This window comes from Gimesia fumaroli (genome assembly GCF_007754425.1).
Taxonomy (GTDB): domain Bacteria; phylum Planctomycetota; class Planctomycetia; order Planctomycetales; family Planctomycetaceae; genus Gimesia; species Gimesia fumaroli.
In genome coordinates this window covers 2,685,849-3,147,221 of record NZ_CP037452.1, presented here as the reverse complement: position 1 = coordinate 3,147,221, position 461,373 = coordinate 2,685,849, and the positions used below count along the sequence as shown (strand labels likewise).

Genomic DNA, 461,373 nt, shown 5'->3' with positions numbered 1-461,373 from the left:
TAGTGCCCCTGTCCGCGAAATGAGACCCACTTGTCAAAGCCGGGCCGCGGATCATCCGAGTGACCGCCCATATGCCATTTTCCAAAGAAACCGGTCTGGTAACCGGCCGCCTGCAGGTACTGTGGGAAGAAGATCGTACCCGGTTTGGCAGACACGTTATTATCAACCACACCATGATTGTGCATATACTGGCCGGTCAGAATTGAAGCCCGGCTCGGTGAACAGAGCGACGTCGTGACCATCGCATTTTTGAAATATACGCCGTCCTTAGCCAGACCATCCATCGCCGGCGTTTCCACCCAGGGATGACCCGCAAATCCCATCACGTCATAGCGATGGTCATCCGAGAGAATGAAAACCACATTCCTGGGTTTCGCACCTTCGATCTTTTCCAGTTTCAAATCGGCAGCGGAAACCGGAGTCAGAATTGACAGGAACAGTAAGCAGATCAGTGTCATCAGTCGCATGAGTTCACCCGTTGTTTGGAATAATGATTCTGTTTATGATCAAGTAATATTTCATCAGCGGGAACAGGAATTCCCTTTGATGTCTGCGTTATTCAGTAGTAGTTTTTGTCTCTTTCGTTTTTTTGCGATTCGGCTCAAACACAGCTTCTTCCGGTTTGACTTCTTCCGAACTAACGGCTGGGTCCGCCTTGATAATCACGCCACCAAAAGTGGATTTCAGCTGGCCATCCGGCGATTCGAGAATAACAAACTCACTCGCATTCGCACCTTGGTCCTTAACTGCCTGCATATCAATCCCCCAGGTCACCTTATAGTCCAGGGATCTGATTTTCTGAATCGCATCCAGAGCATCCTGCTGCGCGGGGTTTTGTAAGGTTTTGGCATAGGATTCCAGTGTATCCCAGTTCTGGGGGCCCGTTTCGTTGACGCGTGCACTAATCGTATAGATGGCCGTCACGATGTCCAGTGCGGCTTCTTCAGGATTCATAGGCGACGCAGCCTTGGGAGGAGACGCAGATCGACCACAGCCCACAATAAACAACAATCCTAAAAGTAAAATGAATGCTAACCGAAAACGAACCATTCCTAACCTTAACTTTTCTGAACGAATTTCCTGAATTTGATTGATGATTGAATACCAGTAAAAATCATAACGGGCCTCAAACGGGCTGTACACACAACCTCAATCAACTAAATCAGATTTTCTACGACTTAGCTCAAAGAGGACTCTGCACTCACACTGGCACACCACTCGATTTTATCCATAATACAACCTGCTCAGGAAACCGCTTCACTTAACCAATTGGAATTGAGTTTGATGTACGACTGTGTGATTATCGGAGCAGGGCACAACGGCCTCGTTTGTGCCCATCAACTGGCGCAGCAGGGATGGAAGGTCCTGGTTCTGGAACGCCGCGATCTGGTCGGTGGCGCCTGCGTAACGGAAGAACTCTGGCCCGGCTTCAAAGTCTCAACTGCCTCGTACCTGGTGAGTCTGCTTCTCCCGGAAGTAGAACAGGAAATGCAGCTGGCCCGCTATGGCTATCGCGTGTTGCCACGTAATCCAAGTTCTTTCACTCCGCTCCCCAATGGTAAATCATTACTCCTCGGCCCTGATCTCAAACAGAATCAGGAACAGATCGCCCAGTTCAGCCAGCACGACGCAGAACAATATCCCCGCTACGAAGCCATGCTGGAAAAAATCGCCGAATGCCTGGAACCGGCGCTGATGCAGACGCCCCCTGACATTTTGCCCCTGCCTGCTACCTGGCGTTCCATTGGACTGGGTAAAAAAATCCGTGATACCAAAACCGCCTACCACCTGCATCAAAGCTTGAAGCGACTGGGCGAAACCATTCCTGAAGCCATCGAACTCCTCACCGGTCCGGCTCTGCCGATTCTGAATCGCTGGTTTGAATCGGACATCCTCAAAGCGACCTTGGCGACCGATGCGATCATCGGCACATTTCAGCCGCCATCTGCTCCCGGAACCGCGTATGTCCTGCTGCATCATGTCATGGGCTCGGCGGGAGGAGCACGTGGCGTCTGGGGATACGTCGAAGGAGGCATGGGGGCGCTCAGCCAGGCGATGGCGAAGTCCGTCGAAGCGGCCGGCGTCGAGATCCGTACCGGCGTTTCCGTTGAAGAAATCCTGATCCAGGAACAGAAAACCACCGGCGTCCGGCTCGCCAGTGGAGAGGCGATCGCCTCTCGCGCGGTCGCTTCCAATGCCGACGCACATGTGACATTCGAAAAACTGATCCCCGCGGGAACATTGCCGGATCCGTTTGCGCAGGCCGTCAGTCGCATCGATTTTAGCAGCGCCAGCATGAAGATCAACGTTGCCGTCAGCGAGCTTCCCGACTTCACCTGCCTGCCAGGAAACAAAGAACCCGGCCCGCAACATCGGGGCACCATTCACATCGGCGCGACTTGCGAAGAAATCGAACGCGCGTACGATGATGCCAAGTATGGTCATCCCTCCCAGAAGCCGATCATCGAAATGACTATTCCCAGTGCCGTCGATCAAACACTGGCCCCTCCTGGCCAGCATATCCTCTCCCTCTTCGTGCAATATGCACCGTACCAGTTGGCTAAAGGGAACTGGGATGAGATCAAAGAAGAATTCGCTGACCGCTGTATCAATCGGATCGCCGAGCTGGCACCGAATGTTCCCGCGTCGGTCTTGCACCGACAGGTCCTTTCGCCCCTGGATCTGGAACGGACTTTCAGTCTGACCGGTGGCAACATTTTCCAGGGGGCCATGCCCGCGCACCAGTTGTACAACATGCGACCGGTTCCCGGCTGGAGCGATTATCGTACCCCCGTAAAAGGACTCTACCTCTGTGGGAGTGCCGCGCATCCGGGCGGCGGGGTAATGGGTGCCTGCGGTCGCAACGCGGCTCGCGAAATGCTCCGCGACGGAAAACCTTAATATCTGGCTTTGCTGTTTTAAAACCAACATCCCAACTAATCCGACTCGCCGGTATTCTGTTTCGCTTTTCCTGAGAATCCCGGTCTGTTGATCGCACTCCATGATGAATCTCCGTCCGTTAGTCCGAAGAAGATAACACCACAGACCGTTTGTGACTTCTTCCATTGTGGATGATTCGCCTCCCAACTGACCATTCAAAAACGGTCCCGCCGATGTGGCCTCATTTAGCGACACCTGACCGGAGAGATTCCTTGAAACGATTTATTACATCCTGCATGATTCTGACCCTGTTCTCAGTTTCCGTATTCACTCCATCCAGCACATCCGCCTGTACAGGAATCACCATCAAACCGAAAGACGGATCTGTCGTTTTCGGCCGCACACTGGAATTCGCTGAGAACCTGCAGTCCAATATCATCGTCATCCCACGGAACAGACCAAACAGCGGAACAGCCCCCGGTCAGAAACAGGGGCTGCAATGGAATTCTCAATATGCCATGGTTGGCATGAACGCCTTTAATCTGCCGATTATTGCCGATGGCATGAATGAACGTGGCCTGCACGTCGGCATCTTTTACTTTCCGGATTACGCCAAATATCAGGCGGTCAGCGATCAGGAAGTCAGCAAAACGATCAGCCCGATGGAAGTCCCCCTGTATCTGCTCGGCACCTGCGCCACTGTCGATGAAGTGACAAAACGGATTCAGCAAATCAAAGTCGGCAACGTCGTCATGCAGCAAATGGGAGGCGTACCGCCGTTTCATTACATCGCCTCCGATGCCAGCGGAAAATCGGTCGTGCTGGAATATGTTGATGGAAAATTGAACATTCATCAGAACCCGCTTGGCGTGTTTACCAACTCGCCTACTTTCGACTGGCACATGACCAATCTCGGTAACTACGTGAACCTGCTCACTAACAACATTTCCGAAATTAAAGTCCAGGGACAAACCATCAAAGGACTCGGGCAGGGAAGCGGCATGCTGGGTCTCCCCGGCGACTTCACGCCTCCATCGCGATTCGTCCGTGCGGTTGCTTTTTCAGCAAGCGTGTTTCCCGTTGATACAGCCCGGGAAGGCGTTCTGCAGGTCTTCCATGTTCTCAATCAGTTCGATATTCCCAAGGGAGCCGCCCGCGGAGATGAAAACGGCAAAACGACCGCCGACTACACCGAGTGGACCAGCGTCTCTGATCTCAAGAATCGACGTTACTACTTCCGCACTTATGACGACAGCACCATCCGCATGGTCAACTTGAACAGCCTCAACCTGGACGGCAATCAGATTCAAACGATTTCCATTCAAGGGGAAGAGCAAATTATCGACGTCACCGGATGCGCCCGATAAACCATTTCGGCACGAGCCGGTCAAAGGATGACCAGTTCGACTTCCACGCGTTCATACAGGCTCTCTGCTGATTCTCCTTTCACCTGGCGGATCAGCATGGAGCCGATTTTCTGTCCATATTCCACCGGCGATAATGCCGCGCGAATATGAGGAAACGGGCAAGGGGTCGCATCACGCGCGAATCGATCCGCCACCACTAGAGCAGGGCGTTTTGATTTCGGTAACGTGATTTCCTCAAGCTTCGCGGCAATCGCCCGCGCTGCCGGTTCGGATCGACAGAGTATCCCCAGTTTCCCGGTTGACTGCTTCAGCACATCCAGCGCTGAAATCTGAATCGCCCGATCGTCGGCGGGCAGACATCGCACCATCAACTGATCTAGCCCGAAGCCCGACTGGCTCATCTCGCGTTGCACAGCATCTAACATGACATGATCGCCGGACGTCACCTGATCGCGCAAGACAACCAGCACTCGCTGACATTTCTGTCGGTGCAATTCCTGAAATAACAGACGGCCAATCTGACTCTGATCCCTGTCAATCTGCGCCAGCCCAGTAATCGATGGCTGCAATACGCCATTGACCACCGTGGGCAAGCCGCTCTCTTCCAGTATCCGTTGCACGCCTACGGAAGCACGCTGCAAAACAAAGCCCTCTGTCTCGCTCGATTTGAGTGCGCGATGTACCACTTCATTGACATACTCTTCTTCTTCCCGGTGGGGTAGAAAATTAAACTGCAGCTCAGTGTCAGGCAGTTCCTTCTGCAGGCCAATCAGAATCCCATCGGCCAGCAGACCTTCCCGTTCCAGAAACTTTTGATGCACCACCAGATGCACGCGCTGTAACGTCGACGTTGACCCGCTCGATTCCGGCTCGGCGATAAACGTGCCCGCGCGTTGCTTCCGCACCAGTACCCTTCGCTGTGTGAGTAACTGCAACGCCCGATTCGCCGTCGTGCCGCTCACCTGGAATGATCGCGCGGTCTCACTCGTTGTGAAATAGGGATCGCCCGGTTTTAATTTGCGTTTCTGAATGTCCGACTGAATCCGGTCGGCCAGATCGATAATCGCTGGTTTCATAGACAAACATCGTTCTGTGGAAAAAATGCGTTTTTTGCTTTCAATCTGCTGCTGACTTTTATAATATTACACCATAGATAATAATATCGCAACAATAATATTATTAAACCTTGATCAGGAAAGCTCGAAACATGCGACGAATTCCCCTGCGCCCGGTGAACCTGTTTGCTCTGTTTTTTGTGCCGTTTCTGGTGAGTATCGACGTCAGTCAGGCCGCCGACCTCCAGAAAACCACGCTCTTTAACGCCCGGGATGGCAAATACCATCATTACCGCATCCCCGGCATCATCGCTTCGAAACAGGGCACACTGCTCGCCTACTGTGAAGCCCGTATCACATCCGGCGACTGGGCGAACATCGATATTCTGCTGCGCCGCAGCACCGATGGCGGCAAGACCTGGCTCCCCGTGCAAATGATTCATGATGCCAAAGAGGAGACCGTCAATAACGTCGTCGCCTTCTCTGACGATCAAACCGGTCAGGTACATCTGTTGTATTGCGAAAACTACAGCCGCTGCTTCTACATCAGCAGCAACGACGACGGCAAAACCTTCAGCCCCCGCGTTGAAATCACCAGCGTCTTCAACCAGTTCAAAAAGGAATACGACTGGAATGTGATCGCCACCGGTCCCGGACACGGCATTCAATTGCAGAACGGTAGACTGCTCGTCCCCGTCTGGCTTTCCACCGGCGGTAAGAAACATCGCCCCTCCTGCGTCTCCACCATCTTCAGCGACGATCACGGCAAAACCTGGCAACGCGGCGAGATCATCGTCAAGCAGGGAGACCAAGTCGCCGGTGAAACGATTGTGAACCCGAGCGAAACGGTTGCCGTCCAGCTCTTCAACAACAAAGTCCTCGTCAACATCCGCACGGAGTCCAAGCCCCACCGGCGTTTGGTCGCTGTCAGCGAGAACGGCGCGACCAACTGGACCGACAAACATTTTGACGATCAACTCAAAGAACCGGTCTGCATGGCCAGCATTCTCCGAGTCCCCGCCAGCAAAGCGCAACCGAAAAACGCCATTGTCTTTGCGAACCCGGACAACCTCGAAAACAAAACCAAACGCCGCAAGCCTAACCGGGACCGTAAAAACCTGACGCTGCAAGTCAGCTTCGATGACTGCCAAACCTGGATCAGTAAACAGGTTCTCGAACCCGGCATCAGCGGCTACAGCGATCTCGCGGCCCTCCCTGACGGCACCATTTTCTGTTTCTACGAAGATGGGGGCTTCAAAAACAACGGTTACGACACAACCGCCTTGACAGTCGCGAAATTTCCATTGAAATGGATTATACAGGATTGATTGATCCACCGAACGCACCTGAAGTAACACGACCCAAAGATTCCCCAGCCAGAGAAAATACCAGCCATGCCTCGCAACCTCATTCTCGCCCTCGTTTATGTTCTGCTGTTGATCTCGCAACCTCTGACGGCAGCCGAACCGGACCACCGTGCTGACATCTGCATCTACGGCGGCACCTCGGGGGGCGTCGTCGCCGCCGTCAAAGCAGCCCGGCTTGGGAAAACGGCCATTCTCATCGAACCCGGCCAACACCTGGGCGGCATGAGTTCGGGCGGCCTCAGTTATTCCGACATGGGCAAAGCCGCCACCGTCGCCGGCATGGCCCGCGAGTTCTATCAACGGATCGGTAAAAAATACAACAAGCCGCTGGAGACACAACTCGAACCTCACGTTGCCGAACAGGTCTTCGAAGAAATGATCAAAGAAGCCGGCGTCACCGTCATCAAAGGCGAACCGCTGCAAAAGGTCGTCAAGCAGGGCCCCACCATCGTCGAACTGATCACCGACAAGGGCACCCGCATCGCCGCGAAGATGTTTATCGACACCACCTATGAAGGTGATCTGCTGGCTGCCGCCGGCGTTTCCTATTCGCTGACGCGTGAACCCAATTCCCAATACAACGAAACTCTGAACGGCATCCAGCTCTATGAAATTCCGAATGTGAAGTTCGGAAAGGTCGACAAAATCGGCCGCCGCAAAGACCGCCGCGGCTTGTGGGACCGTGCGATTCCCCTCGACCCCTATCGCATTCCCGGCAAGCCCGAAAGCGGCCTGCTTCCGCTGATCGAAGCAGGGGAGCTGGGCACCATCGGTGAAGCGGCGCCTGGCGTGCAGGCGTACTGCTTCCGGCTCTGCGTCACCGATCAACCGGAAAATCGAATCCGGATCGCACCGCCGGCCAACTATGACCCGGCCCGCTATGAAATCGTCGCCCGCTACATCGCCGCCTGCCAGAAAGCGGGCGACGACATGGACCTCCGCTGGTTCACCAAACACGATGCCCTCCCCAACGGCAAATTCGATTTCAACACCGCCTACTTCGGCCTGAACTATGTCGGCGGCAATAAAGATTACAGCGAAGCTTCTCACGCCGAGCGGCAGAAGATTATCAAAGAACACGAAAACTACGCCCGCGGCCTGTTTCATTTCCTCAAGACCGACGAACGCGTTCCCGAAAAAGTTCGCGAACAAGTCAGCAAATACGGCCTCTGCAAAGACGAATTCATCGATAACGGCGGCTGGCCGCACCAGCTGTATATTCGCGAATCGCGGCGGATGATTTCCGATCTCGTGATGACCGAACATCACTGTCGGCACAAAGAGGTTGCCCCCAAATCGGTGGGTCTCGCCTCCTACGGCATCGACATTCACGAAATCCGCCGCATCGCCCATAACGGCGTCATGGTTCGCGAAGGCAAGCTCCTCGGTCACACCGGCACCCGCGGCCCCTATCCCATCGGCTTTGATGCCATCGTTCCCAAAGCTTCCGAGTGCGATAACCTGCTGGTCACCTTCGCGATTTCGGCCAGTCACGTCGCGTTCGGATCCACCCGCATGGAACCGGTGCTGATGATTCTCAGCCAGTCCGCCGCCACCGCCGCCAGTCAGGCCATTGACACCGGTTGCAAGATTCAGGACGTCAACTATCAGCGACTCCGCACCAAACTGCTCGCCGACGGTCAACTGCTCGACTGGCCGTCCCCCGCAGAACGAGGTCTGCCCCCCGCACGCACCATCATCAACGCCGATCAATTGCCGGGAATTGTCCTCGACGATACAGACGCCGAATTCACAGGCGACTGGAGCGAAAGCAACGGCCAACCTTCGCCGATCGGCAAGAGTTATTCGCACGACAAAAACAAAGACCGCGGCAAGAAAACAGCCCGCTTCACTCCCAACATTAAGCAGTCCGGCGACTACGAAGTCCGCCTGCTTTATACCTGGCATCCCAACCGTGCCAGCAATGTCCCCGTCACCATTCAAAGTGCCGACGGCGAGCAAACCGTGACCGTCAATCAGCGAAAACCGGCTTTGATCAAACAGGTTCCCGTCTCGCTGGGCGTGTTTCGTTTTGAAGCGAATCAGTTGGCCTCCATTACCATTTCCAACCGGGGAGCCGATGGCTATGTCGTCGTCGATGGTCTGCAACTGCTGCCGGTCAAACTGGCAAAGGAAGAACGCGCGGGAAAACGAAAATCCGGATTTCCTCAACTCACGATGGAAGCCAAACCGAAATTTCGTCAGCCGGGCCACGAACAGGCACGCCAGATCGCCTTTTCGCCACTGGCTGAGAAAACGATTCCCCGCACACCCGGCGAATCGACGCGGCATTCCGACGAACCGGTGCAGCTCGCACAGGCAACAGAGCCCGATGCCGTCGATGGAAAAATGTATGACGTCGTCGTGGTCGGCGGAACCGGTGGCGGGATCGCTGCGGCTGTCCGTGCGGCCCGGGAAGGGTGCTCGGTTCTGCTGGTGCAACACAACGGACACATCGGCGGCATGATGACCAACGGCCTGATGCAGTGGGACGCCCTTTACGGCGGTCCCCGTTCGCCCCTCTTCAGCGAGCTGCTGGAAAACATTGAAAACTATTACATCAACACGTTCGGCCGTGACTCGCGCGACCATCAGATCATTCGCTATACGCACGAAAAATATCCCATCGGCTGGGTCGAGCCGCATGTTGCCGAACGCGAATACAATCGCCTCGTCTCCCGCGAAAAGAACATCACGCTGCTCCTCGATCATTGCCCGAGCGCCGTCACTCGCGAAGGTTCGCTGATCAAAAATGTGTCCCTCTGTCGCTACGGCACATCCGAAACGATCCGCGTCAACGGTACTACGTTTGTCGATGCGACCTACGAAGGCGATCTGTTCGCGCTGGCCGATGTTCCTTATCGCGTCGGTCGCGAAGCTCGCGAGGAATTTAACGAACCGCACGCTGGCAAAGTCTTCGTCAACATCGACGGACATCGCCCCGAAAGCGTCGTCAAAGACGGGCTCAACATTCGCGTCTACGGAGCAAGGCAGGGGAGCGTCGATCCGACCAGCCCCTTCAGTGCCGATCGTGCAGTCCAGGCTTATAACTACCGATTCTGTGTGACCTCCGATCCCGCGAACCGACTGCCGATTCCCCAACCGGCCAGCTACGATCGCGCGGATTATCTCGACTTCCATCGCCGCTACATCCCGGCGAGGCAGGGGCCGAATCATAAATCGCACGTCAACAGCCCGATCATGCCGGGACAGAATCACGACTATCCCGAGGCTGACTGGCCCACGCGCGAGAAGATCATTCAGCAACATCTGGACTTTGGTCTGGGGCTGATGTGGTTCCTGCAGCACGATGAATCGATTCCTGAAGCCAAACGCAAAGAGTACCTCAAGTGGGGCCTGCCGAAAGATGAATACGCCGACTATGGTCACGTTCCCTATGAAATGTACGTCCGCGAAACCCGGCGGATTGTGGGGCGGCACGTCTTCAACGAAAACGACGGCATGCTCACCAGCGATTACCGCCGGACGCCGATTCACCCCGACAGCATCGCGGTGACCGACTGGTATATGGACTCGCATTCCTGCACGACCGACAGCCGCCCCGGCTTCAAATATGACGGCAAATTGATTCTGACCGAACAATCCCGCCCGTCGCAGATTCCCTATCGCGCGCTGCTGCCGCAAGGCGTGGATAATTTGCTCGTCCCCGTTTGTCTTTCCGCCACACACATCGCCTGGGGCGCGATCCGACTCGAACCGGTCTTCCTGCAAACGGGTGAAGCCGCCGGTTACGCCGCCGCTCTGGCCAGACAACAGTCGACGACACCCGCCGACCTCGATCCTGATTTGCTCGTGAAAACGCTGGTCCAACAGCGCCAACTGGTCAGCTTCTTCAACGATCTGAAAGTCAACAATTCGAACCCGGCGATCCCCGCCGCCCAGTACTTTGCCACCAAAGGCTTCTTCAACGACTATAACACTCGCCTGAATGAACCACTGACGCAATCGGTCCGCGCCGCATGGGAAGCAGGCCTGAAACAACTGGAGCAGGGGACGCTGAATCCGCACCAACTCGCGGCCGAAGTTCAGCAAGCCGAGATACAGAAATCGCCGGCACTCAAAGAAAACCGCGGCGAGTTTCTCCTGCGGGCGTGGAACCGAATTCAAAATTAAGTCAGGGTAGTGCACGTTGAGTACTGCCTACTGAAAAAATCCGACTTGACGCCAACCCGCAGTTCGCCATGATCATCAGACTTATGCGTCGCGCGCGAGAACAGTACTGGTTCAGGTGAAGAACAGAAAGCACTGCCAACATCAGCACTACAAAAGTCCCTCGTTTCAGCAAGATTCAACAAAATTTGAGCCCAAAAACTTATGCGGGTCGACACACGCCAACACGCATAACCACAGCCCCAACACACATTGTCCCACTCCCAAACCATCTGAGCACTCCTTCGCCCCACAAAAAATCCCATTTCCCCTTGCCCCACTCACGCCCTTGGAGAGAATCAACATCACAACAAAAAGTGAACCAATTCCCGATCCGATAAAACCGAAGTAGGGGCGGCCCCATGTGTCCGCCCGGCTCACCCGCGCATGACTGCCAAACAGGCTTCATCAAACACGCAGGAAACTAGCCGCAAAGCATTAGCCCCGGTTCTTCCAGTTTTAATGACGAACGAATCCTACCAGACCGTCACGAGATCCCGCAGATGAACATGCTGCAGGTGAATAAGAATGAGAGGCAGTTATTAATTAAGCCAATTGGTGCAGCGTCTCATAGACCAAAAAGCAATCAAAGTTGGCAAGTACAACGGAGCAGCACATATTGCATTATCGCTGAAAAACACAACGATAAAAATCGCGGCTAAGCACAGCACAAGAAACGCGGGAGCAAAGATTAAGTAAGCAATTCGTAAACGGTTTCTTGTGGCTGCTTTCATAAGAATTCACGCTCCTCTTCAATTTCAGAGCGTTCGATATCGCTCGAAAGACCGTCGATAAACCCCTCTAGCCACTGCCGAACTCGCAGAGATGTTTCGCCCTCAAGCCATCCACGTGCATTGTCGCGTAATTTACGATAGCGATCGCTCAAGCTTCCATTCCAGCCTCCAGACCAGAAGTGCGCCAGCAAACAACTTCTTACATTTTCCTGATCGCCATAGCGATTAAGCAACTCGCGAGCCCATACTCCTTTCTTATCACGTTCAAGAGTTTTGGGGACAGCTTTTGTGAGTTCATAGGCGCGAGTCTCAGGATCCTCAGCGACCCATTCGAAAACAGCATCCATCGGAAACAGCGGAAGTGGCCCCATTACACCCTCTGAACCAAATTCGCTTTTTGGCCCCAACCAGTGAATTAATCGAGACCGTTGACTCCTATCAGCGATCTTTAAATGGTTCCTCAAGATTTGCCAGTATTTTTCAGGATCACTTTCAATGATAGATAATATAAGCTTATAGGCAGAATTGTGATCATCGAGATACCAATACTCATTCGCCACCCGCAGTAAAGCAATATTAAATACATCAGTGCTGCGCATCGGGTACTGGTCAATCAGTATTTTTGCAACCTCACTCCAATGATAATCTGCTGTATTAGATCGTGTCCCGTCATTAGTAAAATCCTGAAGCGCCTGAACGGTCTCCTCTTCAGGAAGTTGTCTTCGCTTTTCCTTATCACAATATCGAAAGTCAAATAACTCGATAGCGTATGAAGTTAATCCCCCTGCAGTAAGTCGCTTTACAAATTCGAGAAAAGTAGTTTCTTGAATCTGTTTAAAGCAATCCGCATAACCAAATGACCGAAGACAAGAGATGTCTAATACACCAGTGTCAAAACGGGATAACATGCTTAAGATGATTCGGTCTGAATAACCAGAGTTTCGAATAATCGGACCGATTAAATTCGCAAAGGCGTCATCGCTCAAAAGCTCTTCTATAGCATCTTCCCATTTTTGTGAATCATCTTTGAACACTTCCGCCAAGTAACCACTTAGAAAGAGTGCTGTGGCTTCGTTACCGACTGCACGATAAGCCTCAACTATCTTTTCCAGGTTCTTTTCCCTGTCATGTTTCGCGAATTCAAGTCCGAACTGAAAGACCATGCTGTTTGTCCCGCGCACCAGCTCCGAAAGTATTTCCTGAAATTTATCTTCAGACTGCGAGGCTTCTAAAGCGAGTTCTTCCACACGCTGAGTGTATGCGTTCAAGTCGAGTCCATCTTCGTCATCATAGTCATCTAGACCACTCAAATGGACGACGCGCCTTACTCGACTAGAAAAAGACGCACCAGTTATCTTCAAATCGATTTCTTCGAGTCGGTCAAGGACGTTTTTCTCATAACTTTCATTCCAATAGCGTCTAATTCTGGCAACATCCTGAACCAGTTGCTGAAGATCTGTTGCGTCATCGTCAACCAGTATCTCGATAGTATCTAATATATCGTCTGACAAAGAAGTGATTTGCAACAGCCCAACAGCCGAATCTATCAATGTATAATTCGCTTCCGACCTGAGACTCGACTTCCATGAGCGGGAAGTAGTATATAGTTTACCCCAAACGAGGCCCATTGCTTGATATACTTCTCCCCAATTCTGGGGGGTCCATAACTGTGCAGTTTTCAAGCCTTGATGCTCTCTTCCAACAACACGGCCTCCAAACAAGGTAGACATCGCGGACTTACACGCTTTGATTCCGAGACGTCTCGTGACTGGAGAAGACGAATCCAAAGTTTCATCTAGTACTGGAAATCTAATTTCAGGTGCCGCTCCTGTTGGTGCCGCTTGACCTGGTGCAAAACTAAATAACTCCACAAAGGCACCAGTGGAATTATTCGAATAAGAAGCGTTTTCTGATTCTGCAAGTCTTCTTAAAAGTCTGGCAGCTCGCTGAAAATACTGTGGCCAGACAGCGATGCGTTCTAATGCCCAAACAATGTCTTGTCTTCGTTCATGAAACCTACTCAGATCTTCTGGAGTGGTTAACTCAAAAACACGCTCAAGGCAATCGACGGTATATTCTGGTGAAGCATTCGAGAGTTCATGAAGAAGTCGACACCCCACCTTCGACAAAGCAAATGCAGCAGCAGAAAAGGGACCATCAGGTCCCAACAAAAGCTTCGCTTGTTTGATCGCAACTCGAGATTCTCCAGCATAAGAAAACATCTGAATGAACCATGACAGCAAAGCTTCTGAATCTTGATTCCTTTCAATCTCTTGAATGCGTTTAATTAGGCCACCAATCGGCCGATCACGTCCATGCTTCTCCCAAAATTCTGCCCATAAATGCACATGCAGAAGTTTAGGGGCGATGAAAAGGGTCCTTTTCCCCTGTAGAATTCGCTGCTCTATTAACTCACCTACAATATCCTGAAATCGCGAATACGTAACATCTGAATTGTCTTCATGAATCAACTCTGCAATAAACTCACCTTCAGATTCAACAGGTGAGTTAAAACCAAAACGATGAAACAATGAAATATAACGAAGAACAATTCGTTTTTGCTTTGCCTCTGCGCTATCTATATCAGAATTACCAGATATAAAACGATTCCAAACCAACTTCAGTGATGGTGTTTGTAGTATCTGATCAGGATTAGTCAGTAGATTACGACCAACCGCATGAGCAACACGGGGGACACCGGAACAGAGTTCCGCCCAGCGTCTACTATTACTAACATCCCCGATATAACTATTGATGATCTTTTCAACGTGTCCTTCACCAAGGCGTGGACACTCTAGTTCAGCAAATCTTTGGCTTGCTGGGTTATAGCTGTCATGATCAAGAGTAATTACAGTGCATCGATCCGAATGATTACTCAGCCGATGCCATATTTCCTCACAATCGCGTGGTCGACATTCATCCAAGACGAGGATTAAGTAGTAGTCAGCTTCTTTATTCAATAGATCATGAAATAAATGGCTCTCCTGAAATACTTCAGCATTAGAAAAATAAATCACCTGAGGTCGTAGATCTGGTTCACCAAGAGCCTCATGAACTAAACGAGTCTTTCCCAGCCCAGGCTCTCCAATCAAACGAACATGAGACACATCCTTACCACGGACTAATCGCCTTATCTCATTCAAGAGATTTATCTGGGCTTCTCCAAGCTCCAGCCCACCGGCCATTTCACTTGAAGTATTCCAACTTGACCAAGAATCATACTTGTATGTGTTCCTGCCTAATACCTGAAGCGAAAGAAACGGAAATCGATTGAAATGACCTAATAACTGATGCTGCCCCCAGATCTTAACCTTTGCATCTGGAAAGCCCTTCGAGGAAAATATTTCTTTTATATTCTCTCGAGTTTTTTTTATCTGATCAGACGTGAGATCATTTCCGAAACAGACCAATACATACCATCCCTCTTCAGATAGGCATCGATGTACTTCGCTCCCAAGCTTTCCCTGCTTATTCAGCAACTCTTTTTTCGCAAACCCCTTCAGCCATGGTTTCCAGCTTTGCCCAGCCTTGATCTGAAAGAAATATGCCCCTCCATCCAGAAAAGAATCTTTTGCATTGATCTTCGCCGAAGCAGGTAACTCGGCATCAATACCACCATCTGCTACTTCAAGAGAGGAAATTCGCAATTCCGATGTGGGCACTTGATTGCGCCGGCACTCAGACCAAAGTAGATCTCGAAATGCTTCAACTGCTTTTTTCGAATCAAGCGTTGATAAGTCTTCCGTGGATAAATCAAAAATTGTCTTCGTTCGCAGAGACTGTGCCACGAGACCGCTTACTTTCTTAGCATATTCCCCCTGGCATTTTCGAGCCCCAGTCTCCCAGCGTGTAACGGTTACTTTGCCAACCCCGATATGATCAGCAAACTGCTGCTGTGTCATACCAAGCTCATGACGGACATCTCGAACAAACTGCGGAGTAACATCTTTTCCATTTTTCATGGATTCATAATATCCATCGATTACCTTTTTTCAATATTTTTAGCACATCTTTTTTTAAATTACTTCATATCCAACAAAATAAACTACAAATTGCTCATTTGACCACCATCGCGTTACCTCAATTACTTTCATATCATGCCTATCAATAAAACCTCATCAACCTTCTAAACTCAGGAACTACCCCATGTTCGACATCGATACTCCCACAATCAACGAAATTGCGCCGGATGTGTTTCGGATTGGCTGTTATGCGGCGGCTTTGGATTTGCAGTTTAATTATTTTCTCGTGAGGGATGAGGCACCGCTGTTGTTTACGACCGGGTATAAGGCCAGCTTTCCACAGCTGTTGAAAGCGGTGGAGCAGGTCATCGATCCGGCGTCGCTGCGGTATATTGCCTTCAGTCATTTTGAATCGGATGAATGCGGGGCGCTGAATCAGTGGCTGGAAGCGGCTCCCGAGGCGGAGCCGGTTTGCAGTCTGGTGTCGGCGATGGTGAATATCAATGACTTTGCCATCCGGCCGCCGCGGGGGATGAATGACGGCGACCTCTTGAATACGGGCAAGTATCAATACCGCTTCTGTTCGACCGCGCAACTCCCTCACGGCTGGGACGCCGGGCTGCTGTATGAAGAGACGCAGGGGACACTGTTCTGCTCGGACCTGTTCCACCAGGGAGGCAACGGCGTGCCGCTCACCGAGAGCGACTTGTCCGAACAGGTGCTGGCGGCGATGCAGCAAATGCAGGCGGGACCGCTGGCCGACTATATTCCATATACGAAACAGACCGACAAGATCCTGCAGAAACTGGCCGCGTTGAAACCGAAAACGCTAGCCATCATGCATGGCTCCAGCTTCGCCGGCGACGGCGAACAGGCCTTTACGAATCTGTCGACCGCGATGAAAGACGTCTTTGGTTAAGCTACCACGAAAAACACGAAAGCACACGAAACGTTTTTTAATCCACGTTCGCAAACTGTTTCTGAAAGAACTCCAGCATTTCGCGGTTGGGGTCGCGGCCGCAGTTGGAGTGAAGGCATTGACTAAAAAAGTCTTCGATCATTTTTTCAGTTTGACTCTGATAAAATAGAAGGCCACGCCTCCCACCAGCAGGATATTCAGCAGCATGACAACCAGGATCGTGTAATCCGATTCTGGAACGGGAACGGTTTTTCTGAAATCCTTGGCTAATCTTGGGTTGTAGGTAAAAGGAGGCAGCACTACCACCGCCAGATCTTTTTTAAACTCATCCAGACTGAGCCGGTTGTCATGGTCCAGATCTAATTGTTTAAATTCTTCTTCGGTATGCGACATCACTTTTTCGAACGGAATGCCGTCGCCGGGTTTGATGACATTTTTGGTCGCGATAAAAATTTCATCAAAGGAAAGCCCCTGGTCCTGGTTACTGTCTAACTCTTTAAACACGATTTCCCGCGGCGCTTTGACCAGATCGATCTGCAGGAAAAACTCCTGTTTATCGAGCCGCTGGTTGTGATCTCGATCCAGCAGAGCGAAGTAGTCGTTAATGAGAGCGCGGCCCGCCAGTCCCGTCCCCCGGCTGAACTCGTTCACCGAAAGAGTGCCGTCATGATCTCTGTCTTTTTTCTCGACATGCCATTTCATGACGGGATTGGTGATCGGCGTATTCAGATATTCATACAATGTCAGCACTCCGTCGCCGTCCCGATCAAAGGCGGGAATCAGGTAGGGCGCCAGGTCCCGGTGGAAGCCGGCATCGCTTGCCAGTTCAGAGGGATCAAGTCGGGCATCGAAATTTTTGTCAATCCGTTTGAAGTAATACACCGGGTCAATCCAGCAATATTTCGTTGTCTTCCATTCTTCGAGGCTTAACTGCCGATCCTGATTCTGGTCGGCCTGCTTTAACAGCTGGTCTGCGTCTTTGTACTTGGCCTTGAGTTCGCTCGCACTCAGCCGTCTGTTGTGGTCAAGATCCAGGTGGCCGAACAGCATCCAGTTGACCACGCGGCCTCCTGGTTCCCGCAGCAGTTGACCATCCAGGGTCCGCACACCATAAGCGATTTCGAGCATCAGCCGCATTTCCTCCTCGGTAATCTGACCATCTCGATTTCGATCCCAGTTGATTCTTGATGCGAAAGCCATTCCGGGCATGGCCGCTGTGGGCCAGCCAACCCTAAACTCCTGCATGCTGAGCTGGCCGTCGGAGTCAAGGTCCCACTTTCGGGAACGCAGCAGGAGCGCGTTCAAAAGTTTTTGTGCCTGATCGGTGACCGGATCAGGAACCACACGTTGCGCCAGGGGGACGGCGGGAACACTGAGGTATTCGCGATACTCCATTAACTGGTTCTGATTCTGGTCGTAAAGCAGAAAGTCCCGTCCACCAATCTGTTGATGCTCGGGTTTGAGCGTAGCCAGATACTCAGTCTGATCCAGTACGCCGTCCTGATTCTTATCTGCCAGGTCAAACTGCTTGCGCGGCGTCTTGGCATTGGTGTTGAAGAAGAACTCCCGCTGATCGAGCCGCTGGTTGTGATCCTGGTCCAGCAGGGTGAAGTACTCATGAATGAGGGAGCGCGCCGACAGGCCGATATCCCAGTCGAACTCGGCTGCTGAAAGTGTGCCGTCATTGTCTTTGTCTTTTCGCTCGACATGCCATTTCACAACCGGGTTGGTGATCGGCGTATTCAGGTATTCATACAATGTCAGCACGCCGTCGCCGTCCCGATCAAAGGCGGGAATCAGGTAGGGCGCCAGGTCACGGTGAAAGCCGGTATCATTGGCCAGTTCACCGGGATCGAGTCGGGCGTCGAAATTTTTATCAATGCGTTTGAAGTAATACACCGGGTCGATCCAGCAGTGCTTTGTTGTTTTCCATTCTTCGAGACTTAACTGCTGATCCTTGTTCTGGTCGGCTTCTTTTAAGACTTCCTGAAGCTGCTGCGCGTCTTTGATCCGGGGCTTGAGTTCTTTCACACTCAACTGGTTGTTGTGGTCTTCATCCAGATGGCGGAACAGCATCCAGTTGACCACGCGGCCCCCAGGTTCCCGCAGCAGTTGTCCTTCCGGCGCCCGCACGCCAAAAGCAATTTCAAGCAGAAGCTGTATGTCCTGCTGAGAAACCTGACCATCTTGATCCCGGTCCCAGTCAGTGAAGGATGTGAGTGCCAGTCCGGGGAGAGTTGCTGTGAACCGGGCCTGCTGAAACTCCTGCTCGCTAAGCTGAGCATCGGCGTTCAGGTCTCCCTTCTGAAAACGTTGTTGCAGTGCGTTCAGAAACTGCTGTACCCGATCGGTCACCGGGTCCGGAATCAGTCGCTCTTCCAGGGGGATGGAGGGGGTACAGAGATATTCGTCATACTCCATCAACTGGTTTTGATTCCGGTCGAAGAGTAGAAAATCCCGCTTGCCGATTTTCTGATGTTCAGGCCTGAGCGTTTTAAGATACTCAGCCTGAGTCAGCACATCATCTTCATTTGTATTTGCCCGATCAAACTGCTCGCGCGCTTTTGAATTGAATGCTTTCCGGACGTTCGTTTTTTGGGGAGATGCCTTAGCCGGTTCGTTTTGTGCTGAAAGGGGGGCGGTACCAAGTGATACCATCAGCACCACGAATACAGTAACGCGAAAGAATCTTGAGGAGATCATCAACAGGGAAAAGGTCCGTGGCATAAGCTTCATTTCTCGCATCCAATGTTGTGCTCTATTTTTATAACAGCAAGTAAGAGACTTAATCTATCCATGGAATGATCAGTCGTGAATAATGACTCACATCACATGAAAACAGTTTCTGATTCCTCGTTTCCAGAAATACCCTATTGCTCTAACGGCGTCCCATCCAACGCCTGTCCCTGAGGGCTCATGAGCGCGGCATAAACCTTTCCATCAATATTTTCAGAAAGGAACTGGAAGTGACCATCACAGTACCCTGCATTGACGCCACCTTTGTGTAATGAGCTGGGAAAAGGCGAACTCCCTTCAGGCTGATCCAGGCCGCCATTGATCGCGCTCGTACCTGAATTTGCGAGATTATAATCTACATTGCCCTCAGAGCAGGTGCCGTTGAGACAGGGATATCCGATATAAAAACTGGTCAGATAAGGATTAGGAGAAGCCCAGTTGGATTGCGATCGAGCGGGATTATAGCCTGTGCGAATATTTTCAGAAATCAGCAGGGTATTCGAAGCACCATCGGTGAGACCGGCCATAGTGTGATGGCGTTTCGCTCGAGTTTCCCCTTTCCAGGTTTCGTTAAAAAAGAGTCCCATCTGGAAAAACAGTTCGCGATCGGAGGGCGTTCCATCCCCATTGGTCGAATGGTTACAGGTAATCCCATTTCCGTTCAGGTCCAGTTTTCCACTTCTTGGACCTATCGGACAATCGTGTATGCCGCCAATCAGAGCAGAAAAGCCGACACCACTGTTGACGACGTAAGACAGATTGCCCTGGCCGGGTACAACGCTGATATCATCTGCACACGTTAAGACGGGAATATAGGTTTCTGCCAGAGGGGCATTCACAGGGTCCAGGTAATGTTTATCGAAATCCCATTGATTATAAAGATTCGACTGATCAATAAACGGCAGGATTTCTACAACCCAACTTCGAAAAGAACCAACGGTGCCCGGCGTTCCATCACCGTAATACCCACAGGCAGGAAACCGACTGGCAGTGTCGGTGGCCTGTATAATTCCAAGGCCTGCATTACGCATATTGTTTAAGCATTGGAGCTGTCGGGCGGAGTTACGTGCTGATTGAACAGCCGGCAGCGCCAGCGCAATTAAAATACTGATCACCGCAGTCACGACCAGGAGTTCTATGATTGTATAACCATTCCTCCGGCGAAACGATTTTGAATGAGGAGCCATCTTCACAATATCGGCAAAACGCTGCTTACACTTCATCAGCATGGGACTCCAGCCACCAGGCGGCAAAATAGGTCAGAACAGCAACAAAAATTACAACATCCACAAAGTACATCCAGTAGCCAAATTCGGAGCATTCTCCCATGATCGGGAAAACCAGTTTTGCTTCCGTCGGTTTCCGCGAAGGAAAAATCATGCTCTGTTGCTCTGACCAATTCAACAGATACAACACAGTGAGACTGGCTGTCACCACGGCGGCACCGAGTTTGTACCCGAAACGCAAATAAGGCGAAGCGATATAGGCGAACAACGGTCCCAGGATAGCGATTATCAGAAAACAGCCGGCGGAATAAACGAGAAACAACAGTGGCGAGGTCTCGCCGATCAGTGGAAAGTAGAGTTTGCCCTGTCCCATCCAGCTCACAAAGCCATAGATGCCGGCACTGGCACACAGGATCATGGCACAGGCAAACATCAGCTTGCGAAAGATTGGTGATTCCAGAAAAGAAAGACTGCCAGCGGGTACGAGCTGCCGGGGAGGAGGCAGCTCTTCCTGTTTTGGGGCGCGTGCGTCAACCCGCTCAACGGCTGCATTTACTGTCGACGCCCAAGTCTCGTCTGAATACGCGCCTGTCGAAACATCATCATCGTTCGGATCACCGGCTGTCCCTGCAACCGATAGCTCATCAAGAGGGATTTCTTCCAGCAATGAATCGGTTTGGAAATCAGAGTCTGGAGCAGAACTCTCTGCCACAGGAAGGCTGAGATCGACGTCAATCTCCTGGTGAGCATCGACAGGGTGAGCATCGACCTGAACCGGGGGAATCTTACTGCTCCGTAATGAAAGCAGCCGTCTGAGCCATCCCGGTTTTTCCGCATCCTGATCTGGAAGAGTGGTCTCTGTTTCACTGGAATCAGCCAGAAAGGAATCCAGGTCGGCTTCATCAGCTGATTCAGAAATCAAACTCTCAACAGGAGGCAGAGTCGCCGGATCCCGCCGCGCCATATGAAATAAACCAACGATGGCATCTGCTCGCTGCCATTCGTCCAGATAATGCGGGCGAACAGGAGTCTCGGGAGATAACTTCTCTTCACGCACCATTTCAACCAGGTCACGAAAAGTGAAAGGTCCCCGCTCCTGATCACCCTGCTTAAAATACCAGTCGCTCGCCATCTAAGTATATCGGTCCACTAGAACTAAAAATGATCATTTCGAGCACAATCAATCTATCCTATTGTACATAACGAGTGAACGCAATATCCAGATGAAAAATACAAAAGTAGAGATCACCAGTCAAAACGACCTTTTCAAGATTCCAAACTTATTTCGCCTTCGCAAACTGTTTCTGAAAGAACTCCAGCATTTCGCGGTTGGGGTCGCGGCCTTTCGCTTTGGGGGTGTAGACGAAGACGTTTTCGATCTGGAGCTCGTTCATCTTCTTGACCAGATCGCGGCCGAAGTTGGGGTGATGGATACCCTGGCCGGGGCGGGCGTTTTCGGGCAGGGGGCCGTCGGCTTCGCTGTAGATCATGTAGAGCGGCGGATCATCTTTGGTCAGGTGCGTGATTGCGGACGACTCGTCGTAGCGTTTCTGTTGTTCCGGCGTGGGGTTTAATGCCTCTTTTGCAGTCGTGACACCATAGGCTTTGAAGATGGAACGATGCTCCCAGGCCCGGCCGCCGACCAGTGCTTTGATTTTGATCGGATCGTAGGTGCTTTGACCGCCCATGGTGCCGATGGCCTGAATGCGGGTCGACTGGCGCTTCACCGGGTCGTCGCTGTTGGGATCAGCCAGATCATCATGAAAGCCGATCCACATCGAAATCCCGGCGCCGGCGGAACCGCCGTAACAGGCGACTCGTTTTGGATCAATGTTCCACTCCTGTGCTTTGCTGCGAAGAAACTGCACGGCCCGCGCACCGTCGCGTTGCGGTTCGGGAAGCAGCACGTTTTTCCCATCAATAAAGCGATAGTGAATCGCGGCAACGCTCATGCCGGCATCGAGAAAAAGCTGGAGCTGACGGGGGTGAATCCGCTTGCTGCCACCCACAAAGCCGCCGCCGTGAATGTAGATCACCAATGGCGTCGGTTTGTCGGACTTGGCCTGATAGAAATCCAGAACATTGCGCGGGTGATCGCCGTACTTCACATCCGCGTAGGTCGGCTTGACGGCTTTGGCCTGGGAACCTCGAATCTTGTCGCGGTATTCTCGTGCTTCGGTGCGGGTCAGGATGCCGTCTTTGTTTTTGTCGGCAGCGGGAAATCGCTTTAATAATTTCTGCAGCTGTGCATCAGGCTGCGGTTTGTCTGCGGCGATACCCCCATGACAGGACAGCATCACCATCGTGCATAAAACGAGAATTCGTAAACCAAATCGAACTGTGGGAATTTGTGTCATTCTGTTGCTCGTTTTCTATTTTGGGATTTATGACCGCATTGATCTTGTGTACATTTCATTACACAATTCTATTTCAGAAGCGTATTCTGAATCAAGGATGAAACAATTTCTTGTCACTTCTTCCTATTCGTAAACCAGTGAGCGCAGGATCAAAAACAGGATTGATCAATGAAATCATCTCTCAAAAAATATCTGATCGTGTTCGTCTCAGTCTCCTGCTATCTGTTACTGATGAAAGCCGCTATCTACAATAAACACAGTCGAACCCATGAAGTTTCGCAACTTGAGTCGATGGTCGCTCGGATTCCTCTGGGAATTTCTAAGGATGAAATAGACACGCTGATGGGGACTCCTCCCGATACCACTTCGAATTCGAAAGGGGTGATTGTCAACCCGACAATGATGCTCGCGGCGGAGAATGAAAAGGCGACGAAGTATGGAACGCCTCAAAAATATACAATGTGCATCTGGAAACGGGGCGATGCAGGTGCAACGGTCGCCTTGGATCAAACGGGCAAGGTCGTCTGCCGCTGGGCATGGTCTAAAGATAGTGGGAGGAGATACCATCGCTACAGCCCTTACCAGGTTCTCAGACGCGTGGGGCTGTTCTGATTTTTGACGACGACGAACAGCACAAAATCGTTTTCTATGATTCAGACCAACCTCGAATCAGGATCGAACCTGTTTACTAAAGTGATTTCAATCCAATGAGATTCAAAATATCACAAATGGCAGCCTATACGATTGCCGATTTGACTGACCTGGACGCTGAGCTGGTGGAACGGATTTATTCTTTACCCTCAAAAGCGGACACGTTCGATCTGAATGCACCCATCGAAGTTTTACAGAAAGCACGCGATGAGCTGAATGAATTGATCAAAACGAATGCGGAATATAATACTGCAGTATACAATGAAATTCTGAAGGAGATTGACTACCTGGCTACTCCTGACTGATTTTTCAGTCAGCGTGGCACGGATTTTTTCTACCACGAAAAACACGAAATGATTCCAGCTGGGAGAATGAAAGGCGACACTTTGATTAGCTTAAAAGAGAGGCAGACCTGCTACCAGTTGTTCTCGAATCGGTTCGAATTTTGGATGTCCGAGTAAACCCGGAAACCCGCCACATTCCAAGATTGATGTCCGCAGATATCCCAGAAAATCGAGTGACTGGGATGGTGCACTGTCAGGGGTCTTAAAACCAGCCCACCGAAAATCCAGGACGGCAGGCAACCAGTCGTTTTCAGACAGTCCATAGGGAGACCCGCCGGAAATGTCGTCTTTGTGGTATCCATCGGGAGCAAAAGTATAAACAAATTCAGATTCTGCATGGTCGGCTTTGCAGACTTCGAAATCATCAATCGTGTATGCCAACCACTCCTGGCTACAGGACTCTACATAGACACCATCGCAGAACCCTTGGGCACCTTTGATCCCCAGTTCTTCCCAGAATTCGTAATGAGAGTAGTCTTCCAGATCAACGAACGAGATCCCGCCAATCGTCTGCCACAACCGTTTCAATACTGCAGGCACACGGCGATTTGTGATTGCTTCTATCTGTGATATTTTTTGATCTTGATCCAAGGCAGGATCGATGATCAGTGTTTGAACGGGATAACCAATATCAGTCAATCGGCCTTCCAATTCAGTAAGTGCCAGTAGGCATTGTGGAAGGGCGAGGTCAACGTACTGAGAAAGCAGCTTCTCATCATTCTGGGCCGCTGCAAATTTCTTATGAGATTGGTTAATTTCGTTAATCGTCGTCATAGTAGTGCTCATCGCCAGTCTGAATCTGATTTAGAACCGGTAACACATCTTATTATCAAGCATCAATTTCAGCAAAGTAGAGACTTCTACTATTTCGTTTGCTGATATCGATTTAATCTTCTCCCCACACTGTAAATTCATTTCGCAACGAGCTAATGTAGCAGTTGCATACCACGATACCTCTGCTCAAACGACGTGATCGTTACGATGCCACAATGACGCTTTCTAAACCCCTTTTCACTCTTACATCGATTCTGGCGTTCCATGTTTACAACGTTTTTCCCTCTTGCAATACTCCTCGGATTGCTTCTGCTTTCGATTATCTTGTGGGCGACTTTACTCTTTTTGGGTCTCCATTGGGCCCAGGCACCGGAGATCAGCGTCCGCCGTGTTTTGCTGACGACCGCTTTTGTGTCCTGTGTGGCTGGAGTTCTCTGGACACTGAAGATGCTGATTTCTGCTTATGCACCTTCTTTTGCAGTGGGAGCTTCCGCACTGAGAGTCTTTATTACTTTCTATTTCTCATGTCAGTTGATCTCATATTTCCATCAAATCTCTTTTAAACAAGCTTTCAAAGCATGAATCCCCACTCTCTTTACATCAATGTTGATTCTGGGGGTTTTACAGTTTGTGGTGCGTCCCTATTTATTTGAGACGTACTCGCTGCCCTCTAATGCAATGGCTGCGACCATTTTAGGGCCCCATCATCGAGGCGTCTGCCCTGAATGCGGAGCCACCAGTTATTACGCAGCCCACGATCCGACTAAAGGTTTACTTCCACAGTTAATGATTTGCGATCATTTTCATGAAGCGAAAGTTTCGGATGCTGATTCTGAAACGTACCCCGATGATGAGATTCTTGTCGCCAAACTTCGGAAACCGGAGCGGTGGGATCTGGCAGTCTTTCAACACCCATACTCGCCGTCTATCCTGCTAACGAAACGCCTGGTGGGATTACCGGGAGAGAAAATCACCATCCAAGATGGAGCGATCTATGCCGATGGCAAGAAACTGACTCCGCCGACTTCGCTGCAAGGACTGAAGTATCATACTGAAATGGAAGACGGGCCCGGACAACCACTGTGGGGCTCCCCCGAACGGCCCGCACAACTGGGAGATGATGAATTTTTCGTACTCGGTGACTTCTCGGCCCGCTCCGCTGACTCACGCACATGGAAAGAAGGAGCCCCCAACCGCGCCTCTTATGCCGTTCCTGAATCACATCTGAAAGGAGTTGTCACGCATATTATCAGACCGTTCCACAGGATGCGGGTTCTTGATTAGAGAACCTAAAGTGTCAGTCAAGCCTGAGTGATGAACCTGATCCGGACTTTGATTGTCGATATTCTTATTTGAGAGGATTAGAACATGCTGGAAGTCTATGGCTGGGTGGTTGTTCGAACTTCCCGAGACATATTCGTTAATGCAACTTTTGAAGAGTTAGATGCGATCGACGACATTGTCGATTTGCGTGACGCTCAGCTCTGGAGCGATCTGCGGGATCGGCTTCCTACCCAGGAATCTTCCTCCCTACGTTGGCAGTTTTATGAGCATCTGAATAATAAACGGGGAATTCTGCAGTTTTGCGAATCAACAAATCATCGCAGTGCAGATACCTGGGCTCTCATGGACTGGATCGTCAAACATGCTACTGGCTCATACGGTCTAATCTACGTCCATGACGACGAAGACATCCCTTCCAATAAATCATACAGCAGAGGACAGCATGATTTCTCAAATGTCTTCCGAGTCTGGCGGATTCTCAATGGAGAACTTCTGGAGTTGGAAGATCCTTTTCTGTCTCCTATCGTACCGACGATCAATCCTTCAGAATATTCATAAAGTGGCTAAAAAGTGTCGTTTTTCTGCTGAATTTATTTTGCTACCACAAAAGCCACGCACGTTTCTGGTAGGTAAATCGATATAAAACAGGCATGCCTCACTATGATTCTTACAGTGCGACATGCCTGATTTATTTATCTCAACGACTCTGAATGATCTTCAGTCGACGTTCGCCAGTGATTCGCTTTTGGTCGTGATGACGTCCATCAGTTCGTTCCAGGACTGGACGAAGGAGTCGGCGCCGTCTTTCTGGAGTTTGGCGGCGAGGGCCTGCACGTCGACGCCCGCTGTTTCGAATTCACCGAGCTTGGATTCGCTGTCGCCGCCGCAGGCCGGCAGGGCATTGCCCACTTCGCCATGATCGGCGAAGGCGTTCAAGGTGTTCTCGGGCATCGTGTTGACCGTGAAGGGGGAGGCGAGTGAGGTGATATAAAGCGTGTCGGATGCGTTCGGATCTTTCACTCCCGTACTGGCCCAGAGCAGACGTTGTGGACGGGCACCGAAGTTCAACGCACGCTGCCAGCGGGGGGAATTCAACAGATCCAGATAGGCTTTGTAAGCCCGTTGACCAATGGCGACGCCCAGTTGATTGTGTAACGTTTCGGGAACGTTGTCGACAACGGCCCGGTCCCAGCGGCTGATGAACAGCGACGCAACGGAGCCAACGGCCGGATTCAGACCCGCTTCGATACGTCGTTCGATGCCGCGCAGGAATGCTTCGGCAGCATCGACATAGTGCTCGCTGGAGAAGAGCAGGGTGACATTCACCGGGATGCCGGCGAAGGTCGCTTCTTCAATCGCAGGCAGGCCCTCTTTGGTGCCGGGAATTTTGATCAATACATTAGGACGGCCCGCGCGTGCGTGCAGATCTTTCGCCGCGGCCAGCGTGCTTTCGGTGTCGTAAGCCAGCAGCGGAGAGACTTCCAGAGAGACCCAGCCGTCAACGCCGTCGGTTCGATCCCAGACAGGGCGGAACTTGTCGGCGGCCTGCGTGATGTCTTCGAGGGCGACTTCGAAAAAGAGTTGTTCGCCGGCCTGACCGTTTTTGAATTTCTCCTGAATCGTACTGTCGTAAGATTCGCTGTTTTTGATCGCCTGATGAAAGATCGTCGGATTCGAAGTCAGACCAGTTACTGAAAGGTCATCGATATAGCGCTGCAGCGTCCCGTTTTCGAGCAGGTCGCGGGTGATATTATCAAGCCAGAGGCTCTGGCCGAGTTCGTTGAGTTGCTTTGTTGCCGTCATGGTATCCCTTCCCCATTGAGTTGGTGAAATATGATTCAAATATGAAAACAGTCAATCGGTGGTTTATTGTCGTGAATTCCCGTTATGAATGGAAGGCTGATATGGAAACGTAAAATAAGTGCGGGTAATTTGTTTTATACGACCGCGCAAGGCACGAACAAACACGAAATGTTCAACAAACGGAAGAGTCTGGTTTAAAGCATCAAAGATTTTAGATAAGAAATATTTTTCCTGCTCCGTAGTCTGGAATTCGACAAAAACGCTGACTCTGGTACTCACTGGCTGATAGAATGAGAGATGTCTTAATATCATGCGGGCAGCATTTTTTAGACAGAAAGTTGATGTTGATGAATCTCCACTCTCTCGAAAAGATCTCTCGGATCAAAGTCGTTCGATGCGTCCTGACTCTGTTTCTTGTATTGTGTCTCTCGACGGCAGGTCTGGCACAGACGAATAATGGCGGGAACAATACCGGCGGCAACAATCAGAATAATAATCAGCAGAACGCCGGCGGAATCACCATAGATGCTGACGGCGTGATAGCCGCACCGTTTCGCATTACTCAAAACAGCAAACAGTTGAATCAGCGTCGTCTGCAGGCGATCGCGGCGCAGTCACTGCCCGGTGATGTAAATCAGAAATCGGAGTTCCGCAAGATTTCGCTGGTGCAACTGGAGAAGGTCTGCCAGGAACTCAAAGAGAAAAATCAGCCGATCCCGCCCGAGGTTCAATATCTGGCCGGGTTATGGCGGATTGATTACCTGTTTGTGGATCGCGAGAAGAACGATCTGATTATTGCCGGTCCGGCAGAAGGGTTCGCGGCGAATGCGCAGAATCGGGTCGTTGGCGTGGAAACAGGGCGGCCGCCGATTCGATTAGATGATCTGGTCATTGCATTTCAATCGCAGGATCGCGGGCTGACGACCGGTTGTTCATTTGATGCGAAGCCGCAAAATCTGGCACGGATGAATGAATATATTCGTCGCACAAACTCCGCTTCCTCGGCAGCGACCGCGGCAACGCGATTTAAAACGATGGCGCAGATTCTGGGAATGCAGGATGTTTCGGTATCGGGTGTGCCCGCCGGTTCGCATTATGCCCGCATTCTGGTGGAAGCCGACTATATGTTGAAACGGATTTCGATTGGCCTGGAACCTTCGGGGATACGCGAAATCAAAAGCCATCTGGCGACGCTTCGCGGCGGTGGTAACAGTACGCAGCGCTGGTGGTTCACACCGCTGTATGATGCGTTTACTACGACGGCAGAGCGGGATGCGTTTCAGTTTTCCGGTCAGCGACTGCAGATGATGTCGCAGGAGGAGTTTGTCAACACAGCCGGGCAACGCACAGATGCCGCTCAGACGCGTCTTTCCACAACGAAGTATGCCCAGCAGTTCACGAAACACTTTGCCAAGCTGGCCGACCAGCATCCGACGTTCGCTGAATTGCAGTCAATTACGGACTTAACGGTGCTGGCAGCGTTGATCAGAAAAGAAAACCTGGATCAACGAGTGGGCTGGGAACATCGTTTCTTTTCGACAGCATCGGATTATCTGGTGCCTGCGGGAAATATCCCCAAACAGGTGCCGACCGCGATGAATTATAAAAAAGCGGGTCGGTTGATGATCTGTCTGGTGGGAGGTGGGGTAACGGTGAACGCCCGGGCTGTCGTCAACCAGACGGAGTTTGTGACGTCACGGGATAATTCGCTGGATGAGAAAAAAACGTCCGTACTGGAACGGGGGCAGGATAAAACAGTACGCTGGTGGTGGGATTGACGTTGCGTCTGTGATCGAGTCTACTGGAATTGTTGTCATTCGGTTTTGCTGAATTGCAGGTGGGAGAAATTATTCCTCGCTTGAGTTGGATTCGCACTGTTGGACAAGCCAACAGTGGCACACTTTCCTGTGATACGAAGCTCAATAGACTGGCATGATTTAATCTGAATTCACACTGTTGGGCAAGCCAACAGTGCCACCCCAAAATCTAAGATTAATACCCGATACACATTCTTTATTCTGATTTTTAAACCAATTGATTCATTCTCTTTCTGTTTTAAGGAAACTGACTTTCATCATGAGACGCGCGCCTTTGTTGAAACTGGTCTGTTTGTTGTTGCTGTCTGTTGTTTTTACTTCGGGTCACTTGCTGCAGGCGGCTTCTAAGCCGAATGTGTTGCTGATCATGACAGACGACCAAGGCTGGGGCGATGTGCGTTCGCATGACAATCCATTGATTGAAACGCCGAATCAGGATCTGCTGGCGAAGCAGGGGGCGCGGTTTGATCGTTTTTTTGTCTCGCCCGTTTGTGCGCCGACGCGGGCCGCTTTGCTGACGGGGCGTTACAGTTTGCGAACCGGCGTGCATGGTGTGACGCGCGGCTTTGAAAATATGCGGGCCGAGGAAGTCACCATTGCCGAGATGTTGAAATCAGCCGGTTATGCGACGGGTGCGTTTGGAAAGTGGCACAACGGGCGTCACTATACGATGCATCCCAATGGGCAGGGCTTTGACGAATTCTTTGGTTTTTGCGGCGGTCACTGGAACAGTTATTTCGATACGAATCTGGAACACAATAAACAGCCGGTTGAGACAGAAGGCTACATCACCGATGTTTTGACCGACAAGGCGATCGAATTCATCAAACAGAATCAAGAGCGGCCGTTCTTCTGTTATGTGCCTTATAACGCACCGCATTCACCCTGGATTGTTCCCGAGAAATACTGGAAGAAGTACGCGAACAAAGGCCTGGATGACAAAGCCCGCTGTGCTTACGCGATGGTGGACAGTGTCGACGAGAACCTGGGCCGCCTGCTCAAAACGCTTGATGAACAGAACCTGGCCGACAATACAATTGTGTTGTTTCTGACCGACAATGGGCCGAACAGCAATCGCTATAACGGCGGCATGCTGGGCCGCAAGGGATCGATTCATGAAGGAGGCGTTCGGGTGCCTTTGTTCGTGCGTTATCCGGGAACAATCAAAGCGGGAACTGTCGTCAAGCCGATCGCCGCCCACATTGATATCTTGCCAACGCTGCTGGAATTCTGTGGTGTGGAAGCGATGTCCGAAAAACCCATCGATGGCAAAAGCCTGGTGCCGCTGTTGACGAATGAGTCAAATGAAAATTGGCCCGCGCGAACGCTGTTTGTTGATCGTCTGTTTCGTAATTCGATTCCGGGTGCGGAATTGCCCTTTGGCTCGGTGCGAACGGATCGCTGGCGGGCTGCCTTTTTCAGAAATAAATGGAGTCTGTATGATATGCAGACCGATCCGGGACAGAAAAACAATGTTGCCAAAGCCAATCCCCGGGTTCTTAAAGAATTGAAAGCTGCCTACCAAACCTGGTTTAACGATGTCTCCGCAGCCGGCTTCGAGCCGATTCCGATTCCTGTGGGCCATCCGAAAGAAAAACGGAGCGAGTTGCCCGCCAATGAATCATTCCTGTCGCCGGAAGTCGGAGAGGGCATCACTTACAGCGGCAAAGGCAACAACGGCTATGCCAACAGCTGGCTGGAAGACTGGACCGATCCCGCTGCGTCTGCGATCTGGCATCTGGATGTGTTGAAACCTGGGAAATATACCGTCACACTGAAGTATACGTGTGCCAAACCTGACGTCGGATGTGAAGTGAAAGTCTCTACTGGCAACCAAAGTCTGACCGCCACCATTTCTCAGCCACATGATCCGCCGAAGATTGGCAACCAGGATCGCGTGGAACAATCAGACAACTATATGCGCAAGGACTGGTCGACAATCAAACTCGGAACGCTGGATCTGAAAAAAGGGTGCTCTGACCTGAAGCTGACGGGCGTCAAGAAAACCGGCAACGAATTGATCGACGTTAAGGGGATTGAACTGACGCGGGAGTAAACAGCGTCACGATCAGGCGTTCCGCCGCCTGTTCGGCACTGTGAATCGAATCGGGAATGCCGACGCCGCGATAAGCGTTGCCCGCCAGTTCCAGTCCGGGATATTGGTCGGCCTGTTGTTCGATCTGTTCGACCAGTTGCAGATGCCCCATATGATACTGCGGCATCGACTGATTGTGCCGCAGCAGTTTGGAGAACAGTGGTTTGCCCGTCACCCCCAGAATGTCGGCCAGCTCACTCTGAACAATGTTTTCGAGTTCTTCATCGGTATGCTTGAGCAGTTCGGCCTGCATCGCGCCGCCGACAAACGTTCGTAACTGCACACATCCTTCGGGTGCCCGACCAGGGAATTTTCGACTCGCAAAGGCGACGGCAAAGATCTTGCGTTGTTCGGCAGCCGGGATCACCAGGCCAAACGCATTCAGTGGATGTTTGATGTCGGAAAGTTTGAAAATGTTGACCAGAATTGCCGTCGACGCGTATTCGATTTGCGACAGCAGTTTTGAAAGCTCAGGTGCGAAACCGGCGGTCATGCCGGCTGCATAGTGTGTTGCTGTCGCGATGAGCACAGAATCGAAGTGTTGTGTTTGTGAGCCGCCGTCCGCTTCCGAGGTCACAGCATAACCGCCTGCTTTAACGGGGCTGATTTTTGTGACCGGCTGGCTGAAATGAATTGTGCCACGTTCGGAAACCCGTTCGGCGAGCGTGCGTGTCAGCGTTTGCATGCCTCCCCGGAATGCAGCGAAGAGACCATACCGCGCGCCAGTCGCGTCGGCTGATTTGGCGGCCCGTTTCTGTTTGCGGATCGCTTTGATCAGGCTGCGGTGATCCCGTTCCATATCCAGAAAACGTGGCAGCGTCGCGCGCAGACTCAACTTTTCGGGATCGGACGTATAAATACCGGCGACCAATGGCTGAATGAGACGACTCAAAGCTTCTGCACCAAAACGGCGTTTGACGAAATGTGCCAGACTTTCGTCATCCTGATCCAATCCCGTCACACTATGTCGGCGGGGAAGAAAATATTCGAGCCCCATGCGTAACTTTCCCCGGAGACTGAGCAGAGGCGTCTTGAGCATGGGACCAATGCGGGACGGTGTCATGAGTTCGAAGCCGAGCGGCACCGGAACAGGCTTGCCATTGTTAAGTATCAAAGCGCCCCGATATTGGGTGTTGGTGGAGATGAGCTGATCGTCGAGCCCCAGTCGCTGGCAGAGCTCAATCGCCGCCGGCTTATTCGTGATAAACATGTCGGCACCGGTATCGATCAGATAATCCTGTTGCTCGATGGTGCCAATCCAACCGCCCGTTTCCGGCTGCGATTCAAACAGGGTGACTTCGATTGATTGCTGCTGTGCGTCTGCCAGCTCGAACAGACGGTGTGCGGCTGAGAGGCCGGTAATCCCGCCGCCGATGACGGCGATCCGTTTTGTTGCTGTTGAACTCATGGCGTGACTCTTACGTACTCAATGTTCTCTCTGGGTTAGGTCGTGTTTCTTAATTCGAACGGGCCTGACCAAAGAGGCCTAACCGGGGCTAACGCCCAGCGGCTAATGGCTATTTACTGCGGTCATAGTCCTCAAAACAAGGGCAATAGCACACTGTCGGCCACGGTTTGATCTTACATAGCTCACTCTGTCGACCTCATCATCCTGTTTAGAGATATTAAATAAACGCTACTTATCGGCTGCCCAGTTCATGCACGATTTCGACGAGGGCTTTTACATTGTCGGGATTCATGTCGGGCATGACGCCATGACCGAGATTGAAAATGTGTCCGTTCCGGCCGCCGGCGGCATCGAGAACCGACTTAGCTTTCTCTCTCAACACCGGTATGTCTGCATAGAGGGCAATCGGATCAAGGTTCCCCTGCACGGCGACGTCGGGGCCTAAAATCTCCCAGGCATCAGCCAGATTGATTCGCCAGTCGAGACCAAACACCTGACCGCCCGTCTGCTTCTGTAATGGAATCAACGCCGGGTTTCCCGTGAGGAAATTGATCACCGGCGCATGTTCCTGCACGCCGGCGACAAGTCTTGCCGTATAGGGTGCCACGTACTGCTGATAGTCTTCAGGAGAAAGACAACCGGCCCAGCTGTCGAAGATCTGCACGGCCTGACAGCCGGCTTCGATTTGCCGTTGGAGATAGACAATCAGATTATCGACGAAGCGATCCATTAACGCCTTCCAGGCACCGGGGTCGTTATACATCATCTGTTTGGTGCGGCGGTAATTTTTCGAACTGCCGCCCTCGATGGCGTAGCTGGCCAGTGTAAACGGACAGCCGGCGAAGCCGAGCAGAGGAATGTCGGCGGGCAAATCGGCACGAATCAGTTTGACCGCATCGAAAACGAACTCCAGACAATTCATATCGGCGATGTCGGTGAGCCGATCGACGTGTGAGGAATCGGCGAGCGGATTGTGAATGACCGGGCCTTCTCCTTTGACATATTCGAGGTCGAGCCCCATCGGTTCCAGAATTGGTAAGAGATCGGCGAACAGAATTGCGGCATCGACACCAAGTACCCGTTGTGCGGTAAGCGTGACTTCCGCCGCCAGGGAAGGCGTTTTGCAGAGATCGATGAACGTCGTTTTGTTACGTACGGCCATGTATTCGGGTAAATAGCGTCCCGCCTGTCGCATAATCCAGATCGGCGTGGTGTCTACAGGTTCGCGGCGGACCGCTTTCATAAAACGACTATTCTGATAACTGGCGTTCTCCGCCATTTGAGAATTCATTTTCAGTTCTTTCAAGTACGATTTCTGTGATTGCTCAATATTCCGATTATTTTAGCAGGTATCAGAGCGGACTGAAATTCTGACGAAGCCGGTTTCCCGGAAACAACCTGATTCGGGAACGAGACTTAACGTTTCTTCGCGAGAATTTCCGGTGCTGCTGCAAGGGCATCTTTGACAAGGGGCCCCATTTTAGGAGGACTCGATTCAAAATCGACGGGAAGCCCGACTTGCTGCAGTGCTTCCGAACAGGCAGGACCAACCGAGGCAATCATCGTTTTGGCAGCCGCCTGCAGCCATTCGTCTTTGGCGTTCTCTTCGTCCGCGATCTGCAGGACGTGCGTGATCTGCTGGGCGCTGGTAAACATCAGCACGTCAAATTCATTTTGAATGGTCGCGTGGACCGCGTCTCTTAAACCACTGGTATCCGCTGGCAGTGCCCAGCGATACACGGTGACAGGCAGAACCTGTGCCCCGCGTTTGCGAAGTTCGTCGTAGAATTCCTGTACGGGTTTTCCATATTCCTGAACAGCGATGTGTTTGCCTGTCACCGAAAAGTTTTCGTCATCCCACACGGAAATGAGTTCATGCCAGGTGTTCGGCTCGGGCGCAGTGTAATGAATGGGGACTTCCCAGTTGCGCAGGACGACCGTCGGTTTCGGCCCGCGGACCGTGACGATGATTTTTTTGAGGGCAGCGAGAAACTGTTCCCGCGGGAAATACAGTTCTACCGCATCCAGTAACGCGGTCGCACCGACGCCCGTCATAAAGACCATCACATCGATTTCATTTTGAAACAGTTTTTCGCAGAACGCCTTGACCTGCTCGTTATCTTCCAGCGGAATTTCATCCATGGAATGGACGAGTGTCGGCTGCCCCTGATTTCGTTCAATCAGCGCCCGCATGGCATCACTTTTACGGCTTTCAAAACTGCAGACACGTAACAGGGTATCAGTCATCGAGAAATATCACCATTCGGAAAAAAGAAGCGAGAGAGCTATGTAATGCAATTATAGGAGGCGGCAGAATCGCAGAGAATGCTTGAAAGCGGCTTTCTTTCAGAGAACCCTGTTTTCGTCGTGGAACGCAGGCAGTCAGATTGAGCCGGTGCGTTTACTGTTTCGGTTTGACGCGAAAACTGGTTAACCACTGTTGAAAATCGGCATCGACTTCAGAAAGATCATGCACATTCAATAACTGCTGCAAGGTCCGCTGCCCGGTTTCGTCGAATTCTCTGTTCGTCCGCAATTTTCGATAAAAGGGAGAGAGCAACCGCTTCTGTTGCAGATACAGACAGAAGTAACGGGCATAAGCATAGGTCAACGCTTCCCGATCAGTATTGATGCGGATCTGTTGCACCATCGATTTTAAATCGGGTAGCTGATTCCGATCCAACGCCGACAATAAGATCTGAACACGCCAGTTGGAAATCCCCACCAGCTGATTGCCTTCGTCCGAAAATTCACACTGTTCGTGCAAAGAGGCCAGCCCTTCGTCAAACCATTCCGGCATGTCAGGATAATCGATCTGAGCCAGCGCGTGGGTGAGTTCATGCCCCAGAGTTCCGCTTCCCGTTGTCAGGTTGAGGACGATTCGCATTTCATCAGACTGGAAATAGCCGTAATAAGAGCCGGTTTTCCTCTGATCGAGATCGTAAGCGACCTGCTGGTAGCGCTCCTGACTGGAGAGCGCAATAATGGTAATCGGACGGTCCGGCTGTAAATCAAAGTAGGAAACGTTAAGTGCATACTCGGTCGGCTGAATCGCTTTGCGGTGCAGGGCATCCAGCGTCTTTGTTTCATAATCCCCGATTAGAATATACGGCGCTCTGACCAGCAGATTCGTAGGGATCGAAATGCGTTGCTGAATCTGTTTGGCCTGTGTTTCACACTCTGCCAGCAGACGTGATGACGGCTGCAGCAATTTAATCTCGGGTGCTGACTGGAATGTTTCCGGTGCGCTGAGACGGACCGCATTCGATGAGGCACGTCCTTCCTGAGTCCCCGAAAAGATCAGAAAGTAAAAGCCTGCCATCAGAACGAATGGTCCTGCGATTAACAGTGCATGGCGGTGAATAGACAAAAGCAACCCCTGAACTGAACCAGCCAGATCTCTCAGGCTGGAGTTCGAAAGAGATGAAGTGTTATACAGATAGTAACGACCTTCTATTATAGTTTGCGGTAGACACAATCACTTGAGTAAAGGTGAACCGAATTCGGATTTTCGACCATGTTGCGGCCTTTCTGAGTGCTTTATTCCTCTTGATCGCCGCTGATTGCCCAACCAGGAAATTCACCATAACCAGAACAGATTAACAAACAACTCTTCTGGTTCCCCCAAAACGGGGCCAGGCGGAATGAACTGCGCGTAGCGGAAAAAGCGGATTAAGGATGGGTAACAATCTGGTCGAAATTTAGTTATACTAGACTTACTGATTATAATGGTTTGCCAGCCTGTAGCTCGAATTCAGGTTGCGCGTTGTGTTTCCGAAATGATTTAACCCCGGCAGGACAACTTCCTGACTGACATGGTTTTGTTAAATCTGATTTGGAATCAAATAAATTGACGGTGAAATATAAGCTCCGATGGGTCAATCCTCTCACTTTGAAACAAATCAGAACCGATCGGTGGCCCCCTGGCGCGTCAAGCGGCGGCATAGCAAGCCCCAAGCCAGACGACCTTTATTTACACCTGCAGAACTTCATGCACTTAAGACTGGAATGCACTGTACTATGTATAATTCAATGGGCGCACACCCTGACGAAGTCAATGGGATCAAAGGAACTCGATTTGCCGTCTGGGCTCCCAATGCACAAGAAGTATGTGTGATTTGTGACAAGAATCACTGGAAGCACGGGGAAAACTATCTCAATTCCAGTGATGCGGGTGTCTGGTCCGGATTTTTTCCGGAAATCTCTGACGGAGACGCCTACAAGTTCAGTCTGCGGGGGCAAAACGGTGAGTTTTTCGAGAAAAGTGATCCCTACGCGTTCTACTCAGAACTGCGTCCCAAAACGGCATCTATCGTTTACAATCTCGAAAATTTCCCCTGGCAAGATACGCAATGGATCGACAAGCGCAAAGAAGTCAACTGGCACGACCAGCCGATCTCGATCTATGAAGTGCACCTCGGCTCCTGGAAACGTCCTAAAGACGGACGCCAGTTCTTTACCTATCGCGAGTTAGCAAAACAGCTCGTCGAATATGTGAAACAGATGGGTTACACGCATATTCAATTGATGCCGATCACAGAGCATCCCTTTGATGGTTCCTGGGGTTATCAGACGACTGGTTACTTTTCCCCCACCAGTCGCTTTGGAACTCCACATGACCTGATGTATTTCGTCGATTACTGTCACCAGGCCGACATCGGCGTCCTGTTCGACTGGGTTCCCGGCCATTTCCCTACCGACGGTCACTCCCTGGGTCGCTTTGATGGGACCTGCCTGTACGAGCATGAAGATCCACGCAAAGGATTTCACCCGGACTGGGGTACGTACATCTTCAATTACGGCCGGAATGAAATCCGCGACTTCCTGCTCTCCAGTGCCCATTTCTGGATTGATAAATACCACTTTGACGGATTGAGAGTCGATGCCGTTGCCTCGATGCTCTACCTGGACTATTCACGCCAGGAAGGGGAATGGGTACCGAACTCCAGCGGGGGACGGGAAAATCTGGAAGCGATCCAGTTCCTGAAAGACGCCAATACCAGCCTGCACGGAGAATACCCCGGAATCCTGACGATTGCGGAAGAATCCACTTCCTGGGGCGGCGTTTCGCACCCGGTTTATAACGGCGGCCTGGGGTTCAATATGAAATGGGATATGGGCTGGATGAACGATACCCTCCGGTATATGCATTTCGATCCGATTTACCGCTCGCATCATCAGGGTGAGCTCTCTTTCAGAATGATCTATGCCTTTACTGAAAATTTTGTGCTGCCTTTATCCCACGATGAAGTCGTGCACGGCAAACGTTCGTTACTCTCGCAAATGCCCGGTGATCTATGGCAGCAGTTTGCGAATCTGCGACTGCTGTATGGTTACCAATACACCATGCCTGGCAAAAAACTGCTGTTCATGGGAGGCGAGTTAGCGCAATGGCACGAATGGGATCATGACAATGAACTCGACTGGAAACTGATTGGCCACGATCACCATGACGGAATCCGGCGTTTGATTGGTGACTTGAACTATCTATACCGCTCTGAAAAATCGCTGTTCGAAACCGATTTCAACTCGTCCGGTTTTTCCTGGATCCAATGCGACGATTCCAAAAACAGTGTATTCGCATTCCAGAGAATTTCCGCGGAAAGCGAAGAGAATGTGATTGTGATCGCGAATTTCACCCCTGTTCCGCGGGATGGCTATCGGATTGGCGTTCCCAAAGCCGGATTCTACAACGAAATTATCAATAGTGACGCGGAGATCTACGGCGGTTCGAACATCGGAAATGCAGGGGGGGTCTACAGCGAAAAGATCAACAGCCATGGCCTGGATCATAGTATCACTCTGAACCTGCCGCCATTGGGCCTACTGATCATGAAGCCGGTTACCACCAATAAGCAGCTGGATCAGAAGAAAAAAGAGAGTCCCACCTAAACGGGTGTCAAGAGAGTAAAAGCGAGGAATAAATTTCTCAATAGAAAAGACTGGAAATTGCTGACGCACCAATTTATGATGGTGCTCAATCTTCAGCTTCAAACGCTCAAGATATAAAAAAAAGGACGCCGCTGAGTGTATAGGCGCTCGCCCAAACAGTCCCGACAAGGGAAAGTTCGGCTATACTCCCCAGCAGCGTATCCTTTGGTGAAGTTCAAGTAAGATAAAGAACATTTCTTTCAGTTCTCATCTGGAATTGTTTCTAAAGCAAACGTCGTACCAGCGAATGCCCGTTCTTGGAAAGTTTTTTGTAAGACACTGTAATACAAGAACTTACAATCTCAATTAAATATTTTCGAGAATCGATCCTGTCTTAATTTTTCGTGATCTGCCCTGCTGGAGGGCATTTTGCTGCTTAGTTAGACAGCAGGTTGGCGCAAAAAGTATCTCAGATTTTCCGATAGAGTTGTTTCTGTAAATCGTCTACTATGGAGTCTCTGGAAGACACCTTGCGAATCAGCGAGAAGTGGGCCTCTATCTAATCTCCGCTGATTCATCAATCAGAATCATTTCTTGTGCTGATGGTGATTTTTTTGTCTGAATTGCATTTTGATCAATGGGCCAACTACACCGGGCCAGCGAATTGGTATTCACTCTCCTATCCATCGAATTGGATCAAGGATGAAAAAGAGGGGATTCTTCAGCTTAGCCCCCCTGATGGAAATGCCACGCTCACGATCAGCTGCCACTGGAAATCAGAGCTGCCACAATTCAATTCCGAGTCGAATCTGGAAGTCGATTTTGACCAGTTGTTTGTCAAACATCGCAATATTCAGAGCCGCGGCCCTCTTGCCATTGAACATGAATCGATTGGCTATTCAGGGGAAGCCGTCATTCAAAAAAACAGGTCCTGGTGGAAAGCGTTACTTGCATCTCTCCCCGGTTTCCCCCAAAACTGGCACTATTGGAACTTGTGGTTGATCAAAGAACGATCCATCCAGATGGTCGTGACTTTTTTCTATGATCCCGAACAGCATGAGGATTATTTTGAAGCCGTCCAGCTCATTCTGCACTCGATCCAGCTCTCGCTGAATCCGGCGAATCCACCAGATCTGTTTGCAGATGAAGTGCTGGAACTGGCGCAGCAGAAATTCCCCTTGATTACGTCGCAGATTCTCCCCGGATTTCGGTTAAAATTTGGTGAATCTGAGATGAACCTGACCAATTTTTACCGGGCCTATCTGACAACACCCGACAACTTTCAGAAACAGATCACGACAGCGCTGGTCACCATCTTGCAGATTAATGAATGGGGTGATGCCCAGACGGAGCCGGAATTATCGCAGATTCAAGACCGCATCATGCCGATTCTGTTATCACGCGAGTCGTGGGAAAATAATTTTCCCAACTTTATAGGGCAACCCTGGATTGCCAATTTGGCGATCCTGTATGTGGTCGACGAATCGAACGCATATTGGTATATTCATGAGAAGCTGCTCAGAAAATGGAACATCGATCAAGAACAGCTCCATCAGATTGCACTGGATAATCTGGACCGCTATTTTGATCACAATCAAATTGAGTTGATCTGCATGTCGAAGGAAGAGGGCCCGAATATGATTATTCAGAGCAGGCCGGACGCCTATAACGCGTCGCAGGTTCTGAGCCCTTCTTTCCATCAGCAGGCCCGCAGATTTCTGGGAAGCGAATTTCTGGCCGGAGTTCCGAACCGCGATTTTCTGCTTGCCATCAGTTTAAGTGAGTCCCATGTGATCGAAAAAATCCAGCACAATATCGCCAGTGACTATTTAACCATGGACCACCCGCTGACAGATCAATTACTTGTTGTGACCGCAGATGGCGTGAGTGAATATTGTGGTGTGAGCTGATCTGCGCCACTTCAAAAGTGATCTAAGAGTAATGCAACAGGAATCGAATCTATTCTCACAACGGTCCGGTGAATTTATCACACTGGGAACCGGAACCAGCGTCGGCATACCGATCATCGGATGCGATTGTGACGTCTGCACCTCTCCCAACCCCAAAAATCAGCGTGGCCGCACTTCGGTCTATGTCGGCGCTCCTGAAGGGGGGTTCTTAATCGACACGCCCCCTGAACTCCGACTTCAGTTGCTGCGGGAACACATCCCCTGGGTGCACGCTGTGCTTTATACTCATAGTCATGCAGACCATATCTTTGGCCTGGACGATGTACGGATCAGCGGCTATCGATTAGAAAAACCGATCATGCTGCACTGCGAGGAAATTGTCGAAGAACAAATCCGCCGCTCATTTAACTACGCATTTGAAGATCCCAAACATAACCAGCATCACATGGCACGTCCGCGGCTTGACTTTAGCAGGGTGAATCTGGAAGCATTTGAATTACTCGGACTGCGAATTCAACCCATTCGACTGATGCACGGCACGCTTCCTATTTTGGGATACCGCATCAACAATATCGCGTTTTGCACCGATGTCAGCGAGATTCCTCCTGAAAGCTGGCAGCATCTGGAAGGTCTCGATTACCTGATCATCGACGCGCTGCGGATAAAACCGCATCCCACGCATTTTAATCTGGAACAGAGCCTGGAAGTCGTAGAACGCGTCAAACCGAAGCGAGCGTATTTCACGCACATTTCGCATTCACTGGAACATGAAGAAATCAACGCCAGCTTGCCGGACCATATCGAACTGGCATTTGACGGACTCTCGCTACCGTTGAACTAGATAGGTTCGCTTGAGCACACGCAAAGCCACCAGAATTCCGTCTAAGGCAATTCGAGTTTCATTCCTGGCCGAATATAGTGTGCACTCTTCAACAGGTCACGATTCTTCTGATAGATCTTGAATGCTGCTGACCGCTTTCCATAAATGCGTACGGCGATCGATTCGAGCGTGTCGCCTTTTTTAATCGTATAGGTTTTCAATTTCGCCGTTTTGTTGGACTGCTGTGGCGAATCGGAAAGCTTATCAAACAGTTCGTCGACAATCTCATCGACATTCTCAGGCTGAACCTGCGAGAGCGACTTTCCGGCTCCTTGAGTTCTGGCTTGAGAGCCAGCCTGGGGAGTCAGCGGCGATCGTGGAACCGGAATGAACTTACGGTAGTTTTTGGGAATGGCGTTGGTCCCATTTTTTCCGTCTGTCAGAGTGCCGGATTTCAGCGTCTTCTGCAGTTGCTGCATTGTCTGCTGCTGATCCAGATCCTTGAGCGAACTCTGGTCTGGGGCATTCGACAGTGATTCAATCAAGCCTTCAAATTGAACGGTGGAAGAACCCTTTTTCAATGTTGGTTGAGAGACCATTTGTCCGATCGTCCGTTTACCGGAACGGGCAGAGGTTGCTGTAGAAGATTGACTGTTCGCTGACTGGGGAGTCGCTCCCGCCGGCTGTTGTACGGGAATCCGCAACTGCATTCCCTCACGAATATCATTGGGGCTTCGTAATCGATCACGATTCAGATTAAAAATCTCTTTATACCGACGGCTGGTTCCCAGATAACGAATTGAGATTTCAGATAAGGTCTCACCAGATTTGACGGTATGAATTCGAATTTGCGGCGCCTGTCTGGAATCAGCAGGCCGGGGGGGCTCTCTTCGTTGCTGCGCCGGATTGACATCCCAGGCGTTATTATGCGCTGGCTTGATCGACTCCGTCTCAGACTGAATCGGACGGAGCGTCGTTCCTTGAGAAGCCGGCTCAGCTTCCGGTTGTGTTGGGTTCGGTTCAAAGACTGAGTCACTCAGTTCTGCACTTGTAAACTGCTCCTCAGGTAAATCGATCTCTTTGAGAAAATCAGGCATTTCTCCCCAACGTTCTGCTTTCGATGCTTTGGGGTCCGTCCGGGAAACAGGCGTGGAATGAGAAATCGTGGGCACAGCAACATTCGAACCAGCAGGCTTTTGCTCGTCTGTCATTCCGGTCAGAGTCTGTTCATTTCCCAGTTGGGTATTCAGCCCCTCTTTACCTTTTGTGCCGAAATAAGGCGTGCGATCCTTGTCGGCAATCTGTTCATCCAGATAATGCGGGTCGTTCAACTCGGGAATCTCGACTGTCGTATTCTGATTTTGCCTGAGACAGAATGCTCCCACAAACCCTATTACTAATAACGCTAGTGCTAAACCGACTTTTTTATCTTGATGCATTTGAACCTCGCCTCGAATAGTACGCTGTGTAATTAAGCGTATCGGGCGAAATTCTTTAACAGAAAATCAAAAATTCGCTAGATGGGTGTTGTGCGCAGAGATACCACCACTGGCATCACACTTGAGTCGATCATGCTGAAAATATGGCGAACGGTCAGAACAGACCCACCAGTTGATAGGCTGGTAGCAATTGTAATGCTTAGGAAATCAACGCCTGTTGTAATGTTCTTGGGTCCCAGGTCGCGTTCCCTTGCGCCATCGCGTGTCACGCGGCCTGAATGACCTTGAAAACGCTTTCGCAAAATGCGACATAGACTAGTGGAGTGTCATTTTTCAATTCTTCCCACCCTCAATTTCCAGCTTGACAAAACACTAGCTCAATTCCTGCTTTCGACGTAAACGAGTAAACAAATTTTTATATCTCCCGAAAACGGGCCCTTTGAGATGGGCTGTTCCTGAGTTCTCCGTTCCCGGTTCCTCGGTTTGTGAGTCTAAGCGGATCGATTTGCCCGCAGGCAACTCATATTCCGGTTCCACCATATCAAAAGCGACCGGTTCCTCTTCCGATGCTTCTGTTTCCAGAGATTCCGAATAATTACGAATCTCATTCAGTGCATTTAAAAGCCCTCTGCGTGTCTCGGAGCAGACTTCGTAAACCTGAGCAGCCAACAGTTCTTCAAATGAACCTTCGTCCGCTGAGATTTCTTTCGCCAGAGCCTGGAACACATTTGGCTCCAGACGTTTCAGCTGACTTTCGTCAAAGTTGACCGAGGTGGACTTGGCTGCAGCACTGGCTTCCACCGTTTCCCGCTCTGCTGATGGGACTGGCTTAGCAGACTGCGTTGAAACAGGCTGTCGTACCGTAGGACGAAACTGGGGTGGCTGTAATCGGAGTGGCGAACTCATCACATCGGTATTCTGGTGTGATTCCTGAGGCAGGGTCGCCGGATCCAGGCCCGCATCAATGGCGGCATAACGATCCACAATCTCGACAAAACCATCGGCCGTTTCTACTGAAGCCACCGGCTCAAATTCAGCTGCGGGACTCAGTGCCGCTTCTGTCAAAGCTTCAGCAGCAGCCAGTGACGGCATCACTGGCGCGGGCTCCGGCACGTTTTCGATGGTCTCACTAATCGGTGTTTCTTCAGAATCACTGCCGATTTCGATGGCTTCAATCTCATCCCCGAGCGAGAGTAAGTCAGACGAATCCCAGTCGAAATCATCGGTAGCAGAATCCGTTTCGCTTGCGGATGAGTCCACCAGATCGTTCAATTGATCTTCCATCGAAGTATCAATTTCATAATCAAAGGCATCGTCTTCATCCCGCATTTGTTCCAACTGTTCAGCAGGTTCCGTTTCCCGAAGCTCTTCCAAAGGAGAGCGGGCGGGCAGGGGATCATTCCAGTGCAGGGGAAGTTGCTGCAAATCTTTAAATGCTTCGCGTGTCGTCACCTCTTCAACCACATCTAAGTCCTGCAAATACGCCAGCATCAGGCTATGATCGCAGATCTGATTCAAACACCGTGGCAATCCGTCGCTCACATGCGTGATGAATTTGATGGCGTCTTCCGTGAAATACTCGCGTTCTTCTGTCGCCACACGTTGAATCCGGTACGCAATATATTCTTCCGATTCTTTTCGCGTCATCCGATCTAAATAGACCTGGCATCCGATTCGTTGATTGAGTGACGAAAGCGCCGGCTGAATCAGTGTTTCTTCCAGGGTCGGCTGACCACAGAGCACCAACTGCAAAGCCGGCTTGCCATCGAATGAAATATCCGAAAGCACCCGCAACTCTTCCAGGAAGGAAACGGGTAAAAGATGCGCCTCATCCACAATCAGCATCAGAGGTTGCCCGTGAGCCAGAAACGATGAACGGATTTCTGCTGAGAGTGCGAGCCTCAGTTCCTGCTCACTGACCTTTTCATAACAATCCGTCAAACTGTACAGCAGTGTCTGCAACAATGCCCTGACAGTCGGAAAGTTACAGTGCTCGACAAACTGAATTTGAAACTGATCATCCAGTTGAGCAATTAATTGCTGGCAAACGGCAGTTTTCCCGGTTCCCGCTTCTCCCGTGAGAATCGTAATTCCATTCAAACTCGAATTACTGACCAGGAGCTCATCCAGCACGTTTTGATGCTCTGCAGCTTGAAAAAAACAAGCAGAGGAGGGTGAAACGGTGAAGGGTCGATCCTTGAACCCAAAGTTTGTTTCGTACATTGACAATAGCCTTTTCGCGTTTATTGCATCAGTTCCCAGAGGAAACTGGATGGTTTTGACTCAAAAGGAAACACAGAATCAACAGCGCATTCTTCCTTGAGTTTGATCCTGAATCCTATGAACAATTCATCGAACAGGTTATGGTCACTTCTTGAGCATTACCAATACAATCGGCAGTATCTGAGCAGGGTCACTCAGGTGCATTACCCAAACGCTAGATCTTGACATCAATCCTCCGGAGGAACTCAATTAATTCCGTTTATGCAGAATGGGTAATTTGCCACTCAGAGAGACTGGGGTTCCAGCACTTCACAAATCACGGTTCCAGATACTCCCGATCAAAAAACAGGCATAACAGTGCCTTTTATATTCGCATGTAACTCATTTCATAAATACAATTTACAAAAAAACTCCGTTTTAAGGCCAACTCTCTCCTTTCTCTCTCTGATTTGCTGGAGTAGACTTACAAAGATCAGGACGAGTACGGGAATCTTTCCTGGCTTTCAGTCTCGTTAATATTGAAGTTTTCATCGATTTCAGCGTAGCGAAATTCAATTTTACCTGTCATGATTTTCATCTTCTAAACTGTTTTATTCCTTTTCTCAGGAGGCGCACGTAGAATTTCTGATGTCAGAAGCCACTCTTTCCTTTGCTGATCCCGATCAGATTCCTGTTTTATTGGGGACTCATGATTGTCACATCAGACAAATTCAGGATGCACTAGGTGTGGATGTCGTTCATCGCGGAGATGAACTTCGAATCATCGGCGATGATTCACAAATCCAGAAATCACTCCGTATCTTCTCCGAACTGAGAGCGATTGTTGAAAATACAGGGCAACTCAAAAGCGAGCAGGTGCTGACGGCCCTGTCAAACGGCAACGCATCCAGCAAGCAGGCAAAACAGACTCCGGATGCCACGCCCTCCTCGATCGATCTATTTGAGAAAACCAAAAAGGTTCATCCGCGTACTCCGGGGCAGTCCGATTACATTAAATCGATCGGCGAACATGATCTGGTTTTCTGCACAGGTCCTGCCGGTTGTGGAAAAACTTTTCTGGCAGTCGCGATGGCCATTCACGCCTTACGAACTGAGCGGGTACGAAAAATTGTACTGGTCCGTCCTGCCGTCGAAGCGGGTGAAAAACTGGGCTTTCTGCCCGGCGATATGCTGGCCAAAGTCAATCCCTTTTTACGCCCGCTGTTAGACGCACTCGGCAGTTTGCTCGATTATGAACAAGTCCATCGATACATGGATAATGATATTGTGGAAGTCGTACCTTTAGCGTTTATGCGCGGGCGGACTCTGGATAATACGTTTATCATTATGGACGAAGCACAAAATACAACCGTGACTCAGATGAAAATGTTTCTTACCCGTATGGGTATGGGATCGCAAATTGTGGTTACGGGAGATACTTCTCAGATCGACCTGCCCCCCGATATTTCCTGTGGCATGACCGACGCCATCAATCGCTTACGAAATATTAAAGGTGTGGGAATCGTCCAATTAAAAACTGAAGACATTGTAAGACACAGACTCGTGGGCGAAATTGTAAAAGCCTACCAAAACGAAGACGGTCTGGGTCTCTGATTCTCATCCACATTTCCTCATTCTAAACCCACTTTCAATCCAGGTTGTTTGCATGGCTTTTTTTGGTTCCAAAAAATCCCGAACGGCACTTGCTGCCAGTTTGCGAGATTCTTCCAAACTGAGTTCCAAGCTGCGCGAACTGCTAAGCAATCGTGGGACCCTGTCGCGGCTGAGCGTCTGTCTTTTGACCCTGCTGATTTTAATGGTGGCTGTAGAGAGTTGGAAATCACCGTTCCCGTACCGCCTCGGCATGTACGCAGAACATGGAATTATGGCGAGTGCCTCTTTCAAGGTCGCCAATCCGATCGAGACTGACCGGCAACGCACACAAAAAGAATCGGAAGTCCCCTATTCATTCAAACAGCAGCCCGAACTGATCGAAAAGCTTCCCCTGTTACTCAGAGAAGATCTGGTCGCCATTGCCAAAGCCAAGTCACTGGATGATTTGAACGCCGATTCGCGCGCGGAACTGGGATTAACCTCTTCCCGGCGTCTGGAACAGTTTATCGATCAGTTTCCTGAAGAATCCGAACAGACATTTGCAGAACTCAAATCACTGGTCAGCAGCCCGGATTCCAATGACACGAAAAAAATTGATGCCATTGTTAAGGATTTCAAAAAATTAATCTCCCCATTACTGATCTATGGAATTGTGAATGAAAATGATCTGACCAAAAATCAGATTCGTGCTGATGATGCGATTGCCATTGTTAACGATAATTCGGGGACCAGGAGAATTGTCACCACATTTGATATCCGCCTGCCGAATCAGTTATCTGAAAATGGCGTCATTGGCAGAGAGTGGAAAAACTTCCCACTCCTGGCGCCGATGACTGCCGTGCTCTCGCACTGGATTCATTTCCAGGCACCGACCACTCTGGTCTACGACTCGGCAAGAACATTGCAGGAACGCAATCAGGCCCGGATGCTGGTCGATGAAATATACGACACGTTTCAACGCGGGACGATTCTGGTGGAGCCCGGACAAGCCATTGATGAAACACAGCTTGTATTACTGCGGGCGGAATATGAGGCCAAAGAAGAAGTGGTTCCCGTCTATGAGCGCGTGACGCGGATCACCATTATCTTTCTGATGCTGATTGTACTGGCCGTCCTGAATGGATATCACCTGCTGCGAAACAAGAAAGCAGTCGCCAGAACCGTCAGCAGCTTAAGCATCTATTCCAGCGTGATCATCTTAACGGTCTTCCTCGGTCGGCTGCTTTCTTATGATCCGTGGCGCGCTGAAGTACTTCCGCTGATCGTCACCGTCATGGTCTTTGCCATTGTGTATGACCAGATGATGGCGATCCTGTCGGCGCTCTCTCTCACGCTTTTACTCTGTCTCTCAACGGGAGGCTCTCTGGGACACTTTGTGGTTCTGATGAGTGTCGCCTCTGTCGCGGTGACTTCGCTGGGCACGATTTCCTCCAGGTCCACATTGATTAAGCTTGGATTTGGCATGGGGCTGACGTACTTCCTGGTGTATTGGGGCATTAACCTGATTCAAAGCCAGGAACTTTCCAACGGATTTTTCAATCAACGGGTTCTGTGGGAAAGTCTGCAGGGAGCGGGCTGGTGTCTGGCTGCCGGTTATCTTGTCGCCGGAAGTCTGCCGTTTATTGAATCGCTGTTTGGAGTCGTAACCGATATCAGTCTGCTGGAAATGAGCAATGTGTCCCACCCATTGCTGCAGGAATTAGTCCGTCGCGCTCCAGGAACGTATAACCACTCGATCTCGATGGCCACGATCGGAGAAGCCGCCGCGGATAAAATTGGTGCTAACGGTCTGTTGGTACGCGTGGCCGCCTATTATCATGACATCGGCAAAATGCTGAAACCACAATACTTCATTGAAAACATGGTGGTCGGCAGCGAAAGCCTGCATGACAATCTGGCGCCGGCCATGAGTACGCTGATCATTATCGGGCACGTGAAAGACGGTGTCGATCTGGCGCGTCAGCACAACTTGCCGCAGCCGATTATCGATTTCATCGAACAACATCATGGGACCACGCTGGTAGAATACTTCTTCCGGGAGGCCGAAAAACAGGCTGACCTTAGTCCCGACCACAAAACCGATGCCGAAGAATCGTCGTTCCGCTATCCGGGACCCAAACCGCAAACCAGGGAAGCAGGCGTCATGATGCTGGCCGACGCCGTCGAAAGTGCCAGCCGCACGCTCAGTGATCCGACACCGAAACGCATCAAGTCTCTGGTCCATTCCTTAGTCATGAAGCGTCTGCTGGACGGTCAGTTCAATGAATGCTCCTTAACTTTAAGCGAAATCAATATTGTGGAAGAGTCTCTGGTGAAATCACTCATCGGAATCTATCATGGCCGAATCAAATATCCGGAAGAGCGATCTGCATAACCACCGATAGAAGAACTGCATGAACACCCTGGACCAGTTTCAAATCAACATTCAAAACTCGCAGAATCACATCGTGATCGATGCATCCCAGCTGGAGGCAGCGGCCTGTTATCTTTTACAGTCGGAAAAAGTAAATCAGGCCGACATCAGCCTTGCTGTTTTTGACAATCCCACCGTCCGTGAGCTGAATCAACAATATTTAGCACATGACTATGACACGGACGTCCTGAGTTTTCTGCTGGATTGTCAGATCGATCCAGCGCAACAGATTCCGGAAATCAGGGGCGCCGGTAAGACCATTGAAGGCGAAGTCATCGTCTCTGCTGAAATGGCGGTCGCGATGGCGGAAAAATATCAATGGTCTGCCGAGAATGAGCTTCTGCTGTATGTCGTACATGGTTTATTGCATTTATGCGGTTATGATGATCTGTCAGAAAGCGAGCTCCAGTTGATGCGAACCAGAGAACAACAGATTTTTGATCACTGGGGGCTGAAAATTCCCAGAAGAGAAGAGTGAGAATTCATCTGAATTATTGTAATTCTCAGATTCATGTATTCGTCCGTTCCCGTTAAACTAAAGTAGATTCCGGTAGCTTCACCGAATCAGTTTTGTCTCTTACAATTTGGCTATTTGCAAGATTTATGGTCCCGCTGATATTTGCTGTTTTAATTGCACTCACCCTGTTCTCAGGCGTATTGGGTTTTTCACTCAGAGATTTTTCACGAAGTCGCCTGGAAACGCTCTGTAACGAAGCAGGGGTCCCCGATCGCTTCAGTGAAATCCTGAAGTCGCATCCGACCATTCTTCTGGCAGCGGATTTCTGCTATTTCACCGGCGTCATTCTGATCTCGGTTATTCTGACCAGACAATACATTCCCATTCCGACTGAATTCAGTTCTGTTTCCACCGCCATCCAGTTCACGTTTCAAATGCTCCTGGCACTGGTGATCGGGATCATCTTCCTGATGACCGTTCCCTGGACCATCTCACGGATCACGGGGGAACGCTTCCTGCAGAAATTCTGGCCTGTAGTCCGCTGGCTGCCGGTTTTCCTGACCCCGGTCATCTGGCTCTCCTGGAAAATTGATGAATTTTCGCACCGGCTGGCAGGCATCGATGAAAATAAGAATGGACGGGAAGCCAATATCAGTGAAGAAATTCTTTCTGTGGTTGAAGAAGGCGCGCGAGGCGGAATTCTGGAATCCGAAGCCGGCAAAATGATTCAGCGGGTGATGGAACTTCAGGATGAAGATGTCGCCGCCATCATGACCCAGCGCATGGATATGGAATATGTCTCTGTCGATGCAACTCTGGACGAAGCACTGTTAAAGTTCATTGACGTCGGCCATTCGCGGATTCCCGTGATCGGAGAATCAACCGATGATATCGTAGGGATTCTGTATGCCCGGGAACTGCTCAAGCACTATTCAAAGGAAAATCAGAATTCCAATACATCAGAAAAACTGTCGATCAAAGAACTGATGTTCTCCCCGTTCTATATTCCGGAAACAACGGGAATTGACTCGTTACTGGAAACCATGCAGAAAGAACACGTCCACATGGCAATCGTTATTGATGAATATGGGGGCGTTGCCGGCCTGGTCACGATGGAAGATGTGCTTGAAGAAATCGTGGGCGATATTGTCGATGAATTTGATGATGAAGAAGAGCAGATGATTTTCGAACAGGGGAACAACATCGTCGAAGTCGATGCCCGGGTGCATATCGATGATCTCAACGAAAAATACAACTACGATCTGCCTGAAGGAAAAGACTTTGACACCATCGGCGGTTTTGTGATTACCCAAATGGGGAAGGTGCCTCAAACCGGCGATTCGCTGACCTGGCAACAATTGCGCATCGAGGTCCTTGAGTCCGACGAGCGAAGAATCAACAAGCTGCGCATCGAATTAGATCCATTGCTCGTCGAAGAATTCGACGCCGATACTTAGTATGAACGTTACCAGCGTTCGACGGGACCGCCGGGAACAGGAATGTGCATGTCCGGCAAAACACCACTTCGGGAACCGGAGGTTGGCCCTTGAGCGGCAATCTGTTTGATTGCGTCATCAAACTCTTCCAGGTTCTGAGCACATTGAAATACATGACGTAAGGCCGGCTTGACCCGCATCGACTTCAGATACCAGTGCCCCATCTTACGAAACATGGGAAGTGCGCGCTCTTCTGTCGTCATTTCCAGCAGATAACGAAACTGCCGCAGCAATAACTCCAATCGTGCATCGAAACTTCCCGCCGGATCACATTGTCCGGTTTGCTCCCACTGGACCAGCTGACGAAAGATCCAGGGATTTGCCAAAGCCCCCCGGCCGATAGAAACGCCCGCACAACCGGTTGTTCTCAGCATAAAATCCGCATCGGCAATCGAAGTCACATCCCCGTTCCCAATCACGGGAATCGATTCGACGGCTTCCACCACCTGACGAATTCCATCATGATTGACCGAACCACGAAAACCCTGCTCGCGCGTTCGTCCATGTATGGCTACGGCAACCACGCCCACCTGTTCAAACTCTCGCGCAAAAAAAGGAGCAGTCAGGTTCTGATCATCCCAGCCCAGTCGCATTTTCACTGTAACGGGAATCTTGACTGCTTCCACCACAGATCGGACCAATGACACCGTATCTTCGGGACGGCACATCATACTCGCCCCGGCGCCCCCTTTGACAATCCGATTCACGGGACAGCCCATGTTGATATCAATCGAATCGACGCCTCGTCCTTCCAGCAACTGAGCCGCGTCGCTCATCTGCTTGGCTTCACTTCCGAAGATCTGCACCGCAAACGGGGAATCTTCAGGACAGGTCTGAATCAACTGCAGAGTCTTGTGGCTCCCTTCCAGCAAACCACGTGCATTGACCAAATCAGTCGTTGCCAACCCCACGCCCCCCAGTTCACGAACAATCCGTCGAAAGGGTAAATTCGTATAGCCGGCTAAAGGAGACAGCAAATACCGGGATTCCAACTCCAGTGCCCCATAGTAGAGCGGTGGTCGGGAATCAGGTTGGGGAGGCAGAGATTTCATTGGATTCGGATCGTATCAAAAAGCGTAATTTAAGTCATCTAGAGCATATTAGCAGCCATGACAGGCTCTGGAAATAGTCACTTGCCACAATATCTAAGGAGACCTGGCTCGAAAAAGCAGGGGATTCCCCCAAATGTAAAGATAGGAAAATTACTAAAAGATTTCTTATTGAAGTTACTCTGCTGGTTATGCCGATAACGTTGATATCGATTCTTTCTGGCTTCATCTTTTGGGAACCATTCGGTGCTGACTCGCATTTTTACATTGCTAATTTGTCTCTCCAGCCTGTCAGGGTGCGTGATCATGCGGACCTCTGTCACCAATCCCAATCCGAAGCTGAAAACGGTTGCTGTGGTTCCTTTTTTCAATCTCAGTCAGGAACCAGATGTGGACGGACGTCGTTTTGCACTCGCTTATTATGCAGAATTGCAGAAAGTCCCTGGATTCCAGGTTTTACCAGTCGGCGTCGCTGAAGTCGCTATGGTGGAACATGAACTCCAAATGAATAACCCGGATGATGTTCTCAAGCTGGCAGAAGTCTTGAACGTGGATGCAGTTGTCATTGGAGCGGTCACCGATTATTCCCCCTATTATCCACCCCGCATCGGCATGCAGGTTTCCTGGTATTCTCCCCATTCACAGGAATTTATTCCGGGCCTCCCCTTACTGACTGAAGAGCGGCATACGAAAAAGTCTGTCATGAATCAATTCTTCAAAAGCGATCGTCTGGCTGCCAAAGAAGCCCGCAAGGAAGAACACCAGATGAATCGGGAAGTGAGACACGCATCTCACATGGAACGCAAAGCTGAAAAACAGGAACAGAAAATCAATCGGAAGCAGGGCAAACAAAACTGCCCTACAGGACACTGTCCCACCGGAAGCCGACTACCTTCTACGCCTAAAGATACTGTCTTTCGCGGACAGTCAGCAGAATCGCTCGACGTTTGGCCTTATCCCAAAAACCAGTCCGGCATTATTCAGGCATATGCACAAGCCAATCAGGGCGCACAGACAACCAATCCGGTCGTCCAGACTCCTCTGACAACCCAACCCAATCCCGGCATAAAAATGAAGCAACCACCGGTTGCTGCTCCGAAGCCAACGACACTTCCGGCCCCCCCATCCAAAATCACACAACAAATTCCTTCAGACACGAAGCAATTCGATGCCTACTGCCCACCTTCGGTATCAACGCATACCACGACCCTGGACCCGCGACAACCGTTCATGTCTTACACACGGCTGTTCGATGGCTCTGATGCTGCTCTTGTAGCTCATTTACGCGATTATCTTGAAGTCAGCGGAGACCGCCGCAGTGGGGGCTGGGAAGCCTACCTGCATCGGAGTGAGGACTTTATACGGTTTACATCGCATTTAATGATTCTAGAGATGTTAACGCTGCATGGCGGACAAGCTCAGCATCAGCTCATCTTCAAAGTAAGAAAATACCGATAATCCCACCGCTCGACTGCCGATATTAAATATTGCGGTTAAATGAGCACTCCCATCCCACCAGACTACGCCTCCCGTGATCTGACTATAATAAAGGACTGCCACAGTGAAACAACAAATGAATGTCGTTGCATTAGTTAAAGACTCAGAACGTTACGTCTTTCTTTATGACGATGAAAGCTCTTCGCAGATGCTCCAGACATTAGGCCAGTATGCAGCCGATAAAGATCTGAGTTTCACCTGGTACGATGCCGCTGTCATGAGTCAGAAAGTTCGCAAATTAAGACGCGAAGCAGAACTCGAAGAACAATCCAGACGCTTGCGTAAAACGGCTTGAATCCCAAACGACTGGATTCTCTCGCGAAGATCTTCTCAACTAACTACGTCTCATCCACTCATTGAAGCCTTATGATCTCTTCGCAAACTATCAGGCCGATTGAACTACATGACGCAATCGACAGCTTTCTGCGCTATCTGCAAATCGAACGGAATTCGTCCGAACTGACGCTCAAATCCTACGCGGAAGACATGGAAAGCCTCGTCGAATATCTGACCGAGTACGAGGAAACACTCTTACCTCCGGACCGGATCGGCATCAGTGAATTGCGTCGTTATGTCGCTTATCTCCACGAGTGTCAGTACGAGCGCACCACGATCGCCAGGCGTTTAGCCTGCCTGCGCAGTTTTTTCCGTTACTGCTGTAGAGAGGGATACACCAAAACCAATCCGGCCAAACCACTCCGCACGCCGCGCACTGGTCGAAAATTACCTCACTTCCTGACCACAGATCAGATCGGTTCGCTGCTGGAAGCGCCTCCGGCGAATACAAAAATGGGACTCCGAGATCGCGCCATTCTCGAAACGCTGTATTCCGCAGGTCTGCGTGTTTCCGAACTGGTCGCCCTCAATCTGACTGACTGGGACCAGGATGCCAATATTATTCGCGTCCTGGGAAAAGGCCGCAAAGAACGCATCGCTCCGATCGGCAGCTACGCCGCCAAAGCATTGAAATACTGGCTCGAAGAACGAGAAGCTAAACCCAAACCACACCCTGATTCCGACGCAATTTTTCTCAATCGCTTAAAAACCCGAATCACTTCTCGAAGCGTGGGGCGCATGCTGGAAAAGTATCTGCTGCAGACAGGGCTCGACAAAAAAACAAGCCCGCATACCTTGAGGCACAGCTTCGCCACGCATCTCCTGGATGGCGGCGCAGATCTGCGGAGCGTGCAAGAGCTGCTGGGGCATAAAAGCTTAACGACCACTCAAATTTATACCCACGTCAGCACCAAACGTTTACGCGAGACATACGAAAAGTCTCACCCGCATGCAAAGCGTTCCAAATAGTCGTACCTGTGTTTTGGTGAGCTCTTTACTGCACCTTGATTGCAGCACGGGAGCAACACGCAGGCTGTCTCTCAGTCTTTAAACTTTGTCACAGCGAGTGACTTGCCTGAACTCAGACTGTCGCGCGACAGCCGTACCAGTTGAATCGCCTGACAGACATCTCGGATATTGGGAACAGGGATAATCCCACCCACCGCGCGTCGGCAAAAATGATCCAGCATCACTTCCAGTTCCCGCCGATCACTTTTGAGTGACTCTGTCATGGAAGACGAGTCATTTTCCCAATGGATCTCTTCAGGGGAATGAAATTCTGCCAATCCGTTTCGACACAGAATTCGATGCCGGGGAAACTGTGTTTCCGACTCTCTCTGTTCCGTTTTGAGTTTAATCAACGCAAACCGTTCCGCAGCAGTCACCGGGTCAGGCAGGAATTCAATTTTAATCTGCCGATGATCTTCCGATCGATCACTCGAATCAGAATGTAACGTCGTCTGTACTTTGACTGGTTTGGTTCGCATCACGTAACAACACCAGTCCATTAATCCCACCAGAAAATCAGTTTCATTCTTTTGCCCGGGAACTTCCACTTGTTGATCTTCTGCGGGGCAGCAGGTCTCAATCTGAATCGAGTTCGGCTTTCCCAGACGGGTCACGACTAATTCAAAAAACCGACTGGTGGCCTGTGAATAACGTCGGCTGAACTCAGGCATTAATGTCCCCAGCTGCTCCACCGCTCGAGAATGAACCCGCTCCAACAGATCCAGATCTTCCCCTAAACTTCCAGCAATATACACGGGCCGATTCTGCTGGCTGAGCAGTTTGAGCGGGTAGTGATTCATCCAGTCGGAATGCAGGAGCAGAAACGCATCCAGCGGATAGCGTGTGACCAGACAACCAATTCCCGAAACAGCCGCGGCATTCCAATGGGAGGCAACCTGTTCCGCGCGACTGCGAACCGGATCGTAGACTGCTTTGATCTGAATCCGCTGATCCATCGCCTGCAGTACCGGTTCATAGCGCTGCTCCCAGTATGGTCCAAGCCCTATTATTCCAATTCTGACCATAGCGGGAACATTACTGATTTGGGGAACGTATGAAAAAGTGTGAAATTCAATGAGCTGATCGACAGGGTTCCAGACTACCTGCTGGATCTCAATGAAACAACTCCAGATTGGCTATGATATTCTCAAATCGACTCTTGAATCAAGCCTTTACTTCGAGAGAGACGCTACGCATGACCGAACCAGAACGTCGCGATCAGTAGATACCCCACGTAAATAGTCAATAAAACCAAACCACTCAAACTGGAGATTTGCTTGCGTCTCCAGGAAAGCCCTAACATGGCCAGCATCAAAAAAATCACCACAGGGCCATCCAATAGCACCGTTTGCCTCTGAATCGGCAACGGATGAATCAACGCACACGTGGCAACCACCATAGTAATATTCAATACATTGGCTCCGATAATATTACCGGTTCCCAATGCACCATGGCCTTTGACCACGGAAAGCACGGAAATCGTAAACTCGGGCAGGGAAGTCCCCACGGCTAAAATCGTCAGACCAATCAGCAATTCTGAAACTTCAAAATAACGGGCAACCTGCACGGCATTGGTCACCAGCAGCTTACTCCCCAGCACTACCAGAAAAGCACCACAGAAAAAAGCGAATGCCAACTTGATGCAGTGCAATTTGAAATTCGGGACTTCCGGCGGTTGCTCTTGCTCTTCACCAAAATCATGACGTGAAGCCATCGCGACGCGCAAAGAAAACAGGATGTAAGCCACTAAAACACAGAGCAATATCCCGGCTTGCCAGCGTGCGATACCGAACTCGGCAGGAACTCCCGCCTGGGTCATCGCACCGCCAGATGAGAACAGACTGAACAGCCAGACCAGAACGCCGGAAAACACCATAAAGAAACCGGGCCCCACGATTGTTAACCGTGAAACCGGAATCCCGCTCTCCGTTTTTCGTCGCCAGGAAAGAAAGCCTTTCAGCAAAGCACAGGATCCAATAATCAAGCCGATATTACATAAACAGGAGCCTAGTGCATTTCCCACAGCCAGATCACCTTTGCCGGAAACCGTGCTGGTAACAGAAACCATCAACTCAGGGAACGTTGTCGACATGCTGACAATTGTCGCGCCAATGATCACCGGAGAAATTCGAGTCAGCCTGGCGATTTCCACAGAACTGTCCGTAAATAAATCGCCACCTTTGGTAATGCTGAGCATACCCAGAAAAATGAAAATCAGACTGATCAGGATTGAAGACGGGGCATCCAGCCCGGTGATTAATCGAATAAAATCAAGTGGCTCAAAGGCCATCATCATAAAATACAAGCGACTGCTCCTGTGTCGTTTCCGGGGTGCTGATTTGAGTCTGTCTGCAAAATATTAAAAAGTAAGCAATTAATATGATAGTCAGGGCAGCAAACATTATTTTGAGAGTATTCTTTTGGGAAAGAAAACGTAAAATAGAGTCATGAGATCATTGTTTTCCTTATCTTTCTGCATCTATTTACACTCTCATTTCCATTCGAGTTCCAGGCAAGGATGAACGCACATGAATCACTCAGATCAGCCTTCTTCAGAGAACCCGTCACCCGAGACGTCCGGTGTCAGTGAAGATATCGAATTACAGGGGCATATTATTGACAGCCTGCTGTTACCCAAGATTCTGGATGAAATTACCGTCCTGGGAGGCGATTTTTCCATTAACGATATCGCGATTGGCCAACTTCGTTCAGACAGCAGCCACGCCCGAATCACCGTTTCAGCCCAAGATGAAGAAACGCTTGAGAAAATATTGACGCACATCGCCCAGCATGGTGCAGTCCCCGTTCATCAACATGATTGTGTCTTAGTGCCTGCCGACATGGATGGTGCGTTTCCAGAAGGCTTTTACTGCACGACCAACCAGAAAACAGAAATTCGTATTGCGGAAAACTGGATTCCCGTTGATTTGCAGGAAATGGACTGTGGGATTGTCGTCAGCCCCGATCGGCAATCTGCGCACTGCTTGCCGATGTCAGACGTGACCAAAGGGGAACTGGTGGTGACAGGCAATCAGGGAACCAGAGTCATTCCCACAGAACGCAGTGCTCCTGACGTTTCCGGATTTTCATTCATGCACAGCACCGTCTCCAGTGAAAAACCCAAAGGGGTCACCGTCAAAGAGATCGCCTCAGAGATGCGACGTGCGAAAGCGGGTTCGGGAAAAATTCTCGTTGTCGCCGGCCCTGCCGTCGTGCATACCGGCAGTCGAGACCACTTCAGCGAAATGATCAGAGAAGGCTATGTGAATCTGCTCTTTGCCGGTAACGCGCTGGCCACTCACGACATCGAAGAATCCTTCTATGGAACCAGTCTGGGAATCTCGATGGAACATGGCGGCTCCAGTGAAGAAGGCCACGAACATCATCTGCGATCCATCAACCGGATTCGTCGCTTAGGCAGCATTAAGAACGCCGTCGATCAAGGCGTACTGAAATCCGGCATCATGTATGAATGCGTCAAAAATCAGGTGCCGTATGTCCTGGCAGGCAGCATTCGCGATGATGGTCCCTTGCCGGATGTGATCACCGACTCCATCGCAGCACAACGCAAGATGCGCGAAATGGTGCAGGGAGTCTCATTCTGTCTGATGATTGCTACCACCCTGCATTCGATCGCAGTCGGAAACCTACTCCCGGCGAGTGTGAAAGTGGTTTGTGTCGATATCAATCCGGCTACAGTCACTAAGCTGGCCGATCGCGGCACTTTTCAGACCGTAGGGCTCGTAACAGATGTCGAACCGTTTTTACGAGTCTTACTGGATGAAATCAATAAGCTGGAATGATTGTTTGCTTTCGTGGTCAGGCTGCTATAATAGAGGCTCATAGCAGGAACTCACCTCTATTATTTCATTTTCAATCGTAGACTGACCCACTTGGGGGTATTTCAATGCCGGAATCAACACAGAAAAAATATCATATCGCTGATTTTTCCCAGATCGAAGGGACATCATGCCCCTGTGGAACCGCGCGGCGTGCCTTCGCCGATGTACCAGAATTTCCAGGCACGTTGCACGTCACAGAAATCTCAGAGGATGCCGAACTGCACTATCATCGCAAACTGACGGAAACCTATTACTTCCTGGAATGCGGCGAAGATGCGAAAATGCAGCTGGATGATGAATTCATTCCCGTGCACGCCGGGATGTCAATTGTCATTCCGCCGGGAGTTCGTCACCGCGCCATTGGTTCGATGAAGATCATCAATATCGTCTTCCCGAAATTCGATCCGGAAGACGAATGGCTCGATTGAACTCCCCTTATACCGGGAGATCTTCATTGCAATAAGGACATGCTTCGCCGTAAATGATCTTGCCGCAGTTGGTACATTCATGGGCACCGTAGGTCGGTCGATCGGGAGTCACCCAGCGCTGATACGCGAGAAAGGCGAAGACCCCCGCTACAAACAAAGCAAACAGAATCGCCAGACCACCGGTACCATAAGAAAAGAAAATAACTAAATCGATGGCGACAGCGCAAACCAGAAAGATAATGGCGTCTCGCATCCGCTCTCGACGCTGATCATCCGAGTCGATCACAATCTGTTCCTGATACTGCAGGATCTGATGTAATAACTGATCGCGTTCTCTCTGGAGCTGTCGGGCTTCCTGTGCCGATCCTGCTGCAGACAAAAGACGGGCAGCTGTATCAAGAATTCTCAGCGTATCATCAGTACTGATCTGACTCTGATGGGCCCAGCGATTACGGAATTCCCTTAACTCGCCGACATAGCTTCGCTCGAGCGGCGTCAGCCGATTACGAAAGACACTGTTCCAATGGTCCCACAAAATCAAAAGCGTGGAATGGGCGTCCCAGCGGATGGCATCGCCTTCTGGCTGTGAAGTGAGAGGAGAGTTTCGGAAACTCTCTTTAGCACGATCAATCCAGTCATCCTGGTAGATCGCTTTCATCTCTTGTTCTATAATGGGGTATAAACCAGTCCCCAATAACTCGAGCGTCAGTTTAATGCGCTCGTTATCACCAGCCACACGCTTCCCCCTTCAATCGTCTTCGATACGGGATGTCCGTTTTCAGAGTAACACAACAACTCTTAAAAACGGGAACACATGGACAATACTTCCCTATTAACGGGAACAGGTCAAGCTCCTATATGACATAAAATAGGTAAAGACATGGATTAATTTGCTTCAGGGGAAGCAGAAGCGTTTTAATCAGACTGCCACTGTTCGAAACGCCACATTAAGCGATGAGATCTTCGACAACGCGACCATGCACGTCCGTCAACCTGAAATCGCGACCTGCAAAACGATAGGTCAATCGCTCATGGTCAAAGCCCAGCAACTTCAAGACAGTCGCCTGTAGATCATGAACGTGGACTTTATTTTCCACGGCAGCAAATCCGAACTCATCTGTCGCGCCGTATGCTTGACCTCCTTTGACACCGCCACCGGCTAACCAGACAGTAAAACCATGATTATTATGATCTCGACCGTTCATCTTCCCGGCATTCGCCCCGGGAGTCGGCAGTTCCACAACCGGCGTTCTTCCAAATTCGCCGCCACACATCACGATCGTATCCTGCAGCAGACCGCGTTGCTTGAGGTCTTTCAGTAACGCTGCAATGGGCTGTGCACACTGATCCGCTAATCGACGATGTCCCTTTTCAATTTCGTCATGATTGTCCCAGGGTTGGCCCGCACCGTGCCAGAGTTGGACGTACCGCACACCACGTTCGACCAGTCTCCGGGCAATCATGCACTGTCGTGCGTGCACGCCTTTGCCATACATCTCATGAATGTGGTCGGGCTCCTGATTGATATCAAACACATCCGAGGCCTGCATCTGCATCCGATAGGCCAGTTCAAATGATTGAATCCGGGATTCCAGAGCCGACTCCTCAGTACGAGCCTCCTGATGCCGACGATTCAATGCCTGTAACAAATCAAGCTGTCGACGCTGCTCGGGAAGGGCCAGCTTTTTATTCTTGATGTTGGAAATCAGTTTTTCGATATCGGTATGCTTGGTATCGATGTGTGTTCCCTGGTAAGCACCCGGCAGAAAAGCCGAGCGCCAGTTGGCCGATTCGGTGATGGGATAACCGCCAGGACACATGACGACGAAACCAGGGAGATTCTGATTTTCTGTTCCCAGGCCATAAGTCACCCAGGCCCCCATACTGGGACGTGGTTGAATCAGGTCGCCACAGTTCATCATCATTAGCGATGGTTCATGATTCGGCACGTTGGTATACATCGAACGAACAAAGGCAATGTCATCAACGCACTCACCCAGCTCTGAAAAGAGTTCACTCACTTCCAGCCCGCTCTCGCCATACTTTTTAAATTTGAAAGGCGAGGGGAGTGAAGCGCCTGTCTTCCGTTCGGTACGCAGGTTTTTAGTCGGCAGCATTTTCCCGGCATATTTCGCCAAAGCCGGCTTGGGGTCGAACGTATCGACCTGCGAAGCGCCCCCATTTAAAAAGATGTGAATCACATGCTTCGCTCTGCCGGGGAAATGAGACGTCTTCGGCGCCATCGGCGATTCGGTACTCCCTGCAGATGCACCCGCTGCGTCATTCAGTAATCCCTGGGAAGCCATTAAAGAAGCCAGCCCCAAAGAGCCCATCCCCGTACCACACCGCTGCAGCATCTGCCGCCGGGTAAAAATCGGATCACAATTAAAATGTTGATTTGTCTCAGCCATCTGAACAGGCTCCTGCAATATAAAACTTTTTCTGATTCGCTTAATTAGTCAACGAACATGAATTCGTTGGAAGTGCAAAGCACTTGTGCATATTTTTCCCAACCACTCATGCGAGCGGGTGTCTTGATCTGATCACGATGATGCGTCAGGAAGTTCTTTCCGAGATCCATTTCTTCAGCCGTCGGTTTGCGTGCCAGAACCCTCTGATAAAGCGTTCTGATCGCAGTCTCCACGCCTTTTTCCTTAGCCAGTTTTTCCAGATCCAGATCCTTGACCAGTAATCCTGATTGCTCGATCAACAGGGGACTGTTCATCGCAAACAATGCCTGCTGAGGTACGGTCGTATAAGGCCGTTGCGCGGTACTCGATTCCACGTTGGCGAAATCAAATGTGCGGAAGACGTTGGGCAGATTATTACGGTCAACGAAACTGTAAACAGTCCGTCTCGGAACCGTGGGGATCTGGTCAATCAGAAAACCTCTGCCTTCTGTTTCATCAGAAAGCTGGCCGGAAACAAATAACAGCGAGTCCCGCATCGCTTCAAAGTCGAGCCTCTGCGGAGAACGCTTCCAAAGCAATCGATTATCAGAATCAATCAGATACGCTTTCTCGTTTTTCTGAGCCGCCTGTTGATACGTCGAAGAAAGCATAATCAGTTTATGTAACGATTTCACAGACCAGCCATTCTCCATGAACCGTGCAGCCAGATAATCCAGCAATTCCGGATGGCTGGGAGGATCGCTGCGGACACCAAAATCACTGGGAGTCCGGACCAGTCCTTCACCAAAATGATGCATCCAGACCCGGTTCACAAACACGCGTGGCGTCAGTGGGTTGTCCTTCGATGCAATTGCCCGAGCCAACTCCAGACGACCACTTCCTTTCTCAAATGGCTTTCGCTCTGCACCGGCCAGAATCTGGAAAAACTGGCGCGGCGTCTTCTCTCCACGTCGCCCGGGGTTTCCGCGTAAATGCACGTGCGGCGTCACGGGGTTCTCTTTGTCATACATCACCATCGCACGCGGAGGCGCACCAGGTGAAGTCACATCCAGTGTTTCAATCTCTTTTTCGAAGCGACGTACTTTATCGCGTTGCGCCCGATTGAACATGCCTTGCACCACGTCATCACTGGCCGCTGTCGGACATTCCGGGTCATATAAAATTTGACGCACCTCTTCTGCATCCGCATCAGCAAGTTTTGCCGGCACTGCGGCTTTCTTCTTTTGTGCTTCCGCAACCGTCTTGATCCATTCCTGTTCGACTTCTTTGAACACGCTCCCATAGGCGCGACAGACATCATAAATCGACTGCGGCGGATTCGTTTTCAACGCATGAATTACCAGTCGGTTGATGCGTTTTTCCGGCTGCGTTTCCGCTTCCTGCTGGGCCAGTTTCTGAATCACCTCAGCAGCACGCGCGGGAAATTCGCCTGGGGGACCTTTGATCGTTTTCAGTTCCATCCAGGGTGTAAAGACCGGACGATTTGATTTTGCTTTGCGTGCCAGGAACGAACGCCAGAGATCAACATAACGCCGGTGAGGCGCATCCTTCTCATACTGAGGTTTTACATCACCTGCTGCCAGTTTCTCTTTTTCGGCAACCGCCTGTAAGACGTCTGCGACTTTCAAACGGGCATCCGCTCGGAATTTCTGTGCTTCATCCCGAATATAATCATCCACTTTTTTCTGCCGTTTGGCCCGCTCGGCCTGATAGACTTTGAACTCTGCTTCCGATTTTGACTTGCCGATTAAAGGCAGGTCTTTTTCTTCCGGTTCATAACTGCTGACGAACACACCATACAGCGAGTAGTAGTCCTTAATTGGAACAGGATCAAACTTGTGATCGTGACAGCGGGCACACGAAGCCGTTAAACCCAGCAATCCCCGCGAAACAAGATCGATGCGATCGTCGGTGATATCATGAATATTTCCGCGATAGCGACGGCCCACCGTTAAAAATCCGAGTGCTGCCAGCGAACGATCATCGCCTTGACGGTCCAGTTGATCAGCCGCCAGCTGCTCCTGGATAAAGCGATCATAAGGCAGATCTTCATTGAACGCGCGAATCACATAATCGCGATACGTATAGGAATAGGGATAGCGTCGTTCCGAAGTAAATACATACCCCTTCGTATCGGCATACCGGGCCACATCCAACCAATGGCGGCCCCAGCGTTCTCCGTAGTGTGGTGAAGCGAGTAACCGATCGATCAGCTTTTCATATGCATCAGGAGCCGTATCATTCACAAAGGCTTCGACTTCTTCATATGTGGGAGGGACACCGATTAAATCAACGGTCGCGCGACGAATTAACTTCCGCCGATCCACGGGAGGAGAAAGAGACAGACCTTTCTCTTCCAGACGAGAAAGCACAAAGTGATCAACGAAAGAATTGACGCGCTCTTGATTTTTGACCTTCGGTAATTCGGGTTTGGTCACCGGACGGAACGACCAATGATTCTGGGACAAAGTCTCGAAATCATAAGCACCGTTTGCAGGAACGGCTTTGGCATCTTTTTCAGAGAAAGGCCAGGGTGTTCCCATTTTGACCCAACGCGTCAACGCGGCAATCTCAACCGGAGGCATTTTGCCTTCAGGAGGCATCTGGCTGTCATCGTCATGATATTGAATCACCTGAATAATGCGGCTCTTGAGCGGATCTCCCGGCACCACAGCAGCCCCGGTGTCGCTGCCTTTCATCATCCAGGCATGCGAATCCAGACGCAGACTGGCTTCCTGTTTTTTCGCACCATGACAGGCATAACACCGCTTGACCAGCACCGGCCGGATTTCTTTTTCGAAAAACTCAACCTGCTCAGCAGGAAGCTTTTTGTTATTCGCTGCGTTGACAAAATCAGGCACGGAAATCACAAACAGGACGAGAACCGATAACAGGCACATGCCTGAAACCAAAGGCGATTTCATCAGAATCTGAAGCCGCTTCATTTTTCAGTTCTTTCTCAACTAAAACTGTGGTGGGAAAAATTGGGAGGGAGGAGATTCAACTTGCCTTAAAACAGGCTAAACCTCGTTGCTTCTATTCTACTCTACTACATCATCAAAGGGTAGTCAGTTTTTTGCACTTAATCCTTATGAATCATAGAGTTAGTGATGATTGATCTCACAAGCATTCTTAAGGTTGTTATGAAATTAGAGAAGTGCCCGCCATTTAATTACTTGCTCCAATTCATTACAGTGAGACTATAGCTACTATCGACTGAATGATGCCCTGATTTCAATTTTTAGTCCTGTATTAGTCCTGTAAAAGTGATCAATCAAGGAGAGAGAACCATGACAGAAGATCAGGTTTTATCCGAAGAACAAATCCAGGAATTTCTGAACACGTATCCGGAATGGGAACTGCGAGACGGCTGGTTAAGACGAAAATTCGCAACTCCCGGCTGGCCTCACACACTCATGCTGGTCAACACCGTTGGTTATCTGGCGGAAGCCGGTAATCACCACCCGGATTTGAGCGTCGGCTATGCGGCGGTCACCGTGAAACTGCAAACACACAAGGTCAAAGCAATCACCGGCAAAGACACGGCGCTGGCTCAAAAAATCGAGGAAACGGCCCTCTGGCAACCTGAAGATTCTTCCGCCCTTGATGGATTTCCGAAAAACTGGGTTCACTAATCAGGACGGGCACACCGTTGAAGAAAGACCATCGATGAAGCAGGAACGCATCCTGTTTGTAACGGGCAGGCTGGCTGAATATTCGTTGCGCCAGGTTTTGGACAAACTCGCTCCGCAGGGAGAGTTCGAGTACGAAATTTGCGTTTTGAATGTTCAAGTTGCCGCCCTGATGCATGTGCCTCTGATCAAACGCCGCCTCACCGTTCCTGAAGGTATCGACTGGGTCATGCTGCCTGGTTTATGCAAAGGCGATCTCCAGGTGCTCACGGACCACTTTGGGCTCCCCTTTAAACGAGGACCCAAAGATCACTTCGATCTTCCCGAATATTTCGGACAAGAAGGCAAGCCCCCCAAAGATCTCTCGAAGTTTGATATTGAGATCCTGGCCGAAATCAACCACGCCCCCTTTTTATCTGACGCGGAAATTTTACAGCAGGCAGAACATTATCGGCAAAACGGCGCTGATCTGATTGACGTCGGCTGCGTGCCCGGCGAAAGCTGGAACCGGGCAGGGGAGGTCGTGCGCATGCTTGTCGAAGCAGGGCACCGAGTCTCGATTGACAGTTTTGACAGAGCGGAAGTCGAGGCGGCGGTCAAAAACGGGGCAGAACTGGTTCTAAGCTGCAATCACTCCAATCTCGACTGGGTCTCCAAACTGGGTGCGGAAGTGGTCGCCATCCCCGACCTTCCCAGCGACTTTGATTCCCTGCACGACATTGTCGATCAACTGCTTCGCACAGAAACCCCGTTTCGCATTGACCCGATCCTGGAACCAATTGGCTACGGCTTCACCGCATCTCTGGAACGATATTATCGGGCACGCAACGAATTCCCTGACGTTGAAATCATGATGGGCATTGGCAATCTGACCGAATTGACGGAAGTCGACACCGCCGGCATGAACGTCCTGCTGGCAGCGGTCTGTCAGGAACTGCAAATCCATAGTGTTCTGGCAACCGAAGTCATTAACTGGGCACAAAGCGCGATCAAAGAATTTGATCTCGCACGACGGCTGGTCAAATATGCGATCGATAATCAAAGTCTGCCGAAGCATATTGATTATCAGCTCGTCATGCTCAGAGATCCCAAACTCAAAGATTTAGGGCAGGAAGCATTACTCAATCTGTCTCAACAAATTCGGGACCCGAATTACCGCATCTTCGCAGAACAGAATCAATTACACGTGATGAACCGGGATGGCTACTGGAAAGGCACTGATCCTTATGAATTATTTGATCAGTTTCAGGCTGCCAACCCCAAAGATCTGGACGCCTCGCACGCTTTTTACCTGGGATACGAGATGTGTAAAGCGATGACAGCCTTGATGTTGGGCAAGCAATACCAGCAGGACCTGCCACTCAACTGGGGATTTCTGACCCAGGCTGAAATCAGTGCCCAGAAACGCAGAAGCCAGCAAGGCGAGGAACCGCAATGTGGCCCCCGCTGATGATTCCTTAACCATCCGACTTATGCTATACTCACTCCGTCAATTGCGATGAATGTTCGTGTGCTCGCAACGCGTTTTTGTGTGAAATCGATCTACCATGTCTGGAAATTTATCTCAGGATCTCTCTCAGCTACCCCAGGAGCAGGGAAGGCAAGCAGCAAACCCACTCCCGCTGGTGGAAGAGATTCTACCCTGTCCGAATCTGGAGCAGCTCTTTCTGGAATTCTCCGATGATGAAGATCTGCTTGTCTTAGACAGTGCCAGACAGACTTCCACTTTGGGTCGTTTTTCCTACCTGATGTCAACACCGCTGAAACGATTTCAAATTCAGCAGGCGCAGTTTCGAGTCGATCCCTTTCAAGAAATACGACAGATTCATGCGAAGCATTCGGTTGATTCGGTTCCAGGACTGCCGCCTTTCCAGGGAGGATTTGCCGGCCTGCTGTCCTACGAACTGGGGCAGAGTTGGGAACAATTTGACCGCGCCCCCTTTGATGAATTTCAACTACCCGACTTAGCAGTCGGTTTTTACGACTGGGTCATTGCCTGGGATCACAGCCAGCACCGCGCGTGGCTCATTGTGCAGGGCTTTGATCAGCGTCTGGAAACACAGAGTGCAGACATCGCGGCCTCGCGACTGAATCAGATCAAGGCACGCATCGACGCGGCTGCATTCAACAGACAAGATCGGCTGACAGTTCTGTCACAAAATCCGTTTACACAAGCGGACCAGCTACCGCTCGATCAACTTTCGCCTGTATTCCCGCTAGAAGGGAACGAGAAGATCCTGAGCAATTTCAGCAAACCTCAGTTCCTGAAGCAGGTGGAACGGATCATCGATTACATCTATGCCGGCGATATCTTTCAGGCGAATTTTTCACAGCGTTTATTAACCCCCAGCACACAACATCCGGCTGAACTGTATCTGAATTTGCGTTCCAAAAACGCGGCCCCCTTCGCCGGTTATTTTGGTTGGGATGACTGGGCTGTGGTCAGCGCCTCTCCCGAACGATTTCTCAATGTGTCAAATAACGAAGTCGAAACCCGCCCGATCAAAGGAACGCGTCGCAGAAAGTATGTGCCCGAAGCCGACCTGTTGACACGCGATGAACTGCGCGAAAGCGAAAAAGATCAGGCAGAGAATGTGATGATCGTGGACCTGCTGCGAAATGACCTGTCTCGGGTCTGTCAGGCCGGATCGATTCGTGTTCCGCATCTCTGTGAAGTCGAAACATACGAAACCGTACAACATCTGGTTTCGGAAGTCAGAGGACAACTCAAGCCGGAAAACACTGTCTGGGACCTGCTGGCAGCCTCATTTCCCGGCGGTTCGATCACCGGCGCCCCCAAAGTTCGATCGATGGAAATCATCGCGGAACTTGAGCCAACGGTTCGCGGCCCCTATTGTGGCAGCCTGTTTTATGCCGGTCTGAACGGCGAATTTGATAGCAATATCCTGATTCGTACCTTCACAATTAAAAACGGGTGGGTGCAATTTCCTGTCGGGGGCGGCATCATTGCCCAAAGCCATCCGCGACTGGAATACGAGGAAACCTTACACAAGGCGGCGGGAATGATTTCTGCTCTGCAAACCTGACCGACCGTTCTCAGAAACAACATCATGATCCTGATTATTGATAATTATGACAGCTTTGTATTCAATCTCGCTCGCTATTTTGAAGAGCTGGGACAACAGACGCGTGTCATTCGCAATGATCAACTTACATTGAGTCAAGCAGACGCATTTAACCCGCGTGCCTTAGTCCTTTCCCCCGGCCCGTGCACACCCGAGGAAGCAGGCCTCAGCCGGGACCTGGTCAGACATTTTGGAAATCGTGTTCCCATTCTGGGCGTCTGCCTGGGGCATCAGACCATTGCTGCCAGCTTCGGTGCTAAAATCATCAAAGCACCGCGGCCCGTTCACGGACAGACCTCGGCGATTCACCATCAAAACTCCCGGCTGTTATCTAAACTGCCTAACCCGTTCGATGCCACCCGATATCACTCGCTGATTATTGACGAAGCGACGCTTTCATCCGACCTGCAAATCACCGCCAGAACAGCAGACGGAATTCCCATGGCTATTGAGCATAAGACCGCGCCGCTGTTCGGTGTTCAGTTTCATCCCGAATCGATCTTAACGGAATGCGGTCTCTCTTTAATTGAAAGTTTCCTCTCCTTTGTTCCTGCACGCTCTCCACAAAAACAAGACACAGGCTGCTGAACTCAGGTGGTCCGGTTAGTGAAGCTGGTTCAAGTTTACTTCTTCTGAATCAAACACATCCGTCCTGGCGCCCTGTTTTTTGCAAATCCTCACCTCCCATTTCGATTACTGTGTAATACTTCACAATAACCTACCCCCATCCAACCGATAAACAAACAAGAGATCAGAACGCCGATGAATCTGAGATCAGCCTGACTGAGCGCAATCGCGTTCATGTATTTAAAGCGATTTGCGGGGGCACTTGCATGCAATTAACCAGACCAATTTCAAACAGACAAACTTTATCGATTATGACAATCACGTTCTCTCTGATCGTGATGTCGCTCAATCAGTCTCTGGCTGGTGAATGGATGCATGATTTCCGCGCCGCTCAAAAGCTGTCACAGGATAAAGACCTACCTCTCTTATTGCATTTTCACGCATCCTGGTGCGGCCCGTGCCACCAAATGGATCGGACCGTTTTAAACACCAAAGCCGTCAAGAATCAGTTTGGGAAACGTGTGATCGCCGTTAAAATTGACAGCGACGAACATCAAAACCTCGTCAGTAAATTTAACGTACGTTCCCTCCCCAGCGATGTACTTTTAACTCCCACCGGCACGATTATTTCCCGCACCGATGGCATGCAGCCTCAGAACACCTATTTGAGTTTCTTAGGCCGTGGTGCGTCCCGTTACGAGAAAGACCGCCGGGTTTACCTGGCGCGCGAAAGCAAACAGGAATTGATGCAGCGAAAGAATAAGCAGGAGCAATTTGAAGAGACGGATGATATCAAGCCTCCCGCAGAACCAAAGACATACGTCGCTCGTATGCCTTCGAAAATTGGTCTGGAAGGATATAGTCCCGTTTCGTTAACCCGAGACCGCAAATGGGAAAAAGGACAGGAAGAATTCAGCTGGCCTTACCAGGGAATTACGTATCTGCTCTCCAGCCGCACGGAACTGGAACTCTTTAAGAACGATCCCGGACGTTATGCCCCCCAACTGTTAGGCTGTGATCCCGTCATCCTCAACAAGAAGGATCGGGCCATCCCGGGCAATACCAAATACGGCGCCTACTACGACCAGAACCTGTATTTATTCGTCGATATCGAGTCCCGCGAAGAGTTCAAAAAGAACCCCGATCGATTCAGCCGCACGATGCATGTGCTCAAGTTCAAGCTGAGCGATGGCGCAGCCTTACGCTGATTGGAATCACTATTTCGTGTTCGCCGGTTTCTGAGCAGGCTCTGCTTTCTTCGTTTCCAGAGGCAATGTTCCCGGCGATTTGCCGTTTGATGATTTTTGAATCTGCTGCAGTCGGCCCCGGTAACGCTCATACAGGCGTGTCTGTTTACTTTCCGGCGGTAACAGCTTCCCGCCTACGCATACGGCCTTGATATGAGAAGTATGCTGCAAAGGCGATCCGTCTGAAATTATCAGATTCGCCAGCTTGCCTTCAGTCAGTGAACCAAGCTGTTTTTCGACTCCCAGAATTTCGGCGGCAGAAAGTGTCACCGCTCGCAATGCCGCCCGCTCGGGTAAACCATAGGCAACCGCCATGGCGGCTTCGAAGGGCGTATTTCGCGAGTTCCAGGCGCTATTCGAACGAATCGAGAATGTGACCCCCGCATCATAAAGGTGCCCCGGGTTAGCATAAGGGGCATCAAAGGGATCATAATTTTCCTGGGGACGTCGCATCACGGGGCCCACGATCACAGGAACTTTTCGGGACTTCAATTCCTGCGCCAGCTTCCAGGCATCCGTCCCACCGGTAATCACGATCCGTAATTTTTCCTCTTCTGCAAAGAGCAGGGCACCGGCGATTTCTTTGCGCGAGTTCGCTTCAATAAAAACGGGCTTCTTCTGATCCAGATAAGGCAACAACGCTTCAAAACGCGGATCAGACACCGGACTGGTTGTTTTATTTGCTTTTGCCTGTTGTTTCAGTTTTTGATACAGGCGGGCCTGCTGCAGGAAATCTTTCAGTTCCTGTTGACGTTCTTTTTTTGTACTCCAGTTAATCTGTAATCCTGCTTCCAGTTCCATCACCATCTCAGGCGCGGTCCAGCCGGCCGTCTGCACCAGCGACGTCTGACCGGGAATTAAACCAGATCGCGGAACCACCAGAACACTGGTTATTCCCCCCGCTCGTGCGACCGGAAACAGTTCGGAATCAGGATTGATGGCAACGCCGGTCCGTAAATCAGGTTGCAGATCGCCACTTTCTGAATAATCCTGTGTCTCTCGGACTTTATCAATTTCCGTCAGTCCGAGAGTCGACCCGGTATCAATCATACCCGGATAAACGTGCAATCCTGTTGCGTCAATCACCGGCAGGGTCTTGGGCAGTGCTTTCGCAGGACCAACATAGTTGATCTTTTGTCCCTTGACCACAATCGTCCCCGCGGCAATCTCATCACCGTCGACCGGGTGTAATGTTGCGCCGGTAATTGCAAACTCCTTCAATTCGCCGGCTGGTAATGCAAGCGGCTTGGTGGGGTGCTGTGCAATCTCAACGGAAGGAGCGGCAGAACGAGACTCTGAACCGTCAGACATCGCCGTGGGTTGTAGCTTGCGATTGAAATAGATCTCGCCTTCAATGATCGTCATTTCACAACGGGAATAGGCATTTAAAGGATGCCCGCTGAAAATGGCAAAGTCGGCGTCCTTTCCAATTTCAATCGAGCCAATCTGCTGATCCAGTCCCAACTCACGCGCGGGATTAATCGTAATTGTCCGCAGTGCATCATTAAACGACATATTTCCATACCGGACTGTCTTTGCTGCTTCGAGATATAAATGGCGAATCAATTCCCAGTCGTCACTTTTAATCACCGTATTCACGCCTGCTTCATTTAACAGAGCCGCATTATGAGGCACCGCATCAAAGGCCTCGATTTTGTAGGCCCACCAGTCAGAAAACGTACTGCAACTGGCACCATGTGCCAGAATTTCTGGTGCAATCTTGTAACCTTCCAGCACATGCTGCAGCGACCAGACACGAATCCCCAGATGCGAAGCCACTCGCATCAGCATCAGAATTTCATCGGCCCGATAGCAATGCGAATGAATGAACTTTTCATGGTTGACAATATCCGCCAGTGCTTCCAGACGCAGGTCGCGTCGAGGAGGCAGCCGCTTCTGGTCGGGATGTTTTTTTTGTGCCTGTTCATACTCCTGCCACTGTCGGCGGTAATCGACGGCTTCCATAAACGCCCGCTGCAACGTGGCTTCGACGCCCATCCTCGTATTTGGAAAACGTGAGGTGCGATACTTCACATTTTCGCCCAGCGCAAACTTCACGCCCTGAGGCGCCTCATGCAGAATATGTTCGCGGGCTGTTTTACCATGTTTTAATTTGACGACCGCATCCTGCCCACCGATCACGTTCGCAGAACCATGAAACAATCGGGCAGCGGTCACACCGCCAGCCAGCGCCCGGTATTCAGACACATCAGCCGTATTCACCACATCTCTGATCCGCACTTCAGGCACGATCGACTGCGACGATTCATTAATCCCATCCGTAATCATGATATGGCTGTGCGTATCAATGATGCCGGGCATCACATACAGGCCTTGGAGATCAATCTCAGTCGTACCAGCGGGGACTTTTAAGTTTGTTCCGATCGCGGCGATTTTTCCCTGCTTCACCAGAATGGACGCATCCTTCAGTGTTTCTCCGGTCACCGTAATCACGATCCCGTTTTTAAGCAGTAGATTCCCATTCGTTTTTTGAAATCGTCTGACCCGATCGGATTCCAGTTCAGTATTGAATTTGTGGAAATCCTGTTTGGTCTTGGGACTTTGTTTCACATCCGGTTTTTGTGCAACCAGTGTCCCCGTCGTCGGCGTCTTCAATCCTTCATCCCCGTCATCGTCTCCTTCGAGAGAAAGCTGAATCGGATTGGCGGGCGCTGACTTGGGCTGCTTTATTTTACGAATCGCCGACCAACTCGTTTCGGTACCAAAGGCCGATTTCAATTTCCCCGAGATCGTTTCGGGTTTCATATCGTCTTTAGCAACGGCTCCTTTAAATTGCAGCTCGATCGAATGTTCGCCCGCACCAATGGCCACCGTGAATGAAAATTGTTCTTTCGCGATTTTTCCCGAAGTGACTTTTCCATCCCCTTTTTCACTGGCGAACGTTCCCCGTAACGCATCTTTATCTTGCGAGAGATGCAATTGACCGATGACTTTGCCTTGTGCCGATTCAATTTCGACGCCCCATTCTCCAGCTAAATCAATGCGTGCCAGCGGCTTTGCCTGGGGGGAGTCCGATTTCTTCTCTTTGTCTGTTTTCGTTTTGTCCTCAAAATCAAACTTGGCACCGTCCACAAACAGGTAACGCACTTTGGACTCACTCTGTTCCCAGGGGGCCGACATCACAACCAGATGTGCCAATTTTCCTTTTTCAATCGTTCCCAGCCGTTGCTCAATCCCCAATAGTTTCGCGGCATCCGCCGTTAACAGACGCAGTGCCTGGTCAGCCGATACTCCTTCTTTCACCGCGATGCGTAGTTGAGAGACCAGATCTGTCGCTTGATTCTTTAACGACTCGGAAGCAACAGCGACGGGCAAACCACTTTCAGCCAGCATTTTCACACCTTGAATGCGTGCTTTCCAGAGTTTGAGCTTATCCTGTTGAACGCGTAGCGGGTCCGGTACTTCAGCCGAAAGCTCTTCGGTTTCCGCTTTCTCTTCCACCTTCGGCTTTTCAGGAAAATTCAATTGAAAGATCACGCCACCAGATTCGGCCTTTAATCGATCCAGACAAAGGTGCGCTTCCTCGCCCCCGAGAATGATCGGCTTGATCTGAAATTCCTGACAAAGATCGAGCGTTCGTAAAATTTCGTCGCGTTTGTTTGCTTTGAAAACGGGGATCTTCCTGGCATGCAGAATTTCCAGTAACGCGGCATAGGTCGGATCGGACGGCGGACGTTTAATAAACGCGGACTGATCCTGATACAAGCCCCAATGTTGCTCATAGTGCTGTGTGTCCAAAAACGATTGTCTGAGATGCGCCATGGCCCCCATCAGGGTCGTCGGATAGACGTTACCTCGGGGTGCATAGATTCGGAACGAGCCCATGGTGGATTCGATCAACGTCGATTCTCTGACAGGAAATTCGCTGGTCGAAACCAGCGTTCCCTGACCGCTGGCAATTTTCCCCTGTGGCAGCAGATGCACCGCAGTAAAGCCGGCTTTCTGATGATTGGTAAAACTGTTCTTCTTTTCTAACACCGCCCGATTCGCATAAAACTCCGGGCTGAGATAATTGCGATTATCGGGTCGCGTTGCCGCCAGCGCATGCCGACCGAAGTCGACTTTTCTGCCTTTGACTTTAGATACCTTTACTTCTTTATTAATCAGAGAGCTCGAAGCCGCATCAATGAAACCGGGATAAATCAGCATTCCCTGACAATCGACGGTTTCTGCGTCAGCGGGAACTTTCAGATCGGTGCCGACCGCTTCAATCAACCCGTCTCGAATCAAAACCGTCGCATTCTCTAAAACCGTTCCCGGCTGAGTCACAACCTTGGCTCCCGTCAATGCATATGCGTTGACCGAAAAGCCCACATTACGCTCGGCTTGCGCCCAGGCGTTTTGTGAAAAAGCAGAAATGCTAACCAGAAGTAACAAGCTGAAGAGACGAAAATAGTACATGACTGTTCCATTGATATTAAAAAGAGAGCGTCAAATACGAAGAAATTAACAAATCGCGAGGCTTTACTGTAACAGCCCCCATAGTCATTGAGAATAGGGAATCCGTCAGATCCTCAGGGAAACTGGGGATGCGGTTCCCCAGACAAAAGGCCTCAATCTCAGATTATTTTGCCGGTTTTCGAAACAGTCGCTTTTCGCGAGTCTGCTCGTAAGCTTTGGTATCCCAGACCGGTCCTTCTTTCTGGACCGCCGTGTATTTTTGAATCAGCTTCTTTTTCAGACCCTTTAAGCGTTCCTGCTCCTGCCAGGCCAGATTATGCTGCTCGCTGATGTCATGCTTTAAATCATACAGCTCAAATTTCGTCAGCCGGGCATTTTTAATAAACTCCTGCGAAATCGAATTCACATTATTACCCAGCGGGATCACTCCTTCCGGCCCGCTCCAGTGCGCGACGATTTTCCAGTCTCCTTCACGCATGGCAACGCGCGGCGTGCTGTTGGCGCGATAATAGTTCCAGAACAGGGGAGTTGTTCTCTGCAAGTCCTTCCCGGCAAACAGAGGCACGAGGCTGGTCCCATCCAGAGCACGATTTTGAGGAACCGCTACATTCGCCAGTTCACAAAATGTGGGCAACAGATCCACGCTACAAACTGACGTCTTATTTTCCTGTCCCGCCGCAATCCGTCCCGGCCAGCGAATGATTCCGGGAACTCGAATGCCTCCTTCATAAATGTGCAATTTCATCCCGCGCAGCACCCCGGGCGATCCCCACGAACGCCGCGAGCCTTTCCCGTAACGATTCAACGTCTCGGGGCCGTTATCTGAAGTGAAGAACACAAGAGTGTCGTCCGCCATTTTCAAGTCATCCAGCGTTTTCATTAATTTCCCGACAGCAGCATCCATATTCGCAACATTCGCAAAGTACTGGGCCTGATCCTCGTACAGACTTTGGCCGAGATACTGTTTCACCAACTCTGGTGGCGAAGCAACGCGTTCATGCGGTTCATGAAAACAGACATGCAGGAAGAACGGTTTTTCCTGATCCCGCCACTCCTTGAGCCAGCGAATGCCTTCGTCGGCAACAATCTGGCAGGAGAACCCTTCAATCTCGCCCAGCGGTTTTCCATTACGCACAAAGTTATTGGGATTCTCATGCGTGGGGATCGCGTTGTTCTGAGTGCTGAACCAGTGTCGAAAGCCATGATCTCCGGGCTGTGGCTGTTCTTTCGAATTGAACATGCCGTTGCAATGCCATTTCCCGACATGCGCCGTGTCATATCCCGCTTTTTTCAACAGTTGCGCCATCGTGACTTCATCCCGTTTCAAATGCATCGGATGCCCTTCCGGAATCCAGTCGTAAACGCCCAGACGATTGGGAGTTCTCCCGGTCAACAAACCGGCACGGGAGGGAGAACAGACGGGCGCACTCGCGTAACAGTCAGTCAGCCGCATTCCTTCTGACGCCAACTGATCCAGATGCGGCGTCTTAATCTGCGGATGTCCATAACAGGCCAGATCGCCGTAACCAAGATCATCACAGAGAATCACCAGAATATTCGGTGGAGGAGTCTGCTTTTTCTCTGCCGATTGCAATTCCCCAAAGGGTGCGAGTAGAAACAGAGCCAGCCAGCAAGCGCATTTGATCTTCATTAGAAATCCCGGGAAGAATGAACTCAGAATCAGTTTATATTGATATCCAGTGTTCCTATCATGAACGATCAAAAGACTTCTCGCAATTCCTATCCCGCCGATTGTATCATGGAACGATCAAACAAAATCTGATCAATGATTCTGAAACCACTTTCTGAGGAATTCAAAAAAAGCCGATTGCTGAGCAGTTTTTTGTTCTCTTTATCGCTAATATTGAAGCCTTGAATCGAACAGTCTTTCCCAACTCATAAGTAAATGACCCATGCCAGCATTTCCTTTCCCCCCAAAACTTGAGTGCTCCAGAGGAAACCTGATTGTGAAAACGATCACATCCATTTGCACACTGCTCTGTCTGTCTTTTTTGAGTGCCATCCCACTTCAGGCGGATGATTCTCCCCAGAAGAAGACCGCTTCTGCGCAGCGCAAAATTGTTCTGATTGCCGGCCCCAAGAGTCATGGCCCCACAGGCAATGGAATTCATGACTACCCCTGGTCAGTCAAGCTGCTGAAAGTCATGCTGGATAATTCGAACGTGAAAGACCAGGTCCGCGTCGAATATCATCTGGATGGCTGGCCTGAAGATCCCGGCACACTGAATGACGCCGATACCATCATGGTCATTTCGGACGGACGGGACGGAAACAAGTTTGCCGAAGCGCCGCACTTTGGCAATGCAGAACATTTAAAACAGGTTCAACGTCAGATCGATCGGGGTTGTGGCTTTCTTACATTCCACTTTTCCACATTTGCTCCCGACAAATATGCACAACAGATCCAGGACTGGTCTGGCGGTTATTTCGACTGGGAAGAAAATGGACTCCGTCGCTGGTACTCGGCCATTAAAACGGTCAAAGCCCCGGTACATCTCATCCATCCGGAGCATCCCACTTGTCGCGGCGTCAAGGATTTTGAGCTACGCGAAGAGTTTTATTTCAATCTCCGCTTTCAAGACGACGATCCTAAACTGACGCCGCTATTTGAAGTCACGGAATTGAAGGGGCGGAAAGAGAACGGGAATGTTGTCGCCTGGGCTAAGGAACGCCAGAACGGAGGCCGTGGGTTCGGCACCACCTGCGGACACTATTACGATAACTGGCAAAATGACGCCTTTCGAAAATTCATCCTGAACGCCATCGCCTGGACTGCCAACGTCGAGGTCCCTGAAACCGGCGTGCAGGCCCGCTATTACACTCATGCGGAAATCACAACAGCACTCGCCGGCATCAAAGGTACCGAACCGGCGATAGTGGACAACCGTCCCATTCGCGTGCTCATGTTCGCCGGCAACGAAGCTCATGCCTGGCACAACTGGAAAAAAACAACGCCGGTCATCAAAGAGCTGCTGGAAAAAGATCCGCGGATCAAAGTCGACGTGTCGAATGATATTGAAGACCTCTCGAAAAAGAGACTGAGTGATTATCAAGTCATCGTGCAGAACTATGCCAACTGGCACGACGGCACTCCTTTGAGTCAAGCATCCCGCACCGCCTTCATGAATTATCTCCAAAACGGCGGTGGTCTGGTTCTGATTCACTTCGCCAATGGGGCCTTTCATTTTTCACTTCCCAAAGCAGGGGAGTCCGACTGGCCCGAATATCGTAAAATTGTGCGCCGCGTCTGGAATCATCACGGAAAAGGAGACGCCAAAAGTGGTCACGATGCTTTTGGAAAGTTCGAAGTCCAGGTCACCGATGACACACATCCACTGACTCATAACCTGAAAACGTTTCCCGTCACCGATGAACTCTACTTCCGACAGGACGGGACAGAGCCCGTGGAACCTTTAATCTCCGCAAACTCGAAAGTCACGAAAAAAAATGAGCCGCTGGCCTGGACCTACCACTATGGAAATGGGCGAATCTTTCAGACGTTACTGGGGCACAGCGAAAAAACCTATGACACGTTTGAAGCCTGTGAAATCTTACGCCGCGCCACCGCCTGGGCAGCGCAGCGCCCGATTCACGAATTCGAACGGCCTGAACCCGCGCCCGGCAGCAAAAAACAAACGGCCATTCTTGTCCCCGGAAAATGGGGCAAGGCACTGAATACGAATACCGGCACCGTCCTGATCGCATCCAAACCGGAATCACAGCCGCTCCCACTGAGTGCTGACTGCTGGGTCAAGCTGAATCAAAAAAACGGCTTTAATGTGTTTCTGGCATCGGAAGAAAAATCGTCACCAGCGCACTGGGAAATGTATTCTTATGCGCGCAGCGGCTACTTCAGCGTTTACCTGCCAGGGCAGGGGGGCGAATATAAAACCAAAATCGATATTTGCGATCAGAAATGGCATTATGTCGGCATGATTCTGGAACCGAATCGCCTGCGTCTGTTCGTCGATGGAAAGCAGGAACTTGATTCCGCACTTCCCACAAGAAAATCAACCGGTGCCCTTTCGGGAAAGATCCGCATTGGTGGCTTAGTCGAAAATCGGATCGGCTCCGACGGACTGATTGACGACGTCCGTCTTTCCAAAGGCCAGCGCGACTTTACCATGCTGCCGACAGCCCCCATGAAAACCGATGGTCAGTCTCTATATCTGTTCCCGTTTAATGAATTGACAAAGACGAACCAGACACCAGAATTAGTTTCCGGCAAACCGGTTCCGATTCTGAGCAAAACGTCTGTCTCTCAGAAGCCTGCCGCCGATACTAAAAAAAAAGATCACTGGGGTAAGGAGTCGGTCGGTTTTTCTCAGCCGGTCAGCGCCACCGATGATAATCGCTGGCAGCAAACCGACATCGGCAAGTGGCTCGCCTGCACCATACCGCTTCCCACCGGGCCAGTAAAAAAAGGGCTTTCAATTCGCGTCGGCGAGCATGAAGAAGGCACAATCTGCTACGACACACAGCACTGCAAAGTACGCGGCCTCTGGACGGACGGCTTTCTGAAACCCTCCCCCGAACGCTTCGGTCTGATCAAAGCGCCTTCCCCCATCGGGAACATGCTTTTTTCAACACAGGAAGGGCCCGGCTGGGATCAAAGACAGCCCTGCCAGTTCCTCGGATCGCACGTGCAGCAAAATCGCGTCACTCTGGAATATCGCATCGGTGAGACGACCGTGTATGAATCTCCCTGGTTCCTCAAATCTAAGGACCATGCTTATTTCACGCGTACATTTGAAATCGGCCCGGGTGACCAGACCTTGAAACTGCATATTGCCGATGCACAACAAGTTCAACCATTGGCGAACCAACCCCAAGTCTTTCAGGCAACCAAGAAAAACAAGTCCTTCTTCATCGGCACCACCGGTTGGGATGCGATTCGCGCCACCATCGACAACAGCAATAAACAAAAGCCAACAGCGGCCTTTGTCATTCCCCCTCGAAACGTCACCCGCGTGTTTACGATTTATTATCAAACCGGTCCTGCAAAAATTGTGAAACCGGTCGCTCCCAATCAGCCTGCCTTTACCAAATCTTTACAACCGCTTCTGATTCCCGGCCCTCCGCATTGGAAAGAAACGCTCACCACAAAAGGGACACTGGGAAAAGAACCGTCGGCGTATGTCGTTGATACCATCACCATTCCCCACCAAAACCCGTTTAAAGCTCTGTTTTTTATCAGTGGGCATGACTTTCTCGAAAACGGAAATCTGGCCGTTTCCACTGTCCACGGCGATGTCTGGCTGGTCTCCGGAGTCGACGATGACCTGCAGCAATTGAAATGGAAACGGTTTGCCACAGGACTGTTTCAACCATTGGGACTCAAAGTAGTTGACAATCAGATCCATGTACTGGGACGTGACCAGATCACAATTCTGCACGATCAAAACCAGGATGGAGAAGCCGATTTTTACGAATGTTTCAATAACATGATTCCGACTTCGGTCGGCGGACATGATTACGTGACGTGCCTCGAAACTGATTCCTTTGGCAATTTCTATCTCATGCACGCCCAAAAAGGGGTCGTGCAAATTACCCGTGATGGCAAAAAACTCAACGTCATCGCCTCCGGTTTCCGCAATCCGAACGGCATGGGCATGGGCCCGGGAAATATCATCACCGCCTCTCCTCAGGAGGGAACCTGGACTCCCGCTTCTAACATTGCGGAAGTCAAACCGGGCGGATATTACGGGTATGGCGGACCAAAAATCACAACAAATCGCCCGCTGGGTTACGATCCCCCGTTATGCTGGATCCCTCGATTGCAGGACAATTCCAGCGGCGGACAGGTCTGGGCGACCAGCGAAAACTGGGGACCGCTCAAAGGGCAGCTCTTACACCTTTCTTACGGCCAGAGCAAAATTCTACTCACACTGCGCGAAGTCATTCACGGCCAATCACAGGGCGGCACACTCACGCTACCTTTGGAATTTGAATCGGGAATCATGCGGGGACGGTTCAGTCCCGCCGATGGTCAACTTTATGTCAGCGGCCTGAAAGGCTGGGTCACCAACGCGGTTCAGGATGGTTGTCTGCAGCGCGTTCGTTATACGGGTAAGCCGATTGACTTTCCCATTGCCGTCAAAACCATGCAGAACGGAATCGCGCTCACATTCACCAACCCACTGGAACGAACTGCGGCTGAAAATCCGGATCACTACGCGATTGAACAATGGAATTATCTCTGGTCGGAAAAATACGGTTCGCCGGAATTTAAAGTTTCGTCTCCCCAGACGGAAGGACGTGACGAAGTAGAAGTTCTCTCCGCCACCCTCCTGCCAGATCAGCGGACTGTCTTCCTGGAACTTGCCAGTGTCAAACCGGTCATGCAGATGGGCATCACGTACCATCTGACTTCCCAGACAGGCGCGGAGGTAAAACAGACCTACTACCACACAATCAACTCGGTCTCATCGCAAAAGATGGACTCGGATATCTTAACCCGTCGTCAGACCAAAGAGTTACTTACAACCGCTCAACAGCAACAGTTGAAGCCGGGTGTCCTCTGGACATTCAGCCAAAAAGCGCCGCCGAATCCTCCCACCACCGACGCCCGAGCCGGCAGAATGATCGCTTTGTCCGTATCGGATTCTGAGGCACCGACCCCGTTTCTAAAGCCGGGCCCATTTTCCGCAAGCGCGGAAAGCTATCTTCGCGTGCCCCTGACGGGACGCTACCAGATCAGCCTGGAAGGATTCGGAACCGCCGGCTTAAAAATCAATCAGCAACCGATTTTGAATATTGAGAGTGATGATTTTTCAAAGCAGGCCCCAGTTGTCGTCACCCTCAACAAGGGCTTCAACCAGATCCAATTAACCTACCAGAGCAAAGCAGACGGAAATGCGAAACTTCGTTTGCTGTGGAGCGGTGATCACTTTGCCGCCGAACCCGTTCTTCCCAGTGTCTTAAGTCATATGAGCAATCATCGGCAACTCGTCAAGATGCAGCAATTGCGTCAGGGACGAGAATTAATCGCGCACTATAAATGTCTTGCCTGCCACTCACTACCAAATGAAATTGACCGATTCGTCATTTCTGACGCTCAGGGAACAATGCAACGCTTCCCGACAACTGCGATGCCGGATTTGAATCAATCGGCCCCAGACCTCGTGAATATTGGCAACCGGGTCAGCAAACGCTGGCTGTTTCACTGGCTCTTGAATCCACACAGTCTGCGCGAACACTCAAACATGCCGGCTCTGCTCGGCGACCCCAATTCCAAATTAGCAAAACAACAGGCGGCCGATCTGACCGCCTGGTTTGTTTCGCAAGCACGAAAACCAGCGTTCTCAGATTCAGCCAATCCTGAGAGTTCGCTTTCATCAGACATCGATTCCCTGATTGAATCCGGGGCACAAAATTATGAACTGCTGGGATGTATTAACTGTCATCATCAGTTTGTCTCTCCCGAAGAGGACGAATACCAGCGGCACTCATTAGCACGCATCAAGAGAAAGTTCAGCCCTTCGCAATTAACCCGGTTTCTGCGGACACCACACCAGCACAATCAGTGGAGTCGGATGCCCGACTTCAAATTAACGCAGCAGGAAGCGCTCGCGCTGTCGCTTTATCTCATTGACAGTTCAAAGGGAAAGATCCCAAACGCCATGCTGCTGCCAGACGGTTCTGCCAAACGGGGGCACAAGCTCTATTACGAGACCCTGGGTTGTGTCAACTGTCATGGAACGCTGTCGGGCACATCACAAGCCGTCGTGTCTCCCAGGCGTATTCCTTTCGTCGTTCAATCGCTTTCCAATGGCTGCCTGTCAGAGCTGCGCGAACAGAACTCGCAAGTCCCTCAATTTGAACTTTCGCAGCAACAACAAGCGGCAATCAAGGCAACTTTGAAGACACAAACCGATTCCCTGGCGCGTCTCAGTCCTCCGGAAGTTTCTGAACGTTGGATGCGTCAATTAAATTGTGCCGCCTGTCACAGTCGAGATACCGCACAAAGCCCGCGCGGGATGATCATGGTCGAAGAAGGGGATTCCGGATTGCTCCCCGAAGCGCTTCCCAGTTTGACCTGGGCGGGCGAAAAATTGAAATCGAACTGGTCAAAATCATTTATCGCAGGAGAGGTCTCCTGGCGACCGCGTCCCTGGCTCAAATCGAGAATGCCGCACTTTCCGGCTCATGCCGTTTACCTGGCATCAGGGATGGCAGCCGAACATGGAATCGTCGCAACTCGCGTTCGAAAATCCTCTCAAGCAAAAAGTGCTGACTCACCACAGATGGTGACGCTGGGAAATCAACTCACCAGGAAAAATGCACTCGATTGTCGCCAATGTCACGGCGTCGGCGACGAACTTCCCTTAGGCGATGATAAAACCAAAATTGCACTGGGGATCAATTTCGTGCATATCAAAGAACGACTGCACGACGATTACTATCACCGCTTCGTGCTGGATCCGCCACGATTTGATATCGCAACCAAAATGCCCAAGCTGTCTGCCGATGGGAAAACCACAAAAATCTCTGCCATTCTGGAAGGCGATGCCCATCAGCAGTTCCATGCGATCTGGAAATTTATTCAAAGCCTGAATGAACAGCCGCGTACCTTCAGTCGAAAGTGAAATGACGGAGTTTAAAATCCGAAAAAAATACCAGGTGTCTTCGTGAAAGAAGCTGCTATGATTTCTGATAAACCACGGTCTATTTAGTTTCCTTGGGATTTGATAATCATGCCGCGCTATATTCGGACGACTCACGGATCACGAAATTCCTCATTCAAAATGCGACTGGTCATCGCAGCTGGAATTGCTCTGTTTTCGTTCATTTCGTATCTGATGAAGGCCGACGTCAATGAAATCACGGGCGAGTCTCAGCAGGTCGCTTTGACTGAACAGCAGGAAATCGCCTTAGGGCTAAAGGCAATGCCCACGATTCTCAAACGGCATCATGGTGAGCACCCGGACCAGCAAGCCCAGGCGTACGTCGATCGTGTTGGAAATCGTTTGCTGGAGAGTCTAAATAACGCCTTAAAAAAACAGGGCCGCCAGAATCCCTATCGTTTTGATTTCCATCTGCTCAACGACAACCAGGTCATCAATGCGTTTGCATTACCGGGGGGCCAGATTTTCATTACCGCTGCACTCTATGAACAGCTTGAAACAGAAGGGCAACTGGCAGGTGTACTGGGGCATGAAATCGGTCATGTCCTTTCCCGGCACGGGGCACAACAAATGGCAAAGCAACAGTTAACTCAAGGGTTAGTCGGAGCCGCTGGTGTCGCAGGAGGAGATGCCAGCAGTGCGCAAATGGCGCAAATGATCGGCTCGATGGTGAATATGAAATATAGCAGAAACGACGAACTGGAATCTGATCGTTGGGGAGTCGAAATTATGGTTCTGGCTGGCTATGATCCTTATGCCATGATTGGTGTGATGAAGATCCTCAAACGATCTGCGGGTGCAGGCAGTCAGCCGGAAATCTTCAGCACGCATCCCGACCCCGGAAACCGAATCGAACGCATCAAAGCGATGATTCAACGCTCCTATTCTCCCGAAACCCTGACGAATTTAGAGCCATAGTTTTAAGGGAGTCTCTCTCCTCTTAAGTGAGGATCAGAAATGGGAAAACAGACCTATTTCTGATGATTCTCGCCATTTCAATTCAGATAGAATACACTGACTGAACAAAACATCCGATAGATTTATGATAGTCAATTGACTTTGTTCAGAGATAAGCTATTATGTGAGTAGAACGTGCTTGCAATACGATTAGTATTGACGCTCTGAGATGGTTTTGATAAACACTACAAACTAAACAATCTCTAGTAAGCCGTTTTTCAATTGAGGATCTCTCCCGCTTTTTGAGATCGTTATTTCCAGAGACCAGAATTCGAATTTCACTGGTTCACCAAAGTTGGCTTTAAAGTAAGTTGAGTCGTTTCCAGCGGGATATTAGTTCCTCAACAGCATTACTCCTGAATACCTTTGGGGGTTGCTTATTGCTTGAAAGTTTTTTCTCTTTCATGCGTGCACTGAAGGATATTCCAGTATCTGAACCAGTTGCAAACAATCGAACCTGCTCCTGGTTTTTAACTTCGTTTAACGGCAGATTTCTTGCTGGAAGACTTGTAATTTTTATGAAAATAACGTGAGTTTATTTTCGGGCCTGATCTCTTTTTTATCTCAAGCCACTATTCGGAATTGGATTCAAAAAGTTAAGTCCGTGTGCTCACGAAAACATTTAAAAGTTCCTCATTAGCAACCATTTATCGGTTGACGGAACTCATCTGAAACGATTGAATTTCTAGTATCAGTTTTTGACCACACAATTTTTGCCTGAAAGGATCTCGGCAAGGCGATCACTCAACAAGAGGCATTCGTCAACAAGCTTTTGATTTGCATTGTTCTCGATGTCAGGGCTCACTCTCTTTGATTTTTCATAAGCGATAGTCCTATTCCCTGGGATAAGCAGGCCACGAAGGTCGAGTCCAAGATCGGGCGCATTATTCCACTGTGTAAATCTTTCTTCATGAGATTAAGGCAGCCTTCGTCAATTCGCAGGCGTTTGTCAGATTTCCGCTGAATTAAGAATCGGCACGTTCAGACGTATGCCAGCAGCATTCAAGTATCATTGCAGGCTCCGTATTGACAATGATCCCTGCTTGAATCATTTGGTCGGTCACTTCGTGACACGTTCATGCCGTAGTTATTTCTCAAATTTTTTCGTTACTATTTTAAATCATCTGGTGCTTCTGTATGGCTGCAAAAAGTTCTGAAACTTCTGACAAACCCAAACCAACACGTCGAAGAACAACGAAATCACGCAAAAAAGTGGAACCCGCTACAACAGAAGACACTTTTGAAAAAAGTGAATCGGATGCCCTGCAAGACGAATACCATCGTAAAGCAGAAGAAAATCTCGAACTATTCGAAAACTCTCATTCATCTCAGAGTGAAGCAGAACCTGAAAGAGAACCTGTAAGTATGTCAGACAATCCTGCTGAATCCGTAGGCGAAAATAACTCAGAACAAACTGATGGCGACCGATCTGAAAAAACAGGCGGTAATCGACGCAGAAGACGTCGCAGAAGAAAATCTGACGGCACCAACAACGCACAGGGACAAAATCAGGGACGCCAGGGAGGCGGTGGAAATCGAGGCCGCTCGAATAACAGAGGCGGAGGTGGAGGCGGCCGCTCTCGCTCTGGAGGGACTGGCGGACGAACACAATCTCGACGTCCGCGTTCAACTTCAAACGCAGCCAATGAAAATATCTCCGGAACCATTGAAGGGGTCTTGGAACTTCACCCCAAAGCATACGGCTTTATTCGAGATCCCAAATCAAATTACAAAGCACAGGACTCAGACGCGTTTGTCTCCAGCTCCCTGATCGAAAAACACAATCTCCGCGAAGGTATTTTAATTCGAGGAGAAGTCGGCCCCGGAACCAGAGGGCAGGGACCACGACTCAAGAGCATTGAAACCATTGATGGTCGCACCATCGAAGAATACATGGAGATTAAATCCTTCGACGAACTGACTCCCATCAACCCTTTCGAACAGATCAAACTCGAAACAGGTCCTATGCCCATCACAATGCGCATCATGGATCTGCTCACTCCGATCGGGAAAGGGCAAAGAGCACTTGTTGTCGCGCCTCCTCGAACAGGAAAAACGATGCTCTTACAGGACATTGCGGAAGCAGTCAGTAAAAACCATCCCGAAGTTCGCCTGATGGTGTTATTGATCGATGAACGTCCGGAAGAAGTCACGGAAATGGAACGCTCAATCAAAGGCGAAGTCATCTCCTCATCAATGGACCGGGACGTCGAAAGCCATGTTCGTACCAGCCAGCTCATTTTTGAACGTGGTAAACGCCTGGCCGAAGCGGGAGAAGATGCCTTCATCCTGCTGGACAGTATCACGCGAACCGCACGTGCCTTCAATAAATGGGTTGGCAACACTGGACGTACCATGAGTGGTGGTCTGGATGTCAAAGCGATGGATATTCCCAAAAAGATGTTTGGAACCGCACGTCGCTTTGATGAAGGGGGCTCTCTGACGGTGCTGGGAACGGCACTGATTGACACAGGCAGCCGCATGGACGAAGTCATTTTCCAGGAATTCAAAGGGACCGGTAATATGGAAATGGTGCTCAGCCGGGAACTCTCCGACCGCCGCATCTTTCCTGCGATTGACATCACTCTTTCCGGAACCCGGCGTGAAGAAAAAATTCTGGATCCCGAAGTTCTCGAAGGTGTGACCATGCTCCGCAGAAGTCTGATTTCGCTCAGCCCTGTTGAAGCAATGGAACAACTCAGCAGTACACTCAAGAAATTTCCGACGAACAAAGAATTTCTGGAAAAAATCCGGGCGATTCTTTAGTCCTGTGTATGCTGTTTCATATAACTGGTTCGAAAAGAAGTTAGACTACAGGCTGACGATGACTCTCACGCTAATCTAGCGCAATGAAACTGTTGCTCCCTTCAAGAAAAGGATTTCTTTGGTGACCAGCGCTGATTCAGAGACAGAACTGCCTGAGCGAACTGAATCACAAAACGAGGAACACGCTTCCGGCATTGAAAGCCACGTCTCGCGTACAGGAACCTGGATCCGATTGGCGGTTTTCGTGCTCCTGGTGGGAATCATCAGCCTGGCCTATTTTAATTTCCGCGACGTGTTGACTCTCAAATACCTGGCAACCCAGGAAACAAACTGGAGAGACTTCGCAAGTCAACATCCGGTGGCCATCTACCTGATCGCCTTCCTCATCTACACCAGCATCACAGGGCTGTCACTACCGGGCGCGGTACCGCTGACATTAACTTATGGCTGGTTTTTCGGTTTCTGGAAAGCCTTGCTGCTCGTCAGTTTTTCTTCGACGGCCGGAGCAACGCTGGCGTTTTTAACGAGCCGGTATCTCTTTCGATCTGCGATTCAATCCCGCTATGGCGAACGCTTCGCGGTGATCAATCAGCAGTTTGAAAAAGAAGGAGCGTTTTATCTGTTCATCCTGCGACTGGTCCCTGCGTTTCCTTTTTTTCTCATCAACGTTGTCATGGGGCTGACGACCATTCGCGCCTGGACCTTCTGGTGGGTCAGCCAGATCGGCATGCTTGCCGGAACCGCCGTCTTCATTTATGCCGGCACGAGTGTCCCCACACTCCAGGAACTATCAGAGCAGGGGGCCAAAGGCATTTTGACTCCCCAATTGATCGTCGCTTTTGTGCTCCTGGGTACGTTTCCTCTGCTTGTAAAAAAAATCGTCAATCGAATTCAAAATCGCAAATGAGCGTCCAGCAACTCCATTACTGAGAGACTGTCATGCCCGATTCAATCCAGGTTGCTCCACAAGATCTATATAACCAGCGGTTAGTCGCACACGTCCACCCACCCAACTGGATCAACCCCCAACCTGAAGGACGCTATAATCTGGTTGTCATTGGTGCGGGAACAGCGGGGCTTGTGACAGCAGCCGGTGCTGCAGGACTGGGCGCCAAAGTTGCATTAATCGAACGCCACCTGATGGGGGGAGACTGCCTGAATACAGGTTGTGTCCCGTCCAAAGCCCTCATTCGCTCGGCCAAAGCAGCGCACGCGGTTGTGAAAGCAAAGCAGTTCGGCATCGAAGTCAATCCGTCAGACGTCTCGACTCATTTCGATAAAGCCATGGAACGCATGCGCAAACTTCGTTCTGAAATCAGCGTGCATGATTCCGCACAACGGTTTAAAGACCTGGGTGTGGATGTATTTATTGGTAACGGTAAATTCCTCAACGAAAATACCATCGAAGTCAACGATCAAAGGCTCAATTTTAAACGGGCCGTCATCACTACTGGTGCGCGGGCGGCTGTCCCCGCCATTGAAGGCATTGAAGAAACTGGCTATCTCACCAATGAAACGGTTTTCTCACTGACAGAACGTCCCAGACGACTGGCTGTGATCGGCGCCGGCCCCATCGGTTGTGAACTCGCCCAGACGTTCGCCCGCCTGGGTACGGAAGTAACCTTGCTGCAATCGCACGCCCAGATCTTACCGCGTGAGGATCGTGATGCGGCGACGATCATTCACCGCCAACTGGAAGCCGATGGGGTCAAACTCATTCTGAACGCCAAAACAACCCGCGTCAGTAAAACGGAACAAGCCAGACAACTCAACATTGAATCAGAAAACGAACACATCCAACTGGATGTTGATGAAATCCTCGTCGCGGCCGGGCGCGCCCCCAATGTCCAGGGACTGAATCTGGAAAATGCCGGCGTGTCCTATGATGAACGGCACGGAGTTTCCGTAAACGATTATCTGCAGACATCCAACCCGGCGATCTTTAGTGCGGGAGATATCTGCTCCCGTTTTCAGTTCACACATAGTGCCGATTTCCAGGCACGCATTGTGATTGGGAATGCGCTCTTCAAAGGCTGGAGTAAAACCAGTCAGCTCTTAATTCCCTGGTGTACTTACACCGATCCGGAAATTGCCCACGTGGGACTGTATGAGCATGAAGCACACAAACAGAATATCGCCATTCAAACATTCGTGCAGGAATTCAGTGGCGTCGACCGGGCGATCCTGGATGGGGAAACCAACGGCTTTGTCAAAATCCATACCAAACAAGGCACGGATCGCATTTTAGGAGCCACCATCGTCGCTGCTCACGCAGGCGATCTCATCTCTGAAATTTCTGTGGCGATGAAGTCCGGCATGGGGCTCAAAAAACTGGCCAGTGTCATTCATCCCTACCCCACACAGGCGGATGCCATCCGGAAGATTGGCGATCAGTTTAATCGAACACGTCTCAGTCCGTTCATCAAACGTCTGTTCTCAAAGTGGCTGGAGTGGACTCGCTAACAGCAGTCGACGTTTCTGCAATCTGATAGACCGTATTCTTCAGACTGAATTCGCCTGGTCGCTTGTATTTCTGCCGACCACGGTTTCTGATAAACTACTGGCAGTTCTTTTGATGAAAAACCGTCACATAATTTCAGAATTGCAGAACTCAAATGACATCAGGCTTGAACAACTACTTTGGCGACCTGCACAATCACAATCAGGTGGGTTATGCGCAGGGTTCTCTGGACCGCTCCTTCGAAATCGCCCGAAATCACCTCGACTTTTATGCCTTCACTCCTCACTCCTATTGGCCGGACGTGGAAGACTACGACGGAAAAATCACGCACAAATGGAAAAACGGATTCCATATCGCGCGCTCCCGCTGGCCGGAAGTCGTCGAACTGGCCAAACAGTTTGAGCAACCGGGAGAATTCGTCACCATTCTGGGATACGAACGCCACGGCACCCAGGAAGGGGACTACCATATTCTCTTCCCAGACCTGAAGGGAGATTATGAACTCATTGAAGATCTGTCTGAACTTCAGGCATTCGCCAGAGAACGAGGCTGCCTGCTGATTCCCCATCATCCCGCCAATCGTCTCGGGCATCGAGGTTTTGATGCCAGCAAGATGGATCCCGCTGTTTCCCCCGTTCTGGAAATTCATTCGGAATGGGGTTGTGCCGAACATGATCGTGCACCGTTTCCCTACAAGCGCCACACGGAAGGGGGACGCTGGACAAAACACACGCTGCAATCTTACTTGAACCAGGGATACCGGCTGGGAGTCGTCGCCAGTACTGACGATCACCTGGGACATCCCGGCGGCTACCGCGAAGGACTCGCCGCTATCAAAGCCACCGAGCTGACCCGCGAAGCCCTGTTTGATGCGATCCGCAACCGGCGGACCTACGCCGTGACCGGAGATCGGATTGAACTCGATTTTTTCCTGAACGACCAGATAATGGGACAGGAATTAGAGTTCACTCCAGAGCGTCGGCTTAAAGTCCATGTCCGGGGCTGGGATGAAATTGACCGCGTTGAAGTCCTGAAGAATGGACGTGTGATTCATCGGGATTTCCCCGTCGATCGAGAACCAGATCAAAGTGCCTGGGACAAACCGGTTGTCCTGCGATTCGAATACGGCTGGGGTCCCTGGCCGGCTTTAGGCTGGGGCGGAACGGCTGACTGGAATTTTACCGTCGATATCGAAGGGGGGCAGCTCCAGCAGATGCACCCCTGTTTTACAACGGGGCCGCTCGATGAATTTCGCCGCGATCGTATTCTGGAGCAAACATCGAACCAACTCAAAGTTCAATCCTTCACTGCCCTCAAACAGCAGGTGGATGACTGGTCCCAGAAAGCGATTGTGATGCGGATCCAGGGCGACGCCAATACAAAGGTCTCGATTTCGTGCACTCAGCCCAGCGAATGCCAGCTCACTCAGACGTTTGCTGAGCTCGCCACCAGTAATGAAATGCTGTTTACTCGACCGTTTCCCTGGGAATCGGCCATGCTGCACCGCCTCGTGTTTCAGGACAACTGGGAAACCGAATTTGAATTTGAAGATCATGATGAGGGAAACAAAGACGACTGGTACTATGTCCGTGTGATTCAAACCAATGGAGAAATGGCCTGGTCCAGTCCCATTTGGGTCAATAAAAAGTGATTCGAGGCCTATGTAACCGATAATCCTTCGCCTGACTCGCCATAGTCTCAATTTAAACGATCCGAATTGAACGAAGCAGCAATCAGAGAATTGATTCCTGGACCGGATTTGCTTTAAAATACAGCTTAAAGTCGAAATTATTTTCTTTCAGTCTCATTGAAAGCATCCCACAACAATGGTTGATTCCAGCAACCAGACAATAACACAAGAAGCCCCGCCGTTAGATGAACTGAAAACGGGGAGCCCGCCTTTTACATCATTGGTGCAACAGTTAACACAAATTGTTGGTCAAGCCAACATCCTGTATAACGCTGACGAATTACTGGTCTACGAATGTGACGGTTACATCGTCGATAAATCCGCTCCCGATATCGTCATTTTTCCGATATCGACCGAGCAGATCTCCGCGATTGTCAAACTCTGCAATCAGTTTAATGTCCCGTTTCTGGCCCGTGGTGCAGGAACCAGCCTTTCCGGCGGTTGTCTCCCCATTGGCGGCGGGGTCATGATTGTTCTGACCAAGATGAAACAGATTCTGGAAATCAACCTCAGAGACCGCTACGCCATCGTGGAACCAGGCATGGTGAATCTGCATCTGACCAATGCTCTCAAAGGAACCGGATATCACTATGCTCCCGATCCCTCCAGTCAGGGCTCCTGTACCATTGGAGGAAATATCGCGACGAACTCCGGCGGCCCCCATACTTTAAAATATGGAGTGACAACCAATCATGTCCTCGGTCTCGAAGCAGTTCTGCCCGATGGGTCAATCATCGAACTGGGCGGCCCCACGGCGGAAACGCCCGGATACGATCTGCATGGTCTCTACGTAGGCAACGAAGGCACATTCGGAATTTGCACCAAAGCCATCGTCAGGATCACACGCGATCCGGAATCGCACCGTACGATGCTGGCGGTATTTCAAACGATTGCCGATGCCACTCGCGCCATCTCTGCCATCATCGCCGCAGGCATCATTCCCTCCGCACTGGAAATGATGGACCACGGAATTATCCAGGCAGTCGAAGAAGCATTTCACTTCGGCTTCCCCCTGGACGCGGGTGCCGTCCTGTTAATTGAAGTCGATGGACTGGAAATCGCCCTCGACGAAGAGGTCCGTCAGATTCTGGAGATCTGTGAAAGCTGTAACGTCCGGGAAATCCAAAGAGCCGATACCCCGGAAGAACGACAACTCATCTGGAAAAGCCGCAAACAGGCATTTGGCGCCATCGGCCGACTCAGTCCGAGCTATTGCACTCAGGATGGCGTGGTCCCTCGAACTCGTCTCCCGGAAATCCTCGAATTCATCGAAGCCACCAGTAAAAAATATAACATGCGGATCGTCAATGTGTTCCATGCCGGCGACGGAAACGTGCATCCGATCCTGTTGTTTGATGAGCGCGATCAGGAGCAAATCCAGAAAGTTCTGGAAGCGAGTGAAGAGATCCTCGAAAAGTGTCTTGAGTTGGGAGGCAGTGTTACGGGGGAACATGGGATTGGTGTGGAAAAAATCAACTTCATGAGTCGGATCTTCAATGAAACGGATCTGGACACAATGGAAACGGTTCGCAATATTTTTAACCCCCGGCAAATCTGCAGCCGGGATAAAGTTCTGCCGCAGCATCAAGCTGATGAGAAAGCAGGGGTGGTTCAATCACATCCCGCGCGCCGCGCACCACATTGATTTTTGTAAATCTCCGTCTCGTTAATCTGCTTCCCCATCATTTTTTATTAAGGCCACTGAAAGAAGACCTATGTCGCCTACGCATTCCGGTTCTCTGGAAGAATTCGTTCCCGCATCGCAGACTGAGTTGAGTCGCTTCATGACTGACAATGCGGAAGCAGCCCCAAAACAGCTGTTTTCTGTGGGTGGTCGAACGTCTCTGTCGGTCTGTTGCCCTGCGAGTCAATCCGGAACCCTGATTTGTATGTCCCAGTTGAACCGGGTGATCGACTATCCCGTCCGCGACATGACGATCACCGTCGAAGCAGGCATGCGGCTCGATCAACTCACTGAGATCGTGTCTGCAGAAGGACAGCGGCTGCCGATCGACGTGCCTCAGTCGAACCGCGCCACCCTGGGAGGGGTGATCGCCACCAATACCTGTGGCCCCAGACGGTTCTCCTATGGCACGATCCGCGACTACGTCATCGGGATTTCCGCCATCGATGGAGAAGGAAACCTGTTCAAATCCGGAGGACGCGTGGTCAAAAATGTTGCCGGCTATGATCTGAGCAAAATGCTCGTCGGATCTCTGGGAACCCTGGCTGTCATCAGTCAGGTGTCACTGAACTTGCGTCCCAAACCGGAAACCATGAGCATGGTCTGGTTTGCTTTTGAATCCTTTCAAAATGCAGATCGTGCACTGGAAGCGATTGTGACCTCCGGTACGCGGCCGACGGCTGTTGAATACTGTAACAGCAAAGCGGCCCGGCAAATCGCGGCTGAATCGCGTTCCGAGCTTCCCTCAGAGCATCAGATCGTCTGCGTCTGTTATGAAGGCCCGGCTAATGTCGTTAACTGGCAGGCAGAACGGATCAGAGAAGAGTGGAAGGAATTCTCGCCTCTGAGTTCACAAATTGTGGAAGCAGAAAAGGCCACCAGACTGTATAACGCATTCACGGAATACCAGACCTCTTCAGATGATCCCGTCACACTCAAAGCCGTTGTGCTCCCTTCGCAAATGATGAAATTTGTGGAAGCGGCAACAGAATTAAACATCGCTGTTCAAGCGCATGCCGCTGATGGAATTGTATTTGGTCACTTACCCGACTCCGCCAGCTCCCTGGAAGATGTCCAACAAATCCTGAAGCAGTTGCAGAAAGCGATTTCTCCCCAGACCGCACATTTAACCATTTATCAATGTGAATCCGAATGGGCTGAGTCGCTCCCCCTGTTTTGTGCAGCTCCTCCCGGATGGTCATTAATGCAACAACTCAAACAGGCTTTAGACCCTCAACAACTCTTGAATTCACAGCGATTTGCTGAACTGGTAGAAGCATAGCCTGCAATTTAGTAATTTTTTTCGAACGCATCATCTCATACGAGTGAATATATGAAACCTGGTAGTTCCCCATCCAATTCGGCAGTCTTCTCCAAAGATCCAGAACAGGTTCCCGGTTCACAGATCCCCTACGAAAATTTTCTGGACTGTATTCACTGCGGTCTCTGTACCGCTGCCTGCCCAACCTATCTGGAAACGGGTAACGAAAATGACAGCCCCCGCGGACGCATCTATCTGATGCGGGCGATTGTGGACCAACGTATCGAGCTCTCAGACGCCGTCAGAGGCCACCTTGATCTCTGCCTGGACTGTCGCAGCTGCGAGACGGCCTGTCCTTCTGGAGTCCAGTACGGACGTCTAATCGAGCCCTTTCGCGTCGATGTCCACAAAATGGAATCCGAGGACAGTGCAGGCCCGCAGAACGACTGGTTCCACCGCTGGATTCTCTATCGCCTCTTTCCCTATCCAAACCGCATCCGCTGGACACTCTTGCCAGCACGTGTCATGCAGTTTTTAAGGATCGACAAAGTGGTCAACGCTTTGAGACTGCCTTACTTGCTGCCTGCGAAATTAAGACGGATGAATGATTTGCTGCCGCGTCTCCAACCTGCGGAACCAGCGTTACCTGAAATCTTACCTGCTAAAGGAACCCAGCGTGCCCGCGTAGCACTCTTCACCGGCTGTGTTTCAGAAGCCATGTACAGCCATGTGAATCATGCGACGGCCCGTGTCTTACAAGCGAACGGCTGTGAAGTGATTGTCCCGCGTACTCAAGGTTGTTGCGGCGCCATCCATTATCACAGTGGCGCCGATGAGGAGGCAATCAAGTTTGCGCTCCAGAATCTGGCAGCCTTTGACCTGGAAAACATCGATGCGATTATCGTCAATGTCGCAGGCTGCGGCGCCATGCTGAAAGATTACGGTCACATTGCTGAAGAAACCAAAGGCGTCCCAGCAGAACAGGTCGAAAAGCTGAAACAACTGGCGACGAAATTTCGTGATGTCTCAGAATTTCTGTTTGAACTGGGCCCGATTGCACCCGAAGGAGAAATTCCGATCCAAGCAACCTACCACGATGCCTGTCATCTCGTGCATGCACAGAAAGTACAGAACCAGCCCCGAAAATTGCTCGAACTGGTTCCCGGTCTGGAGTTGATCCCATTGAATGAATCGACCATCTGCTGTGGTGCAGCGGGCAGCTATAACCTGACCCAGCCCGAGATGGCAGACCAATTGGGGCAACGGAAACTGAAAAATATTCTCGATACCGGAGCGAATGTCGTCATCAGCGGTAATGTCGGCTGCACCTTACAGATCGATTCAAAATTACGTCAGGCACACAAACCCCTCTGGGTAGCACACCCGATGGAAATCCTGGATCTTAGCTATCGAAACCAAAAACCGACCCTCTGATTACCTGAGTTGATCTGCGTTCTCCGAGAGACTATTCTACCTGAGAAGCGTTTCTTCTCTCCAACAGTTTTTAAAGAGTGACCCTATGTCAGACAAACCCCGCATCCAGGCAGTTGCCTTTGATCTGGACGGACTCATGTTTAATACCGAGCACGTTTTTTTTCTTTCAGGCGATGCATTACTGCAGCGTCGGGGTAAAGAAATGACTGAAGAAATCCTGAAAGGCATGATGGGGCGTCGTGCGATGGAAGGATTCGAACACCTTTCCAGTCATCTGCACGAACCGGAAGATCCTCATGAGCTCTGGGTGGAAAGCCAGGAAATCTTCCACTCCTTGCTCCATCAGCACTTAAAGCCGATGCACGGGTTGTTTGAACTCTTAGATTATCTGGACGAACTGGAGATCCCCAAATGTGTTGCGACCTCTTCACCGCGAGCTTATCTGGAAATGCTATTGGAACAATTTGACCTGACGCATCGTTTTCCAATCACTTTAACGGCGGAAGATGTAACGCACGGCAAACCCCATCCCGAAATTTATCTCACTGCCGCTGAGAAACTCAAAGTCGATCCGAAACAGATGCTGGTTCTGGAAGACAGCGAAGCGGGTACCAAGTCCGGAGCCGCCTCAGGTGCATATGTCGTTTCCATCCCTCATGAATATAGCGACTACGGCGATTTCAGCGCCGCGAATCTGGTTGCAAACACACTGGCCGATCCGGTACTGCTCGCACTATTCACAGATCGCCATGCGTAATCGCCGGCAAAGACGCACTCTGTCCGCTTCGCGTATCACGCTTCCGAATCAATAGCATCGCTCCGATCGCAATGCTTAAAACAGTGGTGCACTCAGATGCCATTTCAGACTGCCTTGCCCGATTCCGATCAGCGAATCAAACTGAATACAGGCCGCATTACCGGGCTTGAATGTAATCGCGCCTCCGCCAATCAAGTCGGCGGTACAGCGCGCGACATCCGGCATATGCGCGACAACCGCAATGCGTTCACAGGCCGTCGATCGAACATGAGAGATGAGTGCATCCAGATTCAGCCCAAACCCCAGCCAATTCTGCGGGCAGCATAAGTCATCGTCCAATTCCACAACATCCCGTAATATCTGAGCCGTCTGTGTCGTTCGGACCAGGGGACTATGCAAGATTAAATCGGGCGCACTCTGATGCTTGCCAATCCATTTCGCTACTTTTCGAAACTGGTGACTGCCGTGCTCGGTCAAAGGGCGCGCGGAATCACCTCCGGGAACCACACCTGCATTTTCTGCTTTTCCATGCCTGATAATAATTAGCTCCATCTAATTCCTCTTTTCGACTGATGTGTCAGGGTGACCAAGAATAATATCTCATTGTAATACGGGAGGTTTAGGGAACCACAAGCTTTGTCCTGGTGGCTGATGCAGGTTTCAAATGCGTATCCATCCAGCCATACATCAATTCTCGTGATTCATGTGCGACCGAATGCCCTTTGCCATGTACGAAAAAAGCAAAGTTCTGGGGAGCTTTCTCCAGTTCATACACATCCATGACTTTCAGCAACATTAGTATCCGCTGTCGTTGCGTCAGCGGATCGCCATCATTGAGGCCTGATAAATCAAGGTAGGCTCGCGGTGCAACCAGCGCCATGATTTCATGAAAATCAATGGGAGGCAACTCTCCTTTTAATAATCCTGGTCGAATATGTTTAAAATAAATGTACCAATGATCGCGAGACCAGGCTTCGACTTTTGAATTTTGCCGGAAGAATGACGCACTACAGTTTCCTGCAGCCGCTTTGACCCGTTCATCATAGGCGGCCAAAAACAGGGAGCCATGACCTCCCAGAGAATGCCCGAGGACACCGATGCGGTCCGGGTTTACTTCTCTCAGTGTCTCGAGCACATCAATGGCAATCGAATGCTCATACGTAAATTTTCCGACGGCAGTCCATTTCGGATGTTTTTTATAGAACTCTTCGGTGTCATAAGGGCCCGCATCAGGAATCCGGTGGCCTGCGACAAAATGGTCGGGAGCAATCACAACATAGCCCTGACGACATAAATGATCCAGATACGCTTTATCCGGATTATCAACCAACCCCGCCGCACGTTTTTTGCCGTTCGCATAAGTTCCATGCAAAGCGACGACCGCGGGTGCAGGCCCTTTGAGAGTTAAGGGGACGCCCAAAAATGCATGCGCCCGCTCTCCCTCTTCAACCTGATAACTAATCAATTGTCTTCGATAGACACCGTCAACGATCACAGTATCATGAAACTGGATTTCCATCGCCGGCTTTTTGGGTTTAAACTGATCACGAATCAGATCAAGATAGCGTTGACGGATGATTTTTTTATGTGCCACCCACTCTTCAGGTGTTTCGACTCCTTCGAGCAGATCGTCCCAACAGGACGTGATTTTGACAGGCTCAGAACGCTTTCTGAGAATTGGCTCGTCTGCTTTCAGCGTGCTCTGTTCGATGAGTACACAGCACAAACACATCAGTAGACATAGATATAACAGTCGCATAAGCATACCCAATAAAGAAATAGAAATACGAATGCATTATCATCAATCTCTGATATCATTCACAATAACTTAATCCCACTTTCTGAGGTTTTTCCTGCTGAAACAAACAAGAGTTCATTATGAAGAAACTACTACTACTTTTCTGTCTGTACTTTACAGGCATCTCGTTCGTATCTGTAAATCAGTCACCAGTCGCGTTCTCTGACCAGCCTCAGCAGTCTCTGAAACGTCAACAAGACCATCTTCAGCCGAATATTCAATCAACGGTCAAAGAGGAAACCACAGGTGAGTTGATTACTCCTGACGCAATATCACACGAACAAGGGGCCTGTTATGTTGCGCGACTGGCCCTTCCGCGGAGCGCAGACCGCAAATCGAAATCAAACTGCGTTTTGCTGGAAGACGGCAAACCACTTTCACATCCCCACGCGCGCCACCAACTGATTCGAGAACAGGGCAAAGGGCACTATAGCCACTGGACCTCGACGACGCTCTATTTTTCAGCCAGTGACTCCTCTGACCCCAGAACAAATGGAAAGAAATATGAACTGGTAAACAGAGAATCTTATACCGAGAAACAAAGTTCCTTTGTCTTGACTGCAGCACAGTCTGCGATCCAATTACCTGCATTCCCTGATCGAAAAATACAACCTGTCAAACTGACCTGGCAAAATCTTGATTCCCAAAACAAAGTCGCACTGCACTGGAACCGGGAAGGAGATCCTGATCTGACGAGCCAGGACGCCATGCTGGCCAGTATTTTAACACCGGCTATGAAAGAGGAAGAAAAAGCCCTCGCCATCTGGAAGTTCCTGGTTGACTGGCGCTATCACTTCACCCCGGCAGAGCAGGGGGATGAACTCCATGATCCGGTCAAGTTCCTTAACGTATACGGCTACGGTTTCTGTGATGACTGCGCCACCAACTTCGCAGTTCTCGCCAGAAAAGCAGGATTGCGGAGTCGCGTCTGGGGACTATCGGGGCACGTCGTGGCTGAAGCGTTTTATGACGGGCGATGGCACATGTTTGATCCGGACCATCAAGCCGTTTACCGAAATCAACAGGGGATCATCGCAGGCGTGGAAGAGCTGGCGAAACATCCGGAACTGATCACCAAAACGCCCCACGATCCGATTGGCAGCCCTTCCCAGTTGATTGCTGATCTATACACCTCAACGGACAATAACCGGGCTTCAGAACGACAACCGCACATTAAGGACTCGACTCTTTCTCCCGTCCTCGAACCTCTGGATCGCGTGGAATTTCGATTTACCAAATCAGAATACGTGCATCAAAAAAACAAAACAGAGAAATCCCGACCTCCCGTGGCAGGCAACGGAACATTAAATCGAACCATTCGCCAATTTCAGAGCCTCAAACAAACAGCCCCGAACCAGCGACAATGGCATCTCAGTTGGTCTTATGTTCTGCTCAAAGGCACTCTAGAGCTGGAGTTGAAAACAAACGCTCCCACCCCAACCGTTTTTGTGTCTCTTGATGCAAAAACATGGCACCAACTTGAGGGGGTGTTAACAAATCAAACGCTCGCCATTTCGCTTGACCAATGGATTCACAAGCAGCCCACGGCAGTTTATGGCTGCTTTATTCGAATCGAAAATTCAAACGGTGCCGATCCTGCGAAGTTTATCAAACAATTGGACTCAGAATGGATCTTCCAGTTTGCACCACGTGCTCTGGCGCATGTACAAAGCGCCCAGAATCAGTTCGAGATGAAATTGAATCCGCCGCCCCCAAAGAAAGGAAAAGGGCTCAAAGTTCAACTGGTCTGGAAAGAGACAAAATAAAAAGCAGCTTAATTGCGATACGCTTTGTGACAGCGTTTACACTGTGCCTTGAGTTGTTTCAATCTGGCACTCACTTGGTTCTGATTGCCCTGCTTGAGAGCCGCTTCCAGTTGCTTGATTTCCGTTTCTGATTCTCGCATCCATGTCTTAAAAGTGTCATCGTAATCATCAGAATGTTTTCTTAGTGACTCGTGAAACTCTTCACGCAAGAGCAGAGAAACCCGTAAAGCGTCCTGCCTGCCAGGAGGCGTACTCTCCGATTTTTTTTGCAATTCCTCGTAATAATGGCTGATATGAGCCATCGCAGTCACCATTGGTTGGACGCGGGCTGACTCAAGCAACTCAGGCAACCGAGTCCCAGCAGCGGGAACTTGAAACTGCCGGATATCTCTCCAGAGACCTGCGTAATCCTTACTGGTTCCGGCTTGATCCAAAAACAGCAAGGCCCGTTGCTTATCAAGACTGCCCCGACACAGACCAACCATCGCTGCTGCTGCAGGCCCTCGATGCCTGCCATGATGACAATGAATGTATACGGGGCCTTTTACTTCTTTCGCCGCCTTCAGAAAAGACAGACTTGCGTCTTGGGAAATCCCATCATAGCCGATCGGAATGTGAATGTATTTGATCCCGGCTGCTTTCGCCAACTTCAAATTCGGCTGCGTGCCATCCACACTGATAATGGTTTTGATCCCCATTTTCTTTAAAGCGTCAAAACTCTGTTTGCCTTCAGGACCACTGCCCGAATAAACCTGATCGTCGATTTGAAACACATTATGCAGACCGGGTCGGCTCAACGAATGAAATTGCGCACGACTGTTGGCTGTTTCAGAAGTCTCCTCCTTTGGAGAATCAGCATTCTGCGACTGACAATATGCAGGCTCCATGGATGTGACTAAAAAACACAAACCAATGATGACAAAAACTCTGGCACAAATCATCTCTTTTGACACTCTTTCAATACGCATTCATTATCAAGTTTCATAACAGAATTATCTCATTAGTTAAGAGTAATAAACAATTACAATTTGTTCATTTATTTAAAAAAGTATCAAACATAAAGCACACTCTTTCTCTGCCTGCCAGGGATGATCCACGTCGATCAGATTGTCGATATCTAAAGAAAAGCGGTGCGAAGAAAATGGAGGAGGCGACAGAATTTCTCTATGATCGGACTGGCTCTTCGCTGGGGGAACAGGTAGCTTTAACCCCTTCGACGACAATGTTACTTTTCCCGTTCTGGATAAACCATGGCATACGACGAACATCTGGCAGAGCGTGTCCACCAGTTATTAAAACGCCGTAGAGGGTTTTCAAAGCGAAAGATGTTTGGCGGCATCTGCTTTATGCTGCATGGGAACATGTGCTGTGGCGTGACTCAGAATGAGCTGATGCTACGTCTGGGAGAGAAAAACGTGCTCAAGGCGTTAGAAGAACCTTTTACACGCGAAATGGATTTCACCGGCAAGCCACTCAAAAGCATGATCTATGTAGACCAGCCCGGCTTTGAGGATGAAGCAGATCTGAAAGAGTGGGTCAATCGGGCGGTGAAGTTCGTGCAATCACTTCCGCCTAAAACTTAAACGTGCCAGAGCGTTTGAATGTCATCGCTTGAGCAAAACGTGACGCGATCAATTCCAGAGACGCTTAGGGAACTGGTTCATAGATGGGTCCATACCAGAAACCACTACTGAAGGGACTCAATGTAAAATAAGTCATCTCTTGCATGATTTGTGCGTTCGTTGGAATTGCGCTGGGATTGAAATCGATCGTGGGGCGCCCGGGTGTAATCCCCATTGCTTTTCGAGCACTAATTCGATTCATTCTTTGTTTGGCTCGCAGAAACGCCCGCTGCTGGATCAGTCTCTGACTGACAGACATCCGCTGATACGCGGGACCTGTATCTTTCGAGGCACTTCTTGTGATATTCACCCCACTTTTTGTGCTGACCGTTCCCTTTGAATCAGAACTGATCTGAAGTGGTTTTTGTTCCTGACCAAAAGCTGCAGACAGGAAGACTTGAGATACAATCAGCAGAGCAAAAACAGAAGAGCGCATAGAGAGTCTCTCTTCACAGGGGGATTTTTTAAAGTCAATGACAATTCACAGCGACAAAGCACTGCCTCACTTTTATTCCAGAAATCGATTAAACCGGTTTCTAGTTCGTTGTCGTGAATGGGAATCGAATCACCCCCATCATATTTAGAACAGAGACTGCTACGATGTCCTCGGTAGCGCTCTGGTTACTGGAGGTTCATCGACTTTAAAAAACGATGATCTGAACGATTTTCTTCGAAACCGCTGATCAGCCCCGATATTGCTCAAGAAAATGCGGACTAGGGGAACTTTACGATTTCGACCCATGAGGGCGACTTTCCGACCTCGTAAGTCGCAAGCCGTTTCAGTTTCCCCGTTTGGGGAGAAATCTGGTAAGCCGCCAGTTTGCCGTTTCTTTGCCCGGCCGCATAGAGATAAGTCCCGGTAGGATCAATATTAAACGAACGGGGAGTATCTTCGGTTGGCTCCTGTTCCAGAGTGGTTAACCGCCCTGTTTTCTGATCCACACTGAAGCAGGCGATGCTGTTATGACCACGATTCGAGGCATACAAATTCTTACCGGAGGGGGAAAGTTCGATGTCTGCACACGTATTCTTTCCCTCAAATCCTGCAGGCAGTGTTGAGACCGTCTGGAACGGAGTCAACGTCCCCGATTTCGAATCCAGTTTGTAAGCGGTGACCGAACTCCCTTTTTCATTATCGAAATAAATAAAGCGATTGTCTTTCGAAACGGCCAGATGTCGCGGCTCCAGGCCAGAGGCCGCTTCGAGCATCGGCTTGTCATTTGCCTTCAATGTCCCGTTTTGGGCATCCCATACAAATTGATAAATCGCATTGGGACCAGTATGCGGCACAAAGACAAACTGATTTGCCTGATCGGGTAAAATCGCGTGCGCATTTTTGTCGGTGGGAATGGTCTGCACAATCTCAGCTGAGATTGTGCCATCTTTCCCAAGACGATGAACGGCGACTTTGCCTTCTCCATAGTAGGCTGAGAACAAGTACTCACCGTTCTTATCAGTGGCGATATAAGCCGCATTCCCGCCGGCGGGAACTGCGGAAATCTGCTTCAGTTTTCCATTTTCGGGATCAATGGCAAAGCTCATGAATTGCTTAGCTGAACGAACGGAAGCAAACAGGTATTTTTTTGTGGGGTCGACTTCCAGACAGCCCGGAGCACCGGCCAGCGGCACATCCTCGACATGGGTTAATGCACCATCCTGCTCGTTCAGTCGATAGATGGCGATTTTCTTTTCTCCCCCGAGTGAGAGATAGACGAAACTCGCCGCACGGCAGGGAATTTCAGCTACTAACAACAACCCCATGACCATCAGACAAAAACGAAGCGAAATACCCATAGCAGCCCCTCTGAGAATGAACCAGACCAAAATCGTAAATGGTAACTCTCTATTAGTAGAGCCGGTTCGGGGATGAATTTCAAGCAGAAGCGGATTGCAGAGCCCGTCCTAACGCTTCGAGCTCACGGGGACCACCAAAGACAATACAGATATAGACCCGATCATCCTCGACCCATTTGACGGTCGCGTAGTTCCCCTTTTTGAGTTGGGCATACTCAACGCTTCCCGTGTCAAAACCAGTCTGCGAAGGTAGTGGCTCAACCCGATGTACTGGTATCTGCACCAAGGCTACGAAAACCGGCTGTGCATTCCCCATGCGTAATCTGAAAAAACCGACAGCAGCATCATGAGCCGAGGATTGACTGGTGGAAACGCCATAAAACTTGTCACCAATCAAGGCCAAACGGTCTTTGGAATGCCAGGCCCCCTGAGGAGGCAGTTTAGCTGAAAAGTTGTCATCAAAATCTGGAAGAAGCCGGCTATCCAGATTGAATTCGGGATTTTGTTCCGGACTGAATTCTGAAAGGGCAATGACAGGTTGCTGTGCAGCCCAAAAAAAAGTCAGCAGTGCTACAAACAGTAAACAGGCTGAGAGTCCTGCAATTGTGCTCGGCCTTTTGTGAAAGCGAGTTCGACTTGATCCCGGAGAATGATCACGCACAACATCGCCAGCACCATCCTGTTGCAGCGATTCAAGTACCGACGCTTTCAATCCTTCGGGAACTTCAACATCAAACAGCACGTTCTTGAGCTGTTGATGAAATACCATCTCATCGGAGAATGTGCCTGGATCAGAATTATCTGATTCAGAAAAACCGGGGGATGATGATGGTTCAGAAGCACTCATTTTATTTCACTTAACAGTTTCAGAAGCCAGGAGAAAACCCAATAATCAGGTCTGGATTGTTGTTTCTTTTGTAGACAGAACTGAAAACCGCTCCTGCAAAAACGACTTGGCTCTTGCCAGGCGACTCATCACAGTTCCCAGGGGAATAGATAATTCGGTGGAAATTTCCTTGTAAGACCGCTCTTCAAAATAAAACATTAACAGTGGAGTACGAAAGTCTTCCGGTAATTCATTCAGAGCATGCTGCAACTCCTGGGATGTCAGTTCAGGCAGGGCTGTTTCTTCAGCAGCCAGGTCGAACGTCAGCCCCAGTGAGACAGGTCTGTTCTTCTGAGATACCTTTTTCAAAAATAGATTACGTAATATCGTACAAAGCCATGAACGCGCAAGACGCAGATCACGCAGTTGCGACAGTTTTTTCTGAGCGATTAAATATGTTTGTTGCGTCAGATCTTCAGCATCAGTCCGATCGCCTGACAAACGGTAGGCGTAGCGAAACAACAGCTGATAGTGCTGCTCAACTAACAAGGTAATTTCTTCAGAATTGTAATGGTTCTGTGATGACATAACCTGATTCTCTATGTAGGAGGATGCTGAAACACATCTGGTTATTCCCCAATAAAGCTAATTTATTGAAATTTTCTTCGCATTCTGCTTCATCGACACCTCACGCTCTATACATCCGCTACGATCCTTTGTATCAAAAGCAGTTCTCAGGAGCCAATGATTTTCTTTTGAATGGTTAGGGCCTCCAGACGAGTCATGTCCGGATCGGGCAGTTCTTCAAACGCCCTCACTCCAGGGATTCCCCCACCGACATCCACCAGATCCAGAGGAACCTGCGCCATATCTTCGTGGTAGTATTTTTCACTCGGGAATATATCAGCCGGATAAGTAAAATTATCGAGCATCGCCAGCGCAGTACAATGAGAGGCACCGGTGGCGCTTTCCAGCATGCCACCCACCCAGCAGGGAATTCCGGCATCCTGGCACAGATCATGAATTTTCACCGCATTCGTAAGGCCTCCAACCCGGCCCGGCTTCACGTTCACATAACGGGCACTTTTCAATTCCAGCGCCTGCTGAACGCGATACGGGTGCGTAATACTTTCATCCAGACAGACCGGCGTTCGAATCAATTCCTGCAACTTCGCATGGTCGGTGAGATCATCGTGTTGAAGCGGTTGCTCAATCATGGCCAGATTAAATTCATCAATCGTCTGAAACAGAGGGACATCTTGAATACGGTAGCCGCTATTACAATCAATATGAAATGTCTCATTGGGGAACGACGATCGAATTGCCTTGAGCATCGGAATGTCCCACCCCGGACGAAACTTGAGTTTGATGCGGGGAAAATTTTGCGCGACGGCCGATCCCACGGCTTCAACAAGCTCATCCACATGATCCATGACCCCGAAATCGGCTCCGACGGGCACTTCGTTTCGTTTTGCCCCTAGTGCAATATGCAAAGGCGTGTTGCTGATTCTGCTGTGTAAGCTCCACCAGGCGTTATCCAATGCGGCTTTCGCAAACGGATTTCCTTTATAGACTGACAGGCACTCCTGTAGTGCATCGCCACTCTCGATATCCTGTCCCAGTAATGCAGGTGCCAGCCATTCAGAAACCGTCTGAAATACACCGCCGGCCCATTCAGGACTATAGCAGGGAGCAGCCAACGGAGTGCTTTCTCCCCAGCCTTCAACCGATCCACTCGTCATGCGGCATAACACAGAATGAATGGCAGCATCTTCTCCATATGCGGTTCGCCAGGGATAGATCAAAGGCATAGCCACATGAAATAATTCAATCCGTTCAATTTTCATCCGTTGTCTTTTTTCCTCGTAAAATGCCAAGAAGGGATTGATAACTCATCCAGGAAGAGGGCGAGCCTATGCGTCTTCCAGTAAATCCCAGAATTCACTCTCTGCAGCGTCCAATTGACTCGTCGGCTTTGCCTGAGGCCTGGCTTTTTTTTGCCCCTGCGTCTTCCCTTGTTTGGAAACCGACCGCCGCGATGTCGACTGCCGTTTGCGGGCTGCCTGCGCGGAACCTTGGGAACTTTTTTTCTGGGCTGGCTTACCTTTGCCACTCTGCTTTTTGGGGGCCGACTTTCGGTTCGATAATGCCCCTTTGGTATGTTGTTCCGGTGTGGAACAGTCAGCACCAGGTGCCCCGAGTTGAGGCTCACCACATTGATTGCACAAGGCAATCGGGCGTTCAGAGCTATCCAGACCACGCGCCACCGGATTCGGTTGCACAGAAAAAGACTGTTTTTCAGGGATTGTACTTTTTTTCTCAGGCGGTTTAACAGATTCTGCCTGATCCAGAATTTCTTTCAACATCATCGGATCAGAAAGCGCGGCTGGCTCCTGAAGCTCCGTTTTCACTTCTGCCTCTTCCAGAGTCCCCTGAACCAGATTCTGTTCGCGCGTGATCTCGATCCTTGCTTCTTTGCCACTGGTACAATCCCGGGCAGAAACATGCACACGGGCTTCCGAATCGTATTCCATTAACACTTCGATTTTAGAATCGACGGGCAAATCAGCAGGCAAACCCTCGATAACACAATTTCCGAGGATCACAAACGGCTCATCTTTAGAAGCACCACTCTCTATCAATTTGAGATGCACGCGACGCTGGTTGGGTGAGACCGTACCATAGGTATGTTTGACCGATGCTGGTAACTTGGTATTTGCCGGCAGGAGATAATGCGGCATGCGTTGCTGCCCCGTCTGGTCTCTCACAAGAAATCCGAGAGAACGGGCATTCACACTATGTTGTTTGATTTTCGAAAGACGACTGGCTGCTTCGGTTGTCAGAATTGACTCGGCGTATTCCCGATTGCTTAACAACATCCCTGAATAATAAGCAGCGCCATGGGCGATCGACTGATCCGGAGGGAGTGACAGATTGCGTGTTGTACCACTCGATTTTTTCAGAGCATCACGCACCATCGGCATCCGTGATGAACCACCGGTCGTTAATACCACATCCACATGGGCCCAGCCCATCTTGTTGTCTTTCAACAAAGCTTTCGTGATATTGGTCGTCTGCTCAACCAGTTCCTTCGTCAGTTGCTCAAACTGAGACTGAGAAACCTGGTACGTCTTTCGCGTGGAACCAACCTGACAGGCAAGGGTTGTCTTGGGTCTGACAGTCAGGCTGCGTTTCGCCTGCTCTACTTCATTCGCCAGATACTGAAGACTTTCAGGATCATTACACGGGTTGACACCAAACTCGTTAAAAAACTGTTCGGCAATAGCTGCCTGCAACTTACTGTTCCAGTCAATCCCCCCCAGTTTCAAATCACCACCGCTGGCGAGCACATTGACTTCATCTTTCTGATATTTGACCAGAGACAGATCGAAAGTACCGCCCCCCAGATCATAGACCAGAATTCGCTGCTCCTCAGCCAGCTCGGCAAACCACATTCCCTCACTCCCCAAGACATAACACAGGGAAGCAGCCACAGGTTCATTGATCAGATCGACCTGCTTTAATCCAGCCTGTTTGCCGGCAGCGATCGTTTCCTGACGCTGAAGATCGCTGAATTGCGCCGGAACTGTAATTACCGCTGAATCAATGGGACCGATGCGCTCTTCAGCGGCAGAAAGCAGCTTTTTTAAAATAAACGCCGAGATATCTTTCGGTGAAAAATAGCGTCCGTCAATTTCCCAGCGAAAGTCCTGTTTGCCCAGGAATCGCTTTGCATGCTGAATCACATTGCGTGGGTTCACAATTGCATGCCGTAAGGCTTCTGTTCCCACGATCACCTCGGCACCATCAAACATGGCGACAGAAGGCGTAGACAGCTCTCCTTCCTGATTGGGGATCGTAACCGGCTCCCCATGCTCGTTCAGATGAGCGATGCAGGAATAAGTCGTTCCCAAATCGATTCCAACGGCCTGTATTTTCTGCATAAAGCATTGACTCTCAAAAGATAAGGATTATCACATACTTGATGATGAAGTGTGACAGGAAAGGGTACTGTTACTATGTTATCATGGAGACCAGCAACACTCCAGCACTTGATTCCTGTTTTTCGCGGCAAAGGCTCCGGTTTAAATCACCTTCAGTTTGAAAGACCCGTTTTGTGAAAAGTTTCCGTAACAGCCTCAACTGGTGGACGATACTCTTCCTACTCCTACATGTGAGCCCAAACGGATGGATGAACCCCAGCTTCGCCAATCCACTTACCGACCGCCCGTTGGCTGTTCTGGATCGAGATTCCCCTAAGTATCTCACTGACCGAAACTTTCGCCGCGCTTTATCGCAGCCGTTTTCGGCTTCCTGGTCCAATGTTGGCATCCGTGCGATTCTAGAACGCATTCAAAGTACGCAAAATATATCGGTTATTCTGGATCGACGGATCGATCCCTCTCTGAAACTCACCATAGATGTACAAAATCTGCCTCTGGAAAAAGGCCTGGAAAAGATCGCTTCACAGGCACATGCGGAAATGGGGATCGTGGGGAGTAATATTTTCATTGGCCCCCCCCAGGTGGTCTCCAACCTGCTGACCCTGCTGGAATTAAAACAGGAAGCTCTGCGGGACCTGGCCGACTCCCAACCCAATCTGAAATCACGGGTATTGATTCTCTCCCGAAAAAAAACGTTCCATTACCAGGATCTCGACACGCCAGCGCAAATATTGCAGCAAATCACCAAAGCTTACCGGCTCACACTCTCCAAACAGAAACAGATCCCCCATGATCTTTGGGCGAATGGCAGCCTGACCGCAGTCGATGCCAATCAGGCGCTCTCGCTGGTCCTGATTCAACTGGGGTTCACCTATCAATGGGAGAAGCAGGGAACACAAATCCAACTGGAACCAGTCCCCGCTACCGTCACAATCGAAAAAAAATATCAGCCGCGCCGGAACTCAGTTGCACTTTTTGTGGAACAGTTAAAAAAGACATTTCCCGGCATCACAGTTAAACCAGAGGGAAACAGCATCAACGTTCAAGCCTCCTTCAAAGTCCACGAAAAAATTGAACAACTGTTGAATCCGCCGAAGATGCCGCGCAGCGCAGGTCCAACCAAAGTGGATACGGTCCCGATTCAACGACGGAAATTCACACTCCGGGTCAAACAGGTTCCCGTACTCGCTATTATGAAGAAACTGGAACAGTCGGGGATTGAATTCGACTATAATGCAAGTCAGTTAACGGATGCAGGCATTGATCTCAACAAACGGATCGATATCTCAGTTCAAGAAGCGAAATCCCTGGAGTTTTTTGACGCGCTGTTCAATACCCTGGACCTGGACTTTCAAATTCAAGGGACCAAAGTGATTCTAACTCCCAAATGAATTCCATTCTCATCGCTGGGTTCGTAAAGATTGTTTCCCAAACTTTCCCGGAACTTTCTGTTTTGGGAATACGGCGATACTTTGAATTAACGCACTAAATCGGGTAATATCCCGACTGTGTGAGTTAAAACAAGTCTTTGTGAGTCTATTAACTTAATCACCCACACTGAACAGAGGCTATTTTCTGCCCGCTCAGGCATAGAATATGTTTTTCATAAGCTATTTATGAATAACACTTTATCAAAGAAGCCTTCTGAGAATCGTTCTAGATCTTGTGGGAAGCGTTCGTATACGCCCTAATTGATTCGTGAGGAACCGGTCATCTTTCCGCCGACAGAATTTAGCAATAAATTCAGGAATCGATGATCAAGAGACTAAATGACGATTGAGATCAAGTCAGTTTCGGGGGCGCAAAGTAACAGTCGGAAATGTAGTTGCCATCTTTACGGCAATCGCATCTCAAATATACAACAGTCGAGTGAGGAGAAAACGTGGCAAGTCCAAAAAATATGATTGTGGCCCAATCAGGTGGCCCTTCACCAGTAATCAACAACAGCCTGCGGGGACTCGTGGAAACCGCCAGAGATCTTCCGGAAATTGGAACCATCTATGCTGGCTGGCATGGAATTGAAGGGGTCCTCAAAGAAGAATTACTGAATCTCAGTGGACAATCCCCTGAAGAAATTGCACTGCTCCGCGTCACACCGGCTGCCGGTTCTGTTGGAACCTGTCGTTATAAACTGAAAGAGCATCAAAACGAAGACTTTGACCGGATCGTCGAAGTCTTCAAAGCCCATAACATTGGCTACTTTTGTTACATCGGCGGCAATGACTCCATGGATACCGCCAATAAAGTGGCTCAGATGGCGACAGAACGAGGCGTTGATGTCGTCGGCATCGGCGTTCCCAAAACCATTGATAACGATGTGGGTGACAGTGAATTTAAGCTGATTGACCATACCCCCGGCTACGGAAGTACCGCCCGTTACTGGATGAGCATGGTCCAGATGGCTAATGAAGAAAACCGCGGAAGCTGTCCGGCAGATCCGGTTCTGGTTCTACAGGCGATGGGTCGCAAAATCGGCTTTATCCCAGCAGCCGCCCGTCTGGCAGATCCACAGCGCAAAATTCCGATGCAGATTTATCTGGCAGAGAATCCGATCAGCATGGATCAGATTCACACTCAAATCAATGACCAGCTCAAAAAAGATGGTCGTCTGATTGTCGTCGTGAGTGAAGGGTTGTCCCTGGGAGATATCGGCGAAACCAAAGACTCCTTCGGACATACCCAATTCAGCTCCAGCCAGCTGACCGTAGCGCAGTTGCTCGTCAATGAGTTAAATAAACGCGGCCTGGCAGTGAAGGGGGCCGCCCGTGCGAACGTTCCTGGAACTGACCAACGCCACAATATCGCTTATGCTTCGACCGTTGACCTCGACGAAGCTTATGGCGCAGGACAGAAAGCCGCTTTACTGGCAGCCGCCGGTGAGTCAGGATTCATGTCCACGATTCTCCGGGCAGAAGGTCCTGGATATAATGTTCGTTACGACAAAGTTCCTTTGCCTGAAGTGGCGAATAGTGAACGTACCTTCCCGAAAAACTGGATCAGCGCCGATGGAATGGACGTCACTGACGATTTTATCAAGTACTGTAAGCCTCTGGTTGGTAATGACTGGCCCAGCATCCCCATGATCAACGGCCGTATTCGATTCGCTCAGTTACAACCGCTGTTTTCTGATCAAAAACTGCCGAAGTATGTTCCCCAGGCAGACAGATAAATCAGACGACCAGAACACAAAAAGAAAATTTTAATAGAAAAACGGGAGAAGATTGTGTCGGACAATCCATTGGATACCAACTTTCAGAAGAAAAACGAGTTTTTAATCGGCATTGATTCAGATGGTTGTGCCTTTGACTCAATGGAAATTAAACACAAAGAGTGTTTCATTCCTAACTTTATCAACTACTTTGGCCTGCAGCCCATCTCAAAATACGCACGGGAAGCAGCCGAATTTACCAACCTGTATTCGAAATGGCGCGGTGCCAATCGCTTCATCTCTTATACACTGGCGCTCGACCTGCTTGAAGAACGCCCGGAAGTCCAATCGCGTAATGTCACCGTCCCCAAGCTACAAGGCGTGAGAGACTGGCTCGAACGGGAAACCAAACTGGGCAACCCGACTCTGACTGCAGAAGTCGAAAAAACAAAAGATGCCGACCTCGAACTGGCATTGAAATGGTCCCTGGCAGTGAATGAAATGATTGCCGATATGGTTCATGATGTTCCCCCTTATCCGAATGTCAGAGAGAGCCTGCAGAAGCTGGATCCGGTTGCCGACATGATTGTCTGTTCCGCGACACCCAATGAAGCGTTGAATAAAGAATGGGAAGAACACGACATCGCACAATATGTCGATGCCATTTGCGGCCAGGAAGCGGGCAGCAAAAAGGAAACCCTGGGGCAGGCCAAAGCCTGCGGATACGAAGCAGAAAAAGTGCTCATGATCGGTGATGCTCCTGGAGATATGAAAGCAGCTGAAGCGGTCGGCGCACTCTTCTATCCCATTAACCCCGGTGCGGAAGAAGCCAGTTGGGAACGGTTCATCGGCGAAGCCTGTGACAAGTTCCTCAAAGGCGAGTACGCCGGTGAATACCAGGCAAAAGTCATTGCTGAATTTGACAGTTATCTTCCGGAGCTCCCTCCCTGGAAACGATAATCCTGTGAAGGGAGTTTCTCTTTTCACACGAATATGATTCGGCTTCACCACTATTTAAATCACATCAGAAACAAACGAGAATTGATCAATGTCAAAAAACGATATCGGCCTGGTAGGCCTGGCTGTCATGGGACAAAACCTGGTACTGAATATGGCCAATCACGGCTACTCAGTAGGTGTTTTCAACCGCACCACCAGCACCACAGACGAATTTGTCAGCAGCAAAACTGACGAGCAGAAGATCACAGGCTATCACAGCCTCAAAGATCTTGTGGACAGTCTGGCGACTCCCCGTAAAGTGATGCTGATGGTCAAAGCAGGCCCCGCCGTCGATGCCATCATTGACGATCTCAAAGGACTGCTCAGCCCCGGCGATATCATTATTGACGGTGGCAATACCCACTTTGACGACACCAATCGTCGTACTAAAGAAGTCGAAGATGCTGGCCTGCTCTTCATTGGAACCGGTGTTTCCGGCGGTGAAGAAGGCGCTCTCAAAGGCCCCAGCATTATGCCCGGCGGATCTCCCGCTGGCTGGCCGCATGTCAAATCCATCCTGCAGGACATCTCTGCAAAAGTCGGTGATAATAACGACATTCCCTGTTGCGAATGGGTCGGCGAAGCCGGAGCAGGGCATTATGTCAAAATGGTGCACAACGGTATTGAGTATGGGGATATGCAGCTGATCTGTGAATCGTACTACATCCTCAAACATGCCTTGGGACTCACCAACGAAGAACTTTACAAAGTCTTCGACGAATGGAACAAAGGGGAACTGGAAAGTTACTTGATTGAGATCACTCGCGACATCTTCACCGTCATCGATGAAGAAACGGGCGAGTATCTGGTTGACAAAATCCTGGATACCGCCAAACAAAAAGGTACCGGAAAATGGATGAGCCAGCACGCTCTGGACCTGGGTGTTCCTACCACACTGATCACTGAAGCCGTTTATGCCCGTTGCCTGTCTGCTCAGAAAGACGCACGCGTACGTGCATCCAAGATTCTCGGCGGTCCCGACAAAAAGTTTGAAGGTGATCGCGATCAGTTTATCGAAGATGTCCGGCAAGCCTTGTACGCATCCAAATTATGCAGCTACGCTCAAGGATACGTTCAGCTGAACTCTGCCGCCGAACACTTTGGCTGGAAGCTGAATAATGGAGATATCGCACTGCTGTGGCGCGGCGGATGTATTATTCGTTCCACCTTCCTGCAGGACATTAAAGCAGCCTTCGACAAGAACCCGGAACTGGAAAACCTGCTGCTGGACGATTTCTTCCGCAATGCGGTTGAAAACGCGCAACCAAGCTGGCGTCGTGTTGTCTCAACCGCCGTCGAACTGGGACTGCCGGTTCCGAGTTTCACTGCCGCTTTGAGCTACTACGATGGCTATCGTCAGGCGCGCTTACCAGCGAACCTGCTGCAGGCACAACGTGACTACTTTGGCGCTCATACCTATCAACGAACTGACAAAGAGGGAACGTTCCATACTGACTGGATTCGTGAGCGCCGTCTGGACTCATAAGCTGATCCCGGCAGGTTCATTCGAATGAACCTGCCGTTTTTTTTGCTGTAGCCAGCCTGATGATTCGCCCGTTAATATAGGGGATAACTTTATAGACGGGCAACATGGTGATTAGCGGGGAGTGGAGCAATGCGAATCGTGCTGTTGGGGACAGGTGGTTATCACCCTAATGAGCGTCGGCATACTGCCTGCTTAATGCTCCCCGAGATGGGAATCATTTTTGATGCGGGAACCAGCTTTTTTCGTGTTCCCGATTTCCTGCAAACGCGCGATTTACAGATTTTTTTAACACATGCCCACCTGGACCATATTGCAGGGCTCTCTTTCTTCCTGGTCCCCATGCTGACAGATCAAGTCGATTCCGTCAAAGTGTATGGGGAAGCAGCCAAGCTGACCGCGATTCAGACACACCTGTTCTGTGAAGAAATCTTTCCCGTCCTGCCTGATTACGATTTCACAACGTTGCCCGAAACAGTTGCTGTCCCCGGAAACGGAATTCTGAAACACTTGAAGCTGGAACATCCGGGCGGATCTGTGGGGTATCGCATTGATTGGCCCGAACATTCGCTGGCGTATATCACCGATACCGCCAATCCCGAACAACATCTCGACTTTGTTCGAAACGTCGACCTGCTGATCCACGAATGCTACTTCCCGGATGACATGGCAGAGTGGGCTGAAAAAACCGGTCACAGCCATACGACGCCCGTCGCGAAGCTGGCCAGAGACGCGCAAGTCGGAAAACTGGTTCTGACACACATCGACCCGCAACGTTCAGGCGATGACCCCATCGGAATCCAAGTTGCTCAGCAGATATTTCCAAATACAATTCTGGGCGAAGATCTGATGGAACTCGAATTTTAAACCCGGAACATGAAATCCAAGTCGTCCACTTTCTTAAGACCAGGCAAGCATTCCTCATGACGAAAGAAACAGCAGGCAACACATTTCTTTCTCAAGAACTGCTTGAACTGTTGAGAAACCCGGAAAATGGAAATCCTCTGGAATGGGATGCGGAACAAAACGTACTCATTAACCAGGAAACCAATCGTTCTTTTCCCGTCAAAATGAATATCCCCCGGTTTGTCGAATCGGAACATCTCACCAGTTTCGGACTACAGTGGAATAAATACGAGGTAGCACATGACGATGAAGACCGTGCAACCTTTGCTGCCAAAACCGGCTTAGAGCTCAGCGAATTACAAGGACTCAAGATCCTGGACGCCGGCTGTGGAGGCGGCCGTTACTGCAAAGTCGCCGCAGAAGCAGGGGGGAATGTATTCGGTGCCGATCACACGACAGCAGTCGAGAAAGCACAAACGCTCTGCAGTCACCTTGAAAATGTGCAACTGGTTCAGGCTGACCTGAAACATCTCCCGTTTGCCCCCGAATCCTTTGATTTCGTCTTCTCGATCGGCGTGATGCATCACGACAAAGATACGCGCGCCGTCTTCGATGCTGTAGCCCGCATGGTCAAACCCGGGGGCCGTTATTCGGTCTGGCTCTATCGCAAAAACCAGTGGTGGCAGGAATGGATTAATTCCGGTCTTCGAAAAATCACCACGCGCATGACTCCTGAAAAACTGGAACCCTGGTGCCGCCTGGGGGCGTGGCTCGGCGGTATTCCCGTAATCAACAAAGTCCTGAATAAAGTCGTCAATTTCAGCAATCACCCCAATTGGGAAAATCGGGTTTGCGATACCTTTGACTGGTTCGCGCCCGCCTATCAATACCATCATACTACTGACGAACTCAAAACCTGGTTTGAACAGGCCGGGTTTGAAAATTTGAAGATTCTCCCACCGGAAAAATCAGGTCCCTTCTACCTTTGGTGCTATCACCATAATCTCCTAATTGGCAGTGGCGTGAACATCCAAGGCACGAAAACCGCTTAACACATTCAGATCCCTGATCAAAAACATCGGCCCAATTGTTAAGTCCTGCCTGATTTACCCGACACGTTCGATGGTGAAATCGATCAGGCGCAACCCCCTTTCAAATCTGATATCCACACCGAATACGGTTCGAAATGAGACAGACTATTATTAAACCGGCTATCAGACTTGACAATCTGGCCTAAAAAAGTGATAGAGGAAAGAACTTGATTTAGAGATACATATAAATTTATCCATTTGTCACCCATGAAGATTGTTCAATCTTTGGGGACATGAATAAAAAAACGTTTGTTTCTAACCTGAAGAACAATCCATTCCACATTCCAACATAAAACTGCCACTCCATTTTGTGGCAGTCAAGCGCGACAGGGAGTGTCATGAATCCATCGAACCCTCCGCCCGGGCAATCGACTCCTCAAATAGAAGAACTGGTCACGAAGCATTACAACGCAACGATTCAAGAATTGCGCAAACCACACGATCATTTGATGATTGTGCGAGTCAAGCCTGACGCAGAGGTTCCCAGTTTCTCAGGTGGTCAATACACAACCCTTGGATTGGGATCTTGGGAACCACGGGTTGATGGAGGTCCGCTGGCGGAGTTACCCAAGCCGAAACTAATTCGCCGCGCTTATTCCATCTCTTGCCCCATGGTCGACACGCAGGGTATTCTGCTCGCGAATGACCAGATCGACTATCTGGAATTTTATATCACACTCGTGTTACGCCCCGATTCAGACGATCCACCACTGACCCCCCGCCTGTTTTCTCTGAAGGTAGGAGACCGGTTGCACCTTGGTAAGAAACCGGTGGGAACGTACACACTCAAGCCAATTCAACCCGAAGACAATGTCATTTTTGCAGGAACAGGCACGGGTGAGGCCCCTCATAACTCGATGAGCGTGGAATTACTCAAACGGGGACATACCGGAAAAATTGTCTCCATGACCTGTGTCCGATACAAAGGAGACCTCGGCTATCTGGATCAGCAGGACCAGTTGCAGAAACAATTTCCTAACTACCGATACGCAGCATTTACAACCCGAGAGCCTGAAAATGTCGACCAGAGCCACCCTCACTATGTCGGCAAACAATATTTACAGGACATCATTCATCCTGAAAAGTTTCAGGAGCAGTTTGGCTGGACTCCGAACCCGGAACAGACACATGTCTTCCTGTGCGGCAATCCATCCATGATTGGACTTCCGGAAAAAGACGAACAGGGAACGCTGGTCTTCCCCGAACCCAAAGGCATGGTCGAACTGCTGACAGAGCAGGGATATCAACTCTCAACCGCCAAAAGCCCGGGAAATATCCACTTCGAGAAATACTGGTAAGACCAGCATTTTAAAAGAATGCATTTCGCATAGATCGAAAGCGAGCGAGGCTGATCAAAAACCCCTATTGAATTGCTGGCTTGGACTGCGCAAAGAGTATCTGAAATACTCAGTAGTGGATGAGAACGCGATACAATATCTAAAATACTGCGCGAGAAACTCATCGTTGAAAATCATTTCAAAGAGAGTTGAAGCGATGCGTCAATGACGGACGATCTGTAGCAGATCACGTTCTCAGTAAGCAGTAGGGGCTCAAAGTCAAAGCGACCTGATTAAAGTCGCTTTGAACAACCCTCAAACGGGCTTAGCCTTTACGGTGTCTGATTTTAGCTCTTGCACGTCGTTTTTTACGACCAATTTTTCGACGACCTTTACCTGTCTTCTTGGTACCCATTCGAAGAAATGCCTTTCGTTTCTACATCTAATTTAAGTGATTTTCAATATATTCGGCTCTGTTAACCCATCGACATCTTGCGGGTTAACATCCAATTTCAACCGGATAATAGCGGTTTCAGTTCAGAAACCATGGTGCAAACCGTTACTTTAACAGGCTTTGGCAGAATCTTCAACCACGTCTGTTCAAGGAATTTCAGGTCCCTTGAGAAATCTGTCTGAAAACCGGATGATAGAATCACAGCCTTAGAAGCTCAAACAGACTCAACTCTTCACCAGGAACAGCTAAAATGGATTATCGCAACTTAGGAAAAGCTGGCGTACGTGTCTCTCCCGTTTGTCTGGGAACAATGATGTTCGGCGGACCAACCAACGAATCAGACTCGATCACCATTATGCATAAAGCCATCGATCTTGGCATCAACTTCTTCGACACCGCAAACATGTACAGTACAGGTGGTTCAGAAATCGTCGTGGGAAAAGCCCTAGCGGATCGACGTGAAAAAGTGATTCTTGCAACCAAAGGCCGTGCTCCGATGGGAGACGGCCCCAATGACGCCGGTGCCAGCCGTGCCCATCTCATGCGAGAATTAGACAACAGCCTCAAGCGGATGGGAACCGATTACGTCGATCTTTACTATGTCCATACTCCCGATTATCAGACTCCCATTGAAGAGACGCTTCGCACCCTGGACGACATGGTCCGGTCGGGAAAAGTCCGCTATATCGCCTGTTCCAACTTTCGTGCATGGCGACTGGCGGAAGCACTCTGGACCAGCGATGTACGCAACCTCTATTCGTTCAGCTGTGTGCAACCGCTGTATAACATCATGAACCGGGACATTGAGGTCGAACTGATGCCCCTCTGTCAGGAAAAGGGAATCGGCGTCGTCAGCTACAGCCCGCTTGCCCGAGGAATCCTGACCGGAAAGTACCGCAAAGACCAACCCTTCCCCGAAGGGAGTCGCGCTTCCCGCAATGACAAACGCATGAACGAAGCGGAACTCCGTGATGTCAGCATTGAACTGTCGCAGGAAATTGCCGACTACTGTGACAAAAAAGGCGTTTCCATAACGAATTTTGCCTTGGCCTGGTGTCTGGCAAATCCGATTCTCACCTCAATTATTATCGGCCCCCGTACCATGGAACAATTCGACGACAACATGGGTTGCCTGGATGTGGAAATCACCGCCGAAGATGAAGCCTTTATCGATTCGCTCGTTCCCCCGGGAGAACACAGCGGCAAAGGATTCCAGGATCCTCAATATCCGGTCACAGGACGAGGGAAATAATTCCTGTCAGGGGAGTCCCCCAAACTGTCGAACGGCTTCGTACATCACGGCGGTCGCGGTGCTGGCTAAATTCAGGCTGCGAACCTGCTCATACATCGGCAGTTTCAGATTGGAGTCGGGGGACTCTTCCAGAATGCGGGGTGGCAGGCCGTTACTTTCACTGCCAAACAGGAAAACATGTCCCGGTTCCAGCTCCGCCTCCCAGACGAAGCGGGTTGCGAACTTGGTCAGCTTCCACCATGTCCTGTCAGACAGCTGTTCCTGCACTTCCGCCAGGCTGTCGACTGCTTCCCAGTTCAAATGCTGCCAGTAGTCCATGCCGGCACGTCGCAAATGCTTTTCATCGAGCTTAAAGCCCAGAGGTCTGACCAGCCACAATTTGGCACCGACGGCCACGCAGGTGCGGCCGATATTGCCGGTATTCTGCGGGATATCCGGCTGGTAAAGGACAACGTGCATGGAAGGCTCAGACGATGATGACATTTCGACTCTCAAATTGGTAAAATTCTCGTAAAACAGGGATAAATACGAATTTATAGCACTCGTAACAAAGCACGATCTATGTAATACTTAACGCGTTTCCGTTATGATACTTCTGCTCAAAATCAGCTCTTGGGCAGGGTACTCGAACAGGCAAGAGAATGGTACGGACAGCCGTTCCCGCTGTCGAACATTTTTCTAATTCTAGAGCGCATCACATTTAACTATAGCGTCACTCAATCTAATATACTCGGTCCAAATGGCCTTGGAGACGCTACAGTAAAACTGGACACAGTCTACAAACTCAAATTCAAACTAGTACAACTCAATAAGATTTTCCCATGTTTCAAAAAGTCAGCGATGCCAGCTTCATTCAAGGTGAACACGAAATCCTCAAATTCTGGGAAGAGAACCAGACTTTTGACCAGCTTCGCAAAAAAAATAAAGGCAAACCCAAGTGGAGCTTCATTGACGGCCCCATGACGGCTAATAACCCGATGGGCGTTCACCATGCATGGGGTCGCGCCTACAAAGATGCCTACCAGCGTTATTACGCCATGACAGGGCATGAGCTGCGATTCCAGAATGGTTTCGACTGCCAGGGGCTCTGGGTCGAAGTCGAAGTGGAAAAAGAGCTGGGCTATGGAACCAAACAGGAAGTCGTCGAACACGGCATCGATAAATTCGTCAACGAGTGCAAAAAACGCGTCCTGCGTTTCGCCGCCCGTCAAACAGAACAGTCGGTACGCCTGGGTTACTGGATGGACTGGGATGATCCCGACGAACTGCGCAATCTGGCAGAGTACGTCGGCAAAGATACCGAAGTCACGCTCACAGCCCCAAGTGGAAAGCAGATCACCGACAAAGCGGACATGCTGGTTTCAAAATTGGGAAATGCCGAATGGGGGGGCAGCTATTTCACATTCTCCACCGAAAACAACGAAACGATCTGGACCTTCCTCAAAAAGTGTTTTGAACGCGGCAAAGTCTATCGCGGCCACGATGTCATGCCCTGGTCAGGCAGGGGAGGCAGCGCCTACAGTCAGATGGAAGTCGCAGACGGGCGGAAGCTCTCCGTGCATCGTTCGGTCTTCGTCCGCTTTCCACTTAAAGACCGTGAAAACGAATACCTGCTGATCTGGACAACAACTCCCTGGACGCTCACCAGTAACGTCGCGGCTGCCATCAATCCCGATCTCGATTACGTCAAACTGCAGGCAAAAAAAGATGACGCGGTCTACTACTTCGCTAAAGACAACCTGGAATACCAGCGACTGAGTCGGGAATTCAAAGAAGGTTTTGGGAAGCCCGAATGGTCCTGGCCGAAAGAGGTTCCCAAACTGAAAACGCTGGCACAGATCTTTAAAGAGCAGGGGGGTTATGAAATTCTCGACACCATCAAAGGAGCTGCCATGGTGGACTGGGAATACGAGGGTCCCTTCGATGATCTTCCTGCACAACAAACGCCGGGCGGCTATCCCAGCGATGAGAAATTACTCGACCAAAGTGGTATCTCCTGCCATAAAGTGGTTGACGGCGGCCGCGATTTCAAAGGCAATCCCCATGTCGTCGCCGGCGAAGGTACGGGTATCGTCCATACCGCTCCCGGCTGTGGTGATGTCGACCATCAACTGGGAAAACAATTGGGACTGGTAGCAATCGCCCCGCTCGGTGAGGATGGTCGATTCGAAGAGGGATTCGGTGAATTCACCGGCAAAGAAGCCATTGATCCCACAACTCCCGAACTCGTCTTTGAACGACTGAAAGAAAAAGGTCTGCTGGTCTATGTCGAACAGTACCCGCACATCTACCCGCACTGCTGGCGAACCGGCGATGAACTGATTTTCCGTCTGGTCGATGAATGGTTCATCAACATGGACTGGCGCGAAGAGATCAAAGAGGTCACCCGTCAAATCGACTGGGTTCCCTCCAGCATTGATGGTGAGCAGCATGAACTGGAATGGCTCACCAATATGCGGGACTGGATGGTTTCCAAGAAACGCTTCTGGGGTCTGGCACTGCCTATCTGGGTCGATGAAGAAACCGGCGACTTCGAAGTCATCGGCTCCCTCGCTGAACTCAAAGAACGTGCCGTAGAAGGCTGGGAAGCGCTGGAAGGACATACGCCTCACCGTCCCTGGATTGATCAGGTCAAGCTGCAAAACCCGAAAACAGGCAATCTGATGACGCGTATCCCCGATGTGGGAAACCCCTGGCTGGATGCAGGCATCGTGCCGTTTTCGACGATGCAGTACAACACAAATCAGGAAGAATGGAAGAAGTGGTATCCAGCGGATCTCGTCACCGAGTGTTTCCCTGGCCAGTTCCGCAACTGGTTCTACGCATTACTCTCGATGGCCACGATGATGGATGGCACGCCGCCGTTCAAAACTCTGCTCGGCTATCGACTGGTGTTGAATGAAGAAGGCAAGCCGATGCACAAATCGGATGGAACCGCCATCTGGTTTGAAGAAGCCGCCGAGCAACTGGGAGTCGATACGATGCGCTGGATGTATCTGGCACATAACCCGGCCTCTGATCTACGATTTGGCATGCGGAACCCCGAAAAACAGGTGACGCTGAATACGCCGGAAGGCCCGATCAGCAAAACGAAAGAGGGCGCTCCGACCTGTCTGGTGGAAAGTAAGCCAGCCGATGAAATTCGCCGTCAGGTTTTGATCCCGCTTTGGAACTCCTACGCATTCTTTGTGAACTATGCACGCCTGGATGAATTTGATCCCGCTCAAGAACGTGTTCCGGTTGTCGAACGTCCTGAAATCGACCGCTGGGTCATATCCAACCTGCAAGCCTTGCTCGCTTCTGCCAAAACGGAAATTGAAGCCTATAACTATGCCGGCTTCCTCAAAAACGCAACCGCGTTTATTGATGATTTGTCGAATTGGTACATCAGACGAAATCGACGTCGCTTCTGGCGTTCTCAGGATGCGAACGATACAGACAAACTGGCCGCTTATCAGACTTTGTTTGAAGTGCTGGTCACACTGTCCAAAGCACTTGCTCCCAGCATCCCGTTCCTCAGTGAGCGAATTTACCAGAATCTGATGACCAGCTGGGATGAATCGGCGCCTCACAGCGTACATCTTTGTGACTATCCCCAGTGTGATGACTCGCTGCTGGATGAAGAACTCAACTTCCGCGCCCTGCAGGCTCAGATTGTGGTCAAACTGGGACATAAGTTACGCGATGAAGCCAACCAGCGCGTCCGTCAACCCCTGGCGGAACTGCGATTTGCCTGCCAGACAGCACAACAGTCTGAAGCCATCGAAAGCCTGGCCAATACAATTGAAGAAGAACTGAATATCAAACAGGTCACGCGCTGTGAAAACCTGGATGATCTGGTCAGCTATACTTATAAACCGAATTTAAAAACGCTGGGGCCTAAATACGGCAAGCTACTCGGCATGCTGCGAAAAGAGCTGCCAGAAGTCGGAGACGCGGTACTCGGCCCCCTCAGACGTGGCGAATCAGTCTCACTGGAACTTTCCGGGAATCAGATCGATCTGGAGCCCGACGACGTTCTGGTTGGAACCGAACAAGCGGCTGACTGGGTTTGCTCTGATGATCAGGGAATCCAGATTGCCATTTCAACCAAGTTGACACCCGAACTGGAAGCAGAAGGGATGGCCCGCGATTTTGTGCGGCAGGTTCAACAGCTTCGCAAAGAAGCCGACCTGGAAATTGAAGACCGGATCAAAGTCTACTTCAATTCCAATGACGCGACCGAAGTCGAGCAGGCAGTTGCAAGCTGGACCGAGTATATCCTGGGAGAAACCCTGGGAGATCAACTCGAACAAGTACCAGCTGACAGTACGGTCGAACTGAAAGAAGTCACAATTGGAAATTCCAAAGTCGGAATTCGCATCGAGAAATCATAAGCCGGATCTGATCTTCAAGTCGTAGTCGCGGATTCGATTTCGCGACTACGACCATTGATCACTCGATTATTTCTGGGACTGTTTTTCTTCGATACGCTCTACCAGTCGCGTTACGTAGGACTGCAGACGTCGATCCAGCTTTGGGTTCTTAAGAGGCAACTGCGCAATTTCATCTTTGACCGGAGCCACTTTTTCATTGCTCAACTTATCAAGTCCATTCAATGCCAGCATAGCAACATACACACCATCCTGATTCTGGTTCGAGAGTGAAACCAGCGTCTTGACTGCCTCTTTGGACTCCTGCGCATCACCATATTTGCCGAGTGCCTCTGCGGCGATACAGCGTACCGATTTTGAAGAATCTTTTAACGATTTCTGTAATGCACTGTGAGCCTGTTTGACTGCATCTTCTCCTCGCATCAAAAGTCCCATCGCCGCCCAATAGCGGACAGCGGAATTTTGATCATCGAGTCCGGCCACGAGTTCAGCCTGCTCGTTCTGCTGTCCGGAAGACGCCACTTCTGCCATCGCCAGAATTTTCTTCAAGGGATAGAGCTCATTATTCTGCCCGATCAAATAGGGGGCACCGCCGTCAGATAGACTGTGAATTTCCGCTTCCGGCATAAATCCAAGATCCCGTATCTCAAGGATTTTCTGCTGTTGGGCCTGCCGCAGTTCCTTTAAAATATCCTGATGTTCGTCGGAAACCGCCAGATTATTGACTTCGTCCGGGTCTGCCTCGAGGTCATACAATTCTTCTGCTGGTTTGGTTTCCCAAAAATAGGTCTGCGGGGGAACCAACTCACCGGCATCATACATTCTCTTCCAGACCTGAGTTGTCGGGGTCTGAAACATGTAATTCAAATACTGACCATACTTTTTGTGAGGCATGAAATTTTTGATATACAGATAACGCTTATTCCTGACTGATCGAACCAGATCATAGCGTTCATCCATCCGACCGCGAAAACCGTATTGATACTCTTGGGGCGCTGTCTCATACTGCCCCATAAATGCATTTCCCTGCATATGCGCTGGTGGTTTGATGCCAGCCAGACTCAGCGCCGTGGGTGCGAAATCGACAAAACCAACCAGTCGATCCGACTTGCCATCTGTCTGATAATCAGGGGGAGCCAGCTTACGGAACTTCGGGGGAACATAAACCACCAGTGGAACCTGTAGCCCGGAATTATAAGGCCAACGTTTGCTGCGCGGCATTCCCGAACCATGATCACCATAATAAAAAATGATGGTATCGTCGGTCAGTCCTGCGTCGGCAAGTTCCCTGAGATTCTTCCCCACCAACGCATCCATTTCCGTGATGCGATCATAGTACTGCGCCCAGTCATGGCGGACTTCAGAAGTATCCGGGTGGTAAGCAGGCACACGCGCTTTGGCAGGATCATGCACCAGCGTGTGTGGACGATTACGAATTTTACTTTCGTGGCTGATCGTATGGTTGAAGACGGCAAAGAAGGGTTGACCGGCTTTTCGATTCTTCCAATGCGCTTTTCGGTTGGATTGATCCCAGACCTTGCCTGGCTTGGCGACGTTGTAATCTTCTTTGCTGTTATTCGTGCAGTAGTAACCGGCTTCTCTAAGGTACTGTGGATACATCAGAAAGTTTTTGGGTAACTTGACCATGCTCCGCATATGTTCGGCCCCCAGGCAGGTCGGGTACATGCCTGTAATCAATGTCGTTCGCGCGGGAGCACAAACGGGCGCCGTCGACCAGCAGTTGAGATAGATCATCCCCTGCGATGCCAGTTTATCAATGTGCGGCGTGTCGGCGTATTGATCTCCATAACAACCAAGATGAGGACCGTTGTCTTCACTGGTAATCCACAAAATATTCGGACGGCTGGTTTCCGACTCCGCTGCGAAAAGTGGAAGATCAGAGACACAGATGAGGGCAATGGTTAAAGAAAGCAGAATCCATCCGAGTTTGTTTTGTAGCGCACTTCTAAACCGCATTTGTTTTCTTTCAAATCTAATCTGAAGGTGAAAGCCCATTCCCAGAAAATTGGCTTGTCTTTTTTAAAAACGTGTCTTACCAGCAAGAATGCAGACCAAAGCCTGATTAGTTTGCTTTGACATCATAACACAACAGTAAATCCTGATCTCGTAAGAAAAGCTTTCCATCTGCGACAACCGGGTGAGGCCAGGCGGGCTTGCCGCTCCGCTCGGGTTGGTCGAACTGTCCCTTTTCCACATATGACTTGGGATTCACTTCCACCAGTGCGATGGGCCCTTTCTCACTCCGCATATAAATATGGCCGTCGGCACAAGTCAGGGCGCCTTTTCCGACTGATCGATTCTGCCAGACGGTCTGACCATCTCTCAGATTAATGCAGGTCAGCACGCCAGGATCACTGGACCCATACAGGAATCCATCGACCTGAACCATGCCTCCATGATGGTTTTTCATATCCGGTGTAAAGAAACCTAACTGAGCAGACACCCGATTTTGGGCCGCCGTCAAACGGAGCAGGGCTCCCCCCGTACCATAACCGGATGCATAAAAAATCGAGTTACTGCCTGGAAAAAAGATCGGTGCAGAACAGTTGGCCGTTTTATTCGCTGCCCGATTATTCCCCCAGAGTGGTGTCCCGGTTTGCGCCTCAACGCCCATAATGCCATCATGGGTAAAATTCACATACTGCTGCACGCCCCCCACTGTCACCTTAATCGGAGAGGAGTAAGCTGCTTTCGGGTTTCCGGGAACAGCCGCCTTCCAGATGGGACTTCCATTCTGCTTATTGAGGGCCACCATGGTGGCACCTTGCCCGCCGGGAGAGCAAATCAATTTCTCACCATCGATCAGGGGAGATTCACTGATCCCCCAGACAATATTACTGGCGCCAAAATCCTGTAGGATATTTTTGGTCCATTCTACATTTCCCTCTCTGGTCGACATTCGGGAAAGGTCTCCACTTGCCCCCAGCACATACAACACATCGCCATCAACTGTGGGAGTCGAACGCGGGCCATTTCCCTGTCCATCTTTGAATATCGCCCCATTAGGCTGAGTCCAGACAATTTCACCCGTATTTACATCAATGGCGATCACGACTTCTTCATTCGCTTTGGTCCCCATCGTAAACACCAGATTCCCGCTGAGAGAGACCGAAGAATACCCCTCACCTAAACCGCGGGCGGTCCAAAGCAGTTTTGGCGGGCTTTGATTCCAGTCTTTGATCAAGCCAGGCTCAGTCGAAATATTGGCACGTTGCGGACCACGAAACTGAGTCCATCCCTGAGCAAGAGGAGACGGAGTTCCCACATCCGTTTTTTGTTTGGCTTTCATCTCTTTTTTGGGCCGACTCACCGTGCTGCTGGATTTGGAAGCCAGAACTTCTCGGACGGAAAGCCGCGTAATCGTTCCGGATGCGGTTGTAAAAACGGTTGCCCGCTGACCAACCTTGAACTGATCAAACTGAGACTTCTTTCCGTTGAACGTAGAAGACGCAGAATCCGGAATCGAAAAACTTTTTTCTTTCCCCTGAGTCGATTTGATTGTGACCTGTTTTTGTGACTCGGAAAGTGAAGTGATGATGCCACTGAAAATGGCTGCATCAACCTGTGCCACCCAAAATGTGAATAACAGACAGACAGTCAGATTTAAAAGACGCTTTGATCGCATGAGAAGCCCTCTTATATTTCAGAAACCGGTCTTGTCCTGTATTGCTGCTACCTGGCAGGCATAATTTCAGGCTCGATTATAACCGGACCAGCACACCGGATGAAGCAGGAATTACGAATTGCCGGATTTTGGGGATCTTTTCTGACCGATTCAAAATCCCAATCCAATCAGTTCACGGAAGCCCCTCTGTCGATGGGACGCGACTCCATTTCGACCTGGGTTACGACGGGACGATGATCCGAGACCCAGGTCCACCGGTTCTCTGCAGAAAGAACCTTTATAAATTGATTGGCCCAAATACCATCCAGATCCAGGACAGGCAGAGGTAAAGGCCAGGTAGGCATGTAACCATTGCCGGCAACTTCAAACGAATTTTTTAATGTCCTTCGTACAGGTTTAAAATGAACGGAATCGCTGGGGGTATTAAAGTCACCCAGAACTAAAAGCGGACGATCATCAGTTTCTGAAACTCGATTTGCCAGTTCTTGCAGAGCTGATTTTCTGGATCGCAAAATGGTACTTTTGATGTCGACCAGATAAACAGACATCTTGACTTGCGACGATTGGGGCAAGATTAAATCGAACCGTTCATACTTTCCCATTTTGGCAAGTACCCCTGAACTCTGACTCGAAATTGGAACACGCGACAGAAACACGAGTCCCTCCTTCACGAACTGATAAGGGTGTTCTGGAAAGGATTCTTTCCAGAACAATTTCATTTTCTCTGAGTCCGCTCCAGCTTCCACCAGACCAATCAGATCAGCATCAACGGCTTTCAACTCATCCAAAACGCGATCCATTCCCCAGATTCGATCCCCAATATTCCAGAAATGAACGCGGAGCTCAGTTGGGTTGCCTTCTAGAATGCCGGATGACGTGTGGTGTCTTTGAAATTGAGAGTTCCAGCACCAACTCCCGCTGACCAGCGTCAGCAACAACCAGACCAGAGCAATTTGGTGCCAGCGAACATACCAGGATAAAATAAAAACAGACGCAGCCCCCAGGCTCAACAGAATGAGGGGAGACAAATAAAACACCAATGATGGCACTAATCCCTCTGCATCGCGCACCGTCAAACGAATCATCAGCGCCAGAACCCAACCAGCCGAGAGAATCAAAATGAATGGTTTTAGCAACCAAAATCGCAGCCGGACGGAATGAGCGCGCGAAGTCTGAGCAGAAGCCCCCGATGGTGTCCTTGCCGAATTCGTTGACTGATCTGACTTCATTCTGATTGATTTCCCTGAGACGGCACGCGCTACCCTGACTTTATTTGATCAGATCTCATTGATCTATTTATACAAGCGTGATTCTGAGTTATATTATAGTCCAGCTGTTTTAAGTAAGATTCTCACAAAAATGGAATCGCTCCTATTTTTATACTTACAACAAGGGAAACGATCTCACGATGAGCCAGACACCAGAAGAACTCATACAGGAACTGGGACATACTTTACCATCTCCTCCCGCTGCGGTGGGATCATACATTCCCGTGACACAGTTTGGGAATACAATTGTCACCAGCGGCCAGCTCCCGTTTATTGGTACCGAGTTGATGTTTAAAGGAAAAATTGGTGAACATCTTCATGAAGACGACGGTTCCAATGCAGCCTGCCTGTGTCTGTTGAATGCCCTGGCTCAGATAAAGTCAATCACTGGTGAGCTCTCCAAGATCAACAAAGTCATTCGTTTAGAAGGATATGTCCACTCAGCGCCCGGATTCGATCGACAGCCTTATATCTTAAACGCAGCATCAAAGCTCTTAACTGACGTTTTGGGAGATAAAGGAAAACATACACGTGTTGCGCTGGGAATTTCAGAAATGCCTCTGAACGCTGCCGTTCAAATCGCACTCTGGGTTGAAGTCTCGCCCTAAGGCGCGAACAACTTCTTTAACAGGGGAATCGGCCCGGATACTACAAAATGGGAAGAGTCTCAATGAACTGGCGTGAAATTCAAGTTGCCCCGCGTACTTTTACTGGCTCCCGTACAACACAAGTCAGAGCAGCAATTCTTCTGTTTGCCTTGATGATCAACACCAGTCTCGCCACTGGTCAGTTACCTCAGATTTCCCCACGCGGTTCAAAATCGAATTCCACTTCTCCAGTAAAAGTTGTGCCTGGAAATCAAGAGACCGCTAAGAAAGGTACTACCTGGACTTCGTTCCTGGGAAATCGCCGTAACGGAATTTCAGAAGAAACCGGTCTGAACTTGAACTGGAACGTACATCGGCCTGCTGTGCTCTGGCGCGTTCCACTAGGCAGCGGTTATTCTTCTATCGTGGTGGCTAACGGCCGAATCTGGACGATGGCAACCCACTTGACGAACGATTATGTCGTCTGCTTTGATGCGGATACAGGTAAGAAACTTTGGTCCACAATCGCTGCACCGACCTATCTGGATAGCCAGAGACAAGCACGTGGCCCCCGTTCTACTCCCACCTATGATGATGGAAAACTATATTGCCTCTTGCCAGCCGGGGACTTACTCTGCCTGGAAGCCAATTCCGGTAAAATCGTCTGGAAAAAGAATATTTTCGATGTGAGTGGTGCTGGACAACAGGAACAGAAAACCATTTACTACTGGGGCATGTCCGCCTCGCCTCTGATCGAAGGAGACCTGGTCATCCTTCAACCCGGCGGTTCCAATAACAACTCAGTGATTGCTCTGAATAAAGATACCGGAAAACTGGTCTGGTCTGCTGGAAATGATCCCCCCGGTTATGGCTCGCCAATTGTCATCGAAGCAGAAGATCAACGCCAAATCATTGTGCCGACCGGACAATCAATTCTCTCACTCAACCCGGAACAGGGAAGTCTGCTCTGGCGCGTGGTCTGGGGTAACAAATACAACTGCAATTGTGCCACTCCTGTCTGGAATGAGGAATCCCTGTTTATCTCTTCTGCTTATGGAACAGGCGCAATGCGGTTTGCCTTGATCCGTCAGAATGAAAGCCTGCGTCCGATCTCACAGTGGAAAACTCTGGCGATGCAGAACCAGTTTGCTACCAGCATCATCAAGGATGGTTATATCTATGGCCCGCACGGCGACCTGGCTGCAGTCACATACCGTTGCCTGGATTTGCAGCGCGGAAAGGTTCAGTGGATGTCCAGACGTGTTGGTAAATGCACGCAAATCGCTGTGGAAGACCATATCATCTGCCTGACAGAGCAGGGGACTCTGATCCTAATCGAAGCCAACCCTACTGAGTATCGCGAGAAAGGCAAGCTGACGGGATTACTCGGATTTAAAGCCTGGGCTCACCCAGCCCTGGCAAACGGGCGACTGTACCTGCGTGACGAAAAAAGAATGATCTGCCTTGATCTGAAAAAAAAATAGCCGCGAAGGAATGCTTTTTCCGTCACGGCCATAATCGTCAAATGGAAACAGTGATTTTATTTCGCAGGAGCGGTTTCCAAGTCTTTTTTGAGACGCACCAGTTTTTGCTCCTCCTGCTTGAGCAGTTTTTCCTGTGCTTCAATTTGTTGCTCTAAAGTCTGTTTGCTTTTCACAACTGCCTTGGGAGGCAGAATTCGGCGGGGCGGATTTCGAAGCTTAACCAAGGCTCTTTTATTTTCAGCCTTAACTCGCGCCAGAATTCGATCTGCCTGCAGAATGGTCCTGCGTGCTTCATCAAAGGCGGTATGTTTGTTTCCATCTCGGTCTTCATATTCACCCAGATCATTTTCGCCTTCGTTATTTTCGATGTCGTTCCTGGCATCCATGAGTGCATCGTAATAGGCACGGGCCAGACCGGTTTTCAGATCATCACGATCATAGTCGGAATACTCATCCTTTTCAGCGGACTTCTTCTGAGCAGCGGCAGCAGGCTTACGCTCTCCCTCTTTTTGATCTGCTGAACTAAAGCTGGACATGGTGACATAAAACAGCCCCATTACAACAGCCAGTACTAATAATCGTTTCATCAATCCGCCTCATCTATTTTAAAAATGCGAAATAACCACAGGCTATTTATTCATCGAACTCATTATATTCAATCCATTCCGTTTATTTCAATCTTTTTAACACAAAAAGGAAAATACAGCCCAGACAAACCAAAAAAAAGGCCTGTGCCTCAGGCACAAACCTTTTTAGGTATTCCAAAGTTGTATCAAGCGATCTTGGACTTACGAATTGATGGCGTTAATTGCGTTTGCCAGATCCATCAGCTCGTTGATCAATGCACTTCGAAGTGTTGTCAAACCAGCAATGGCACCAATTCCGATGATCGTAAGTAACAACAGGTATTCAACAAATACAGCACCACGGACTTTTTTCTTCCATTGCTGAGTTTTGGTCCGGATTTTATTTAGCACAGGGTCGCCCTTTCATGTAGTCCAGATAGAAAATCCTCTACGAACTAACATGCATAACCTGTACCAATCCTTTGAATTTTCAGGATTCTGTACGCCTGGAGATTTTTATTTGTCGAATCGCAATAGGTGAAGCGAAAATACCACAATCAACAGCGGGTACTTGCCCAGATACATACCTCGTAGATGCAAATAAACCGTAACAAAAACGATCAGTGACCATCCAAAATGTTAACAATCAGATACATTTTGAATCAGGCAGACTCCAGAAGGATACAATCAAAAGCAAGGGGAACCGGGGCGTGAAACGGCGAACGACGTCATGTGAAGTCGCTTAAGCGTTCAGAGACCGAATGGCTTCTTCTCGATTTGGATAAGTTTCCCACAGTTGATCAAGATGGGTCACTTCAAGCACTTCCGTACAATATTCACTGAGACCGCAAATACAGAATTTACCGCCTTCCCGATGATTCAGGCGATTCCACATCCGGAAGATCACTTCAATAAAAGCCGATCCAAAGAATGAAGTATGGGAAAGGTCCAGTACGACGATGGGAGGGGATGCTGTTTCGGCAACCTGTAATAGAACATCCGTCAACGCATCGAGCCTGGGTTCATCCAGATTTTCGTACTCTGGCCCCAGGGACACGATAGTGACCTGACCCTCTTTGACTATTTCAGGTGGATAATCGGCAGGCATAATTGAACTGTCAACAAGATCGTCGTTTGTAAAAACCCTGCAAGTCTTAACAAGAGGGATACCAAAGGAACCTACACATAGTAATCCAAATCAGTAAACTGTCAACCAAGAAATCCGTTTGAGTATTCAAGATCTATTGGCGCAAGTCCATTCAAACCGAATATTTACCAATACGCTTCGCTCTTCGCATCTCACCTATCATCCAGTTCAATTCAGAATCGAGCCTGGAGAAGAAACCTTATCGGTCGTTTTTCCACTCTTGCAGTTTTGCCGTTAATTTCATTTTTTTATTATTGCGCAAAACAATCAGGGGCACTTCGTCTCCCACTTTATGGGCTTCGAGAGCATCAAGTAAGTCATTCGCATTTGTGATGGGCATATTATCCAGTTGCATGATCAGGTCTCCCAGAATCACATTCCCAGACTGGTCTAGTCGAATTGCCTGTAAGCCTGCCAGGTCAGCGGCTCCTCCGGGCATCACATCCCGCACCATGACTCCCTGAGCATCCTGGGGCAAGAGCTTATCGCTTTTCAGCTTGCGGGTGACAAAGTCATCAAGGCCTGTAAAATTCAAACTCGGAATCTGAATCAGCCCATAGCGAATAAGTTGAGGAACAAAGCGGCTGATCAGGTCCACGGGAACGGCATAGCCAATTCCAGCATAGACATGGGACGAGCTGTATATGGCAGTATTCACCCCAATTAAATGCCCCGAGCTGTCGAGTAAAGGGCCTCCCGAATTGCCAGGATTAATCGAAGCATCCGTCTGAATCACATCCCGTATCGACTGGCCCGTTGCAGAAATGATTTCTCGCCCCAGTCCACTGATGATTCCTGTGGTCAGAGATTGATCCAGACCAAATGGATTCCCAATTGCCAGGACGGTCTGCCCCACCTGAAGATCAGCAGAATACCCCACCTTAATCGGCTTGAGACGTTCGCTGGGCGCATTAATTTTTAGCACTGCCAGATCCTTGGAAGGCAAAAAACCCACCAACTTGGCTTTCCAGATGGTATTGTCTGCTAATGTGACCGTCGCTTCATCGGCTTTTTGAATCACATGGAAGTTCGTCACAATATGCCCCAGGCGATCCCAGATAAAACCGGTTCCTGAGCCTTGAGGCGTTTTTTGCAGATTCATACTAAATTGATCGGCTTCCAACGCAAACTCGGCTGTCCGAATATGGACCACCGAGGGCGACGATTCGTGAAATAATTCAATCGTCCTGCGTTCGGACTGGGTCAGATCTGCCCTTATGGGAATGCGAGACGTCGATTGTCTCAATTTACGGCTGAATAACTCAAATGTCATGAGACCAATCAGGACAATGAGTATCAGAATGAGCCATTTCTGAGTAATCGAAGACTTTCTCGCAGGAGTGTCATAGCGTAGTGACTGTTGTTCTGGAGCCATAACCTGATGATTTCACACAAAATGAAAAGACGGAAACTGACGTCATCCAACACTTATTCTAGGCACGTCCATTCATAGATCGCAACACCGTTGGACAGAAAGCCGAGCAGCTTACTGCAACTTTGCTGCCACAGAATTGAGATCACTGACCGCTTTGATAAATCGCTTTTTCAGTTTGGGTGATAACTCTGGGAACGCAGATTGAACTTCAGGCGATAACATCTTATAGCTGCGTTCAACAGCAGCACAGATTCGCTTGATCGCCTGCTCGGGAGTAATTTCCGGTTTCGCAACGACCGCCGCTTCCGCACCAGAACTCTGCGGAGCAGGGGATGCCGCTCCTGACCGAAACGGACTATAGTCACCTCCCGATGTTCCCATATCTCGCGCGTGCGCGCCAACGGTAGCTGATGCATCAGAGGATTCGCGGCCTCCTGATTCGAAACCGTCCCCTTCACCTTGCCCATATTCGGAGGGATCTTTGACTGAAATCGGTTCATCGGAAACAAATGCCACCTCTGAATCGACAGGATACTCTTCAAAGGGTTCTGAGATCGAAAGATCTTCACCATTGATCGCACGTCGCCAGGCTTTCAATTCAGCAACCGTCGCCTCGTTTTCTTCTGCCCACTGTAAACATTCAGGAGCATCATCCCATGTGAGTGCAATGTAATAATGTGACCACTTCAGCTTGGCATATTGCTCTCGGACGTCACCAAACGTCTCCCAAACCCGTCGACGCTGATAAATTTGATCGCCGCTTAAACCAACCATCGCACCGAAATCAGCGTCGGTTCTCCCTTTAGAATATTTTTTGGTCCATTGAGAGGCACACTCACCGATGACCCAACTACTCTCACTCATTGCTTCGCGAGCACGGTCAATCAGTTGTTCTTCAGTCATTTTTGATGTGGAATCAGTTTGATCAGTCATTTTGATGTGTCTTTTATCTGGAAACAGAAAACACTCCCCTCAATTTTTCGATGTCGTTCTCAAAAGAAGGGAGAGAGATTTTGAACCTTGAGAGCCTGAAATGCCTCTCATTAGAAAGCAGAGAAGGCTTGCCTTCGATGCTACACGGATTGAGTCAAGAATACCACCAAAGCAGAGTGGTAAGTCAAGGAGAAGACACTTTCAGCCGCTACGTCTTCCCTAAACTTTATCACTGACCCGATGATTTTTACTTCATCCCATGAGAGTTAAAATGGGAAGGTTACAAAAATATTTCGGATCACCCTTGGTTTGCTTGACCTAACTTCGATCGGTTATTAGGATTCGGTCAAATTCATACGAAGAAGCGTCGAATAATGACTCTATCGCTTCTGTTGATTAAATAGTTTCAACACTATAAACTCCTCTCTTACAAGAGTTTATTCGTTCAATAGAATTTCAGGGCGCCGTAGCCAAGTGGTCTAAGGCGGCGGATTGCAAATCCGTTATTCCCCGGTTCGAATCCGGGCGGCGCCTCTTTCATCAAAAGCCTCTCTCAAGAGGCTTTTTTATCAATCGTCTGCATTTTCAGACTGAGATCAACTTTCGCTGCTGTCTTCTCTCTACGATCCAGCCAGCAATACCCGTAAAAAAACCTGGCAATCGAATTGCTGCCAGGCATTAGATCTCAAAGATTTTCTGTTTTATCTGGTCTGGGCTGCTTTCAGATCGCTTAAGATTTCTGAATGCTTCAGACAGTGAACCAGAGAAACATCGCTGGACATGCGGCCTCTCCGGTCTCTGATGCTGTCTGCAATATTCAACATGCGATCCAAACCAACGCGAATCTCTCGATTGATCGTTCCGGTTTCACGGGATTGTAATTCTGAATACTCAGAACCGGCTGCATTCCACATGATCCAGGCAGAGGAAAGATCATGCAAACTTGCGGTTCCTGCAGGAAAGTAAGTGTTGATTCTCTCTTTCCAGGCAGACTGGGAGTACTCCATGCTTTTTTGGAATAATTCCCGGCTTTCATTCTCGCGATCTTGTTTCTGATAATATTTTGCGCGTGTGTATGCCAGATGTGATTTAGATAGGTTCAACAAATCATTTCTTCCCATTCCGGCATCCCGATTTGCCATCCACTGTACTTCGGTTTGAATTTCTTCCAGTTCACGGACATAAACCGCGAGTCCACTGGTATCATTTTTGTCGCTGCCGTAAAAATACTGGCTTTCTTGGTTGGCCACATAGACGGCTCTTGATGCTCTGCGAAATTCCGACAGATCAGCTTCACCGACCTGTAATTCCACCTTTCGAATAGAGAAGTACTCGCTAGACAGGCTTGATATCTGTGCTAACGCGGCTTGTTGAAGATCAATGTCCTTAGTCGCATTGGCAAGTTCATATTGATTTTGTGCCAGAAGCAGTCTGGCATGTACAAGATCCCCGTACCATCCTTGAGCGGCAGGTTGGTCCATCAGCTGCAACTGTTCAACAGCCTGTTGAAACAATCGTCGTTTCTGATTCAAAAAAGTGACTTCAGCTTGTTTTGACTGACGTAATTCAGCAGCTTTCAGCTTGTTTTTATACCCTAGACTGAGTGCAAGATGATATTCAGATAGAGAAAGTAATCCTCGAGAAAATGCATCCGTACTCTGACCAACCAGTTGATCTGCATTTCTATCAGATTGCTGTAACTGCTTTCGTAGTTTTGAAGAAATTTCGTGCGATTGGTCGACGGATCGTTTTGCAGCAACGATTTGCACTTTTTGATTGTGCTGGCTTTTTTGCTGCGGGACAACATTCAGAGGAATAAACTGTTTGTTCTTTTCCTTCTCGAGATGCGTTGACACAGGAAGGCTGACCATCGCAGTCGTGGAACCTTCCTCCACATCCAGAAAGCTCTGTAGATCCAGTGGAGGGGCTTCGATAACCGGCGCTTCCTGAGATGTCACTCTTGGAGAGGGAGCAGGGGATTTCAGCCAGAGAACGAAGCAGATCATTAAAAAAGTGATGGAACAGCTGATAAAGAAATGAGTTCGATCGTTCATTGAGATACAGAATCGCCAGAAAGAATAGGCCCCGATCAATCAGATCTGTCGGAGCAGGGTCAGAGCGATCCGTGCTGTGTGCTACTAATTTCTCCTTTTGGAGTCTATCGGCACAATCTATTATGCATAATTTCAAATTTAGAAGATGGCATTGTAATACTATTGATATGTATTTCTGTCAGTGACATACAAACTGTTACGATATGACTAACTAGACCAGCAGCGACCTCCCCAAGCCAGATAGCTCACCCAAAACCTGCCCACTAGACGACCCCTTATCTCTATTAAAAACAAGTATTTACGACAATTATTGCTATCGAATATTCCTCGAATGCGTGATTCCTCGATCCCGATTTCGTTTTATATATTTGTTATCAGAGCCTCTTTTTTTGATTTTCGTACTGGCGTTAGATCAAGCAGGAACACTACTATCGAGACTAATTGATACGACCACCCTATTTACCTAAAGTTACATAATTGATTCTAGTGATAACATTTGTTATCGTGTCCACAGCCGCATATTCACTATATTCTTCCCATTTTCTAACATTTTAATTTGTGGGATTTGATCACTCACCGTCATCATTCGCTGAGTTATTGGACACGGGCAGGCTGATCAAGGCCATCAATTGATTTAACGAGAACTAAAGGATTCGTGATGCCCCCTATCGGAATTATTTATACGGCAGATTCTCAATTGCAGTCTGCTCTCAAAACCGATCTGGAAAACAATATCAACCAATGCTTCCAAACGGCCTCAAACCTTTTTGAACTGGAAAGATGTTTACAGCAGAATACATCACCGGCTGTATTATATCTGGACCTGAGAACGTCCGAATCACCTTCAGATTATGACTATCGAAAAGACGTTCTGAACTATTTAACAGAATCCTGCCCCTACCCGCTCAAGCTCGTCTCAGTGATTGATCAATTCCTACCACTGGACCTGGCAGAGTCTGCTTCATTTTTAACTGATGCATTCCTGGAATACCCACCTGAGCCAGAGGAAGTGAGCACCCTTGCCAGAGAGTTAGAGGCGATTGAAGCCGTCAAGAAACCCGCGTCTCTCCCTGATTCTCGTCAAATTTATGCCAATGATCGGCATGTGACGACTTATACACCGGCAATGCTTCCCATCATCGATCAGATTTCCAAGATCGCAAAACATAATGTCACGTTGCTGCTTGTCGGCGAGACAGGAACCGGGAAAACGACATTGGCGTCAATGATTCACGAACTCTCGCCGCGAAATACGGAACCATTTCAAAACATTGCCTGCGGTGCGCTTCCCTCTGATTTAATTGAAAGCGAGCTTTTTGGGCACTTACGTGGTTCTTTCACAGGAGCAGAACGAAGTAAAATTGGCCGTTTCGAGGCGGCAGGAAAAGGAACTTTGCTCTTAGATGAAATTGATATCTTATCTGCTAAAGATCAGGCCAAACTTCTCAAAGTAATCGAAACAGGGCAGTTCGAGCCTGTCGGTTCAACCGAGTCGCGTAAGTCAGAAGCACGGCTGATTGTCGCTGCCAACGTAGAACTCGATGAATTAACACGAAAAAACAAATTTCGCTCTGACTTATATTATCGTTTGAATGTCCTGCAATTTCGATTACCGGCCCTCAGAGAACGCCCGAATGACATCATTCCACTTTCCCTGCAGTTTATCAAAGAATGCTGCGAGCAACACGCGGTTGGCATCAACAAAGTCCATCTCAAAGTACTGCGAATGCTCAAACAGTATCAATGGCCAGGCAACTTGAGGGAATTAAAAAACCAGATTCAACGAGCTGTCTTATTTTCAAATCACGGTGAGCTGACGACGGATGAATTTTCCCCTGAGATTCTTCAACAAACGATGTCACTGCCTGACAAGAGCCTCCATTCCGCACAGGAAAATAAAACCCTGGCCGATCAGGTTGCAATGAATGAAATGCACCTGTTGCAAAAATCATTGTCTGAAAACGGATATCGCAAGACAGCAACGGCAAAGGCACTGGGAATCAGCCGTGTAGGGCTTTACAAAAAGATGCGCAAGTACGGAATGCTTGAGCAAAAGAAACCGGCATCCCAAAACAAACTGCATGCAGAGAGTTAGCTCTCGGGATATCTCGCATCTGCAACCTCTTTGGAACGGATCGGTAATCAGCATGCGATTTCTAATCGCATCTTAAACTAGACCGCTGTCGCTGACTTATTGAATCGCACTCTCGTTCGTTGAATTTCGAATGGTTTCAGATGTGGTGCTGATTGTATCCCCAAATGTAGCAGGTTCAAGAATTCCACCAGGACGATGTTCGCGAATCAGGAAGTTACGGAGCTCCAGAACCGCAGGCCCGAAGAAGAGGATATAAATCGGTGGTGCCATGCAAAAAATCACGGGGAAGAGCAATTTGATACTTGTCTTACTTGAATGCTCCTCGGCACGTTGACGATATTTTCGACGAACACCATCTGCAAAATCGATCAAGGCTGTTGAAACATTCGTCCCCAGTCTCTCTGTCTGAGAGATCATCAGCGAAAGCGTATTCACATCAGGAGCATCAATTCGTTTGGCAAATTGTTTCAATGCATCCGCCATCGAATTAGCGTCCGCATGACGACGTATGATTTCAAATTCAACCGCAATATCCGGATGAGAGAAACGGACTTCCTCAGTCACACGCTGCAATGCAGTCCGCAAGGGGACTCCGCCTGTCAAACACATCATCACCAGATCGAGTGCATCGGGTAATCCTTTTTGGATCCGATGAACGCGGCGGTTCGCTTGATTATGCAGCACCATACGGGGAAGACCATATCCGGCACCTGCAACCACTAAGCCGACAACGAGAACGATCTCGGGAATATTGGTTCCTGGATCTGCCAATACACAACCAATGCCCGTTCCGATGAGTACCAGAACGATTAGTAAATTTCGGGTCGCCAGGTATTCAACCAGGGCTGTGGAACGGTAATAACCGGCCCGCTTGAGATCGAGTTCAATTTTCTTAATTTCTTCATCCGTTTGCGGAACCACGCCTGCGATCGCGCGACTGAACACACCTACTTTTGAGGTGGAATAGTTCTTCGCCCCCGGATCGCTCAGATCGAGCCGTTTCTTTCGTCCAGCCCGGTGTCCTGCAGCAATGGCATCTCCAATCAGGAAGAATACCAGGCAGACTAAAAGAAACGTCGCAATGGAAACAATATCAACAAACATAGAATTCTCTTTTATGTGAAATCTGAACAATCAGCTCAAAAGCAAGTCGTCATTGATCGAAGGCTTAATATTCTGTTCTCAATAAAGTGGAAACCCACAGGATGCCGATGACTTCCAGAACAATGGCTGTCAGCAACAGAATATTTCCTACAGGGTCGGTATATAAATTGGAAACATGATCAGGGAAAACGACCAATAACACAACAAAAGCAACCGGAGCCACCACCGTCATCAGGAGCGCTGATGCGCGACCGGCTCCCGTAGAAGCTTTCATTTGACGGCGATAGTTTATTCGATCGCGAATCACATCTGCCATCCGTTCCAGATTTGCAGGAAGGTTACCACCAGTTTTACGATATAACATCAATGTCGATGTCAGAATTTTGAGATCGACCAGCTGAATCCGATTCGAAAGCGACTTCATCACAGCAGGCACAGACATATTCATGTCCAACTGTCGGGCACAGCGTCTGAATTCATAACTCAAAGGCCCTTTGGTTTCTTCACCCACAATGGCAATCGCCTGTTCCAGACTGGCACCGGCGTGTGTTGACCGCGCGAGCAGGTCAATCATCTCTGGAAGCTCTTCCTGAATCATCTGCATTCTTCGTTTTCTGCGAAAATGCAAAATGATCAAAACAGCAAACATTCCACCAATCATGCCTGCAATACCTGCGATAGGCTGATTTGAGTAAACAAAAATGCTGCCACCAATGGCCAAACCACAGACCAGTAATAATAGAAATGCAGAAAATGGCGTGAAATCAGAACCATTCTCCAGCACAAGCCGATCAAAACTTTGATCGATTCTTCCCAGGATACTGCTGGACGGTTCCTGGTCAAAGACATTTCGAATTCTTCTGAGACGCGGACGTTTCGAAAACTGCCCCGACTTCAATTGACCAGCGCCCGATAAATCACGAAAAAACAGATAGACCGCCAGGACCGATACCGTCACTGCAGCAAAACAAATCAATGCAACCGAGGAACTGTCCACAACAGGTTTTCTCCACTAATTTCTATAAACGCCATATAACCTGGATCGTTTATTCCCAGGTTATGTGATTATTTCTTCTCAAAAATACAATCGCTGAGCTGAATCCCTGATGCTTCCATTCGCTTCAGGCAGTTGGGACGATAGCCAGTTGCATAAAAGGTCCCCTGTGCATTTCCCTGATCATCGACTCCAGATTGTTCAAATCCAAAGATATCCTCTACTTTATATTCTCCCTGGCTGTTCATGGAGACAATTTCAGAGACTTTGGTAATACATCGTTGCCCCCCTTTGAGCCGGGAAACGTGTAAAATGATTCCGATTCCATTCGCGATATACTGCCTGATCACAGGCAAGGGGAGCTCGAAACCGCTCATTGCAACCATCATTTCCAATCGGGCCAGGGCATCGCGTGTATCGTTGGCGTGAATGGTGGTTAAAGATCCTTCATGTCCTGTATTCATCGCTTGTAGCATATCAAGTGCTTCCGCACCTCTCACTTCGCCGATAATAATACGGTCCGGACGCATGCGCAGGCTGTTTTTTACCAGTTGCCGTTGTGAGATCTCACCGACCCCTTCGGTATTATCAACCTTGGTCTCAAGCCGGACGACGTGTTTATGCTGCAATAATAACTCTGCAGAATCTTCGATCGTAATCAGACGTTCGTCACGGGGAATAAAATTGGAAAGGGCATTCAACAAAGTAGTTTTACCACTACCTGTACCGCCGGAAATCAGCATGCTGATCCGGGAGTCAACAACTGCTGCCAGGAAGTCGACAATTTCAGGTGTCACAGACTTTTTATCAATCAGATCATCAATTTGCAGCGGAGCAGCCCCAAACCTTCGAATCGATAAAGAGGGTCCGTTTAAGGCCAGGGGAGGTATGATCGCATTGATTCGTGAACCGTCAGGCAGCCGGGCATCCACCATCGGATTAACTTCGTCAATTCGACGGCCCACTCGCGAAACAATTCGCTGGATGATTCTCATCAAGTGCTGGTTATCAGCAAAAATGACATCCGATTCCTGCAGTTGGCCATTTCGTTCGATATGAATTTCATAAGCATGGTTGACCAGGATGTCGCTGATTGTGGGATCAGACATCAGGTTATCCAAAGGTCCCAACCCAAAAACCTCGCTCAATAATTCATTTAGTAAACGCTCGCGATCAATGCCTTCCAGAACCGCGACATGTTCATCGCAGATTTCTGTTGCGACCGAACGAACCTCTGCCGAGAGTTCTTTCTCAGAGATTTGAGCTAACATAGACAAGTCGAGTGAGTCGACCAGTTCCTGGTGAATTAACACTTTTTGCTTCTGGAAATGAAGCTCTGCTTCCCTGCCTTCGGGAAGATAACTTTCAGGTTCCACAAAAAGTTTTTTTGTACCGAGTGATTCCATGTGCAAACCCAAAATCTTCAAAAGGTAGATGCGAAGGTTGCCCTGACTCTCACGATTGAAACTATCTTTCGCGATTTGTCATGACGTACTTTGGGCGAAGGCGTACCTTGATCGACCCAAAGAAACTAAATAGCTCAAAAGCTACCAAATACTAACGACTCTGCTCACTGTTACCGTGATGTGAGAGAACACAAATTTATATCAGGGTAAAGTTTATAATCCGCTGAGGGGCGTAGAAATTTCTGAGGTTCTACGATCGTTTTGCTTCATCGTGGTCGTTGCTTTGTTGGAAGGGATCACTTCAGAAGCAACGGGGGTTTCAATCGCGTCAATCCAGTTCTGGCTCTTATAAGCACGGTTGCCTTTAAAGTGCACCGTATTGAGTTGACCGGCACGATAGATATCCATACTGGAAACACGCTGATTCGGGATAAAACCGAGGATATTTGAAAGTGTCAAACGGTCACTGGCTCGACCAGCGGAGACAACTTCTGTATTCTCATTGGGATTTCGCAGAGCCAGACTGAGTACACCATGGTCTTCAACCACTTTGAGTACCTTACCCTGTTCGGGTGATACCTCTAGTGTAACGGAATAGTCTTCGACGATCTTGCCGCCTTTTTGGTCTCTGACGTATTTGTGTCCGGGGACTGCAATTTCACCGACAGCCAGTACCTTCACTTTTTCAAGCAGGGTAATCGTTGTTTCAGGAATCCCATCAGTTTCTTTCGAGCGAAACAGAACATCGACAACAGCACCAGGACGTGAGAAACCAGCCACATTTCCAATTTTGTGAATGGCGACCGTCACAGCCCGATTTCCTGGTTCGAGAATATCTGACAGTCCAGGTCCCATACCATTTGCAAACAGGTCAACCGTGTGAAATGGTTGTCCGGCTTTAATTGGTGTTTTGAGAACACGACCAGCAATATACTGGGTGCTCATGATTCGCTGTTTGCCTTCTGAATTAAATTTCTTGTCAACCATTTCAGGAGGCATTCGATAAAGCGAAATATCGTCGATCGACAGTGTCTGTCCTGGAACAAGATCCCTTGATGCAATCGGTACAATTACCTGTTGCGGCTTCGCGGGATCTTCTGCCAGAACCGGTGGACCGGACGGCTTGTGCATAAACTGTCGCACAGTATAAGCTGCGCCCAAGCCAAGTAGAATTGCGAAAATCGCTGCCGTCATTGTTCCTGGACTAATTTTTGCCACGTGAACTTCCCTGAAATTTTCGGATACTAAAAAATACACTTCACACTTGTGTTTCGTTTGCCAAACACAGGTGACTTACATCTATTTACACTTAAAAATCGTAACTGTCTGTCAGTAACTACTACTACTCACCAGAGGCTGTGATCGAAAGATCCAGACAAGCTGGCGCGTCACCGACAGGATCAGTCAAACTATTTGTATCTACATACTCGCTCGTCACACCATCCACTTCAAAACTGTATGACTGGTCGATACTCTCCAGAGCAACAGCCATATCACCAAATTTCTGAACGATGTGATCTCTTAACGTCGCGATGCCCGGGATGATGCCGACAAGGAGAATTGTCATCATCAAGACAGTCGCAAAGGGTGAAATACTTCCCCCCTCATCATTCCAAAATTGACGAGCAATTCTCATTCCTACCACATCCTGACCAGTACTTACGTAAACTCTGAAACACTTGACTATTCTGAGAATATGCATCTTGTGTGCCAAAGAAGAGTTAACTTAACAAATCCAACTTTGAAACAGCCTGTTCCCGAGTGGGCGTCCTCGGGAACAGATTGCAAATATCTCAAGCTTCCAACGAAGCCAGACTACTCGTTTTCTGCTGTGATCTGAACACTGATACAAGCAGGTTCTGCGTTTGCAGGATCGATGTTTGCATCGCAGAAGTCGAGTTCGTCATCGAAGATGGAACCAGCAACACTGGATGTGTGTCCGGTAACACCTGAAAAGCTGTAACTCTGGTTAATGTTTGAGATAGCTAAAGCGAGGTCACCCAGTTCTTGAACAACCTGATCACGAACGGTCGCCAAACCAACAACAACACCCAGTACGAGAATTGTGCCGATCAGAACCAGTTCAGACGAGACAACAAATCCTGCCTCATCATTCCAAAATTTAGAAAGCATGTTCATCCTAACTCCTTATTACTTATGTGAGCTGTGATATACAGCTCATTTGAACATTTTGATAAAAACTTTAAACAACCAATTTTTTCTGAAACTTATTCAGGCTCTGCAGTCACGATAGTGATGCAGTGTGGATCCGCGTTAGCTGGATCGATGTTTTGGTCACAGAAATCCAGGTTGTCATCAAAGATAGACCCTGAAGTGCTGGATGAGTGTCCTGTAATACCAGAGAATGAGTAGCTCTGGTTGCTGTTTGACATTGCGGCGGCAACGTCAGCAAGTTCCGCGATTACCTGATCACGAAGTGTGGTTAACCCGACAATCATACCGAGAACCAACACGGTAGCGATCAGCACTAGTTCTGTTGAAACGACGAAACCATTTTCATCATTCCAAAGCTGCTGAAACATCTTCATTCGTACTCCTCACATTAATCAGATGGTTAATGCTTGCCTGAATGCACCACAAGAAAATGTAGCTATTAACACCCGGACAAATTAACGCGCCTGCATACGCCCAGCGCAGACGTTTCGTTTTAACAGCAGACCATGTGCCATTTTCACCCACAGTGCATATTTTTCGCAATTTCACTCCACAATGTATTTTGTGATTGTCTCTGCTAACGTTTTTTTGTGTCACAGCCCCTAAAATCAGTAACAAGCAGCTAACAGGCACTTTTCAAGCAGATTTCCGCTGCAGAGCAACTGGAGGAAGAATGAAACGAGGCAGCGCTTCCGAAAGTTAACACTTTGAAACCAAGTGTAACCTGAAGTGCACACCCCAAAGAAATGTTTCTCGCCCTCCTCGATAACGAGCCGGAGGGAGTCCGCAGTTCAAGCGAGAAAAACGAATTGCTTCAAAATGAGAGAAGCGAGCTGCTGCAGCTTTAATTCTTCTCTGAGGAGAGCTGAACCTGGTAGGGAAACTTGCCTCTCCATAAAGCCAGGGCACGACCGGCGTGAGTGAGGAATGTGTAACTGCTTTTAATCTCCGAGTCTGGCATCTTTTTGATGGTACTCACAAGCCACTGTCCCGCCTTCTGAAGTGTCTCCTCAGGGGGCAGGACCTCTTCGGGAGCGAGCGCCCACCATTCCATCGCATGACCGGTCGCCAGCACACGACGGGCACGTGGAGTGAAGATTTTTTCAGAAGGGAGTTCCAGTTTTTTTCCATCCCAGTTTTTATCCCAGAATCCCTCTTCCGATTGATTTTTCACCAGCAATTGTGTGATATTCTGTAGATAGCGAATGACTTTTTCCCGGCCCGTTTTCGTCAGAATCGGGGTCTGTTCATCGACTCGTAACAGCATCACCAAAGCATGCAATCGGTGATTTCCATAACAAACTCCTTTTGTAGGCTGTTGACGCATGATCCGGTCTGCAATGACATCAAAATTCACATGTTGACCTTCGCTTGTAATCCAGTCCTGCGGCTGATCAATGAACAGCGCAAATACCAAAGCCGACCATTCATACTCCAGCTGATTAAGACTGAACGAGCTCAGAGTCTCCTGAATCAAGGCTGCGAGCGTTGTTTCTCCCTGCGACGTGACGACAGGATAGTCAGCCGGCGTTCCAACTTCAGCCAGCGTCGCCAGGGTGTGATCTTCGTGACTCGAAGTCGCTGCCCCTTTCTGAACACGCGGTCGAAGTCCATACTGTTCCTGAACGAGCAGGGGCTTGGTTTCCGAACCCCAGACTTGCAGAAATTGACGATGGTCTAGCAGAATATCACGCATTTCGATTCCCGAACTACATTTGGGATCATTAAACGTCGCTTCGATTCCCCAAAAGCGCAAGGCGTGATCTACATGATTAATACGCGGTTTTTTCCCGCGGAACTGGGGCCGTAATCGATACAGCACCTCCGACAGATCCTGATCTGAAACAACGTCCGGCTGATCATACCGGGGGACCACTTTTAATGGATTCAAGCGTAGCTGCGGAAGCTTCTTTTCTGCTTTCCACTCTTGATAACGTACCGCGCCCCAGCCAACCACAGCACCGACCAGCAGGATATGAAAGCTGAGAAACCCAGCAATGCGCAATTTTTGACGTAACGGAGTTTTGATCGGTGTCACTTCTGTACCTCATTCTCTGATGCAGAAGACGTCGCTTCGCCTTTCGCTTTTGCCTGCTTTGCGGCTGAAATCAACTCGGGTTCGCGCGAGACGACCAGACTGAGATCGTCTTCGTAAACAACTTGAAATCCCTTTAATTTACGAACTTCTTCATCCAGTTTGACCTGTTTCTCTTTATGTACGATAAACGTCGAAACGTCATATTTTTCTGCCACCGACTGCCAACCCCGACTTGCCCGGGCAATCCCCAGATAGTCCTTCCAGACGCGCGGAGGAGAAAGATGAACCGCATTGGTTGTCATAAAGACATTCATGTCAGCGGGCCCATCCCAGACCAGCCAGTCTCCCCACCATTGAGGATTCCAAACCTGTTTTTGAGGAGGATGGGCTTTCAAAAATTCGGTCAATTTACGAGGGGTTCCCTGACTGTAAACCTTGTCCAAGCTGCGCGGTGTTCCGCCAAACAGGGGAGTGGCAATGTTCGAGAAAGCAAAACCGAACCACAGGAATAAGGCACAAAATGCTGTAATTACAGGAGATTTCTTAGCCCAGAATGGTATTTTTTGAGGCTCTCTCTCAGACAGCTTCTGGCTTTCCCGTTTTCTGCTTTGAGTGACATTGGCCAGATGTGGAACCATGGCATACACAAATATAACGGAAAACCAGCCAATCATTCGCACGCCGACAATCGTCGCCAGCGAGAGTAATCCCACGCGCAGGACATCCGCCGTCCGTATCGTTTCACGACTATGACGATATAAAGCCAGCATCAAAACCCAGGCAAAACAGAATAAAATCCCTTCTGCATCACGGAATTCGAGTGGTTCCCATTCCAGTACATCTTTTAAATTCGGATTGCGGGGAAAGGTCAGTGAGTTAATAAACAAATCGATGTGATAGGGATTAATCAGAGCGCCACAGACCGACAGCTCGGTGACAACTAACCAGCGTCTGACCCATTTGTCCGAGCAGATTTCCACCAGACTGCGTGTTCTCCAACCCACTTCCAGGACTCGTCCCAGAAATTGCAGACCAATGATCGCCAGCCCGACCACAAAAGAACCATGCAAATTGGCCCAGGCCAGAAAAATCAGGGGAATGCCTAAATAAAGGGAGAACAGCAGGGCTTTGGGTGTCTTTTGCCTCGTTTTTTCTGATCCGTCAGGCGCATCCCCAGACAGCAAGCCGGTCTTCACGGAATCATATCGTTCCGACCAGGCCATGATCACCAATAGCAACGCAACACAGAAAGTTCCGAAGATCTCCGGCCTGATGATCGCGATGCGGCTGGAAGCAATCAAGACCAGCAAAAATGACGCTAACGTACTGAGCCCTACGCGACCTGTTTTGAGATAGAAGGCGCACCAGAAGAGAACATGCGTCGCAAACACGGTCAAAGCAAAGAGATTCGATAACCCCCTCACACCAAAGGCCGTGTTGACTTTCGCAAAGAAGATCTGCGACAGCCAGGCGGCATCAATGCAGCGAACACCTTCTGCCAGGGATAGAAAAGGGTCGTATTCAGGCAACCTTTGATTCGAGATAATCCAGTCTCCATAGGAAACATGGCCCCAGATATCCGAATAAAAAATGTGCACATTTCCGAAATAGAAGAATAAGAAAGCAAACCAAAAGCACGTGATTAATTGCGGCCAGCCCATCATCAGCGCTTCGCGATAAGATCGCTTTTTCGCAAGGGGAGCCAAAGGCTCTGCAGTACCAGGGTGAGAATCGACCGACATAACGCCTTCCACAGATAAAACGAACGTAAGTTCTTATTTTATGCCTGAAAATCAGGTTCTTTTGGATTCATCTCAAAAGATTCAGTCATATTCCCGCAAACAATGTTCCAAAGGTGTTCACTACGAACCCAGGCAAATACAACAACGGACAGTCTGGATAAGGGATCTGATCAAAGTGTAAAGCACCGCGTTTGAGTCCAGATACAGAGAGGCGGAATGCTGTGGACGTAAAGCCGCCTTAAATGTGAATCCCACGCCCAGCTAATTGCGCTATCAATGATTCCGTATCTGTAAAGACTTCCCCCTGAATGCCCCGCTTTTGCGCCTCGCGGACATAATCCGGAATATCGTCTGTATAAAATGCCTCTGCGGGCGCACACTGAATTTTTTGCAGAGCAGATTCAAAAATCGCAGGCTCCGGTTTGATCGCACCCGCTGCATAAGACGTCACATGATCATCAAATCGTTGTAATACGTCATATCGGTTCCAGATAAACTCAAAGTGTGACACGCAGGTATTTGATAGCAGAACCAGACGAAACCCACTCGCCTTTAAGGAATCTAAAACAGGCAGGATGGACGAATTCAGTTCAAAAATATCAGAGCCGGCCAGCGCCAAAGCTTCGAAATCAACGGATTGACCGACGGCTCCTTCAAACCACTGGTGAAATTCGGCGGGGGTCAGCTGACCTCGTTCATATTCCCACTGTTTGCCGGATTCGATCAGCAGGGATCTGATTTCAGACTCGGTACGATCACAAAGCTGCCCCATCTGTTCACACATTTTCTCGTGTGAAAAAAAAGCCAGAACATTGCCCATATCAAACAGAAATGTGCGAATCAAAACACAGCTCCCGGAAAAACACCAATATTCTCATCATGACCAGCTCAAGTTGTATGCGACGTAGGCCAGTCATACAAGTAACTTAGCGTTCCCTCTCTTGAGCAAAACCCCTCAATCGCAATTAAATGGCTGACTCGGCCCCTGGAACATCCACCTCTTATTGACGATTAGTATAGTTTTTCTTAAATTGCCTGTAGACAAGAACTTGATAAAAGCCAATGATGGCTTGATTCTTGCCAAACATCTCACACAGGTCTGTTTGATGCTGCTGTGTCATCTGACAATCTGGTTGTGATCACTTCGTGGAGAGAAAAAGATGGATTTTGATGGTCAGTCATCCTACCCGACAGGTGAGCCAGGCAAAGAGTGGCCCTGCCTGCGCCAATTCTGTGTTTTTATGGAAAACCGGGTCGGTTATCTTCATCAACTACTCAAACTGCTGGAAAAGTTTGATCTCAGAATTATCGCCCTCAGTACCGTTGACTCGGTAGATGTGGCTATGAGCCGCATCGTTCTCGACAATTACGAGAGAGCACGCGAACTTTTTGAATTATCAGAATATACGTTTTTCGAAAAAGATCTGATTGGCGTGGAACTGCCTGACGACACGCAACCTTATATGCGGATTTGTCTTTCGCTGCTACAGGCAGAAGTAAATATCGACTACACTTATCCGCTGCTTTATCGCAGACATGGTCGAGGTGCGATTGCCTTATGTGTTGACGATATTGATCTGGGAATCAAAACCCTGACCGAGCAGGGACATCGCATCATTACAGAAAAAGATCTCAAAGACGACGACGAATATATTTAACCACAATTTCGGTTAAGCTTGTGAGATCTTCTGAGCTCTGCCTGATTTTGCGGCCTCGTAAAACGCATAAATCGTGCGAATAATTCGCAAACTCTCTCGGCTCGTTAGTAGCGGATCACCGTTTCCGGCAGCGGCCTGCACGGCTTTGCGAACCGCCGGCGTGTACCCACGAGGCTCAACCGGTTTTTCAAATCGAAATTTCTTTCCGTTATGATTCAGCGTCCATTCCAGATGACGCTTCTCAAATGGAACCATTTCCAACCAGCCTTTGCTGCCCCAGATTTTGATCAGGGACTGGTATCCCCGATTCATAAAATAACCAGCGGTCAATGTTCCTAAAAAACCGGCTTCATATCGAAAAGACAAGGCGGCAGCATCTTCCACGCTAATCGGCTGATCGCCGACTAATGCGGTAAACCCGGAAACATCGGTGATCGAAGATTCGGTTATATACATCGACAGATCCAGCCAGTGGATGCCTAACCACGACAGAAATCCTCCTCCCGCATGATCTTTCTGTGCATACCAGCTTTTGTGATACGCAGGATTCGTCAACCGGGTCTGGTCGGCCAGCAGAGTCATTTCCACGCCGTAGATCTTTCCCAGCGTTCCGGCATGGATCAATGACTTCGCAAACTGGATTTCCGGATTCGTTCGATTGGCAAGGGACAGCGATAAATCCAAATGCTTGCTCTCAGCCTTTTGAACTAAAGGCTCAAATTGCTCTACACTCAAACAAGCAGGCTTTTCCGACAACACATGGCAGCCGTGCTCCAAAGCCAGATTGATCGCTTGTGGCGCCTGTCGGGCTTCCATCGTAATCAAAGCCAGGTCAGGATGCTCATTTTGAAGTAACACGTCAGGCTTGTCATAGACTTCACTCAGCTTGGAGCCGAGTTCCCGCCGGGCCAGTTCCAGCTGCTGGTGACTGGGGTCTGAGAGAAACACTTCCTTAACGGCGTCGATTTCCTTCAGTGCAGAGAAGTAGGCACTTAAATGCGCTCCCGTCTCATTTGTCAGCACAGCAACAGAAATTTGTTTCTTCATCATGAATCTCCTCTTGCCATTTCGATCTTTGCCGAATCGGACTTGCGTCGTTACATTGCATTTCAAGTTCTTTTGTATATTTTATATACTATATCCAATCGAATTCATTCCCACCAGAATCTTCTTTGTTTCTGGAGCAGGGGAGCACTCTCTCTTCATATCAGGACCAGTTCGTTGTTAACAAGCCATCTTGTCGCGCCAGGAAAAATTGAACTTATTGACGTCCCCGAACCCGAGCTCGCACCGGCTTCAAGCCGGGAGCCAGGCTCTGGACAAATCATCTTCCAGCCGGAAACAACCTGCCTGTGTGGCTCTGACCTGCCCTACTTCAATGGCACAGATGAATGGGAAATTGAAATCGGTCACTCCTTACACGAAATGATCGGAACCGTCACCGCAACGAATGGACAGCGCTGGAAAGCAGGGGACCGGGTTCTCGCCGTTCCCGTCATGCAGCAGGGACTCAGCGAACGTTTTGTGCTGGACGAATTCCGCACGATTCCCATCGCCACCAACATCCCGGAAGAACACGCTTTGATGGCACAACCTCTGGGAACGGCGCTGTTCGCTCTCAAGAAACTGCCCAATCTGCTGGATAAAACAGTGGCCGTCGTCGGGCAGGGGCCGATGGGACAATTAATGAATGCCGCGCTCAGCAATATGGGCGCGCGTCAGATTGTCGGCATCGACCTGCTGGAATCCCGCCTGCAGGTCAGTCCCCGCATGGGGGCAACCGCGACGATCTGCAATCAGAACACAGATCCCGTTACCGCACTGCGGGAAATCCTGAACGGAGAACTGCCCGACATCGTGATCGAGGCCGTCGGCCACGCCGATCAACAGCTCAATCTTTGTATCGATCTCTGCCGCGAAGCTGGCAACATTCTCGTGTTCGGCGTCCCCCCTGAAACCATCGATCAGGTCCGTTGGCGCGACCTGCTCTTTAAAAACATCACCGTCAACACCAGCATCAATCCCGATTTCAAACGCGATTTCCCGCTCGCCATGCAATGGCTCTCCGAAGGACGCATCGATGTGACTCCCATTATTACACATCGTTTTCCCCTGGCAGAAATTCAGCAGGTATTTGAACTGTTTCGCGATCGCAAAGACGGCGTGATTAAAGTCATTGTTGAATTTCCCTCTCTGGGTCGTTAAAGATAGAGAGCGCCCCGGTGCAAAAAACGGGGCACAGACACTCCCCGATTTTCGCATCCCGATCAAAACAGAGGTTATTGATGAACTCCTTAGACTGCTCAATTCGCACTCTGGTCCGCTGCATTGCCTGCCTGTTCTTCAGCGTCATGTTGCTCAATCAGAGCCAGGCGGCAGAGCCTCCCAATATCATCTACGTCATGGCGGACGATCTGGGTTATGGTGATCTCGGCTGCTTTGGACAGACCGTCATCAAAACTCCCAACATCGATCAGTTGGCCAAACAGGGAATGCGATTCACAAATCACTATGCCGGTCATACGGTCTGTCGTCCTTCCCGGCTGGTTCTGTTAACGGGCCAGCATACCGGACATACTCCGATCAGCCAGAATGAACAATATTATTTCCCGGAAGATGCCACCACCGTTACGTCACTCTTAAAGGAAGCCGGCTACGCGACCGGTGGAGTCGGCAAATGGGCATTGGGCCCCCCAGAATCAACGGGCGTTCCCAGCAAGCAGGGCTTTGATTTCTGGTTCGGTTATCTGGACCAGGGAAACGCGCACAACTTTTATCCGGAATTTCTGTGGAGCAACGAACAGGAAATTTCGCTGCCGGGCAATAAAGTCGGACCACAGAAACGCGTCTCCATCGAGCGTGAAACCTATTCGCACGATCTGCTCACTCAGGAAGCGTTCAACTTCATCAAACACAACGCCAAGAATCGTTTCTTCCTCCAGGCACATTACACGATCCCGCATGCGAACAATGAAGGGGGCCGGGCGACCGGCGACGGAATGGAAGTACCCGAATACGGCGAATACGCAGATCGCGAATGGCCCACGCCCGAAAAAGGCTTCGCCGCCATGATCACCCGTCTCGATCGCGACCTGGGACAAATGGTCAAACTCTTAAAAGAATTGAACCTCGAACACAAGACGATCATCTTTTTCACATCAGATAATGGCCCGCACCAGGAAGGCATGCATCAGGTCGATTTTTTCAATTCCAACGGCCCACTGCGCGGCTATAAGCGGGATCTCTATGAAGGCGGCATTCGCGTTCCCCTGATCGTGAAATGGCCCGGCAAAGTTCAAGCGGGCTCTACTTCCGATCACATCAGCGCCTTCTGGGATTTTCTGCCAACGGCCTGTGAACTGGCGGGCATCAAGGCGCCACAAAACATCGATGGAGTTTCCTACCTGCCCACGCTACTGGGGCAACCGCAGACGGCTCACGAAACACTATTCTGGAAGTACCGCGGGAAAGTCGCCCTGCGGTCCGGGAAATGGAAAGCAGTCCAGACCGGTCCGCAAAAACCATTCGAGCTGTATAATCTCGATACCGATATTGGAGAGCAAAACAATATTGCCAATCAACATCCTGAAATCGTAGCGCAGATGAAACAGAAAATCGCCGACAGTCAATCAGCCGACTAATTGGTTTTCGAAGCTTAAATAATTTCGTGGATCGGCTCGGTATGCTCGACGCCCACCAGCTTTTGATCCAGTCCACCATAGAAGTAAGACAAACGATTCGGATCCATTCCCATCTGATTCAGAATGGTGGCGTGCAATCGCTTCACATGGAACGGTTTTTCGACCGCCGCTGCGCCCAACTCGTCGGTCGCCCCCACTGAAGTTCCGCCTTTCACTCCACCACCGGCGGTCCACATCGTAAAGCCGTACGAATTGTGGTCGCGGCCCGTTCCCTTGGCGTATTCCGCCGTCGGCTGCCGACCAAATTCACCGCCCCAGACGACCATCGTTTCATCAAATAAGCCACGTGCTTTGAGATCCTTAATCAACGCGGCAATCGGCTGGTCAGTATTCCCGGCGTGGTAACTATGATTTTTAAACAGATCCCCGTGAGCATCCCAGTTGGCATCATTATGGTTTCCGCCGGAATACAACTGAATAAACCGCACGCCGCGCTCAACCAGTCGACGGGCCAACAGACAACGTCTGCCAAAATCAGCCGTACGAGGGTTATTCAGCCCGTATAACTCCTGCGTCTGTTTCGTTTCTGACGCCAGGTCGGCTGCTTCGGGTGCATGCTTCTGCATTTTAAACGCCAGTTCGTAGCTGGCGATCCGCGCCGCCAGCTCCGAGTTGCCGGCTCGCGTGGCCTGATGCTTCTCGTTGGCTGCTTTTAATGCATCCAGTAACTCACGCTGTACCGCTTTGCTCATCCCTTCTGGTCGACGTAAATCAATCAGAGGCGCGCCCTCCGAGCGCATGGTGGTTCCCTGATACGTCGCCGGCATAAATCCACTCGACCAGTTCTTGGCCCCGCTGATCGGCCCCCCCGTCGGATCGAGCATCACCACATAACCGGGCAGATTTTCATTCTCGGTTCCCAGACCATAATTGAGCCACGACCCCAGACTGGGAAAGCCGCTCAAAATGCGTCCCGAATTCATCATCAGCATCGCCGAACCATGAATGGGAGAATCGGCGGTCATTGATTTCAAAAATGCAAGATCATCCGCACACGTCGCCAGATGCGGGAACAGGTCCGAAACCCATTGACCCGATTGACCATACTGCTTGAACTTCCATTTCGGGCCGACAACGCGACCCTCGTTCTTTTCGCCACCGCGGCCTTTCGTTTTGACCGGAATCGTTTTGCCGTCCAAATCATACAGTTTCGGCTTGTAGTCGAAGGTATCAACGTGACTCGGCCCACCATACATAAACAGAAAAATGACGCTCTTGGCTTTCGGCTTGAAATGGGGATCTTTGGGTGCCAGGGGATTCTGGAACTGGCTGACCCCATCGGCGGCAACGGCTTGCGAATTGAGAAAACCGTCCTGCGACATCATGCCCGTCAATGCCACCGAAGCAAATCCTCCACCGGCTTCCCACAGAAACTCACGTCGAGTACGACGACAGAACTGTGCATGTCCGGCTGATTTGCCTGCTTGATGATTGGTTGTCTGCTCCATAGCCATAACTGGTCCTCTTCAATTTCCAGGCGCCATCGCCAAGACTCATTCTTTCCAAAGTCGCTAATCCAGATAAACGAATTCGTTGCGGTTCAAAATCGTCAAGCAGAAATAGTTCAAAGCCTGTTTTTCGTCGAGTGAATGTTGTTTGATTAAAGTATCAATCAAACGCACTCCATCGGTCACTTCTCCTGTCTGTGCTTCGCGTCCATAGGCTAACCGAATCGCCCGGGCAACAAACTCAGGATGCGCTGTCCCTGTTTCTTCAATGATGCGGTCAGCAAACAATTCTGCCTGACGATTCACAAAAGCCCCATTCACCATGCCCAGGGCCTGCGCGGGTTGTGTGGTTACAAATCGGACGGCACACGTACTGTCCGTATCGGCAAAGTCAAAATTAGAGAGCAGGGGAGTAATCAATGAACGTTTCACAAAAATATAAATACTGCGCCGTGCCCGTTCTTCTTCCGAAGAATTCAACCAGCCATGCCCCGGTTTGGATTGCCCCTGAAGGACTTCTTTGGAAATCTCCGGATAAAACCCGGGACCATACATTTTCAGATTCAAACGGCCATTCACTGCCAGGATCGAATCACGCACTTCCTCCGCACTGAGACGCCGCATATTAAACCGCCAGAACAGATCGTTCGCCGGGTCAATCGCTGCTGCTTGATCGGAATACTGTGCAGACATCTGATACGCATTCGACATCATAATCAACTTATGAAGTGTCTTGAACGACTGGCCACTCTTGACAAACTCCAGCGCCAGCCAGTCCAGTAGCTCCGGATGGGTAGGAGGCACGCCTAACTGGCCGAAGTTATTCGGAGATTGAACAATGCCGCGACCAAAATGATGCTGCCAGACCCGGTTCACAATCACGCGCGAAGTCAGCATGTTATCTCCGCTGGCGATCCATTCTGCCAGAGCACGTCGTCTGCCTGACGTCGGTTGATCTTTGCGAGGTTCGGGGACCTGCAGTTTGGTCTTACCAAACAGTTCCGGAAAACCGGGTTCCACTTTCTCGCCACGTGAATTCGGATTTCCACGCAACAAGACAAACGTTTCACGCGGCTCTTTTAAACTGTGTCTGACACTCAACGCCATTTTTCGCGGAGGCAGTTTTTTCCTCTGTGCTTCCAGCTCCTTCATCTCACGTTTCAAACCCTGATAGGTTTGAAACTGTTCCGGCTCCAGATGCTGTTTCAGTTTCTCTTTGAGCAACTTCCCGCGCTCGCGTGTTTCGGATCGCCTCTGATCCACGCCCGACATCTTTTTGATCCCGGTCTCTTCGATCTGATGCATTTTCTGCTTCAGCTCATTTTGTTGTGCATCATATTTCGCATATTGAGCGGAAATCTCAGGGCCTGTGATATCAGTCTGGTTATTAGAGAGTTGATCACCACGGGTTCCATAAGAATTCAATCCATGAAAGAATGCCAGAAAACGATAGTAATCCTCATGGGGAACCGGATCGATCTTATGCTCGTGGCAGCGGGCACAATTCAAGGTGAGCCCTAAAAAGACCTGACTCGTCGTGGAAACAATATCATCCAGTTCGTTATAGAAGCCCAGTAACGGATCAGCGGGTTCATCATCCCAGAGCCCCAGTCGATAATAGCCGGTGGCAATAATGGTTTCATTGGTCACCTGATCCAGTTCGTCACCCGCCAGCTGTTCTTTGATAAACTGATTGTAAGGCTTATCTTCATTGAACGAGCGGATCACATAATCTCGAAAACGCCAGGCGTTGGGTTTCACGCCATCTCGTTCGAAACTGTTGGTATCGGCATAACGGACCAGGTCCAGCCAATGACGCGCCCAGCGCTCTCCATAACGGGGAGACGCCAACAGACGGTCAACCAGTTTCTCGTAGGCATCTGGTGCAGGATCATTCACAAATTGATCGACTTCTTCGGGTGCCGGAGGCAAGCCGGTCAGATTGAAATAAGCCCGACGAATCAACGTCACCCGGTCGGCTGACGGAGCGGGGGAGAGCCCTTTTTCTTCCAGCTTCGCCAGAATAAACGCATCGATCGGGGTTTTGACCCACTTGCTGTTTTTGGTTTGTGGTGGTGTAACTTTCTGAGGCGGCTGGAATGCCCAGTGTTTTTTCCATTCTGCGCCCTGCTGAATCCAATTCTGCAGCAGGTCGATCTGTTCCCTGGAAAGACGTTCTCCCTCGGGTGGCATCTGCAGACCATCGTCTTTGGTCGTGATCCGCGCGATCAGCTCACTTTTCTCAGGATGCCGAGGCACAATTGCGGTCGCTTCTGACTCCAACTGCTGAAAGGCCTGTTCGCTCTGATCCAGCCGCAATCCGCCCTCCTGTACATCAGGACCATGACACGAATAGCAATGCTTGGCCAATAAAGGCTGAATCTGCTGCGTGAAATCAACAACCGGTTCTGCATGCTTCTCGACAGTTACCTTGTTGTTATTTTCGGCAAATCCAAGAGCAGAGATACCCAGAACGATCGCCAGCCCCACACCATAAGAGAGCCGCTGCTGGAATTTCCCTTGGATTCTGAAGGAACTGATCCGTGCCATTATGGGGTAGCCCTTTGAAATGTACATTCATCGACTTATTATTTAAACGGCGTAAACTTAATCGCAAATATAATCGACCCAGCCGCTTTTGTCTATTCTCAATTTCAGCGTAGAGGAATATCATTCAACATTGTAACCCCTAAGTGATTCTCTGTCACACTCTTTCTGTTTTCTGCTCGCTCCAGGTTGGTTTTCTGTTTCAAAAGTAATCTGTCTGTTGAGTGACTGATTATGCTACAATCAACGCAGTCTCTATTCACAGACGCGCTTAAAGACTGGCATCTCTTTCTGACCTGAGGAGAATCTGTAGGATGAATCGATTGTTTCCTCCATTCTCAGTACGATATTTTCTGAGTAATGTTTATGCCAGAATTCTCTTTTTCGCTGGTATTCTATTTATTTACCCGTGTGCCCTCCTGCTGTCTGAAAATGAACCCGCGCCGAATCAACTGATCGCGTTCCTGGATCCGCCAGCCGAGAAAGATGTTCCTGACCAGAGTGAACCTGCCGAAGAAGTTTCAGAAGACCGTGATGCACTAATTCATCGCATCTATCGAAATCGAAGCCTGAGAACCCAGTTTGAACGGGCGCAGGCAAGGTTCCACAATCGCGAATTCACGGAAGGTGCCTTGCAGTTAGAAAAACTGCTGGACCATCAGGAAGATTATTTCTTCTGGCCTGATGACCTGAAACGCCCCTTGAATTTCAGACAAGAAACACGCAAACTGTTTTCGACGGCGACACCACGCACGCTAGCCGACTACGAGCGCATATCCGGTCCGCAGGCCAATTGGCTTCTGGAACAAGCCCGAGAAAAAAATGATCTCCGCATGTATGAGCTGCTGGCACTGCAGTTTTTTCCTCTGCAGGCTGGCTTTGAAGCATTGAATTATCTGGCCGCCCATTACATGGAGCAGGGTAATTTCGAATTTGCCGCTCGTTATTGGGATCTGCTGATCAACAGTCGCATCCATCAGGCACGGATGCAACCCGTTCATTTTCTCAAGGCAGCTGTCGCCTATCAGCAATCCGGTCAGCATGAAAAACTAGCGCAAATTCTGGAAGTCCGGGGAGAAACCATCGTCACCTGGCGCGGCAATCAAAGCAGTCTGGAGCTCGCCATGCAGGCTTTGGATGCCCCTTTGAAAAACGCCACCATTCAGCAGAAATTGGAATGGCCTGTCTCGCAGGGAAATGCACAACGAAACCAGTCCACTCATGCCAGCTTACCCTATCTCAATCCCCGCTGGAGCCATCCCATCGGTCGCACTCAACAGGCGCGTCCACTCACGTCACTGATTCACTGGGAAAGCAAGCGTAACCTTGAAAACCTCTCCACGGCAGTTGCCAATATGCCCATCGCTGTCGGAGACCTCGTCATCTATCGTGACTTTGAAGGGGTCCGCGCCGTTGAATTGGAATCAGGCGAGACATCCTGGATCTTCCAAAGTGAAGGGAGCCTGAGCAATTTAATCAATCAGCTGGAAAAACGCACTCCCTCCCATTCCGCGTACTCACAAAACTTGCCGCTGGAGAAATTCTACAATTACAGCTCGATCTATGGCTCACTTTCCAGTAACGGGCAGTTCGTCTTTGCCATTGACTATCTACCAAATCCCGTACCACCCACCCAATTAAACCTGGGACTGCGTCGTACCCGTTCCTATTTTCCACTGGTTTCCCAAAAAGGAAACCGTCTGGTCGCACTGCCGCTGAAACAGAACAGCGCTTCTTCAAATCAGAATTCCACGACAGCACCATCTACTTTCCCCCCAGGAACCTCACTTAGAGCACAGCCCGCCTGGAGCCTGGAGGGCTACTATTTTCTGGGAGCGCCACTACCTGTGGGCGGATTTCTTTATGCCATCGCCGAGCATAACAGTCAGATTTCTCTGCTGTGTCTCAATTCGCATGATGGAACCATCCACTGGAAACAAGGCATCGTATATGTCAATCAGCCAATTCAATCGGATCGAACCCGTTCCTATCAGCAATGCCCTCTTGCCAGCAGCCAGGGAATCATTGTCTGTCCGACTCAGATCGATACACTGGTCGCCGTTGATGCAACAAATGGAGACTTACTCTGGAACTATTATTACGGCGAAGGAGACCAATACCGCAGGATTTCACAAAAGCGCTATATCAGACCTGTTTCATTCGGCCACCCCGGCCTGACCAGCGCGCCTGTGATCGATCAGAATCGCATCTTCTATCTCCCCAATGGTTCGCCTTATATTCATTGTATTGACTTGAAGACCGGCGCAGCGCTTTGGAATGAAGTCAACCGGGAAGATGGAGAGTACATCGCGGCTGTGGTTGACGAGACTGTACTGGTGGTTGGCTCTGACTATTGTCGCGGCCGCCATATTAAAGACGGTCGAGAACTCTGGCATCTGCAATCGGGAACGATTTCAGGAAAAGGATTCTTAGCTGAAGAAAATTATCTGCTGCCAATCAAATCGGGCAGCGTGCTCAGCATTCATATTCCAACAGGAAAAGAAGCCGGCTTCACACTCAATAAAACGACTCAGATCTCGGAGATCCTGAATCGGGAATTCAAACATAAACTGCGAAAGGGAGCCAGCTATGCATTCCAGACTGCCGCGGCTGTCGACCCCAAACTGACGGAACGATTCCCACAACGCGACTGGTATCCCGGAAATCTGATCGCACATCAGGGACAAATCATCTCACTGGGTCTCTGGCAGATCGATTCGTTCTCTCAGGCAGAAGCGATGCGTTCCAGCCTCGCCACAACCAGAAATCAACCCCTCAATTCTGCACAGGCCCAGAGCGATCAACTCTTGAAAGCGGAGTTGGATCTGGCACTCGGGAACTTAACCAGTGCCCAGCTAAAACTCGAAGCACTGCTCGCAGTCAAATCAACGGAGTCAATTCAAAAACGTTCCGAATCCCTGCTGCGGGAACTGCTTTATGCAGAACTGAATCATACCGACCAGAATGAATACGACTTGCTGGCGAAACTGGAAGCCCTCGCGACTACGCCTCTGGAACGCGGTCGATTTCTGTCCCGCAAGTCAAAATACCTGCTGCAACAGGAAGACTATCAGGCGTTGATGGAAGTGGCAGAAGAATTCCAGAAGATCGAAGTCAATCAACCTCTGGCAATGGCCGGTGATACCAATCATCTGGTGACGGTCAAAAGCCTCATCTCCGGCTTGATGGAAAAAGTCACCACGAAAGCGAACAGAGAGGAACGAGAAACCGTCGATGCGATGATTTCACTCGATCAGCAGGCGGCACTGAAAGAGGGGTCGATTACAGCTCTCGAATCCTTCCTGGATACATATGGCAGTTGGGCCCAGGCAATTCCCGTTCGCAGTGTTCTGGCAGAAAAACTGATTCAACGCGGGCAAAATCAAAAGGCCGAATTCCTGCTACTGGAAAACCGCGCAAATCCAGATCCTGAAATCGCAGCAACGGCAACATGTCAGCTACTGGAATTATGGGAGTCTGCTGGCCTGCCGCACGAGGCAGCAACTTTACTCAGAGAACTCGACGAAAAGTTCGCAGATGCTGCGCTCGCTTCGGGCATGACAGGCGCTGACTATGTCAAACAATTCAATCGAGGTTCAGAAGTCTGGTCCATCTTTCAAACGATGCAACCCATCGACCGCGAAATTTCTCACATCTCGATCAAACAGAAATATTCGGGAATGCCTGCTCCTGAAACCAGAAAACCTTACAGAAGCTATGAACGCAAGTTTCTGCCACCACTCGAGGTTTCTCAACTCCTGCTGAAAAAAGGACCGATCCTCACTGTGGTCAACAAACACGCAGGACAAAACATTGGGAAGATTAACGTCTCCGACAGCATTTCCTATCCCTACCATTCACAGACTTCACGCGTCGGTCATTTCATACCGCTCGGCAGCAAACGCAAAATTCATGGCATTTCACTCCTGGAATTGCAAGATGAAATTTCAGACCCACTCTGGAATGCAGAATTTAGTGATTTGAACAATTCCCAGTCTCTGTTTTATGTCGGCCCCTCAGGCCCCCGAGTCTGTATTTTTCAGTGGGACAATCGATTGTTCGGCTTAAATCCGGCAACCGGAAAAGTGTTATGGGAGCGCAAAAATATCCCATCCAAATCCGGGTACCTCAGTGATTCAAGCAAAGGACTCATCGGCGATCAAAAAGCGGTTGTCGCATTCAACATCAATCGTACCGACTATGAGGTCTACAGCTCCATCACCGGTGAATTGATTCGCAAAGGCGAACTGGATTTAAACAGTCGCGCCCGGCATGCGTTCGGGCGAAAATTGTTCTACCAGACAACATCCACCACCGAGAAACGCGTCCGCTTGTGGGATCCGCTATCGGACCGGTTCCTGCTGGATGAACCCATCTCAAACTCGGGCTTGTCAACCCAGATTTCTCCGACAGAACTTGCAATCCTGCTGCCTCCCAACAGACTGCGCGTCCTGAATGTGGAAACAGGAGAAACGCTTGTCGAATCCACGGTCCCTGACCATTTGCTCAAAAACCTGAGTAAGTTCATCGGCTTTTCGGATCAGAATCGATACTACTTTAACTTTTCTTATACATCGCCTCGTCGACGCTCACCACACAATGACTTTTACGTCAGCGACTCCTTCCTGAACGTGGTGCATGTCGACAATAATTTAATCGCCATTGAAAAGCAGTCGGGAAATATACTCTGGAATCGCAACCTGCCAAAACGATCCTGGGTCAATACATCAGAATATCAACTTCCCTTCCTGATTTTCATGAGTAAAATCCGTACCGAATCCAAAGTCAGAAGTTACTCATTCCTGTTTGAAGTTCTTGATGCAAAAACAGGAAATACCATTGGCTTCAAAGACAACGTCATGAAAGACACCATTCTGCAAATGCAGATCGACCCTCGGTTCAATAAGATCCTGTTCCAGGGAATGAATAGTGCCGTCGAAATCGATTTTACCGATCGTGCGAAATCGCTGGAAAAAATCCTGGATGCACCACTCTAAGTCGGCGGTCAAATTACTTGACCTGAACCTGTCAGAGGTTTAGCCTGTCTATAACAGCATTCAGCGGCTGTCGTATAATGGTATTACCCCAGCTTCCCAAGCTGGTGACGAGGGTTCGATTCCCTTCAGCCGCTCTTTGAGAATGGTTGTGTTAAATACACGACTCTGCTTCTCTTTAGCTCTTTACCTGCTGTGTTTTCTCAGCCCGAATCTGATCCAGCTGCTTCGAGACTTCAGAGAAGGGGACTTCGTGCGGCAGTTTTCCGGTAGATGCAGCAACCGCAGATGCCACGCCGGCGGCTTCTCCCATCGCCACTGCATTTCCGGTGACCCGGTAACTGCTATGTGCAATGAAATCACCACTGATACAACGCCCGGCCATCATCAGCCCCGTCACATCCCGGGCAATCAAGGCCCGCAGAGGAATATCGTAAGGCTTCGATTTGAACGGTTTCTTCTCAATCGCCTTCGTCTTGCCAGGATTCGTTGAATGCACGTCGATTCCAAATCGGACATGGCAAATCGCATCATCAAAACGAGCCCCCTTCTTTAAATCCTCGGCCGTCACATGATAGCGCCCCAAAATCCGTCGGCCTTCCCGCGTCCCGATCTGTTCGGCAGTCGCGATAATCTCCAGATTCGTCCAGGGATCACCTAATGTTTTCAGGCTGTTAACCAGCTTGTGAACTTCACGCCTTGCCTGCAGCGTCGCATCTGTTACATGCGCTGCATCAATAGAGAGAGTCCCATACTCATGATTGGCCATCATGGCAAACAGCCCATCTCGAACACGAAAGATTGTAGGGCCACCATAAGAAGGATCGACGCCCGCACGTTGAAATTCGGCTAGCAGATTCTTTTTCGGATTCCCCAGTTTGCGAGGCTCAGCATCGCCGCGAACGAATGGGGCAATGCCGTCCGTTGTCACTCCTGTGAGTAAAACCATCAGACTCATCGGCTGCGTCAAACCGGTTCCCGGCTGACCAAATTCATAGCCGCAACCAGCCTGCGCCGCCAGATCGCCATCGCCGGAACAGTCAATAAACGACTTGGCCCGCCAAGCCTGACGTCCTGACTTCGATTCGGTCACGATCACAGACAAACGGTTATTGATATCCGTCACCGCTCCAACCACACGTGTATGCAGTTGAATTTTGACTCCCGCTTCCAGCAGCATATCTTCCAAAAGCAGTTTGGTTTTTTCGGTATCATACGCGACAGAGCCATTCGACAGTGTATTGCTGGCACCGCGTTCATCAAGCTTTCGCAGAATCTCACGCATAATGCCCGGCTTATTCTGTGCATCGATAATCAGAGTCAACGCACCAGCCGTCCAGACGCCGCCCACACAGCCATTGACTTCAAGCAATCTAGTCTTGGCACCACTCCGGGCGGAAGCCAGTGCCGCCGCGAAACCCGCTGGGCCGCCGCCACAGACAATGACTTCATCTTCTTCGACAATCGGAATATTTCGGGCTGCTTCATGGAAGACTTTGCCGTCCGGCGAAACCCAGCCACTGGTTCGCGTATGCTGCGCGGTTGAATTCCAGACCGATTGACCGCCCCCATCTAGAATCAGGGTATTGGAAGGCCGCGTGATACCATCGACGACGGGTTCTTTTGCAGACGCCGTATTCGCACCAGCTACAAATGCAGCCGTACTGCCTGCCAGATATTTTCCGAAAACGCGACGGTCCATTTTATCGTTGGCCATGAGCGGCTCCCTTTATTTCAGCTGATACCTCAGATTAGAGGGCGAATCAATTTACTTATCCATGAATCCGTTTTTGAATCTCGGCAACAACATCGCCGACAGGGATACGGACTTGTTCCAGTGTATCTCGATCACGCAATGTCACACAATTATCCTGTTCGGTGTCTCCGTCTACAGTCAGGCAGAACGGAGTCCCGATCTCGTCCTGTCGACGATAACGGCGACCGATGGCTCCCTGTTGATCATACACGGCCTGAATACCTGCTGCACGCAGTTTTCCGTAAATTGAGGAAGCCACTTCCGGCATTCCTGCTTTTTTGATCAAGGGGAAGACGGCGGCTTTCACAGGCGCCAGCTTGGGATGGAACCGCATCACCGTCCGTGTCTGCATCTTGCCTTTTTCATCAGGCTGTTCGTCTTCGTAATACGCTTCACAGAGAAACGCCAGCGTCGCCCGGTCTGCACCGGCAGCCGGCTCGATGACGTGAGGCACAAATCGTTCGCGCGTCTGATCATCAAAGTAAGTCAGATCTTTTCCGCTCCCTTTGTACTTAGGCTGCCCGTGTTCGTTCTTTTCGACCACGAGCTGATCGCCTTCGCGAATCAGTTTTCCTTCCATATGTGACCGTAAGTCGAAATCGCCACGATGCGCAATTCCTTCGAGTTCCCCGTACTCATTTTCTTCCATAAAAGGGAACGCATACTCCACATCGGCCGTTCCCACCGAATAGTGAGCTAGTTCTTCCGGTGTATGGTCGCGCAGAATCAGGTTGCCTGGGTCAATCCCGTGTTTGATATACCAGGCATACCGACGGTCGCGCCAGTACTTGTACCATTCGAACGATTCATCCGGATGACAGAAAAATTCCATCTCCATCTGTTCGAATTCACGTGAACGGAAGATATAATTCCGGGGCGTAATTTCATTGCGGAAACTTTTTCCAATCTGGGCGATCCCAAACGGAAACTTCACGCGTCCGCTGTCGACGACATTCTTGAAGTTCACAAACATCCCCTGTGCGGTTTCCGGACGCAGAAATGCCGTCCCTTCTTCGCCCGACAAGGCACCAATGATTGTCTTGAACATCAGGTTGAATTCACGTGGCTCCGTCAGTTCCCCCCCAGTTTCAGGACAACGAGGCTCCAGCTTTCCTGTCGCGGGAATCTCAGCAGCAACCAGCATCTTGCTGTAATCCATCAGATTACAGACGCGAATCTCCGGTGTTTCGCTGGGGGTGAGGCCTTGCGTTTTCTCATATTCTGCCAGTGCCTTTTCCAGACGTTTGCGTTTTGTTTTGGAAAGACCTTCTTCTCCGATATCCGCCATGTACGTTTCACAGGCAACCGGAGTGCTGTCCGAAGCATACGCGACAGCGACAGACACATGGTCCACGCGAAAACGGGCCTTCGATTCTTTGGAGTCGACCATAAAATCATGGAACAGATCAAAATGCCCGGAACTTTTCCAGACGCTGGGATGCATGATAATTGTCGTTTCTACGCCGGTCATGGAGAACGGCTTGGGCGCGCCTTCCGGTGTGATCAGCTCATTATGCGTGGTAATCATGTCAGACCACCAGACTTCCCGGACGTTTCGTTTCAGTTCGACTCCAAGAGGACCATAATCCCAGAACCCCTGAAGTCCGCCATAGATTTCGGATGACTGAAAAATGAACCCACGCCGTTTACACAACGCAACGATTTTCTCCATCTCTTTTTTCATTGAACTGGTCTTTCAATCTTGTCTTTCAAAGACACTCTAAAACATGAATTGATTTCAATTGGTGAATAAATTTGGTTTCAGGCACCTGTCGTTAACGTGATCGTCCCCGACTGATGATGATACTCTGGTACCCCGGGAATCAGGCCGCGCTCGGAACATAATCGAATATCGTCTTCAAAGCCACGTCGAATCAGATTCCGACCGCCCAGACTGGCACGGATCCCCTTCAACACACCCTCTTCGTGCTGGATTTGAGATCGATAATGGTCGATCACAATCCGGGTCGAATCATCCAGAACCAGTTCCTGATCGGTCTGATTCTGCAATTCGGTCGCAATCGCACCGGCACATAAACAATCTTCCCCCGTCACACTTCCATCTGTTCCTGCACACACCAGATAAACGACTCCCTCCGATTTTTTCAGTTCGTTTACCACCGCATCCAGACAGAGAAACGAGCCGATTAAAATCCGCCGCGCCTGTAAAGCATGCTTCAGAGCCCGTGTTCCATTGCTGGTCGTAAAGACTATCTGCTTTCCCGCTACCGTTTCCGCTGGATAGCGGGCAGGGGAGTTATCCAGGTCGAACCCTTCAATCATGACTCCCATCCGCTCTCCGCCCAGCAGTACTTCTTCGCCGCTCGCCTGTTTGAGTTCATCAGCAATCTGTTGCGCTTCCTCAATTTCCTCACAGGGAATCACAGCTGTCGCACCTGAGTTCAAAGCATAGCTGATTGTGGAAGAGGCACGCAAAATATCCAGAATCACAGCCACACTCCCTGAATAGTCTTCAGGTTCTGACAGTAGCGGCAGTAAGCAGGTTCGAATCTCTGTAGGCATGGCTCTCTTTACGCAGGCGTTGACTCAAATGTGAAGTGAAAACAGGGCTCAACGAGCCTTATCCGAAATATCTTTCCGACACCAGGCACCATCCCAGCGAATGCATTTCACCGCCTGATAGGCTTTGAGTTTCGCATCGCTGATGGAATCTCCAATCGCCGTCACTCCCAGTACCCGGCCACCATCGGTGACGACTTCACCGTCCTTGGACGTGGTTCCTGCGTGAAAGACTTTGGTATCCGCCAATTCAGCAGCTTCACCCAGACCACGAATCACTCTGCCTTTTTCATAGTCCCCCGGATAACCTTCCGATGCCATCACCACACAGACAGCAGGGCGTTCGTCCCATTCCAAAGACTCCATTTCATCCAGGCGTTCTTCCGCAGCCGCCAGTAACAACTGTGCCAGATCGGTCTTGAGTCGCATCAACACGGGCTGCGCTTCCGGATCACCAAAACGCACGTTGAATTCCAGTACTTTCGGCCCCTGATTGGTAATCATCAGGCCGGCATACAGTACTCCGTTGAACGGTCGATCTTCGATTTTCATCACATTGACCATTGGAACCAGAATCTTTTCGATGATCTCATCCATCAGAGCATCCGTAACCAGGGGAGCAGGGCTGTAAGCGCCCATGCCGCCGGTATTCGGTCCTTTGTCACCGTCATAGGCTGCTTTATGATCCTGTGATGTTTCCAGGGGAATAATCGTGGATCCACTGACGATTGCCAGAATACTGACTTCCTGACCAATCAGCTTTTCCTCAATAATCACCGTCTTCCCGGCGTCACCGAACTCTTTGATTTTCATCAGAGACTTGATGCCATCAAGGGCTTCCTGTTTCGTATCACAGATCAAAACCCCTTTTCCCGCTGCCAGACCGTCGGCTTTGATCACCAGAGGCTGTTCTTCACGCTCTTCCAGATAGGCTTCTGCCGCTTCGAAATTGGAAAACGTTTCTGACTTGGCGGTGGGTACATTGGCTTTCCACATCATCTGCTTAGCAAACGATTTGCTGCCTTCCAACTCGGCGGCAGCCTTGGAAGGACCGAATACGGCAATTCCCGCTTCCCGCATTGCATCAGCCATACCAGCGACGAGAGGAACTTCGGGACCGATCACAGCCAGCCGAATCGATTCTTCTTTCGCAAATGCCACCATCTTGGGAATATCGGAAACTCTGATGGCGACATTAGTCGCTTCTGACTGCGTTCCCGCATTGCCGGGTGCACAAAATACCTGACTGACACTATCCGACTGGGTCAGTTTCCAGACCAGAGCATGCTCGCGCCCCCCCTGACCAATCACTAAAACTTTCATCGTTTCTATTACCTGTTCGCTTTTCAACTTCTAAAAAAATCAGGGGATTCCACTTTGTAAGAACGGTCCTTACCGTCTGCTCTGGAGTATATCAGCACTGTTTTGCCCCTAGTAGCATCGCTCCCCGAAATTTGCATTTTGATACTAAAAAGCCGGATTTTATGACTTTGATCGGAGATCCAACGGCCTGATTCTCGACTAAAGGTTCTTCAGAAAGCAACTGGTACCCCAAAGCTTTTCCTGACCGATTGGACGAATTCAACTTCAAACCATATAATCAGAGATTCGATCAGCTGAGATACATGCGACAGGGGATTCAGAATCACACCTCTTGAACCCCCTGAGTTGAATGGCTGTCGTACCAAATGGGATCATGCTATAACGTCTGGTTCATCAATGAAAGTTATCGTAAGATTTCTTGTCGTAATTGACTTAAAGTTAATCTATTAAAAGACTTTTATCCTTTTAGTTCTCTGGAGATTTAAAGTGTTTGATACTGTCGCCATTATTGGTGCCACGGGTGCCGTTGGGCACATCATGCGGAAACTGTTGGAAGACCGAAACTTCCAGGCAAAACAATTTCGATTTCTGGCCTCAGCCCGATCCGCTGGTAAAACACTGGAATTCCAGGGAAAAACGTACACCCTTGAAGAATTGACCAAAGATTCATTCGAAGGCGTTGAGCTCGTCATCGCCTCCACTCCCGATGATGTCGCCGCGGAATTCTTACCCTCAGCCGTCGAAGCAGGAGCCATTGTCATTGATGAATCCGGCTACTGGCGAATGAAACCGGATGTGGCCCTCGTCATTCCTGAAATCAATCCGGAAGCAGCACTCGAAGCAAAAGGCATCATCGCCAGCCCGAACTGTTCCACAACCCAGATGGTCATGGCCCTCAAGCCTCTGTATGATGCCTCTCCCGTGAAACGCGTGATCGTCAGTACTTACCAGGCCACCAGCGGAGCAGGGGTCGCCGGCACCAGCGATTTACTGGAAGGCTCCAAGGCATATCTCGAAGGAAAAGAGCATGATTATCAGGTCTTTCCTCATCCAATCGCCTTCAACGCCATTCCTCAAATCGGCAGTGAAAAAGAAGACGGCTACACCAGTGAAGAAATGAAAATGGTCTACGAAACCCGGAAAATTCTGGGAGATGAAACTATTCAGATCAATCCGACCTGTGTCCGAATTCCGGTCGCGAACTGTCACAGTGAAACAATTACCGTCGAGACAGAACGCCCGATTTCACCTGAAGAAGCACGTGGGCTATTCGAAAACTTCCCGGGAATCACCGTCGTGGATGACCTGAAAAACCTCTCGTATCCGCTCCCTTCAAGTTCAGATGGCAGCGATGAAGTCTACATCGGTCGTATCCGCCGTGATATTTCCTGCCCGAATGGACTCAGCTTCTGGTGTGTCAGCGATAATCTCCGTAAAGGCGCTGCTACGAATGCCGTCCAGATCGCAGAACTGCTGGCGAAACACAAAGCCTGTACCTAAGACTCTGGAACGCTCTTGCTTCTATCAAAACAGGAGCGTTCCTCGTTCGGCTTCTTTCTGATCTTCAGCGCAAATTGTTTCAAGTTAATACCGTAAAGGCTCCCCGATGAATACGTTTCATTACCAAAATGGCGAACTGTTCTGCGAAGACGTTCCGGTCTCCCAGCTGGCAGAAGAATTTGGCACTCCGCTTTGGATTTACTCAAAATCCGCCTTTCTGAGCCGTCTGAAAGAAATTCAAGATGCCTTTGCCGAAGTCGATCCGGTCATCTGTTATTCCGTGAAAGCCAACGGAAATTTGAGCATTCTCAAGACCATGAACGATGCCGGCAGCAGTTTTGATGTCGTTTCCGGGGGAGAACTGTTTCGCGTCCAGCAGGCAGGCGCTGATACCTCACGCGTTGTGTTCGCCGGTGTCGGAAAAACCGATGACGAAATCCGTCAGGCCTTGAAAGCAGACATTCTCATGTTCGATGTCGAAAGCGAAGCCGAACTCGACGCGATCGCTGCGATCGCCGAAGAAGTCGGCTGCGTCGGCCGGGTCGCACTGCGTCTGAACCCGGACATCGACGCGAAAACACACCACAAGACAACGACCGGAAAAAAAGGCAACAAGTTCGGTATGGACATCGAACGCGCCACCGAACTGGCAGACAAAGTCCTCAAAGACGATCGGCTGGAACTCACCGGAATCCACATGCACCTCGGTTCTCCGATTCTCTCCACCGATCCGTATGCCAAAGCCGTCAAGAAGGGGGCTGAAGTCATCACCCAACTACGGGAAAAAGGGCACAATACGAACTGGCTCAATCTCGGGGGAGGCTTTGGAATCAGCTATAAAACCGATGAAGGCCCTTCTGCGCAGACTTATGCTGATGTGATCGTCCCCACGATCAAAGAAATCGGCTGTCGCCTGGCACTGGAGCCCGGCCGCTTCATCGCAGGAAATGCGGGTGTTCTCATCAGCCAGATCGTCTTCACCAAACGGGAAGGGGGGAAGCTGTTCTATATTCAGGATGGTGGCATGACCGACCTGGTTCGCCCTGCGATGTACGATTCGTATCATCGCGTCTGGCCCGTCAAACCGGCTGTCCCCATGCCCTTTGACTGTGAAGGGGAAATTGAAGGCTGTGAACCCGCTGATGTGGTTGGCCCGGTCTGTGAATCCTGTGACTATTTCGCAAAAGACCGCTATTTGCCCCCGATGGAACGAGGCGATCATCTCTGTATGTTTAGCGCCGGTGCTTACGGCTCTGTCATGAGCAGTAACTACAATGCCCGTCCTCGCAGCGCTGAGATCCTCGTCGATGGCAGCAATTACCAAGTCATTCGCCGCCGGGAAACCTACGAAGAGCTGATCGCACTCGAACAGCCATAACGTTGCCTCTCAGAAAAAGCCCCTGCTGAATGCTATGTTCAGAAGGCCAGTAAACTGCGGTCTGGTTATAACAGTTATCAGGTTCTTGCGAGCTTTAATGTGTTGAGAGCAGGAAAGATACAGCCATCCGCTTCCTTCGATTGAACCGTTATCGCCGTTAGAAACGATGATAATTGATACAGAAACTTCCGCGGAGAATATGTCCATTAGGACACCTTAGATCTTATTTCTGAAAAGACTTGAAACGAACAATTGAATTATGTTGTTTTGGGCAAGGTGATAAGAATAGTATATTACAACTGTTTCTATCCATTTCATTGAGAGATCTTCTATCTGTCAGTCAGACCTGAGCTGAGTTGGGAATGTGACCGGATAGACCCAAATGAATAAGCCGACAACCAAGACGACACGGAGTCGACTGAATGTCTTTTAACAACCGGATCCTGGCAGGTTTCACTCTGGTATTTTTCCTTGCCGTGAGCATGCCAATCTGCGCCTGGTCACAAAAAAACACGCCTCCGACGACTCAGGGATCGACTTCACTCGGCAACCTCTCCGCCGATGATTTACTGCTCTCCAAACCGGAGACCCCGGAACAACTGATGCGGGCCATCGTCCAGCTCACCGACCTCGGCCAGGCAACGTCAGCCAAACCGTATCTCGACGAGCTCATTAAAGCCGACATTGATGATGAAACCCTGCTCAAACTTAGAGACAAATATGGCCCGGCGTCCTTCCTGACATTAGCAAACAATAAAGCACTGCAGCCCGAGTCCGTCACACTGCTGAAAAAAATGGAAGCCGCATTTCGTGCTTACGCGACTGATCCTGCCCGCATCGATGGATTGATCAACGATCTTTCGGGGAACGCCACCAAACGCACCATTGCTATCATCGAATTGAAATCGGCTGGCGCCATTGTTGCCCCTACGATCTTGAAACGATTGAGCAAAAGCGAAGACCCCACCACAAACGACGAGCTGGCATTTGCACTCTCTCAGTTGGGTGCTCCGGTCGTTCAGCCTTTAATTGCCGCACTCCGTGCCCCCAGCGAAAACATCCGCAAAATTGCCGCAGAAGTCCTCGGCGAGATTGGTGATCCTGCAGCAACCCTCTATCTCTGGAACCCGGCATTTTCTCAAAGTCAGCCACAAAGCATACAACTAGCGGCCCGCCAGGCACTGGCAAAAATTCTGAAGAAGGATCCTAAGAATCTGTTCGAGCTCAATCGTCATGAAGCACAAATGGTACTGAAAAACGCAGCTCTCCGATTTTACAAAACATACGATGATGAATCGGGCAAACAGAACATCTGGACCTGGGATGCGGCACAACAGACGGTTGTGGAAAAAGAACTGCCCGCTCAGGAAATCAATTTGATTGAAGGCCTGCGACTTTCAAAAGAAGCACTGGAAATGTCGCCCGACAAACAGGATGTCCAGACACTCTATCTAGCGATGGCACTGGCACTCGAGTCTTATCATGTCGGCTGGAACCATCCTCTGCCGGAAGGTCCAGGCACGACCTTTAATCTGGCTTTGCTGTCAGGACCTTCTGCTGTCAGCCGGGTACTCGCTTTAGCGATGAAACAGGGACACACTCCCAGCGCCTTGGCCGCACTCAAAGCATTGGGGCAAATTGGTTCGCGTGCTTTGCTCTACGAACAACTTGATAAGCACTCATCCATTATCGCTGCTTTGAATTACCCCGATCGACGGGTTCAGTTCGCCGCAGCAACCGCAATCATGCAGCTCGATCCTGCAAAACCATTCCCCGGTGCCACACGCGTTATTGCCATCCTGACCCGGGCACTGGAAGGCGAAGGAGCACAATCGGCAATCGTCGTCGATTCCAGTATTCCACGCGGACAATCGATGGCGGGAGTGTTTCATGAATTGGGATATGAGACCCAGCCCTACCAGACCGGCAAAGCAGGATTCAAAGCCGCAATCGAGCGGATGGATATCGAGTTCATTGCACTGGAATACAATATTTCACGCTGGGGACTCTCGCAAACCATCGCCAACCTACGGGCCGATTCCCGTACCGCAAATATTCCGATCATTGTTTATGGTCCACTCCGACTGAAGAATAAAATCGAATACTCAACCCGGCGTTATCCCCTGGTCAGCTATGTCATCGAATCTCAAAACTCGACTGATATCGGCACTCAGGTGAAACCGTTCCTCAAAAATTTAAAAACTCCCGAGCTCACAGGCGAACTGCGTTCGGAATATCGTGCGGCGGCACTCTACTGGTTGTCTCACATTGCTTCCAGCCAGCGGACCAACATTTATGATCTGACTCCGACAGAGAAACCATTACTGCAACTGATACCGGAACGTGCATTAGCATCCAACGCGCTGATCACCCTCGGAGGCATTCCCACTCGCTCCGCACAAGCTGACCTCGTCAAAGTCATCACAAACAAAACCATGGAAGCCGACATCAAAGAAATCGCCGCGCTGCAACTGGCATTTCATATCCAGAAATTCGGGCTGCTGGTCGATTCCACACAGGTCGCGGAAATCAGACAGGCATACCAGGACGCCAAAGACGCCAAACTCAATACCGCTCTGGCATCGGTAATGGGAACCTTAATGCCCGACAACAAAGTTGTTGGTGAACGACTGCAGAAATTCCAGCCTGCAACATCGCTGCCCTGATTTTTGATTCTGAAAATCAATAAAAAAACTCCGAAGATTTATGAACCAATCTTCGGAGTCAATTCAAAATGATCTCAATCGGAAATCAACTATTTCGCATTCGCTGCGGTCTTCTTTCGCAGTAACGCTCGCAACGGTTCTTCCAGTTCACCGGCATTGGAAGTCACCACTTCCGTCACTCCGGTATGATCGACCAGCATCAGCATCGGCACACTTCGGACGCCGTAATACAGGGCCGCTGGATTATTCCATCCCCGTTTATCACGAGAGGAATAGAAAATCTGTCGCCAGTCCAGCGAAGTCTTTTCCTGAAATGCATCAATGGCAGGCTCTTCTTCATCCAGGTTCACACCCACAATTTCAAAACCATACTTGCGATATTTTTTCGACAGAGCCTGAATTTGAGGCAGCTGCTCGATAAAAGGCTTCGCGGTGGTCGCCCAGAACACGACCAGCACCACGCTCCCTTTGTAATCATCAATCGAAACAAAACCACCTTCAATGGTTTCTCCCGCCAGATGCAGCGGTTGGCCTTTTAATCGTAAACGACGCGTCAAGCCGGCTACCTGTGCCGCCTCACTGGTTTTGGGAAATCGTGCTTCCAGATCCAGACAGCAGTCCAATGCCTGCTTATTCATGCCATACAGCTGACATGTTTCCGCAGCGGCCTGCAGTAATTGCGGCGCGCGAATGGTTTCTTGGGGAAACCGTGAAGCAAACAGGCGAGACTGTTTAACAAACTCCTCGATCCAACGTGGTTCCTGCTGCGCAAAACGCTGAGCACTCGTATTCGCAAACTTGGCAACCGTAAAACCGGCATCCGCTGCAGACGGAGAATTGGGATCTCGTTTAAACAGCGACTCAGAGTGATCATACAAAGCATCAATACTTTCCTGATCACCCTCTAAAGCCAACTGCAAATGTGCTTCCAGCAGATGACGAATACAAACCGAAAACAGGCGCTGCTTTTCCTTATCTGCATGGGTCTGCTTGACTGCTTCCATCGCCAGCTGAATAATTTTCTTATTCCGTGCGGCACGTGCTTTTCGGAGTTCATCAACGTTTTCCGTTTTAGGCAAAGCCTGCACTTTCAAACGTGTGATTTCACGCACACTCCATTCCGCTGAGCCTTCTTTCAGCTCCTGAATCTTGACCTCTTCGTTCGCCAGGGATGGAGCATCACTATCGAGGTCATCCATGTCGAGCTTATCGCGTTCCAGACTGGCTGTCTGAACCACATTCGGCTTCAAGGAAGGCCCCGCGGTTGAAGAAACCTGTTGAATTCCAGCAGAGGACTGTTGTGTGTTTTGTGAGCTCGCGGGGGTCCCTTCCAACTTGCCATCCAGAGGATTCCCTGCGGTCTGTGAGGGGTTGTCTCCGCCTCCACAACCAAACTGAGTGACTAACAACAAGCACGCTGCAACCGTACTGATATGGTGTCGATGCCTCATGGCCTATTCCTCTCCTTCCTTTGAGAGTCAGTAATATCTGAAGAACCGAGGTAGCGAAATCTCTGAAAGCGAATCCTGCCATTCCCTCAGCAAAATTATCAAGTAAGTATCCTCAAAACGACCATAGGGTGACGCTTCAAGCAAACTCAGATCAACCGTTTCACGAAACAGACCCGTGATCCCGATTTCGGGCTAAAACACTTGATGTGGCGAGTTTTATGACAAATACCACATTCAAAGCAATACGAAGCTGGCAAAAATTACAATCTGGCTCCCGATTTCAGAAATCTTTTTCCTGTTTCTCAATCGAAAACCGGCTCAGATCGGCACCAGAAAGGCACCAATCACCCTACAGTTCGCCATGGTAATGTTTGAATGCTTCAATCGCGAAGTATTCTGGCAACCCCAGATCATTATAAACCGTTGCAGTATTACGAGTTCGATCTTCTGCCCGCACCCAGAATTCGCGTTTGTCGCTGCCGGGATAAAAGGCACTGTCCTTCTGTGACTCATGCTTGAAAATCGCTTCCCGCTTTCTCAAAACAACTTCAGGACTCAGTGGAATCGCTCGTTCAATCTCGTGTGGTTCATATTCTTCCCAGGCACCCCGGTACATCCAGAATTCAGGAGCAATTCCTTCCTCGGCAACCACATCCACAGCGTTAATCACTGCCTCAGCACACACACGGTGCGTTCCATGTGGGTCGGAAAGATCACCGGCCACATAGATCTGATGCGGATTGACTTCTCGTAACAAGTCAGCCACGATCGCAATATCCTCTTCGCCGATCGGCTTTTTCGAAACCTGGCCCGTCTGATAGAAGGGCAGATTCAGAAACCGCAAGCGCTCTTCAGGAACCCCGGCAACTTCCGCCCCCGCAGTCGCCTCCGTCTTGCGAATCAACCCTTTGATTCCCAGCATCTCGGGTGTATCCAGATCACCGGCTTTTTTACTGTCGATGTCTTGCTTCAGATTCTGCAGATGCGACAACGTTGCTTCATCATCTGGATGAAACAGCTTATGGAACTCCAGCACAAAGTCAATATGGCGTAACGCATCATGGTCAAACACGGCGATATTTCCGCTGGTCATATAAGCGATATAAACATCGTGCCCCTGATCAGCCAGCGTAATCAACGTGCCCCCCATCGAAATCACATCATCATCCGGATGAGGACTGAAGACGATCACTCGCTTGGGGTCGACTCCCGCGGGTTTTGTACAGATTCCTTCCAGCAATTCGTCAAACACACGCTGGCGAATCTGTCCGACAGAGCCATGCTTGTGAATCAGTTGGTGCAGGTGATTGTGTAGAAAATCTTCCGTTTCCAGCTTCAACAAAGGCTTGCCCACCTCTTTTGTAAGCCAGATCACCGCCTTTTTCTCCAGTTGAGGCGTCCATTCAATATTCCCCACGATCCAGGGAGTTTTGACCGCCGTCAACTCAGCAGCCGCCGCACTGTCCACCGCGAACAGCGAGTTCGTATGCGTCTGCAAAAAGCTTGCGGAAACCTCGTCCGTCACTTCGGCTTCAGCAGCCCGCTTCACGACAGACGCTTTGTGTTCGCCCAACGCCATGATGATAATTTTCTTCGCTGACAGAATACTGCCAACCCCCATCGTAATCGCATGATGAGGCACATTATCTTCTCCGAAGAACCCGCTGGCCGCATCGCGACGCGTGACAGGATCCAGGTTAACCAGACGCGTCAGACTGTTGCGGGCAGATCCCGGCTCATTAAAACCGATATGCCCCGAGCGACCAATCCCCAGCAATTGCAGGTCCAGACCGCCAACCTTTTCGATACTTCGCTCATATTCCTCACAGAATGAGTCAACTTCTTCGGCTGCTATATCACCACGGGGAATATGAATATTCTCCGGCTTCACATTCACATGATCGAAAAAGTTCTCATGCATAAACTTGTGATAGCTGTGAATCGAATCCGGATCCATCGGCCAGTATTCATCCAGATTGAACGTAATCACGTTCGAAAAATCGAGCTGTTCTTCGTTGTGCAGTCGAATCAGTTCCCGATACACGCCTAAAGGCGTCGATCCGGTCGGCAGCCCCAGAATCGTAGGCACGCCTGCTTCATTTTTGGAACGAACTAAATCCGCGACGACGGAAGCAACGTATTTCGCTAATTCAGAAGACGTTTCGAAAATCACCGTCGGGACTTTCGTATGTCTCACAAATTTGGACTTCGGAGTTACATGCACAGAACGGGAAAGATCAGTAGCCATCAGACGTCGTTTACCTGTTAAGCAAGAATAAAACGGGCAAAATCCAGTTTTCGAATCGGATTACGCTGCTCCCAATTCCACCGGGTTAAGCCTGTCATTTAAAGTAACCACGCGAACAGTATTCTCGGTACGCGTGTTTTTTTTATGAATGTTTATTATAACTAGACTCACACAGAGCTCACTACCCATTGTTAGACCTAAATGTACAGAGAGAGAAATTTTCATGGTAAATCAGGCAGAATCTCTGCGAATTCTGGCGATTCACGCTCATCCCGATGATATCGAAATCCAATGCGCGGGCACTTTGGCCCGCCTGAAAAACCTGGGTTGTCACATCACCATCGCCACAATGACCGCCGGCGACTGTGGTAGCGCCGAAATGGGACCGGTGGAAATCGCCAACGTCCGCCGCGCCGAAGCCCAGAAAGCAGCCGACATGCTCGGTGCTGACTACATGTGTCTCGAATTCCGTGACCTGGCCATTATTCACGACAATGAATCCCGCCAGCGGGTCACCGAAGCCGTTCGCAAAGCCCGACCGGATATCGTGATCACCGCCCCCCCGGTCGATTACATGAGCGACCACGAAATGACCAGCCGGCTCGTCCGCGACGCCTGCTTCGGTGCTTCCGCTCCCAATTATACAACGCACCTATTTAACCCCGCGCCGCCTACCGAAAAGATCCCGCACCTGTATTACGTCGATCCCATCGAAGGCTGCGATTACTTCGGAAACCCGATCAAACCGCAGTTCATTCTCGATATTTCGGAAACGTTCGACCTCAAAATCAAAATGCTCGCCTGCCATGAAAGTCAGCGTGCCTGGCTCCGAAAGCAGCACGGGCTCGACGAATACCTTGATGGCACCGAACGCTGGTCTGCCGCCCGCGGAAAAGAAATCGGCACCGCATACGGCGAAGCCTTTGTTCAACATTGCGGACATCCTTATCCTTCGAGTAATCTATTACTCGAACTCATGGAAAAATAAAAGCATCCCTCTTTCATTACCTTGCCACTTTCATCAACTTGAATGAAGAGAAACCAATGAACGATCCTACTCCCGCCTCGGATGATACTTCCACAGCACAAACACTGCCGTACACTGAAGCCGAGATTGAAACGATGGCAACCGAAGACGCCAGCGCCGGTCGCTTTCTGACCAAGATGCTCGTCTTCACATTCTGCTATACCATCATCGTCGGCGGCTATGTGATCTACTGGAGCCTGAATTCTTAGTTCCAAAACGATCACAAAGATGAAAATTCAGCAAACTCTGATCGGCTCTTCCCGGTCAGAGTTTTTTTACGCCTTCTCTTCTGCAGAACCCTCATCAAACACGGTTCCGTTGGGATTCAAAAGCATCCAACACAGCGCCGCAGTCACATAAATCCCCGCCATCAGAATCAGCACGGTGTCATACTTGCCCGCGTCAAACATCGTGCCGACGATCACAGGCAACAACGCCGCCCCCAGATTGCCCGCCATATTCATCATCCCGAAAATGGGCGCGACATGCTGGCCTCCTTTATCAATCGTTACCGTATATCCACAGGCGCCCCCCAGGCCGGCAAAAAACATGCTGATGGTAATCAACGTCATCGCCAGATTCATCTCTTTCACAAAATAAGCACACAGCGTACACAGCCCGCAGCCCAGCATCGCGGTGATGGCGACTCCCTGACGGCTCCAGCGACGGCTTCCGGTTCGCTGTAGAACCCAGTCAACGACGACCCCTCCCAGAAAGTTTCCCACGACAAACGACATCAGCGGAAAACTGGTCCAGATTCCCGATGAAGCGATGGTAATGCCCCGCGCTTTCTGCAGATAGACGGGAAACCATGTCATGTAAAAAATAGAACCAGCTGCACGGAAGAACTGCTGACCACAAATCATCCACATCGAAAAACTGGTCAGAATCTTCCCCCAGGGGGTCGGCTCGCCATGCTCATCCTGTCCCTGAACCGTTGGTTCGACAACGTCACCACTACGAATAATTTTGAGTTCTGCGTCATTCACGCCACGGTGATTTTCTGGACGATCGCGAAACCAGTAATAAAAACAGACCGCCCATACAAAACTCGGCACCGCGCACAGAAACATAATGGTCCGCCAGGTCACTCCCGGCAGCTGGATGCCCCCGAAATGGATGCCTTCCATCAGTAAACCAATGCTGAAAGCACCAAAGGCACTTCCGATCGACATGAAACTTCCCAACAAACCACTGGCCAGCCCCCGCCGTGCTTTAGGCAACCACTTGGAAATCGTACTCGCACAACAGGGAAAAATTCCGGCCTGCGAAATACCAAAAATCAAACGCACCGCGATCAGCATCCAGAACCCGGTCACCAATCCGGTCAAGATGGTTGCGATTGACCACAGAAGCGCAAACGTGGTTAAAGACCGCCGCGTCCCCCAGACGTGTCCAATCCAGCCGCTGGGGATCTGCGACAACGCATAGCTCCAGAAAAAAGCGCTCATCACCCAGCCCATCTGAGTCAGGCTGATGTCGAGCTCTTCCTGAATCAGTTTTGCGGGAACCGAAATCGCATTGCGACTGATGTAAGCGACCGCTGCCACCAGACACAACAGCGTCAGCACCATAAACCGCGCATGAGTGGGCGCTGCCTGTTCGCTCTCTGATCCCTCTTCCGATTCCACCACAACAATGTCTCCCCGAAGCGCAGTCCCTGCTTCCGTTATAATGCCTGCGTCAGTAAATCGAACAGACGGTCCACTTCCGCTTTTGTTTCCTCATCGAGCGACCACGCGTGGGGAGTACAACGCTGTTCCGATGCAAAGATCCCCCGCTTGACCAGCAGATACTTTTCAATTGCCAGAAAACCGTCCAGTCCCGCCTGTAACTGCAGCGCCACAATCGCACAGATCGGAAAATAAACCCGGTAGACCGCCTCTTCATCACCAGACCGCAGTGCGTTCCAGAGTGCAATAATTCCATCCAGCAAATCCACGCCCGGCATCGTACCGCTGATTCCCCGTCGATACGCGTCAACCAGCAGAATGCCCCCCGAGCCATCATAAATCAGCGCCAGGCCGTCCGTCGCATCGCGGAGCGCCGACAGATTCGGACCAATGGGCGATGCCTCTGGTTTGAACCGAATTTTTTCCGCTCCATACTGTTCCAGCAATCGACGGTAAAAATCAATCGAGATCGCATTCCCCACATAAGAAGACGCGTCCTGCACAATCAAAGGTAATGAGCACTGCTCGGCGAGTGCAGAAAAATAATCCCATAACGCCGATTCGGGTAACGCCGTCGTTACCGGCGGAATCGCCATCACCGCATCGCAGCCCACCTCTTCAGCATGACGAGCAAACGCCAATGCCTGCTTCGTACTCTCCGCGCCCACACTGGCAATCACAGCCCCGCGCCCGTCCGAAACCTCAGACATCAACCGCGTCAACTCCAGCCGTTCCTCATATGTCAGACGCAGCACTTCCGAAACCATCGCCCCGCAAATCCCATCGGCGCCCAACTCATAACACCAGTCGATCTCGCGTTCCAGCGATTCCCGGTCAATCGTTTCATCGGCCAGCAAAGGCGTATGCAATACCGGCAGTACCCCCCGAATCATTCCCGACATTTCCTTCGCCTTTCTAGTTCGTTTGTGAGCTCAGATTACTCGGCAATGATCTGCCCAATCGCATCTGCCATTCCTTTGATGAGAATCTCCAGGCCACCCCGTTCAAACGGCGTTTGCCACACCTGGTATAAATCCAGATCGTACAACTCCGCCGGCGCCAGATATCCGGTCGTCCCGTTAATCAGATTCAGACAGACAATCGTCCGCTCCGGAAATCGCTTTCTGAGTTCCCGCTGCAGAATTGAATACGCCTCGGTCCTGCTGCCGACCAGAACCGTATCCCCCATCCGCCAGACCCAGATCGGCAGGTCCAACGTCGTCCCATCGCCAATGCCCCGACGAATATTTCGCCGCCTTCGCAAACGTTCTTCCAGCGCCCGATCCGGACACTCCTGCCGCAGGCGTTCCAGTTCCTCCGCAGAAGGCCAGTCCTTTAAAGGCAGTTCCACTTTCACTTCCAGTGCTTTCAACAGAGAACTCGGTTCCACCGGCTCATGCCGCCACACCGCTAAAGGAGCCCCTGATTCCATCACTCCCTCAAACTCCAGGCACGTCATCGGCGGTTCCATATCTTCCAGCGTCGCGAGTGCCGCATACGCCAGTTGACGTCCATGCCGATCCGCTACGTCGGTATCGCCGACATACTGATATCGCGGCGACAGTTCCCCCGAAGCCCCTTGCATAAACAGAGCAGGGACCCCCAGCGTTTCCTGAATCGTATCTCGCATCGCACCCGGAAAATCGGGTGAGATCGCCGTGTTCTCCCAGGCCAGCGTCGTCGGATGACAGGCGTAATTCACAATCACCGCCTTCAGATTTCCTTCACCATCGCTGATGCGGCCAACCACCAGCGTATCATCCGCAGGCTCACTTGGATTCCAGCCACACAGAATCCGCTCCGTCCTCGGAGCGGGATCAGGCAGGTCTCTCATCGACGCCAGTTGACAGTGTCCGGTTTTCCAATCCAGCACCGCCTTGCCCACATTTTTGATCGCTTCACGCACAGCGACAAGCGAAGCCTGATACACCGTTTCCAGATATTCCGCCAGCGATTCACTCGCCGGCAAATCCGGATCGGGGTCCGTCAAAGGGGGCGAAGCATGCGTATGGCTCACCCCGAAAATCAGAGCCGACTCGTCAATCTCCAACTCTTCCAGCAAGCGCGCCTGAAACCGGTTAAACGTTAATAATGAACGCCACCAGCCTAAGTCCGCATCCAGAAAAATCAAAGGCTGCTCGGCACCAGCCGCATACATCACCAGTGCATTCAAAGTCAGCCGGCGATGAATCGAATCGGCCACGTCATGTTTCGCGGCCCCCCAGTTGCGAGCATAAATTCCCACGGGCGGCGTGATATCCACCGTCGCCACACCGATCTGTCCCTGAAATGCCGACTCCGTTCTCACTTCAATTGTGCGTTCACTCATAACCAGTTCCGTTTCAAATTATTCGTGGATCTCAGTCTCTGTTTCAAGCACTCAGTGAAACCGGCTTACCAGTCTCCCACCGCACCATCCCGATAGAATACCCGCTGCACCGTCTCCTGCTCAAACGGATGTTTCTTGACTTCCGCTTCATTGATCGAAATCCCCAATCCCGGCTTTTCATTCGGCGTCACCGTTCGCGTTTTGGGATCAATCACAAAACCTTCTTCCACGACATCCTCTCTCCAGGGAACATCCTCGTGCACCGACTCGCAGATAATATAACTCGGCTGAGAGAACCCGAATTCCAGCGAAGCCGCCGTACTCACCGGCCCTTGTGGATTGTGCGGCGCCAGAGAAATCCGATGCGCGTCTGCCAGTGCGGCAATCCGCCGTGCTTCGGTGAAACCGCCGCAGTGCGTTAAGTCAAGCTGACAAATCTCACAACCCCGTAATGCAAATAGATCGCGAAACGCCGCCAGATGAGTCAACCGTTCGCCCGTCGCAATCGGCGTCGTCACCGCGGCGTTGATCCGTGCCAGACTCTCCATTGATTCCGGCCAGCAAGGTTCTTCAAAGAAATATAGTCCATAAGGATCGAGGGCTTTCGCAAACTGCAATCCCATCGCCGGAGAAGGGCGGGCATGACAGTCGACCATGATATCGATATCGTCGCCAACAGCCTCACGCATCGATGCCACACACGCCTCAGCAGCCTTGATCGGCTTCAAGCCTTCAATCGGCATTGTTGGCGGGACCGCCATGGACTTGAATGCCGTGAACCCGTCCGCCACCGCTTTCTGTGCCAGCTCGGCGAACTGCGCCGCGTTGTCGGTCGACGTCTGGTAAAACGACTCCATATTGCCGCCCCCCAGGTGACAATACAGGCGAATGTAATCCCGCACCGGACCGCCCCACAATTGATGGCAGGGAACTCCATGAACTTTGCCAAGAATGTCCCACAGCGCCAGATCGATGCCCGCCATCGCCGTCGAACGCGTCACGCCACTTCCGTGCCAGAAATGCTGTCGCCACATCATCTGCCACAGATGTTCGACCCGCCGGGGATCTTCGCCGATCAATAGTGAGGATAGATCTTCAATCGTCCCCACAATCCCTCGCGTATGCCACTCCAGCGTAGCTTCCCCCCAGCCAACCAGGCCGGGTTGATCGGTGATCACTTTCACAAACACCCAGTTTCTCATCCGGGCATGACACACCAGCGTTTCGATGCGTTCAATTTTCATCGGAGTTGGTTTCCCATCTGTACTAGTTTTATTTTGGTGTCAAAATAACAACATACTCCGATCACAACAGGGAAGCAAGCCAACTGGAAAAGAACTGCGCAACAATCATACGGATCGGCGCAGCCGAAAACAGAGCAATCTCAACTGTTCAACAGACAACAACTGTGCTTATGAAAACTGTTCCAGCTGGTCGTCTTCCAATTCTTCAAGACGTTGTCGCGCCAGCTCGGCCCAGGGTCCCATTTCGTCGAATTCGAGATACACCTTCCAGTGTGGAATCGCTTCCTCCACCCGATTCAACTGGTGCAATACTTCCGCGATATGCAGATGCGCATCCGGGTAATCGGGGTGAACCTGCAGTGCAATCTCAAACGCATGCAGTGCTGCTTTCGGATCTCCCAACTCGTTATGCAGGCATCCCAACTGGGTCCACGCTTCTATATAATCGTGATCCCATTCGACGGCCGCATAATAGCGTTCGAGGGCACCTTCCGTTTTCCCGTCCAGATACAGGGCTTCCGCCAGATGCAAGTGCCCCTCGGGCATATCCGGCTGTCCCAATAGCGCCAGCCGAAAGGCTTCGATCGCCGACTTCGCATCACCGGCGTCCAGAAACTGGCAGCCCTCCTGAAACCATTCGTCCGAACTCCGATCCTCGGGTTCATCTGTTTTCAGATGCTCCGTGAATTCAATCGTCCCTTCGAACGATTCCTCGTCCGCCAGTTCCGGCACCGCGGTCTCTTCCGTACCAAAGTCGAACACCCGCTGTCCGCGCCGCGGATCGATCAGACCATGCTCGTCCTTCAATAACAGCTGCGCGTCCTGAGAGAGCAACGTCAATTGAGAGAGCGGGGCGTCGATCTCGTTGAAGAATTTTCCCAGATGCTGCAGGCTGTTTTCCAGATCCCGCGGATGCACGCCCGATTCCAGTAGTTGTGACAATCGCCGGACACTCGCCACTTCCTGAAAGGAGAAGTAAGGAAGTCGAAAAATCTTGCGCACCGGCTTAATCAGTCCCTGTCGTTCCCAGCGACGAATCGTCGAGACCGGCAGATCCAGCATCTGTGTCAGCATCGCCGGCGTGTAAAGCTGATCGACATTCACGCCCGGATCACGGAGTTCAATCAACGCCAGCCAGTCCGATTCCTTGATGATCTGAATCGGCGTCCCTTCCTGAATCAATTCCTGCGCCTGGCTCAAATTCACCGAAGGCGAACCGTCGGCTTCCAGAGGCCAGCCTTCTTCACCCACCACCAGCAACGTCGTCTGCCGACTCACATGCTGGGCGGCCTGACCGCCGTGCTGTTCCACGAACTCCCACGCCTTATGATGTGTCATTGAGGCAAGCGTCCCCGTAAACACCACACGCTCGCCTTGCAGCGCCGGCGAGCCTTGAAGCAGTTGATCAGGTTGTTCTTCTTCGATTTCTTCCATAGAGATAAGTAATACTGCTTTATTTGAACAATTTCGAGTAAAAAGGGGGTTATCAGGTGACTCTATCAAAAATATCATTAGTAACACCAGTAAACTTTCCCCGAGGATACTGATACACGAATGCGTTGGGTAGCTTTCAGAGCAATCCTTCATTATAAGGGAGCAAAATAAGTGATTTCCCCTTCATGGTACCGTTTGTACCCCGATTTTTGACCATATATCCATGGGAGTTGAAATGTCCGTGCTCGAGTCGTGTGATCCTGATATCTGGAACTGTATTCAGTCTGAAGCCCAAAGACAGAAACATGGTCTGGAGCTGATCGCTTCTGAAAATTATACCAGCGCCGCCATCATGGAAGCCGCCGGTTCGATTCTCACGAACAAATACGCTGAAGGGCTCCCCGGACGCCGCTACTACGGCGGTTGTGAATACGTTGACGTCGTCGAAAATATCGCCCGCGACCGCGCCTGCAGTCTCTTCGGAGCCGAATACGCCAACGTCCAGCCGCACTCCGGCTCGCAGGCCAACATGTCCGTCTACTTCACCGTTTTGAAACCAGGCGATACCTTCCTGGCAATGGACCTCGCTCACGGCGGTCACCTGACGCACGGTATGAAACTGAATTTCTCGGGCACACTCTACAACCCCGTCCCGTACGGCGTTCGCGAAGACAATCACCAGATCGATTACGATCAGGTCGCCAAGCTCGCCCGCGAACACAAACCCAAAATGATCATCGCCGGTGCGTCCGCGTATCCCCGTGAAATCGATCATCCCAAGTTCGCTGAAATCGCCGCTGAAGTTGGCGCGGTTCTGATGGTCGACATGGCCCACTATTCCGGTCTCGTCGCTGGTGGCGTGCATAACAACCCCGTCGAAGTTGCCGACTTTGTGACCTCGACCACTCACAAAACCCTGCGTGGTCCCCGGTCCGGTTTCGTATTGATGAAAAAGAAATACGCCAAAGACCTCAACCGCGAAGTCTTCCCCGGAATTCAGGGCGGCCCGCTGGAACACGTCATCGCCGGTAAAGCCATCTGCTTCAAAGAAGCCAGTACCGATGACTTCAAAGCCTACGCACAACAGGTTGTCGCCAACGCCAAAGCTCTCGCCGAAACCCTGATGGCGGGCGGCATCAAACTCGCCTCCGGCGGGACTGACAACCACCTGATGCTGTGTGATGTGACTGCGATTGACCTCTCCGGTAAAATTGCCGAAGAAGCCCTCGACAAAGCCGGCATCACCGTCAACAAAAACATGATTCCGTACGACAAACGCAAACCTCTCGACCCCAGCGGTATCCGCATTGGCACCGCCGCTCTCACCACGCGTGGTATGAAAGAGGACGAAATGAAAAAGGTCGGTGCCTGGATTCTGCGTGTCCTCGGTGCTCCCGATGACGATTCCAATATCGAAACCGTCAAAGGCGAAGTCGCCGAATTCACCGAAAGCTTTCCCGTTCCCGGCATCGCATAATACGGACTCATGACTCAATACAGCGACCTCGACATCACGACCATCGACTGCACCCGCGACAACGCCACCGCGCTCTTCAGCGAACTTCGCGAGAAGCTCAGCCCGCGCGGCAATGTCGTCTCCGAAGCGGGCCGTCAACGCACGATCGAACTCTTCGGCGCACCCCTGTCTCCGCAGGAAGTCGTCGAAAAGATCTGCAACGATGTGCGTAACAAAGGGCGCGAGGCACTGCTCGACTATTCGGCCAAACTCGACCGCAAACAGCTCACCCCTGATACGATGCGCGTCTCGGCGGAAGAACTCAAAGCGGCTCACGAACAGGCCGACCCCGAGTACCTCGCTACGCTGCGCCGCATCCGTGAGAACATCATCGAATTCCAGTCGGCTCTGCTTCCCGAAGATATCAAAGTGCTCCGCGAGGCAGGGGAGTCCCGTGTCGAATTGCGGCAACGCTATCTCCCCCTGAAACGGGTCGGCGTCTGCATTCCCGGCGGTGCCGCCGCTTATCCCTCGACCCTGCTGATGACGGCAATTCCGGCACAGACCGCGGGCGTCAAAGAAATCGTCGTCGTCGTGCCCCCGACCGATTTTGGTGGCTACAACACCGACATTCTCGCCGCCTGCTATGAGCTGGGCATCACCGAAATCTACCGCGTGGGTGGAGCCCAAGCCGTCGCCGCACTTGCCTACGGCGTCGAAGGCATTGAACGCGTCGACAAAATCGTCGGCCCCGGTAATCTGTTCGTCGCCCTCGCCAAACGACACGTTTTTGGTGAAGTCGACATCGACAGCATCGCCGGCCCCAGTGAAGTCATCGTGCTCGCCGACGAAACCGCAAACGCCGAATTCATTGCCAGCGACTTGATCTCGCAAGCCGAGCACAGCCCCGGTTCGGGCGTCCTCATCACCTGGCACGCTCCGCTGATTGAAGCTGTCCGCACCGCGCTCGTCAATCAGCTCAACGAACTCCCGCGCGGCGATCTGGCCCGTCAAAGTCTGCTCGACTACGGCGCGTTGATCCTCGCCCACGACGAAGACGAAGCCGCCCGTTATACCGACCTCCTGGCTCCCGAGCACCTGCACATCTCGACCGCTGATCCCGATCAGCAGCTGGCCAAAATCCAGAACGCCGGCGCGATCTTCATGGGGCACTATACTCCCGTCGCAACAGGCGACTACTACGCCGGCCCCTCGCACGTCCTCCCGACCGGCGGCACCGCCCGCTTCGCGAACGGCCTCTGCTCGATTGATTTCCTCAAACGTAGCTCGGTGATCTACTATAACCAGGCAGGCCTGCAAGCAGACGCTCCCGGCATCACGCTGCTCGCCGAAAAAGAAGGCCTCACCGCCCACGCCGCCAGTGTGACGATCCGTCTGCAAGAAGACTAAACGACTGCTGCTCGTTCTCGCACCAGCGATCTCATTCCCTTTGAACCGCGAAACATTTTGCACTTGACCTCCTCGTGCCGTTTGTGAAATTACCGTTATGCGTCGCGCGCGAGAACACCCCTTGATGCACTAAAACATTCGGAACCACTTCCTGAAATTCACGATCAAAACTGGCTTGTTTTCCATATTTTCACCTGACCATCGGGAACAAAACATCTCAAAAGTTATGCGGGTCGACACACGCCGACACGCATAAACGCACACGACCAGAGCCCTGACACGCACGGGTAACCATCTGCCCCTGTACCCCGCATAAATGGTGAGAAAGGCGCATTGACGGCCTCACGCTGATCAGGAAGATCGCTGTCTGTCAATGAAACCAGTTCCATCCATTTCAACAGAACAGGAATCCGAAACATGAATGATATTCCACCCAAAAACACTCCCCCCAAAAAACGAACGCGAATCAATCGCGACACCCAGGCCCGCATTGTTTTACTGATTCAAAAAATGCTGACCCACGGTCACTTCACCGGCGACATCAAGGACGCCATCTCAGAAAAATTCCGCATCAGTGGCCGCTCGGTCGAACGTTACATCACTCGTGCCCGCCGCGAGATGCAGCAGGAAGTAGAGAACTATCTGGAACGCCACCGCGCCGACTCCTTCTTCTTCTACCGCAGCATCGTCGACAATCCCAACTCCGCAGACCGCGACCGCCTCCGCGCCCGAGAACGCATCGACAAGCTCCTCAGCCTCGACACCCAGGCCCCTTCAGAAAAAGACCCGACAGATTTCAAATTGGAAGACTTAAAAAAGATGACCGACGAAGAATTCGACGCTCTGTACCAGAAAAATCTAAAGAAGACCGATTAAGCATCAAACAAAGAATCCTACCCATCGGCACAAGGGAGGGAAGGGGGCGTTTGCGGAGTGGTGAATATACACCAGTAAAAGAATTCGTAAAGGCGTCGGGTGGCACCGTTGGCTTGCCCAACGGTGAGTGTGAAATCGCCGACACCAATAGAAATTGTAGGGGGAGACACATGGGTCTCCCCGCGGTATTGACGTGCTATGTAAAAAATCTCCCGAACGTTCACACCGGCCCCTTTGCAAGCATCAACCAAGTTCAAACCCGCCAGGCGGGCAGGCACATAGGCCTGCCCCTACATTTCTATAAACCTCTCGCATCGAAGACCGAAACCAACTCACCGCGGCAGGCTGCCCGCGGTCAGTATCATCTTTTGATCGTACCAGGCTACTCCCCGTCCGCCGGCGGTCAGCTTTGGTTCGCGGCTTCGGAAAAACAGTCGCCGCTTTCCCTTCTCTGATGAATAATACCAGTAAAATGTCGAATAAAAGTCCGGCGTGTAACGGGGTGAATTGATACGATTATTATTGTAAAGGATAAAATCCTTGTTTTCGGCTGTCCTAAAGACGGCCTGGCGTTGGACGCGCGTAAACCGGACACTCCAGAATTTTCGCTTTACTGGTTTCCCTTTCCCCGTCAGGACATTGTCCGGTTTTTCCACAAACGCGATCCGACCGAATTGCGGGTCAATGAAATTCACGATCACCGTCGGGCCATGAAATTCGTAGGTCCCGATTTTACGATCGCCATCTAAAACCAGATTGTTCGGCGTGAAATCGCATGTCAGACGGATAAACTGATTTGTGCGGGGTACAACCGCCACCATCTCCCATAAATCGACGATCGAGTCTTTCAATGCAATTGTCGGCCGGGAGCCAACCAGTGTTTCTCCAGCCGTCTTCGGCATCTGCACAGGAACGACGACTTCCGACTTGATAAATGCATTATTCATTAAGACACGGCCATGAATGACCCAGCCACCGACCCAGTTCCCTTTATAAAAATCACCACCTTGAAGGGGTGTCGCTTTGCCTTCCTTGCCAAAATCAACAAAGCTGCCACTCAACGCCCAGGGGAGCCCCGTACTGGTCTTACCATCTGACATCAGCGTAAGCCGACCATCATTGTCCAGATGCTTACGATAAGTGGTAACAACTTCCCAGACTGCCACCGGTTCAGCAGCCTCGGCAGTCATCGATCCCAGACCAAGCAGAATTCCCAGGATGACTCCCATTCGCTTCATCTCTGTTGTCATTCCTGCCTCTTTCATCGTTTGATACCTCGGTCAGTCGGTTTCACGTTTGTATCAATGCGCAAATCACAACTAAGTAGGCATTCCACTATAAATGCCTCTCCGCAGACATGCAACTGACGTACAGTTATACTCAAGTTCTGCCACGTTAGCAGAATGGCTGCGAAACAGTCATTCATAATCAAGGCGGGCATCTTGCCGCTGCTCCCACTCTGGAACCAGAGCTTTCATCACGGTACAATCGCACACGAGAACAAAGGCATTCTTTTACTCCCCATTTCAGAGAACCCGTACTACGACTCATCGAGCTCTTGCAGAAGGAATCCTAAATGTCAGCGACCACTTTGACGATTCGTGACGAAAGCATGACCGGGAAAATTACCGGGGAACTGACATTAGAGTTTCTGACAGAAACCATCACAGTCCGCGAGTTAATTCGCAGCCGGGTTTATCAGGAAGTGAAGGACTTTAACGCAAAACCGTCTGAGTATTTTCAAGGCCTGGTCCGCCCATCCGACACCGAAGAAACACTCAACGGCTTCAAACAGAAAAAACGCCGTGAGATCGACTGGAATCAACAGTACGAAAAAGTCATCGAAGCCTTTGAACACAATCAGGTGCTGATCCTGGTCAATGAACGACAGGCAGAATCGCTCGACGAAGAAATTACGATCACGCCGCAATCAGAAGTGACGTTTCTGAAACTGACGCTCCTGGTGGGTGGCTGAGCCGCATCCATTATTCGAACAGCTAAGTCCCGACTGCTGCCCCGAAATCAAATCGACCATCCCTGCAGACAATAGACAGCTTCACACCCATGGAATATTCTCTTCGCGCTGATGAACTCTACCGGCAATTACTGGATGAAGCAAAAGACAAGGACGTTTACAGTTTCGACGATCTTGCCAGTCTCCCCTCGGTGAAATCGCTCCTGAAAGCTAAAAAAGACCTGCAGAAAGACTTTATCTTTCTGGCATTCGGGTTGAGATATCATGATCGCAACTCTGCAGACTGGCCGGAGAGTCTGCAAAAGTTATATGAGTCACTGCCGGACCAAAGACCTGACAATTCAAAAACACCAGTTCATGTGGCTGCCCGGCTATTACGTCGAAGCCTGCCTTTCACAATGCAGGAATATGCCTGGCTGGCAGATTGTTGCGCCCAGTCCAGAGGGCTCGACGAGTATAACCATCCGCAGATTTATGCCTTTGTCAGTCACATTCTCAGTTCTCTGAAAAAGTCAGGCGCAGAACCCGATGAGCAACTCAACCAAGCTCTGTCCGGACTGTCTGAGCGACTGCTGAAAATTAATACCGGGGCCGCGTTCAATCTTAACAAAAAATTTCAGATCCTCATCACCGATCCTGGCAAGTTTCCTCTGCAGCCGGGAGAAGCCTGGTCGGACGCGGCGCTGGCTGACAGTCAACAGATGAACGATTCTCAACGAAATGCCTGGGGCACATTACTGGCTCATTGCCAGACCGCTTCGGCAGGCAAGCCCTCGGACAAATGGCTGAAAACAGCAGAATCGCTCCTCGCTAAACTGGGCCAGGAATCATTCATCAAGTCGCTGCTAGTCTGGTTTCCCCTGGTTGATCAACCCCGTACGAAAACGTTGGGGAGAAATAATTGGAGCCCCGATCCCAATCTGATGCTGATCGATATACACGCAGATACGCTCAAGGGATTGGTCTGGTGCTGTAGTCTGGTTGAAGATCCCCGGCTGGCACGCGCGATCGCGGCCTTAGCCATTTCCACTTATAAAAAAGTTCCCGGCGTGGGTGCCCGCGCGGTCAAAGTGGGCAATGCCTGTGTCTGGTCTCTGGGTCAGATCCCCAGCGACGTGGCCCTCAGCCAATTGGCGTTTCTGAAAGTGAAGGTCAAATTCGGAACCGCACAAATTGGCATCGAGAAAGCCCTGAATGCGACCGCCGAGCGCATGAAAGTCCCCCGGGATGAGATCGAAGAAATGGGGGTTCCCGCTTACGGGCTGACAGACATCGGGCAGTTGGAAGAACCACTGGGAGAGTTCACCGCCCAACTCAATATTACGGGGACCACCACGACACAACTGGTCTGGATCAAACCGGACGGCAAAACGCAAAAGTCCGTTCCCGCAGCCGTCAAAAAAGAGTTTCCGGAAGAGCTCAAAGAACTCAAAGCCAGCGCCAAAGACATCCAAAAGATGCTGCCCGCACAACGAGAACGCATCGACAATCTGTTCCTGGAACAGAAAGAATGGCCCTTTAAAACGTGGAAAGAACGATATCTTGATCATCCCCTGGTCGGAACACTGGCCCGGCGGATCATCTGGCAGTTCAAGACAGACGACGAAGTTGTCGCGGGGATTTGGCGGGATGACAAAATTGTGGACCAGGAAAGTAATCCCCTCGAACATCTGAATGAAAATACCATAGTTGAACTCTGGCATCCCATCGGAAAGCGAACGGAAACGATTCTGGCGTGGCGGGAATGGCTGGAGCAGCACGAAATTCAACAACCCTTCAAGCAGGCCCATCGCGAAGTCTATCTGCTTACCGACGCAGAACGGAATACGAACGTTTATTCCAATCGCTACGCGGCGCATATCATCAAGCAGCATCAGTTCAACGCGCTGTGCGCAGCCCGAGGCTGGAAAAACCAGTTGCGGCTGATGGTTGATGATGCCTACTTTCCTGCTATGAAACTGCTTCCCAAATGGGACTTGCGCGTCGAGTTCTGGGTGGAAGGCGTGGGAGACAACTATGGAGTTGACACAAACGAAACCGGCACGTATCTCTATCTCGCCACCGATCAGGTCCGGTTTTATCCGCTGACGGCAGCACAACGCACCGCGCACGCCAGCGGCGGTGGGTATGACACCTGGGGAATAGAAGGGAGTGACACCCCGATCGAATTAACCGAAATCCCCCCATTGGTGCTCAGCGAATTAATGTGGGACGTCGATCTGTTCGTCGGCGTGTCTTCCGTCGCCAACGATCCGACCTGGTCCGATGGCGGGCCCGAAGGACGTTACATCGATTACTGGCATAGATACTCATTCGGTGATTTAACCGAATCTGCCAATACCCGGAAGGAAATCCTGGAACGGCTGGTTCCACGGCTCAAAATCGCAAAGCAATGTTCGTTCGAAGATAAATACCTGGTGGTGGAAGGATCGCTGCGGACATACAAAATTCACCTGGGCAGCAGCAATATTTTAATGTCTCCCAACGATGCCTATCTTTGTATCGTTCGCAAACAGTCGATTGCCAACAAAAGCTCAGAAAGTCTGTTTCTTCCCTTTGAAGGAGATAACATGCTTTCAATCATTCTCAGCAAAGCCTTCCTGCTGGCAGACGACACAAAGATCTCAGACCCCACGATCGTCAGCCAGATTAAAGCCGGACGATAGAAAACAATCCAGCCAACAGTCATCGAAAACAGGGAAGCGACTCGTGTATTCCCCCACCTCATGTGGCACTGACGGGGGTTACTGGCGGGTGGCACCGTTGGCTTGTCTAACGGTGAATGAGAGATCGCCCCACACCAACAAAATCGTAGCGACTGTCTTAAAAATTCAGGAATTTCTCACGTTTGCCTCCCATTGTTTTCCTTCTTTGACCATGGTGTTGAGAATGATGAGCAGTTTGTGCATGGCGGCCACGAGTGCGACCATTTTTGGCTTTCCGTTTTTGACGAGTCGTTTATAGAACGCACTGATGATCGGGTTGTGCCTCAGAGCTGTGACTGTGGGCATGTATAATCCGTTCCTGATCCGGACTCGTCCGCCGCCAATCGTCCGTCTTCCCCTCATGGTTCCGCTGTCACGGTTCGTGGGAGCGACACCGACTAACCGTGAGATCTGTTTCCGATTCAGAGTTCCCAGTTCCGGCAGATCAGAGATGAGCAGGGCCGCCGTGATACTGGCGATGCCTGGTACCGATTGCAGGATTTTCGAACGTTTGCGGGACTCTTCATCGGCGTTTATCAGTGCCTTGAGTTCCTTCTCGATCTGCCTGAGCTGTTCTTTGTGGAAGTCAATGGATTGCTGAATCAGTTCGATGACGTCCTGGTCCATGATAGTCTCCAGACGGTTCTTTTCCTGGATGATGATCTTGCTGGTCTGTTCCCGACGAGAAGTAAATTCACGCATTTTTCGCTGGGCATCTGTTAAAGGTGGCGTGAGCCGCGGGTCCATCACCTGGGCATATTCCCTGATAATACGCGCGTCAATCTCATCGGTCTTGGCCAGTTGATTCTTCGCCCGGGCAAAGTCCCGGATCAGACGTGGATTGACAACCGAAACAGGAATCTGGTGCTTGTGCAGACAGGCAACCAGCCTGTTTTCCCAGTTGCCGGTTGCTTCCAGACAAACTCGTTTTGGCTGAAGCTTCATGAGTGTGGCGATGAACTTTTTCATCCCCGCTGGTGTGTAGTGATAAACGACGGACTTGGAACGATCTGGGAAACTGACATCAAATTTGGACTTTGAAATATCAATTCCAACGTCTTCTGTGTTATGCTGATGCATGCTAAGGCCCTTCCTTGCAAATACGAGCTGGTGTTGTGGCACCGCTCTGGCGACTGTACGGGTTAAGGCATGAGAAGCGAGTGGCGATCTAGCTACGAATCGGTCTTTAAGACCAGGGGTCGTCACGATCTGACACTCGCCACCAATGTTTCCCGCCTTTAAAGGCGGGAAACATTGGCTTTATCTGCCTATCAAAACAAAGAACTCTAGACAGTCAAGAGCAGATACAAGGGGTCGTCCCATGTGACGACCCGCGGGGTTGATGTCTTCGATGAGTCGTCGCTTGAACGTCAAACCTGCGACCTTTGCATGCGTGATCCAATTCCAATCTCGCCAGGCGGGCGGACACATGGGTCCGCACCCTACGTTGATGTTGGCTGACGAGTTCTGAAATTGGCCGCGTTCTCTCTGCAACCTCCTGTTGCCTGTGACAATCCCGAATGACATTCGAGACGATCCGATCCTGGATGTTTTTCGTTTCCTTTCTTGTTTTTCGTAGTAGTAAATCCGTTATGAAAATCCACACCCGAGTGGCACCGTTGGCTTGTCCAACGGTGAATGAGAGATCGCCCCACACCAACAAAATCGATAGGGGTAGGAAGGACCGGTTGCTTCCGGTCCCCCCTCCCTCCGAACCGGACGTGCGGTTCTCCCGCATCCGGCTCTCCGGTTGGTAGTTTTACCTCTGCGAGGATTGACTGGCCAGAACATGGGATTGTTTCAAGGAGAACAGTCCCTGTTCGGCAAAATAAGCATTGGGCCAGCGTAAATGATCGTGTCCTCGTCCGCGACCTTTGCCTTTACGACGTTTCCGAAGTATACTTCGCAGACGCATGCGAACCCACTGATCCAGGATGGTATACGTGGAAGGCTGGCAGTGTTGAAAATAATTGAACCAGCCACGTAGCGTCGGGTTGAGCTGTGCAATGATGCATTGAAGGCTATGCCCGTTCGTCCGCCTCGTCTTCTGCCGAATGGAGTCTTTGAATTTCTGGAGACTTTTCTTTCGAGGGAAGCGATAACGCCCCTGGAAAGTGTAACCCAGAAAATCGAAGCTCCCCTCGGCCATGTCGACGATGTGAGTCTTGTCCGGATGCAGCGTCAGGCCGGCTTCCGCCGTCCACTGCCGCACCATCTCCAAAGCTCGCTCGGCGTCTTCCCGAGTTCGACACAAAATCACGAAGTCGTCTGCGTAACGGACCATCTCAATTCCGGCTCCCGCCATCAAATGGTCGAGGGGATCGAGATAGATGTTGCTGAGCAACGGGCTGATCACCGCTCCCTGGGGGCTCCCACGATCGGGAGTCCATTCGGCAAGGTCATCTAGAATCTGTTGACGCAGAAACATCTCGATCAGCGTCAGCACCTGGCCGTCGCTGATTTTCTCCCGGACCCGATTCATCAACTTATCGTGGGGAATTGTGTCGAAATAGCTCTTCAAATCTGCATCCACCACATATGTGTAACCGCTTTCGAGCAGCGTATCGACACGCTGTAGCGCATCCTTACAGCCGCGCCCGGGACGGAAACCATAGCTTTGCTCGGCGAAATCCCGTTCGAAGATTGGTTCCAGCACTTGGCGTAATGCGGTCTGCACCACCCGATCCCGAGCTGTGTGAATCCCCAGAGGACGCAGTTCCCTGCTCCCCGGCTTGGGAATCCACTGTCGCCGGATTGCCTGCGGTTGGTAGTTTCCTTCCCGCAGTTGTTGCGACAGCTTTCTCAGGTTCGGGATCAATCGCTCGGCGAAGCGTTCGCAGCTGACGTGATCCACACCAGCTGCACCGCCGTTGGCGGCTACTCTACGAAACGCCTGATACAAATTTCGATCACGATCGACTTTATCGATCAGACTGAACCATTGGCCTCCTTTCACCCCCGTTTCGAGGGCCGTCAACATGCGGTCTGTCCAGACACATGGTTCTACCCAGTCCCAGCGGGACGAAGCTTCTCCGACTTGTTTAGCCGCAAACGGCACTCGCGTCGGTTTTTGTTCCCTGTTTCGGTTCATTCCACATCTACCTTCCTGCATCCCTTTGCTCCACGGGCGTTACCCCGCTTCTTCGCTAATATGGATGCTCTGACTCCTACCCAACTGGCTCTTCGTACCGGTCGGCTCCAGAGAATCCGGAATCCGGCACATGAACGCCATCCTTAAGATCGGGCAGGTCTCCCTGCTTCATCACATCAAACCTTCAGACCATTCCGTCTCCAACCACCCCTCGTTGCCCCCGGGACCGACCTGGTTTTGAACCACGGGGCTGACCGTCGCGGAACCGCTGGCAGCGGTCCCGCACCCACTCGGCAGAGTTTCGCACGACGTCACTTGGGCTTCGCCATTCCCTAGCTGGCTCACCACAACGAAAAGCCGAATCGAGTTCGTTATCCTACGGACTAGTCGTTCACATCCGGTTGCTCTCCACCTCCTCTCACGAGAACGCAGTTACCTTCTGTTACGAAGTTCAGGTCAAACTTCGGCAAGGACTTTCACTTCGCTGATTCAATGCGCTTGCAGGCGCACTAGGGGGAGACCCATGTGACGACCCGCGGGGTTGATGTCTTCGATGAATCGTCGCTCGAACGTCAAACCCGCGACCTTTGCAGGCGTGATCCAATTCCAATCTCGCCAGGCGGGCGGACACATGGGTCCGCACCCTACAATTCTGCAATCGCACCGGTTCTCTCCATTCATCCCGCCGTTTGTCTTCGATAATAAAACCGCCACCAGAGCGCGCTGATACCGGCTCCGATGCTGTACCAGAGGATGTCCAGGGGATCGCCGGTGACTCCCTTTGATGTATAGGCGAACTGGGGGAAGAGAATTTCGTACTGGATTGACCAGACGAACAAAGGCAGCATAATCTCATACAGTTCCGGCGGCCCATTATGCGGACGGGCACGGCAGACGTGGGCAATCAACACCACAATCGGCACAAACAGGGGCAAGCAGAGCAGATCGTTAAAGTGATTGTGTACGAACCCGCCCACCACCAGCGGCTTGAGCAACCAGCGGTTGACCAGAAACAGCACCAGTGCCGTCAGAAACAAGGGATCTCGCAAATATAGAAACCGCATCCGTCAATGCCCACTGGAAAGGTGCACGGGGAGCAGAAACAGGCCGATCGCTGAGGAAATGAGAACAATGGCCCCGGCAAACAGAATCAAATGGCGCGGTGTCATCCGATCATCGGCTCTTTCCAAAGTCCAAAGCACGCAAAAGATATAGAGCGCAACAAAGCCGCCAGCCATTGTACCGACATGTAAGAAGGTGTTTCGGCGGGCTTCGCTATCGTCGCTCGACAAAAGATATTGGCTGAAGGTTACCATCGACTTTTTACGATTTCGTTCATCCAGATAGAGATCGGCATTCAGACCGATGCCTCCCACTTTCCCGTCGCTGCCGAATGAGAACAGCTCGTACGAAGTCTCCCGAGGATGATACTGGAAGGCACGATCCCAGGCATCCGCCGGTATCCCGTCGGGCGTACTCCAGATTTGATTTGCATCGGGAAGATCGGTTAGTTTTTGAGGCAGCGAACCATGCTCTTTCTGATACTTCTCAATCAACAACTCTACACCTCGCATGAGGTGGCGTGTGGAGCCTTGCCGGCTGGAAAAGTCGCGATATTTACGGAGATCATACCAGGCCGCCACGAACAGAATCACGAAGATGACGAAGCCACAGAGCAGGGCAATCGTCAGAGTGCGGAGCAGTCGTCGAAGCATCGAATTTCATTTCATTTAAAGAAAGGCAAAACCACGACGGAACCCAGGCACCGGACAGCCCCGAATCGCAGCAGATACTCCTTAAACTACCGGCTGAGAAGTCGAAGTCAATGCCATTTTTACTCCACCCCTTAACAGGAAAAGCAGGGGGGCGCCCCATGTATCTCCCCGTCGGGTTGACTCACTTCGCGCGAACTCGTTCAAACGTTTTTGCCGGTCCCTTCGCAAAAATCATTTCATATCGCTCTTCGCCAGGCGGGCGGACACATGGGTCCGCACCCTACGTTGATGTTGGCTGACGAGTTCTGAATTTGGCCGCGGGGTTGATGTCTTCGATGAATCGCCGCTCGAACGTCAAACCCGCGACCTTTGCAGGCGTGATCCAATTCCAACCTCGCCAGGCGGGCAGCTGTATCGGGTCGCTCCCGAAAAAAAGAAAACCGGACAACTTACCAGCGGATAACACGGAGTGCCTGTCTCACAACACCATGCACCCATTTATGATGTTTTCTTTTATTCCAGATGAAGAAAACATGAAGAATCGTAATCCATAAAATGACTCCTGATTTTGAGATCGTTTCGTCATACGGCACTTTGTACCGCACCATAACTTGATTGAAATAATCGAGGGAAGAGGGCGATTCAAAACCAAACGTGCATTTTATTCACTGAATCTTCATCGAAATGCTGGACCCCAAGATCGCCCTAACTCTTTTGAAGATAACACTTTCTTCACACCAACTTCATAATAGCCGTCTAGAATCCGCACAAAATTCATTTCTGGATCATCATCCTTTCAAACAATCTGGCAGCTTCGAAAGAACTGATTTCACCAGCAAAACATAAATCGAAAACGACCCATCTATTTCTGATATTTCCGGACCGGAAAGCATTTTTCCTGAATAGGAAATTCATTTCTGATTCATTCATCATCCTGTTTTTATTGAAAGAAAAGAGAGAGTCATGAAAACTCGAAAAGCATTTACCCTAATTGAGCTACTGGTTGTGATCGCGATTATCGCGATTTTAATCGCTCTGTTGTTACCCGCCGTCCAACAGGCTCGCGAAGCAGCACGCCGTTCTCAGTGCAAAAACAACCTGAAGCAGATCGGCCTGGCACTGCACAACTACCATGAAGCATTCAACATTCTGCCGCCGGGCAGTATCGTTCTACTCAACGCTTCGGGAACGACCTACAATGGTCATGGCTGGACCTGGCACGCCAGCATTCTACCTTACCTTGATCAGGGTCCGCTTTACAACCAGATCCAGGGCCCCGATTCAAGCGGTATGGGGTCCGAATCTGGCGGCACAACCAGTGCCAAACAGCAACTGGCCGGACAGACCGTATTGTCTGTCTTCTGGTGCCCGTCACAGCCTGATGTTACTAAAGGAGTCCAGAAAGGCGGATACTCTCCCTCCAACTATAACGGAAACATGGGAACGCTGATCGGTAGCTCGGGTGACAACTGCTACAGCGGCGGAATCTCCACAGCCGCCCAGATGGCAGCCACCGGCGGTTGCATGGGCGCGGACGGCATCTTCTTTATCAGCAGTGGCGTCGGATTCCGTGACGTAACTGATGGTCTGTCAAATACCATCATGGTCAGTGAAGTCATCGACTCTGGTGGAGACTCTAATATGCTCGGAGGTGGCGGCAGTGACCGGAAACACTGTTTCTCCGGAGGAGCCGACAGCAACCCGCCTACAGAAATGACCGAATACCTGATCGCAGCAGAAAGCAACGATCCGATCAACTCCTACGGCGAAGAAGCGGCTGGCAGCTACCATGTCGGCGGCGCCCACTTCCTGATGGGTGACGGACGCGTCAAGTTCCTCTCCGAGAATATTGACATGTCGACCTACCGCGCTGTCAGTACCCGGGCCAAACGGGAAACCCTCGACAACTTCGATTGATCGCAGTCTTCCGCTGACTGTTTCACAATCACACAGCGTATGAGCTTCAATCCAATCGATCGTTCCTGAGCCCTCTCAGGAACGATCTGCTTTACAGGGAAGTTTGATTTCCCTTGATACCACAACCTCCATAATTACAGGGAGTTTCAACTATGGATCTTCATTGCCAAAATCGAATTGTTCAAGTAGCCCTCCTGGTGTTCTGTGTCAGTTTCGCCGGCTGTGGCGGCGAAGCAAGCGATCAACCCGATCTCGGTCTGGTTCAAGGAACGGTCACCTTCGAAGGTTCCCCTCTGGCTGGAGCCTCGATTACCTTCATGCCCGACAGTGGCCGTCCTGCCAGTGGAACCACAGATGCCGCCGGCAAGTATGAATTGATTTACATCCGTAATACCCCCGGCTGCAAAATCGGCCACAGCAAAGTCATGATCACTTCCGTCAGTGAAGGGGAAAATGAAATGGAAGCCGAAGGCGACGACGCACCGGCTGATGCCGCCGCAACAACAGAAAAACTACCCGCGAAATATAACACCAAAACCGAACTCGAAGCCGATGTCAAAGCAGGCGAAAACACGATTGATTTCGACTTGAAGAAATAAATTGACAGGCGACACCGTTACTAAAACCGTCCGGTGTCATCGTTGGCTTGTCCAACGGTGAGTGAGAACTCGCCTACCCGATACAATTTGAATAGGGGTAGGAAGGACCGGTTGCTTCCGGTCCCCCCTCCCTCCGAACCGGACGTGCGGTTCTCCCGCATCCGGCTCTCCGGTTGGTAGTTTTACCTCTGCGAGGATTGACTGGCCAGAACATGGGATTGTTTCAAGGAGAACAGTCCCTGTTCGGCAAAATAAGCATTGGGCCAGCGTAAATGATCGTGTCCTCGTCCGCGACCTTTGCCTTTACGACGTTTCCGAAGTATACTTCGCAGACGCATGCGAACCCACTGATCCAGGATGGTATACGTGGAAGGCTGGCAGTGTTGAAAATAATTGAACCAGCCACGTAGCGTCGGGTTGAGCTGTGCAATGATGCATTGAAGGCTATGCCCGTTCGTCCGCCTCGTCTTCTGCCGAATGGAGTCTTTGAATTTCTGGAGACTTTTCTTTCGAGGGAAGCGATAACGCCCCTGGAAAGTGTAACCCAGAAAATCGAAGCTCCCCTCGGCCATGTCGACGATGTGAGTCTTGTCCGGATGCAGCGTCAGGCCGGCTTCCGCCGTCCACTGCCGCACCATCTCCAAAGCTCGCTCGGCGTCTTCCCGAGTTCGACACAAAATCACGAAGTCGTCTGCGTAACGGACCATCTCAATTCCGGCTCCCGCCATCAAATGGTCGAGGGGATCGAGATAGATGTTGCTGAGCAACGGGCTGATCACCGCTCCCTGGGGGCTCCCACGATCGGGAGTCCATTCGGCAAGGTCATCTAGAATCTGTTGACGCAGAAACATCTCGATCAGCGTCAGCACCTGGCCGTCGCTGATTTTCTCCCGGACCCGATTCATCAACTTATCGTGGGGAATTGTGTCGAAATAGCTCTTCAAATCTGCATCCACCACATATGTGTAACCGCTTTCGAGCAGCGTATCGACACGCTGTAGCGCATCCTTACAGCCGCGCCCGGGACGGAAACCATAGCTTTGCTCGGCGAAATCCCGTTCGAAGATTGGTTCCAGCACTTGGCGTAATGCGGTCTGCACCACCCGATCCCGAGCTGTGGGAATCCCCAGAGGACGCAGTTCCCTGCTCCCCGGCTTGGGAATCCACTGTCGCCGGATTGCCTGCGGTTGGTAGTTTCCTTCCCGCAGTTGTTGCGACAGCTTTCTCAGGTTCGGGATCAATCGCTCGGCGAAGCGTTCGCAGCTGACGTGATCCACACCAGCTGCACCGCCGTTGGCGGCTACTCTACGAAACGCCTGATACAAATTTCGATCACGATCGACTTTATCGATCAGACTGAACCATTGGCCTCCTTTCACCCCCGTTTCGAGGGCCGTCAACATGCGGTCTGTCCAGACACATGGTTCTACCCAGTCCCAGCGGGACGAAGCTTCTCCGACTTGTTTAGCCGCAAACGGCACTCGCGTCGGTTTTTGTTCCCTGTTTCGGTTCATTCCACATCTACCTTCCTGCATCCCTTTGCTCCACGGGCGTTACCCCGCTTCTTCGCTAATATGGATGCTCTGACTCCTACCCAACTGGCTCTTCGTACCGGTCGGCTCCAGAGAATCCGGAATCCGGCACATGAACGCCATCCTTAAGATCGGGCAGGTCTCCCTGCTTCATCACATCAAACCTTCAGACCATTCCGTCTCCAACCACCCCTCGTTGCCCCCGGGACCGACCTGGTTTTGAACCACGGGGCTGACCGTCGCGGAACCGCTGGCAGCGGTCCCGCACCCACTCGGCAGAGTTTCGCACGACGTCACTTGGGCTTCGCCATTCCCTAGCTGGCTCACCACAACGAAAAGCCGAATCGAGTTCGTTATCCTACGGACTAGTCGTTCACATCCGGTTGCTCTCCACCTCCTCTCACGAGAACGCAGTTACCTTCTGTTACGAAGTTCAGGTCAAACTTCGGCAAGGACTTTCACTTCGCTGATTCAATGCGCTTGCAGGCGCACTAGGGGCAACCCTGTGTGGTTGCCCGCGGTATCGACGTACTTTCTGTAAAGGCGTTTGAATGCTTCAGGCGACTCCATCGCAAGTGTGATCCAACATCAAACCCGCCAGGCGGGCAGGCACATAGACCTGCCCCTACGTTTTATGAATCGATCGCGCGTTCTGAAATTGGCCGCGTTCTCTGCAACCTCCTGTTGCCTGTGGCAATCCCGCATTGCATTCGGGTCCATCCAAGCTTGGACATTTTTCGTGGTCGCAAATCCTGTTCAGGACCGGCGTTCCTGCTGTCGTAAAAACGCCAGCACGTCGCGGCAGCCGCGTTGAATCTGGGCGCTCATCACCTCACGGGCCAGGGGACCATCGCCGGCGCGGAGCGCTTCCAGTAACTGCTGTTTGCTGTCACAGGTTTTCTCGGCCAACTCCAGCGTCAGCAGTTTGGAACTGTTTCGCTGCGACTCGAACACGGTCGACACCGCGCGATGTTCTCGAATCACTTTGGCAATCAGCCGATTGCGCGAGGCATCGATCACGATTTCATGAAAGGCCTCTTCACAGTCGAGCCAGCGATGAAACTGGGCCGGGGTGGCATGTCCGTCGCTCCGACCACGAATCAGTTCCCGGATTTCGTAAAACTCGACCAGCAGTGCGTCGAGGTCATCCAGTTGGTGCGGCGTAATGTACCGGGCCGCCTCTGCCGCCGCGCAGCTTTCTAACGCATCCCGCAGCACATACAGTTCTTCCAAGTCTTCCCGATTCGGATTCCGCACAAAAGCCCCCGCACCGGGCACATGCTCAACCAGACCTTCCGACACCAGCCGATGAATGGCTTCGCGTACCGGAATCACACTCACGCCGATTTTCGACGCCAGTTTCCGATTCACCAGCTGCACACCGGGAACCAGCGTCCCCTCCTGCATTTCCTGCTTAATGAATCGATAAGCACGATCCGCCAGATTTTCGGTGACTTCATACATTTTTCATTTTCTGGTTGACAAGCGTATTCAATTTGATGACAATGTGTAACATCATGTTATAACACGTTATCCCAATCGTCAAGATCTTTTGACATATGTCCGTTTTTTAACCCAAAACAGTTTGTTTCAGAGGCATTTCGGCCTTTTATGACTATTAGCCGGAAGCCGGGAAACAGCGGACAGATTCATCAACCTTTCATCCACCTGTGTGCTCCGGAGAACACCATGAACAAGAAACGCGGATTTACACTGATTGAACTTCTGGTCGTGATTGCCATTATTGCAATCCTGATCGCGATCCTGTTGCCTGCCGTCCAGCAGGCACGCGAAGCTGCCCGCCGCTCCAGTTGCAAAAACAACTTCAAACAGGTGGGACTGGCCTTGCATAACTACCATGAGACACACCGCTCATTTCCTCTTTCCGATCATCGCGACTCGGGTCGTGGCTGCTCGGGCGGCGTCTGGTCTCAAAACGCGGTCTATCGCTATAGCTGGGGGGCGATGATTCTTCCTTTCCTGGAAGCCAACGCCGTCTATAACAATTTCGATTTCAGTCGAAACTATAATGTTACTCCCTCCAACAGTATTGACGCTGTCGGGGCCACGATTCCCGTCTTCATCTGTCCTTCTGATCCTCAATCGGATGCACGCTGCAACCGCACCGGGGGCATCAATAACGGCGGACCGGGAAACAAAGACGACCTCGGACGTTCTAACATGGCCGGTGTTGCCGACTCGCGCGATTGGGAATGTGCCGCAAACTGGGGCCGTACCGACGGCAACGGTATTTTGTACAACAACTCGAACACGAAAATAAGAGACGTTATTGACGGTACGAGTAATACGCTGATGGTCGGTGAAGTCACGGGAGGCTTACCCGGCTCATTTGACTGCAACTACTGGAGCGTGGTGAACCACATCGATACAGCGGGCGGCATTAATGGCCCTAATACGACTCCCGGAAATGGAACCTGGAGCCTGCGCGGTCAACAGGCTTCGAGCTGGCACGTCGGAGGATGTCATTTCTTACTGGCTGATGGGAGTGTGCATTTTGTGTCGGAAAACATTGATTCCGGCGTCCTGAGTGCCGTAACCACACGCATCGGACGCGAAGCGGTTTCCGCATTCGGACAGTAATCAGCCCCGCGGCTCATGTTTTTTGTACAACGACATTTCTAAAGACATCAACGAGGAACGTACCAATGAAACATCGTTTCATGACAATCGCATGTGCGCTGAGTCTTTCCCTGGCAGGCTGCGGCAGTGCCGACACAGGTCCGGATCGGGCCATCGTCACAGGTAAGGTCACCTTCGAAGGTAAACCGGTTTCACAAGGCCAGATCTGGTTTCTCCCCGCGGCAGGCAGGGAAGCCCCCCAGGCCGGTGCCACGATCACAGACGGCTCATATCGCGTCGAAAATAAAGGGGGCGTGCCCATTGGCTCCTGTCAGGTCAAAATCACAGCCGAACGCCCTGAGGCCAACGTGAAAATCGTGGCCGATGGCGGCCCGGAAGAGATTCCCACCAGACAATACCTGCCCGCGCGTTATAATGAGAAAACCGAACTCACTGCAGACATCAAAGCGAGTTCCGATCCGCTTGAAATCGATTTTGACTTGAAACCATAAACATTAAACTGGCCTGCTTGAATCTTAAGCTCCTACCTGACAAATATTTCCCTTTTCAATACAAAGGAAAACCCACCTATGAAACCCCTGTGCTCGCTCCCGACACTGTTGCTGACACTGCTCGCAATCGGCGGTTCCCAGATCAACCTCAACGCCGCAGACCCACTACCATTGGTCGATGTCTCCCAACAGGCAGACCGGCAAACAGTCATCGCCGCTGGAACTCCTAAAGTCTATCAGGGGCACCCGACCACGCTACTGATGCCCGATCAGAAAACCCTGTTCTGTGTCTGGTGTGTCAATCACGGCGGTTCAGCCGGCCCAATGGCACGCAGCACTGATGGGGGAAAAACCTGGCAGCGAGTCGATCAAACATTACCCGCCGGCTACACCACCCATCAGAATTGCCCCAGCATCTACCGCATGGTTGATCCAGCGGGCAAAGCACGGCTCTGGGTCTTCTCCGCGGCAAAAGGAAAACGAGGCGGCCCTGGCATGCCCAGCATCATGAGTGAAGACGACGGCAAGACCTGGAAAGAAATGCCGCCACTTGGTTTTCCCTGCGTGATGACGTTCAGCAGTATGGTGCAATTAGAAGACGGGCGCTACCTGGGCCTGTATCATAAAGGGCCCGATGGCAAAGATCGTGCCCCGCTGGAGGTCTTACAAACCATCTCTGCTGATGGCGGCTTCACCTGGTCCAAACCGCATGTGGTCGCCAAAGTGGAAGGAAAAAACCCGTGCGAACCCTGTGTCTTCCGCAGTCCGGATGGAAAGCAGCTTTGTTGCCTGATGCGAGAAAATACACACAAAGGCCGCAGCCTGATGATGTTCAGCAATGACGAAGGAAAAACCTGGACGAAGCCCGTCGACACCCCTTGGGGATTAACCGGCGATCGACACAAAGAGGTCTTCACGAAAGATGGTCAGTTGGTCGTCTGTTTTCGCGATCAGGCTCCCGGCAGTTCCACCCGCGGCCATTTTGTCGCCTGGGTCGGCACCTACGATGACATTATTAACGGTCGAGACGGCAAGTATCGCATCAAACTGTTACACCATTACGGACGCAAAGGCGACTGTGGCTACCCGGGCGTCGAACTTCTGCCGGACGGAACGATCGTCGCGACCACCTATGTCAAATACCGTGATGACGCCGCCAAAAATTCGGTTGTCTCTGTCCGTTTCAAGTTGGACGACCTGCCGCTCAAGTCGGATCATTAATCACTTCCTAACACCTCAAAGAAGGGGGAGACCCATGTGTCTCCCCGTCGGGTTGACTCACTTCGCGTGAACTCATTCAAACGCGTTTGCCGGTCCCTTTGCAAGGGAACTCCAACACCGAAACTCACCAGGCGGGCGGACACATCGGTCCGCACCCTACAAAAACGAGATTGAACGCGAACTAACTTGGAACGAGTCAATCCGCTCCGCGACAGCGTTCTGCCAGTCGATTGATGGCTGCCACTGCAGCCGTCATGCGATTGCGGGCAGGGGGGTTGGCAGTATGCACCTGGATCACGGGGGGATCGAAATCACTGGTCGCAACGGTTTCTTCAATCCAGAGCAGCACATCATAGCCGGTTCCCCGTGCGTCATCGCCCAGGTCATGGTCGAGACTGATCTCTCGCACCGTGTCTGTTTTGAGCAAGGAAATCGCTTCTTGAGGCCAACGTACCTGCCGCCAGCCCGGCGGCGCCTGTCGTTCATCGTCCAGATAAACCCGCATGAGTCTGTTCTTTCGATCATAAATAAGAGAATAAAATAGTAATAGTTCTCACATTCTGAACAGACACAAGAGAACGAAAAAAGTTCGGTAGATTGTTCTACCAGCGACCGATGTGTCGCTGTTAACTTGCTGACAGTGATCGAGAAACAGCAACTGCAATAGGAAAAGCAGGGGCGTCCTTATATGCTTACCCGTGGAAATGACGTGTTTAACATGAAACAATTCGAACGTGTTTGCCGATGCCTTCGCGAGGGGACTCCCACATCGAAAATCACCAGGCGGGCGGACACATGGGTCCGCACCCTACGAACACAGAATCGAACGCAAACAGGCTTCGCCACTTGGGCGTTTGACAATCGCTCAACGGCATCCTGTGAAATACAATACATGATTTCAGGCTGCTAATACTTAGGCGTTTCCGTAAAACTCTCGCCCACTTTCTCCATAAGATAGCCTAATCCCACGGCGGCACCTTCCAGGCAGCCAAACAGAATGATCAGCCAGAGACGATGCTTGAAGTTAAAGGCGATCACCGAAAACGCATTCGGAATCTGGCGGAAGGCATTCCAGACGAAATCCTTCAATGCAACAAACACTGTTTTGACCATGGCCCCCCGGACGCGATTGCGTCTGGCAAACCGGGTTTCGTCCAGATCATCGGTGGAATTCTCTTCGATAAAGCGCTCTGCTTCATTGGCTCGCCAGCCTTCTTCCGCATGCGCATACGCGGCCGCCGCACACGCCCAGCCAAATAACGCAATCGCCACCATCAACATTCCGATCACTTTATGAGTTGATGGTTCATCGTCCTCTTGTTTCTTCCGTTTCTTCTTTGGTCTGGTCGAAGGCCTGCTCGCTTTGTTCGCCTCGTCTTTTCCTGCAACCGGCCTGCGTTTTCGTTTCCGTCTTGGATTTCGTTTTTCTTCGGGAACCATTTCCTCATTTCCATCAAGGACTGAAGTAGATGCGCTCTTCTTTGAATCTTCATCAACACATCAGGCATGGAAGCATTACTGATACTTGCCTTCCACTCCTGATTTCTTACACGCTTTTTTATACACCTTCTTCATTCCTTTTTCGGAAACGAGATCAGGCCGCAAATCGTAAATCTTGTCGTAGGTTTCCACAATCTTGGGATAGTCATTCGCGTTTTCATGAATGCCGGCGATCTCAATAATCACATCCAGATTATCCGGCTCAATCGACAGGCACTTTTCAAACGCCTGCATCGCTTTGCCGGTTTTTCCCATCAATCGTTCCATTTTTCCGATTCGATAGAGAATAAAAATATCTTCCGGGCTCAATTCGTGAGCGGCCTGATAGCTTTGGACGGCACGATCCAGATTTCCCTGAATTTCATGCCAGCGGGCCGAAACGATTTCCGCTTCGTGATGCATCTCCTGCGATTTCAAAACGGCGAGAATCGAATTTGCATCATCGATTTCCTGCAGCAGATACAGGTTCTCCAGCGCCCCCGAAAACAAAAGCCCGACGTTAATCGGCTCGGGATCGTCATCCAGATGAATCTCATTTTTGCCGCTCTGAACCTGTTCGATCCAGTTCTTGAAATTGCCGCGAATGTCTTCCCGGATCGGCTCCATCTGCTCCAGCGGAATATGCGTGCCCATCCCACATTTCCCGCACTCGTTTAAAATTTGGGAACGGGGTCCGGCCGGAAACAGCGGGATAAAATAAATGTGCCCGAACTTGCGTGCCTCGTAACTGGTCTGGCTTGTATAGTGACCGCAATGCTCACACGTGCCCTGCGAGTTCACTACATTTTCTTTGAAGTACATTCGAGAGCCGTAAATAATCATCGCCGCACCTTTCGCCAACCCGCCTCAAGGAAAGAAACCTGAATACACACCTGGACCCGAACAAAAAAACATTATGGCAAATCATGTTCTGATGTCAACAATGTGCGCATTATTAGTATCAACTCTGCAGTCAAGCTTCCTGAAAAACCGTCGCGCAAACTCATTCACATTCAAAACGACTTCAGAATAGCATAAAAAAACTGCGGGACTAAAGCAGCCCCACAGTTGCCTGGATTCGTCGATCCAATGTCACAGCAGCGGTTAGATCGATTCCTTTGGTCGCGGTTTTTCCTTTTTCATTTGCGGGCCCACGACCTCCTTCATAAATTTCTCCCACGCTTTCTCGCTTTCCAGCGAAGGATCACTGGCTCTCAACCGCTCGAGTGTTGAGATCTCATACTTCTGGTTCAGATCCGTCATCGCTTTCCACTCATCTACAGCAAGCGGAGCAGGTGGAGGAATATCCGCTGGTACTCCTACTTCAATATTTGCCCCCGAAGAACCACCACAACCAGTAGACAGAATGGGAATTAAAATTATGATCAGACACAAGACACGAAACATTGCCAACTCCTGAATATCACATAAAAAAAAGCACGCGACCATCTGGATATTGATTTGGTCGCGTGCGACAGGAAGAAGTTTCTCTATGGGAATTCCACAACTTCACCACCGGCGCGAGTCGATAAGCTCTTGTACAAATCGCTGTTGATATTCTCAGAGATAAAGTGAACCGAGCCATCAACCATCGCAAAGTGGGCGCCACCAGGGTGCTGACTGCGGAAGACACCATACGTCGTCGTACCATCATGAAGATTTAACCGGGTACCTGTAGAACCATAAGAAAAACCGGCATAGCCATAAGCCCAGACGCCACCCACAACATCTCCGGATGTATCGGGTACTCCCGCTGGTGAATGATCGATTTCTCCTAACAGGAATGTATTCGTGGTCCCATCCGTAATGTCACGCATTTTCGTTTTTTTCTCAAAGCTTGGAACGGTCGATTTCTTCGGATTCAGGATGCGCGGAATAATCGCGCCGTCATAGACTGGTTCAGGTAAACCATAGTAACTGGCATAATGCAGGTCTGACGTGGGGGCAGTTCCAGAAGAAAAAATATAACTGCAGGGAGCCCGGTTTTCTGGCAAGGGCCCTGGTAAGGGCATGGACGGACACAGAAAGGTAGGGACCAGCATCTGAACCAGCATTGCGTTGGTATATCCATCACCGTCTGTGTCATTTGTACTGTTCCGTCTTTCTTCCTTATCCCAGCGACTGGCAACGGCATCCTGCTCCAGATAAGGCATGATCTGAATATGCCCCGTGACCCAGGTTGAAGAGGGAAGGTTATCAGGATCAGAAAGATCAGCGGTTACCGTATAATCTGAAATGGCATACGGAAACACATTGAACGTATCATGGAACATGTGCGTCGCCAGAGTAATCTGCTTCAGATTATTCTTGCACTGAGAACGACGGGCCGCTTCACGGGCCTGTTGTACCGCAGGCAGGAGTAAAGCAATCAGAATCGCAATGATTGCAATCACAACGAGTAATTCAATCAATGTAAAAGCGGAACGTTTGTGTGATCTGGAACGAGCCAGACGCGTTGTTGTACGAGACAACATAGTTGGTATCTCCTTCTAACAGAAACCAGATAAGTGATAGAAATTCACTTCCAACCAGGAAGTGAAAAGTCCACCGGAGTGATTGGCTGGCTACTGATAGAAGTGGTTGTGAATGTGACTGCAGTGGACGGAAAAAGAAAATCGACTTCTCAGCCGTCTCGAAGACACTGGTACAACCAAAATACCTTTGCGGGCTATCCCGGATAATAAACCTACGAACACATGACACCCAGAAACAAAACTGACACTGAGTCTCAGTTTCACCAATATAGTCAACGATTCCCCCTATCGTCAACCAGTTTTGCACTGATCCTGTCTAAAAAAGTGAAATTCAGTGAGAATCCAGTTCAGGGGCAAAGCAGAATCGGAGACGGTCCCCGCGTATCTGCAATTTTTGAACGCCTCATCAATCATGTCGGCTAGCGAAGTTCTGCAACAAATGCTTGATCAACCAGCTTCGGAACAACACGACTCACGTTAAGTTCCGCAGCGATTTCAACATCATCAACAAAACCACGTGCTATCAGTTCGCGTCCCGACGAACAGGAGAATAAACGGTTTTGCAATTGTGCCGCTGCCTCCTCAAAAGCAGCGACAGCCACAGACGATTCTGGGGAGCGCGTTCCCTTTAGCTGTTTGATAATCGCTCCCGCACCGATCAAATCTTCAATCGCGGGGCGCAATGAACCATCGGGCCATCGTTCCCCTGCCGGAATGACTGTGATTCGCTGGCCGACTGCTTGTGCCTCGCTGGCAACGGCCGTCGCATTCCTTAAACTGCCCGCGAACACGACGGCACCATGCGACATCGCCTCGAAAGAGAGAGCAGAACCGTTGGGAGAGGGAAGCACCAGCCGCAATCCCCGGTGAGCTCTAATCAGAGAAGAGGGTGCCAACGAGTACTTGCCCGACTCGTTGTTACGCGAACCCGCCAGTTCTGCCGAACGCTGTTGTGCATAGGCTTTCGCAGTGTCGTCTTTCCAGCGATAGGGAAACACAGTCACTCCCCGGCCCACCGCGACTTCGACACTCGTCGAGAACGATAACACATCGACGATCACGATCACATCAGACGACGCAATTTGCTCCACGCCGGGAAGGCCCCATTCACATCGAATGTCATATTGTTCCTGATCAAAACAGGACATCACGTTCTCCGATCCCGCTTTGCTCAGTCAATATAACAGGAAATCAAAGTGTTGATTGATTTGTGATTAGTCTCTCATATGTTCCATAATTTGCAACATTCGAAAGAACGGATTTCGCGCATCATAGGTTGTATTTTTCGCTAACGTTTTCAACTCTTCAACGCGTTTTTTGTATTCACCATTTATAATCACATCAAGCGTTTTCATTTTCTCCAGATGATTCGTCAGATACCCGACAGGCACGACAGGAGACCAGAACATAAATTCGTGATGAGCAAACTTTGTCAAATGTTGTTTGGCGTATGCTTTTTGATGTTGATGCTTCTTTTTGATTCGACTTATTGTCTCTTGGTTATTCACGTACAACAAACCGCCGATATGCGTCGTCACTTCGCACAGATAGGCCGTTTCTGTATCAAAATTGAAACCAATTACATCCAACTCATTCAGTCCTTTTTGGCCTCCACCAGGAGTCCGAACGTTGTAGTCAATAAAATCACATTTAACAATGAGTTGCAGGTAAGCCCCGACAATAAATTCACCAATGTCAGTCAGCATCGATTCTCACTTTTACTTGTATTTGAGTAAGCTGAGATTGTCACGAAATTCTTCAGACAGCGTTCCGGCTCAGTCCGCCAGTGGAATTTCCGGTTTATGATTGAGCCGTTTCCAGAGCCATACCACAACGGGCACGAGCAGGGCCGTCCACAGCCATTGCCAGTTTTTCTCAAAGAAACGTTTTGCCCACTGTGTGGTCGTCACATGCACTTCGATCTGTTTATCGAACGTTTTGATCGAACGGGGAGTGCTCTGACCGTCTATCTCCAGAAGCGCATTGATGGTCAGATACAAATTGTGCCGACCGGCTTCTTTCGGCTCGATTTCCCATTTCCACTCGGTCTGCTCATTTCTGGAAACGGCCTGAACTTCGGGAGTGACCTTCGTAATTTGAAACTGGTAACCAGTCAGACGCGCTTCCATTCTGTTACTGACCTTAATTTTGGCGCCCAGCTTGTCACCTGCCGCGGTGATGGATTGTTTCAGTTGTTCTGCTGTGTCAGTCAGGCTCAGAATCAGCTGAATCTGTGGAGTATCATCGATATTAATCTCTGTCGGCGCATTGAAGGCAATTGATCCCAAATCCATCTCATTCAGCAGCTGATCGACGCTGTTGGGAACAGGGAAGTCGAAAGGCGGATTCTCCTCGGGGCCCCCACGCATATAATACACGTCTCCCGCAAAATAAAAGACCAGATAAAGCGGAATGATCGACACAAGACTATAAAACAGCTTGTATTCCCAGTTTTGTTTCCTGGTGTCCTTAGCTGACTCGTTCACGATAAATCCTTGTTGATTTCGGTTTCCATGTCATGCTTCTTTCGCTGTCTCTTTCTTCTGTGTCTGATCCAGAACCTGAGGCACAAACCGTTCGGAAAAACCGGCGAGAAACGACCAGAACAACAGCTTCGCCAGATCAGTTCCCGTCGCGGGATACGTCTGCATAAAAAAATCCTGAATGTCTTTCGTCGTCGGTACCGGCTCAGAAAACGGCGGACTGGAAAACTGAGGGAACAAAGACCCCTCGATGATCGTGCTCAGAAATCCAATATACAGCACCAGCGCAAAGATCCCCCCGTAAACCGGAATCAGCAGTACCTGAAACCAGGATTGTGCCAGCAGCGTCAACTCTTCATCGCCGATCCGTTTCAGGCGCTGTTGAATACTGACGAATCCCCCCAACAGGCCACAGCCAAAACAGGCCCATGATGCCAGAAAGCGTTCGCCGTAAATCAACGTGTACGCGAACAATGCAACGATGAAGCACAGCGCGCACGCCGTCATGATGATCAGGCGCTTCGAAATTGTCAGCAGTTTCTCGGTTCGTGTCATCAAAGAACCCTTGAATTACAGGGTCTGTTTTTCTGGCCAGGGCTACGGAAATGCACCAAACCCGGCACTAATAAACATTATGACACTTACCATTCGAATATCAAGAATTTATTGAACTTCGCAGGCCGTTTCTCCCACGATGTCAAATCTGCAACCGCGAGGCACTCGGCTCATTAATATCTTCCAAGTGTTCCAACGCCGCCTGGATAGCCAGTTTCACCCCTGCCGTTGCAGTCTCAGCCGACATACTCGGCGCCCCCAGATTTTCCTCCAGCGCCGCCACACAAGGCAGGTGCGGCAGATGAATCCAGCCCGCGCGAATCGGCAATTGCTTCTGTGCGATGTGATGCAGAATGCCGTACATCAGGTGATTACAACCGAAGGTCCCCGCCGCATCTGAAATATCAGCTGGAATCCCTTCGGAACGCATCGCCTTGACCATCGCACGTAACGGCACTGTTGAATAATAGGCCACCGGTCCCTCCGGCGCCGTCAACACTCCCTGCGGTGCCGCCCCCGCATTGTCGGCCAACTGGTAGCGCGTTGCATCATTCAGATTCTGTGCCAGTCGCTCTACCGTAATCATTGAGCGGCCCCCGTATTCTCCCAGCATCACCACCAGCGAGGGTTGCAGTTCGGCGATCGCCGCGCTCACCACATCGATGCATTCAAAGAACACGTTCGGCACAATCCGCGAGACAATTTTCGCTTCGCCAATCACGGTCCCGTCCAGAGCCCGCGCCACGGACTCCGCCGGGTTCACGGGAGTATTTCCGAAAGGTCCGTAGCCTGTGAGTAATACGTTCGTCATCTCTGATCCCTCCCGGACCGGTTTCAAATGAAGTTTCGCAATGAATTTGTCTGTCTAATAGAGTACCGGTTCAGACGAACTCATTCCAGAGGGAATCAGAAACAGAGCAGGGAGGCCGCTGAATTTCAATCAGCCTTGCGAAATTGCATCGGGCGCGCGTCTCTCACTCTTCTGTGACGCGACGGCGATATTTTTCAGCATGCCAGAAAAGACAAAATGATGCAGCGGGCAGACCGCGTACCAGTAAATCCGGCCCCACAGACCAATCGGATCGAAAATCGCCGTCTGGGTGATCGTAGACGATACTTCGTCTCCCGTCACTTCAAACTCCAGCCAGGCACGTCCGGGCAGCTTCATCTCGGCAGACAGCCGCAACAGATGATTCGGCTCATACGCTTCCACCCGCCAGAAATCGACCGTGTCGCCCACCCGCAGGTTCTCGGCGTGCGCACGACCGCGACGCACGCCAATCCCCCCCACCAGTAAATCGAGCGCCCCGCGCAGATGCCAGAGCCAGTTGCAGGCATACCAGCCGGTTTCACCCCCGATGCGTTGAATGGGCTGAAACGCAATTTCAGGTGGTTGGTTCACTTCGATACTTCGCAAATCAACGAGCCGTGAGCCAAAGCGGACGCCCACCCAGGCCGGTAGCGCGCCCGAAGAAGAGAGCGCGTCCGACCAGCGTGTCTCGGCGAACTCCTGGTCTTCATTGACCAGCGCACGGCGGATCGCCGCCTCAATTCCCATCGGCTGAATGTCAAACGCCGCCAGCGCACTCTGATCCTGGACGACCGTCGAATGCACGATGCTCTGAATCAGCTTGCGACCAATGCGTGCGTACAACGGAGTCACCAGACCCAGCCAGAGACTCGAAAGATAAGGCGTGAGCACGGGTACCGGAATCATCCGCACGCGCGTGCCGCGGCACTTCGCATACACGCGCATGATCTCGGCGTAAGACACCTGATCGGCGCCCCCGATTTCAAACACCCGGCTCTGCGTAAATAGCATTTCGAGCGCCCCGATCAGGTAGGCGATTAAATCCTCAATGGCGATCGGCTGGGCCGCCCGCATCACCCATTTGGGCGTAATCATGATTGGCAGCCGTTCCACCAGCGAGCGGATCATCTCAAACGACAAGCTTCCCGAACCGATCACAATCGACGCGCGAAATTCCAGCACAGGCACGCCTGTCGCACCTAAAATCTGCCCCACTTCCTGTCGACTCCGCAGGTGTGCCGATAGCTCTTCGTCCTCGTTTCCCAGTCCACCCAGATAAATAATCCGCTCGACGCCCGCCTCTCGGGCCGCCTCCGCGAAATTGCGGGCCGCCTGACGATCATTTTCTTCAAACGAACCTTTCGCCCCCATCGAATGGATCAGATAGTAGGCCACCTTCACGCCCTCCAGCGCCGGGTCCAGGCTCGCTCGATCCAGAACATCGCCGGCGACCACTTCCGTCGTCTCTGCCAGCTTCGGTTCCAAAATCTCCGGCCGCCGCGCCAGACAACGCAGCTTCGCCCCGCGCTGCTCCAGCGCCAGCAACAACCGACCGCCCACGTATCCCGTCGCCCCGGTCAATAAGATCAACCCGGCCTCATCAAGATCCTCATTTGCTTTGTGATTCTCCGACACGTTTCACCCATATAATCAGAACAGAAGTCAAAACGGGACAGCGGGGATTCGATTATTTCCGCGGGATTATAGTCGGCCGTCCCCGGATGATGAGTCTTGAATTCGGAATTTCAGAGAATTGCAGGGGAATCTGAAAGGCAAACAGGTCAACGAATGACCAACTGCCCCTGATCGTAGGCAATCGCTTTCTGCCGCCGGATCACCATATCCCAGTCCATCCGGTGCGGCGGATCCAGATAATGCTGATAGGCGACCGCCATCTGCCGGGCTACTTCCTGAAAAGGCACACCACCAAAGCCGGCCCCCATCGCGGGGAACACAAGGGTTTTAATTTTCGCGTCTTCATTCTCACGTTGACTGACGTTGTGCTGATACACGGCCAGCAGCGACGCCCAGGTCGCCGCATACACTTTATCGGTCCCCGAGATCGAGCCGGGCACACGCATCGTCGGGCTATGCGCGACATACGGATAATCGGGATTGCCCGTCGGCTCGATGAACGACGTCCCCAGTGGCTGCTCGCCCAGATACGCGTCCATAATCCGATGTTGAATCCGCCGCATCAGATCTTCGCCGTGAAAATGTACAACGGCTGCATCGATGCCCGCGTTCATAATTCCAAACGCATTTGCCGCCGTCACAAAACAGTCGTGCGTAGGCAGGTCTTCAAAGCGGCTCTCAATCACCGTTACGCGAGGGAGATTTTGAAAGCGATCGCGAAACGCGTCGCACATTTCAGTTTGAGGATGAATCAACCAGAGATCAATGGGCAATGCCATAAGTCAGAAGGGGTCCTTTCTAAATGACGCGCCCGACTTTATAACACAGCTTTGTTCAGGTGACAAGTCGGCAGTCACCAGAGTTTCCTAAAACAGCTTCGCGTCCGTTTCCCCCCTTGATCGGCAGAGTTATTCTGGTAGCTTTATAGATAGAGAGACATTATAGAATCCATCATCGGTTCCAAAAAGGGAGACGCTGCGATGTGCTCAAGCAACGATCACCAACAGGCAAATATCCGCCGCTTACGACTACTGGGAACAGGCATCCTGTGCGTTCCCCTACTCGCAGTTTCCTCCCTCGCCGCCGAAACGATCCGCGTGCCGGAACAGCACGCAACGATCCAGTCCGCCGTTGATGCCGCACAAGCAGGCGATACCGTTCTGGTTGCCCCCGGAACCTACAAAGAACGCATCAAACTCAAACCAGGCATTAGCCTGAAAAGTGTCGGCGACGACACGAAAGGCGCGCTCGGCTTAAAACGGGCTGAAGCCACCATCATCGACGGCGGCGGAGAGCAGGGGGAGGGAGCCGGCGTCACAATGGCCGAGCGCAACACGCTCGACGGGTTCACCGTCACCAACGTCGGCCTGTATGACGATGCGAAATGGAACAAACATCACGCCACGCACGGCGAAGAGCAGTCACACGAACACATCGGCGCACCGGGCACCGCCGGCATCGGTATCATCGGCGTGACCTGCACAGTCACCAATAACATTGTGCATCATATCGGCTATACGGGCATCGCCATCCAGAGCGCCCCCAGCAAACGCTGTTCGCCCCACATCTATCGCAACGTCACCTACCGCAACATGGGGGGCGGCATCGGTTCGATGCAGAAGTCGACCGCCGTCATCGAAGAAAACATCTGCTTCCAGAACTTCTACGCCGGCATCGGTCACGACGACGCCAGCCCGACCGTCATCAACAATACCTGCTACGAAAACATCCGCGCCGGTATCGGCATCAGTGAAGGCTCGCACGCGCTGGTTCGCGGCAATAAATGTTATCACAACCGCCGCGCCGGCATCGGCGTGCGGACCGGCGGCGAGACGCGTCCCATCATCGAAAACAACGAGTGTTACGAAAACGACATGGCGGGCATCGGCACGCGGGAAGAAGCAGCGCCGCTCATTCGCAACAATCGCTGTTATAAAAACAAACTCGCGGGCATCGGCTCGCGCACTCACGCCACGCCCACGATTGTCGGCAACGAATGTTTTGAAAACGGACAATCCGGCATCGGCCAGCAGAGCGACGCCGTCACCATGCTGATCAACAATTTTTGTCACCACAACAAAGCCTCCGGCATCGGTTTCGCTCCCTGCAAAGCGGGCCGCTCGACTTTGATCAACAACCGCATCATCGACAACGCCCGGGTCGCGGTCGGCGTCAACGGGGGCTGGACCGTACGTCTGGTGGGCAATGAACTCTCACGCAAAGGGGGCATGCCCCCCATCATGATGGTTTTCAATGGGTCCGAGGTCACACTCACCGACAACATCATCCGCGGCGGCGGGGTCGCCGGGATTCGCGTCGCCGGTAAGATTCGCGCCGAAAACAACGAATTCGCAGGGACCTCACTCCGCAAGGTCGGCCCCCCCAACTTCGGAGTCTGGGCACTCCCCGGTTCCTACGTCACCCTGATCGCCAACAAATTCCATCACTGGCGACACGCGCTGCAGGCCAGCGAAGCGACGGTTCTCGCGACCCGAAACAAAATCAGCAACTTCCACGGCACCGCCCTGGTGATCCAGAATGCAAAAGTCCCCGCGAATGTCTTCGACAATACTGCAGTCTCAGTCAACCCGAAAGACAAAGTGGTCTCGATCAGCGGCGACGCCGGCATGGTGCAGGGGAATGAGTTACAAAAGCCAACCGATTAATTGCTAGTGGGTCTTAAAAGGCAAAGTAGTCAATCTAATGAAAATTAAAAAACGTATTTTCCATTTCGTTTTCTTTACTTTGACGTTTTTTACCAGCGTTTTTTTAATTCTGATCGTGTTTTTTGATATTTGCGACTTATCATCGTTTCCAGCACCTTACGGAATGCTTATTTTAACTGTTTCATTTTTTGGGTCGGTTGCTTTGCCAATGATTGTTGTCATCATTTTACCAGGTGAGGATTGATGAAAGTTAGAATCATAAAATGTGTCAGCGACTTAGATCTTTGACCTGCGATACATCAGATCGGTGCGTGCCACGTATTTGACACCTTCTGTCACTAAGGTGCCTTCATGCATCAGGGGGTGTTGAAAAAGCAGCCCCATTCCCGTTTGGGGTTGAATGGCCACTTCCGGCTCTGTGACAAATGTGGTCGCCCCGCCGGTAAAATCTTCGTTAAGATAGACCAGAAATGAATAGCAACTTTGCTCATATTCATTGCGATAGAATGAACCATCGGCGTGCGTACGGAACTGCATGCCGGGCTTGTAACGGTAACACCGAAAGCGTTCGTTTGCTCCCACAAGCGACATGTTGTGAATTTCTTTGGGTGCCCGATCGCCAACACGCTCCAGTAGCGTTTCGGCCAACTCTGGATCATCGAACATCACCCGGTCATTATTGCGAACGTTCGGATTCACTTCAGTACCCGAGACCGTGTTGATAGTCGCAATTTCAGGCTTGAGTCGTTCGATTCGCTCAATGAGTTGCGCACATTCCTCTGGTGATAAGAGATCGGGAATTTCGAGGATGTAGGGCTGATTCGAATCAATTTTAAACATGCAATCTCACTCAAAAAGTCTGGTTTACTTATTGGAAAACTACGGTTTAGAAGCTCGCTCTCTTGAAGAATATTATAGCATGAATGGGGAATATATTCGCCGTTGATTTCTGCGAAAGACGCATCGATTTTCAGGACACCAACTGGAGAATGGAATCAGGATATGACACGTTGATTCCCGAGAAGGTTCGAAAAATAAAAGCGTATTCACAGCGTCAGGATTTCTCCCAGACAAACCTGTCCTGCTGCCACTTCAACTCTCGGCAGAGCCCGGCAATTCGTTTCGTTTTATGATACGTTCTGGCGTGAGTATCGATGCGGACAACATGAAAACCAGGCTGGTTTTCTTTCGTATTCCATTGAACCAGAGCAACGTACCTCTGATCCGGGCTGACAGCTTTCAGGTCCTGCCAGTTTCCCAGCGATAACGCAGGAATCCATTCGCCCGACATCTGCAGATCGCATCGGTTCCAGAGAGATCCCTGTCGCAGTTCCTGTCTGTTCTTAAATCGAATGCGGAGTCGCTGTTTCATAAAGAATGCGCTTTTCACTCCTCAAACTGCTGCAGGTGATGTTCAAGTTCATCCCACTCTTTGCTCACATGTTGATGGACTTCCGGATCGGAATAATAAGGATGACCGCTGGCGACACAGGCATCGATTGATTCTTTCACCTGAGTGATCAACGGCAACACGCGTGGTGCCAGTTCCCGGACTACCGGCAGGCAGTCCTCGGTAAACTGAAACTGAATTGCCGCTCCCAGCCCCAATACCTGACACCATTCACTCCCGTGCTCTTCGCTCCAGACCGGCGTCACCAGCAGATAGCGTTCGAGCACCGGAAAATAATAAACAAACGCCTTCGCCCCCATCCACATGAAATCTTCCGCATATGCACTGGGATTCTCCAAAAATTTCTGGTACGCCTCTGACAGAGTCAAGCCGCCAAAGTTTTCCCAAGCCACCAGTGCATCCAGATCCCCTTCATGAGGATCAAAATCCCGTTCAACGGGCAGGGGACCGGATCGATCCTGAAATTGTTTTTGTGACATACTTCTGCAAATTTCTCTTAAACTTAACTCACCCCAACATCAAAAGCGCTCGCCGGGGGTTCCTGTTCGAAAACCAGATCATCCCATCAGTCAGCCTGAAGTATTGTGCCGATCGCACAACTCAAAATAAAATTCATGCAACCGAAGAATACTCCCACGACCGCTAAAAGATTCCAGCGGCTGTCGAAATAATTCGATACAAAAACATATCCACACACCGCCAGGTAAGACAACGTCCAGCCCAGAGCCAGAATCCATTCCATATCATCCGCAGCAGGTCCTTCCCAATAAATGAAAGGTTGTCGCTGTGATCGATCATTTCGTAGATGAGTTGCCGCAAAGTATAACACTCCTGTCCCCGCTAAACCAAATACAGCCGTAAAAATAGCCGGTTTTGCATTTTTGATTGGTTTCTCTTTCTGATAAACCGAGGAGCTATTCCAGACCAATTTACGTTTCAGCCTTAATGGCAAGACGAATCGCAATAGCCAAAGCAGGATAAATAGATCTGCGGTAGTTGCAGTGGGAAAGAAAATAAATTCATAGACCCCCTCTGAACCCGAAGGGGACAGAAACGGAAAAACGATCGGTTCTCCCATTCTTCGATTCGCTTCATTGACTGCCAGCCCAAATAAAGTAAACGGCCAAGACCAAATGCAATAAACAATTATAAGAGACCGAATGCTAAATATGATTTCTGAATTGTCTGTAACCTCGTTCTCAGTCTCAGTCATAAGCTTGCTTTTCAAGATTCTGGGAACCAACGAGTTCAACTCACCCCAACATCAACAGCGCCAGATAAGGCACTAAACTAAACACAATAAACAGCAATTTGAACGCACCGATAAAGGAATAGATCACCACATCAAACGTCTCGCGTGGCATCGGAAACCAGTTACTCTGCACGCGGTACACCAGATTCGGCGCAAACAGGCAGAACAGGGACCAGAAAATCAACAGGCCGCCATTGAAAATGGTACACCACATAAAAAATGAGGTTATTGTCTCAAGATCCATATCGATACTCCTTCACCACTCGGCAGTTTAAAGACGTTGTTTCAAAATATTCCGCACCCGCGCTTTGACCGACGCCGCTTCGTCTTCGAGCGCCTGTTCCAGCAGTTGATCCGCCTCGGCTTTGAATTGCGGATGCTGCAGCGAAAGTTCATAAAACCCGTTATAGGCCCAGGCCCGCACAAATTTGTTTTCACTCGGCAGACAACGCCGCAGAAACGCTTCGACCTGTTTTACGTCCCGTTTCCCAATCGTCAGATAAGGCAGAGACTGCAGCAGGTGTAACCGGGTTTCCCACTCTTCCACTTCAGACAGAGACTGAAACACCCGTTTGACCTCAGCCGAGGACAACACGCCCCCTTCTTCCAGATACAGTTTCAACAGCCAGCTCGCCCCCCGCGCGAGATTCGGTTCTTTCAACAGTGGAATGAGAGCCGCACCGAACTCAGCTTCCAGGCCGTGACAATCATAAATCGCCTGCAACGCCTCGGCCGATTTCCCGTCCCAGTTCGCGATTTCCTGTTGGAGTTTCATTACTCATATCTTCTCGTTTAAAAGTCACATTACATTTTCTTGGTATGATGATTTGATCATTCAGTCAAAAACAACGTGATTCAGTGTACTTTGCCCCACAGTCTCTGATAATCCAAATTTATAATGTTGATTTTCTAACAAAAGGATAAACCCCATTTTATCTTTTGTCTGTTGTGCAAAAGGGAAGTAAGCCGCTTTTCGTTTATCATAAGTTCCAAACTGTGGCTGTATTTTCAAAGCAGTCTGAAAGCGTTTCAAAAGTACTTCTTTTTTTTCGCTAAGGATCTTTTTGTAAGGACCTTTTCTTCTCGCTTCAGGAATTTTATGTACTTCATCTGTAAACATTTTTTTATAGAAGCCCTCATAGTCTTCTGTCTTCAATAGTTTTATGCCTAACTTTAGCGCGTCATGCGGAGTATTTTCTTCTGTATCTTCTGCAAGCATAAATGAAGTACAACAAAGAATAATCAAAATCATTGATCTCATTTTTTATTCATTCCAGTTTATAAATTACCTTGTGTTGTCGAAGTCAATTCATTCAAAAGTTTAATCCGTAGAAGTCATCTCGCACCATATACTATACTTAATGACGTTTGGCAATACGATTAGACCGGCAATTAAACATACCACGCTGGCACAAAACGCATAGATACCTGACAAAACACCTGGCATCTGCTCCATGCCACACAAGAGATACTTTGCATAAACAATCTGCGGAGAATCAGCTAACGCAGGCACCCCCGTTTCCACGGAAATGGTCGCCTGATATTTTCCTTCAGCGAAGGTGGGAAGATCAACCAGCACAATCTCCCGATTCAATGTACCATGAGGGTTATGAACCTTAAACGATTGATTGACGACTTCTTCACCCGTTTGATCTTTGATCACAATCGAACCGGAAAGTCCTTGAAAAAGTTCTTCCAGCGTCTCTTCCTGTTCCTCCCCGAGATCACACTCCAGCATCATGTACTCGCCATGTGAGACCGAGCAGGTCTGATGAAATGGAACCGTCACGGACCCCGGCTGCGACAGATCGATTTTCGTTTCCAGTGGTCTGGCAGTCGTCCACTGGTGATACTGCGAATTGAAGTACTCAGACGCTTTCACAAACACAACGGCTCCGACCAGTGAAATCACCGCCAGCAACAAACCCAATATTCTGCCAAACGCCAGATGTCGCATCACACCGATCCTATTTTTCTGCCATCTTTTTTACGTTGTCATGAATTTTGAACAACACGATCAGCAGTTCACACCAGATCCGGGCACCGACCGCACCAGTGACCATCATTAACAAACCGACGATCAGTTTCTCAAAGGAGAACCCGAAACCACCGAAAATAGTTTTCAAACCGGAAATCAGCACGACCACCAGCATCAGCCAATAGACGAACGTAATCACTTTCGGTGTCAGCATCGAATCAAAAAAGAGGACGTCACGCATGTCAGTTTTCCTTTTCATTGAAGTTCAAATTCGTTCATCGTCTGTCCGCAGTGTATCACAAAATTCCCGCACGGCTAAATTAAACGCCCGTGGGTTTTCCAGAAACATGAAATGGCTGCCGCCTGCGTCCGCGTCGATCATCACAACGTCTGCCCCATGAATCTGCTCCGCAATCCAGGGCATCACAGCCGGTCCCAGATGGCTGGCTTCGCCGCCGATACACAGGGTAGGCAATGTGATTCGCGGCAGCAGATCGTGATAATCGGCTTCACTCACACTGAGCAGCAGTTGGGCCGCATACGTGCGGGGGAATTTCAGACTCTCCTGAATCACTTCCAACAGTTCCGCTTCCGAAAACGATTTCGTAAACATGCTCGCCAGAAACTCAGCTGACTTCCCGGGACCCTCATGTCCTCCCACGAGTTCCGCCTGTGCCAGCAGTTCGTCTCCCCCCACCTCAGCACCATAGTGGCGGCATTGTTCGTCAGACCATTCGGGCCGACGGAGACGAGCGACCATCTGATCGCAGAAAATCAACCCGCGAATCCCCGTTTCACCGAACAGATCCAGATAACTCCAGATCACGGCACAACCCGCGGAATGACCGAGCAAAATCACATCACTCAGTTCCAGCGCCTGCAGAAATTCGCGCAGATCCTTCGCCAGCCGTGAGACGCGGTAACCATAATCGGGCTTTGCCGACTCGCCATGCCCGCGGTAATCGAGCGCCAGACAACGATAAGAGTCGCTCAATTCATCGAGCTGCTTATGAAACAGCGCCGCCGTCAGCGACCAGCCCGGCAACAGGACCAGCGTCGGCCCCACACCTGCCTCCAGATAATGCAGTTCGACACCATCGGACGTCGTAAAGGTTCTTGAATCCGTGTTTGACATGGTTCCCTTTCCCGCTCTGAGTTCATCCGTCCGTCAGTTTCAGTTCCTCGGGAGTAAATGCCCGCGATCCGCATTCGTTGATACACTTCTCAAACGTATCAAAATCGAATGCGGTCAGGGAAGGGCTGCCATACCAGTCATCACTGAATTTCCGGTTGCCAAATTTGCGAAAGCGTTCCGCATAGGGTTTGAGAGTCTTGTGTTCGATCCCCGTGTTTTTCGCATGTTTGTCCCGATGGAAAAACGTCGTCAGTTCCAGATCCGACAGCGGCTGACTGGTATCGAGCAGCTTCCGAATCAAGGCCGCATCGTCCGTTTTCGACAGGTTGGGACAGACAAACAGATAGGTCAACCCGCCACGACGTTCCAGTCCCCACATGATCACAGGCACCTGCTTGCCGTTCTGTTTGGTGAAGACCAGATAGTCGCCGACCTCAAACAACAGTTTTTTCGGTGCACGATTTTTCTTCCGCGATACCGGTTTCGTTTTCGGTTTATTCAATCTGGTCAGAAACCGTTTGAGGACTTTCTTCCGTTCCGGATACAGGTCGTCCCATTCCGCCGCCGTCGCATCGCGGTCCAGCATGTCCTGAATCTGATCCGCCAGTTCCACCACCGGCTCTCCCACACTCCACAGACACTCGGCCAGGGTCGTCAGAAACAGTTCCCGGTCCAGCGCGCTGAGAATTTCTCCCTCGTACTCCTCCGTCAATTCCTCGCGCAACGCAGCTGGCGAGGCCCCGGCATCAAAGCGTTCGAAAAAGTCATCAAAAATGTCCCAGGCAAAATCGCTGTCAACAATTTTGACTCCATCAATGGCCATCCCGGTACTCCTTTCAGACTGTATCCAGTTTTACTGTAGCGTCTCCAGGGCAATTTGGACCGAGTAGATTAGATTGAAATACGCTATGATTAAATGTGACGCGATCTAGAGCAACACGACGAACGTAACGCGGAACAGAAATTTCCCGCCGACATGATTCACCAAGCAGCAGGCATTACTTGTAATCAATATCAGCGGGAAATCAACAACTTTCGCCCCCATTCCGCAGGCACCGGATAAACTTTTTCTTCAGGCAGATAACGCTTCAGACTTTTACTGCTCCTCTTTCGGATCTGATTCAGTTTGCGTACCAGAGGCGTCAGGTCTTTAATACCCACGATCCACTCATCCACAAACTCTTGAATGATGTGCCTGCTCAAGCCAACCTGAATACTGAAACAGGACAGGGCCGCCCCCCGTGGACTCCGCTCGGTATCCCATTGAATATGTACGGAAGCCTGATTGAATTCCTGTTCCCACGTTTTTCCCGATGCATATACCTGCTTTTCGGGCGACGTCAGCATACCCTGCGACAACGCTTTCTCCCAACCCTCACGTCTGATCCGCACAGCCAGAATCCGCGTCTGTCCCGATTTCTGCCCCCAGTTGCTGCGATGCATCAACCACAGAAACGAAGGTTTGATCCACGTCATCCGCTGAAACGAAAACGGTGCGACAAACTTCTGCGCCTTCAATGCCGCATCGGCAATCTGCGACGAGTAAGCCTGATACACGACGATCGACTCACGATCATAGTCAGCGCGAATTTCATACAGGCTCGTCATCTTTTTTTCTCACTCGGTTTTAACCAGTCAGTTCCATCATACAGAACACCCCAATCAGCCCCGGTTCCTCCCCATTCTGTTTTTATCCCGATTAGGAAAGTACGACTTTCCTTCCCTCCGGATCTTGAACGACATACACAAAAGACTCCGCGTGTTGGAGCACGTTGCAAATGCCAATCCCGGCTCGATCAAGGCTCTCTCTCAGATCACCCTCGAATGACAGCTGAAACCCCAGCCGCGTCAGCTCTAATTCGGCTCCCTCGCTCAGTGGATACAGTTCAAACACCATTCCTTCCAGCTGCGCTGCATAATGCACGGGCCCCGTTCGATGCTGCTCTTGCTGGAATTCAAACCCCAGTTGCTCATAAAAGCGTTTACAAGCTTCCAGATCTCGACAACGCAATACCAGCAGATTCAATTGAGCAGCCATGAGTTCTCTCGCATCAGGGAAACAGACAGTGATTGACACCAGTCAAGACACAACAGCCCGGCTCACGTTCGCCACAAATCAGGCAGATTCGCAGAGTGACTCATAGAGTTCGAGTTGGTCCTGAAATGACTGTCCCGAGTGTGGCCCGGCCTCTTCTGTTGCGACGGAGAAAGTTCCCTCACGAACCGCCTGCAATCGGGTCAGAACCCAACCGACTTCACCGTCAAACAGAGTCAGATCAAACCGAGTCAGAATGAGTGCAGGTGACGCTTCCGGGACACGTTGATGCTGAATTACCAACCAGGCGCCCGCGGGCACAATAGCCATGCCTGTGAGTCGCCGCTGCAATGTCTCCAGAATAGCGGATGAGAGTGACCAATCCTGAAGCAACGCCGCCACAGCAAAGCCCAGCAGGCGATCCCGCCAGTTCACTTCCTCAATCAGCTGCAGTGCCAGACCTCGATCCAGGTTATCCCGCATCTGACAGAACCGATCTAGATCAGCCAGAAACGTCGGATCATCTAAAGCAGGATGGATCAGACTTTGGTAGAAAAGTCCGGTTGTTTGAACCAGTTGTTCGGGAGTCATGCTCACTCTTGTTTTCAAGACTCGAACCAGAAAGTCAAACGCACTTCCATCGGACTTGATTCCTGATCGAATACTTCCATGGCCTGCATCAAGGCCCGAAACTCGATATCCACGTCATCTAAAGGCAACTTGAAATGGTCCAGGGCTTGTTTGATCTCTTCGAGCGTCAACCACCCCATATTATGTAAGTACGGCTTTGAAACCACGTTCCACAAGGGTGTTTTCTCTGAGTACGGCCAGAACGCAGCGACTTTCCCATAATGGGCCAATCCTGCTTCGACCCGCTGCTTCGCTTCTGATTTCGAAATAGTCTGATAACCAACGGGAATTCGGGGATCGATATCAGCAGGGTTGATCATCAGGTCATAATATTCGAGCGCCACTTCATAACTGAGATCCCTCGGAATGCCGCGGGGAGGGATCAAGGCATGTCGATCGACCTCTGCGGGGTCCAACCGATCACTCCTTCCGTTCGCCAGTGCGTCGAACAGATCATAATCCCGCCCCATCCAGAACCTTCCCAATATCCAGGGAGGCTCTTCCGGTCTGCCGGAAAAGCCGGGCGACTCATCACGAAATTTTTTTTCAACAAACGCAGTAATATCCGTACCCACAATGCCTCCAGAAGCAAAAATCTCACGAAATCGTTGTAGTCTACTTTAGCAAATTCACATACATTGTGCATCACTCATGATTGTAGGCCCAGTCTCCCACGCGTTCCACTCCCGCGTTAAAAGGGACATCAGCATAGTTCTGACGGGGAAAGTAGAACATCTGATCCCAGTTCAAGAACACGCTGGGCGTATTCACAATCAGCACCCACGAATTATTGGCATACCATTCCCGGGATTCATCCCCACTGTAATAAACATATTCCGGGTAAGCCGGCATTCCCGTCTCGGGAACTTCAGGCAAGTAAGCAGGCACCAGATTTGTGAGTGCTGTGGGAGGCTGTCCCTGATCCTGTTCAAACTCTTTGATCGCAGCAATCAAGGTCTGACTTCGTTTGGCAAACTCAGCCATCCCCTGCATCCGGGACTCGCGGCTCATGCGGAATCCCACAAACGTACTCACAAACCAAATCAGAACCGGCAGCAGCCAGAGCAACGCGCGGTTTCCCGCTTTGTTGTCAACCGCTTTCACGAAACTCCATAGAATATAGACCCCGGCTACTAAGAGTCCCCACTGGTAAAGGGGATAGTAAAACAGAAACGAGGAGTCCGGCGACAATGCTGCCCGTTCACTCCACGGAATGACCACGATCGGCAAAAAGGACAGGATTAACAACAAAGCCAGATAAATCCAGTCTTTGGTTTTCATCTTCGAACATTTATTCCCCGCCGATGCCTTCTTCTTCATGTTCCACTTCTTTCGCTTCCTGCACATGTTGCCCTGCGGGATTCACGATTCGATCCATTTCCATCATCGCACCAATGATTCCACCACCGCCGCCGGATCCTAACCCTGTTCTGCTTTTGTGGCTAAACAGATCCTTAATAAACATCACCATCATACAGGGCGTCAGAATGACAACCAGAATCAATCCCCCCAGCACACAGATCTGCATGAAGTCCATCAGGTTTCTCCTTGTTCCACTTTGAGGAGTGATATTAACTGTCTCAATTGGGAACGCAACTGAGAGAGCGCCACGACAAACAAAACCCAGCCTACCAGCGTCATTAGGCTGATCAGAAACGAATAAGTCATCATCTGCCGATAGCCTTCCGGTCCCATCAGATTATTTCCGGGATGATTCAGATACCATCGTAGTAACAGAGAACAGACCTCGGCCAGAACCAACACCGACAGCGAGGCCACCAGCCAGCCTTTTCCTCTTAACACAGGCCAGCTCATAGCCAGAGGTAAGGCCCCACATTGCATGATCAACAGGAGCCAGGAGCCAATCTCATACACAACATTCGCAGCGAACATGCCTGTTTTACTCCCGCCGTTTGAAATATAAATATTGAATGCGATACAGAAATCAATCACTGACGTTTCGTAAATCTTTCAATTTATTCGTCACAATTCGTCTTCTGTTTTCACTTGTCCTGTCAAATTAGTGCTGCCTGCTATCAAATCATTCGTAATCGAGTGCGAATTCTTCTCAGTAAAATTCAGAAATCTCTATCACATTCAAGACGCATCGAATCTTTTTCAATCACACACATATCTTACCCACAATCGTAAGTTGAACAAACAGGCCAGTCTCAGCTCCTGCATCGCCATCTCAGAACAGAAGCAACATACCATCCTCTCATGTGCATGAGACTAAAACATCAGCCACACACTTAACCCCAACACAGGTCAGCCAAATCAGTCAACTCGCATTGAAAATCATTTTTTTATAAAATGCCCCTTTACATATTCCCATATGGGAATAGAATGACCGACATGCCAAGATCACCCACAACGACAGACGCTTTTAATGCAATTGCCGAAAAACGGCGACGCGACATCATCCATCAACTGGCGGGAAAAGAACGTTCCGTCAATGACCTGGCTGAGTTGCTCGGCGTTGCGCAACCGCAAATTTCCAAACATCTTCGCGTATTACGTGAGGTGAAACTCGTGAATGTAAGACAAGACGGCAAACACCGCTGGTACAGCCTGAATGCGAACCAGCTCAAGCCTGTTTACGAATGGGTACAAACATTCGAGCGTTTCTGGGATCACCAGTTATCAAATATTAAAGCCGTCGCGGAAGCGAAAGCGGCAGAACAAAAACAACCCGGCAAACAAAAAGAAGGGTAAAGACACATGGTTTTAGCGACAGACAATTCGCTCTCATCTTTACACATTGAACGCAAACTGGAAATCGCAGCGCCCGTTCAAGCAACATTTGAAGCGCTGCTCGAGCAACTCGGCCCCGGTTCCACAATGCCGGATGGCACACCGCTCCCCATGAAACTGGAAGCCTGGCCCGGCGGACGCTGGTATCGCGATCTAGGAGAAGGAGCAGGGCATTTGTGGGGCCACGTGCAGGTCATCAAGTCCCCCACTCTGATTGAAATCACCGGCCCTCTGTTTATGTCCTATCCCGTCATGTCGCATATTCAATATCGCCTCGTCGAAACAGGAGACACGACGACACTCGAGTTCCTGCATCGCGCCACGGGCAATATCGATCCGTCACATGCGGAGCACGTTGTGCCCGGCTGGGAACATATCCTGGAACAAATAAAACAACGGGCCCAACAGACGACTTAATAACCGCAACTTGAAAACAGATTAAACAACTTTCTTTAAACCCCGCTCAGGAGATTCGTAATGACAACGCAACAACAAACATGCTCAATAACCGAACTCGCCATCGAACAACTGCATCAATCGCGAAATTTTGTATTGGCTCTACTGGAAACCCTTGCAGATGATCAACTGCACGTGAGAGTCGGCGGTGGAAACCACGCTCTGTGGGTCATGGGCCACCTCGCATTCGCAGACGACTTGTTCGCCTCAGCATTTCTCGACGAACCAGGTAGTCTGCCTGAGGGACATCATGAACTGTTCGCCTTTGGAACGACCCCTAGCGATAACCCTGCAGACTACCCGGACCGGGAAGAACTGTTAGACCGTATGCAGACGGCACGCACGCGGTTTATCAACTGGGCGGAAACACTGGCAGGAGATGCTCTCTGGGAAGCGTCTCCCGAATCCGTGGCACCGATTGCCAAAAATGCGATCACCGCAGTGCACACACTAGCGCATCACGACTTCTTCCATAACGGTCAACTTGCCACGATTCGTTCCTCGCTGGGTATGAAACCGGTCTTTGGATAAACCGCGTTTATCGGAATTACAACACTGAGGTGATTTGAGTTCGTTTCATTTCACCTCAGTCTGTGGCAAAGATTCCCCCTTAACCTCCGCCGTACGAATCGCCTGCTGTTTGAGGGCGCTACGACGAATTGTATAAGTCAGCCACAACCCGTAAGGCAGCCAAATATACTGATTCCAGGGATCAGGCAAGAAAAACACCAGTGCCACAAACGACGAAACCACAATCACATACAGCAAGGCCATTTTTTTCACATAAGCCCGTTCCCGCGGCCCATTCGTATTTCTGAGTTCGTTCCAGGCACCAAACACGCCTCCCAGCACTCCCAACAATGTGCCGCCAACAGCACCAATCAATCCAATTGTTGCCGGGTCCATTTTTCCATTTCCGTTAATTCAGATTCTGATATCAGTAATTTCGCTTCTATACTAACATAGCGTTTCTAAACCGGGATCAAACTTTTAACCGACTTCACCTTGTACTATCTCGCGGGGAGGAATCACACACGGATAGAAATAGCAAAAGCAGAGAGCCGTGTAGTAGGCAAAATGAATATCAGAACGGCCGACCGGTTCCGCATGCTTTCTGACAACACAGGTACCTGCAAAACGATCTGTCAGAGACTGACAATCCTGATCCACGCCCCCACATCAAGTCAAAAAAAAGATTGAAAGGCGAGTATAAATTCAGCAACCGTCCCGACCTTGTCAAAACACACAGGTCCAACCGTATTTCAATAATACGGACTGCATGCCCGATGTGCAAACATACAGACCGCACAATATGATGCCACATTGAATTACATCGCTTGACACTTCACAAACAGAAATCCCGGTTCCGTCGACAGCTTTCGAAAGCTGTCCGGGTCAGTTTGTTCCATTTGCGGATCGGGTTTCCCCTCGGAAAGTGCCACCAGCATCATGCCCGCTTCCAGCACAGGTTGAATGATCGCCGACAGCGGCCGCCGATAAAACTCCACCTTCACCGGCCGCCCGACCGTATCCCACTCATCCACGATCTTTTCCGTCAGAAAATAATTGCCGCTGGGCGAGAACGGATAGTCGACAAACGGGTGATGCGTCGAAAACACAAACAGTCCGCCTGGCTTCAAGACGCGCCGGACATCACGAAACAGGGGTGTGAAATCTTCCAGGTAATGAATCGCTAAAGGACAGATCGCCAGATTATACACCCCGTCCGCTTCCTGAGGCAGCCCCAACACCAGATCCTGCTCGTAGCAAGCGACCGCCTCACCCAGGTTCTGTTTGACCAGCGCCACCATTTCCGGAGAACGATCAACGGCCGTCACGCGAGCTCCCTGGCTCAGTAGATATTCCGCATACACGCCCGGCCCACAGCCCAGATCGATTACCGCTTTCTCTTTCAAATCAGGCAGTAATGCCAATAGAGAAGGGCGTTCGTAATGTGCGTTATAGCTGTTATTGCGAATCGCCGCCGCATAGTCGTCAGCGTGATCAGAATACATGGGATTCAACATGGTGCGGCCGTTCCGGGTAGAAGTGGTCTTAGAAAATATCCCGCGTCAGTCACCCCACCTTATAACAAGACTCCGCCCCCCCATCAATTGATGAGAGAGCAGAGTCCAGATGTAATCCCAGTTGTCAGCCGCATGAATTAATACTGTGCGACGGCCTCCTCATACAGTTCTTTCGCAATTCCACGCAACGCGTTATCGGCCTGCTGCCCGCCGATGTTGGTCATGACGACGATCGCAATGTCCTTCTTCTTATCGATCCAGACCTGCGCCAGGTTCTTGCCGTTTGAGCCGCCATGATAGAGCAGGGGATACGGTGCCCAGTCGACGGTCACCCAGCCCCATCCATGTGCGTATTTCCCTTCAGGCGGCGTGCCCGGACGATTTTCACCTTTGATCGTAAACACCGGAGTATGAATTTTCTCCACCATTTCCGGCTTGACAATATTACAAGGCATCCGCGTCCCGTTCCCGGCGTTCCAGCCTGCCCAGGTCGCAAAATCCAGAATCGAGAGATGCACGCATCCCGCGGGTCCGAGGATCATCGAATTATCGGCATTCGGCCCCGCCATATACGACTTGACCTTGCCATCTTTTTGTATCACATGGCCCAGGGGAGCATCAATTTTTCCGAGTGTTGACTGCGTTCCCAGACCGGCGGTCGTCAATTCGAACGGCTCAAAAATGCGTTCTACAATCAACTCGTCCCACGGTTTGCCACTGACGCGTTCAATCATCGCACCCGCAATCGTGTACCCGCGGTTGTTATACGCCCACGCCTTCGAAGGTTCAGCCACTAAAGGCAGCTTAACCGACTCTTTCAGCAGCCAGTACCGCTGGTCGTTCAAATCGCCGTCGACATCAAACGAATCTTTCAGCAGTTTCATCAGGTTTTCATCGTCGGCACGCATGCCGCTCGTATGTGACAGCAGTTGCTCCAGCGTTACTTTCTCAACGCCGGGTGCCATGGATTTTTTCAATTCGGGAAAGACGTCGCCCAGTGTCGAATCCCACTTCAGCTTGCCTTCTTCAATCATCATCCCCGCCAGCGTCGCGGTCATCGCTTTGCCATCGGAACCCAGATGAAATTTGTCAAAAATCGTCACCGGGATATCGGCACCCATTTTCCGCGTCCCGACCGCACCATATTCAGTCAGTACACCCCGTTCGACCACCGCGGCCGCTACAGCCGGCAGATTCCCCGATTTCAGATAAGGCTCTAATTTGTGATTAATCGTCTGTCCCTGCAAAGCGTTCTGCTGGAGGATCAGAGTGCCCCCAATCATGAACAGAGCAGCCCAGCGTCGTAAAACAGTCATCAGCAAAACTCCCCACACACAAAACTCAAGAATACAGGCCCGGATTACAATCATCCGTGTACTCTTTATCGTGAATCGGAAGCGTCAACCGTTGACGCATCTCAGAAAAACAGCGGGGATCACCAAATCAACGAAATACGATCCGCGCAGGCTTCATAACTCATCCGCAGAGGCCGCAACCCGATAATCCGCATAATCCGAGCGGAGATCCAATTGCACAGATCGCTCCTGTTCCCAATCAAACGCATTTTGATTTTGAAAATCTGTGAAGGAAGGAACCGACTTCAGATGTAAGGCTCGGGTTGCAATTTGCACGCTCATCAAAGCATCTGCCAGGTTCGCCAGAAAGAAAACCGCCAGTCCTGTCCCATACTTCCCCTCGGAAAACGAAGTCAGCGTGAATAACAGTAGCAGACAAAAACCAATGAGTTCCATGAATGCCAGCACCTCGTGCTTCATCACAAAGTCCCCCCAGGAAGGGAAGAGAAAACTGCGAATCCCGACTTCGGAAGGCGTCCAGTACGTGGCCCCACAACTTTCACAATCATAAAGACCAGGGGGAATGACATCGAAGCAGTGTCCACAAAGCTGCTCGCGAGACTGTGTGACCGCGGGATCAAATCCTGTATTCCGAAACCGGTCACAGTTTTCCTGAACGGTCGCCTGCATCCGATCTAAATCTTCTTTTATTACGCCCGAAAATAATAGCCTTCGTCCATCTTTCAGAGAAAATCTGGCACTTCCAAATAGTGTGAGTTGCAGATTGTGAATCTGACTGTAGTAAATCGACCAGAACGTTTTCTGAGGAGTGTCTTGATCATCGGTCCGAATACAATACAGGCGTAGATTCGTGAAAACCAGAGCCGTGCAGGACGTGGTTCCAATCCAGAGAGACCCTGTCAGTATGATATCTGCGAGTGTTCCCTGATTACCGTGCAGAACCAGTTGAACTTCCTCGTGCTCCAATAGCAAATCAGCCAGCAAAGGCTCCAGCTTTTGTATTTGCTGGAATTTTTTCCTGAGCCTGCGATTCACAAACCAGCCCTCAAGCTGGGGAAACAGCGTCTCCAGTCGATAGGATATCGCCGGCGACAGCTCCAGCTTCAGTTCCGTTAATTTCGCCGCCACTCGTTCCGGGGTTACTGTCTGCATGGCTTTTCCTTCCTTAATCGAGTCATCAAAGAAGTCTAAAGCCTATTTTACATGAGATCCTCTATCGGTTCTAAGAAAATATTTTCGAGATCGCGGGAATTCCTATTTCAGAAAAAAGAAGATTGACAGGCTATTTTCACAGCCGTTTGAGCCAGGTTTCCACATCCAGCACTTCACTCAGCATCATCTGCTGCGCACATAGAATGGAACGTTGCAGTTCTTCATCGGTGACGTCGCCGGCTGAGTTCGACAAGGCCAGCGTGCCCGTCGCATCGCTCAGAAATTCAACCGTAAACCCGCGATGCACGGCCTGCCGGGCCGTCGTATCACAACACATATGTGTCATGTAACCGCCGATCGTGAGCGTATCGATCTTTTGCTCCCGGAGCCACATTTCCAGTTCCGTCCCGGTGAAGCAGCCCGGCAACTCTTTCTCTACCAGCAGATCATGCGGCCGCCGCGCCACTTCCGGATGCAGTTCCCAGCCCGACGTCCCTTTCTGAAAGAATGGCTTGGCGGGATCAGTAAAATGATGCTGCACCACAATCACCGGCACCTGTTTAGCCATCGCCCCGTCCATCGCCTCCAGGATCCGTTCCAGATGCCCCGCCGGATAAGTTATCGGCAGCGCTCCCGTAAAATACTCATTCTGCACATCAATCACCAGCAAAGCACGACTCATGAAATCTCCTTCATCACTGCGAAACCAGAACAGACTCTAAGAACCAACATCATACCTGGCTTACATCCCACACACTACTCCAGAAAGACTCGATTGGGTGGCTCTGTTGGCTTGCCCAACAGTGATGAGAACCAGCGTCGAACAACACGATAATTTGTCTCATTGCGTGCTTTTCATGAATGCAAATAAATCACTTTCGAATTCCCTCCCACAAACTCAAGCAGATCATCCAAAGTAGTAGAACCGGTGATAATAATATCAAAATCAGAAACAAAACCCGACTCCAGAAACGTGTTTTGCGATGGCGTTTCAGTAACTCGGCCTCGCTAATCCGATAGTTGTATTTCTGGCGCTGCTTCCTGCCTCGCTCACTTCGATCTTCATCAAGATTCGCAGATGTATCGACTCCTCCCAGCGCTTCCAGAGCCAATATGGTGGTCCACAACAGAGTTGAGTCGGTTTTAGTTCCTTTGAGTTTAATGAATTGACCTCGTTCAACACTGAAACGGTCTGATTCTGTATTCCGCTGTTGAGAGTTGTGAGTATAAAGATGCACCTTCACATCAGAAACACACTCAAATGAAAGGTCTGTAGAAAACTCAACAGGCTCGACTGTATCCCTTCCAGTCCCCCGCACTGGCAGCGATGTGATTTCAGTCATCTTCCCGCTGATTTCGGAAAGTCGCGGCGCCCCGTCTGCAAAGTAAAATTCCCAGACATATTTCAGGATTGTACCATGACCATCATTAAACATGAAATTCGCTCTTTCGATATCGAAGAACAGTATCAGAATCCAACCCACTCTAATTTTCGTGTCATTTCGTGCTTTTCGTGGTAGCAAAACAGTCCGCCAAGGCACAACTGTTGGCTTGCCCAACAGTGCTTGAAAACAGCGTCAAATAACACAACCTCCCTATCAGCTCGTCTCGATCGCAGTAGCAAAACACTCCGCAAACGCCCCATAAATCGGCTCTGTTTCCGTACGATCCAGCACCGAGAACCGTACACGTCGGAACCGGCCATGATAGGATCCACCTGGTTTCAGAAACTCCGCAAAACTCGCAGCCACCATCTGAGGACAGTTGCGAAACACGCCACAGCCCCAGGCCCCCAGTACCAGCGTATCACAGCCCTTTGCCGCGAACAATGCCAGCACCTTATCCATTCGTCTCTGAAATATTCCCGGAATTTCCGCCACCATCAACGGCCGCTGTTTCTGAATCGCTCCCGCATTCGGGGCGGCACTCGTCAGAAAATCCACCTCGTAACTGGCTTCCAGAAACGCACCCGCATCATCACGAAACACCGGACAGCCGGGCGAGTATATCATCCGGTCCGAGTAAAACGCATCCCGCAACTTACGATGCGTCTCATAGTATTCCTCATGAAACAGATTCAGCGAACCATAGAGGGCCGAACTTCGTGCCAGACTCTCTTCTTGGGCCTGGCTCCCTCCCAGAAATCCGCCCCCCGGATTCTTGGCCGACGCAAAGTTCAACACACCAATCCGACCCGTCTCCTCAGCAGCCAGCGCCCGGGCACCTTCCAGCGTCGTTTCATTCACCAGTTCAAAACGGGTTTCTTCAAAGGGGCAGGGCACCGCTGCTACTTCATCCCGCAACTGTTCCAGTTGTCCCGGCTCAAAATACTCCGACCCCGCCTTGCAGGCTTCCATCTCCGCAGCAATCGCCACCGATTCCCCCTGCGGATTCACATACTGACCTACCTCCATCACCTGCAGCGTCGTCTTCGCCAGCGAAGCACGTCCTGATCGACTTTTCATTTCAACAATCCTTTCTCATTCTTTTTTCTATTCTGATTAATTCTTCCTCATCCTACCTTAGTGTATATTATACGACAAGGTCACCCACATCAGGTTCACCCTTTTTTCACAATTTTGTACTGACCGAGGTAGGGGCAGGTCTATGTGCCTGTCCGACGGATGATGATCGTCGTTGTATCAAGCTCGGAATGGAACCAGAATCACCTCCCCCACTCAACACACAAACCACATCGATACACCGGGTGTCACTATTGGCTTGCCCAACAGTGCTCAGAACCAGCTTCCAACAACACAACCGTTCGTGATTTTTCATGTCTTTCGTGGTAGAAAATAAATCGTTTGTACTCCTTCGTGGTCCCCACCACAGACTTTCATTCCCGCAGAAAATCTGGTTAGAATAAAGATGCTCACACATACTCAAGCACAGGATCAACACCATGCCACGCAATGCCCGCCTCGTTTTCCTCGTCTGTTTCTCCCTGAGCCTGCTCACCACCGCCACCAGTTTCGCAGCAGAACCCATCGATATCGGCTCACGGCTCGAACTGTTGGTCGACGACACGCTGATCGAATCCCGCAGCGAAACTGCCCGCTTCGAACTACATCACCCCACGCCCAAAGAAATCGTCTTCACTTACGACAAACCCTGGGAAGGCACCGGCTGCGGCTATCAGAGCATCTTCAAAGACGGCGACAAATATCGTATGTATTACAAAGCCTGGAATCTCGACGTGCAGGAAAAGAAGCTCGGCCCCAATCACAGCAACTTCACCTGCTACGCCGAGAGTGACGACGGCATTCACTGGAAACGCCCCGACCTGGGACTCTTCTCATTTCCTCCCGGTTCCGGCGACAAACACAATAACATCGTCATCGGCAAAGCTTATCGCGACTGGATGAAATCCGCCAAGCCCGACCCCGTCCATCCCGCCGTCTTCAAAGACGAAAATCCCGCCTGTCCTGCTGACGCAAAATACAAAGCCATTCTCCGCTCTCGCGGCCCGCACGGCTTACTGGTTCTCAAATCCCACGACGGCATCCACTGGTCGTTGCTTTCGGAAAAGCCGGTCATCACCGACGGCGCCTTCGATTCGGAAAACCTCGCCTTCTGGGACCCTGCCACCAGACAATATCGCGCCTACTGGCGCTACTTCACCAAAGGCACAACCAATGAAAAAAACTGGAAGCCATCCGGCCTGCGCGATATCCGCACCGCGACTTCCGACGACCTCCTCACCTGGAGCAAACCGCAAGATCTGAAGTACGGCGACGCACCACCCGAGCAGCTTTACACCAACCAGATCAAACCCTACTACCGCGCGCCGCACATCCTCGTCGGCTTTCCCACACGCTACATCGAACGGGGCTGGTCGAAATCGATGGAAGCACTGCCCGAATTGAAGCATCGTAAAATGCGTTCCTCGATCTCCAACCGGTACGGCATGGCGATTACCGAAGGCCTCTTCATGACCAGCCGCGACGGCGTGAACTTTAAACGCTGGCCCGAAGCCTTCCTGCGTCCCGGCATCGAACGTAAAGACACCTGGAACTACGGCCATCAATACATCGCCTGGCAGTTAGTCAAAACGAAATCAGATACCGCAGGCGCCCCCAACGAAATCTCCTTGTACGCCACCGAAGGCTACTGGACGGGCAAGGGGAGCAAACTCCGCCGCTACACAATGCGGATCGACGGCTTCGTTTCCATCAATGCACCGCTCAAGGGAGGCGAGATCACCACAAAACCGATCACCTTCACGGGGAAAGAGCTCAAGCTCAACTTCTCCACTTCCGCCGCCGGCGGCATCACCGTCGAACTGCAAACCCCCAAAGGAAAACCGATCGAAGGTTTCACCGAAGCCGACTGCACCGAACTCTTCGGCGACACCATCTCCCGCCCTGTCCACTGGAAGAATGGTTCTGACGTGAGCAAGCTGGCCGGCCAACCAGTCAAACTAAAAATCAAACTCAAAGACGCGGATCTGTATTCGTTCCAGTTTGAATGATTATTAGACGTCCCGGGGTGGCACAGTTGGCTCGTCCAACAGTGATGAGAACCAGCTCACAATACACTTAACTTACATCTAACTGGCTTCAAAGAAATCCCAAGACAAACCTGAAATAACAGGCAAATCCGAATCCACAATTTGCCCTTCACTTTCATACCAGCGTGCACTGGACCACTTCCAGTCACGTGCCTGGTCCACCAGCCCCTTTCTCACAGGATTAAGATGAATATAGCTAATTGAAGCTTCGACCACTTTCCGAGACGAAAGATTGCGATCGTACCCGGCCCCTTCCTGCCAGAATCGAAAAGTCGTGTTTCCAGGTCGATCCCGAATCATCAATTCATCCAGCAAAGGATCTTCTGCCTGCGCCAACAATTGCTTGATCCGATACGAAAATGGACGTTTGGCAGCAGACAGAAACCGATCAATCTGGCACTCCTGCTGTTTAGGATAAACCAGCAGATGCACATGGTTTGGCATAATCACAAACGCGATCAGGCCCAGATCATAACGAACGAGCGCTCGATCAATTGACTGGCATAACATCAGATTCCAGTCAACGTTGTTTAAGAGAGTTTTGTTCTGATAACACGAAAACGTCAACTCATGGCAGTCCCCCGGTTCATGATAATGCCTGATCTGTTTTCGATTCTTTGTCATTTTCTGTACCAGAAATGCTTCTTTGACAAACTGTTTTTCTTATGAATTTGATCAGCGAAGGGAGCTGAATTCGAACACTGTTGGACGAGCCAACAGTGCCACCCCATATTAAACGAACGGTTAATTTAAAAGGTAAGTTCTCTTAGGCGAGCTTCTATCAAAACATGATGGAACTCAAACGCTTCTTGTGACTTACAGACATTATTCTCTCAGAATTCCTACTCCGAACTTAAATCATCATTGTGTAAAAAACCAGTAACAAGATTACTGAGTAAGAATGTGACTGTAAACGTTTTTAAGGACAAAGAGTTTTCTAAGAGCCAAACTTAATCCCGAACAAATAGACTAATATTACAAGCCCAATACTCATAGGGTGGCACTGTTGGCTTGCCCAACAGTGAGAAGAGCCAGCAACGGAACAACAAACCTTTTCGTGCCATTTCGTGCTTTTCATGGTAGCAAAAAACAACAGCTCACCCGCGTCGTTTCCACCGCTGCCGGGCTGCATCGAGTAGCACCGCGACGATAATCACCGCGCCCGTAATCACACGTTTGATCGGATCGGTCGCCCCGATCTGTGCCAGGCCGGTCTGCAGGACCGCGATGATCAGTACGCCGAAGAACGTATTGATCACCGAACCCCGGCCCCCCATCAGGCTGGTGCCGCCGATTACACAAGCGGCGATGGCCGAGAGTTCCAAACCCACCGCTGCGTTCGGGTCGGCTGTGGAAAGTCGTGAGGTCTGCATCACGCCCGCCAGGCCGCAAAGCAGGCCGCTGATCGTAAACACGATAATCGAGCAGGGGGCCGTTCGAATGCCCGACATCCGCACTGCTTCCGCATTCGTTCCAATCGCCACGCAATAGCGACCGAAGACCGTGCGCGTCAGCAGATATTGTCCCACCGCCACAATCACCAGTGCCAGCAAAAACGCGGGGGAGAATAGAAAACCTTTCACAGGCACGCCGATCCATTCAATGGAGGAGCCGATGTACTTCGTCTGCGAATCGGTCAAGAGGTACGCACTGCCGCGGGCCATCTCCAGCATGCCCAGCGTCACGATGAACGACGGAATGCCCGCCTTCACGCTGATCACGCCGTTGAGCATCCCACACAGCGCCCCCACGCCCAGACAGACCGGCACCGCCGCCCACAGCGACCAGCCCCAGTCGACCATGCAGACGCCCAGCACCGCCGACGACAGCGCCAGCAGTGAACCGACGGAAAGATCAATGCCACCGATGATCAGCACCAGCGTCATCCCGACCGAAATCACTAACAGATCCGGAATATTATTCGCCACCGTGACCAGCGTCTGCTTCGAGAGAAAATTGTTGCTCATCAGACTGAAGATCAGCACCAGCAACACCAACACGCCGAGCAGGCCCGCGTATTGAAAGACCGAATACGTCAGTCCGCCGCGCGGCTTGGCACTGATTTCAACAACAGGGGCAGGGGAGTCCGTCATGGCGTTGATCCTGAAACAGTCGTTCTCTCTTGAGTGGAATATCCTGAAAAGCAATCCTGCATAATGGCGTCGTACGACCAGTCTGCGCGTGCGTATTCACTCACCAGTCGCCCCGCCGACATCACGCCGATCCGGTCGCAGGTCTCGAACAGTTCCTCGAGATCGCTGCTGACGATAATCAGCGCCTTGCCTTGCGCGGCCAGTTGATCAAACAACTGATGAATGTTCCGCCGCGCTGCAACATCGATTCCCCGCGTCGGCTCGTCGAACAAAAACACATCCGCCTCCTTCAACAGCCACTTCGCCACCGCCACCTTCTGCTGATTCCCGCCGCTCAATGTACCCACACTCTGTTCAATGTCCCGCGCGTGGATCTGCAGACGTGTGCGCTCCGCTTCGACCACCGCTGCTTCCTGGCGTCGATTGATGACACCCGTCGCACCGGTCAGCAGATCCAGGCTCGTCAGCGTCGTATTCACGCGGATCGACTGTGAAAGTAAGAGCCCGTTCTGCTTGCGATCCTCCGTCACCATCGCCAGCTTCGCTTCCACTGCCTCATGGGGATGACGAAACCGGCGCGGCGTTGTCTCGTCGCGCAGATACAGTTCCCCGCGTTCCACCCGATCCGCGCCAAACAGTAATCGCAGCAGTTCGGTCCGTCCCGCACCCACCAGACCAGCAATGCCATAGCGTTCGCCCGCATGAACGGAGAAACTAACATCCTTCACCGGGCCTCCGCTCAGTCCTTGCATACGAATCATCGTTCGCGCCGTCGCTCGGCTCGTATGCTCCGCGAGCGCGTGCTCAACCGCCTGGGTTTCTCCCGTCATCAGATCGACGACCCGCTCGATCGGTTCAAATTCACTCACCGCATGCATGCTCACATATTTCCCATCCCGCAGCACCGTCAACCGATCGGCGATGCGTGCAATTTCATCCAGGCGATGGCTGATATAAATGATTCCCACACCCTGAGAACGCAGTTCATCCAGCCGGGCAAACAGTCGTTCGGTTTCACCTGCACTCAGCGCCGCGGTCGGCTCATCCAGAATCAACAGCTCACACTTCCGGTCCAGAGCCGCCGCGATCTCCAGCATCTGTTGCTGTCCCACGCCCAGGCTCCCGGCACTTTGATCGGTGCGAATGTCACTCAAGCCAAATCGATCCAGCGCCGCCCGCGCCCGCTGATGCAATTCCCGGCGATCAATAACGCCCCACCGCTGGGGATACCGTCCTAGTAACAAGTTCTCGGCAACCGAGAGCGTCGGAATTAGATTCAGTTCCTGCTGCACAATCTGCACGCCGCACGACTCCGCAAACCGTTTGTCCGCGGGAGAGTAGGGTGCGCCGTTCAGCTGCATACTCCCTTCCGTCGCCGGTGTTAGACCGGCAATGATTTTGCACAGCGTACTTTTCCCGGCTCCATTGGCCCCCAACAGCGCGTGAATTTCCCCTGCGCGAAGTTCGAACGACACATCATCCAGCACCCGCACGACGTAGTCTTTCGAAAGGTGTTGCGCTGCAAACCGTAGCGACTGCGTTTCCACCGTCATTTCAGATCCTCAGCCGTCACCAGATCGACGGGCGTTTCCCGATCTTCCAGTTTCGCGTTGGGATCTTTGAGCAGATTCAGCGCGTATTCAATGCCGAACACCGCCAGCTGGTCGCCGTGCTGGTCGGCGGTCGCCAGGATCTGTCCCTCTTTAATCGCCTGCTGCACGGCGGCGATATTATCAAAACCGACCACCGCGACTTCCCCCGCTTTGCCATTATTCTTGACCGCCGCGAGCGCCCCCAGCGCCATGCTGTCGTTCGCCGCCAGGATCGCTTTCACGTTGGGATGTTCGCTGAGCATCGACAGCGCCAGCGTGTTCGCCATGCTCATCTCCCACTGGGCCGACTGACTGTCGGCAATCTTGATATCGGCTGCTTTCATCGCTTCTTCGAAGCCGAGCCTTCGTTGTGTGCCGTTAAACGAAGTCCGAATCCCTTCCAGCACGATCACTTCATCGCCGGCTTTCAACTTCGACGCCAGATAGTCGCCTACCTTTTTCGCACCCGCTTTGTTATCGGGACCGACAAACGGGATCTCAATTTTCTCCGTCGCCAGAATCTCTTCATCCAGTTTATTATCGATATTAATCACGACCACACCCGCTTCGCGTGCCCGCCGGAGCGCCGGCACCAGCGCTTTCGAATCGGCGGGTGCAATCACAATCGCATCGACGCCATTGGCCACCATCTCTTCCACCAGCGCCACCTGACGGCTCAAGTCCCGTTCATCCTTGATGCCGTTGACCACCAGTTCGTAATCGTCGCTGTGTGCCTGCTGATGCGTCTCGGCTCCTTTGGCCATCGTCGAGAAGAAATCGTTCGCCAGCGATTTCATAATCAACGCGATCTTCGGTTTTTTGCTTTCCGGTTTCGCATCGCTTGTCTTTTGTGACTGCTCCGTCTGCGAATCACAGCCCATGATCGCGGCACACAGCAGCAACAACCCACAAGGGATTAATGTTCTCCTGAATTCATACATGAAAGCGCTCCTGTTATCGTTGTTGTAAAAGTGTTAAAATTTGTTCGCGCGTCGGCATCGCAGTTTGTGCGCCCGCCCCCGAAGCCGCCAACGCTCCCGCGGCAGAGGCAAACCGGGCTGAGTCGAACAATGTCGCCCCTTCTGCCAGCCGCACCGCCAGACCCGCGGCAAACGCATCGCCGGCTGCCGTGGAATCGACGGCATTGATTTCAAACGGCGGAATCTGTTCGACCCGTTCTCCATCAAACACCACGGCGCCCTGTTCCGCCAGTGTGATAATCGCCTGCCGCGGTCCCAGCGTTGTCAGTTCCGATACCCGTGCCGCGGCTTCCTGAAGCGAATCAGCGGGCCGGTTCAACAACGCAGCCGCCTCGGACTGATTCGGGCAGATCAGATCCACATTGAGTAACCCCGCGGGAACCGTTGCCGGTGCAGGGGCCGGATCCAGAATCACAGGCACTCCCGCCTCCCGCGCGATTGCCGCTGCTGCGATCACCGTCTCCACCGGCACTTCCAGCTGCATCAACAACACGTCGCTCTCACAGATCACACGCCGCGCCTGTTCCAGTTCAGCACTTCCCACTAATCCATTGGCACCAGGAACCACCAGAATCGCGTTCTCGCCGCTCGTCTCCACCATGACGACAGCCACGCCGCTGGTCGTCTGCTTCAGCTGTGAAACGTGTGATGTATCGACGCATTCCGCGTTCAGGTTCGCCAGCAGTTGCTCCGCAAAACTGTCATCTCCCACACAGCCGATCATCGTCACGTCCGCGCCCATCCGGGCTGCAGCGACTGCCTGATTGGCGCCTTTACCGCCCGGGTTTTCGACTTTTGAATCCGCAATCACCGTTTCGCCGGGCAACGGCAGTTTGGCCGAACGGATCATCAGATCCATATTGATTGAACCCAGCACGGCGATCTTCGCCTGTCGCGTTTCACTCATCAAAGTCTCCCGTTCTATTTCTGAGGAGGCTGACTGGAAAGCTGCACGAGTGCTTCAATCAGACGGGCCCGCTGCAGATCATTTAGTTTCAGATACTGGTGCCGGCCCTGGTCGCTTTTCTTATAGGTCGTCAGGCCGTCGTCCTCTACGGTCACGGTACCGACTTCAGAGAGATCGAAATAACCCCGGTGCGGATAGACCGCGTACAACACGCTCGTCAGGTCCCAGGTCGGTCGATCATGAGGCGGGGGATTGTACAAAATATACGCTTCTGCCAGCGGATGATGCGGCGTGTAGTTATAATCCTCTTCGATGCTCTCGTGCGGGTAGGGGACCGACAGCCCGATTTCAAACCCGCTCCAGACGATTGGCGTCGGCCAGTCGTTAGCCAGTTTCTTCGCCGCCGGAATATCTTTCACCACATTGTACTCACGGTGATCGACCAGCTTGCCCTTATGGGGAATTTTCTCAAACGCGCCTGCCATGACCGACAGCAGTTTGACTTTCTGCTTCACCAGTTCTTGCCCCGTCAGCGGACAGATCTCATCTGCGGGTGACTTAAGCAGATCCGCCAGATTCGTCGAGAACCCAACCTGCGCGATGACGACCGAATGATCTTTCGCGCCCGCCAGCGCTTTACGCAACACGGAGACCGCCGAGGGAATCTGCCTGGGGTCCTTCAGATCATGCGGATACCGCAGCTTGCCGTTGTCCATCTTTTCCGCCAGCACATTGAACTTACCTGTTTGGGGCGTCACGCCACTCTTACAGATGCCGATCGGAATGTTTCCTTTCCCGTAAAACGTATTCACGGCATCCGTAAAGGAAGCGGCCAGCGGGTTGTCTTTGGTAATCGTGACCGCCAGCAGTTTACAGTCCCCGCGGTCTTCGAGCGCGTGAATCATGCCCAGCGCGAGCACATCGTCCACATCGTTCCCGATATCCGTATCAAAAATCAGTGGCACGGGTCGTTCCGGCTCCGCGGCCAAGCTGTTGTCACAGAACAGCAGGGCCAACGCACCGAGCATGAGAAAGGTGAGCGTCTGAGTTTGTTGTTTCATTTCATTTGATCCTTATTCTGTTGAATCATCGTCCCGCGCATCATCCGATGTTCTTGATTGAACTGCGATTGATAAGCTGGACCGGAATTGGATGTTGTTTCTGTTTCGGAGGTTGACCCGTTTTGATTTGTTCGATCAGCAGCCGGGCCGCGAGGCGTCCCAGTTGAGTCACATCCTGACAGACCGACGTCATCGGTGCTGCCAGATATGCGGCAAAGGGGTGATCGTCGAACGCGATCAGCGACAGATCTTCGGGAACCGTGCGCCCCAGTTCCGCCGCCGCCCGTAACGCACCCAATGCATTCTGATTACTGAAGGCAAACAGTGCGGTGATCTCGGAATGATCAGACAGCAGTTTATAAGCGGCCTGATAGCCGGACACTTCATCGAAATGTTTTCCGGCAATCAATGTCGGATCAAAGGGGAGACCATGCTCTGCGAATGCGTCACGCACGCCAACCAGACGTTCGGTGTTGGGCAACGTATCCGGCAGCCCCTGCAGAATGCCGATCTTCTGATGCCCCGATTCCAATAGCAACGTCGTTGCTTCTCGTGCGCCGCCCCGGTGATCGGACGTCACCGTCACGAGATCTTTATGATCAAAGCCCCGGTCGACCAGCACGAGGGGTAGTTTCTGTTTTGCAAGTTTGCTCAGATGCCGATGGGCAATCCCGACCGGACAGACGACGAGCCCTTCAATCTGCCGGGCCTGCAGCTGTTCGACCAGATGGACCTCGGTCTCGCTGTTTTCCTGACTGTCCGCCAGCAGCACCGAAAACTGATTCTCTTCGGCCGCCAGTGTGATCTCGCGGGCGATCGCCGCAAAGAAGGGGTTCGCCACGTTCGGCAGCACCACGCCTAAAAGTCTGGTGCGCTGCGAGCGCAGCGACTTCGCCAGCAGACTGGGTGAAAACTGCAAGCGCTTTGCCGCCGCCTGTACCGATTGTTCGGTCGCCCGACTGATGCGATACGCTTCCGCTTTCCCCGATAGTGCCCGGGACGCGGTCGACACGCTCACCCCAGCGGCTTCGGCCACCTCTTTCAACGTAATCGCTTTCGTCCTGGACTTGCTCATAGAACCCCTTTGCACAATCGATTGTGCATATTAGCAAATCAGGGTCAAAGATCAAGAGAGTTGGAGATTTTTAGCGAAGGTGGGCGCTGTGAAAGGAGTTCCTGGAAAACGTAGGGGCTGACCCATGTGTCAGCCCGCCTGGAGATGTTCGACAGCATAATACGGTTGGAACGGGACCATTATCAAAATTGCAACTCGTCACACAAACCACGTCAACATCACGGGTAGACACATGGGTCTACCCCTACTTTTCACATCACAACCGTGCCACCCAACGTTATTATCTATCCTGTTTTTTACTACCACGAAAAACACGAACAGTCTCGAACAGGGGGTAGTCCCGAATGCAATTCGGGATTGCCGCAGGCAACAGAAATTGTCAGAAAGAACAAGCGTTTTCCCATTCACTGTTGGCAAGCCAACAGTGCCACCCAACGTCGAATCATTTGCGAACGAGACCCAACCAGGGTGCCATCTGTCGGCTTGTCCGACAGTGCTGGTCCAACCGTTGAATCAGGCCCCGAAAATCAGGTTTTCCTATTTCTCACCCACACAAATCAACTTGCCGCGGGTGCGGATAAAAATCCGGCCGTCGGCGATCGCGGGCGTGCCCAGAATCGAATCGCCCATATCGTTTTTGGCGAGGATCTTCTGCTCGGGGCCGTCTTCCAGAACCACGATCTTGCCGTTCTCGCCGGCGACATAAATTTTGCCATCGCCATAAATGGGAGAGGCGAAGTATTCACTCTCGTTCTGAATTCGTTTGGGTCCCCAGATTTTTTTCCCTTTCTCAACTTCAAAACAGGTCGAGATGCCGCCCCCTTTGACCAGGAACATGCGATCTGCGGTCACCAGGGGCGAGACAATATGATCGGTGTGTTTGGTGGGATGCTTCCAGAGCAGATGTGTTTTCGTCACATCGCCGCGACCTCCCCCTTTGACGGCCAGAACAAACTGCTGGGCGGGCTCTTCACCAAACTTCGCCCCCGCTTCGTTACCGGGCGGCAGAAAGGCGATATCGAGTTCTTTGCCTTCGAGCGCCCCATCCTTATTCAGATCGCCGCGATCAAAGGTCTTTTTGTAGAAGGCTTCCGGCACTTTTGTTTTCCCGACAAACGCCTGAATTTCGTCTTTGGTGACTTTGCCGTCACTGTTGCCGGTCTCCCAGCGGTCGATGGAAGCCAGCCATTGATTGGCAATCCCACCACTCTGCAGTGCGACATAGATAATGCCGTCGCGACTCACGGGGGTCGTTTTAATGTTCCGCAACAGAGTCTGCGCGGTCCACAATCGTTTCCCCGTCTTCGGATCGTAGCCGATCAGCTTTCCGGTTCCGGCGACCACAATTTCATCTCCCTGATTGGTTTCACAGATTACGGGATGCGAATAGTTCACTGCCTGATCGCTGCGGTCGTCTTTCCAGACAATCTTCCCAGTCTTTTTATTAAACGCATAAAAGGCGGGCTCCAGATCATCGTCCTGACAGAACAGAACCAGATCCTTATAAAGGGTCGGCGACATGCCCGCGCCCCATTTGAACACAAAGTAGGGGACCGGCAGTTTCTGCTCCCAGACGTCGGCTCCCGTTTCGGCATCGACTGCCAACATGCCCAGCGTACTAAAGTAAAAATAAACTCGCTCGTCGTCCGCCGCCGGGGTCGTAGCAGCGAAGCTGTTGGTTTTATGAATCTCTAAAAGATCGCCGGTCTTCCAGACACGCTCCCAGAGTTTTTTTCCGGTCTCTGCGTCAAAAGCATACAACGCCACTTTGTCCTTGCCAACCATGCCGGAAGTAAACACGCGACCGGCGGCCACCACCGGGCAGCCAATGCCATCGCCCAATTTGGCAGACCAGATCACATTTTTCTGATCATCGAATTCGACCGGTAATGAATTCTTTGCGGTCGAAACGCCGGCACAATTCGGCCCGCGGAACTGAGGCCAGTCTTCTGCCTGCAGCTGAGAGATCTCAGACAGGAAACTAAAACCATAAACGACTAAACCCAGTAAAACCGCCTGTTTCCGCATCGAAAGCATAAGTGAAGTCTCCTGAAAATCAAAGAAGCCGTTAGCGTGCGCGCTGGAGTCTGACCCTCGCTTCAAGAGAGTCAGACTCAACTGTACCCGAACCTTTCCGTAAAACCCACCACCGATTTCCGTTTTTTTAATCTCCTTTAAAAACATATCAAAAAACCTGCATATTATAGAGACAGCCAGCCGATCAATTGTTAGAATGGCGCGCGGTCTGTTCCGGCCGCCTCGCCGGACATGCTTTCAGCAGCAGATTGAGTTGATTTCACGTGCCAGACTGAAGCGAGCGAAAGGAATTTCCATGTTCTCGATTCTGAATCAGCCACAGCGATTTTCACAGGGCATGTCACGCCGCGAGATTCTGACTACGGGTGGTGCCGGCCTCTTAGGGCTTTCACTCCCTCAACTGATGCAGGCAGAACAGCAGCAGAACGTCGATCCCTTTGCAGGGGGACGCGCCAAGTCGGTCATCTTCCTGTTTCTGTTTGGCGGCCCGAGTCAACTCGAAACCTTCGATATGAAACCGGAAGCGCCCAGTGAAATCCGCGGGCCCTTTCAACCAATCGCCTGTCGCACGCCCGGGCTCTTAATCAGCGAACATCTGCCGCACCTCGCGAATATCTCTGATAAATTTTCCGTCGTCCGCAGCATGACACACACCTTTAACGATCACAGTGGCGGCGGCCATTATATTCAAACCGGAAAACGCTGGCACGTTCCCGTCGGCGGCGGCTTCGATGCGACTCCCAAAGACTGGCCTTCCATGGGTTCGGTCGTTGAGTATTTAACACAGCAAGCACCTGGCGGACTGGAACGCGATCTGCCGAACTACTCGGTACTTCCCAATCGTTTGGGACGTCTTCAGGCCGGCGGTCGCTACATGCGTCCGGGTGAATACGCAGGCTGGCTGGGACGGGCTTACAATCCGCTGCCGACCACCGTAGACAGTCGCGATTCCACCGACAACCCCTACTGGCGCGACTGCACCGATGAAGAACTCAGTTTCGAAATTGAAGGGCTCGCGCCGGAAGTACCGCTCTCCACGATCAAACGGCGGATTGATCTACTCAAACACTTCGATCACATGAAGCGCAACTTCGACAAAGAAGATTCGATGGTTTTCGATCGCTTCCGCCAGCGTGCGTTAGCTCTCTTGACTTCCGACAACACCCGCAACGCCCTCGATATCAAAGACGAACCGGAACCACTCCGCGATCAATATGGACGGCACCTGTTTGGTCAGTCCTGCCTGATGGCCCGTCGTCTGGTCGAAGCAGGTGTCCGATTCGTCACCGTGCATTACGACTGCGTCGACGGCTACAGCTGGGACTCACACCGCAACAGTGATGACGTCAAAAATAATCTGCTGCCCACGCTCGATCAGGGATGCGCGGCCTTGCTGGCGGATCTCGATCAACGGGGTATGCTGGACGACACACTCGTTGTCGCACTGGGCGAAATGGGACGCACCCCCAAACCAAACAAGACCTGGGGACGCGGCCACTGGAGCCAACTCTTCCCGGCTCTGATTGCCGGCGCCGGCGTTCAAGGGGGGACGACCTACGGAAAGTCCGATCGTCAGGCCACCAAACCGACAGAGCATCCCGTCAGCCCGGAAGACCTGGCCGCCACTATCTACTGGGCACTGGGCATCGACCCCGGTCTGATGCTGCCCGACTCGCTGGATCGCCCGATCCCCATCAACGACGGCGGCCAGCCACTCAAGCAGTTGTTTGGCTGATTTCATCTCAGTAGGGGGAGACCCATGTGTCTCCCCGCCTAACGTCTATCGTTTTCATATAACGCGCAAAATGGAACAAGAGACAACTTCGTGACTCAATACAAAACACGTCGATAGTGCGGGCTGCCACACAGGGCGGCCCCTACGTTAAGTATAGTTGCGTTTTCCCATTCACTGTTGGCAAGCCAACAGTGCCACACGGCGTCTTTTCATTTGAGAACGAAACCCAAGCAGGGTGCCACTGCTCGGCTTGTCCGACAGTGCTCGTCCAGCGGTTGAATCAGGCTGCCTCTACCCCGGTTAAAGGATTTCAAAATCATCGGGGCAGATCGTTCGCCATAACAATCCGGGAATTCCTTGCATTCCGGCGCTCAATCAGCTTCAATCATAGCTGTACTTTGTTTTCGAATCGATGTCCTCCACCTGACAAGGTTTTCCGATGATGCGCTTCATTCTAATCGCCAGCCTGTGCTTCACTACGATTTCATTCGCCGCGGAGAATACTCCTAACTTCAAACCGCAGACCATCGATGACACGGTCGAAATCGGATACGGCACCGCTATCGGTGATGTCGACGGCGATGGCAAGCCCGATATTCTGCTCGCCGACAAAAAAGAATTCGTCTGGTATCAAAACCCGACCTGGAAACGGCACGTGATCGCCGAGAACCTGACCGAGCGGGACAATGTCTGCATCGCCGCCCGCGATATTAACGGCGACGGCAAAGTCGAAATCGCCGTGGGTGCGCAATGGAATCCGGGCGATACGCTCAACTCCGGCGCAGTGTTTTACCTGGAACCGCCGGCTGACCGGACACAACTCTGGAACCCGATCCAGCTCCCTAACCAGCCGGTCATTCATCGCATGCGGTGGGTCAAGCTGGCGAAAGACCGTTTTGCTCTCGTCGTCTCTCCACTGCACGGTAAGGGAAATAAAAAAGGCGAAGGGGCCGGCGTCAAACTGATCGCTTACGAAAAACCAGCCAACCCGAACGACCAGTGGAAACAGACCGTCATCGAAGACACACTGCACGTCACACACAATCTCGACCCGGCGCAATGGAATCCGAATACGGAAGCCGAAGAGATTCTCTACGCGGGCCGTGAAGGCGCCATGCTGCTCTCCTTTGATCAGGGAAAATGGAGCAAAGAACCATTCCCTGTCATCGAAGGCAGCGGCGAAATCCGCATGGGGTTGCTGGCCCCCACCAGCCAGTTCATCGCCACCATTGAACCTCTGCACGGCGATAAGCTGGTTTTATATCAGGCCGATTATCGCAATGAAGATACGAAAACCAGGCCGCTCTCCATTATCAGTCGCCAGATTCTCGACGACAACATCAAAGCCGGCCATGCCGTTGCGACCGCCAATCTGTTTGGTAACGGACGAGAGGAAATTGTCGCTGGCTGGCGAACTCCCAACAAAGACCAGAAGGTCGGCGTCAAAATTTACTGGGCAACCGATGAATCTGGCAAGAACTGGAAGTCAGCCTGGATCGACGAGAACGGCATGGCCTGCGAAGACATTCGCCTGGGCGACCTGAACGGAGACGGCAAAATCGATGTTGTCGCCGCCGGTCGCAATTCGCACAACCTGAAAGTTTACTGGAACCAGTCCAAGTAGATTACGGGGCACAAAGTTGGTTCTGGTTCCATTCCGTGTGTGAGACAACGTTGCAAATCACCCGGCGGGCTGACACATGGGTCAGCCCCTGCGAAAGGGGCATCGAAAAGATGGATCTACCTTGAGATTGGGCGCTTGATTTAGCAGTTGCACCAGCACTGTCGGACAAGCCGACAGTGGCACACGCCAGCGGTAATTCATCTTGAAAAAACAAACAGGAAACACGTACGTTGTGGCATTGCTGGCTCAGAGGGTAGCGCTGTTGGCTTGCCCAACAGTGAATGAGAGAACGCCATCATAATCGAAAATCAGAGGCTACTCTGTAGTGTGATTGCCCGCGAAATCGATGTGGTTCGTTTGAGGAATCACATCGTTCGTCCGCCGTCGACGACCAGCAGTTGCCCGGTGGTGAGTGTCGTTCCCAATGAAAGATAGAGCACTGTATCGGCGATATCATCGGGCAGGGAAGGGCGGGGGATCGGATAGTCGGCGGTCATCTCTGCCAGTTGTTCGTCGGTCATCACACGTTTGAGCCAGCGGCTGTCGATCGGGCCGGGGCAGACTGAATTCACGCGAATTTCGGGCCCCAGTGCACGGGCCAGGGATTTCGTAATCGTATTCAGGCCCCCTTTACTGGCGCAATAGGCAACGCTGGAACCGCGACCATCAATGCCGGCCGTCGAACTGACATTTACCACCGAGCCGAATTCGCTCTCGCGCAATAAATGGGCGGCGGCGCGAATACAGAAAAAGGGGCCTTTCAGATTCACGCCCAGCAGGCGATCCCAGATCTCTTCGCTCAGCGAATCCAGATCTTTGTGTTCGATAAACTCGGTTGTGCCCGCATTATTCACCAGCACATCCAGCCGCCCCCACTCGGATTCCACTTGGCCGATCATCTGTTTCACGGCACCGTCATTGCTCACATCACATTGAATGAGTAATGCATTCACACCTTCCGCTTCAACCAGCGATTTCGTTTCGAGGGCTTCCTCTTTACTGCGGGAATAATTCACCACAATGTCAAAGCCTTCTTCTGCAAACCGCAGGGCACAAGCACGCCCCACACCTGTCGCTGATCCGGTAATCAAGGCAACATTATTTTCATTCATGAGAGTAATTCTTTTTTTATTTGATTGTGATTAGTTTACAGAGTTTTAACTGGTCGCATTCGCTTCGACAATACCCCAGTCGACTTCAATCCCCAGGCCCGGCGTGTCCGGGACTGTGATCACAGGGCCATCAATCACCAGCGGATTTTTGACGACGGAAATTTCATGGTATTCGGGGCCAAGGATATCACCGGGGTACTGTTCGATATTCATGTTCGGGCAGGCGACGACGGAATGACACATGGCCGCCGATGCGATATCCAGCTCCAGATTGGAGCCGATGCTGCAGGGGATACCATGTTCACCCGCGTATTTGACAATCGCTGCCGTCTTGCTGATGCCGCCGTTTTTGCCGGGATAGACGTTGATCACATCACAGGCCTCGTTGCGAATACACTCTTTCGCATCCGCCAGATCAAAACAGATATCATCGGCCATCACTTCCGGTTCAATCGCCCGCCGCACTTCGGCCAGCGCCGCAAAGTCCCCGCGGGGCGTGGGCTGCTCGAACAGCGCCACGTTATATTCCTGCATCCGCGCCATCGCGGCAATCGCAGTCCGCGCATCCCAGCCGGCATTCGCATCAATGGTCAGTTCTAAATCAGGTCCCATTGTTTCGCGCACGATTTTGACCCGCGCGACGTCTTCATCCGGATTGGTTCCAACTTTGACTTTGATGGTCGTGAAGCCGGCGGCCACCAGTTCTTTCGTTCTACGTTCGGCCCGTTCCAGCGAATAGGCACCCATCGAAAACCGGCACTTAATCGAACGACTGCGGGCGGCTCCACCTAACAGTTCATAAACCGGCTGGCGAGCCTCTTTGCCTTTAATGTCCCAGCAGGCCATCTCAATCGCCGACTTGGCAAACCAGTTGCCTTGTGCGGTTCGATCGAGAATCTGATTGATCCCGTCAATATCACACGGATCATGCCCGAGCAAGAGGGGAGTGAAAACATGATCTACAATTGCCTGCGCGCCCCAGACCGTTTCTCCACTCCAGCGACAGAGGACCGTCGCTTCACCGGCTCCTTCGATGCCGGCATCGGTCTCCACACGTAACACCAGATAGTGGGAGACATCATGCTTCCCCAAAGCCGAGATCATCCGACGTTCCGGCTTGAGAGGAATTCGCACGGGATAGGTTTGAATCGCGGTAATCTTCATGGCAGGTCGCCTCGCTTCCCTTCAAAACAGGCAGTCAATTATTCGTCACCTTGCGCCGTCTGACGAATGCAGCATGCATCATATCAGAACCCGTTTCAGACCGGAATCAACAGCACGGTTCGATACCCATTTATTCGATCCTCAATTAGTCGCTACTTTTTTTGTTCCAGTTGTGTCCCCCATTTCTCATCTATAGTTGAATTACCAACTCGCTTCCGCTAAAAGCGAAATTCAACAAGACTGTTTTTTTCGTTCCATCAAATCAGAAAGTCTCCCGTGCCGCCTCTGCAAGACCGTCTGCCTACAACCCATCAGCGTATTCTGGAAGGCATTGAACAAGAACTGCATACCGGCGTTCAGATTTATGTCTCATACCAGGGAGCAGTGATCGCTGATACCGGCGTTGGCGAAGCCCGCCCCGGCGTACCGATGACGGAAAACACGATCAATCTCTGGCTCTCCGCCGGCAAACCATTAACCGCAATGGCCATCGCCCGTCTCTGGGAGCAGGGAAAACTGGATCTCGATGATCGCGTCACCAGATTCATCCCCGAGTTCGGCACACACGGCAAAGAACCAATCACGTTACTCCATCTACTCAACCACACTGCCGGCTTTCGTCCCGTGAATACCGGCTGGCCGGAGTTAAGCTGGAACGAAACATTGCAGCGAATTTATGATGCGCCCCTGGAAGAGAACTGGCAAATCGGAAAAACGGCCGGCTATCACGTCACATCCAGCTGGTTCATTCTGGGAGAAGTTCTGCAACGGCTCACGGAAAAACCGTATCCCAAGTTAATCCGAGAGTTAATTCTGGAACCGCTGGGCATGACAGACAGCTGGGTCGGCATGCCGCCTGAGGTCTACGAGCAGGTACAAGACAACATCGCGTATGTCTATCAGCGCGAAAAAGGAGAGATGCAGCTCACCGACTGGCATGCAGCGCCGCGCTGTGTAACCCCTTCGCCGGGCGGCAATGCCCGTGGTCCGATTCACGAACTGGGCTGGTTTTATGAATGTCTGCTGAATGAAGGCATGCCGCTGTTTGAACCACAGACTGTTGAAACCATGACCAGTCGGCACCGGGTCGGCGAATTCGATTTAACGTTGCAGCATACGGTCGACTACGGTCTGGGCTTCATCGTGAACTCCAACCGCTACGGCGCAGAAACCGTCCCTTATGGCTTCGGCCAATATGCATCCGAAGCGACCTTTGGGCACGGCGGTTCCCAGTCATCGATTGCCTTTGCAGACCCGGAACGGGAACTGGTGGTGGCCGTCGTCGCCAACGGCAGACCGGGTGAACCCAAACATCAACGCCGCGCGAAAGAGATCAACGACGCGATTTACGAAGACCTGGGACTGACGTAAATGATTCTTGAGTTGTTGGAGCAGGTCTATGTGCCCGCCCGCCTCGCGATATGCAACTTCAAATCATACGCAGAACGGAACCGGAATCAACGCCGCACACAAGCACACAAACGACGTCGATACCGCGGGTCGCCACACAGGGCGACCCCTACATTTTGCTACAGGCTGAAAAGTGAGGTCGCTTACGGACCAACGGCACCTACATACGGTTTCATGCCGCCGGGCGTGCCAGCGACTTTGCGGGCTGGATTATCCGGGGCAGGGGAGAGGAATTTCTCATCGCCGGGAGTGGTCGAAACGAAATTGCTCAAATTCGCATCTCCTCGTTTGCCTTTGTTCTTGAACAGGTCCAGTTCATCAGCGGGCACAGGTGTGGGTGCCGTACGGGACGATTCATTTTCCTGCGCCGTTAAAATTTTGGCCCAGACTTTGGGGTCATTCTGCTGCTCGACTTTCGCTTCAGGACCTTCAATGGCGGCAAACAGATTGCGCGAAATCTGAATTGTTTCGCTACCGGGCCCGGGCATGACAGAGAAGACGATTCCCGATTTTACAATAAAAAACGTGTTGTTGGTCAATTTCAGATTCGTCAGGTCTTGTCCGAGAGACTCAAAACGGATGCCGGTCGACGATTCAGAAAAGATCGACTCTTTGATCTGAGTGTCTCTGACACTGGAGGAAAACCGCAGGCCTGTCTGCATCGCGTTCAGACAACGCACATTGGACATCACAATACTACTATTCGTATCACCGGTGAAATCGAGTCCGACCGCCTGAGGACTTCCCGCTTTGAGTCTCACGTTCTCCAGCAGGAATGGCAAATTCCCTAATCCGGAAATGCCTCTTGCCAAAATGCCCGTTTCCTGAAAATCATTGATTTTCAGGTTTTTCAGTTTCGTACCAACCAGAAATTCAGACAGTTCAACCGCGACCTTCTTCCCTTGCGCTCGAATGAGAAAACCATCGATGGCCAGCCCTTCGATGCCCTTCAGTTGAATCACCGCTTCTGGCCCATCCGGTGCCAGGATCACCGGTTTTCCACTTTCAGCGACAATCGTAATTCCTTTAGGGTAATTCAGATCCGAATTATCGATCTGAATGCGTTCTTTCAGTTCCTGTCCTGCGGTCACTTTGATCGTATATGTTTTGCTGTCGACGCCAAAGGTTTTGTCGAAGACGATCTGAATGTCTTTCAAAGCCGCGGCAATCGTTTTGTAATCTTCTTTCGGACCTACTTTAATTTCCTCAGGCAGTGTCTCTGGAGTCGGAGCTTTTTTCTCTGTTTCTTTTTCTTTCGGAGGGGCGACTTTGACTTCCTGTGGCTTTGCATTCTCTTCCCCGGACAGCGCGAACATCACCACACCTGCAATCAGCAGCAAACCCACTCCGCCGCCAACGACGGCAGGGAGAAACCATTTCTGGCTGGTCAGTGAGAGTTCAGCCGGCGCTGCCTCTTCGACAACTTCTGCTTCGATTTCATCGGGCTCCGCTTCCATCACAGCCGAGTCGGAAGGCAGGGCTTCGACCACCGGCGCCGCTTTTTTCACAGGGCGTTTCACCGGCTTGGCAACCTGCTTTGCAGCTCGTTTTGCGACGGGCTTCGCGACAGGTTTTGCTGTCTGCTTTGCTGCTGGCTTTGCAGGGGGAGCAGACGGTTTCGGTTCCAGTTTCTGCCTTGTCTCTTCTGCTCCGGCAATTCGCGTCGACGCAGTACTGATTTTATCCTCTTTGATGACTGATGAATCACGGACATCCGAAGAGGGCTTGGCAGCCGGCTGCTGTGGACGGCTCGGCGTCTGTTTGACTTCACCGGAGCCCGGCCCCTTGGCGCTCGCTGGTTCATCCTTCAGATTGGAGAGAAAGGCAGCCAGTTCCGGATTTTTTTTCTGTTGATCCTTAGCGTCGGATCCCGCCTGCGATAAACCAACACCAGACCCCAGGCCACTACTCAGATTGTTTTGCCGCCACTCTTCATCGGTATTATTCTGCAGCCATTCATACAGCGCATCGGCAGTTTCTTCGGCCGTCTGATAGCGTGCATCGCGATCTTTCGCCATCATCTTCTCCAGGATCTGAACCAGATCCTCTGGAGTATCAGGGCGGTCTTTGGTAATCGGCGGTGGTTCTTTGGTTTGATGTGCCATCAGCCGCTGCGCGAGCGTGCCTTCGGTGAAGGGGGGGTGTCCGGTCAACATAAAGTAGAGCGTACATCCCAGGCTGTAAATATCGGCCCGGGAATCGACCATGTGACTGTCGATCGCCTGCTCGGGCGCCAAGTAATCAGCCGTTCCCAGTACTTTTTCGTCATGGGCAATCGTCAGCGATTTGTCTTCGCCTTCGTGAAAAAAACGGGCCAGCCCCAAATCAAGAATCTTGACGACACCTTTGGAATCAACCAGCAGGTTGCCCGGCTTCACGTCGCGGTGCACCATATCGGCTTCATGTGCGTGGGCTAATCCGCGCGCTGCCTGTCTAATATAATTGACGGCATCACGAAACTCGAGCGCGCCGTTCTTTGAGACAATCTCCTGCAAATCCTGTCCGTCTACATATTCCATGACCAGGAAATGAATCTCGGCGTCATTTTCCATTTCATGGTCGACATCGTAAGCACGCACGATATTCGGATGATCCAGCGAGGCCACCGCCTGCGCTTCGCGATGAAACCGCGCCAGATAAGAGGCGTCGTTCACGCGTTTGGATGGCAGCACTTTGATCGCACAGCGGCGACGCATCAGAACATGTTCCGCCAGATAGACCGAGCTCATGCCCCCTTTGCCGACCAGATCCAGCAAACGGTATTTCCCCAGGAAAAAACCTTTGTGCTTGCCTTGCAGCAGCTTATTCGCCTGCCAGCGCGTCAGAAGAGTACGCTGAATCAGTTCATCAGCGATCTCAGCCGGCTCGCGATCTCCCAGCTTGATCCCTTGTTCCTGATATTCGGAGAGGAGTTTTTTCAGCTGATCGACCGAAACCAAACCGCTTTGTTTAACCAGGTTTAAAAAACCCTCGGCCGTTAGTTTTCCTGCCATTCTCTACCAATTCGCTCAACGTGTCCTTCGATGAATCTCAATACGCAGCAAGGTAATAGTAACACTCTAGCATCCGTTTTAATGACTGACCAGTATTGGTTTAGGGAATCTCTCGAATCCCGAATAAAGCCAAACCATCGCACCCAGGCCCATTTCCTCCGAGATCCGCACAAAGACCTTTTGAACACTATTCATAACGTCCCATTTCTCCACTGCAGCACGATTCAGGAGAGTGAAAACCACGAAGAGATTTAAAAAGCAGGGCAATTGACTATAATATTCCGGGAAGAATTTCGATGATTACTATTATAGAAGAGGCGGCGGACAGGATACGCCGTACTGTGTCAGTGAGAAGGGATGCGGCCGAGGAAAATCATATGAGCACAATCGCACACAAAGAAGAACTTCCCAAAGGGCTCCCTTTTTTAGGGAACTTCATGCTATTTCTAGGCTTAGCGATTCTAGCCCTCTCGCTGACCGGCACCGAATGGCTCCCATTTAACATGCCTCGTTCCTGGTATCAGAGCCCTGCTATCTGGAAATTACTGGCACTGTGTCTCTCCTTCGGCGGGGTTGCTGTCCTGAAACAGGTTTCCAGCAATGAAATGAAACACGCCGAACGCAATCGCAGCATTCAGCCCAAAGAAGACTGGATGCCCGATGAGCAAGGACAGCGATTTGAAACACTTTTCGTTTATTCTAAAGAAAACTGCCCCCTGTGCGAGGAAGCAGCTGAAATCCTGGAAGATTACGCGGCCTACCTCCCTCCGGCAGAATTTGTGGATATCTATAGTGACCCAGTGCTCGTCGAACAGTTTGGAACGTGTGTCCCTGTTGTCACCATTGATGGCAAGATTCGTTTTCGCGGGCGGATTAACGAAGTTCTACTCCGTCGGCTGATCGTCGCCTCTCCTGTGACAAAAGGAACAAAATCAGGTTGTGGCTGCAACAAACAGAGCTGTGGCTGCAAACGACCGACTACAAAATCCGAATCCACCGGATGTGGGAACAACTGCCGATGCGCCTGAGGCGGATTCCCATAGAAAACAACCAGAAAACGAGCAGCAGCCGGTAAAAAACGATGAACCGGTTGTTGTGATTCCCTGGTAAATGAGATAAATTACTTTCAGAGTGCATGAAAACATGCTTCATGCCAGTTGAATGGGCCAGATTTTTAAATCGATCTTACACTACAGGCAAACGATTATGTCGTCTGAAATCTCTTTGAAGAATTCAAAAATACTTATCGCAGATGACAACCATCAAAACTGCGAACTGCTCGATGCCTACCTGTTGGATGAAGGCTACGAAACGTTCATGGCGTATGATGGAAAAGAAACGCTGGATAAAGTTGCCGAGATCGAACCGGATCTGATCCTGCTGGACATCATGATGCCCAAACTCAGTGGCTATGAAGTTTGTACGCAACTGAAACAAAACGAGGAAACCAGAGATATCCCCATTCTCATCATTACTGCATTGAATGAAATGGGAGACATCGAAAAATCCGTGCAGGCGGGCTGTGATGACTTTTTAACCAAGCCCGTGAATCGCATTGAACTCACAACGCGTGTCCGTTCTCTCCTGCGTGTCAGACATCTGACCAATGAACGGGATCGACTGCTGGCTTATCTTGCGGAAGTAGAAGGCACGACCAAATCGACTTCCAGTGAAGCATAAATCATAAATGCAAGCCGCTTTCGACGCGGAACACTGCTTGCACTGCATAGCAATCTACATTCTGTTCCTTCCCGGCTCCTGCTGTGAATGAACGTCCCTTATTTCTTTTTCGATAGAGACAGACACTCTACCGATCTTTTTGATTAGAAAACTCTCATGAGTGATTCAAGCCCGCTCGAGGCTGACGCGACTACCGCCACCGAGACAAACGTCACCGAAACGAAACCTCTACCACGTGTGACACTCAAGCCACGTCGCGCACTTCCGTTCTTTGGGCGACACCCCTGGGTCTTTGCCGGGGCCATCTCCCGGATCGAAGGATCTCCCGAACCAGGTACGGAAGTCATTCTGCAATCGGACAAGGGAGAATTCATTGCCCGGGGTTTGTTTAACGCGAACAGCAATATCCGCGTCCGTCTCTACTCCTGGGAGGAAACGCAGGAACTCGACGACGCCTTCTGGACGCAGCGCCTGGAGCAGGCCGTTGCACTCCGCGAATCCGTCGGGCTGCTTGATTCATTGGAATCGACTGGCTGCCGTCTGGTGTTCAGCGAAGCTGATCAACTTTCAGGCCTGACGATTGACCGCTATGGGGAATGGTTTCTGGTTCAATTCTCAAGCCTGGCACTCTCTTTGAAACAGGATCTGGTCATTCGGTTTCTGAAAGAACGGTTTTCTCCCAAAGGCATCTGGCTGCGAACAGAGAAGGGGATGCGCGAAGCAGAAGGACTCGAAATCGCCGATCAATTGCTCGACGGCGACCCGCCGCCGGAACATTTCTTTCTGGAAGAAAACAATATCCGCTACGGCATGAGCATGGTCACCGGACAGAAAACCGGCTTCTATCTGGATCAGCGTGACAATCGTCTCGCTGTCTCTCGCTATGTCAAAAACCATCGTCTGCTGGAACTGCATTGTTACACGGGCGCCTTCGCGCTAAACGCAATCATCAACGGCGAGGCGCAATCGGTTCTCGCCTATGACTCCTCGCAGTCGGCCATTGAACAGGCAAAAGCCAATGCGGAACTGAACGGCGTCGGCAATCGCATTCAATTCGAAACCGGCAAGGCCTATGGGGTTCTGGAACAACTCAAAGCAGACGGAGAACAATTCGATTCGGTCATTCTGGATCCACCGAAAATGGCCCGTCATCGCAGTGGTGTCAAACAGGCACTGAAAGGCTACTTCAGCTTGAATCGTCTGGCCTTTGATGTCTTGAAACCGGGTGGTATCCTGGTCACCTGCAGTTGCTCCGGACTGATCAGCCAACTCGATTTCCAGCAGATGCTCGCTTCCGTTTCGCAACACACGGGACGCCACTTGCAGATTCTGGAACAACGAGGACAACCGGCCGACCACCCTGTTTCTCCCAGTTGCCCCGAGAATCATTACTTGAAATGTTTTATCTGCCGGGTTTTATAATTATCGAAACATCAGTAACTCCCTGAGTGAGATAACCAGTCTGATCAAGATCCTGAAAATGAATCACCATGTCGCGTAAGTCGAAAAAAAAACAACGCCTCAAAAAGCTGTTACCGCCCCCCGAACAATTGCTGCTGGACTATCTGACTCCGGAATGGAGCGCCACGCGCACGCTCTGTTTCCAATCGAACCTGCATCAACTGACGACGGCACTTTTGCAACGCAATATCGCAGACACGCGCGTTGACTGTTTCAGTTTTGACAAAACCATCACCAGCCGCATTCAGCACAAGTGCAGTCTCATTCAGGAAGAACAGTCTCTCTCCACAGAATGGAGCACCATCTGTGACAGCGAGTTTCCGGTCGACGATTACGACGCCGCACTGTTACCGCTGACGCAACAGTTCTCCGATGAGTATTGTCGTGACCTAACACTTTCCGCTGCACACAGCCTGCACGCGGGCGGCACGTTGATCATCGCCTCGGCGCGGACCAAAGATTATGAATATCACAAACTCCTGAGATCGCTGTTCAACAAAGTCACCCGGATCGTGTCAGACGCCGGCATTATTTATCAGGTCAAGAAGCCACAAGACTTACCCGAGAGAAAACAGCTGCTCGACGAACTCGTCGTGCGCGAAGGCGAGACACTGCTGCATGCCTGCACGCTGCCCGGCGTCTTCAGTCACCGTCGCCCGAACCAGAGTGCCCGTGCTTTAACGAATCTGATGGAATTGTCAGAGAACGCGACCATTCTCAACGTCGATTGCGGTTCGGGGATCGTGGCATTCGTCGCCGCCACACGTTGTCCCTCTGCCACAGTGCATGCCATCGACAGCAATGCCCGCGCGGTCAAATGCACGGAGCAGGGGATTGCCAAAAATCAATTGACCAACGTCAGTGTGGAATTATGTGAGGAAGGCCTGGGCATCGTGCCGGAAACCTATGATTATATTCTCACCAACAAATCCTATTTCAACAGCGAAGAGCAAGGCGAAGCCTTTCTTCAAAAAAGTCTGCGTGCATTGAAACCGGGAGGACTGCTACAGTTCTCGACCAAACAATATCAGTGGTACGCGCACCGGCTGCTCGATCTGTTTACCGATGTCTCCATCGATGGCGCCGTCCATCACTTCATGCTCAGTGCCAGAAAACCGGAAGAAGAAGAGGCAACCGACGCATCACCTTTCTCATAGCAGAATCTGCTGATGCGATCACGTAACGCCTGACAACCTTTTTCTCATTTATCGAGCGTGCGATCAATCTACCAGCAGAAATAATTTTCCGAAAATTGCCTCTGTTTTTCTGATCTTTTTCCAAGAGATTCTCGTTGACAACGAAGAACTGATGTGAAAATATCATTGAAGCAACTGAGATTAGCGAATTCGGCACGACATAAGCCTGTCTGTGCCGGAAACAGATTGATCTTTTCAGAAGGAGGCTGTTATGTCATTATTCCTGTCGATTGCCGTCCTGGCTTCCACCCCACAGGCCCCCCAAAGGAATGATCAGCCCATCGAGGCTGTAACCCCGCAAATGAATTCGAATTTTACATCCTTCGACCAGTTGGCCGATTCTCTTTCTTCCCGCGTCCAGACAGGAACACTGCTCTTCAGTAAAGGTGACTGCCTGGCAGTCCGAGTTTTTACGCAAAGTGCATACACCCATGTCGCCATGATTGTCATGCGAAATGGGGAACCCTTAGTTTATGACAGCATGAACGGAACCGGAGTCCGCTGCCTGACACTCAAAAATTATTTGAATACGCAGCGTCCCGCCACGATCCACGTCTTTCAACCCAAGGCAGCATTCGACCAGAGAATGACGGCCCAGTATGAACGCTTTCTGGATCACAAACTGGGAACTCCCTATTCCATCAAACACCACCTGACGGGAAATCGTGCTAAGGGAGTTCATTGTGCCGAGTACGCCATAGATGCTTTGTCTGCCTGCAACTTGATGAAAGCCAACGCCCCGGCCAAAGTCTCTCCCGCGTCGCTGGTGACAGGCATCGTTCAATCGGAGCGTTATGTCCCTTCGATCACATTCGCCCTTGAACGGCCACCACTGGTCGCAGAGAAACCACGCGGCTGGTGCCATCAACTCTGGATTGACACCAAAAACTGTACTTCAGCCTGCTGCATCAAGTTGCGTGGCTGGGTCCTCTGTCAATAATCATCAGCAAGTATCAGGCGCACTCACTTCCTGAGATCTTCTGTGAAAACCCGGAAAGATCTGCAAACACTGCTTGAATCTGCGGAGCTTGTCAGCGAAAATCTGAAATAAGAGATTTTTGCCCACGTGTGACACACTACGTACATGAAAGCTTCAGTATGATGCAGTTCCTTGCTAAGACTTCTACAGCGTTTGCTTCTCCTGATCATCGATTCAGCCGCTTCTGGATCTTGCTCGCAGCGATGTTGATCACAACTACTGCGTCAGCACAACCCGCTACCGACCAGCCGCAGACCGTTTCCATTCAACGCGAAGCAATCACACTCAGGCATCCCCGTGACTATTATGTCCCCCTCAATCTAAAGCCAGTACGTTCACTTTCAGTCGCCGCACCCATTGACGGCATTGTGTATTCGATCGATGTTAAATCGGGAGACAAATCCTCAGCAAAAGCGGTTTTAGTTCGCCTCGATCCCAGCATCCCCGAAGCCGAAGTCGCCCGTGCCCAGGCCGCAGTGGAAGTCGCGTCCCAGGAACACAAAACGTCAACCAACAAAGCGATCTCAAAAGCCAAACTCGATCTGGCAGAAGCCGAACTGAAAATCGCCAACATCCGCCTGGAACAGACCATAATCCGTGCTCCTTTTGAAGGAGAGATCTTCCGCATTTTTGCCGCCCCGGGTGCCTTTGTCAGAGCAGGGGAGCCCCTGCTGGAACTGGCAGATACTTCGAAGCTGCAGGTCGAAATCCCCCTGGCACGCGAGCAGGCCCAGAAAGGGGCCAACATCAATCTGAACGTGGAAGAACAGGCGGCACAAGCTGCCGTCGATCAGATTCTTCCGCTCGCACCACAATTCGAAAAACTTAGAGATCTGGCCAACTCTATCACGTCTGCTGTGGTGGTTCTGGACAACAAAAGCAAGCAGTACAGGCCGGGACAAGCGGTGAGCGTAACCTTGATTCCGCGTTATCCGATTGCCGAAATCCCGACGATTTCTGTCAGCAATACCCCCGAAGGGGAACGCAAAATTCAAATCGTTCGTGAAAATGTGATCAGAGACCTGAAGCCCCAGATTCTGGGGCAAATCGGGCCGGAACGCCTGTTCGTGTCGGCTCCCTTCAGCAAGGACGATGAAATCATCGTCAGTACATCACAGCCCCTGCCAGACGGCACACAGGTTCAACCCACTCAGAAGATTGGCAAAACAGAAGCTGACCCGGGAACAACACCGGGACGCACGCCGGCGAAACCACCTGAAAAAAAGGTCAGCTTTTAGAATCCATTGTTTCGTTAAGTCCCTTATCTCGTTACACTATATGATGCGAAGAAAACATCACTGTCTGACCAGGATGATTTCGCAAAATTCACTTCAGGTTCGAACAAGAACCCCGGTTAACACAGATCATTGTATTTACGTACGATGAGTTCCGACAGGATTACGTTGGATCACTCAAAAAGCAAGAGGTTGCGCGGTGGCTGAAACAGAAACAACAGAAGATGACAGTGTGGTTGATGAGTACAAACTCCTCAATCTCATCGCCGATGGTACCACCACACAGATCTGGGAGGTGAAAGAAGAGGGGGCACCGACCAGTTTCGTAATGAAACGACTTTTACCGGAACCGATGAAGAACCCGGAAATTGTCTCCACCATGAAACTGGAAGCCAAGGTGGCAGGGGCCCTCGATCATCCCAACCTGATCTATCTGCACAAGTTTGTGAAATCCAAACAACACGTTTACCTGTTGATGGATTACTTCCGCGCTCCCAACCTCCGCTCGCAACTCTCATCCGATCGGCTCAGTGTCCAGTCCCGTTTGCGCAAACTGATTGAATCGACGGCAATGGCACTCGGACACATGCACGAAAAAGGCTGGGTCCATAAAGATATCAAACCGGAAAATATTCTGATCAGCAAAAGCTCCGAAGTCAAAGTCATCGACTTCGGTCTCGCGGTCCCGGTCGCGAAAGGACTCGGCAAACTCTTCGGCAAACCTAAGTCCGTCCAGGGAACACGGTCTTATATCGCCCCCGAAACAATCAAAAAACTCCCACTCGGTCCCGGGGCAGATGTCTACAGCCTGGGAATCACGATCTTCGAAGTCCTTACGGGAAAAACACCGTTCCACGGCGAGAACCCCAAGGAAGTGCTGCTGAAGCATATTGGAGAACGTCCTGTCGCACCTTCCAGTATCAATCCGAATGTCGCACCGGAATTTGATGAATTCGTGCTGAAGATGCTGGCCAAGAAACCGGAAGACCGGTTCCAGTCGATGGAAGAAGTCGTCTCTTCACTCAGAAACGTAAAAATGTTCAAAGCGGAAATCTCGGAAATCATCGCGCAGAACAAAGCCAAAGCAGACCAGGAAGAAAAAGAGTCGATGCAGGAAAAACGACTCGACAGCCGTGCCGACGCCCGCCTGTCCGAACTGGTCAAAGAAGACCCGAAACTGGCAGCGGAATTGATCGCAAAACGCAAAGCAAGCAAGAAATCCAAACCGCAACCGGAACCAGAAAAGGCCAAGAAGCCCCAGCAGCCACCACCACAACAACAGCCGCCTCAGCCAATGCCCGGCGGATACCCGCCGCAATATCAGCAGCCGATGTATCCACCACAACCGATGCCGCCAGGGCAACCCATGCCGGGTCAGCCGATGATGTATCCGCCTCAGTATCAGGGGCAACCCATGCCGCCACAAGGGTATCCGCCACAGGGATACCCACAACAACCCTACCCACCACAGCAACAACCTCAACAACCGCCGCCACAGCAGCAGCAACCTCCTCAGCAGCAACCGGGACAGCCACAGCCAGGTCAACCCGCTGCGCCGCCCCCACAACCACCACCGGCGGCTGCTCCACAGTCACAGGCACCACCAAAGTCTCAACAACCGCCTGCACCACAGCAGCCGGCGGCTCAACAGAGCGACGACAGCAAGAAACAAGAGAAAAAAGACGACGATCTGCCGTTCATGGATGAATTGCCGGATGTGATCTAAGTAGATAAAATCTTGCATTAATTGCCGGCATATCCGAAAATGCTCCGCAGCGTTACATAATCACACTCATTTTTTAACCTGGTCTCATCTATTATGTCAGTCATCAATCAGCTTCCGTTCGAACGTCCGATTTACGAACTGGAAGAACAGCTCAAAAAAATCGAGCAGGAACCCAACCCGACTCCCAACACCAAAGACGCAATTCGCAATATGCGCCTGGAGATCACACGCATGAAACGTGAGATCTTTGAGAACCTGGATGCCTGGGACACGGTCAAAGTCGCCCGGCACCCGGAGCGGCCGCAAACCCTGGATTACCTGGAACTGGTCTTTGATGAATTCGTAGAACTGCACGGCGACCGGGCCATGGGTGACGACCGGGCCATCCTGACCGGCTTCGCTAAACTCGACGGCCAGAAGGTCATGTTCGTCGGTCAGCAAAAAGGACGCACACTTAAAGAACGCACCGAATGTTTTTATGGTTGTGCACATCCGGAAGGATATCGTAAAGCCCTCTCCAAAATGAAAATGGCCGAGAAGTTCGGCATCCCGATCATCTGCCTGATCGACACTCCGGGCGCGTATCCGGGCATCAAAGCCGAAGAACACGGACAAGCCTACAATATCGCCATCAACCTCAGAGAAATGTCGCTGTTGAAAACCCCCATCATCTGCGTCGTCATCGGCGAAGGCGGATCGGGCGGCGCACTGGGCATCGGCATTGGAGACAACATCGCCGTTCTGCAGTACGCCTACTATTCCGTGATCACGCCGGAAGGCTGTGCCGGCATCTTGTGGAAGGATGTCAAATACGCCAACGAGGCCGCCAACGCGTTAAAGTTCACCAGCGAGAATCTGCTCAAACTGGGCATCATCGACGAAGTCATCCCCGAACCACTGGGCGGCGCCCACCGCGATCACCGCCAGATGGCAACCTCTTTGAAAGCATCGCTCTCAGCCAACCTGAAACAACTGACAAGCCTGCCCGTCGATGAACTCGTCGACCAGCGCTACGAAAAGTTCCGCAAGATCGGCATGTTCCACGAGTCTGTAGAAGGAGTCGAAGCCGAATAAAACAAACCGGCTTCAAGAACACATTCAAATCACAAAACAAACGCCCGTTGGAATTCCAGAAAGGAACCAACGGGCGTTTTTTGTGGCTCTTTCCAGATAGGATGCCCAGCATCCGCCCAACAAAGTTCTGTGAGTCTCCACAGGTCTGAGCCACATTTGGATGCTATGCTAAGAACAAACGATTCCCGGTCGAGATATCCACCGAGGACTGCATCCTGGTTCTATTAATCGATCTGCAATGCTGCAAAATGAATCATAGGATCGGGTGAAAGAAAACCGGTCTCCCAGAGGCCCGTCAGCGAGTTAATTATGAGAAGTGCGATACTTATATTTCACAATTCCAATCAGAGGCCACGAGAGACGCATTTCTGCGTGAGCAGGCCCGTGAACCTGTTCTTCGGGAAGCCAAATTGATATTGAACAAATCAACGGCCTGGAGAACTCAAAAAGCGACCAGCAGCACCGGGGAAAGGGACGCAGATCATTTGCTGAATAGCCCCGGTCTGAAGACGCTGAACGGGGGACGGAAACGGACGTCTAAAAGGACGAAATGGCACTCCCAAAACCCGGGGGATCAGAACGATCTACAACAGCAGACAACGATGCCATTAAGGGCTCATTCAGATCGCATTGAGCAGCGGCAACAGAACGAACTCAACCGTGCTGTCGAGCAGTTATCCGCGAGGCAGCAGCAACCCCTTTTCGCATGCCGATTTGAATGACGGTATTCAGAGCCTGAAACCGCAGGCAACACCACCAGCGCCAATAATGCAGCCCACTACGAACGTCCGATAATGTCCGTTATGTTAAGTTCGTGGTGAATTTAAGCCTGTTTTTATAGGGTTTTCAATTCCCCATGTAGGGTTTTCAATTCCCCATGTTTCGACGCCGCCATTTCCTGCGACGTCTCACCCTGGCTTCACGCCTGCCACTCTCAAGTACTTGGAAACGGTTCTGTTTCCCCCTGAAAGCAGCTCTGTTTTATCTTTGATTCTACTACTGCGGTTCTATCTTCTCTGTGCACTCTGCATCCGATTCTGTAACGCCGAACCAAGCGAATTCAGCGGGACTTTCTGCAGCTCCAACTGGCGCAAAACACGCTTGTCTAACGACGTCGTCACATCGGTGTTCGGGTCCGGGTCTCCCCCGGTTAAAAGCAGGTCTGCACGCCAGTCTTTTAAGACCGCCATCACGACCTGATCTGGTATCCCGGACAGCTCTGCTTCAAACTCTTCGATCAGGTCCTTCTGCGCTTCAGGATAGTCTGAATAGACGGCTGCAATCGTCTGCAGCAACCTGGTTCGCTCCACAGCGGTCTGCTGATTTCCATCTGCAGGAACAGCCGCCTTGGGTTGTCCGTCTTTCCATTGCTCCGTCACGCCCCGCAATACTCCGGGAATCCGGGACTGCAGCTGCTTCGCAAAAGTGGCCCGGTCTTCCGGAGCCGTCGCGTTGTAGGCTTCGATTACTTTATCTTCCAGCTCCCCTCGCAGATAACTGGGAATGCTTTTAATAATCTGATTCAGCAACGAATCCTGCTTCGTCGTTCGCACCCCGGAGCCATCTCCCCCTGATCGCTCAAAGAACGGATTAGGCAGATCATTCGTGCCTGGCGGAAACGGATTCTCGTCCCCGTGATGGCCATGGTCGTGGTCATCGCCAAACAGCTCATCATCAGTATGATCGTGAATGGGCACATCGGGATGATCCAGATTCGCCAGGCAGGAGTCCAACACCTCGTGCAACTCCTTAGGCATCACCGGTGCCATTTCATTCAAAATGATCGCAGCTGCATAGCCGCTGTGTGACTTCACCACAGCCGCCCGGGCCGAGTCGGAAATCGTGATCAGAAAGAAGGTCAGGAACAAGGAAAAGATAATTCCTTTAAGCAATCCCAGAACCGCCCCCAGATGGCGATCGAACTCTGCGAACTTCAGTGAATCGATGGCTGACTTCAAACTTCGCGCCAACGTAAACGAAATAAACGAGAAGCCAATATAAATCGCCAGCATCGCAATCCAGCGATTCAAAGGCGGCTTTACATTGATCATCGGTGCTAACTGTAAAGACAGCGACTCTGCAAAAGCAAAGCAGAGTACCAAAGCGGCGATCGCAGCCAACTGCCAGACCACCCCTTTCGAGGCGCCCTTCCAGACTGCGTAAAAAAGAATGGCAACAATCAGTAAATCAAACCACATTTCGACGTCCTGTCTTACACTGGTCATCCATGATGAAAAATAGGAGGCGGCCCTACCCCCCTGCCGACACTCCCCCGATTTTTCAGAAAATCGAGGGTAGGGCATTATAGGGAAAAATCGAGGTCAGCGCAAAGACCAGATTTTTGCTCGAAAATAGAAGTGTCCAAAGAGATTTGAGGCTCATTTCGCCCCCAAAAGCAAAGCAGGGCACATTAATCAAATTAATTTCTCTCCGCATCGGGAAACGTGGAAGCCAGATAGCACTTCAAACATCTCATCAACAACCTGCTGAGCAAATAAATCAATAACACAGGGAGTAAGGCAATCAATACGAGAATGGTCAACATCACGAGAAGAAACTGAGTCTCATCATTCAGTTGATGATCCAGAAAGCCCGGAATACCACAGACAACGATGATGGTCAGAATCCCCGCCATGATCGTCAGAATTTTCTGAACCAGCAGCATGCGATTCCTCACTTACCAGAAGTAAGGTCTTTAAAACTCTTTTTTACTGTCCAACAGCAGTGTGATGGGACCGTCATTGACCAGTTCCACATCCATATGCTGCTGAAAGCGGCCCGTAGCCACTTCGATGCCGTGACCTTTGACTTCCGCGACAAAACTCTGATACAGCACATCCGCCTGTTCGGGGCGTGCGGCATTCACAAAGCTGGGACGACGTCCTTTGCGGCAATCACCCAGCAATGTAAATTGGCTGACCACCAGCATCTTGCCTTTGACATCCGCCAACGCCAGATTCATTTTGCCGTCTGCATCTTCAAACACGCGCAGACCCACGGTCTTCTGCGCCAGATAAATCACATCATCCTGCGTGTCATCCTGGCCGACTCCCAGTAACACTAAAAAACCCTGCTCGATCTGACCAGTGATTTCTCCCTCCACGGTCACACTCGCACGGGACACTCGCTGCACAACGGCTCTCAACTTATTTCTCCTCGCAATCTTGAATCCCTCGCGAACAGGAAAACGGCTCCAGCGACATCTCTACTTCTTCGCCACAAATTAATTGTCGCATCAATTTTGCCGTGATTGGCGAAAGCTGTAAGCCATCCCGATAATGGCCTGCCGCCATGAATAGATTTTCGTAACCATCGACACTTCCCAGATACGGCAAGCTGTCAATCGACTTCGGACGCAAGCCAGCCCAGGCGCGCTCGAACGTCGCTTCTTTCAAACACGGCACAAGGGACTCGGCAAACTGAATCAGCCCCCGCACGCCTTCCGCAGTATTCTGTTTATTAAACCCGACATTGCTTTCTGTTGAGCCAATCAGAATTCGACCGTCACTCCGCGGAACCAGATAGCGACTGCCACACTCAATCACCTGAGTGAAGGGCAGACGGTTCATCGACAACAACACAATCTGTCCCTGAATTGGAACCAGTTCACAACCCAGGCCTAGTCGCGAGAGAACTTCAGGAGACCAGGCCCCCCCGGCAATCACCGTGCGCCCTGCTCTGTGAATTTCTGTCGAAGTTCGGACGCCTGAGATTTGGGGCCCCTGCTGTTCAAAGCCGATGATTGGCGTGCCGGGATGAAATTGAACGCCCTGCTTCGCACACGCCAGCAGCAGCGCTTTTAAATGCCGCGGATTGCGAACCTGACTCATCTCGGGCAAATAAAAGGCAGCCTGGATTTCCGAACTCAGAAACGATGCCTGTTCCTGCAGCAATTGTGGCTCATATTCTTCCAGGACCACGCCCGCCTTTCGCCATTCAGAAACGTACTCAAACCAGCCTGGCATTTCATCACGGAGCGCGACATGGAAACCACCGCAGTTGACAAACCCGTTATCAACGCCCGACTCATCCTTCAAACGACTCGACCAGTCGGACCACATGAGTCGACTGGCAGCACGCAGTTGCAGACCGGGAGTCGTCGCTGCCTGAAGGTCCGCCGGGGGTAACATTCCCGCCCCGGCCCAAGAAGCCTCTTGGCCAAACTGCTGTCGATCAAACACGGCGACCGACAGCCCCTGATGCGCCAGCTCATAGGCAATCGACAAGCCAATTACGCCGCCGCCAACAATATTTACATCCATCATAAGAATTACGCGCCCTGATCACACTCAATAAAAACGAACAGCTCAAGGCCGTCGATTATAGCGGACTGGAATCAGAATCACAGGGCTGCCAACCCGACTTGCTTCAGGAAGCAATGCGTAAATTGTATTGGAACAATGCGACAGCGTTAATTCTTGACTTTACCCGGCCGCAACGTACGGGCATACGCCGTTGCTAAAGCACGCAGGTTCGTGCCATACACTTTCTGAATTGCGGCCTGAGCAGTGGTCCCGGATTTTAATTCCTTTAACAGCAGCCCCATCTTGGGCGCGCCGCCGGTGTTCACCAGAAACTCGACGAGTGTAAAGCCGACTGCCGTAGTTTCGGATGGTGAAAACGTCCCTTCCGCCACCAGTTCTTCAGGGCGAGTTACTTTGGGAGTTGCCTCCAATGCCTGCTGCCTTAACGATTCGAAATAGTTTTGGTTCGAAGCGCCGTTTGCCGCCAGCAGCACACCCAACCCACGAGATGCCCACATCGGCACATCCCCTGCTCCGCGTTGAATCGCCGCATTCGTCAGCCCGGCGGTCAAATTGGTCTGCAAGCCGGGAGAATCTGCGGCCGCCTCATCCCCCACATCCTGTAGCACAAGATACGCATCCAGGTAAGTGGGCGTCACTTTGGAATGCCAGGTCGTTGCCGGATCGACGCGGCGGTCTTCAATCGTCTGATTGAATTCCGAATAGCCAAACCGATCTTTGAACACAAAGACGGCCAGCTTCCCTTTCCAGAGCGGCTTCTGTTTTTCATTAAACAGTTTTCGCAGCGCGTCGACCTGGGTTTGTGCCCAGCCACTGATCTGTTTGAGACGATCCGCACTCACATTCCCGTAGAACATGAAATCATCCGTCTCAAGCATTTCCGCCTTTTCATTACTGACGGCGCGTTTCCAGGTTGGTTCGAGCGTCTCGCGCCGCAGATCGGCAAATTTTTCCGGCGACAAAGTCGCCAACTCTGCCATCCGTTTTTCATCTTCTGTTGGCACCATGGCACGCAGTGCCCCTTTGGCATCTTTACCGTCAAACTTGGCTCCTTCTGTAATCCACGTTTTCAGGTCCTGTGCGTATTTGCGTTTGAGCAAGGCCTGCCCCTGCGGCATTTTAATCGGATCCTGCAAACCCACCAGATGCCAGAGACGGCTGTCGTCGGGCTTGCCGGGAACAATCACCTCTCCCGTATCGCCTCCGCGTAAAATGTCTTCAAAGGTCACAACGGAGAATCCACTGGCCGGATTATTGCCACTATGACAACGCATGCAGAAATCAAGCATCCAAGGCGCGACGTCTTCCATGAAGGAAACTTTTTCGTCACCGGTCGCCATGACGACTTTCACCGGGGCTTTCTTCTTCTTAGTCGAGGCACCGATGGGGTCGGTCTCTTTTTCTCCATCAAATCGTGCGCCTTCCGCAATCCAGCGGGCAATTAATTGAATCTGAGCCGGTTCCAGAGCAGCCCCGTTGCGCGGCATCCGCTGATTTCCCGGTGCGACTAACTTGCGGGCAAGCAGGCTGATGTTTGGATTGCCGCGAATCAGCAATATACCACTTCGCCCCCCCTGCCTCATTCCAGCGAAGGTATCCAGCTTTAAATTGGCACTCGCCCGCTGACCGCCATGACAGTTCACGCATTTATCATTCAAGATCGGCGCGATCTGAGTCTCGAAGCTGACTCCCTGATTTGCGGCACCTTTATTTCCACCACCGCCGCCCATCACTTTCTCCAACACTTTGCGTCGGAGGGCAATCACGCGCTTCGTACTCACCAGCACCGGATCGGTTTCCGTCAGCATCGCATCCTGAGCCAGTTGATTCAGTTTTCCCTCTTCGGTATCGGTCAGTTCTTTTGCTTCGTCATATTTTTTCTGCCGAATCAGCACAGCCACTTTGCCCAGATTCTTCTTGATCGAAGCCAGTTCCTTCCTCTGCTCTAATGTCAGCTTCGCTGCCTCAGCCGAAATCGTCATCGGAGTGCAACATAACATCAGTGCAACGAGGATTCGCGTAACAAGAACGGGCCGATATGACATAATTTCCCTCATTGTGTTGTAGGTCGGTATAATAACATTAGAATACGCCCCCCTGCCCTTTCGAAATTCACCGGAAAAGGCAGTCGCGATCAGGCGATCGAGGCGATTTCTTTCAATGTGCTGTTCTGGATTCTCTGAGTCCAGTATAATCAGCACCAGAGTGAGAAAAAAGATCTCCCTTGAACTAAACCTCCACAAATCCAAGTGGATTCGCCTCTTTTTGACGCTCACTGGGCAGAAACCAGAGATTTTTCGTCTGATGTTCCGAGACATCACGCTCTCCCTGCGTCTATAATCAGGTCAAATTAAGAATTCTCACAATAACCTCTTTTAGAACCGTCACTTGGAATATGTCGCTGACAGCAGAATTATCACGGAAACAGGAACAGCTTCAGCAACTCCTGTCTCCCCTGGATCGAATCATCGTCGCATTTTCAGCCGGCGTTGACAGCACTGTTGTCGCGAAAGCCGCATTTCTGGCACGAGGCTCTCATGCACTGGCAGTCACCGCTATCAGCCCCAGCCTGGCGTCCGGCGAAAAAGAAGAAGCAATTCGTCTGGCAGAATTGATCGGCATTCCGCATCGCCTGATCTCTACCTCTGAGTTCGCCACCGACGCTTATCGCGCGAATGCTCCCAACCGCTGTTTTTTCTGCAAAACCGAACTGTACCAGTTGGTCACTCACTCCGTCGCAAAAGAAGAATGGCAAAACGCCACGCTCGTCAACGGCGCGAATCTGGATGACCGGGGGGATCACCGCCCGGGAATGCAGGCGGCTTCCGACTTTCAGGTTCGCAGTCCCCTCATCGAAGCAGGCTTTACCAAAGACGATGTCAGAGACCTGGCCCGGCACTGGGAACTTCCCATCTGGAATAAGCCGGCCCACCCCTGCCTTTCCAGTCGCGTCGCTTATGGAGTGGAAGTCACTGAAGAACGCGTTCAAAAAATCGATCAGGCCGAAGCATTTCTGCGTGATGAATTCCAGATCAACGAACTCCGCGTCCGCCTGGAACCCAATGAACTGGCTCGCATCGAAGTCCCCCTGCCCCAAATCCAGAAACTGACTACCCCAGCCGCGCTTGAACAAATTACCCGGAAATTTCTGCAACTTGGCTTCCAGAACGTCACGCTGGACCTTCAGGGCTTTCGTTCCGGCAGCATGAACAGTTTTCTTTCCCTCGACGACCTGCAGATAGCCGCTCAAGATAAATAAGACTCCCAGGGAATTGCAATCCGCGCACTTCCGGAGCAAAATGAATCAAACACTATTAGAATCAAAGACAAGGAAACCAGCCGTGGATCCGCACAGTCCTGCCTATATCGATCTCCGTAGCGACACCAAAACCAAACCCACGCCCGAAATGTTAGAGGCAATGATGACCGCCGAGCTGGGTGATGACATGAACGGGGAAGACCCGACCGTGAATCGTCTGGAAGCGATGATCTGCGACATGCTGGGTAAGGAAGCGGCCGTCTTTGCCTGTTCGGGCACGCAGTCCAATCAGATGGGGCTGAGATCACACTGCCTTCCCGGCGATGAACTGCTGATTCATGAACTGGGGCACATCGCCATGTTTGAAGGAGGCGGACCGGCCATCTTAAGTGGCGTCAGCTGCCGTACCCTGACCGGCGAGAAAGGCATGCTGAATCTGGACACACTACGTGGAAAGATTCGCGCCGATGACCAGCACCTGTGTCGCACCCGGCTATTATGCGTCGAAAATACAACAAACGCCGGCGGCGGTCACTATTACCCGCTCGATCAACTCACCGAAATTTGTGACTGGGCTCACGAAAACGGTTTGAAAACACACATGGACGGTGCGCGGATCTTCAACGCCACGGTTGCCGCCGGCTATTCAATCAAGGACGTCTGTGCTCCCCTCGATACGATTTCCATCTGCTTTTCCAAAGGCCTGGGTTGCCCCATGGGTTCCATTCTCGCCGGCTCGAAAGAAGAGATTGCCAAAGCACGCCGCTCGCGAAAAGTCTTCGGCGGTGCCCTCCGGCAAGCCGGAATCGTCGCCGCTGCCTGTGTGTATGCACTGGAAAACAATATCGAACGACTGCAGCAGGACCACGACAACGCACGCTTCCTCGCCGAGCAACTGGCGCCGATTGAAGGCATCACCACAAATCCTGCAGAAACAGAAACCAACCTGGTCTTCTTTGATATCCACCCTGATCTGGGTAACGCCATGCAACTATCAAAAGCGCTGCACGAGGTCGGCGTCGGCATTGGCGCGATGGGACAGACGCGACTCCGCGCCTGTACTCACCTGGATGTCGATCGGGAACAGATTGAGCAGGTTCCCGGAGCAGTTCGCGAAGTCCTGAAAGCGGGCCTCGAGCGGTTCCAAGGCATCGCCACTGGTCCTTATGCCCGTGGCTAAACCGATTCTTTTCACATAAACCATGTGTTTTGAACTACTTAATAAAAAAAGTCTCACTCGGGCTTGAGTTCAGGGATTTCCCCCTCCCTGTAATCCGCATAATCGTTACGAGTCAACGTGTCCTGTCTCAAACGGCGGTTTTCCTGTTCCGGAATTAAACTTTTTACAATCGCTGCGTCGATGGAATTAAGGTTCAGACTCCCCTCAACGATTGAGGCCGTAAAGACATAGGAACATGTCTTACTACTAAGCCCTATCTCGTTTTACATACCATTGAGCTGGAGGATGTGCAGGAAGCCATTCGACATTCAATATTGATGACAATCTGAAAACAGGTGTTCCTTTGCTACATTATGGGGCAAAATCACTTGAATTCAGTGAATTCAATGAAAGAATTGGCGATGACTGCAGACTACCAGTTGAATCGATCCCCCGTCTTACGATATCATGAACCTCATACAGTAACTAATGGTCGGGAGAATTCTCCCCCGACTGGTTCAGGATCAAGTGACAGGGGGAATGCCGCCATGGATGTTAACGGCACTAGTTCTATTTCCGGATCATCACCTATCAGTAAGCAGATCGGTCCGAGCAATACCAACACCAATAAGACGCCTGCCTCGAAGCCGATCTCTTCGCCGCAAGATGAATTAGAGATCTCGTCTGCAGGGCGTATGCTGGATGAAATGACGAACGACTCTGAAATGCGAGCAGAACGGTTAGCACAAATCAAGGCAGCCATTGATGATGGGACTTACGAGACCGACGAAAAGCTGGACGCCGCTTTAAGTCGCCTGCTGGATCAATTCAGCGACTCCGAGTAATCATCTCTATTGCTGTAGTAGAGATAAATGAGGAAGAGACCAACTGTGCTCGACTTGAATAGTCTGGGGATCGCGATGTCTCCTGTTGAGAAATTCAGAGAGTACCTGGAGACGAAGGGGATGAGATTAACTCTGGAACGAGAGTTAATCGTGAATGAAATGTTCTCTTCTTCCGAACAGTTTGACGCAGACCAACTGGTTGAGCGAATGGCAGATCAAGGCGTCGGGCGTCGCGTGAGTCGCTCGACGGTCTACCGCACAATTGGTTGGTTGGAAGAGGCCGGTCTGCTGCGAAAAGTGGGACGTGAAAACGACCGCGATATTTATCAACCTGAATCAGAATAACCCGCGTACCTGACGACTTTAGAAGAGGAAGAGATAAACAGTGCTCAATTTTGAAAGCCTGGAAATCGCTGTTTCTCCCACCGAGAAATTCAGAGAGTACCTGGCCACAAAGGGAATGAGATTAACTCAGGAACGTGAGTTGATCGTTGCTGAAGTTTTCTCTTCCCACGAACATTTTGATGCCGACCAACTGGTCGACCGGATGTCCGCGCAAAAAACAGGACGGCGCGTCAGCCGCTCTACTGTTTACCGCACGCTGGGCTGGCTGGAAGATGCCGGCCTGCTGCGAAAAGTGGCTCGAACCAACGACCGCGACGTTTACGAGCACGATTACGGCTATCCGCAGCACGATCATTTCATCTGCAAAAGTTGCGGGGAACTGTTTGAATTCCAGAACGACGACATTGCGGAAATTCTGCAAAAGCTCGCGGACCAGATCAATTTCCGCATGAACGAGCATCGCCTTGAAGTGTATGGCATCTGTGACGAATGTTCTCGGCCTCCTCAACGGCGGCACAAGAAACTGGATCTGATCTGAATCAGAACCATAACTGCTTCAATCTCCCAGTGATGCCTGCGTTTTCAGCGACGTTTCACTGGAATCGCCCGATAAATTCGCAGCAGAAACAGCATCAGAATTAACGCTCCCAGCGCAATTCCACCGATCATCGCCAGCCCCAGCGCATCGCCAAATAACTTGCGGATCGAAAATTCGGGAGGAGCCCCCGGAACCGCTGCCGGCCATTCCGCTAGCCAGATCCAGCGCCAGCCCATCAAGACGATTAACGTTGCCGCACAGAGATAAGGGCCGTAAGGCAGATAGGTTTTTCCCGTCGCCGCACGACTGATAAAGCCGATCAGCAATCCACAAAGGGGCGCCAGCAACAGAATCGGGAGAATCGGTTGCCAACCCAGAAAGCTGCCGACCATCGCCATCAGAGTCACATCACCCAGCCCTAACGCTTCCTGACCGAGCATGACCGAAGAGACCAGCCTCAACCCCCAGGTCAGTCCCCCTCCGGCAATCAACCCCGCCAGACTCCAGGTCAAACCGTGCCAGTGAGAATGTACTTTGATCCAGTCAGGAATATAAGGGCCTGATAAGCCGGGAATTGCCTGATTCCAGTCGACCCAGAAATGAATGATCTGCAGTTGCCCGGCAATCGTCGCTCCTGCGACGCCAATGATCATGCCGGTCACCGTGATCTGATCGGGAATCAGATATTCACGAAAATCAATACTGGTCGCCGCCACCAGCAATGTCAGTAACGCATAGTGATTGAGCAGCCGCCATTCAAACATTCCTTCAGGGGGAATGACCGAAGGAATATCCAGACAACGGAGTTGTACGACCATAAAATAATAAAACGCAAACAACGCCCCGGTCGCCACTTCCAGGAAAACCTCTGAGCGAGGGAGAGGTTGCGAACATTGGGCGCACCGATTCTGAAGTGGAATCCAGCGCACTACAGGGATCAGCTTCCAGCGCGAAATACGCGCACCACATGCCTGGCAGCGCGAGAGAGGCTGAATCACCGGCTTGAGCGACATCCGCCTCACCCAGGCATTGATCCCCTGCCCCACAATTGTTCCGAGCAGAAATAATATGGCGCAGGGCACCAGGAGTACGAATTCTGCCGGCAGAACAGTATTCAAGTGTTTAATTTGTAAGTAAACCATATCTTAAACAAACCTGAACAAAACCCGTTCCGGTATAGGTGATTTTACGCTGACGCTTTGTTAGACTGACGCGTTAACTGGTTTGATCGTAAGATCATGTTAGACGTGGATATGGTGAAGTCTGTTACGTCCGACCGCAATTGCGGTTGAAGAAAAAAATCAAATTAGATGAAACTGCGCTCAAACAGAATCGTCTGAACTGGTTATTTCACAAACAGATCGTCCGATCAATTCAGAGAACCAAAGCGCTCGCTCACTGCTTTGACAATTTATTTGCGCTCGGAAAGGCCCCTGTAATGAGGAGAGTCTACAGACAGATTACGTACTGTACATTTTTAACATGCTATTTAAGTCTATTGGGTAACGGAGAGATCTTCGCAGACGAAGCATCTAATCCTCCCCCCTTGCCCTCTGGTGCAGAAGCGCCTGCTCAATTAGAAGCTTCTGTTGCCTTAAATGGTGCCGACATGGCTTGGATGATGGTCTCATCTGCTTTGGTTTTGATGATGACCGCCCCGGGTCTGGCTCTGTTTTATGGTGGACTGGTCCGGAAAAAGAACATTCTCGGCGTCATGATGCAATGTATATTTCTGATGGGGCTGATGTCTGTGATCTGGGCACTCTGGGGCTACAGCCTTGCCTTCGGATCTGACATTCTCGGTGGTTTTGTCGGTGGTTTTGACCATGTCCTGCTGAAAGGAATCATCCCAACCTGGAAAGATGGTGCGGTTGTTGTGCCTGACAATGGTGCCATCCCGACCTCACTGTTTATGGTTTTCCAAATGATGTTTTTCATTATTACACCCGCCCTGATCTGTGGCGCATTTGCCGAACGGATGAAATTCAGTTCGATGGTCGTCTTCTCAGTCCTCTGGGGAACTTTTATCTATTGCCCCATCGCACATTGGGTCTGGTCAGATACTGGCTGGTTGTGTGAATGGAATGAGGGTGCAGCGTTCCCTGCGTTTGACTTCGCGGGAGGGACTGTTGTACACATTAGCTCTGGTTTTTCAGCATTAGTCTGTGCTATATTGCTCGGAAAACGCCTCGGTTATGGACAAGAGCCAATGCCACCTCATAATTTGACCTATACTTTCATCGGGGCCACCATGCTGTGGGTCGGCTGGTTCGGCTTCAACGCGGGTAGTGCTGGTGCAGCGAATGCGGACGCCGTCAATGCGTTTGTCGCCACGCATCTGGCTGCCGCCGCGGGAGTTCTTGCCTGGGCTGCTGCCGAGTGGTTTTATAACGGGAAACCGAGTATTCTGGGTGCTTGTTCTGGTGCGGTCGCAGGTCTGGTCTGCATCACCCCCGCCTGTGGGACCGTGACTCCTTTATCAGGAATTATTTTAGGTCTGATTGCAGGGTTTGCCTGCTATTTTGCCTGTACTACTCTGAAATCAAAATTCAAATACGATGACTCGCTGGATGCCTTTGGTGTTCATGGCGTCGGAGGAACTGTGGGGGCTCTCCTCACTGGTGTCTTTGCGACCAGAGCGATTACAGGAGATGCGGAAGGTTCCGGCTTACTGGAAGGAAATTCGCAACAGTTGATCAATCAGTTTGTCAGTGTCGCTGCGGCGATTGTGATTTCCGTGATCGGAACCATCATCATCCTGAAGCTGATTGACTTAACGATGGGCCTGCGGGTCAGTAAAGATGGTGAAATTCAGGGTCTTGACCTGAGTCAACATGGTGAAGAGGGATACATTTTCCTATAACATGCTGAGTAGAGAGAGTCAGCACCGGGCTGGCTCTCTTGCTCATGTTCCGGAAAGTGGTCCTGAATGGCCTTTCAGGCCAATAGTTTTTATTGTTTTTGGGGATTTTAAATTGAGGTATCGAGATTTCTCTCCAAATGCGATATAATAGGTAAGTGTGATAGTCGCTTGGGTTTCTGAAAGCGCTGGAAGAAAACCGAGCATTTTCCTGGGAGTATAATTCCGATGAAAAAAGTGGAAGCTGTCATCAGACATTTCAAACTGGAAGAAGTCAAAGATGCTCTGACAGAAATTGGTGTTCAAGGTATGACGGTATCAGAAGTCCGTGGTTTTGGACGCCAAAAAGGTCATAAGGAACAATATCGTGGTGCTGAATACACGGTTGACTTTCTGCCCAAAGCAAAGATGGAAGTAATCGTTCCCGATGATCAGGTCAAAAGCGTAGTCGATACGATTTTGGAATCAGCGCGGACCGGGCAAATCGGCGATGGGAAGATCTTTGTGATGCCAGTCGAAGACATTATTCGTATTCGAACCGGTGAATCAGGCGATACCGCCCTTTAACAAATGACTGTAAAGCGAGGGGCGCAATTTTGCTCCCTTTTGCTTTACATCATTCCTGGCATGAATCGAATTTTGGCTTTTCGAAAGAAATCTTAGATGAAAAAAATTCAGGCAATCATACGACACTACAAACTGGAAGAAGTCAAAAACGCGATTTCGGAAATCGGTATCAGTGGTATGACTGTCAGTGAAGTACGTGGCTTTGGTCGTCAACGCGGCCATAAAGAGACTTACCGGGGTAACGAATACATCGTTGATTTTCTGCCTAAGGTGAAACTCGAAATTGTGGTTCAGGACGACATGGTCCCTCAAGTCATTGAAACAATCACACAGATTGCACGGACCGGCCAGATTGGTGATGGAAAAATCTTTATTACAAATCTGGATGAAGTCATTCGAATCCGCACGGGCGAAACCGGAGCGGAAGCAGTCTGATTAACTGATTGCTTCACGTTGCGAATTCCTGTCATGACCCCGGGCCACAACCATTTTTTCTTTTTCGTTTCAGCCTGGAACCGATGATGTCACAGCCTTCTCCGCCCTGCTCGACACAACAATTTGTTGTCTACCGCACTAAGGTGGAGCAAGCCCGGCAACGGGGAGAGGAACTGCTGCGCAGTGGCGCCAGTGGCTTGCAGATCGCAACCGCAATTGCCGAATCCATCGAACAGTTGATCCTGCAAATCATTCAGGATCAACTGCAACAGCTCCCTGAGGCACAGCAGAAATTACTGATGCAGAACAGCGCGATTCTTGCAATCGGCGGTTCGGGACGCGGCCTGATGGCCCCTTATTCCGATGTCGATCTGCTGTTTCTCTATCGAACCCAGATCGTCGATGAGTTCTCTCAATTTGTTGGAGACGTTGTTCGCAGCTGCTGGGATGCCGGCTTAAAACTGGGACACAGTGTGAGAACCATTGTGGACTCAGTCAAAATGGCGCGCACCGAACCTGAGTTCGCCACCGCGATGATTGAAGCCCGTTCAATCTGGGGAGATGAGCATCTCTCCGAACAACTGATTCGTTCTTATTATCGGCACGTTGTTTTATTCCGCAGACGCATCTTTTTTGAGCAATGTGTCACTGCCCGCTGGGAAGAGCGGAAGCAGCACGGTGGAGCGGTGATGCAGCTGGAGCCCGACATTAAACGTTCGCCGGGTGGTCTGCGCGATATTCATCTGTTACGCTGGGTTGGCTTCGCCCGTTACGGGACAGCGAATCTGGACATGTTACGACTGGATGGCCGGATCACCAGTCGCGATGTCCGTACGTTGAAAAATGCCCGAGACTATCTGCTCAAAGTTCGGATTCAACTGCATTATGAAGCGGGTCGGCAACAGGACCTGTTTACCAAAGATACACAGCTCTGGATGGCTGAACAACGCCAGGTTCAAGGCACAAACGGGCAACGCCCCGTCGAACTGCTGATGCAGGAATATTTCCGGCACAGTAAAGCCGTCGCCGAGATCACCGAGCGATTTATCAAGGCACATCGTCCGCAGCCATTTTTGTCGCGGGTCTATGACTTTCTCATGACCCACCGTTCCGATTCCATACTCAAGATTGTTCCCGATCATCTGGATGTCGTTCCCAAATACCGGGCTCAAGTTTGCAGCAATCTGGAAGAAATTCTCAGACTGTTCGATACCGCCTCACTGTATGGGATCTCGATTGCCCCGGATTTGCTCGACGCCATCCGCGAATCTGCCTTGAAGCTGCCATCCGCACTGACCAACCGGTCCATCGATCTCTTTCGCGACATCCTCGCACGGAGTAACAGCCTGGGCCCCACCTTGCGAGTCATGTTTGAAACAGGGGTCTTGAATATTCTGATCCCCTACATGAAACACGCTTACTGCCTGCTGCAGTTCAATCAGTACCACAGCTATACCGTTGACGAACACACATTTCGCGCCATCGAAGCATCAGAAACCTTCACCGACGATGACTCTGCCCTGGGAAGTTCTTATCAGAATATCGAAAAGAAAGACATTCTGAATCTGTCCATCCTGTTACACGATATCGGGAAAGGATATGGAGAAGACCACAGCAAAGTCGGCGCGATGATCGCTGCTGAAACGGCGATTCGCATGGGCCTGAAAGAGGAAGAGAAGAATTTGCTGGTCTTCCTGGTCCTGGAACATCTCACGATGGCGCACCTCGCGTTTCGTCGCGATATCTCAGATCCTGATATACTGTTCGCGTTCAGTCAGAAAGTCGGCAGCCCCGAAAAATTACGCATGCTGTATGTACTGACCGCTGCCGACATTACCGCCGTCGGTCCGGGCGTGTTTACCGACTGGAAATCAGAACTGCTGGCAGACCTCTATGAGCGGACGATGTTATTGCTCGGCGGAAAACATTCCCGCTATCATCGAGATCAGCGACTGGCACGCGTCAAACAACGCGTCCGCAGCCATCTCAATCTCCCGCAAGTGCCCGAGCACGAGGAAAGTGCTGACACCTGGTTCACAGAACTATTTAACTCGTTTTCGCCGCATTATCTGTTGGTGTCCTCTTCTAAACGGATTGCCGCTGATATTGAAATCCTGCACGATCTTCCCGCTGATCAGATCGTCGTCGAAGGAGAATTTGAACCCGAAACCAGCACGGTCAATTATCATGTGATTGCGCCGGCGATGTACTCGCAATCCTGCTTCCACCGTATGGTCAGTGTCTTCACCGCAAAACGCATGGAGATCGTCTCCGCACACATTACCACCAGCGTTTCCGGCGGTGTCGTCGACAGTTTCCATGTGATCGATAACGATTATGAGAAAAAAGTTCCCCGCAGCCGCATCGATAAGATCGAAGAAGAAATCAGAAACGCGGTCAGTGGCAAGAGCGATGCCAAAACGATGTTTTTAAACAACCAACGTTTCCAGGAATCAGCAAGCCTGAGTGGTGAATTCGACCTGGGCCGCGTGGAAATCGATAACCAGTCTTCCAAACGTTGTACGATTATCGATGTCATCGCTCACGACCGCACGGGCCTGCTCTATATTGTCTCACGCGCGATCAGCCGCATGGGACTTTCCGTCGTCATGGCGAAAATCTCAACACACCTGGACCAGGTTGTGGATGTCTTTTACGTGCTTGACGAACACGATCGCAAAATTGAAGACAGCGACCGCCTGCAGGAAATTAAACAGAAGCTCGAAAGCACCCTGCACGATTTCGAACTCGAAGGCTACAAACGATATCAACGCGTCTGACCCTATCCGAATCAGCGGGAATCGGCATTCAGCAGGCACCACGCTCAAGTGGGCACCACTTCGAGAAACGTCATTTCGCCATCGACGTGAATCTGGCAATCCGAGGCTGATGCAGGTATCAACAGAGTTTTTCCCTGGAACAGTTCATAGGTTTCCGCACTGCAGTCCAACTGCCCTGCTCCTTCCAGTACAACCAGAATCTGGGGCTGATTCAGAGATTTGAGCGGAAACGAACTTGCGGAATGATGACGGCGGATCGTGAAATGCTCAGACTCCAGCAGATCTTCAATCTGATGCGTTCCCACGGACCGTTTCTGTGGCTGGAGCAGATCAACGGGACCTCGTTCGAAGTCGATGCAGTCAAAGGCGTTCTCAATGTGCAATGGTCGCGGGTTACCCGACTGATCCAGACGATGCCAGTCAAACAGACGATAAGTCACATCGCTGGTTTGCTGGACTTCCGCTAACAGAACGCCCTCGCCAATCGCATGCAGAGTCCCGGCGGGAATGTAAACGCAATCCCCCTTCTTGACAGAATAGCGGTGCAGACACGTTTCAACGATTCCCTGCTCCAGATGCTGCCTGAGCTCTGTTTCCGTAATACCAGGCTTCAGCCCTGCATAAATACAGCTACCTTCAACAGCATCAAGGATCACCCAGGCTTCTGACTTTCCAGATCGAGCGGCATCAAAATTCAGCTGCTCAGAATCACCTGGATGGACCTGAAGCGAAAGACGGTCCGTCGCGTCAATGAACTTGATTAAGAGTGGAAACGTCGAAAAATATTTCCCGGTCCCATACAGGGCATCCGGATTTTTCTGAATCAGTTGCGACAGCGTCCAACCAGCATATTCACCGCCGGCAATCGGTGTGAGGGCCTGCGGATGATCCGACAGCTCCCAACTCTCGCCATAATCGCCCTCAACTCCAATCAGTTTATGCAGTTGAGTGCCCAGACGCTCCCCGCCCCACCGAGTCCGCTTTAATAAAGGCGTAAACTCCAGTGGCAACAACGTGGCCGTCGATTGGACTTCTTGCAATGACATAATTTGGAGAAAAGCAATACCAGTAAAGAAGATAGAAGAAATAGAAAAGATGGAAACTTCTGTAATCCTAAACCACAAAACCTATCAAATGCAACTATAAACTCTCTGATTTGTCAGAACGGGACTCTCTACGTCTTTTTGAACCATTTCACGAAACTAATGTACTTCAAATGTTTCAATTGCCATAAACGGGAACTCCTGCTAATCTCTCCCCCCTTCAAAGACCAGACAACCCATGAATCATTTGTACAGAAATCGCAATCGCCGGTCTCCTGGCTGATTTTAAGAGATTTTACCACTGTTTCTCGATGAAAGGCTCATACGTGGCAGATTTGGTAACCCGTCGTTTAGAAATTGAACTTTCCCCAGGTGATACAATTCAGATTGGCGATCAGTTTTTGACTGTGGTTGATATTGAGGGAGACGAAATCCTGTTTCAACTCGATTCCGGAGATCTGGCAGAGCGAATTTCGATCCAGGACCTCTTTTCAGATTCCCAATCGAACAGCTAAGTGAGTTAACTCTTATGTTGCATGATGGGGTAATTCCCACTGCTGCTCCAGCTTTCCCTGTTGTCACTCAACTGTCTGTCCTTTCCCTGTTTCATGATCATGAGGGTCTGCTGGAAACAGACACCATTTTGGTACATCAGGTCGATTCAGTTGTTTCCGTTTTGCCCGAGTAATGACCTTCTCGAAACGGGGAAGTATTTTGACCCAGAGCATCGCCTGCGGGTCTGCATAAATCTGAGTCCAATCACTCCGATGTTGCAAATAGCCATGCACCTGTAATGAACGAGGCAGCAGTAAGATTTCGGTAGGATAATCATCCAGCAACGGAGTTGGCCCCTTGGAAGTGGCGTCCAGCTTTTGAAAATCCACAAACTCCTGTTCCAGCTTAGCCGAATAAACCGTTCGATAACGACCATCAAAGGCAACCCGTGATTCTGGAAACGTCTGCCAGATCACATACTGCGCCCAGCCATAATCGGTTAAGATATTGCCATGCAATGCTTCATCCTGCATGACGGTGATCGATGCAACAGGCATTCCGGGAGCTCTGCTTTGTGTTTCGACACCAATCTGCCAGGGAGGTATCGATTCTTTCCAGAGATTCACCACGGTATGAATCCCCAACCCACAAACCGTGAGCACAGTAAGTCCGACTAAAAATGAACGCAATTTAAGCCGCTGATCCCCAGCCCATTGCTGGTTCAGATGAGGAAATAGATTACGAATCGCATCCGAGATGGGCCGTGGTAATAAAATAATGACTGCGATCGCCAGCAAAGCCACATGCCTGATGTGGCTTACCGCCTGATAGGCAACTACAACGATCAGAATCAAATCAATCCACTCCCATTTTCGCGAACCGAAAAATGCCAGACCGATCAGGAAAAAGGGAATATAATACAATAACGCCTGCTGTGCTTCCCAAAGTGGCTGCCACTCGCGCACAATCTGTTTGGTAATTAAGTGATCCCAAAGCATCTGATGCAAGCCAATCCCATATGGATTCACCAGTGTCAGTGCCCACGCAACGCCGACGGCAACCGCCAGGCGAATCAAATCGCGACGTTGATACCGTAATTGCATCACCCCCAGTCCCATCCAGAGCAGCACGACTCCCTGCATCCCGACGCCAGCGAGAAAACCACCGTGCGAGTTTGTCCAAAACAACACCACGGCAGGCAAATACCAGATGGCTTTCGACTGTGGATGTTCCAGAAAATGCCTGAGAATAAACAGTGTCAGTGCAAAGCAACCAAAGGTAGCTAGCTGAGGGCGAACAAACACTACAAACTGTGAGAGACAGAATGCGGTGTAGACCAGCAGTAAAACAGCCGCTGCCAGACTCGCGCGGAATTTTCGTAATGCCATCCAGGCGGGAATAAAAATGACCAGCAGCCAGAAGTTACGCCAGAGCCACAAACCGAGATTCCCAAAATGGCTCCAGAGCCAGCCAAAGGAGAGTTCGGAAAACCACTCATGGTTGACCCAGACCGCACCCGGTTCGGTATAACAGAATGGATCAGTTCGTTCGACCAGAACGCCTTGCTCGATTGCCCGCAGACCATACAACGTATGTCCCCAGAGATCCGGATCAGCAATAGTCACGGTGCAAGTTAAACACAAGCACGCGCCCCAGATCCATGCTGTTGCCAGATACCATTCGCGCTGCCCCATGCTCCATTCCGCGGGAAGCGATCCTGAATCAGATTCCTTCACAACATTCCCTCAATGGTAAAGCTGAGCGTTTCGATAAACCGTTTCACGATTACTTTGCTGAGACGCAATAAAAAAAGATCTGCACACAATGGTACAGATCTTTTTATTTTCGATTCAATTCCTCAACCTGCATTGTAAAGCAGAATTCACCTACTTACTTTTCAGAATATCTTCCAGGCTGGGAAGAGGATTATGAATTGGCTCCAGGATTGGAAGCTCTTCTCCATTTGAGGGAGATTCTTCATATGAAGTCAAATCAATCTGCTCATAGATCCGCAAGAACATTTTATGAGAATAAGGAGCCTTAGGATCGCCACCCAGAGCGATAATCTCTCCCTTTTGTCTCAAAATATTCGTGTAGTTGTATGGTCGAAAGTAATAATAACCATGATAGACGGGAGTGTAAGCGTAATGAGGATACATATCCCCGGTCGTTTTACAGTCCAGCCAGGGTCGTTTTTTGAGCTTACAGCAACCATCGCAGTATGGACTGCCACACATTCCACAAGCACCAATTCCACCACCAGATTGACAATCCCCACCAGCCATACAGGAATGAGCTGCAGGGTAACTACATTCACATGATGCTAATGAGATTGTTGCGGGAGCACTGACTGTGTTTGCAGGAACGACTTCGCCGTCAAACTGCCATACACTTAAACCGATGAGCAATGCAAAACTCGCATTCATGAGATCACCTTTTATATTTTATGTTGTTTTTACAACTCTTTTAGTTAGGCATAAATGGTGGATAACAATTGATGATTACTCTGAACTCAAAGCACAATGTCTCTCACCATAGATCGTTTTCGACCTGATACTCGTCAAAGGTAAAGTAGAAAACAGCATAAATGACTAAAAACTTAAAATATGCATAATCTGGGCAACAGGTCAAAAATAATATTAACCTCCCGTATACCTTTTTCCGATATTACTGATGCTACTGGAATTCTTAGAACAATAGATCCCTGTCAAATCATACTTCAGGGAAAACGAGAAAGCCTGATAGCCAGCCCCAAAACAACTGTAAAACAACAGTCTTATTAATTGGGCCACAAACGATACATACAACGTTGAGTCGCACCAGGGTTACAAAATTGAAATAGGTTCCATTAAACGTGGTTTAATGTGAATGTTAATCCATAAACAATTTACGAACTCCAATATCTCACAACTGACGTCCAAAGGATTGGGAGACAAGTATGTCTATAAACGCCTCATGGAAAAGACGCACAATGCTGGCATTTGCCTGCGGTGTCGCTATCACAGCCACACCACTTGCTGCACAGGTACCGCCAGCTCCTCCTGTTCCAGGAAAAATCAAATCAACCAGGTTTACAACTGGAGCAGCAAAGAAAAATAAGCCAGTCGTAAGCACTAGAACAAAAGAAAAAGTTCATCAACTTGTTGATCGAATTTATGAATCCGAAGTTGAGCTCAGTGTTCAACAACGCCATTCTAAAATTTTGAAAATGAAGATGGACGTCTTCCGTGTCGCGATTGCTGATCCGACCAAAATCGAAGTCGTCGCCTTCGGAGCACAGGAAGTTGAAGTGATCGGTAAAGAAACCGGCACAACAACAATGACTCTCTGGCTGGGTGAAGAAGCAAATCCCCAGATTTTGAGTGTGCAAGTCAAAGTGGAAGGCGACAATTCAATCGAAGACCTTCGCCGGATGGAATACGGCGAGTTCCAGAGAATGATCAACGAATTCTTCCCGAACAGTAAAGTTCAGCTGATTCCGTTTGCGGATAAACTGATTGTTCGAGGTCAGGCACGTGATGAACAGGAAGCAACACAAATCATCACCATTATTCGTGCCCGTTCCGGATCTGGATCCGGTGTTGGTAGTGGGGCTGTTGGAGCTGGCTCTTTATTCGCAGAGGGTGAAGCCGCAGATCCGTTCCCTGATGGAGCAAAACTGCCGGAAGCCACAGTCATCGATATGATGAAAGTGCCTGGTGAAAAACAGGTCATGCTCAAAGTTCGTATCGCTCAAATCGACCGCTCTGCCGCTCGTTCTGCCAGCACAGACTTAATTGTCAACTCAGGGGAATTTGGCTTCAGTCAGATCTTCACCGGAGTCGCACAACAATTAGCCGGTGGCGGAACAGGCCTGGTAACAGCATCACTCAACAGTAAGCATGTCGACCTGTTTATCTCGGCTCTCGCTCAGAATGGTTACGCGAAAATTCTGGCCGAACCAAACCTGGTCACAATCAGTGGTCGCCCCGCGAACTTTATCTCGGGTGGTGAATTCGCAGTGCCTACCGTTGTCGGTGTAGGTGGTGCTCAAGCTGCTACCACAACCTTCAAAGGCTTTGGTACACAGCTGACATTCCTGCCAACCGTGCTTGATAAAGATCGAATTCGATTACAAGTTACTCCTACATTCAGTACCGTCAACCCGGCTCTGTCGGTCAACGGAATTCTGGGTGTCGACACCCAATCGGTCAGCACAACCGTTGATCTGCGTGAAGGACAGGTACTGGCAATCGCGGGTCTGATTCAAGAACAACAACGAGGAGATTTGAATCGGGTCCCCTTCATTGGTGATATTCCTCTGGTCGGGCCTCTGTTCTCAAACAAATCTGTTCAACGAGACGAAACCGAACTGATCGTGCTGATCAGCCCTGAGCTGGTTCATCCGATGGAACCGGAAGATGCTCCCACCGTACTGCCTGGTATGGAAGTCACCGAACCTGGTGATGTGGACTTCTTCTTTATGAATAATATTGAAGGCAAGCCGGATGTGCACCACAGAAGCACTGTCTGGTACATGCAGAAAAAACGTATTCATCAACAGCAAAAAGATTATATTCATCAGACCAAGTCTGACAAATACTATATCAATGGCGACTACGGTTTCTCTGACTAATACGAGTTATTATTTCTTTGCCAAATGATACCTATAAAAATTCCAATCACACTCAGTTTCATGATGTGAGAGAAATACAAGGAAGTAAGCGATGTCTATACAACCCAAAATTGCAAGTTTGCCTGCTATTGCCCTGGCAGCAATACTGGTCAGTGGTTGCCAACATAAACAGCATCACGCTCAGATTCCCTATGATTCTGTAGCACCTTTAGGAACGATCAGTGATGACATTTGGCAAAAGCAGGAAGAAAACGGAGAGGCTTCCGACTTCGTGATTGTCGAAAGTGAATTCGTTGGCGCGACTGCAAAGCTGAATGCTGCCGGCGAAGATCACATCAAACAAATCGCGGTTCGGATGATTTCAACTCCCTTTCCGGTTGTTGTTCAGCCCAGCTCGATGTCCGTCAAAGAATCGGATGAATACAAATATCCGATTCACGGAAATGACGACCTCGATATGCACCGTCGAAACGTAATCGTCAAAATGCTGCAGGCAATGAATGTCCAGGATGCTGACGAACGCGTCGTTGTGGCACCAGCCTTCACACCAGGCTTCGAAGGATTTGAAGCTTATCGAACCTACAACAACGGATTCAGAAACCGCAACAACGGTGGTGGTGGATATGGCGGATTCGGTGGATTCGGTTCAGGATTTGGCGGCGGCATCGGTGGTGGTGGCGCTGGTATCTTCTAATCGAAGAACAGGTTTTTGCTGAGATATTTTCATCCGGTGGACGGGTTCTTCTTTGGAATCCGTCCACTTTTTAATGACATTCATATGCACAACCCGGTGCTGCAATCTGTTGAAACGACTAGTACGAAACCAAACAACAGTTTCACTGAATATTTAAGTCATACAACTAAATCGATCTGATTTGAAATTAAGTCAGTCAAAACAACGCCAGGAACAGAATTATGAACAACAAAGGATTGTTTTGTTCAACTGTGATCCTTCTCATCACATTTTCAATTCAAGGCTGTGCCAGTCTAGGCAATCAGGTTTCCAAAGTGAAATCTGCCCTGCCAGGCCAGAAAAAGCCCCAAAACATGCTTGCGGCGGGCAGATCATACGAAAGTAAAAATGAATGGTTGGCCGCCCGGGAACAGTATGAAAAGCATCTCAAAAAGGATCCCAAAAGTGTCAAAGCCTGCCATCGGCTGGGAATTGTCTGCTCTCGCTTAGGAGATTCTGTTGCAGCCACACGCTATTTCACACAGGCACGACAGCTTGATCCGACCAACTCGGAAGTATTAAACGACTTTGGATACGCACTCTTCCAACGGGGACAATACGATGCTGCTGAAAAAATCTTTACAGCAGCATTACAGAACGATGCCAAAAACTCCCGCATCATCAATAATCTGGCATTAACCGTTGGTCATCAAGGGCGGTTTAAAGAAAGCTTCACGCTCTTCCGCAATATCATGCCTCCTGCAGAAGCACATGCGAATCTTGCCTACATCCACACTCAAAGAGGAGAAGGCGAACTCGCACTGGAAGAATATGATCTGGCCTTAACAGAAGACCCCACACTGGAAACTGCTGGTCTGGCCGCTGCAGAATTGGCGGAAATGAAAAATATTTACCTGGCAAAACAGGAACAAAAACCGGAACAAAAACTGGCTGCCAACCAGGGAACTCCTCAAACGAAGGCCCCCAAACGCGAAGTCACACCAGCCGAAACTCCAGCAAAGACACAGCCGGCAAGACAAACCACGCAGTTGGTCAGTGCGAAACAACCAGTGGAGAGAACTCCCAGACAGTCTCTTAACGCGACCACCCCAGTTGTTAGACAAAAGCTGATCTCACAGACTTCTCTGAAAGAGGAACAAGAAGAAATTCAGTTCAGGCCAGTTGTATCTCAACCCCCGGTCTCTAAACCTGTGATGTCCCAACCTGCAGTCAAGGCTGAAGAAGACGCATTGGAAATCAATACCTTCAATTCGATAGATGAACTCTCACTAGAGGAAAAGCCAGCGATCATCCGGATCTCAAACGAGAGCGAACCAGAAGAAACACTATTCCGTTCTCCCCAGGAGTTGTCAGAGAACTAAGCGTCGCCTTTGTTTTCGATGCTACTAATGGAGTGTCATTTTTAATATTTTGGTTAATGGAGATCATGAGAGTGCGACAAGGGAGAACGTAAACAACACTCCCCACTCTCAATTTCCAGTTTGACAAAGCACTAGCTCTTAGTCTGATCCAAACGAGCTTCGATCGCTTTCACCGTCGCAGCAGTTTGAAACTGAAAACTTCTGTTATCGGTGGTACGCTTGATTTCTTCAATTTTCTTCAGAGTTTTCTCGGTCCCGATCTCTTTGAGCACGCGCAGCACACCGACCAGAACCACAAAATTCGATGGATCTAGCTGTTCCAGTACAGCATCTTCCGCCCCGCTGCCATAAGCAATCAGCTTGGTCGAAATTCGATGCCCTTTAACCGGGTCTTTCATCAATTTTGCCACTGCCTCGATACCTTCCGGTGTCTTGTGTTTCAGGATCGCCTCAGCCACATTATCCAACCCCAGAATGTTGACATCTGACAGGACCTCAATCATTGCAGGGATATCATCTTTAGTAGACCAAACGACTAAGGCCTCCGATGCATCAGCGACAACAGAAATATCTTTGCTGTTCAAGACACAGATCAAGATTTGAGAGACTTGCTGCTTGTCCTTCTTCGGTTTGGCCTGACTTAATTTCTTGAGCGCTGCCTTGCGTTTCAAGATATTTTTTGATGCCAGATCTGTGAGAATTTCCTTCAGATCGGCATCAATATTCTCAGGAATCTCGAACTTGGAAGCTGCCTCCCGTTTCTTCCTTTCCGCCAGATGTTTCTTCCGCAATTCTTCCTGATCGGCTCTGAGCTTGGCCAACTCCTTTTCTGAGAGCTGTTTCGAAGAAATCGTGATCGGAATTTTGTGAACGCTAGTTTCAGAACGACGGAACATTTTGTAATTTAATAACAGGCTTTTCACGCCCCCCTGTTTTTTATCGAATTCAATCGTGCCTGTTCCCGATAGTTCAATTTCCGGTTCGCCATCCACAGTCCCCACGGTGCGATAAGAGTGAGTGACTGCAATCGTTACAGCATCCCCTTTCTCACCTGTGATCTTATATTCGGTTGTCTGTTTTGCCCCCATTGTCTTCTCAACATTCGAATCTCGAAACGGTAGCGGAATTCGGTCTGTGGAAATAATCGAAACAGTCGTTTTTTCACTTTCCGACCATTCAGACTTCCCCTCAGGAGAAAGCGGGATCAGATTGATTTTGGAAAGGTGCCCGATCAAATAAGGTAACAGCGAGGAGCCTTTCACCGTATCAATTTCGCCGAAACGATTCAGCTCAAGGACATGCGATTCAAATGCCCCTGACATACTATGAGCCAGCCCGGCAAACGGACTCCGATGACGATGGATGCGCATCGGAGGGATCAGCATTCGCTTACTTTTACTCTGCGTAGCAGAACTCAGTCTGCCCGTACACTTCACCGTAAAACTGTCGGCATCGGATTTGATCACTTGATACTGAGATACACCAGAGAGGGTCTCAGAGTAGTTTTCCATGGTGACGTCAATTTTCACCTGATAGGCAAATTGTTGCCCCTTCTCCCAACCATACTTTAATTTCACGCGTTCTGCGGCAGTCCCGGAAGCCGGCAGGGCGAACACCAGTAGCAGTGTCAAAAACATCCCAGCCACAGTTCTGGTTGTCAGTCGAATTCCTCGATACATGGAAAAACTCCTCTGAAGCGCATTAATTCTGGTTTGAGACAATCAGTCAGGATACACCTACACGATAGTATAAGTATCCTGATCTGAATTGCATCAACTTTTTTTAATTTTCGAAATCCCCGGGAATGCTCAACCTTTTAACAACCAGTCAACGGCCGCATTTTCCCGGTTAGCGGATTCATGAAACACTTCAACCTTGTTCAATAAACCAGCAGAGTTATAGGTTGCCTGCACGAGTTTCGGAACCGTTGCCGAACTGCCCGCCATCCAGAGTGCCGCAGGCTCACACAACGATAACAATCCGGTCACATCACCATATTTCACAGCCCCGGGCCAGAGTCGCAAATCCCGAATGTTCGTGATTTCGGTAAATCGAAACCCGCCTGTGTCAACAGCCAGACGACTGATTAATTCTGGTGAATGTGCACAGGCCGCAGCCGCCCGGACGCCGGAAAAACCAAAACCGGCCAGACTGATTGACTGCGGATTACTTTCGTGATGTTTCGAAAAGGAGAGCACGTTTAAAATATCGTGAATCTGCTTGGAAAAGACCGGGTGGTTATAGCCCAATGTATAACCGGCGAACTCACGAGGATTCTTTACTACGGGCATTTCTGTGGGCGCAGGTTGCTTCTGGTTAAAATCACCCTGATACAATACATCAAGCCCGGCCACCGCCGTACCCGCATCAACGAGTCTCTGAATCGGTGCCGCCAGAGAACCGTCCTGTTTGAGTAAGCCCGCCTTCCCCTTGTCGTCCAACCAGATCACGACTTTTTGATTCCACTGATTCGGCAGCAGAAACAGGGCCGGAGTGGCTTCCCCATAGCGTTTATTCTTAATCATTGTGAAATACTGGCGAAAGCCCTGCTTTTCTTCTTCCGAAAATTGCTCTGCTTCCAGATCATCTGCTCCAGGCAAAGAACGCCCGACCATCACTTCGAAAGCACCTCCCACGACACGACGATATTCGGCGAGGCTCTTCTGATCATGCGGAGTGAGCTCCTGAATCTGTCTGGCATTATTCCGGGCCAGTGTATGTAAAATTTTGATCTCAGACTGCTCATCGCCCGGAGGACCAGGATACTTTTTATTCCAGACTGACAACTCTTCGCGCGTCAGAGGTTCAAAATCGGCTTCGATGATCGGCGTTTTGATTCCCAGCTTGAAGTGCTGATTGAAAAACTCATACATCATCGCGCGGCTGACATAATTATAATTATGTGGGAACGGATAATATTTCCCGACTACATTTTCAGGAACCCCCATCATTTTGAAGTGCTGTTTCAACTCGGGCAGCCCCTTGGTTTCAATCTCTTTCGTCCAGTCATCCGCGGCCGTCATGCCCAGGGGACGAGGAGCAACCAGTGCGGCAAACTCGATGTTCCCCGTATCGACTCGTAAATAAGTCGCGTTTTCACAAGTGCAGCCCCCCTGCATTGCCGTCGAGACCATCACCGCCGGAAACGCCGCGGTGATCCGATTATCAATGGCGGCGAGAATGAAGGTCTGTGTTCCCCCACCACTGGCACCAGTAATACCAATCCGCTGCGGATCGACTTCAGGCAACGAACTCACCCAGTCCAATGCCCGAATTGAGTTCAACGTCTGCAAACCGAGCGCACTAATCAGACGCAACTCCGATTGCGCACTGAATAAACCCCAGTTCTTCTCGCTCGACATCTCCAGTCGCTGTTTCGCGAAACGATGAATCACATCGTAACTCAGACAGAATCCATCTGCATAACCCAGCATGTCATAATGAAAAACCATGCACCCCATCCGGGCCAGTTGCACACAACGGGCCTGCAATGGATATCTGCCGCCGACTTCATACTTTTCGGCACCCGCTTTGATATCTGCCTGAACGCGTTTTTCGCCACTGTCATAAAAACGGCCTTCCGCAAAGTGACCGTGTGGAGACAGAACCATCGGGAACGGGCCCTGCTTACCTTTGGGCCGATACAGATTTCCGGTGACATACAAACCCGGAGAACTTTCAAAGAAGACTTTCTCAACGGTGTAATCATCCCGATCGACTTTGCCGTGCACGGTCGCGTTGATCTTGGTGTTCTCCGGTTCCGGCCAGACTCCAGCAGCCACCTTAATTTGGCGTCGCACATACTCCGCCCGTTTTTCCCATGCTTCCGGTGATTCACTCGGCGTAAACGGGAAGTAGCCATTCAGATCTTTCAATTCTCCCAGCCGACTGTCATCGAATGCCGGAAGCTGGTCTTCTGCAAAGACATTGCCTGCACGAGAAGCGCCCTGAAAAACGCCAGCTGACAATAACGCCAACCCAATATTTTGCAAAGCTGACCTGCGATCCATTGAGAATTGGTCATCATTCTGAAACATCGTTCCCCCGCTTTCTCGTATGTTGCTCTGTGACAGAAAAATATAGCCGGAATTTCAGGCTGAATATGTTGTCTCCAGTCTAACCAGAGTCCCTTCACAGATGCCAGTCCGAGCTCGTTTTTTCACGATCACATGCTCGACAAAAGAGAATGCCACTGACTGCAACCAAAGCTTCTCGCAGTCAGATCAGTCCTTCGCTTAAGCTCGTTTCTTCACCCAGACTGCGGTCCCCAAAACGAGCAGTAAACCAATTCCCGCCAGCAGACTCCAATAAAGGGAAATGGATTCCGGCTGTGGAGCGGGTTGATAATGGGGCACATGCTGGCGTTCCCCTTTGGCCAGGGAATCCGGATGATTCGGAAACGACGCCGCTTTGATAAACAGGTCCTTCCACAATACTTGCACAGGAGTTTTGATATCACTTTGCTGTGCTCCCAGTCGTAGCAGGTCTACGTCAGCAGTTCCCAGTTCCACTTCACGTAATTCCCGAAATGAACCGTCTGTCCCGTCCATCACGAAAAAGGTCAACAGATTCCCTGTTCGGACCAGTTTCAGTTTTCCGGAATCGGTTTTGGCATCGAACAGTTTCACGTTATGCTTTCGTTGCGCGTCCTCCGTTGTCGACAAGGTTGCATTAAAAACATGCTTCTGTTTCGGACGTAGCAATCGTCCAATGTTAACCGCCGACTCTTTCTCATCATGCATTTTCAGGTACAACCCCGGCCCCATTCCGTAGCCCGATTCCGGGTTTTTCCAGGCGGGAACTTCATAAGATGCAATGATTTCAAAGTCACCCCGAATTTGAAAACGCGGACTGACTCCAACCGCATTCAACTTATATCCTGCCGGCAGGTTAAATAACAAACCATCGGCCTGAGGCTCCAGCAACCTGACAGTCCCCCTGCCCAGCGGCACCAGCAATTCATTATCAAATTGCTCACTCAAAAAGCTGAAAAAAATCTCGCGATCCGCAGATTCTGCAGATAACGGTGAAAGAAAGCTTAACGCCATCCACACCACAAATGCCCAGCAGAGTCTGGAATTCGTCACCTGCTTCATATCCCCAACCCCGCAGTCTGCTCTCCACCGGAAATCGTACCCAGTGATCGCCAGATTTCCGCATTGATATTTTCATTGACAAACCGGACGCCCCCATCCCCCAGCAACACATTGACGCCATTCGCGTGCCAACTGGAGGGATTCAGGATCACGCCATCCCAGGTAAAACCATTCTTGCAGTTTATCCGGTTGGGCGTCCGCACATGGTTATAACGAGTCCAGTTCATGTTGCCTGCCAGCCAGGTTTGCCCTGATTCAACATCATATTGATACGCGCTCGCCGTCTGAGGCGTTAAACTCCCGCAGGCCTCTGCGAATTGGCTTTCCGTCCAGACTCCCTGTAGATTATAAAGGTCCGACAGGGGATCAATCAGCGTGTCATCCCAGGTCCCTTTAGCGTGCTCGCTGAACATGGCGGTATTGGAAAGACCATCCGTCACATCGCCCAGACGGACACTGCTGTTCTGGCCAAACATGCCATTCCCCTCACGGCCCGACCAGGAACTGCCATTACAAGAACGGTAGTTATTCGGTCCCCAGCGACCTTTCAACCGATCCAGATCACTGGGACAGAGAAACACACTTAACCTCGTCGCGGCAGCCGGGCCGTTCACCACCTCATCAAACCGCTTGGCCAGTTCGTCCTGCTCGTCATTGGCAGCATTCACAAAGGGGTGAAACGGAGCCACATTGAAGTTGAGCTGGTTGTAGACAACCGACTGATCAAGGTAAGGCAGTAACAAAGCATGAGCGGAATACCTCCGATCATCGAGTGTCCCCAATGAAGAAATCGGCCCATCATAATCTGTCCCCACTCCAAACGGCAGAACTTGGTGCGAATCATGATACGCCTGCACTGCCAGACCGATCTGTTTCAGATGATTAGCACACTGCATTTTTCGAGCTGCTTCTCGCACTCTCTGTACGGCAGGCACTAACAAAGCAATCAGCAAACCGATAATGGTCAAGGTGACCAGTAATTCAATCAGAGTAAATCCGCGCCGCACCCTGGTCTGTGGACTCAACGTTTCAATCACCTGCTTCGAGTTCCCACTTCCTGGATTACATGAACTGAGCCTTAAAGTATCCGGCTGCTGGTTCCAATGCCTTTCGACTCAAGAATCCTAAGTAGCCATTAGCTAGACATACATGAACCTTGAAATCCTTCTACTTTTTTTGATTTTGTCTAAATTAATTATTAATTTCTAATTTTTCTATGTTAAGAATCACGTTCCACTATACAACCTACTAGTGAGACAAGCATATTGTGCAGGTTTTCAGAGATAAACGCGTATCTTACTTAGATGAGTCACTCTTATTTGGTATTTTTTTAAAGGGTACTTTTAATATCAGTCAACTCACCTACAGTAATGCTATCAACTCTCTATGAACATTTTGACAAATATCCAGAAAAACATCCTTTTTTTTATAACATAGTTAATAAACCACAACTGCAATATTTTCAGCAACTTACATCCACTACATAAGGTAAAACTGCTGTCAGAAACGCCTAAATGGCAATTGGAATTTCATGTTTTTTGATTGCCATACTTGCCGTGTAGACGACAGTATACTAGAATAAAAGACACACACACGTTACTCAGGATTTTCAATGCTTATCACACATATGAAACACCCTCTTTTGTCCTGATATCGTAAGTTGTTTTTTAAATCCCAATTCATGTTCGTTTTGGGTAATACGTTTATGGATTCCTGTTTGTTCCAGGAATCAATGATTAGTTCACTCTTCTTTAAGAAATGAGGTACTTTGTTATGGCAGGCACCAAAGCAAACCTTACACAACGTCAACAAGAGATTTACGATTTCTTGAAAGACAAAATTATCAACCGGGGATATGGACCAACTGTCCGTGAAATCGGTGCGAATTTTGGCATCCGCTCTCCCAATGGCGTGATGTGCCACTTGAAGGCTCTGGAAAAGAAAGGGCTGATTACCCGCGAATCTCACATGTCACGGGCAATTCAACTCTGTGACCATTCACAGAAACGAACACGTCTTCCACTCGCCGGACAGATTGCCGCTGGCAGTCCTGTTCTTGCTGTGCAGGACGACGAGCACATCGACTTCGGACCTTTGTTTGATCCCGATGATCAGTTCTGCTTGAAAGTCAAAGGCGTCTCCATGATCGAAGATCAGATCGCGGATGGCGACTATGTGATCGTTCACAAGCAAAACACATGCAAAGAAGGCGATATTGTTGTCGCTTTGGTTGATGGTCAGGAAGCAACACTGAAACGCTACTACTCAGAAGGCGATCGAATTCGTCTTGAGCCAGCGAATTCCAGTATGCAACCGATCTATTCCAAAAACGTTGACATCCTTGGAGTTGTGACCGGGGTCATTCGAAAATACTAATTGAAACCCACAACGTCGCCTGCGATCACAGCATTGCAGGCGACAGCCATTTAAAAAATGCGATCAACTCCTTCCATGAGTGATCTGCCATTTTTCAAAATGCTTTCAAAAAATGCTCTGGTATTTTACCAGAGCATTTTTTTTTGAAATCTAAAGTGATCAAACAACCTAGCCAGCAGCCCGCGTCTGATACTGATTCAACTTATTGTAAAGTGTCTTGAGAGCAATTCCCAACTCGGCCGCACATTTGGGCTTATCACCATCATGCTTATCCAGGACGTGGTAAATTACTTCCATTTCAATGTCCCGCAGGGTTTTCCCCTCAGCTCCCTCAGTCCAGTTCACAGCAGTCGAACTGGAGGAAATGGGAATCGAAGAATTACGGGTTAAATTGGCTGGTAGATCTTCTGGCATAATCTGTACACCATCCCAAAGAATCACGGCATGCTCTAATGCATTTGCCAATTCCCGGACATTTCCCTTCCAGTCATAAGCCTGCAGGATCTCAATGGTCTCCGGTGCAAGAATATCATGGGGAATCGAATCCTTCTTCAGATGACGCTTCAGCAACACACGAGAAATTTCAGGAATATCTCCTTTACGCTCTCGTAAAGCAGGCAAGTTAATCTCAAATGTATTCACCCGGAAATAGAGGTCTTCACGAAACGTGCCCTCATTGACCATGTCCTGCAAATCCCGGTTGGTGGCACAGACAATGCGAACATCAACATGAAATGTTTCGCTGTCACCGACCCGTCGTACTTCACCCGATTCCAGAAAACGCAGCAGCTTGACCTGCATGGTTTTATCAAGCTCACCCAGCTCATCCAAAAAGAGGGTACCGCCATTGGCAATTTCAATCAGCCCTTTGCGTGGCGTATCAGCCCCTGTGAAAGCACCTTTCCGATGTCCGAACAGTTCGCTCTCTACCAGATTTTCAGGCAACGCGCCACAGTTAACCGGCACAAACGGCATTGAAGCACGCATGCTCAAATCATGCACCCGTCGCGCGACCAGTTCCTTACCCGTTCCGGTTTCTCCCAAAATCAACGCCGTTGAATCAGTGGGGGCGATTTTCTCAATTAGTTTTTTGACCCGCAGCATCGGAGGCGTTTCACCAACAATCTGGCAAGGCCCTTCCACACTCTTCAGCCGTGATTCCAGTGCGTAATTTTTGTTCTGCAGGGAACGTTTATCTGCCACCTTCTGGAGCACAGTTGCAATATCAATCAGCTTGCAAGGCTTGGGTAGAAAATCGTATGCACCACGACGAATCGCCTGGATCGCCTCATCAATACTGCCGTGGCCGGTACTGATAATGACTTCTGTCTCGGGTGATACCTTATTAATATGATCAACGACATCCCAGCCGCTAAGGCCAGGCATCCGCAAATCTACAATTGCGGCGTCAAACGTAATCTTATCTAACGCAGTCAAAGCCGACTGACCATCTTCACAAATGGTGACATCATGTCCCATGCGTGGCAGCTCAATTCGCATCACTTCCCGAATGGCTGCTTCATCGTCGACAAACAAGACTCGTAATTTATTGACCGAATTACTCAAGTTGTGCTCCTTCTTCCTGCTTCAGCATCCTGCCAAAGAGAAAGCCATTTAACAAATTTCAGAACCGAATGGTATTCAGGAAGGATAAGGGGAAAGGTTCTGAAGAAACCCAGTTCGAATCGGTCGAACGCATCGTTTTCTCCAGATTTGACATTCAATTGCGTCGTCCCGGAACCGGGACTCCATCCAAGACCTTTCTCTGCACAATACGCGAAACGTAAGGAAGGGGGATTTTCAAGGCAATCTGCTGTACAGAGAACATCCATTTTCTCCTGCATCGTTAACTTTATGTGAATCATTCGTGGGGGGTGACGATTGATATCAGATTTTTAAATTCGTGGCAATCGGAGAATTGCAGAAAGTCCGTTTCAAAAAAATTAACTTAACTTTTTACGCTGCCTTACTTTGTGACTTTGCTTTTTTGGGGAGATCTACAAAAATTGTACTCCCCTTCCCTGGCCCTTCACTCTCCACTTCGATCTCGCCCCCATGATCCTTAATAATCCGGTGGGTAATCGACATCCCCAACCCCGTGCCAGTTCCATCAGCGCGTTGAGTAAAGAAGGGATCAAACAACCCTTCCTTCACTTCCTGGGTCATCCCGCACCCATCATCCTTGAAAATCAGGGTTACTGAATCCACATTTTCACGCACCTGGATTTCCAGATTCCCCCCCACTTCCATTGATTCCAGCGCGTTGGTCATGACATTCAACACAACCTGCTTGATCTCAGCAGGGTTAAACTCCGCGTTACAAGGCCCCTTTGATTCAAAATGGATATTCCGCCCTTTGAGCCGTTTGATCAAACCGACCATGGAGCAAACTTCCTCGATGACGCCAGACAGATCATTCCTACTCCGGACAGAATTCTGCCCCCGAGAAAAATCAAGTAACTTTGATGTGATCTCCCTGCAGCGCATGGCTTCGCGCTGAATCAAGCCAAGATATTGCTCGACGACCTCAATCTCAGACTCCTCGCAATGCGGCTTCAGATCCAGCATCCGCCCCTGTAGCGACTCAGACGCCATCGAAATGGCAGACAACGGGTTATTGATTTCATGGGCCACGCCTGCAGCCAGAACCCCGATTCCGGCCAGTCTTTCTGACCGTACCAGCTGTTTACTGCGTTCGTCGACTTTGTGATTCAGTTCATCCCGTTTTTCCTTAAACCGCATCGTCATCTGGTTGAATGCTTCTGCCAACTCAGCCATCTCGTCGTTTGATTTGATCTTGAACTGATGATCAAAATGCCCCTGGGCGACAATTCGAGCCCCTTCATGTAGCTCCTGAATGGGAGAGAGCACTGTCCGGTACCCGTACCAGATCAGACAGCCAAAGGCGATAAACACAACCAGACAGGTCACCCAGACCAAATTGGAACGGGAACGGTAAACTTTCGAGGCCCGGTCCAGAACGGCTTTCGTACTGGAGGGAATATCACGGACTTCCATCATCAGTGTTTCCAGCCGCGCGATTTCCAGAATCATCTTATCGGCGACCCGGTGTCGCTCTTGAGGATTCTCCAACTGCGCCTGCATCAGTGACAGATTCTTCAGCGTTGTTTTGCTCGAACTATGCTCACTGAGTTGTGACTTTACAAAGCCCTTCCAGGTCCCTAAAGCCGGGTCTGGGACGCGATCCACCTTTTGAAGAAACCCCTCAATTTCGGTATAAACTTCTTGAAGTTGTGTTTGGAACTTCTGCTGATAATGAGCACTGGCGGCTGAGTCGGGCCGTGCGTCCCGGATTTTCTGAAGCGGATCATTAAGGGCTGCCACCGAGACAATCATCCGATCGCGGTCAGGTAGATCATTCAGTGAATAATTAAAATCCTGGACGGTTGCATCATAAGATTGCAACCCGGAAACAGCCCCGTATGCCAGTACAATCAGCATACAGAATATGATTCCCAGCCCCAGACCTAATTTCCGCCTGATTGTTTGAGTAAAGAACACACCGACCTCCGTGTCACAAGTGCTTCAAAGCCACTGAAATAAGAGCCGAATCATACCTGAAAGGGAATGGAAATCCAATGTTAAATTAGTAAAAGATCTGGCGGGATCCGACTGATCTTTTCGCTCCCTGTGTCCTGTTAGGGAGGTCAATCGTCCTGAGACGCCGTCGGTGGCCCTTTTTTCCAACGTGCCTGATGAACCATCTCTTTTCGGTAAGAGTGCAAACCGGTCATTAAAATATCAATCGCTCGAGAAAAGTCCCGAAACGCCTGCAGATACTTCTTCTTTTCCAGCTCTTCCTTGGCTTCGTAATAAATTTTATTATGCGCCGACCATTCAATCGTCCACTCTTCTTCCATCGCAGCACGCTGCAATTCAGATTCCATCGTCGTCAGATACTGCAGGAAGTCGGTATTGAATTTCAACCGTTCGGAACGGTAAGGCTTCCATTCGACCGTCTTGTTCGTATCCAGATAGGCCTCGCGCTGGTTGGACTCGCGTTGTGCAAACACTTTTCGAACCAGCAGCATCACTAACAACGACATGCCCCCAAAGGTCAAAAACTCCCCTTTGTCAAATTTAGTTAAGATCCACATCAGGATCCCGGTCGCAACCATGAGTGACGCGCCCCAGACTCCGGCTAGCCATAACCAGTCACTGTACCCTTTGTCGAGTTCCAGGTCCGGTTCCGGTTCCGGAGGTTTCACCTGTGACAGATTTCCATCCGGTAATTCTCCGACCCGGACGACAACCACCGAGATATTATCTGAGCCTCCTCTCAAATTGGCCAGGTTGATCATCAATCGACAAGCATCGCGGGGGTCCAGATACTTGGCGATCATCCCGATTTCTTCATCTTTCAAATGGCTCGTCAAACCATCACTGCACAAGATATAACAGTCGCCAGCCATCACCGGATAAGGCCCCTCAATATCAACCTTCACCACCGGTTCGGGACCTAATGAGCGGGTAATCACATTTCGGGGTTCATTCAGATAAACTTCTTCAGGTCGCATGCGCCCCTGTCGAATCAGCTCCCATTGTAAACTGTGGTCGAACGTCAGTTGGTCAATACGATTTTCTCGTACCCGGTAGACTCGGCTGTCTCCCACATGACCTATCACGGCTCCCTCAGCACAGAGACAGAGCGAGCTGCAGGTCGTTCCCATCCGCATAAATTCGCGATTGGCCATCCCCCGCTCATTAATCGCCTGATTGGCAACTTCGATGGCTGATTTCAAAGATTTTGCGACAGGCCCGGGTTTATTTTTAAAGAACGTATGCGGCACTGTCTCGGACGCCATCTTACTCGCCAGTTCCCCAACGGCGTGCCCCCCCATTCCATCGGCTACAAGAAAGAAATGCCCATGATCGCGCCAGCTTTCCTGGTCTTTACAAATGCGGACAGAGATGGAATCTTCGTTATTCCTCCGCCGAAAGCCAACATCACTCTGCGATGCGAACTGAACCGGATGTTCCCAACGCATGAATTCCCCTTAAACAAGCCTGAAAGTCGCTAACTGGATCGGCCGATCCTTCTACATTGTATCTTGGTGAGAAACAGGATCAAACACCAGAGACCACCTCAAGAAAACCCGCTTTTGTTACTGAAAATTAACGAAAACGGGTAATTTTGCGGCTTGAAAGCCCCTCGGTTCCGTCGGTAGTGAAACTCAGTTTACGCTACAGACAATGTTTCCAGCAACGCTTATGCGTCCGGCATCGACTTCCCGGTCAGATTATAGACGTAAGCCATAATTTCCACGAACACTTCGTATAATTCGAAAGGAATTTCCTGGCCTGTTTTCACATCACGGTACATCTGCCGCGCGAGTGCTTTCCGCTCAATAATCGGAATCCCATGTTCGTTGGCAATTTTACGAATCTGAAATGCGATCTCCCCTGCCCCTTTGGCTACAACAACCGGTGCCGGCATCGACTCCGGATCGTATTTGATCGCAATCGAGATATGAGTCGGGTTGGTAATCACCACGTCAGCAGATTCCACTTTCGAAAGCTCCTGCGACATCGCCAGCTTCCGGTGTGCTTCACGACGACGCTGACGAAGTAGAGGGTCTCCTTCCATCGATTTCATCTCTTCGCGAATTTCCTGCTTGCTCATCATCAGGTCTTTTTCATGCTTCCATTTCTGAAATGCATAATCGATGCCCCCCAGCACTATTAAAGCCAGTGCCAGCAGAATTCCCAGTTCGACAGTGGAATTAAAAATATCGCGCAGAATCGTTTCGGGGGGTGCCCCCATTAAAGCCAGAAAATTAGGGAAGACCAGATAGCTGAACCAGATTGCGATGATCACCAGCAGACTCAGTTTCCCAAGACTCACAGCCAGCTTCACTAAACCACGGACTGAGATGATCCGCTTGGCCCCTTCAATGGGATTCAATCGCTCCCACTTAATCTGTAATACATCAGGTGACATCAGAAAACCAACCTGCACAATATTTAAGAGCACCGCTGAAATGAACAACACAATCATCGTCATCGCGGTTCCCTGCAGGAACAATTTGATAATGGCTTCGCAACGTTCGATCAACTTCACAGGTTCCATCTGCAGCCAGACCGGCGTTGTCAGTGTGAGCTCCATAAAGTTTTTCATCTCATTGCTGAGACCAACCGCGAAAAAATAGAGGACACAGGCCGCCGCCAGCATCATGCCAGCCGCATTTAAGTCGGTACTTTTCGCAATGTTCCCTTTCTCGCGGGCTTCATTGCGCCGGCGATCGGTGGGTTGCTCGGTTTTTTCTCCACTGTCATTTTCTGCCATAGAACTCTAGATCTCAAACCGTTTTTACATCTTACATCACTGCACTGCGACTCAATTGGTCAATGGCCGACGGGATCGACTCCACCACGATGTCTGCTGCTCCGGACAAGGTAAACATCAACACCAGCAGGCTGATCATGGCCCGAATCGGAAATCCAATGACCAGCACATTGATCTGCGGAACAGTATGCCCCAGATAGCCCATTGCGATGGAAATCAACGCACTGATCGCCAGTAACGGCGCAGCCACTTTAATGGACAACACTAACGACTGATGCATCAATGACTGCAGCAGATCGAGTGTATTTGTAGAAACGATTCCTTCTCCGACCGGGAAGACCTGAAATGTATCCATCAGGGACGATAACATTAACAAGTGCCCATTCACCGGTTCCATGACCAGGAAAACCGTAATCCCGATAAAATACAGATACTGACCACTGAGGGACGCATTCATATCAAAACCGGGATTAAAGACTTCACCTAAAGCCATCCCCGCCTGCTGGTCAATCATCTGACCTGCCATCTGCAGACTTAATAAAATGATGTAGACCCCCAGCCCCAGCGCGAGTCCTAATGTGAGTTCCCCTAGAATCGACCAGACATAATCCAATAATGAAGCAGGCATGTTGACCACAAACTTGTAGTCATTCACTGTCAATTCGCGTGTTCCCTCACGGCCGGCACTGATTACCAGAGCTTCGAAGCGGTCCTGCAAGTGAGTCGGGACTTCATCTTGACTGAGCCGCTGATCCTGATTCGCATCCAGTTCGTAAAAACCAACGATAACCTGATCGTGTAGCGTCGGAGTAATCAGCAAAGCCAGGCACAGAATTAATAAGATGCGAATATTGGTTGGAAAAATCGGCTGACCAAACACCGGACCAATAATCATCAGGCCACTGAGACGGAACAGGACCAACGTGAATGCATAAAACTGCAGCATGGCCCATTGCAGAATCTGTCCCGGAGCCAGCTGCAACAAAGGATTCATTACGTATTGGTCGAGAAGTTCACTCACGAGTTTCTCATATTCTCTGTTTCAGCGGCTTCCACAGATTCAAATGCGGGAAGGAATGTTCGTAATCAGGTTTGTGCTGTATTCAACAAGCAACGAAGTGATCCAAGGCAAGGTATACAGAATCGCCAGGACCATCATGATAATTTTAGGAACAAAACTGATTGTCTGATCTTGAATTTGAGTGACTGCCTGCCCGATACTGATTACCAGACCGACGACAACCGCTGTCAGCATGACCGGTCCGCTGACTTCCAGCATGATCAGCAATCCTTCTCTCCCCAGATCCAAAACTGTTGAACTATCCATATCTCACACCTGTAATTAAGAATCATCCGGGCGCAATGCGAGCGCCCGAATTCAGCCGACGGCCCTGATGCTTTCCAATAACATCCCCACAGTTAACAGCCAGCCATCGATCAATACAAATAACAGAATTTTGAAAGGCAATGAGATCAAAACCGGGGGCAGCATCATCATCCCCATGCTGATCAGAATCGAACTGATCACCATATCGATCACAATAAAAGGCAGATACAACTGGAAACCAATCAGAAACGCGGTTTTTACTTCACTCAACATGTATGCCGGCAGCAGAACTGTCAGAGGAACTTCATCGTAATCACTGGGCGCCTTGTAGTCGGCTGCACCAGGAGAACCGGGCAACGGTTGCTGATAGTCCAGAAACATCCATACCGTGTCACTGTTTCCAGTGAGCTCAATCTGATCGCTCATAAACTTTCGTAGAGGGGACACCGTTTTCTGGAAGGCTGCTTCCAGTGTCACGGGCGCCTGTTCTGTCTGATGCGTGTACGGTACGATGCCTTCCTCATAGGCTTTTTGCCAAATGGGAGCCATCACCATCACAGTTAAAAACAGGCTGAGTGAAGTCAGCACCTGGTTCGGAGGAAGTTGCTGTGTTCCTAATGCCTGCCTCAATAAACCGAACACGATCACAAAACGAATGAAGCTCGTTGTCATGATCAGAATCGATGGTGCGAGACTCAAAACGGTCAACAACAAGAACAGCTTCAGTGTAGAATTAAGCCCCTGAGGTGATGTCATCTGCTCGACATCCAGCATTTCCGGCACACCCGGATTCCCATTTTCCGGTGCTGCTTGAGCGGTTTGCTGCTGAGTGAGTTGTGGATTCTGATTCGCGATACTTTGATTTGATAATGCCTGGTTTGTCACAGCAGGCTGCGCCTGCACAACTGGAGACGCTGCTGCGAATGCCAGCAGACACACAACGGCCAGAAATGTATTTTTCCCATAGAGAAACACACAACCAGCAATCCGTTCTTGCTGAACCCACTGCTTATGCATGTCCGGACTCCGCTTCTTCATTCAGCGACTGCCGTGACGACTGCATCAGCTTCTGCTGCAGACGAGAGATCGGAGAATCATAGTCGGCAGGGGCTTCCAGCTCAGTCTCACGTACCGACTGGTCCGGCTTTGCTTTGACTGCCTGCGAAAAAAGGGAGTGCGACGGATTTTGATCTGTGTCTGCCTGCTTATTTTGAGCTGACTGAAACAGATTCAGAAATGCGGAATTGGATCGCGCAGACTGATTCCGTTCCCGGCACATGCCTGTAATCAGGTCAACTTCAACCGGGTCCAGAACTTCACTGAGCATTTCCAGACCAGCAGGAGACGAACCTAAAATCAAAATTCGCGAACCGCACCGCACAAAATGAATCGTCTGCCGTGCATCCAGAGGCTTCTTTCCTAAAACTTCAACCACTTCTCGTGGCAGATTGACAGACGCCAGAGGGCTATGTTTTTTGAATAACTTCGCAGAGACCAGGATAATTGCGATGACGACCAGTAGCGCTCCCAGAGTTCCCCAGATTGAAGGAGCCGCTCTTGTCCCTGCCTTGTTTGTATTACTTTGGCTTGACTGCTTTTGACGATCAAGGGGGGTAATCGGATTGGAAGCGACGCTCATTTTCCTGACAGGCTGCGTGTTGCGTTGCATCCCCTGTGCCGGTGCGGGCAATCCACGTTGTACCATTTGACTGGAACGAGTATTCCCTGCCTGCCTTGGTATTCCCTGCTGAAAATTGCGTGGTGCCTGTTGTGAATACTCGGTGAGTTCGTTCACATTTCCTCGTGATTGTGATACCCCCGAAGTTCGAAACGCAGGTGCCCCGTCTGCAGACAACGCAGGAGAAACGCAAGTCAGACTGCAAAGCAGGATCAGCACAGAAAAACAGAAAAGACGAATCATGGAATCCTTTACATCGTCAATCAATTTAGATACAGGAATTCGTTTTCCTGTTCAGGATTTAAAGTTCCGGGGAGATAATCTCTGCCACTCGTACACAGAAATTGTCATTCAACACAAGAACTTCCCCCCTTGCGATAATCCGTCCATTTACCAGAATATCTACAGGATCACCTGCCAGTTTATCTAAAGGGACGACAACCCCTTCTTTCATTTTTAAGACTTCTTCAATCAGTAACTCCGTTCTTCCCAACTCAATGCATAAGTCCAGTTCCACATTTTGCAATGAAGAAAGTGCCATTGCTTCTTCTGGATTACTGGCCATCGATTCAAAATTGGGAAACTCGAATGATTTAGTGCCCCCCAGATCACCGGGGATACCACTGCCGGGCCCGAGATTGGGAGAAATCGCCGCTGCCAGATTGGCTTCCGCCTGATTCAATAACGCTTCGGTCTCTGCATGTGAAGAAATGGGCATACCAGACTGGTCATCAGCTGACTCTGTGTGCTGATTGAACAGCGCATCAATGTCATCGTTGTTGACCACGGGACTTCCTCCCGCGTCTGGTTCACCCTCCCCAGGATCCGCACCAGCACCTTGCAACAATTTTTCGATATCGGAAGGATCCAGCAGTTCGTCTGCCCCTCCGGGATCCTCTTTCGCTGCCTCTTTTGGCGGAGCGGGATCGGCAGGCGCATCCTGCCCCTGCGCACTAAGGAGCTTTTCTATTTCTGAGGGATCCAGAAGATCATCATTCTCATCTGCCACGGTTGTATCCTGTTATGCTATTCACACATCATTGCGTCAGAGTTCGATATTCGCTGATCACGATTTCTACTACATAACTTTTCTTCAGAACCTTGTTAATGGCCTCTTTCATCATGCGTTTCATCGTACCCAATTGCGGGTCATTCAAATCGCTCAAGCTCGATTTTCGAACGACTTCAATCACAGCCTGCTTAACACGCGCTTTACTTTGTTCCTTGACCATTGATTCAAAATCTGCAGCCGAGCCTTGCTCTACCAGCGCCACCAGGTTGAACGTCACATGAATTGTTGCGCCAGGTTCGGCGATATTATTCGTGACACTGAAGTTATCAATGGGGACTTCCGATGTTACGTTCGTACTCTCGGGAGCGATTTCATCCGGAATTTCTTCCGGTGGCCCCGATGGTGCCAGCAGCCAATAGGAAATACCGATCTGAAGCACGATGACCAGCAGCAACAGTCCTCCGACCTTCAAGAGCTTTGCTTTTGAGTGACCACCAGAGGCTTCCGTCTCTGCAGCAGCTGTTTCTGCTTCCGAATCGACACCAGCTTCGTCTGTTTCGGTGTCTGTTGCCACGAGTCTCCTCCTTGAACTCTCGCACCCTGTTTTTGAGCAAAGACAAATCCCTTGTCTTTATGACGTACCGCTTATAGCGGACATTCGATTCAACAGGCAAAGCGAATAAAAACCGTGTGAATCAATCTATTTGCTCGATCAGGCCGACTTGATCGTTTCTACTTTGAACGATCGCCTGTCTTTGGAGAGACTATATACGCATCAATTAAAAATACGTCAACCCGACGATTCAAGTATTGCTCTTCGGGGTTACGGGTGATGGTCCGTGGCTCTGCATCACCCACTGAACTGACAATCAGTCTTTCTGGCTCAATCCCTTTGGATTCCAGATACTCGGCCACATTTTTGGCTCGATAAAAAGAGAGTTCCTGTGAACTTCGGAATTTTGAGTCTTTTGGGAGAGGTTCTGGGGAGGCATGACCACGCACCACCAGTCGATTCGGCGTAGGTTCAAGAACTTCGGCAATTATATCCAGTTTGGATTTGATTTCCGGTGTCAACTCAGCAGAAAAACGACCAAAACTGGCTGCGCCCCCCAAAGTAACTTCTGTGCCCGTGTTGATCCGCTCGACCGTTTTATTAGCGCCCCCTCCACCGGAGGAATTCTCTTTTCCTGTTTTGGTCCCCCCGTCAGAACTTGTTCCCCGGGAAGCAGGCTTACTCTGATTACTGGTGGCATCTAACGATTTTCCAGGGACAGCAGCATCTCCCTGATGCGTACCAAAACGCTCACGCAATGAATCCAGCATGGCACGCACGCTTCCTTCATCATTGCGGATTTCACTCATTGAGACCAGCATGATGAAGAACGTCAGCAGTAGCGACATCATGTCACCATAGGTCACAACCCATTCCGGAACGCCTGGGGGTCCATCTTCTTCTGGCATCGCCATCTGAGAACACTCCCCTTAAATCTTCACCAAATGGGTCCAAACAAACAGTTTGTAATTTAGGTCCGTTGCGCCTTCAAACAGACGCAACCAATGATGTATCGCATCAGGCTGCCTCATTGTCTTTACCTACCCGCTGATCCTGAGGCAGAAAGGTATTGAGTTTCTGTTCAATCACCCGAGGGTTATCGCCTTCCTGGATCGCTATCAACCCTTTGATAATGACTTCGCGGACTTGAAATTCCTGCTTGCTGTAATAAGCCAGCTTGTCAGCGAACGGGAGAAAAAACAGGTTCGATACAATCGCACCATATAACGTGGTGATCAATGCAACCGCCATACCAGGACCAATGGCTTCCGGATCGTCCATGTTGCCTAACATGATGATCAATCCCATCAGGGTACCGATCATTCCAAAGGCTGGTGCGTAACGCCCCACTGTATCCATCAGCGATTTCCCGTTTTTGTGCCTGCCTGCCACCGCTTCCATTTCAGTCCGTAAAATTTGTTCCATCAAATCCACATCCGTACCGTCAACAGCCATCTGAACGCCCAGCAAAATAAAGGGGTCCTGAATCTCTTCTGTTTTGGACTCCAATGCTAAAATACCATCGCGCCGGGCGATTTCCGCAAACTCAACAATTTGAGAAATAACCGGCGCCAGATCCTGTTGACCGGGAAAGAAAACCTTTTTGATCACCTTGGGGAACAGTAACATTGCCGCCCCGGGAAACGCGATAAAGCTGGCTGCGATTGCCCCCCCAACTACGACAGCAGCTGAAGGGATGTCGATAAAGGCAGCGAAACTCGAACCCGGCGCAATGGCGATCGCCAGCAAAAGCAATCCGACCCCTGCGACTAGTCCACCGGCTGTTGCCTTATCCATTTCTGCAAACGTTCCTGATGAATGGTGACTGCTGGTGAGACTTAAGCCGCAAACCGTTTAACAGCCACTGACCCCAAACCACAATTTAATTTCTCTGGTACTGTGAAATTCCAATTTTAAAGGCCAGGCACGAGACGAATGGCCCGCGAGTAGGCAATCGAGCGTTTGACAACCTCTTCCACGCTTTCCTTGACGATCAAACGATCCTCAGAAGTCAGTGTAATAAAGGTATCTGGCCTGCTTTCAATGCACTGGATCAATGCGGCATTGATGACAAACTCTTCACCATTCAGTCTGGTCAATTTGATCATGCTGCCATTCTCCCTGACACCAGTGCATCATAAGTTCGATGACGCGTAAACTTCATTCTGGCCTCACTATCGTCCCAGAACCAGTAGCTCATCTACCAACTGCTGCACTGAACTGATCACACGCGCGTTACCTCGATAATTCGTCGAAGCGACGATCAGATCAACCAGGTTACGACCGACGTCGGTATTGGACAGCTCGATGGACCCGGCACGAATCGTACCTGCACCAAAGTTACCAGGTGTCACGAGAAACGGAGGACCAGAGCTGACCCCTTCCTGAAACGCTGAATTACCCGCTTCCAGCAACCCTTGGGGGTTTGCAAAACGAGCCATTGTCACCTGTCCCAACGTACGAATGATACCATTATCAAACACGCCGTTGATGATTCCCGTTTCATCAATCACAAAACTGGATAGGGTTCCCGGATCAGAACCATCCTGAGAAGTCAGTTTCAGTGTACTACCGGCAGATTGGGAGGAAATACCTGAGATGTTTGACAAGTCGATTGTCACATCCATTTCATCCGCGGCTGATGAAACCCGACTCACAGCAAAAGTATTGGGTGTGAAGTTGGTAACCACCCCTTTACTGTCAAATGTAATCGTTCCGGTTGAGACTGCGACGTCACCATCATCGTCGTCGGCGCTCTCCAGGAAATAGCGAAACACGGTATTATTCGATGTGCGTGACTCCAGAACACTGGTCATTTTCATTGTGACCGGTTCACCCAGAGAGTCAAAAATCACAAAGTCCGTAATCGCGCTTTCGCCATTTGCCTGTTGAGATTTTGTAAAAGAGACGGGAACAGTGGCGCCGTTGGAAGTCAAATTACCAATAGTAATGGAAATACCATTCACGGTACCGCTATTGCCGACAATCTGAAATTCTCCACCAGCTGTAATCGTCACGCCAGGCTGCGTCCCCGTTCCCCCATCATTGGGAATTCCACTCCCATTCTGGATACCCAATGTCTGATCCATAAACGTTGCCAAATCGGCTGCAGTTGTACCTGCACCAACAGTCAGAGTTAAGGGATCAAGGGAACGTCCCCCTTTACTGGGTGTGAACGATAATGTCTCACCAAGTGTAAATAACGGAGTTCCGATTGACTCCTCAACATCGGTCAACAATGTCGCACCGGTAATCGCTGCGTTGGCGTTACCAGCATCGGTTAAAGCCGGTGATGTCAGAACAGAACCTAACGTTCCCAAGGTTCCCGTCGGTAACAAAGCACCGCCGATCTCGACGTTTTTGGTGGCCTGAGCGACGTTCAGATCCCCTAAAGGCACTTCAATATCGGTCAGGGTGGTGGTCACCAGATTGAAGTCTTCGTCAACTCCATACCCCTGGACCTTAAAACCACTCTGGTTTGTCAACAGACTCTGACTGTTCAGCTCAAAGTTACCATTTCGTGAATAAACCTGGCCATCGGGACTGTCAAGGATGAAAAAGCCCTCACCCTGAATCGCAAGGTCGGAAGGACTGGTACTGTTCGTCACACTTCCCTGAGTAAAGTCTTTGCGAATCGAAGCACTCAGAGCACCAAGACCAATTTGACGTGGGTTCGTTCCACCATTACTCGTAGTCGGTCGTGACCCCACACTTAATGTTCGTGATAACTGAGTGGTAAACAGAACATTGGATGCTTTAAATCCGTTTGTTCCGGCGTTGGCAATATTATTACCCAGTACATCGATACTTGTTTCATTCAGGGCCAAACCACCCAACGATGTATTTAATGCAGACGTCAATCCCATGACTACTCCTCGGTTGAATCAACCAGTTTAAAAACCGAATCCTTTGGTTCTATTCGCGCAGCATCAGTCAATACTGTGCCACAGCTTTACTTTGTGTATCGTCTAAACGGCTCAAAATCATGTTTCATTTTTTGGTAAATTTTGATTCCGATGAATGCAGTTCACTCAAAGAAACGGCTGTAAACGCCGAATTACTCTGCAGTTACAGGCGTCCGAACGTTGGAGATCGCAGAGACGGGCAGCTCAGACGAACCAACGCCGACATAGGCTTTCCCTTCCCGGACAAACGCACGATCGACAACCCCCTCAACAGGAGGCTGTTCGCCGTCCTGACCTTCAATCTCTTTACCAATCAGACCGGCAGCTTGCGTCAAAGATTGTCCTGTCGTGATTTCCTTGAGCGTATCAGACAACTCAATATTCGACTGCAATTCACGCATGCTTGATAACTGAGCCAGTAACTGTTCGTTCCCCAATGGCTCGGTCGGATCCTGGTTTTGCAACTCGGTAATTAACAGCTTCATGAACGTATCAGCTGTCAAACCGTTGAAGCCAACCTCATCCGCCTCTACCACATTGACAGAGTTAGCACTACTACTGCCACTAATTCCATCTACGGCCATCCTGGCACTCCTTTATTCTCAATAAAATAAACTTAAATCTGGACGTCAATTTCTTCTACATTCTCTGTCGCAATTCCCTGTGATCGCGTCACCTGGGGGCTATCCGGCTCAGCAGAGTCTTCCTGCCTGGCTGATTCATCTGTAAAACCCGGCTCCTGCTGCCTCTCATCAGAGTCACCCGTATTCTCAGAGAATTGATTGGACTCAAAATCGCTTCCCGATTGCGACTGTGCGTCGGAGTGAGATGATCGCTGATCTTCAGTGGAATCGGTGTTAATATTCACGTCGATCCGATCCAGCGAAACACCGGTTTTAGTCAATGCTTCTTTCAGCTGCGCGATGTTATCATTGATCACTTTTTGCGCATGTTTGTTTTGTACTTCCAGCTTGGCAGTGTATTCGCCGTTCTTCAACGAGACTTCGATCTGCAGCGTCCCGAGTTCAGGAGGACTTAAACGAATTTTAAGTTGCTGTCCGGTCGACTGTGATTGCCGAACTGCTTCTACAACTCGTTCCACGAGTTGCTCAACCTGTTTAACATCGACCGGAGGCCCTACCGGGGTCGTCGACTGTGTTCCCGTTGCTTGAGATGACAGAGGGGTTCCTGTCTGCTGAGAAAGCGTCTGATCCTGATCTACAACATTGCTATCCTGTGAAACAGGAGCCGCTTTCGTCGATTCAGTCTGAATCTGGCTCAAGATCTCGGATGCCGGTTTCAACCCCTGGTTGACCACGGTTTGTGTGACTTCTTCATTCTGCTGGTCGGTCTGTTTGGCCCGCTCTGCTTCCCGGGCACTTGATTCTTTCACAATTTCAGTAATATCCGGCTGCTCTGATTCCGGCTCTTGCTGCAATTGCTCAATCACCGTATCCGAAACCTGTTGAAGTGAATCATGGTCTAATGGAATTTCCCCCTGATTGGCTTCATCAGAATCAGATTTCGATTGATCTTCATTTCGGGAACGCTGATATCTCTGCTGGATCAAGGCCTGAATATCAACTTCATCCCCATCAGTGCTTCCAGCACCATTGTCAGAATTCTTCGTCCGATAATCTTCAATCGCCTGTTTGAGTTCATCCGAGATTTCCAGCTCGGAAAGTTTTTCTAACTGTAAATTCAGTTCTGCTTCAGACGATTGGTTTTCACTCTCTGCCTGTTCGGTCAGAGATGAATCCAGTTGATTAGCGGTATTCAACTCCTGATTGAAACTTGATACATCGACATCGGCAACTTCCTGACCAGAATCGGTTTGGGATGTCTCTACGAACTGTTTGTTTAACTGATCCGCCAACCCTTCCGGAATCGGAATCGCTTGATCTAAACCGGTTTCCGTCACGTCTGTCTGCAAATTCACCAGACTCTGATCATCCACTAACTGAAAATTCGCAGGAGGTTGAACTTCGCTGTCTGCAGTGGTGACTTCTTGATCGAAGGCCCCTTCATTCTGAACGGCAAAGGCAGTATTAAACAGCGAATAGTTTTGCTCTTTGTCTTTTGTGGGGAGATTGTTTGCTGGCTGTGGATTGATAACCTCTTCCGTCGTTTCAATCGTCTCAGAATTTCCCTGAAGCTTCTGCTCCTGATCCGTCACCGTTTTCTCTGTTCGTGAATCCGTGACTCTGGATTCCTCTGAGACGGACGTTGTCTCGTCTCGACTGATATTCCGCTGTTGAGATTCAGCTGCTGCCTGATCCTGGCGAGACTCGGAAGTAGAACGGGCTTCTGGAGTGTTGCTTTTCGTCCTTGCCTGGTCCGATTTCAGGTCGGCTGATCTGGATTCTCGCTCCGAAGCTTTCTCAGTCGAGGAACTTGTTTGTTTCTTAGAGAGAGATTCACTTAGCTGCTTGCGATAACTGGAATCGGTACTACGCGTTGCCCCTCGATTCAGGTCACGATTTTTTTTGCCGTATTGACTCAGATCCGGTGCTTGCAGGTCGAGCAGCGAAATTTTGTGAGAGTCAGCCATTTCTCATTACCTCAGTTGAAAATATGAACTCGAACACAATCGCCTTGCGCTCTCAGATAAAACAGCGCAGTCGAGTACACTGCGGTTTCAACTGTCTTACCAGTATCATATTCGTCAAAATCGTCACTGAGACATGACGTAAGAATGCGTAAAATAGACGAATTTTATCGAAAAATCATATTAGGCGTGCGTGGAAAGCCTCAATTGTTTTCCGAGAGCTGGTCGATCGTTTCATCAGAAAAGCTGCGAAAAGGCTCGTCTTGCGACATCTTCTTGAAGATCTCTTTCCCCCGCTTGATGACCAGGGGGTCGCCAGCTACCAGGAACTCCTTTAACAGCTTGGCGATAAACTTCCCCTCCATGCCTTTGAGAATGTCAATATTTTCTTCAATCGAAAGCTGCATCAAATATTGCACGGCATCTGTAGGAGGTAGCGCAACGAGTACGCTCTGGGTCTTTTTAGTGGCGTCATTCTGGCTCTGTTCTTTCAGAACTTTCAGTTCTTCCTCAAACTCTTGCTTCGCCTGCTTAAAAGCCAGGCGGTCTTTTTTCAGTAAATCAGATGACTGTGTAATCGAGCTTTTTAGCATATCGATTTCATCTTCGCGTGCAGCCAACTCCAAAATGCGTGTGGCACGACTTAGCTCTACTTCACCGCGCGAAGGACCTGCCGGTTCTTCTTCAACCAGTTCCACATCATCCAGAGACTGTCCGGTCACGATCATGCGAATGTCTTTGACCGAATCGGCATTCAAGTTTCCCTGAAGCCATAAGAAACCAATCCCCAGTATTTCAGATATAATCGTCGCAACACAAAACACGCTGATAATAATGGCTAAGGAACGAATCATCTTACAACTCCCGTTTGTTGAGTCGCAGCCCAGGTTTCTTCAAGCGCCATGTCTTCTTTCCTGTTTTGCACATAGAGAAACTCACTGCGGTGTTTGTCAGACAGTTTTTCCATTGCTTTCACTTCCTGCTCTGATCGCGCCAGCGCCTGCCTGCAGGCAATGATCTGCTTCTCGATTATTTTACGATTCGCAATCACATTCTGAATCTGCGCCTGCAACTGCCCCGCGTAAAACCGCAAACTGGTTGCGCCATCAATATCCACGACGCCCACTGCCTGCCGTTCACGAATCTCCTGGAATTGCTCCTGCCGAAGTTGCTCCAACTGCGACCGCTGATCGATCAATCGCTGATCCGTCTGCAGAATTTCCCCCAATAACTGACGGCATAAACTTCGCTTATGACGTCGCATTTTGAGTACAGACTCGAATTGAAACTCGAACTTTTTCATTTGCGATCAGTTTCCATGAATCAATCTGTCAAAGGCAGCGGGGAATCCACAACTCAAGATGCGCTGCCAGCCGCTTCAGTCTCCTGCCCGGGTGACGCCCCCTGCTGCGCGTTCTCCGTTTTCATTGGTTTGAGTTGCTGCATCCGTGTCATTAAATTTTGAAGTCCGTTTGCCGCCAGCTCAAAATTGGAGTCTTCCGTATTCCCCTGTTTCAGATATTCATTCCATAAAGGTCTCAACTTTATCGCGAGATCAACTTCAAAATTCGACCCGCCCTGATATGCGCCAATCGAAATCAAATCTTCCGACTGCTGATAGGCGGCCATCAGCTTCTTCAACTCTGCCGCAGATTGTTGATGTTCCGGGGTGGTAATATCATTCATCGAGCGACTGATACTCTGCAAAACATCAATCGCAGGCCAGTGCGATTCATGCGCGAGCTTACGGGACAGCATGATATGACCGTCCAAAATTCCCCGCACTGTATCTGAAATCGGTTCGTTCGCATCATCAGCTTCAACGAGAACGGTATAGAAGCCGGTAATACTGCCTGAATCAGTGCGACCACTGCGTTCCAGTAACTTCGGAAGGAGGGAAAAGACGCTAGGCGGATATCCTCTGGTTGCCGGGGGTTCACCTGCTGCGAGCCCGATCTCACGCTGCGCTAACGCATAACGGGTGACACTGTCCATCATCAACAACACGTCTTTACCACTATCACGAAAGAATTCGGAGACGGCTGTTGCCAGATGCGCCGCGCGAAGACGAATCAAAGCTGGTTCATCGCTGGTCGCCACAATCACCACACTACGTGCCAGGCCTTCGGGCCCTAAATCCCGATCAAGAAATTCACGAACTTCGCGGCCTCGCTCGCCAACCAGACAAACCACGTTCACATCAGCAGAACTCTGCCGTGCCATCTGGCCCATTAAAGTACTTTTTCCGACACCACTTCCGGCGAAGATACCGAGGCGCTGCCCTTTGCCACACGTTAACAACCCATCAATGGTTCGGATACCGGTACTTAACGGCGCATCGATCCGAGGCCGGTTCAAAGGGGAGATCGGCTTGGCTTTCAGATTGGCACGATGTGACAACATCGCCTGGTTTTTACCATCAATGCAACGTCCACGCCCATCCAGAACACGCCCCAGAATTCCTTCACCGACGGCGACTGCGGGCACTGATTGAACTAGCGAAACTCGATCCCCGCGACGGATGCCGGTTAATTCTTCATATGGCAGTAATAAGGTTTCTTCATCCTGAAACCCCACCACCTCTGCTTCAATCGGCTGTCCGTTTTCGCGATCAATCGCACAGACCGCCCCCAGCGGCGCGGGAAAACCGGATACGGATGCAGTCAAACCAACCACCCGTGTCACCCGCCCTGTCAGACGAAATGGTAAAACCTGTTTTATCTGTTGAGAAACGTCGAACATCGAACGAATTTAATCCTGAGTCTGGATCACTAGTTCCTGAGAAATGCGATCTAATTGTGCTTCCAGTGTGGCGTCAATCGTTCCATGCTGCGTTTCAATAAAACAGCCTCCGGAAGAAATTGATTCGTCTTCAAAAATTTCACAGGTCTGGCATCCCGTCAGATTCGTGACAAACTGCTTTGTACTTTCACCAAGATGCGTGACATCTGCTGGATTCAGATGGAACCGGATATGCTGTGTGCCTGATGCCAGCTTGAGTGCTTCGCCCATCATTGCCCGCACAGATTCAGGATGAGCCTTGAGTTCATGGCGGATCATTTTTTCCGCAATACTCAGGCAGATCTCTACAGCCGTCGCATCCCAGGTTTGCCGCCAGTGAATCTGTTCACGCTGTAGTCCCTCGACCGCTGCCTGCATCGCCGGATAAATTGCCCCCAGTTTTTCCTCTACAATGCGATTGGCTTGTTCTTGAGAGCGTGTTTGAATAATGGTCTCTAATTCGTGCTGGGCTTCGGCATGCCCCTGCTGTTTACCCGCTTCGAATGCATCCTGTTTAATCTTCTCGGCTTCCTGCTGTGCATCCAGAATCATCTGCCGTGTCTGATTACGTACATTCTGTAAATAATCTTCGCAACGCTTTTCCATGTCATTGAAATTATAGGCGATTTTCGAACCAAGAGCCCGAAATGCTTCTGCTTTCAACAACTTTACCGGTTCCAGTTCCGCCATACTGCTGACTTTATTTCTGTTTTGTAATTCAAAGATTGAGAATGGGATACTTCGACTGATCAAACTCTGAGCGCTATCTGTCAGGTAATGTACTGTTCGCTTTCATTACCGGCGGCAACTTCAATTTCGCCGGCGTCTTCCAGTCGCCTGACGCTATCTACAATCTGTTGCTGAACCGCTTCCACGTCACTGACTTTGATCGGTCCCAGATATTCCATTTCTTCACGCAGCATATCTGCCGCCCGTTGCGACAGGTTGCCGAGAACTTTTGATTTGATCTCTTCGGAAGCACCTTTGAGTGCGACTGCCCACTGATTATTATCAACTTCCTTCAGCAGAGCCTGAATCGCTTTACCATCCAGTTTGACCAGATCATCAAAGACAAACATCAGACGCCGAATCTCATCCGCCAGATCAGGTGTTTCCTGATCCATGCTTTCCAGGATCCCTTTATTCGTCATCCGGTCCGTCACGTTTAGAATTTCTGCAACCAGTTCAACACCCCCGGCTTTTTCCATCCCCTGGCTGAATGTATTCTTCATCCGATGTTCCAGGCTTTTTTCCACATCCCGGATGACTTCCGGGCTGGTTTGCTCCATATTGGCAATACGTTTAATCACATCCATCTGCTTATTTGAGGGCAGACCCGCCAACACTTCCGCCGCCATGTTACTCGGTAAATGCGACATGATCATGGCGATCGTCTGCGGATGTTCTTCGATAATAAACGTCAGCAGGTTATTCGCACCCGATTTCTGCAAAAATCCAAAAGGCACGGAATTCATGGTCTGGTTGATGCTATCCAGAATCGATCCGGCGCCTTCTTTCCCCAATGACTGTTCCAGCAGCTCATTGACGGCATCCAACCCGCCCCGCTCCATCGTAGTTTGTTCGCCTCGCAATGCAGAAAACTCATTTAACACGGCGGCCTGCTGCTCTTTGGAAACATCTTGCATGCGGGCAATCATCATGGTCACTTTTTCGACATCTTCTTTTGACATCAGACTCAACACTTCCGCAGCCAGTGCTTTATCCAGACTCAATAATAAAATTGCCGCTTTTTGCAGTTCATCCATTTTTCTGCCTACAGTTCAAATGATTGATATGATCCATTTTGAAGACACGTCCGGACTTACGGTTTTGAGTGAATCCACTTACTCAATACCATTGCAGCGACCTCGGGGTTGTCGCGGACAAGAAGTTGAACTTCATCGCGCTGTGTCGGTTCACTCTTCGGCTTTGCTTCTTCCTCTTCGGATGCCGCAGACGCTGATCGATCAACAGTCGGAGGAACGATATCAGAGTCCACTTCCTCCATTTGTGGCATGCTCTTATTGAGCATCCATAATGCCCAGACAGCAAACAGCCCGAGACCAAGGGTACTTCCCCACTGACTGATAAATTCACCCACACTCTCTGTCAAAGGTAGCGCCACTTCGGGCACATTGTGATCAACCCGCACATAAGAGGCCACACTCACCGCATCGTTGGCGGATTGCGAAGGAATCAACTTCTGAATCTGCTTCTGAATGCTTGTTTCCACTTCCAGCTTGACGGCATCTGTCGCTTGTTTAAAAGCTGCAATGTCCGCTTCAGCTTCGCCTCTCTGAATCCCCCGTTTTTCAGCAACGGCAGCATAATAGTCTTCCGGAATCGAAATCGAAACCTGGACCGTGCTGGGCATGGCAGCCACAAACTCTTTTTCTGTCCAGGTGAAGGAGGGCGCTGATGTCGTTGAATTTTTGGTCTCTGTCACCTTTTCATCTTTTTCATTACCACGCGCAACGGAAAGAGAATTCGGTTGATTCGACCGTGCTCCCGGTTCTGCCCGAACAGGCTTCTCTACCACTTTCCGTTCACTCGATTGCTCTTTTGAGTGTAACGTCACGGTCCCATCCTTGTTGATCTCCTGTTTTCGCTCCACGTAGCGTTTCAGGTTTTCTACATCGACATTCACGTTCACAATAACATCAGGAATATAGGACAACGAATCATGAATCTTATCCTGATAATTTTTCGTGTGCTTATTCACCCAGCTGATGAATTTCCCGTCAAAGGCATCATTTTTATCATCAGCCGTATAAGAGGTGCCAGTTGACTGATCAAACACGGTCACTGACTCCGCCGATAAATCGGGTACCATTGTGGCGACAGCCGCCCTCAAGCTGGTGATCAAAGTCGGGGACATGTCTCTCCCCGGACGCGGCTGGACCATCACCGTCGCTGTAACCTCCGGAGTCGTATTATTCCAGCGCAAACGCTTCTTCGAACGCGCCCACATCACATTGGCATCTTCAATCGAAGGAATCGCTCGAATCATCCGACGTAGCTGTTTACCCAGGGAAATATCCCGCATGACCTGCAGTTGGTCCTTGCTGACGAACATGCTCGATTTTTCAAACTGCTCCTGCCATTCCGAAGCCCAGTCGGTCGGCAAGCCGCCCCCTTCAATCAGCGCGGCGTTATAACGGGGGACTTCCGTCTGCGGCACCATAATACGCTGACCTTTGCGTGTAAAATCGGTCAGACCTGCCCGGAGTAACACTTCCTCAGCGTGAATCACTTCTTCGGTGGTAAAGTCTTTACCCAGCGAGAGCGAGACATAACTGGAGTTGCTTTCCCGGAAAAAGAGAAAGGCAAATGCCAGCATCATCAATGCAGGAACCGTCAGCAGAATTGCGCGCTGGCTGCCTGACATTGACTGAAACAAGTTTGTAAACTGATGATAGACTTTTTTGATAGTATCCATACCGGGTGACCAATCGACGAATCCGTGTCAAAATGGTGAAGTAACGCTCTCACATATAATCGCTGTATCTTATAATTGCATATTCTGGACTTCGTTATAGGCTTCCAGTAGTTTGTTTCGCATCTGAACCATCATCCTTAGCGCCAGATCAGCCTTTTTGATCGAAGAAAACACTTCTGCCTGTGTGATATCTTCACCTAACAGACCTGCTTCAATTGCCTGGTCCGATTGAACCTGCAACTGATTGACATTGTCGAGGGACTGCAGCATCATGTCCTTGAATGAAAGGCCACCGCTTACGCCACCAGCGGGATTCTCATTCAAGCCGACCGGCGGAATTCCCGGTAAAAATGTATTTCCAATTTGACTGATAGAGCTTGTCATCCTGTTCCCTTCCCTGAGATCAGATGAATTGATACTGATTTATGGTTCGAACCCTGACCAATCAGCCCAGGATTCTTAATGAAGTATTGAACATGTCTTTCGTGATATCCAACGCGGAAATATTTGCCTCGTAAGCACGGCCGGCTTCCATGGCATTTACGAACTCGGTCACGACATCAATATTGGGATACGTGACGTTCCCGTCCTGATCCGCATAACGGTGTCCGGGATCATATGTTTTTCTTAAAGGTGTGTCTGTATCAATTTCGACCTTATACTTCACCCCGGCCCCCGACGTTTCCAGGTCTAAGCTCTCGGTATCTGCCTGAAACGTCACCATGCGACGATAAAAGGGCTCTTCCCCACTATTGGGATCGTAAGCGACGTTTACTGCAGCAATATTGCCAGCGATGGTATTCATCCGCTGACGCTGTGCCACCAAGGCACTGGTACTGATGTCAATTCCCTTTAACATGTCCTGCTCCTCTCTAAATTTCCGTTTATGGTTCCCGATTCAGGGTCTGAACTAGGCCCGCTCTGAAATCACAGTAAATAACTGGTTCAACTGTGCCATCATGACCTCAACGGCAAACTGCTGCATCATTGAGTTTTTCGTCATGTTCATAACCTGAGATTCGATACTCCGGTTATTTTCATCCTGAAACGTGATATTCTGGGGCGCTGCTTCCTGTGCCTGAAACAGGCTGCGAGGGAACAGTTTTTCGAGTTCTGTTTCGACCGGCTGATTGGCAAGCGTCACCGGCATCGCTAAAGACTGTTGCGCTGCGGGCTCATTCAGCTTTCCTTTCAACTCCACCGCTTCGCGTAATGCCTTTTGAAATTCGGCAACGGGTAAATCGCGCATTTTATAAGATGGAGTATCAATATTCGCGATATTCCCCGCCAGAACTTCCTGCCTGCGCTCGGTGAATGCAGCCATTTTTTCCAGCAATGGCAATGATTTCGAATTCAGCATTTGCTCTAACATGAAAACCACCTGACAAAATGAAATACCACTGATCGAGGGTCAAGCAGCCCGCTTGACCGTAAAACTCCGCTTGGAACCTGGGCCTCCACGCGGAGGATATCCGTATGATCTCAACTTACCCGACAGCGTCCGTAATCCAATATCCAGCATTTGTGCCGTATTTTCCCGGTTACCACCACAGCGGGCAAACGTACTTTCAATCAGCTTCTGCTCCATCTCCCGCAACGTCATGCCCACTAAAGCATCCGCGTTCGCGATTGATTCTGATCCAATCCAAGGCAATAAACTGGCAGCATCCAGGCGAAGACCATTATCAACCCGGTTCACATGACGAATCAGATTTCGCAGCTCTTGAACATCACCGACCCAGTCATGCTTCTTGAGAATTTCCAGTCCATCTAACGTTAACAGCTTGGGAACCGTGCCTTCAGTCTGAGATACTTCGTTTAAAAGATGTTCTGTCAGTAGAGCCAGATCTTCTTTTCGATCATTCAAGCGAGGGACCGAAATTGTTGACCGTGAGAGAATTCCAGCCAGTTTTCTCTTGTACTGATTTTGCACGCTCAAATCCTTGAGTGAGGCATGGCTCGTCGAAATGATGCGGCAGTTTAAACCTTTGAACTGGCCGTCTTCCGGAGAGAAATACTCCCCCCGTTCCAATAGTTTCAACAATACCGCCTGGACAGGCAATGAAGCCAGATGCACCTGATCAAGAACCAGCGTCCCCCCCTCTGCCTGCTCGATCCGGCCGGGATTCCAGACTGGCTCATTTGAATACTCAGTTTCCTCATGGGTAAAATAACCTGACAGTTCTCGCTCAATATTTTCTGTAGTCAAGCTACTGCAGTTCACTTTGATGAATGGCTGATAATTCAAAAAACTGGAATCATGAATAATTTCCGTCACCAGCGACAAGTCTGAACCTGCAATCCCCTGTACGAGGACTGGAGTCTGTAAATGAACCACATCGGCAATACGATCTCGTAGTGTCTGAATGGCCTGACTATAACCAATCAGACGACGACTGGAGCGTGCATTGAGTTCAGAAATCAAATCATTGCATTCGCGCGATAACCGGGCATATTTAATCGCAGAATCAATCAGGCGGCTGATACTGTCCAGTGAATCCTGCGACCGCAACTCAGCAAACGGTGCCATAGTTTCATGAGAAGCAGTGCGAGAAGGATTCAAAAATGACTGCGAAGCATCATTACTGAATGCCGGATAACTCAAAACCGGAATTAAACTCTCCCCAGGAACCGACTCCACTGTAATCATAAAGTCGGAAATGGCTTTTTGATCCAGCAAAACGCAAACATCTGCCTCAGGACGTCGTGCCCCTTGCGAAAATACGATTTCCGACAGAGGAACGACCGTGTATCCCAGATTCGAAAATTGAGTACAAACTTCCAACCGACGAATCCGGTCCGCTGACACAACCTGAACAATCCCACGTCCTGCAGAATGCTTCATTACACTTTTATTCATTTATCCAAAACCTGTCTTACTGAAAGGTAAACGTTTCTTATTTCAATCAATTTTGTCTCTACTGATCTATATTTAAATGCCGATGTGTCACCGGCGCCAGACTGTCACGATACGCTTCTCCGACTTTTTCTCCCTGATTCAATGATTGAATCTGCTGCTTCGTGCGATCGCGACGATCAACCATACACCGTGTGCTGGTATCTTCATTTTCGAGCAGTTTCGCCAGCACAGTTTCAGACTCATAAAGGACCTGCTCACATGATTCTCGTGTTTCGGCGGGCAACTGATCTCTGTCTGTCTTCCACTTTTCCCAGAGTGCGGGCAGTTGTTTTTTATACTGATCCAGCTGCCCCAGCAGTCGCTGTTTTTTTCCCAGCACATCCAGTAATCCGGAATAGTCATCCTGGTCAATCAAATCCTGTTGTTGATACGAAAGGTTCAACAACGCTTTAGAATAGTCCAGGCGAACCGAAAACAATTTGTGATAATCAATCATCTGTGTGGAATTCATAAAAACGACATCATATTTCGAGTTAAATCTCATCTGGATCAGACCGCAATGCGGCGTTGATCTCAGGTTTATTCCATTTCTGTGAAGTAAATCTTTAACACCATTCCTATTCTATAACTGATTGGTCCGGTTATCAGAATCACGTAATTCACGAGACCAGTCCAACCAGCGATTCCACTCTTCGCGTCCCAAGTTAGTTGCTTTGGAATCAAATACACTGTCGGGCATCTGTCTCAAAATAATTTTTGCCTGCTCGAGCATGCTTTTGGCTTCATTTTTTTTACCCAGACTTTCGTAACAGCCTGACATTTTCATGTAGGCAATCAAAACTTCCGTGCACTGAGGATAACGATTGACGGCATCATGATAGTATTTGATTGCTTCTTCATACTCTTCAGTCAGATACAGTAAATGTGCCATCCCGAAACAGGTTGACTTCAACAGCCGTTTCCCCAGCACGTCAAGCCGATCCAGGCTTTCCAGCCGTCGTAGTTCACGGTTTAAAATTTGTAGCTGCTCGTTGGCCATATTTAAATAGGCAAATTGTTTGCGTTTCAGTTCCTCTCGCGCATTGTCTGTTTTTGCATGTTTCATTTCTCGAAACGGTTGATCGGCGAGATTCTGGAGCGAGCGCGCCAACAGATACCGCGCCTCGTGAACCTTTTCTGAATCCGGATATCGGTCCACATATTCGCGTAACCGCTTTGTTGCTTGATCGTAATACTGATTCTTTGCCTTTGCCGGTGATTGCTGCTCTTCAGAATCACTCTGCTCAGCTTCGTCTTTTTTTGAATCAGCGATTTTGCCCAGATGAAAATTCAGCTTTCCCAGTGAAAATAGTGAATCGCCCCACTGCTTTGCCTTTGGAGTTAAATTGCTGATTTCCAGAATGTCTTTCCAGATGCCCTGGGCACGCTCCAGCTCATTTTTTTCCAGATACGCAACTCCCATCAGATATTTTGCCTGAAATGAAGCCACGTCTGTGGGATAGTTTGTGACCACACGTTGAAAATGATCAATGGCTTGATCAAGTTGATCCAACTCAAGCAGTATTTCGCCGCGACGGACCAATGCCTGAGGCATCTGCTTATCAGGGTTTGTATTGATAAAGCGCGTCAACACATTCAAGGCCGTTTCAAAATCATGCCCTTTTTGGAAGTGCTCTGCAGAAATCGATAAGATCTCCCCATAGCGGTCAGACGTACTTAATTTCCTGGCAAGTTCGAAATGAGCGATCCCACTCTGCTTCCAGCGCTCATTTAACTTAGGCCGCATTGCCTCCTGCTCTGTGATCGTAGAGTCTTCGTAGAGACGCTCTAAATACTCTGCCCAGCGCCGATTGGCATTTGCCGCCAGCTCTTTCGCCTGAACATCAGGCAAGACAGGTGGTAAGTAATCAGACAGCTGAATCGCGGCATTGAAATAGGTTACACCGTTTTTAATCTTCTTTTCGTCGACCCAATCATTCCAGGCATCCAGGACATATTTCTGAATCCTCTCCAGACTGATCCAGCGATTCCGAAATTCAGAGGGACTTTCAATCGCTCTCAACGACTTGCGATATGCGATCAAAGCCTCTTCAGTTCGTCCGTTTTCCCGTAACAACTCGGCCAGGTGCAAATAGGCAGCCAGCCCTTCATGGGTCCCCGCATAGCGATATGTCGTCTGCTCATAAAAACCAATGGCGGCTTCATCATCATTGAGAGATTCCGCACACAACCCCATCAAATAGGAGGCTTGCCTGGAAAATTTTCGTTCCAGTCCCAGATTGTCTTTTACCGGAGCCAGAATCGCTAATGCCTCTTTGTACTTCCCATCTGCCATCAATGTCTGTGCTTTGAATACCAGCGTTACCTGATCCACAGAATCCTTCTGTTTCACCTGAGCCAACACCTTCTGTGCCTGCTCGTTCTTACCTTGTGCCAGAAAAAGCTGTGCGCGCTGCAGATACAACCGATCCAGCGTCTCATCATTCAGATCTTCCATCTGAATGGCATTCGTATTTAAATCAAACGCTTTTTTCAGTTCCGCATCAGCTTTGTGATCAAGATAAATATCCGTCAGTAACATGGAGGCCTTTAATTTCCCGGCAGGGTAGGTCTCAACAGCCTCTTCCAGTAAGGAACGCGATTGCTTCGCAGACCCCAGCAAATTGAGACAGGTTCCCAAAGCAAAACACCACTCAGGGCGATGCGCCTGATCGACGGCTCTTCTCTCCGCCTCTTTGAGATATCGGCTGGCAATCAAATATTGCTTGTCCTGGGCTTCTCCCGATAATTCCTCTGCATTACGAAAGGCAACTACACCAAAGATATAATACAAGGCACCTGGAAAATCAGGGTCCTGATACTCTTCCTTTTTCAGGTCATATGCCATTCTCTTAGCTTGCGCCCAGGATTTCGTATCCTGAGAAGTCTCGATCAACTCTAATGCTTCCGCCAGCTTTTCCTTGGGTGTCTTTTCAGGTTCCCCCGTTCCCGACAACAGGTAAATTGACAGCAACGTCAATACTGAAACAACCCCTCCCAGAATCTTCCAGCGTGCTTTGACAAACTTCGTAACCTTGTCACGTAACGAGAGCGTAACCGCTTCGGTCTCCTCGACCGCAGTTTCTTCAGCCTCGTCTGCAGGCGGCTCTTGCACCGCTACGTTCGCAGCCTCATCTGATTCGGGTTGATCTTCGTTTTCTTCTGCCATGACTTAACAGCCCATCAAAGTGACAGGAGATCCTCTACATTGAATTCGTACCTGAATGAACACAGTCAGGCTGATTTGGAATGGAAAATAGTGAAAGGGAAACAGGGTTCCCATGTGGTGAAATGAATACCACACGGAATGAGACGGAACGTCTATTGTGTGAACCAAAAGGAAGTGGAAGTGAGAGAAATGAAACTTGAGTCTTAATACAAAAAAAAGCGTTTTTTTGTCAATATTGATTCAAGTTGATCGCGCATTTCCGGCAATGCAGCACGGAAATAGACATTCCCTGACCACAAAATGGGAAACCGGGGTCAACTACAAAAGATCAACGTAAGGCGTTGCGCTGCCTGCGGGCAGTTCGATCCATTGGCTTCAGACCAGACTTATCAAAGGGAACTCTCTGATACATCAAAGTCTTATTCAGAATCTCGGCAGCAGGAGGCCCTGCAATCGTTCCACCATAGTGGTTTTCTCCGACCGAAGGTTCATTCACCACAACCAGTACGAGTACTTGGGGATCATGCGCTGGTGCCCCACAAATAAACGAACTCACATGCAATTGTGATGAATACTTCCCCGTCTTTGGATCAGGCTTTTGGGCAGTCCCTGTCTTCCCAAAAACCGCATACCCCTCAAGCTTCGCTTTCCTCCCGGTCCCCCGCTCAACGGTTTCTGTCATCGGAACCCTGACTAACCAATCTGCCACGTCGGGTGAAACGATGGGAGTCGAAACCATCGGGCGAACCTGAACAGGCTCTTCTTCCGAACGTGGAAAATAATTATGGTCAATCTGATCCCGAATCAAACGGGGATTGAGTAACTTCCCTTGATTTGCCAGTGCTACATGGGCCGTGATCAGCTGAATCGGGGTCACAGCAATCTCCTGTCCCATCGGGATCGACCCGGTCGAATAGATATTCCACGACGAGAGCGGCCTGACGATTCCCGTCAGTTCTCCCGGCAGTTGAATCCCCGTTTTCTGCCCGAACCCAAACGCCAGCACCGATTCATACAAGCCGGGATTGGTCAATCGTTCTCCGATTTTTGCCATTCCGATATTACTCGACTTCACCAGGATATCCGTGACGCTTAACGTTCCATAGCTATGATGATCATGCAGCAAACGCTTTCCCATCCGGTACTCGCCTTGTTCGCAATCGAACTCTTCATCCTTGTCCAGCAGGCCCTTTTCCAGAGCCGCAGCCACAATGAAGGGCTTCAAGGTGGACCCTGGCTCATAGATTGAAGCAATCGCCGTATTCTTCCACGCAGACTCGGAAATCGCTTCGGGGTGGTTTAAATCAAACGTCGGCACCGATGCCATCGCCAGCACTTCACATGTTTTGACATCCATCACAATCGCACACGCACTTTTCGGTTGCCACTCCTGCACGATCCCCTGCAACTGACGCTCTGTGTACAACTGAATGATCGAATCCAATGTCACAACAAGCGTTTCCCCATTCCGTGCCGCGACACGCGAATCATTGCGGACCTCAATCACACGACCATGCGCATCGCGAATCAGAAAACGATGCCCATCCTGCCCACAAATCAGATGATCAAAGGCCTCTTCAAGGCCGCCCTGCCCTTTGCCGTCAATATCCCGTAGTCCCAATGCATGGGCCGCTAACGCACCTTGGGGATACTGTCGACGATACTCCTGGCGAAAGCCCCAGGCATCATCTGACAAATTCAGATTACGAATCGCCTGCAACTCCTGCTCTGAAAGACGGCGTTTCACCCAGAGAAACAGCTTATCGCGGTTCTGTTTTAATCGTTTCTGAAAATGTGAGAGATCAAGGTGCAATGCCTCACAAACAGCTTCGACATGCTCCTGTTTTTCCAGTCGTTGTGGAACAACATACAAGCTGTTACTGATGATTGTCGTTGCCAGTAGGCGCCCATTCCGATCCAAAATGTCTCCAGGCCGGGCGGGAATTTTTTCTTTGTAGACCTGCTGCCGCGCGACAACTTTCGCAAACTGACGGTGTCCGATATATTGCAGATAAATCAGCCGTCCTGAAATTACAGCCCACGCCAGAACCACCATGCACACCAGAAACCAGGTACGCCAACTGATTCGAAGCTGCGACTTTTCAGTGTTCAAGAAACGGCCTGCCTTCGTCATAGGTCCTGAGATACGGTTACTTCTCGCCTGCCGCCTGTTTCGACGAATGGTTCAAATGCCACTGCAACAAAGGCATTTCACGGCGATTCGTCGAGACTGGCTGCTGATTTGTTTCGACGTCCAACTCACCCCGTTCCATCGAGTTCAACACCTGCCTGGGAGAACCAGCGCGTTGTGTGGCCAATTTCATCTTGGCATGCGCGTCGATCAACACATCCAGTTGATAATGCTGCCGACTCACTTGGCGTTTCAGCTTCAGGCTTTCTTTCTCAAGCGCAATCCCGATCAATGAGACAGCAACCGCCAGCATGATTGCACTACCAAATCGGAATAACATCAAGCCCAGCCTTCCACAGGCAGCGGGTGGGTGATCTTCAAATTCGCTGCCGGATTAGTTCCTTATGAAAAAAGACGAATATAACGTCTGTTTTTCACTATCGGCTGGATGACTTTCCGGGAACAAGGCTGACTCGGCTGGCATCATAAGGCAGCTGTAATTCAGCTCCAATTTGTAGCTTGTTCGGATTTTGCAGTCTCTGACGATTGATCTGATAAATCTGATACCAGCGGGAAGAACGTCCCAGATGCTTCTGTGAAATGTCAGTCAGAGTATCACTGCTTCCCACACGATACATCGGACGACCATCCTGGCTGATAAAAAAACCGGCAGGCTTACTCGACTTGCGACTTCCTCCCTGACCGGAAAATTCACTGACCATGGTCTGCGTCGCTTTATGCCGGGCCCGATACTCTGCATCAATGGTCCCCTGATCGGGAGCAATCAGTTTCAAACCAGGTCTCATCTTACGTGGATCGCTGACACGGCTTCGGTTCATTTCAGCCAACAGCTGAAAATAACGCCCGCTACCATAAAGCTTCTTGGAAATCGTCCAGAAATTCTCTCCATTCTGGACGACGTACTCTCCTCCTGTCGGTACGGTGGGCTGCTGATTAAAGACGTCTTGCTGCTGCGAACCAAACTCCTGTGTGGAAACCTCTCTGACAGGGGCAGGACTATCAAAGAGCCCTTGCGCCTGAGGAACCTGTTCCGCCGGCATGGCGGAATCACGAAAAGTTCCAGAATCGATGGCTGCAGCAGGACGCTTGACTGTTGTCACACTTTCAGCCTGTTGCGCCGAAAATTCCTCTGGTCGAAAATTTCCGAATCGTTCTTCACTTTGGCCGGGATTGGGTTCACTGAATTCAGAAGCCTGAGGCTGTTCAAACTGCTGATTATCCATTGCTACCGCATCCTGCCCCTGACCAAAGGCATTCTCGAGTTGTGCCGCGGATTCTTGAGGTTCGCTTTGCGAGAAACCGGCATCTCCAAATGCGTTGGCATCGCTGGGACTGGAGATCTCTGTAATATTCACTTTCGCCGGTTTTTCAGAAAACTCTTCTGTATTTTGCATCTGGTTCGTGTTCAGACTCTCTGACGAACCGAATTCATCAAATGCATTTTCCGCTGGCTGCTGTGGTTGCTGCATCACCTGTCCCTGCTGTGCTGCGGCACCGCCAAACGGATCTGGTTCATCTTGAAAGGTGTTTGCCGCTGGTGTCTGGGCAAACTCCTGTCCTGCAGGCTGTTCCATCAAACCAGAATCAGCGCCAGCGGCAGGAGGGGCAAACTCAGATTCTGTACCGACGTTGAATTCGTTCTGTTGTGGCGCAGTCTGTGATGCAGCTGCCCCCGCAGGCTGTTGTGCAAATTGATCACCACCGGCAAAAGGGTCCTGCTGCCCATTATCAAAGGCGGCCGGATCGGGCTGCTGTGGCATTTCATTCTGAAACTCATTCTGAGCGGGATTCGCAAATTCATTACTGGCCCCAGCAGGCTGATCAAACTGCTGAAACCCGGTGTCTGACTGATTCGCAGCCATTTCAGTTGGCTGCGCTGGTTCACTCTGATTATCAAACGCATTCTGCGCAAATTGACCTGCCCCCTGTGCTTCTGGCTGTGGCTCTGCGAACGGATTCCCCTGCTCTTCCTGAGGTGTAGAAAAGCCGGAGTTCTCTCCATCAGGCTCATTCCCAAAAGTATCGAAGCCGTTTGACTGACTTGCCAGCTGACCTGTGGTACCCGCTTCCGGATTCCCTTCGGCAAAGGGATCTGATTCCGTTTTCGACTGATCACTCTCAGGCGTCTCTTCCGCGGGACTATTTACTGCCAGATCTTCCTGTGGTCGGTTGATCTTCTGATAGACCACCAACCCAAAGGCACTGAGCAGGATACAAATCAGGCACAGCCCGACTTTGGTTTCGATGGCAATCCCTGACTTGGGTTTTTCAACGCCCCAGTCTTCTTCTGACGCCTGTTCTGCTTTTTTTTCTTCAGTCATGGCTCTGAACCATTTCCAATTTAAACGTAATTTCTGATTTTCCAGACAAACAGAAATCTGCTTGCCTACCTGTTTCATTCAGTCGTAATAATTATGTTTTCATCGCCACCCGCAGCTTCGCGGTTCGGCAACGTGGATTCACCCGTTGCTCGGCCTGCGTTGCCACAATGGGCTTTGGAGTTAAGTTTTTCCAGATGGTTCGATCTTTAAAAGCCTGTTTGACCATTCGATCTTCCAGAGAGTGAAAGCTGATAATCGCAGCTCTGCCTCCCGGTTTCAGAACCTCAGGGAGAACCGATCCCAACATCGTTTCCAGTTGTTCCAGTTCCTGATTCGCTGCAATCCGCAGTGCCTGAAATACACGTGTGGCCGGGTTTTTCCGTGCCGCCGCCAGTGCCTTGGCTGGAATTGCCTGCTGAACCACTTTAATTAACTCTGCCGCCGTTTTGATGGGCGCCGTTTTTCGCTGCTTAACCAGTTGACTGGCAATCCGCTGGCTGAATCGTTCCTCTCCATATACTTCGAAGATTTCACACAACTCTGATTCCGAGCGTGTTTGCAACAGTTCCCAGGCGGGCATTCCCGTGCTGGTATCAAACCGCAAATCTAGTTCGCCCGATGATTCAAAACCAAAACCGCGTTCGTCGTCTCCCAGTTGATCAGAAGACAAACCCAGGTCCAGCAAAACGCGATCAATGGACGTTAATCCTATTTCACCCAAAACGGTGGGAAGTTCCGCGTAACTCGCCTGCCTGAGATGACATTGCCCCTCTGGCAATCTCTCGACTCCTAATTTTTCTCGGGCAAACTCCAGCATCATCGTATCACGATCCAGACCGATTAAAGTTCCTTCTGTACCAATTTTCCGCAGGATATGTTCGCTGTGACCTCCAGCGCCTACGGTGCCGTCTACGACAACCAGGCCCGGAGATAAATCCAGCTGTTGAATCACTTCTCGTAATAAAACCGGTAAGTGAATCGGCCTTTTCTGATCACCGGACATACCTGACATTCAATTGGTAACGATTCTAAATATAAAATGATCCCTCAGTGAATTGGAGAACCGTCATTGAGGCCATTTCCATTTCACCAACAGGAGAAATATGAATTGATTATTTATTGGGAGGGGTAGAGACTTTGAAGTGTTACTCAGAGAGATTGCTTGCCTGAGAAGCAAACACAAGAACCGGCCTGATTCTCAAGCATGGGGAGTTTAGGAAATTCCTGTTTTTTTAGCAAGATCAGTTAAAGATTTTTGAGAAGCAAAAACAGCGTGACCTAAGTTCCCTCTCAGAAACCAATTGAAACAACAGCCCGCTCGCCGCAGGAAGCCGGCGAAAAAGAAAACCTGTCTTAAACAGGCCCAACTCCTGTCCAAGGAGGGAACCCTGAAGCCATCCGTCTCAAGCAGCTTCCATTCTGCTTGTATCAGGAGACGAACGACCGGTGGCCCAACCTAATATCCTGAGCACACACAGGTGACATCCATTTCACCTTCAATCCGCGAAGCCCGGTAGCCAGCGGAAGAGTTCCTTTATGTCCTCCTTGAACAATACTTTGTTTGATTTCGTTACGTTAATCAGTCTTCAAATTGGTTTTCATCAATGAAATGTTCCACATCACATCAAACGATTACCAGGGCATCTGGCCAAAGGCTTGTGCAGCCATCTCATCAAAATGAGGGCCATGATTGTTAAGATAGGAATTCCAACGCGTGCTACTCCAGATCTCCGCATGGTCTTGAACTCCAATCAACACCACTTCTTCTTTTGCTTCCAGGCTGGCTAGTTCGGCCAGACGTTCGGGAATACAAATCCGTCCTTGAGAATCGACTTCCACTTTTTCTGCCCGCGAATAATACAGACGCAGATACTGAGCTGCCTCCGGGCCGTTCCTGGAATACTCTTTCAATCGTTGTGCCTGCTGTTCAAATCCTTTCTCAGAAAAAAGCAATAAAGAGGATTCCGTTCCTGGGGCAATGTAAATCTGGGTAAACTCCTTGTTCACAAGCTCTTCCTTGAGCCGTTTGGGAATCGCCAATCGCCGTTTACCATCCAGAATCTTGTTGAACGTCCCCGTTAGTGCCATTGATCCCCACTCATCACCACTATTCACCACAGAGTGATGAATTTACCAGCCAGAATCAAATCGTCAAGCATGATTGAAAGGTGGAGTTGAAATCGGCAAACTCGAATTGACCTAGATACTTATCACAATTGGAATTGTGACTTTGAGGATTTTTACATTTTGTTGCGATCGACCTGATTTAGGGTCAAAATTTTCTTAAAAATCAGGCGTGTGAAGACAGGATTTTCTCATAAACCTGTTCATATTTGTGTGCGATCGAGTCCCATGTAAACTCTTTCTTCACAGTATCTTGCGCATTCCCCGCCATCTTGCGAAACGAGGCGGGCTGGGTAGCCAGAGCCTGTAATGCTTGCTGAATCTCAGCGGGGCTTCTCTGGGCCACCAAAGTCCCCTGCTCTCCCTGCTGGATCAATTCGGAAACCCCATCCACTTCCGTCGAAATCACAGGCAAACCGGAAGCCATCGCTTCCAGAACCACGTTCGGCATCCCTTCCCATAACGAAGGTAACACCAGACAGTCAGCGGCTCGCATCAATTGGGGAATCTGAGACTGCCAACCGGCAAAATGAACACGCTCTGCACAGGACAACTGGTTGGCACTCTGTTGCAATTCCGTTTTCAACGGCCCCTCGCCGACAAACAGCAAATGAAAGTCAGGAGCCTGTTCTGCAAAGCGGCCAAACGCCGTCAATAAATCACCGGGGGCTTTCTGTGGATCCAGCCGCCCCACAAACAACACCACTTTGGCATCAGCGGGAATGCCCCAGAGACTCAAATCCAGCGGTTCAGCCGACGCAAACAGTTCGAAGTCGACACCATTGGGGATCACGGTCACTTTCGACTCAGGAAGTTTTCCCGCCCGAATCGAAAACTCCGCCACCGATTGACTGACGCAGATATTGAAATCCACCAGTCGATTTGTCAATCGGTCCAGCAACAAGTGTCCATTTTTTCGTTTTTCGGAAACACGAATCCCAGAGACGATATGTGGCACACCTGACCGACGAGCGGCGATCCGCCCTGCAAAATTCGCATGAAATAAAAATGTTTGCAGTAAAACCGGTTTTTGTTCTTTGAACTTTCGTGCCAACTTCCAGATAATACTCACATCCCAGGCGGAACGCGTGTGCAAGATTTCGGTGGGAACTCCCGCAGCCTGCAGATCAGCGGCAAGAGGCCCCGTGCCTGTCAGAGAGTAGACAACGGGCGCCCATTTTTCGCGATTCAACCGCTTCACGATCTGTACCAGCGCACGTTCCGCCCCACCAGGCTGCAAGCCGGTTATACAAAACGCAATCGGAATGGGCGATTCAATGTCAGACAAGCGCCTGGCCTCTGAGAGTTATGAGAAATCAAGAAACAAAACAGGATTGTTCATCATACCTGAATTCTATTGTTCGAAGGCGGAAATGGTCGACAAGCTTAGATTTCGAAATTGTGCGCAATATACTAAGAGAAAATAAAAATCTCCGTTAAAATCCGATAATTCCCGCTGTTTCCAGAGAAGATTCGATCAGGTCGAACCAGACTCTCGCAAAATGAAATGATTTAGAAACCGGTTCGATGACTGACTTAAACGCATTTGACTACCATCTCCCCCCCGAATTGATCGCGACTGAACCCACCCAACAGCGGGATCAGTCACGCCTGCTGGTGCTGGATCGAAAGTCTCAGACCATCAGTCATAGTTCTATTTCCGATCTCCCCCAGTATCTGAATCCCGGCGACTGCCTCGTCTTAAATGACACGCGGGTACTCTCCGCCCGCCTGTTCGGCGTCCGTAAATCAACGGGCGGCAAGTGGGAAGGCCTCTACCTCGGCTCAAACGCAGCGGGACAATGGAAACTAATGAGCAAGACCAGAGGCAAGCTGTTGCCAGGCGAGATCATTGAACTGCAGCCCGCGCACCAACGCAGCGAACAGAAACAGCTCTTCTTAATAATGGAATCGAAAGACGAGGAAGGTTACTGGACGGTGACCGTTCAATCCGAAGAAGACCATCACCGTCTGCTCGAACACTTCGGCACCATGCCTCTGCCTCCTTATATGAGACGGGAACTGGCGACCGACGAAGACTGGGAACGTTATCAAACCGTGTATGCCAATCAGCCGGGCGCTGTCGCAGCGCCGACCGCCGGCCTACACTTCACTCCGAAACTCCTGGAACGCTGCACACAAAAAGGAGTGGGCATCGCTCACGTCACTCTGCACGTCGGCATTGGTACATTCAAACCGATCTCTGCCGAGACACTTGAAGAACACAAAATGCATTCTGAGTGGTGTGAATTACCACAAGTCTCCGCCGACTTGCTCAATGCCACACGTGCGCAGGGCGGCAGAATTGTATCCGTAGGAACCACCAGCGTTCGAACTCTGGAATCGGTCGCGAAACAAGGCCCGCTCACAGGCTGGCAGGGAGAGACTGATATCTTCATCTATCCCCCCTATCAATTTCAGGCCGTCGATTGCTTATTAACTAATTTTCATTTGCCCAAATCAACGTTGCTGGTTCTGGTCAGCGCGCTTGCCGGCTCGGAGTTCATCCGCGAAGCCTACGAAAAAGCTGTAGAAGCAAACTATCGCTTCTACAGCTATGGTGACGCCATGTTAATTTTATAGCCGGTCAGTAAAACTACTGTGGCTTGGCGATGTCCTTGGGAACCTGACCACTCAGATAACGCCAGTTCTTGATAAACGAAATCAAGTCGGCCATCTGTTGTGGATTGATCGTCTTCTCCAGTCCGACCGGCATCAATGACACCCCGTTGGATTTCATTTCGTCAATTTCCTCTTTCAGAACTGTAATCGTTTTTCCTTCCGGTTGGGTTAACGTAATCGATGCACCACTGTCTGAAGAAATGATCCCGGTATGGACCACGCCATCAATTGTGACGATTGTATAGCTGAAGAAATTCGCATCAATGGCCCGGTTCGGATCCAGAATATTCGTCAGCAGATACTCGGGTGTTTTCGTACGAGAATCACCAATATCTGGAGCCACATTGACACCGACATCCCCAATCTTATGACAGGTCACACAGTTCTTGACAAATACCTGCTTCCCGTCCAGGGGATTGGCTTTGAGCTTTAAAGAAGCCTGATATGCGGCCAGCACTTTTTTACGGTCGGCCGGAATGGCAGCAGCAAAGAGCTTTGCGGCCCGTTTCTTAATTTCCGGATTGCGGTGCCGTTGCAAACGGGATGAACGGGAAGGTCCCAGTTCTGAAATTTTAATCTGATCCTTTTCAATGGCATCCAGCAACAGATTGGTCCGATCCTGATTCGACAACATCGCATCCAGAATCGCCCGTCTCATTCCCGGTGTCTGCGTGGCAAACCCATCCATTAACACCACCCCGATCTCTTGATCAGAATAAGGGCTGATGGCACCAATGGCGGCAATTTTCACCTCTTGAGAGACAGCACCCTGGATCAGTGAAAGCAGCGTTTTGCCACTCATGTCAAAACCAACGAACTGCAAGATACCAATCGCATTCAGTTTTTGAGCCAGCGGAGTTTTTGGATTCGCAGCGGCATCGACCAGTTTCTGATAGAAGGTCTTCAACTGTTGCTGATCGGCTTCAGATAACTTGGTCTGATACTGACTAATTGATTTTCCACGTCGTCTGAGACTGTTCCCCAGTCCTTCAAAACCGGCGATCTGCAATACGAGTTGCTGATCGGAGTCCATCCTGGCAATCAACGAGAGTGTTTCTTCGATTTCGTCTGCTTTTAGTCGAGGACCGATGACCGCTGTCATTTCGCGGACGGCATCAGTCACACCTGCGTGAGTTGATACCCTGGCATCGGCTGCATTCAGTTGTTTGAGAAACGATTTGAAAATCGCCACGGTCTGATCGGGAGCAGAAGAAAACACGGCAGCACGTGTCCAGGAATCATCGGCCCCCTTCAGCATCAAGCGAGCCAGCTGATCTACCATCGAAGAGACATCACCCGCCTCGCCCAGGCTGATGGCCAACTGAAATCGCAATCGCCCATCTGCCGAATCGACCAGCGACAGTACCTGTTCTTTCAGCTTGGAATTTTTCGACAAACGCGGCTCACTGAGACGTACGGCCTGCTCTTTGACGCGCTGTGAGGCATCCTTCAAGGCCGTTTCCAGAACCGCATCACTCAATTTCCCTAATCCTTCTAATGCCCATAAGGCCTGGATTCGTGCCTGTGCTGATTTCCCATTGGAAACCAGTTGTTCTAACTGCGGTTGAATCGAAGTATCCTGATGTTCGAAGATCAAACGTGCGGCGGTTTCCCGCTGCCAGGCGCTCTTCGAACCGAGGGCTGTCACCAACTGTTCCGGAGTCGCATTGTTCAAAGACGTATAAACGCTTTTATCGATCTTGGCATTCTTGGGAACAATGCGATAAATCCGCCCTCGATCAATGCCATCGTTCAAGTCCGAGCGTTCTTTCAATTCGGCCGGCATGAACTGCGGATGCTCAATCACCGCGCGATACATGTCACACAAGTACAAGGCCCCATCAGGACCATTGGCCATATTCACTGGTCGGAACCATTCATCACGGCTGGCGATGAATTCCACTTTGTCACGACCATATTTTGAATCATAGGTCGCTCCCATCGGCGTCATGACATCGCGGTGCACCAGATTCGCGGTCGGCTCACAGGTGAAACTGTTCCCATAAAACCCTTTGGGAAACAAGTCTCCCCGGTAAATGGTCACACCACAAGCGGCAGTAAACTGCCCCGCATGCAGTGTGGAAGTCGTCCAGGTTCGGCTGATGGCGTACACGCGGGAATCTTCTCCATCAGGAGATACATCATGATAGACCGACTTCACCGCCAGATACGGATTTCGTTTCAGATAGCGATTTTCCAATACGATATGTTTATTCGGATTCCGGTTCGTACAGACAAACCGGTTTCCATAATCATCAAACGTCAGACCAAACTGACCGATTCCCGATATCGATTCATATTTACCTGACAAAGGATGAAAGCGAAAATCAAGACCGTTGATCGGAACCTGCTTCGCTTTTTTCTGCCATTCCGGATGCGTGGCAATCACAGAACCGCCACGTAGTCCATTGGAAATATAAATGTGATTATCAAGCCCCAGCGTCGGATGGTTGGCCCGCAATTGTGAGTTTTCTTCTTTGAACCCCGTGAACCACGTTTCCACGACATCGGCTTTGTCATCGCCGTTGGTATCTTTCATAAACTGCACTTTGCCGGCCAGGGTGACAATCAGCCCCCCTTTCCAAGGTTGAACTCCGGTCGCAAATAAGAGTTTGTCGGCAAAGACCGTCGCGGTCTCATAATACCCATCCTGGTCTTTATCGCGTAATAATTTGATGCGGCTTTTCGGATTTTCGCCTGGTTTAGGTCCATGCGGGTAATCCGTCATTTCCACAACCCAGAGGACTCCGGTTTCATCAAAGGCCACCGCCACCGGGTTAATCACATTCGGCTCGGACGCTACCACCTGCATTTCAAAGTCGGGGTGAACCACTGTCTGCTTCAATGATGCTTCAGGAGATAAAGGCGACTTGGGCACCGCCGTCTGCTTTTCGGCAGCCAGCGTCAACTGCAGGCAAACTCCCAAAGCCAGTACGACAAACCCCCATCGAATTCCGGAGGCAGCAATTCCCGAAATCGAATCATTGTTTCTCAAAAGACGTTGTTTAAACGTAAGACGTTTCGCTCGTTTCATGTTCGATCACCGTATCAATACAGACTGAATTCTGGTTGGAATGACAACTTTTGATATGTCAGCGTCAATCCATCGTAACTGACACTCAGACGTTTCTCTATCTTCCCTAAAGCCGGTTTTGGGAAATCCGCCGAATTTATTAACAATCCTAACGTTTAACAGGAACCAAAGTCACGAGCGATGTCAAACTATTATTGAAATGACGGGCAACCGCCAGCTATTTTGCGAAAACCCGTTTTCAACGGTTCAAATTGGTTTCATGTCCTCTGCCAAATTGTTTACCCTGATATCAGCTTAATCAGGTCGTTCCGCATTACGGAATGACGATCGAAATTACTCTTTAACTTCAAAGTGAACTATGTCGTCTACCTGCCTGGTTTTAATTCGCTTCTGTTTGTCGGCCTGGGTCGGAGCGGCCGTCATCTTTGTTATCACTGGCGTTCAGGATGTCACCTTCCAGCCCTTCGACTCTCTCGTCAGAGACCAACTGATCACGCTGCACTTTCCCGTTTATTATACGATCGCCTGGATCTTATTGGTGGGAGCATTTCTGGGCAGTCTGGGAATCCGTGCCAAAGAATTGATCTCTCGCCGCAGAGCCAATCTGATTCTGGGGCTGGTTGTGCTCGCGCTGACAATCAGCCTGATCGATTACTTCTGGATCTATACGCCGCTTGAAGCCATGATCACGCCTCCGGGAAGCCCGCGGCCTGCCGAGTTTCGAACTTATCACCAGGCGTCCAAATACATCAACAGCGTCAATATTCTATTGAGTCTGACAGCCGCGATTCTGGCAAACCTGCCTGTGCTATCTCATGAAAAAAATAAAGCAGAAGCGTAAGCGTTAATCTCGAATATGAAATAACTGCTTGAGCGCATCCAGGAGTCCGTGTGGCGTTCCTTCCCGCGCCTCTTGCCTCAATACTTCCAGAGGGGGATGCAGCAGTTTATTCACAATTTGTTCGATAGAACGTTTGATCAATTCCTGATCTTTTTCATCCAGGTGGGAAAGTTTGCCGAACAGTTTATCAACTTCCTGCTCTCGCACATCGTGCCATTGTTCCCGCAGTTGCTTGATGATCGGACCGGTTGCCCGATGATAGACCCCGTGCATGAACCGCTCGGTTTCTTCATCGATAATCGCAAGAGCTTTTTCTACTTCTTTTTGACGTGCCTTGCGATTTTTCTCGCAGGTCGCTTCGAGATCGTCGATATCGTAGAGAAAGATGTTATCACTGATCTTGCCGACAGCAGGGTCAAAATCGCGAGGTGCCCCTAAATCGAGAATGAAAAATGTTTTATTCCCCGCCTTTTTTAAAACGCGTTGGAAGCAGGCCACATCGACGATCGGTTGAGAAGCCCCCGTCGTACTGACAATCACATCGGCGTCTGCAAGACAGTCTTCCAGATCCTGATAAGGCCTGGCTTGACCACCAACTTTCATCGCCAGCTTCTCTGCATTTTCCAGGCTGCGATTCACGACGTTAATCTGCTTCACTCCCTCATCTTTCAGGTAGGTCAGCGTCTCTTCCGCCATTTCGCCGGCACCGATGATCAACACGGTTTTGTCATCAAAGCGTTCGAAAATCCCTTTGCCGAACGTGCCCACTGCCACACTGGCAATCGAAACTCGCCCTTCTGCAAGTTGCGTTTCCGTTCGCACCCGCGCCGAAACCCGAATCGCCTGTTGAAACAGTGCGTGGGTTAAGGGGCCGCACAGTTCGTTCTCGGTTGCACGTTGATAGGCTTCCTTCACCTGATTCACAATCTGCGGTTCGCCTAACACCATACTGTCAAGACTGGAGGCAACCTGAAACAGATGTCGAACTGCATCTGGCCCCGTGCGCTCCAGAAAGTCTTCAAAAAAATCGCTGACGGGGACCTGATGGAACTCGGAAAAGAATTTCGCCAGATCCTGATGCGACGGACCCGTCTCTGATTCCTGCGTCGCCGTATACAATTCCACCCGATTACAGGTTGAAATCACCACCATCTCTGTTTCGGGATACGATCGCTTCAGCACAGAATAGGCGTTATCCAACTGTTCTTTCGACGAGAAAGCCAGCTTCTCGCGAATGTCCAAACCTGCTGTCTGATGATTACAGTAAACGACCTGCAGATTCACGAAACGATCCTTTCTGCAGTCGATCCCGGAACATCTCCGCTCGGCGAAGAATAATAAGAGTGCCAGGAATCAAAATTCAGGATGCGCACATTCGTCAAAATTTGAATGCCGATCACCGTTAACAGCAACAGTCCCCCCGTCCAGATGGTTAATTGAGCGATATGTTTCTGATTGGGTTGTTTCTTGCGAAGAATAAAGATGACACTGATCATCATGGCGGCCCACACAATTTCGTACACGATAATCACCGGATCAAGAAACGAAATGGCTTGCGCGCCTTTGCGAACATAGACTCCCAGACCAATCCCGATCCCCATCCCGATTGTCAGCAAGGGGGTCGAAATCATCAGCGCCCAGCGATTCAGACGCGCTAATTTTGCCAGACTGGGGAGATTGAATCCTTCGGAAAAATTCTGCTTCTGCTTCAGTCGTCGATGCTGAATCAGATACATCGCGCTGATCACAAAACAGAGTGCGATCCCCACTCCTCCCAGTACCAGTAGCGAGGCATGCAACAGCGCCCACGAACGAATCGCCGGCTGCACCAGGGTATTGGTCACATCATCCACAAAGTAAGACGAAACGACCAACGACAAGACCAGGGGAAACAGAAACAGACCGATCGAAAGTTCTTCATCAATCAAATTGATAAACAGAAAAATCGCCACCAGCAGCCAGGCAAAGACGACCAGCCAGTCATGGGTAGAACTCAATAGAGGAGGAAGCTGAGTTTCCCGGGCACGATTAAAAAGGTAAGCCGTCTGTGCTACCAGGCCCGCCAGTGAAAACAGAAAGATCAGAGGCCGCAGGTATCCGCTTTTTTTCCGCAGAAATCGGGCCAGCTCTAATCCCAGAGCCACCAGATAACTGGCCATAAAACAGAAAACAGTGACATTCGATAACATGCTGGTTACTTTGTTTCAGAAGAGAGGAACAAAAGTGGAGGGCTCTCTATGCGACTGACGGGAATCAGAACGACTCCCTATTATAGGGCCGTACAGCAGGTTAAGGGCAAGTCATCTTGCTTCAGATTCTAATTCGTACTCTGATATTTTTTTATGTAGCGTATTCCGGTTGATTCCCAGACGTGTGGCCGTCTTCGTCTGGACCCCCTGACAAGACCGTAAAACCTGCAAAATCAGTTCTTTCTCCACTTGCGACACAATCTGTGTGTGCACATTGGTCGAGTCGTCGCCCACGCGATGTAATTCCAGCGCCACCAGTTCCCGACAGAGTGCCTCTGGGTCCTGTTCCCGGGAAGGCAGTGATCGAGGAACAGATTTCCCTGTGACATGCCCCGGTAATAAATCCAGGGAGGGACCATCCTCACCTGACAGTACAATCAGTCGTTCAACGTAATTCTGCAGCTCACGCACATTTCCGGGCCAGGCATAATTCTTGAACGTTGATAACACTTCCTCCGAAAAATGAGGTAATGGAATCTGTTCTTCCGCAGAGAATTGCTTGGCAAAAAAATGGATTAAATCAGGAATATCTTCAGCACGATCGCGCAACGGGGGCAGATCGATGGGAATCACATTCAAGCGATAATATAGATCCTCACGAAAGCGGCCTGCTTCAATTTCATCCAGTAAATTACGATTCGTTGCCGCAACAATACGACAGTCAACCTGAATGGAACGGGTATCTCCAACACGCTCGAATTCATGCTCCTGCAACACGCGTAACAATTTGACCTGCAGGGTAAAACTGACGGAATTGATCTCATCCAGAAAGATCGTTCCGCCGTGTGCAGCTTCGAATCGACCGGTTCGATTTTCGACGGCACTGGTAAAAGCACCTTTAATATGCCCAAACAGTTCGCTCTCCAACAGACTCTCACTGAGCGCCCCACAGTTCACACGAATAAACGGACCTGAGGCGCGGGGGCTCAATTCATGGATACCTCTGGCTATCAATTCCTTCCCGGTACCAGTTTCGCCTGTCAGCAATACGGTTGAAGATGTACTGGCGGCACGACGAGTCAGGCGATAGATATTTCGCATGGCCGGGCTATAGCCAACCATGTCTTCTAAGATAGGGCGATCGTCTTCCATTCTATCTATGGGAAAATCCTATTTAATCGCAGTGAAAACCGGCAACAGAAGTCATTCATTGAACAAGACACCTGAGCCATTCAATCTTTCAGATATGATCATTCTTCGAAAGATTATGGAGTCCCTGCTAAACCAGCATGAAATAATTGCACCTACATGCACAAAAAGATGGCGAACGCATCTCTATCATAGGCTTTCCCATAGGGGCACGGAAGAGGCAGAGTGTTTTTTTTTGAGAAACAATGATTTTTGCTCAAAGCATTCGTTACAAGCAGCCCGAACTGCACACACAACAGGCACACCGCTTAAATTCAATGCACCTATTCTGCTGCAGAGGCGACAGGCAGTTCGGCTGGCTCAGGGACAGGACAGTTTTGCTCATCGACCAGGACCACTTTCGGCCGATGACGGCGCGATTCCTTTTCTTTGTACTCTGCATAGCTGGCGATAATCACCAGATCGTTTGGTTTTACCAGATGCGCGGCAGCCCCATTGATACAAATCACACCAGAGCCTGGCGCGCCTGTAATCGCATACGTGGTCAGTCGGGTACCGGAGGTAATGTTGTAGATTTGTACTTGCTCGTACTCAACGATATCCGCAGCTTCCATTAACTCCTGATCAATGGTCACACTGCCATTGTACTCCAGATTCGCTTCCGTCACGGTAGCGCGGTGAATTTTCGATTTGAGCAAAACGCGTTTCATCATTCTAAACCTAAAAGAAGATCGGCTTCTTCCGACTGTAAACCAGACTTTCAGACCAAAACTGTCGGCGTATCCTAACCAGAGGCCACATCGACAAGCAAGAACATATCCAAACGATCACACCCCTTGTCATTTAGGTCTGTATGGGCATAATTCCTGACGACTGCCTTTCACCCACATTATAGCCTGCTTCGTCTTCATTTCCATCTGATTTGCGAACCCAGGGTTCGTCTGGCTTTGCCCCCATGGCACGAGCATACAGGTAATAATACGTGGGAATCAGAAATAACACCAGAACCGTCGCCAGCATCAAACCGAAAATCAGACTGGCAGCCATCGGGATAATAATTTGCGCCTGAAAGGAAGTCTCTTTCAATATCGGCGCTAAACCGACAATCGTCGTCATCGACGTCAGCAAGACCGGTCGAAAACGACGTTGCCCGGCATCAAGCAGAGCCGCTTTTAAAGGCAGGCCATCCGCGATGCGATGATTAATAAAATCGATTAATACAATCGAATCATTCACCACGACACCTGTTAATGCCACCAGACCAAATAAGGAGAACAGTGTCAATTCCATCCCCAGAATCGCATGACCAAACACAGCTCCAATAATCCCAAAAGGAATGATACCTAAAATGATCAAAGGTTGGACATAAGATCGAAATTCTACAGTCAGTAAAGCGAACATTGATGCCATCGCGATCAACAGCCCTACAATCAAACTATTAACTGATTCGTCCGTCTGCTCCTGTTGCCCTTCCCAACGAACACGCACATCAGGATATTGGACCAATAACTGATCCATGAAGCCGCCTGGCTTTTTCAGTGCCTGCACAATCTCCCGAGCATTGCCTTCTTTCTCGTTCAGATCGGAATACACAGTGATCGACCGTTGTTGATCGATCCGGTTGATCTCAGAATAACCTCGCTTCACGTCAATCTCAGCCAGTTCGGTTATCGGTCGTTCTGAACCGTCTCCTGTGCGAATTCGAATATCATCAAATCCCATCAGCGAACGGCGCTCTTCTTCCGGGTAACGAACCATCAGCTTGACTTCATGCCGCCCCCGCTGGAGTCGCATGACTTCTTCTCCATAATAGGTCGCACGAACCGTCTCTGCGACATCGGCTAAAGGGACCCCCATCGCACGGGCTTTATCTTTGATCTTGATCTGGAACTCCCACTTTCCGGGACTGGAATCATCATTGATATCCTTGACTCCCGGATAGGTTGCCAGTTCCTGCTTACAGGCCTCGACAGCCGCTTCCAGTTCATTCAGATGTTCCGCATCAGCCAGCAGCTTAAACTCAATCGGCTTGCCACCGGGCCCCATTGAGGGAGAATTAAAAGTCAATCGATCAACACCGGGCACTTCCCCGACGCGCTCTCGCCAGAGATCGAGAATTTCTTCACTGCCCAGCGTTCGTTCCTCTGCCTCAACAATTTCGACACTGACTTTTCCGATATGACTCCCTTCGACTGAGCCGCCGAGCCCCCCGCCCGACTCATCTCGGGTTCCAAATCCCACGTTTCTGCGAACCAGTTTGATCAGGGAATTGCCATGTTTTTTCTGATAGTCCTGATCCAGCTCTTCAAAGATCTCCTGAATTTTTCGAGTCGCTTCACCAGTAATCGATTGAGGCGTTCCATCAGGAAACTCAACCGTTGCTTCAATCATTCGATAATCGGTCTTCGGAAAAATATTGAACGGCGCAAACCCACCCAAAATTAATCCTGCTGACAACAACATGAGCGCCCCCGCCACCGCGAGTGCAGAGCTCGGATAGTTTAACGCTGCTTTCAAGACGGGCAGATAAATTCGTTCGATAAATTTATTCAGTTTCCGGCCGACAAAGCCCTCTGACGAATCTGGACTCTGATCTACTCCCTGTGCTGAAGCTTGTTTTCCGTGTGCTAAATGACAGGGAAGAATAAACGTACTTTCCAACAGGGAAATCACCAGCATCGCAATCACGGCGATCGGCATCACGGCGATAAATTTCCCCATGATCCCTGATACAAACAACAACGGCATAAATGCGATAACGGTGGTGGTCACGGAAGCACACACAGAAGGCAATACTTCCGTCGCACCATCAATGGCGGCGACATGAAATGACTTCCCCATCTGCCGATGCTCATAGATATTTTCGCCTACCACAATCGCGTCATCAACGACGATCCCCAGCGCCATCAGAAACGCGAACATCGAAAGCATATTCAATGTCTGGCCGGTGTAGTACAGCACAATACATGCGCCAAACATCGAAATTGGAATCCCCAAAGCAACCCAGAACGCCAGTCGAAACTCCAGAAAAATTGTCAGTGTGATAAAAACCAGAATCAACCCCTGCAATCCGTTCCGGCTGAGCAAACTCATTCGATCGCGTACATCGATCGACTGATCTTTCCATAGTTTCAACGAATAACCCGGCGGCAAGTTGGCGGTTTTCACATATTCACGGACCTGCTCCACAATCGCCAACAGGTCTTCCTGTGCGGTACGTTCGACGGCGATCGACAGCGCCGGTTTCCCGTCAATTTCACTGATCATCGTCGTATCAGAAAAATCGTCCTGCACCCGCCCGATATCACCCACGGTGAGCACCACGCCCCCCGGTTCTGTCACCAGGGGAATCTTCTCGATTTCGCTGCCGATCAGATGTTTATTCTTACCTCGCAGCAGCAGGACCTGCGAATCGGTAATCAGCTTTCCGCCTGGCAGCTCGAGATTTTCCCGGCGTACCGTCCTCGCCACGTCCTGTAATGTCAAACCATATTTTCGGAGCGTCGCTTCAGGAATTTCAATATCAATCTGGTAATCGCGGGCACCCGCAATATTCGCCTGAGAGACCGACTTAAGTTGTAACAATTCGTCTCGAATCCGCTCGGAAACCGACCGTAGCTCCCACTCACTGTTAGCCCCCTCCTCATCAGGACCAATCACCGCCACTTCAATCGCGACCTGCCTGAACGTAATCTGCTGCACTTCCGGATCTTCTGCCAGTTCCGGAAAACTGGGAATTCGATCAATTTCGGAGCGGACCTCATTCAAAATCTTCTGCACATCAGGCACATCGGCTCTGAGTTCCAGCACCAATGACCCCGAGCCTTCATTGGCAATCGAAGTCATCTTTTTGATCCCATCTATCGAGCGGACGGCTTCTTCCATTTTCTGGCAGATGCCTTCCTCGACTTCATCAGGGCTGGCACCGGGATAAGGCACCGAGACCAGAATAATTTCCAACTCAAATTCCGGGAAGACCTCGCGCCTCATGAGCGTCAGCGAAACCAGTCCGACCCCCAGAACGGTAATCATCAATGTGTTCATCGCGGGCGAGTTATTGATCGCCCATTTGATGATCGACCTCATTTTGCCTCTCCTTCACGGACCAGCATGCCATCATTGGCAGTACTCAATGGAGAGGTCACAACATGATCCCCCGGTTTTAACCCGGAGGCCCCCAGCTCAACCAGTAATACATCGCCACTCGTGTCAACGACACGAATCTTCTCGGACTGCAACGAACCTTCTCGTACGACCCAGACCAGGTTTCCGGGACGAATCGCCGTTTCGGGAATCGTCAATAATGAATTGTTTCCAGTAAGTGGAATGTCGATCGAAACATACATCCCGCGCGTCAAAGGAGGCGCGCCCACAACCTGATCCGTTGGCTTCCCATTCACTAAGATCTCTGCAGGTCGGGGGTCGGGTACCACAATCCGACAGGGAACCGTTCTCGTTTTCTCGTCCAGGCCAATCCCATCATAGCGGGACAGTTTTCCATTCCAGACGAATTTTCTCCCCCCCAACTCGTAAGACACCTTCACCGGCAGTTGCGGGAGCTGATACCCCAGATCATGTCGATTCGATTGATCTGACTTGACCAGAGGCTCTCCCGTTTTCGCTGTCTGGGCAGCGTGCTGCCAGAGTTGATACAATTCTTCCATTCGTAAATTCGAACGAACTTCCACAGCCGAGGTATCTTCGATCGTTACCAGCGGATCCCCCACTTTGACATAACCATCTTTTTCAACAGTATCTTCGACGATGACTCCATTGATGGGAGAGTAAATCCGTGTGCGACTTAAATCTAATTTCGCACGTGAAAGCTGAACCCCAACCAGATCACGGGCATGCATCATACGCTGTCGACGTGATTTGAGCAAATCGGCTTCATTCGTCAACTTCTGCAGTGCATTGCGGGCAGCAAGTTCGCTCCGTTTTGCCTCTTCATAATCTGTATCAGAAACAACATTTCTCGCTCGTAATTTTTCGATACGATTTAAATGCGTTTTCTGCAGACGTACCTCTTCATGCGCCAGATCAATCATCGCCTTGGCATTATCGATCTCCACTTCTAATTCATCGATCACATCCTGTGCCTGGGCATACTCCTGAGTCAGACGCTTAACTTCCAACTCATAATTCTCCGGATCGATCTGAATCAAGAGATTCTCAGTCCCCGCTGCGTTAAGCTCCTGCGCCGTTGCTTTGCGAACCAGATTTCCAACCTTGCATCCGTCACGCGTAAAAAGCACTTTTCCGGAAACTTCGGCAGCCAGTTTCACTTCCCTTGATGGAACAACGATCCCGTCAACGGTAATCGTGACCCCGGCATCGGAAAGATCGATTGTTTCGGTCGAGACCAGTGGAGCCAGATCTGCCAGTAGTTTTTCACTTTTCTCCGGTTCCTGTTTCATCGCCATCAGTACGACCAGACCACCGCCGCCAAGCACAATGATAAAAATCGGAAGCAAAAAATGCTTGAGCTTTTTGGAAAAACTGCTTGATTTTTGAGTTTTCAAATCTGACATGAGTATTTTCTATCACGAAATGCTTCACAACAAGAATTGACCATGGACGCGAAAAGCCAATTTGCGAAAATCAAAATGAAATGGATTGTTCAAACAGTAGCGAAAGCGCTCTCCCGCAGGAAAGCCTTTTTATTTGTTCTGACGAAATTCTTTTATTTAGGAAAACGTTCCATTAAATCAGGACACCTATTCTTAACTCTGGAGGTTCAGATTCCATTAAGTGATGAAGAAGATTCCATTTCTGATGCGGTGAATTCCTGCTTCAAATTCTTAACCGCCGCCAGCGAAAATTGTAGAATATGCTCCATCAAATGCTCGGTATCGTAGTGAGTCTCTTTTTCTTCTTGACCTAACATCAAAGTCACCAGACCATTGGAAACTCGATAGAACTGGCATTGGGCGGCAATACTGAAAACACACTGCATTCGCCGATACTCAGGAACGTCATCTCCCAGAATTTCCTGCAGGATCGAGTCGGCTATATTCACAAAAGGCCGAAACAACTCCTGAATCAGATGCTCACACGCTTTAGTCGGCCTCAACACTTCACGCATCATCAAATGATTGCTCCAGGATAGCTCCCCCGTTCCCAACATTCGCCTCACCAGTGTAGAGACCCAGTCCCGCAGCTTTTGTTCGGGTGTCGTCTCAGAAGTCCATTCCGGAAGTGGTGCCCGCGAAACCCCCATCTCTTTGGCCAGACAGACGACCTCCAGATAGAGCTGTTCCTTATCGCCAAAATAATAATTCACACTGGCGAGATTCACGTCCGCTTTCTGACAGATTTCGCGTACGGTCGCCTTCTCAAACCCCTTTTCCGAAAAAACAGGACCGGCCACTTCCAGCAATCGATCACGGACATTGCAAGACGCCATATAGAACTTGCCCTCACTCTTTCTAGCGCATGAGTGCTAACTTGACAACAACCCTCTCGAAGATCTTCAAGAAACACTAATGTCAAAATGTTGTTTCAAACAATTGTATTAAACACGTGTTTAAAATCAATATCAATTTGAGACAAAACAACATAAATACACACAAGCCATTTGAAAGAAGCCACTTACAAGCATAATAACGGCTCAATCGTTGGTGGATGCTGCCCACCATGAGTTCGCCTCGCGACCACCGATCTTGTGAGAAATAAACCGTTTATGACGATTTTGCCAAATTTAACCGGTAAGTCGCTCCGGCCCCTCTTCCCCAAAATCGAAACGCTCAAAACCGCTTTCATCCAGCCGTTGGCGCAGCAGCTCTTTCCATAGCGTTTCCGGAAGGCCATTCAGCACGCCGTACAAGACCATGCCGATGGTCAGACAGGCCACCTCGACCACGCGCATTGGCAATGAAAACTGCTTCAGATCAGCGAAGATTTCTTCTGCACTGCAATATTCGCCAAACTTCTGATCACGGTACATAAATTCCACGCCAGAAAAGTCCTTGCTCCACTCGTAATCGAAGGGACCGAACTCTCTTCTGCGATGGAGGACCCAGAAACGGGTTCCATCAAAACGTATACCGTGTGTACCTCGCAAAACGTCTGATCCTGTCTTGTATCTGGAAATCCTGAGTGCCATTGAGTAATGAACCCGTCATGCCAGGGAAAAGAAATAAATTGAACAATAAATCATACGGCATTCCCCTTTTTTTGCGAAGCCTGTTTTATGAACCTCGCTCCCGCTTTACCTGTCTTTGAAAACCAGGACGCGAAAAAGTTCCCATATGGACTTCAGCGAAACCCTCAAAAAAAAGCGTACATAAGTCGATAAATAATCAGAACTTGCTATGATTAAAACCTCATTAACTCACGTTATATAATTTTGATTCCACCGATCCCTAATGAAACATTCTGAACCCTATATCGCTGCCGTAGACATTGTCCGCAAATTGCGAGACGCGGGATTCCAGGCTCTCTGGGCTGGCGGTTGCGTGCGGGACCTGCTACTGGTAAAAGAACCCAAAGACTATGACGTGGCGACCAACGCCCTTCCCGAAGAGGTGCGACACCTGTTTGGTAAACGTCGTACCCTGGCGGTCGGAGCCAGCTTTGGGGTGATCATCGTTCGTGGCCATCAGCCGGACTGCGATGTCGAAATTGCCACGTTTCGCAGTGAAGGCCCCTACCTTGATGGACGTCGTCCCGAACATGTCAAATTCACCACAGCGGAAGAAGACGCTCAGCGTCGCGATTTCACGATCAACGGCATGTTCTACGACCCGATCAATGAATCGATCTACGATTATGTCGGGGGAAAAGCAGACCTCCAGCAGCATTTGATTCGCGCCATTGGGAATCCGCTGGAAAGAATGCAGGAAGACAAACTCCGTTTGCTCCGCGCCATTCGCTTCGCTGCCACCCTCGGGTTTCATCTGGCTGAATCCACATTCCACGCCGTTCAGACCATGGCCAATGAAATCACGGTGGTCAGTCCGGAGCGGATATCCGAAGAATTGCGGAAAATGCTGGTCCACCCCCACCGCAAAGATGCCATCGACCTCGTTCAAAGCGCCGGTTTAATGAAACCGGTCATCCCCGAACTCGCACCACTATGGGAAAACGAGGAAAATCGCCCCCTCTGGAACCGAACGCTGGATCGACTTGAGCAGTTAACCACTGCTAACTTTGAGACCGCTTTTGCTGCGTTACTGCTGGATTTGCCGGCACCAACCCCCGCTGATCAGCTTGATGCAGCCCATCAGATCTGCAAACAACTTCGGTTTTCCAACCATGGTCTTCACCTGGTCCTCTGGCTGATTGAACATCGAACCAGCCTGCATGGTGCGCCCGGATTTAAACTCTCACAACTCAAACGACTCCTGGCTCATGAGAATTGTCCTTACCTGTTTGAACTGGCACATGCAGATTTGACTTCTCAAAAACAATCTTTGGAAGACCTTGAATTTTGTCGCCAGTATCGGGATCATACTCCCATCGAGGTATTGAATCCTCCCCCACTTATCACGGGAAATGATTTGATTGACTACGGCATTCAAACAGGACCCGAGTTTAAAGAACTGCTAACGCGGATTCAGGACGCTCAGTTGGAAGAATCGATCCATACACACGAGGAAGCACTCGCACTGCTTGCGCAACTGCACCAAAAATAAGTCACCACCGCCCGATTTGATTCCCGATTTGATTAAAGAGAAAAACGCTAAGGTTTATTCATGACAGATTTAGTACGTATCGGAATTATCGGTGCCGGCGCAGTCTCCGATTACCACCATGTTCCAGGCATCAATCTCGATCCGCGCGCCGAACTGGTCTCGATTTGTGACCCTAATTCTGAACTACTGGCACAACGCCAGACAGACTGGGGAAAAACCAAAGTCACGACGAAGTACGAAGAGATTGCCAGCGACCCCGAAGTCGATGCCGTGATCATTGCGACTCCGAATTTCACACACCACGAAATCGCGTTGGCCTGCATCAAAGGCGGCAAGCATGTCATGTGTGAAAAGCCGTTGGGCTTAAACTATACTGAATCAGCTGAAATGTTCCGCGCTGCCCGCGACGCCAACTTGCGACACATGACGGCGTTTACTTATCGCTTTGCCCCCTCGATGCGGTACGTGAAGCATCTGGTAGAATCCGGCGCACTCGGCGTTCCCCGGCACTTCCGCAGCCAGCGGTTTCTCGATTGGCCCGAGTCTAGTTGGGGCTGGCGTCAAAGTAAAAAACTGGCTGGTGCCGGCGATCTGTTTGACATGACCATTCACCGCATCGACTTTGCACAAGACCTGCTCGGTCCGATCAAAAGCATTTGTGGGGCGGTGGCGCAGTTTGTACCCCGGGATAAAACAGCAGACGGAGAGCCATGTGAACCATCGGAAGTCGACGACTGGTCTTCGCTCATCGGACAATTTGAAAACGGAGCTGTCGGCGTCTGGGAAGGTAGCACCCTGATGAAAGGTTATCACAACGACGGCTTTGGCTACGAGTGGGCTGAAGTCAACGGTTCCGAAGGCTCAGCTGCTTATCAGTTAACTGATCCCAACAACATCCTGATCGGAAAACCGGGCCAGACCATGGAAAAACTGCCCGTCCCGGAAGAGTTTCTGGTGATTGAAGGCAGCCTCCGAAAGCCAAACGAAGGCGTTCCCAGTACCGTCTTCCGCTATGATCTGGTCTATGAATTTGTCTCCGCTATCGTAGAAGAACGGGACGCGGTCCCCGGTTTTGACCACGGTGCCTCTGCCCAATTGATTGCCGACTCGGTACTCGAATCGTTTGACAAACGGACCTGGATCGACATCAACTGCGATTTATAAGACTCAGAAAGTCAGCTGATAGCGAATCATACCGGTTGGAGAAATATCGTAATTGCCGATATCCGACTTGTATTCCAGCTTACGATTGAAGACATAGCCGATTTCGAACTGGCTGATCATGCCGTTAGTATGCTTGGTCTCCACACCACCCATCAATCGCAAGTCACTGTAGGTTACAATATCATCAAAGCCGGTTGGCCCACGACGAATTCCCCAGGAACCACCGCCAAATTCGCCAGCGACGTATAGCCAGCGTTCTTTTGACTCATCCTTTTCAACTCGATACGTGAACTTGGGCTTGGGGAAAATCAGCTCCAGCCGTGAGCCTTCACTGAACCACATGATCATACCAGCCGCCGGAAGTAACATAATGTCTTCCCGGTCCAGATACACAACTCCCATCACGAACTGCTTGGATCGTGAATGCACATAATACGCCAGCCCTTTTCCGGTGATCCGCAAAGAATCAGACGTCACATTCTTGAAATCACTGTAAACGCCCGGCGCCACTTCTAACTCGTAAGACCACTTTTCATTGACTTTATTAAACCATCGAAAAGCAACGGACGTATCATACACGCGTGCCGGCAAATCAGTTCTTTGCGGACCATCCAGGTAATGCACCCCAAACCGAGGTGTTGCAGTCAACCCTTCAAATCGCGGAAACTCAGCCGTTTCGGACAGTGCCAGACTGAAGATTCCCAGTTCATCCCCTGATCCCGGCAACCAGGTAATACTTCCCGTGGCTTTTTTGTGAGAAATCAAAGGCACAAATGTTTCACAATCGATGCAGTCATCCTCAGGCTCTGCCCAGTCCTGAGCATCATCCAGTAATTGAGGCGGAATTCCCAAAGCTTCCCGCGATTCAGCGTCTAAAACATTGGGCACCTGAGGGGATTGGCTAATCTGCTTAATATCAGGATCATGATCGCGGGGCATGAAAATGGTACGATGACGCAAAGAACGCCCGCCGGTAGAGCCAGAGTCTTTCAGACTTGAGGCCCCTTTTTGCGCATAAACCGAGCCGGTAATGCTGGTCAAAATGAGTACGCACAGGGCAATTCCACGAAAAACAGCCTGTTGAGACTGAAAAAACATACCTGATTGATTCCTGGATTGATGCAGAGGAGAGACGGGAAATATACCTGACTGACCTTCGTCGTCTGGAAAGCATGACCTGACAAACAGGGAAGGCAGACATAATCTGAGGGGAGTTGAGAGAGGGAAAGAGAGAAATATCAAGGAATTGCGCACAGGTCAACCCGAATCCCAACCCCTGCTTCTCTCTAAATCTCTGAGAAAATGCCCTACTCTAATCGTTGCCCCTTACTACGAGAGATGTTAGAATCAGGTACTCTAAGCGGGATATATACATCAGAACACACGAATTTTATTTTACCAGGAACTGACAAGAAATGGGACGTGTTGAAAAAGGGCGTGAACTTGCCCAACGTCGAGTACGGAAGCACAAGCTGAAGAAACTCCGGGAAAAGTTTGCCAAAGCGAAAGACGCATCCGAAAAAGAGCAGATTAAAGAAAAAGTTCGTAAGATCAGCCCTTTCGCTGTCTTGGAAGAATCTGCCTGAGGCCCTTCCAGCCTTTGACCACATAAAATGATGACGCTGACTTGATTCAGAGTGAGCGTCGTTTTTTCATGCGCGGTCCCACCCCTTAAACAAATGCAGCCCCGGAGATCCCCCGAGGCTGCAAAAACCCGTTACTCTTTAAAAGAGCCGTCATTACTTTTCGGAAAACAGATACGAGCCTTCACTCGCATCGACATAGATCGTGGCCCCTTCCGAGAATGCCCCGGAAAGCAACTTGTTCGCTAGTTCGTTCTGAATATTCTGCTGAATCGTTCGCTTCAAAGGCCGTGCCCCATACACCGGGTCATAACCTTCTTCCGCTAATAAATCTTTGGCGGCTGTCGAAACTTCCAGCGAAAACCCATTGTCTTCGACCAGCGCAGACAGATTATGCAACTGCAAATCGACAATCTGACGAATCTCTTCGCGACCTAACGGATGGAAGACAATCACTTCATCAATCCGGTTGAGGAACTCAGGCAGAAACTCGTGCTGCAACGCGTCCATCACACGATTATGAATGATTTGCTCATCTTCTTTACCAGACAGATCCATTATCGTCTGACTGCCAATATTAGAGGTCATCACCACAATCGTATTTGAGAAATCGACAGTGCGCCCATGACTGTCGGTCAATCGCCCGTCATCCAGAAGCTGCAATAAGATATTAAACACATCGCGGTGTGCCTTCTCAACCTCATCCAACAGAACTACCGAATAAGGCTGACGCCTTACCGCCTCAGTCAATCGGCCCCCTTCTTCATATCCCACATATCCCGGAGGGGCACCAATCAACCGTGCGACAGAATGTTTCTCCATGAATTCACTCATGTCGATGCGAATCATATTGCGTTCATCATCAAACAGAAAACCGGCGAGTGCCTTACACAGCTCCGTTTTTCCCACACCCGTGGGTCCCAGGAACATGAAAGAACCAATGGGCCGATTCTGGTCCTGCAAACCGGAACGAGACCGCCGGACCGCGTTAGACACCGCTTCGACTGCTTCGTTTTGATTGATCATCCGCTGATGAATTTCGTCTTCCATTCGCAGCAGTTTTTCCCGTTCTCCCTGCAACATTTTGGAAATCGGAATTCCGGTCCACATGCTGATGACCTTGGCAATATCTTCCGGAGTCACTTCTTCTCGCAACAATCGCTCCCCGCCGACATCCCCCAACTCCGACACTCGCTCTTCCATTTCTGATAATCGCTGACGGGCCGCGTTCAACTCCTGCTCTGCGTTATAGGCAGTCGCATAATCTTCGTTGGAATTTGTCTGCTGTGCTCGATGGAACGCCTGCTCATAAGCAGTATTCAATCGATCGATTTCTTCCTTCAATGGCTGCAACCCAGCCAAGGCTTCTTTTTCGGTTTCCCAGCGAGTCTTGAGAGCATTCACACTCTCCTCACGATCGGCGATCTGCTTGCGCAGTTCTTCCAGTCGCTCCTGGCTTTCCGGTGTGGTCTCCGTTGCCAAAGCAGTCGCTTCGATCTGCATCCGCGTTAACTGCCGGGTCGCCTCATCAATTTCCGACGGCATCGAATCCATTTCCATCCGCAACTGGCTGGCCGCCTCATCCACCAGGTCGATTGCTTTATCCGGCAGAAAACGATCATTAATATAACGATCCGACAATGTCGCCGCATTGATCAACGCATCGTCCATAATTCGCACGCCATGATGTGTTTCATACCGCTCTTTCAACCCACGCAAAATGGAAATGGTATCTTCTACTGTGGGTTCCTGAACCATCACTGGCTGAAAACGTCGTTCCAGCGCGGGATCCTTTTCGATGTACTTACGATATTCATCGAGTGTGGTTGCCCCCACACAGTGCAACTCGCCTCGCGCTAATGCCGGCTTCAACAGGTTGGACGCATCGGCGCCCCCTTCTGCTGCCCCCGCACCGACGACCGTATGCAATTCGTCTATAAACAGAATGATCTCACCTTTAGCCTGCTCAATTTCTTTCAGCACGGCTTTCAGACGATCTTCGAACTCGCCACGGTATTTCGTCCCCGCAATCAGTGCCCCCATGTCTAATGCAATGACCCGTTTATTCTTCAGGTTCTGTGGCACATCGCCCATCACAATCCGATGGGCAAGCCCTTCTACGATCGCCGTTTTTCCGACACCGGCTTCCCCGATCAAAACCGGGTTATTCTTGCGACGACGAGATAGAATCTGAACAACACGACGGATTTCCTGGTCGCGGCCAATTACCGGGTCAATCTTTCCCTGGCGCGCTAACTCGACCAGATCTTTACCGTACTGCTCCAATGATTGATATTTCTCTTCCGGACTCTGATCGGTCACACGCTGTCCGCCACGCACTGCCTGCAACGCAGACAGGACGTCTCCCTCTTCAATCCCATTCAGTTCCAACAGTCGCGTAGCTTGATCATCGACCGTCGTAAACGCCAACAGCAGATGTTCGGTTGAGACAAAATTGTCCTGCATCTGGTCAGCGCGATCCTGTGCCGCCTGCAATACCTTAAGCAGATCCTGACCAATGCCAACTTGCATCGCAGCCCCTGAAACTTTTGGCAGACGCTTGATTTCATCATCCACCATCTTTTGAAGCTGAGGCAAATTCGCGCCAATTTTTTGCACCAGAGGCTTCACGACCCCCTGCTCTTCATCCAGCAACGCTTTCAGTAAATGCAGAGGCTTGATTTCCTGTTGACCGAAATCTTCCGCCGCCTGCTGGGCACGCTGTACTGCTTCCTGAGCTTTCACAGTTAATTTTTCAAATCGAAACGCCATCATGCTCCTCCAATCCTGTTTATCATCTGCGCAGCAACTCAACAGCTTGGATTATCATACGAAATAATCCGCCGACAAGCAGTGCCTCGATATTTTTATCTATTTTTTATGAAACAGGCCCGGAGAGGTGGGAATAAAATTGAGCCTGCAAATCAGTTTGAAAGTGGTAACCGTATTGTGTCTGAAATGTTCTCTCAGTTCGGGAGACCGGGGCTCAGCTGTGATGCTGAGCCCCGCTTCCCATTAAAGTTTCTCTGCAGAATCGAAGGAACTAGTCCTTTTTCTCAAATTCTGCATCAATGACTTCCTCTTCATCGCCACTAGCAGCGGAAGCCTCTTCTCCGCCCGCAGGCGCTCCTTCACCACCGGCAGCCTGACTTTCTTTATACATCTGCTCGGTAAAGGCATGTGTTGCCTGCTGCAATTCTTCACAGGCTGTATTGATGGCTGCCGCATCCTCTGTTTCCAAAGCATCGTTTACTTTTTTCACCGATGCTTCAATAGCCGATTTCGAAGCAGCATCGATTTTTTCGGCGTGCTCTTTCAACAGCTTTTCTACATCGTAAACAATTCGAGAACCATTGTTCTTGGCTTCTGCCAGTTCTTTCTTCTTTTTATCTTCATCAGCATGGGCTTCTGCCTGACGCTGCATGTCTTCGATTTCCGCTTCGGACAGACCACTGGACTGCTCAATGCGAACAGACGTTTCTTTTCCTGTGGCAACATCCTTCGCCGAAACATTTAAGATTCCGTTCACATCAATATCGAAGACCACTTTAATCTGTGGAACCCCACGTGGTGCCGGCGGCAGTTCTTCCAGATTGAACTGACCCAGCAAACGGTTGTCATTCGCCATCTGACGCTCACCCTGGAACACTCGCACCGTTACTGCCGTCTGATTGTCGGCTGCAGTTGAGAATGTCTGGTCTTTGGTCACAGGAATCGTGGTATTTCGCTCAACCAGCTTCGTCATCACGCCCCCTTCGGTTTCAATCCCCAGAGACAGCGGCGTAACGTCAAGCAGAACGACATCTTGAACATCACCAGAGATGATTCCCCCTTGAATCGCAGCACCAATGGAAACCACTTCGTCAGGATTGACTCCCTTGTGCGGCTCTTTTCCAAAGATTTTCTTCACGAATTCCTGAACTTTAGGAACCCGCGTTGAACCACCAACCAAAACGACTTCGTCAATATCGCCGGGACTCAAACCGGCATCTTTCATTGCCTGTTCGACTGGCTTGCGGCAACGCTCTACCAGAGGATCGATCAATTTCTCAAACTCAGAACGGGTGATCGCCATCTGTAAGTGCTTTGCACCAGAACTGTCGGCTGTAATAAACGGTAGATTGATATCGGTCGTTTGCGATGATGAGAGTTCCTTTTTCGCTTTTTCAGCAGCTTCACGCAGACGCTGTAACGCCATCGCATCATCCCGCAGATCGATTCCCTGCTCTTTCTTGAACTCATCTGCAATGTGATTGATTAACTCTTCATCGAAATCATCACCACCGAGGTGACCGTCCCCGTTCGTGCTCAATGTTTCAATGATTTCGTCGCCGACTTCAAGAACGGATACGTCAAACGTACCGCCACCAAAGTCGAACACGACAATCTTTTCATCGTTCTTTTTCTCCAGGCCATAGGCCAGTGCGGCGGCTGTCGGCTCGTTGATAATCCGGGATACATCCAGACCGGCAATCTGACCGGCATCTTTCGTCGCCTGTCGCTGCGCATCATTGAAGTAAGCTGGCACAGTGACCACAGCTTTATTGACTTTATGCCCCAGATAGCTTTCAGCAGCTTCCTTCAATTTCCGCAAGATCGAGGCGGAAATTTCGGGCGGCGTATAGGTTTTACTACCCGCTTCAATTTTGACATATTCTTCCGGCCCACCAATAATTTTATAGGGAACAATCTTTTCTTCGCTCTGCACTTCGTTGTGCCGACGCCCCATAAAACGTTTTACTGAGTAAACCGTATTCTCTGGATTCGTCACCGCCTGACGCTTTGCAGGCTCCCCAACCAGTGTCTCCCCTTTATCGGTGAAAGCGACCACACTGGGGGTAATCCGATTCCCTTCCAAGTTAGGGATTACTTTCGCTTCCCCACCTTCCATAATGGATACCACTGAGTTTGTGGTTCCTAAATCAATTCCAATGATCTTTTCACCTGAAGACATTTAAGTTCCCCTCTTTCCATATTCTTAATTCAGATCTGTACAAAATGCAGATTCGAGCTGAACCATCTCATTCCGTACATCAATCATGCGTTTCTCATCGTTTTTACCAAAGCAGCCATTTTATACAGGCTGTTTGTCTAGATAGCAATGAGTGTGCCAAGTTAATCCCCACTGCAGATAAATTAACTTAATCCATTACTATTATAAGACTTACAGAACAGACAACTTTATAAGCTCCAAAAAGCCACAAACAAAAGCTGCCATATTGGCACAGTCAAATATCAAACCTGCCTGCACGACAAAATGACATATTGGCAGTTTAGATAACCGACCCCTTGAAATAAAGCCTAAACAGTTCACAGGCAACGCCCAACCGCTTGACAGTCCCCAATCGCGGCGGTACAAACTAGAACAATTGAAGACCAAGCTGGTTCTGAATGAAGAACTGAGTGAACCAGTGCCTTGATTCCATTCCATTTGATACTCATAACTATATTCTCTGTAGTATCTTATGAAACCTGAAGCTAAAATTCTTAAGGGATTGTAATCCAATTGTGAAACTGTCAGTAAGAAATGAAGCACAACCAGGGAGGGCGTGTAAACTGGCTGCGGTTAATTTTCTGAGAGACAGAAACGAGACTCACATCCTGAAAGATTCCGATGGCCAAGAAAAAAGCGGTTAACAAACGAACTTCAGCTAGCAAACCGAAGACGCCAGCCAAGAAAAAAGTTGCCCGACAAAGCAGCAAACGCAGCCCTGCCTCGCTCCAATCCGAGTTAAAGAAAATGGATCGGGAAATTGTCAAACTGGTCAACAAACGCTGCTCGATGACCATCAAACAGATCAAATCTGATCCGAATCCGCGCAAGGCCATGTTTGACCCCAAATCAGACGAAGAGTTGCGCGAGACCATCGAAAAACTCAATGCCTCCGGCCCGATGACCAACAACGCCATTCGCGGTGTTTTCCGTCAAATTTTGAGTTCAGCCCGCCGAAAGATTCACCCACAACGAGTCGCTTACCTCGGCCCCGCTTACAGCTACACGCATCTTGCTGCTCTGGAACGGTTCGGCGAAGGTGCTGACATGGTGCCAGTAAACACCATCGGAGCGGTCTTCGAAGAAGTAAACCGCGGAAACACCGAATTTGGTGTTGTCCCCATTGAAAACAGTACCGATGGACGAGTTGTGGACACACTGGATATGTTTACGCGTCTCCCGTTGAGAATTTGCGGAGAAGTCCTGATTGCCGTACATCACAACCTGCTGGCGCGTTGTGAACGAAGTGAAATCACGGAAATCTACAGCAAACCACAGGCACTTTCCCAATGTCGCGAGTGGCTTTCCAGAAATATGCCACAAGCCCACCTGCATGAAGTCACCAGCACTTCGACAGCAGCACAATTGGCAGCGACCAAACCGGGCGCCGCGGCCGTTGCCAGTCACCAGGCCTCTGTTGAATACGACCTGCAGATTATCGTCGAAGGCATTGAAGACAACGCCAACAATGTGACACGCTTTGCCGTGATCGGAGAAGAAGTCTGTGACCCGACCGGCAAAGACCGTACTGCCATTCTGGTACAAATTGCACACAAAGCCGGCTCACTGGCCGACACACTGCAGATCTTCAAGAAAAATAAAGTAAACTTGACCTGGATCGAATCGTTCCCGCTACGGGGCGAAGAACCGGGATACCTGTTCTTTATTGACTTCGAAGGCCATATTCAGGAGCCCCACATTAAACGGACCATCAGCGATCTCGAAAAACGCGTGGTTCGCCTGGAAGCGATGGGCTCCTATCCCCGTAGTGGTATTTTAGAGTAATTGCTCCTCTATTTTGACAGTTCCCCCTCGTTTTCGCCTCATAATATGAGAAATCGAGTGAAAAAAGGCAGCATTTCAGGATTTACCAGTGGTTTCCTTGAATCACAGCACGTGACTCAATAACTTATCCACCACGATACGCCTCAATAATAACAATCTTCCGTATTATGATGCTCATGGAATACGGTCTGTTTCTCGCTCTTGTTCTCTTCAGAATTCTGAGAGACCTTAATATTCGCGAGAAACATAAATACTTTCACATTCTTTAATTACAGGATGAATTATGCGTCGCTTTCTTGTAGCTGGTAACTGGAAAATGAATACAACCAAAGAATCCGGTGCACAATTGGCAAAGGCATTGGTTGGCGAAGTTCCAAACGAGAATCAGGCCGTCGAAGTTCTGGTCTGTCCCCCTTTTCCCTACCTGTCTACCATCGGCGATATTGTGAATGGTTCCGGTGTTGGATTTGGTGCTCAAAACTGCTACCACGAAGCACCGGGAGCCTTTACCGGCGAAACAGCAACTGAAATGCTCACCGATATTGGCTGCCGATCTGTAATCTTGGGACACAGTGAGCGACGTCATATTCTCAAAGAAACCGACGCTGACATCAACTTGAAGGTCAAAAAAGCCCTCGATGCAGGATTGCAAGTCATTCTCTGTGTAGGTGAGCTTCAAAGCGAACGGGAATCGGAACAGACAGAAGCAGTCCTGAACACCCAGATGACAGGGGGCCTCGAAGGAGTTGACGCGGCTGCATTCAGCCAGATCGTCATTGCTTATGAACCAGTTTGGGCCATCGGCACAGGTTTAACGGCGTCTCCCGAACAGGCCGAGTCAGCTCATCAATACCTGCGAAACTGGCTTAAAGAGCACTATTCTGCTGAAATTGCTGATTCCACCCGTATCCTGTATGGCGGAAGTGTTAAACCGGATAATGCCAAAGAACTCCTCTCCCAGGAGAATGTCGATGGCGCACTGGTTGGCGGGGCCAGCCTCAAGGCAGAACTGTTTATTCCCATTATTCAGGCTGCCGTTGAATTATCAGCCGATTAACGGAAAGCGGTCAATTTATCTCGATTCACCTGTACTCGCATTGCAGGATCGATTTACAGATCGTATGACACTACTGTATGATACTGCTATTCTTACTCTAATTCGAAACGAGTTGAGCTTCTTACCAGGCCACTCGTTCGCTGAATGTTCTACTGCCCATTAGGATGACATAATGTTGTTTGCAGCTATTTTTGACCTGGCCACCGTTTTGATGACTTTCTTACTCATCTTCGGCGTACTCCTGATCATCATCATCCTTCTGCAAAAAGGACGTGGCGGTGGATTGGCGGGTGCATTTGGTGGTGCTGGCGGACAGAGTGCCCTGGGCACCAAAGCCGGTGACGTCTTCACCAAAATTACGGTTGTCATGGCAATCCTCTGGGTGATCCTGGCAGGAATTTCTGGAATTACGACGCGAGCCAGCTCTGGAAAGTACGCAGGCGGTTCTGACGCAGTCATTGAAGGTGCCAGCGCAACGGGTACTGATAAAGAAGACCCGGCTATTCTCGAAGACGACAAATCGGCAACTCCAGATTTTAAATCTCCAGCAGAGTTACCAGAAACACCAGCGAAAGAAGAAAAGACCGAAACTCCCAAAACAAAGGAGACACCGGCTTCTGCTGAGAAGAAACAGGAAACGCCTGCTAAGCCAGAAGCAACCAAGTCAGAAACAAAATCAAACTAGACTTTCTGGCAAATACCGAAATAAACTCAAACAAGAGACTGTTCTCTTAACCTCCAAACGTTCCTGTGAAACAGAAAAGAGTGTGTTGTGCTGCTAGGCATGACTGGTTTTGGAAGTTCGACTGCTGAAGACGACCGGCTTTCGGTCCAGGCAGAAATACGAACTGTCAACAATCGTTACCTGAAAATATCGACCCGATACCCCGATTTTTACGCAAAACTTGGCAGCCAGATTGAAAAGTTATTGCGAGGTTCGATTACGCGCGGAACGGTGAATCTGACACTGAAGATCGACAGCCTGGACCGTACGAGCGACTATCTCCTGGATGAAGAGGTCATTCAGCAATACTGGTCACAGCTGAAGCACTTGACAGAAGTCTGTCACCTGCCGCTGCCTGACAACATCGATAGTCTGCTTTCCCTGCCCGGTGCTGCCATTGATAATTACTCGCGATCACACAATCCGGAAGCCGACTGGCCTCTGATTCAACAGGCGATTCAGGGAGCCCTTACTGAGCTCTCCGAATTCCGTAAAACCGAAGGCGAGTCAGCCGAGGCAGACCTGCTGGCCAGCAACCAGATCATCTGTGATCAACTGGAAATCGTCAAACAGAAAGCGCCGCTTGTTGTCTCCAGCTACCGCGATCGCCTGCATCAGAGGCTGAGCGACCTGCTGCAAGACCAGGAGGTCGAACTCGACCCGGACAGCCTGATTCGGGAAGTCAGCCTGTTTGCGGACCGCTGTGACATCAACGAAGAAATTACCCGGCTGCAGTGCCACTTGGAACAATTTGATACGATTATCAAAGGCAATACATCACAAGGCAAAAAACTGGAATTCCTGGTACAGGAAATGTTTCGTGAGATCAATACAATCGGCTCCAAAGCCAACGATGTGGAAATTTCTCACTCCGTAATTGAAATGAAGCTGGCTGTAGAAAAAATCAGAGAAAACGTCCAGAACGTTGAATAAAATTTTTTAACTGTCCCCAAGAACTGAAGACTGAGACGATACAACGATCACTCTGGAGTTTTGTAACGTGCCCGAACCTCAAGCAAACACACAACCAGAAGTCCCGATCATTGTTCTCTCTGGACCAACGGCCAGTGGAAAAACGACGATTGTCAACCGGTTAATGCAGGAATCTCCGGTCAAGCTCGTTAAAGCAATCTCAGCAACAACCCGGCCCCGACGCAAAGGCGAAGTGGACGGAGAAGACTATTACTTCCTGACACAGGAAGAATTTGAAGAACGACGAAAAAATAACGAATTCCTGGAATGCGAACAGGTGCATGGGTTGGGATACTGGTATGGTACGTTAAAATCAGAAGTGGATCGGGCTGCGAAAGAGGGAGGCTGGCCATTTCTGGAAATTGACGTTCAGGGAACATTGAAACTCAAAGAACAGTTCCCCCAGGCCATCACACTCTTTGTCAGAACCTCCTCCGATGAGGAATATGAAAAACGCATTCGGAGTCGAGGAACAGAGTCAGAAGAAGTTATCGAAAAACGGCTGGAAACGATTCGGAAAGAATTGGAACAGGCCAAACATTATAGCCATGTCATTATCAATGACGAACTGGATCGGGCTGTCACTGAAATTGGCACCATCCTGAAACAACGGGAGCAAGAAATTAATGTTGGAAGAATTTAAAGAAGAAGAAATCGTCAACAAAGTCGGCGGTCGATTCAAATTGTCAGCACTGATCCAAAAACGCATTGTCGCCCTTAATCGGGGTGCACGTCCGCTGGTAGAGCTGCAGACCAAAAACCATATGGAAGTCGTCGTCCAGGAAATCATGGAAGACAAAATCTATCTCGATCAATCTGGTGAAGTCGCCATCGTGGAAGAAGCAGTCAGCCCGCTGGAAGGCGTCGAATATGATGACGCCGGTCCCTCACTGGAAGATTTGGCTCCCTAGTCAAATCTATTTCGCTTGCTCGGAAATGAACTCATGCAGGGGCGTGAAATTCTATTAGGGGTTTCGGGAGGAATTGCCGCCTACAAAACGGCTGACCTCACCAGTAAACTGGTCCAGAAAGGAGCCGCCGTCAGTGTCGTTATGACGCAGGCGGCTCAAAAATTTATTGGTGCCACTACTTTTGAAGCATTGACGGGGCGCCCGGTCTACCAGGGTGTGTTTTCACCTCAAGAACATTTTCAGGGAGAACACATCGGCCTGGTGAAACGGGCCGAGTTGTTTGTGATCGCCCCGGCAACAGCAAACGTCATCGCACAGATGGCCCACGGTTTTGCCGATGACCTGCTCTCAACACTGACTCTGACCTGCCCCACCCCTATTCTGCTGGCCCCTGCCATGAATGCAGAAATGTGGGCTAAACCAGCCGTACAACGAAACCTGGAACAGATCAAAGCAGATGGTATTCAGATTGTCGAACCGGGAGAAGGCTGGCTCAGTTGCGGTGTGGTCGGTAAAGGCCGCATGGCGGAACCCGCAGATATCTTAACCCGAATTGAAGCAATCCTGGGCTGAGACGAATTAACATCAGCCAGCTTCAACTGCCAGAACGTGAATAAATAACATGCGAATTCTCATCACTGCGGGTCCCACACGAGAATACCTGGACGATGTCCGCTACTTATCTAACGCCAGCAGTGGTCAAATGGGATACGCCCTGGCTCGTTCCGCGATCCAGGCGGGTCATGAAGTTGCTCTGGTATCCGGCCCGGTTGCACTCACTCCTCCCGAAGGCTGTGAGATCTACCCCGTCGAAACAACCGACGAGATGTTCAAACAATGCGCAAAACTGTTCACTGACTGCGATGGTGTGATTGGTACGGCGGCGGTCTGTGATTATCGCATCAAAACCCGCAAACCCGGCAAAATCGCTAAAACTGGTGAAGCCATAACGCTTGAGCTCGTAGAGACGATCGATGTACTCGCGGAGCTGGGAACACAAAAAGGAGACCGCTGGGTCATGGGCTTCGCCCTTGAGTCTCAGGACGCGCGGTTCAATGCCGTGCGAAAGCTCTACAGTAAAAAATGCGACGCGATTGTCCTCAACAGCGTCAGCGCTATCGGATCGAATGAAAACCACGTGGAAGTCATTGACCATAGTCAGAAAACTGTCGCGACATACTCCGGGCCCAAAGCCCAGGTCGCTGATTCTCTGATCGCCTGGATTCAAAAACATATTGCTGCCGGTCAATAAGTCGTCTCAAAAAGCCAGGCGTCTCTGCACCTGAAGAGCCTGCAAGCTAAGAGGCCTTACATCGGCATCTTCGTTACAACCGGCTCAACCGGCCCGGCTAGCTTCAACTGGGTTCACTAACCCGACCTTCGCCTGCTCCTGTGGCAAAAACGAAACATCGTTTGTTGACTTTTTCCGACACGCCTCCCATTCGTGTGCTAGGTTTGAGTAGTTAAGGAAATCAACTATTAGCAGAATCCATACTTTTGTTTGGTACGTCTCAATGCCCCCCCATTGAGACACTAGTCGTGAAAATGTTCCCGTCTGTTGACGTTCTTGGGTTTAGTCTCAGACGGGAATCATTTTTACTCGAATCTGATTATTCCCCACAAAACAACACTTTTTTTGCGTCCGCCTTGCGCGCCGTTGATTCCCCTGTTTCAAATACAAACGAAAACTTTAATAGATAGATTTGCAGGTTGGTCATCATGATCGACATTCATCGATTCAAAACAGATCTCATCGCGCTGGGATTGCTGGCGGTTACAGTCTTTCTTGGACTGAGCCTGTTCAGCTACGATCCCGCCGATCCACCTGCGCAACTCGTCTACCCCATTCGTGATGTCGCCCAAAACCTGTGTGGTACATCAGGTGCTCACATCGCTCATCTTCTTCGATCCGGCTTCGGAATTGGTGCCTGGGGGATTTTACTCGCCCTCATCGTTGTCGACATGCGAATGTTCTCTCGTGAGCAAGCTGCGGGGATGATGATAGAACTCTTTGGCTTAGCTCTCATTCTCATCTCAGTCTGTATCGTCAGTCAGATGATGCTGGGCAAGAACAGTGCCACTCCATTAATTGGCAGCGGCGGTTATATTGGTGCACTCGGTTTCTCCTTGCTGGAATCCAAATTTTCCGTCGCTGGTTCGTTAGTTTTGCTGGCCTCCATGTTTTTTGCAGGGCTGCTCTTAACAGCCGATACACTGCCTGTGCGCATCCTTTTCTCCTGCCTGACTTTTCCCTTCAAAGCCTTGAGTCGTGAACCTTCCGAGGTAGAAGAAGAATATGAAGAGGAGGAGGAGGAAGAAGACCTAGTCGCAGAAGACGAGGAAGAAGAGTACGAAGAAGAAGTCATCGCTGCTCCTAAATCGAAAAAAGCAAAAAAACGCAAGCCAATCAAAGTCAATCCGCCCGCCGGTCTTCGGATCGCGCAGAAGCCTCAGCCTATCGAGCAAAAAAAAAACAGCTCGTATAAACTGCCCGGATTAGATCTGCTGGAAGAAGCGGAAAACTTCCCCTTTGAGCTGTTAGCGAAAAAAGCAGAAGAAGCCGCAGAAGTTCTGGAAAACACCTTCGCTGACTTTGGTCTGGATATTCAAGTTTCTGAAATCGACACCGGTCCTGTTTTAACCCTGTTCGAACTCGATCTGAAACCAGGTTTACGTGTCGCGAAAGTCACTGCCCTGGCACATGATCTGGCAGTTGCACTGCGTGTCCCTTCCGTTCGTGTGGTTCCTTCGATCCCTGGAAAAAACACAGTCGGTGTCGAAGTTCCCAACGAGAAACAAGTCATGGTACGGCTACGGGAATTGATTGAAGCCTGCTCGGATGACGCAGAGAAAAGTCGGATTCCGCTCTTCATGGGTAAAGACGTCAGTGGCCGCCCTTTGACAGCCGACCTGTCCAAGCTGCCTCACTTATTGATTGCCGGTCGAACGGGGACAGGTAAGAGTGTGTGTCTAAATACATTAATTTTATCCCTGTTGATGACCCGGACTCCCAACGAAGTCAAGATGTTAATGATCGACCCCAAGATGGTGGAATTGAGTGGCTATAAACGCATTCCCCATTTAATGCACCCTGTGATTACCGATATGAAAAAAGCGGAAGCCGTTTTAGCGTGGGCCGTCGATAAGATGGAAGAACGCTACGACCTTCTGGCCCGCTGCGGTTCCCGTAACATTGAAAGCTTCAACAAACTTGGCAAAGAAAAAGTGCTCGAAATGGCCGGCATCGATCCGGATTCGGACGAAGCCCTGCAGATGCCCGAAAAAATGCCTTCGATCGTGATCGTAGCTGACGAAATTGCAGATATGATGATGACCTCAGGTAAAGACGTGGAAGCGCACATTATTCGCCTCGCACAAAAATCGCGAGCCGTCGGAATCCATCTTGTTCTGGCAACACAGAAACCAACCGTTGATGTCATCACAGGTCTGATCAAATCGAACCTGCCTGCCCGCGTTTCGTTCCAGGTTGCGAGCCGTGGCGATAGCCGGGTTGTTCTGGATGAAAACGGTGCAGACGCCCTGCTCGGTAACGGGGATATGCTTTATCTCGCTCCGGGAACCAGTAAACTGACCCGTGCTCAGGGAGCCTATGTCAGTGATGAAGAAATCGAAAGCGTCATCGACTTCTTCAGTGATATGGAACCGGAATACAGTCCGGAACTGGCTCAAATCACGGCAGCTAACTCGAAGAAAAACAATGAAGGCGATTCCGATCGCAAAGAAGACAGTCTGTACAACGACGCCGTTGAAATCGTGATTCGCGAAGGTCGCGGCTCCGTTTCTCTTCTGCAACGTGCCCTCGGTGTGGGTTATGGACGTGGTGCCCGTTTGATCGACTACATGGCCGAAGATGGTATCGTCGGCGAATACAATGGCTCTCAAGCACGTGAAGTTTTGTATACAATCGATGAATGGGAAGCCGCCAAACAGAACGAATTCGAGGATGATTATGGCGAAGAAGAATACGAAGAGGAATTCGTCTAACGGCTCATTCGGACATGCCTCGCCCGGAATCTCGCTTTAAAGAATCGGGAAATCAGGATTTCGTTTGACTACCACAGCCGGTCTGCTTATGATCTCTTCAGACGAACGCAACTAAATTCGATTAATTACCCAATCTGAAAGTCTTCTGGTCCATGGTGTCTGTTTCAAATACTGTCTGCATTAGCAGCATTATTATTATTTGTGAAATTACAGACTCCCAATGACTTGAGGATCATTACCAATTTAACAGATTTTCATAACCTCAGGTCACAACCTGAGGTTTTTTTATTGCATTTACTAAGACACATCAAGGACTGACCCACGATCGCCTGAAGACAATAACAGGAGATCGTTTCCGAGTAATTTCAAATTTCAGACAGACGCAACCAACGATTCTTCAATTTTTCACAGTAAAAGAAAGCCCCTACGATGGCCCGAATTCAGATGTATGACACCACTTTACGGGATGGCAGCCAGGGAGAAGGCGTTAACTTCTCATTGGAAGATAAGCTGCAAATTACCGTAAAGCTTGATGAAATGGGCTTTGACTACATTGAAGGCGGCTATCCCCTGTCCAATCCGAAAGATACCGAGTATTTCCAGCGTGTCGCTGAAATGGACCTGAAACACGCCAAAGTGACCGCCTTTGGTATGACCCGCCGCAAGGAAATCGACGCCAAAGACGATGTCGGCATGCAGGCCCTCCGCGATTCCCAGGCCCCAGTCGTCACCATCGTCGGTAAAACCTGGGATCTGCATGTGACCGAAGTTCTGCGAGTCTCGCTCGAAGAAAACCTCGCGATGATCGCCGACTCGGTCTCCTTCATCAAATCTTGCGGCCGTGAAGTCATCTACGATGCCGAGCACTTCTTTGACGGATTTCGTGCCAACCCGGAATATGCTTTGAAAACCATCAAGGCCGCTGCAGATGCCGGCGCAGATATCATCATCCCCTGCGATACGAACGGCGGTAGCCTGCCTGAAGTCATCACGAAATATGTCGATCTCGTTCGTAGCGAAGTGGACACACCGCTGGGCATTCATTGTCATAACGACTGTGATCTGGCAACCGCTAATTCATTAGCAGCTGTAGAACATGGCGTCGTTCAGGTTCAGGGAACGATCAACGGGATCGGCGAACGTTGCGGCAACGCTGACCTGATCAGCGTGATCGCCAACCTGGTCACCAAAAAAGAAGCGTATTCGGTTCTGTTAGATAACAATCTGCATCATCTGACTGAGCTTTCGCGTTATGTTTACGAATTGGCTAATATGAATTTCCGATCCGGTCAGCCTTTTGTCGGCAGCAGCGCGTTTGCGCACAAAGGTGGCATGCATGTCCACGCAGTCAATCGTATCGCTCGCAGCTACGAACATATCGAACCGGAAGTCGTCGGCAATCAACGAAAAGTGCTGGTCAGTGAGCTCTCAGGCCGTTCCAACATCGTTGCCAAAACAACCAAATACCAGCTCGACCACGATCCCGAACTGCTCACGAAAATCCTTGAGAAAGTCCAGGACCTGGAAAACGAAGGCTACCAGTTTGAAGCAGCCGAAGCTTCGTTTGATCTACTCGTTAAAAAGGTGGCAGGAACCTTTAAACCGCATTTTGAAAAAATTCACTATCGTGTGAATGTCGAATCAGACGCGACTCACGAGCCACTCACCGAAGCCACCATCAAACTGGTTGTCAACAACGCAGAGGAACATGTCGTCGGCGAAGGAGATGGTCCGGTGAACGCGCTGGATACCGCCCTGCGAAAAGCACTCTGCCCTGCTTATCCGGCCCTCGAAAAAATGCATCTGGTCGATTACAAAGTGCGTGTCATCAACTCAGCCGAAGGTACTGCCGCCAGCGTGCGTGTGGTCATCGAAAGCAAAGATGAACACGATGTCTGGAGCAGCATCGGCGTCAGTGAGAATGTGATCGAAGCCAGCTGGCTGGCATTGGCTGACAGCGTCGAATACAAGCTCTATAAGGATGAAGGGACTTTTTTCGACTAGAATGCAGAAAGCCCCAGCGTCTTTAATGCCCGCAACGCTCAATTTTGCTATATCTGAGTCTGATCAGCTGCATCCTTAAGCTGACCCAGCACACTTGTTCCGTTGTCGATGGAATTTTCTCCTGTAAACCAGGCTTTTGAATCGAAGACCCAATCAGAACTCATGACCGAATCGCTTGAAAAACAGTACAACCCTGCGAGTGCACAACAGAAGTGGTATCAATACTGGGAAGAGAAAGGCTATTTCCACGCCGAACCCAACCCGGAGAAAAAGCCACACACAATTATGATCCCACTCCCCAACGTCACCGGGGCGCTGCATATGGGACATGCACTCAACGGCACGCTACAGGACTTGATTACCCGCTGGCGCCGCATGCAGGGATATGAAGCCCTCTGGATGCCGGGAACGGATCATGCGGGCATCGCGACCCAGGCAGTCGTCGAACGGCGGATGAAGGAAGAAGAAAATCTCACACGGCACGACATCGGCCGAGAGGCACTTGTCGAGCGGATATGGACCTGGAAGGATCAGTACGAAAAACGAATTCTGAACCAACTGCAAAAACTGGGCGCCAGTTGCGACTGGGAACGAACACGTTTCACACTCGATGAAATGTGTTCCAAAGCAGTTCGCCGCACCTTCCTGAAACTCTTTGCAGACGGTCTGATTTATCGTGGACAACGCTTGGTCAACTGGGACCCGTTCCTCCAGACTGCAGTGGCTGACGATGAAGTCTTTTCCGAAGATGTCTCCGGACAGTTCTGGACCTTTCAGTATCCGGTCGTCGACAGTGACGAACGAATTTCATTTTCCACCACACGCCCGGAAACCATGCTCGGCGATACCGCCGTCTGCGTACATCCTTCGGACGAACGCTATACGCACCTGATTGGAAAAAAGGTACGAATTCCTTTAAATAATCGTGAAATCCCCATCATCGCCGACGCACTGCTGGCAGATAAAGAGCTGGGAACCGGTGCCGTCAAAGTCACTCCTGCACACGATCCGAATGACTACGCCTGTGGATTACGTAACGACCTGGAACTGATCAACATCCTGAATCCCGACGGCACCATGAACGAAGCTGCCGGTGAATACGAGGGGCTCGATCGTTATGAAGCGCGCAAAAAAGTCGTTGCAGACATGGACAAACTGGGGTTCTTCATCGAAGTCGAAGATCGGCAGATTCCGGTCAAACACAGCGACCGCTCAAAAACGCCCATCGAACCGTATCTCTCCGATCAATGGTTCGTGAAAATGGATACGCTCGCGCAATCGGCCATCGATGCGGTCGAAGATGGACGCGTTCGTTTCTTCCCCAGCCGTTATTCAAAAACCTATCTCGACTGGCTCAAAGAAAAACGGGACTGGTGTATCAGCCGCCAACTCTGGTGGGGACATCGGATTCCGATCTGGTATTGCGAAACCTGTTCCGAAACCGACCTCACGCAAGTCTTCGGCGACAGTTATGACGTCAGCTTCCGCCGCGATGATACAGATACCTGCTGGCTGATCTGTAGTGAAACCGACCTGACGGGTGATGAACTAGGCGCCGCGCATCAATTAGTCCAAGACGAAGATGTCCTCGACACCTGGTTCAGCAGTGCCTTGTGGCCACACGCGACTCTTGGATGGCCCGAGAAAAACCCCGACCTGGATTATTTTTATCCCGGCAATGTCCTTGTTACCAGCCGCGATATTATCACACTCTGGGTGGCCCGCATGGTGCTGGCTGGCCTGTATAACATGGGTGACGTTCCATTTAAACACGTTTGTATTCATCCGAAAATTCTGGATGGATTCGGGCAGACTATGTCCAAATCCAAAGGCAACGGCGTCGACCCGATGGACCTGATTGACAAGTATGGAGTCGATGCGGTCCGATTTACCATCGCATCTTTTGCTGGCGAAACGCAGGATGTTCGACTACCCGTTGGTTATGAAGATCCGGAAACCGGTGAAGTCGTTCCGCAGACACTGGAACATCAGACCACGATTCCTGCCGGTGGCGAAAAACCACGTATCAAATTTCCCAAGAGTGGAAAATCATATCAGTACACGAGCCCTTGGTTTGACCCAGATCCGGGTGAAAAAGTCGCTCGTATCGTGAGTGAGCGTTTCGAGTACGGCCGAAACTTCTGTAACAAACTCTGGAATGCCAGCCGCTTCGCCATGCTGAATCTGGAAGGTTACACCCCTGCTCCGCTCGATGAAAATGATCTGACGATGGAAGATCGCTGGATCTTAAGCCGCCTTTCCAGCGTTGCCGAAGAAATGACAACCGTTTTAGGTCGTTACCAGTTTGACGTAGCCACTCGTGCCATTCGCGATTTCACCTGGAACGAATTCTGTGACTGGTATCTCGAAATGATCAAGCCCCGTTTGTGGGACGAGAAGCAGAAACCGGTTGCCCAGCGTGTGCTGGTTGGTGTACTCGATTCGCTGCTGCGGCTGCTGCAACCGTTTGTGCCGTTCATCACCGAAGAACTCTGGCAACGTTTGAATGAGATTGCGCCGGAACGTGGGTTATTCACACCTGAGCAGGCCGCAGAAAGCATCATGCTTGCTCCCTGGCCGGAGCCGCCACAAAGCTGGCAGGATTCGCAACTGGAAAAACGTTTTGAGCGACTACAGGAAATGATTGTTGCCGTCCGCAATATTCGCGCGGTTTACAAGATTTCTCCAGCGACACCACTCAAGCTGTTCTTACGTTGTGAAACGAATGTCGCAGATGATATGCAGAATGTCGCCGGCCAGTTTGACAACCTGGCCAAAACACTGCTGGAATCGGCAGGGGCCGACGTAGAACGTCCCGGCGGATCAGCAACATTTTCCTTAAACGATGTCGATGGCTTTATCGCCTTGAAGGGGATCATTGACCTCGATGCGGAACTTGACCGACTCAAGGGAGAAGCGGAAAAATTACAGAAACATATTGAAGGCAGTGAAAAGAAACTGGCAAATAAAAACTTTGTCGACCGGGCCCCCGCCGATGTCGTGGAAGGGGTCAAGGAAACACTGGCTGGTCTGCAGAAACAATTAAAGAGTGTCCAAGACTCGATGGATCAGCTGGGGGAGCAGTAATCTCGCTTTCCAGGGGCAGTTTCATCGAGATTCTGTTGTCCGGGTTTGCCCCGGTGTATAATGATCTAAAATGAATCCAGACGTTTTGATACCCGATATTCAATCTCATTCTGGTTAACGCGACTCTCTATTTGAGAGGGACTGACCTCAGGAGGTTCTCTTGCTAGTTGAAATGGAGTTGTCTCGCATTATTATCAGCGAGATTGGTGATCAGCAGGTCATTTACCTGCGTGAAGTGAATGGCGAGCGGATCTTTCCGATTTTGATTGGAATTTTCGAAGCCACCACCATTGATCGACGTGTGAATCAGGAGTTCGCTCCACAGCGTCCTTTAACGCATGACCTCTTGAAAAACACCATCGAATCATTGGGGGGCACTCTCAAAGATATCGTCATCACGCATCTGGAAGACCACACCTACTATGCCGTGCTGCGAGTTGATCAGGACGGCGAGCTGGTCGAAATCGACAGTCGCCCCAGCGATGCGATTGCTCTCTCCATCCACTATGATCCGCCCCTGCCGATTTATGTGCATGAATCCGTTCTGGAACAGACTGCAAAATAAACTCAGATTACAATCTGAAAACGAAAAAAGGGTCACCTCAAACTGATACGAGGTGACCCTTCTCTTTTTTCAACTCAACTGAGAGCTCTACCTAGTTACATTCCGCCACCAGCGGACCGGCGAGTTCATCCAGAATAATCAGGCGACCAGGCTGAGTCGTCATGTAAGTGGAAGGAATCCAGCTGGTCGGTTCGTGTCGTAACGTCATCCAGACACTCATGCCCTGCCACTGCATGCCCCTCGAAAAGATTCCATCACAGCCGCCAATGATCTTGTCGGCGTTCAGAAAACAGCCGGGACCAATTGTGTTGGCGTAAGCGGGAACCAGAGTCGTGCGGCTCTTGAAACTGGTGACCGCATTTTGCTCAATCGTCAGCGGATGCAGTTTCGCACCGATACGGTGCGTTTGTGCTTTCCATTCTTCTTCGGAATTGAATTCGCCTGCAAAGTGCGGTTCCCAGAACGCAATATGACAGACGCGGCCAATTCCAAAGATCACTCCCAGCTTGGCGCCGGCTGACTTCAGTTCACCAATTTTTTCTGCATAGGTCGGCAGAACATCTGCTGTCGCGAAGTGTCTTTGATTTTCCGGAACGGTCAAGTCGCCGAGAGGACCATAGAAGGCTTCCTGCATCGCGTATTGGAAGGCTCCCGGATTGTTTGCTGGCAGAGTATTTCCTTCAGCGTCGCTCCACTCATCCATATTGAATCCATAAACGTGGTCGCAGGAGACACCCCATTCTTTCAGAAAGAAGACGGCCCAGCGATACATGCCCATCGGTCCTACGGGCAAAATCAGAGCCAGCTTCTCGCCGGCATCGCGTGACTGTTTAATCGTCAACGCAATTTCATGCCCCATTATCGTATCGAAATCGGTCACACTTCCGCACATTACCGGCTCAAAGCCTTCGTGCCACCAGGACTGGCGGTCTGTAATCGATGTTGGATCGGCACTCATACATTGATCAATTTTGGCCAGATCCCAACCGGCTGGAAAATAACCTTCCATCATCGAACCGGCAATTGTACTCATTAAATCCATTGTTTTCCCCTTCTCAAAGCAAATTCACAGATTTGTCAAACTGTGTAAAATATCAAAAATCAATAATTTCTAACGATTGTTGCAAAATTCGGCTACTGGCGTGGATTTTAGCATAGACAGCCCCTGAAAACAGGAATCAGACGGTAACGATTTCACAAACAAAAGAATAATTAAACAACAGCCTTCAGATAGACAAACATCTTGAATTCTCTAGCCGATATAGTTCTAATAGAGTGGCCGAGTTGATTGCTTTAACGAGCTTTCAATCCTGCCTGAATCAAACCTTCCTCATAAACCGAACAGTTTATCTTTACGATAACGTCGACCTGCCTGATTGAACAACAGAGACTTCTCTGCTGTCATAGATCAGGGGCTTTTATAAATAACTATCCAGTCATCCTCAGTTTGAGATTGATCGTGTACTTGATTGATCCGATGGATATTTTATTGAACAAATGCCCCTGCTGCGGTTCACACAACCGGAGATTCCAAAAAGATGAAAGTACTGATTGCACCAGCCTGTACGGCAATTGCCATGGTCATTGGCTGGTTTGTTTACGAACAGTCGCTCAAAGACACCCAAACCGCCCCCAAGACCATCATCACCGAACCCATCGCGGTCCAGGTAACCCGCTCCACCCAAAAAAATCTCGAGAAGCGCATCACCCTGGTCGGTAACCTCGAAGCAGGTTCCCAGGTTGAAATACGGACCCGCTACAGCGGCTATATAAAATCGATGCCCTTCGATGTCGGCGACCAGATCAAGGCCGGTGAAGTCATTCTCGAATTGAATGACTCGGAAAACCAGGAGCTGGTGAGTAAGTCTCAGGCGGCACTCACTGTGGCCAAAGCACAGCTTAAAGCCCAGGTCACTTCACAGGAACTGGCACAAAAAGCATATCAACGTTTGCTAGTGCTGCAAAAATCAGGTGTGAGCACAAAACAGCAGATGGAAGAGGCACTCGCCAGCATGGCCATCGAAGAAGCCCAGACCGAGCTCGAAGAAGCACGTGTCGAGCAGGCTGAATCAGACCTTGAACAAAGTCGCCTGCGGTTGTTGGAAAATAAAATTCTGGCACCCACCAACGGATTTCTGGCGGAACGCCTGGTCGATATCGGCGATCTCGCAAAGCCCGATGTCGCACTCATGAAAATTGTCAATCTGGATCATGTCCGGACTGTGGTCCACATCGTTGAAAAAGATTATGAAGATGTCAAAGTCGGACAGAAGGCTGTCGTCACTGTCGACACCTTCCCAGGCAGAACATTTAACGGACATGTGAAACGCAAAGCCCCCGTGCTCGATCCCCAGACGCGTACGGCTGCTGTTCATATTGAAATTCCTAATAGTGATTTCTCGTTAAAACCCGGCATGCACGCCCGTGTGCAAATCGTGTTCGAACACCGTCATAAAACGAATGTCCTGCCGATCGCTTCCCTGACCCGTCGAAAAGACGGTCCGGGATCAGCTGTCTTTATCATCGGGGGAAATCCACCGATCACAGAAATACGGAACATTGAGGTCGGCATCAATGACGGTGAACTGGTTGAGATTCTCTCCGGAATTAACGCGGAAGATCTGGTTATTACACTGGGAAATCGACTGGTTGATGAAGGCCAGACGGTGACCCCGATTGAGGTCCCCATGGACGAGGTTCTTCAAGCACCATCACCCATACCGCAGAAAACGAATTTGTGATCAGGCGGATCCCATTTTCTGTATAACAGCATGACCGCTGTTAAATCATTGAAGAATCATTTATGTCCCTGACCCGACTGGCAGTCCAACGCCCGATTACAACTCTCATGGCCTCTCTGGTACTGGTCATGCTGGGTTGTGTTTCCCTGTCGCAACTGGCAGTGGATCTGATGCCGGACGTCCAGAACCCCAGTGTCAGTGTGATTACGATCTACAAGGGCGCCGGCCCTAACGAAGCAGAAACGCTGATCACCCGCCCTATCGAACAGACACTCAGCTCTGTCTCGGGTGTCGAAAATATCCTCAGCAGCAGCATGGAAGGCAGCAGCACCGTACGACTGCAGTTTCAGTGGGGCACCGACCTGACGCTGGCGATTAATGAAGTTCGTGATGCGCTGAACAAACTAAGAAACAGTCTTCCCGAAGGAGCCGAAGATCCTTATATCCGACACTTCGATGTGGCGGACAGCCCGATTATCTATCTTGGTCTGAACAGCGAGCTCGACCCGATCACATTGACGCGGCTGACAGAAAATCAAATTATCCCCCAATTTGAGCAGTTGGAAGGCGTTGCTCGCTTACGCATGCGGGGCGGCATTATCCGTGAAATTCAAATTCAGCTGGATCGCAGCAAACTCGAATCACTGAATATGGGTGTGAATGAAGTCATCAATGCGTTAAAGAAAGAAAATATCAACCAGCCTGCCGGAAACTATGAGGAAGGCAACCTCAACCTGCATATCCGTAGTCAGGGAGAATTCACCAGCCTCGAACAAATTGAAGACACAGTCGTCCGGGAAGCTTCCGGCGCCACTGTTCATGTCCGGGATATTGCCGAAGTCGTGGATGGAGAACAAGAGCGTACCGAGCTGACCCGCATGAACGGACAACCGGGTATTCTGCTGTATGTCTATAAACAATCCGGAGCAAATACGATCAGTGTCAGCGACCGGGTACAAAAGCAGTTGGAACGAATTAACAAATCCATTCCCGATGTCAAATTGAGTATCCGTGTTGATAAATCCGAGTTTATCAGGCAGTCGATTGCCAATATTCAGGAAGCGGCACTCTACGGCATGGGCCTGGCGATTCTGGTACTGATTCTCTTTCTGAGAAGTTTCCGCAGCATGTTCGTCATCGGCACTTGTATGCCTCTGTCCGTGCTGGCAACCTTTATCCTGATCTACTTCCAGGGATTTACGCTGAATATCATCTCATTCGGCGGACTCGCATTGGGAGTTGGTCTGCTGGTCGATAATTCTATCGTGGTTCTGGAAAGTATCTTCCGTAAGCGGGAAGAGGGGCTCGATCCCATCACTGCTGCCATTGAAGGTACTGATGAAGTCTCGGCGGCAATCATCGCCAGTACTCTGACGACGCTGATTATCTTTCTGCCTCTGGTCTTTATTCAGGGGACGACCGGAATCCTGCTGCATCAGCTGGCATGGGTGGTTTCGTTCTCTCTCATCTGCTCCCTGTTTGCCAGTCTGACATTGACCCCCGTCATGAGTGCTTATTGGATTCCAGACGAATCCAAAGTGGTCCACGCACGCTGGTTCAGGCCCTGGTTTGTGGTCATTGATGCATTTCATAATATGAACCACAAGTTTTTGTTGTTACTCGAACGACTTTATGGACGAATCCTACGTTTCAGCTTAAAGCACGCGACCATCACCGGTTTTCTGCTATTGCTCTGTTTTACAACAACACTCGGCTTATCCCCGCGCATCAAAACCGAATTTCTCCCCAAAACAGACGAAGGAGCCATCAATGTGTTTTCACGGATGGCAGCTGGCATTCAACTGAGAAAGCTCGATCAGCAGACACGGATTCTGGAAGAGGCAACCATTAGTTCCGTTCCGGAAGCAGTCACAGTCGCTTCCTTTATCGGGGATAGTGCTGATGACGCAGACCGCTGGAACCGCACGACGTTACGCATCAAGCTTTCGCCGCGCAGCGAACGGGAACGGGGTATTGATGAAATTCGGAAGTCCCTTGATGACGCCATCGGTCCGATACCTGGCATGAAAGTTCAAGTCAAAGCACAGACTGAGATGATGCTGATGCGAATGATCAGCCGCGGTGGCAGCGGAGATCTCGTTGTCCAGGTCGCTGGTCACAACCTGCAACTTTCACAAAAAATTGTCGACCAGGTTGTGGGAGTCATGAAACAGATTCCCGGCTTAATTAACGTCGAAGCAGAAATCTCAGATAAACGCCCAGAGCTGACTGCTTCGATCGACCGGAAAAAAGCCGGGCTGCTCCAAATCAGTGTGCAGGATATCGCACAAACCCTCGAAACCACGATCCAGGGCACCGAAGCCACTCTCTATCGCGAGGAAGGCGATGAATATCCGGTAATCGTTCGCCTACGTGAAAAAGACCGCGACCATCTTTCAGATGTACAACAGGTCGGCGTTACTACAGCCACCGGCCGGACGATTCCACTCAAAAACCTGCTGCAGTTTGATGCCGATGAAGCACCGGTTGTCATCGAACGACAGAACCAGCAGCGAGTGCTTCGCGTTTTTGCCGATGTCGAAGGCAGGGATCTGGGAAGCATCGTTCCCGAGCTGGAACAGCACCTCAACTCCATCCAGATTCCGTCCGGGTATTCCATCCGAGTCGCCGGCGACTGGGAAGAACAGCAAAAAAGCTTTAATGCACTAAAGCAGGGTTTTGTGCTCGCCATCATTCTGATGTATATGGTTATGGCATCCCAATATGAATCATTGCGAGACCCGTTTTACATCCTGTTTTCCGTACCGCTGGGCATGATTGGTGTCATCTGGGTTTTTGTATTCACTGACACGACTTTGAATGTGCAGTCTTTCATTGGTATCGTAGTCCTCTCGGGAATTGTCGTAAACAACGCCATTGTGCTCGTTGATTATATCAATCAATTACGCAGACGATTTCCAGAAAAGCCGATCACCGACCTGATTCTCCAGGCATCCACTCGACGATTTCGTCCAATTCTGATGACCACCCTCACCACAGTTCTGGCAATGATCCCGATTGCCCTGGGCTGGGGCGAAGGAGGCGAATTACAGGCCCCCATGGCCCGTGTTGTAGTGGGTGGTCTGCTGGCGGGGACCATCATCACGCTCCTCGCGATCCCGTTAATCTATCAATCCTGTACATCAACGGTAAAAATAGAAACGCAGGAACCTCAGTCAACCACTGGCGGAGAGGGTCTCCTCGCGCAACAGGTAAAATCTACCTGAAATTGCTGGTAAACACGGTCTACGATAGCATCAAATCAACTAGAGTGTCTATAATACGCGTCAATAGAATTGCCAGACAGTTCGTCTTCGGTTCTTAAATTGCACACTGCAATCTGATCAGCATCTATCTCATCTGTGGGCCTCTGGATAATCATTCTGATTATGATGAATCAAAAACCTTCTCTCATATCTGAACCAATACCGTATAAAACTCTTTTTCCCTGGCTGCATCTCTTTCGCATCTTTCGACTGGCTGTCGATTTTCAGAAAATTTTGCTGGCCTCGGCAGGACTGCTGCTATTGCTTCTGGGAAATCATCTGTTTAACAAACTACCTTTCGCACCGCCGCAACAGCCGGGAAACATACAGCAGGTTCAACCAAATATCCTGTTCCCACCGCAATCTCCCCAGCAGATGCTACAACCGCTTTCTGGCAGCAGTTTGCTCAGAGAAAACAGCTTCTCCGCGTTCGGCCTCTTCAGTGATGGTACGTCACTGCTCGAGCCGATGTCCTTTTTTACAGAACCTGTTACAGCGCTCTTTCGAATCGATGCCAGCTGGAGTTCTCTGGCTTTTGCGACGACACAACTTTTATGGGCCGTTATCGTCTGGGCGGTTTTGGGTGGTGCCATCACCAGAATCGCCGCCATTCAGTTTGCACAGGACGATCACATCGGAACCCGGGCTGCACTGCGGTTCTCCCTGAAACGCATTCTTTCTCTGGTCAGCGCCCCCCTGCTCCCTTTTGCGGGGTTGGGATTTTTCTGGATCTTATGCCTGTTGATCGGTCTGTTCGGTAATATCCCTGATGCAGGCGGAATCATCGTCAGCATACTCTGGGGTCTGGCGTTCCTGTTTGCGTTTGTGATGAGCCTGATTCTGCTGGTCACACTCGCAGGCTGGCCTTTGATGATGACGACGATCAGCGTGGAAGACAGCGATGGATTTGACGGTTTGAGCCGCATCTTCAGTTATGTGTTTGGACGCATCTGGTATTTTCTCTGGCTCGTAATCGTCACACTCTGCTATGCCTCAATCTGTCTGTTCTTTGTAGAACTACTGATCCAGCTGGTCTCACACCTCTCCTTCTGGGGAGTGAGTTGGGGAATGGGCAGTAAACAGGCAAGTGAATTATTCCACCAGAATCAAAATACACTCGCCACGACCATTTCCATGGGCTGGGGATCGATCCTCAATATTCTATTTACCGGATTCGTGATCAGTTTTTTCTGGTCAGCTAATACGGTCATCTATTTTCTGCTGCGGAAATGTGATGATGGCACCCCCCTCGATCATGTCTACAATGCCGACGAGGATCAGGAACCGACGGACGAATTGCCACTGGCAGGGGTTGCGAAAGCAGGAGAGCCTGTCATCGAACGACCTGTCACACCGAAAGAAGCCGCCGAGCCGGAAAATCAATTGAACCAGGAATCAGAAGAAACATCCTGAAATGAAGCTGCTGCTATAGAGCCACTCATTCGTGAGGAGACGCAAATACGCCGCTGAACAAGGAGAGCTTCGCATAAGAAACGGGAGCGGAAAAACGTCGCGTCTGGTAACTTACCAGCGGAAGAGCCCGGTCCCCCAGGCTAACCCGGCTCCGAAACCGCTCAGGAGAATGGTATCGCCGCGGTTGATCAGTCCCGCGTTAAATGCTTCATCAAGCACAATCGGAATCGATCCCCCTGAAGTATTCCCATAGCGATCCAGGTTGTTGAATACTTTGTCCTTGGGAATCCCCAGTTGCTCACAAGCGGAGTCAATGATCCGGATATTTGCCTGATGCATCAGGAACAGATCCACGTCGTGTACGCTCATGCCGGTTTTAGTCAGCATCAGATCAATTGAATCGGCAACAGTTCGGACAGCCCATTTGAAAACGCTGCGACCATCCATATTTAAAAAGTGACGTCCTTGTTTGATGTCTTCTGCGGTCGCAGGATTCCGAGTTCCACCTGCAGGGCGATCCAGCAAAGAACAACCACTTCCATCAGAACCGGTCTGATAGCAGGCCAGCCCCTGATGAGGGTCTCCCTTAGAAAGCAGCACGGCGCCAGCGCCGTCTCCAAATAAAGGTGCGACGCGTCGGTCTTCCGGATTGACGATACGACTGTTGCAGTCCCCACCAATTACCAGCGCGAGTTTACTATTCCCTGTCGCTACATATTGGGCTGCCGTCACTAATGCATACATGAACCCGGCACAAGCAGCCTGTAAATCAATCGCGGGAGCATCCAGCCCTAATCGATCCTGCACCAGACATGCGACCGAGGGACATTGGAAATCGGGAGTAAATGTGCCGACAATCAGCAAATCAATATCTTCTGGATTCACGCGGGCAGCGCGAATTGCCTTCTGCGCTGCTTCATAACACAAGTCACTTGTCGCCATCTCTGCTGGAGCATGCCGACGTTCCAAGATACCAGTTCGTTGTTCAATCCATTCCGGGTCAAAACCAAAACGCTCCTGAAGATCCTGATTCGTAACAACATTGTCTGGTACGTAAGATCCACTCGAAACAATTTGTACTCCCAACAATGAATTAGTTCGTTGACTAATCACCTGGCGACCACGCTTGCTCTCTATTTTTTTATTCTCAGGTGATACTTTGATCTGCTGATTCAGCAAACCGGACGCATCCAGAACTGACTCAAGGTCAGTCGACTTTACCTGATTTTTTGATTGATACTTTAAAGAAATCTTGTGCATGTTCCTGACATCCTTATTCAGCATTTGTCAAACTCTAAACTTGGTTCAGAGTCCAACCTCCATTCAACACGAATCCCATCGTGATGCAGCACAATTCCACACAAGACAGGATCTTAACATATTAAAGAGCCTGTGATAAATGCAGATGCACTAAGTGATTACCAAAACGTTCCCGCATTAATAATCAATAAGCTATAAAGATTGGTTGTGAGAAAGGAAATGCTCGAATCCCACTCGTCATGATCAGTTAGGACGACTTCCTAAGTGACTGACAATGACCGCAAAGTATAGCGATTCATAAAATTGGAAACTAGCGAAATATAGAAAATTCCAGCTATCGTATAATATAGGTAAAATTAACAGTCCTGCAAACAAACATAAACACCTATTTTTCCATATTCCACATCAAATATCATGGTCATTTTATCTATTCTCACAGCGGCGCTACTGCTGGTCGACCAGAAAAAGCCTCGATTTCAGGCAACATCTTCGTTCAAAGCCTGATTCGTAATCCGATAATTCATTTCGGTCTCGAACGCGTGCGCCAGGTCATAAGTCCGTTTGACTTCGACACTGATGCCATACCCGCGTGTTTCCAGCACTCGCGCCCGAACCGCCATCCCGAATTCAAAGGCACAGACAACCTGCAATGTCCCTTCAACAGGAGGGAAAAGTCCGATATGCACAACGCTGGCTTTCTGGTTCTTCGCAAACTGAACGAGAGTCCCGCCTTCAATCACCTCACAGCCATCCGGATCTTTGGACCGATTCATCCACTGTGAACGCTTTTCTCTGCGTTCATCAGCCTCAGTCATTTCCTGAACAGCATCACTCTGTCCTAGCAATGCCTCAAACAAGGCTTCGTTGCTCTCTTCACTGCTCGTAGGCTGCTCGAACTCAGACTCAGGTTGAATGGGAACCGAATCAGCGAGATCAGGAGTCTGTGAAATAAGATTCCTGGCGTTCGGCTTACTGAATGCTAGAAATTCCGATTCCGACTCGCTTGTCCCTTCACGATCAAGCACTTCCAATACGCCGGCGAAAGCCAGAAAATAGGCCAGACTGAAGAAGAGAATTCCCGTCAGGTTCAGTCCATCCTGCGGCATAACCGAAAGCATTCCAGCCAGGACCGGTAAAACTAGCGCTAATGTTAAACCATGCTTTTGCCGGCTGGAAAGATTCATTAACCGTAACAAGCGGATCAACAACAGTGTCCCCGTTGAAACACAGGAAAGCAGGCCGCCAATCGTCAACAGAGGTAAAAAACTCTGCTGTATTTGAAATAGCCCTGTCCCCCGCATCAGCAAAAGCAGACTGGCAAACACAAGATTGCCGCCAATTAAAAAAAAAGGGAAGAGCCACCTCAGCCGAGGCGGCTTTCCCTGAACTGGTCGATCTGTGGACTGATTTTGACGATGATTTGATGTTTTCATGACGAGCATCCTCCATTCTGCCCGGCGAGAGTGACTTCAAGACTCACACATCCCCTGAAATCAGGAGATGGCAAATTGAGGTTCAGGAACTTCTGCTCCCAAACCGGCAGCATCTCTCAACTCTGCAGCTTTGTCTGTTGCTTCCCAGGTAAAATCAGAATCATTGCGGCCAAAATGACCACCCCAGGTCGTTTTTCTGAAAATGGGACGTCGCAACTGTAAATGATTGATAATTCCCTGTGGACTCAATGGGAAAAGATCTCGAACCAGTTCCGAAATCGTCTCTTCAGGAATGACCGACGTCCCCTTGGTATCAACATAGATACTGGTTGGTTCAACCACACCAATGGCATAAGAAAGCTGAACTTCACATTCAGTCGCCAATCCGGAGGCGACGATGTTTTTCGCGATATATCGTGCCATATATGCAGCGGAGCGGTCGACCTTGGTCGCATCCTTACCGCTGAAAGCACCGCCACCATGACGCCCCCAGCCTCCATAGGTATCCACAATGATTTTGCGGCCTGTCAGACCAGTATCGCCGTGTGGACCACCAATCACGAATCGACCGGTTGGATTGATATGATATTTGGTCGCATCACTCAGGAAGTTAGCTGGAATCACTTCTTTGACAACGTTTTCAATGATGAACTTGTGAATTTCTTCCTGAGTCACATCATCCGTATGTTGAGTCGAAACCACCACTGCGGAAACACCAACCGGCTTTCCGTCTTCATAATCCACCGTCACCTGGCTTTTGCTGTCTGGTAATAACCAGTTCACTTCACCATTCTGACGAATTTCCGTCAATTTGTTTAAAATGCGATGCGAGAGTGCAATCGGTACTGGCATATACTCTTCGGTCTGATTGCAGGCATAACCAAACATCAGCCCCTGGTCGCCAGCCCCTTCTGCATCGACCCCCTGGGCAATGTCTGCACTCTGTTGATGCAGTTTTACCAAAACCTCACAGGTATCTGCATTAAAGCCGATATCATTGCTGGTGTAACCAATATCACGGATCACATCACGGGCAATTTGTTCGTAATCGACTTGTGCATCACTTCTGATCTCACCCGCCAGAACTACAAAGTCCGTCGTACACAGAGTTTCACAAGCGACGCGTGAATTAGGATCGCCAGCAAGTAATGCATCCAGAATACCATCCGAAACCTGATCAGATACTTTGTCAGGATGTCCCATACTGACAGATTCACTTGTGAACGAAAAATTAGCCATGCGTCACTCCACCCTTTTTGCATTTAATTACGTGATCATGAAATGTGTAGCCCGATCCGGACCGACTCTTGAGTATGTATCTGCTGAATGATAGCGTTGTCCGTGCTGTCATTATGGTCCCAAAGCCTTTGGAGAGAATCCCAAAAACCTGGTTCCAAGCGAATGCCCCGAGAGCCACTTCAACCTATGATACTTAACATGAGAGACCGCATCACCTTTGGGAATGCGATCCAGCAAGAACTATTTCAAAATAATTGTAGAGCTACGGAATCAACTCAACAAGAGTTCCTCTACCCCTGCTTGCCCTTTTGGACAAGGTTTCTCAAAATTGAGCCCTGAATTGAACCAGAACGTTAAATCACGGAATGCCTCAGGCAGCCCGATCACAAGACGAGTCTTTACTCGATACAGCTAAAGGGACTATCAATTCAACGGTTCGAGTTGTCGCTCCCCGCTGATTTAATACAAATTCCTGTGCTCGCTTGCCTTGATTTCTGGCAGATTCGGGGTCTTCCAGCCAGCCTGTTAAAGTGTCAAGCAATTCTTCCTGGTCCTGCACGACCGTTGCTGCCCGATGCTGAATTAAGGCATCGACCACATCTTTAAAATTCCACGTATTCGGCCCGAACATCACCGCTGCACCGAAACCGGCCGGCTCGATCATATTCTGCCCGCCTCGCTTGGTCAGACTCCCCCCGACAAATGCGAATTCAGCCAAACCCCAGCAGGCTTTCAACTCTCCCAATGTATCCAACAGGCAAATCGCCGGCTTATCACTGGTAGAAAAGGGTAAAACAGAGCCCAAATCGTCCCGGCTCCGATGACTGCGACGAATCAAAGGCAATCCGTATCGTTTCACGATACCGGCGACTTCTTCAAAACGTTCCTGATGTCGGGGAACAAGAATCAGCCGCAACTGGGGATACCGCTTTCGGGCTTCCAGATACACATCCAGCGCGATCCGTTCCTCGGGTGACTGAGTACTCCCCACTACCAGAACCGACTCCGACGATTTCAACTGAAACGTATTTCGCAATTCATCGGTAAGGGGATGATTCCGTTCAATCTGAATCCCATCAAACTTAATCGACCCCGTCACATGAATTCCCTGGGAATTCCCTCTCAGGTCAGCAAACCGGTCGGCATAAGTCTTTGTCTGGACGGCGATCAGATGCAGTCGGCTGATCAAAGGCCTGATCAAAGGACGAATCTTCTGATAGCCACGAAAACTATTTTCACTCAAGCGGCCGTTGATGATTGAAATGGGGACTTTCAATCGGTCCGCAGCCAAGACAAAATTTGGCCAGAACTCCATTTCGACCAGAAATACGGCCGTCGGTCGAACACGCTGCAATGCACGCGTCACTGCCCAGGAAAAATCTAAAGGATAGTAACAGATTGTATGCTGGGGAAATTTCTCACTCGCAACTGAATATCCGGTATGCGTCGTCGTCGAAATGACAAATTCGACACCGGGATTCTGCGATTCCAGTTCTTCCAACAGGGGCGGTAACTGCAAAACCTCTCCCACACTTACGGCATGAAACCAGAAGCAAGGCTTGGGGCTATCACGTACAGGCAGACTTCCCAGAAACTTTTGATCCCAGCCGGATCGATATTTCTTGAGAACCAGAACTCTGTAGATAATCACAGGAGAAACCACTGCCAGAAACAGACAGTACCCCAGATTCAATATACATGAAATTAAACGCACGGGATTCCATTCCCCTGGTAGAGATGAACGACGTTATTCTCTGAAAATCACAGGTTCTTTCCACAACACTTCTTAAACTTCTTACCACTTCCACAGGGACAGGGGTCATTCCTGCCGACCTTTGGTTGTTGATTCACAATTGGCTCGACAGATTGCTCTGCTGGCTCAGGAGCACTCTGCTCATCACCAACAGGCTCATCGTAGTTGTAATCATCTGTAACTTCTTCATGGACTGTTGAAGTCACCTGCCATAAAGAGCCGACAAAATCAGGACTCTGTTTTTCCAGTCGGAAGATTGCCGAGGTCACCTGCTGACCGATTCGCCCCCACATCGAATCAAAGGCTTTCATACCTTCACGACGGTATTCTACTTTGGGATCTTTTTGGGCATATCCTACCAGACCAATGCCGGACCGCAGATGATCCATATAATACAGATGGTCTTTCCAGGAAGTATCCAGCACTTCCAGGATCAGCGAGCGTTCCGCCTGACTGAGTTCCGGACGATACCGCTTATTATAAGCCTGATACAATCGGCCTCGAACTTCATCATCGGTTAATGGCTCCAGCTCTTCAGTCGTGACATTCAGTTCCAACTCTTCGTTGGCCCAATTGGCAATTTCATCCAAAGCCGCCTTATGCTCACCGGAATGGACGCCATTGCCTGAAACGGTTGAGCTCTCACCCGCATAAGCCTTTGAGAGAAGCTGTTCGATTTGTGCTGAAGCTTCCCCATTCACGAACACCTTTTCGCTTTCCGCAGAAAGGATGTTTTGAATTTCACTGAGTTGCTTCCCTTTTAACGCTTCCTGATCCAGATTGGAATGGAATCGTGAATTAGCCCACTTCACCAGACCAACACGACTGTTTGCTTCATTGCCAGACTGCTGATTCCCCAGGAAGTTATACATCCCGACGGTCACCGGAAATGAGACTTCTTTTTCCCGGTAGAGCTCTTTCACGATCTCCAAAATCTTTTCTTTGGCTTCAGACACACTCAGGTCTTTGAAGTCGTTCGGATCGGCTTCAATCCCGAACTGATAATCCAGATATCCTGCCAGAGAACGGGTGCCCCAGTCCTCATCCAGAAATGCCTGCAGTGGTGTGAAATCAATGCGTCCAATTGCTTTCTGAGCATGATCGAACAGTGTCTGATGCAAACCATCGCGGCCAATTTTCTTCAGCTCGCGATCATTCAGATTCAGATTAAAATGCGCATTCGTCCATTTGGAAAGGGCCTGCCAGTTCCAGTCATCTTCATATTCTTCCGGAAGATTTTCACTGATCTGTTCGGCAATCAAATCGTCGGCCTGTAGTGTCGCTTCATCTTTCAGATAGCTGACCAGTTGATCGTAGGTCATGTCACGAATATTCGAGGCATCAACGTCTATATGCGCTTCCTGGCTACACCAGGCAGCGATTGTGTCCCAACGATAATTCTTATCGAGCAAACGCTCGGTTTCTTCATCCACCTGACGTTGGATCATCTCCAGAATCAGGTCGCGACAATTGCAACCATCCAGAATCTGCTGACGGTAACCATAAACGGTCTTACGCTGTTCGTCCATCACTTCATCGTATTCCAGCAGATGCTTTCGCTGTTCAAAGTGACGTTCTTCAACTTTCTTCTGGGCGCCTTCAATTCGCTTGGAAACCATGCCACTTTCAATGGCTTCCCCCTCTTCCATGCCCAGGCGTGCGAGGATATTTTTCACCCACTCGCCAGCAAACACTCGCATCAGCTTGTCTTCCAGCGACAGGAAAAAACGGCTGGAACCGGGGTCCCCCTGACGTCCAGACCGACCACGTAACTGCAAGTCAATTCGGCGAGAATCATGACGCTCGGAGCCAATCACATGCAGGCCCCCCAGCTGCATCACTTCCGCGGCTTCCACATCCATGCCTTCCCGTTTTTCAATGTCTTTGACCAACTGGTCCCATTCCGCTTTGGGAACGTCTAAACGGGATTCATATTTCTGACTCAGTTCATCCCAGGCGATATGCTCGGCACTTCCCCCCAGAATAATATCGGTACCACGACCAGCCATATTCGTGGCGATTGTCACAGCCCCTTTTCGCCCTGCCTGCGCAATGATTTCTGCTTCGCGCTCATGATTCTTAGCGTTGAGGACATTATGGGGAATTCCATATTTGCTCAGACGATGGCTGACGATTTCTGATTGTTCAATCGAGACCGTACCGACCAGAATTGGACGCCCCTCTTTGTGAACTTCACGCACTTCGTCGGCGATGGCGGTCCACTTTTCTTTCTCGGTCTGATAAATCACATCGGGAAAATTAATTCGCTGCATCGGTCGGTTCGTTGGAATATTGACGACATCCAACTGATAGATCTTCCAGAATTCTTCCGCTTCCGTCATCGCGGTACCGGTCATCCCGGCCAACTTGTCGTACAGCTTAAAGAAGTTCTGCAGGGTAATTGTCGCGAGAGTCTGAGACTCTTCCTTGATCTTCACACCTTCTTTGGCTTCCACAGCCTGATGCAGACCATCGCCCCACTGACGTCCCGGCATCAATCGGCCGGTATGATCATCTACGATAATCACTTCGCCCTGCTGCACCACGTAATTCACATCACGTTTATACAGATGATGGGCTTTGAGCGAATTATCAATCAAATGCGGCCACTCCATATTTCCCGCAGTATAAAAGCTCTCAACGCCCGCCAGCTCTTCGGCATGCTTGACGCCTGCATCTGTCATGTGACAGGTATGTTCTTTTTCTTTGACCTCAAAGTCCACGTTGGGAGTCAGTTTGAGTGCGACGGCATTGGCCTTGGAATATTTCGTCAGATCATCCTGGGCAGGTCCGGAAATGATCAGTGGCGTTCGTGCTTCGTCGATGAGAATATTATCGATTTCGTCCACCACCGCATAATTCAGAGGCCCTTGTACCTGTAGCTCTTTCACAGGCTTCATATTATCCCGCAGATAATCAAAACCGAATTCGTTATTCGTTCCGTACGTGATATCGCAGGCATAGTGCTTCTGACGTTCTTCGGGTCCCATACGGGATTGAATCGCCCCAACAGTCAGCCCCAATGCGATATGAATTGGTCCCATCCACTCCATATCGCGCAGTGCAAGGTAGTCGTTGACTGTCACAATATGGACCTTCCCTGCCAACGCATTCAGATACGCAGGCAATGAAGAAACCAGAGTTTTCCCTTCCCCAGTTACCATTTCGGCAATCATACCTTTGTGCAGAAAGTATCCCCCGATCATCTGTACCGGATAATGTCGCATATTCAAATTACGCCGCGCAGACTCGCGCACCGCAGCAAAGGCATAAGTGAGAAGATCATCCAGCGTTTCCCCAGCCGCCAGGCGTGCGCGCAGCTTGGCTGTCGTCTGTCGCAATTCTTCATCGGAGAGCTTCATCAACTCCGGTTCGAAACTGTCGATCTCCGCCAGCATCGAACCAGGCACGATTTCGTCTTTGCCCTCTTTATCTCGGACAAAGCCCAGCTTGCGAATTTGACGTTCATTCGAAGAACCAAACAGGCCCGTCAAAAATCGCTCCAGCCATGTCGTGACTGTCGTTAACCATTCACCCAGTTTGTCAAGGAATTCCATTTTTTAACCTGAACTCGAATTCTCGAAAATAGTCTTTATATAGATCAGGCGGATCAGAGCCCGACTGTCATACTGGCAGTAAGCATGTTCCGCTCCGGAATAAGCAAAGTGCGTAACAACAACGCACCCTTCCTGTCCGGAATACATTTAATTTCTGTAAGTTCTTCTCTTTCCGAAGTTTATTTATTTTGAAAAATATGGTCAATGGCGGTATTTCGCTCGCAAGTAACCATCGCTTCGGACATTTGATAAGGCTCACTCATACTGAAATGCAACCAATGTGCCAAGTCTGGGGGATTTGTAATATCTTCCTCTGGATAATTTAGCAGAAATTCTTATATTTCAGGTCAGAATCGGGCTGATGCCACATGACTTAACCCCCTATGGAGCTTACAGATGTATAACGGTCCTGAATCAGACAAATACCAGGATGGCGATCCTCCATCTCCTCCTGTCCAGGATTCCAAAATCATTATCAGCTCTGATACCTTCCGCCAAAACCGTATTCCCGCGGGCCAGTCCCGCACTCGCAAATGGCCCGTGCTACATGCCACTACGGTCCCCAAAATCGATTTCGACACCTGGAAACTGGAAATTGGTGGCCTCGTCGAACATCCGCTCTCGTTCTCCTGGGACGAATTCCAGCAACTCCCCCGCACGCAAGTCTTCGCCGACTTTCACTGCGTCACCCGCTGGTCGCGACTTGGAAATCTCTGGGAAGGCGTCTCCGGCCAAGAAATCATGAAACGAGCCGGCGTTCAATCTGAAGCCCATTACGTCATCGCCACCGGTTACGATGGCGGCTGGACCACCAATCTCCCCCTCAAAGACTTCGAAGCAGAAGACGTTCTACTTTGCGACAAGCATGATGGCGATTCGCTCAACTCTGACCACGGCGGCCCCCTCCGCTTGATTGTCCCCCTGCTCTATGCCTGGAAAAGCGCCAAATGGATCAGGCGAATCGATTTCATAGCTGAAGACACCCCCGGCTACTGGGAACGTTGTGGCTATCACAATCACGGCGATCCCTGGGTCGTCGACGAAAACAACCCCGACGGTGAGCGATTCCAATCCAAAGACAACATTCCCCCCGGCTTTTTTGACTGAGTCCAATTCCAGTTAACAAAATGGGGGGAATAACACGAATCACTGCCAGTGAAATTCCACCGAAAACGGGTATACTTCTCTACTTGACATCATCCCGCCACTCCAGATACTTGCGGGCTAAGCGTCGCGCGCACGAGACAAAGCTCTAAAACACTGAATGTTCCGAAGTCCTGCTGACTCCAACACGACAAAAGCCCCTTGTTTCAGCAAATCACAACAGGAACATCAGGAACTGGTACTCAAACAACCCCCTCGCATCATTCCACTTTCGTTTGACTTCGTGGGAACATCAATGGAATGTAGAGGATGATCATGGAAGATCGAATGCGTTGAATTTCGTTCGAAAAATGATTCTCTGCTTGACGCCGGTATGCCATTTCCCATGATGATCTTTTCAAAAACAAACTTATTGCAACAAGTCATATTGTATCAGATCGCGATCTTTCAGTGCAGATGAAAATCGGACACACTTTCATGAATCATCAACTACACGATCCCGGTATGACTTCCAGCCGTCAAAGCCTGTAGCCAGAAGGGCGCGGAGGTCTTCTGCAGAAGAAACTACGACCACATCAGACCAGCGAGAAACAACACGTTCCGCTGTCTCGGCTGAAGTCGCGATCGGCCTGCTCTCTTCCATAGCAGCCAGCATAATCAGATTTCCTTTATCCGCTACTGAGAACAGAAACTGCGTCAATTCCGGCGTCAAAGATCTGAGGGCCGCCATTCCACCACTGAACTCATCACTTCCCTCCAGTCCATCAAAGAAAAGTTCCAAACCAGGGCCATCCTCAAAATCGATCACGTAACTCCCGAAATCATCTGGAGTGTCTGCCCCTGCTGAGGCAATCAGTTTCTGCAGCGCCTCTCGCTCCGAACTGGTCACCGTTTCTCCAACCGGCTTTTGAACCACTTCCCCTGTGAATGGATTCACAGCTTCCTCAGTCTGATCACTCAGGTGAGAGGTTTGAAAAAAAATATCAAAGCTCATAATCTTCTCGCCCCAAAAATGTATTCATTTGAACAGAACACTCCTCATGCTATAAGTAATGTTTCGTGAGATCAACCAAATCGGATTCCATTCAATCACAGACATTAAAACTCCCAAGGCGCTAAAGTACCGGAAGATTCTCCAGCCAATATAGTAACCGGGAATTTCATACTCGATGGAATCAGGCCTTCGTTCTCCATCACACAGGGAACAACAATACCAGTCTTCACACTCAACGAACGTCTTATCATGAAATGCATAAAAGCCGCGCGAGTCGATTCCCGTTCCCCAGGGAAAGAGAATCTGATGTACTCCACAATCATGAAATACATGATATTGAACTGGTTCTAAAGCGCTTTCCCGAAACTGATCGAGTCATTCGCGGCGCGCATCCTGTTTTTTGCTCGCTTTCTTAAGTTTTAAAGCGGCCCCTTTGAGACACACAAACCACTCATCCAGTTGACTGAAATCGTTCTCACGATTGACCTCACTCTGTCGAATTTCCCGACTCCCCCGTCAGTTCGCGCAACACGTCGCAATCGCTATTTACAAAAGAGAACACAACGGTCCCTTCGTAAGAAACGTTTTTCTCTAGTCGTAAACGGTGTCTCACTTACCTGTTCTGCAATGAAAACAGAGACTCAACCGTCAAATTTCGTTTCCGTCGCAATTCTAACTCATCTATTTTGTCCTCACCTTAAAAAATGGCATGTGAAATGCGACATCAGTTGCACGTGTCATCAAAAACTCACCTGACGGCATCCCTACTCGGCTTAGCATCTAAAAACCATTGTAAAAGAATTGAAGAAATGAAAGTGCGTCTGTTAGACAAAAAGTGGTACTTCTCTCTGGGCTTCCTGCTCCTGTCTTGCTGTTGCTTCATCACCGGCTGTGGACAGGCCCCTCCTCAAAAAGAGATTCGTGTCGAAACGCCCATCGGCAAACCGGGCGTTTGTGATAACTGTAAACAGAAAATTGACGATGTGACTGCTGAAAACCTGATGACCTATAACGCGATCCAACACGTCGTCTGCAACAAAAAATGCGCCAACGAACTTAAACAGAAACTGGCCAGTCAGTAACGCCGCCGCAAAACCTGCCTCCTGTTGACTCCGATAAAACCCGAACTCAAAAGAAAAATTTACAGATGAAACACGTCAACCCAACTCAACAAAAGCATGGTTTCACACTCATTGAACTCCTGGTTGTCATCGCCATTATCGCAATTCTGATTGCACTCTTGCTTCCCGCCGTCCAACAGGCCCGCGAGGCAGCCCGGCGTTCCCAGTGCAAAAACAACCTCAAACAGTTGGGACTTGCGCTCTATAACTACGAGGCATCGCATCGACTGTTTCCACCTGGACACATGGAATCCGGAAACGACGGCCCCTCCTATCGTCATCAATTCAGCTGGATGACGTATATTCTACCCTACATTGATCAGACCAACGTCTACAATTTAATCGACTTCAATTTGATTGACCTTTCACTCTCCGCCAGCCAGAACCCCGCCTTTCAGCCGGCAGGTAGTACCGATATCGTTGTCTTCCTCTGCCCCAGTGATCCGGTCGGCCGAGTCAATCCCGACTGGGCTCCCACAAACTACCTCGCCAACCAAGGCATCGAATGTGCCTGTCGTAGCGCAGATTGTACTGGTGTATTCGGTCACAATACTTATCTAAAAATTAGAGACATCACAGACGGCACATCGAATACGATCGCGGTGGGAGAAATTCTCAAAGGCGACTTCGACGTGAATACCTTAAACGATAACTACATTGCCACCAGCGGCGCTGATGCATCCGATATCGATACCTGCCAGAGCGCGCCACCCAATGCGTCTGACATGGGAAATATCTGGCTTGGAGGACATCCCCAGAACAACATGTTTAGCACAGACCGTGTCCCCAACGATCCCCGACTGGACTGCCGTGCCCCTAATAATGGCTGCACCAATTATGCTGCCCGGAGCACACACACCGGCGGCGCACACCTTTTGATGTGTGATGGTTCGGTCCATTTTCTCTCAGAAAATATCAGCCTCGAAGTCTACCACGCGTTGGGTACCAAGCAAGGTGGTGAAATTGTCGGAGAATTCTAAGCTAAATGAAGAGTTTCGCTAATTTTTCAACCAGCCTGATCCTCAAATACTTGAAGGACTTTACGTGCGTTTTATTCATTGGATTTACCTCAGCCTGATTCTTGCTGCCGCACCTCTGCAGGCAGAACCACCTCCTGCTGCGCTGAAACCGCCTCAGAAAACGCAAACCACATCACCCGACAAAACCGCCGTTCAAAGGCTCGCATTTATCGGCTTACATGGAGGAATCTTCGATATCCTGAAACGTTACGAAGACGACTACCAATTGCAACTCGACTACTTTACGGACGAACAATTAACGAGTGGTACCGTCGACTTCACCCCGTATCAAATTGTCTTTTTTCAACACGTCCGCGGTCAAGACCGTGACCATTACCGCAAGTTAATCTCATCAGGTCGAAAACAAAATCCGAACTTACGGATCATCTCGATCTCTGGTCTCGCCGAAAAACATCTCCCCCTGCTGACACAACAGGGAATCATCGAGCATGATGAAGAGCTGAAAAGTTATTATGGCTCTTCACCCGAAAACCTCCGCCGATTCTTGCTGTATGTCAATGTGAAGTATCTCAAGCAGTCAGGAACGGTTCTACCCGCAGAAACAGTTGATCGATTAACAGGCCTGTATCATCCTGATCATGAAGGCATGTTCAAAGAAACTCAGGAATTTCTAAAGTGGAGCAAGCAGCAGGGTAAAGAAATTAATAATACTCCCCGCGTGGTCATAGCAGTCCACTCCACACACTTAGCCTTTCAACAACCTAAAGTAGTCGATGCCTTAATCCGACAATTTGAGAAAAAAGGCATCCTTGCCGTTGCTATGATTGATGGTGGCCCTGATTTCGAAACCAACATTTTTCAGTTCAAACCCGAGGCGGTTGTTCATACCTGCCACAGTCGTGAATCCACGACATTTCGAGAAAAGTTGGGCGTCCCGCACCTGCACTCGATCTTTTTCCGCAAGCAATCCATCAAGGAATGGCAAAATAATCTCGAAGGCATCGCCGCTAACGAAATGGCGTTGCACGTCATCAGCCAGGAACTCCTGGGCGCCATCGAACCCCAGATTGGTTCAGGCACTCTGCATGGCGGCGGCAGCCCCGAAGCCTTCACCCCCATCGAAGAACGTATCAATCATCTCGCAGACCGCACGCTCAACTGGACCAGACTCGCCCGCACACCCAATGCAGAAAAGAAAATAGCCGTCGTGTACTACGACCGGGAAATGGGCAAAGCAGAGTTGATGCGCGGCAGCGCCACCGGCATGTTCATGAACGGCCCGCGTAGTCTGATCAACGTCTTGAACCGCATGAAAAATGACGGTTATTCTCTTTCTCGAGTCCCCCAGGACGAAGATGAGTTGATTGAATTAATGCAAAAACAGGGGCGTCAGATCGGCGTCTGGGCTCCTGGTGTGCTCGATCGTCTCGCGCGTAGCGGCAACGCCGTATTAATCCCGGTCGCCGCCTATAATAAATGGCTCGAAGAAAAAGTCCCTCCCAAACAGCGAGAAGCGATCATCAAACATTGGGGACCGCCACCTGGTAAGTTTCTCGTCTGGGAAGATGTGGGAGAAAAATTCATCGTTGTCCCCCGCATTGATCTGGGTAACGTCATCTTATTACCTCAACCCTTACGCGGAGAGGCCCACGACACCTCACTCGTACACAACAAGCTCGTACCGCCGCCCCATAATTATCTGGCAACTTACTTCTGGTTGCAGGAAGGTTTCACCGCCGACGCCATGATTCACTTCGGCACTCATGGCACTGAATTTCTCCTGCCCGGTAAACCGGTGGGACTGTCCTCATCTGACTGGTCCGATATGATCATGGGTGCTATCCCAAACATCAATCCCTGGATCATCAACAACCTCGGCGAATCCTCTCCCGTCCGCCGCCGTGCTTATGCCACGCTGATCAATCACCTGGTTCCCCCGTCTGTAAACGCAGAACTCTCGGATGAACTGCTCAACCTGCACAACGACATTGATAAGTGGGTCATTCTGGAAGAGGGTGCACTGAAAGAAAAATTCCGTACTTCCATCACCGACCAGTTCCTCAAAGCAAATCTGCACCAGGATCTCCGCCTGCCTCTCGAAGAAAACCAGTTATTAACGCCGAAACAAATCGAACAAGTACTGGAATATATGCACGATATTCATAACGAAACCACTCCCGTCAGCCTGCATGTTCTGGGAGAAGCGCCGCCCCGAAATCTAATGTTGCCCTGGATTGTGACCTGCCTCGGTAAGCGATTCCGAGACGCTTTAAATGAAGTCGTCACTGTCCCTCCTGAGGAAGCCTTGAATCCGGGCGATAAACAAAAATACCTGCGTAAAAAATCTGAGGAGATCGTCACTCTGCTTTTAGATCAGGGATTCTCACCCCATGAAGCCGTACAATCGGTCGTGGAAAAGCCACTCACCGACATACTCCCTGAAAAAGTCACCAAAGGTCTCGCGCTTACGCAAACCCTGGACGAAGCTTTCACCCACACGCACAACGAAGTCGATAACCTGCTCGCCGCTTTGAACGGAAAGTACATCTCCCCCGGGCCCGGCAACAGCCCTGACCGCAACCCTGCCGTTGTTCCGACAGGCCGCAATATGTATCTGGTCAATCCCGAAGAAGTCCCTTCGCGTCCTTCCTGGCAGATAGGCAAACAACTCGTCGATCAGCTCTTGGCCCAACACCTGAAAGATAAAGGACACTACCCGGAAAAAATTGCCTTCACTCTAAATTCCTTCGCAACCTTTCAGGATTATGGCGTCATGGAAGCACAGATTCTGTATCTGATGGGGGTTGAGCCCGTCTGGGACGAACGCAATCTGGTCGCTGAGCTCAAACTGATTCCCGCCGCTGAACTGGGCCGTCCGCGTGTTGATGTTTTTATCTCGGCGCTCGGCTATTACCGCGACATGCTTCCGACTCGCATGCGACTGATCGACAAAGCCATCCGACTCGTCGCCAGCCAAAACGAACCCAATAACATTATTTACCAAAATAGCCAGCAGGTCAAAGCAGAACTCGAACAACAGGGAGTCAAACCCGAAAAAGCAGAACGTCTTTCACGAGCCCGCATCTTCGGCAGCCCGCCCGGCCAATTCGGGTCCGCCGGCTACTATTATCTTGTGGAACGTTCGGGGGAATGGGACACGCGCGAAGAGTTATTGAATACCTATCTCAGTTTTTCCCGTCACGTCTACACCGATGGCATCTGGGGCGAGGATGCGCCCGAAACCTACAACAGACAGATTCAGGGAACTGAAGTCTTAATCCGCAGCTGGTCCGACCGCACCCGCAGCCCACTCTCGAACAAGTACGACTGGTACAAAGGGGGTAGCCTCTCGCTGGCCATCAAACATTTGACCGGCAAAGAACCGGAGTGGTTTTTCTCGGATGTCCGCGATCCCGATCAGGCATCCATGGTCAACGCCGAAGATGCACTTCGCAAGGACTATCGTGTCCGACTCTTCAACCGCAAATGGATCGAAGGCATGATGAAAGAAGGCTACGCGGGAGCCGATCAGATCGCCGTCCATGTTTCGAATACAATGGGCTGGAAAATCATGCGTGAGAACAGTGTCACCGATGAGACCTGGAACGAAATCGTTGACACCTATATCCGCGACAAACGCAATCTCAATATCAAAGAATGGTTCGAATCAGAGAACCCGTTTGCTTATCAGGAAGTCACTGAAATCCTGCTGGAATCAGCCCGCAAAGAGTACTGGAAGCCGAGTCCCGAGACTTTGCAGGAAGTCGCCATCGAATACGCCAAATCAGTCGTCCGCCACGGCGAAGGGGGAGGCCTGCGTGGCGGCGGTAATAAAAAACTGGAAGCCTTTGTCGAGAAAGTCCTCAGCGCACCAGGCAGCAAAGAACTGGACACCCTGCTCGCCTCCTATCAGAAAAAATCAAGGGAGTCCGTCACTACTCAGGAACCAAAGCCGAATCAAATAACACAAAAAGAAAATCAAAACATCGAACAACAGATATCCCAGACAGAACAGGTGGAAGGCAATGAACTCATGCCGGCTGAAGAGAAACCGGAACAGGCAGCCCCCGAGCAATATCTACCTTGGGTACTGCTGTTAATTCTTGCCTGTGGGACTCTAGTCGTAGTCGGCTTCTGGGCCGGCCGCGGTATTCCCTCCAAATAACCACACTAAGGACATGAAACACGAATGAGTTTCTTAATCGAAATCCTGTATACCCTTTCGACAGCTCTGTTAATTCCAGTCATTCTACTGCTGCTCGGTTTTGTGGTCTGGTCCCTGATGGAGCTCGGCGGATTTCTACGCGAATCACAGCATCGTTCTTCCAGCAAACCCGCTTATGATACAGCGTTGGCAGAATTCATAAGGCAACAAAGAGCCCAAGTCCCTCATTCCAATTCGGATTTCTTCCACAAGTCAAATTACCCGGGATTGATTTCTATATTCACAATCCGTGCCCGTTTAATTCTGAATTCTCCAAAGCAATTGGCCAAGCTGGTTTCCGAACTGGAAATCGAAGCCGCCGGTCGCCTGGCCCGTATCAATCTGGGCGTGCGAGCGGCTCCCATTTTGGGGCTGATGGGCACACTCATTCCAATGGGCCCCGCTTTAAAAGGACTCACCGACGGCAATATCGAAGCGTTGTCCCAGAATCTGGTTGTCGCCTTCAGCACCACTGTGCTGGGCCTTTTTGTAGGCGGCGTCTGCTACGCCATGCAGATGTTTCGCCGCCAGTGGTACGCCCGTGACTTAAACGAAATCGAATATCTCTACGAACTGGTTCAGGCGGAACCTTCATCCGAATCCGCTACTGAATCGAGTCCAGCTTCTTTAAAACGGACCAGCCAGCATGCCCTTAAAGCAACCTAGAAAATTGACTGGCCACCGCCGCCTGCTGGAAAAACAGGAAGACGACCCCCTCAGTAGTGTCGCAAATCTGTTCGACGTAGCGATGGTCTTTGCGGTCGCGTTACTTCTGGCGATGGTCTCGCATTTCCATCTGGAAGACCTGCTACAAACTCAGGATGTCACCATCCTCAAAAACCCGGGTACATCCAAGATGGAAGTCATCCGCCGTAAAGGTAAAGTCATCGAACACTCCCGCATCAGCCAGAACTCAATTCAGGGAGAAGGCCAGCGTCTGGGAACCGCCTACCGCCTCAAAACCGGCCAGGTTGTTTATGTGCCCGAAGCCGAATAAACGAGACCACTGGAGAGTAGTCCCAAAACCGATTCGAATCGCGCAGGAATAGAGCGGCTCACTCGCACAAACGATAAAGTCTTTCCGGTTGGCAATACTTGATTTAAGAAACTATCTCCGCCCTTTCCTGCGATTTTTCTCAATCATTTCTCCCTCATTCACATGATAAGCTACGGTATTTTAAAAATAAAAACCACACACAAATACAACATAAACCATTAAACAACTACACCTTACAATAAACACCTCAAGGTAATTTCTAGATCAGCTACAGGAAAGCCCATAGATTTTTCGCAGGATAACTTGACAAAAAGAACCTATTACTGAGAATGGGTCTCAATATCAACTCCATTTGTGGTAGCCAGCAATTCTTTTTACAGGTAGCCAGCCAAGCTCGGACATTTTTCACCTGTGTCGGGTGATAAAATTTCGTTTTGTTCTGTTTATCGAAAAGAATTGCCATGTGCTCCATCGCGTCACGCCGGTATCAGCGCGGCTTTACGCTGATTGAACTACTTGTCGTCATCGCCATTATTGCAATTCTGATTGCACTCCTGCTCCCTGCCGTTCAACAGGCTCGTGAAGCAGCCCGACGTGCCCAATGCAAAAACAACCTCAAGCAAATTGCCTTGGCGATGCACAACTATGAGAGCACACATACGACGTTTCCTCCCATTGGCGCCTCCATCAGTTATGGCTTCTCAGCCCAGGCTCAGCTTCTCCCCTATTGTGACCAGGCCAACCTGCACGGACTGATCGACTTTGACATTCCCCTTGGTCGGCCCGATAGTGGATTTAATCCGCCCCACGATACCACCGCGGAAATTCCCATCCCCTTCTTCACCTGCCCAAGTGATACAGTGTCGCCGGTCAAACCGGTCACATTCAGCCGAGGCAGCAGCAGTGGAACTTTCACTCGCGCCGGACTCAACTACGCCATCAACGTCGGTAGTGGAACCGGTAACAACGCCAGCTATGGTGATCCGACTGATGGAATCGCCTGGTCAGGATCGAAAGTCAAATTTCGAGATATCACGGATGGCACATCAAATACCGTTGCTTTCGCGGAAACCCTGATGGGACCGGGACAGGATTTCAGCGGCTCAGTCACAGATCGAAATCAGGTTCAAAAACTCATGGCACAAGGTTCCGGCCGAAATCTCTCAGATATGCAGGCATTTCGTGATCGAACTCTGACAGAAAACCCTGACGCCTTTATTGCTTCCGTAAGCGACTGGAAAGGAACTCGCGGCAGTCTCTGGATCTCCGGCTTTGGAAGTGGTGGCGGTGCGATCAATGGCTGGTATGTGCCTAACAGTCCCTATCCCGATTTATCAATTCGAGCCTATCTGATTTCAGGACCACGCAGCAATCACACCGGCATTGCAAATGTCGCTCTCTGCGATGGGAGTGTCCGAGGTATCAGCGAGAATATCAACGTCGAAATTATGCATGATCTGTTCTCACGAAATGACGGTAATGTATTAGGCGAATTCTAAAGCGCTACTTTTCTTCACATACGTTTCTCCTTGATTTTTGACTCAGGCGATTCACGAAGGCAATCAAAATGTCTACAACCACAAATCAACATCCCGCGATCAGCGATTCACAATCTGTAACGACAGAAAACATGGATGCTCCTAAGCCAACGGTGAAACGCAAAAGCAATGCGTCAAAAAGTTGGAATACGACCATGAAACTGGTCCGGAGAGTCCATCTCTATTCCGGTCTGTTCATGTTTCCCTGGGTGTTGCTCTACGGTGTGACGGGAATGTTCTTTAATCATCCGCGTTGGTTTACTGGAGACAACGTCCAGTCTTTCGTAGCCGCTGAAGTCAGTAAAAATGAACTGGCACAACTACCAGCCTCCGACAGTCTGGCAGAAAAAATTGTTGCTTCATTAAATGAGCAGCTCAAAGAAACGCAAGATCCTGAAGTTGTTCTCACTGACCTCCGCACTCCGCACTATAGCGGCGACTTGACTTACACTGTCAACGCAGAAGAGGTTTCGCATACCGTGTCTATTAATCCAGTGACCGGTGATGGTGAGATTCGAACGACTAAAGCAGTTCCCGAAGCAGACCAACCGGTAGAAACACCAAACCCGCTCCAGGGAATTCGCCGCGTCGAGATCGAGAGCAACCCGTTGCTGGTAGCAAAAAACGCGGTCCCCGCTGTCCTGGAAAATTTAGACCTTCCTTCGGGCGAAGCCAATACCGGGCGTCGCGCCGCCAGTCTAACGTTCTCAGCAGAAGTCGATGGGGAACCAGTTGCCATCGTATATAACCTGGGAAATGGGTTTATCGCAACCACGCATGAAGATGCGGAACTCCCCATGAACAGCAAGTCATTCCTTCAGCGACTCCACTTAAGCCGTGGATTCTCTCCGCACTGGAATTTCAAAACGCTCTGGGGATTAATGGTCGACATGATGTTTCTCTCAATGGTCTTTTGGGGAATATCAGGCCTGTTTATGTGGTGGCAGATCAAACGGACTCGATTACTGGGCGGTGGGTTTATCATCGCCAGCCTTGCTATTACCGCCTTTTTTATCATCGGCATGCACGATAGTTTAACCGTTGCTGGAAACCGCCGGGGCGGCGGAAATCGAGGACCGGGAGCAGCTGCCGCCGGGGGGAGAAATGGACAACAAGCCTCTACACAGAATCCAGGCAGAGGTGGAAACCGAGGTCGAGGCGGCGCTGGAGGAAATCGTGGTGGCCACCAACACGGCACTAACGCAGCCAGTGGACAGGAACGTAACGAAGATGACGTTTTGTTCGAGGAATTAGAACAGATGTTGCTGGAACAAGAACGTGTTGAAAAAACACAAAGCGGATCTGCCGAACGGTCTAAAGCCGAGTAAGTCCAAATACCACCAGAGATGAACACAGCATAAACAACGCTCGATGAAACCTCTTGAACAGACGACAATCAATACCATTAGCTGGATTCATCTGAGCTTAGTCCTCTTAGTGCCCTGCTCTCGCTTTACACCTGTTGAACTCGGCACTGTTTTACCTCTTTAATATAGAGTCAATTGCAAGTATACTCAGCAGAAGATTGAGTGCCACATTATTGATGCTGCCGCACGCAATGAATTCGAAATTCTCTTCTTAAGGGGAGTCGACATGAATTTTTTAATCTGGATGATTGCAATCACAGATTAGGGATTCGGTGTGACTGCCTGTGTTAAAATTGACCAAATCGAGGAGAGACTGGCAAATCTAAAGAATGTGGAAGACCACGAACCTGGTTATTAAAATGTTTACCGGATGCCATTGATATTTTATCTGCTTGAGAACCAGTTTATTCCGCATACAACTTGCTCACAGCGTCACGAATGCGATCCATTGGCGTTCTTTTGCTCCAGCGGCATACGGCCACTTTTGAGACGCACAAACCACTCATCCGATCGCGCAGGCTGGCTGAAATCAATGTCAAAATTTACCTCGACCTGTTCTTTGAGCGACACCATATCCTCGGCATTAAACCCTGGCCTGTAGACTGGGAACGTCTCATTCAGATTTTCGAACTCCTCCGGCCATTTCTTTTGTTGTCTCACATAATGCATCAGGGTATCTGACGTATTCCACAAATCTGAAAATTCCCGCATCGCGCGAAATGAGTTTTGCAGAATTACGACCAGTAAGATGAGCGATGAAATTAGAGCAACCAGAAACAGTATCAAGGCTCCCTTGATAATCTGCGTTCTCCCAACCATACCAGCCCCATTCTAATCTACTGAAAATTCATCAATGGCATTGTATTTTTATCCATGTAATTATCCTGAATTAAGATCTGAAACACCAGCTTCTCTATTTCATCAGCCGAACAGGAGCCAATATTTCACTCATACACATCAATCTAACCATTTCAGATCCCACTTAGATCAAATACAATCTATGATCTTAAGGTCATCCATCTCAGAATACGGGAATTCAACATGCTCGTCCGCTATTTCAAAACCACCTTGTTTTTGTTCTGCGCGATCGGATTCGCTCAAGTATTACTCGCAGATAATCCCCCTGACGGCAACGCGATTATCCGCTATAAAGCGGGTAACTCTGAAATTGTCATCACCACCACGAATCGGCTGGCGGGCGCCATTCATTCCCTCACCTGGAACGGGAAAGAATTCATCGACAGTTTCGACCACGGTCGGCAACTGCAGTCCGCCGCCAGTTTCAATTGCAGCCTGCCCGGCGAATTCTGGGCAGAACGCTTTAACCCGACCGAAGCCGGCTCCCGTTCCGATGGCGTCGGGGCCACCTCGTCCAGCAAACTGCTTTCGCTCCGCGCAGCTGGAAATGAATTACAGACAACAACCCGTATGGCATTCTGGTTAGCCCCCGGCCAGAAATCGTCGGACAGGCCGGCATTGAATGACAAAGTTCTCTCGGATCATCTGATTTCCAAACAGGTGCGCATCGGCTATCAGAATCATGATAATGTCATCGAATACAAAACCACGTTTACCGTTCCTCCCGGCGAGCAACACACCTTTGCTCAGTTTGAAGCACTCACCGGCTATATGCCCCCCGAGTTTGAAACGTTCTGGACTTTAAACCCGAAATCGGGCAAATTGAGCCCCATCGATGACGGTCCCGGTGAACAAAACCTGCCAGTGATCCTGAGTACCAAAGATGGCCAGTACGCGATGGGCGTTTTTTCTCCCGAACAACCTTCTCCCGGTTTCAAACACGCCGGTTACGGCCGCTTCCGTTTTCCAGCAGCTAAGGTCGTCAAGTGGAACTGCGTCTTCCGCGTACATAACAAACAGGGAATCCCTGCCGGCGAATATCCCTTTCGTGTGTTCGTCGCTGTGGGCACAAGAGAAGACGTCAGGCAGGCACTTGCATCACTCACTGAAGAATTTTGAACAGCAAAAGACCTAAGCAACATTTCGATTCTTCTTCGACTCGATCGCATTCACAACCACCTCCGCTATCCGAATATGTGATTTTCCGTCACAGTGCCAGTCTTTACAAACTTTCGCCCTGCGTTGCTGTTGATCTTGGATCGTTTCGCAGGTCACCTGTGAAATCGCACGTGCGCCATGTGCGACTTCGGTCGAAAATGTAACCCAGTCGTAATACAGATGCAGCGGCAGTCCGTGTGCCAGCAAATCTTCATTGATATAAAATAACGCCGCCTTGCGTCCCAACAGAACCGCTTCCAATGCCACCGTCGAATTTCCCGTGACCAGTAATTCACACGCATAGATCAACTCAGACAGTGAATCCGAAAACGTTGGCAGCCCGGCATCACCTAACCGATCCAGAACCAGCTGTGCATCCGAGTCCGGCTGACAGGGATGCGCACGAACCGCCACTTTCAAATTCGGATTCTGTTGGACGGCCTGAACCAGACTGTCTTCGACCAGATCACAGTAGTCTCTTGTTTCCGGCTGCATCGCATATAGTGCCAGGATATCGGTCTCTTTAAGATTATGTCGTTCACGCCAGCTTCGATCTTGAACCGCAGGCACTTTCGTTACCCATTCCAAATTGGGATTGCCGGTAATCATCATCTGATCGCGCGTCACATTCCATTCTTTCAGAACCGGAATGGTTCCCTCAAAAGGAACGCAGACATAATCGGAAAGAATATCCGTCAACAATCTGCCACCAATCACCTGACCGCCAAACAGATCAATCATTCCCACTGAGGGAATTTTCCGTTCTGCCGCCACTTTTACAGCAGCCAGCTCCGCACGGGGGGAACTGGTAGTAATCACCACATCAGGTTGTACCTGATCAAATACGCGTCTCAAAATACTGACGGGTAAAAACGCCTGCCGACCAAGCCGCTCAAATTCCACGCCAGCTTCTTCAACTCCCAGTTGATCTTCCAGGTCAGCATAGGATAATCCCAGATACGCAATCGACTCTTCCAGCGAAACCACCTTACCATCACAGTGCATTTTCTCCGCCAGCCGTTTGCCATGTTCAATCGCCCGGGTATCGTCATCCTTTAAAAAATCCAGAAAGCCCAACGGTTCAAAACCGGCCTCTGTTAAGGGAATGCCAGCGGCTGTCAGCCCAAGCACATGTACCTCATAGCCCAATGACCGGAGATGCTCCAATACTGGAATCAGCATCAAAACATGCCCCCCGCCATAACAAACTCCCAATACCCGTTGTGCCTGTTTTGGGGCTGTCGCAGGTTGTTTTACAGAGGAGCCCTTGTCAGAATTCATGATCGGAATTGCCTGAAAGATAGATGGGAGAGAAGTCAGAAAAAGCTGCGGCAGAGTACGAAAGAATTTCATTTTCTGTCAAGACCAATTCAACATAGCGCATTTCTCCACAACGAGTTAGAGATAATTCAAGATGGCAAATGTGGAGGGATATGCCTTAATTGAATCCATTCGATTCCATCCCTCGATATGCTTGATAGTGATAATACTTAGGACGATCATCGAGCCGAACATGCAGCCAGGAAACACCGGCCCCCGCAGTACTCAGCCAGACCGGTTTTGAACTGAACCGCTTCTGCATTGCCGTACCAACGGCTTTCCACAATTCCCGTTTCTGCAGTTCAGGAGCCTCGCGAATAAAAGCCGCCAGATGCCCGTAGGCCGTTGCCGCGACCAGGGGGCAAGGCACCACCAGAGTCGCATCTTTTCTCAGATTCGGAAAAACAACGACCCCGGTATCATCAGCATCACAAAAATGCGTCGCGAATGTCTTTTCGTCCGGATATTCTGCCAGCCCCGGGCTGTCAATCAGCACGAATTCAAAGGGTCTGTCGATAGTTTTCGTCGAGACAGGCGGCGTCTCCCAGCGAAAAGCAGAAAAAGGAGCGTCTGCTAACACAGAGACGAACCAGGCGCAAAATTCCGTGTCCTGCTGCCAGAGATTGAGAACGTCCGCATACGAGACGGGATCAGATTCATTCTCAACGGTGAATCTGAGAATGCGATGGTCAGTCGGCTGATTGACTTGAACATTCCACATCCATCACCCCTTCTCTTCATGGCTGAATCAACTTTTTTATCAATTTGTGAAACAGATGATATCCCAGTATGATCAGCCCATAATAGATGCCTAACAGAAATCCATGGCTCAAAAGAAAGATACCAAACACAATATCCAGATCAGAATCCGGTGTATGGACTTCCATCTGAATCAACCGTTCTGACGCCAAGATACCACCCAAAAACCATGCAGCGACAAAGACCAGAAAGGCCTTCGATTTTCCCCAATGAATGATGATCAAGGCAAACAACGGTATCCCAATATAAATCCCAAAGGGAAAGAGCAACGATAGCATTCAATCACAATTCCTCTAGCAGTTGATAATGCTTGCCTGAAATCAGCATATCTTACTTATAATAGCCGTTAATGAAAGCCTTATATTTTGAAACTGGTCCTCGACGTACATTACCGAGACGATGATTTCGCGAAGGTAGCTGGCATTTTGTTTCAAGAATGGGAATCGGATGCTGTTGAAGCAACTCTGGTAAAAACTATTCCCCAGATCGCTCCTTACGAACCCGGCAGTTTTTTCAAACGAGAACTTCCCTGCCTGCTGGAACTGATTCATGACATTGACCATCCTCTGGAAACCATCGTCATCGACGGCTTCGTTACGCTGGGACAGGACCAACGGCCCGGCCTGGGAGCGCACCTCTTTCACCAGCTGAACGAGCAAATTCCTGTCATCGGTGTCGCCAAATCTCGTTTCGCGAATACCCCCGATGAAACCCGCATCTATCGGGGAGAAAGTCAGAATCCACTCTACGTGACTTCTCTCGGCATTTCACTCTCCGAGGCAAAATGCAAAATCACCACGATGCACGGAGCGTTTCGTTTCCCCACGCTGCTCAAACGTGTTGACCAGATCTGTAGAGCAGACGACGAAATAACTGAAACCTGAGTGGCTGTAAAAAAAGTGCCCACCACAGGTCTAACCTTGCCGTGGTGGGCGTGGATGCACTGACTTTCAGTCGTTGGTCGTTGACAGTATCCGTTTAAGCCTTCGTTTAATCTATCGCTCGAACGACCTTACCATTAAGTCCACCCCTTCAAGATTTCAAACGTCAATTACACGCTTGATTAGCACACATAAGTGAAGGGGGCGAGAATCGAACTCGCATTTTCGAGTAGTTACTTCCGGCAGTCGAGACAACAACCAGTGCAAATGAGTCTAGAGTGATAATCTAAACTTCATTTGTGTTCGCGACATCTACCTCTGCCATTGGGCTACCTCGCCAGAAAAACATTCTCAATGTGGCGAGGGCAGGACTCGAACCTGCAACTCAATGCTGCGAACAGATCAGTTTGAGCCTGATACTAAATCTTGCACTCTACGATTGTGAGTGCGACTCTTAAAACGTATCATACCAGATACAGAAACGTTTGCAATCCGCGGCTTATTCAGCCGAGATCGTCGTCTGGAACAGATAGTTGAAGATTGGCCGCGATACATCGACCGAGGTCACCTCCGTCATGTTGGCCGTCTCGCGTGCAAATTTGACCGCATCAATCAACCGCCCCACGCGTTCCAGCATCGAGTTCTTTTCAGTCGCCGGCACCGCGCCCGAAAATTTGATTGTGTTCCATTTTCCAACCACAACATCTTCGCTGTAGGTCTCCACCTGCGCGGGATGGTGTTCGGTCGCTTCCGCTTTCACATGGTTTCGCAAGACCTTTTTAGTCTTGTTGGTTTGCGTGACTTCGCTGCCATAGCAGTTTGCGGCGTCCGACCACTGCCAGTTTTCAGCAGGATCAAGCACGGGGAGTGACGAAACAAAAGTTTGTACGTCCTGTAACTGCTTCTCCAGGAACAGCATATAAGTCACAGGCACATCGCTCAGAATAGTCTGCTCATCAACGACAATATCGGCCTTGGCCTGGGTATTCGCCCAATCCTGCGTCGCCACAATATCAAATAAACCAGCCAGAGATTTCGAGACCTCTTCAATGGCTTTCGGAACAGAATACTGGATGTTTTTCTTTTCCGGCGGGAACGTTTCCCCCTCGTCATCAATGGGCTGATAAGTCCGCGAGATTCCTTCAAACAGGGCAGACTTCTGAACTTTCTTGTAGGATTCCGTGATCTCGCGCGTGGTCTTAGTTTTCTTGCCGTTAGCAACGGCAATGATTTGATTGAGTTTTGACATTCTACATTTCCTTCTTCTTGTTTTAATCGATTTTGTTTTTCGAATTCGAACAAGTCATTGTATAAATGTCAAGCATGCACGCCGGTTTGATTCAGATCGCAGTCAATAGAAATCGTACCGTAATCCGCATTTCATCACCACGCAACAGAGAGAAACAAGTCGCAAAAACAGAGCCGATCAGATACTACCTGACAGGCAACACGTTCCTGTCAGGTGATCTCCCTGCGGAAACTAAACCCGCGGCGCCGCAGCGAGAACTTCTTCCGAAACACCGGACGCGTATTTCATGAAATTCTCGTTAAACTTGGTTGCCAGTTTAATTGCGGTCGCTTTGTAGGCACTTTGATCTGCCCAGGAATTATGAGGCACCAGCATCTTGGAATCAACATCAGGACACTTCGTCACTGTCGCCGTTCCAAAAATCGGGTCGACTTCGGTTGGCGCGTGATTCAGCGTTCCCGAATGAATGGCGTCGATAATCGCCCGCGTGTGCTGCAGACTGATCCGATTCCCCACGCCGTACGCGCCGCCGTTCCAGCCGGTATTGACCAGCCAGACATTCGCGTTGTACTTCGTAATCTTTTCTGCCAACAGATCCGCATATTTTCCCGGATGCCAGACCAGGAACGGCCCGCCAAAACAGGGAGAGAACGTCGCCTCGGGTTCGTTCACACCCATTTCTGTGCCTGCGACCTTCGCAGTGTAACCGCTGATAAAATGATACATGGCTTGCGCTGGGGTCAGCTTGCTGACCGGGGGCAAAACCCCAAATGCATCACAGGTGAGGAAAATCACATCAGTCGGATGGTCGGAAACACACGGAATTTTGGCACTGGGCATATACTCAATCGGATACGCGCCGCGTGTATTTTGTGTGAAGCTGGTATCGTTGAAATCGACGTGATGGTGCGATTCATCATACACCACGTTTTCTAATACCGAACCGTAACGCAGTGCCTGGAAGATTTCCGGCTCATTTTCCCGCGAAAGATAAATGGCTTTCGCGTAACAGCCACCTTCAATATTGAATACGCCGTTATCAGTCCAGCAATGTTCGTCGTCGCCAATCAGATATCGTTTCGGATCAGCAGAGAGCGTTGTTTTTCCGGTACCTGACAGACCAAATAGAACCGAAGAACGCCCCGTCTGCTTATCAGCAGTCGCCGAGCAGTGCATCGATAGAATCCCGCGTTTGGGCATCAGGTAATTCATCACTGTGAAAATACCCTTCTTCATCTCCCCCGCGTATTCGGTTCCGAGAATCACAATCTCGCCGTCTTCAATACTCAGGTCCACGCTGGTTTTGGACGTCATGCCGGTTGTGAAACGGTTGGCGGGAAACGTGCCCGCGTTATAAATCACATAGTCAGGTTTACCGAAATCTTTCAGTTGTTCTTCGGTCGGACGAATCAGCATGTTATGCATAAACAACGCGTGATAGGGACGCGAGCAGATCACACGCACCTTAATCTGATATTCAGGGTCCCAGCCGGCGAAGGCGTCAATCACATACAAGTGCGGGCAGATATTCAAATAATCGGTGGCCCGTTCCCGGTTGCAATAAAAGGCATGCTGATCAAGGGGGTAATTCACATCGCCCCACCAGATATCTTCTTCCGAGCTTTTATGTTTGACGACGCGTTTATCTTTAGGAGAACGGCCTGTCTTTTCACCAGAGTAAGCAATCAAGGCGCCCGTATCTGAAATGGAAGCACCAGGTTCAAAACGAATTGCTTCTTCATACAGCATCGAGGGATCGGGATTTCGCATCACCCAATCCACATTGATTCCATGCTCGGACAGATCGAACGACTCCATTTTGCCACTCCATTCACGTTATTGAAATTAATGAGACCTTCCGCACCCTGAGCGCGCTGGATTCAGAAAAGCCACTGATCGGTGCAATTCGCCGCAAGTTTAATCTCTATCAGCATTTTCACCAAGAGAGATTCCCACCTTTGTGTCCAATTTCTTGAAAGCATTTGTGAGGGAAATCTTCCAGAACTATTGTGCAGCGAGACGCTTCAATTCCGGCTCCATGCGCCGCATCGCTTCTTCAAAATCGACAATGGGCTGATAACCAAAATCATGCCGGGCGCGACTGATATCGTAATAATGCGAACTGCTCAATTGTGATGCCAGAAATCGCGTCATCGGCGGTTCACCAGGCAGATGCAGCATACGGTACACAAATTCCAGAACGCCACCAATCCGCTGGGCCGCTTTCACGGAAATCTTTTTTTGTACCGGCGGCAATCCTGCCAGACTCAACAGCTGATTAATCCACTCCCAGATTAAAACCGGTTCCGGCTCATTGATAAAATAAGCCTGCCCACCCACAGGAGAATCAGCAAACAACCGGGCCGCCGCCTGTAAGTGCGCAGCGGCGGCGTTCTCTACGTAGCTCATCGAAATCAGATTGGTCCCGTCTCCCACCTGTCGCAAGCGACCGGATTTGGCGCGTTGAATTAATCGGGGAATCAAATGATTATCGCGAGGCCCCCAGATTAAATGCGGTCGAAGCGCCACCGTCGCCAGACCCTGTTCTCCGTTGGCAGCCAAAACTGCTTTTTCCGCAAGCATTTTAGTATGCGGATAATGACAGAGATAATGCTCGCTGTACGGCAATTTTTCCGTCGCGTTCTCATGCGCGGCTCCGTCATAAACCACACTGGGAGAGCTCGTGTAAACCAAGCGAGTCACGCCCTGCTTTTGACAGGCTTCGAGAACATTCAGTGTTCCCTGCGTATTGATGCTGTAGAAATAATCCCACGCTCCCCAGATACCGGAGACCGCTGCCGTATGATAAACCGTCTCGATTCCTTCACAGGCCCGCAAGACAGCTTCCGCATCACGAATATCTCCCTGGACCGTTTCCACGTTTAGTTCTTGAAGACGCGGATACTCACCACGGCAGAAGACGCGGACCGTCTCCCCTGCATCGACCAGTTGCTCCACAATATACAGACCAAGGAAGCCGCCTCCCCCGGTAACGAGTACGTTCATCGGATCTGTTTCTCTGCCCAGGGTGCCAGTTTTTCACGGAAGATTTTTACATTATGCCGAATATCTACAGGCAACGAATGATGAAATAAAATTGTTTCAATCGACTCGGTCAAGGGATTGGCCTGCCCTAACGCCAATAGTTCCTGTGTCAGCTGATCGCGGGCGGACTGGCTTTCAGGAAAGTCCCCCTGCTCTGGCTCCACTATGATCACCGGCTTCTGTGCCCCTGCTGCGCCGACTCCCACCAGGGCACTGCGATAGATGTGCGGATGCTGATTAAAAATCGCTTCACAGCAAATCGTAAACATCGGCCCGCTTGCAGTATGGACCATATGTGCTTTGCGACCACAGAACCAGAGCTTGCCGGCCGCATCACGATAACCGACATCTCCCATCCGATGCCAGAATCGCTCGCCATCAGGTATTTTCGCCAGTTGAGTTGCCTCAGGTCGTTGAAAATATTCGCGCGTCGCCATCGGCCCCTGTACGATGATTTCTCCGATATTCCCTGGGGAAAGTTCGTTGGCCTGTTCGATGCACGCAATCGGCTCGTTGTGAATTTCAATAATTTTCACCTGTACTCCCGGAAAGGGAGTTCCCACACAGGTCCCGGCACCGGAGGCGGTCTGAGCTGAAGTCTCCTCCAATACCTCACTTCCGCAAATCGAAGCGACCGGCAACGATTCGGTGGCGCCATAAGGTGTATTGATATCCGTTTCCGGATTCACAAACGTTTTCCGCATGCGTTTGATCACATGCACGGGAACTGGCGCTCCCGCAGACAGGACCCGCTTTAACGAAGGCAGTTGTATCTGATGCCGTTCACAATAACGGCCGATCCGGTTCCACATGGCCGGTGAACCAAAGGCCTGCGTCACCCCCTGATCGTTAATCTGCTGAATGATTTTCTCCGGGTGTACCTGTGCTGGCTTCGTCGGATTCATATCGGGAACAACCGTCGTGACACCCATCGCGGAATTGAACAAAGCAAACAGAGGAAAACCCGGCAGATCGACTTCGCCTGGCTGAATCTGATAATAATCGCGTAACAGATCGACCTGCGACCAGAACATTCCATGTTCGTACGCCACCCCTTTAGGCGGGCCGGTACTCCCACTGGTAAAGATAATTGCAGCCGGGTCGGTCATCGTCCGCTGAACCATCTCAAACGGTTCCCAGTTTCCGCCGAGTAACCATTGATAGTCAATCCCCGATGTCAAAACCGGTTTGCCCATAGTCACATTCAAACGGGCTTTGGGAAACGAGCGTCGTTTCAGTTTGCGAATCAGCTGCGCCAGTGGAATCGCCACGAACCCCTCGGGTTCGACTTCCGATAAACAGCGAATGATATTTTTTCCGCCCATGCCGGGATCGATCAGAATAATCACAGCACCCGATTTGAACAACGCAAAGGTAAGTGCGATGAATTCCAGGCTGGGACGCACCATTAATGCCATCCGCGTTCCAGGTTGCACACCAAGCTGAATCAAGCCGCGGGCCAGCCGATCACTCTCCTGATCAAGCTGTTGAAACGTCATACTACTGTAAGCATAACGCCCCTGTTTATCTTTTCCTGCCGGAAAGACAACTGCTTTTTGATGAGGCCAGGCTTGAGCTGACTGATGGAGCCGGTCGGCAATATTACGTTGTGTAGACATGAGCAAAAGGAACGCGTGTGTCAAAAGGAGCGGCACTCATCACTGGCGAACCAGAATCTCCCCCTTGCCAAGAGCCAGAAAATCTCCACAGTATCGACGGTATTCGCTCTCAAAACAATCATCGGAAACCGGAAACCCAGTGGCTCTCAACTCTCTCAGAAAAAAAGAAAGCCACGTCGGTCGATACACACACGAATATTGAAACGTCGGCAGCAGTTCCGGCTCATCAGACTCACCAAATAGACCAATAGTACCGCGGCGCATCCCAGCTCCTAATCGTCTGCCCATTTTCCCGAATGAGAAAATTGAACCGGCAATCATGTCAAAACCTGTCGCTTCCCCAGAAGTGCCTCCGACCACAATCGTGCCCCGGCGCATGCGGTGGCCTGCTTCATTGCCAATATTACCATGAACCAGAATCGTCCCGCCGTTCATACCTCGTTTACTTCCGGGATAGGCAGCACCCACCAGATCGCCGGCGTTGCCTTTGATGCAGACTGTGCCCCCCTTCATTTCGGTCGCAATCGAGTCCGCGGCATCACCTTCCACCAGAATTTCGCCGCCCGTCATTTCGGCGCCCAGGTGCATTCCTGCGTTGCCTTCCACGCGAATCCGTCCTTTGTCCAGACCGGAACCAATATATTTCACGCGCGAACAATCTCCGGACCAGACCATTAAATCTTCGTCGCTCGAAGTTTGTTGCACGTCAAAAAAATCGCCAACTGTCATCTGACGATTCCCCTGTAACACAGGCAGACTGCGAATCTGATCGACCGATTGCCCACTCACAGAGGGATGATTCACTGAACTCACTTCAAGAGGAACTGTGAGCGCTTGCTGGAGTGTAAACGTGAGAGCCATTCGGAACTGTTTCTTTATCAGCCTGCGTTATGCAGTCTTGCCCATGTTGGCCAGACCTTCAATAAATCCTCGTGCAGACAGATAATCATTGGGAAGCATATTCCGGATTTGACCGCGGAGAATATTCTTCATGACAATAGCTTCACTTTCAATCTCTGAAGAGAGGCTGGAAGTGACGCCTGTTGAATTTTTCAAAGAAAATAACTCCTGCATTTTTTCGCGCGATGCTTTGTATTCATCACCCATCAGAGATTCAGGCCAGGAAATCTCACCTGTCGCTGGGTTCAACTGGCTGGAACTCAATGTTTCTTTATCTTGTGATGCTGATGCATTCAGATAAGGGCTCAAACCTGACTCGCGCATTTTGCGATTTTTCTCAGCCTGTTTCTCCATGGCTGCTTGCCGCTGCTGCGCTTGCATTTCTTTGATCGCCGCCTGCTCATGCATCGACTCCCGCTGTGCCTTTTGTCGTGCGACATAAGTCTCAGCCAGTTTCTTTTGATTTTCAATATACTTGCTGTTGGCTTCCTGGTAGTTAACCATCGCTTTTGCTCGAGACTCTGCGGCTTGTCCTTGTGCGCGAATCAGAGCAGAGCGAGTATCTCCCCAATTCCCACCGTAATAACCCCCTCCATAATAACCACCGCCGTAGCCCCAGCGATTTCCATAATAGACAGCGGGGCTGAGTCCTCCGCCAAAATTATAAACAGTCTGTCGGGGGAAAAATGGGCCAGCAGCGCTTGCCGTATGCCCTGCTGAAAACAGCATGATCAAACACATTCCAAAAAAGGTCAATTTGCGTATCACTGTTCTCATCTCGCACCTCTGAGCATAAATTGACAAGAAACCACCCTCGACATGAATTTTTCTATTCTTGTCAGGAAGGCTTATATGTTTTCCTGATGAATCTGAGCAGAATTACTTGATTTTTGAACTCAGATCATGATATCTATAATAATATAGTCTAATGTTCTCCTTTCAATTACGCCAGTCTTTCTTGTGAAGGTTATCTGAATTCTTTTCCTTTCGAAAAAGCTGGTATTCGCAACGATGATTAGCAGGAACTAAACTCATGCGTCAGCTATTAACAGCAGGACTTCTTTTAGGAATTTATCTACTCACTCCCGATTTCGTCTCTGCACAAACCCCTGACATCAATTCGCTGATTATTGAGTTAGATAGTGAGAATGAAGTGAAGCAGGCATTAGCAGCGCATCAACTCGGTACACTTGGTCCAGTTTCCAAACCTGCAATCCCTGCTCTGATTCGTGTGGTCAAAGAAGGTTCAGTCTCGTCGCGAAGTGAAGCCATTATCGCTCTGGGCAATATTGGCCCGGCTGCTGCCCCAGCTATTCCTGAACTGACAAAGCTCCTGCGAGGTCACTCCGTCATACTCAAGTTTAATGCATTGAAAGCCTTAAGACTCATTGGGCCTGCATCAAAACCTGCAGCAAAAAATATCGTGCCACTATTAGACAGCAACAATTCCTACATCAAAGTTGCGGCGGCCTGGGCGCTTTGGTCTGTCGATCCTGAAAACAAGGATAATCAGAGTCAGGTAATCAAGGCACTACTCAGCAGTCTGAATATTTCGATTAATGAAGTCCGGTCAGACGCAGCCGTCGCCCTTTCTGAAATCGGAGAACCGGCAGTAAAACCATTGCTGGAAAAATTGCAGAAAGAACACGCTGCAGACCAACACTCTGAATGTGAAAAGATCTGCGACGTTTTAGCGCAAATGGGATCGCGAGGCGAAACAGCGGTCCCCACGTTACTGAAGTTACTGAACTCGAAAGATCAGGCTCTCGTCTGGCGCGCGGCTCATGCATTGGGATCGATCAATGCCAAGCCAGAGGAAGTAGTCCCTGCCTTAACCAAATTACTGACTAGTTCCTCTCCCATTGTACGTGCACAGGCTGCGATTGCCATTGGGGATTTTGGAGCAGACGCAAAATCGGCAGTGCCAGACTTAATCAAACTACTCTCCGATTCAGATTTGAATGTCAAACTCGACGCGACAACTGCCTTGGGAGAAATTGGACCAGATGCCTCAGCTGCTGTCCCACAAATCTCATCTGCCATGCAGGCAGGACCAACTGCATTAACACTCACCGGCGCTTCCGCGCTGGCATCCATTGGCGAAGCATCGGTCCCCGCCTTAAATGAAATGTTAGCCAAAGACTCTCCTTTGAAATTACTGGCAATTCATGTCTTGGGTGAGATTGGAGCTGCCTCCAAAGCAGCGATTCCGGAACTGTTAAAGCTTACAGATTCTCCTGATGCTGACATTCGCGAAACCGCGATTATCAGCCTGGGAGAGATGGGACCAGCGGCAATCTCCGTCGAGCCGGAACTTCTGAAAATCTTGGAAGATTCGAAAGGCAAGACCAGAAATACTGCCGTCTATGCACTCTCAAAAATCGGCAGTAAAAAAGTATTGCCGATCATTAAAAAGTATGCTGAATCTACAAACGAAGATGAACGGTTTCGCCTGGTTTGTGCCTGGGCACTCTTGAGAGCGAACCCTACTGATCCCGCTACCGTCAAATCCGCCTTGCCAGGATTGATTAAGGTTCTTGCCGATGAAAACCCTCTGCTACGTAGAGAAGCAGCCAATGCAATCTCGCTTTCAGGCCCTCTGGCAGAATCAGCAACTTCCAATTTAACGAATGCCCTCAAGACGGAACAGAATCAAGCCGTCGTCTTTGAGCTAATTACGGCTCTGGCTGAAATTGGGCCACAGGCCGCTTCTGCCATCCCATTGATCACTCCCTACGTGAGTTCCGATGACCAGATGTTACGCGTAGTTTCTACTTATGCATTAGCCCGATTTGGGAAAGCAGCTGAATCAGCAGTTCCCCTTCTGGAAAAAGAGCTCACTAAAAATAGTGATGATGAAAACACGATCACTCTTTGGGCACTCTCCAAAATTGATCCAAGCCCTCAACGAGCAAAAGCAGCAGCTCCTGGATTAACAGAGCTTGTAACCAAACATCCTAATCCTGATGCCCGTTTCGAAGCAGCAATCAGCCTGGGAGATTTTGGTATCAATACTCCTGAAATCAAACAGGCACTGAAAACTGCGACCAAAGATAAAGACCCACGCGTCAAAAAAGCGGCTGAGGCAGCACTGAAAAAGTTGGGAAGCTGATTCTCTGTTTATTAATTCCGTTGTTTTTTCTCAACACAAGCTTGTGTCATGTTGAGAAAAAACAACGTCAATCTCGCGCGTCGACGGCTTGCTTTCTCGGCTGTCTGATAATGGAATAACGTTTGCGCAATGAAAACCCGCATATTCCTTACCTTTTATCAGTGCATTCTGTGTGGATGACAGTTTCTCTGCGGAAATCAACCAAGGCAACTAGCTCTACCGAAACTGTGGCATGATTGTTGCGATTCTAGTTAAAGTGACTTTACCAATGATGTAAACACTCGTCTCGTCTCAGCCAAACCCGGAGCGCACCATGATCACAGTTGCTGAAATCAACGACATCGATCGAATCGACAATTTTCGGCTGGCATGGCGCTCACTGCTCGGCAAAACCAAAGGGATCACGTTCGCGCATTCTCCTGAGTTTCTGGAACAGTACTGGGGACATTTCGGCGCAGGACTCAAACTGCGCACGTTAATGATCACATTGGGAAATAAAGTCATTGGCGTTGTGCCCCTTGTTGTGAAACTGGTTCCCACCAAAATGGGGACGATGCGCGTCCTGACCTATCCGCTTGATGGCTGGGGCGCATTCTTCAGCCAGATCGGTCAGAACCCGGCCGCCACCATGGTCACTGCCATGAGACATATTCGCAACTCCAAACGTGACTGGGATCTGATTGACCTGCGATATATTGACCAGGATGGTCTGGATCGCAAACGAACTGCGAACGCTTTCAAGTCGGTCGGTTTTCAAGGAAGCCAGTCCGTCTGGCGACAGCTGCCACTTGTGAAAACCCAGGACACAGACTGGACATCCTATCTCTCCAGTCGCTCTGTAGACACACAACAACAGATCTTTTCTGCAGAACAGACCACCTCAAAAACGGGACACGTTGCCTTTTATCGCTCGCAACTGGAAGATCCGCTCGCCCCCGGCTGGAATCCCCGCTGGGATCTCTGGACCGAATTTGAACAGATGGAATTTTCATTCGGAAACCAAAGCACCATTGCCGGCGGTTCGTTTTCAAGTAGCAGGAAACTAGCTTTTCTCCGCGATTTGCACGGACCTGCCGTTCGTGCGGGGCTCGCACGAATTGATGCCTTGTTTATCAACCACGCACTGGTTGCCTGTGCGTACGGACTACAGCATGCACATGGTACCGATTACCTCGCTATAGGCCGCCAGCAAAATGCATCCCCGGAAGTGATCACGACACTCATCACCCGTATGATTCAACAATCCATTCTCGATGACGAACCATCGCTGAATCTGTCATTGCTCAGCCCGCAGTTTGCCAACAGCTGGAAAAATCAGGATCAGAAAAGCTACCGCTGCTCGCATTTCCCCATCGCAGCGCCCCGATCACAGGTCTTACGTCTCAACCGCTGGATTCAACAACCGCCGCTTAAACCCAGTCGAACAGAACTGGTCGCATCCGCCAAACCGGAACTGAAATTGTCGCAGACGCCTGACTCAGACACCAGCATTGAAATCACGGCGGAAGCACCAGCAGAATGGGATAATCATCAGAAGCCCCAAACCAATGATGATCAACGCCGATTTCGAGTGGTTGGTTAACAGAAAGACGACTGCGGACTTCTGGATTACTGCTCGGTACACCGCGCGAATTTCAGGACCATCAATGTCCGGTCATCCCCGTCGTTTCCACCTTCCAGGTGCTTTTGCAATTTAGTCCAAATGCCCAGCATCACTTCTTCTGCCGTATCTTCGGTATGATTTTTCAGGACGTTCATAATCCCGTCTGAACGAAACATTTTGCGTTCGCTGCTCATGGCTTCGCTGATGCCATCACTGAAACCAACGACAATGTCATTCGTGCAGATCGGAATCACGGAATAATCATACTCGTTTGATTCAGTGACTCCCAATAGCATTCCATGCGAAGTCAAACTCGTGATCTTTCCCTTATGCACCCAGAAGGGCGCGGGATGTCCGGCGTTGGTATAGGTAAACGTCCGGTTCTGCGTATCGATCACCCCATACATCATGCTCATGAATTGATGAGGCAGTGATGTATGATACAAGGCAGTATTGATCCGCCCAATCACAAACCGCGTATCTTTCGCCTGTTCAATCGGACCTTCCGTCAAGGTGCGTAAAGCACCGCGAACCGAAGCCATCACGACGGCAGCAGGAATACTATCCCCCGATGCATCACCCAGTGCAAAACAGGTCACATGGGGCCCCAGCGAAATAAATTCGCATAAATCGCCCCCGACTTCATGATGACTGATCGACTGGACGGCAATCTGAAATTCACGATCCTGCGTCGATTCCTCAGCGAATTCCGCAGGAAACGATTCCGAGATCACCTTGAGTTCTTTTTTCAGACGAAGCTGATTCTGGCTCTCTTTAATTAAGACCGCCCGTTCCAGAATCGTACTGACCTGTGCCCCAATAGATTTCAATACATGGATATCGCGCTCATTCAAATGGCGGGCACGCCGATCGAATGCCCAGAGAGTACCAAACGGTCCCGAATCAGACTGCACCGAAACACAGATCCCCGTCAGGCAACCTTGCGGTAACCAGTGCGCCAGCTCCGGCGTGTCCTGCCGATTGATGATCATCCCCTCTTTGGCAAATGCTTCCAGATCAGGGGGAGATTCTGATAGTTTTCGACGATGAAAGGGAATCTCAAATGCAGTGAGACAATATTGAACTCGTAGCGATAATTGATTCGATTCAGAGTTCAACAGAAAGAAGCCCGCAGCGCGAAAGCCTGTCAGTTGCAAAGCGGCTTCCAGAAGTTTCTGCAACGAATCCTGCAGTGCTTCCTGCTTCGTCACAGACAGTCCGACATCGACCAGCGTGGAAACTTCCTTATTCTTCGTCTCTAATGAAGAACTCATTGTTTCGATGCGCGAAACCAGACTTCCCACCAATTCCGCAAATTTGATCGCCGTCACAAACAGGTGATCATTGGCGGTCTCTTCGGGAAGCGACAGATAAAGATAACCCAGGCAGCGATTACCATCTTCGATCGATTCATACCAGCAGTATTTCTCGCTCTGACACAGCTCGGCTTCCAGCGATTTCCGCTCTCCCGGCTTGGCGGGAGTAAACCGTAAGGGCCAGCCGGTGATCTCCGTAAACTGGTCACAGATGGTTTGAACCCATTCCAGAGGTGGGGTGATTGTTTGTTCCATTTCACCTGATCCAAGAAGCGCCGATACAAAATATGCGAGAAACTGAGCGGATTGCTCTGTTTTCTTCTATCGACAGGCAGGTGCTGGCAAAATACTCCCGGGGCCGGTTATGACGGTTGAATCGGTTTTCTCTCAGGAAATCGCAACCAACTCTGGTTTTTAGCAGCTTGCAGTGAACTTGTCACCGGTCAACTTGAACCTCAACTGCTTAGCGATAGCGTTCAATGACGGCACAGCCACAGGAGTCACTCCAGACGTTCACAGAAGTTCGGCACATATCCAGTACCCGGTCCACAGCGATGATCACTCCTTGTGCCTCGAGCGGTAGCCCCACTGCCTGCAAGACAATCGCCATCATCACCAGACCCGCGTGCGGAATGCCGGCAGCACCAATACTCGCCAGTAAAGCGGTAATCGCCACCACAAGCTGCTGGGAAAGCGGCATCACTTCTCCCGTATAGGCTTGTGCAATAAACAGCACGGCAACTGCTTCATATAACGCCGTCCCATCCATATTGATCGTCGCGCCCAACGGAAGTACAAACGAACTGACTTCGTTGGAAATCTCCGCATTTTCTTCCACACAACTCATTGTCAAAGGCAGCGTCCCATTGGATGACGCGGTCGAAAATGCTGTCATCAACGCCGGACTCATGGCGCGGGCAAATTCCAGCGGCGAACGCTGAGCGACAAATTTCAGCAGACAGGGTAAAATTACCACCGCATGAATCAATAACGCGAGAAAGACAGCCGCCATGTACCAACTCAGTATTTTGAAAATCTCAATCCCCTGAGACGAAACGGCATACACCATAAACGCCAGCACGCCAATCGGTGCCAGACTGATGATAAACATCGTCATCCGCATCATGACTTCGAAACCGGCCTGGAAAAAGTCCGTCATGACTTTACCATGCTTCCCCCCCACCAGCAGAATAAAGATCCCGGTCAGCATACTGAAAGAAATGATCGAAAGAAATTCCCCTTCGCCTAACGAGTGAATAATGTTCGTCGGAACCAGGCGGTCAATCATCTCCAGAAAAATGGAACTGATTGATTCCTGCCCGGAAGAGAGAGACCCATTGCCTCCAGGCAATACAGCCCCGATCCCGGGTCGGATCAGATTCACCACAAAAATTCCAGTAAAAATCGCCAGCAGGCTGGTCGAAAGATAATACAGCAATGTCCGGGAAAACATGGCGCCGAATCGGGCCGCATTTCCCAGGCTGGCAATTCCAGTAATCAACGAGGTCACAATCAGAGGGATCGTCACCATTTTCAGTAACCGCAGAAATAAGTCGCCGACCCACTTGGAGATCGCCATCACTTTCTGAGAAATTCCGAGCCCAAACAATTCGTAATCGACCTTCCACTGTGGATAGGTTTTCACCAGCGCTTCACCGCTCGGTGCAGAATACGAAGTCACAGTGCTCTGCTCATTCACAGTCCGGGTGTAAGTCAATTCGACTTTCTTGAATGAATCGACAATGTGAATAGAACGACCGGTGACTTCCAGCGTCACCGGTTTCTCAAGCTCTCCTTCGGCAAACAGGTCTTTCAATTCAGGATACCGCTTGAGTAACTCCGCGCGATCTTCGAATTGATACGCTTCCTTATCCTGCGCCCCGTTTTCCTGTGAAACCTGGAAACCGCCATCTGACGGAGTGATCGTCAAAGACAGCTTTTCCAGTGAAATTTCACCAGGGTTAAAAACAAAACCGAGAAGTGTCCCTGCGATCAAAGCAATTAAAATTTGATAATGCAGTGGAAGGTTCTTCATGAAACACCAACTTCCCGATTCTATTTATTACAGTACGTAAAAATAACTACCACAATCCATCCTCTCAGATTGCAGACGTATCAGACTTGATCAAAGCACTTTTCAATCAAATTCTAGCTGCGAGCGCTATCACACTGAAACGGCAGCCAGGCACCATTTTCATGACTACTGGCAACCGACTGCTGAATAAAGAACATCCCTTCCACCCCATCGTACACATTAGGGTAGATCGTATTTTTGGATTCGAAGGGCTGTCCGGTTATCCGGCTGATCATCGCGTCATATGCTCCGCGGTAAATATTGGCAAACGCTTCATAGAAGGCTTCCGGATGTCCTGCAGGCAATCGGCAGGCAGCCGCTCCCATCTCATTCATAAACGGCGCATTCGGATCGCGTGTATAGATCGAATGCGGTTGCCCGTTGCGACGGATCACCATCTGATTCGGTTCTTCCTGTCGCCAGGCCAGCGCGCCTTTGGTACCGTCGATCTCGATAAACAGATCATTTTCCCGACCATGTGAAATCTGGCTGGCGGTGACAGTACCCAATGCGCCGTTTTGAAAACGAATTACGGCATGACCGTAATCATCCAACTGGCGTCCGGGGGCGAAGATCTTCAAGTTGCACGAAATCTCTTCCGGCAAAAGTCCCGTCATATAACGGCCCAGATTATAAGCGTGTGTGGCGATGTCACCAAAAGCACCAGCGGCTCCCGATTTTGCAGGATCGGTGCGCCAGGCAGCCTGTTTTTGCTCTTCCTCTTCCAGGCGAGAACGCAACCAGCCTTGAATATAATTGGAGCGAACGGCCTGAATCTCACCCAGTTCTCCCGACAGAATCATTTCTCGCGCCATCCGCACCAGGGGATACCCGGTGTAATTATGGCTGACGGCAAACACCACGCCTGATTTCTCGACGAGTGTTTTCAATTCTTCGGCCTGTGCCAGGTCAAAGGTCATGGGCTTATCACAGATCACATTGAACCCGGCTTCCACAGCCGTCTTCGCAATCGGAAAATGGGTGAAATTGGGCGTCGCAATGCTGACAAAATCAATCCGCTGATCCTCTGGAAGCGCTGATTCTTTTTCGACCAGTTCTTCAATGGAACCATAGGCCCGGTCTGGCTTAATATCATAAGCGGGCGCTGATGCTTTTGCTTTTTCGGGATTGGACGACAGAGCCCCTGCCACCAACTCGGCCCGATTATCCAGGCAGGCGGCAATGGAATGCACCCGACCGATAAACGACCCCTGTCCCCCACCTACCAGTGCCATCCGCAATTTACGATTGAGTTGACCGTTCATTGTTTCCATTGTTGACTTCCTTCCTCTTGTTGATTCATTCTATACCCGTACCACGAGACGAGTTAGAGTTGAGCAGCGAGATGTTGAATCTGACCAGTCCTGAAGACTGTTCCTTACAAAGCAGCATACTTTTGCACGATCGGAATTACAACCAACGGCAAATATCGGGAGCAAGGAACAGGCCTTTTCCAGGACTCCCGCTTTCCGTTTTTGCCAGCAAACAACTCTGGCGAGGAATTTTATTCTTAGGTACAATAGTTAAGTGGATCTCTCACAGGAGAGCTATTCCAGTTTCAACATTTTCAAAGTTCAATTCCGCGGTTGAGTGACCAATAAAGCACTCCGCCTGAAAACAGAACAACACCGGGAGGCATTTGTAGTGAAAAATCGAATTGGGGAACGCCGATTCCTATGGCTGGCAGTCGGCATCATTTGCGGCATGTGTTTATCCTATTTCTGGCCACACGAACCAGCCTTCGCCGTGGCGACCGACCGCGACGGAGATCGCTTCGCCATTACAACCGTTCCGACTAAAAATGGAAACGCAGAAGGGGTGTTCGTGCTTGACTTCCTGACAGGACGTCTGCAGGGAGCGGTCCTGAACTCACGAACGGGTAAGTTCACACACGCTTATTTTCGAAATCTGGCTGCTGACTTCAACGTTGACCCGACTGCAAAACCTCATTACGTCATTGTATCAGGGAATGTCAATTTGCCTGCTCAGGGACGTGCCCAGTTTGCGGAAGGCGGATTGTATGTCGCAGAAATGACTTCTGGAATGGTGGTCTGCTATGCATTCTCTTTCGTGTTTAATAATGCACCCTCAGCACCACAACAACTGCTACCGATGGACCGCTTCCAGTTCCGTCAGGCACAGTAAACCCATTGATGAGTTGAATGAAATCAATATAAAACGGGAGCCTCTGGCAGGCTCTCGTTTTTTTACACCCTGTGAAACTATTCGCGTTCGCAAATCAGCGCCCGCGATTTTCCCTGTAAACGGGCAATAATCAACACTCCCGCCGCATTCCCTTTCAATGACAGTTTGCGGCGTAATGCTTCAATCGACACCGGAATGCGGCGGCACTTGATTTCCAGTTGCCCAAAATCGGCAGACCGAAAATATTTTTTCAAATCCCGGTCATTGTTGGGTAAGTCATCCAGAACACGAAATCGTCTGAAAAAAGGAGACTCTACTGCTTCGGTAGATGTCAGATATTCTTCTTCAGGATCCAGGCGGCTTACTCCATACTGATCTGCTGCCACATCGAGTAAACCGGAACGGACCACCGCCGGGTCGGGATCATAAACATATGCCCCGGGCTCTGTGAGATCCACAAAGGCATCCATCGGATGACCGGCGATACTGTCAACTTCGCCCGTTTTTGAAATGGCCGTCGCCCGATATTCCTGGTCCCCTGCCAGGTCACCAAACCAGATCGTTGCTTCTTTACATTCTCCATTCAGACTGATCAGTTCTACCTCGGTGCCAGGAAATTTACCTGCAAAATTACTGGCAGGACTGAGCTTGATTGCACCGCCTTGAAACTGTTCAATCAACTCCAACAGTGTCTCCAGTCCAGGCAGATAATCCTCAATCCGAATCACTTTCCCCCCGGAATGCGGCCGCCGATCCGGGTCTATGTGCAATCGTCCCTCGCGATCCCGAATTTCTTCCAGGCGAGAATTGATCACACTCACTGAATCCGACACGCCGTAAACGTCGCTATTCCAATGTGCAAATTGGCACAACACAGGCTCCAGATCAACGCCCGTCACATGCGCATGTTTTGCCAGCGCGATCAGATCGCCTCCCATGCCACAACAAAAATCATAAACGGTTCCGGAAAAGCGGGCTGCTTTGTGCTGTGAAACCAGTTCGGGGGTCGCCTGTTCCAGACTTTTACGGTCAAACCACATCTGGTCTGCTTTAGAAAACTTGGCCCGTCCTCGTATCCGAAGTTCGAATAACGTTAACGCCGCCCGCACCAGATCCTGAGAATAGGTTTCCCGTAACTGTTTCTGTAACTGGAATTCGGATCCGGAATGCTGTTGGATCAGTTCAAAGATTTCAGGAGCATTATGCAGTTGACGAAAGCAATCAAGCTCGGAATGTGACTCGCTGGACATGGGACTGGTTAACGACTTTCTGTCGCTGGCATAAGTTGATTCAAATGGGAAACCGCCTGAGACAGTCTCTCGGCAACTTCATCAAGTCGCTTCGGATTCAAATCGAATTCTACAAAACGGATAGTATCATGCACCATAGCCAGACCGACCGATTCCGGCTGACCGCCAATGAGTTGCTCCACCGCCAGTGTATACACTCCCAGCTGAAATTCATACTCTTCAATGAGCTGTTCTTCTGTCATTTGAGCAAGGCGGGAACCGGTTTTGTAATCTAGTACGACCCATCGCCCCTCCTCTGTCTGCAGAATCGCATCGATTGTCCCGGTAACCGTTATTGGATCGCTGCCCCCTCCTGAATTCGGGTCTGGCCAATGTAACAGAAAATCAAGTTCCCGATAGTGCACCCGGGCAGTCTGCAGCATTTGACACAAATCAGACTCATACCAGGCGGAGATTTGTTGCGTGATCAAAGGCTGAAGTTTCTCCTGAATCGGTTGCGGTTGCTCGAGCAGAACAGACTCCACAATCCGGGCAGCCTGATCAGGCTGCTGTGGATCCAGACGTTCGATGACTTCATGCGTTAGTGTTCCGAGTAGTGTCGCTTCGTCGGACGTCAAAGACACGGCACCTGCTACTGGCTCCTGAAAATGAATCGGGAACTGTTGTAATTCAGCGTCAATGACTTCCAGAGAAGAGACACTGACATGCGTCCGCTCCGCGCGTTGCGGAGGAATTTCCCCAAAAGACATCGGGAATGCTGACGGCGTTCCCTGCTCCAATGCTTCAAAAAACTGACTCGGCTTCAAAGTTTTCTGTTTCTTCGCTGCCTTCGTGACAGGCTCGGGTTTCTGATGATGCACACGAATCTCAGGAATCTGATCAGCGGGAATTGCCCCCAGTGAAAGCCGCCCCAGGTAAGGATCAACGGCAGGCGCCCCGGTGGACAATTCGAAATGGCGTGCCAGAAGTTTCATCCAGGGTGACTGAAACTTTTGACTGTAAGGTAATCCTGCCGAAAGTATCAAATAATCGGCGGCACGCGTAACGGCGACATACAACAGCCGCACGGTTTCCTCTTCGTCGGCCCGCTGTTCCAAAACACGGTGCATATGGAACGCATAATTTTCCGGCACAGTCCCCTTCACCGCAGGTAAAGGCAACAAAGCCCCCCATTCGGGATGCAAAAACGGATCTTTCGAGGCACCTTGAGATTTCCGATCCAGGTCCGCCACGATCACAACCGGAAACTCGAGCCCTTTTGACTGGTGAATCGTCATCAAGCGAATCACATCACTCGTTTCCGGCAGCGTCGCCGCCAGTTCTTCTTTACTTTCTTCCAGAATCGAATCTCTGATCCTCTGCACAAAGTCCTTCAGAGTAAACAACCCTGATGACTCAAAATTGCGGGCCATTTCAATCAGTTTGCGCAGGTTCGCAATCTTGCGATCGCCCAGAAACTCATTCAACAGCGCCGCATCATAGCCCGTTCGTTCCAGCGCCAGATTCAATAGTTCAACCAGTGACAGCCGGTCCTTTTTCGAACGTAGTTCTGCTAACACGCGCTGTGCATACAGAACCTGTCGTTTCTGCCGCGGCTGCAGATCGTCGTCAGCAGGCATCTCCCGCATCGCCTTTGAGAGTGTCTCTGCATTACGAACAATCGAATAAATGGTGTCATCCGACAGGCTGAAAAAAGGCGAACGTAAGACGCCCAACAGGCTCAATTCATCATCAGGATTATCCAGATACTGGCACAGATTACTCAGGTCATAGATTTCCTGTTGAGCATAAAAGGCGCGCCCACCGACCAGATAATAATCCAGATTCCGCTGTTGTAACGCCTTTTCATAAATGCTGACGCTTGAGAGAGAACGAAACAGAATGCAAATATCCCCCGGTTCAACCCGCCGCAATTCACGTTCACCCGTCTGCGTATTTTTCGACCAGATCCGTGGCGTTTCATCCTCCAGTAATTGACGAATTCGAGCCGCGATCCATTCCGCTTCGGTCTCCCGCACTGCATCCGCCCCTTTCAGATCCGGATCGTCCGGAGAGGCAAATAGAAATTCGATCCCCGGCGTCGGCGAATGCTGTTCCGGATCAAAGGGCGTTAGGGGCTCGTAATAGTGTTCCATCGCCGAGGAAAACAGGCAGTTCGTAAAATTTAAGATCGCCGGTTGACTGCGAAAATTCGTGCTCAGCGGTAGCCGTCCCGCTTCCGGAATTTCCATGCGCAGTTGATGAAAGACTTCCGGATCAGCCCGACGGAAACGATAAATCGACTGCTTCGCATCACCTACTAAAAAGAGTTTACCGGTCAACAGTTCCTTACCACACAGTGAACGCACAATTTCGCTCTGCACCGGATCGGTATCCTGAAACTCATCCACCATCAAAAACTCAATCCCGGCAGCCGCTCTCTGGCGCGCATTTGGATCGCGGCGGAACAGGTCACGAGTCTGTAACAGTAAGTCATCGAAGTCCAGTAGCCCTTTTTCTGCTTTACTCTGTTGATAGCATTTTGACACAAACTCGGTGACTCTTAAAACGACCAGACTATATTCCGCCGCCATTTGAAATTGTGCAGGATCCGGCTTGAGACTTTCATAAAGTTTCCCCAGTGATCCCCGTAAGGTGGAAAACCCGTCTTTGATCTGTTCATAAACAGACACATCATCCCAGTCTTTTTTTGTCCCTGCCCCCTGCACTTTGGCATGACTGATCAAAGTCTCTAATAACTCTCCCCGCAGTTTTGCTGACCCGTTAATCAGTTCTGGAAGCCGTCCGAGCAGCACTTGAAATCGTTCTCGCATTTTAGGATGCGTGGGCTCATGGGCAGACATCAGGTTGACCAGAAACTGCGTACTCTCCGCGTTCGCAATTTCCGCCAACTGCAACGGAATAAAAGTCGACTCCCAGTATTCGCGCATCCGCCCTGCCAGTTGTTCAACGGTCATGCCGACGAACTGCTCGAATTCAATTCGAAACTGCTGTGGCACCAGCGTAATCAGAAGCTCGTACGTTTTTTCCAGACCGTAGCGGTACACCATCTGCATACCGTCGGCGTTTTCCTGTTTTAAAAGTTCGTGAATCGCCTCGCGAACGACTTTTCTGAGGAATGTGTCACTCGTCCCCTGCTCTAATAATCCAAAATGGGGATCCAATCGAGCACTCACGGCATGACTTCGTAGAATCGATGTGCAAAACGAATGAATTGTACTGATCCGCGCAGAATCCAGGCCGCGAATCACGGTCTGCCAATGTGCCACTTCATCCTCAGGGCAGTTTCGCAGTTGCGAAAGACAAGTCTCACGGATTCGATCCCGCATTTCACGTGCAGCACGCTCTGTGAATGTAATCGCCACAATATGACTCAGCCGATCAGCGGGCGCACCCGGTTCGATCAGTTTCAGAAACCGTTGTGTCAGCACAAAAGTTTTGCCACAACCGGCTCCTGCAGACAGCGCAATTGAAACATCACGCGTGCTGATGGCAGCCGCCTGTTGATCAGTATAAGTGGGTTGGTTTGACATCAATTTATACTACTCTTCTGGTGAATCTTCTTCGGAAAGGTCCGACTCTGTTTCTGAATAATTCAATAAGTCAATCTGTTTGCTCAGCGAATCACGGTAACTCTCGACCTGTGAGAAACGGCACACAGAATGAAACGCTGGATCGAGATGTGCAATCTTCTCATCCACCTGCACTGGATAAATCCCGCCGCGAATCAAATGCGCTAAGTGGGGAACCAAACCTTCCATGGTAGTTTCCAGCAACTCCAGATCTTCACCCGATATCGGCTCCACCAATTTTTTCCGCGAACGCAGTGGCATCACAAAGCCAGACTCCTGGACTTTCCAATACCCTAGATGGAACGGCTCCGCATCGATGTCAATCATTTCCAGCCGCCGGGCAGCGATCAAATACAAGGCAAGCTGAATTTTTTTTCCCGCACGAATCTCTGATGCAGACGGCAACGCACGCCCTGTTTTGTAGTCGATGATGTTGAAATATTTTTTTCCTTCCATCCGTCCTACATCGATTCGGTCAATCTGACCTCGAATACGGGTTTCGCGTTCCCCGCTTCCTAATGTCAGATGCCCAAAGTGTTCCTGTGTGAGATCGGGCTCTGTCGGCACCCTGCCAAACGGAACTTCTCGCCCCACTATTGCCGGTGGCTGATCCCAAAGTTCATCAAATTGCCTGCCATACATTTCCGACTGTTCCGCAAATAACGTCCCCCAGTCTTCCAAAATTTGTTTTTCAATCGTCAACAAAACCTGCTGGAGTTTGGTTTCCGCAATTTCATCGGAAACCCGCTCGTCCAGCAAATCCAGAAAGAGCGATTCCACCTGATCCGCGACGTAAAACCGGTCTGTCTCACCCTGCTGAATCAGGAGTTCATATAATTTTGTCAGAATACTGTGAACGTGAATGCCACGCTGCAGATGATTTGTACGCAGCTCTGGTGGTTCCGGGACCTCAATCCCCAACACGCTCTGCGTAAAAAACTGATAAGGACAAGCTAAATACAGCTCCAGTTGCGTTGTGCTGAATTCGTATTCCTGCGGAAATCGCTCACGGATCGCCTGGCGGTTTTGAGGCGACACCAGAATCCCTTCATACTCTGTAAATCCCTCACATTCAAAACGTGCCACCGCCATTTCAGATGCCGCCAGGATGTTGAAGGCTGTCTCTTTCAATAAGGGTTCATTCAACATACTGAGAAAGATTCCGGTTTGCCCCTGCTTCAACAGATTGGTCGACAGCACACGTAAATCACGAGTGGATAATGTCTGCTCCTGGCGTGGCAGCGGATTCAATTCGCCCACATGTTGAACCGTCAGTACCGCAGGTTCGAACAGATCAATCAATGCGGACAGATAAGGGCTCGGAAACAGCGGCTGTCCGGTTGAACTGATTGCCGGATAACTCAGAATGAGCTGTTTTGAAAATCGGGTCATCACTTCATAAAACAGCAGCATTTCCTCCTGCTGCTGGTTCGCATGCACTTTGAGCGACAGCCCGTTCTGATTTAAATCCCCTCGATCTTTTTCACTGTATAAGCAGTCTTCACGATGACTGCGTGGGAAACTGGCTTCGCTCAAACCGCCGATCAGCAAATAGGGAATACTTAAATTTCTCAGCTGTGCGACATCCAGAACGCGAATGCGTCCCGTCTCTTCAGGCTGCAGTGACAGAGTCTGCTGTTCCAGCAGATCCAGTAGAAGTCCCCGAAATTCCATCAAATCGAGTGGCGTCGCTGCCCGTTGATGAAACTCTTCAATCTGTTCGACCTGCGATACCGCATGAAATAAAAGTTGCTGAAATCGTTCCCAGACGAATTGATCCCGCCTAGCAAGAAGGTCCTGCTCGGTATCCGCCCCCTCCCAGGCCTTCGGCAAACCAAATTCATTCGCCAGTGAAATCAATATTTCAATCCAGGTCACGAACGGCGCTTTTCCTCTCAACCGCTGTGTTGCCTCGGCAAGCCGCCTGGCAAGCTGGTTTGCGGCTTGAGTCTCTTGCCGAAGGGATTCCCACTTTGCCTGACCCGGATAGCGGGCACACAGTTCCAATGACTTCTGACTTTCTTTTTCCAGTGCATTCAGAAGATCCGATTTACCAGAATCAATCTTGAGTTGCCGTAACGCACGCGATAAGCATCGAACAGCAGATCCTTCCCGATATTCGGGCCAGTCCGGGCAGAAATAATTCGAGTCCAGAATCGACATCATGCTGTCGAAAGACCAGTGATCCAGTTCAATCTGCAGAAAGGCAAAGACCGCGCGCACGACTGGAAACCGGGAAAACTCCTGCTCTAGACCAAGAAAATAAGGAATCCCGGCTGCCGTCAACGTTTCCTCAATCAGATCGCCATACTCCTGCGTCGAACGAAACGCGACGGTAATTTCTTCAGGCAGAATGCCCTGAAGTAGCAACTGCTTGACTTCCGATGCCAGCACTTCAACTTCATTGCGCTGTCCTGCGACAGCCAGTACCTTGATCTGATCAGCGGTCCGCAGAGGCTTAATAGAGCGTGGGTTATCAAACAAGGAATGACTGATTTGCCATAGTGATGTCTGAGAATCGTTCGGAGTACAACAGATCGTTTTAATTGTGCCAGGTAAACGCGACTCCAGGGCCCCTTTAGCAACAACTGATTTTGCAAACAGATCGTTCCGCCGCATCTCGGTTTCCAGCGGAAGTGAAATTAAAAGTTGTCCCGTTCGACGTGCCAGCAGTTCCAGTATCTCGTACTGCGTGTGTGTAAAGTCGGCGAAGCCATCCAGTACAACCAGATCAAATTGTCCAAAGGGCCCCCACTTGCCTTCCTGCAAAGCTGTTCTCGCAGACCAGAAACGACCTTCTGAGTCATAACGTCGCATCTCATGCAAGGCAACTTGATACCGGTCATAAATTAGAGCCAGTTCCTGGTCCTTGTGTCGCGAATCGGAATTAAGTAGGTCACAAGCCTTCGAAAACTGTTCCGGCCAGATCTCTTCTCTTTTTAATTCGGAAATAAAACTCGATACCAGATCCAGAAAGCCAGTCGTGCCCGCTATCGAACTGAAATACTGAATCTGTCCGGCGGCAATGCAATCATCCACTATTGTCCGTAGCAGATATCGTTTGGAAATTTCGGGTAAGGTCTGGATCGGTTCATCCAAAGACTTAAGAATTGTCTCGGCAAACGCTTCAAATGTATAAACATTTGGTGCAAAACAGACCGGCATCTCCTCACAAAGTAACTGATCCAGAACCTGCCGCCGTGATCGGATTGTCGGAGAAATCCAGAGTGTCGTTCCGGGACAATGCCGCGACAGCCCTGTCTGTAATGCCCCCCGGTACCGATCCAGTAGCTGTTCTGTTTTCCCGGAACCTGCTGTACCAATCAATATTTGAACTTCAGGCTGCATTTGTGGTTGCTCGATCAAGGAAAAAGTCCAATAAAACGGATCCAGAATGAACTGTATCCGGCAGCGCGTCAGAATTCAATTTCAGAGGTATTTCTAAGATTAACCTGTTTTAGGCATTTTGGTTACAGAGCAAATCTTGCCACTGCTTTGCCGATCGCCTACACTAATAGAATAGAAAATGGAGCTCTTCCGAGTTTCAATGCCAGACAAAGCACATTTCAACGTTTTGAAGTTTTAATTCTGGTAAGTTTGAATTGTGTTCTGTATATATCTCATAAGGAATCATCCATGCAAAAATTCCGCTTGATCAGTTCGTTATTCATACTCACTCTGATGATTTCCGCACCGCTCACTCAATCGATCTATGCGGATGAACAAGAAAAAGATGATGACTACTACCAGATGATGAAACTGTTCGCAGATACCTACGAACAGATTGAACGGAATTATGTAAAAGACATTGATCGGCGGGTGTTACTCGAAGCAGCGATTCGGGGCATGGTCAAAGAACTGGACCAATACTCAAACTACATCAGTCCGAAAGATCTCTCCCGTTTTAACCAGGTTGTGGAACAGGAATTCGGAGGCATCGGAATTCAGGTTCATATCGACGACGATAACGGCAGATTGACCGTAATGACGCCACTGCCAGGGACGCCCGCTTATAAAGCAGGAATTCGGGCCGGTGATATCATTGATTCGATTGAAGGCAAAACAACCAAAGGCTTCACCCTCCCGCAGGCAATTAAAATACTCAAAGGCCGGGCCGGTGAAAAAGTCAATATGTCAGTGATTCATAAAGGGACCAAAAAGGCAGAGCCGCTGACCATCAAACGTGAAATCATCCACGTTGCCACCGTTCTGGGAGACACATACAAGTCCGACGATTCCTGGGACTTCATGCTCAATAAAAAAGACAAGATCGGCTATATTCGGCTGACACACTTCAGTCGTCATAGTTCTGAAGAATTGCGGGAAGCAATTGAGGATCTGAAAAAACAGGGCATGAAAGGCCTGGTGCTCGATTTAAGATTCAATCCGGGTGGCTTACTTTCTCAAGCCACAGAAATTTCTGATATGTTTATTGAGTCGGGAAAAATCGTCAGCACCAAAGGTCGCAACAGTCGCAACCGAAAATGGGAAGCCACCAAAGAAGGCACCTATTCCGGCTTTCCTATGGCAATCATCGTCAACCGCTACTCCGCTTCTGCCAGCGAAATTCTGTCTGCCTGCCTGCAGGACCATAAACGGGCTGTCATTGTCGGCGAACGGACCTGGGGAAAAGGTAGCGTCCAGAATGTAATTGAGCTGGAAGAAGGCGATAGTGCCTTAAAGCTGACCACCGCCAGCTACCATCGTCCCAGTGGAAAAAATATCCACCGTTTCCCGGGCGCCAAGGATAGCGATGTCTGGGGTGTGACCCCCGATGAAAACTACCGGTTACGTCTGACCGATGATGAACTGGAAGCATTGGGTGTCTATCGCCGCAGTCGTGACATTCTGGACCATAGTGCCAAGCTCGACGATGAGTTTAAAGACAAACAACTCGAACTGGCATTGAAGTACATTAAAGACTCATTAAGCGGCAAAATTAAGCCGACCGATAAAGAAGCAGCAAACAAAGAGGAAGCGAAGAAACCGGAAAAAAAACCGGCAGAAAAAGACGCTAAGCCAGCCAAAAAAGCAGCCGGTCTTCCTCAGCCCGCGAAAGAAAAACTTGTCATAAAAATAACCTGATCAATCAATTCTGCGGAACTGAAATCAGCTCACTCATTTAACATAGCGACTTTCGGACTGAGATTTCTTCCGGATGTCGCTTTTCATTTTCATACTCAACACGCCCCTCATGAACCAACCTGAAGAATACCTGCTGGCAATCGAATCTTCGTGTGATGAAACAGCGGCAGCCGTCATCACACGTGATATGCGCATCCTTTCCAATGTCGTCTCATCACAAACCGATTTGCACAAAAAATTTGGAGGTGTTGTTCCGGAGATTGCTTCTCGTGCGCACCTCGAACGCATTCTGCCGGTTATTGATGATGCTCTAAAACAGGCGGGCATCACGTTAAATCAGTTAACAGCAATTGCGGTCGCAACAGAACCAGGCCTGGTCGGCTCGCTGCTTATCGGTTTAACCGCAGCCAAAACCCTGGCCATGACGCTCGACCTGCCTTTAATTGCCGTCAATCATATTGAAGGGCATCTGTTTGCCTGCCAGATGCAGGAAACCCGCCCCTTGTTCCCGGCGATCGGGCTTGTTGTGAGTGGCGGACACACGAACTTGTATCATTGTTCCGAATCATTCGAGTTCAAATTGATCGGCGCCACCATTGATGACGCTGCCGGCGAAGCTTTCGACAAAGTCGCCAAAATATTGGGGCTTCCTTACCCTGGTGGCCCTTCTATCCAGAAAACGGCGGCCCAGGGAAACCCAAAAGCCTTTCCCTTCCCACGTACGTTTCTGAAAGATCCAGAACTACGTTTCAGCTTTAGCGGCCTGAAAACCGCGGTACTGTATGCCGCTCTCGGCAATCCGGGCGCAAAACAGCAACCACCACCACTCACCGAAGACCGCATCGCAGATCTCGCGGCCAGCTTTCAGGAAACCGTCGTGGATGTGCTGGTTGGAAAATGTCGGCAGGCACTCGAACAGCATCATTATTCCACACTCTGTGTCGGCGGAGGGGTTGCTGCGAATGCTCTTTTACGCGAACGCTTAGCGGAAATGACCGACAAAGCAGGCGCTTATTTCAGTATCGCCCCTCCCGACTTATGCACCGATAATGCCGCGATGGCGGCGATCGCCTGGCATCACCTGGATCAGGGGCGGGTTGCTTCGCTTGATCTCGATGTAACTCCGGGGCTGGTTCGCTGACGAATTGCCCGAATCAATTAAGGCTGCAAAAAGCTGAATGTAAAGATCTCCGTCACATTCGTAAATTGAGGTGACAAAGACAACCGCACATATCTGCGGTCAGGCGAGACGACTGCCGAGCCCGAGAGGCTGATCCCTTCTGGAATAACACTAATCACAGGTTGATTGGCAACGCCCCCCACATTCTGGGTTCCAGTAACAAACGGCGTCTGTCGGCCAGTTGAAAACCCTACTTGTCGAGACACTCGAAAATCTTTGAGTGCCGACCGCGCACCTTTTGAAAGTGGTTGACGCAACTGCATTCGATTTTGAAACTGACTCGTTTTTTGCGAGTTGGGTGCGGGTCGTACAACCTCGGATTTTTTATTTCGTCGTCCTTTCGAAAGATCAATGGGGATTAACTGATCTTCTTTGGCCAAAGGAACAATCCTCGATTGCACCATCGGATGTTTTGATCCCCGATAGCGTGTTACTTTGAGGCGAGCCCGCTGGCCGACAATGTTTCCCGAGACATATCGCACGCGAACAACATAGGTGCCTGGAAAACCGTTTGCACACAGATATTCTTCTTTGCAATTTTCCTGTTTGGGACCATAGCCGTCCTTCAGTAATACGCCGCCTCCTGCGGTTAATGGTGTCTCAAACGAACAGACGGTTCCCTGGGGTTCTTCTACAATCAAGTCCAGATCACCATCCCCGTTCCAGGTTAGTTCCAGTTTTAAGTCTTGCTCCAAAGCCTGTTTTCTGGCGGAGACGACTCGTGCTGCTTCGGCCTTTCGCCCTGACTGATTGAATGACTGCTCCAGATCGGCCAGCGCATTCAACGCTTTTTTGTGCAATAACTGATAATCTTTCACCCACACGTGAGTCAAGATGCCCGTCGCTGCCCACAGAATCGCTTCTGTATCCTGCAGTTTCTCTGCCAATCGTAACCCCATGACATAAGGCTCAGGTCTGGCAGGCTGAAGCTTTGAAGCCTGCTGATACAACTGCAGTGCCTGTTGATCGGCATTAAATCGAGAGAGGTAAGCCGCCGAATAAACCATGCTCGGAACATCCGTGGCGGAAAAATCGATGCGTGAAAGTAAGACGCGCTGAATTTCCTGTTTAGGACGTCCGACGATTTCCATCGACAAAGCCAGCACATCATACATCCAGGGTTGTGACTGATTGTGAATCAAAGCCGCATTGATGGCGGCAATCACATGCTCGTGCTTGCCCGCCTGATGTAAATTGAAAATCAAATCGTTGACAAGCGCGGGATCTGGTTTCCGTTTGGAAAAATAATCGCTCCAGAACGCTGTCGGATCTTTGATATTATTGGTCAGCGGGGCCTTGAAATCGTTTTTCTTTTCAGGCTTGCCTTTAACAGAAACGGAGCCTTTCCCTTGGGAACGGCTCCGTGCTGTTAATTTAGATTGTCCGGGCACACCAGGTAGTGACGATTTCTCGCCTACTTTGCGGTTTCCGGTTTTTTTTTGAGTTGTTCAATCGTGCGATTATCAAATCGAAACGGATTGTCTTCGACCTGAAATTGCGCTTTTGATTCTTTGGAATCAGCCTCTCCCAGAATGTCGTCCAGAATGGATTTCATTTCCGGATCGTTGATCGGCTTGATCACTTTTTTATCAGCTTTCGCCTGCACTTTTTTCACAGCAGGCTGTTTCTGTTGAGCGTTGGCTCCATTCATCATCAAGAATTCTGGTGCGATATTAAAGAAACCTTGACCGCCACCACCTTGACCACCGCCGCCGAAGCCACCCTGACCACCGCCGCCAAAGCCGCCGCCGCCCTGTTGGCCACCAATACCACCTTGCTGTCCACCAAAGCCACCCTGGCTGCTTCCGACTGATGACTGTTGGGCAGATACGGAAATCACAAGGTCAGCTACAGGATAAACACGAGTGCTGTAAATTTCGTCCGCTTTAAGAATCGTTGTGATTTTCATCACTTCGTCTTCGATGACGTAAGTCAAACCGATCGGCTTCAAAATAATATTCAACGCACTCTTCAGTTTGATCCCACTCAAGGAAACGTTGACAGGTTCATCCGGTGTCAAACCTTCTTCCCCTAGATCGTTTGAGTTGATCAGAATCGTAATGTTATGCAATTCTGCAAAGTAAGTCATTACTTCTGAAAGTGGGATATCCGGGAAGTTCGCTTCTGTTTCTTTCTGTAACTCTTCAAAGATACGCTGCTCGGCTGGACTGTTACGATGCAAGTCGACAGCGGCCCATTGCTTGCGGCGTTCTGTTAATGCGGTCCAGACAGGTGCAGCCGGCCATCGAATAGGAGGTTCATCGGGAAACGGTACGTGTGACAATTCAACCTGGTAAAGCGTTTCCAGGAAGCGGTCAGCTCGCAAGGAACGCATCCGGAATACTTTATCCAGCTGTCCGGCTGCTTCTGAAGTAAACAGAGCCGCAGTCGCGGGCCCGTTTCCAGGTTCCATATCCACGGCAACGCGAGAAACGGCTTCTGCCTCTTCATAAGCATCACTGTTTCCGTGCTTACCATCCTGAATCAGAGAACGAACACGGTCGATCAACTGTTCCAGTTTTTCGTCTTCCAAAAGCACCTGGTCAACTAGACGTTTTTGCTGTTCCAACTGAGCCAACTGTTGTTGTTGGCGAATCCGGCGTGTTTCAGCAACTTCCATCTGACTGCGAACATCAACCATCATATTATTCAGGCGACGTTCCAGTTGCTGACGCAGATCAATATCAATATCCGATGTGGATTTAACAAAATTCAGAGTTCGCTTTAATAAACCAAGTGCTCCATTGGGATTTTCTGCAGATGTCTGACGTGCCTCTTCGATGGCGTTGGAAACCTCGATCTTCATCTGGGCTCCCTTGATCTGACGCAACTGCTCCACTTTACTGATGGAGTCGCTGATCGGAGGCTGAGGATCTCCCTTGGTTTTCGGCTCTGTTTTTGCATCAGCAGCTGGCTGCTTGGTGTCTGCTTGTGCCAGCTGATCCTGTTTAAATTTATTTGATAATTTCAGCAGTGAGTCACCACGGGAATTTCCGGGATCAAGCTGCTGCAGCAGATTTCCAAATTTGGCAGCCTGCTCAAAGTTACCACTGCGAATTGCACGTGTTCCTGCGAATTCCAGTTGAGCCATCTGCTCTTCATGGGTAGTCCGAGCCAGATTCATCATTCGCTGTCCGGCGAATGCAACTCCCAGTTCCTGTCCCTGTTCATAATTCGCCCAGGGAACAGCCAGAAAGCTGTTTACGGCCTGTGCCACCGGAACATTAAATTTCCAGACGCCATTCAAATTCCGGCTGCTCAATTCTACACTGAGTCGACCACTGAGATCGCCTCTGGCAAGATAAATGGTTTCACGGTCTGTCCGAACAGGCAGAGCACGTGATGTGTCTAATTCTAAGTTTTTATCTGAGAGCTGAATTGAGTCTGGGAAGAATACAGGAGCTTGAATTGCTTTGGCCAGTTCTTTTCCAACAATAACAGGACGATCCTGTTCACCCTCTGCTCTGTCAGTCAGAACAACGCCACCAGTGTAGACGCCTAAGGTTCCCAACAGTTGTAAATCTTTCTGAGGACCAACGGCGTAACTGTGAACGGGAATGTGTTGCGTTGCCAGCTGACGAGTGAGTGCTGCCATTTCCGGGAGAGAAATTAACCTGGCAGAACTCATTCCATCGCCAATATAAACGATCGAGCGTGGCTGTTCTTTCTGAAGACCCTGCATCACGGTTTTCAATGCCCGAGACAGATCTGTTGCCCCCAAAGGAGCCCGTGAAGTTAAAGATTCGACAGCAAGCTTCGCCTGGCTGCTTTGCGGTGTCACAAACTGATTCACAAAAGGCGTGCATTGCACATCAACTGCATAAAGGGCAATCGTAGAATCATTGGGGAGCTCACCCAGCAAAGACTTCAAGACATCCAAAGCCTGCGTTCGGTGCTCGCCTACCTGACTCGCTGATGTATCAAACAGGATCGCAATCTGCTTTCCGGAATGAGCAGAGGCTGGCAAACGATCTGCCTTTAACTGCAGAGCATAATAATGCTCGCCTTCACTGTTTTGATAACTGAGGATCTGGCCGATGTTTGATATTTCTGGAACTTGGCTTTCAGCGAAGCTTTCCGGGGCACACCACAATACGGCTGATGCGGCCCAAACAAACATTGAAATTCCAAATCTGGATACTGACATGATTTCTCTCTCCCGAGTAACTTTAGGCAAGAATGCTCTAACTCAAGGCAAGATGGACGATTGCCAAATTGCGCATTCTCCTCAATTGTGCATTGTATATTCAGTCTCGGACACCATTGAAGGAAATTCCCCCGATTTTCTCTTAATTCTCCAAATTTGGTCCGACTTGAAAAGGGCTTGGCGGCACGGACTGAAGGATCCGCGTAATTTATAGTCCGATTATGGGGAAATTGAGGATCAACGCCCACTTAGCGAAATCGACGATTTCAAGACCCCTTCGCATTAAAACGGACGCTGTATATCCAATTGTCCATTAGCTTCAGCCCATTTTCTCAATTCGTGGCCCCATAACTTAGAGGGTTTGCACCGATTCTGCTCATTAACCTGCCGCCGATTTGACGATCTTTGACAGAGACTCATCCGATTTCTGCCATCATCACAGCCTGCTGTTGATGGGGTCTGGTTACACACGGTTCGCCAATGAAGTCCTGTGTTTGATCGTACTTCTTTGATTTGTTATCGCACATGTTACCTCGACGGTTCTCCAGACAATTCACCTTATTCATCCCCATTTCAGCGCTGCTGATCGCTCTGGGGATCCTGAGCGTACGCACTGCGCCCTCGAAAGTAAGTCCGACCTCACGATCTGAGATCACTATCCGCAAACCAGTGTTGGCACCAACTAAGCCTGTCGACTGGAATCAACCGGTTAACATCATTCCTACTGGTAACCAACTAAGTATTCCGCTAGCCTGCACACAGGGTGACGAATATCTGTTAATCATCAACAACCTGGAACGAGCCCCTCATCGAACTCAAAAGATCCAGCTTTCCACTGTGTCCGATTCCAGCGAGAAAACTCCTACAGGCTGCTACTTTCAAAATACACAGACTCTCCCAAGGACCACACACAGCAGCCCTCAGGCTGTTACGACACAACAGATTCGCCGCTCAAGAAAAAAAAGCGAATCAAATTCCAACCCCAAACCACCAGCAAAGAAACGCTCCTTCTATTTATTCGTCACCGATGGCAGCCTTTCAGATCGAAATCAATATACCCGGATTACAGGACAACTAATCCAACACAGCGACCGCGTTGCCATTTATCTGGATGAACAACAGAAAACAAGCGAACTGACTCCAGGCCTCGTCGAGGGGATTCTTGAAACCCTCGAGCATCAGGTTCTCGATAAGATTACCAATCGATGCGGCCCAATCCGAGATATCGACGAGGATGGGCGATTTACGATCTTACTTTCACCATGGCTCAGTAAACTACAGGGGGGGAAAACCTCGATCAATGGTTTCGTAAGGCCTAGTGACTTTCGGAAAACGGTTTCAGAGCCGTTCAGCAACCATTGTGACATGCTGTATCTCAATTCCACACTCAAATCAGGTCAGGAGTTACTTGATCTACTCAGCCATGAAGTAACCCATGCTGCGGTATCCAGTCTTCGTGCCGTTCATTCTAATTCTCCTGCAGGTCCTTTAATGGATGAAGAGGACTGGTTGAATGAAGGCATCGCACATATTATGGAGCCCGGTTATACCAACCGCGATTACCGCATCAGTGAGTTTTATCGGAAGCCGGAAGCCTATCCCCTGGTGATTCCCGATTACTACCGCGCCCAGCTCTGGCGAAATCATGGGTGCCGGGGAGCCGTCAATCTGTTTCTAGACTGGTGCAATCAGTTGGAAACCACACAGCGTTTCCCCTATCGCTTCACACATCACCCTTTAACAGGTACTCCCAAAATAGAGCAGCTCACTGCGCGTCCGTTTCCGGAACTGTTTCGCTTGTGGTCTCTCAATCTTGCCCAACAAACTCTATGGACAGACAACCGAGAAAATTCTGACCGTGATCGGCCTACATGGCATTGTGGAAAATTTCTGCTGACGGGCCCCGCATTTCATACGTGGGATCTTTCTCATGAACCGGGAACCTCTCTGAACATCGCATCCACGGCTTCGGGATTTCTGCACCTCAAGAGAGACTCTTCCCAAAGCGAAAATATCATTATCAAAGTCAATGGATTTTCGAAGATGCAGTTAACCCTGCTGAAGATGCCACAATGCGACAATAGGCTGTCATTGACCGTAAAGCAGCTTATTCCCAGCACGAACGACATTTCGGCTACAGAATTTCTAGACGTTCGCCTCACTTGCCAACACCCGGCACGTTCCTTGGTAGAAACAATCAGCCTGGAATTCAGTGGTGCTTACCTCTCTCGAACGTCCAGACAGCCGCGACGGTTTCAAACTGCCAACCTGAATTCATCCCTGACATCACAATCAGGAAATTGGGAAGTGGCAAACGAGGGCACACACCAGGAGGGAGGAGTTCAGGTGACAGATTTCCTGATTCGGATACCGCGTACAACACTCCAGAAACAGGCGGAAGCGGACTGCCTGACATTCAAGACGGTTGTCCAGACAGAAATACAAACGCGAATTGCCATGCAAACTGATTTTAAGCTTCCCCCTCATGCAATACCGCGTCTCACGGAAGCTTCAAAACCACCAAAGAATTAATTGATCGCCTGCACTAAAAACTGTTGGCATCGTCCTGGCTTTCACCAGTATATTTTAATCGTGTGGCGAATAATTTTTTCAATCGCGAAACGGGATACATTCGCACGATTTTGTTCTTGTAGGTAATTCTTCCCTGATCATCGCGTCCCAGTTGTGCTGCGACATCGGGCTTTGCCAGACCGGCATACAAACCAGCAAACGTTTCAGGATCAACGCCGTTCCCGGCTTCCAGATCATCCATTGCATTCACACCGCCACAGGAAACAGCGAAGGCATTCAAGCCTTTGGTTGCCGTTCGCATGAAATTTTCCTGCTCCAATGCTAACTGTGCTTCAACAAGTTGCTTCACACCACGCTTGATCTTATCCTCGGTCTCCTCAGTAGGAGTTCCAGAATTCTGTTGAGCGTGTAATGTGGTGCTCTGAAAGCTCTGTGACGCCCCTAAAATATAGCCCACTGAAATCAGAAGCAAACCGACGACAACCTGGCTCAACCTGGACATGAAAGACTCCCCGTGAAATCAACTTTTGTTATGATTGACGTCGATTCAAGATGAGAATACGCATCAGACTGTTCAGATGAATTCAGTCTGCTGGCTCAAAGAGAATGACAAAATGCGACAGCGGTAGCACATATTTACTAATATTTGATGGCTCAGGTCAATAAGAACCCTGAAAAATCAACTAGTAATACCCTGATCTCAGGCAGTTCAAAGCGTAAAGCGTGTAAAAAGCACAAATGGACCCCGATCTCAGAATTCGATTCACAAAAGACGACCGAAGATGACCACTGAAGAATTCCAGCAAGGCCTTGAAAATATTGTCAGACAATTCCAGGCAGCAGATTATGATGCCAGACACCTGCTGCTCGATCTCTCAGAAAAAATTCTGGAGCTGGAAGATCAATGCCCGCCGCAACTGCCCGCTAATTTGAAAACGGAATGGAATTCAATTTGCCAGGAGATCGCAGAGGTGCAACCTGCATTCAAAAGCCATCGAAAAACGTCGATTCTGTTTGATCGACAGGGAATGGGGCAACCGGGACGACAAACCGCCATCGCTCTCATCACCAGATTCGTGGCGCTCTCAAAACTGGTTAACCGGCTCAACGCTTAATGGAACTGGCCGCTGGAGCTGTAGAAGATGAAAGAAATTAGATTGTTTTAATGTACAATCCGGTCCATATGGTTCAGAATAATCTCTTTCTGACGTTCAATTTCATCTCGATCTTCTGCTTTACACGCGGTTTCCAGGTCAGCCGCCAACTGCGAGAGTGCTTCAAACCCGTAACCGGCACTGGCCCCCTTCATTTGATGCGATAAGACTTTCAGTTCTTCAACCTGATCTGCAGATGCCTCGCGAAGAATTGCTTTTTTCTCTTCAATTCCATCAACAAACATCTCGATCAACTCGAGAAAATCTTCATCATCGCAAAAGGATGACCGAACCGGTGAATTGTCTAACATGTTGATCATTTTTCAGTACCCATCTCATTTTCTGAACTGTATTTAGCTCTGGTTCATGCTCACTCAGATATTTTATTTCATTTCGCGATGGCTGTTTCCGGCGAGCTACGACTTCTTTAATTAATAGGTTGAACAACTTTCCCTGCTAAAAAAAACCAGGAATATCCAATTTCCAGACAGAGTAAATTCCCATAAAGAAATGAATGTTCGGATTATGCCTGATCTGCCGATATCAAATTTACCAAATGAAGCCTGATTTCTATCCACATCATCAAAATCAGACTGAAATGATGATACGCAGCTCAATAAAACAAATATACACAAGAACACACAAAAGAAAGTCTGATATTGACTCAACTCCACTTTTTGCCATATACAACTTCGGTCAAATATTACCAATCAAAGCCTGTCGTAAAACCCGCACCCATTTCTCTTTAGTTCAAGATCAATACCACCTGTCATGCGATTGCTTCAGCGCTATATTCTTTTTGAATTGCTGCGCGTTTTCACTTTAATGATCACTGTTCTCACCGTCCTGTTGGTGTTTGTGGGTGCATTCCAGCAAGCCTCCAATCAGGGACTGGGTGCGCTGCTCGTCTTGAAGATTCTGCCGTTCATCGTTCCCAGCATGTTGCCCTTTACCATTCCCGCAACATTGCTCTTAACGGTCTGCGTGGTTTATGGCCGCATTTCAGGCGACCAGGAAATCACCGCCGCCAAAGCAGCTGGCATCAACGTGCTCTCCCTGCTCTGGCCTTCCTTCATTCTGGGAGGCTTTCTCAGCCTGGGTTCGCTATTGCTCAGCGATCAGGTGATTCCCTGGGCCGAAAAGAATATCGAAAACACGATTGCCTGCGAACTCGAAACGATCTTCCTGGAAAAATTGCGTTCCCAGAATCAGATCCATGATCCCAATAGCGGCATTTCGATTACTGTGATGGGAGTCAGGGACAAAACCCTGCTCGTACCTACATTCCGTTATTCTCCTCCAGGCAAAAAACCGGTACATCTGCAAGCGGAAGAAGCCACGCTGGAATTTGACCTGACCAACCAGCAGGTCATCTTGCACATCGCCAAAGGACATATTGACTTCCCTGGAAAACCGCGTTTTTACGTTGAGAAAGATGTCTTCCCCTTTCCTCTGCCCAGCCAGACTGCGATGGCCAAACCCAGACACATGAGCGTGCGATCCATCAAATCCGAACTGGGAGACCTTCAGGAAAAGCGGGGAGAATTTGAATTTCAACGCGATATCGAAGTTGCCATGCTGTTAGCCCTTGGAGATTTTAATCGATTTCAATCACCGGAAGTCAGCACCGATCTGCCTCAGAATCATGTCGAAGAAAAACGCAAGAATAAACTCAAGACAGCCCTTGCCAGTCGCTTTGCTCTAAGCTGTAGTTGCTTCTTCTTCGTTCTGGTAGGCTGCCCGTTCTCCATCGCCCAGGCACGCCGACAATTCCTCACCAGTTTTTTCCTGGTTTTTGTCCCGATCCTGCTGTTCTATTACCCTATCGTCCTGCTGACGATCAATTTATCTAAGCTGGGTAAAATTGAACCAAGCTGGTCACTCTGGGCGGGAAACCTGGGTTTGCTATGCATCGCCTTTCATATGCTGCGAAAAGTGCTCCGGAATTAAATCCCGGCCCTGCGATGCTTACTCTGTTTCCCACTTGGAAAAGAACGTCGTCAGACGGTGTGTTTCACCAAAAATATACATCGCAGCCGTAATATGCCCCGAATCCAGCCAGACTATTTCCGGCTTCTTTCCAATCGACTCCCATAATGCAAGCGAACTTTGGGGAGGCAGAATTTCATCATGCTTCGCAACCACCATCAACACATCACGGTTCTGTAGTAAATGCCCATATGTGTGAGGGTCTACCGGCTTCATAATCTTTAAAAACGACTCGTACGTTCCCCCATTCTCCAGCCAATGCTTGCGAAACTGCTTGGCATGTGGATGAGGATTTTCCCAGATTCCCAGAGCCAGATTGCCCCCGCCCAGATAAATCGCCACCTTCTTGAAGCGGGGTTCTGCCGCGGAAGACAGTGCTGACATAATCCCACCCAGACTGATTCCGGTCACTCCCATCCGCTCGGCATCTACTTCCTGGCGACTTGCCAGCCAGGCGGCAGCCTGCCGCACATCCAGCACGGCTTGAGTCATTCCCTCAGCCGTATGCTCGGGCACAAACGAGATCATCCGACGCCTCCCCTGCTCTCCCTTGCCCCGTCGCTGGGCATAGTAAGGCATCTTTATGGTCAGCGCAGCAATTCCCTGTCGTGCCAGTGAATTCGCCGACATCTCGGAAAGCTCAAAACCGCCTCCCAGAATATGCAGGCAGACACACGCAGGAAACGGCCCGGAACCTGCTGGCTGGTAGTAATGCCCGTGCACCGTATTATTCTCTGCCACTTCGGTTTTGACAGGCGAGGGAAACGTCACATCATACACGCGAACCGGCCCGCTCATCCGCTTAAACTGGCAACTGAAGGGAAACGTATGCGGCTCAAGATGAAACCGTGTGGGAACGTTTTCCTCCCCTTGGATGGTTTCAAACTGAACCTGCCCCTGCTCTGGAATGTCTACAAAAACGGGACCAGTCGGTTTACTCTCGGCCCGGATTTGCTCCGTCTGAAAACACAGACAGAGAGAGACCACACAAACCAAAATAAGAAAACGTCGATCAGACGACAGACCATGCTGAAATGTCATTGCGTATCAAATTCCCGTTCTGAGACAATTCAAATTGAAGCCACCACCAAATCCATCATTGGTGACAGAGAGATAGAACGGATTTATTTTAGACCAAACACAGGCAATTATGTAGACCGATTTTAGACAGAACCATACAGGAAGGAGAACACCGACTCAGAAATACACAAATCTTTACGATTGCTCAGACCAGACGTCGGGGGAAGACACTGCTTCTGTCCCCTTGCCGGCATTCAAAACCTGTTCAATTTCTTCAGCGGACATACCGGAAGCCAGCATGTGATGCTTCAAATCGACCTCTTTTTGATGACAGGCTATTTTCACCCAGGCGCGTGAGATAATCGCCGTCACCCCACACACAAAAGGCAGCCCGAACAGACAAATAATCGCAGTAAATCCAATGATGTCAAAATCACCCATAATTGGCCCCTGAGCAAAATTCTTCGAAATTCAAGTGAGTCAAAGTTATTTCGCTGCCGCGGCTTAAATCTTAACAGAAAACGCCAGTATTAGTGGAATTTAGAACACACGACTTAGAACCGGTCCCAAAAGGACATTTTGGCACTAAATTGTTATCTATCAGGAATTTCCGGAAAGAAAGTAAATTGACTCGGGACGACCTGCTGATAATAATGACGTTGGAACAGAAAGATTTCTCAATTTGTGTTGATCTTTTTGTAATCATTTTGCGTAAGATAGATATACTACTGAAACACGGGGGCGATCGGATTCGACTGGTTCACCGTATGTTAAGGTGGCGTGCCGTGGTTGATCAGTTGGCCACGTAAAAAGCTGATCACAATCTAATTGCAAACAAGCAATTTTCAATGGCTGCTTAATATAGCAACCCCGGCTTAGGAATCCCTGTCTGAGGAGTCCGAAGGCTGGTCACAAAATCAGACTGGCATCAGATCAATGTCCGCTCCGTCTGATGCGAGATCCGTGGTGGACTGGTTTCCGAAAGGCTCTGTTTGTCGTGCCCGAAGAAACGAGACTCAAACGATAAAATATGCACGTAGAGGCTTTAGCTGAGGGTTCACAGGACGCGGGTTCAATTCCCGCCGCCTCCACTTAAAAACAGACACTTGCGATTTTCGCGAGTGGCTGTTTTTATTTGATTTACTGCAATCTCCTTGATTTTCAAGGATTTTTTCAGCGTTAAATAGATCCAACCAGAGAAACTGCTCTTCCATAAATCACTTGTTTTCAGGTGATTCCACTTCCATTCGGGAAACCCCCTTCGCTTCCAATTTTCAAATTGTAACCAATTGATATAAAAGAGTTTGCTGGTTTTATGGACGCGAGATTAGATCCCACGTCTTTTTCTTATTATGATAAGCTGAATGGCTACAGAAACTCTTTTTTTCGCATTATCATCACTCCAGAACATTCTTTGGGCTCAGCCCGCTTCTCAAGATTTAATAAGGTGTATTTCACATGACTGCCTCGACGTCAATTCTCGCGGATAAACTGCACGAATACCCCCAACAAGATGTCATCGACGGAACCAGCGGATGTTCGGATTCGATTCTCGATGAATGCCTTAACAGTAACGACGGAGTATTGCAATTACTGCACCGTTACGCTGGCCGTACATTTTGTACGCCAGGGAAACGCCTTCGCCTTGATGCGCAGTCGTACTACCCGGACTACATGAACGGTACGGGGCTCGATGAAATCTGGATGGGTTGCACCGTTCCCATCGTGACGGGGGTCATCGACACACGCACGAATAAGGCCCCTTTTCGCGAAGGTGAATCGCACGTCCTCACTCCGAACGGACAAGTCATCTCGCTGCAGGATTTGATCCTCGCCAATCCAGAAACGGTCATGGGTGAGAAGATCACAGCCTTCTCGAAATCGCTGTACGGCGACCCGACCTGGCCGATTGTGTCCAAGAAGTTTGATAATCTGAATCCGATTCCGCATCATCTTCATTGGGCAAAGTGGGAAGTCTATGACATCAATTCTTTCGACAACCCTGGAGTCTGTCCGTCACATTATCACACCACAGCAATGGGACTGTACCCGTTCATAACGAAGGATCAGTTTCTTGACTGCATGAAGAGTTTCGGCAAAGGCGATTATAACGGGGTTCGTCATTTGTCCCCGCACACGATGATGCATATTGATAACGGCTTCGTGATGCCAAACGGTGTGCTTCACTCGCCAACGGATCTTTGCACACACGAGCTGCACGTCACAATGGATGAGCACTTCCTGGCTGAGGACCTGACGCTTGACGGACGTATCGGAGCAGCAGACGCGTTTTATGCCTGCAGGGAAGAAGACTATCCGAAGGATCGGCACGAAGACTGGGAGTACCTGGTTGAAAAGTTCGACTTCGAAGCAAATCAGGACCCGGAATTCGTTCTGAAGAATTCACGTCCGGCAATCACCGCTGAAGAATTCGCAGGCGACGGAGTAGATGCAAAGTGGATTGTTTACGGCGATTTCCTCGGCGATCAGAAGTGCTCCATTCTCCGTCTCATTATTGAGCCTGGCGCCAAGACGAAATTCTGCCCGGAGAGCCCCACCCTGTTCCACACGAATGGCGGAAGCGGCCGTGTTGGAAAGCTCAAAGTGCGATATCACCAGGATATGAAGCTGGGCGAGCTCTATCCCGAGATCGGATTCATCACTCAGGCCGCCCTTAATAACGGCGGCGTGGAAATCGAAAACACAGGAAACGAACCGCTCGTGTTGACCTTCGACTTCCCGCAGCACGCGCACTCCAAAACGCCCGGTGTTGCCACTAAATGACTTCGCGCGATGCGATCATTCGCTAACCTCTCGTTTTCTGATGTGAACGACTTACTTTCAGGAAACCCGCCTCCACTCAAAGAGGAGTTGTCCCACACGGGACAACTCCTCTTTTTTTATCGACTTCTAATAGTCTGCCTCACTTCTCTTTATTCGCACCATGCGTCCTTCTCTTCATCGCTGAATCTCCATCCCCGTCTGCTGTATAAAATTGTCTTGACACCGCCGCACCGTTCTTCATGATCTCTAGTTATGCGTCGCGCGCGTGCACACTACTGGTTCAGGTGAATCCCCGGAACGAAACAAACGGCACCATCCCATAAACCGCTGGTTTGAGCACGATTTTCCCAAACCAACCCCAAAAAAGTTATGCGGGTCAACACACACCGCCGCATAAAACCACTTAACCAACACTGCCCGCCGCTCACACAACACGTCCCGCCTCGCTTCTCCACTAAACATTTCTCAAATCCCCTTGACCGCTCCACGCCGTTCACAAAGATTTGTTTCACAATCATGATACTCTCTCCAGATGTAGGCGCGAGTCGATGTGCTCACCCGCCTCACGACATCCAAGTAATAACAAACGACCCACTGGAATATATTTAAAAAGTAAGCGGGTCGGCGTTAGACGCCGGTATTCTCCTATTCAATGAGCCGCCCCGCATTTGCAAAGACCAATTCAAATTAAGAAATACGACCTGTCCGCCAGCAGAATCCAGCTAAAAGGAACGTTTCACCAGCAAACCAATCCTACCAGATACGACCGACAGCATGAGAGATAAACACCCCGCACAAGGCGTGAGCAAACGCTCCCTGATCAAGCTGATCGGAAACATCTAGACAACGAATATTTCTCAGATCACGAAATCAGAAAGCCTTCGCCATTAACCGCACAGCGTTAGCCCCGGTTGAACTTTTTCTGCAAGAATTGAGGTAAAGGGTCAGTTAACAATCATAGAGAACGGTCCCTGTCTCATCCTCTGAATCGTCGTTTTAAGGTTCCGGACACCTTTTTCTTGTCCGGCTCAATAAGTTGACTCCATAAGGAAGTGAGCACTGATCATTGAGCAGAATTACTTCTGCAGATTGCGGAAAAACGTGCCGCGAATGTTTCGCATCGACTGCCAGATATTGGCCTTAAAATCTTGTGGCGAAACGCAGACGAACAGATAACCGTGCCTGGTGGTTTTGTCTGTCCAGGCCTGAATGATGAGATTCAGCGTTTGCGGTTTCTGCGTAACAAACGGTTCAGTCCATTCGACCGTTGCCGCATATTCTTTGAGCCCGGGGGGGTAAATCTTCTGCGAATCGACGGGGATGGCTTTGGTCAGTTTGCAGGTAAACCCGCTGGTATCGATTTTCTTTTTTCGGCTGTTGAAGATGGTACGAGACAGCCCCTGATAATACGTGAGTAATTCGCGTTCGATGTTTTTGGGGGTGAGTTCACTGCCGGGATCGATTTTAAATACGAAGAAGTAGGAAAAAAACGTGTTCGATTTTTCCTGAAACATGCCCGGCGAAAACCGGGCTTCTTCGATCCCTTTAAATTGCATTTCTTTGGCAAAGGAAGGGGGCAGTGAAATTTGCTCCCCCCTCCAACCAGCGGGAACCGTGATCTGCTTTGCCAACTCCGAATCGGCAGCCAACACCATATTCGTGGCAGACAGAATTGCGAGTAACATGATCAATCGGCGCATATCAAAAGCCCGCCTGAAAGGTGTTTTCTTTATTGAGGAATACTGGCTGTAGAACGTATCACACTTTACCGTAGCATCTCTCAATCTAATCTACTCGATTCAAATGGCCCTGGAGACGGTACAATAAACCTGGACACAGGGCTAAGTCGAGGCGATTTCGAAGCCGGTGCGGTAGTCCCGCGTCAAATATTTATTTGCAGCCGAGTTGTTCGTGATTTTGACGGCTTTACCATCGAATTCGAGGGTTTCACCCGGGAAGTACGCGGCAACATTTCCTAACTGCACGGCTTCGGTCAGATGTCCGCCGTATTCAAACCCGTCGCTGGGCTGTTTTCCGGACAAGCAACCATCGACCCAGCCGTGATAATGATCGAGACTTTCTACCGGTTCGATTTTCACACCTTCGATGTTGACGAACGGCTGGCCGACATGGGGCAGAATCATGTTCCCTTTTTGACCAACGAAAACTGAGCCGCTGTTCGGCAGAGATTGCCCGGGTAACAGTTTGGCGATTCCGTTACTCGGCCGCCGTCCGCCATCGTACCAGGTAATCGGCAAGCTGCGACTAGCCGTATACTGCGTGCCGGGAACGACGTATTGAATGGTTTCCTGAGCGGGCCAGACTTCGTCGTTCATGCCGGTGTGTTCCGAGCGCACGCTAATGGGGTCACCCGTAATTTTAAGGGCCGTATATACCGGGTCGAGTAAATGGCAACCGAAATCGCCGATGGCCCCGGAGCCGAAGTCCTGCCAGTCTCTCCATGTAAAGGGATGGTACACGCGGTTTCCGCCGTAAGGACGCATGGGAGCCACGCTGATCCAGAGGTTCCAATCGAGCGATTTTGGCACCGCTTCATTCTTCACAGGTGGTTCGAGTAAACCGCTGCGACCATGTCCGGTGGTGCCGACCCAGGAATGGATGGCCGTTACTTTCCCGATGACGCCATCTTGAATCGCTTTCACTCCGGTGCGATAAGCCGAGTGCGAATGAATCTGGTTTCCCATCCGCGTGATGACGCCTGCCTTTTTTGCCTGCTGTCGCATCTGGCGGGCTTCCCAAACCGTGCGCGTCAGCGGTTTCTGGCAGTAAACGTGCTTCCCGCGTTGCATCGCGTCGATGCTGATGATGGCGTGTGTATGGTCGGGGGTCGAAACCGAGACGGCATCGATTTTATCACCCAGTTCATCCAGCATTTTTTTGTAGTCCTGGTAGATGGGAGCCTCAGGGGCCAAAGGCTTGACTTTTTCGGTCCGCGACAAATCGACATCGCAAAAGGCGACGCATTTCACTTTGTCGTGGCTGGCGATGAGCTTGATATCGGAATACCCTTTGCCGTCGGTACCGATGCCCGCAAACTGCAATTGCGAGTTCAAATTTTGTCCGCGGACAAATGCCGGTGCGGCAAAAGCGGACGCGGCTGCAACGGATGTTTTCAAAAAATCCCGGCGGGTGGTATCTGAGGTGGATGTCATGATGGTGGGTTTCCTGTCGAGTCAATGAGTGAGAAGTATATTATGTCAAAACCGGTTTATGATTCTGGGTAGGCATCGATTATAACATAAACGGTCCGCGATACGTCAATTGAGACCGCGTGGTGAAGTGTAAGTAAATTCGGAATTCGTTCTGCGACTGGTTTTGACGGTAGTCCCTGAATTTTGATTCGTGATTCTGGTGAGCATGTTTGTTAACATAGTAATCAGCAGATGATCCAGGATTCATAAAACGAATGCGATTCTGGCAGGAGCAGTTTGTTTGTAACAATCGGCGCACAGGAAAACCATGACCATTTGACTGAAAGAGGAAACTATGTTTTGGCGGACAATATTCTTCACCCTGCTCGTCTGGTATGCCACGGAACCTGCCAGCGAAGCACAGGCCGAGTCAGGTCAACTGCGAGCGGGGGCTTCCGCGGTTGATGTTTCACCACACTTGTTCCCGATCAGCTTGCGAAGTGGAAAAGCGATGGACCAAAGTGCCATCCATGACCCGCTGCATGCCAGGGCGATCGTCTTGAATGATGGCAAGACCATTGTTGCGATTGCCGTACTCGATGCACTCGGCGCTCCCCCCGAAATGTTGAACGAAGCAAAACGGATCGCTTCCAAGAAGACTGGTATTCCCGTCGATCGCATCCTGATTTCATCGACGCATACGCACTCGGCTCCTCCTTCCAATCGGACGGAAGGTTCTCCGGGGGATGTCGCTTATCGGGACGTTCTGATTAAAGGACTGGCCCAATCCATCATTCAGGCGTTCGATCAACAGCAAACTGCTTCCCTGGGTATGGCCTCTCATGATCTTCCTGAAGAAGTATTCAATCGACGCTGGTTTCTGAAGCCCGGAAAGATGCCCCCAAATCCCTTTGGAAAAATGGACATCGTGAAAATGAATCCGGGAACCAGCCCAGCCGTGCTGGACCGGCCCGCTGGCCCCACCGATCCGGAATTGATGGTGCTTTCCATTCAGAACCAGAAGCGAAAACCGCTGGCCTTATTGGCCAACTATGCGTTGCACTATGTGGGAGGCATCCCCAAAAAGCATGCTTCCGCAGACTACTTTGGCGAGTTCGCCCGCCTGATGCCAAGTCGTCTGCGCGCGGGTCAGAATTTCGTAGCCATGATGTCGAATGGCGCCTCAGGAGATATCAACAATATCCCCTTTCTCGTGAATCGCCCCCCCCGGGAGCCGTTCGAGCAAGTCCGCATTGTGGCGAGCAAAGCCGCCGATACCGCTTATTTCGCTTACAAGAAAATTGAGACCCACAAACGCGATATCACCATCGACATGCTTGAGAGACAGGTCGACTTGAAATACCGACGCCCCTCTGCAGAAGATGTGTCCGCAGCACAAAAAGTGCTCGCATTAAAAGACAAGAACGCAATCGCCAGGCTGCCTAAAAAAGCCGTCAACTACGCACGCAAAGTGGTGCAGGCTCACGAACGTGAAGAAGACTCTCTCACAGTCACAATCCAGGCCATTCGCATTGGTGAGTATGCCATCGTGGGAATTCCGTTTGAGACACTGGTCGAAATCGGGCTGGAACTGAAGGATCGGAGCCCGTTCGCGCGCACGATGGTCATCGGATTAGCCAACGGTCGACACGGCTACTTACCACCTCCCGAACAACATCGGCTCGGCGGTTACGAAACCTGGCTGGGCACGAATGTTGTCCAAAAAGATGCTTCAGTAATCCTGACTGACAATCTGTTGGAGATGCTGGAAGAACTTAATATGCGTAAATAACCCTCAGCAACAGGTGCGGAGTACGTAAAAGGAGCCAAGGTTCAAGTCCCTGCGCCCTCATTTTCTTACTCGCTTCTCTATGACTGCTAATTCAGCAGAGAATAAGGGAGGAAGCGCACTTCCTTCTATTCATCGAACAATATCCCACACAGATAAAAAAACGATATTATTTTGTGTGTTGATAGCAAATAACTTCCCTTCCACCCAGTTATTTCCAAGGTTGCTGGCAACATACTTTATATTCGAACTTTGAAGCTCTTCCATATTATTGTGTGAGCGATAAGGGGCAGACGGTGATTCGGAGTCTGTTTTGGTTAAACGTAATAAATTCTCAGTCTTTGCTATCTGAGGATTTTGCAACCTATCGGGTGAAAGAGATGTAATCTTGTAATCAGGGTTATGCCAGATCGAGTTACTATTGGAAAAATTATTAAAATTATATTGGATTTTAGTTGGGACGGGACCACTCTGCCAAGATTCGATACTCCACGGTGGTTGGGTATTAAGCCATGACTTGATTGTCTTAGAGTCTGCCTTGAATATTAGATGATACGCGCCACCTCCCCTGAAACTATCAGGATTGCGCGTATCACCGATTGATAATAATACTGAATCATTCGGCCACTCCTTTCCAGTATAAGTATAAAACGTACTTTCAATATTTTTCATTACTCTTTGGGATGGAGTGGGCACTAAACTCATATAGTACCCTACTCCCACAATACTTAGAAAGCCTACTAAGAAAATTAACCAATGCTTAAAATGGAGCTTCATGTTTGATAATCTATTTGGGGATCGAAGGTTAAAGTAGAATTGGGTAACGTATAAGGGGTCAGGAAATTTTTACGTAACGAAATTATCCCTTAAGAGCCCTGCCCCCCATTTTATCTTCCTGTTGGAAATGCTGGAAGAACTTTATATGCGTGAAGAACGCTCAAATGTGTTTTTTATCTTCAAAGTAGAAAAGAGACAATGATGCTGAACCGACGTGTTTTGTTAGCAGCGATGGGAACCGTTCTTTGCCTGACCACGACAGGAGTCTCCTTTGCGGCCAAACCGGACACCTCTGGTAAACCCAACATCATTCTGGTGATGGCGGATGACCAGGGCTGGGGCGACACCGGTTATAATGGTCACCCGTTTGTGCAGACGCCGTCACTCGATGCCATGGCGAAGGACGGGTTCGTCTTTGACCGCTTCTATGCCGGTGCGCCGGTCTGTTCGCCGACCCGTGCCAGCGTGATGACCGGGCGGAATCCGAATCGAGCCAAAGTCACGAACCATGGCCGCTACATGCGACCGCATGAGCAGACCATCGCAGAAACGTTGAAAGCGGCCGGATATGTCACCGGCATTTTCGGTAAAGTGCACCTGGGTTCGGGCCAACCCGACTCGCCCTGCAATCCCAGCGGCATGGGGTTCGATGAATGGGTGATCGGCCTCAACTTTTTCGACAACGATCCCTACCTGAGCCGCATGGGAAAGATCGAGCATCGTCAGGGAAAAGGCTCGGTCATCCTGATGGATGATACGCTTGACTTCCTCAAGAAACACAAGGACGGCGACAAGCCGATCTTTACGGTCGTCTGGTTCCCCTCTCCACACGCCCCGCACGCGGAAGTGCCGGATGGCTCCAGTCTTTATAAGGGCAAACCCAACGCGGCGTACTACCGCGAGATCACGCTGCTCGATCAGCAGGTCGGACGCCTGCGGCGCGCACTCAGGGACATGGGCATGGCGGAGAATACCATCGTCTGGTACTGCAGCGATAACGGTGGGCTGGTCAAGGAAACGTCCGGCGGTCGCGAGAAAAAGGGGAGCATCTACGAAGGGGGCCTGCGCGTGCCGGGCATCATCGAATGGCCCGCACGCAAGCTCAAAGGTCGCACCGCGGTCCCTGTGGCGACCTTTGATATTTATCCCACCCTGCTGGCGATGGCCGGCGTGGAGTTGTACGCGCCGCACCCGCTCGATGGCATGGATGTGAGCGGCATCATTTCGGGGTCGGTGTCCGAACGCAGTAAGCCGATGGGTTTCTGGCACAAATTACAGGGCGGGCAAGGAACGCGGAGCGACCAGATTCAGAAAGCGATCATGGAAAAGCAGCAGGCCGGCGCCCCCTTACCGCATGATCCCAAAAGAGTTCGCAAAGACGTCGACGAATTCCCCCAGTTTCCCGAAGAGACCACGACCGGGCATGCCGCGTGGACCGACTGGCCCTGGAAACTGCATCGGATCAACGGCACCAAATTCGAACTCTACAATCTAAGCGATGACCCAATGGAAAAAACCGATCTTTCCCAAAATCCTCAACAGACCAAGCGGGTAAAACGGATGAAGCAGGAATTAGATACATGGATGCGGTCTGTGATCCGCAGTATCAATGGAAAAGATTATCAGGAAACGAAGTAAAAACTGAAT

General features: G+C 50.2%; 358 protein-coding genes, 2 tRNA genes and 1 other RNA gene (1 of these 361 cut by a window edge). 145 read left to right on the top strand and 216 right to left on the bottom strand.

Annotation, left to right across the window (positions count from 1 at the left end; genetic code table 11):
• Both Enr17x_RS11970 and Enr17x_RS11965 read right to left on the bottom strand, forming a co-directional pair.
• Window positions 1-467: the 5' portion of a sulfatase family protein gene (locus Enr17x_RS11970; protein ID WP_145308980.1), read on the bottom strand. It extends 1,075 nt beyond the left edge of the window; only the first 467 of its 1,542 coding nucleotides appear in the window; the start codon lies at window positions 465-467; its stop codon lies beyond the left edge, outside the window.
• An 88-nt stretch (window positions 468-555) separates the two neighbouring features.
• Window positions 556-1,050, bottom strand: coding sequence for a hypothetical protein (locus Enr17x_RS11965; protein WP_145308978.1), 495 nt, complete (start codon window positions 1,048-1,050; stop codon window positions 556-558).
• A 234-nt stretch (window positions 1,051-1,284) separates the two neighbouring features.
• Here Enr17x_RS11965 and Enr17x_RS11960 point away from each other — a divergent pair, with 234 nt between their 5' ends.
• Together Enr17x_RS11960 and Enr17x_RS11955 are read left to right on the top strand one after the other, a co-directional pair.
• Entirely contained in the window at window positions 1,285-2,901 is a 1,617-nt protein-coding gene (locus Enr17x_RS11960; RefSeq protein ID WP_145308976.1) for a phytoene desaturase family protein, read from the top strand.
• A 251-nt stretch (window positions 2,902-3,152) separates the two neighbouring features.
• Window positions 3,153-4,247, top strand: a complete 1,095-nt coding sequence (locus Enr17x_RS11955; protein WP_145308974.1) for a linear amide C-N hydrolase — start codon at window positions 3,153-3,155, stop codon at window positions 4,245-4,247.
• Between the two features lie 20 nt (window positions 4,248-4,267).
• Here Enr17x_RS11955 and Enr17x_RS11950 read toward each other — a convergent pair whose 3' ends face one another.
• On the bottom strand, window positions 4,268-5,323 hold the full coding sequence (locus Enr17x_RS11950) for a GntR family transcriptional regulator (RefSeq protein WP_145308973.1): 1,056 nt from the start codon (window positions 5,321-5,323) through the stop codon (window positions 4,268-4,270).
• 131 nt (window positions 5,324-5,454) lie between these two features.
• On the opposite strand from Enr17x_RS11950, the gene Enr17x_RS11945 reads away from it, so the two are divergent.
• Both Enr17x_RS11945 and Enr17x_RS11940 read left to right on the top strand, forming a co-directional pair.
• Entirely contained in the window at window positions 5,455-6,630 is a 1,176-nt protein-coding gene (locus Enr17x_RS11945; RefSeq protein ID WP_145308971.1) for a sialidase family protein, read from the top strand.
• Between the two features lie 66 nt (window positions 6,631-6,696).
• Window positions 6,697-10,803 (top strand): FAD-dependent oxidoreductase, encoded by a 4,107-nt coding sequence (locus Enr17x_RS11940; RefSeq protein WP_145308969.1) that lies wholly within the window; start codon window positions 6,697-6,699, stop codon window positions 10,801-10,803.
• A 766-nt stretch (window positions 10,804-11,569) separates the two neighbouring features.
• Here the strand turns inward: Enr17x_RS11940 and Enr17x_RS11935 are convergent.
• Window positions 11,570-15,535: a helix-turn-helix domain-containing protein gene (locus Enr17x_RS11935; RefSeq protein WP_145308967.1), complete on the bottom strand. Its 3,966-nt coding sequence runs from the start codon at window positions 15,533-15,535 to the stop codon at window positions 11,570-11,572.
• A gap of 184 nt (window positions 15,536-15,719) precedes the next feature.
• Here Enr17x_RS11935 and Enr17x_RS11930 point away from each other — a divergent pair, with 184 nt between their 5' ends.
• Complete coding sequence (locus tag Enr17x_RS11930; protein ID WP_145308965.1) at window positions 15,720-16,454, top strand: oxygen-binding di-iron domain-containing protein; 735 nt, start codon at window positions 15,720-15,722, stop codon at window positions 16,452-16,454.
• 138 nt (window positions 16,455-16,592) lie between these two features.
• Here the strand turns inward: Enr17x_RS11930 and Enr17x_RS11925 are convergent, their stop codons facing one another.
• The 4 genes from Enr17x_RS11925 to Enr17x_RS11910 all read right to left on the bottom strand — a co-directional run bounded on the left by Enr17x_RS11925 (window position 16,593) and on the right by Enr17x_RS11910 (window position 22,773).
• On the bottom strand, window positions 16,593-19,181 hold the full coding sequence (locus Enr17x_RS11925) for an EF-hand domain-containing protein (RefSeq protein ID WP_198001114.1): 2,589 nt from the start codon (window positions 19,179-19,181) through the stop codon (window positions 16,593-16,595).
• A 143-nt stretch (window positions 19,182-19,324) separates the two neighbouring features.
• On the bottom strand, window positions 19,325-20,413 hold the full coding sequence (locus tag Enr17x_RS11920; RefSeq protein WP_198001113.1) for a DUF1559 family PulG-like putative transporter: 1,089 nt from the start codon (window positions 20,411-20,413) through the stop codon (window positions 19,325-19,327).
• Entirely contained in the window at window positions 20,403-21,548 is a 1,146-nt protein-coding gene (locus Enr17x_RS11915; protein WP_145308959.1) for a DUF4339 domain-containing protein, read from the bottom strand. Before Enr17x_RS11915 ends, Enr17x_RS11920 begins: the two co-directional genes overlap by 11 nt.
• 148 nt (window positions 21,549-21,696) lie before the next feature.
• A complete protein-coding gene (locus Enr17x_RS11910; RefSeq protein WP_145308957.1) occupies window positions 21,697-22,773 on the bottom strand; it encodes an alpha/beta hydrolase in 1,077 nt (358 codons plus the stop codon).
• Window positions 22,774-22,941: 168 nt separating this feature from the next.
• Here Enr17x_RS11910 and Enr17x_RS11905 point away from each other — a divergent pair, with 168 nt between their 5' ends.
• Both Enr17x_RS11905 and Enr17x_RS11900 read left to right on the top strand, forming a co-directional pair.
• On the top strand, window positions 22,942-23,385 hold the full coding sequence (locus Enr17x_RS11905; protein ID WP_145308955.1) for a hypothetical protein: 444 nt from the start codon (window positions 22,942-22,944) through the stop codon (window positions 23,383-23,385).
• 95 nt (window positions 23,386-23,480) lie between these two features.
• Window positions 23,481-23,729 carry a hypothetical protein gene (locus tag Enr17x_RS11900; protein WP_145308953.1) on the top strand — a complete coding sequence of 83 codons (249 nt, stop codon included), beginning with the start codon at window positions 23,481-23,483 and terminating at the stop codon, window positions 23,727-23,729.
• A 90-nt stretch (window positions 23,730-23,819) separates the two neighbouring features.
• Here Enr17x_RS11900 and Enr17x_RS11895 read toward each other — a convergent pair whose 3' ends face one another.
• A complete protein-coding gene (locus tag Enr17x_RS11895; RefSeq protein ID WP_145308951.1) occupies window positions 23,820-24,542 on the bottom strand; it encodes a hypothetical protein in 723 nt (240 codons plus the stop codon).
• A 630-nt stretch (window positions 24,543-25,172) separates the two neighbouring features.
• On the opposite strand from Enr17x_RS11895, the gene lepB reads away from it, so the two are divergent.
• Both lepB and Enr17x_RS11885 read left to right on the top strand, forming a co-directional pair.
• Window positions 25,173-25,826 carry a signal peptidase I gene (gene lepB, locus Enr17x_RS11890; protein ID WP_198001112.1) on the top strand — a complete coding sequence of 218 codons (654 nt, stop codon included), beginning with the start codon at window positions 25,173-25,175 and terminating at the stop codon, window positions 25,824-25,826.
• 84 nt (window positions 25,827-25,910) lie between these two features.
• On the top strand, window positions 25,911-26,384 hold the full coding sequence (locus tag Enr17x_RS11885) for an Imm7 family immunity protein (RefSeq protein ID WP_145308947.1): 474 nt from the start codon (window positions 25,911-25,913) through the stop codon (window positions 26,382-26,384).
• A 159-nt stretch (window positions 26,385-26,543) separates the two neighbouring features.
• On the opposite strand, the gene tal is transcribed toward Enr17x_RS11885, so the two are convergent.
• Window positions 26,544-27,629 carry a transaldolase gene (tal, locus tag Enr17x_RS11880; protein ID WP_145308945.1) on the bottom strand — a complete coding sequence of 362 codons (1,086 nt, stop codon included), beginning with the start codon at window positions 27,627-27,629 and terminating at the stop codon, window positions 26,544-26,546.
• A 347-nt stretch (window positions 27,630-27,976) separates the two neighbouring features.
• Between tal and Enr17x_RS11875 the strand changes: the two genes are divergently transcribed.
• The gene (locus tag Enr17x_RS11875) at window positions 27,977-29,407 is read left to right on the top strand and encodes a DUF1598 domain-containing protein (protein ID WP_198001111.1); all 1,431 of its coding nucleotides are present in this window, start codon (window positions 27,977-27,979) and stop codon (window positions 29,405-29,407) included.
• Window positions 29,408-29,705: 298 nt separating this feature from the next.
• Window positions 29,706-31,502, top strand: coding sequence for an arylsulfatase (locus Enr17x_RS11870; RefSeq protein WP_145308941.1), 1,797 nt, complete (start codon window positions 29,706-29,708; stop codon window positions 31,500-31,502).
• On the opposite strand, the gene hemG is transcribed toward Enr17x_RS11870, so the two are convergent.
• The 4 genes from hemG to Enr17x_RS11850 form a co-directional block, all read right to left on the bottom strand.
• A complete protein-coding gene (hemG, locus tag Enr17x_RS11865) occupies window positions 31,474-32,949 on the bottom strand; it encodes a protoporphyrinogen oxidase (RefSeq protein WP_145308939.1) in 1,476 nt (491 codons plus the stop codon). The genes Enr17x_RS11870 and hemG overlap by 29 nt on opposite strands.
• 232 nt (window positions 32,950-33,181) lie before the next feature.
• The gene (hemE, locus tag Enr17x_RS11860; protein WP_145308937.1) at window positions 33,182-34,240 is read right to left on the bottom strand and encodes a uroporphyrinogen decarboxylase; all 1,059 of its coding nucleotides are present in this window, start codon (window positions 34,238-34,240) and stop codon (window positions 33,182-33,184) included.
• A gap of 125 nt (window positions 34,241-34,365) precedes the next feature.
• Window positions 34,366-35,196 (bottom strand): uroporphyrinogen-III synthase, encoded by an 831-nt coding sequence (locus Enr17x_RS11855; RefSeq protein ID WP_145308935.1) that lies wholly within the window; start codon window positions 35,194-35,196, stop codon window positions 34,366-34,368.
• Between the two features lie 154 nt (window positions 35,197-35,350).
• Window positions 35,351-36,319: a hypothetical protein gene (locus tag Enr17x_RS11850; protein ID WP_145308933.1), complete on the bottom strand. Its 969-nt coding sequence runs from the start codon at window positions 36,317-36,319 to the stop codon at window positions 35,351-35,353.
• Between the two features lie 503 nt (window positions 36,320-36,822).
• On the opposite strand from Enr17x_RS11850, the gene glgB reads away from it, so the two are divergent.
• From glgB to Enr17x_RS11835, 3 genes are all read left to right on the top strand, one after another.
• Window positions 36,823-38,841 carry a 1,4-alpha-glucan branching protein GlgB gene (glgB, locus tag Enr17x_RS11845; protein WP_261343486.1) on the top strand — a complete coding sequence of 673 codons (2,019 nt, stop codon included), beginning with the start codon at window positions 36,823-36,825 and terminating at the stop codon, window positions 38,839-38,841.
• 593 nt (window positions 38,842-39,434) lie between these two features.
• Window positions 39,435-40,730 carry a DUF1444 family protein gene (locus Enr17x_RS11840; protein ID WP_198001110.1) on the top strand — a complete coding sequence of 432 codons (1,296 nt, stop codon included), beginning with the start codon at window positions 39,435-39,437 and terminating at the stop codon, window positions 40,728-40,730.
• Between the two features lie 31 nt (window positions 40,731-40,761).
• Complete coding sequence (locus Enr17x_RS11835; protein WP_145308929.1) at window positions 40,762-41,571, top strand: MBL fold metallo-hydrolase; 810 nt, start codon at window positions 40,762-40,764, stop codon at window positions 41,569-41,571.
• A gap of 41 nt (window positions 41,572-41,612) precedes the next feature.
• On the opposite strand, the gene Enr17x_RS11830 is transcribed toward Enr17x_RS11835, so the two are convergent.
• Together Enr17x_RS11830 and Enr17x_RS11825 are read right to left on the bottom strand one after the other, a co-directional pair.
• Window positions 41,613-42,989, bottom strand: coding sequence for a LysM peptidoglycan-binding domain-containing protein (locus tag Enr17x_RS11830; protein WP_145308927.1), 1,377 nt, complete (start codon window positions 42,987-42,989; stop codon window positions 41,613-41,615).
• A gap of 372 nt (window positions 42,990-43,361) precedes the next feature.
• Window positions 43,362-45,212 (bottom strand): ExeA family protein, encoded by a 1,851-nt coding sequence (locus Enr17x_RS11825; RefSeq protein WP_145308925.1) that lies wholly within the window; start codon window positions 45,210-45,212, stop codon window positions 43,362-43,364.
• Window positions 45,213-45,839: 627 nt separating this feature from the next.
• Here Enr17x_RS11825 and Enr17x_RS11820 point away from each other — a divergent pair.
• The 4 genes from Enr17x_RS11820 to Enr17x_RS11805 all read left to right on the top strand — a co-directional run bounded on the left by Enr17x_RS11820 (window position 45,840) and on the right by Enr17x_RS11805 (window position 51,132).
• On the top strand, window positions 45,840-46,805 hold the full coding sequence (locus Enr17x_RS11820; protein WP_145308924.1) for a PhoH family protein: 966 nt from the start codon (window positions 45,840-45,842) through the stop codon (window positions 46,803-46,805).
• 52 nt (window positions 46,806-46,857) lie between these two features.
• Window positions 46,858-49,179 (top strand): HD family phosphohydrolase, encoded by a 2,322-nt coding sequence (locus tag Enr17x_RS11815; RefSeq protein ID WP_145308922.1) that lies wholly within the window; start codon window positions 46,858-46,860, stop codon window positions 49,177-49,179.
• A 19-nt stretch (window positions 49,180-49,198) separates the two neighbouring features.
• Entirely contained in the window at window positions 49,199-49,696 is a 498-nt protein-coding gene (gene ybeY, locus Enr17x_RS11810; RefSeq protein WP_145308920.1) for an rRNA maturation RNase YbeY, read from the top strand.
• Window positions 49,697-49,821: 125 nt separating this feature from the next.
• On the top strand, window positions 49,822-51,132 hold the full coding sequence (locus Enr17x_RS11805; RefSeq protein ID WP_145308918.1) for a hemolysin family protein: 1,311 nt from the start codon (window positions 49,822-49,824) through the stop codon (window positions 51,130-51,132).
• An 8-nt stretch (window positions 51,133-51,140) separates the two neighbouring features.
• Here Enr17x_RS11805 and dusB read toward each other — a convergent pair whose 3' ends face one another.
• Window positions 51,141-52,223 (bottom strand): tRNA dihydrouridine synthase DusB, encoded by a 1,083-nt coding sequence (gene dusB, locus Enr17x_RS11800; RefSeq protein ID WP_145308916.1) that lies wholly within the window; start codon window positions 52,221-52,223, stop codon window positions 51,141-51,143.
• A 303-nt stretch (window positions 52,224-52,526) separates the two neighbouring features.
• Between dusB and Enr17x_RS11795 the strand changes: the two genes are divergently transcribed.
• From Enr17x_RS11795 to xerC, 3 genes are all read left to right on the top strand, one after another.
• The gene (locus Enr17x_RS11795) at window positions 52,527-53,678 is read left to right on the top strand and encodes a hypothetical protein (RefSeq protein ID WP_145308914.1); all 1,152 of its coding nucleotides are present in this window, start codon (window positions 52,527-52,529) and stop codon (window positions 53,676-53,678) included.
• Between the two features lie 103 nt (window positions 53,679-53,781).
• Window positions 53,782-54,012, top strand: coding sequence for a hypothetical protein (locus Enr17x_RS11790; protein ID WP_232101029.1), 231 nt, complete (start codon window positions 53,782-53,784; stop codon window positions 54,010-54,012).
• Between the two features lie 71 nt (window positions 54,013-54,083).
• A complete protein-coding gene (gene xerC, locus Enr17x_RS11785) occupies window positions 54,084-55,022 on the top strand; it encodes a tyrosine recombinase XerC (RefSeq protein ID WP_145308912.1) in 939 nt (312 codons plus the stop codon).
• Between the two features lie 71 nt (window positions 55,023-55,093).
• On the opposite strand, the gene Enr17x_RS11780 is transcribed toward xerC, so the two are convergent.
• Together Enr17x_RS11780 and Enr17x_RS11775 are read right to left on the bottom strand one after the other, a co-directional pair.
• Window positions 55,094-56,086: a Gfo/Idh/MocA family oxidoreductase gene (locus Enr17x_RS11780; protein ID WP_145308910.1), complete on the bottom strand. Its 993-nt coding sequence runs from the start codon at window positions 56,084-56,086 to the stop codon at window positions 55,094-55,096.
• 164 nt (window positions 56,087-56,250) lie between these two features.
• The gene (locus Enr17x_RS11775; protein WP_232101080.1) at window positions 56,251-57,357 is read right to left on the bottom strand and encodes a calcium/sodium antiporter; all 1,107 of its coding nucleotides are present in this window, start codon (window positions 57,355-57,357) and stop codon (window positions 56,251-56,253) included.
• Between the two features lie 232 nt (window positions 57,358-57,589).
• Here Enr17x_RS11775 and Enr17x_RS11770 point away from each other — a divergent pair, with 232 nt between their 5' ends.
• Together Enr17x_RS11770 and Enr17x_RS11765 are read left to right on the top strand one after the other, a co-directional pair.
• Window positions 57,590-58,864, top strand: a complete 1,275-nt coding sequence (locus Enr17x_RS11770; RefSeq protein WP_145308906.1) for an ornithine cyclodeaminase — start codon at window positions 57,590-57,592, stop codon at window positions 58,862-58,864.
• A gap of 104 nt (window positions 58,865-58,968) precedes the next feature.
• Entirely contained in the window at window positions 58,969-59,331 is a 363-nt protein-coding gene (locus tag Enr17x_RS11765) for a cupin domain-containing protein (protein WP_145308904.1), read from the top strand.
• A 7-nt stretch (window positions 59,332-59,338) separates the two neighbouring features.
• Here Enr17x_RS11765 and Enr17x_RS11760 read toward each other — a convergent pair whose 3' ends face one another.
• The 3 genes from Enr17x_RS11760 to Enr17x_RS11750 form a co-directional block, all read right to left on the bottom strand.
• Window positions 59,339-60,067, bottom strand: a complete 729-nt coding sequence (locus tag Enr17x_RS11760; protein ID WP_145308903.1) for a Swt1 family HEPN domain-containing protein — start codon at window positions 60,065-60,067, stop codon at window positions 59,339-59,341.
• A gap of 211 nt (window positions 60,068-60,278) precedes the next feature.
• Entirely contained in the window at window positions 60,279-61,742 is a 1,464-nt protein-coding gene (locus Enr17x_RS11755) for a DUF1501 domain-containing protein (protein WP_145308901.1), read from the bottom strand.
• Between the two features lie 44 nt (window positions 61,743-61,786).
• The gene (locus Enr17x_RS11750; protein ID WP_145308899.1) at window positions 61,787-64,687 is read right to left on the bottom strand and encodes a PSD1 and planctomycete cytochrome C domain-containing protein; all 2,901 of its coding nucleotides are present in this window, start codon (window positions 64,685-64,687) and stop codon (window positions 61,787-61,789) included.
• A gap of 345 nt (window positions 64,688-65,032) precedes the next feature.
• Between Enr17x_RS11750 and Enr17x_RS11745 the strand changes: the two genes are divergently transcribed.
• From Enr17x_RS11745 to Enr17x_RS11725, 5 genes are all read left to right on the top strand, one after another.
• On the top strand, window positions 65,033-65,377 hold the full coding sequence (locus tag Enr17x_RS11745) for a 4a-hydroxytetrahydrobiopterin dehydratase (RefSeq protein ID WP_145308897.1): 345 nt from the start codon (window positions 65,033-65,035) through the stop codon (window positions 65,375-65,377).
• Between the two features lie 34 nt (window positions 65,378-65,411).
• The gene (locus Enr17x_RS11740; protein ID WP_145308895.1) at window positions 65,412-66,824 is read left to right on the top strand and encodes a DUF6513 domain-containing protein; all 1,413 of its coding nucleotides are present in this window, start codon (window positions 65,412-65,414) and stop codon (window positions 66,822-66,824) included.
• 97 nt (window positions 66,825-66,921) lie between these two features.
• Window positions 66,922-68,421, top strand: a complete 1,500-nt coding sequence (pabB, locus tag Enr17x_RS11735; protein WP_145308893.1) for an aminodeoxychorismate synthase component I — start codon at window positions 66,922-66,924, stop codon at window positions 68,419-68,421.
• Window positions 68,422-68,445: 24 nt separating this feature from the next.
• Window positions 68,446-69,048 carry an anthranilate synthase component II gene (locus Enr17x_RS11730; RefSeq protein ID WP_145308891.1) on the top strand — a complete coding sequence of 201 codons (603 nt, stop codon included), beginning with the start codon at window positions 68,446-68,448 and terminating at the stop codon, window positions 69,046-69,048.
• Window positions 69,049-69,338: 290 nt separating this feature from the next.
• A complete protein-coding gene (locus Enr17x_RS11725; RefSeq protein ID WP_198001109.1) occupies window positions 69,339-70,235 on the top strand; it encodes a thioredoxin family protein in 897 nt (298 codons plus the stop codon).
• 9 nt (window positions 70,236-70,244) lie between these two features.
• Here Enr17x_RS11725 and Enr17x_RS11720 read toward each other — a convergent pair whose 3' ends face one another.
• Complete coding sequence (locus tag Enr17x_RS11720) at window positions 70,245-74,696, bottom strand: amidohydrolase family protein (RefSeq protein WP_145308887.1); 4,452 nt, start codon at window positions 74,694-74,696, stop codon at window positions 70,245-70,247.
• Window positions 74,697-74,859: 163 nt separating this feature from the next.
• Entirely contained in the window at window positions 74,860-76,347 is a 1,488-nt protein-coding gene (locus Enr17x_RS11715; protein WP_145308885.1) for a sulfatase, read from the bottom strand.
• Window positions 76,348-76,663: 316 nt separating this feature from the next.
• On the opposite strand from Enr17x_RS11715, the gene Enr17x_RS11710 reads away from it, so the two are divergent.
• From Enr17x_RS11710 to Enr17x_RS11665, 10 genes are all read left to right on the top strand, one after another.
• A complete protein-coding gene (locus tag Enr17x_RS11710) occupies window positions 76,664-83,305 on the top strand; it encodes a ThuA domain-containing protein (protein WP_198001108.1) in 6,642 nt (2,213 codons plus the stop codon).
• A gap of 108 nt (window positions 83,306-83,413) precedes the next feature.
• Entirely contained in the window at window positions 83,414-84,262 is an 849-nt protein-coding gene (locus Enr17x_RS11705; RefSeq protein ID WP_145308880.1) for a M48 family metalloprotease, read from the top strand.
• 1,176 nt (window positions 84,263-85,438) lie between these two features.
• Window positions 85,439-87,067: a transcription termination factor Rho gene (rho, locus tag Enr17x_RS11700; RefSeq protein ID WP_145308878.1), complete on the top strand. Its 1,629-nt coding sequence runs from the start codon at window positions 85,439-85,441 to the stop codon at window positions 87,065-87,067.
• Window positions 87,068-87,188: 121 nt separating this feature from the next.
• The gene (locus tag Enr17x_RS11695; protein WP_145308876.1) at window positions 87,189-87,974 is read left to right on the top strand and encodes a TVP38/TMEM64 family protein; all 786 of its coding nucleotides are present in this window, start codon (window positions 87,189-87,191) and stop codon (window positions 87,972-87,974) included.
• A 32-nt stretch (window positions 87,975-88,006) separates the two neighbouring features.
• The gene (locus Enr17x_RS11690; RefSeq protein WP_145308874.1) at window positions 88,007-89,530 is read left to right on the top strand and encodes a mercuric reductase; all 1,524 of its coding nucleotides are present in this window, start codon (window positions 88,007-88,009) and stop codon (window positions 89,528-89,530) included.
• 152 nt (window positions 89,531-89,682) lie between these two features.
• A complete protein-coding gene (locus Enr17x_RS11685) occupies window positions 89,683-91,179 on the top strand; it encodes a DUF3604 domain-containing protein (protein WP_145308872.1) in 1,497 nt (498 codons plus the stop codon).
• Between the two features lie 175 nt (window positions 91,180-91,354).
• Complete coding sequence (locus Enr17x_RS11680; protein ID WP_145308870.1) at window positions 91,355-92,863, top strand: FAD-binding oxidoreductase; 1,509 nt, start codon at window positions 91,355-91,357, stop codon at window positions 92,861-92,863.
• 70 nt (window positions 92,864-92,933) lie between these two features.
• Window positions 92,934-94,184, top strand: coding sequence for an FAD-binding oxidoreductase (locus tag Enr17x_RS11675; RefSeq protein WP_145308868.1), 1,251 nt, complete (start codon window positions 92,934-92,936; stop codon window positions 94,182-94,184).
• 51 nt (window positions 94,185-94,235) lie between these two features.
• Complete coding sequence (locus tag Enr17x_RS11670) at window positions 94,236-95,597, top strand: (Fe-S)-binding protein (protein WP_145308867.1); 1,362 nt, start codon at window positions 94,236-94,238, stop codon at window positions 95,595-95,597.
• An 85-nt stretch (window positions 95,598-95,682) separates the two neighbouring features.
• On the top strand, window positions 95,683-96,354 hold the full coding sequence (locus tag Enr17x_RS11665) for an HAD family hydrolase (RefSeq protein ID WP_145308865.1): 672 nt from the start codon (window positions 95,683-95,685) through the stop codon (window positions 96,352-96,354).
• A gap of 75 nt (window positions 96,355-96,429) precedes the next feature.
• On the opposite strand, the gene sixA is transcribed toward Enr17x_RS11665, so the two are convergent.
• A complete protein-coding gene (sixA, locus tag Enr17x_RS11660; protein WP_145308863.1) occupies window positions 96,430-96,906 on the bottom strand; it encodes a phosphohistidine phosphatase SixA in 477 nt (158 codons plus the stop codon).
• A gap of 67 nt (window positions 96,907-96,973) precedes the next feature.
• The gene (locus Enr17x_RS11655) at window positions 96,974-98,113 is read right to left on the bottom strand and encodes a dienelactone hydrolase family protein (protein WP_232101028.1); all 1,140 of its coding nucleotides are present in this window, start codon (window positions 98,111-98,113) and stop codon (window positions 96,974-96,976) included.
• Between the two features lie 119 nt (window positions 98,114-98,232).
• On the opposite strand from Enr17x_RS11655, the gene Enr17x_RS11650 reads away from it, so the two are divergent.
• Window positions 98,233-99,918 carry a transglutaminase-like domain-containing protein gene (locus Enr17x_RS11650; RefSeq protein WP_145308859.1) on the top strand — a complete coding sequence of 562 codons (1,686 nt, stop codon included), beginning with the start codon at window positions 98,233-98,235 and terminating at the stop codon, window positions 99,916-99,918.
• 8 nt (window positions 99,919-99,926) lie between these two features.
• On the opposite strand, the gene Enr17x_RS11645 is transcribed toward Enr17x_RS11650, so the two are convergent.
• On the bottom strand, window positions 99,927-100,859 hold the full coding sequence (locus Enr17x_RS11645; RefSeq protein ID WP_198001107.1) for a cytochrome c: 933 nt from the start codon (window positions 100,857-100,859) through the stop codon (window positions 99,927-99,929).
• Window positions 100,860-101,168: 309 nt separating this feature from the next.
• Between Enr17x_RS11645 and Enr17x_RS11640 the strand changes: the two genes are divergently transcribed.
• Window positions 101,169-101,501, top strand: a complete 333-nt coding sequence (locus tag Enr17x_RS11640) for a TfoX/Sxy family protein (protein ID WP_145308855.1) — start codon at window positions 101,169-101,171, stop codon at window positions 101,499-101,501.
• 64 nt (window positions 101,502-101,565) lie between these two features.
• On the opposite strand, the gene Enr17x_RS11635 is transcribed toward Enr17x_RS11640, so the two are convergent.
• The 6 genes from Enr17x_RS11635 to Enr17x_RS11610 all read right to left on the bottom strand — a co-directional run bounded on the left by Enr17x_RS11635 (window position 101,566) and on the right by Enr17x_RS11610 (window position 108,104).
• Window positions 101,566-101,976 carry a hypothetical protein gene (locus tag Enr17x_RS11635; RefSeq protein ID WP_145308853.1) on the bottom strand — a complete coding sequence of 137 codons (411 nt, stop codon included), beginning with the start codon at window positions 101,974-101,976 and terminating at the stop codon, window positions 101,566-101,568.
• Window positions 101,977-102,254: 278 nt separating this feature from the next.
• Entirely contained in the window at window positions 102,255-103,334 is a 1,080-nt protein-coding gene (locus Enr17x_RS11630; RefSeq protein ID WP_145308851.1) for a lactonase family protein, read from the bottom strand.
• A 79-nt stretch (window positions 103,335-103,413) separates the two neighbouring features.
• Window positions 103,414-104,181, bottom strand: coding sequence for a hypothetical protein (locus Enr17x_RS29595; RefSeq protein WP_198001106.1), 768 nt, complete (start codon window positions 104,179-104,181; stop codon window positions 103,414-103,416).
• A gap of 45 nt (window positions 104,182-104,226) precedes the next feature.
• Window positions 104,227-104,748 (bottom strand): RNA polymerase sigma factor, encoded by a 522-nt coding sequence (locus tag Enr17x_RS11620; protein WP_145308849.1) that lies wholly within the window; start codon window positions 104,746-104,748, stop codon window positions 104,227-104,229.
• A gap of 146 nt (window positions 104,749-104,894) precedes the next feature.
• Window positions 104,895-106,007, bottom strand: a complete 1,113-nt coding sequence (menC, locus tag Enr17x_RS11615; protein WP_145308847.1) for an o-succinylbenzoate synthase — start codon at window positions 106,005-106,007, stop codon at window positions 104,895-104,897.
• A 66-nt stretch (window positions 106,008-106,073) separates the two neighbouring features.
• The gene (locus Enr17x_RS11610; protein WP_145308845.1) at window positions 106,074-108,104 is read right to left on the bottom strand and encodes an Hsp70 family protein; all 2,031 of its coding nucleotides are present in this window, start codon (window positions 108,102-108,104) and stop codon (window positions 106,074-106,076) included.
• 248 nt (window positions 108,105-108,352) lie between these two features.
• On the opposite strand from Enr17x_RS11610, the gene Enr17x_RS11605 reads away from it, so the two are divergent.
• The 8 genes from Enr17x_RS11605 (at window position 108,353) to Enr17x_RS11570 (ending at window position 118,654) form a co-directional block, all read left to right on the top strand.
• The gene (locus Enr17x_RS11605; RefSeq protein ID WP_145308843.1) at window positions 108,353-109,495 is read left to right on the top strand and encodes a hypothetical protein; all 1,143 of its coding nucleotides are present in this window, start codon (window positions 108,353-108,355) and stop codon (window positions 109,493-109,495) included.
• A gap of 491 nt (window positions 109,496-109,986) precedes the next feature.
• Window positions 109,987-111,273: a diphosphate--fructose-6-phosphate 1-phosphotransferase gene (locus Enr17x_RS11600; protein WP_232101027.1), complete on the top strand. Its 1,287-nt coding sequence runs from the start codon at window positions 109,987-109,989 to the stop codon at window positions 111,271-111,273.
• Window positions 111,274-111,327: 54 nt separating this feature from the next.
• The gene (locus Enr17x_RS11595) at window positions 111,328-112,212 is read left to right on the top strand and encodes an HAD family hydrolase (protein WP_145308841.1); all 885 of its coding nucleotides are present in this window, start codon (window positions 111,328-111,330) and stop codon (window positions 112,210-112,212) included.
• Between the two features lie 88 nt (window positions 112,213-112,300).
• A complete protein-coding gene (gene gnd, locus Enr17x_RS11590; RefSeq protein ID WP_145308839.1) occupies window positions 112,301-113,737 on the top strand; it encodes a decarboxylating NADP(+)-dependent phosphogluconate dehydrogenase in 1,437 nt (478 codons plus the stop codon).
• A gap of 129 nt (window positions 113,738-113,866) precedes the next feature.
• On the top strand, window positions 113,867-114,601 hold the full coding sequence (locus tag Enr17x_RS11585) for an MBL fold metallo-hydrolase (RefSeq protein ID WP_145308837.1): 735 nt from the start codon (window positions 113,867-113,869) through the stop codon (window positions 114,599-114,601).
• Window positions 114,602-114,657: 56 nt separating this feature from the next.
• Entirely contained in the window at window positions 114,658-115,632 is a 975-nt protein-coding gene (locus Enr17x_RS11580; RefSeq protein ID WP_145308835.1) for a methyltransferase domain-containing protein, read from the top strand.
• A 377-nt stretch (window positions 115,633-116,009) separates the two neighbouring features.
• The gene (locus Enr17x_RS11575) at window positions 116,010-116,969 is read left to right on the top strand and encodes a ferredoxin--NADP reductase (protein WP_145308833.1); all 960 of its coding nucleotides are present in this window, start codon (window positions 116,010-116,012) and stop codon (window positions 116,967-116,969) included.
• Between the two features lie 683 nt (window positions 116,970-117,652).
• A complete protein-coding gene (locus Enr17x_RS11570) occupies window positions 117,653-118,654 on the top strand; it encodes an aldo/keto reductase (RefSeq protein WP_145308831.1) in 1,002 nt (333 codons plus the stop codon).
• A gap of 6 nt (window positions 118,655-118,660) precedes the next feature.
• Here Enr17x_RS11570 and Enr17x_RS11565 read toward each other — a convergent pair whose 3' ends face one another.
• A complete protein-coding gene (locus Enr17x_RS11565) occupies window positions 118,661-119,137 on the bottom strand; it encodes a tRNA (cytidine(34)-2'-O)-methyltransferase (protein ID WP_145308829.1) in 477 nt (158 codons plus the stop codon).
• Window positions 119,138-119,475: 338 nt separating this feature from the next.
• Between Enr17x_RS11565 and Enr17x_RS11560 the strand changes: the two genes are divergently transcribed.
• Window positions 119,476-123,030, top strand: coding sequence for a class I tRNA ligase family protein (locus Enr17x_RS11560; protein ID WP_145308827.1), 3,555 nt, complete (start codon window positions 119,476-119,478; stop codon window positions 123,028-123,030).
• A 66-nt stretch (window positions 123,031-123,096) separates the two neighbouring features.
• On the opposite strand, the gene Enr17x_RS11555 is transcribed toward Enr17x_RS11560, so the two are convergent.
• The 3 genes from Enr17x_RS11555 to Enr17x_RS11545 form a co-directional block, all read right to left on the bottom strand.
• Window positions 123,097-125,004 carry a sulfatase-like hydrolase/transferase gene (locus Enr17x_RS11555; RefSeq protein WP_145308825.1) on the bottom strand — a complete coding sequence of 636 codons (1,908 nt, stop codon included), beginning with the start codon at window positions 125,002-125,004 and terminating at the stop codon, window positions 123,097-123,099.
• A 106-nt stretch (window positions 125,005-125,110) separates the two neighbouring features.
• Window positions 125,111-126,673 carry a PQQ-binding-like beta-propeller repeat protein gene (locus tag Enr17x_RS11550; protein ID WP_145308823.1) on the bottom strand — a complete coding sequence of 521 codons (1,563 nt, stop codon included), beginning with the start codon at window positions 126,671-126,673 and terminating at the stop codon, window positions 125,111-125,113.
• A 167-nt stretch (window positions 126,674-126,840) separates the two neighbouring features.
• Window positions 126,841-127,902, bottom strand: a complete 1,062-nt coding sequence (locus Enr17x_RS11545; RefSeq protein WP_145308822.1) for an endonuclease/exonuclease/phosphatase family protein — start codon at window positions 127,900-127,902, stop codon at window positions 126,841-126,843.
• 179 nt (window positions 127,903-128,081) lie between these two features.
• Here Enr17x_RS11545 and Enr17x_RS11540 point away from each other — a divergent pair, with 179 nt between their 5' ends.
• Together Enr17x_RS11540 and Enr17x_RS11535 are read left to right on the top strand one after the other, a co-directional pair.
• Window positions 128,082-128,549: a RidA family protein gene (locus tag Enr17x_RS11540; protein ID WP_145308819.1), complete on the top strand. Its 468-nt coding sequence runs from the start codon at window positions 128,082-128,084 to the stop codon at window positions 128,547-128,549.
• Window positions 128,550-128,611: 62 nt separating this feature from the next.
• Window positions 128,612-130,012, top strand: coding sequence for a PQQ-binding-like beta-propeller repeat protein (locus tag Enr17x_RS11535; protein WP_198001105.1), 1,401 nt, complete (start codon window positions 128,612-128,614; stop codon window positions 130,010-130,012).
• A 56-nt stretch (window positions 130,013-130,068) separates the two neighbouring features.
• On the opposite strand, the gene Enr17x_RS11530 is transcribed toward Enr17x_RS11535, so the two are convergent.
• The 5 genes from Enr17x_RS11530 to Enr17x_RS11510 all read right to left on the bottom strand — a co-directional run bounded on the left by Enr17x_RS11530 (window position 130,069) and on the right by Enr17x_RS11510 (window position 134,033).
• Window positions 130,069-130,599: a hypothetical protein gene (locus Enr17x_RS11530; RefSeq protein ID WP_145308816.1), complete on the bottom strand. Its 531-nt coding sequence runs from the start codon at window positions 130,597-130,599 to the stop codon at window positions 130,069-130,071.
• A gap of 201 nt (window positions 130,600-130,800) precedes the next feature.
• On the bottom strand, window positions 130,801-130,989 hold the full coding sequence (locus Enr17x_RS11525) for a Flp family type IVb pilin (RefSeq protein WP_145308814.1): 189 nt from the start codon (window positions 130,987-130,989) through the stop codon (window positions 130,801-130,803).
• Between the two features lie 331 nt (window positions 130,990-131,320).
• Complete coding sequence (locus Enr17x_RS11520) at window positions 131,321-131,686, bottom strand: STAS domain-containing protein (protein WP_145308812.1); 366 nt, start codon at window positions 131,684-131,686, stop codon at window positions 131,321-131,323.
• Window positions 131,687-131,924: 238 nt separating this feature from the next.
• The gene (locus tag Enr17x_RS11515; protein ID WP_145308810.1) at window positions 131,925-133,100 is read right to left on the bottom strand and encodes a S1C family serine protease; all 1,176 of its coding nucleotides are present in this window, start codon (window positions 133,098-133,100) and stop codon (window positions 131,925-131,927) included.
• A gap of 111 nt (window positions 133,101-133,211) precedes the next feature.
• The gene (locus tag Enr17x_RS11510; RefSeq protein WP_145308808.1) at window positions 133,212-134,033 is read right to left on the bottom strand and encodes a hypothetical protein; all 822 of its coding nucleotides are present in this window, start codon (window positions 134,031-134,033) and stop codon (window positions 133,212-133,214) included.
• Between the two features lie 460 nt (window positions 134,034-134,493).
• Between Enr17x_RS11510 and Enr17x_RS11505 the strand changes: the two genes are divergently transcribed.
• Window positions 134,494-134,567 (top strand) — tRNA-Cys (locus Enr17x_RS11505).
• 167 nt (window positions 134,568-134,734) lie between these two features.
• On the opposite strand, the gene Enr17x_RS11500 is transcribed toward Enr17x_RS11505, so the two are convergent.
• Window positions 134,735-136,087 (bottom strand): hypothetical protein, encoded by a 1,353-nt coding sequence (locus Enr17x_RS11500; RefSeq protein ID WP_145308806.1) that lies wholly within the window; start codon window positions 136,085-136,087, stop codon window positions 134,735-134,737.
• A gap of 658 nt (window positions 136,088-136,745) precedes the next feature.
• Between Enr17x_RS11500 and Enr17x_RS11495 the strand changes: the two genes are divergently transcribed.
• Window positions 136,746-138,182, top strand: a complete 1,437-nt coding sequence (locus Enr17x_RS11495) for a sigma 54-interacting transcriptional regulator (RefSeq protein WP_145308804.1) — start codon at window positions 136,746-136,748, stop codon at window positions 138,180-138,182.
• A 96-nt stretch (window positions 138,183-138,278) separates the two neighbouring features.
• Here the strand turns inward: Enr17x_RS11495 and Enr17x_RS11490 are convergent, their stop codons facing one another.
• The 10 genes from Enr17x_RS11490 to Enr17x_RS11445 all read right to left on the bottom strand — a co-directional run bounded on the left by Enr17x_RS11490 (window position 138,279) and on the right by Enr17x_RS11445 (window position 148,485).
• Window positions 138,279-139,286 carry a type II secretion system F family protein gene (locus tag Enr17x_RS11490; protein WP_145308802.1) on the bottom strand — a complete coding sequence of 336 codons (1,008 nt, stop codon included), beginning with the start codon at window positions 139,284-139,286 and terminating at the stop codon, window positions 138,279-138,281.
• A gap of 64 nt (window positions 139,287-139,350) precedes the next feature.
• Window positions 139,351-140,283 carry a type II secretion system F family protein gene (locus Enr17x_RS11485; protein WP_145308800.1) on the bottom strand — a complete coding sequence of 311 codons (933 nt, stop codon included), beginning with the start codon at window positions 140,281-140,283 and terminating at the stop codon, window positions 139,351-139,353.
• Between the two features lie 68 nt (window positions 140,284-140,351).
• Window positions 140,352-141,656, bottom strand: a complete 1,305-nt coding sequence (locus tag Enr17x_RS11480) for a CpaF family protein (protein WP_232101026.1) — start codon at window positions 141,654-141,656, stop codon at window positions 140,352-140,354.
• Between the two features lie 243 nt (window positions 141,657-141,899).
• Complete coding sequence (gene cpaB, locus Enr17x_RS11475) at window positions 141,900-142,904, bottom strand: Flp pilus assembly protein CpaB (RefSeq protein ID WP_145308796.1); 1,005 nt, start codon at window positions 142,902-142,904, stop codon at window positions 141,900-141,902.
• 124 nt (window positions 142,905-143,028) lie between these two features.
• Window positions 143,029-143,322 carry a hypothetical protein gene (locus tag Enr17x_RS11470; protein WP_145308795.1) on the bottom strand — a complete coding sequence of 98 codons (294 nt, stop codon included), beginning with the start codon at window positions 143,320-143,322 and terminating at the stop codon, window positions 143,029-143,031.
• Window positions 143,323-143,501: 179 nt separating this feature from the next.
• Window positions 143,502-143,819 (bottom strand): hypothetical protein, encoded by a 318-nt coding sequence (locus tag Enr17x_RS11465; RefSeq protein WP_145308793.1) that lies wholly within the window; start codon window positions 143,817-143,819, stop codon window positions 143,502-143,504.
• Between the two features lie 95 nt (window positions 143,820-143,914).
• On the bottom strand, window positions 143,915-144,229 hold the full coding sequence (locus Enr17x_RS11460) for a hypothetical protein (RefSeq protein WP_315853061.1): 315 nt from the start codon (window positions 144,227-144,229) through the stop codon (window positions 143,915-143,917).
• 476 nt (window positions 144,230-144,705) lie between these two features.
• The gene (locus Enr17x_RS11455) at window positions 144,706-145,899 is read right to left on the bottom strand and encodes a hypothetical protein (RefSeq protein ID WP_145308789.1); all 1,194 of its coding nucleotides are present in this window, start codon (window positions 145,897-145,899) and stop codon (window positions 144,706-144,708) included.
• Window positions 145,896-147,641, bottom strand: coding sequence for a hypothetical protein (locus Enr17x_RS11450; RefSeq protein ID WP_145308787.1), 1,746 nt, complete (start codon window positions 147,639-147,641; stop codon window positions 145,896-145,898). The genes Enr17x_RS11455 and Enr17x_RS11450 overlap by 4 nt, the downstream gene beginning before the upstream one ends.
• 238 nt (window positions 147,642-147,879) lie before the next feature.
• Complete coding sequence (locus Enr17x_RS11445; protein ID WP_232101025.1) at window positions 147,880-148,485, bottom strand: HAD family hydrolase; 606 nt, start codon at window positions 148,483-148,485, stop codon at window positions 147,880-147,882.
• 316 nt (window positions 148,486-148,801) lie between these two features.
• On the opposite strand from Enr17x_RS11445, the gene Enr17x_RS11440 reads away from it, so the two are divergent.
• The gene (locus Enr17x_RS11440) at window positions 148,802-149,299 is read left to right on the top strand and encodes an acetolactate synthase (protein WP_145308785.1); all 498 of its coding nucleotides are present in this window, start codon (window positions 148,802-148,804) and stop codon (window positions 149,297-149,299) included.
• A gap of 12 nt (window positions 149,300-149,311) precedes the next feature.
• Here the strand turns inward: Enr17x_RS11440 and Enr17x_RS11435 are convergent, their stop codons facing one another.
• Entirely contained in the window at window positions 149,312-150,349 is a 1,038-nt protein-coding gene (locus Enr17x_RS11435; protein ID WP_232101024.1) for a Gfo/Idh/MocA family protein, read from the bottom strand.
• A 171-nt stretch (window positions 150,350-150,520) separates the two neighbouring features.
• Between Enr17x_RS11435 and Enr17x_RS11430 the strand changes: the two genes are divergently transcribed.
• A complete protein-coding gene (locus Enr17x_RS11430; RefSeq protein ID WP_232101023.1) occupies window positions 150,521-151,504 on the top strand; it encodes a zinc-dependent alcohol dehydrogenase in 984 nt (327 codons plus the stop codon).
• Between the two features lie 80 nt (window positions 151,505-151,584).
• Window positions 151,585-152,940, top strand: coding sequence for an arylsulfatase (locus tag Enr17x_RS11425; protein WP_198001104.1), 1,356 nt, complete (start codon window positions 151,585-151,587; stop codon window positions 152,938-152,940).
• 14 nt (window positions 152,941-152,954) lie between these two features.
• Here the strand turns inward: Enr17x_RS11425 and Enr17x_RS11420 are convergent, their stop codons facing one another.
• Window positions 152,955-154,454: a DUF1501 domain-containing protein gene (locus Enr17x_RS11420; RefSeq protein WP_390622538.1), complete on the bottom strand. Its 1,500-nt coding sequence runs from the start codon at window positions 154,452-154,454 to the stop codon at window positions 152,955-152,957.
• A 57-nt stretch (window positions 154,455-154,511) separates the two neighbouring features.
• A complete protein-coding gene (locus Enr17x_RS11415; RefSeq protein ID WP_145308783.1) occupies window positions 154,512-156,998 on the bottom strand; it encodes a PSD1 and planctomycete cytochrome C domain-containing protein in 2,487 nt (828 codons plus the stop codon).
• Window positions 156,999-157,309: 311 nt separating this feature from the next.
• On the opposite strand from Enr17x_RS11415, the gene Enr17x_RS11410 reads away from it, so the two are divergent.
• Window positions 157,310-161,992, top strand: coding sequence for an outer membrane protein assembly factor BamB family protein (locus Enr17x_RS11410; protein WP_145308781.1), 4,683 nt, complete (start codon window positions 157,310-157,312; stop codon window positions 161,990-161,992).
• Between the two features lie 63 nt (window positions 161,993-162,055).
• Window positions 162,056-162,126: transfer RNA gene (locus tag Enr17x_RS11405), tRNA-Gly, on the top strand.
• 41 nt (window positions 162,127-162,167) lie between these two features.
• On the opposite strand, the gene Enr17x_RS11400 is transcribed toward Enr17x_RS11405, so the two are convergent.
• The 4 genes from Enr17x_RS11400 to purD all read right to left on the bottom strand — a co-directional run bounded on the left by Enr17x_RS11400 (window position 162,168) and on the right by purD (window position 167,597).
• Window positions 162,168-163,706: an FAD-dependent oxidoreductase gene (locus Enr17x_RS11400; RefSeq protein ID WP_145308779.1), complete on the bottom strand. Its 1,539-nt coding sequence runs from the start codon at window positions 163,704-163,706 to the stop codon at window positions 162,168-162,170.
• Window positions 163,707-163,761: 55 nt separating this feature from the next.
• Entirely contained in the window at window positions 163,762-165,429 is a 1,668-nt protein-coding gene (locus Enr17x_RS11395) for a glycine--tRNA ligase (protein WP_198001103.1), read from the bottom strand.
• Window positions 165,430-165,506: 77 nt separating this feature from the next.
• Window positions 165,507-166,268 carry a 2-phosphosulfolactate phosphatase gene (locus Enr17x_RS11390; RefSeq protein ID WP_145308777.1) on the bottom strand — a complete coding sequence of 254 codons (762 nt, stop codon included), beginning with the start codon at window positions 166,266-166,268 and terminating at the stop codon, window positions 165,507-165,509.
• A 48-nt stretch (window positions 166,269-166,316) separates the two neighbouring features.
• Complete coding sequence (gene purD, locus Enr17x_RS11385) at window positions 166,317-167,597, bottom strand: phosphoribosylamine--glycine ligase (RefSeq protein WP_390622551.1); 1,281 nt, start codon at window positions 167,595-167,597, stop codon at window positions 166,317-166,319.
• Between the two features lie 477 nt (window positions 167,598-168,074).
• On the opposite strand from purD, the gene Enr17x_RS11380 reads away from it, so the two are divergent.
• From Enr17x_RS11380 to Enr17x_RS11370, 3 genes are all read left to right on the top strand, one after another.
• The gene (locus Enr17x_RS11380) at window positions 168,075-169,088 is read left to right on the top strand and encodes an aspartate-semialdehyde dehydrogenase (RefSeq protein WP_145308773.1); all 1,014 of its coding nucleotides are present in this window, start codon (window positions 168,075-168,077) and stop codon (window positions 169,086-169,088) included.
• Between the two features lie 106 nt (window positions 169,089-169,194).
• Window positions 169,195-170,466 carry a diaminopimelate decarboxylase gene (lysA, locus tag Enr17x_RS11375; RefSeq protein ID WP_145308771.1) on the top strand — a complete coding sequence of 424 codons (1,272 nt, stop codon included), beginning with the start codon at window positions 169,195-169,197 and terminating at the stop codon, window positions 170,464-170,466.
• Window positions 170,467-170,888: 422 nt separating this feature from the next.
• Window positions 170,889-173,132, top strand: coding sequence for a HEAT repeat domain-containing protein (locus tag Enr17x_RS11370; RefSeq protein WP_145308769.1), 2,244 nt, complete (start codon window positions 170,889-170,891; stop codon window positions 173,130-173,132).
• A gap of 89 nt (window positions 173,133-173,221) precedes the next feature.
• Here the strand turns inward: Enr17x_RS11370 and Enr17x_RS11365 are convergent, their stop codons facing one another.
• The gene (locus Enr17x_RS11365) at window positions 173,222-174,583 is read right to left on the bottom strand and encodes a TlpA family protein disulfide reductase (protein ID WP_145308767.1); all 1,362 of its coding nucleotides are present in this window, start codon (window positions 174,581-174,583) and stop codon (window positions 173,222-173,224) included.
• Between the two features lie 349 nt (window positions 174,584-174,932).
• Window positions 174,933-176,831 (bottom strand): glucosamine-6-phosphate deaminase, encoded by a 1,899-nt coding sequence (gene nagB / locus Enr17x_RS11360; protein ID WP_145308765.1) that lies wholly within the window; start codon window positions 176,829-176,831, stop codon window positions 174,933-174,935.
• A 223-nt stretch (window positions 176,832-177,054) separates the two neighbouring features.
• Here nagB and Enr17x_RS11355 point away from each other — a divergent pair, with 223 nt between their 5' ends.
• Window positions 177,055-177,819 (top strand): PIG-L deacetylase family protein, encoded by a 765-nt coding sequence (locus Enr17x_RS11355; RefSeq protein WP_145308763.1) that lies wholly within the window; start codon window positions 177,055-177,057, stop codon window positions 177,817-177,819.
• A 56-nt stretch (window positions 177,820-177,875) separates the two neighbouring features.
• Window positions 177,876-178,067 (top strand): hypothetical protein, encoded by a 192-nt coding sequence (locus Enr17x_RS11350; protein ID WP_145308761.1) that lies wholly within the window; start codon window positions 177,876-177,878, stop codon window positions 178,065-178,067.
• A gap of 66 nt (window positions 178,068-178,133) precedes the next feature.
• Here Enr17x_RS11350 and Enr17x_RS11345 read toward each other — a convergent pair whose 3' ends face one another.
• The 5 genes from Enr17x_RS11345 to Enr17x_RS11325 all read right to left on the bottom strand — a co-directional run bounded on the left by Enr17x_RS11345 (window position 178,134) and on the right by Enr17x_RS11325 (window position 184,538).
• Complete coding sequence (locus tag Enr17x_RS11345) at window positions 178,134-179,489, bottom strand: MFS transporter (RefSeq protein WP_145308759.1); 1,356 nt, start codon at window positions 179,487-179,489, stop codon at window positions 178,134-178,136.
• Window positions 179,490-179,527: 38 nt separating this feature from the next.
• The gene (locus tag Enr17x_RS11340) at window positions 179,528-180,433 is read right to left on the bottom strand and encodes a dihydrodipicolinate synthase family protein (protein WP_145308757.1); all 906 of its coding nucleotides are present in this window, start codon (window positions 180,431-180,433) and stop codon (window positions 179,528-179,530) included.
• A 35-nt stretch (window positions 180,434-180,468) separates the two neighbouring features.
• On the bottom strand, window positions 180,469-181,860 hold the full coding sequence (locus Enr17x_RS11335; protein ID WP_145308755.1) for an alkaline ceramidase: 1,392 nt from the start codon (window positions 181,858-181,860) through the stop codon (window positions 180,469-180,471).
• A gap of 65 nt (window positions 181,861-181,925) precedes the next feature.
• Window positions 181,926-183,104, bottom strand: a complete 1,179-nt coding sequence (locus Enr17x_RS11330) for an enolase C-terminal domain-like protein (RefSeq protein ID WP_145308753.1) — start codon at window positions 183,102-183,104, stop codon at window positions 181,926-181,928.
• A 168-nt stretch (window positions 183,105-183,272) separates the two neighbouring features.
• Complete coding sequence (locus Enr17x_RS11325; protein WP_145308751.1) at window positions 183,273-184,538, bottom strand: tetratricopeptide repeat protein; 1,266 nt, start codon at window positions 184,536-184,538, stop codon at window positions 183,273-183,275.
• Window positions 184,539-184,773: 235 nt separating this feature from the next.
• On the opposite strand from Enr17x_RS11325, the gene glyA reads away from it, so the two are divergent.
• Both glyA and hisD read left to right on the top strand, forming a co-directional pair.
• The gene (gene glyA / locus Enr17x_RS11320) at window positions 184,774-186,015 is read left to right on the top strand and encodes a serine hydroxymethyltransferase (protein WP_145308749.1); all 1,242 of its coding nucleotides are present in this window, start codon (window positions 184,774-184,776) and stop codon (window positions 186,013-186,015) included.
• A gap of 9 nt (window positions 186,016-186,024) precedes the next feature.
• Window positions 186,025-187,404, top strand: a complete 1,380-nt coding sequence (gene hisD, locus Enr17x_RS11315) for a histidinol dehydrogenase (protein WP_145308747.1) — start codon at window positions 186,025-186,027, stop codon at window positions 187,402-187,404.
• A 224-nt stretch (window positions 187,405-187,628) separates the two neighbouring features.
• Here the strand turns inward: hisD and Enr17x_RS11310 are convergent, their stop codons facing one another.
• Window positions 187,629-187,823 (bottom strand): hypothetical protein, encoded by a 195-nt coding sequence (locus tag Enr17x_RS11310; RefSeq protein ID WP_145308745.1) that lies wholly within the window; start codon window positions 187,821-187,823, stop codon window positions 187,629-187,631.
• Between Enr17x_RS11310 and Enr17x_RS11305 the strand changes: the two genes are divergently transcribed.
• On the top strand, window positions 187,822-188,280 hold the full coding sequence (locus Enr17x_RS11305) for a hypothetical protein (RefSeq protein WP_145308743.1): 459 nt from the start codon (window positions 187,822-187,824) through the stop codon (window positions 188,278-188,280). The two genes, Enr17x_RS11310 and Enr17x_RS11305, sit on opposite strands and share 2 nt — an antisense overlap.
• A gap of 332 nt (window positions 188,281-188,612) precedes the next feature.
• Here the strand turns inward: Enr17x_RS11305 and Enr17x_RS11300 are convergent, their stop codons facing one another.
• Window positions 188,613-189,530, bottom strand: coding sequence for a hypothetical protein (locus Enr17x_RS11300; protein WP_232101022.1), 918 nt, complete (start codon window positions 189,528-189,530; stop codon window positions 188,613-188,615).
• A 326-nt stretch (window positions 189,531-189,856) separates the two neighbouring features.
• On the opposite strand from Enr17x_RS11300, the gene Enr17x_RS11295 reads away from it, so the two are divergent.
• Both Enr17x_RS11295 and Enr17x_RS11290 read left to right on the top strand, forming a co-directional pair.
• Complete coding sequence (locus Enr17x_RS11295) at window positions 189,857-190,255, top strand: hypothetical protein (protein WP_145308739.1); 399 nt, start codon at window positions 189,857-189,859, stop codon at window positions 190,253-190,255.
• Window positions 190,256-190,344: 89 nt separating this feature from the next.
• Window positions 190,345-192,921, top strand: coding sequence for a DUF4132 domain-containing protein (locus tag Enr17x_RS11290; RefSeq protein WP_145308737.1), 2,577 nt, complete (start codon window positions 190,345-190,347; stop codon window positions 192,919-192,921).
• 165 nt (window positions 192,922-193,086) lie between these two features.
• On the opposite strand, the gene Enr17x_RS11285 is transcribed toward Enr17x_RS11290, so the two are convergent.
• The 5 genes from Enr17x_RS11285 to Enr17x_RS11270 form a co-directional block, all read right to left on the bottom strand.
• The gene (locus Enr17x_RS11285; RefSeq protein ID WP_145308735.1) at window positions 193,087-194,040 is read right to left on the bottom strand and encodes an IS110 family RNA-guided transposase; all 954 of its coding nucleotides are present in this window, start codon (window positions 194,038-194,040) and stop codon (window positions 193,087-193,089) included.
• Window positions 194,041-194,719: 679 nt separating this feature from the next.
• Window positions 194,720-196,051 (bottom strand): group II intron reverse transcriptase/maturase, encoded by a 1,332-nt coding sequence (ltrA, locus tag Enr17x_RS11280; RefSeq protein ID WP_198001101.1) that lies wholly within the window; start codon window positions 196,049-196,051, stop codon window positions 194,720-194,722.
• 171 nt (window positions 196,052-196,222) lie between these two features.
• The gene (locus Enr17x_RS29585) at window positions 196,223-196,396 is read right to left on the bottom strand and encodes a hypothetical protein (protein WP_198000726.1); all 174 of its coding nucleotides are present in this window, start codon (window positions 196,394-196,396) and stop codon (window positions 196,223-196,225) included.
• Between the two features lie 332 nt (window positions 196,397-196,728).
• Window positions 196,729-197,115, bottom strand: a complete 387-nt coding sequence (locus Enr17x_RS11275) for a hypothetical protein (protein WP_145308733.1) — start codon at window positions 197,113-197,115, stop codon at window positions 196,729-196,731.
• A gap of 3 nt (window positions 197,116-197,118) precedes the next feature.
• Entirely contained in the window at window positions 197,119-197,766 is a 648-nt protein-coding gene (locus Enr17x_RS11270; protein ID WP_145308731.1) for a type II secretion system protein GspG, read from the bottom strand.
• Between the two features lie 963 nt (window positions 197,767-198,729).
• Between Enr17x_RS11270 and Enr17x_RS11265 the strand changes: the two genes are divergently transcribed.
• Window positions 198,730-199,683, top strand: coding sequence for a DUF1559 domain-containing protein (locus tag Enr17x_RS11265; protein ID WP_145308730.1), 954 nt, complete (start codon window positions 198,730-198,732; stop codon window positions 199,681-199,683).
• A 152-nt stretch (window positions 199,684-199,835) separates the two neighbouring features.
• Window positions 199,836-200,282, top strand: a complete 447-nt coding sequence (locus Enr17x_RS11260) for a carboxypeptidase-like regulatory domain-containing protein (protein ID WP_145308728.1) — start codon at window positions 199,836-199,838, stop codon at window positions 200,280-200,282.
• Between the two features lie 182 nt (window positions 200,283-200,464).
• On the opposite strand, the gene ltrA (Enr17x_RS11255) is transcribed toward Enr17x_RS11260, so the two are convergent.
• From ltrA (Enr17x_RS11255) to Enr17x_RS11250, 3 genes are all read right to left on the bottom strand, one after another.
• The gene (ltrA, locus tag Enr17x_RS11255; protein ID WP_198000725.1) at window positions 200,465-201,796 is read right to left on the bottom strand and encodes a group II intron reverse transcriptase/maturase; all 1,332 of its coding nucleotides are present in this window, start codon (window positions 201,794-201,796) and stop codon (window positions 200,465-200,467) included.
• 171 nt (window positions 201,797-201,967) lie between these two features.
• Window positions 201,968-202,141, bottom strand: coding sequence for a hypothetical protein (locus Enr17x_RS29580; protein WP_198000726.1), 174 nt, complete (start codon window positions 202,139-202,141; stop codon window positions 201,968-201,970).
• Window positions 202,142-202,570: 429 nt separating this feature from the next.
• Window positions 202,571-203,278: a GntR family transcriptional regulator gene (locus tag Enr17x_RS11250; RefSeq protein WP_145308726.1), complete on the bottom strand. Its 708-nt coding sequence runs from the start codon at window positions 203,276-203,278 to the stop codon at window positions 202,571-202,573.
• Between the two features lie 225 nt (window positions 203,279-203,503).
• On the opposite strand from Enr17x_RS11250, the gene Enr17x_RS11245 reads away from it, so the two are divergent.
• From Enr17x_RS11245 to Enr17x_RS11235, 3 genes are all read left to right on the top strand, one after another.
• On the top strand, window positions 203,504-204,415 hold the full coding sequence (locus Enr17x_RS11245; RefSeq protein ID WP_145308724.1) for a DUF1559 domain-containing protein: 912 nt from the start codon (window positions 203,504-203,506) through the stop codon (window positions 204,413-204,415).
• A 65-nt stretch (window positions 204,416-204,480) separates the two neighbouring features.
• On the top strand, window positions 204,481-204,906 hold the full coding sequence (locus Enr17x_RS11240) for a hypothetical protein (RefSeq protein ID WP_145308722.1): 426 nt from the start codon (window positions 204,481-204,483) through the stop codon (window positions 204,904-204,906).
• A 78-nt stretch (window positions 204,907-204,984) separates the two neighbouring features.
• Complete coding sequence (locus Enr17x_RS11235) at window positions 204,985-206,127, top strand: sialidase family protein (RefSeq protein ID WP_145308720.1); 1,143 nt, start codon at window positions 204,985-204,987, stop codon at window positions 206,125-206,127.
• Window positions 206,128-206,323: 196 nt separating this feature from the next.
• Here Enr17x_RS11235 and Enr17x_RS11230 read toward each other — a convergent pair whose 3' ends face one another.
• From Enr17x_RS11230 to Enr17x_RS11175, 12 genes are all read right to left on the bottom strand, one after another.
• Entirely contained in the window at window positions 206,324-206,632 is a 309-nt protein-coding gene (locus Enr17x_RS11230; RefSeq protein ID WP_145308718.1) for a cyclic-phosphate processing receiver domain-containing protein, read from the bottom strand.
• Between the two features lie 401 nt (window positions 206,633-207,033).
• A complete protein-coding gene (locus tag Enr17x_RS11225; protein ID WP_145308716.1) occupies window positions 207,034-207,567 on the bottom strand; it encodes a hypothetical protein in 534 nt (177 codons plus the stop codon).
• Between the two features lie 75 nt (window positions 207,568-207,642).
• The gene (locus Enr17x_RS11220) at window positions 207,643-208,260 is read right to left on the bottom strand and encodes a tetratricopeptide repeat protein (RefSeq protein WP_232101021.1); all 618 of its coding nucleotides are present in this window, start codon (window positions 208,258-208,260) and stop codon (window positions 207,643-207,645) included.
• Window positions 208,261-208,710: 450 nt separating this feature from the next.
• Window positions 208,711-209,013: a hypothetical protein gene (locus Enr17x_RS11215; RefSeq protein ID WP_145308712.1), complete on the bottom strand. Its 303-nt coding sequence runs from the start codon at window positions 209,011-209,013 to the stop codon at window positions 208,711-208,713.
• An 83-nt stretch (window positions 209,014-209,096) separates the two neighbouring features.
• Entirely contained in the window at window positions 209,097-210,080 is a 984-nt protein-coding gene (locus Enr17x_RS11210; RefSeq protein ID WP_145308710.1) for a DUF1559 domain-containing protein, read from the bottom strand.
• A 419-nt stretch (window positions 210,081-210,499) separates the two neighbouring features.
• On the bottom strand, window positions 210,500-211,228 hold the full coding sequence (locus tag Enr17x_RS11205) for a 2-phosphosulfolactate phosphatase (RefSeq protein WP_145308709.1): 729 nt from the start codon (window positions 211,226-211,228) through the stop codon (window positions 210,500-210,502).
• A 66-nt stretch (window positions 211,229-211,294) separates the two neighbouring features.
• Window positions 211,295-211,786, bottom strand: coding sequence for a hypothetical protein (locus Enr17x_RS11200; protein ID WP_145308708.1), 492 nt, complete (start codon window positions 211,784-211,786; stop codon window positions 211,295-211,297).
• Window positions 211,787-211,855: 69 nt separating this feature from the next.
• On the bottom strand, window positions 211,856-212,566 hold the full coding sequence (locus Enr17x_RS11195; RefSeq protein ID WP_145308707.1) for a hypothetical protein: 711 nt from the start codon (window positions 212,564-212,566) through the stop codon (window positions 211,856-211,858).
• A 30-nt stretch (window positions 212,567-212,596) separates the two neighbouring features.
• Window positions 212,597-213,118 (bottom strand): hypothetical protein, encoded by a 522-nt coding sequence (locus Enr17x_RS11190; protein WP_145308706.1) that lies wholly within the window; start codon window positions 213,116-213,118, stop codon window positions 212,597-212,599.
• A 142-nt stretch (window positions 213,119-213,260) separates the two neighbouring features.
• A complete protein-coding gene (gene pcp / locus Enr17x_RS11185) occupies window positions 213,261-213,929 on the bottom strand; it encodes a pyroglutamyl-peptidase I (RefSeq protein ID WP_145308705.1) in 669 nt (222 codons plus the stop codon).
• Window positions 213,930-214,058: 129 nt separating this feature from the next.
• Complete coding sequence (locus tag Enr17x_RS11180) at window positions 214,059-215,564, bottom strand: SDR family oxidoreductase (protein WP_145308704.1); 1,506 nt, start codon at window positions 215,562-215,564, stop codon at window positions 214,059-214,061.
• 146 nt (window positions 215,565-215,710) lie between these two features.
• On the bottom strand, window positions 215,711-216,343 hold the full coding sequence (locus tag Enr17x_RS11175) for a macro domain-containing protein (RefSeq protein WP_145308703.1): 633 nt from the start codon (window positions 216,341-216,343) through the stop codon (window positions 215,711-215,713).
• A 201-nt stretch (window positions 216,344-216,544) separates the two neighbouring features.
• Here Enr17x_RS11175 and Enr17x_RS11170 point away from each other — a divergent pair, with 201 nt between their 5' ends.
• Entirely contained in the window at window positions 216,545-218,230 is a 1,686-nt protein-coding gene (locus tag Enr17x_RS11170; protein ID WP_145308702.1) for a right-handed parallel beta-helix repeat-containing protein, read from the top strand.
• A 276-nt stretch (window positions 218,231-218,506) separates the two neighbouring features.
• On the opposite strand, the gene Enr17x_RS11165 is transcribed toward Enr17x_RS11170, so the two are convergent.
• The 18 genes from Enr17x_RS11165 to Enr17x_RS11080 all read right to left on the bottom strand — a co-directional run bounded on the left by Enr17x_RS11165 (window position 218,507) and on the right by Enr17x_RS11080 (window position 228,624).
• Entirely contained in the window at window positions 218,507-219,070 is a 564-nt protein-coding gene (locus Enr17x_RS11165) for a prolyl hydroxylase family protein (protein ID WP_145308701.1), read from the bottom strand.
• A gap of 214 nt (window positions 219,071-219,284) precedes the next feature.
• Complete coding sequence (locus Enr17x_RS11160; protein ID WP_145308700.1) at window positions 219,285-219,602, bottom strand: hypothetical protein; 318 nt, start codon at window positions 219,600-219,602, stop codon at window positions 219,285-219,287.
• Window positions 219,603-219,616: 14 nt separating this feature from the next.
• Entirely contained in the window at window positions 219,617-220,120 is a 504-nt protein-coding gene (locus Enr17x_RS11155) for a hypothetical protein (RefSeq protein WP_145308699.1), read from the bottom strand.
• 86 nt (window positions 220,121-220,206) lie between these two features.
• Window positions 220,207-220,854, bottom strand: coding sequence for a hypothetical protein (locus Enr17x_RS11150; RefSeq protein ID WP_145308698.1), 648 nt, complete (start codon window positions 220,852-220,854; stop codon window positions 220,207-220,209).
• A 40-nt stretch (window positions 220,855-220,894) separates the two neighbouring features.
• Window positions 220,895-221,137, bottom strand: a complete 243-nt coding sequence (locus Enr17x_RS11145) for a DUF6868 family protein (RefSeq protein ID WP_145308697.1) — start codon at window positions 221,135-221,137, stop codon at window positions 220,895-220,897.
• A 27-nt stretch (window positions 221,138-221,164) separates the two neighbouring features.
• Entirely contained in the window at window positions 221,165-221,668 is a 504-nt protein-coding gene (locus Enr17x_RS11140; RefSeq protein ID WP_145308696.1) for a hypothetical protein, read from the bottom strand.
• A gap of 60 nt (window positions 221,669-221,728) precedes the next feature.
• Entirely contained in the window at window positions 221,729-222,154 is a 426-nt protein-coding gene (locus Enr17x_RS11135) for a hypothetical protein (RefSeq protein ID WP_145308695.1), read from the bottom strand.
• A gap of 60 nt (window positions 222,155-222,214) precedes the next feature.
• Window positions 222,215-222,850 (bottom strand): hypothetical protein, encoded by a 636-nt coding sequence (locus Enr17x_RS11130; protein ID WP_145308694.1) that lies wholly within the window; start codon window positions 222,848-222,850, stop codon window positions 222,215-222,217.
• Window positions 222,851-222,860: 10 nt separating this feature from the next.
• Window positions 222,861-223,112 carry a DUF4282 domain-containing protein gene (locus Enr17x_RS11125; protein WP_145308692.1) on the bottom strand — a complete coding sequence of 84 codons (252 nt, stop codon included), beginning with the start codon at window positions 223,110-223,112 and terminating at the stop codon, window positions 222,861-222,863.
• Between the two features lie 24 nt (window positions 223,113-223,136).
• Entirely contained in the window at window positions 223,137-224,006 is an 870-nt protein-coding gene (locus Enr17x_RS11120) for an alpha/beta fold hydrolase (protein WP_145308690.1), read from the bottom strand.
• Between the two features lie 22 nt (window positions 224,007-224,028).
• On the bottom strand, window positions 224,029-224,829 hold the full coding sequence (locus Enr17x_RS11115) for a hypothetical protein (protein ID WP_145308688.1): 801 nt from the start codon (window positions 224,827-224,829) through the stop codon (window positions 224,029-224,031).
• A gap of 191 nt (window positions 224,830-225,020) precedes the next feature.
• Complete coding sequence (locus Enr17x_RS11110; RefSeq protein WP_145308686.1) at window positions 225,021-225,614, bottom strand: DUF4291 domain-containing protein; 594 nt, start codon at window positions 225,612-225,614, stop codon at window positions 225,021-225,023.
• 91 nt (window positions 225,615-225,705) lie between these two features.
• Window positions 225,706-226,044 carry a VOC family protein gene (locus Enr17x_RS11105; RefSeq protein WP_145308684.1) on the bottom strand — a complete coding sequence of 113 codons (339 nt, stop codon included), beginning with the start codon at window positions 226,042-226,044 and terminating at the stop codon, window positions 225,706-225,708.
• Between the two features lie 78 nt (window positions 226,045-226,122).
• Window positions 226,123-226,632 (bottom strand): hypothetical protein, encoded by a 510-nt coding sequence (locus Enr17x_RS11100; RefSeq protein ID WP_145308682.1) that lies wholly within the window; start codon window positions 226,630-226,632, stop codon window positions 226,123-226,125.
• Between the two features lie 14 nt (window positions 226,633-226,646).
• A complete protein-coding gene (locus Enr17x_RS11095) occupies window positions 226,647-227,246 on the bottom strand; it encodes a hypothetical protein (protein ID WP_145308680.1) in 600 nt (199 codons plus the stop codon).
• A 70-nt stretch (window positions 227,247-227,316) separates the two neighbouring features.
• Window positions 227,317-227,991, bottom strand: coding sequence for a hypothetical protein (locus Enr17x_RS11090; protein WP_145308678.1), 675 nt, complete (start codon window positions 227,989-227,991; stop codon window positions 227,317-227,319).
• Window positions 227,963-228,208, bottom strand: coding sequence for a hypothetical protein (locus Enr17x_RS11085; RefSeq protein WP_145308676.1), 246 nt, complete (start codon window positions 228,206-228,208; stop codon window positions 227,963-227,965). The genes Enr17x_RS11090 and Enr17x_RS11085 overlap by 29 nt, the downstream gene beginning before the upstream one ends.
• Complete coding sequence (locus Enr17x_RS11080) at window positions 228,208-228,624, bottom strand: hypothetical protein (RefSeq protein ID WP_145308674.1); 417 nt, start codon at window positions 228,622-228,624, stop codon at window positions 228,208-228,210. The genes Enr17x_RS11085 and Enr17x_RS11080 overlap by 1 nt, the downstream gene beginning before the upstream one ends.
• Window positions 228,625-229,026: 402 nt before the next feature.
• On the opposite strand from Enr17x_RS11080, the gene Enr17x_RS11075 reads away from it, so the two are divergent.
• Genes Enr17x_RS11075 through Enr17x_RS11065 form a run of 3 tightly spaced genes read left to right on the top strand, consistent with a single transcriptional unit; the run spans window position 229,027 to window position 230,412 of the window.
• Window positions 229,027-229,386: an ArsR/SmtB family transcription factor gene (locus Enr17x_RS11075; RefSeq protein WP_232101020.1), complete on the top strand. Its 360-nt coding sequence runs from the start codon at window positions 229,027-229,029 to the stop codon at window positions 229,384-229,386.
• 6 nt (window positions 229,387-229,392) lie between these two features.
• Window positions 229,393-229,842: an SRPBCC family protein gene (locus Enr17x_RS11070; RefSeq protein ID WP_145308671.1), complete on the top strand. Its 450-nt coding sequence runs from the start codon at window positions 229,393-229,395 to the stop codon at window positions 229,840-229,842.
• Between the two features lie 60 nt (window positions 229,843-229,902).
• Complete coding sequence (locus tag Enr17x_RS11065; RefSeq protein WP_145308669.1) at window positions 229,903-230,412, top strand: DinB family protein; 510 nt, start codon at window positions 229,903-229,905, stop codon at window positions 230,410-230,412.
• Between the two features lie 45 nt (window positions 230,413-230,457).
• On the opposite strand, the gene Enr17x_RS11060 is transcribed toward Enr17x_RS11065, so the two are convergent.
• The 7 genes from Enr17x_RS11060 to Enr17x_RS11030 all read right to left on the bottom strand — a co-directional run bounded on the left by Enr17x_RS11060 (window position 230,458) and on the right by Enr17x_RS11030 (window position 236,841).
• Entirely contained in the window at window positions 230,458-230,787 is a 330-nt protein-coding gene (locus Enr17x_RS11060; RefSeq protein WP_145308667.1) for a hypothetical protein, read from the bottom strand.
• A 422-nt stretch (window positions 230,788-231,209) separates the two neighbouring features.
• The gene (locus Enr17x_RS11055) at window positions 231,210-231,908 is read right to left on the bottom strand and encodes a class I SAM-dependent DNA methyltransferase (RefSeq protein ID WP_145308665.1); all 699 of its coding nucleotides are present in this window, start codon (window positions 231,906-231,908) and stop codon (window positions 231,210-231,212) included.
• Window positions 231,909-232,045: 137 nt separating this feature from the next.
• Complete coding sequence (locus tag Enr17x_RS11050) at window positions 232,046-233,224, bottom strand: serine hydrolase domain-containing protein (protein WP_232101019.1); 1,179 nt, start codon at window positions 233,222-233,224, stop codon at window positions 232,046-232,048.
• Between the two features lie 153 nt (window positions 233,225-233,377).
• Complete coding sequence (locus tag Enr17x_RS11045) at window positions 233,378-234,376, bottom strand: hypothetical protein (RefSeq protein ID WP_145308663.1); 999 nt, start codon at window positions 234,374-234,376, stop codon at window positions 233,378-233,380.
• A gap of 136 nt (window positions 234,377-234,512) precedes the next feature.
• Complete coding sequence (locus Enr17x_RS11040; RefSeq protein WP_145308661.1) at window positions 234,513-235,058, bottom strand: cysteine hydrolase family protein; 546 nt, start codon at window positions 235,056-235,058, stop codon at window positions 234,513-234,515.
• A 190-nt stretch (window positions 235,059-235,248) separates the two neighbouring features.
• Window positions 235,249-235,812: a hypothetical protein gene (locus Enr17x_RS11035; protein ID WP_145308659.1), complete on the bottom strand. Its 564-nt coding sequence runs from the start codon at window positions 235,810-235,812 to the stop codon at window positions 235,249-235,251.
• A gap of 162 nt (window positions 235,813-235,974) precedes the next feature.
• Window positions 235,975-236,841: a TIGR02452 family protein gene (locus tag Enr17x_RS11030; RefSeq protein WP_145308657.1), complete on the bottom strand. Its 867-nt coding sequence runs from the start codon at window positions 236,839-236,841 to the stop codon at window positions 235,975-235,977.
• Window positions 236,842-237,278: 437 nt separating this feature from the next.
• Between Enr17x_RS11030 and Enr17x_RS11025 the strand changes: the two genes are divergently transcribed.
• Window positions 237,279-238,847 (top strand): glycoside hydrolase family protein, encoded by a 1,569-nt coding sequence (locus Enr17x_RS11025; protein ID WP_145308655.1) that lies wholly within the window; start codon window positions 237,279-237,281, stop codon window positions 238,845-238,847.
• Between the two features lie 78 nt (window positions 238,848-238,925).
• On the opposite strand, the gene Enr17x_RS11020 is transcribed toward Enr17x_RS11025, so the two are convergent.
• The 8 genes from Enr17x_RS11020 to Enr17x_RS10985 form a co-directional block, all read right to left on the bottom strand.
• A complete protein-coding gene (locus Enr17x_RS11020) occupies window positions 238,926-239,510 on the bottom strand; it encodes an REP-associated tyrosine transposase (RefSeq protein WP_145308654.1) in 585 nt (194 codons plus the stop codon).
• Window positions 239,511-239,983: 473 nt separating this feature from the next.
• Entirely contained in the window at window positions 239,984-240,979 is a 996-nt protein-coding gene (locus Enr17x_RS11015; protein ID WP_198001100.1) for an ABC transporter permease, read from the bottom strand.
• Window positions 240,976-242,532, bottom strand: coding sequence for a sugar ABC transporter ATP-binding protein (locus Enr17x_RS11010; RefSeq protein ID WP_145308652.1), 1,557 nt, complete (start codon window positions 242,530-242,532; stop codon window positions 240,976-240,978). Before Enr17x_RS11010 ends, Enr17x_RS11015 begins: the two co-directional genes overlap by 4 nt.
• Entirely contained in the window at window positions 242,529-243,512 is a 984-nt protein-coding gene (locus Enr17x_RS11005) for a sugar ABC transporter substrate-binding protein (protein WP_145308650.1), read from the bottom strand. Before Enr17x_RS11005 ends, Enr17x_RS11010 begins: the two co-directional genes overlap by 4 nt.
• Window positions 243,513-243,525: 13 nt before the next feature.
• Window positions 243,526-244,458 carry a ribokinase gene (gene rbsK, locus Enr17x_RS11000; RefSeq protein ID WP_145308648.1) on the bottom strand — a complete coding sequence of 311 codons (933 nt, stop codon included), beginning with the start codon at window positions 244,456-244,458 and terminating at the stop codon, window positions 243,526-243,528.
• 14 nt (window positions 244,459-244,472) lie between these two features.
• Window positions 244,473-245,519 carry a nucleoside hydrolase gene (locus tag Enr17x_RS10995; protein WP_145308646.1) on the bottom strand — a complete coding sequence of 349 codons (1,047 nt, stop codon included), beginning with the start codon at window positions 245,517-245,519 and terminating at the stop codon, window positions 244,473-244,475.
• A 40-nt stretch (window positions 245,520-245,559) separates the two neighbouring features.
• Entirely contained in the window at window positions 245,560-246,594 is a 1,035-nt protein-coding gene (locus Enr17x_RS10990) for a LacI family DNA-binding transcriptional regulator (RefSeq protein WP_145308644.1), read from the bottom strand.
• A gap of 537 nt (window positions 246,595-247,131) precedes the next feature.
• Window positions 247,132-248,631 (bottom strand): outer membrane protein assembly factor BamB family protein, encoded by a 1,500-nt coding sequence (locus tag Enr17x_RS10985; protein WP_145308642.1) that lies wholly within the window; start codon window positions 248,629-248,631, stop codon window positions 247,132-247,134.
• 295 nt (window positions 248,632-248,926) lie between these two features.
• On the opposite strand from Enr17x_RS10985, the gene Enr17x_RS10980 reads away from it, so the two are divergent.
• Both Enr17x_RS10980 and Enr17x_RS10975 read left to right on the top strand, forming a co-directional pair.
• Window positions 248,927-250,366, top strand: a complete 1,440-nt coding sequence (locus Enr17x_RS10980) for a DUF1501 domain-containing protein (protein WP_145308640.1) — start codon at window positions 248,927-248,929, stop codon at window positions 250,364-250,366.
• 439 nt (window positions 250,367-250,805) lie between these two features.
• Window positions 250,806-251,990: an FG-GAP-like repeat-containing protein gene (locus Enr17x_RS10975; RefSeq protein ID WP_145308638.1), complete on the top strand. Its 1,185-nt coding sequence runs from the start codon at window positions 250,806-250,808 to the stop codon at window positions 251,988-251,990.
• A gap of 365 nt (window positions 251,991-252,355) precedes the next feature.
• On the opposite strand, the gene Enr17x_RS10970 is transcribed toward Enr17x_RS10975, so the two are convergent.
• Both Enr17x_RS10970 and Enr17x_RS10965 read right to left on the bottom strand, forming a co-directional pair.
• A complete protein-coding gene (locus Enr17x_RS10970; RefSeq protein ID WP_145308636.1) occupies window positions 252,356-253,102 on the bottom strand; it encodes an SDR family NAD(P)-dependent oxidoreductase in 747 nt (248 codons plus the stop codon).
• Window positions 253,103-253,147: 45 nt separating this feature from the next.
• Complete coding sequence (locus Enr17x_RS10965) at window positions 253,148-254,266, bottom strand: mandelate racemase/muconate lactonizing enzyme family protein (RefSeq protein WP_145308634.1); 1,119 nt, start codon at window positions 254,264-254,266, stop codon at window positions 253,148-253,150.
• 276 nt (window positions 254,267-254,542) lie between these two features.
• Between Enr17x_RS10965 and Enr17x_RS10960 the strand changes: the two genes are divergently transcribed.
• Window positions 254,543-255,637 carry a serine hydrolase domain-containing protein gene (locus Enr17x_RS10960; protein ID WP_145308633.1) on the top strand — a complete coding sequence of 365 codons (1,095 nt, stop codon included), beginning with the start codon at window positions 254,543-254,545 and terminating at the stop codon, window positions 255,635-255,637.
• A 182-nt stretch (window positions 255,638-255,819) separates the two neighbouring features.
• Here the strand turns inward: Enr17x_RS10960 and Enr17x_RS10955 are convergent, their stop codons facing one another.
• Window positions 255,820-258,669, bottom strand: coding sequence for a serine/threonine protein kinase (locus Enr17x_RS10955; protein WP_145308631.1), 2,850 nt, complete (start codon window positions 258,667-258,669; stop codon window positions 255,820-255,822).
• Between the two features lie 377 nt (window positions 258,670-259,046).
• Between Enr17x_RS10955 and Enr17x_RS10950 the strand changes: the two genes are divergently transcribed.
• From Enr17x_RS10950 to Enr17x_RS10915, 8 genes are all read left to right on the top strand, one after another.
• Window positions 259,047-259,697: a glutaredoxin family protein gene (locus Enr17x_RS10950; RefSeq protein ID WP_198001099.1), complete on the top strand. Its 651-nt coding sequence runs from the start codon at window positions 259,047-259,049 to the stop codon at window positions 259,695-259,697.
• 178 nt (window positions 259,698-259,875) lie between these two features.
• The gene (locus tag Enr17x_RS10945; RefSeq protein WP_145214910.1) at window positions 259,876-260,349 is read left to right on the top strand and encodes a response regulator; all 474 of its coding nucleotides are present in this window, start codon (window positions 259,876-259,878) and stop codon (window positions 260,347-260,349) included.
• A 156-nt stretch (window positions 260,350-260,505) separates the two neighbouring features.
• Window positions 260,506-261,771 carry a class I SAM-dependent rRNA methyltransferase gene (locus Enr17x_RS10940; protein ID WP_145308627.1) on the top strand — a complete coding sequence of 422 codons (1,266 nt, stop codon included), beginning with the start codon at window positions 260,506-260,508 and terminating at the stop codon, window positions 261,769-261,771.
• A gap of 68 nt (window positions 261,772-261,839) precedes the next feature.
• The gene (locus Enr17x_RS10935) at window positions 261,840-262,967 is read left to right on the top strand and encodes a class I SAM-dependent methyltransferase (RefSeq protein WP_145308625.1); all 1,128 of its coding nucleotides are present in this window, start codon (window positions 261,840-261,842) and stop codon (window positions 262,965-262,967) included.
• A gap of 250 nt (window positions 262,968-263,217) precedes the next feature.
• Window positions 263,218-263,946: a YiiX/YebB-like N1pC/P60 family cysteine hydrolase gene (locus Enr17x_RS10930; RefSeq protein ID WP_145308623.1), complete on the top strand. Its 729-nt coding sequence runs from the start codon at window positions 263,218-263,220 to the stop codon at window positions 263,944-263,946.
• Between the two features lie 158 nt (window positions 263,947-264,104).
• On the top strand, window positions 264,105-265,223 hold the full coding sequence (locus Enr17x_RS10925; RefSeq protein WP_145308621.1) for an efflux RND transporter periplasmic adaptor subunit: 1,119 nt from the start codon (window positions 264,105-264,107) through the stop codon (window positions 265,221-265,223).
• Window positions 265,224-265,419: 196 nt separating this feature from the next.
• Window positions 265,420-266,946, top strand: coding sequence for a serine/threonine protein kinase (locus Enr17x_RS10920; protein ID WP_198001098.1), 1,527 nt, complete (start codon window positions 265,420-265,422; stop codon window positions 266,944-266,946).
• 93 nt (window positions 266,947-267,039) lie between these two features.
• Window positions 267,040-268,020: an acetyl-CoA carboxylase carboxyltransferase subunit alpha gene (locus Enr17x_RS10915; protein ID WP_145308617.1), complete on the top strand. Its 981-nt coding sequence runs from the start codon at window positions 267,040-267,042 to the stop codon at window positions 268,018-268,020.
• Window positions 268,021-269,027: 1,007 nt separating this feature from the next.
• Here the strand turns inward: Enr17x_RS10915 and Enr17x_RS10910 are convergent.
• The 5 genes from Enr17x_RS10910 to Enr17x_RS10890 all read right to left on the bottom strand — a co-directional run bounded on the left by Enr17x_RS10910 (window position 269,028) and on the right by Enr17x_RS10890 (window position 274,330).
• Window positions 269,028-270,218 carry a CvpA family protein gene (locus Enr17x_RS10910; protein WP_198001097.1) on the bottom strand — a complete coding sequence of 397 codons (1,191 nt, stop codon included), beginning with the start codon at window positions 270,216-270,218 and terminating at the stop codon, window positions 269,028-269,030.
• Window positions 270,219-270,439: 221 nt separating this feature from the next.
• A complete protein-coding gene (locus Enr17x_RS10905; protein WP_145308613.1) occupies window positions 270,440-270,685 on the bottom strand; it encodes a hypothetical protein in 246 nt (81 codons plus the stop codon).
• 30 nt (window positions 270,686-270,715) lie between these two features.
• Window positions 270,716-271,165, bottom strand: a complete 450-nt coding sequence (gene dtd, locus Enr17x_RS10900; protein WP_145308612.1) for a D-aminoacyl-tRNA deacylase — start codon at window positions 271,163-271,165, stop codon at window positions 270,716-270,718.
• A 1-nt stretch (window position 271,166) separates the two neighbouring features.
• On the bottom strand, window positions 271,167-272,285 hold the full coding sequence (gene thiO / locus Enr17x_RS10895) for a glycine oxidase ThiO (protein WP_145308610.1): 1,119 nt from the start codon (window positions 272,283-272,285) through the stop codon (window positions 271,167-271,169).
• Between the two features lie 146 nt (window positions 272,286-272,431).
• Window positions 272,432-274,330 carry a c-type cytochrome domain-containing protein gene (locus Enr17x_RS10890; RefSeq protein ID WP_198001096.1) on the bottom strand — a complete coding sequence of 633 codons (1,899 nt, stop codon included), beginning with the start codon at window positions 274,328-274,330 and terminating at the stop codon, window positions 272,432-272,434.
• A gap of 350 nt (window positions 274,331-274,680) precedes the next feature.
• Here Enr17x_RS10890 and larE point away from each other — a divergent pair, with 350 nt between their 5' ends.
• From larE to Enr17x_RS10865, 5 genes are all read left to right on the top strand, one after another.
• Window positions 274,681-275,544 carry an ATP-dependent sacrificial sulfur transferase LarE gene (gene larE, locus Enr17x_RS10885; RefSeq protein WP_145308606.1) on the top strand — a complete coding sequence of 288 codons (864 nt, stop codon included), beginning with the start codon at window positions 274,681-274,683 and terminating at the stop codon, window positions 275,542-275,544.
• An 82-nt stretch (window positions 275,545-275,626) separates the two neighbouring features.
• Window positions 275,627-276,724, top strand: a complete 1,098-nt coding sequence (gene ltaE, locus Enr17x_RS10880) for a low-specificity L-threonine aldolase (protein ID WP_198001095.1) — start codon at window positions 275,627-275,629, stop codon at window positions 276,722-276,724.
• A 527-nt stretch (window positions 276,725-277,251) separates the two neighbouring features.
• Complete coding sequence (locus Enr17x_RS29575; RefSeq protein WP_198001094.1) at window positions 277,252-277,548, top strand: flagellar biosynthesis anti-sigma factor FlgM; 297 nt, start codon at window positions 277,252-277,254, stop codon at window positions 277,546-277,548.
• A gap of 45 nt (window positions 277,549-277,593) precedes the next feature.
• Window positions 277,594-277,893, top strand: a complete 300-nt coding sequence (locus Enr17x_RS10870; RefSeq protein WP_145308599.1) for a Fur family transcriptional regulator — start codon at window positions 277,594-277,596, stop codon at window positions 277,891-277,893.
• Window positions 277,894-277,933: 40 nt separating this feature from the next.
• On the top strand, window positions 277,934-278,431 hold the full coding sequence (locus tag Enr17x_RS10865; RefSeq protein ID WP_145308597.1) for a Fur family transcriptional regulator: 498 nt from the start codon (window positions 277,934-277,936) through the stop codon (window positions 278,429-278,431).
• 44 nt (window positions 278,432-278,475) lie between these two features.
• On the opposite strand, the gene Enr17x_RS10860 is transcribed toward Enr17x_RS10865, so the two are convergent.
• Window positions 278,476-279,573 (bottom strand): prepilin peptidase, encoded by a 1,098-nt coding sequence (locus Enr17x_RS10860; protein ID WP_145308595.1) that lies wholly within the window; start codon window positions 279,571-279,573, stop codon window positions 278,476-278,478.
• 296 nt (window positions 279,574-279,869) lie between these two features.
• Between Enr17x_RS10860 and Enr17x_RS10855 the strand changes: the two genes are divergently transcribed.
• The 4 genes from Enr17x_RS10855 (at window position 279,870) to glnD (ending at window position 285,073) form a co-directional block, all read left to right on the top strand.
• Entirely contained in the window at window positions 279,870-281,294 is a 1,425-nt protein-coding gene (locus Enr17x_RS10855) for an ammonium transporter (protein ID WP_145308592.1), read from the top strand.
• Window positions 281,295-281,519: 225 nt separating this feature from the next.
• Window positions 281,520-281,858: a P-II family nitrogen regulator gene (locus Enr17x_RS10850; protein WP_145214827.1), complete on the top strand. Its 339-nt coding sequence runs from the start codon at window positions 281,520-281,522 to the stop codon at window positions 281,856-281,858.
• Window positions 281,859-281,954: 96 nt separating this feature from the next.
• Window positions 281,955-282,293: a P-II family nitrogen regulator gene (locus tag Enr17x_RS10845; RefSeq protein ID WP_145308590.1), complete on the top strand. Its 339-nt coding sequence runs from the start codon at window positions 281,955-281,957 to the stop codon at window positions 282,291-282,293.
• 86 nt (window positions 282,294-282,379) lie between these two features.
• Window positions 282,380-285,073 carry a [protein-PII] uridylyltransferase gene (gene glnD, locus Enr17x_RS10840; protein ID WP_198001093.1) on the top strand — a complete coding sequence of 898 codons (2,694 nt, stop codon included), beginning with the start codon at window positions 282,380-282,382 and terminating at the stop codon, window positions 285,071-285,073.
• 44 nt (window positions 285,074-285,117) lie between these two features.
• Here glnD and Enr17x_RS10835 read toward each other — a convergent pair whose 3' ends face one another.
• Window positions 285,118-286,119 (bottom strand): type I phosphomannose isomerase catalytic subunit, encoded by a 1,002-nt coding sequence (locus Enr17x_RS10835; protein WP_145308587.1) that lies wholly within the window; start codon window positions 286,117-286,119, stop codon window positions 285,118-285,120.
• Between the two features lie 323 nt (window positions 286,120-286,442).
• On the opposite strand from Enr17x_RS10835, the gene Enr17x_RS10830 reads away from it, so the two are divergent.
• Window positions 286,443-286,631 (top strand): hypothetical protein, encoded by a 189-nt coding sequence (locus Enr17x_RS10830; RefSeq protein ID WP_145308585.1) that lies wholly within the window; start codon window positions 286,443-286,445, stop codon window positions 286,629-286,631.
• Window positions 286,632-286,694: 63 nt separating this feature from the next.
• Here Enr17x_RS10830 and Enr17x_RS10825 read toward each other — a convergent pair whose 3' ends face one another.
• Window positions 286,695-288,347, bottom strand: a complete 1,653-nt coding sequence (locus Enr17x_RS10825) for a hypothetical protein (protein WP_145308583.1) — start codon at window positions 288,345-288,347, stop codon at window positions 286,695-286,697.
• A 150-nt stretch (window positions 288,348-288,497) separates the two neighbouring features.
• Complete coding sequence (locus Enr17x_RS10820; protein ID WP_145308581.1) at window positions 288,498-289,037, bottom strand: hypothetical protein; 540 nt, start codon at window positions 289,035-289,037, stop codon at window positions 288,498-288,500.
• 512 nt (window positions 289,038-289,549) lie between these two features.
• On the opposite strand from Enr17x_RS10820, the gene Enr17x_RS10815 reads away from it, so the two are divergent.
• From Enr17x_RS10815 to Enr17x_RS10805, 3 genes are all read left to right on the top strand, one after another.
• Window positions 289,550-291,226, top strand: a complete 1,677-nt coding sequence (locus tag Enr17x_RS10815; RefSeq protein WP_145308579.1) for a type II and III secretion system protein family protein — start codon at window positions 289,550-289,552, stop codon at window positions 291,224-291,226.
• 91 nt (window positions 291,227-291,317) lie between these two features.
• Window positions 291,318-291,920: a hypothetical protein gene (locus Enr17x_RS10810; protein WP_145308577.1), complete on the top strand. Its 603-nt coding sequence runs from the start codon at window positions 291,318-291,320 to the stop codon at window positions 291,918-291,920.
• A gap of 221 nt (window positions 291,921-292,141) precedes the next feature.
• Window positions 292,142-293,281, top strand: coding sequence for a tetratricopeptide repeat protein (locus Enr17x_RS10805; protein ID WP_145308575.1), 1,140 nt, complete (start codon window positions 292,142-292,144; stop codon window positions 293,279-293,281).
• A gap of 131 nt (window positions 293,282-293,412) precedes the next feature.
• Here the strand turns inward: Enr17x_RS10805 and Enr17x_RS10800 are convergent, their stop codons facing one another.
• The 4 genes from Enr17x_RS10800 to Enr17x_RS10785 form a co-directional block, all read right to left on the bottom strand.
• On the bottom strand, window positions 293,413-294,960 hold the full coding sequence (locus tag Enr17x_RS10800) for a HEAT repeat domain-containing protein (protein ID WP_145308573.1): 1,548 nt from the start codon (window positions 294,958-294,960) through the stop codon (window positions 293,413-293,415).
• A gap of 129 nt (window positions 294,961-295,089) precedes the next feature.
• Window positions 295,090-297,291, bottom strand: a complete 2,202-nt coding sequence (locus tag Enr17x_RS10795; RefSeq protein ID WP_198001092.1) for an alpha/beta hydrolase family protein — start codon at window positions 297,289-297,291, stop codon at window positions 295,090-295,092.
• 225 nt (window positions 297,292-297,516) lie between these two features.
• Window positions 297,517-298,368 (bottom strand): DUF1583 domain-containing protein, encoded by an 852-nt coding sequence (locus Enr17x_RS10790; RefSeq protein ID WP_198001091.1) that lies wholly within the window; start codon window positions 298,366-298,368, stop codon window positions 297,517-297,519.
• 5 nt (window positions 298,369-298,373) lie between these two features.
• Window positions 298,374-299,414: a DUF1559 domain-containing protein gene (locus tag Enr17x_RS10785; RefSeq protein ID WP_145308566.1), complete on the bottom strand. Its 1,041-nt coding sequence runs from the start codon at window positions 299,412-299,414 to the stop codon at window positions 298,374-298,376.
• A gap of 736 nt (window positions 299,415-300,150) precedes the next feature.
• On the opposite strand from Enr17x_RS10785, the gene lexA reads away from it, so the two are divergent.
• Window positions 300,151-300,753, top strand: a complete 603-nt coding sequence (lexA, locus tag Enr17x_RS10780; RefSeq protein WP_145039453.1) for a transcriptional repressor LexA — start codon at window positions 300,151-300,153, stop codon at window positions 300,751-300,753.
• A gap of 168 nt (window positions 300,754-300,921) precedes the next feature.
• Here the strand turns inward: lexA and Enr17x_RS10775 are convergent, their stop codons facing one another.
• From Enr17x_RS10775 to Enr17x_RS10610, 34 genes are all read right to left on the bottom strand, one after another.
• On the bottom strand, window positions 300,922-302,319 hold the full coding sequence (locus tag Enr17x_RS10775) for a sigma-54-dependent transcriptional regulator (protein WP_145308565.1): 1,398 nt from the start codon (window positions 302,317-302,319) through the stop codon (window positions 300,922-300,924).
• Window positions 302,320-302,709: 390 nt separating this feature from the next.
• Window positions 302,710-304,275: a sensor histidine kinase gene (locus Enr17x_RS10770; protein WP_145308564.1), complete on the bottom strand. Its 1,566-nt coding sequence runs from the start codon at window positions 304,273-304,275 to the stop codon at window positions 302,710-302,712.
• 146 nt (window positions 304,276-304,421) lie between these two features.
• Entirely contained in the window at window positions 304,422-305,762 is a 1,341-nt protein-coding gene (locus Enr17x_RS10765) for a PP2C family protein-serine/threonine phosphatase (RefSeq protein WP_145308562.1), read from the bottom strand.
• A 221-nt stretch (window positions 305,763-305,983) separates the two neighbouring features.
• Complete coding sequence (gene flhB, locus Enr17x_RS10760) at window positions 305,984-307,060, bottom strand: flagellar biosynthesis protein FlhB (protein ID WP_145308560.1); 1,077 nt, start codon at window positions 307,058-307,060, stop codon at window positions 305,984-305,986.
• Window positions 307,061-307,091: 31 nt separating this feature from the next.
• Window positions 307,092-308,081 (bottom strand): flagellar biosynthetic protein FliR, encoded by a 990-nt coding sequence (locus tag Enr17x_RS10755; RefSeq protein ID WP_145308558.1) that lies wholly within the window; start codon window positions 308,079-308,081, stop codon window positions 307,092-307,094.
• Between the two features lie 39 nt (window positions 308,082-308,120).
• Complete coding sequence (gene fliQ, locus Enr17x_RS10750; RefSeq protein WP_145308555.1) at window positions 308,121-308,387, bottom strand: flagellar biosynthesis protein FliQ; 267 nt, start codon at window positions 308,385-308,387, stop codon at window positions 308,121-308,123.
• 51 nt (window positions 308,388-308,438) lie between these two features.
• A complete protein-coding gene (gene fliP / locus Enr17x_RS10745) occupies window positions 308,439-309,404 on the bottom strand; it encodes a flagellar type III secretion system pore protein FliP (protein WP_232101018.1) in 966 nt (321 codons plus the stop codon).
• On the bottom strand, window positions 309,397-310,308 hold the full coding sequence (locus Enr17x_RS10740) for a FliO/MopB family protein (RefSeq protein WP_145308551.1): 912 nt from the start codon (window positions 310,306-310,308) through the stop codon (window positions 309,397-309,399). Before Enr17x_RS10740 ends, fliP begins: the two co-directional genes overlap by 8 nt.
• A 58-nt stretch (window positions 310,309-310,366) precedes the next feature.
• Complete coding sequence (gene fliN / locus Enr17x_RS29570; RefSeq protein WP_198001090.1) at window positions 310,367-311,074, bottom strand: flagellar motor switch protein FliN; 708 nt, start codon at window positions 311,072-311,074, stop codon at window positions 310,367-310,369.
• Between the two features lie 28 nt (window positions 311,075-311,102).
• A complete protein-coding gene (locus Enr17x_RS10730; protein WP_198001089.1) occupies window positions 311,103-311,651 on the bottom strand; it encodes a flagellar basal body-associated FliL family protein in 549 nt (182 codons plus the stop codon).
• A gap of 158 nt (window positions 311,652-311,809) precedes the next feature.
• Window positions 311,810-312,544: an OmpA/MotB family protein gene (locus Enr17x_RS10725; protein ID WP_145308547.1), complete on the bottom strand. Its 735-nt coding sequence runs from the start codon at window positions 312,542-312,544 to the stop codon at window positions 311,810-311,812.
• Window positions 312,545-312,647: 103 nt separating this feature from the next.
• Window positions 312,648-313,427, bottom strand: coding sequence for a motility protein A (locus Enr17x_RS10720; protein ID WP_145308545.1), 780 nt, complete (start codon window positions 313,425-313,427; stop codon window positions 312,648-312,650).
• A gap of 116 nt (window positions 313,428-313,543) precedes the next feature.
• Entirely contained in the window at window positions 313,544-313,738 is a 195-nt protein-coding gene (locus Enr17x_RS10715) for a flagellar FlbD family protein (RefSeq protein WP_145308543.1), read from the bottom strand.
• A gap of 66 nt (window positions 313,739-313,804) precedes the next feature.
• Window positions 313,805-315,496, bottom strand: a complete 1,692-nt coding sequence (locus tag Enr17x_RS10710; RefSeq protein WP_145308541.1) for a flagellar hook-basal body complex protein — start codon at window positions 315,494-315,496, stop codon at window positions 313,805-313,807.
• A 191-nt stretch (window positions 315,497-315,687) separates the two neighbouring features.
• Window positions 315,688-316,119, bottom strand: a complete 432-nt coding sequence (locus Enr17x_RS10705; protein ID WP_145308539.1) for a flagellar hook assembly protein FlgD — start codon at window positions 316,117-316,119, stop codon at window positions 315,688-315,690.
• A gap of 32 nt (window positions 316,120-316,151) precedes the next feature.
• Entirely contained in the window at window positions 316,152-318,086 is a 1,935-nt protein-coding gene (locus Enr17x_RS10700; protein WP_145308537.1) for a flagellar hook-length control protein FliK, read from the bottom strand.
• Window positions 318,087-318,286: 200 nt separating this feature from the next.
• Window positions 318,287-318,937 (bottom strand): hypothetical protein, encoded by a 651-nt coding sequence (locus tag Enr17x_RS10695; protein ID WP_145308536.1) that lies wholly within the window; start codon window positions 318,935-318,937, stop codon window positions 318,287-318,289.
• Complete coding sequence (locus Enr17x_RS10690) at window positions 318,934-319,386, bottom strand: flagellar export protein FliJ (RefSeq protein ID WP_145308534.1); 453 nt, start codon at window positions 319,384-319,386, stop codon at window positions 318,934-318,936. Before Enr17x_RS10690 ends, Enr17x_RS10695 begins: the two co-directional genes overlap by 4 nt.
• 53 nt (window positions 319,387-319,439) lie before the next feature.
• Window positions 319,440-320,825 carry a FliI/YscN family ATPase gene (locus Enr17x_RS10685; RefSeq protein WP_145308532.1) on the bottom strand — a complete coding sequence of 462 codons (1,386 nt, stop codon included), beginning with the start codon at window positions 320,823-320,825 and terminating at the stop codon, window positions 319,440-319,442.
• Between the two features lie 9 nt (window positions 320,826-320,834).
• Complete coding sequence (locus tag Enr17x_RS10680) at window positions 320,835-321,554, bottom strand: FliH/SctL family protein (protein ID WP_145308530.1); 720 nt, start codon at window positions 321,552-321,554, stop codon at window positions 320,835-320,837.
• Window positions 321,555-321,634: 80 nt separating this feature from the next.
• Complete coding sequence (fliG, locus tag Enr17x_RS10675; RefSeq protein WP_145308528.1) at window positions 321,635-322,630, bottom strand: flagellar motor switch protein FliG; 996 nt, start codon at window positions 322,628-322,630, stop codon at window positions 321,635-321,637.
• A 56-nt stretch (window positions 322,631-322,686) separates the two neighbouring features.
• Entirely contained in the window at window positions 322,687-324,303 is a 1,617-nt protein-coding gene (locus Enr17x_RS10670; protein WP_145308526.1) for a hypothetical protein, read from the bottom strand.
• A gap of 69 nt (window positions 324,304-324,372) precedes the next feature.
• A complete protein-coding gene (gene fliE, locus Enr17x_RS10665; protein ID WP_145308524.1) occupies window positions 324,373-324,687 on the bottom strand; it encodes a flagellar hook-basal body complex protein FliE in 315 nt (104 codons plus the stop codon).
• A 61-nt stretch (window positions 324,688-324,748) separates the two neighbouring features.
• The gene (gene flgC / locus Enr17x_RS10660) at window positions 324,749-325,162 is read right to left on the bottom strand and encodes a flagellar basal body rod protein FlgC (RefSeq protein ID WP_145308522.1); all 414 of its coding nucleotides are present in this window, start codon (window positions 325,160-325,162) and stop codon (window positions 324,749-324,751) included.
• Window positions 325,163-325,213: 51 nt separating this feature from the next.
• Complete coding sequence (locus tag Enr17x_RS10655; RefSeq protein ID WP_145308520.1) at window positions 325,214-325,675, bottom strand: flagellar basal body rod protein FlgB; 462 nt, start codon at window positions 325,673-325,675, stop codon at window positions 325,214-325,216.
• Window positions 325,676-325,714: 39 nt separating this feature from the next.
• Window positions 325,715-327,163, bottom strand: coding sequence for a sigma-54-dependent transcriptional regulator (locus tag Enr17x_RS10650; RefSeq protein ID WP_145308518.1), 1,449 nt, complete (start codon window positions 327,161-327,163; stop codon window positions 325,715-325,717).
• Between the two features lie 58 nt (window positions 327,164-327,221).
• Window positions 327,222-327,674 (bottom strand): flagellar export chaperone FlgN, encoded by a 453-nt coding sequence (locus Enr17x_RS10645; protein ID WP_145308516.1) that lies wholly within the window; start codon window positions 327,672-327,674, stop codon window positions 327,222-327,224.
• A 111-nt stretch (window positions 327,675-327,785) separates the two neighbouring features.
• Window positions 327,786-330,371, bottom strand: coding sequence for a tetratricopeptide repeat protein (locus tag Enr17x_RS10640; RefSeq protein ID WP_145308515.1), 2,586 nt, complete (start codon window positions 330,369-330,371; stop codon window positions 327,786-327,788).
• A gap of 328 nt (window positions 330,372-330,699) precedes the next feature.
• Window positions 330,700-332,484 (bottom strand): peptidoglycan D,D-transpeptidase FtsI family protein, encoded by a 1,785-nt coding sequence (locus tag Enr17x_RS10635; RefSeq protein ID WP_232101017.1) that lies wholly within the window; start codon window positions 332,482-332,484, stop codon window positions 330,700-330,702.
• A gap of 37 nt (window positions 332,485-332,521) precedes the next feature.
• Entirely contained in the window at window positions 332,522-332,842 is a 321-nt protein-coding gene (locus tag Enr17x_RS10630) for a hypothetical protein (protein ID WP_145308511.1), read from the bottom strand.
• Between the two features lie 97 nt (window positions 332,843-332,939).
• Window positions 332,940-334,844, bottom strand: coding sequence for a LysM peptidoglycan-binding domain-containing protein (locus tag Enr17x_RS10625; RefSeq protein WP_198001088.1), 1,905 nt, complete (start codon window positions 334,842-334,844; stop codon window positions 332,940-332,942).
• Window positions 334,845-334,935: 91 nt separating this feature from the next.
• Window positions 334,936-335,847, bottom strand: a complete 912-nt coding sequence (rsmH, locus tag Enr17x_RS10620) for a 16S rRNA (cytosine(1402)-N(4))-methyltransferase RsmH (protein WP_145308507.1) — start codon at window positions 335,845-335,847, stop codon at window positions 334,936-334,938.
• Between the two features lie 629 nt (window positions 335,848-336,476).
• Complete coding sequence (locus Enr17x_RS10615; protein ID WP_145308505.1) at window positions 336,477-336,932, bottom strand: division/cell wall cluster transcriptional repressor MraZ; 456 nt, start codon at window positions 336,930-336,932, stop codon at window positions 336,477-336,479.
• A gap of 202 nt (window positions 336,933-337,134) precedes the next feature.
• On the bottom strand, window positions 337,135-338,256 hold the full coding sequence (locus Enr17x_RS10610) for a glycosyltransferase (protein ID WP_145308503.1): 1,122 nt from the start codon (window positions 338,254-338,256) through the stop codon (window positions 337,135-337,137).
• A 239-nt stretch (window positions 338,257-338,495) separates the two neighbouring features.
• On the opposite strand from Enr17x_RS10610, the gene queA reads away from it, so the two are divergent.
• Window positions 338,496-339,551, top strand: coding sequence for a tRNA preQ1(34) S-adenosylmethionine ribosyltransferase-isomerase QueA (gene queA / locus Enr17x_RS10605; protein ID WP_145308501.1), 1,056 nt, complete (start codon window positions 338,496-338,498; stop codon window positions 339,549-339,551).
• A 13-nt stretch (window positions 339,552-339,564) separates the two neighbouring features.
• Here queA and Enr17x_RS10600 read toward each other — a convergent pair whose 3' ends face one another.
• The gene (locus Enr17x_RS10600) at window positions 339,565-342,624 is read right to left on the bottom strand and encodes a PVC-type heme-binding CxxCH protein (RefSeq protein WP_145308499.1); all 3,060 of its coding nucleotides are present in this window, start codon (window positions 342,622-342,624) and stop codon (window positions 339,565-339,567) included.
• A 358-nt stretch (window positions 342,625-342,982) separates the two neighbouring features.
• Between Enr17x_RS10600 and Enr17x_RS10595 the strand changes: the two genes are divergently transcribed.
• A complete protein-coding gene (locus Enr17x_RS10595; protein ID WP_145308497.1) occupies window positions 342,983-343,465 on the top strand; it encodes a hypothetical protein in 483 nt (160 codons plus the stop codon).
• A gap of 3 nt (window positions 343,466-343,468) precedes the next feature.
• Here the strand turns inward: Enr17x_RS10595 and hemA are convergent, their stop codons facing one another.
• The 8 genes from hemA to Enr17x_RS10555 form a co-directional block, all read right to left on the bottom strand.
• Window positions 343,469-344,749 carry a glutamyl-tRNA reductase gene (gene hemA / locus Enr17x_RS10590; protein ID WP_145308495.1) on the bottom strand — a complete coding sequence of 427 codons (1,281 nt, stop codon included), beginning with the start codon at window positions 344,747-344,749 and terminating at the stop codon, window positions 343,469-343,471.
• Window positions 344,746-345,654 (bottom strand): cytochrome C assembly family protein, encoded by a 909-nt coding sequence (locus Enr17x_RS10585; RefSeq protein WP_145308493.1) that lies wholly within the window; start codon window positions 345,652-345,654, stop codon window positions 344,746-344,748. The genes hemA and Enr17x_RS10585 overlap by 4 nt, the downstream gene beginning before the upstream one ends.
• Window positions 345,655-345,765: 111 nt before the next feature.
• On the bottom strand, window positions 345,766-346,806 hold the full coding sequence (locus Enr17x_RS10580; RefSeq protein ID WP_145308491.1) for a sigma-54 interaction domain-containing protein: 1,041 nt from the start codon (window positions 346,804-346,806) through the stop codon (window positions 345,766-345,768).
• Window positions 346,807-347,126: 320 nt separating this feature from the next.
• The gene (gene panD, locus Enr17x_RS10575; protein WP_145313982.1) at window positions 347,127-347,513 is read right to left on the bottom strand and encodes an aspartate 1-decarboxylase; all 387 of its coding nucleotides are present in this window, start codon (window positions 347,511-347,513) and stop codon (window positions 347,127-347,129) included.
• Between the two features lie 133 nt (window positions 347,514-347,646).
• Window positions 347,647-350,889 carry an efflux RND transporter permease subunit gene (locus tag Enr17x_RS10570; protein WP_145308489.1) on the bottom strand — a complete coding sequence of 1,081 codons (3,243 nt, stop codon included), beginning with the start codon at window positions 350,887-350,889 and terminating at the stop codon, window positions 347,647-347,649.
• Entirely contained in the window at window positions 350,886-352,334 is a 1,449-nt protein-coding gene (locus Enr17x_RS10565; protein ID WP_145308486.1) for an efflux RND transporter periplasmic adaptor subunit, read from the bottom strand. The genes Enr17x_RS10570 and Enr17x_RS10565 overlap by 4 nt, the downstream gene beginning before the upstream one ends.
• A 206-nt stretch (window positions 352,335-352,540) precedes the next feature.
• Window positions 352,541-353,209 carry a TetR/AcrR family transcriptional regulator gene (locus tag Enr17x_RS10560; RefSeq protein ID WP_145308484.1) on the bottom strand — a complete coding sequence of 223 codons (669 nt, stop codon included), beginning with the start codon at window positions 353,207-353,209 and terminating at the stop codon, window positions 352,541-352,543.
• A gap of 294 nt (window positions 353,210-353,503) precedes the next feature.
• Complete coding sequence (locus Enr17x_RS10555; protein WP_145308482.1) at window positions 353,504-353,866, bottom strand: hypothetical protein; 363 nt, start codon at window positions 353,864-353,866, stop codon at window positions 353,504-353,506.
• 304 nt (window positions 353,867-354,170) lie between these two features.
• Between Enr17x_RS10555 and Enr17x_RS10550 the strand changes: the two genes are divergently transcribed.
• Together Enr17x_RS10550 and Enr17x_RS10545 are read left to right on the top strand one after the other, a co-directional pair.
• The gene (locus Enr17x_RS10550) at window positions 354,171-355,439 is read left to right on the top strand and encodes a CCA tRNA nucleotidyltransferase (protein WP_145308480.1); all 1,269 of its coding nucleotides are present in this window, start codon (window positions 354,171-354,173) and stop codon (window positions 355,437-355,439) included.
• Between the two features lie 60 nt (window positions 355,440-355,499).
• Window positions 355,500-356,603, top strand: coding sequence for a Gfo/Idh/MocA family protein (locus tag Enr17x_RS10545; RefSeq protein ID WP_145308478.1), 1,104 nt, complete (start codon window positions 355,500-355,502; stop codon window positions 356,601-356,603).
• Window positions 356,604-356,606: 3 nt separating this feature from the next.
• Here the strand turns inward: Enr17x_RS10545 and Enr17x_RS10540 are convergent, their stop codons facing one another.
• Window positions 356,607-357,701 carry a DUF6268 family outer membrane beta-barrel protein gene (locus Enr17x_RS10540; protein WP_145308476.1) on the bottom strand — a complete coding sequence of 365 codons (1,095 nt, stop codon included), beginning with the start codon at window positions 357,699-357,701 and terminating at the stop codon, window positions 356,607-356,609.
• A 317-nt stretch (window positions 357,702-358,018) separates the two neighbouring features.
• Between Enr17x_RS10540 and Enr17x_RS29565 the strand changes: the two genes are divergently transcribed.
• Window positions 358,019-358,189, top strand: coding sequence for a DUF6800 family protein (locus Enr17x_RS29565; protein WP_198000448.1), 171 nt, complete (start codon window positions 358,019-358,021; stop codon window positions 358,187-358,189).
• Window positions 358,190-358,342: 153 nt separating this feature from the next.
• Here the strand turns inward: Enr17x_RS29565 and clpB are convergent, their stop codons facing one another.
• Both clpB and dnaK read right to left on the bottom strand, forming a co-directional pair.
• Window positions 358,343-360,958, bottom strand: a complete 2,616-nt coding sequence (clpB, locus tag Enr17x_RS10535; protein ID WP_145313981.1) for an ATP-dependent chaperone ClpB — start codon at window positions 360,956-360,958, stop codon at window positions 358,343-358,345.
• Between the two features lie 271 nt (window positions 360,959-361,229).
• Window positions 361,230-363,140, bottom strand: coding sequence for a molecular chaperone DnaK (dnaK, locus tag Enr17x_RS10530; protein WP_145308474.1), 1,911 nt, complete (start codon window positions 363,138-363,140; stop codon window positions 361,230-361,232).
• Window positions 363,141-363,800: 660 nt separating this feature from the next.
• Here dnaK and pheA point away from each other — a divergent pair.
• From pheA to Enr17x_RS10470, 12 genes are all read left to right on the top strand, one after another.
• On the top strand, window positions 363,801-364,964 hold the full coding sequence (pheA, locus tag Enr17x_RS10525) for a prephenate dehydratase (RefSeq protein ID WP_145308472.1): 1,164 nt from the start codon (window positions 363,801-363,803) through the stop codon (window positions 364,962-364,964).
• Window positions 364,965-365,247: 283 nt separating this feature from the next.
• The gene (gene tpiA, locus Enr17x_RS10520; RefSeq protein ID WP_198001086.1) at window positions 365,248-366,021 is read left to right on the top strand and encodes a triose-phosphate isomerase; all 774 of its coding nucleotides are present in this window, start codon (window positions 365,248-365,250) and stop codon (window positions 366,019-366,021) included.
• Between the two features lie 172 nt (window positions 366,022-366,193).
• Window positions 366,194-366,706 (top strand): preprotein translocase subunit SecG, encoded by a 513-nt coding sequence (gene secG, locus Enr17x_RS10515; protein ID WP_145308468.1) that lies wholly within the window; start codon window positions 366,194-366,196, stop codon window positions 366,704-366,706.
• A gap of 87 nt (window positions 366,707-366,793) precedes the next feature.
• Window positions 366,794-367,678, top strand: coding sequence for a YicC/YloC family endoribonuclease (locus tag Enr17x_RS10510; protein WP_145308465.1), 885 nt, complete (start codon window positions 366,794-366,796; stop codon window positions 367,676-367,678).
• A 67-nt stretch (window positions 367,679-367,745) separates the two neighbouring features.
• Window positions 367,746-368,360 carry a guanylate kinase gene (gmk, locus tag Enr17x_RS10505; protein WP_145214603.1) on the top strand — a complete coding sequence of 205 codons (615 nt, stop codon included), beginning with the start codon at window positions 367,746-367,748 and terminating at the stop codon, window positions 368,358-368,360.
• A complete protein-coding gene (locus tag Enr17x_RS10500) occupies window positions 368,344-368,628 on the top strand; it encodes a DNA-directed RNA polymerase subunit omega (RefSeq protein ID WP_145308463.1) in 285 nt (94 codons plus the stop codon). The genes gmk and Enr17x_RS10500 overlap by 17 nt, the downstream gene beginning before the upstream one ends.
• Window positions 368,629-368,661: 33 nt before the next feature.
• Window positions 368,662-369,201, top strand: a complete 540-nt coding sequence (coaBC, locus tag Enr17x_RS10495; protein WP_145308461.1) for a bifunctional phosphopantothenoylcysteine decarboxylase/phosphopantothenate--cysteine ligase CoaBC — start codon at window positions 368,662-368,664, stop codon at window positions 369,199-369,201.
• A 49-nt stretch (window positions 369,202-369,250) separates the two neighbouring features.
• Entirely contained in the window at window positions 369,251-369,880 is a 630-nt protein-coding gene (locus Enr17x_RS10490) for a phosphopantothenoylcysteine decarboxylase domain-containing protein (protein ID WP_145308459.1), read from the top strand.
• Window positions 369,881-370,347: 467 nt separating this feature from the next.
• Window positions 370,348-372,633, top strand: a complete 2,286-nt coding sequence (locus tag Enr17x_RS10485) for a DNA translocase FtsK (protein ID WP_145308457.1) — start codon at window positions 370,348-370,350, stop codon at window positions 372,631-372,633.
• 429 nt (window positions 372,634-373,062) lie between these two features.
• The gene (gene cimA, locus Enr17x_RS10480) at window positions 373,063-374,637 is read left to right on the top strand and encodes a citramalate synthase (RefSeq protein ID WP_145308455.1); all 1,575 of its coding nucleotides are present in this window, start codon (window positions 373,063-373,065) and stop codon (window positions 374,635-374,637) included.
• Window positions 374,638-374,799: 162 nt separating this feature from the next.
• Window positions 374,800-377,724: a valine--tRNA ligase gene (locus Enr17x_RS10475; RefSeq protein ID WP_145308453.1), complete on the top strand. Its 2,925-nt coding sequence runs from the start codon at window positions 374,800-374,802 to the stop codon at window positions 377,722-377,724.
• A gap of 160 nt (window positions 377,725-377,884) precedes the next feature.
• A complete protein-coding gene (locus tag Enr17x_RS10470; RefSeq protein ID WP_145214582.1) occupies window positions 377,885-378,289 on the top strand; it encodes a bifunctional nuclease family protein in 405 nt (134 codons plus the stop codon).
• A 91-nt stretch (window positions 378,290-378,380) separates the two neighbouring features.
• On the opposite strand, the gene Enr17x_RS10465 is transcribed toward Enr17x_RS10470, so the two are convergent.
• The gene (locus tag Enr17x_RS10465; RefSeq protein ID WP_145308451.1) at window positions 378,381-379,331 is read right to left on the bottom strand and encodes a sugar phosphate isomerase family; all 951 of its coding nucleotides are present in this window, start codon (window positions 379,329-379,331) and stop codon (window positions 378,381-378,383) included.
• Between the two features lie 496 nt (window positions 379,332-379,827).
• On the opposite strand from Enr17x_RS10465, the gene Enr17x_RS10460 reads away from it, so the two are divergent.
• From Enr17x_RS10460 to Enr17x_RS10450, 3 genes are all read left to right on the top strand, one after another.
• A complete protein-coding gene (locus tag Enr17x_RS10460; RefSeq protein ID WP_145308449.1) occupies window positions 379,828-381,030 on the top strand; it encodes an efflux RND transporter periplasmic adaptor subunit in 1,203 nt (400 codons plus the stop codon).
• 62 nt (window positions 381,031-381,092) lie between these two features.
• Entirely contained in the window at window positions 381,093-384,257 is a 3,165-nt protein-coding gene (locus tag Enr17x_RS10455) for an efflux RND transporter permease subunit (RefSeq protein ID WP_145308447.1), read from the top strand.
• Between the two features lie 162 nt (window positions 384,258-384,419).
• Window positions 384,420-385,709 (top strand): hypothetical protein, encoded by a 1,290-nt coding sequence (locus tag Enr17x_RS10450; protein WP_145308445.1) that lies wholly within the window; start codon window positions 384,420-384,422, stop codon window positions 385,707-385,709.
• A gap of 111 nt (window positions 385,710-385,820) precedes the next feature.
• Here Enr17x_RS10450 and Enr17x_RS10445 read toward each other — a convergent pair whose 3' ends face one another.
• The 5 genes from Enr17x_RS10445 to secA all read right to left on the bottom strand — a co-directional run bounded on the left by Enr17x_RS10445 (window position 385,821) and on the right by secA (window position 394,951).
• A complete protein-coding gene (locus tag Enr17x_RS10445) occupies window positions 385,821-386,960 on the bottom strand; it encodes a 3-oxoacyl-ACP synthase III family protein (RefSeq protein ID WP_198001183.1) in 1,140 nt (379 codons plus the stop codon).
• A 485-nt stretch (window positions 386,961-387,445) separates the two neighbouring features.
• Entirely contained in the window at window positions 387,446-388,402 is a 957-nt protein-coding gene (locus Enr17x_RS10440; protein ID WP_145308443.1) for a hypothetical protein, read from the bottom strand.
• 60 nt (window positions 388,403-388,462) lie between these two features.
• Window positions 388,463-389,641 carry a methionine adenosyltransferase gene (gene metK, locus Enr17x_RS10435; protein ID WP_145308441.1) on the bottom strand — a complete coding sequence of 393 codons (1,179 nt, stop codon included), beginning with the start codon at window positions 389,639-389,641 and terminating at the stop codon, window positions 388,463-388,465.
• A 370-nt stretch (window positions 389,642-390,011) separates the two neighbouring features.
• On the bottom strand, window positions 390,012-391,355 hold the full coding sequence (locus Enr17x_RS10430) for a 3-deoxy-D-manno-octulosonic acid transferase (RefSeq protein WP_145308439.1): 1,344 nt from the start codon (window positions 391,353-391,355) through the stop codon (window positions 390,012-390,014).
• A gap of 47 nt (window positions 391,356-391,402) precedes the next feature.
• Window positions 391,403-394,951: a preprotein translocase subunit SecA gene (gene secA, locus Enr17x_RS10425; RefSeq protein WP_145308437.1), complete on the bottom strand. Its 3,549-nt coding sequence runs from the start codon at window positions 394,949-394,951 to the stop codon at window positions 391,403-391,405.
• Between the two features lie 396 nt (window positions 394,952-395,347).
• Here secA and Enr17x_RS10420 point away from each other — a divergent pair, with 396 nt between their 5' ends.
• A complete protein-coding gene (locus Enr17x_RS10420) occupies window positions 395,348-396,058 on the top strand; it encodes a molybdopterin-dependent oxidoreductase (protein WP_145308435.1) in 711 nt (236 codons plus the stop codon).
• A 472-nt stretch (window positions 396,059-396,530) separates the two neighbouring features.
• On the opposite strand, the gene Enr17x_RS10415 is transcribed toward Enr17x_RS10420, so the two are convergent.
• Window positions 396,531-397,049 (bottom strand): hypothetical protein, encoded by a 519-nt coding sequence (locus tag Enr17x_RS10415; RefSeq protein WP_145308433.1) that lies wholly within the window; start codon window positions 397,047-397,049, stop codon window positions 396,531-396,533.
• Window positions 397,050-397,858: 809 nt separating this feature from the next.
• On the opposite strand from Enr17x_RS10415, the gene Enr17x_RS10410 reads away from it, so the two are divergent.
• The 7 genes from Enr17x_RS10410 to Enr17x_RS10380 all read left to right on the top strand — a co-directional run bounded on the left by Enr17x_RS10410 (window position 397,859) and on the right by Enr17x_RS10380 (window position 407,217).
• Entirely contained in the window at window positions 397,859-398,131 is a 273-nt protein-coding gene (locus Enr17x_RS10410; protein ID WP_145308432.1) for a hypothetical protein, read from the top strand.
• 65 nt (window positions 398,132-398,196) lie between these two features.
• Window positions 398,197-399,150: a DUF1559 domain-containing protein gene (locus Enr17x_RS10405; RefSeq protein WP_145308430.1), complete on the top strand. Its 954-nt coding sequence runs from the start codon at window positions 398,197-398,199 to the stop codon at window positions 399,148-399,150.
• A 64-nt stretch (window positions 399,151-399,214) separates the two neighbouring features.
• Window positions 399,215-403,315, top strand: a complete 4,101-nt coding sequence (locus Enr17x_RS10400; protein ID WP_198001085.1) for a cobaltochelatase subunit CobN — start codon at window positions 399,215-399,217, stop codon at window positions 403,313-403,315.
• A 24-nt stretch (window positions 403,316-403,339) separates the two neighbouring features.
• Entirely contained in the window at window positions 403,340-404,020 is a 681-nt protein-coding gene (locus Enr17x_RS10395; protein ID WP_145308429.1) for a MotA/TolQ/ExbB proton channel family protein, read from the top strand.
• A complete protein-coding gene (locus Enr17x_RS10390) occupies window positions 404,001-404,351 on the top strand; it encodes a DUF2149 domain-containing protein (protein ID WP_145308427.1) in 351 nt (116 codons plus the stop codon). Before Enr17x_RS10395 ends, Enr17x_RS10390 begins: the two co-directional genes overlap by 20 nt.
• A 461-nt stretch (window positions 404,352-404,812) precedes the next feature.
• On the top strand, window positions 404,813-405,850 hold the full coding sequence (locus tag Enr17x_RS10385; RefSeq protein ID WP_145308425.1) for a DUF1559 domain-containing protein: 1,038 nt from the start codon (window positions 404,813-404,815) through the stop codon (window positions 405,848-405,850).
• A gap of 68 nt (window positions 405,851-405,918) precedes the next feature.
• Complete coding sequence (locus Enr17x_RS10380; protein WP_145308423.1) at window positions 405,919-407,217, top strand: PepSY domain-containing protein; 1,299 nt, start codon at window positions 405,919-405,921, stop codon at window positions 407,215-407,217.
• 471 nt (window positions 407,218-407,688) lie between these two features.
• Here the strand turns inward: Enr17x_RS10380 and Enr17x_RS10375 are convergent, their stop codons facing one another.
• On the bottom strand, window positions 407,689-408,075 hold the full coding sequence (locus Enr17x_RS10375; RefSeq protein ID WP_145308421.1) for a hypothetical protein: 387 nt from the start codon (window positions 408,073-408,075) through the stop codon (window positions 407,689-407,691).
• Window positions 408,076-408,297: 222 nt separating this feature from the next.
• Here Enr17x_RS10375 and Enr17x_RS10370 point away from each other — a divergent pair, with 222 nt between their 5' ends.
• A complete protein-coding gene (locus tag Enr17x_RS10370) occupies window positions 408,298-409,233 on the top strand; it encodes a hypothetical protein (RefSeq protein ID WP_145308419.1) in 936 nt (311 codons plus the stop codon).
• 12 nt (window positions 409,234-409,245) lie between these two features.
• Here Enr17x_RS10370 and Enr17x_RS10365 read toward each other — a convergent pair whose 3' ends face one another.
• The 3 genes from Enr17x_RS10365 to Enr17x_RS10355 form a co-directional block, all read right to left on the bottom strand.
• Window positions 409,246-410,553, bottom strand: coding sequence for a hypothetical protein (locus tag Enr17x_RS10365; RefSeq protein ID WP_145308417.1), 1,308 nt, complete (start codon window positions 410,551-410,553; stop codon window positions 409,246-409,248).
• Between the two features lie 157 nt (window positions 410,554-410,710).
• Entirely contained in the window at window positions 410,711-411,313 is a 603-nt protein-coding gene (locus Enr17x_RS10360; protein ID WP_145308415.1) for a DUF6940 family protein, read from the bottom strand.
• A 16-nt stretch (window positions 411,314-411,329) separates the two neighbouring features.
• Window positions 411,330-411,629: a hypothetical protein gene (locus tag Enr17x_RS10355; RefSeq protein WP_145308413.1), complete on the bottom strand. Its 300-nt coding sequence runs from the start codon at window positions 411,627-411,629 to the stop codon at window positions 411,330-411,332.
• 87 nt (window positions 411,630-411,716) lie between these two features.
• Between Enr17x_RS10355 and Enr17x_RS10350 the strand changes: the two genes are divergently transcribed.
• Window positions 411,717-412,235 carry an endonuclease V gene (locus Enr17x_RS10350; RefSeq protein WP_145308411.1) on the top strand — a complete coding sequence of 173 codons (519 nt, stop codon included), beginning with the start codon at window positions 411,717-411,719 and terminating at the stop codon, window positions 412,233-412,235.
• Window positions 412,236-412,731: 496 nt separating this feature from the next.
• Here Enr17x_RS10350 and Enr17x_RS10345 read toward each other — a convergent pair whose 3' ends face one another.
• The 6 genes from Enr17x_RS10345 to Enr17x_RS10320 form a co-directional block, all read right to left on the bottom strand.
• On the bottom strand, window positions 412,732-413,481 hold the full coding sequence (locus Enr17x_RS10345; protein ID WP_145308409.1) for a DUF7873 family protein: 750 nt from the start codon (window positions 413,479-413,481) through the stop codon (window positions 412,732-412,734).
• A gap of 231 nt (window positions 413,482-413,712) precedes the next feature.
• Window positions 413,713-415,299 carry a phosphoenolpyruvate carboxykinase (ATP) gene (gene pckA, locus Enr17x_RS10340; protein ID WP_145308407.1) on the bottom strand — a complete coding sequence of 529 codons (1,587 nt, stop codon included), beginning with the start codon at window positions 415,297-415,299 and terminating at the stop codon, window positions 413,713-413,715.
• A 186-nt stretch (window positions 415,300-415,485) separates the two neighbouring features.
• Window positions 415,486-416,487, bottom strand: coding sequence for an NAD-dependent epimerase/dehydratase family protein (locus tag Enr17x_RS10335; RefSeq protein WP_145308405.1), 1,002 nt, complete (start codon window positions 416,485-416,487; stop codon window positions 415,486-415,488).
• Window positions 416,484-418,145, bottom strand: coding sequence for a fatty acid CoA ligase family protein (locus tag Enr17x_RS10330; protein ID WP_145308404.1), 1,662 nt, complete (start codon window positions 418,143-418,145; stop codon window positions 416,484-416,486). The genes Enr17x_RS10335 and Enr17x_RS10330 overlap by 4 nt, the downstream gene beginning before the upstream one ends.
• A 39-nt stretch (window positions 418,146-418,184) precedes the next feature.
• On the bottom strand, window positions 418,185-419,006 hold the full coding sequence (locus tag Enr17x_RS10325; RefSeq protein ID WP_145308402.1) for a formylmethanofuran dehydrogenase subunit C: 822 nt from the start codon (window positions 419,004-419,006) through the stop codon (window positions 418,185-418,187).
• Between the two features lie 27 nt (window positions 419,007-419,033).
• Complete coding sequence (locus Enr17x_RS10320) at window positions 419,034-419,774, bottom strand: hypothetical protein (RefSeq protein WP_145308400.1); 741 nt, start codon at window positions 419,772-419,774, stop codon at window positions 419,034-419,036.
• Window positions 419,775-420,078: 304 nt separating this feature from the next.
• Between Enr17x_RS10320 and Enr17x_RS10315 the strand changes: the two genes are divergently transcribed.
• The gene (locus Enr17x_RS10315; RefSeq protein ID WP_145308398.1) at window positions 420,079-422,157 is read left to right on the top strand and encodes a HEAT repeat domain-containing protein; all 2,079 of its coding nucleotides are present in this window, start codon (window positions 420,079-420,081) and stop codon (window positions 422,155-422,157) included.
• A 313-nt stretch (window positions 422,158-422,470) separates the two neighbouring features.
• Window positions 422,471-423,739 (top strand): GNAT family N-acetyltransferase, encoded by a 1,269-nt coding sequence (locus tag Enr17x_RS10310; RefSeq protein WP_145308396.1) that lies wholly within the window; start codon window positions 422,471-422,473, stop codon window positions 423,737-423,739.
• Window positions 423,740-423,765: 26 nt separating this feature from the next.
• Here the strand turns inward: Enr17x_RS10310 and Enr17x_RS10305 are convergent, their stop codons facing one another.
• From Enr17x_RS10305 to Enr17x_RS10295, 3 genes are all read right to left on the bottom strand, one after another.
• Window positions 423,766-425,331, bottom strand: a complete 1,566-nt coding sequence (locus Enr17x_RS10305; protein WP_145308393.1) for a GAF domain-containing SpoIIE family protein phosphatase — start codon at window positions 425,329-425,331, stop codon at window positions 423,766-423,768.
• 208 nt (window positions 425,332-425,539) lie between these two features.
• Complete coding sequence (locus Enr17x_RS10300) at window positions 425,540-427,111, bottom strand: dicarboxylate/amino acid:cation symporter (RefSeq protein ID WP_145308391.1); 1,572 nt, start codon at window positions 427,109-427,111, stop codon at window positions 425,540-425,542.
• A gap of 113 nt (window positions 427,112-427,224) precedes the next feature.
• On the bottom strand, window positions 427,225-428,424 hold the full coding sequence (locus Enr17x_RS10295) for a Gfo/Idh/MocA family protein (protein ID WP_198001084.1): 1,200 nt from the start codon (window positions 428,422-428,424) through the stop codon (window positions 427,225-427,227).
• A 370-nt stretch (window positions 428,425-428,794) separates the two neighbouring features.
• Between Enr17x_RS10295 and Enr17x_RS10290 the strand changes: the two genes are divergently transcribed.
• The gene (locus Enr17x_RS10290; protein WP_145308389.1) at window positions 428,795-429,295 is read left to right on the top strand and encodes a hypothetical protein; all 501 of its coding nucleotides are present in this window, start codon (window positions 428,795-428,797) and stop codon (window positions 429,293-429,295) included.
• 77 nt (window positions 429,296-429,372) lie between these two features.
• On the opposite strand, the gene Enr17x_RS10285 is transcribed toward Enr17x_RS10290, so the two are convergent.
• The 3 genes from Enr17x_RS10285 to Enr17x_RS10275 are packed head-to-tail and all read right to left on the bottom strand — an operon-like array spanning window position 429,373 to window position 437,465.
• The gene (locus tag Enr17x_RS10285) at window positions 429,373-430,545 is read right to left on the bottom strand and encodes a class I SAM-dependent methyltransferase (protein WP_145308388.1); all 1,173 of its coding nucleotides are present in this window, start codon (window positions 430,543-430,545) and stop codon (window positions 429,373-429,375) included.
• A gap of 8 nt (window positions 430,546-430,553) precedes the next feature.
• Window positions 430,554-434,078 (bottom strand): UvrD-helicase domain-containing protein, encoded by a 3,525-nt coding sequence (locus Enr17x_RS10280; RefSeq protein WP_145308386.1) that lies wholly within the window; start codon window positions 434,076-434,078, stop codon window positions 430,554-430,556.
• 9 nt (window positions 434,079-434,087) lie between these two features.
• Window positions 434,088-437,465: a PD-(D/E)XK nuclease family protein gene (locus tag Enr17x_RS10275; protein ID WP_145308384.1), complete on the bottom strand. Its 3,378-nt coding sequence runs from the start codon at window positions 437,463-437,465 to the stop codon at window positions 434,088-434,090.
• Window positions 437,466-437,753: 288 nt separating this feature from the next.
• Between Enr17x_RS10275 and Enr17x_RS10270 the strand changes: the two genes are divergently transcribed.
• Together Enr17x_RS10270 and tsaD are read left to right on the top strand one after the other, a co-directional pair.
• Window positions 437,754-439,202, top strand: coding sequence for a S41 family peptidase (locus tag Enr17x_RS10270; protein WP_145308382.1), 1,449 nt, complete (start codon window positions 437,754-437,756; stop codon window positions 439,200-439,202).
• Between the two features lie 109 nt (window positions 439,203-439,311).
• Window positions 439,312-440,343, top strand: a complete 1,032-nt coding sequence (gene tsaD, locus Enr17x_RS10265) for a tRNA (adenosine(37)-N6)-threonylcarbamoyltransferase complex transferase subunit TsaD (RefSeq protein ID WP_145308380.1) — start codon at window positions 439,312-439,314, stop codon at window positions 440,341-440,343.
• A 17-nt stretch (window positions 440,344-440,360) separates the two neighbouring features.
• Here the strand turns inward: tsaD and Enr17x_RS10260 are convergent, their stop codons facing one another.
• Together Enr17x_RS10260 and Enr17x_RS30245 are read right to left on the bottom strand one after the other, a co-directional pair.
• On the bottom strand, window positions 440,361-441,773 hold the full coding sequence (locus tag Enr17x_RS10260) for a YfaP family protein (RefSeq protein ID WP_145308378.1): 1,413 nt from the start codon (window positions 441,771-441,773) through the stop codon (window positions 440,361-440,363).
• 23 nt (window positions 441,774-441,796) lie between these two features.
• Complete coding sequence (locus Enr17x_RS30245) at window positions 441,797-444,529, bottom strand: vWA domain-containing protein (RefSeq protein ID WP_145308376.1); 2,733 nt, start codon at window positions 444,527-444,529, stop codon at window positions 441,797-441,799.
• 525 nt (window positions 444,530-445,054) lie between these two features.
• On the opposite strand from Enr17x_RS30245, the gene Enr17x_RS10250 reads away from it, so the two are divergent.
• Window positions 445,055-447,061: a hypothetical protein gene (locus Enr17x_RS10250; RefSeq protein ID WP_232101013.1), complete on the top strand. Its 2,007-nt coding sequence runs from the start codon at window positions 445,055-445,057 to the stop codon at window positions 447,059-447,061.
• A 13-nt stretch (window positions 447,062-447,074) separates the two neighbouring features.
• Here the strand turns inward: Enr17x_RS10250 and Enr17x_RS10245 are convergent, their stop codons facing one another.
• Window positions 447,075-447,563 carry a hypothetical protein gene (locus tag Enr17x_RS10245; protein ID WP_145308372.1) on the bottom strand — a complete coding sequence of 163 codons (489 nt, stop codon included), beginning with the start codon at window positions 447,561-447,563 and terminating at the stop codon, window positions 447,075-447,077.
• A gap of 280 nt (window positions 447,564-447,843) precedes the next feature.
• Between Enr17x_RS10245 and Enr17x_RS10240 the strand changes: the two genes are divergently transcribed.
• On the top strand, window positions 447,844-448,176 hold the full coding sequence (locus Enr17x_RS10240) for a hypothetical protein (RefSeq protein ID WP_145308370.1): 333 nt from the start codon (window positions 447,844-447,846) through the stop codon (window positions 448,174-448,176).
• Window positions 448,177-448,223: 47 nt separating this feature from the next.
• Here the strand turns inward: Enr17x_RS10240 and Enr17x_RS10235 are convergent, their stop codons facing one another.
• Window positions 448,224-448,526: an Hpt domain-containing protein gene (locus Enr17x_RS10235; RefSeq protein WP_198001083.1), complete on the bottom strand. Its 303-nt coding sequence runs from the start codon at window positions 448,524-448,526 to the stop codon at window positions 448,224-448,226.
• Between the two features lie 460 nt (window positions 448,527-448,986).
• On the opposite strand from Enr17x_RS10235, the gene Enr17x_RS10230 reads away from it, so the two are divergent.
• Window positions 448,987-450,165, top strand: coding sequence for an LptF/LptG family permease (locus tag Enr17x_RS10230; RefSeq protein ID WP_145308366.1), 1,179 nt, complete (start codon window positions 448,987-448,989; stop codon window positions 450,163-450,165).
• Window positions 450,166-450,183: 18 nt separating this feature from the next.
• Here Enr17x_RS10230 and Enr17x_RS10225 read toward each other — a convergent pair whose 3' ends face one another.
• On the bottom strand, window positions 450,184-451,245 hold the full coding sequence (locus Enr17x_RS10225; RefSeq protein ID WP_145308364.1) for an alpha/beta hydrolase family protein: 1,062 nt from the start codon (window positions 451,243-451,245) through the stop codon (window positions 450,184-450,186).
• A 174-nt stretch (window positions 451,246-451,419) separates the two neighbouring features.
• The gene (locus Enr17x_RS10220; protein ID WP_145308362.1) at window positions 451,420-451,665 is read right to left on the bottom strand and encodes a hypothetical protein; all 246 of its coding nucleotides are present in this window, start codon (window positions 451,663-451,665) and stop codon (window positions 451,420-451,422) included.
• 296 nt (window positions 451,666-451,961) lie between these two features.
• Between Enr17x_RS10220 and ssrA the strand changes: the two genes are divergently transcribed.
• Both ssrA and Enr17x_RS10210 read left to right on the top strand, forming a co-directional pair.
• Window positions 451,962-452,318, top strand: a transfer-messenger RNA (tmRNA) gene (ssrA, locus tag Enr17x_RS10215).
• Between the two features lie 364 nt (window positions 452,319-452,682).
• On the top strand, window positions 452,683-454,008 hold the full coding sequence (locus Enr17x_RS10210; RefSeq protein WP_145308360.1) for a hypothetical protein: 1,326 nt from the start codon (window positions 452,683-452,685) through the stop codon (window positions 454,006-454,008).
• Between the two features lie 1,076 nt (window positions 454,009-455,084).
• On the opposite strand, the gene Enr17x_RS10205 is transcribed toward Enr17x_RS10210, so the two are convergent.
• Window positions 455,085-455,708, bottom strand: a complete 624-nt coding sequence (locus Enr17x_RS10205) for a hypothetical protein (RefSeq protein WP_145308359.1) — start codon at window positions 455,706-455,708, stop codon at window positions 455,085-455,087.
• Between the two features lie 141 nt (window positions 455,709-455,849).
• The gene (locus Enr17x_RS10200) at window positions 455,850-457,181 is read right to left on the bottom strand and encodes a Gfo/Idh/MocA family protein (protein ID WP_145308356.1); all 1,332 of its coding nucleotides are present in this window, start codon (window positions 457,179-457,181) and stop codon (window positions 455,850-455,852) included.
• A gap of 334 nt (window positions 457,182-457,515) precedes the next feature.
• Between Enr17x_RS10200 and Enr17x_RS10195 the strand changes: the two genes are divergently transcribed.
• Complete coding sequence (locus tag Enr17x_RS10195; RefSeq protein ID WP_198001082.1) at window positions 457,516-458,952, top strand: hypothetical protein; 1,437 nt, start codon at window positions 457,516-457,518, stop codon at window positions 458,950-458,952.
• A 129-nt stretch (window positions 458,953-459,081) separates the two neighbouring features.
• Here the strand turns inward: Enr17x_RS10195 and Enr17x_RS10190 are convergent, their stop codons facing one another.
• Window positions 459,082-459,621: a hypothetical protein gene (locus Enr17x_RS10190; RefSeq protein WP_232101012.1), complete on the bottom strand. Its 540-nt coding sequence runs from the start codon at window positions 459,619-459,621 to the stop codon at window positions 459,082-459,084.
• A gap of 306 nt (window positions 459,622-459,927) precedes the next feature.
• Here Enr17x_RS10190 and Enr17x_RS10185 point away from each other — a divergent pair, with 306 nt between their 5' ends.
• Complete coding sequence (locus Enr17x_RS10185) at window positions 459,928-461,364, top strand: sulfatase-like hydrolase/transferase (RefSeq protein ID WP_145313977.1); 1,437 nt, start codon at window positions 459,928-459,930, stop codon at window positions 461,362-461,364.
• Window positions 461,365-461,373: the final 9 nt, after the last annotated feature.

What these genes read in the sequence shown, in the direction of transcription:
- Enr17x_RS11965 (WP_145308978.1), bottom strand. Translation starts at nt 1,050, where the DNA reads ATGGTTCGTTTTCGGTTAGCATTCATTTTACTTTTAGGATTGTTGTTT.
- Enr17x_RS11960 (WP_145308976.1), top strand. Translation starts at nt 1,285, where the DNA reads ATGTACGACTGTGTGATTATCGGAGCAGGGCACAACGGCCTCGTTTGT.
- Enr17x_RS11950 (WP_145308973.1), bottom strand. Translation starts at nt 5,323, where the DNA reads ATGAAACCAGCGATTATCGATCTGGCCGACCGGATTCAGTCGGACATT.
- Enr17x_RS11945 (WP_145308971.1), top strand. Translation starts at nt 5,455, where the DNA reads ATGCGACGAATTCCCCTGCGCCCGGTGAACCTGTTTGCTCTGTTTTTT.
- Enr17x_RS11940 (WP_145308969.1), top strand. Translation starts at nt 6,697, where the DNA reads ATGCCTCGCAACCTCATTCTCGCCCTCGTTTATGTTCTGCTGTTGATC.
- Enr17x_RS11935 (WP_145308967.1), bottom strand. Translation starts at nt 15,535, where the DNA reads ATGAAAAATGGAAAAGATGTTACTCCGCAGTTTGTTCGAGATGTCCGT.
- Enr17x_RS11930 (WP_145308965.1), top strand. Translation starts at nt 15,720, where the DNA reads ATGTTCGACATCGATACTCCCACAATCAACGAAATTGCGCCGGATGTG.
- Enr17x_RS11925 (WP_198001114.1), bottom strand. Translation starts at nt 19,181, where the DNA reads ATGCCACGGACCTTTTCCCTGTTGATGATCTCCTCAAGATTCTTTCGC.
- Enr17x_RS11920 (WP_198001113.1), bottom strand. Translation starts at nt 20,413, where the DNA reads ATGAAGTGTAAGCAGCGTTTTGCCGATATTGTGAAGATGGCTCCTCAT.
- Enr17x_RS11915 (WP_145308959.1), bottom strand. Translation starts at nt 21,548, where the DNA reads ATGGCGAGCGACTGGTATTTTAAGCAGGGTGATCAGGAGCGGGGACCT.
- Enr17x_RS11910 (WP_145308957.1), bottom strand. Translation starts at nt 22,773, where the DNA reads ATGACACAAATTCCCACAGTTCGATTTGGTTTACGAATTCTCGTTTTA.
- Enr17x_RS11905 (WP_145308955.1), top strand. Translation starts at nt 22,942, where the DNA reads ATGAAATCATCTCTCAAAAAATATCTGATCGTGTTCGTCTCAGTCTCC.
- Enr17x_RS11900 (WP_145308953.1), top strand. Translation starts at nt 23,481, where the DNA reads ATGAGATTCAAAATATCACAAATGGCAGCCTATACGATTGCCGATTTG.
- Enr17x_RS11895 (WP_145308951.1), bottom strand. Translation starts at nt 24,542, where the DNA reads ATGACGACGATTAACGAAATTAACCAATCTCATAAGAAATTTGCAGCG.
- Enr17x_RS11885 (WP_145308947.1), top strand. Translation starts at nt 25,911, where the DNA reads ATGCTGGAAGTCTATGGCTGGGTGGTTGTTCGAACTTCCCGAGACATA.
- tal (WP_145308945.1), bottom strand. Translation starts at nt 27,629, where the DNA reads ATGACGGCAACAAAGCAACTCAACGAACTCGGCCAGAGCCTCTGGCTT.
- Enr17x_RS11875 (WP_198001111.1), top strand. Translation starts at nt 27,977, where the DNA reads ATGAATCTCCACTCTCTCGAAAAGATCTCTCGGATCAAAGTCGTTCGA.
- Enr17x_RS11870 (WP_145308941.1), top strand. Translation starts at nt 29,706, where the DNA reads ATGAGACGCGCGCCTTTGTTGAAACTGGTCTGTTTGTTGTTGCTGTCT.
- hemG (WP_145308939.1), bottom strand. Translation starts at nt 32,949, where the DNA reads ATGAGTTCAACAGCAACAAAACGGATCGCCGTCATCGGCGGCGGGATT.
- hemE (WP_145308937.1), bottom strand. Translation starts at nt 34,240, where the DNA reads ATGAATTCTCAAATGGCGGAGAACGCCAGTTATCAGAATAGTCGTTTT.
- Enr17x_RS11855 (WP_145308935.1), bottom strand. Translation starts at nt 35,196, where the DNA reads ATGACTGATACCCTGTTACGTGTCTGCAGTTTTGAAAGCCGTAAAAGT.
- glgB (WP_261343486.1), top strand. Translation starts at nt 36,823, where the DNA reads ATGGGTCAATCCTCTCACTTTGAAACAAATCAGAACCGATCGGTGGCC.
- Enr17x_RS11835 (WP_145308929.1), top strand. Translation starts at nt 40,762, where the DNA reads ATGCAACAGGAATCGAATCTATTCTCACAACGGTCCGGTGAATTTATC.
- Enr17x_RS11830 (WP_145308927.1), bottom strand. Translation starts at nt 42,989, where the DNA reads ATGCATCAAGATAAAAAAGTCGGTTTAGCACTAGCGTTATTAGTAATA.
- Enr17x_RS11825 (WP_145308925.1), bottom strand. Translation starts at nt 45,212, where the DNA reads ATGTACGAAACAAACTTTGGGTTCAAGGATCGACCCTTCACCGTTTCA.
- Enr17x_RS11820 (WP_145308924.1), top strand. Translation starts at nt 45,840, where the DNA reads ATGTCAGAAGCCACTCTTTCCTTTGCTGATCCCGATCAGATTCCTGTT.
- Enr17x_RS11815 (WP_145308922.1), top strand. Translation starts at nt 46,858, where the DNA reads ATGGCTTTTTTTGGTTCCAAAAAATCCCGAACGGCACTTGCTGCCAGT.
- ybeY (WP_145308920.1), top strand. Translation starts at nt 49,199, where the DNA reads ATGAACACCCTGGACCAGTTTCAAATCAACATTCAAAACTCGCAGAAT.
- Enr17x_RS11805 (WP_145308918.1), top strand. Translation starts at nt 49,822, where the DNA reads ATGGTCCCGCTGATATTTGCTGTTTTAATTGCACTCACCCTGTTCTCA.
- dusB (WP_145308916.1), bottom strand. Translation starts at nt 52,223, where the DNA reads ATGAAATCTCTGCCTCCCCAACCTGATTCCCGACCACCGCTCTACTAT.
- Enr17x_RS11795 (WP_145308914.1), top strand. Translation starts at nt 52,527, where the DNA reads ATGCGGACCTCTGTCACCAATCCCAATCCGAAGCTGAAAACGGTTGCT.
- xerC (WP_145308912.1), top strand. Translation starts at nt 54,084, where the DNA reads ATGATCTCTTCGCAAACTATCAGGCCGATTGAACTACATGACGCAATC.
- Enr17x_RS11780 (WP_145308910.1), bottom strand. Translation starts at nt 56,086, where the DNA reads ATGGTCAGAATTGGAATAATAGGGCTTGGACCATACTGGGAGCAGCGC.
- Enr17x_RS11775 (WP_232101080.1), bottom strand. Translation starts at nt 57,357, where the DNA reads ATGATGATGGCCTTTGAGCCACTTGATTTTATTCGATTAATCACCGGG.
- Enr17x_RS11770 (WP_145308906.1), top strand. Translation starts at nt 57,590, where the DNA reads ATGAATCACTCAGATCAGCCTTCTTCAGAGAACCCGTCACCCGAGACG.
- Enr17x_RS11765 (WP_145308904.1), top strand. Translation starts at nt 58,969, where the DNA reads ATGCCGGAATCAACACAGAAAAAATATCATATCGCTGATTTTTCCCAG.
- Enr17x_RS11755 (WP_145308901.1), bottom strand. Translation starts at nt 61,742, where the DNA reads ATGGCTGAGACAAATCAACATTTTAATTGTGATCCGATTTTTACCCGG.
- Enr17x_RS11750 (WP_145308899.1), bottom strand. Translation starts at nt 64,687, where the DNA reads ATGAAGCGGCTTCAGATTCTGATGAAATCGCCTTTGGTTTCAGGCATG.
- Enr17x_RS11745 (WP_145308897.1), top strand. Translation starts at nt 65,033, where the DNA reads ATGACAGAAGATCAGGTTTTATCCGAAGAACAAATCCAGGAATTTCTG.
- Enr17x_RS11740 (WP_145308895.1), top strand. Translation starts at nt 65,412, where the DNA reads ATGAAGCAGGAACGCATCCTGTTTGTAACGGGCAGGCTGGCTGAATAT.
- pabB (WP_145308893.1), top strand. Translation starts at nt 66,922, where the DNA reads ATGTCTGGAAATTTATCTCAGGATCTCTCTCAGCTACCCCAGGAGCAG.
- Enr17x_RS11730 (WP_145308891.1), top strand. Translation starts at nt 68,446, where the DNA reads ATGATCCTGATTATTGATAATTATGACAGCTTTGTATTCAATCTCGCT.
- Enr17x_RS11725 (WP_198001109.1), top strand. Translation starts at nt 69,339, where the DNA reads ATGACAATCACGTTCTCTCTGATCGTGATGTCGCTCAATCAGTCTCTG.
- Enr17x_RS11720 (WP_145308887.1), bottom strand. Translation starts at nt 74,696, where the DNA reads ATGTACTATTTTCGTCTCTTCAGCTTGTTACTTCTGGTTAGCATTTCT.
- Enr17x_RS11715 (WP_145308885.1), bottom strand. Translation starts at nt 76,347, where the DNA reads ATGAAGATCAAATGCGCTTGCTGGCTGGCTCTGTTTCTACTCGCACCC.
- Enr17x_RS11705 (WP_145308880.1), top strand. Translation starts at nt 83,414, where the DNA reads ATGCCGCGCTATATTCGGACGACTCACGGATCACGAAATTCCTCATTC.
- rho (WP_145308878.1), top strand. Translation starts at nt 85,439, where the DNA reads ATGGCTGCAAAAAGTTCTGAAACTTCTGACAAACCCAAACCAACACGT.
- Enr17x_RS11690 (WP_145308874.1), top strand. Translation starts at nt 88,007, where the DNA reads ATGCCCGATTCAATCCAGGTTGCTCCACAAGATCTATATAACCAGCGG.
- Enr17x_RS11685 (WP_145308872.1), top strand. Translation starts at nt 89,683, where the DNA reads ATGACATCAGGCTTGAACAACTACTTTGGCGACCTGCACAATCACAAT.
- Enr17x_RS11680 (WP_145308870.1), top strand. Translation starts at nt 91,355, where the DNA reads ATGGTTGATTCCAGCAACCAGACAATAACACAAGAAGCCCCGCCGTTA.
- Enr17x_RS11675 (WP_145308868.1), top strand. Translation starts at nt 92,934, where the DNA reads ATGTCGCCTACGCATTCCGGTTCTCTGGAAGAATTCGTTCCCGCATCG.
- Enr17x_RS11670 (WP_145308867.1), top strand. Translation starts at nt 94,236, where the DNA reads ATGAAACCTGGTAGTTCCCCATCCAATTCGGCAGTCTTCTCCAAAGAT.
- Enr17x_RS11665 (WP_145308865.1), top strand. Translation starts at nt 95,683, where the DNA reads ATGTCAGACAAACCCCGCATCCAGGCAGTTGCCTTTGATCTGGACGGA.
- sixA (WP_145308863.1), bottom strand. Translation starts at nt 96,906, where the DNA reads ATGGAGCTAATTATTATCAGGCATGGAAAAGCAGAAAATGCAGGTGTG.
- Enr17x_RS11655 (WP_232101028.1), bottom strand. Translation starts at nt 98,113, where the DNA reads ATGCGACTGTTATATCTATGTCTACTGATGTGTTTGTGCTGTGTACTC.
- Enr17x_RS11650 (WP_145308859.1), top strand. Translation starts at nt 98,233, where the DNA reads ATGAAGAAACTACTACTACTTTTCTGTCTGTACTTTACAGGCATCTCG.
- Enr17x_RS11645 (WP_198001107.1), bottom strand. Translation starts at nt 100,859, where the DNA reads ATGATTTGTGCCAGAGTTTTTGTCATCATTGGTTTGTGTTTTTTAGTC.
- Enr17x_RS11640 (WP_145308855.1), top strand. Translation starts at nt 101,169, where the DNA reads ATGGCATACGACGAACATCTGGCAGAGCGTGTCCACCAGTTATTAAAA.
- Enr17x_RS11635 (WP_145308853.1), bottom strand. Translation starts at nt 101,976, where the DNA reads ATGCGCTCTTCTGTTTTTGCTCTGCTGATTGTATCTCAAGTCTTCCTG.
- Enr17x_RS11630 (WP_145308851.1), bottom strand. Translation starts at nt 103,334, where the DNA reads ATGGGTATTTCGCTTCGTTTTTGTCTGATGGTCATGGGGTTGTTGTTA.
- Enr17x_RS29595 (WP_198001106.1), bottom strand. Translation starts at nt 104,181, where the DNA reads ATGAGTGCTTCTGAACCATCATCATCCCCCGGTTTTTCTGAATCAGAT.
- Enr17x_RS11620 (WP_145308849.1), bottom strand. Translation starts at nt 104,748, where the DNA reads ATGTCATCACAGAACCATTACAATTCTGAAGAAATTACCTTGTTAGTT.
- menC (WP_145308847.1), bottom strand. Translation starts at nt 106,007, where the DNA reads ATGAAAATTGAACGGATTGAATTATTTCATGTGGCTATGCCTTTGATC.
- Enr17x_RS11610 (WP_145308845.1), bottom strand. Translation starts at nt 108,104, where the DNA reads ATGCAGAAAATACAGGCCGTTGGAATCGATTTGGGAACGACTTATTCC.
- Enr17x_RS11605 (WP_145308843.1), top strand. Translation starts at nt 108,353, where the DNA reads ATGAACCCCAGCTTCGCCAATCCACTTACCGACCGCCCGTTGGCTGTT.
- gnd (WP_145308839.1), top strand. Translation starts at nt 112,301, where the DNA reads ATGTCAAAAAACGATATCGGCCTGGTAGGCCTGGCTGTCATGGGACAA.
- Enr17x_RS11585 (WP_145308837.1), top strand. Translation starts at nt 113,867, where the DNA reads ATGCGAATCGTGCTGTTGGGGACAGGTGGTTATCACCCTAATGAGCGT.
- Enr17x_RS11580 (WP_145308835.1), top strand. Translation starts at nt 114,658, where the DNA reads ATGACGAAAGAAACAGCAGGCAACACATTTCTTTCTCAAGAACTGCTT.
- Enr17x_RS11575 (WP_145308833.1), top strand. Translation starts at nt 116,010, where the DNA reads ATGAATCCATCGAACCCTCCGCCCGGGCAATCGACTCCTCAAATAGAA.
- Enr17x_RS11570 (WP_145308831.1), top strand. Translation starts at nt 117,653, where the DNA reads ATGGATTATCGCAACTTAGGAAAAGCTGGCGTACGTGTCTCTCCCGTT.
- Enr17x_RS11565 (WP_145308829.1), bottom strand. Translation starts at nt 119,137, where the DNA reads ATGTCATCATCGTCTGAGCCTTCCATGCACGTTGTCCTTTACCAGCCG.
- Enr17x_RS11560 (WP_145308827.1), top strand. Translation starts at nt 119,476, where the DNA reads ATGTTTCAAAAAGTCAGCGATGCCAGCTTCATTCAAGGTGAACACGAA.
- Enr17x_RS11555 (WP_145308825.1), bottom strand. Translation starts at nt 125,004, where the DNA reads ATGCGGTTTAGAAGTGCGCTACAAAACAAACTCGGATGGATTCTGCTT.
- Enr17x_RS11550 (WP_145308823.1), bottom strand. Translation starts at nt 126,673, where the DNA reads ATGCGATCAAAGCGTCTTTTAAATCTGACTGTCTGTCTGTTATTCACA.
- Enr17x_RS11545 (WP_145308822.1), bottom strand. Translation starts at nt 127,902, where the DNA reads ATGAAGTCAGATCAGTCAACGAATTCGGCAAGGACACCATCGGGGGCT.
- Enr17x_RS11540 (WP_145308819.1), top strand. Translation starts at nt 128,082, where the DNA reads ATGAGCCAGACACCAGAAGAACTCATACAGGAACTGGGACATACTTTA.
- Enr17x_RS11535 (WP_198001105.1), top strand. Translation starts at nt 128,612, where the DNA reads ATGAACTGGCGTGAAATTCAAGTTGCCCCGCGTACTTTTACTGGCTCC.
- Enr17x_RS11530 (WP_145308816.1), bottom strand. Translation starts at nt 130,599, where the DNA reads ATGAAACGATTATTAGTACTGGCTGTTGTAATGGGGCTGTTTTATGTC.
- Enr17x_RS11520 (WP_145308812.1), bottom strand. Translation starts at nt 131,686, where the DNA reads ATGCCTGCCGATTATCCACCTGAAATAGTCAAAGAGGGTCAGGTCACT.
- Enr17x_RS11515 (WP_145308810.1), bottom strand. Translation starts at nt 133,100, where the DNA reads ATGGCTCCAGAACAACAGTCACTACGCTATGACACTCCTGCGAGAAAG.
- Enr17x_RS11510 (WP_145308808.1), bottom strand. Translation starts at nt 134,033, where the DNA reads ATGACTGATCAAACTGATTCCACATCAAAAATGACTGAAGAACAACTG.
- Enr17x_RS11500 (WP_145308806.1), bottom strand. Translation starts at nt 136,087, where the DNA reads ATGAACGATCGAACTCATTTCTTTATCAGCTGTTCCATCACTTTTTTA.
- Enr17x_RS11495 (WP_145308804.1), top strand. Translation starts at nt 136,746, where the DNA reads ATGCCCCCTATCGGAATTATTTATACGGCAGATTCTCAATTGCAGTCT.
- Enr17x_RS11490 (WP_145308802.1), bottom strand. Translation starts at nt 139,286, where the DNA reads ATGTTTGTTGATATTGTTTCCATTGCGACGTTTCTTTTAGTCTGCCTG.
- Enr17x_RS11470 (WP_145308795.1), bottom strand. Translation starts at nt 143,322, where the DNA reads ATGAGAATTGCTCGTCAATTTTGGAATGATGAGGGGGGAAGTATTTCA.
- Enr17x_RS11465 (WP_145308793.1), bottom strand. Translation starts at nt 143,819, where the DNA reads ATGCTTTCTAAATTTTGGAATGATGAGGCAGGATTTGTTGTCTCGTCT.
- Enr17x_RS11460 (WP_315853061.1), bottom strand. Translation starts at nt 144,229, where the DNA reads ATGTTTCAGCAGCTTTGGAATGATGAAAATGGTTTCGTCGTTTCAACA.
- Enr17x_RS11450 (WP_145308787.1), bottom strand. Translation starts at nt 147,641, where the DNA reads ATGTCGGTCGATTCTCACCCTGGTACTGCAGAGCCTTTGGCTCCCCTT.
- Enr17x_RS11440 (WP_145308785.1), top strand. Translation starts at nt 148,802, where the DNA reads ATGGATTTTGATGGTCAGTCATCCTACCCGACAGGTGAGCCAGGCAAA.
- Enr17x_RS11435 (WP_232101024.1), bottom strand. Translation starts at nt 150,349, where the DNA reads ATGATGAAGAAACAAATTTCTGTTGCTGTGCTGACAAATGAGACGGGA.
- Enr17x_RS11425 (WP_198001104.1), top strand. Translation starts at nt 151,585, where the DNA reads ATGAACTCCTTAGACTGCTCAATTCGCACTCTGGTCCGCTGCATTGCC.
- Enr17x_RS11420 (WP_390622538.1), bottom strand. Translation starts at nt 154,454, where the DNA reads ATGGCTATGGAGCAGACAACCAATCATCAAGCAGGCAAATCAGCCGGA.
- Enr17x_RS11415 (WP_145308783.1), bottom strand. Translation starts at nt 156,998, where the DNA reads ATGGCACGGATCAGTTCCTTCAGAATCCAAGGGAAATTCCAGCAGCGG.
- Enr17x_RS11410 (WP_145308781.1), top strand. Translation starts at nt 157,310, where the DNA reads ATGAATCGATTGTTTCCTCCATTCTCAGTACGATATTTTCTGAGTAAT.
- Enr17x_RS11400 (WP_145308779.1), bottom strand. Translation starts at nt 163,706, where the DNA reads ATGGCCAACGATAAAATGGACCGTCGCGTTTTCGGAAAATATCTGGCA.
- Enr17x_RS11395 (WP_198001103.1), bottom strand. Translation starts at nt 165,429, where the DNA reads ATGAAAAAAGAGATGGAGAAAATCGTTGCGTTGTGTAAACGGCGTGGG.
- Enr17x_RS11390 (WP_145308777.1), bottom strand. Translation starts at nt 166,268, where the DNA reads ATGCCTACAGAGATTCGAACCTGCTTACTGCCGCTACTGTCAGAACCT.
- lysA (WP_145308771.1), top strand. Translation starts at nt 169,195, where the DNA reads ATGAATACGTTTCATTACCAAAATGGCGAACTGTTCTGCGAAGACGTT.
- Enr17x_RS11370 (WP_145308769.1), top strand. Translation starts at nt 170,889, where the DNA reads ATGTCTTTTAACAACCGGATCCTGGCAGGTTTCACTCTGGTATTTTTC.
- Enr17x_RS11365 (WP_145308767.1), bottom strand. Translation starts at nt 174,583, where the DNA reads ATGAGGCATCGACACCATATCAGTACGGTTGCAGCGTGCTTGTTGTTA.
- nagB (WP_145308765.1), bottom strand. Translation starts at nt 176,831, where the DNA reads ATGGCTACTGATCTTTCCCGTTCTGTGCATGTAACTCCGAAGTCCAAA.
- Enr17x_RS11355 (WP_145308763.1), top strand. Translation starts at nt 177,055, where the DNA reads ATGGTAAATCAGGCAGAATCTCTGCGAATTCTGGCGATTCACGCTCAT.
- Enr17x_RS11350 (WP_145308761.1), top strand. Translation starts at nt 177,876, where the DNA reads ATGAACGATCCTACTCCCGCCTCGGATGATACTTCCACAGCACAAACA.
- Enr17x_RS11340 (WP_145308757.1), bottom strand. Translation starts at nt 180,433, where the DNA reads ATGTCGGGAATGATTCGGGGGGTACTGCCGGTATTGCATACGCCTTTG.
- Enr17x_RS11335 (WP_145308755.1), bottom strand. Translation starts at nt 181,860, where the DNA reads ATGAGTGAACGCACAATTGAAGTGAGAACGGAGTCGGCATTTCAGGGA.
- Enr17x_RS11330 (WP_145308753.1), bottom strand. Translation starts at nt 183,104, where the DNA reads ATGAAAATTGAACGCATCGAAACGCTGGTGTGTCATGCCCGGATGAGA.
- Enr17x_RS11325 (WP_145308751.1), bottom strand. Translation starts at nt 184,538, where the DNA reads ATGGAAGAAATCGAAGAAGAACAACCTGATCAACTGCTTCAAGGCTCG.
- glyA (WP_145308749.1), top strand. Translation starts at nt 184,774, where the DNA reads ATGTCCGTGCTCGAGTCGTGTGATCCTGATATCTGGAACTGTATTCAG.
- hisD (WP_145308747.1), top strand. Translation starts at nt 186,025, where the DNA reads ATGACTCAATACAGCGACCTCGACATCACGACCATCGACTGCACCCGC.
- Enr17x_RS11305 (WP_145308743.1), top strand. Translation starts at nt 187,822, where the DNA reads ATGAATGATATTCCACCCAAAAACACTCCCCCCAAAAAACGAACGCGA.
- Enr17x_RS11310 (WP_145308745.1), bottom strand. Translation starts at nt 187,823, where the DNA reads ATGTTTCGGATTCCTGTTCTGTTGAAATGGATGGAACTGGTTTCATTG.
- Enr17x_RS11300 (WP_232101022.1), bottom strand. Translation starts at nt 189,530, where the DNA reads ATGACAACAGAGATGAAGCGAATGGGAGTCATCCTGGGAATTCTGCTT.
- Enr17x_RS11295 (WP_145308739.1), top strand. Translation starts at nt 189,857, where the DNA reads ATGTCAGCGACCACTTTGACGATTCGTGACGAAAGCATGACCGGGAAA.
- Enr17x_RS11290 (WP_145308737.1), top strand. Translation starts at nt 190,345, where the DNA reads ATGGAATATTCTCTTCGCGCTGATGAACTCTACCGGCAATTACTGGAT.
- Enr17x_RS11285 (WP_145308735.1), bottom strand. Translation starts at nt 194,040, where the DNA reads ATGCATCAGCATAACACAGAAGACGTTGGAATTGATATTTCAAAGTCC.
- ltrA (WP_198001101.1), bottom strand. Translation starts at nt 196,051, where the DNA reads ATGAACCGAAACAGGGAACAAAAACCGACGCGAGTGCCGTTTGCGGCT.
- Enr17x_RS11275 (WP_145308733.1), bottom strand. Translation starts at nt 197,115, where the DNA reads ATGCGGTTTCTATATTTGCGAGATCCCTTGTTTCTGACGGCACTGGTG.
- Enr17x_RS11270 (WP_145308731.1), bottom strand. Translation starts at nt 197,766, where the DNA reads ATGCTTCGACGACTGCTCCGCACTCTGACGATTGCCCTGCTCTGTGGC.
- Enr17x_RS11265 (WP_145308730.1), top strand. Translation starts at nt 198,730, where the DNA reads ATGAAAACTCGAAAAGCATTTACCCTAATTGAGCTACTGGTTGTGATC.
- Enr17x_RS11260 (WP_145308728.1), top strand. Translation starts at nt 199,836, where the DNA reads ATGGATCTTCATTGCCAAAATCGAATTGTTCAAGTAGCCCTCCTGGTG.
- ltrA (WP_198000725.1), bottom strand. Translation starts at nt 201,796, where the DNA reads ATGAACCGAAACAGGGAACAAAAACCGACGCGAGTGCCGTTTGCGGCT.
- Enr17x_RS11250 (WP_145308726.1), bottom strand. Translation starts at nt 203,278, where the DNA reads ATGTATGAAGTCACCGAAAATCTGGCGGATCGTGCTTATCGATTCATT.
- Enr17x_RS11245 (WP_145308724.1), top strand. Translation starts at nt 203,504, where the DNA reads ATGAACAAGAAACGCGGATTTACACTGATTGAACTTCTGGTCGTGATT.
- Enr17x_RS11240 (WP_145308722.1), top strand. Translation starts at nt 204,481, where the DNA reads ATGAAACATCGTTTCATGACAATCGCATGTGCGCTGAGTCTTTCCCTG.
- Enr17x_RS11235 (WP_145308720.1), top strand. Translation starts at nt 204,985, where the DNA reads ATGAAACCCCTGTGCTCGCTCCCGACACTGTTGCTGACACTGCTCGCA.
- Enr17x_RS11230 (WP_145308718.1), bottom strand. Translation starts at nt 206,632, where the DNA reads ATGCGGGTTTATCTGGACGATGAACGACAGGCGCCGCCGGGCTGGCGG.
- Enr17x_RS11225 (WP_145308716.1), bottom strand. Translation starts at nt 207,567, where the DNA reads ATGGTTCCCGAAGAAAAACGAAATCCAAGACGGAAACGAAAACGCAGG.
- Enr17x_RS11220 (WP_232101021.1), bottom strand. Translation starts at nt 208,260, where the DNA reads ATGGGCACGCATATTCCGCTGGAGCAGATGGAGCCGATCCGGGAAGAC.
- Enr17x_RS11215 (WP_145308712.1), bottom strand. Translation starts at nt 209,013, where the DNA reads ATGTTTCGTGTCTTGTGTCTGATCATAATTTTAATTCCCATTCTGTCT.
- Enr17x_RS11210 (WP_145308710.1), bottom strand. Translation starts at nt 210,080, where the DNA reads ATGTTGTCTCGTACAACAACGCGTCTGGCTCGTTCCAGATCACACAAA.
- Enr17x_RS11205 (WP_145308709.1), bottom strand. Translation starts at nt 211,228, where the DNA reads ATGTCCTGTTTTGATCAGGAACAATATGACATTCGATGTGAATGGGGC.
- Enr17x_RS11200 (WP_145308708.1), bottom strand. Translation starts at nt 211,786, where the DNA reads ATGCTGACTGACATTGGTGAATTTATTGTCGGGGCTTACCTGCAACTC.
- Enr17x_RS11190 (WP_145308706.1), bottom strand. Translation starts at nt 213,118, where the DNA reads ATGACACGAACCGAGAAACTGCTGACAATTTCGAAGCGCCTGATCATC.
- pcp (WP_145308705.1), bottom strand. Translation starts at nt 213,929, where the DNA reads ATGACGAACGTATTACTCACAGGCTACGGACCTTTCGGAAATACTCCC.
- Enr17x_RS11175 (WP_145308703.1), bottom strand. Translation starts at nt 216,343, where the DNA reads ATGGCATTGCCCATTGATCTCTGGTTGATTCATCCTCAAACTGAAATG.
- Enr17x_RS11170 (WP_145308702.1), top strand. Translation starts at nt 216,545, where the DNA reads ATGTGCTCAAGCAACGATCACCAACAGGCAAATATCCGCCGCTTACGA.
- Enr17x_RS11165 (WP_145308701.1), bottom strand. Translation starts at nt 219,070, where the DNA reads ATGTTTAAAATTGATTCGAATCAGCCCTACATCCTCGAAATTCCCGAT.
- Enr17x_RS11160 (WP_145308700.1), bottom strand. Translation starts at nt 219,602, where the DNA reads ATGAAACAGCGACTCCGCATTCGATTTAAGAACAGACAGGAACTGCGA.
- Enr17x_RS11155 (WP_145308699.1), bottom strand. Translation starts at nt 220,120, where the DNA reads ATGTCACAAAAACAATTTCAGGATCGATCCGGTCCCCTGCCCGTTGAA.
- Enr17x_RS11150 (WP_145308698.1), bottom strand. Translation starts at nt 220,854, where the DNA reads ATGACTGAGACTGAGAACGAGGTTACAGACAATTCAGAAATCATATTT.
- Enr17x_RS11145 (WP_145308697.1), bottom strand. Translation starts at nt 221,137, where the DNA reads ATGGATCTTGAGACAATAACCTCATTTTTTATGTGGTGTACCATTTTC.
- Enr17x_RS11140 (WP_145308696.1), bottom strand. Translation starts at nt 221,668, where the DNA reads ATGAAACTCCAACAGGAAATCGCGAACTGGGACGGGAAATCGGCCGAG.
- Enr17x_RS11135 (WP_145308695.1), bottom strand. Translation starts at nt 222,154, where the DNA reads ATGAGATCAATGATTTTGATTATTCTTTGTTGTACTTCATTTATGCTT.
- Enr17x_RS11130 (WP_145308694.1), bottom strand. Translation starts at nt 222,850, where the DNA reads ATGCGACATCTGGCGTTTGGCAGAATATTGGGTTTGTTGCTGGCGGTG.
- Enr17x_RS11125 (WP_145308692.1), bottom strand. Translation starts at nt 223,112, where the DNA reads ATGCGTGACGTCCTCTTTTTTGATTCGATGCTGACACCGAAAGTGATT.
- Enr17x_RS11120 (WP_145308690.1), bottom strand. Translation starts at nt 224,006, where the DNA reads ATGTCAAACACGGATTCAAGAACCTTTACGACGTCCGATGGTGTCGAA.
- Enr17x_RS11115 (WP_145308688.1), bottom strand. Translation starts at nt 224,829, where the DNA reads ATGGCCATTGATGGAGTCAAAATTGTTGACAGCGATTTTGCCTGGGAC.
- Enr17x_RS11110 (WP_145308686.1), bottom strand. Translation starts at nt 225,614, where the DNA reads ATGACGAGCCTGTATGAAATTCGCGCTGACTATGATCGTGAGTCGATC.
- Enr17x_RS11105 (WP_145308684.1), bottom strand. Translation starts at nt 226,044, where the DNA reads ATGGCTGCTCAATTGAATCTGCTGGTATTGCGTTGTCGAGATCTGGAA.
- Enr17x_RS11100 (WP_145308682.1), bottom strand. Translation starts at nt 226,632, where the DNA reads ATGACTCCCGAACAACTGGTTCAAACAACCGGACTTTTCTACCAAAGT.
- Enr17x_RS11090 (WP_145308678.1), bottom strand. Translation starts at nt 227,991, where the DNA reads ATGAAGAAGAAGGCATCGGCGGGGAATAAATGTTCGAAGATGAAAACC.
- Enr17x_RS11085 (WP_145308676.1), bottom strand. Translation starts at nt 228,208, where the DNA reads ATGGACTTCATGCAGATCTGTGTGCTGGGGGGATTGATTCTGGTTGTC.
- Enr17x_RS11075 (WP_232101020.1), top strand. Translation starts at nt 229,027, where the DNA reads ATGCCAAGATCACCCACAACGACAGACGCTTTTAATGCAATTGCCGAA.
- Enr17x_RS11070 (WP_145308671.1), top strand. Translation starts at nt 229,393, where the DNA reads ATGGTTTTAGCGACAGACAATTCGCTCTCATCTTTACACATTGAACGC.
- Enr17x_RS11065 (WP_145308669.1), top strand. Translation starts at nt 229,903, where the DNA reads ATGACAACGCAACAACAAACATGCTCAATAACCGAACTCGCCATCGAA.
- Enr17x_RS11060 (WP_145308667.1), bottom strand. Translation starts at nt 230,787, where the DNA reads ATGGACCCGGCAACAATTGGATTGATTGGTGCTGTTGGCGGCACATTG.
- Enr17x_RS11055 (WP_145308665.1), bottom strand. Translation starts at nt 231,908, where the DNA reads ATGTTGAATCCCATGTATTCTGATCACGCTGACGACTATGCGGCGGCG.
- Enr17x_RS11050 (WP_232101019.1), bottom strand. Translation starts at nt 233,224, where the DNA reads ATGACTGTTTTACGACGCTGGGCTGCTCTGTTCATGATTGGGGGCACT.
- Enr17x_RS11045 (WP_145308663.1), bottom strand. Translation starts at nt 234,376, where the DNA reads ATGCAGACAGTAACCCCGGAACGAGTGGCGGCGAAATTAACGGAACTG.
- Enr17x_RS11040 (WP_145308661.1), bottom strand. Translation starts at nt 235,058, where the DNA reads ATGAGTCGTGCTTTGCTGGTGATTGATGTGCAGAATGAGTATTTTACG.
- Enr17x_RS11035 (WP_145308659.1), bottom strand. Translation starts at nt 235,812, where the DNA reads ATGTTTAATGATGGTCATGGTACAATCCTGAAATATGTCTGGGAATTT.
- Enr17x_RS11030 (WP_145308657.1), bottom strand. Translation starts at nt 236,841, where the DNA reads ATGAAAAGTCGATCAGGACGTGCTTCGCTGGCGAAGACGACGCTGCAG.
- Enr17x_RS11025 (WP_145308655.1), top strand. Translation starts at nt 237,279, where the DNA reads ATGCCACGCAATGCCCGCCTCGTTTTCCTCGTCTGTTTCTCCCTGAGC.
- Enr17x_RS11020 (WP_145308654.1), bottom strand. Translation starts at nt 239,510, where the DNA reads ATGACAAAGAATCGAAAACAGATCAGGCATTATCATGAACCGGGGGAC.
- Enr17x_RS11015 (WP_198001100.1), bottom strand. Translation starts at nt 240,979, where the DNA reads ATGACGGACTCCCCTGCCCCTGTTGTTGAAATCAGTGCCAAGCCGCGC.
- Enr17x_RS11010 (WP_145308652.1), bottom strand. Translation starts at nt 242,532, where the DNA reads ATGACGGTGGAAACGCAGTCGCTACGGTTTGCAGCGCAACACCTTTCG.
- Enr17x_RS11005 (WP_145308650.1), bottom strand. Translation starts at nt 243,512, where the DNA reads ATGTATGAATTCAGGAGAACATTAATCCCTTGTGGGTTGTTGCTGCTG.
- rbsK (WP_145308648.1), bottom strand. Translation starts at nt 244,458, where the DNA reads ATGAGTGAAACGCGACAGGCGAAGATCGCCGTGCTGGGTTCAATCAAT.
- Enr17x_RS10995 (WP_145308646.1), bottom strand. Translation starts at nt 245,519, where the DNA reads ATGAAACAACAAACTCAGACGCTCACCTTTCTCATGCTCGGTGCGTTG.
- Enr17x_RS10990 (WP_145308644.1), bottom strand. Translation starts at nt 246,594, where the DNA reads ATGAGCAAGTCCAGGACGAAAGCGATTACGTTGAAAGAGGTGGCCGAA.
- Enr17x_RS10985 (WP_145308642.1), bottom strand. Translation starts at nt 248,631, where the DNA reads ATGCTTTCGATGCGGAAACAGGCGGTTTTACTGGGTTTAGTCGTTTAT.
- Enr17x_RS10980 (WP_145308640.1), top strand. Translation starts at nt 248,927, where the DNA reads ATGTTCTCGATTCTGAATCAGCCACAGCGATTTTCACAGGGCATGTCA.
- Enr17x_RS10975 (WP_145308638.1), top strand. Translation starts at nt 250,806, where the DNA reads ATGATGCGCTTCATTCTAATCGCCAGCCTGTGCTTCACTACGATTTCA.
- Enr17x_RS10970 (WP_145308636.1), bottom strand. Translation starts at nt 253,102, where the DNA reads ATGAATGAAAATAATGTTGCCTTGATTACCGGATCAGCGACAGGTGTG.
- Enr17x_RS10965 (WP_145308634.1), bottom strand. Translation starts at nt 254,266, where the DNA reads ATGAAGATTACCGCGATTCAAACCTATCCCGTGCGAATTCCTCTCAAG.
- Enr17x_RS10955 (WP_145308631.1), bottom strand. Translation starts at nt 258,669, where the DNA reads ATGGCAGGAAAACTAACGGCCGAGGGTTTTTTAAACCTGGTTAAACAA.
- Enr17x_RS10950 (WP_198001099.1), top strand. Translation starts at nt 259,047, where the DNA reads ATGAGCACAATCGCACACAAAGAAGAACTTCCCAAAGGGCTCCCTTTT.
- Enr17x_RS10945 (WP_145214910.1), top strand. Translation starts at nt 259,876, where the DNA reads ATGTCGTCTGAAATCTCTTTGAAGAATTCAAAAATACTTATCGCAGAT.
- Enr17x_RS10940 (WP_145308627.1), top strand. Translation starts at nt 260,506, where the DNA reads ATGAGTGATTCAAGCCCGCTCGAGGCTGACGCGACTACCGCCACCGAG.
- Enr17x_RS10935 (WP_145308625.1), top strand. Translation starts at nt 261,840, where the DNA reads ATGTCGCGTAAGTCGAAAAAAAAACAACGCCTCAAAAAGCTGTTACCG.
- Enr17x_RS10930 (WP_145308623.1), top strand. Translation starts at nt 263,218, where the DNA reads ATGTCATTATTCCTGTCGATTGCCGTCCTGGCTTCCACCCCACAGGCC.
- Enr17x_RS10925 (WP_145308621.1), top strand. Translation starts at nt 264,105, where the DNA reads ATGATGCAGTTCCTTGCTAAGACTTCTACAGCGTTTGCTTCTCCTGAT.
- Enr17x_RS10915 (WP_145308617.1), top strand. Translation starts at nt 267,040, where the DNA reads ATGTCAGTCATCAATCAGCTTCCGTTCGAACGTCCGATTTACGAACTG.
- Enr17x_RS10910 (WP_198001097.1), bottom strand. Translation starts at nt 270,218, where the DNA reads ATGTGGTTTGATTTACTGATTGTTGCCATTCTTTTTTACGCAGTCTGG.
- Enr17x_RS10905 (WP_145308613.1), bottom strand. Translation starts at nt 270,685, where the DNA reads ATGCTGCTGGTTCAGAAAATTCTGACGATCATGGCGGGGATTCTGACC.
- thiO (WP_145308610.1), bottom strand. Translation starts at nt 272,285, where the DNA reads ATGATGGATGTAAATATTGTTGGCGGCGGCGTAATTGGCTTGTCGATT.
- Enr17x_RS10890 (WP_198001096.1), bottom strand. Translation starts at nt 274,330, where the DNA reads ATGTCATATCGGCCCGTTCTTGTTACGCGAATCCTCGTTGCACTGATG.
- larE (WP_145308606.1), top strand. Translation starts at nt 274,681, where the DNA reads ATGTCGCTGACAGCAGAATTATCACGGAAACAGGAACAGCTTCAGCAA.
- Enr17x_RS29575 (WP_198001094.1), top strand. Translation starts at nt 277,252, where the DNA reads ATGGATGTTAACGGCACTAGTTCTATTTCCGGATCATCACCTATCAGT.
- Enr17x_RS10860 (WP_145308595.1), bottom strand. Translation starts at nt 279,573, where the DNA reads ATGGTTTACTTACAAATTAAACACTTGAATACTGTTCTGCCGGCAGAA.
- Enr17x_RS10855 (WP_145308592.1), top strand. Translation starts at nt 279,870, where the DNA reads ATGAGGAGAGTCTACAGACAGATTACGTACTGTACATTTTTAACATGC.
- Enr17x_RS10850 (WP_145214827.1), top strand. Translation starts at nt 281,520, where the DNA reads ATGAAAAAAGTGGAAGCTGTCATCAGACATTTCAAACTGGAAGAAGTC.
- Enr17x_RS10845 (WP_145308590.1), top strand. Translation starts at nt 281,955, where the DNA reads ATGAAAAAAATTCAGGCAATCATACGACACTACAAACTGGAAGAAGTC.
- glnD (WP_198001093.1), top strand. Translation starts at nt 282,380, where the DNA reads ATGTCACAGCCTTCTCCGCCCTGCTCGACACAACAATTTGTTGTCTAC.
- Enr17x_RS10835 (WP_145308587.1), bottom strand. Translation starts at nt 286,119, where the DNA reads ATGTCATTGCAAGAAGTCCAATCGACGGCCACGTTGTTGCCACTGGAG.
- Enr17x_RS10820 (WP_145308581.1), bottom strand. Translation starts at nt 289,037, where the DNA reads ATGAATGCGAGTTTTGCATTGCTCATCGGTTTAAGTGTATGGCAGTTT.
- Enr17x_RS10815 (WP_145308579.1), top strand. Translation starts at nt 289,550, where the DNA reads ATGTCTATAAACGCCTCATGGAAAAGACGCACAATGCTGGCATTTGCC.
- Enr17x_RS10810 (WP_145308577.1), top strand. Translation starts at nt 291,318, where the DNA reads ATGTCTATACAACCCAAAATTGCAAGTTTGCCTGCTATTGCCCTGGCA.
- Enr17x_RS10805 (WP_145308575.1), top strand. Translation starts at nt 292,142, where the DNA reads ATGAACAACAAAGGATTGTTTTGTTCAACTGTGATCCTTCTCATCACA.
- Enr17x_RS10800 (WP_145308573.1), bottom strand. Translation starts at nt 294,960, where the DNA reads ATGTATCGAGGAATTCGACTGACAACCAGAACTGTGGCTGGGATGTTT.
- Enr17x_RS10795 (WP_198001092.1), bottom strand. Translation starts at nt 297,291, where the DNA reads ATGGATCGCAGGTCAGCTTTGCAAAATATTGGGTTGGCGTTATTGTCA.
- lexA (WP_145039453.1), top strand. Translation starts at nt 300,151, where the DNA reads ATGGCAGGCACCAAAGCAAACCTTACACAACGTCAACAAGAGATTTAC.
- Enr17x_RS10765 (WP_145308562.1), bottom strand. Translation starts at nt 305,762, where the DNA reads ATGCGTTGGGAACATCCGGTTCAGTTCGCATCGCAGAGTGATGTTGGC.
- flhB (WP_145308560.1), bottom strand. Translation starts at nt 307,060, where the DNA reads ATGGCAGAAAATGACAGTGGAGAAAAAACCGAGCAACCCACCGATCGC.
- fliQ (WP_145308555.1), bottom strand. Translation starts at nt 308,387, where the DNA reads ATGGATAGTTCAACAGTTTTGGATCTGGGGAGAGAAGGATTGCTGATC.
- fliP (WP_232101018.1), bottom strand. Translation starts at nt 309,404, where the DNA reads ATGCATAAGCAGTGGGTTCAGCAAGAACGGATTGCTGGTTGTGTGTTT.
- Enr17x_RS10740 (WP_145308551.1), bottom strand. Translation starts at nt 310,308, where the DNA reads ATGATTCGTCTTTTCTGTTTTTCTGTGCTGATCCTGCTTTGCAGTCTG.
- Enr17x_RS10725 (WP_145308547.1), bottom strand. Translation starts at nt 312,544, where the DNA reads ATGGCGATGCCAGAAGAAGATGGACCCCCAGGCGTTCCGGAATGGGTT.
- Enr17x_RS10720 (WP_145308545.1), bottom strand. Translation starts at nt 313,427, where the DNA reads ATGGATAAGGCAACAGCCGGTGGACTAGTCGCAGGGGTCGGATTGCTT.
- Enr17x_RS10715 (WP_145308543.1), bottom strand. Translation starts at nt 313,738, where the DNA reads ATGATCAAATTGACCAGACTGAATGGTGAAGAGTTTGTCATCAATGCC.
- Enr17x_RS10710 (WP_145308541.1), bottom strand. Translation starts at nt 315,496, where the DNA reads ATGGGATTGACGTCTGCATTAAATACATCGTTGGGTGGTTTGGCCCTG.
- Enr17x_RS10705 (WP_145308539.1), bottom strand. Translation starts at nt 316,119, where the DNA reads ATGGCCGTAGATGGAATTAGTGGCAGTAGTAGTGCTAACTCTGTCAAT.
- Enr17x_RS10700 (WP_145308537.1), bottom strand. Translation starts at nt 318,086, where the DNA reads ATGGCTGACTCTCACAAAATTTCGCTGCTCGACCTGCAAGCACCGGAT.
- Enr17x_RS10695 (WP_145308536.1), bottom strand. Translation starts at nt 318,937, where the DNA reads ATGATTCGTTCCTTAGCCATTATTATCAGCGTGTTTTGTGTTGCGACG.
- Enr17x_RS10690 (WP_145308534.1), bottom strand. Translation starts at nt 319,386, where the DNA reads ATGAAAAAGTTCGAGTTTCAATTCGAGTCTGTACTCAAAATGCGACGT.
- Enr17x_RS10685 (WP_145308532.1), bottom strand. Translation starts at nt 320,825, where the DNA reads ATGTTCGACGTTTCTCAACAGATAAAACAGGTTTTACCATTTCGTCTG.
- Enr17x_RS10680 (WP_145308530.1), bottom strand. Translation starts at nt 321,554, where the DNA reads ATGGCGGAACTGGAACCGGTAAAGTTGTTGAAAGCAGAAGCATTTCGG.
- fliG (WP_145308528.1), bottom strand. Translation starts at nt 322,630, where the DNA reads ATGGATGAACTGCAAAAAGCGGCAATTTTATTATTGAGTCTGGATAAA.
- Enr17x_RS10670 (WP_145308526.1), bottom strand. Translation starts at nt 324,303, where the DNA reads ATGGATACTATCAAAAAAGTCTATCATCAGTTTACAAACTTGTTTCAG.
- fliE (WP_145308524.1), bottom strand. Translation starts at nt 324,687, where the DNA reads ATGACAAGCTCTATCAGTCAAATTGGAAATACATTTTTACCGGGAATT.
- flgC (WP_145308522.1), bottom strand. Translation starts at nt 325,162, where the DNA reads ATGTTAAAGGGAATTGACATCAGTACCAGTGCCTTGGTGGCACAGCGT.
- Enr17x_RS10655 (WP_145308520.1), bottom strand. Translation starts at nt 325,675, where the DNA reads ATGTTAGAGCAAATGCTGAATTCGAAATCATTGCCATTGCTGGAAAAA.
- Enr17x_RS10650 (WP_145308518.1), bottom strand. Translation starts at nt 327,163, where the DNA reads ATGAATAAAAGTGTAATGAAGCATTCTGCAGGACGTGGGATTGTTCAG.
- Enr17x_RS10645 (WP_145308516.1), bottom strand. Translation starts at nt 327,674, where the DNA reads ATGAATTCCACACAGATGATTGATTATCACAAATTGTTTTCGGTTCGC.
- Enr17x_RS10640 (WP_145308515.1), bottom strand. Translation starts at nt 330,371, where the DNA reads ATGGCAGAAGAAAACGAAGATCAACCCGAATCAGATGAGGCTGCGAAC.
- Enr17x_RS10630 (WP_145308511.1), bottom strand. Translation starts at nt 332,842, where the DNA reads ATGTTATTCCGATTTGGTAGTGCAATCATGCTGGCGGTTGCTGTCTCA.
- Enr17x_RS10625 (WP_198001088.1), bottom strand. Translation starts at nt 334,844, where the DNA reads ATGACTGAAGAAAAAAAAGCAGAACAGGCGTCAGAAGAAGACTGGGGC.
- rsmH (WP_145308507.1), bottom strand. Translation starts at nt 335,847, where the DNA reads ATGTCCGGTGATCAGAAAAGGCCGATTCACTTACCGGTTTTATTACGA.
- Enr17x_RS10615 (WP_145308505.1), bottom strand. Translation starts at nt 336,932, where the DNA reads ATGGCACTAACGGGGACGTTCAACAAGATTCTGGATGGTAAACGGCGA.
- queA (WP_145308501.1), top strand. Translation starts at nt 338,496, where the DNA reads ATGACTGACTTAAACGCATTTGACTACCATCTCCCCCCCGAATTGATC.
- Enr17x_RS10600 (WP_145308499.1), bottom strand. Translation starts at nt 342,624, where the DNA reads ATGAAACGAGCGAAACGTCTTACGTTTAAACAACGTCTTTTGAGAAAC.
- Enr17x_RS10595 (WP_145308497.1), top strand. Translation starts at nt 342,983, where the DNA reads ATGTCGTCTACCTGCCTGGTTTTAATTCGCTTCTGTTTGTCGGCCTGG.
- Enr17x_RS10585 (WP_145308493.1), bottom strand. Translation starts at nt 345,654, where the DNA reads ATGTTATCGAATGTCACTGTTTTCTGTTTTATGGCCAGTTATCTGGTG.
- Enr17x_RS10580 (WP_145308491.1), bottom strand. Translation starts at nt 346,806, where the DNA reads ATGGAAGACGATCGCCCTATCTTAGAAGACATGGTTGGCTATAGCCCG.
- panD (WP_145313982.1), bottom strand. Translation starts at nt 347,513, where the DNA reads ATGAAACGCGTTTTGCTCAAATCGAAAATTCACCGCGCTACCGTGACG.
- Enr17x_RS10570 (WP_145308489.1), bottom strand. Translation starts at nt 350,889, where the DNA reads ATGAGGTCGATCATCAAATGGGCGATCAATAACTCGCCCGCGATGAAC.
- Enr17x_RS10565 (WP_145308486.1), bottom strand. Translation starts at nt 352,334, where the DNA reads ATGTCAGATTTGAAAACTCAAAAATCAAGCAGTTTTTCCAAAAAGCTC.
- Enr17x_RS10560 (WP_145308484.1), bottom strand. Translation starts at nt 353,209, where the DNA reads ATGGCGTCTTGCAATGTCCGTGATCGATTGCTGGAAGTGGCCGGTCCT.
- Enr17x_RS10550 (WP_145308480.1), top strand. Translation starts at nt 354,171, where the DNA reads ATGAAACATTCTGAACCCTATATCGCTGCCGTAGACATTGTCCGCAAA.
- Enr17x_RS10545 (WP_145308478.1), top strand. Translation starts at nt 355,500, where the DNA reads ATGACAGATTTAGTACGTATCGGAATTATCGGTGCCGGCGCAGTCTCC.
- Enr17x_RS10540 (WP_145308476.1), bottom strand. Translation starts at nt 357,701, where the DNA reads ATGTTTTTTCAGTCTCAACAGGCTGTTTTTCGTGGAATTGCCCTGTGC.
- Enr17x_RS29565 (WP_198000448.1), top strand. Translation starts at nt 358,019, where the DNA reads ATGGGACGTGTTGAAAAAGGGCGTGAACTTGCCCAACGTCGAGTACGG.
- clpB (WP_145313981.1), bottom strand. Translation starts at nt 360,958, where the DNA reads ATGGCGTTTCGATTTGAAAAATTAACTGTGAAAGCTCAGGAAGCAGTA.
- dnaK (WP_145308474.1), bottom strand. Translation starts at nt 363,140, where the DNA reads ATGTCTTCAGGTGAAAAGATCATTGGAATTGATTTAGGAACCACAAAC.
- pheA (WP_145308472.1), top strand. Translation starts at nt 363,801, where the DNA reads ATGGCCAAGAAAAAAGCGGTTAACAAACGAACTTCAGCTAGCAAACCG.
- tpiA (WP_198001086.1), top strand. Translation starts at nt 365,248, where the DNA reads ATGCGTCGCTTTCTTGTAGCTGGTAACTGGAAAATGAATACAACCAAA.
- secG (WP_145308468.1), top strand. Translation starts at nt 366,194, where the DNA reads ATGTTGTTTGCAGCTATTTTTGACCTGGCCACCGTTTTGATGACTTTC.
- Enr17x_RS10500 (WP_145308463.1), top strand. Translation starts at nt 368,344, where the DNA reads ATGTTGGAAGAATTTAAAGAAGAAGAAATCGTCAACAAAGTCGGCGGT.
- coaBC (WP_145308461.1), top strand. Translation starts at nt 368,662, where the DNA reads ATGCAGGGGCGTGAAATTCTATTAGGGGTTTCGGGAGGAATTGCCGCC.
- Enr17x_RS10490 (WP_145308459.1), top strand. Translation starts at nt 369,251, where the DNA reads ATGCGAATTCTCATCACTGCGGGTCCCACACGAGAATACCTGGACGAT.
- Enr17x_RS10485 (WP_145308457.1), top strand. Translation starts at nt 370,348, where the DNA reads ATGATCGACATTCATCGATTCAAAACAGATCTCATCGCGCTGGGATTG.
- cimA (WP_145308455.1), top strand. Translation starts at nt 373,063, where the DNA reads ATGGCCCGAATTCAGATGTATGACACCACTTTACGGGATGGCAGCCAG.
- Enr17x_RS10475 (WP_145308453.1), top strand. Translation starts at nt 374,800, where the DNA reads ATGACCGAATCGCTTGAAAAACAGTACAACCCTGCGAGTGCACAACAG.
- Enr17x_RS10465 (WP_145308451.1), bottom strand. Translation starts at nt 379,331, where the DNA reads ATGGATTTAATGAGTACAATTGCCGGTTCGATGATGGAAGGTTATTTT.
- Enr17x_RS10460 (WP_145308449.1), top strand. Translation starts at nt 379,828, where the DNA reads ATGAAAGTACTGATTGCACCAGCCTGTACGGCAATTGCCATGGTCATT.
- Enr17x_RS10455 (WP_145308447.1), top strand. Translation starts at nt 381,093, where the DNA reads ATGTCCCTGACCCGACTGGCAGTCCAACGCCCGATTACAACTCTCATG.
- Enr17x_RS10450 (WP_145308445.1), top strand. Translation starts at nt 384,420, where the DNA reads ATGATGAATCAAAAACCTTCTCTCATATCTGAACCAATACCGTATAAA.
- Enr17x_RS10440 (WP_145308443.1), bottom strand. Translation starts at nt 388,402, where the DNA reads ATGAAAACATCAAATCATCGTCAAAATCAGTCCACAGATCGACCAGTT.
- metK (WP_145308441.1), bottom strand. Translation starts at nt 389,641, where the DNA reads ATGGCTAATTTTTCGTTCACAAGTGAATCTGTCAGTATGGGACATCCT.
- secA (WP_145308437.1), bottom strand. Translation starts at nt 394,951, where the DNA reads ATGGAATTCCTTGACAAACTGGGTGAATGGTTAACGACAGTCACGACA.
- Enr17x_RS10420 (WP_145308435.1), top strand. Translation starts at nt 395,348, where the DNA reads ATGTATAACGGTCCTGAATCAGACAAATACCAGGATGGCGATCCTCCA.
- Enr17x_RS10415 (WP_145308433.1), bottom strand. Translation starts at nt 397,049, where the DNA reads ATGAGCTTTGATATTTTTTTTCAAACCTCTCACCTGAGTGATCAGACT.
- Enr17x_RS10410 (WP_145308432.1), top strand. Translation starts at nt 397,859, where the DNA reads ATGAAAGTGCGTCTGTTAGACAAAAAGTGGTACTTCTCTCTGGGCTTC.
- Enr17x_RS10405 (WP_145308430.1), top strand. Translation starts at nt 398,197, where the DNA reads ATGAAACACGTCAACCCAACTCAACAAAAGCATGGTTTCACACTCATT.
- Enr17x_RS10395 (WP_145308429.1), top strand. Translation starts at nt 403,340, where the DNA reads ATGAGTTTCTTAATCGAAATCCTGTATACCCTTTCGACAGCTCTGTTA.
- Enr17x_RS10390 (WP_145308427.1), top strand. Translation starts at nt 404,001, where the DNA reads ATGCCCTTAAAGCAACCTAGAAAATTGACTGGCCACCGCCGCCTGCTG.
- Enr17x_RS10385 (WP_145308425.1), top strand. Translation starts at nt 404,813, where the DNA reads ATGTGCTCCATCGCGTCACGCCGGTATCAGCGCGGCTTTACGCTGATT.
- Enr17x_RS10380 (WP_145308423.1), top strand. Translation starts at nt 405,919, where the DNA reads ATGTCTACAACCACAAATCAACATCCCGCGATCAGCGATTCACAATCT.
- Enr17x_RS10375 (WP_145308421.1), bottom strand. Translation starts at nt 408,075, where the DNA reads ATGGTTGGGAGAACGCAGATTATCAAGGGAGCCTTGATACTGTTTCTG.
- Enr17x_RS10370 (WP_145308419.1), top strand. Translation starts at nt 408,298, where the DNA reads ATGCTCGTCCGCTATTTCAAAACCACCTTGTTTTTGTTCTGCGCGATC.
- Enr17x_RS10365 (WP_145308417.1), bottom strand. Translation starts at nt 410,553, where the DNA reads ATGAATTCTGACAAGGGCTCCTCTGTAAAACAACCTGCGACAGCCCCA.
- Enr17x_RS10360 (WP_145308415.1), bottom strand. Translation starts at nt 411,313, where the DNA reads ATGTGGAATGTTCAAGTCAATCAGCCGACTGACCATCGCATTCTCAGA.
- Enr17x_RS10355 (WP_145308413.1), bottom strand. Translation starts at nt 411,629, where the DNA reads ATGCTATCGTTGCTCTTTCCCTTTGGGATTTATATTGGGATACCGTTG.
- Enr17x_RS10345 (WP_145308409.1), bottom strand. Translation starts at nt 413,481, where the DNA reads ATGTCAAAACTCAATCAAATCATTGCCGTTGCTAACGGCAAGAAAACT.
- pckA (WP_145308407.1), bottom strand. Translation starts at nt 415,299, where the DNA reads ATGGAGTCGTTCGATCTGTCCGAGCATGGAATCAATGTGGATTGGGTG.
- Enr17x_RS10335 (WP_145308405.1), bottom strand. Translation starts at nt 416,487, where the DNA reads ATGAACGTACTCGTTACCGGGGGAGGCGGCTTCCTTGGTCTGTATATT.
- Enr17x_RS10330 (WP_145308404.1), bottom strand. Translation starts at nt 418,145, where the DNA reads ATGTCTACACAACGTAATATTGCCGACCGGCTCCATCAGTCAGCTCAA.
- Enr17x_RS10325 (WP_145308402.1), bottom strand. Translation starts at nt 419,006, where the DNA reads ATGGCTCTCACGTTTACACTCCAGCAAGCGCTCACAGTTCCTCTTGAA.
- Enr17x_RS10320 (WP_145308400.1), bottom strand. Translation starts at nt 419,774, where the DNA reads ATGCTGTTTTCAGCAGGGCATACGGCAAGCGCTGCTGGCCCATTTTTC.
- Enr17x_RS10315 (WP_145308398.1), top strand. Translation starts at nt 420,079, where the DNA reads ATGCGTCAGCTATTAACAGCAGGACTTCTTTTAGGAATTTATCTACTC.
- Enr17x_RS10310 (WP_145308396.1), top strand. Translation starts at nt 422,471, where the DNA reads ATGATCACAGTTGCTGAAATCAACGACATCGATCGAATCGACAATTTT.
- Enr17x_RS10305 (WP_145308393.1), bottom strand. Translation starts at nt 425,331, where the DNA reads ATGGAACAAACAATCACCCCACCTCTGGAATGGGTTCAAACCATCTGT.
- Enr17x_RS10300 (WP_145308391.1), bottom strand. Translation starts at nt 427,111, where the DNA reads ATGAAGAACCTTCCACTGCATTATCAAATTTTAATTGCTTTGATCGCA.
- Enr17x_RS10295 (WP_198001084.1), bottom strand. Translation starts at nt 428,424, where the DNA reads ATGGAAACAATGAACGGTCAACTCAATCGTAAATTGCGGATGGCACTG.
- Enr17x_RS10285 (WP_145308388.1), bottom strand. Translation starts at nt 430,545, where the DNA reads ATGTCCAGCGAGTCACATTCCGAGCTTGATTGCTTTCGTCAACTGCAT.
- Enr17x_RS10280 (WP_145308386.1), bottom strand. Translation starts at nt 434,078, where the DNA reads ATGTCAAACCAACCCACTTATACTGATCAACAGGCGGCTGCCATCAGC.
- Enr17x_RS10275 (WP_145308384.1), bottom strand. Translation starts at nt 437,465, where the DNA reads ATGCAGCCTGAAGTTCAAATATTGATTGGTACAGCAGGTTCCGGGAAA.
- Enr17x_RS10270 (WP_145308382.1), top strand. Translation starts at nt 437,754, where the DNA reads ATGCAAAAATTCCGCTTGATCAGTTCGTTATTCATACTCACTCTGATG.
- tsaD (WP_145308380.1), top strand. Translation starts at nt 439,312, where the DNA reads ATGAACCAACCTGAAGAATACCTGCTGGCAATCGAATCTTCGTGTGAT.
- Enr17x_RS30245 (WP_145308376.1), bottom strand. Translation starts at nt 444,529, where the DNA reads ATGTCAGTATCCAGATTTGGAATTTCAATGTTTGTTTGGGCCGCATCA.
- Enr17x_RS10250 (WP_232101013.1), top strand. Translation starts at nt 445,055, where the DNA reads ATGTTACCTCGACGGTTCTCCAGACAATTCACCTTATTCATCCCCATT.
- Enr17x_RS10245 (WP_145308372.1), bottom strand. Translation starts at nt 447,563, where the DNA reads ATGTCCAGGTTGAGCCAGGTTGTCGTCGGTTTGCTTCTGATTTCAGTG.
- Enr17x_RS10240 (WP_145308370.1), top strand. Translation starts at nt 447,844, where the DNA reads ATGACCACTGAAGAATTCCAGCAAGGCCTTGAAAATATTGTCAGACAA.
- Enr17x_RS10235 (WP_198001083.1), bottom strand. Translation starts at nt 448,526, where the DNA reads ATGTTAGACAATTCACCGGTTCGGTCATCCTTTTGCGATGATGAAGAT.
- Enr17x_RS10230 (WP_145308366.1), top strand. Translation starts at nt 448,987, where the DNA reads ATGCGATTGCTTCAGCGCTATATTCTTTTTGAATTGCTGCGCGTTTTC.
- Enr17x_RS10225 (WP_145308364.1), bottom strand. Translation starts at nt 451,245, where the DNA reads ATGACATTTCAGCATGGTCTGTCGTCTGATCGACGTTTTCTTATTTTG.
- Enr17x_RS10220 (WP_145308362.1), bottom strand. Translation starts at nt 451,665, where the DNA reads ATGGGTGATTTTGACATCATTGGATTTACTGCGATTATTTGTCTGTTC.
- Enr17x_RS10210 (WP_145308360.1), top strand. Translation starts at nt 452,683, where the DNA reads ATGACTGCCTCGACGTCAATTCTCGCGGATAAACTGCACGAATACCCC.
- Enr17x_RS10205 (WP_145308359.1), bottom strand. Translation starts at nt 455,708, where the DNA reads ATGCGCCGATTGATCATGTTACTCGCAATTCTGTCTGCCACGAATATG.
- Enr17x_RS10200 (WP_145308356.1), bottom strand. Translation starts at nt 457,181, where the DNA reads ATGACATCCACCTCAGATACCACCCGCCGGGATTTTTTGAAAACATCC.
- Enr17x_RS10195 (WP_198001082.1), top strand. Translation starts at nt 457,516, where the DNA reads ATGTTTTGGCGGACAATATTCTTCACCCTGCTCGTCTGGTATGCCACG.
- Enr17x_RS10190 (WP_232101012.1), bottom strand. Translation starts at nt 459,621, where the DNA reads ATGAAAAATATTGAAAGTACGTTTTATACTTATACTGGAAAGGAGTGG.
- Enr17x_RS10185 (WP_145313977.1), top strand. Translation starts at nt 459,928, where the DNA reads ATGCTGAACCGACGTGTTTTGTTAGCAGCGATGGGAACCGTTCTTTGC.